The sequence below is a fragment of the Enterococcus sp. AZ128 genome (assembly GCF_051714485.1).
Taxonomy (GTDB): Bacteria; Bacillota; Bacilli; order Lactobacillales; family Enterococcaceae; genus Enterococcus_A.
On record NZ_JBIORZ010000002.1, the window covers coordinates 342,893 to 804,265 of the forward strand.

At 38.5% G+C, this 461,373-nt stretch carries 418 protein-coding genes, 2 tRNA genes, 3 pseudogenes and 1 other annotated feature (2 of these 424 only partly in view); of the genes and pseudogenes, 126 read left to right on the forward strand and 297 right to left on the reverse strand.

The genetic code is table 11. From position 1 onward, the window contains the following. The 3 genes in view from IGI38_RS13530 to rpiB are tightly spaced (at most 33 nt apart) and all read right to left on the reverse strand, a layout consistent with a single transcriptional unit that may run on beyond the window. A protein-coding gene (locus IGI38_RS13530) for a triose-phosphate isomerase family protein (protein ID WP_438731365.1) crosses the window boundary here: on the reverse strand, positions 1-607 show its 5' portion. Its footprint begins 167 nt before the window's first position; the window shows 607 of its 774 coding nt (coding positions 1-607); its start codon is at positions 605-607; the stop codon falls past the left edge of the window. 33 nt (positions 608-640) lie between these two features. Then, complete coding sequence (fsa, locus tag IGI38_RS13535; RefSeq protein WP_438731369.1) at positions 641-1,285, reverse strand: fructose-6-phosphate aldolase; 645 nt, start codon at positions 1,283-1,285, stop codon at positions 641-643. A 16-nt stretch (positions 1,286-1,301) separates the two neighbouring features. Continuing rightward, on the reverse strand, positions 1,302-1,751 hold the full coding sequence (gene rpiB / locus IGI38_RS13540; protein ID WP_438731371.1) for a ribose 5-phosphate isomerase B: 450 nt from the start codon (positions 1,749-1,751) through the stop codon (positions 1,302-1,304). Positions 1,752-1,964: 213 nt separating this feature from the next. Here rpiB and IGI38_RS13545 point away from each other — a divergent pair, with 213 nt between their 5' ends. Together IGI38_RS13545 and IGI38_RS13550 are read left to right on the forward strand one after the other, a co-directional pair. Beyond that, positions 1,965-2,732: a DeoR/GlpR family DNA-binding transcription regulator gene (locus tag IGI38_RS13545; protein ID WP_438731373.1), complete on the forward strand. Its 768-nt coding sequence runs from the start codon at positions 1,965-1,967 to the stop codon at positions 2,730-2,732. 99 nt (positions 2,733-2,831) lie between these two features. Further along, a tRNA-OTHER gene (locus IGI38_RS13550) sits at positions 2,832-2,926 on the forward strand. Between the two features lie 60 nt (positions 2,927-2,986). On the opposite strand, the gene IGI38_RS13555 is transcribed toward IGI38_RS13550, so the two are convergent. The 4 genes from IGI38_RS13555 to IGI38_RS13570 all read right to left on the reverse strand — a co-directional run bounded on the left by IGI38_RS13555 (position 2,987) and on the right by IGI38_RS13570 (position 5,645). Then, positions 2,987-3,481, reverse strand: coding sequence for a flavodoxin domain-containing protein (locus tag IGI38_RS13555; RefSeq protein ID WP_438731377.1), 495 nt, complete (start codon positions 3,479-3,481; stop codon positions 2,987-2,989). Then, positions 3,478-4,107 carry a TetR/AcrR family transcriptional regulator gene (locus tag IGI38_RS13560; protein ID WP_438731379.1) on the reverse strand — a complete coding sequence of 210 codons (630 nt, stop codon included), beginning with the start codon at positions 4,105-4,107 and terminating at the stop codon, positions 3,478-3,480. Before IGI38_RS13560 ends, IGI38_RS13555 begins: the two co-directional genes overlap by 4 nt. A gap of 33 nt (positions 4,108-4,140) precedes the next feature. Further along, complete coding sequence (locus IGI38_RS13565) at positions 4,141-4,560, reverse strand: hypothetical protein (protein ID WP_438731382.1); 420 nt, start codon at positions 4,558-4,560, stop codon at positions 4,141-4,143. Positions 4,561-4,730: 170 nt separating this feature from the next. Further along, entirely contained in the window at positions 4,731-5,645 is a 915-nt protein-coding gene (locus IGI38_RS13570; RefSeq protein ID WP_438731385.1) for a PhzF family phenazine biosynthesis protein, read from the reverse strand. A 235-nt stretch (positions 5,646-5,880) separates the two neighbouring features. Here IGI38_RS13570 and IGI38_RS13575 point away from each other — a divergent pair, with 235 nt between their 5' ends. Then, complete coding sequence (locus tag IGI38_RS13575) at positions 5,881-6,714, forward strand: Cof-type HAD-IIB family hydrolase (protein ID WP_438731387.1); 834 nt, start codon at positions 5,881-5,883, stop codon at positions 6,712-6,714. 122 nt (positions 6,715-6,836) lie between these two features. On the opposite strand, the gene IGI38_RS13580 is transcribed toward IGI38_RS13575, so the two are convergent. From IGI38_RS13580 to IGI38_RS13670, 19 genes are all read right to left on the reverse strand, one after another. Continuing rightward, entirely contained in the window at positions 6,837-7,619 is a 783-nt protein-coding gene (locus IGI38_RS13580; protein WP_438731389.1) for a glycyl-radical enzyme activating protein, read from the reverse strand. 3 nt (positions 7,620-7,622) lie between these two features. Beyond that, on the reverse strand, positions 7,623-10,001 hold the full coding sequence (locus tag IGI38_RS13585; RefSeq protein ID WP_438731392.1) for a glycyl radical protein: 2,379 nt from the start codon (positions 9,999-10,001) through the stop codon (positions 7,623-7,625). A gap of 131 nt (positions 10,002-10,132) precedes the next feature. Further along, positions 10,133-11,023 (reverse strand): AraC family transcriptional regulator, encoded by an 891-nt coding sequence (locus IGI38_RS13590; RefSeq protein WP_438731395.1) that lies wholly within the window; start codon positions 11,021-11,023, stop codon positions 10,133-10,135. A 93-nt stretch (positions 11,024-11,116) separates the two neighbouring features. Further along, positions 11,117-12,481, reverse strand: coding sequence for an MFS transporter (locus tag IGI38_RS13595; protein WP_438731398.1), 1,365 nt, complete (start codon positions 12,479-12,481; stop codon positions 11,117-11,119). Between the two features lie 109 nt (positions 12,482-12,590). Next, positions 12,591-14,180, reverse strand: coding sequence for an alpha-L-rhamnosidase-related protein (locus tag IGI38_RS13600; RefSeq protein ID WP_438731401.1), 1,590 nt, complete (start codon positions 14,178-14,180; stop codon positions 12,591-12,593). Positions 14,181-14,203: 23 nt separating this feature from the next. Next, positions 14,204-15,529 (reverse strand): MFS transporter, encoded by a 1,326-nt coding sequence (locus tag IGI38_RS13605; RefSeq protein ID WP_438731403.1) that lies wholly within the window; start codon positions 15,527-15,529, stop codon positions 14,204-14,206. Between the two features lie 151 nt (positions 15,530-15,680). Further along, positions 15,681-16,664 carry an AraC family transcriptional regulator gene (locus IGI38_RS13610; RefSeq protein ID WP_438731407.1) on the reverse strand — a complete coding sequence of 328 codons (984 nt, stop codon included), beginning with the start codon at positions 16,662-16,664 and terminating at the stop codon, positions 15,681-15,683. Between the two features lie 188 nt (positions 16,665-16,852). Beyond that, on the reverse strand, positions 16,853-17,563 hold the full coding sequence (locus IGI38_RS13615) for a B3/B4 domain-containing protein (protein ID WP_438731410.1): 711 nt from the start codon (positions 17,561-17,563) through the stop codon (positions 16,853-16,855). 204 nt (positions 17,564-17,767) lie between these two features. After that, positions 17,768-18,250, reverse strand: coding sequence for a MarR family winged helix-turn-helix transcriptional regulator (locus tag IGI38_RS13620; protein ID WP_438731413.1), 483 nt, complete (start codon positions 18,248-18,250; stop codon positions 17,768-17,770). A gap of 97 nt (positions 18,251-18,347) precedes the next feature. Further along, the gene (locus tag IGI38_RS13625) at positions 18,348-19,790 is read right to left on the reverse strand and encodes a helix-turn-helix domain-containing protein (RefSeq protein ID WP_438731416.1); all 1,443 of its coding nucleotides are present in this window, start codon (positions 19,788-19,790) and stop codon (positions 18,348-18,350) included. Further along, positions 19,771-20,364, reverse strand: coding sequence for a hypothetical protein (locus IGI38_RS13630; RefSeq protein WP_438731419.1), 594 nt, complete (start codon positions 20,362-20,364; stop codon positions 19,771-19,773). The genes IGI38_RS13625 and IGI38_RS13630 overlap by 20 nt, the downstream gene beginning before the upstream one ends. Positions 20,365-20,382: 18 nt before the next feature. Further along, positions 20,383-21,144: a class A sortase gene (locus IGI38_RS13635; protein WP_438731422.1), complete on the reverse strand. Its 762-nt coding sequence runs from the start codon at positions 21,142-21,144 to the stop codon at positions 20,383-20,385. Beyond that, positions 21,122-22,195 (reverse strand): DUF916 and DUF3324 domain-containing protein, encoded by a 1,074-nt coding sequence (locus IGI38_RS13640; protein WP_438731425.1) that lies wholly within the window; start codon positions 22,193-22,195, stop codon positions 21,122-21,124. The genes IGI38_RS13635 and IGI38_RS13640 overlap by 23 nt, the downstream gene beginning before the upstream one ends. Before the next feature lie 69 nt (positions 22,196-22,264). Then, entirely contained in the window at positions 22,265-23,002 is a 738-nt protein-coding gene (locus IGI38_RS13645; protein ID WP_438731428.1) for a WxL domain-containing protein, read from the reverse strand. Positions 23,003-23,026: 24 nt separating this feature from the next. Further along, positions 23,027-23,806: a WxL domain-containing protein gene (locus IGI38_RS13650; protein WP_438731431.1), complete on the reverse strand. Its 780-nt coding sequence runs from the start codon at positions 23,804-23,806 to the stop codon at positions 23,027-23,029. A 37-nt stretch (positions 23,807-23,843) separates the two neighbouring features. Next, complete coding sequence (locus IGI38_RS13655; RefSeq protein WP_438731434.1) at positions 23,844-24,569, reverse strand: WxL domain-containing protein; 726 nt, start codon at positions 24,567-24,569, stop codon at positions 23,844-23,846. Then, entirely contained in the window at positions 24,544-24,936 is a 393-nt protein-coding gene (locus IGI38_RS13660; protein ID WP_438731436.1) for an LPXTG cell wall anchor domain-containing protein, read from the reverse strand. The genes IGI38_RS13655 and IGI38_RS13660 overlap by 26 nt, the downstream gene beginning before the upstream one ends. Before the next feature lie 8 nt (positions 24,937-24,944). Beyond that, entirely contained in the window at positions 24,945-27,608 is a 2,664-nt protein-coding gene (locus IGI38_RS13665) for a pectate lyase-like adhesive domain-containing protein (RefSeq protein ID WP_438731438.1), read from the reverse strand. A gap of 391 nt (positions 27,609-27,999) precedes the next feature. Further along, entirely contained in the window at positions 28,000-28,656 is a 657-nt protein-coding gene (locus tag IGI38_RS13670) for a cyclic nucleotide-binding domain-containing protein (protein ID WP_438731441.1), read from the reverse strand. Positions 28,657-28,735: 79 nt separating this feature from the next. Between IGI38_RS13670 and IGI38_RS13675 the strand changes: the two genes are divergently transcribed. Beyond that, positions 28,736-29,335 (forward strand): YczE/YyaS/YitT family protein, encoded by a 600-nt coding sequence (locus tag IGI38_RS13675; protein WP_438733375.1) that lies wholly within the window; start codon positions 28,736-28,738, stop codon positions 29,333-29,335. 46 nt (positions 29,336-29,381) lie between these two features. Here IGI38_RS13675 and IGI38_RS13680 read toward each other — a convergent pair whose 3' ends face one another. The 42 genes from IGI38_RS13680 to IGI38_RS13885 form a co-directional block, all read right to left on the reverse strand. Then, a complete protein-coding gene (locus IGI38_RS13680) occupies positions 29,382-30,530 on the reverse strand; it encodes a cation:proton antiporter (RefSeq protein WP_438731444.1) in 1,149 nt (382 codons plus the stop codon). 142 nt (positions 30,531-30,672) lie between these two features. Continuing rightward, positions 30,673-32,085 carry a glycoside hydrolase family 1 protein gene (locus IGI38_RS13685; protein ID WP_438731446.1) on the reverse strand — a complete coding sequence of 471 codons (1,413 nt, stop codon included), beginning with the start codon at positions 32,083-32,085 and terminating at the stop codon, positions 30,673-30,675. Between the two features lie 30 nt (positions 32,086-32,115). Next, complete coding sequence (locus IGI38_RS13690) at positions 32,116-33,963, reverse strand: beta-glucoside-specific PTS transporter subunit IIABC (RefSeq protein ID WP_438731449.1); 1,848 nt, start codon at positions 33,961-33,963, stop codon at positions 32,116-32,118. 402 nt (positions 33,964-34,365) lie between these two features. After that, positions 34,366-35,199, reverse strand: coding sequence for a BglG family transcription antiterminator LicT (gene licT / locus IGI38_RS13695; protein ID WP_438731451.1), 834 nt, complete (start codon positions 35,197-35,199; stop codon positions 34,366-34,368). Positions 35,200-35,436: 237 nt separating this feature from the next. Beyond that, entirely contained in the window at positions 35,437-36,723 is a 1,287-nt protein-coding gene (locus IGI38_RS13700; RefSeq protein WP_438731455.1) for a sensor histidine kinase, read from the reverse strand. Then, entirely contained in the window at positions 36,720-37,556 is an 837-nt protein-coding gene (locus tag IGI38_RS13705; RefSeq protein WP_438731458.1) for a LytR/AlgR family response regulator transcription factor, read from the reverse strand. The genes IGI38_RS13700 and IGI38_RS13705 overlap by 4 nt, the downstream gene beginning before the upstream one ends. A 133-nt stretch (positions 37,557-37,689) precedes the next feature. Beyond that, a complete protein-coding gene (locus IGI38_RS13710) occupies positions 37,690-38,811 on the reverse strand; it encodes a glycosyltransferase (protein WP_438731461.1) in 1,122 nt (373 codons plus the stop codon). 328 nt (positions 38,812-39,139) lie between these two features. Continuing rightward, positions 39,140-40,435, reverse strand: a complete 1,296-nt coding sequence (locus IGI38_RS13715; RefSeq protein ID WP_438731464.1) for a nucleotide sugar dehydrogenase — start codon at positions 40,433-40,435, stop codon at positions 39,140-39,142. Positions 40,436-41,236: 801 nt separating this feature from the next. Beyond that, the gene (locus tag IGI38_RS13720) at positions 41,237-42,673 is read right to left on the reverse strand and encodes an immunoglobulin-like domain-containing protein (protein WP_438731467.1); all 1,437 of its coding nucleotides are present in this window, start codon (positions 42,671-42,673) and stop codon (positions 41,237-41,239) included. 988 nt (positions 42,674-43,661) lie between these two features. After that, entirely contained in the window at positions 43,662-43,829 is a 168-nt protein-coding gene (locus IGI38_RS13725; RefSeq protein ID WP_438731470.1) for a hypothetical protein, read from the reverse strand. Positions 43,830-43,870: 41 nt separating this feature from the next. Continuing rightward, on the reverse strand, positions 43,871-44,893 hold the full coding sequence (locus IGI38_RS13730; protein WP_438731472.1) for a D-alanine--D-alanine ligase family protein: 1,023 nt from the start codon (positions 44,891-44,893) through the stop codon (positions 43,871-43,873). An 82-nt stretch (positions 44,894-44,975) separates the two neighbouring features. Further along, positions 44,976-46,475, reverse strand: coding sequence for a serine hydrolase (locus IGI38_RS13735; RefSeq protein ID WP_438731475.1), 1,500 nt, complete (start codon positions 46,473-46,475; stop codon positions 44,976-44,978). A 9-nt stretch (positions 46,476-46,484) separates the two neighbouring features. Further along, positions 46,485-48,680, reverse strand: coding sequence for a Mur ligase family protein (locus IGI38_RS13740; RefSeq protein WP_438731478.1), 2,196 nt, complete (start codon positions 48,678-48,680; stop codon positions 46,485-46,487). A 61-nt stretch (positions 48,681-48,741) separates the two neighbouring features. Continuing rightward, the gene (locus IGI38_RS13745) at positions 48,742-50,535 is read right to left on the reverse strand and encodes a hypothetical protein (protein ID WP_438731481.1); all 1,794 of its coding nucleotides are present in this window, start codon (positions 50,533-50,535) and stop codon (positions 48,742-48,744) included. Positions 50,536-50,568: 33 nt separating this feature from the next. Further along, positions 50,569-52,347 carry a CapA family protein gene (locus IGI38_RS13750; RefSeq protein WP_438731484.1) on the reverse strand — a complete coding sequence of 593 codons (1,779 nt, stop codon included), beginning with the start codon at positions 52,345-52,347 and terminating at the stop codon, positions 50,569-50,571. Beyond that, on the reverse strand, positions 52,344-53,087 hold the full coding sequence (locus IGI38_RS13755; RefSeq protein ID WP_438731487.1) for a glycosyltransferase family 2 protein: 744 nt from the start codon (positions 53,085-53,087) through the stop codon (positions 52,344-52,346). The genes IGI38_RS13750 and IGI38_RS13755 overlap by 4 nt, the downstream gene beginning before the upstream one ends. 67 nt (positions 53,088-53,154) lie before the next feature. Further along, positions 53,155-53,916 (reverse strand): CatB-related O-acetyltransferase, encoded by a 762-nt coding sequence (locus tag IGI38_RS13760; protein ID WP_438731490.1) that lies wholly within the window; start codon positions 53,914-53,916, stop codon positions 53,155-53,157. Between the two features lie 19 nt (positions 53,917-53,935). Then, entirely contained in the window at positions 53,936-55,594 is a 1,659-nt protein-coding gene (locus tag IGI38_RS13765) for a hypothetical protein (protein WP_438731493.1), read from the reverse strand. Beyond that, positions 55,582-55,986: a capsular biosynthesis protein gene (locus IGI38_RS13770; protein WP_438731496.1), complete on the reverse strand. Its 405-nt coding sequence runs from the start codon at positions 55,984-55,986 to the stop codon at positions 55,582-55,584. Before IGI38_RS13770 ends, IGI38_RS13765 begins: the two co-directional genes overlap by 13 nt. A gap of 18 nt (positions 55,987-56,004) precedes the next feature. After that, entirely contained in the window at positions 56,005-56,403 is a 399-nt protein-coding gene (locus tag IGI38_RS13775; RefSeq protein ID WP_438731498.1) for a hypothetical protein, read from the reverse strand. 50 nt (positions 56,404-56,453) lie between these two features. After that, positions 56,454-57,380 (reverse strand): hypothetical protein, encoded by a 927-nt coding sequence (locus IGI38_RS13780; RefSeq protein WP_438731500.1) that lies wholly within the window; start codon positions 57,378-57,380, stop codon positions 56,454-56,456. Continuing rightward, complete coding sequence (locus IGI38_RS13785; RefSeq protein WP_438731503.1) at positions 57,370-58,083, reverse strand: winged helix-turn-helix domain-containing protein; 714 nt, start codon at positions 58,081-58,083, stop codon at positions 57,370-57,372. The genes IGI38_RS13780 and IGI38_RS13785 overlap by 11 nt, the downstream gene beginning before the upstream one ends. Before the next feature lie 18 nt (positions 58,084-58,101). Then, complete coding sequence (locus IGI38_RS13790; RefSeq protein WP_438731506.1) at positions 58,102-60,213, reverse strand: hypothetical protein; 2,112 nt, start codon at positions 60,211-60,213, stop codon at positions 58,102-58,104. Then, positions 60,213-60,950 (reverse strand): hypothetical protein, encoded by a 738-nt coding sequence (locus tag IGI38_RS13795; protein WP_438731509.1) that lies wholly within the window; start codon positions 60,948-60,950, stop codon positions 60,213-60,215. Before IGI38_RS13795 ends, IGI38_RS13790 begins: the two co-directional genes overlap by 1 nt. 56 nt (positions 60,951-61,006) lie before the next feature. Continuing rightward, a complete protein-coding gene (locus IGI38_RS13800; protein ID WP_438731512.1) occupies positions 61,007-61,744 on the reverse strand; it encodes a class A sortase in 738 nt (245 codons plus the stop codon). 142 nt (positions 61,745-61,886) lie between these two features. Then, positions 61,887-67,142 carry a MucBP domain-containing protein gene (locus IGI38_RS13805; protein WP_438731515.1) on the reverse strand — a complete coding sequence of 1,752 codons (5,256 nt, stop codon included), beginning with the start codon at positions 67,140-67,142 and terminating at the stop codon, positions 61,887-61,889. A 79-nt stretch (positions 67,143-67,221) separates the two neighbouring features. Then, positions 67,222-74,190 carry a MucBP domain-containing protein gene (locus IGI38_RS13810; RefSeq protein WP_438731518.1) on the reverse strand — a complete coding sequence of 2,323 codons (6,969 nt, stop codon included), beginning with the start codon at positions 74,188-74,190 and terminating at the stop codon, positions 67,222-67,224. A 66-nt stretch (positions 74,191-74,256) separates the two neighbouring features. Next, positions 74,257-75,903, reverse strand: coding sequence for a hypothetical protein (locus IGI38_RS13815; RefSeq protein ID WP_438731521.1), 1,647 nt, complete (start codon positions 75,901-75,903; stop codon positions 74,257-74,259). Positions 75,904-75,965: 62 nt separating this feature from the next. Continuing rightward, a complete protein-coding gene (locus IGI38_RS13820) occupies positions 75,966-76,256 on the reverse strand; it encodes a hypothetical protein (RefSeq protein WP_438731524.1) in 291 nt (96 codons plus the stop codon). 13 nt (positions 76,257-76,269) lie between these two features. Then, positions 76,270-76,992: a DivIVA domain-containing protein gene (locus tag IGI38_RS13825; RefSeq protein ID WP_438731527.1), complete on the reverse strand. Its 723-nt coding sequence runs from the start codon at positions 76,990-76,992 to the stop codon at positions 76,270-76,272. 21 nt (positions 76,993-77,013) lie between these two features. Next, positions 77,014-77,613 (reverse strand): DivIVA domain-containing protein, encoded by a 600-nt coding sequence (locus IGI38_RS13830; protein ID WP_438731530.1) that lies wholly within the window; start codon positions 77,611-77,613, stop codon positions 77,014-77,016. 9 nt (positions 77,614-77,622) lie between these two features. Then, positions 77,623-79,038, reverse strand: coding sequence for a glucosaminidase domain-containing protein (locus IGI38_RS13835; RefSeq protein WP_438733376.1), 1,416 nt, complete (start codon positions 79,036-79,038; stop codon positions 77,623-77,625). A gap of 111 nt (positions 79,039-79,149) precedes the next feature. Then, positions 79,150-79,572 (reverse strand): DUF1149 family protein, encoded by a 423-nt coding sequence (locus IGI38_RS13840; RefSeq protein ID WP_438731533.1) that lies wholly within the window; start codon positions 79,570-79,572, stop codon positions 79,150-79,152. A 315-nt stretch (positions 79,573-79,887) separates the two neighbouring features. Next, positions 79,888-80,988, reverse strand: a complete 1,101-nt coding sequence (locus IGI38_RS13845; protein ID WP_438731535.1) for a tyrosine-type recombinase/integrase — start codon at positions 80,986-80,988, stop codon at positions 79,888-79,890. A 591-nt stretch (positions 80,989-81,579) separates the two neighbouring features. Beyond that, positions 81,580-82,188 carry a PepSY domain-containing protein gene (locus IGI38_RS13850; RefSeq protein WP_438731538.1) on the reverse strand — a complete coding sequence of 203 codons (609 nt, stop codon included), beginning with the start codon at positions 82,186-82,188 and terminating at the stop codon, positions 81,580-81,582. Between the two features lie 500 nt (positions 82,189-82,688). Beyond that, positions 82,689-83,336, reverse strand: coding sequence for a beta-phosphoglucomutase (gene pgmB, locus IGI38_RS13855; protein ID WP_438731541.1), 648 nt, complete (start codon positions 83,334-83,336; stop codon positions 82,689-82,691). Then, positions 83,333-85,474 carry a glycoside hydrolase family 65 protein gene (locus tag IGI38_RS13860; RefSeq protein ID WP_438731544.1) on the reverse strand — a complete coding sequence of 714 codons (2,142 nt, stop codon included), beginning with the start codon at positions 85,472-85,474 and terminating at the stop codon, positions 83,333-83,335. The genes pgmB and IGI38_RS13860 overlap by 4 nt, the downstream gene beginning before the upstream one ends. A gap of 63 nt (positions 85,475-85,537) precedes the next feature. Next, positions 85,538-86,965 (reverse strand): PTS transporter subunit EIIC, encoded by a 1,428-nt coding sequence (locus IGI38_RS13865; protein ID WP_438731547.1) that lies wholly within the window; start codon positions 86,963-86,965, stop codon positions 85,538-85,540. Positions 86,966-86,980: 15 nt separating this feature from the next. After that, positions 86,981-88,414 (reverse strand): family 1 glycosylhydrolase, encoded by a 1,434-nt coding sequence (locus IGI38_RS13870; protein ID WP_438731550.1) that lies wholly within the window; start codon positions 88,412-88,414, stop codon positions 86,981-86,983. Positions 88,415-88,569: 155 nt separating this feature from the next. After that, positions 88,570-89,424: an AraC family transcriptional regulator gene (locus IGI38_RS13875; protein ID WP_438731553.1), complete on the reverse strand. Its 855-nt coding sequence runs from the start codon at positions 89,422-89,424 to the stop codon at positions 88,570-88,572. A gap of 130 nt (positions 89,425-89,554) precedes the next feature. Then, positions 89,555-93,091, reverse strand: coding sequence for an InlB B-repeat-containing protein (locus IGI38_RS13880; RefSeq protein ID WP_438731556.1), 3,537 nt, complete (start codon positions 93,089-93,091; stop codon positions 89,555-89,557). Positions 93,092-93,283: 192 nt separating this feature from the next. Beyond that, positions 93,284-93,646, reverse strand: a complete 363-nt coding sequence (locus tag IGI38_RS13885) for a potassium channel family protein (RefSeq protein ID WP_438731559.1) — start codon at positions 93,644-93,646, stop codon at positions 93,284-93,286. A 166-nt stretch (positions 93,647-93,812) separates the two neighbouring features. Here IGI38_RS13885 and IGI38_RS13890 point away from each other — a divergent pair, with 166 nt between their 5' ends. Further along, positions 93,813-94,172, forward strand: coding sequence for a DUF488 domain-containing protein (locus tag IGI38_RS13890; protein WP_438731562.1), 360 nt, complete (start codon positions 93,813-93,815; stop codon positions 94,170-94,172). A 37-nt stretch (positions 94,173-94,209) separates the two neighbouring features. Here IGI38_RS13890 and IGI38_RS13895 read toward each other — a convergent pair whose 3' ends face one another. From IGI38_RS13895 to IGI38_RS13970, 16 genes are all read right to left on the reverse strand, one after another. Then, a complete protein-coding gene (locus tag IGI38_RS13895; RefSeq protein WP_438733377.1) occupies positions 94,210-95,355 on the reverse strand; it encodes a cation:proton antiporter in 1,146 nt (381 codons plus the stop codon). Between the two features lie 142 nt (positions 95,356-95,497). After that, entirely contained in the window at positions 95,498-96,061 is a 564-nt protein-coding gene (locus IGI38_RS13900) for a methyltransferase family protein (RefSeq protein ID WP_438731565.1), read from the reverse strand. Between the two features lie 253 nt (positions 96,062-96,314). Continuing rightward, complete coding sequence (locus IGI38_RS13905) at positions 96,315-97,835, reverse strand: hypothetical protein (protein WP_438731568.1); 1,521 nt, start codon at positions 97,833-97,835, stop codon at positions 96,315-96,317. A 329-nt stretch (positions 97,836-98,164) separates the two neighbouring features. Then, positions 98,165-98,935 (reverse strand): SDR family oxidoreductase, encoded by a 771-nt coding sequence (locus tag IGI38_RS13910; protein WP_438731571.1) that lies wholly within the window; start codon positions 98,933-98,935, stop codon positions 98,165-98,167. Between the two features lie 9 nt (positions 98,936-98,944). After that, a complete protein-coding gene (locus IGI38_RS13915) occupies positions 98,945-99,418 on the reverse strand; it encodes an S-ribosylhomocysteine lyase (protein WP_438731574.1) in 474 nt (157 codons plus the stop codon). Between the two features lie 16 nt (positions 99,419-99,434). Beyond that, positions 99,435-100,286 carry a MetQ/NlpA family ABC transporter substrate-binding protein gene (locus IGI38_RS13920; protein ID WP_438731577.1) on the reverse strand — a complete coding sequence of 284 codons (852 nt, stop codon included), beginning with the start codon at positions 100,284-100,286 and terminating at the stop codon, positions 99,435-99,437. An 18-nt stretch (positions 100,287-100,304) separates the two neighbouring features. Next, positions 100,305-100,976 (reverse strand): methionine ABC transporter permease, encoded by a 672-nt coding sequence (locus IGI38_RS13925; protein ID WP_438731580.1) that lies wholly within the window; start codon positions 100,974-100,976, stop codon positions 100,305-100,307. Next, positions 100,973-102,013, reverse strand: coding sequence for a methionine ABC transporter ATP-binding protein (locus IGI38_RS13930; RefSeq protein WP_438733378.1), 1,041 nt, complete (start codon positions 102,011-102,013; stop codon positions 100,973-100,975). The genes IGI38_RS13925 and IGI38_RS13930 overlap by 4 nt, the downstream gene beginning before the upstream one ends. A gap of 8 nt (positions 102,014-102,021) precedes the next feature. Continuing rightward, positions 102,022-103,158, reverse strand: coding sequence for a 5-methyltetrahydropteroyltriglutamate--homocysteine S-methyltransferase (locus IGI38_RS13935; RefSeq protein ID WP_438731582.1), 1,137 nt, complete (start codon positions 103,156-103,158; stop codon positions 102,022-102,024). Positions 103,159-104,087: 929 nt separating this feature from the next. Then, positions 104,088-104,627, reverse strand: a complete 540-nt coding sequence (locus IGI38_RS13940) for an IS30 family transposase (protein ID WP_438733379.1) — start codon at positions 104,625-104,627, stop codon at positions 104,088-104,090. Positions 104,628-105,127: 500 nt separating this feature from the next. Continuing rightward, positions 105,128-105,481 carry a hypothetical protein gene (locus IGI38_RS13945; protein ID WP_438731585.1) on the reverse strand — a complete coding sequence of 118 codons (354 nt, stop codon included), beginning with the start codon at positions 105,479-105,481 and terminating at the stop codon, positions 105,128-105,130. Positions 105,482-105,950: 469 nt separating this feature from the next. Beyond that, positions 105,951-108,215, reverse strand: coding sequence for an MSCRAMM family protein (locus IGI38_RS13950; RefSeq protein ID WP_438731588.1), 2,265 nt, complete (start codon positions 108,213-108,215; stop codon positions 105,951-105,953). A 223-nt stretch (positions 108,216-108,438) separates the two neighbouring features. Then, entirely contained in the window at positions 108,439-109,020 is a 582-nt protein-coding gene (locus IGI38_RS13955) for a hypothetical protein (RefSeq protein ID WP_438731591.1), read from the reverse strand. Then, on the reverse strand, positions 109,017-109,499 hold the full coding sequence (locus tag IGI38_RS13960) for a TcaA second domain-containing protein (protein ID WP_438731593.1): 483 nt from the start codon (positions 109,497-109,499) through the stop codon (positions 109,017-109,019). The genes IGI38_RS13955 and IGI38_RS13960 overlap by 4 nt, the downstream gene beginning before the upstream one ends. Next, positions 109,492-110,571 carry a DUF4352 domain-containing protein gene (locus IGI38_RS13965; RefSeq protein WP_438731596.1) on the reverse strand — a complete coding sequence of 360 codons (1,080 nt, stop codon included), beginning with the start codon at positions 110,569-110,571 and terminating at the stop codon, positions 109,492-109,494. The genes IGI38_RS13960 and IGI38_RS13965 overlap by 8 nt, the downstream gene beginning before the upstream one ends. 567 nt (positions 110,572-111,138) lie before the next feature. Beyond that, complete coding sequence (locus tag IGI38_RS13970; protein ID WP_438731598.1) at positions 111,139-111,381, reverse strand: hypothetical protein; 243 nt, start codon at positions 111,379-111,381, stop codon at positions 111,139-111,141. Positions 111,382-111,686: 305 nt separating this feature from the next. On the opposite strand from IGI38_RS13970, the gene IGI38_RS13975 reads away from it, so the two are divergent. Further along, positions 111,687-113,210, forward strand: coding sequence for a helix-turn-helix domain-containing protein (locus IGI38_RS13975; protein WP_438731601.1), 1,524 nt, complete (start codon positions 111,687-111,689; stop codon positions 113,208-113,210). A gap of 100 nt (positions 113,211-113,310) precedes the next feature. Here the strand turns inward: IGI38_RS13975 and IGI38_RS13980 are convergent, their stop codons facing one another. Both IGI38_RS13980 and IGI38_RS13985 read right to left on the reverse strand, forming a co-directional pair. Next, complete coding sequence (locus IGI38_RS13980; RefSeq protein WP_438731604.1) at positions 113,311-114,006, reverse strand: winged helix-turn-helix domain-containing protein; 696 nt, start codon at positions 114,004-114,006, stop codon at positions 113,311-113,313. Positions 114,007-114,647: 641 nt separating this feature from the next. Then, a pseudogene (locus IGI38_RS13985) lies at positions 114,648-114,794 on the reverse strand (IS200/IS605 family transposase); the annotation flags it as partial. 76 nt (positions 114,795-114,870) lie between these two features. On the opposite strand from IGI38_RS13985, the gene IGI38_RS13990 reads away from it, so the two are divergent. From IGI38_RS13990 to IGI38_RS14010, 5 genes and pseudogenes are all read left to right on the forward strand, one after another. After that, positions 114,871-115,002 (forward strand): IS3 family transposase, encoded by a 132-nt coding sequence (locus IGI38_RS13990; RefSeq protein WP_438733380.1) that lies wholly within the window; start codon positions 114,871-114,873, stop codon positions 115,000-115,002. A gap of 322 nt (positions 115,003-115,324) precedes the next feature. Then, positions 115,325-116,029 carry a DUF7006 family protein gene (locus IGI38_RS13995; RefSeq protein WP_438731607.1) on the forward strand — a complete coding sequence of 235 codons (705 nt, stop codon included), beginning with the start codon at positions 115,325-115,327 and terminating at the stop codon, positions 116,027-116,029. A gap of 13 nt (positions 116,030-116,042) precedes the next feature. Beyond that, positions 116,043-116,246, forward strand: coding sequence for a hypothetical protein (locus tag IGI38_RS14000; protein ID WP_438731610.1), 204 nt, complete (start codon positions 116,043-116,045; stop codon positions 116,244-116,246). Between the two features lie 130 nt (positions 116,247-116,376). After that, positions 116,377-117,252 (forward strand): annotated as a pseudogene (locus IGI38_RS14005) (IS256 family transposase); the annotation flags it as partial. Between the two features lie 293 nt (positions 117,253-117,545). After that, positions 117,546-118,370 carry a hypothetical protein gene (locus IGI38_RS14010; RefSeq protein ID WP_438731613.1) on the forward strand — a complete coding sequence of 275 codons (825 nt, stop codon included), beginning with the start codon at positions 117,546-117,548 and terminating at the stop codon, positions 118,368-118,370. Positions 118,371-118,452: 82 nt separating this feature from the next. On the opposite strand, the gene ebgA is transcribed toward IGI38_RS14010, so the two are convergent. Together ebgA and IGI38_RS14020 are read right to left on the reverse strand one after the other, a co-directional pair. Next, positions 118,453-121,518 carry a beta-galactosidase subunit alpha gene (gene ebgA, locus IGI38_RS14015; RefSeq protein ID WP_438731616.1) on the reverse strand — a complete coding sequence of 1,022 codons (3,066 nt, stop codon included), beginning with the start codon at positions 121,516-121,518 and terminating at the stop codon, positions 118,453-118,455. Then, on the reverse strand, positions 121,515-123,011 hold the full coding sequence (locus IGI38_RS14020; protein WP_438731619.1) for an amino acid permease: 1,497 nt from the start codon (positions 123,009-123,011) through the stop codon (positions 121,515-121,517). The genes ebgA and IGI38_RS14020 overlap by 4 nt, the downstream gene beginning before the upstream one ends. A gap of 130 nt (positions 123,012-123,141) precedes the next feature. Here IGI38_RS14020 and IGI38_RS14025 point away from each other — a divergent pair, with 130 nt between their 5' ends. Next, positions 123,142-123,978: an AraC family transcriptional regulator gene (locus IGI38_RS14025; protein ID WP_438731622.1), complete on the forward strand. Its 837-nt coding sequence runs from the start codon at positions 123,142-123,144 to the stop codon at positions 123,976-123,978. A gap of 527 nt (positions 123,979-124,505) precedes the next feature. After that, positions 124,506-124,931 carry a hypothetical protein gene (locus IGI38_RS14030; protein ID WP_438731625.1) on the forward strand — a complete coding sequence of 142 codons (426 nt, stop codon included), beginning with the start codon at positions 124,506-124,508 and terminating at the stop codon, positions 124,929-124,931. Here the strand turns inward: IGI38_RS14030 and IGI38_RS14035 are convergent. The 15 genes from IGI38_RS14035 to IGI38_RS14105 all read right to left on the reverse strand — a co-directional run bounded on the left by IGI38_RS14035 (position 124,924) and on the right by IGI38_RS14105 (position 141,468). After that, positions 124,924-125,874, reverse strand: coding sequence for an LCP family glycopolymer transferase (locus tag IGI38_RS14035; protein ID WP_438731628.1), 951 nt, complete (start codon positions 125,872-125,874; stop codon positions 124,924-124,926). The genes IGI38_RS14030 and IGI38_RS14035 overlap by 8 nt on opposite strands. A gap of 33 nt (positions 125,875-125,907) precedes the next feature. After that, entirely contained in the window at positions 125,908-127,008 is a 1,101-nt protein-coding gene (gene wecB, locus IGI38_RS14040; protein WP_438731631.1) for a non-hydrolyzing UDP-N-acetylglucosamine 2-epimerase, read from the reverse strand. 173 nt (positions 127,009-127,181) lie between these two features. Continuing rightward, entirely contained in the window at positions 127,182-127,664 is a 483-nt protein-coding gene (locus tag IGI38_RS14045) for a DUF4352 domain-containing protein (RefSeq protein ID WP_010741462.1), read from the reverse strand. Between the two features lie 16 nt (positions 127,665-127,680). Beyond that, positions 127,681-130,557, reverse strand: coding sequence for an immunoglobulin-like domain-containing protein (locus IGI38_RS14050; RefSeq protein WP_438731634.1), 2,877 nt, complete (start codon positions 130,555-130,557; stop codon positions 127,681-127,683). Between the two features lie 65 nt (positions 130,558-130,622). Then, on the reverse strand, positions 130,623-131,306 hold the full coding sequence (locus tag IGI38_RS14055; protein ID WP_438731637.1) for a CpsD/CapB family tyrosine-protein kinase: 684 nt from the start codon (positions 131,304-131,306) through the stop codon (positions 130,623-130,625). Positions 131,307-131,321: 15 nt separating this feature from the next. Then, positions 131,322-132,095: a YveK family protein gene (locus IGI38_RS14060; protein WP_438731640.1), complete on the reverse strand. Its 774-nt coding sequence runs from the start codon at positions 132,093-132,095 to the stop codon at positions 131,322-131,324. A 35-nt stretch (positions 132,096-132,130) separates the two neighbouring features. Beyond that, complete coding sequence (locus tag IGI38_RS14065; RefSeq protein WP_438731643.1) at positions 132,131-132,814, reverse strand: sugar transferase; 684 nt, start codon at positions 132,812-132,814, stop codon at positions 132,131-132,133. Positions 132,815-133,111: 297 nt separating this feature from the next. Beyond that, the gene (locus IGI38_RS14070) at positions 133,112-133,819 is read right to left on the reverse strand and encodes a helix-turn-helix domain-containing protein (protein WP_438731646.1); all 708 of its coding nucleotides are present in this window, start codon (positions 133,817-133,819) and stop codon (positions 133,112-133,114) included. Between the two features lie 11 nt (positions 133,820-133,830). Beyond that, positions 133,831-135,066, reverse strand: a complete 1,236-nt coding sequence (locus IGI38_RS14075; RefSeq protein WP_438731649.1) for a glycosyltransferase family 4 protein — start codon at positions 135,064-135,066, stop codon at positions 133,831-133,833. Next, positions 135,063-135,794, reverse strand: coding sequence for a WecB/TagA/CpsF family glycosyltransferase (locus tag IGI38_RS14080; RefSeq protein WP_438731652.1), 732 nt, complete (start codon positions 135,792-135,794; stop codon positions 135,063-135,065). Before IGI38_RS14080 ends, IGI38_RS14075 begins: the two co-directional genes overlap by 4 nt. A 66-nt stretch (positions 135,795-135,860) precedes the next feature. Beyond that, on the reverse strand, positions 135,861-137,249 hold the full coding sequence (locus IGI38_RS14085; RefSeq protein WP_438731655.1) for an oligosaccharide flippase family protein: 1,389 nt from the start codon (positions 137,247-137,249) through the stop codon (positions 135,861-135,863). Further along, complete coding sequence (locus IGI38_RS14090; RefSeq protein ID WP_438731657.1) at positions 137,246-138,466, reverse strand: polysaccharide pyruvyl transferase family protein; 1,221 nt, start codon at positions 138,464-138,466, stop codon at positions 137,246-137,248. Before IGI38_RS14090 ends, IGI38_RS14085 begins: the two co-directional genes overlap by 4 nt. 15 nt (positions 138,467-138,481) lie before the next feature. Further along, positions 138,482-139,168 (reverse strand): YveK family protein, encoded by a 687-nt coding sequence (locus tag IGI38_RS14095; protein WP_438731660.1) that lies wholly within the window; start codon positions 139,166-139,168, stop codon positions 138,482-138,484. A 15-nt stretch (positions 139,169-139,183) separates the two neighbouring features. After that, positions 139,184-140,221 carry a glycosyltransferase family 4 protein gene (locus tag IGI38_RS14100; RefSeq protein WP_438731663.1) on the reverse strand — a complete coding sequence of 346 codons (1,038 nt, stop codon included), beginning with the start codon at positions 140,219-140,221 and terminating at the stop codon, positions 139,184-139,186. Continuing rightward, a complete protein-coding gene (locus IGI38_RS14105) occupies positions 140,218-141,468 on the reverse strand; it encodes an O-antigen ligase family protein (RefSeq protein WP_438731666.1) in 1,251 nt (416 codons plus the stop codon). Before IGI38_RS14105 ends, IGI38_RS14100 begins: the two co-directional genes overlap by 4 nt. A gap of 288 nt (positions 141,469-141,756) precedes the next feature. On the opposite strand from IGI38_RS14105, the gene IGI38_RS14110 reads away from it, so the two are divergent. Next, on the forward strand, positions 141,757-143,298 hold the full coding sequence (locus IGI38_RS14110; RefSeq protein ID WP_438731669.1) for a helix-turn-helix domain-containing protein: 1,542 nt from the start codon (positions 141,757-141,759) through the stop codon (positions 143,296-143,298). Positions 143,299-143,323: 25 nt separating this feature from the next. Here the strand turns inward: IGI38_RS14110 and IGI38_RS14115 are convergent, their stop codons facing one another. From IGI38_RS14115 to IGI38_RS14135, 5 genes are all read right to left on the reverse strand, one after another. After that, positions 143,324-144,082, reverse strand: a complete 759-nt coding sequence (locus IGI38_RS14115; RefSeq protein ID WP_438731672.1) for a tyrosine-protein phosphatase — start codon at positions 144,080-144,082, stop codon at positions 143,324-143,326. A 321-nt stretch (positions 144,083-144,403) separates the two neighbouring features. Further along, positions 144,404-144,685 carry a hypothetical protein gene (locus IGI38_RS14120; protein WP_438731675.1) on the reverse strand — a complete coding sequence of 94 codons (282 nt, stop codon included), beginning with the start codon at positions 144,683-144,685 and terminating at the stop codon, positions 144,404-144,406. Positions 144,686-145,441: 756 nt separating this feature from the next. After that, complete coding sequence (locus tag IGI38_RS14125; RefSeq protein WP_438731678.1) at positions 145,442-146,272, reverse strand: hypothetical protein; 831 nt, start codon at positions 146,270-146,272, stop codon at positions 145,442-145,444. Positions 146,273-146,824: 552 nt separating this feature from the next. After that, on the reverse strand, positions 146,825-147,679 hold the full coding sequence (locus IGI38_RS14130; protein WP_438731681.1) for a LysM peptidoglycan-binding domain-containing protein: 855 nt from the start codon (positions 147,677-147,679) through the stop codon (positions 146,825-146,827). A 10-nt stretch (positions 147,680-147,689) separates the two neighbouring features. Beyond that, complete coding sequence (locus IGI38_RS14135) at positions 147,690-148,271, reverse strand: hypothetical protein (protein ID WP_438731684.1); 582 nt, start codon at positions 148,269-148,271, stop codon at positions 147,690-147,692. 184 nt (positions 148,272-148,455) lie between these two features. Here IGI38_RS14135 and IGI38_RS14140 point away from each other — a divergent pair, with 184 nt between their 5' ends. Continuing rightward, positions 148,456-148,800, forward strand: a complete 345-nt coding sequence (locus IGI38_RS14140) for a helix-turn-helix domain-containing protein (RefSeq protein WP_438731687.1) — start codon at positions 148,456-148,458, stop codon at positions 148,798-148,800. A 39-nt stretch (positions 148,801-148,839) separates the two neighbouring features. Here IGI38_RS14140 and IGI38_RS14145 read toward each other — a convergent pair whose 3' ends face one another. Genes IGI38_RS14145 through IGI38_RS14155 form a run of 3 tightly spaced genes read right to left on the reverse strand, consistent with a single transcriptional unit; the run spans position 148,840 to position 152,697 of the window. Beyond that, the gene (locus IGI38_RS14145; RefSeq protein WP_438731690.1) at positions 148,840-150,468 is read right to left on the reverse strand and encodes an aryl-sulfate sulfotransferase; all 1,629 of its coding nucleotides are present in this window, start codon (positions 150,466-150,468) and stop codon (positions 148,840-148,842) included. Positions 150,469-150,513: 45 nt separating this feature from the next. Continuing rightward, entirely contained in the window at positions 150,514-151,173 is a 660-nt protein-coding gene (locus IGI38_RS14150) for an ABC transporter ATP-binding protein (protein WP_438731693.1), read from the reverse strand. A gap of 18 nt (positions 151,174-151,191) precedes the next feature. Continuing rightward, positions 151,192-152,697 carry an ABC transporter permease gene (locus tag IGI38_RS14155; RefSeq protein WP_438731696.1) on the reverse strand — a complete coding sequence of 502 codons (1,506 nt, stop codon included), beginning with the start codon at positions 152,695-152,697 and terminating at the stop codon, positions 151,192-151,194. A 141-nt stretch (positions 152,698-152,838) separates the two neighbouring features. Here IGI38_RS14155 and IGI38_RS14160 point away from each other — a divergent pair, with 141 nt between their 5' ends. Further along, positions 152,839-153,513 carry a response regulator transcription factor gene (locus IGI38_RS14160; protein ID WP_438731699.1) on the forward strand — a complete coding sequence of 225 codons (675 nt, stop codon included), beginning with the start codon at positions 152,839-152,841 and terminating at the stop codon, positions 153,511-153,513. Positions 153,514-153,517: 4 nt separating this feature from the next. Continuing rightward, a complete protein-coding gene (locus tag IGI38_RS14165) occupies positions 153,518-154,834 on the forward strand; it encodes a sensor histidine kinase (RefSeq protein ID WP_438731702.1) in 1,317 nt (438 codons plus the stop codon). 55 nt (positions 154,835-154,889) lie between these two features. Here the strand turns inward: IGI38_RS14165 and IGI38_RS14170 are convergent, their stop codons facing one another. The 8 genes from IGI38_RS14170 to IGI38_RS14205 all read right to left on the reverse strand — a co-directional run bounded on the left by IGI38_RS14170 (position 154,890) and on the right by IGI38_RS14205 (position 161,574). Next, positions 154,890-155,354, reverse strand: a complete 465-nt coding sequence (locus tag IGI38_RS14170; RefSeq protein WP_438731705.1) for a PTS sugar transporter subunit IIA — start codon at positions 155,352-155,354, stop codon at positions 154,890-154,892. Positions 155,355-155,356: 2 nt separating this feature from the next. Continuing rightward, the gene (locus tag IGI38_RS14175; RefSeq protein WP_438731708.1) at positions 155,357-156,142 is read right to left on the reverse strand and encodes a ChbG/HpnK family deacetylase; all 786 of its coding nucleotides are present in this window, start codon (positions 156,140-156,142) and stop codon (positions 155,357-155,359) included. Further along, positions 156,111-157,532, reverse strand: a complete 1,422-nt coding sequence (locus IGI38_RS14180; RefSeq protein ID WP_438731711.1) for a PTS transporter subunit EIIC — start codon at positions 157,530-157,532, stop codon at positions 156,111-156,113. The genes IGI38_RS14175 and IGI38_RS14180 overlap by 32 nt, the downstream gene beginning before the upstream one ends. Then, positions 157,525-158,370 carry a PRD domain-containing protein gene (locus IGI38_RS14185; protein ID WP_438731714.1) on the reverse strand — a complete coding sequence of 282 codons (846 nt, stop codon included), beginning with the start codon at positions 158,368-158,370 and terminating at the stop codon, positions 157,525-157,527. Before IGI38_RS14185 ends, IGI38_RS14180 begins: the two co-directional genes overlap by 8 nt. A gap of 166 nt (positions 158,371-158,536) precedes the next feature. Continuing rightward, the gene (locus tag IGI38_RS14190; protein ID WP_438731717.1) at positions 158,537-159,400 is read right to left on the reverse strand and encodes an aminoglycoside 6-adenylyltransferase; all 864 of its coding nucleotides are present in this window, start codon (positions 159,398-159,400) and stop codon (positions 158,537-158,539) included. Positions 159,401-159,439: 39 nt separating this feature from the next. After that, positions 159,440-160,213, reverse strand: a complete 774-nt coding sequence (locus IGI38_RS14195) for an HAD-IIB family hydrolase (RefSeq protein ID WP_438731720.1) — start codon at positions 160,211-160,213, stop codon at positions 159,440-159,442. Positions 160,214-160,351: 138 nt separating this feature from the next. Then, positions 160,352-160,666: a pyrimidine/purine nucleoside phosphorylase gene (locus tag IGI38_RS14200; protein WP_438731724.1), complete on the reverse strand. Its 315-nt coding sequence runs from the start codon at positions 160,664-160,666 to the stop codon at positions 160,352-160,354. Between the two features lie 23 nt (positions 160,667-160,689). Beyond that, complete coding sequence (locus IGI38_RS14205; protein ID WP_438731727.1) at positions 160,690-161,574, reverse strand: sulfite exporter TauE/SafE family protein; 885 nt, start codon at positions 161,572-161,574, stop codon at positions 160,690-160,692. Positions 161,575-162,329: 755 nt separating this feature from the next. On the opposite strand from IGI38_RS14205, the gene thyA reads away from it, so the two are divergent. Further along, positions 162,330-163,247, forward strand: coding sequence for a thymidylate synthase (gene thyA / locus IGI38_RS14210; RefSeq protein ID WP_438731730.1), 918 nt, complete (start codon positions 162,330-162,332; stop codon positions 163,245-163,247). Positions 163,248-163,572: 325 nt separating this feature from the next. Here the strand turns inward: thyA and IGI38_RS14215 are convergent, their stop codons facing one another. The 5 genes from IGI38_RS14215 to IGI38_RS14235 form a co-directional block, all read right to left on the reverse strand. Then, complete coding sequence (locus IGI38_RS14215; RefSeq protein WP_438731733.1) at positions 163,573-165,165, reverse strand: C39 family peptidase; 1,593 nt, start codon at positions 165,163-165,165, stop codon at positions 163,573-163,575. Between the two features lie 377 nt (positions 165,166-165,542). Continuing rightward, the gene (locus tag IGI38_RS14220; protein WP_438733381.1) at positions 165,543-166,319 is read right to left on the reverse strand and encodes a formate/nitrite transporter family protein; all 777 of its coding nucleotides are present in this window, start codon (positions 166,317-166,319) and stop codon (positions 165,543-165,545) included. 58 nt (positions 166,320-166,377) lie between these two features. Beyond that, positions 166,378-167,142 carry a pyruvate formate-lyase-activating protein gene (gene pflA, locus IGI38_RS14225; RefSeq protein WP_438731736.1) on the reverse strand — a complete coding sequence of 255 codons (765 nt, stop codon included), beginning with the start codon at positions 167,140-167,142 and terminating at the stop codon, positions 166,378-166,380. A gap of 63 nt (positions 167,143-167,205) precedes the next feature. Next, positions 167,206-169,458 (reverse strand): formate C-acetyltransferase, encoded by a 2,253-nt coding sequence (gene pflB, locus IGI38_RS14230; protein WP_438731739.1) that lies wholly within the window; start codon positions 169,456-169,458, stop codon positions 167,206-167,208. A 16-nt stretch (positions 169,459-169,474) separates the two neighbouring features. Continuing rightward, the gene (locus tag IGI38_RS14235) at positions 169,475-170,422 is read right to left on the reverse strand and encodes an L-lactate dehydrogenase (protein ID WP_438731742.1); all 948 of its coding nucleotides are present in this window, start codon (positions 170,420-170,422) and stop codon (positions 169,475-169,477) included. Between the two features lie 141 nt (positions 170,423-170,563). On the opposite strand from IGI38_RS14235, the gene IGI38_RS14240 reads away from it, so the two are divergent. Then, entirely contained in the window at positions 170,564-171,232 is a 669-nt protein-coding gene (locus tag IGI38_RS14240) for a Crp/Fnr family transcriptional regulator (RefSeq protein ID WP_438731744.1), read from the forward strand. Between the two features lie 143 nt (positions 171,233-171,375). On the opposite strand, the gene IGI38_RS14245 is transcribed toward IGI38_RS14240, so the two are convergent. After that, on the reverse strand, positions 171,376-172,257 hold the full coding sequence (locus tag IGI38_RS14245) for a LysR family transcriptional regulator (RefSeq protein ID WP_438731747.1): 882 nt from the start codon (positions 172,255-172,257) through the stop codon (positions 171,376-171,378). A 93-nt stretch (positions 172,258-172,350) separates the two neighbouring features. Here IGI38_RS14245 and IGI38_RS14250 point away from each other — a divergent pair, with 93 nt between their 5' ends. Next, a complete protein-coding gene (locus tag IGI38_RS14250) occupies positions 172,351-173,355 on the forward strand; it encodes a DMT family transporter (RefSeq protein ID WP_438731750.1) in 1,005 nt (334 codons plus the stop codon). A gap of 23 nt (positions 173,356-173,378) precedes the next feature. Here the strand turns inward: IGI38_RS14250 and IGI38_RS14255 are convergent, their stop codons facing one another. The 5 genes from IGI38_RS14255 to IGI38_RS14275 all read right to left on the reverse strand — a co-directional run bounded on the left by IGI38_RS14255 (position 173,379) and on the right by IGI38_RS14275 (position 180,350). Further along, positions 173,379-174,362, reverse strand: a complete 984-nt coding sequence (locus tag IGI38_RS14255; RefSeq protein ID WP_438731753.1) for an ADP-ribosylglycohydrolase family protein — start codon at positions 174,360-174,362, stop codon at positions 173,379-173,381. Continuing rightward, on the reverse strand, positions 174,363-176,288 hold the full coding sequence (locus tag IGI38_RS14260; protein WP_438731756.1) for a beta-glucoside-specific PTS transporter subunit IIABC: 1,926 nt from the start codon (positions 176,286-176,288) through the stop codon (positions 174,363-174,365). Between the two features lie 101 nt (positions 176,289-176,389). Further along, on the reverse strand, positions 176,390-177,220 hold the full coding sequence (gene licT / locus IGI38_RS14265) for a BglG family transcription antiterminator LicT (RefSeq protein ID WP_438731759.1): 831 nt from the start codon (positions 177,218-177,220) through the stop codon (positions 176,390-176,392). A gap of 258 nt (positions 177,221-177,478) precedes the next feature. Next, a complete protein-coding gene (locus tag IGI38_RS14270; protein WP_438731763.1) occupies positions 177,479-179,209 on the reverse strand; it encodes an ATP-binding protein in 1,731 nt (576 codons plus the stop codon). Continuing rightward, entirely contained in the window at positions 179,202-180,350 is a 1,149-nt protein-coding gene (locus IGI38_RS14275) for an SIR2 family protein (RefSeq protein ID WP_438731766.1), read from the reverse strand. The genes IGI38_RS14270 and IGI38_RS14275 overlap by 8 nt, the downstream gene beginning before the upstream one ends. Before the next feature lie 406 nt (positions 180,351-180,756). Here IGI38_RS14275 and IGI38_RS14280 point away from each other — a divergent pair, with 406 nt between their 5' ends. Together IGI38_RS14280 and IGI38_RS14285 are read left to right on the forward strand one after the other, a co-directional pair. Beyond that, on the forward strand, positions 180,757-183,180 hold the full coding sequence (locus IGI38_RS14280) for an ATP-dependent helicase (protein ID WP_438731769.1): 2,424 nt from the start codon (positions 180,757-180,759) through the stop codon (positions 183,178-183,180). A 104-nt stretch (positions 183,181-183,284) separates the two neighbouring features. Continuing rightward, on the forward strand, positions 183,285-184,505 hold the full coding sequence (locus IGI38_RS14285) for an IS256 family transposase (protein WP_438729813.1): 1,221 nt from the start codon (positions 183,285-183,287) through the stop codon (positions 184,503-184,505). Between the two features lie 187 nt (positions 184,506-184,692). Here IGI38_RS14285 and IGI38_RS14290 read toward each other — a convergent pair whose 3' ends face one another. From IGI38_RS14290 to IGI38_RS14300, 3 genes are read right to left on the reverse strand one after another with little or no spacing between them, the layout of a single operon-like run. Continuing rightward, positions 184,693-187,788 carry a type I restriction endonuclease subunit R gene (locus tag IGI38_RS14290; protein ID WP_438731772.1) on the reverse strand — a complete coding sequence of 1,032 codons (3,096 nt, stop codon included), beginning with the start codon at positions 187,786-187,788 and terminating at the stop codon, positions 184,693-184,695. A gap of 45 nt (positions 187,789-187,833) precedes the next feature. Next, positions 187,834-189,225 carry a HEPN domain-containing protein gene (locus IGI38_RS14295; RefSeq protein WP_438731774.1) on the reverse strand — a complete coding sequence of 464 codons (1,392 nt, stop codon included), beginning with the start codon at positions 189,223-189,225 and terminating at the stop codon, positions 187,834-187,836. 57 nt (positions 189,226-189,282) lie between these two features. Continuing rightward, a complete protein-coding gene (locus IGI38_RS14300; RefSeq protein ID WP_438731777.1) occupies positions 189,283-190,197 on the reverse strand; it encodes a restriction endonuclease subunit S in 915 nt (304 codons plus the stop codon). Positions 190,198-190,251: 54 nt separating this feature from the next. On the opposite strand from IGI38_RS14300, the gene IGI38_RS14305 reads away from it, so the two are divergent. Beyond that, a complete protein-coding gene (locus tag IGI38_RS14305) occupies positions 190,252-191,199 on the forward strand; it encodes an IS30 family transposase (protein ID WP_438725454.1) in 948 nt (315 codons plus the stop codon). A 4-nt stretch (positions 191,200-191,203) separates the two neighbouring features. Here IGI38_RS14305 and IGI38_RS14310 read toward each other — a convergent pair whose 3' ends face one another. The 12 genes from IGI38_RS14310 to IGI38_RS14365 all read right to left on the reverse strand — a co-directional run bounded on the left by IGI38_RS14310 (position 191,204) and on the right by IGI38_RS14365 (position 205,157). Further along, positions 191,204-191,653: a restriction endonuclease subunit S gene (locus IGI38_RS14310; RefSeq protein WP_438731779.1), complete on the reverse strand. Its 450-nt coding sequence runs from the start codon at positions 191,651-191,653 to the stop codon at positions 191,204-191,206. Beyond that, the gene (locus IGI38_RS14315) at positions 191,643-193,166 is read right to left on the reverse strand and encodes a type I restriction-modification system subunit M (RefSeq protein WP_438731782.1); all 1,524 of its coding nucleotides are present in this window, start codon (positions 193,164-193,166) and stop codon (positions 191,643-191,645) included. The genes IGI38_RS14310 and IGI38_RS14315 overlap by 11 nt, the downstream gene beginning before the upstream one ends. Before the next feature lie 106 nt (positions 193,167-193,272). Further along, a complete protein-coding gene (locus IGI38_RS14320; RefSeq protein WP_438731785.1) occupies positions 193,273-193,794 on the reverse strand; it encodes a toll/interleukin-1 receptor domain-containing protein in 522 nt (173 codons plus the stop codon). A gap of 23 nt (positions 193,795-193,817) precedes the next feature. Further along, positions 193,818-195,290, reverse strand: a complete 1,473-nt coding sequence (locus tag IGI38_RS14325) for an N-6 DNA methylase (protein ID WP_438731788.1) — start codon at positions 195,288-195,290, stop codon at positions 193,818-193,820. Next, positions 195,277-195,858, reverse strand: coding sequence for a restriction endonuclease subunit S (locus IGI38_RS14330; protein WP_438731791.1), 582 nt, complete (start codon positions 195,856-195,858; stop codon positions 195,277-195,279). The genes IGI38_RS14325 and IGI38_RS14330 overlap by 14 nt, the downstream gene beginning before the upstream one ends. 257 nt (positions 195,859-196,115) lie before the next feature. Beyond that, on the reverse strand, positions 196,116-196,241 hold the full coding sequence (locus tag IGI38_RS14335; protein WP_438731793.1) for a hypothetical protein: 126 nt from the start codon (positions 196,239-196,241) through the stop codon (positions 196,116-196,118). A gap of 318 nt (positions 196,242-196,559) precedes the next feature. Beyond that, positions 196,560-200,243 carry a DEAD/DEAH box helicase gene (locus IGI38_RS14340; RefSeq protein WP_438731796.1) on the reverse strand — a complete coding sequence of 1,228 codons (3,684 nt, stop codon included), beginning with the start codon at positions 200,241-200,243 and terminating at the stop codon, positions 196,560-196,562. 235 nt (positions 200,244-200,478) lie between these two features. Then, complete coding sequence (locus tag IGI38_RS14345) at positions 200,479-201,003, reverse strand: class I SAM-dependent methyltransferase (protein ID WP_438731799.1); 525 nt, start codon at positions 201,001-201,003, stop codon at positions 200,479-200,481. A 349-nt stretch (positions 201,004-201,352) separates the two neighbouring features. After that, a complete protein-coding gene (locus IGI38_RS14350; protein ID WP_438731802.1) occupies positions 201,353-201,937 on the reverse strand; it encodes a hypothetical protein in 585 nt (194 codons plus the stop codon). A 599-nt stretch (positions 201,938-202,536) separates the two neighbouring features. Next, entirely contained in the window at positions 202,537-203,127 is a 591-nt protein-coding gene (locus IGI38_RS14355) for a hypothetical protein (RefSeq protein WP_438731804.1), read from the reverse strand. A gap of 378 nt (positions 203,128-203,505) precedes the next feature. After that, positions 203,506-204,189, reverse strand: coding sequence for a flavin reductase family protein (locus IGI38_RS14360; protein ID WP_438731807.1), 684 nt, complete (start codon positions 204,187-204,189; stop codon positions 203,506-203,508). Positions 204,190-204,464: 275 nt separating this feature from the next. Continuing rightward, positions 204,465-205,157 (reverse strand): MurR/RpiR family transcriptional regulator, encoded by a 693-nt coding sequence (locus IGI38_RS14365; RefSeq protein ID WP_438731810.1) that lies wholly within the window; start codon positions 205,155-205,157, stop codon positions 204,465-204,467. Between the two features lie 39 nt (positions 205,158-205,196). Here IGI38_RS14365 and IGI38_RS14370 point away from each other — a divergent pair, with 39 nt between their 5' ends. After that, positions 205,197-205,814, forward strand: a complete 618-nt coding sequence (locus IGI38_RS14370) for a hypothetical protein (protein ID WP_438731813.1) — start codon at positions 205,197-205,199, stop codon at positions 205,812-205,814. An 11-nt stretch (positions 205,815-205,825) separates the two neighbouring features. After that, complete coding sequence (locus tag IGI38_RS14375) at positions 205,826-207,127, forward strand: PTS sugar transporter subunit IIC (RefSeq protein WP_438731816.1); 1,302 nt, start codon at positions 205,826-205,828, stop codon at positions 207,125-207,127. A 221-nt stretch (positions 207,128-207,348) separates the two neighbouring features. Here the strand turns inward: IGI38_RS14375 and queG are convergent, their stop codons facing one another. The 4 genes from queG to IGI38_RS14395 all read right to left on the reverse strand — a co-directional run bounded on the left by queG (position 207,349) and on the right by IGI38_RS14395 (position 210,350). After that, entirely contained in the window at positions 207,349-208,491 is a 1,143-nt protein-coding gene (gene queG / locus IGI38_RS14380; protein ID WP_438731819.1) for a tRNA epoxyqueuosine(34) reductase QueG, read from the reverse strand. A 375-nt stretch (positions 208,492-208,866) separates the two neighbouring features. Further along, positions 208,867-209,241: a nucleoside hydrolase gene (locus tag IGI38_RS14385; RefSeq protein WP_438733382.1), complete on the reverse strand. Its 375-nt coding sequence runs from the start codon at positions 209,239-209,241 to the stop codon at positions 208,867-208,869. A 3-nt stretch (positions 209,242-209,244) separates the two neighbouring features. Next, a complete protein-coding gene (locus IGI38_RS14390) occupies positions 209,245-209,382 on the reverse strand; it encodes a type II toxin-antitoxin system RelB/DinJ family antitoxin (protein ID WP_438731822.1) in 138 nt (45 codons plus the stop codon). 164 nt (positions 209,383-209,546) lie between these two features. Continuing rightward, positions 209,547-210,350, reverse strand: coding sequence for a CPBP family intramembrane glutamic endopeptidase (locus tag IGI38_RS14395; protein ID WP_438731824.1), 804 nt, complete (start codon positions 210,348-210,350; stop codon positions 209,547-209,549). A 127-nt stretch (positions 210,351-210,477) separates the two neighbouring features. Between IGI38_RS14395 and IGI38_RS14400 the strand changes: the two genes are divergently transcribed. After that, positions 210,478-211,425: an IS30 family transposase gene (locus IGI38_RS14400; protein WP_438725454.1), complete on the forward strand. Its 948-nt coding sequence runs from the start codon at positions 210,478-210,480 to the stop codon at positions 211,423-211,425. A gap of 58 nt (positions 211,426-211,483) precedes the next feature. Here the strand turns inward: IGI38_RS14400 and IGI38_RS14405 are convergent, their stop codons facing one another. The 7 genes from IGI38_RS14405 to IGI38_RS14435 all read right to left on the reverse strand — a co-directional run bounded on the left by IGI38_RS14405 (position 211,484) and on the right by IGI38_RS14435 (position 217,732). Next, positions 211,484-212,272, reverse strand: coding sequence for an ABC transporter permease subunit (locus IGI38_RS14405; RefSeq protein WP_438731827.1), 789 nt, complete (start codon positions 212,270-212,272; stop codon positions 211,484-211,486). Positions 212,273-212,285: 13 nt separating this feature from the next. After that, complete coding sequence (locus IGI38_RS14410; RefSeq protein ID WP_438731829.1) at positions 212,286-213,203, reverse strand: ATP-binding cassette domain-containing protein; 918 nt, start codon at positions 213,201-213,203, stop codon at positions 212,286-212,288. A gap of 180 nt (positions 213,204-213,383) precedes the next feature. Beyond that, positions 213,384-213,794, reverse strand: a complete 411-nt coding sequence (locus tag IGI38_RS14415; protein ID WP_438731832.1) for a hypothetical protein — start codon at positions 213,792-213,794, stop codon at positions 213,384-213,386. A gap of 325 nt (positions 213,795-214,119) precedes the next feature. Further along, positions 214,120-214,248: a hypothetical protein gene (locus IGI38_RS14420; RefSeq protein WP_438731835.1), complete on the reverse strand. Its 129-nt coding sequence runs from the start codon at positions 214,246-214,248 to the stop codon at positions 214,120-214,122. Beyond that, positions 214,236-215,597, reverse strand: a complete 1,362-nt coding sequence (locus tag IGI38_RS14425; protein ID WP_438731837.1) for a retroviral-like aspartic protease family protein — start codon at positions 215,595-215,597, stop codon at positions 214,236-214,238. Before IGI38_RS14425 ends, IGI38_RS14420 begins: the two co-directional genes overlap by 13 nt. 139 nt (positions 215,598-215,736) lie before the next feature. Beyond that, the gene (locus IGI38_RS14430) at positions 215,737-217,047 is read right to left on the reverse strand and encodes a sensor histidine kinase (protein ID WP_438731840.1); all 1,311 of its coding nucleotides are present in this window, start codon (positions 217,045-217,047) and stop codon (positions 215,737-215,739) included. Then, positions 217,040-217,732, reverse strand: coding sequence for a response regulator transcription factor (locus IGI38_RS14435; RefSeq protein ID WP_438731842.1), 693 nt, complete (start codon positions 217,730-217,732; stop codon positions 217,040-217,042). Before IGI38_RS14435 ends, IGI38_RS14430 begins: the two co-directional genes overlap by 8 nt. A gap of 212 nt (positions 217,733-217,944) precedes the next feature. On the opposite strand from IGI38_RS14435, the gene IGI38_RS14440 reads away from it, so the two are divergent. Next, the gene (locus IGI38_RS14440; RefSeq protein ID WP_438731844.1) at positions 217,945-218,907 is read left to right on the forward strand and encodes a sialidase family protein; all 963 of its coding nucleotides are present in this window, start codon (positions 217,945-217,947) and stop codon (positions 218,905-218,907) included. A 161-nt stretch (positions 218,908-219,068) separates the two neighbouring features. Here the strand turns inward: IGI38_RS14440 and IGI38_RS14445 are convergent, their stop codons facing one another. Next, positions 219,069-220,823: a 1-deoxy-D-xylulose-5-phosphate synthase gene (locus IGI38_RS14445; protein WP_438731847.1), complete on the reverse strand. Its 1,755-nt coding sequence runs from the start codon at positions 220,821-220,823 to the stop codon at positions 219,069-219,071. A 295-nt stretch (positions 220,824-221,118) separates the two neighbouring features. On the opposite strand from IGI38_RS14445, the gene IGI38_RS14450 reads away from it, so the two are divergent. From IGI38_RS14450 to IGI38_RS14460, 3 genes are all read left to right on the forward strand, one after another. Next, complete coding sequence (locus IGI38_RS14450) at positions 221,119-221,754, forward strand: TetR/AcrR family transcriptional regulator (protein ID WP_438731850.1); 636 nt, start codon at positions 221,119-221,121, stop codon at positions 221,752-221,754. Continuing rightward, positions 221,747-222,397: a DUF998 domain-containing protein gene (locus IGI38_RS14455; RefSeq protein ID WP_438731853.1), complete on the forward strand. Its 651-nt coding sequence runs from the start codon at positions 221,747-221,749 to the stop codon at positions 222,395-222,397. The genes IGI38_RS14450 and IGI38_RS14455 overlap by 8 nt, the downstream gene beginning before the upstream one ends. A gap of 69 nt (positions 222,398-222,466) precedes the next feature. Then, on the forward strand, positions 222,467-222,940 hold the full coding sequence (locus IGI38_RS14460; RefSeq protein ID WP_438731855.1) for a GyrI-like domain-containing protein: 474 nt from the start codon (positions 222,467-222,469) through the stop codon (positions 222,938-222,940). A 173-nt stretch (positions 222,941-223,113) separates the two neighbouring features. Here the strand turns inward: IGI38_RS14460 and IGI38_RS14465 are convergent, their stop codons facing one another. The 23 genes from IGI38_RS14465 to IGI38_RS14575 all read right to left on the reverse strand — a co-directional run bounded on the left by IGI38_RS14465 (position 223,114) and on the right by IGI38_RS14575 (position 249,278). Further along, positions 223,114-223,887: a DeoR/GlpR family DNA-binding transcription regulator gene (locus IGI38_RS14465; protein ID WP_438731858.1), complete on the reverse strand. Its 774-nt coding sequence runs from the start codon at positions 223,885-223,887 to the stop codon at positions 223,114-223,116. Between the two features lie 99 nt (positions 223,888-223,986). Further along, entirely contained in the window at positions 223,987-225,669 is a 1,683-nt protein-coding gene (locus IGI38_RS14470; RefSeq protein WP_438731861.1) for a PTS lactose transporter subunit IIBC, read from the reverse strand. A 15-nt stretch (positions 225,670-225,684) separates the two neighbouring features. Further along, on the reverse strand, positions 225,685-226,005 hold the full coding sequence (locus tag IGI38_RS14475) for a PTS lactose/cellobiose transporter subunit IIA (protein WP_438731863.1): 321 nt from the start codon (positions 226,003-226,005) through the stop codon (positions 225,685-225,687). Positions 226,006-226,092: 87 nt separating this feature from the next. Further along, a complete protein-coding gene (gene lacG, locus IGI38_RS14480) occupies positions 226,093-227,493 on the reverse strand; it encodes a 6-phospho-beta-galactosidase (RefSeq protein WP_438731866.1) in 1,401 nt (466 codons plus the stop codon). A gap of 15 nt (positions 227,494-227,508) precedes the next feature. After that, the gene (locus IGI38_RS14485) at positions 227,509-228,345 is read right to left on the reverse strand and encodes a PRD domain-containing protein (RefSeq protein ID WP_438731869.1); all 837 of its coding nucleotides are present in this window, start codon (positions 228,343-228,345) and stop codon (positions 227,509-227,511) included. Positions 228,346-228,683: 338 nt separating this feature from the next. After that, a complete protein-coding gene (locus IGI38_RS14490; RefSeq protein WP_438731872.1) occupies positions 228,684-229,049 on the reverse strand; it encodes a hypothetical protein in 366 nt (121 codons plus the stop codon). Between the two features lie 345 nt (positions 229,050-229,394). Further along, positions 229,395-230,150 (reverse strand): hypothetical protein, encoded by a 756-nt coding sequence (locus IGI38_RS14495; protein WP_438731875.1) that lies wholly within the window; start codon positions 230,148-230,150, stop codon positions 229,395-229,397. Between the two features lie 179 nt (positions 230,151-230,329). Beyond that, positions 230,330-231,130 carry a DUF4931 domain-containing protein gene (locus IGI38_RS14500; protein ID WP_438731878.1) on the reverse strand — a complete coding sequence of 267 codons (801 nt, stop codon included), beginning with the start codon at positions 231,128-231,130 and terminating at the stop codon, positions 230,330-230,332. Between the two features lie 347 nt (positions 231,131-231,477). Further along, positions 231,478-232,185, reverse strand: coding sequence for a helix-turn-helix domain-containing protein (locus tag IGI38_RS14505; RefSeq protein WP_438731881.1), 708 nt, complete (start codon positions 232,183-232,185; stop codon positions 231,478-231,480). A gap of 2 nt (positions 232,186-232,187) precedes the next feature. Beyond that, entirely contained in the window at positions 232,188-232,943 is a 756-nt protein-coding gene (locus IGI38_RS14510) for a helix-turn-helix domain-containing protein (protein ID WP_438731884.1), read from the reverse strand. A gap of 76 nt (positions 232,944-233,019) precedes the next feature. Then, positions 233,020-233,235, reverse strand: coding sequence for a hypothetical protein (locus IGI38_RS14515; RefSeq protein WP_438731886.1), 216 nt, complete (start codon positions 233,233-233,235; stop codon positions 233,020-233,022). A gap of 23 nt (positions 233,236-233,258) precedes the next feature. After that, positions 233,259-235,673 carry a WxL domain-containing protein gene (locus tag IGI38_RS14520; protein WP_438731889.1) on the reverse strand — a complete coding sequence of 805 codons (2,415 nt, stop codon included), beginning with the start codon at positions 235,671-235,673 and terminating at the stop codon, positions 233,259-233,261. Beyond that, positions 235,670-236,008 carry an LPXTG cell wall anchor domain-containing protein gene (locus tag IGI38_RS14525; protein WP_438731892.1) on the reverse strand — a complete coding sequence of 113 codons (339 nt, stop codon included), beginning with the start codon at positions 236,006-236,008 and terminating at the stop codon, positions 235,670-235,672. Before IGI38_RS14525 ends, IGI38_RS14520 begins: the two co-directional genes overlap by 4 nt. Continuing rightward, positions 235,998-237,089: a DUF916 and DUF3324 domain-containing protein gene (locus tag IGI38_RS14530; protein ID WP_438731895.1), complete on the reverse strand. Its 1,092-nt coding sequence runs from the start codon at positions 237,087-237,089 to the stop codon at positions 235,998-236,000. The genes IGI38_RS14525 and IGI38_RS14530 overlap by 11 nt, the downstream gene beginning before the upstream one ends. Positions 237,090-237,169: 80 nt before the next feature. Then, the gene (locus IGI38_RS14535) at positions 237,170-237,949 is read right to left on the reverse strand and encodes a WxL domain-containing protein (protein ID WP_438731898.1); all 780 of its coding nucleotides are present in this window, start codon (positions 237,947-237,949) and stop codon (positions 237,170-237,172) included. A gap of 410 nt (positions 237,950-238,359) precedes the next feature. After that, positions 238,360-239,466, reverse strand: a complete 1,107-nt coding sequence (locus IGI38_RS14540) for a tyrosine-type recombinase/integrase (RefSeq protein ID WP_438731901.1) — start codon at positions 239,464-239,466, stop codon at positions 238,360-238,362. Between the two features lie 707 nt (positions 239,467-240,173). Next, complete coding sequence (locus IGI38_RS14545; protein WP_438731904.1) at positions 240,174-240,644, reverse strand: phage tail protein; 471 nt, start codon at positions 240,642-240,644, stop codon at positions 240,174-240,176. 227 nt (positions 240,645-240,871) lie between these two features. Next, complete coding sequence (locus IGI38_RS14550) at positions 240,872-241,582, reverse strand: helix-turn-helix domain-containing protein (RefSeq protein WP_438731907.1); 711 nt, start codon at positions 241,580-241,582, stop codon at positions 240,872-240,874. Between the two features lie 72 nt (positions 241,583-241,654). Next, a complete protein-coding gene (locus IGI38_RS14555) occupies positions 241,655-242,737 on the reverse strand; it encodes a DUF916 and DUF3324 domain-containing protein (RefSeq protein WP_438731910.1) in 1,083 nt (360 codons plus the stop codon). A gap of 100 nt (positions 242,738-242,837) precedes the next feature. Further along, the gene (locus IGI38_RS14560) at positions 242,838-243,479 is read right to left on the reverse strand and encodes a WxL domain-containing protein (RefSeq protein ID WP_438731913.1); all 642 of its coding nucleotides are present in this window, start codon (positions 243,477-243,479) and stop codon (positions 242,838-242,840) included. 15 nt (positions 243,480-243,494) lie between these two features. Further along, complete coding sequence (locus IGI38_RS14565) at positions 243,495-243,857, reverse strand: hypothetical protein (RefSeq protein WP_438731916.1); 363 nt, start codon at positions 243,855-243,857, stop codon at positions 243,495-243,497. Positions 243,858-243,882: 25 nt separating this feature from the next. Next, positions 243,883-247,593 (reverse strand): WxL domain-containing protein, encoded by a 3,711-nt coding sequence (locus IGI38_RS14570; protein WP_438731919.1) that lies wholly within the window; start codon positions 247,591-247,593, stop codon positions 243,883-243,885. Between the two features lie 578 nt (positions 247,594-248,171). Next, a complete protein-coding gene (locus IGI38_RS14575) occupies positions 248,172-249,278 on the reverse strand; it encodes a tyrosine-type recombinase/integrase (RefSeq protein ID WP_438731922.1) in 1,107 nt (368 codons plus the stop codon). A gap of 801 nt (positions 249,279-250,079) precedes the next feature. Here IGI38_RS14575 and IGI38_RS14580 point away from each other — a divergent pair. Next, a complete protein-coding gene (locus tag IGI38_RS14580) occupies positions 250,080-253,634 on the forward strand; it encodes an InlB B-repeat-containing protein (protein ID WP_438731925.1) in 3,555 nt (1,184 codons plus the stop codon). Between the two features lie 157 nt (positions 253,635-253,791). On the opposite strand, the gene IGI38_RS14585 is transcribed toward IGI38_RS14580, so the two are convergent. The 3 genes from IGI38_RS14585 to IGI38_RS14595 all read right to left on the reverse strand — a co-directional run bounded on the left by IGI38_RS14585 (position 253,792) and on the right by IGI38_RS14595 (position 255,198). Then, entirely contained in the window at positions 253,792-254,073 is a 282-nt protein-coding gene (locus IGI38_RS14585; RefSeq protein WP_438731928.1) for a SemiSWEET transporter, read from the reverse strand. Positions 254,074-254,240: 167 nt separating this feature from the next. Beyond that, a complete protein-coding gene (locus tag IGI38_RS14590; protein ID WP_438731931.1) occupies positions 254,241-254,825 on the reverse strand; it encodes an ECF transporter S component in 585 nt (194 codons plus the stop codon). Beyond that, positions 254,791-255,198, reverse strand: coding sequence for a DUF4430 domain-containing protein (locus tag IGI38_RS14595; RefSeq protein WP_438731934.1), 408 nt, complete (start codon positions 255,196-255,198; stop codon positions 254,791-254,793). Before IGI38_RS14595 ends, IGI38_RS14590 begins: the two co-directional genes overlap by 35 nt. A 247-nt stretch (positions 255,199-255,445) precedes the next feature. Between IGI38_RS14595 and IGI38_RS14600 the strand changes: the two genes are divergently transcribed. Beyond that, the gene (locus tag IGI38_RS14600; protein WP_438731937.1) at positions 255,446-255,595 is read left to right on the forward strand and encodes a hypothetical protein; all 150 of its coding nucleotides are present in this window, start codon (positions 255,446-255,448) and stop codon (positions 255,593-255,595) included. Positions 255,596-255,789: 194 nt separating this feature from the next. On the opposite strand, the gene IGI38_RS14605 is transcribed toward IGI38_RS14600, so the two are convergent. The 13 genes from IGI38_RS14605 to IGI38_RS14665 form a co-directional block, all read right to left on the reverse strand. Next, positions 255,790-256,500, reverse strand: a complete 711-nt coding sequence (locus IGI38_RS14605) for a hypothetical protein (RefSeq protein WP_438731940.1) — start codon at positions 256,498-256,500, stop codon at positions 255,790-255,792. A gap of 122 nt (positions 256,501-256,622) precedes the next feature. Then, complete coding sequence (locus tag IGI38_RS14610) at positions 256,623-257,000, reverse strand: lysostaphin resistance A-like protein (RefSeq protein WP_438731943.1); 378 nt, start codon at positions 256,998-257,000, stop codon at positions 256,623-256,625. A 234-nt stretch (positions 257,001-257,234) separates the two neighbouring features. Then, entirely contained in the window at positions 257,235-257,978 is a 744-nt protein-coding gene (locus IGI38_RS14615; protein WP_438731945.1) for a hypothetical protein, read from the reverse strand. 187 nt (positions 257,979-258,165) lie between these two features. Continuing rightward, positions 258,166-258,564, reverse strand: a complete 399-nt coding sequence (locus tag IGI38_RS14620; RefSeq protein WP_438731947.1) for a hypothetical protein — start codon at positions 258,562-258,564, stop codon at positions 258,166-258,168. A 300-nt stretch (positions 258,565-258,864) separates the two neighbouring features. Next, positions 258,865-259,014, reverse strand: a complete 150-nt coding sequence (locus IGI38_RS14625) for a 50S ribosomal protein L35 (protein ID WP_438731949.1) — start codon at positions 259,012-259,014, stop codon at positions 258,865-258,867. 184 nt (positions 259,015-259,198) lie between these two features. Then, complete coding sequence (locus IGI38_RS14630) at positions 259,199-260,029, reverse strand: AraC family transcriptional regulator (protein ID WP_438731951.1); 831 nt, start codon at positions 260,027-260,029, stop codon at positions 259,199-259,201. A gap of 95 nt (positions 260,030-260,124) precedes the next feature. Then, on the reverse strand, positions 260,125-260,934 hold the full coding sequence (locus tag IGI38_RS14635; RefSeq protein WP_438731953.1) for a MurR/RpiR family transcriptional regulator: 810 nt from the start codon (positions 260,932-260,934) through the stop codon (positions 260,125-260,127). Positions 260,935-260,965: 31 nt separating this feature from the next. Further along, a complete protein-coding gene (locus IGI38_RS14640; RefSeq protein WP_438731955.1) occupies positions 260,966-261,367 on the reverse strand; it encodes a PTS sugar transporter subunit IIA in 402 nt (133 codons plus the stop codon). A gap of 19 nt (positions 261,368-261,386) precedes the next feature. Further along, entirely contained in the window at positions 261,387-262,202 is an 816-nt protein-coding gene (locus IGI38_RS14645) for a PTS system mannose/fructose/sorbose family transporter subunit IID (RefSeq protein ID WP_438731957.1), read from the reverse strand. Positions 262,203-262,207: 5 nt separating this feature from the next. Beyond that, positions 262,208-262,969, reverse strand: coding sequence for a PTS mannose/fructose/sorbose/N-acetylgalactosamine transporter subunit IIC (locus IGI38_RS14650; RefSeq protein ID WP_438731959.1), 762 nt, complete (start codon positions 262,967-262,969; stop codon positions 262,208-262,210). A 15-nt stretch (positions 262,970-262,984) separates the two neighbouring features. After that, on the reverse strand, positions 262,985-263,461 hold the full coding sequence (locus IGI38_RS14655; RefSeq protein WP_438731961.1) for a PTS sugar transporter subunit IIB: 477 nt from the start codon (positions 263,459-263,461) through the stop codon (positions 262,985-262,987). Positions 263,462-263,488: 27 nt separating this feature from the next. After that, the gene (locus IGI38_RS14660) at positions 263,489-264,502 is read right to left on the reverse strand and encodes a Gfo/Idh/MocA family protein (protein WP_438731963.1); all 1,014 of its coding nucleotides are present in this window, start codon (positions 264,500-264,502) and stop codon (positions 263,489-263,491) included. A 198-nt stretch (positions 264,503-264,700) separates the two neighbouring features. Beyond that, positions 264,701-265,648, reverse strand: a complete 948-nt coding sequence (locus IGI38_RS14665) for an IS30 family transposase (protein WP_438725454.1) — start codon at positions 265,646-265,648, stop codon at positions 264,701-264,703. Positions 265,649-265,791: 143 nt separating this feature from the next. On the opposite strand from IGI38_RS14665, the gene IGI38_RS14670 reads away from it, so the two are divergent. Then, complete coding sequence (locus IGI38_RS14670; RefSeq protein ID WP_438731965.1) at positions 265,792-267,186, forward strand: C69 family dipeptidase; 1,395 nt, start codon at positions 265,792-265,794, stop codon at positions 267,184-267,186. Positions 267,187-267,318: 132 nt separating this feature from the next. Here the strand turns inward: IGI38_RS14670 and IGI38_RS14675 are convergent, their stop codons facing one another. From IGI38_RS14675 to IGI38_RS14690, 4 genes are all read right to left on the reverse strand, one after another. Then, the gene (locus IGI38_RS14675) at positions 267,319-267,993 is read right to left on the reverse strand and encodes a RibD family protein (protein ID WP_438731966.1); all 675 of its coding nucleotides are present in this window, start codon (positions 267,991-267,993) and stop codon (positions 267,319-267,321) included. A 249-nt stretch (positions 267,994-268,242) separates the two neighbouring features. After that, positions 268,243-268,440: a hypothetical protein gene (locus tag IGI38_RS14680; protein ID WP_438731968.1), complete on the reverse strand. Its 198-nt coding sequence runs from the start codon at positions 268,438-268,440 to the stop codon at positions 268,243-268,245. Between the two features lie 148 nt (positions 268,441-268,588). Further along, complete coding sequence (locus IGI38_RS14685; RefSeq protein ID WP_438731970.1) at positions 268,589-269,002, reverse strand: VOC family protein; 414 nt, start codon at positions 269,000-269,002, stop codon at positions 268,589-268,591. 234 nt (positions 269,003-269,236) lie between these two features. Continuing rightward, positions 269,237-270,685, reverse strand: coding sequence for a glycoside hydrolase family 1 protein (locus IGI38_RS14690; RefSeq protein ID WP_438731972.1), 1,449 nt, complete (start codon positions 270,683-270,685; stop codon positions 269,237-269,239). Positions 270,686-270,778: 93 nt separating this feature from the next. Between IGI38_RS14690 and IGI38_RS14695 the strand changes: the two genes are divergently transcribed. Beyond that, entirely contained in the window at positions 270,779-271,111 is a 333-nt protein-coding gene (locus IGI38_RS14695) for a hypothetical protein (protein ID WP_438731974.1), read from the forward strand. After that, positions 271,108-271,650, forward strand: coding sequence for an SIS domain-containing protein (locus IGI38_RS14700; RefSeq protein ID WP_438731976.1), 543 nt, complete (start codon positions 271,108-271,110; stop codon positions 271,648-271,650). Before IGI38_RS14695 ends, IGI38_RS14700 begins: the two co-directional genes overlap by 4 nt. A gap of 259 nt (positions 271,651-271,909) precedes the next feature. On the opposite strand, the gene fucO is transcribed toward IGI38_RS14700, so the two are convergent. Genes fucO through IGI38_RS14735 form a run of 7 tightly spaced genes read right to left on the reverse strand, consistent with a single transcriptional unit; the run spans position 271,910 to position 279,455 of the window. Continuing rightward, positions 271,910-273,061 (reverse strand): lactaldehyde reductase, encoded by a 1,152-nt coding sequence (gene fucO, locus IGI38_RS14705; RefSeq protein ID WP_438731978.1) that lies wholly within the window; start codon positions 273,059-273,061, stop codon positions 271,910-271,912. A gap of 59 nt (positions 273,062-273,120) precedes the next feature. Next, positions 273,121-273,681: a 6-phospho-3-hexuloisomerase gene (gene hxlB / locus IGI38_RS14710; RefSeq protein WP_438731980.1), complete on the reverse strand. Its 561-nt coding sequence runs from the start codon at positions 273,679-273,681 to the stop codon at positions 273,121-273,123. Positions 273,682-273,693: 12 nt separating this feature from the next. Then, a complete protein-coding gene (hxlA, locus tag IGI38_RS14715) occupies positions 273,694-274,320 on the reverse strand; it encodes a 3-hexulose-6-phosphate synthase (RefSeq protein ID WP_438731982.1) in 627 nt (208 codons plus the stop codon). A gap of 2 nt (positions 274,321-274,322) precedes the next feature. Continuing rightward, positions 274,323-275,486, reverse strand: coding sequence for a mannitol dehydrogenase (locus IGI38_RS14720; RefSeq protein ID WP_438731983.1), 1,164 nt, complete (start codon positions 275,484-275,486; stop codon positions 274,323-274,325). Then, complete coding sequence (locus IGI38_RS14725) at positions 275,487-275,915, reverse strand: PTS sugar transporter subunit IIA (protein WP_438731985.1); 429 nt, start codon at positions 275,913-275,915, stop codon at positions 275,487-275,489. 12 nt (positions 275,916-275,927) lie between these two features. Then, positions 275,928-277,970, reverse strand: coding sequence for a BglG family transcription antiterminator (locus tag IGI38_RS14730; protein WP_438731986.1), 2,043 nt, complete (start codon positions 277,968-277,970; stop codon positions 275,928-275,930). Positions 277,971-278,018: 48 nt separating this feature from the next. After that, positions 278,019-279,455, reverse strand: coding sequence for a PTS transporter subunit EIIC (locus tag IGI38_RS14735; protein ID WP_438731988.1), 1,437 nt, complete (start codon positions 279,453-279,455; stop codon positions 278,019-278,021). A gap of 196 nt (positions 279,456-279,651) precedes the next feature. Between IGI38_RS14735 and IGI38_RS14740 the strand changes: the two genes are divergently transcribed. Beyond that, complete coding sequence (locus IGI38_RS14740) at positions 279,652-280,311, forward strand: HAD family hydrolase (RefSeq protein ID WP_438731990.1); 660 nt, start codon at positions 279,652-279,654, stop codon at positions 280,309-280,311. 239 nt (positions 280,312-280,550) lie between these two features. On the opposite strand, the gene IGI38_RS14745 is transcribed toward IGI38_RS14740, so the two are convergent. From IGI38_RS14745 to IGI38_RS14770, 6 genes are read right to left on the reverse strand one after another with little or no spacing between them, the layout of a single operon-like run. After that, entirely contained in the window at positions 280,551-281,648 is a 1,098-nt protein-coding gene (locus tag IGI38_RS14745; RefSeq protein ID WP_438731991.1) for an ABC transporter substrate-binding protein, read from the reverse strand. Positions 281,649-281,686: 38 nt separating this feature from the next. Next, complete coding sequence (locus tag IGI38_RS14750) at positions 281,687-282,475, reverse strand: ABC transporter ATP-binding protein (protein WP_438731993.1); 789 nt, start codon at positions 282,473-282,475, stop codon at positions 281,687-281,689. Then, a complete protein-coding gene (locus IGI38_RS14755) occupies positions 282,475-283,491 on the reverse strand; it encodes a FecCD family ABC transporter permease (RefSeq protein ID WP_438731995.1) in 1,017 nt (338 codons plus the stop codon). The genes IGI38_RS14750 and IGI38_RS14755 overlap by 1 nt, the downstream gene beginning before the upstream one ends. 1 nt (position 283,492) lies before the next feature. Continuing rightward, positions 283,493-284,233 carry a class I SAM-dependent methyltransferase gene (locus tag IGI38_RS14760; protein WP_438731997.1) on the reverse strand — a complete coding sequence of 247 codons (741 nt, stop codon included), beginning with the start codon at positions 284,231-284,233 and terminating at the stop codon, positions 283,493-283,495. A 14-nt stretch (positions 284,234-284,247) separates the two neighbouring features. Continuing rightward, a complete protein-coding gene (locus tag IGI38_RS14765; protein ID WP_438731998.1) occupies positions 284,248-284,583 on the reverse strand; it encodes a cupin domain-containing protein in 336 nt (111 codons plus the stop codon). Positions 284,584-284,602: 19 nt separating this feature from the next. Further along, positions 284,603-284,917: a hypothetical protein gene (locus IGI38_RS14770; protein WP_438732000.1), complete on the reverse strand. Its 315-nt coding sequence runs from the start codon at positions 284,915-284,917 to the stop codon at positions 284,603-284,605. Positions 284,918-285,050: 133 nt separating this feature from the next. Between IGI38_RS14770 and IGI38_RS14775 the strand changes: the two genes are divergently transcribed. Then, entirely contained in the window at positions 285,051-285,713 is a 663-nt protein-coding gene (locus tag IGI38_RS14775) for a Crp/Fnr family transcriptional regulator (protein ID WP_438732001.1), read from the forward strand. A 297-nt stretch (positions 285,714-286,010) separates the two neighbouring features. Here the strand turns inward: IGI38_RS14775 and IGI38_RS14780 are convergent, their stop codons facing one another. From IGI38_RS14780 to IGI38_RS14880, 21 genes are all read right to left on the reverse strand, one after another. Continuing rightward, positions 286,011-286,484, reverse strand: coding sequence for a GyrI-like domain-containing protein (locus IGI38_RS14780; protein WP_438732003.1), 474 nt, complete (start codon positions 286,482-286,484; stop codon positions 286,011-286,013). 189 nt (positions 286,485-286,673) lie between these two features. Next, complete coding sequence (locus tag IGI38_RS14785) at positions 286,674-286,967, reverse strand: hypothetical protein (RefSeq protein WP_438732005.1); 294 nt, start codon at positions 286,965-286,967, stop codon at positions 286,674-286,676. A 268-nt stretch (positions 286,968-287,235) separates the two neighbouring features. After that, positions 287,236-287,961 carry a D-proline reductase (dithiol) protein PrdB gene (gene prdB / locus IGI38_RS14790; RefSeq protein WP_438732007.1) on the reverse strand — a complete coding sequence of 242 codons (726 nt, stop codon included), beginning with the start codon at positions 287,959-287,961 and terminating at the stop codon, positions 287,236-287,238. Between the two features lie 23 nt (positions 287,962-287,984). Next, positions 287,985-288,413: a CBO2463/CBO2479 domain-containing protein gene (locus tag IGI38_RS14795; protein WP_438732008.1), complete on the reverse strand. Its 429-nt coding sequence runs from the start codon at positions 288,411-288,413 to the stop codon at positions 287,985-287,987. Position 288,414: 1 nt separating this feature from the next. Further along, the gene (gene prdA / locus IGI38_RS14800) at positions 288,415-290,181 is read right to left on the reverse strand and encodes a D-proline reductase (dithiol) proprotein PrdA (protein WP_438732010.1); all 1,767 of its coding nucleotides are present in this window, start codon (positions 290,179-290,181) and stop codon (positions 288,415-288,417) included. 42 nt (positions 290,182-290,223) lie between these two features. After that, positions 290,224-291,522, reverse strand: coding sequence for a proline reductase-associated electron transfer protein PrdC (gene prdC / locus IGI38_RS14805; protein WP_438732012.1), 1,299 nt, complete (start codon positions 291,520-291,522; stop codon positions 290,224-290,226). A gap of 58 nt (positions 291,523-291,580) precedes the next feature. Beyond that, positions 291,581-292,819, reverse strand: a complete 1,239-nt coding sequence (locus IGI38_RS14810) for a glycine/sarcosine/betaine reductase component B subunit (protein WP_438732014.1) — start codon at positions 292,817-292,819, stop codon at positions 291,581-291,583. A gap of 776 nt (positions 292,820-293,595) precedes the next feature. Next, positions 293,596-294,858 carry a PTS galactitol transporter subunit IIC gene (locus IGI38_RS14815; RefSeq protein ID WP_438732016.1) on the reverse strand — a complete coding sequence of 421 codons (1,263 nt, stop codon included), beginning with the start codon at positions 294,856-294,858 and terminating at the stop codon, positions 293,596-293,598. A gap of 18 nt (positions 294,859-294,876) precedes the next feature. Beyond that, complete coding sequence (locus IGI38_RS14820; protein ID WP_438732018.1) at positions 294,877-295,170, reverse strand: PTS sugar transporter subunit IIB; 294 nt, start codon at positions 295,168-295,170, stop codon at positions 294,877-294,879. 17 nt (positions 295,171-295,187) lie between these two features. Next, positions 295,188-296,264, reverse strand: coding sequence for a galactitol-1-phosphate 5-dehydrogenase (locus IGI38_RS14825; protein WP_438732020.1), 1,077 nt, complete (start codon positions 296,262-296,264; stop codon positions 295,188-295,190). A 16-nt stretch (positions 296,265-296,280) separates the two neighbouring features. Beyond that, complete coding sequence (gene rpe, locus IGI38_RS14830; RefSeq protein WP_438732022.1) at positions 296,281-296,931, reverse strand: ribulose-phosphate 3-epimerase; 651 nt, start codon at positions 296,929-296,931, stop codon at positions 296,281-296,283. Then, the gene (locus IGI38_RS14835; protein WP_438732024.1) at positions 296,918-297,343 is read right to left on the reverse strand and encodes a hypothetical protein; all 426 of its coding nucleotides are present in this window, start codon (positions 297,341-297,343) and stop codon (positions 296,918-296,920) included. The genes rpe and IGI38_RS14835 overlap by 14 nt, the downstream gene beginning before the upstream one ends. Before the next feature lie 21 nt (positions 297,344-297,364). Continuing rightward, the gene (locus tag IGI38_RS14840; RefSeq protein WP_438732026.1) at positions 297,365-297,826 is read right to left on the reverse strand and encodes a PTS sugar transporter subunit IIA; all 462 of its coding nucleotides are present in this window, start codon (positions 297,824-297,826) and stop codon (positions 297,365-297,367) included. A 23-nt stretch (positions 297,827-297,849) separates the two neighbouring features. Then, positions 297,850-298,452, reverse strand: coding sequence for an SIS domain-containing protein (locus IGI38_RS14845; RefSeq protein ID WP_438732028.1), 603 nt, complete (start codon positions 298,450-298,452; stop codon positions 297,850-297,852). A 16-nt stretch (positions 298,453-298,468) separates the two neighbouring features. Further along, positions 298,469-300,547 carry a BglG family transcription antiterminator gene (locus tag IGI38_RS14850; protein ID WP_438732030.1) on the reverse strand — a complete coding sequence of 693 codons (2,079 nt, stop codon included), beginning with the start codon at positions 300,545-300,547 and terminating at the stop codon, positions 298,469-298,471. A gap of 374 nt (positions 300,548-300,921) precedes the next feature. Continuing rightward, positions 300,922-301,866, reverse strand: a complete 945-nt coding sequence (locus IGI38_RS14855; RefSeq protein ID WP_438732032.1) for a helix-turn-helix transcriptional regulator — start codon at positions 301,864-301,866, stop codon at positions 300,922-300,924. Between the two features lie 122 nt (positions 301,867-301,988). After that, the gene (locus IGI38_RS14860; protein ID WP_438732033.1) at positions 301,989-304,406 is read right to left on the reverse strand and encodes a glycoside hydrolase family 3 N-terminal domain-containing protein; all 2,418 of its coding nucleotides are present in this window, start codon (positions 304,404-304,406) and stop codon (positions 301,989-301,991) included. 16 nt (positions 304,407-304,422) lie between these two features. Beyond that, on the reverse strand, positions 304,423-305,871 hold the full coding sequence (locus tag IGI38_RS14865) for a PTS transporter subunit EIIC (protein WP_438732035.1): 1,449 nt from the start codon (positions 305,869-305,871) through the stop codon (positions 304,423-304,425). 37 nt (positions 305,872-305,908) lie between these two features. Then, positions 305,909-306,889, reverse strand: coding sequence for a family 43 glycosylhydrolase (locus IGI38_RS14870; protein ID WP_438732037.1), 981 nt, complete (start codon positions 306,887-306,889; stop codon positions 305,909-305,911). 25 nt (positions 306,890-306,914) lie between these two features. Next, on the reverse strand, positions 306,915-307,397 hold the full coding sequence (locus IGI38_RS14875) for a PTS sugar transporter subunit IIA (RefSeq protein ID WP_438732039.1): 483 nt from the start codon (positions 307,395-307,397) through the stop codon (positions 306,915-306,917). 16 nt (positions 307,398-307,413) lie between these two features. Then, positions 307,414-310,086, reverse strand: a complete 2,673-nt coding sequence (locus tag IGI38_RS14880; RefSeq protein WP_438732041.1) for a glycosyl hydrolase — start codon at positions 310,084-310,086, stop codon at positions 307,414-307,416. A gap of 136 nt (positions 310,087-310,222) precedes the next feature. Here IGI38_RS14880 and IGI38_RS14885 point away from each other — a divergent pair, with 136 nt between their 5' ends. Beyond that, a complete protein-coding gene (locus tag IGI38_RS14885) occupies positions 310,223-311,197 on the forward strand; it encodes an AraC family transcriptional regulator (protein WP_438732043.1) in 975 nt (324 codons plus the stop codon). A 140-nt stretch (positions 311,198-311,337) separates the two neighbouring features. Here IGI38_RS14885 and IGI38_RS14890 read toward each other — a convergent pair whose 3' ends face one another. From IGI38_RS14890 to IGI38_RS14900, 3 genes are all read right to left on the reverse strand, one after another. Next, positions 311,338-312,294, reverse strand: coding sequence for an ornithine cyclodeaminase family protein (locus IGI38_RS14890; protein WP_438732045.1), 957 nt, complete (start codon positions 312,292-312,294; stop codon positions 311,338-311,340). Between the two features lie 120 nt (positions 312,295-312,414). Further along, positions 312,415-313,479 (reverse strand): proline racemase family protein, encoded by a 1,065-nt coding sequence (locus IGI38_RS14895; RefSeq protein ID WP_438732047.1) that lies wholly within the window; start codon positions 313,477-313,479, stop codon positions 312,415-312,417. A gap of 34 nt (positions 313,480-313,513) precedes the next feature. Next, a complete protein-coding gene (locus IGI38_RS14900; protein ID WP_438732048.1) occupies positions 313,514-313,891 on the reverse strand; it encodes a RidA family protein in 378 nt (125 codons plus the stop codon). A gap of 281 nt (positions 313,892-314,172) precedes the next feature. On the opposite strand from IGI38_RS14900, the gene IGI38_RS14905 reads away from it, so the two are divergent. Both IGI38_RS14905 and IGI38_RS14910 read left to right on the forward strand, forming a co-directional pair. Continuing rightward, a complete protein-coding gene (locus tag IGI38_RS14905; RefSeq protein ID WP_438732050.1) occupies positions 314,173-314,874 on the forward strand; it encodes a TetR/AcrR family transcriptional regulator in 702 nt (233 codons plus the stop codon). 365 nt (positions 314,875-315,239) lie between these two features. Further along, entirely contained in the window at positions 315,240-316,574 is a 1,335-nt protein-coding gene (locus tag IGI38_RS14910) for an MFS transporter (RefSeq protein WP_438732051.1), read from the forward strand. 31 nt (positions 316,575-316,605) lie between these two features. On the opposite strand, the gene IGI38_RS14915 is transcribed toward IGI38_RS14910, so the two are convergent. Next, complete coding sequence (locus tag IGI38_RS14915; protein ID WP_438732053.1) at positions 316,606-317,475, reverse strand: helix-turn-helix domain-containing protein; 870 nt, start codon at positions 317,473-317,475, stop codon at positions 316,606-316,608. A gap of 121 nt (positions 317,476-317,596) precedes the next feature. On the opposite strand from IGI38_RS14915, the gene IGI38_RS14920 reads away from it, so the two are divergent. The 4 genes from IGI38_RS14920 (at position 317,597) to catA (ending at position 320,943) form a co-directional block, all read left to right on the forward strand. After that, positions 317,597-318,487 carry a DMT family transporter gene (locus IGI38_RS14920; protein ID WP_438732055.1) on the forward strand — a complete coding sequence of 297 codons (891 nt, stop codon included), beginning with the start codon at positions 317,597-317,599 and terminating at the stop codon, positions 318,485-318,487. Positions 318,488-318,879: 392 nt separating this feature from the next. After that, on the forward strand, positions 318,880-319,263 hold the full coding sequence (locus IGI38_RS14925) for a hypothetical protein (RefSeq protein ID WP_438732056.1): 384 nt from the start codon (positions 318,880-318,882) through the stop codon (positions 319,261-319,263). 48 nt (positions 319,264-319,311) lie between these two features. Then, on the forward strand, positions 319,312-319,914 hold the full coding sequence (locus tag IGI38_RS14930) for a DUF2922 family protein (protein WP_438732057.1): 603 nt from the start codon (positions 319,312-319,314) through the stop codon (positions 319,912-319,914). A gap of 378 nt (positions 319,915-320,292) precedes the next feature. Next, positions 320,293-320,943, forward strand: coding sequence for a type A chloramphenicol O-acetyltransferase (catA, locus tag IGI38_RS14935; protein ID WP_438732059.1), 651 nt, complete (start codon positions 320,293-320,295; stop codon positions 320,941-320,943). Positions 320,944-321,065: 122 nt separating this feature from the next. Here catA and IGI38_RS14940 read toward each other — a convergent pair whose 3' ends face one another. From IGI38_RS14940 to IGI38_RS14965, 6 genes are all read right to left on the reverse strand, one after another. Then, positions 321,066-321,698, reverse strand: a complete 633-nt coding sequence (locus tag IGI38_RS14940; protein WP_438732061.1) for a pentapeptide repeat-containing protein — start codon at positions 321,696-321,698, stop codon at positions 321,066-321,068. 227 nt (positions 321,699-321,925) lie between these two features. Beyond that, positions 321,926-322,498 carry a hypothetical protein gene (locus tag IGI38_RS14945; protein ID WP_438732063.1) on the reverse strand — a complete coding sequence of 191 codons (573 nt, stop codon included), beginning with the start codon at positions 322,496-322,498 and terminating at the stop codon, positions 321,926-321,928. Between the two features lie 12 nt (positions 322,499-322,510). Next, positions 322,511-322,879, reverse strand: coding sequence for a DUF1694 domain-containing protein (locus tag IGI38_RS14950; RefSeq protein ID WP_438732065.1), 369 nt, complete (start codon positions 322,877-322,879; stop codon positions 322,511-322,513). A 123-nt stretch (positions 322,880-323,002) separates the two neighbouring features. Next, positions 323,003-323,179: a hypothetical protein gene (locus tag IGI38_RS14955; protein ID WP_438732067.1), complete on the reverse strand. Its 177-nt coding sequence runs from the start codon at positions 323,177-323,179 to the stop codon at positions 323,003-323,005. A 5-nt stretch (positions 323,180-323,184) separates the two neighbouring features. Next, positions 323,185-324,009: a glycosyltransferase family 8 protein gene (locus IGI38_RS14960; RefSeq protein WP_438732069.1), complete on the reverse strand. Its 825-nt coding sequence runs from the start codon at positions 324,007-324,009 to the stop codon at positions 323,185-323,187. 16 nt (positions 324,010-324,025) lie between these two features. Further along, positions 324,026-324,319, reverse strand: a complete 294-nt coding sequence (locus IGI38_RS14965) for a BRCT domain-containing protein (RefSeq protein ID WP_438732070.1) — start codon at positions 324,317-324,319, stop codon at positions 324,026-324,028. 83 nt (positions 324,320-324,402) lie between these two features. Here IGI38_RS14965 and IGI38_RS14970 point away from each other — a divergent pair, with 83 nt between their 5' ends. Further along, positions 324,403-325,215, forward strand: coding sequence for a MerR family transcriptional regulator (locus IGI38_RS14970; protein WP_438732072.1), 813 nt, complete (start codon positions 324,403-324,405; stop codon positions 325,213-325,215). A 364-nt stretch (positions 325,216-325,579) separates the two neighbouring features. Here IGI38_RS14970 and IGI38_RS14975 read toward each other — a convergent pair whose 3' ends face one another. Next, complete coding sequence (locus IGI38_RS14975; RefSeq protein ID WP_438732074.1) at positions 325,580-328,213, reverse strand: bacterial Ig-like domain-containing protein; 2,634 nt, start codon at positions 328,211-328,213, stop codon at positions 325,580-325,582. A gap of 239 nt (positions 328,214-328,452) precedes the next feature. Here IGI38_RS14975 and IGI38_RS14980 point away from each other — a divergent pair, with 239 nt between their 5' ends. Beyond that, positions 328,453-329,052, forward strand: a complete 600-nt coding sequence (locus IGI38_RS14980) for a TetR/AcrR family transcriptional regulator (protein WP_438732076.1) — start codon at positions 328,453-328,455, stop codon at positions 329,050-329,052. A gap of 271 nt (positions 329,053-329,323) precedes the next feature. Here IGI38_RS14980 and IGI38_RS14985 read toward each other — a convergent pair whose 3' ends face one another. From IGI38_RS14985 to IGI38_RS14995, 3 genes are all read right to left on the reverse strand, one after another. Then, entirely contained in the window at positions 329,324-330,175 is an 852-nt protein-coding gene (locus tag IGI38_RS14985; RefSeq protein ID WP_438732078.1) for a PRD domain-containing protein, read from the reverse strand. 23 nt (positions 330,176-330,198) lie between these two features. Next, the gene (locus IGI38_RS14990; RefSeq protein WP_438732080.1) at positions 330,199-331,602 is read right to left on the reverse strand and encodes a glycoside hydrolase family 1 protein; all 1,404 of its coding nucleotides are present in this window, start codon (positions 331,600-331,602) and stop codon (positions 330,199-330,201) included. 76 nt (positions 331,603-331,678) lie between these two features. After that, positions 331,679-333,586 carry a beta-glucoside-specific PTS transporter subunit IIABC gene (locus IGI38_RS14995; protein ID WP_438732082.1) on the reverse strand — a complete coding sequence of 636 codons (1,908 nt, stop codon included), beginning with the start codon at positions 333,584-333,586 and terminating at the stop codon, positions 331,679-331,681. 296 nt (positions 333,587-333,882) lie between these two features. Here IGI38_RS14995 and IGI38_RS15000 point away from each other — a divergent pair, with 296 nt between their 5' ends. Further along, positions 333,883-335,103 (forward strand): MFS transporter, encoded by a 1,221-nt coding sequence (locus tag IGI38_RS15000; protein WP_438732083.1) that lies wholly within the window; start codon positions 333,883-333,885, stop codon positions 335,101-335,103. A 99-nt stretch (positions 335,104-335,202) separates the two neighbouring features. On the opposite strand, the gene arcA is transcribed toward IGI38_RS15000, so the two are convergent. Next, positions 335,203-336,426 (reverse strand): arginine deiminase, encoded by a 1,224-nt coding sequence (gene arcA, locus IGI38_RS15005; RefSeq protein WP_438732085.1) that lies wholly within the window; start codon positions 336,424-336,426, stop codon positions 335,203-335,205. Positions 336,427-336,852: 426 nt separating this feature from the next. Between arcA and IGI38_RS15010 the strand changes: the two genes are divergently transcribed. Continuing rightward, positions 336,853-337,140: a type II toxin-antitoxin system RelB/DinJ family antitoxin gene (locus tag IGI38_RS15010; protein WP_438732087.1), complete on the forward strand. Its 288-nt coding sequence runs from the start codon at positions 336,853-336,855 to the stop codon at positions 337,138-337,140. A 58-nt stretch (positions 337,141-337,198) separates the two neighbouring features. Here the strand turns inward: IGI38_RS15010 and IGI38_RS15015 are convergent, their stop codons facing one another. The 10 genes from IGI38_RS15015 to IGI38_RS15060 form a co-directional block, all read right to left on the reverse strand. Next, positions 337,199-338,566: an MATE family efflux transporter gene (locus IGI38_RS15015; protein ID WP_438732089.1), complete on the reverse strand. Its 1,368-nt coding sequence runs from the start codon at positions 338,564-338,566 to the stop codon at positions 337,199-337,201. A gap of 963 nt (positions 338,567-339,529) precedes the next feature. Further along, positions 339,530-340,966 carry a glycoside hydrolase family 1 protein gene (locus IGI38_RS15020; protein WP_438732091.1) on the reverse strand — a complete coding sequence of 479 codons (1,437 nt, stop codon included), beginning with the start codon at positions 340,964-340,966 and terminating at the stop codon, positions 339,530-339,532. A gap of 42 nt (positions 340,967-341,008) precedes the next feature. After that, positions 341,009-342,445 (reverse strand): PTS transporter subunit EIIC, encoded by a 1,437-nt coding sequence (locus IGI38_RS15025; RefSeq protein WP_438732093.1) that lies wholly within the window; start codon positions 342,443-342,445, stop codon positions 341,009-341,011. 2 nt (positions 342,446-342,447) lie between these two features. After that, positions 342,448-343,275 carry a PRD domain-containing protein gene (locus IGI38_RS15030; RefSeq protein WP_438732095.1) on the reverse strand — a complete coding sequence of 276 codons (828 nt, stop codon included), beginning with the start codon at positions 343,273-343,275 and terminating at the stop codon, positions 342,448-342,450. Positions 343,276-343,283: 8 nt separating this feature from the next. Continuing rightward, positions 343,284-343,778, reverse strand: a complete 495-nt coding sequence (locus tag IGI38_RS15035) for a PTS sugar transporter subunit IIA (protein ID WP_438732096.1) — start codon at positions 343,776-343,778, stop codon at positions 343,284-343,286. A 257-nt stretch (positions 343,779-344,035) separates the two neighbouring features. Next, positions 344,036-344,842, reverse strand: coding sequence for a MurR/RpiR family transcriptional regulator (locus IGI38_RS15040; protein WP_438732099.1), 807 nt, complete (start codon positions 344,840-344,842; stop codon positions 344,036-344,038). A gap of 342 nt (positions 344,843-345,184) precedes the next feature. Further along, complete coding sequence (locus IGI38_RS15045; RefSeq protein ID WP_438732101.1) at positions 345,185-346,624, reverse strand: glycoside hydrolase family 1 protein; 1,440 nt, start codon at positions 346,622-346,624, stop codon at positions 345,185-345,187. Then, positions 346,621-346,965, reverse strand: a complete 345-nt coding sequence (locus IGI38_RS15050) for a PTS lactose/cellobiose transporter subunit IIA (RefSeq protein WP_438732103.1) — start codon at positions 346,963-346,965, stop codon at positions 346,621-346,623. Before IGI38_RS15050 ends, IGI38_RS15045 begins: the two co-directional genes overlap by 4 nt. Before the next feature lie 5 nt (positions 346,966-346,970). After that, positions 346,971-348,200, reverse strand: coding sequence for a PTS sugar transporter subunit IIC (locus tag IGI38_RS15055; protein WP_438732105.1), 1,230 nt, complete (start codon positions 348,198-348,200; stop codon positions 346,971-346,973). Positions 348,201-348,209: 9 nt separating this feature from the next. Then, a complete protein-coding gene (locus tag IGI38_RS15060; protein ID WP_438732107.1) occupies positions 348,210-348,518 on the reverse strand; it encodes a PTS sugar transporter subunit IIB in 309 nt (102 codons plus the stop codon). Positions 348,519-348,682: 164 nt separating this feature from the next. Between IGI38_RS15060 and IGI38_RS15065 the strand changes: the two genes are divergently transcribed. Further along, positions 348,683-350,599 carry a BglG family transcription antiterminator gene (locus tag IGI38_RS15065; RefSeq protein ID WP_438732109.1) on the forward strand — a complete coding sequence of 639 codons (1,917 nt, stop codon included), beginning with the start codon at positions 348,683-348,685 and terminating at the stop codon, positions 350,597-350,599. 398 nt (positions 350,600-350,997) lie between these two features. Here IGI38_RS15065 and IGI38_RS15070 read toward each other — a convergent pair whose 3' ends face one another. From IGI38_RS15070 to IGI38_RS15105, 8 genes are all read right to left on the reverse strand, one after another. Further along, the gene (locus IGI38_RS15070; RefSeq protein ID WP_438732111.1) at positions 350,998-352,647 is read right to left on the reverse strand and encodes a BCCT family transporter; all 1,650 of its coding nucleotides are present in this window, start codon (positions 352,645-352,647) and stop codon (positions 350,998-351,000) included. A 143-nt stretch (positions 352,648-352,790) separates the two neighbouring features. Beyond that, positions 352,791-354,101 (reverse strand): MFS transporter, encoded by a 1,311-nt coding sequence (locus tag IGI38_RS15075; protein ID WP_438732113.1) that lies wholly within the window; start codon positions 354,099-354,101, stop codon positions 352,791-352,793. Then, positions 354,098-354,925 (reverse strand): radical SAM protein, encoded by an 828-nt coding sequence (locus IGI38_RS15080; protein ID WP_438732114.1) that lies wholly within the window; start codon positions 354,923-354,925, stop codon positions 354,098-354,100. Before IGI38_RS15080 ends, IGI38_RS15075 begins: the two co-directional genes overlap by 4 nt. An 88-nt stretch (positions 354,926-355,013) precedes the next feature. Continuing rightward, positions 355,014-357,389: a glycyl radical protein gene (locus tag IGI38_RS15085; RefSeq protein ID WP_438732116.1), complete on the reverse strand. Its 2,376-nt coding sequence runs from the start codon at positions 357,387-357,389 to the stop codon at positions 355,014-355,016. Between the two features lie 523 nt (positions 357,390-357,912). Continuing rightward, positions 357,913-358,503, reverse strand: coding sequence for a helix-turn-helix domain-containing protein (locus IGI38_RS15090; RefSeq protein ID WP_438732118.1), 591 nt, complete (start codon positions 358,501-358,503; stop codon positions 357,913-357,915). A gap of 135 nt (positions 358,504-358,638) precedes the next feature. Then, on the reverse strand, positions 358,639-359,445 hold the full coding sequence (gene proC / locus IGI38_RS15095; protein WP_438732120.1) for a pyrroline-5-carboxylate reductase: 807 nt from the start codon (positions 359,443-359,445) through the stop codon (positions 358,639-358,641). Positions 359,446-359,870: 425 nt separating this feature from the next. After that, a complete protein-coding gene (locus IGI38_RS15100; RefSeq protein WP_438732122.1) occupies positions 359,871-361,298 on the reverse strand; it encodes a glycoside hydrolase family 1 protein in 1,428 nt (475 codons plus the stop codon). After that, a complete protein-coding gene (locus IGI38_RS15105; protein WP_438732124.1) occupies positions 361,299-362,564 on the reverse strand; it encodes a PTS sugar transporter subunit IIC in 1,266 nt (421 codons plus the stop codon). Between the two features lie 182 nt (positions 362,565-362,746). Here IGI38_RS15105 and IGI38_RS15110 point away from each other — a divergent pair, with 182 nt between their 5' ends. Beyond that, complete coding sequence (locus IGI38_RS15110; RefSeq protein WP_438732125.1) at positions 362,747-363,592, forward strand: MurR/RpiR family transcriptional regulator; 846 nt, start codon at positions 362,747-362,749, stop codon at positions 363,590-363,592. A 133-nt stretch (positions 363,593-363,725) separates the two neighbouring features. Here IGI38_RS15110 and IGI38_RS15115 read toward each other — a convergent pair whose 3' ends face one another. The 7 genes from IGI38_RS15115 to IGI38_RS15145 all read right to left on the reverse strand — a co-directional run bounded on the left by IGI38_RS15115 (position 363,726) and on the right by IGI38_RS15145 (position 371,581). Then, a complete protein-coding gene (locus IGI38_RS15115) occupies positions 363,726-364,463 on the reverse strand; it encodes a winged helix-turn-helix domain-containing protein (protein WP_438732127.1) in 738 nt (245 codons plus the stop codon). 59 nt (positions 364,464-364,522) lie between these two features. Continuing rightward, on the reverse strand, positions 364,523-364,753 hold the full coding sequence (locus tag IGI38_RS15120; RefSeq protein WP_438732129.1) for a hypothetical protein: 231 nt from the start codon (positions 364,751-364,753) through the stop codon (positions 364,523-364,525). A gap of 13 nt (positions 364,754-364,766) precedes the next feature. After that, positions 364,767-367,829, reverse strand: a complete 3,063-nt coding sequence (locus IGI38_RS15125) for a WxL domain-containing protein (RefSeq protein WP_438732130.1) — start codon at positions 367,827-367,829, stop codon at positions 364,767-364,769. Then, a complete protein-coding gene (locus IGI38_RS15130) occupies positions 367,813-368,211 on the reverse strand; it encodes an LPXTG cell wall anchor domain-containing protein (protein WP_438732132.1) in 399 nt (132 codons plus the stop codon). The genes IGI38_RS15125 and IGI38_RS15130 overlap by 17 nt, the downstream gene beginning before the upstream one ends. 5 nt (positions 368,212-368,216) lie before the next feature. Beyond that, entirely contained in the window at positions 368,217-369,275 is a 1,059-nt protein-coding gene (locus tag IGI38_RS15135) for a DUF916 and DUF3324 domain-containing protein (protein WP_438732134.1), read from the reverse strand. A 62-nt stretch (positions 369,276-369,337) separates the two neighbouring features. Further along, positions 369,338-370,018 (reverse strand): WxL domain-containing protein, encoded by a 681-nt coding sequence (locus IGI38_RS15140; protein WP_438732136.1) that lies wholly within the window; start codon positions 370,016-370,018, stop codon positions 369,338-369,340. A 447-nt stretch (positions 370,019-370,465) separates the two neighbouring features. Further along, on the reverse strand, positions 370,466-371,581 hold the full coding sequence (locus IGI38_RS15145; RefSeq protein WP_438732138.1) for a tyrosine-type recombinase/integrase: 1,116 nt from the start codon (positions 371,579-371,581) through the stop codon (positions 370,466-370,468). Positions 371,582-372,239: 658 nt separating this feature from the next. Between IGI38_RS15145 and IGI38_RS15150 the strand changes: the two genes are divergently transcribed. Further along, a complete protein-coding gene (locus IGI38_RS15150; RefSeq protein WP_438732139.1) occupies positions 372,240-372,926 on the forward strand; it encodes a hypothetical protein in 687 nt (228 codons plus the stop codon). Positions 372,927-373,205: 279 nt separating this feature from the next. Here IGI38_RS15150 and IGI38_RS15155 read toward each other — a convergent pair whose 3' ends face one another. Then, the gene (locus IGI38_RS15155) at positions 373,206-373,847 is read right to left on the reverse strand and encodes a CPBP family glutamic-type intramembrane protease (RefSeq protein WP_438732141.1); all 642 of its coding nucleotides are present in this window, start codon (positions 373,845-373,847) and stop codon (positions 373,206-373,208) included. Positions 373,848-374,332: 485 nt separating this feature from the next. On the opposite strand from IGI38_RS15155, the gene IGI38_RS15160 reads away from it, so the two are divergent. From IGI38_RS15160 to IGI38_RS15180, 5 genes are all read left to right on the forward strand, one after another. Continuing rightward, the gene (locus IGI38_RS15160) at positions 374,333-374,542 is read left to right on the forward strand and encodes a hypothetical protein (protein WP_438732143.1); all 210 of its coding nucleotides are present in this window, start codon (positions 374,333-374,335) and stop codon (positions 374,540-374,542) included. A 19-nt stretch (positions 374,543-374,561) separates the two neighbouring features. Next, positions 374,562-374,774: a DUF2922 domain-containing protein gene (locus tag IGI38_RS15165; RefSeq protein ID WP_438732144.1), complete on the forward strand. Its 213-nt coding sequence runs from the start codon at positions 374,562-374,564 to the stop codon at positions 374,772-374,774. A gap of 67 nt (positions 374,775-374,841) precedes the next feature. Beyond that, positions 374,842-375,225 carry a hypothetical protein gene (locus IGI38_RS15170; protein ID WP_438732146.1) on the forward strand — a complete coding sequence of 128 codons (384 nt, stop codon included), beginning with the start codon at positions 374,842-374,844 and terminating at the stop codon, positions 375,223-375,225. 47 nt (positions 375,226-375,272) lie between these two features. Beyond that, positions 375,273-375,869 carry a DUF2922 family protein gene (locus IGI38_RS15175; RefSeq protein WP_438732148.1) on the forward strand — a complete coding sequence of 199 codons (597 nt, stop codon included), beginning with the start codon at positions 375,273-375,275 and terminating at the stop codon, positions 375,867-375,869. A gap of 96 nt (positions 375,870-375,965) precedes the next feature. Then, a complete protein-coding gene (locus IGI38_RS15180; RefSeq protein WP_438733383.1) occupies positions 375,966-376,046 on the forward strand; it encodes a type I toxin-antitoxin system Fst family toxin in 81 nt (26 codons plus the stop codon). 130 nt (positions 376,047-376,176) lie between these two features. Here IGI38_RS15180 and IGI38_RS15185 read toward each other — a convergent pair whose 3' ends face one another. Further along, entirely contained in the window at positions 376,177-377,061 is an 885-nt protein-coding gene (locus IGI38_RS15185) for an Rpn family recombination-promoting nuclease/putative transposase (protein WP_438732149.1), read from the reverse strand. Between the two features lie 999 nt (positions 377,062-378,060). Between IGI38_RS15185 and IGI38_RS15190 the strand changes: the two genes are divergently transcribed. Together IGI38_RS15190 and IGI38_RS15195 are read left to right on the forward strand one after the other, a co-directional pair. Further along, the gene (locus tag IGI38_RS15190; RefSeq protein ID WP_438732151.1) at positions 378,061-378,318 is read left to right on the forward strand and encodes a winged helix-turn-helix domain-containing protein; all 258 of its coding nucleotides are present in this window, start codon (positions 378,061-378,063) and stop codon (positions 378,316-378,318) included. Positions 378,319-378,394: 76 nt separating this feature from the next. After that, positions 378,395-378,553, forward strand: a complete 159-nt coding sequence (locus tag IGI38_RS15195) for a hypothetical protein (RefSeq protein ID WP_438732153.1) — start codon at positions 378,395-378,397, stop codon at positions 378,551-378,553. Positions 378,554-378,736: 183 nt separating this feature from the next. On the opposite strand, the gene IGI38_RS15200 is transcribed toward IGI38_RS15195, so the two are convergent. From IGI38_RS15200 to IGI38_RS15225, 6 genes are all read right to left on the reverse strand, one after another. Then, positions 378,737-379,720 (reverse strand): choloylglycine hydrolase family protein, encoded by a 984-nt coding sequence (locus IGI38_RS15200; protein WP_438732155.1) that lies wholly within the window; start codon positions 379,718-379,720, stop codon positions 378,737-378,739. 52 nt (positions 379,721-379,772) lie between these two features. Continuing rightward, positions 379,773-379,961 carry a hypothetical protein gene (locus IGI38_RS15205; protein WP_438732157.1) on the reverse strand — a complete coding sequence of 63 codons (189 nt, stop codon included), beginning with the start codon at positions 379,959-379,961 and terminating at the stop codon, positions 379,773-379,775. An 11-nt stretch (positions 379,962-379,972) separates the two neighbouring features. Further along, entirely contained in the window at positions 379,973-380,452 is a 480-nt protein-coding gene (locus IGI38_RS15210) for an Rrf2 family transcriptional regulator (protein ID WP_438732158.1), read from the reverse strand. A 106-nt stretch (positions 380,453-380,558) separates the two neighbouring features. Continuing rightward, a complete protein-coding gene (locus IGI38_RS15215) occupies positions 380,559-380,726 on the reverse strand; it encodes a hypothetical protein (protein ID WP_438732160.1) in 168 nt (55 codons plus the stop codon). A gap of 52 nt (positions 380,727-380,778) precedes the next feature. Beyond that, positions 380,779-381,219 (reverse strand): GNAT family N-acetyltransferase, encoded by a 441-nt coding sequence (locus IGI38_RS15220; protein WP_438732162.1) that lies wholly within the window; start codon positions 381,217-381,219, stop codon positions 380,779-380,781. A gap of 92 nt (positions 381,220-381,311) precedes the next feature. After that, positions 381,312-382,010: a MarR family winged helix-turn-helix transcriptional regulator gene (locus IGI38_RS15225; RefSeq protein WP_438732164.1), complete on the reverse strand. Its 699-nt coding sequence runs from the start codon at positions 382,008-382,010 to the stop codon at positions 381,312-381,314. A gap of 386 nt (positions 382,011-382,396) precedes the next feature. Here IGI38_RS15225 and IGI38_RS15230 point away from each other — a divergent pair, with 386 nt between their 5' ends. Further along, complete coding sequence (locus tag IGI38_RS15230) at positions 382,397-383,269, forward strand: cation diffusion facilitator family transporter (RefSeq protein WP_438732166.1); 873 nt, start codon at positions 382,397-382,399, stop codon at positions 383,267-383,269. Between the two features lie 29 nt (positions 383,270-383,298). Here IGI38_RS15230 and IGI38_RS15235 read toward each other — a convergent pair whose 3' ends face one another. From IGI38_RS15235 to IGI38_RS15245, 3 genes are all read right to left on the reverse strand, one after another. Next, positions 383,299-384,636, reverse strand: a complete 1,338-nt coding sequence (locus IGI38_RS15235; RefSeq protein ID WP_438732167.1) for an MATE family efflux transporter — start codon at positions 384,634-384,636, stop codon at positions 383,299-383,301. A gap of 13 nt (positions 384,637-384,649) precedes the next feature. Beyond that, positions 384,650-384,931 (reverse strand): metal-sensing transcriptional repressor, encoded by a 282-nt coding sequence (locus tag IGI38_RS15240; RefSeq protein ID WP_438732169.1) that lies wholly within the window; start codon positions 384,929-384,931, stop codon positions 384,650-384,652. A gap of 196 nt (positions 384,932-385,127) precedes the next feature. Further along, positions 385,128-385,670 carry an acyl-CoA thioesterase gene (locus IGI38_RS15245; protein ID WP_438732171.1) on the reverse strand — a complete coding sequence of 181 codons (543 nt, stop codon included), beginning with the start codon at positions 385,668-385,670 and terminating at the stop codon, positions 385,128-385,130. 142 nt (positions 385,671-385,812) lie between these two features. On the opposite strand from IGI38_RS15245, the gene IGI38_RS15250 reads away from it, so the two are divergent. Then, positions 385,813-386,988, forward strand: coding sequence for an AI-2E family transporter (locus IGI38_RS15250; RefSeq protein WP_438732173.1), 1,176 nt, complete (start codon positions 385,813-385,815; stop codon positions 386,986-386,988). Between the two features lie 55 nt (positions 386,989-387,043). Here IGI38_RS15250 and trhA read toward each other — a convergent pair whose 3' ends face one another. The 5 genes from trhA to IGI38_RS15275 all read right to left on the reverse strand — a co-directional run bounded on the left by trhA (position 387,044) and on the right by IGI38_RS15275 (position 390,665). Continuing rightward, complete coding sequence (trhA, locus tag IGI38_RS15255) at positions 387,044-387,679, reverse strand: PAQR family membrane homeostasis protein TrhA (RefSeq protein WP_438732175.1); 636 nt, start codon at positions 387,677-387,679, stop codon at positions 387,044-387,046. 88 nt (positions 387,680-387,767) lie between these two features. Beyond that, a complete protein-coding gene (locus tag IGI38_RS15260) occupies positions 387,768-388,055 on the reverse strand; it encodes a hypothetical protein (RefSeq protein ID WP_438732176.1) in 288 nt (95 codons plus the stop codon). Between the two features lie 93 nt (positions 388,056-388,148). Next, a complete protein-coding gene (locus IGI38_RS15265) occupies positions 388,149-388,811 on the reverse strand; it encodes a methionine ABC transporter permease (RefSeq protein ID WP_438732178.1) in 663 nt (220 codons plus the stop codon). Further along, positions 388,811-389,824, reverse strand: coding sequence for a methionine ABC transporter ATP-binding protein (locus tag IGI38_RS15270; protein WP_438732180.1), 1,014 nt, complete (start codon positions 389,822-389,824; stop codon positions 388,811-388,813). The genes IGI38_RS15265 and IGI38_RS15270 overlap by 1 nt, the downstream gene beginning before the upstream one ends. Before the next feature lie 16 nt (positions 389,825-389,840). Beyond that, a complete protein-coding gene (locus IGI38_RS15275) occupies positions 389,841-390,665 on the reverse strand; it encodes a MetQ/NlpA family ABC transporter substrate-binding protein (RefSeq protein ID WP_438733384.1) in 825 nt (274 codons plus the stop codon). Positions 390,666-390,734: 69 nt separating this feature from the next. After that, positions 390,735-390,967, reverse strand: a binding site (T-box leader). 232 nt (positions 390,968-391,199) lie between these two features. On the opposite strand from IGI38_RS15275, the gene IGI38_RS15280 reads away from it, so the two are divergent. From IGI38_RS15280 to IGI38_RS15300, 5 genes are all read left to right on the forward strand, one after another. Continuing rightward, on the forward strand, positions 391,200-392,267 hold the full coding sequence (locus IGI38_RS15280; protein ID WP_438732182.1) for an iron-containing alcohol dehydrogenase family protein: 1,068 nt from the start codon (positions 391,200-391,202) through the stop codon (positions 392,265-392,267). A gap of 1,065 nt (positions 392,268-393,332) precedes the next feature. Beyond that, positions 393,333-394,181: a ParA family protein gene (locus IGI38_RS15285; protein WP_438732184.1), complete on the forward strand. Its 849-nt coding sequence runs from the start codon at positions 393,333-393,335 to the stop codon at positions 394,179-394,181. 12 nt (positions 394,182-394,193) lie between these two features. Next, positions 394,194-394,733, forward strand: a complete 540-nt coding sequence (locus IGI38_RS15290; RefSeq protein WP_438732186.1) for a hypothetical protein — start codon at positions 394,194-394,196, stop codon at positions 394,731-394,733. 655 nt (positions 394,734-395,388) lie between these two features. Next, positions 395,389-396,453 carry a replication initiator protein A gene (locus tag IGI38_RS15295; protein WP_438732187.1) on the forward strand — a complete coding sequence of 355 codons (1,065 nt, stop codon included), beginning with the start codon at positions 395,389-395,391 and terminating at the stop codon, positions 396,451-396,453. A gap of 67 nt (positions 396,454-396,520) precedes the next feature. Next, complete coding sequence (locus tag IGI38_RS15300; RefSeq protein ID WP_438732188.1) at positions 396,521-398,029, forward strand: chloride channel protein; 1,509 nt, start codon at positions 396,521-396,523, stop codon at positions 398,027-398,029. 77 nt (positions 398,030-398,106) lie between these two features. Here IGI38_RS15300 and IGI38_RS15305 read toward each other — a convergent pair whose 3' ends face one another. Beyond that, positions 398,107-400,011, reverse strand: a complete 1,905-nt coding sequence (locus IGI38_RS15305; protein ID WP_438732190.1) for an alkyl/aryl-sulfatase — start codon at positions 400,009-400,011, stop codon at positions 398,107-398,109. Positions 400,012-400,165: 154 nt separating this feature from the next. Here IGI38_RS15305 and IGI38_RS15310 point away from each other — a divergent pair, with 154 nt between their 5' ends. The 33 genes from IGI38_RS15310 (at position 400,166) to IGI38_RS15470 (ending at position 437,038) form a co-directional block, all read left to right on the forward strand. Continuing rightward, positions 400,166-401,311 (forward strand): M24 family metallopeptidase, encoded by a 1,146-nt coding sequence (locus IGI38_RS15310; protein WP_438732192.1) that lies wholly within the window; start codon positions 400,166-400,168, stop codon positions 401,309-401,311. Between the two features lie 134 nt (positions 401,312-401,445). Next, positions 401,446-402,204 carry a threonine/serine ThrE exporter family protein gene (locus IGI38_RS15315; RefSeq protein WP_438732194.1) on the forward strand — a complete coding sequence of 253 codons (759 nt, stop codon included), beginning with the start codon at positions 401,446-401,448 and terminating at the stop codon, positions 402,202-402,204. A gap of 44 nt (positions 402,205-402,248) precedes the next feature. Continuing rightward, positions 402,249-402,713: a threonine/serine exporter family protein gene (locus tag IGI38_RS15320; RefSeq protein ID WP_438732196.1), complete on the forward strand. Its 465-nt coding sequence runs from the start codon at positions 402,249-402,251 to the stop codon at positions 402,711-402,713. A gap of 516 nt (positions 402,714-403,229) precedes the next feature. Beyond that, entirely contained in the window at positions 403,230-404,306 is a 1,077-nt protein-coding gene (locus tag IGI38_RS15325; RefSeq protein WP_438732197.1) for a M24 family metallopeptidase, read from the forward strand. Positions 404,307-404,321: 15 nt separating this feature from the next. Continuing rightward, the gene (gene pepI, locus IGI38_RS15330) at positions 404,322-405,203 is read left to right on the forward strand and encodes a proline iminopeptidase (protein WP_438732199.1); all 882 of its coding nucleotides are present in this window, start codon (positions 404,322-404,324) and stop codon (positions 405,201-405,203) included. 27 nt (positions 405,204-405,230) lie between these two features. Further along, the gene (locus tag IGI38_RS15335) at positions 405,231-406,586 is read left to right on the forward strand and encodes a peptide MFS transporter (protein ID WP_438733385.1); all 1,356 of its coding nucleotides are present in this window, start codon (positions 405,231-405,233) and stop codon (positions 406,584-406,586) included. A gap of 546 nt (positions 406,587-407,132) precedes the next feature. Next, positions 407,133-408,422 (forward strand): proline reductase-associated electron transfer protein PrdC, encoded by a 1,290-nt coding sequence (gene prdC / locus IGI38_RS15340; RefSeq protein ID WP_438732201.1) that lies wholly within the window; start codon positions 407,133-407,135, stop codon positions 408,420-408,422. Positions 408,423-408,450: 28 nt separating this feature from the next. Beyond that, entirely contained in the window at positions 408,451-410,352 is a 1,902-nt protein-coding gene (gene prdA, locus IGI38_RS15345; RefSeq protein ID WP_438732203.1) for a D-proline reductase (dithiol) proprotein PrdA, read from the forward strand. 9 nt (positions 410,353-410,361) lie between these two features. After that, entirely contained in the window at positions 410,362-410,667 is a 306-nt protein-coding gene (locus IGI38_RS15350) for a CBO2463/CBO2479 domain-containing protein (RefSeq protein ID WP_207109703.1), read from the forward strand. Positions 410,668-410,670: 3 nt separating this feature from the next. Then, the gene (gene prdB / locus IGI38_RS15355) at positions 410,671-411,396 is read left to right on the forward strand and encodes a D-proline reductase (dithiol) protein PrdB (protein WP_438732204.1); all 726 of its coding nucleotides are present in this window, start codon (positions 410,671-410,673) and stop codon (positions 411,394-411,396) included. A 192-nt stretch (positions 411,397-411,588) separates the two neighbouring features. Further along, positions 411,589-412,326, forward strand: coding sequence for a proline reductase cluster protein PrdD (gene prdD / locus IGI38_RS15360; protein ID WP_438732206.1), 738 nt, complete (start codon positions 411,589-411,591; stop codon positions 412,324-412,326). Positions 412,327-412,352: 26 nt separating this feature from the next. Then, a complete protein-coding gene (locus IGI38_RS15365; protein WP_438732207.1) occupies positions 412,353-412,832 on the forward strand; it encodes a glycine/sarcosine/betaine reductase component B subunit in 480 nt (159 codons plus the stop codon). A 70-nt stretch (positions 412,833-412,902) separates the two neighbouring features. After that, entirely contained in the window at positions 412,903-413,919 is a 1,017-nt protein-coding gene (locus tag IGI38_RS15370; protein WP_438732209.1) for a proline racemase family protein, read from the forward strand. A gap of 18 nt (positions 413,920-413,937) precedes the next feature. Further along, positions 413,938-414,819, forward strand: a complete 882-nt coding sequence (locus IGI38_RS15375) for a TSUP family transporter (protein ID WP_438732211.1) — start codon at positions 413,938-413,940, stop codon at positions 414,817-414,819. Positions 414,820-414,969: 150 nt separating this feature from the next. Further along, on the forward strand, positions 414,970-416,526 hold the full coding sequence (locus tag IGI38_RS15380; RefSeq protein ID WP_438732213.1) for a PucR family transcriptional regulator: 1,557 nt from the start codon (positions 414,970-414,972) through the stop codon (positions 416,524-416,526). A 124-nt stretch (positions 416,527-416,650) separates the two neighbouring features. Continuing rightward, a complete protein-coding gene (locus IGI38_RS15385) occupies positions 416,651-417,937 on the forward strand; it encodes a cytosine permease (protein WP_438732215.1) in 1,287 nt (428 codons plus the stop codon). A gap of 2 nt (positions 417,938-417,939) precedes the next feature. Continuing rightward, positions 417,940-419,043: a DUF917 domain-containing protein gene (locus IGI38_RS15390; RefSeq protein WP_438732217.1), complete on the forward strand. Its 1,104-nt coding sequence runs from the start codon at positions 417,940-417,942 to the stop codon at positions 419,041-419,043. Then, on the forward strand, positions 419,036-420,586 hold the full coding sequence (locus tag IGI38_RS15395; RefSeq protein ID WP_438732219.1) for a hydantoinase/oxoprolinase N-terminal domain-containing protein: 1,551 nt from the start codon (positions 419,036-419,038) through the stop codon (positions 420,584-420,586). The genes IGI38_RS15390 and IGI38_RS15395 overlap by 8 nt, the downstream gene beginning before the upstream one ends. Positions 420,587-420,776: 190 nt before the next feature. Then, complete coding sequence (gene selD, locus IGI38_RS15400) at positions 420,777-421,799, forward strand: selenide, water dikinase SelD (RefSeq protein ID WP_438732220.1); 1,023 nt, start codon at positions 420,777-420,779, stop codon at positions 421,797-421,799. 70 nt (positions 421,800-421,869) lie between these two features. Further along, on the forward strand, positions 421,870-422,460 hold the full coding sequence (gene yedF / locus IGI38_RS15405) for a sulfurtransferase-like selenium metabolism protein YedF (RefSeq protein WP_438732222.1): 591 nt from the start codon (positions 421,870-421,872) through the stop codon (positions 422,458-422,460). 87 nt (positions 422,461-422,547) lie between these two features. Continuing rightward, positions 422,548-422,826: a DUF3343 domain-containing protein gene (locus IGI38_RS15410; RefSeq protein ID WP_438732223.1), complete on the forward strand. Its 279-nt coding sequence runs from the start codon at positions 422,548-422,550 to the stop codon at positions 422,824-422,826. Beyond that, positions 422,819-424,708, forward strand: coding sequence for a selenocysteine-specific translation elongation factor (gene selB / locus IGI38_RS15415; RefSeq protein WP_438732224.1), 1,890 nt, complete (start codon positions 422,819-422,821; stop codon positions 424,706-424,708). The genes IGI38_RS15410 and selB overlap by 8 nt, the downstream gene beginning before the upstream one ends. Then, positions 424,709-425,833, forward strand: coding sequence for an aminotransferase class V-fold PLP-dependent enzyme (locus tag IGI38_RS15420; RefSeq protein WP_438732226.1), 1,125 nt, complete (start codon positions 424,709-424,711; stop codon positions 425,831-425,833). Between the two features lie 15 nt (positions 425,834-425,848). Further along, a complete protein-coding gene (gene selA, locus IGI38_RS15425; protein ID WP_438732228.1) occupies positions 425,849-427,225 on the forward strand; it encodes an L-seryl-tRNA(Sec) selenium transferase in 1,377 nt (458 codons plus the stop codon). 36 nt (positions 427,226-427,261) lie between these two features. Beyond that, positions 427,262-427,747: a CD3072 family TudS-related putative desulfidase gene (locus tag IGI38_RS15430; RefSeq protein WP_438733386.1), complete on the forward strand. Its 486-nt coding sequence runs from the start codon at positions 427,262-427,264 to the stop codon at positions 427,745-427,747. Then, the gene (locus IGI38_RS15435) at positions 427,737-428,282 is read left to right on the forward strand and encodes a CD3073 family putative ECF transporter S component (RefSeq protein WP_438732230.1); all 546 of its coding nucleotides are present in this window, start codon (positions 427,737-427,739) and stop codon (positions 428,280-428,282) included. Before IGI38_RS15430 ends, IGI38_RS15435 begins: the two co-directional genes overlap by 11 nt. Positions 428,283-428,716: 434 nt before the next feature. Next, positions 428,717-430,291 carry a ribosomal protection-like ABC-F family protein gene (gene abc-f / locus IGI38_RS15440; protein WP_438732231.1) on the forward strand — a complete coding sequence of 525 codons (1,575 nt, stop codon included), beginning with the start codon at positions 428,717-428,719 and terminating at the stop codon, positions 430,289-430,291. 253 nt (positions 430,292-430,544) lie between these two features. Further along, positions 430,545-430,904 carry a YxeA family protein gene (locus tag IGI38_RS15445; protein ID WP_438732233.1) on the forward strand — a complete coding sequence of 120 codons (360 nt, stop codon included), beginning with the start codon at positions 430,545-430,547 and terminating at the stop codon, positions 430,902-430,904. Between the two features lie 145 nt (positions 430,905-431,049). Continuing rightward, entirely contained in the window at positions 431,050-431,802 is a 753-nt protein-coding gene (locus IGI38_RS15450) for an ABC transporter ATP-binding protein (protein ID WP_438732235.1), read from the forward strand. 10 nt (positions 431,803-431,812) lie between these two features. After that, positions 431,813-433,615, forward strand: a complete 1,803-nt coding sequence (locus IGI38_RS15455; protein WP_438732237.1) for an FtsX-like permease family protein — start codon at positions 431,813-431,815, stop codon at positions 433,613-433,615. A 260-nt stretch (positions 433,616-433,875) separates the two neighbouring features. Continuing rightward, positions 433,876-435,942 (forward strand): LTA synthase family protein, encoded by a 2,067-nt coding sequence (locus tag IGI38_RS15460; protein WP_438732239.1) that lies wholly within the window; start codon positions 433,876-433,878, stop codon positions 435,940-435,942. A 492-nt stretch (positions 435,943-436,434) separates the two neighbouring features. Beyond that, on the forward strand, positions 436,435-436,797 hold the full coding sequence (locus IGI38_RS15465; protein ID WP_438732241.1) for a DUF1622 domain-containing protein: 363 nt from the start codon (positions 436,435-436,437) through the stop codon (positions 436,795-436,797). 144 nt (positions 436,798-436,941) lie between these two features. Next, positions 436,942-437,038, forward strand: a tRNA-Sec gene (locus IGI38_RS15470). Positions 437,039-437,135: 97 nt separating this feature from the next. Here the strand turns inward: IGI38_RS15470 and IGI38_RS15475 are convergent. The 3 genes from IGI38_RS15475 to IGI38_RS15485 form a co-directional block, all read right to left on the reverse strand. Beyond that, a complete protein-coding gene (locus IGI38_RS15475) occupies positions 437,136-438,284 on the reverse strand; it encodes a tyrosine-type recombinase/integrase (protein ID WP_438732242.1) in 1,149 nt (382 codons plus the stop codon). 191 nt (positions 438,285-438,475) lie between these two features. Further along, complete coding sequence (locus tag IGI38_RS15480) at positions 438,476-439,201, reverse strand: ImmA/IrrE family metallo-endopeptidase (RefSeq protein ID WP_438732244.1); 726 nt, start codon at positions 439,199-439,201, stop codon at positions 438,476-438,478. Positions 439,202-439,204: 3 nt separating this feature from the next. After that, positions 439,205-439,558, reverse strand: coding sequence for a helix-turn-helix domain-containing protein (locus IGI38_RS15485; RefSeq protein WP_438732246.1), 354 nt, complete (start codon positions 439,556-439,558; stop codon positions 439,205-439,207). 291 nt (positions 439,559-439,849) lie between these two features. On the opposite strand from IGI38_RS15485, the gene IGI38_RS15490 reads away from it, so the two are divergent. Genes IGI38_RS15490 through IGI38_RS15525 form a run of 8 tightly spaced genes read left to right on the forward strand, consistent with a single transcriptional unit; the run spans position 439,850 to position 444,665 of the window. Continuing rightward, a complete protein-coding gene (locus tag IGI38_RS15490) occupies positions 439,850-440,071 on the forward strand; it encodes a hypothetical protein (RefSeq protein WP_438732247.1) in 222 nt (73 codons plus the stop codon). Then, complete coding sequence (locus IGI38_RS15495; protein ID WP_438732249.1) at positions 440,064-440,333, forward strand: hypothetical protein; 270 nt, start codon at positions 440,064-440,066, stop codon at positions 440,331-440,333. Before IGI38_RS15490 ends, IGI38_RS15495 begins: the two co-directional genes overlap by 8 nt. Before the next feature lie 57 nt (positions 440,334-440,390). Next, complete coding sequence (locus tag IGI38_RS15500) at positions 440,391-440,588, forward strand: hypothetical protein (protein WP_438732250.1); 198 nt, start codon at positions 440,391-440,393, stop codon at positions 440,586-440,588. A gap of 38 nt (positions 440,589-440,626) precedes the next feature. Further along, positions 440,627-441,949 carry an AAA family ATPase gene (locus IGI38_RS15505; protein WP_438732252.1) on the forward strand — a complete coding sequence of 441 codons (1,323 nt, stop codon included), beginning with the start codon at positions 440,627-440,629 and terminating at the stop codon, positions 441,947-441,949. Beyond that, positions 441,950-442,960, forward strand: coding sequence for an ATP-binding protein (locus IGI38_RS15510; protein ID WP_438732254.1), 1,011 nt, complete (start codon positions 441,950-441,952; stop codon positions 442,958-442,960). 12 nt (positions 442,961-442,972) lie between these two features. Further along, entirely contained in the window at positions 442,973-443,473 is a 501-nt protein-coding gene (locus IGI38_RS15515) for a hypothetical protein (protein WP_438732256.1), read from the forward strand. Positions 443,474-443,485: 12 nt separating this feature from the next. Then, positions 443,486-443,914: a replication terminator protein gene (locus IGI38_RS15520; protein ID WP_438732258.1), complete on the forward strand. Its 429-nt coding sequence runs from the start codon at positions 443,486-443,488 to the stop codon at positions 443,912-443,914. Positions 443,915-443,918: 4 nt separating this feature from the next. Further along, positions 443,919-444,665, forward strand: coding sequence for a hypothetical protein (locus tag IGI38_RS15525; RefSeq protein WP_438732260.1), 747 nt, complete (start codon positions 443,919-443,921; stop codon positions 444,663-444,665). A gap of 127 nt (positions 444,666-444,792) precedes the next feature. Here IGI38_RS15525 and IGI38_RS15530 read toward each other — a convergent pair whose 3' ends face one another. Further along, positions 444,793-445,602, reverse strand: coding sequence for a DUF4393 domain-containing protein (locus tag IGI38_RS15530; RefSeq protein ID WP_438732262.1), 810 nt, complete (start codon positions 445,600-445,602; stop codon positions 444,793-444,795). Between the two features lie 49 nt (positions 445,603-445,651). Between IGI38_RS15530 and IGI38_RS15535 the strand changes: the two genes are divergently transcribed. After that, positions 445,652-447,259, forward strand: a complete 1,608-nt coding sequence (locus IGI38_RS15535) for a DEAD/DEAH box helicase (protein WP_438732264.1) — start codon at positions 445,652-445,654, stop codon at positions 447,257-447,259. Continuing rightward, positions 447,249-447,458 carry a hypothetical protein gene (locus IGI38_RS15540; protein ID WP_438732266.1) on the forward strand — a complete coding sequence of 70 codons (210 nt, stop codon included), beginning with the start codon at positions 447,249-447,251 and terminating at the stop codon, positions 447,456-447,458. Before IGI38_RS15535 ends, IGI38_RS15540 begins: the two co-directional genes overlap by 11 nt. 77 nt (positions 447,459-447,535) lie before the next feature. On the opposite strand, the gene IGI38_RS15545 is transcribed toward IGI38_RS15540, so the two are convergent. After that, positions 447,536-448,195: a lysostaphin resistance A-like protein gene (locus tag IGI38_RS15545; RefSeq protein WP_438732268.1), complete on the reverse strand. Its 660-nt coding sequence runs from the start codon at positions 448,193-448,195 to the stop codon at positions 447,536-447,538. Between the two features lie 125 nt (positions 448,196-448,320). On the opposite strand from IGI38_RS15545, the gene IGI38_RS15550 reads away from it, so the two are divergent. Further along, positions 448,321-448,581, forward strand: coding sequence for a hypothetical protein (locus IGI38_RS15550; RefSeq protein WP_438730292.1), 261 nt, complete (start codon positions 448,321-448,323; stop codon positions 448,579-448,581). Between the two features lie 81 nt (positions 448,582-448,662). Then, the gene (locus IGI38_RS15555) at positions 448,663-449,355 is read left to right on the forward strand and encodes a DNA-methyltransferase (RefSeq protein WP_438730456.1); all 693 of its coding nucleotides are present in this window, start codon (positions 448,663-448,665) and stop codon (positions 449,353-449,355) included. 57 nt (positions 449,356-449,412) lie between these two features. Here IGI38_RS15555 and IGI38_RS15560 read toward each other — a convergent pair whose 3' ends face one another. After that, complete coding sequence (locus tag IGI38_RS15560; RefSeq protein WP_438730453.1) at positions 449,413-449,649, reverse strand: hypothetical protein; 237 nt, start codon at positions 449,647-449,649, stop codon at positions 449,413-449,415. A 304-nt stretch (positions 449,650-449,953) separates the two neighbouring features. Between IGI38_RS15560 and IGI38_RS15565 the strand changes: the two genes are divergently transcribed. From IGI38_RS15565 to IGI38_RS15640, 16 genes and pseudogenes are all read left to right on the forward strand, one after another. Then, positions 449,954-450,520, forward strand: a complete 567-nt coding sequence (locus IGI38_RS15565; protein ID WP_438732270.1) for a DUF1642 domain-containing protein — start codon at positions 449,954-449,956, stop codon at positions 450,518-450,520. An 8-nt stretch (positions 450,521-450,528) separates the two neighbouring features. Next, entirely contained in the window at positions 450,529-450,867 is a 339-nt protein-coding gene (locus tag IGI38_RS15570) for a hypothetical protein (RefSeq protein WP_438732272.1), read from the forward strand. Positions 450,868-451,069: 202 nt separating this feature from the next. Beyond that, on the forward strand, positions 451,070-451,267 hold the full coding sequence (locus IGI38_RS15575; protein ID WP_438732274.1) for a hypothetical protein: 198 nt from the start codon (positions 451,070-451,072) through the stop codon (positions 451,265-451,267). 895 nt (positions 451,268-452,162) lie between these two features. Further along, positions 452,163-454,400: an AAA family ATPase gene (locus IGI38_RS15580; protein WP_438732275.1), complete on the forward strand. Its 2,238-nt coding sequence runs from the start codon at positions 452,163-452,165 to the stop codon at positions 454,398-454,400. 418 nt (positions 454,401-454,818) lie between these two features. Continuing rightward, complete coding sequence (locus tag IGI38_RS15585; RefSeq protein WP_438732277.1) at positions 454,819-455,214, forward strand: RusA family crossover junction endodeoxyribonuclease; 396 nt, start codon at positions 454,819-454,821, stop codon at positions 455,212-455,214. After that, complete coding sequence (locus IGI38_RS15590; protein ID WP_438732279.1) at positions 455,211-455,435, forward strand: hypothetical protein; 225 nt, start codon at positions 455,211-455,213, stop codon at positions 455,433-455,435. Before IGI38_RS15585 ends, IGI38_RS15590 begins: the two co-directional genes overlap by 4 nt. 2 nt (positions 455,436-455,437) lie before the next feature. Then, a complete protein-coding gene (locus IGI38_RS15595) occupies positions 455,438-455,974 on the forward strand; it encodes a hypothetical protein (RefSeq protein WP_438732280.1) in 537 nt (178 codons plus the stop codon). Positions 455,975-456,117: 143 nt separating this feature from the next. Beyond that, positions 456,118-456,411, forward strand: a complete 294-nt coding sequence (locus tag IGI38_RS15600; protein WP_438732281.1) for a YjcQ family protein — start codon at positions 456,118-456,120, stop codon at positions 456,409-456,411. A 73-nt stretch (positions 456,412-456,484) separates the two neighbouring features. Continuing rightward, positions 456,485-456,709, forward strand: coding sequence for a hypothetical protein (locus IGI38_RS15605; protein WP_438732283.1), 225 nt, complete (start codon positions 456,485-456,487; stop codon positions 456,707-456,709). Positions 456,710-456,727: 18 nt separating this feature from the next. Continuing rightward, a complete protein-coding gene (locus IGI38_RS15610) occupies positions 456,728-457,567 on the forward strand; it encodes a terminase small subunit (RefSeq protein ID WP_438732285.1) in 840 nt (279 codons plus the stop codon). Further along, complete coding sequence (locus tag IGI38_RS15615) at positions 457,552-458,847, forward strand: PBSX family phage terminase large subunit (protein WP_438732287.1); 1,296 nt, start codon at positions 457,552-457,554, stop codon at positions 458,845-458,847. Before IGI38_RS15610 ends, IGI38_RS15615 begins: the two co-directional genes overlap by 16 nt. A gap of 13 nt (positions 458,848-458,860) precedes the next feature. Next, the gene (locus tag IGI38_RS15620; RefSeq protein ID WP_438732289.1) at positions 458,861-460,291 is read left to right on the forward strand and encodes a phage portal protein; all 1,431 of its coding nucleotides are present in this window, start codon (positions 458,861-458,863) and stop codon (positions 460,289-460,291) included. After that, positions 460,284-460,487, forward strand: coding sequence for a hypothetical protein (locus IGI38_RS15625; RefSeq protein WP_438732291.1), 204 nt, complete (start codon positions 460,284-460,286; stop codon positions 460,485-460,487). Before IGI38_RS15620 ends, IGI38_RS15625 begins: the two co-directional genes overlap by 8 nt. 4 nt (positions 460,488-460,491) lie before the next feature. Next, positions 460,492-460,785, forward strand: a complete 294-nt coding sequence (locus tag IGI38_RS15630) for a ribosomal-processing cysteine protease Prp (RefSeq protein ID WP_438732293.1) — start codon at positions 460,492-460,494, stop codon at positions 460,783-460,785. Beyond that, entirely contained in the window at positions 460,782-461,063 is a 282-nt protein-coding gene (locus IGI38_RS15635) for a hypothetical protein (protein WP_438732294.1), read from the forward strand. The genes IGI38_RS15630 and IGI38_RS15635 overlap by 4 nt, the downstream gene beginning before the upstream one ends. 11 nt (positions 461,064-461,074) lie before the next feature. Then, positions 461,075-461,373: pseudogene (locus tag IGI38_RS15640) on the forward strand (minor capsid protein) (its annotated part continues 907 nt past the right edge of the window); the annotation flags it as partial.

Genomic DNA, 461,373 nt, shown 5'->3' on the forward strand with positions numbered 1-461,373 from the left:
TTTGAATGTCATATAATTCTTTGATACATTCACGAATCAAACCGTGGACCTGCTGCACATGAACCGCACTGGCTGCACAGGTTTTTCCGACTGCCCAGGCTGGTTCATAGGCTAAAATGATTTTTTCTGCCTGATTTCCCTTGATTTGAAATAAATCTAAGAATAGCTGTTTCTTCATTAAAGCTTTGATTTCCTGGTAATCATCTGTTTTGGTCACTTCGCCGATACACAATACCGGTGTCACCTCATAATCCAGCGCCAAGCGGACTTTTTGATTGATCATATCGTCGGTTTCATTGAAAATCGTTCGCCGTTCGATGTGGCCGATCTCCGCGTAGCTGCCCTTCATTTCCTTTAATGATTCGATGGAAAACTCACCAGTATAGGCCCCGTTCGCTGCCGGAGCGATATTTTGCGAACCGAGTCCGATCTCTGAATCCTTCAAGATCATCGCGACCGGATAAAGTACGCCCATCCCCGGACACATGAATTGTTCAATTTTTTTCTCATCACCGACCTCTTCGACGATCGCATGAGCGAAATCTCGTGCTTGGTCAATCTGGTTTTGATACAGTTTTAAGCTGATGCCGACAATTGGTTTACGCATGATGTTTCCTCCTTTCAAAACTTTTTCTATGAATTATTTTTTAAAGGCTTCCCAATCCTTCAAGAAAGATTGAATTCCAGCATCGGTCAATGGATGTGACCACAGTTTAGGGAACAATGTGCCTGGGATCGTCGCGATGTCAGAGCCTAATTCAGCGACATCCTCCACATGCTTCAAGCTGCGGATGCTGGCTGCAATGATCTCGGTTTGATAGCCGTATTGAGTCAAGACTTTTTTCAGGTTACTAATCAAGGCCAAGCTGTCGGTCGCGATATCATCTAAGCGTCCAACGAAAGGACTAACAAAGGTTGCACCAGCTTTGGCTGCCATCAAGCCTTGTGCGATGGTGAAAACTAAGGTCACATTGGTTTTGATCCCTTCTTTAGATAAGATGTTGACTGCTCTTAAGCCATCTTCGGTCATAGGAATCTTTACTACGACATTGTCTGCCCAAGTCGCGATGTCTCTGGCTTCCTTTACCATGTTCTCGGTATCCAGTGCGATCACTTCCGCGCTGACTGGTCCATCGATCAAGGCGCAAATTTCTGTGATGACTTCTTTAAAATCGCGACCTTCTTTCGAAATGATTGTTGGGTTGGTGGTAACTCCGTCGACTAAACCTAGTGCGTTGATTCGTTTGATTTCCTCTACATTTGCTGTGTCTAAAAAGAATTTCATTTGTTTATCGCCCTTTCTATTTAACGCGCTCTGCTTCTTTCTCCATGATTTGATCAATTTTTCTAGCGGAGTTGCCGCCTTCAAAATGAACCGATAAGTATTCGTCGACGATTTTCTTGGCTACATCGACGCCGATGATTTTTGACCCCATCGTGATGATCTGTGCATTGTTGCTTAGTTGTGCTCGTTCGGCAGAATAGGTATCGTGAACTTGTGCCGCTCGTACACCAGGAATTTTGTTGGCTGCTACCGCCATTCCAATCCCCGTTCCGCAGCAGAGGATTCCACGATCAATTTCCTGATTCACTATCCCGTTGGCAACATTAAAGGCAATATCTGGATAATCAACTTCATTTGGAGAAAAACAGCCATAATCTTTCACTTCAAAGCCTTTTGCCTCTATATACGCGAATAATTCACGTTTCATCTCAAACGCATTATGGTCTGAACCGATTCCAATTTTCATTTTGCTCTCTCCTTTTTCTTTTTGTACCCTCATAATAAGTGTCTCCTTTCGTTTTGTCAATCATTATTTTCGTTTGTTTTCGTTCAGTTCCTCTAAAACGAAAACAAACTACATATTGAATTTAAAAACGAAAACAAAATCATTACTATGTGTTGTTTTTTCTCTCCTTTTGCTTTATACTATATTCAATTAGATATTTTGGAGGACCCGCTTATGTATACAAATCAACGAAGAGAAAAAATCCTTGCTTTACTGCAGGAACGGGATTCTATTTCCGTAAATGACTTGACCGATCTACTATCTGTTTCAAAGGCAACCGTCCGTTCAGATCTGAATTATCTTAGCGATAATAATATGCTGATCCGAACACATGGTGGGGCCACTCGTTCGAAAGAAGACGAAACCTTGAAAATCGATAAAAACTATGACATTCGAAAACAAAAGAATATCGAAAAGAAAGCCGAGATCGCCAAAAAGGCCTTTCCGCTGATTGAAAACGGTGAATGTATTGTTTTAGATGCTAGTTCAACCTGTTATGAGTTAGCAAAACTTATTAGTCAATCTGATTTACGCATCACTGTGTTAACGAATGGGCTTCGTACTGCTTCCCTTTTAAAGGAAAATCTGAATTTAACAGTTGTATTAATCGGCGGTGTGGTTAAAGGCAGTTCAAATGCGGTGGAAGGTATTTTAGGAATAGAAATTCTAAAAAAGGTCAACATCGATACCTTGTTTACCTCCGCCTACGCCATTTCTGCTACAGAGGGACTTTCAGATTTCAATCTATATGAAGTAGAATTAAAAAAACGAATGGTAGAGTTAGCTTCGCAAACAATCGCCTTGATTGATAGCTCAAAATTTGAGAAAAAATCAATTGCGACATTTGCTACCTTGCCTCAACTGACAGCTTTAATTACGGATGGTGGGGTACTTGATGAAGTAAAAGATCATTACGGTTCAGTGGTTACATTTTTAAATTGAAAAGATTGAGAAAGATTTTATTAGAATGTTTCTCAATCTTTTACCATTTCTTATCATCCATTTAAGCTTTTTATAAGCTAGCCATCGTACACTCAATTTGTGGATGAACTTGGTGTTTAAACTCAGAAGTGGGACTTAAAACGACGGTTTGTTTCATTTAATGCGAGGTGTAGGTTCGATTCCTATCATCCACGTTGGAATAATAAAAAGAGGAAGTACAACAAACGTATCCGACGTTTTTGTACTTCCTTTTTTTATTTTGTAAACATCGCCGCAAACTTATCGATTTCATCATACTTTATCTCTGGCTCGGTAAATCCTTCGCGAAATCCCTCAACCTTGTTTAAAGACTCAAATAATTTTCGATAAACAATATTTAATTTATCGTACCTCATTTCTCCACCAAAAATTGAGGTAGTTGTGGCATGGTTCAACAGCTCATTATCAAATAATGATTCGATAAATCCTTCTTCGTCCTCTTTTGTATAGCAGCAAACAAATAGACCCAACTCTTTTCCGAGCAGCTGACTTTTATTGCGTCTACAAAAAGACGTGATTTTTTTCTGAATTTTCCCCATATGAACAGAACTACCTATTAAAATCGTATCAAAATCATCCATTTTAGGTATCTTATTTTCGACATTCGTTACTACGGCATTTTTACCTAACTTTTCTTTCAAATATCTAGCACAATCTTCCGTACAACCATTTTTTGATGCATAGATTATCAGGGTTCTCACGGTGTTCACTTTCCTTTCATGCTATATCTCGAATCGAATTGGGAAATATGTTCCTTTAAAATGGAGAGAACTTCTTTTTCTTTCTCAAACTGTCCTTCATACATACTCTGCAAGGTATAAATGGGTGCGTAAAACTGTAAGGCCATGATTTTTGGATCACAATCAATAAAACGCCCTTGCTTAATCATTTCTGTAAATAGTGCAGTTTGGTAATCTAAAACATCGGTAATAAAATACTTCTTGTAGGTCTCTTTTATTTTAGAATTTGAAAATTGTTCGATCGTCAGCATGCGTCTAAATTGAATTTCTGTTTCATCCTTAAAACGCATTAAGAATAGTGCAGCACTTATTTGATAAAGAAAATCAATGGAGCTTTCGCCATAGTCCTTAGCGATTTTCTCGAGTTCGCCTAAGGGCATATCAAGTGTCCGCATTTTTTCACTATAATAGGAATCCATATAGGCCAAAATGGAATCAAAAATCGCTTGTTTATTTTTATAATGCTTATAAATTGAACTTTCTCTGATCCCTACTTCTCTCGCAATATCTCTCACCGATGTTCCTTCAAATCCTTTTGTAGAAAAAAGCTTTAGCGCTAAAAGTAAAATTTTTTCTTTGGTGTTTTGTTTTTTCATGAGTTCATCCTCCTTCATGCTATTTCTTACAGTTTAAGATACAAACAAAATGATCCTGGATAATTCAATCGTCAGTATTTTTATTAGCATACTTCCTGTAATGACAAAAAATAATCGTTTTCGAATGATTTGTTTTCTAAGAAACACACACAGAATGGCCGAAACAACAATAACTATTCCTAAAACTGATCCGACAATCGTTTGAAGACTGACTAATGAAAAAATCCCTGGTTGTCCTGATCCATCGATCGCATGTTGAATTGTGAGATGAAGCTCATCTCTCATCGCACCAACAGTACAGATATACAACCCGAATGAAAAAATCCCCAACGTCAGCCAACCCCAATGGCGAATTTCCTTCCTCTTGATAACAATAACGGTCAATAGTCCTAAAAAAATAGCTAGTAGAATAGTTGTCTTGATAGACACTGCACTTCCGAAATACAAACTCATAATGAACTCCTTTCAGAACCTGGCTAACGATCGTTCTCTTATGATTTCATTTTAGCGAACGATCGTTAGCTTGTCAATGACTGATTTATCCCTGTTCCCTTTAAATAAACGAAAACCGCCATAACTACTGGATTAACAGTGGTTATGGCAGAGTTATGGTTTATTTACTTTTACGGTAAAAAGAGTGTGCCTCTTCCTATATCTACCGATGAACCAGCGATACTGACAAAACTAATCTCATCATCAGTGTAGTTTACATTTATTTCAATCTGACTTGGTCGTTCGATTTCCATCCCTTGTTCACTAATAATCCTATATTGATTAGGCATTTCTGAAGAAACCAGGTTATAGTGGGTCAAGTATGCTCCCAATGGACCACTTGCTGCCCCGGTCGCTGGATCTTCCGAAATCCCCATCGTTGGGCCAAACATTCTACTATGGACCGTTGCCTTTGTATCAACCGTTTCTTGTGTGAAAACAAAGAGATCAACCGCTTGTTCTTTAGCTAAAAATTCTCTCTCCCAAACATCTTGTCTAAATTTTATTTGTTTCATCACTGCTAAATTTTTTATAGGAATGAATAAGAATGGAACACCTGCTGATACTACTTGCATCGGCGCACTCTCAGAAATATCCGTTGAATCAATCGAAAGCAATGAACTAATTACCGTTTTATCTCTAAAAATAGCCTTAAATTCAGGGATTGGCTGAACCATTTCAACGTTCACAATTTTGTCGTCCCGTTTGAAAAGGTTGAGGGGAATTTCACCGACCCGCTCATCAAAGACAAATGAATTTTCTCCGCCAGTCGTTTCGATCACCCCATCCCGAGCTAATACATACCCTGTTCCAATTGTTGGATGTCCAGCAATCGGCACTTCTCGACTCGGAGTAAAAATTCGAACAGTCGCTCGCTCTTTTGACACTTTTGTAATAAAAGTAGCCTCTGATAAATTTAGTTCACGCGTGATCTTCTGCATTTCTGCCTCTGTTAAGCCTGTTGCATCTTTAAATACAGCCAATTGGTTTCCACCAAACGGTTCCTTTGTAAAGACATCGATCAACTCATAATTAAATTCTCGCAAATCAAACTCCTCCTACATCTATACTTGATCTCATCAAGTATAGTACCCAGAATCGAAAATAAAAGCGAAGAAAGCAGCTCATCGAAGGGGGTGTCTTTCGTTTGCATTTTAAAATTCCAAACGAAAATTGCCGCACTTTTGAGTAGTATTTTCCAACGTCATTTACAAATGAAACCATTTACATCATTTCTAGTCGATAGTAGACTAAAAGTAAGATGAAATAGGATGTGATGAAATGGATATCAAAGCAATCGTACTGGATATCGACGGTACATTATTAACTTCAGAAAAAATAATTTCTGAAAAAACAAAACAGGCCTTGATCACGGCTCAAGAAAATGGGATCAAAGTTATTTTGGCTTCTGGCCGCCCAACAACAGGCATGTTAGGATTAGCAGATCAATTAGAAATGACAAAATACGAAGGCTATCTCGTTTCTTATAATGGTTCTCGAGTAACGGATTGTCTGACAAAGGAGGTCATTTTCAATCAAGCAATGAGCATTGAAACAGGACAAGCCATCTTGGATCACTTGAAAAAGTTTGATGTTATTCCGATGATTGACAAAGAAGACTATCTTTATGTAAATGACGTTTACAACAATACGCTGCATTTACCGGAGGGCGATTTCAATATTATTGAGTATGAATCCCGCGGCGGGAATTTCAAACTCTGTGAAATTGATGATTTAGCCGCCTTTGCTACTTTCCCGATCAATAAGATTTTGATAGCTGCACAGCCCGATTATTTGCAGGAAAATGCCAAGGCCATTCATGAACCTTTTGACGAGACAATCACTGCCGCCTTTTCTGCGCCTTTTTATTTTGAGTTCACAGATAAAGGAATCGACAAGGCAAAAGCATTGAACGCCGTTTTCCCTGATCTGGGAATCCACTCTTACAATATGATCGCATTCGGCGATGGACAAAATGACCGATCAATCATTGAGTATGCTGGAATCGGTATCGCCATGGGGAATGCTGTCGATGAGTTGAAAGCTATCGCTGATGATGTGACGCTTTCTTGCGATGAAGATGGTATTGCGGCTGGACTAGCGAAATATCTTTAATTGACAAAAACAAGCTAAGTATCTGAATTGAACTCAAAAGTTAGATCAAAAATCTAATTCTTAGCGATCACTTCAACCTGCTTAGCTTGTTCTTTTTATTCTACAAAAATGATACGGCTCTCTTATGTGTCTTTTTTAAAGCTTTCTGACAAGGTTATTATCCTTAAACCCGCAACTTTTTCTGAAAGAAATTTTGTTAATTCGATCATCGTTTTATTAGTTGGTGTTTCTATATTTTTCAAAACATATTCCATCCCTAATTGCTGATAACTTTGCAGTCCGTAACGATGATACGGCAATAATTCTAAGTCTTTCACGGAAGGCAGACCTGCAGCAAATTGAGCAATGTTCAATAGCTCTGCATGGTTCAAATTGACTGTCGGAATAACAGGAACTCGAATATGCACTGGGCACTCTGGAAATTCATGAACAAATTTTTTGAGATTCTGTAATACCAATTCATTGGACACACCTGTCCACTGCTGATGTTTTTCGGAGTCGAAAAGCTTTATATCAACATAAAGTGAGCTTAAGAACGGACCCACCTTCCGTATTACTTGGTAATCAACATAAAAGCTGGTCTCTAAAGTGGTATTAATTCCTGAATAGATTGATTCTTGCAGGAGCTCTTGAACAAAATCTGCTTGAACCAACGCTTCTCCCCCGCTGATCGTCACTCCACCCTGCGAATGAAAAAAGAATACAGCGTCCTTTTCAATCTCCTTCATTACTTCCTTCGTTGTCATAATCTGACCGAATCCTTTTTCAATTTTTCGGCTTTGCGATTCTGGTGTCGAACACCATTGACATCTCAATGGGCAGCCCTTTAAATAGATGACCGTTCTCAAGCCTTCTCCGTCATAAATCGATGTTTTCTCTATGCGCAATACCGTTCCCTTTCCCATAAATCAACCTGCGACAAAGCCTTTTTGCGGCGTTCTGCCAATGATTTCATCTTGAACATCCTTTCCTAGTTCAACAAAATAAGCGGTATAACCGGCAACTCGAACCAATAGTCCTTTATAATCTTCAGGATGCTCCTGAGCTTTTAATAAAACTTCACGATCAATCACGTTGAACTGTACATGGAACAAACCTAAAGAACAAACTGATTTTAACAGAGCCATCATTTGAGCGATCCCCGCCTCATTTTTTAATAGCTCAGGTTCTACTTTCATGTTCAAGAGTGTTCCTTGGACAAAACGATCATGTGGAATATGAGATACAGATTTAATAACTGAACTCGGTCCATTTGTATCGGTTCCCCCGCTAGGACTCACGCCATCAGCTAACGGCGTCCATGCTCTTCTTCCGGATGGTAACGCACCGACCTCCAAACCAAACGGTGTATTGCCCGACACAGGAAGAATACCCGGAGTCATTTTTCCAAATTTACTATGATATTTTTCGATTTCATCTGCAATGAAGGTAAACATTTCATTAGCAATGTCATCGATATCTTCATTATCATTGCCATATTTCGGTGCTCGATCACACATTTCTTTGATTTCCTCAAAACCAACAAAGTCTGCATCTATTGCTTGAATCAATTCCTCCAAGGATAATAGTTGATGATCATAAACTAACGATTTAACCGCCGCCAGACTATTGATCAGATCGGCCACACCAATCAAAATAATACCGTTGCCGACATTGTATTTGGCGCCGCCTTGCGAGTAGTCTAAACATTTTTCGACACATTCTCGATGAGTGAGAGAAAGGGCTGGTACTGGACGATCCATACATATCTCATCAATGACATGACTTCCCATCACACACGCTCTGACCGCATACATCAACTGCTCCTTAACTGCATTTTCAAAAGCCGCATAATCTTTAAAATCACTAGGTTCTCCTGTTTCAACCGATACTTTTCTGCCTGTTTTGCGGTGAATACCATTGGTGAATACAAACTCGCACATACTACCTAAATTGATGTCCGCTAAAGCTGTGTATTGCTTGGTTCGTCCTTCTAAATTTGTTTCGACACAACCGCAGGGATTCCAATCAAAGGCTTCTTTTAACGAAATACCTTTATTCATCAACATGCGAATCCCAATATCATCGTTATGAAACGCAGGAAATCCCGTCCCTAATTTAATTAGTTCTACCACTTTGCGTAGAAATTTATTGGGATTTTTAGCTAAACTATACCGCACAGATAAAGAGGGCTGATACAACTGCACATCCATCGTCGCCTGCAAAATTTGATAGGATAACTCGTTTACTGCGTCCTTTCCTGTGGTGTCCACCCCACCAACGCAAACATTTTGAAACATCGGATAACCAGCCGCAAATTCAGCCGTTTCAGCATCCTGGAAAAGACAGGATTCACTAAATTTCACCCACAAACAATCCAATAATTCTTGTGCTTGTTTTTCTGTCAATTCCCCTTGAGCGATGTCTTTTTTATAAAATGGATAGAGATATTGATCCATTCTTCCAGGATTATAGCTGGCAGCATTTTGCTCCATAAAAATTGAGATTTGATAAAGAAATAAGGATTGCAGCGCTTCCCTAAAATTTCGGGCGGGATATTTGGGCACGCGTTCGCAAGTTTCCGCAATTGTTTCTAACTCTTGTTTTCTAATCGGATCTTTTTCCAAGAGTGCCATTTTGGCTGCTTCTTTAGCATAGCGGCGCGCCAGTTGTTCTATTCCATCCATCGTAATCAGCAATGATTGCAGATAAGTATCTTTTTCATAATCACCGGCATTCGTCAGATCAAGTGCTTCTTTTCGAATCAAAATATTTTTGCGAATTCCCTCCAAGCCTTCATTGATCACTTGTTTATAACCGGCCGTTACTTCACCGAAACCGCGAACAGCTTTCCGATTGATATAAATGACACCAGTATCTCGCAGGTTCTTTGTTTCTTCAGGAACTTGTTCTAGCCAAGCTTCAAACGTTGAACGCCCTTTCCAATAAGGTTTAATCTCATCGAGAAAGACTTGCTTGTCTTCCGGACTCAGATAAAATGGATCGTATTTCCGTTCACTAATCGTTTCAAGCTCATCATCCAAAATCGACCAGCAAGTATCTGCACAAATGATCCCTCCTCGCAGCTTACTTCCGGCACAGCCCACAATCAATTCATCAGCATTAATCTTCACCGTTTTTTCTAAGCATTGAGCTTTGAACGCCTTCGCTTTCTGAATAACCAAAGGCTGTCCTGCTGTTTCTTGAAAAGATTTAGTCAGTATACGAGCATTTTCCAAATCAACCTCCGGGCGTGTGTTCGTCACTTTTTCCTTCATTCGTTGAATTCTTTTCAGGTATTCTTCCATCAGTAAAACCTCCATACTTATTGTGATGTCTTTAACATACGATATTTATTAGAGGAATTGTTCTGATATCTAACCAAAAAATAGGCATATCTTGCCAAAAATAAAAAACTTGCTAGAACGGCAAGTTTTTTTCAACTATGAGCTTTTCGATATTGCAGCGGGGTCTGTCCAACCCTTTTTCTGAATGCACGAATAAAGCTAGTCGTATCGCTGAAGCCAGTTTTGATCGCGACATTATTGATAGTTTGATTCGATTGCAGCAACAATGCCGATGCTTCAGAGATTCGATATTGGATTAGATATTCATAAGGTGAATAGTCAGTATATTCTTTAAAACATCTAGTACACTCCGAAACAGAAATATGCGCAGATGCTGCGATATCTTCAATGGTCAACTCTTCCGTAAAATGATTTTTTACAAAGTTGATCAGCAATTGAATTCTCTCCTGTTTCTTTTTCAGGAATTGGATATTCCCCTTCTGCTTCACCTCTGCATGGGACAAAATCAAATACCAAATTTGAGATAATAGCGAAGATATTTTGTACTCCCAAGCTATGTCCGTTTTGTTTAAATAAACATTTTCTATTTCATAAAAATGGCTCAATACTTGTTTTTCCCAAGGAATTTTTTGCTTGAAGACGATAACAGGGAGCAGATAATCATTCACATAAGGAACCACATATTCCTGTTCCATCATACTACCTAGAAAGAAAGACAATAGTTTTGTACTAAAATTGATACTAAAGTAACGCCCATCCTCATCCATCTCTTTAGTGATATGCAAATACTGGGAGTTAATGAAAATCGCTTCCCCCTCTTTGAGAAGATAGTTCTGTCCATTGACCTGGATTGTCAAATTCCCTTTAGTCGCTATCGTGTATTGGATCTCTTCGTGCCAATGAAGATTGTCAAAGCCCCGCCCAGGAGGAGTCATTGAGTATTTTTTTACATAATAAATCTCAAAAGGAAAAGATGTATTTTCATACTTATTTTTCTCATATAAATCAGTTTTTTTATCCATCGCCCTATGCCTTTCTCTAGAGAGCTTTTCTTTAATTATAACGATGTTTAGAAAGATTTATACAAGTTATTTAACAAATTTTCAGTTCGTTTTTCACTTTTCTTTTCTTTCTTCTAACTCCGTTTTTATTTGCGGATAGATTTTATCTAAGTTGTAGAACAACATCGTGATAATCGAGCAGATGATTAAAATCATTGGTACGTATAGATACATCGCTTGAATCGCAAAAAGCGCTCGACCATTTTGAACTGTTTCTCCTGGTTGATACATTCCCCAAGCAAGCAGAGCACCTGCCAAACCACCCGAAATCGCTTGTGCAACTTTTCCTAAAAAACCATTAATCGCTGAAAGTGATCCAGAGACATTGACTCCCGTCTTCCATTCGCCATAATCAACAGGATCCGCTTGCATAGAAAAATAAATGCTCTCTTTGATTCCATAACCAATTGCTGAAATGAATGCACCAAATAAGACACCCGGTATTGTCTTACCAGCAAACATAATAATGATCAATCCAATCAACTGAATACTGGAGGATAGAATATAGAGATTTCTCTTTCCAATTTTTTTAGCTAGTACAGGAACGAAAAAATTTGCAAACATTGGAACGACTGACATAATGGTCGCAACAGTAATCGATAGCGTTTTGTTTCCAATGACTATTGAAAAATAATAAACTAAAGCACTTGATTGAATGAAAAAGCTGGTCCACATAAAAAGAATGTTCACGGCAAAAATCCACCAAGGTTTGTTTTGTTTTAAGGAATGAAATACGGTTTTAAGCGAAACGCTTTTTGAACCGTGGACCGGCAATTCTCGCACACTACAGAATGTAAAGAAGAATAACAAACACCCAATAATACCGAAAATCCCCATAACAATTTTGAAGCCAATTCTTTCATTTCCATTTCCGAAAAATGCAACTAAAGCCAAAGCAGTCGAACTCACTACAGTAGCGCCCAGAAAAGCAAAAAATTTTCGTGAAGTAGATAACGCAGTTCTTTCTTCCGTATCATTCGTAAGACTGGGTAAGATCGAAGCCATTGGTACGTTTACTAGCGTGTATGCCAAAGATAGACCGAAATATGTTACATATGCATACACTAACTTTCCTGAAACTGAGAAATCTGGCACATTGAAACAGAGGAAAGCAAACAGTGCAAAAGGTACTGCTCCAAAAAGAAAATACGGACGTGATTTCCCCCATCGCGTATTCGTATGATCAATCAAATAACCTACTAATAAGTCTGTCATTCCGTCCACAAATCTTGTAACAACAAACATCAAACTAATTGATGCAGCATTCAAATGCATAATATCTGTATAGAAGTACAAAAGATACAGTGAGATCATTTGCCAAATAAGATTACAAGCAAGATCAGATACACCATAACCGATACGTTGCCGCCACTTATTTATCCCCTTTCTTTTTGATTGATTCGTTTGTATAGTCTCCATAATAAGGCTCCTTTTTTAAGCGAGATATCAATTGCGAACGTTTTCAATTCTTCATTAAATTATGGATTGAATAAACTAGCTCATTCAATCCATAATTAACCATAGATAACTACTTGTCAGCCAATAAATACTTTCCAATCAGGTAAGCAGGGGTGCAACTCCAAGCATGACAATAGCTATTTAAAATTGGGCTGCCATAAGGCGAAAAATCTAACTCCTCGGGTTTAAAGGCTTCCCAAAAAGTGTCAGCTCCTAATTCAATCATTTTCCCCCAATAGCCTTTCATCAGTTTGATCGCCTCTCCTGGACAATCTGCGATAAATAAAGCTTCTACCACATGATGATACATATAAGGCGTGGCGATCCCTTTTATCGGAAAATGATTTTTCACCATTTCCTGCATAATTGTTTTATTCTTTTTCTTGTCAAACACTTCTGCTAAGACCATCCAAACCTGACTTGCTGCATTCACTTCATTGGTTGCTTCAATAACAAATTGTTTTCGTTTTGCATCAAATAGGAAACGTTTTGAAAAATCGATCATTTTATCAAGAATCCGTTGATAACGCGCTTTTTCTGGTTCAATGTAGGTACCTGCTAATTTTAGATATCTTTTTAGTGCATAAATCATAATTGCTTGACCGGCGGTTGATTTATCAAAATCATTCGACCAATCAATAAATACAGGCCATTCCTCTGTCAAAACTAATCGCCCTTCACTATCTACCTGCTTAAGAGCTAAATCTACAGCTTTTTTTGCATTTGGATACAAATTCTCCAATGCATCATAGTCATTGGTGTGTTCAACATAGTCATATAACGAAGTAACGAAAAAGAGACTATAGTCAAACAAAAAGGTATCATCGGGAGTTAGCTCCGGTTCAGTGAACACATTCGCTGGAATTTTCCCCTCGTCTGTTCGCATACCGCCAAAAAGATACAAGCAGCGTTTAACTAAAAATAAATCATTGAACGTGTAATAATTAGCCAAAGCCTGTAAACGTAAATCTCCTAGCCATAATCTTCGATCGCGTTTTGGTCCGTCTTCAAAGACAGTTTGCATACAATCTAATAATGTTTTTACAGAAACATTGTAAATCGCCTTTAGCTCGTCATCTTCAATCGATACATCTGGTAATTGAGCCATAGAAACCGAACTTTTAGCAACAAATACTGGATTGCTGAAACTTGCTTTCCACTTTGGTGACGTGTCAATCACTGTTAATTCGACATACCGGCAACTATAGCGTCTCGGCAATTGCAGCCTAGTAGGCAAGACATCTAGGTGAATGTACTCCTCTTGAATCCAAGATCGGGATAACCAGCCATCATAATCTTTTGAATCAGCGTACAGTTCTGATGGTACTTCCGCAAACTTCAAGCGTAAATATAGAGGAGCATCCATCGGTGACCCAATCGAGGCAATATCAACACTAAATTGTCCAACGTAATGGTCTCCTAAATCTAAGATCAGGGATTCTTCTCGGCCAAAAGTATAATCGCTTAAAGTTACGATATCCATTTTGCTTTCGACTAGCTCAAAATCGTTTGATCGTTGTTTTTCAGGAATCTGTTCCACAATCCCAATTGGTCGAATTTCTGTCTCGATCAATTCAGGAATATTCGCCTCTGCTCTTTCTAATAAATTCTTATCATAATCCCAAACTACGTCATCATTAATTTGAAAGGTAAACGCCATATTCATTCTCCTCGCTAACTTTTTTATACTTTGATATCGATATCTTGCATCATTTCTGTTTCATGATTCTCAGAGGTTCCATATCTCTTCTGCAATCTCATCATGACGATTCCCGCGATTGTAGCCACTAGAACAATGCCCGCAAATCCAATCATTGAGGTTTGAATCCGATCTGGCATTACTAAGTAAGGTGTGACAAAGGCAAAGAGTCCGCAGCACAGTCGTGAAAATCCATTGATGAAGCCTTGAAGTGATGCTCTTGTTTCAGCTGGAAACGATTCCTGTGTCCATACTTTATAGATGGCTTCACCAGCTAAAGGATTCCCAAAATTGTAAAAAGCAATCGTAATAGCTAAAGCAATGAATCCCGCTCCTCCGCCAATCAGTGCCATCCCCACCATCGCCGAGAATTGTACAAATGCGCCAATGAAGAAAGCTTTATTCCGATATTTCCCACCAGAGATTGAAGCGAAAACAATAGTTGTAGCAAGAGAAACGATATTTAAAACAATCCCTAATCCTGTCGCTTGTGTTTGACTCGCACCAGCATTCGTTAGTGCGTACGTTTGAAATTGACCCCAAGTGTTCGCTAATAAATTCCAACAAACATAGAATGTAATAATTGCTAAGAAGAACCCTAGATATTTATTTCTATTTTTCCCAAAAAGAACAGTCTTGAATGAAACTTCCTGTCCTTGTTCGGCAATCGTTTTGTTAGCTGCTTGCCGCGCATACCCCTCTTCATGAAAAGTCTTGAATTTGGCTGAAAAAGTTCGCCATAACCAAGTCACTATTGCAAATCCGAATAAGATAGCAAATACGATCCGAGCACCTAATACACCTTCTATACCAGAAAGCAAGAACGAACAAATATAAGAAATAAAGACCCCAATTTGCCAAAAAATTTGCGTTGAGGAAACTAGCTTAGCCGATGTCGTTTCGTCTGGTGCATCATGAGAAACAACCGTCAAGCTGATTGGGAGATCTGCACCGGATGAACCACCCATGATGATGACACCAGCCAATAACATCAAAAAGCTATTTGAAAAAATACAAATTGCCGCACCAATCGCATAAAAAAGGTTTAGCCAATTAAACGATCGAATCAAACCAAATCCTTTAGTAATATTCCCAGCAAACATCGAGCCAAAGGCAATCGCAAAAGTCAAACCGCCAGAAAGAATTCCGACTTGGCCAGTAGTCAACTCCAACCCTTTCTGCCAAACTGGAATAGTCGCAGACAACCCCACAATACAACCAGAACCCAACATTGATCCGATTCCGGCCGCAGTTGCTAAAGGAGAATACCTCTTCACTAACGATTTTTTTGAATCACTTTTATTACTCACAATTACACACTCCATTTCATCATTCTAATTAGCTGATCAACTTATGGACTTATTGTAAGCGCATTACACTCTAACGACTATGGTCTAAAACCAGATAGTTATTATCCAAACTACAGAAAAAAAGACTCACCTTCAAATAAAGGAAAGTCTTCTATACTTCATTTTTTACTAATTGATTTCTCACCTGTTTTGGTGTTTTATCGGTAAATCTGGCGAATAACTTGTAGAGGGACGGCAAGGAATTAAAGCCTATATCATAAGCAATCTCTTCGATACTTTTATCCGTTTCCTGCATCAGTTCCAACGCCGTTTGATACTTAGCAGAATTGATCAAATCCTGAAAAGTTCGTCCCGTCTCTTTTTTCAATTTATTACCAATATAGTTTGCATTATAGCCAAATTCCTTTGCCAAATCCCTCAAGCTGAGCTGTCTAAAATTGATATCAATATACTTCAAGATGTTGATAATTTCTTCATCATTTTTTTGGTAATTATCCAAACTCTCCTCCTCTATCGCTCGTGTAAGTTCGATCAATAAAAGAGAAAGTAATAAATTAGCTGCTCGCATGTAATACCTTCTCTTCTGAAAGTATTCCAAAATCAGATGTTGAATAATTTCTTGAATTTCATGATTTTCTCCGCAATGAAAATGGATAAACGCATCATGCTTGCCTGCCTTATTTGAAGCATTCATTAAAAACTCATTGACCAATCCCGTTGATTTAACCATATTAATGACGATATCTGTTGTAATGGATTCATCTTTCAGCAAGATATTGATCAACAGATCATTTTGACTTAGCGGATCAATCCGTTGAACGATATCCTTATCCAACAGGATAATTTCACCTTCATTCAATACTACTTTCTTATCATTGACGTACTGGGTACAGCTCCCTGACAGCATATAATTGAACTCTACAAATTCATGAGTATGTTTGGGCATCTCCGAATACCGATGATGCTTATTAATAAAAATATTGCCCTCTTTAAAAAAATTGCTGCTTGGCATTTTAGGAATAGCCACTTCTCCAAACGGCAAGTTTTGATCATTTACATTGTACCCCTGCGTGCGTTGGATTTTTTCAATCTCGTTTTCTCGCCTAAGCATCTCTTTCATCTCTTCATACTTCATCCGAACTCCCCTAACTAAAAGACATGTAACTAAATACATAATGTTTATCATTGCTGTTCGACTCTAGAATAGCATCGTCGGCATGGAAATAGAAAGATTTTTTTCGATGATCCAATTTCTCATACTATCAAATTCTCCGTCCTCATAGCCAAACAGACAAGGTTCTATAGCAACCTTGCCTGTTTGTTTTAACAATTCACAACAGAATGCTTCGCGCCCACAATAAAATCCGTTCCCTCTACGCCAAAATATTCAGTGATCCGATTCTTCAGTTCTTGCATCGCTTGATCAGCACGTTGCGCTTGTTGATCATTAACTGATTCCATAAAGAAAATAACATCTTTACTGCTCTCTGTCAGCATTGTTCGTTGCGCCTCCCGCCAATTCAAACAGCGGCAAATGGCACCCTCTTCATCATAATAGATAATTTCCCCCGGTAAGGCCGGCGCATCTGCTTCGGCTCCTAAAGGTAAAAATCCCTCTCCACCAGCAGCCTGACCTAAATGAATATCTCCTACGATTTTTTTCAGATCTTCTCCGCCACACGGCACCGCAAATTCCAATGAAACACTATTATAGATGTCCACCAATGGATTAATTGGCTGAAACTCACGGTCCTGACTAACTCTTTTCAAGAGTGCCTCAATCGACGAACGAGCACCTTTTTTTGTTTTAAATTGACTAAAAGCTCCACGCCACTCGCTGATGACGGGATTTTGACTGAAGGTTTCTTCATTCAGAAACCCCTTCGCTGCTTCTTTTCCTTTCGCTAACAACTCACTCAAGTACGAAGTCTTTTCCTTCGCTTGATTTTCTTCAATTCCTTTTACGATCAGTACATTGATTTGTGCCGCGGGAAAGACCTCCCAAAATGATGGATCTACGATAAATTTTGTCATGTGATCACTCCTTGTTCATATTAATGTATTCCTTTTTCTCTTTGGAAAAAGGAGTCTCATTTTCTCGCCGTATACCATTCCACTAATTTGGCAGATGATTAAGAGGAACTGGCATCCTTGTTCATATTAATGTATTCCTTTTTCTCTTTGGAAAAAGGAGTCTCATTTTCTCGTCGTATACCATTCTACTAATTTGACAGGTGATTAAGAGGAACTGGCATCCTTAGTCTGCTCTAAATAGGGCCACTTGTTGCCTTTTTTTACGGATATCCACTCTTCGTCAATATTGGCTACGACTGTTTTTAAGGTTTTGGAAAAAAAAGCTATTTCTTGTTCTGATAAATGTTGCAGTGCGATCTTATTTGAATACTCATTCTCCAGCTTGATGATTTGGGCTAATTCCGCTCCAGCTGCTGTTACAAATAATCGGCGAATTTTCTTGTTTTCCGAATCGTTCTTCTTCTCGATAAAGCCTTTTTCTTCAAGCTTTTTAATCGCTCGAGCTGCTGTCGTTCGATCGACTTTGACCATTTCGGCCAATTTATCAGGAATAATTCCAGGATTTTCGGAAATTCGGATTAAATATAAATATTGGCCTTTAGAAAGCTGGTAGTCCTTAAACTCTATATTGGCGATCGAATCCAATGCTCTAGCAATTTTTCCAATGTCTCTAAGAATATCGGTCATTTGCATTCTCCTATCTGATAAGGATTAATATAATTCATTTTTGTTGCAAATACAACATAAAAATAAAAGAAAAAAAGTATAGAAAGAAAAAATCCTTCTATACTTCATTCGATTTCTCTGTTCTCTTTTGTATGATTTTTTGTCCTAAATTGGCCCAATCTAACGGTCGCGGCGGGGATAACCACACGACACACTCTACGTTATGGGCATTTCCCAAATCTCTAGAATCGGTCAGTAAAATATCAGCAGATTCAATATCGGTAATTATTTTTGCCCCAACCAAATGGAAGAAATTTAGATTGTCTGTGATAAATTGATTGTACAAGTGTCCAAAAGAAAAATCGACATAAACACTGATTGGTTCGACTAAATTGTTTCTTGGAAATGCTTCTAAAATTAGAAAAAGATACTGAAAAAGAACCTGTTTCTTCTTTTTATACAATTCCGGTTCGTTTTCCTGCAACTGACTGACATACCGTCTGCAAAACTCTAATAGGGCTGGATAATTTTGCTGAAAATAGGCAATATTGATTTCCGGTTGAAAATTTTCACTCGCTCCACTGGCTTCCATCAATTGAAAATGCAAGAAATGGCTTTGCTTCAAAAAATACTCATACTTTTCAGGACATTCGATTAATTTTGGAAAGAATTCGATCAAACTCGTCAGCAGATTTTTGCTCCAAGTCATAATTTGTTTACTCTCGGTCAGCTTTAAGTGTTCACTCAATTCCTCTGAACGCGAATAATAATAATTCAAGAAAGCGACCACCTCTGCTTCACGCGCGTCAGCCGGAACTCGCGTAAAGAATGGGGCTTCCATTTCTTTTTTAATGTCTTCACTGAATAAAACAGTGTAGGCTTCTTCTTCAACATATTTTTTCTGCTGAATTCGCAGATCCGACACGTATAGATAATGCTGCAAACCGATTTTTTGATGAATAGTCAGCTTTGTACTTTCCACTTCAGCTAGCTTGATTCGTACAGGATTTTCCTTGGTTTGAACAAAAATCTGGCAACGTTCTTTATAGACTCGAGAAAACAACTCGGTCAAAAACAACCGAACGTTTTTTTCACTTTCACCGTTTAAACGAAATTTTTTATCAATCTTCAGTTCGTATTTTGCAAGATAATTATTCAGTACTTTGAAATTATTGTAGGCAATTGGATAGCTGATCAAAGACTTTTCGGAAAGCTCATTCAATGATTTGAATTCCCCTAAAGCCGCACCTAATAAAATAGTAAAACCAATTGATTCTTCCACATATTTTTCTAAAAGGGTCTCCGAACTGGCTGTTCCAGTAATCTCCAATTGAACAAAAGGTTCTTCTAAAAAAACGTTGATTTCTCTAGCTAAACCATACCTTTCAAGATCCTGGATCAATTGCTCGATTGTACTTTTAAGCACATAATTCGAAATTTCCAAATGGTCCATGATTTCTTTTTTAGACAGCGCAAAATAAGAACTCCGCTCTAACCGCTTCAAAAGCTGATATTTCCGCCATTCTTCTTTTGCTAATAAACTATCCAACAAAATAATCACTCATCCTTGCCGTCAATTTCCCGTTGGCTTCGCCATATAAGACGACACCTGATAATAAATATGCGCTTTGCGCGATATCCGCAAAATCATTAGGAGCGCCGCCTGAACCACTGCCACTATCCGGGGGCAGCACAGTAGTCTTCATTGGAGAAAAGAAATCATCATCCAACATCAAAACTTGATGCTTTTGACGAGCCTTTAATTTAGGTAAATAAGGCTCTGGTGTCAGTAAATCGTTGGTTTTCTCCTCTTGTTCCAACCTATTTTCAGGTAATAGAGCTACGGATTGACTCTCAATTTGTACGGCATTATTTTGACTCTCATTATTTAAGGTGTTTCCTAGTATCCCATTGGTTCTTTGCTCTTCGGATGAACTCGGAGCCGTTGACTCCATGGTCACTTCTCCGTCTATCAAATAATCACTCGGTTCAGGATCATCATTGGGTACTGGAGTAATGGTATTTTGCGGGTCCAAAGGGTCATAGATGACAGTATTCGCAAAGATGTGTTCTGAATACAAAAATATCGATGCTCCCAGCGCCACCATCAATGACCGCGCCATCATTTTTTTCATTTTATTACTCCCCCATTTTTACCTGCTGACCTTCATGATCATTCTTATACCCATCGCTAAACTGAAAAGAAAAAGAATCACTATGATTATACAATAATTTCGGTTTTTTCGATTGTTTTTTACTCTGATCTGATCCTTCTGCTGTAGAATTTTTTGTTTGATCGTTTTTTCGGGTTGTTTGACGAGTTTTCCTTTGACTACAAAACGCTGTTCAGTGTGCGTCGGCTTGTCACAAGTGATTAGTGTAATCTCCGCTTTATTTCGATTTTCTAAAGCTTGAAGTTCCGTCTGCTGGATAATCTTTGTCTGACTGACCTTGTATTGATAAAACTGGTTTTGGGTCTCTAAATAGATCGTATCCCCTACCTCTATATTCAACAGCTTGCCAAATAATAAATTGTTCCGTCCCAGATGATGACCGATCGCAACAATATTTTGATTCTCTGCTTTTCTTTCCGGGAACAGCAGTCCCGCACCAATCAAAAGCTGCTCATTCGTTACCCCTGAAAAAAGCGGAAGACTAATCTCAACTTTTGGGATAACGATTTGACCAGCTGTTTGAAAAGTCTGATTTTTTTCAAAGGCTAAAACTTCTGACAGTCCAGGCGGCTGAACAGCTTCTAACGGAACAATTCCGGCGGGTTTCACCGTTTCGGTCGTTTTGATCGAAACGGTTTGTGTCCGATAAATAATCAGCGCTTGTTTCATAAATGGCAGAAACAAAAGCGTTATCGCTACACAGTAAATCAGTATAAGGCTAAACCGGATCTTTTTTGTCATTTTTTTTCTTGCGCCATACTAAGAATAGGATGATCAACAATAATAGAACAATACCGATCAGGATATATAACCATGTGTAGTCTTTTTTGATCGTGACATCAGAATCATTCAATTTTTTTGCTACATCTGCTTTGATCTCGAAATCCTTTTCCATCGTCCAGTGATAACGATAGTTTTCTTCTTTTTGGCTGCCTTTCGCTTGGAATGAGTAGCTTCCATTCTGATCTTGCTGACCGTAAGCTTCGATTTTCATTGTATATTTCCCAGCTTTTAAGCGATCCCCTTTTAACGGGACTGATAAATTGAAGTTCGAATTTGGCGCCATCTGCATTTCGGATTGTTCGTCTGTATAAAGTGCTTCAGAGCTGCCTTTTTTGGTAATCGTCGTTTTGGTCGCCAATTGATTCAAATACGTCGCATTAGGATTTTGCAGGTTTCCTTGAATCACATTGCGGGCATTGCGTTGATTTGGAGTAACACTTTGCAGCTTCAAATCAGGCGACCCATTCTCAGTCGTTTGGCGCATCAATAGAGCCACGACATATGAATATTCATTTTTGATCGCTAAGCCTTTGTCATTTTTGTCCGATGAAGCGCTGGTTTGATTGTCTGTTTTCTCTTTAAATGTGATACCGCCAGCAAATTTTTCGTTTGGCATATGTATTTTTACTTTGTATTCAGCCGCTGATTGTGGTTTTAACGTAATCTCTTTCGGCGCTTCTACGTAATTTTTGATATCGTATTTCAACGTTTTGTCCGCTTTGATATCATTGTCGCTGTATTCAACAACGCCGTTGCCATTTGTTGTGGCGCTATTGATCTGGGCTTCTACTACAACTTCTTTATCCGTATCATTTCGTAAATCAACGGTCAGTGTCTCTTCTTGATTCGGAGCCAGCAATAAATCAAAATATGTCTTTTGCTTATCAATTTGGTTTTCTGACGGTTTCGGTGTCACTGCAAAATTGAACTCTGAAGCAAAACTCGGTGCCGCCATCGTTAAACTACTAAAAACCGTAACCGCTAGTATCGCAATTTTTCTAAATTTCATCGTCTCTATATCCTCTCAGTGAAAGAAAGGGATGCTGGAAAACATCCCTTCTTCGTTCTTCTTTGTTTCTTAGTTTCCTGGTGTATCGCTAAGAACCCAAGTAAATGTTGTTGAATATTTCTTTGCATATTTGGTCGTTGAACCAGGTACACTCAATTCGATACTTTCTGCTGCAGTTGCGGCATCTGTACCCCAATCAAGTAAGTACGTTCCAGCTCCCTGACCATCTTTCGCAGACATTACATTTTTCAAAGCTCCAGATGGATCTGCAGCGATTGTTGCTTGTCCTGTAGGTTTTTCTGAAGCAGAAGCAGTTACGACATTCCCATTTTTGAAGGTGATTTCTGCGCCGGTCAATTCATCGGCATCTGCTGTAGCAAATTGGCTGTTCTGTTTCATTTGCAAAGTCCAGCCTTTTTCCGTTCCTCGATTGTCGGTTACTTGGACAAAGTTTGGACCTGTTTGTTCAGCGCCATCCTTATCGATATATTTTTGCGCTTTCGCTTTGTAAATTTCATCTTTAGAAGTGATTTTTTGCGTACCGAAATCTAGACTTGACGCGTAATCAATCGACAATGGGCCTGCGGTTCCTGGGTTTGGACCGCTTGGATCAGTTGGATCGACCGGTTTAACCGGATTAGTTGGATCAACTGGATCAACCGGATCTGTTATATCCGTATTAGGCGTAAAAGTAATCACGCCATTTGAATCATAATCGCCGCCGTCAGCCGCAAAACTCACAGCTGGCGCTAAGGTAATTCCTGCTAAAATAGCAGTTGCTAAAAATAAAGAACTAAATTTTTTCATTTGTATTTATCCTCCTAGATTGTCTTAATTTCCTGGTACGTCTGATAAGCTCCATGTTAATGAAGTACTGTATTTCACTGCATCTTTAGGTGTACTGCCGGGTACTGATAATGTGACTGCCTTCGTCACATCAGCATCTACTTCATTTCCGTCTTTATCTATTTCTTTGACTGCTTCAACTGTTCCCCAACGATCGGAATACGTTCCAGCTCCTTGGTTGACTTGCGCTGACATCACTAAACTTTCTGTTCCGGCAGGGTCTAGTTCAATCGTTGCCGCTGCTGTTGGGAATACAGCAGTTGAATTACTGTTGACTGTTGGATTTACCAGCTTCACTTCGGAACCTGTTAACGTATCGTTCAGTGTTCCAGTTGCTTTGAATTGGCCATTTTGTTTGACCTTCAATGTCCATCCAGCGTTGTTTCCACGGTTGTCAGAAACCTGAACGTAGTTCGGTGTTGCTGCATGACCGTCTTTGTATTGTTGGGCTCTCGCATAGTAGACTTCATCTTTGTTGGTAATTTTATTCACCCCAAAGTCTAATGAAGACGCATAGTCGATCGATAATGGTCCGTCTGTTCCTGGTTTTGGTCCTGTTGGGTCAGTCGGATCAACGGGGTCGACCGGATTCGTTGGGTCTGGGTCAGTTGGATCAACAGGCTTTGTTGGGTCAGTATTTGGAATAAATTCCACAACACCATTTGAATCATAATCGACTGAATCTGCATGAGTGATCAACCCTCCAGCAGTTGATAGCGATAGTGCTGCTAAAGTAGCGACGGTCATTAATTTTACGTTTTTCATCGTCTTTTTCTCCTTGTAATCATTTTTTTAGGTTTATTTAAGGTACGTTTTTTAAACTCCATGTCAAGGAAGTTTGATATTTTTTAGCATATTTTACTGAGCTTCCGGGAACCGTTAATTGAACAGAGCGTCCACCGCTGGCTTCATCTGATCCAAATCGATACAGCCAAGTACCAATTCCTTTTTCACTGTTCGCTTTTACCACATCGATCTCCGCATCCAACGGCATTTCGAGCGTCCCGCTTGCCATCGGCGCGTAGGTATTTGAAAGATTCGAGATCATTTCACCGTTTGTGAAACGAAGTTCAGCCCCTTCAAGCTTTTGCGCTTCGGCTGTTTGAAACTGCCCGTTCTGCTTTACACTTAATTGCCAACCTGCACCTGTTCCTCGAACATCCGTCACTTGAACATAATTAGGACCCTTTTTCTTTGTCCCATCAAAGTCGGTATATTCCTGTGGAAGTGCATAATAGGTCTCATTTTTTGTGGAAATCGTTTGATTCCCAAATTGAAACCCTGAGGCAAAGTCTAAGGACAGACTGCCGCCAGTACCAGCTGGCGGACCTGTTGGATTGGTTGGATCAACGGGGTTTACCGGTTTGGTTGGATCTGGCAGCATGGGATCGAGTGGTTTAACAGTCGTCCCTCCACCGCTTTGATACTTCATATGAGTATCCGTATCATCAGCTTGCGCTAATATTCCGCCGGTCAAGGTTGAAGTAAGCAGGAAGAGAAAACTAACTAATCGAATTTTTTTCACCATTCTCGACCTCCTTCAACTTGAAAAAGACAAACAACAATAAGACAAAACCAAGTAACGAGACTAACAGATTAGAGGTATCTCCCGTTGCGGGGATGATGGCTCCTTGCCCTTTATAAGATGGCAATGTGCTCGCTATTTGACTCGTTGTTCCACCTGTTGTTCCTTGCGCGGCTTCATGTACAGCCGTATTGTCGGTTTCTTCTTTTTTTGACGGCTGTTCTTTTTCAGGATCTTCCTTTGGGTATTCATATTTTCCATAAAAGGCTGTAACCCCGTTACTATCATAGTTAGCATCTGCCGCAAAGACAGGTACAGTAGTAAGGAACGCCAGCATTATTAACAAACTATTTATCACTAATCGTCTCATCTACTCACCTAATTTCCTGGGACATCTTCTAGTTTCCATGACAATTTGCCTGAATAGTCGCCGACACGTTGTTTTTCGACAGGTACTGTCAGCTTGAAGCCGTTGTTACCTTGCCAATCAGCTGAAATATTCTTTGAGCCGTCAGAAGTAAACTCGCCCGACTCCACGATTTGTGTCGCTGTCGTAATTTGCTTTTCACCTAATTGAGAAGTGTAATAAAGCGCATCCTCTAAAGAAATCGAACCATTCTTCAATTCTTCCGATTGATTCAACGTCAGACGCCAAGGTTTTTTGGCTCCGCCACGAGTATCTGATACGACTAAATCGCCACTAATCGTCGGACGATAGTTTTCTGTTTTATTCGATACTTGATTGTCGCCAAACTCTAATCCGTCTGGAACGGAAGCTAGTGACAGATAGCCGACAACTGTCGCTTTTGTTGCTGCTTTAAATGTTGCATCCCGATAGGTCATCTCATTTTTAGGGTTGATATTTCCGATCGCGTTATTGGTACTAGGGCGATCTGCTTCACTAAGTTCAGTGATTGGTCCGCTTTGATCCTGTAAAAAGAATTGAAGAACATCATCTTTCACAAGATTCAAACTAGAGATATCAATCTCCCATTTTCCATCCGCGCCGACCAGCTGTCCTGGAATTCCCGATGGCTGATCGTTTACGGTTAATGTTATAATGCTGTTAGGCTCCCCAGTTCCCGTTAGCTTAGTAGTCGTACTTTGGATGGCGTCCGAATGATCTACTTTAGCGGGTTCTGGCGGTGTTGCATCAATAACAGTCGCTTCAATTGGATCAGGTGTGATCCATGGTCCTCGTTCGGCAATACCTGAGATTTTTTCACCAGCTTTTTGAAATTGGATCGGATCATTTGTATCTGAATAAGAAACATAGCCGTTTGCATCTGTTGATAGATTGTCTCTAACATTCCCATATGTATCAGTCAAGCTGACCTTCGCTTGATTTTCTGAGGCATAGACCGGAATATATTTGATTTCTCCAGCAACTAGTCCATTATTGTCTGGAACCTCCCCGATGATTACACGTCCTTTGATCGTCTTGTCTGCATCTGTAACCGGTGTCCATTCAATCTTGGGATTCTGATTCATTCCTGAGATTCGGCGATAATTGGCTTGTTTGAATTGATTCAGTGAAGCGACTGACGTCGTTACAACTTCCCCACTTCCACTTCCAACAACCTTAAGACTTGGAACTTTTGCATAAGTTTCGTTAGATGGCCCAAGAACTGGAACGCCGACCTTCCATAAATCGATATCCGAATCAAGAATGGAGAATGTGTTATTTGCAGTATTCCCATAGGCAACATTTACAGCTGTTCGACTGTCATGTAAATTTCGTAAATCATATTGAGCTGGGCTGTTCAATGTTAAAGAGTTCCCTGTTCGATTGACACTCGCGACCCCTGTAGCGTCTGCTGCTAAATTGATCAAGGGCTGACTACTTGTCCCGATTACATAAAGGTAACTTCCAGGCTCTGCATTCAGATAGGTATTATTGTTACTAAAAGCTACTACTGACCCTGAGGCCTGTTTACTCGTCAAATTCACGACAGCACCCTTTTTGATCGTCATTCCTGCGCCAGCATCATCAAAACGTACCGCATTTCCTGGCATATCGACGTTGTAAACACTGTTTTCGCCAACCGTTAGTGAAAGATAGTGATGGTAAACAGCAGGATATGTACGTCCAACTGTTTGCGTTTGTCCGACATCGACACGACAATTCTTTCCGATCGTAAATTCTCTGGAAGCCCCGGTTGACCCGGCATTCGCTGCATCGTTGTACCAAAAGACAGAAAAATTGTAATAGTTCACGTTTCCTTTATAATTCGTTCCATCCTCCATAATGAGACTGCCCAAGTAGAAGTTTTCTGCCCGGGTATTGATATCCATCTCACCGTAAACTCTCACTTCTGAATGAGAAGCTCTCGCTAATCGTTGCACACCAGGTTCAGTAGTGATATTCCCAAACCGATATTTCCACTTGACACCATTTGCAGTAATCAACCGAGTTCCGACAATATCTTCTGAATAGCCCCCGGCATAGGTTTGATTTAAAACGATATCATGCATATGAAAGGAACCGATAGTATTCTGCGGTGAAGCTAAATAAATCGATGAATCTTTAAAATTCACCCGATAGCCTTGTCCATCAATTTCTAAGTCATTTTTTCTTGCGTACGCAGAAAGCCTGGCATCTGATGCACTAGGATTATCGAAACTTGCGGTTAAAATGATTTTTGTGATCGTTTCGTCTCGAATGGCATTCACAAAGTCAGTCCAAGTACTTACCTCAGCCTCATTTGCTGCTAAAAGTCGCAAATCCGCTTTTTTGACCTCTTCACTATCCTCTTTCGCTTCTGAACTTTCTATCGTTTCTTCTTTTGTTTTAGAATCCTTTGTTGTTTCTTTTGTTTCCTCTGAAACAGATTTTGAATCTGTCGTTTCTTTTTCCTTGCTTGTGTCATCAGCAGTATTTGCATTTTCGCTGGGGGTCAAGTCATCCTCTGTATTTTGGTCCGTTTTCTCGGATATACTGCTTGAGGACGTCGTCATTTCCTCAGCTTCTACAGAAAAGACACTCACATTCGGAAGTAAAATAATTAGTAATAAGAAAAAAATTATTCTCCGCCGGTTCATTTTTTTCTCACCTACTTCACATCCAAAATCCTAACACATTTAAAACCCATTTTTTATAATTATTTTTAAAAAAATTGATAATTAACTTATAACCAACGTTTTATTAATATAGTTCCAACGAAACCAAACCCAATTATGCAAGATTTATATCAAAAAAATAATCCTAGTTACATTACAATTCAATTTCTTAAATGATTCCTTCCCCCTAGTGAAAACAGAACACTTAAATAACAATTTATTTATAATGATTACAATCTAATTTCCGTGTTATTTCGTCTATACCAAAATATTTTTTTAAAAAATAAAAAAACTCCTAATTTTATTAAAATTCAGAAGTTTTTTCTTATTTATTGACTCGTTATGAGTGATTTTTCGATAAGCATAGTCTTAGTTACGTCTCATTCCCTGCTTGGATCAATTCAGATAGCTTCTCTGAATTGATTAAATAACCGGGTTTATTCTTCCTGATATAACCATTTTCCCGCAAGTATTTAAATGTATGCGTTAGATGGCGATAACTGACACCCAAATAATCAGCGATTTGCGTATTGTTTTCACTGTATTGATTATTCACTGCGACCTCTATCAATAATGCAGCCAGACGATACTTCAGTTCAAACGTTTGCGCATTCGAAAAATGCTCCATTCGCAATAAGAGTTTCTTTCCAATGTATTGAGCGATAAAGGTTGGAAATTCTGCACCCCTCATTAAAGATCGCTCTACTATGTTCAACGGGATCGCTAAACAGCGAACAGCACCGATAGCGATCACATCCTTAGGCGCTTCTTCTGCTTTTACTATGGTCAGCTCACCAATAAAATCACCTGCTTCAAGGAATTGTAATATGAGATTTTTTCCGTTGGGCTCTTGTTGGATGATGCGGGCTTTCCCTTCTATAATAAGAAATAAAAAGTTTAGCTTAGCTAGTTGACTGACGATTTTTTCATTCCGTTCGTAGTCAATCAGATAGCTTTGGTCTAAGATCGCCTTGGTTAAAAATGAGTATTCCGGCAGTTTGTTTGATTCCACATATTTTTCTTTCTTCATTTAGGCTATATCTCCTAGTTGGATTTTTTTAATTCCGTCATACTCATCCTATCAATTAGTTATCGGAGGAACAAATATGATGAATCGAAAAAAAATGACCCTTTCCTTTTTATATTACCTGCTCAGTGCCTTTGGGATCAGTTTGACGTTAAAGGCCAGTATAGGTGTCAGCAGCTTCAACTCATTAAATGCGACATTAGCTGAATTTAGTCAAATTAAAATCGGGACGATCACCGCTGAAATGAATTTCTTATTTTTGATTGCCTGTTTGGCGCTAGATTCCCAGCGAAAGTTGAAAAACTATCTGACAATGGGGATTGCCCTGCTGTTCTTTGGGTCAACGATTAATCTCTTTACTTATTTTATTTTTCCACTTTTTACGCTACATTCCTATATTTTTAACTGTCTGCTTTTTATTCTAGGAACAATCATCGCAGGGATCGGAACGGGGAAAGTTTTAAACTATCAACTACTTAAATTTCCGATTGAGACCTTTTGTCTATTTTTATCCGAACGAACGCATAAGAGCTTCAAGCTTTATCGATATAGTATTGATCTGTACTGTATTCTAATCGCATTGATTCTGACATTCACCTTTCACCTGAACTTGATGGTGCGGGAAGGAACAGTTATCAGCTTTCTTCTATTATCACCTGTAATTGCCTGGGCGAAGAACTAAACGAAAAACATCCTGTCAGGCTATTTCACTGACAGGATGTTCGCGTTTATGCATACAGTTTTTTCGTAAAATATTTTAATAAAAATGGCGAAGATAAGGTCGTAAATAAAATCACGAGGATGATCGCGGAGTAATATTTTCCCACCACTAAGTGTGCTTGAAAACCTAATTGCACGATAATCAGCGCCATCTCTCCCCGGGAAACCATCCCAGAACCTACCATCAAGCTGCTTTGATTATCAAACCCAGAGAACCTGCTGCCCATATAGCCGCCAAGCAGTTTTGAAAAAATCGCGATGGCGGTAAAGACCGTAATAAACAGCAATTGCTTCGTGAGTCCGTTGAAGGTCACTTCTAGCCCAATACTGATAAAAAAGACTGGAATGAACACCGCGTAACCGATCGCTTCAATATTGTAACGCACGTCTTTCCAAACATTTGTCTGACCGATCGCGATCCCGGTTGAAAATGCGCCGATTACCGAGCTTAACCCAATAAGATCCGCTAGATAGGACATGCTTAAACATAAAGTCAAAGAGACGATGATAACAGAAGACTGCGCGAAGATTTTTTTACTCAGATTCATTAAATAAGGCGCGCCCCAGCGAATTAAAAAGAAAACCGCTACGAAGAATAGAATCTGCGCAATCAGCATGAAGCCCAACGATTGATCGCTTCCGCCTTCCACGCCTAATAATGGCATACACAGGCTGACAATCAGCACAACTAAAATGTCGTCAACGACGGCTGCACCGAGAATAGTCGATCCTTCCTTGGTATTGACTACTTTTAGCTCTTTTAGAACCTCCACTGAAATACTGACGGACGTTGCCGCTAAAATCAAACCGAAGAAAAAGGACTGATTCATTGGTACACCGAACAAATTCCCGCTGCCTGTCCCTAATAAAAGCGGGAAAAAAATTCCCAGCAAAGCCACATAGACACCCGGTCGAAAATACTTCCGCAGCAACGGCAAATTGCTTTCGATTCCTGCCAGAAACATCAACAATATGACGCCAATCTCAGAAAAATCCTTCACTAGAATGTCGGGATGGACAATCCTCAGTCCGCCGTTTCCCAGCAGTATTCCCACGAGTAGCTGCCCGATCACGGCGGGGATTCCCATTCTTCGCGAGAAGTGGCTCGCCACAGTGACACTCACTAAAATCAGACACAAAACCCCAATAAATTCCATCTCTTCACCTCCACAATTGCAAACTGAAAAGTTAGTATTAATGCAATTGTATTCGTTTCCAACTAGGAAGTCTATCGGAAAAATAAATCGAACAAAAAAAGCATCCGCACCTCATGACTCGTGAAGCGCGGATGCCATTTTTCTATTGTTTAACCAATGATTCTCCGTTTGAAGTGATCACTTCTTTATACCAATCAAAACTTTTCTTTTTATAACGTTCCAGTGTACCAGAACCATCACTATTGCGATCCACATAGATCATACCGTAGCGTTTTTTGATCTCCGCCGTAGTAAAGCTGACTAAATCAATGCAGCCCCAAGAGGTATATCCCATCACAGGTACCCCATCTTCGATCGCTTCCTCAACTTGGACCAAGTGATCATTCATATAGTCAATCCGGTAATCATCGATGACCGTTTTTTCACCATTTTCTAAAGTAACCAGCTCATCAACTGCTCCTAAGCCATTTTCAACGATGAATACTGGTTTTTGGTAACGATCATATAAAATATTCAAGTAGTAACGCAGCCCTTTCGGATCGATCTGCCAGCCCCATTCACTCGCCTTTAAATAGGGGTTCGGAATGCCGCCGATGATATTGCCCTCTCCTGCTTCTTTCGTTGGATCAGCGGATTCGCAAATACTCATGTAATAACTGAAGGAAATGAAGTCCACGGTGTGCTTCAAATCTTCTAGATCCTGTGGCAGAATGTCCAACTCAATCTTATTTTCTTTAAACATCCGCTTAGAATAGCTTGGATAATAACCGCGTACCTGCACATCCGAGAAGAAAAAGTTTTCTCGTTCGGTAGCCAAGGATTTTAATACATCCTCTGGTTTTGGCGTTAACGGATAGACTGGTACACCTAGAATCATGCAACCAATCTGCGCCTTCGGAATTATCTCATGACAAGCTTGAACTGCACGACTGCTGGCAACCAGCTCATGATGGATCGCCTGATAAATATCCTGCTGTGTTAGTTCTTCCTTCGGTGTATTAATGCCTCCGCTTAGAAATGGCACATGCGTGATCGAATTGATTTCATTAAATGTCAGCCAGTATTTGACCTTATCCTTGTAACGCTTGAAAACAGTGCGAACGTAATGCTCAAAGAAATCGATCATTTTACGATTGCGCCAGCCATCATAGGTCCGTGTTAAATGCAGCGGCGTTTCATAATGAGAAAGTGTCACTAACGGTTCGATGCCATACTTCAGACATTCATCAAACACCTCATCATAAAATGCTAGTCCTGCTTCGTTGGGTTCCTGCTCATCCCCTTGCGGAAAAATTCGTGCCCAGGCGATCGACAGTCGGAAAACCTTGAAGCCCATCTCCGCGAATAAACGAATATCTTCTTTATAGCGATGATAAAAATCAATGCCCACCAGCTTCAAATTATCTTCCATCGGCTCTTCAGTAGGTGCTTCATGCCACCCTTTGCGAGTCACATCCTGCACAGTCAGACCTTTGCCATCCTCAAGATAAGCCCCTTCACATTGATTCGCAGCGACAGCGCCGCCCCATAAAAAATCATTTGGAAATTTACTCATGTTCCACGTTCCTCCAATCCTTGTTCTCGCTTAAATCACATATAATACAGCCTCTTCATAATCAGCTGTTTTCATTTCGTCTTTTGGTACTACATCGATAAATGTGTCGCTGTTTGTTACGACAATCGGAATAACCGTATCATAACCAGCAGCCTTTACAGCCGCAAAATCAACCGTCAATAATGGTTGACCTGCTTTGACCGTATCACCAGCAGCAACCAAACTTTTAAAATGCTTCCCATTTAATTCTACAGTATCAATTCCTACGTGGATCAGCAACTCCATCCCAGCTTCACTGGTCAATCCAATCGCGTGTTTTGTGGGGAATAACGCCGAAACCGTGCCGTCAAAAGGAGCAACAATCGTATTTTCTTCAGGAACGATCGCAATGCCTTGTCCCATCACTTTGCTAGAAAAAGCAGAGTCGTTGACCTTTTCCAATGGAATGACTTTACCCTTTACCGGCGCTAAAACTTTCTTCGGATCACTGCTGCCGCCTTCGACAACCTCTAAAACACGATCATCTGTCGGAACTTCCTCGTCAATCCCAAAGAACCATGTCAAAACAAATGTAATCACGATAGAAGCCGCAGCTACGATACAAGCATTGATAAAGTTGCCATCAATACTGCCGTTGATAAATTGCGGAAGAGCTACAAGTGACGGAACTGCGAAAGCATAAGATTCTACTCCGGTAATTCCCATAAAGATCCCGCATAAAGCCCCAGAGATCATCGCCGCATACAATGGTTTTTTATATTTCAACGTAACACCATATAATGCTGGTTCTGTTACCCCAGCTAATAAAGCTGAAATTCCTGCCCCTAACGCCACCTGTTTTAAATTTTTATCTTTCGCTTTCATCGAAACAGCAAGTGCTGCAGCTCCCTGCGCAATATTCGCCGCTAGCATCGCTGGTAAAATCAGCATATCCGGTGTAGCTGGGGAAGCGATCAAGAAAATCGGTGCAAAAGCCCAATGCATTCCGGTCATAACGATCAATGGCATCAAAGCAGACATCAAGCCAAGTGCCAACCAACCTGCTTTTGCTTGAATCCAAATTACCGCCGCCGATAAGCCTTGTCCGGCAAATGTTCCAAGAGGACCAACGACAACTAACGCAATAATACCGGACAACAATAAAACCAACAAAGGCTGTAAAAGGTTCTTCATCACTGCTGGAATGATTCGGTTGAAAAAGGCTTCAATGTATTTCATCAGCCAAACCATGATCAAAATCGGAATAACCGATGAACCATAACTCGCTAATGTGATTGGCAACCCAAAGATACTAACTGGATCGCCCGCTGTAACCATCGCCGCAAAGTTCGGGTGCAGCATGATCCCGCCTACTGCTACAGCTAACATCGGTGTTACGCCAAATTTCTGTGAAGCCGTGAACGCCAACATCACTGGCATAAAGTAGAAGGGCGCATCACCAAAGAACGACAGAACAGCATACGTAGAGGATGCCTCACTCAAAACCCCTATCAACGGCAGGACAATCAATAGAACTTTGATCATTCCGCCTCCTAGCAAAGCCGGAATCAATGGAGACATACAGCCGGAAATTACATCGACCAAGGTTTCAAAGATATTCTTCTTTTCTGTTGATGCAACCGGATCAGAACTGAAATTTCCTAATTTAGCAAACGCACGATAATAGTTCGCCACATCGTTGCCTAAAATCACTTGATATTGCCCTGCTTTTTTCATCACTCCCATAACACCGGGAATCGCCTTTACTTCATCATCATTTACTTGATCCTGATTTTTAAGGATCAAACGTAGACGCGTCACACAGTGTGTCGCTGTCTGAATATTCTCACTGCCGCCAACGGCATTGTAGATGTCTTTTGCTGTTTGTTGATACTTCATTTTTTCTCCTCTTTTCTGAATATGGTTCTTCCTATTTAATAGATTCATTTTTCCTAGTTCAAGGTAAATGAGTTTGATTTTCGTTGCGCACACCATTCCGCTAGTTTATTAAGTCATTTATTTTTTGTAAATCACTATTTTGTGCATTTACCATATAAACTGTGAAGAGTGGAACTGGCAGCTATCTCTTGCTTGGGATTCATTTTTCCTAGTTCGGAAAAATGAGTTTGATTCTCGTTGCGCATACCATTCCGCTAGTTTATTAAGCCATTTATTTTTTTGTAAATGACTAATTTGTGCATTTACCATATAAACTGCGAAGAGCGGAACTGGCAAAAAAAGACCTAAAGCTGCCTTGTTAGACAAGCTCTAGGTCATGCTCCGGTGGGATAACAATCCTAGTTACAAATTTTTGGTAATACGACGAATATGTGCGGTCAAATAAAGCAATTCGGTTGAGCTTAATTCATACTCAAAATCCTTTTGCACATAGTCCTTGATCTCTAATGCACTGGCATATTCGCCTTCATACTTATGCTTCAATGTATTCAATAATTCCTCATCTTCGTCATCATAGTGATCTCCTGCCAACAAACGCTGCGCGAAGAATTTCACATGTGTGACGAAGCGATAATAATCCAGCGAATTTTCATCAAACTCTGTGCGATAATGATTTTTGATGATCGTCTCAATATTCTTAGTAATCTCAGCGATTTCATAAGCAAAATCCCACGATTTGTCCATCTCTGCATTTACAAAATGGATCGCAATAAAGGCTGCCTCGTCAATCTCAAAAGATACCCCCAAATCATTTCTGACAATCTCGATTGCCTTTTCGCCAACGGCATATTCATCTGGATAAAATCGTGCGATATCCCAACGCAACGGGTTTTTCAAAATCAACCCTTCTCGATACCGATCAATCGCCGAATGAATATGATCCGTCAGATTAACGTAAATAATTTCGTTTAAATTTTTACCCAATTTAATTTTGCCGAAATTGATGATCTTTTCAGAAACTAAAATATGCTCCATCGGCACATTGATCAGCAATTCCGTGAACTTGCTTTGAGTCTCTTTATCCTTCAGCAAAAAAGATTTTTCAATCTGTTCCAAACCTACTGATTGTCCTTTTTTCTTACCAAAGGCGATCCCCTTACCCATCAGCAAAACGTCGACGCCTTTGCTGTTTGAAGAAATGACTGTATTATTATTTAACACTCGTTTTATGATCATAAATTAATTCCCTCGCTAGCCACAAAAAAAGCCCATTTACATACACGACAACGGTGCGGTAAATAGGTCCTGCTCACTTAATAGTGATAACATCCAACATTTTTCATTTAATTCTCGCATGCTTACCCGAAGTAATAACATCAAGAACTTATGGAAAGGTTATCATGAATCGGCAAGTGCTGTCAATATTTTTTGAGCAGAAAGTCAAAAATGGTTTATTGGGTTTTTCATTATATTTTAAAAGTAACTCTTTTTAGCTATCTCAATTGAGACAATAAATTTTTCTGATTTAACTTGAAGTTGAAAATTTGCGTTGGAATATTTCTTCAATACTTTATTCAAATTTGATAATCCTAATCCTGTATGCCCATCTTTAGTAGAATAATTTTTATTTAGAATCTTAGTAATATCCACAGATTTAGTCACTGCATTTTCAATTTTGAACGCCCATAATTCTTGATTATTTGTCACCATAATATGAATATATGGATTTCGTTCATCTAAACTTGCCTCAAATGCATTATTAGTGAGAATAGATACTATTCGTAATAAATCAATCTGATTAATCGGTATTGGATGACCTTGGTCTTCTACAATAAGCTCAAAATATATACCATTTTCTCGACATTTTTCTATAAACCTTGCGATTAAGCCTCGCAACGCAGCACTTTGAATTGATACCAATTGAGAATGGTGATAATCCTTTAAATAGTCGGCAGTCGTTTCTGTTAGTTCTGCTAGGTATTCTTTAGCTCCTTTAATATCTTCATTGGCCAAGTACTCACTTAAACCTAAAAGTGCAGAATTGAAATCATGCCGATATTCTCTAGCAAGTTCATAGTTATGTCTTTCCTCCTCTACAGACAGGTTTAGATCTTTCAAGAAGGATTCTTTTTGATAATTTTTATTGACCAAAGTGATTAGGGAAAGCAATGTAAAGGTTAGAAGAATAATCAATACGATTAGAACAAAAAGCGTGAAATGATACCTTTTTACATATAGGTATAAGTGGCTAGTGAGCAATAGAAAGAATAGAATTAATAAAAAAAATCCCTGCAGAGGATAGTTCTCCTTCAGTTCTTTCAACATTGGGGCAACTGCATATTTTTTATCTAACTTTTTCAGAATAAATGAAATAACGGCTATCAAAATCGCTTGAATGCAAGCAATTAGAAATAAATCATACATATTCGTAAAAATAGCATTTTTGGAAAAATAGACTGGTAAATAGAATGTTACTAATCGTACAAAAGTCACTAGCATATCTTGTAGAATAATCAGTACTGATGGTAAAAGCCAACTCGACAAATAATGCCTCATGATTAAATACTCAATCACATACAACACATAAATATAAATCACTGCGTATAAGTTTTTTGAAAAGAAACTTACCGCAAAAGCAAGTAATAGGAAAAGTGTTAAAAAGTTGGTACCCTTTTGAAGGATAAAGCGATGATTTAGCAACGCCCATAAAATGATCATATAATTTAGAGCGTAAAGAGCAATTGAGTAAGTATTTGTCATTCTAGATCATTCCTTTTTAAATATTGATTTATCTTTCTAGTTCCAGAAATACCAACATCCAAAATTGTTTGATCTTCAAATTGGATAATCCCTTCTGACTGATCAATTTTTTCAATTTGTTTTAAATTGATTATAAAAGATTTCAACTCTTTAAAAAAATAAGGCGCACTTAACTGCTCACGAATACTTTTAAGTCGACTTGTAACTAACATTTCTCCTTCAACCAATTTAATGAGTAACATCTTTTTATACCCTGGTATTGTTGATATATATATAATGTTCTTTTCGTAAACAATGACTTTTTGATTGTTGGACTCAACAGTGATTTTTATTTCATTACTTTCTCTGTCCTCAACTGTCATTAGATAGCTGTCAATTAATTGTCTGGCTTTTGCAGTAAGATGATCCATTGACAAATTCTTGCTCAAATAGGCAAATGGTAAAATCTGGCGATTAATGATTTCCATTCCATAGGTTTCAAATGATGTGATAAAAACAATAAAACAGTTGACATTTTTTTCTCTTATTTTTCCTGCTAAATCAATCCCATTAAAATAATTTTTCAATTCAATATCAATCAGAAATAGTGTTGAATCGTCAATTTCTAAAGAATCTAATTCCTTATAGAAAGATCGTTCATTACTCACTTCTATAAATTCAAAAGGAAATCGGTTTAAATCTTGAATTACTTTAATTATTTTTTTTCTTATTACAAATTGATCGTCAATTACATAGATTTTCATTCCCACACCTACTTTGAGTACTTTTATCATAGTATAGAATGTCTTAGCAAACATAGCTAAAAAATTGCCTAATAATTTAATTAAAATCATCAGACAATTTTGTCTTTTTGCTATTTAAATGTTTTTCGAACACAGGAACCAAATTTTATATCTCAAAACTTAGTAAATTTCTATTACTAAATATTCTGTATCAACAAATTTTTATAATATCGATTGTTTACAATCATTCCCGATTTATGCCAACTTCTACATTCTCCCTTGTTCCCCATCCTTGCACTTTAACCATCATAAAGAATCCATAATAAGCCAACATTGTTCCTAGATAAATATTGAATACTGTTGATATTGGTGTGTATAGTACATACTTGATAAAAGAAAGATATTTTTCACCGGAGCTATCCTGTATTCCTAATAGTCTACTTCCTCGTAAATATCCTAAAACTACCATATATAGAAGAATGGGCCACGGAAATATTCCTGTTTGTATAGGATAAATAAAGAGAACAAAAGGAAAAACTATAAAGTACATCAATTGCGTCACGTACTGCATTGCGATTAGCCACCAGATCATATATTTAAAACTATGGTGACGAATAATGTACATCCCTCCCCACCAAAAGCTCTTCCACCAACGAACTCGTTGTCTTGTCAAATGACTGATATTTTCCGGCATTAAAGTATAACCAATGGACGTTTCTTGATAGACTGTTTTCCCCAATAGGGACGCATAATGCGTCAGCATCCGGTCATCACCAAACATCGCACGTTGCTTAAAAACAATTTGATTTAAATATTCATCTAAAAATTGCTTGATTACCGTATTACGATAAAGAGCTAACCCTCCGCAACTAACACTAACCGAATTATATACAGACGCGCTTGCCCGACCGTTTGTAAAAGATATCGGAAAGCTAAGACTTAAAATCTTTGAGATGAACGTCGTTTTATTTTCAGCAAGCAATAATCCTGCTACCGACATAATCTCTGAATCCTGAAAAGGTATACAGCCCTCATATATTGCATTTTCATCTAAAACTGTATCACTATCCATCGTCAAAAAAATATCAACAATATCTTGATAGTCCCGAAATGCATGACTTTGAGCTACTCGTTTTCCACTATTAGCAATATATTTGTAGATAACTTCAAAGGGAACTTCTTTCTTCCATTGAGAAACGATTTCTTCAACAAGGTGTTCTTCCTTTGAGCCATCCTCAACGATATAAACAACAGTTGGTGTCATTGTTTGATCTGACAGACTCTTAAGCATTTTCGAAAACATAACGCGATCTTCATTATATACGGGAATAACAACTGCCGTTTTTAATTTCTTAGGATCATTCATTTCATCCAATGAAAAAGGTTTATACTGAAAAGAAGATATTAACAGAAAATTATTCCAGAAAAAGGACAGAATAACCACTGGATAGACCCACATTAAGCGATTAGTATCAAATGATATAAACTGGTAATAAGTAATTCCTACCAGAATAAATGTAGCAAAAAGATAAATTTTAAAATTTGTTGGATTAGGTCGTTTAAAATCAAAATTTGAACTTGAAACTCGTCTTAATTTACTAGTACTAAACAAATTTAGTGCTAGTAAAACCAAAAGGAGTGAAGAAACTAGTAAGCTAAAGATTACAAGATAAATAATTTGAACCAACTCCAATCTATAAATAGTAGTAATTTTCGGCAAAAGGAGCTGAAAAAAGATATTTCGTATCCAACATGTGTCGTGAATGCTTCAAAACTTGAAGATAATCGACTGCATCATGGTCAACTAACACCACAACTAAATCATAATCAGACAAATCTTTATACTGAAGCGACTGAACAGCTCTGTCCTCTTTTCCGATCTGAATAGTTGTAGCAAAGTCATCGTATAAATCTACAGAAGCCTGATATTTTTCCAGCTTCTCTAACAGTTCCGGTACAGCAGATAAACGTGTATCCGAACTGTTTTTTTTGTATGTCACTCCTAAAAGCGCAATTTTTGATTGAAAAACCGGAATACGATTTTCCGAAAGAATATCCATGATTCGGTCCATACATAATTGCAACATCGACTGATCTACTTTGCCAGTCGCTTCAATCAATGCGGAATTAATTTTTTCTTTTTCCATAAACCAATGTAAATAATAAGGGTCTACCCCAATACAATGCCCACCAATTTTTACAGTTGGATTGAAACGCATGAACCCAAATGGTTTGGTTTCGGCAGCATCCAATACATCACGTGTATTAATATTTAAAGTACGACAAACTTTACTCAATTCATCCGCCAATCCAATGTTCACAAATCGAAAGGTATTCTCATATAATTTAGCTAATTCGGCAACCTCTGGGGATGCAACTGGTACTGCTGTTTCACCAATCATTTTGGTCGCCAATTCAGTGCATTTTTGTGTATAGCCACCAACCAATTTAGGCGTATCTTTGACAGAATAGTGCTTATTTCCAGGATCAATCCGCTCTGGTGAGAAGGCAACAAAGACGTCTTCTCCAGGTTCGAAATCTCTATTTAGTAACGGCTCTACTATGTACTTAACGGTCGTTGTAGGATAACTGGTACTTTCTAGAATAATTAATTTCCCTGGTACAAGCTGATCCAAAATGTTAGTTATCGATTCTTCTAAAGCTGTCAAATCAGGATTTTGGTACTCATCAATTGGTGTTGGAACATCAATAAAGATCACATCTGCATCCTGAATCGATTGATAATTGTCTATCACTTCATTTCGCTGCAAGTATTGTTGAATTGCTTCGTTTGAAATATCATCAATATAGCTTTGTCCTTTTTTAAGTAACTCAACTTTTTGCTTATCTTTATCTAACCCTATCACTGAAAAGTTAGAATCAGCGTAGTGAATAGCATGAGGCAATCCGACATATCCTAATCCTACAACTGCAATTTTTGCCGATCTATCTTCAATTTTTTTCCTTAAATCATCATAATATTTATTCACAAATCATTTCCTTTCTCGATTTCTTTTTTCAATTTCCTTGAGATAATTCTCAGTTAAGTAAAAGTTGGGGTATCTTTCCTGTCTAGTTTCATCAACAGAGTACCCAATATCAAAACATATAATAACTATGTAAATCACATAATTATATTTTTAAAGTTTTCAATACTTATTACTTAACTTTTTTCATATTAACAAATAAGTTTTTGATACAAATTGATTTGGAACCGTTTCCTATACCATTTAGTTTTTTGTATTGGTTTAGCAATAGCCATATTTGATTTCTTCAATTTTTAGATGACGAAATTAAGTGAGCTCTTTTATTAAGTTGATAATGTTTATGTATTAAATGATTCCTGATAATATAGAGATTTTAATTTGTAAGTTCAGATTGGACATCATTCCTATTTAAAATATTTAGTACTAAACAAACTAAGAAAATAAATCATAGAATCGTTCAAAAATGATGAGACCAGATTTAAGAATGCAAAAAGTCCAAAGTCTCCCTTAAAAGACAAAGAAGACTTCGGTATCTTTAAATCTGTAAAAGAGTATTCTGGACAACATTCTATTTCCAAAAATTATCGTTCTCCTAGTACTTCTATAATTAAGTACTTTCTTCAACGTAAGTTCCTGTCGGGTTTACATACATCTGCTAGAAAATAGCACACGGATAGATCATGAAGATATGGATATGAGCTCATCAATCTTCTTTACGTATATTGACGCTATCTATGGATGGGCTTTCTTTGGTCACATGTTTTCATGAACTATCATTCATTCCACGTTAGATGCTATCCATAATTAAATATCCTTTACAGATTTTTTACCGATAAGAAAGAGTACCAGTCCTACTATAGCGGCACCTAAGAAAATCAAACCACTATTTAATCCTTCTGATCCTGTTTTAGGCAAAGTTTTCGCTTTTGCTGCTGTATTGGGCGCTGCTTTTTTAGAAGCCGTTCCATTGCTTGTTGGGATAGAATTCTGTGTTGTAACAGTTGTTTTCTTTTCCTTCACTGTAAGAGTGATATCCTTTTGCACAGTTAGTTCTACTTGAGTGGACTCCTCGACCCTTGAAGCTGTATATCGAATTTTATATATACCGGCTTCCGTTAGTCGTTTTGTGAGTTGCACCGTCGGAATCTGATCATCTAAAACCTCAAAAGTGAGTTTGTCCGCATCAGTCGTTTTCGCCCAGCCTAAGACGATTTCTTTAGTCAAAACATCTCCAACATAAAGTACATGATCGTCGGCCTGAATCGTTGGAGGTGTAACATCTGTTTTCTTTTTCACGACAGTAACAGATGAGGTGTGTTCCAAAGTTTCACCCAATGAGTTCGTCACTCGATACACGATTGAATACTTTCCGGCCGTGGAGATGTCCAGTTCTGTTTTGAGTACTTGAATCCCAACTCCACTAGCTTTCTCAAAAGTATTTAGACGTTTTTCTTTGCCTTCGCTGTCTATTTCATAAGCTTCAATATAATTCATAAAATCAATCGCATCTTCATAAATGGAGCCAGTATGCGTATAGCCATCTTTCGGTTCAACGATCTTAATTCCGCTAATGACTGTAATCGTTACAGTGTCAGTGAGTATCTTGCCATCTGGTAGCCTCACTGAGAATTTCACCGCGGATGTTCCTAACTTATCCGCTAATTGACTTCCCTCCACAAATACTTTAATCTCCTTAGCATCAATGATTTTATTCTCAGCATCTTTAATGACAACTCTTTTTAGAATTTCCTCGCTTAATTTAACATTTTTCGGTACTGAAAAATTAGAGATTGTCATCTGATATTTCGGTTCTGCTTTCGCCTGTACATTAATCGTGATCGCCTTTTCTGCCTTGACACCTTGAGAATTTTCTACTGAATAAGTCAATGCATATTTTCCGACTTTTGATGTATCCACTTTTCCAGTAATTTTTATTTTATCTGTCAGATCACCATCTTTGACTTCCGTCGCTGAAACGCCCTCTTTTGGATCAAATTTTTGGTTTAATTCAATTGTTTTATTCTGAACTCCGGCGAATTGAGGAAGTACTTGTGTACGTTCTTTGGTACTGGAAGCAGTCGTATTTCCGCTTTCTTCTGAGCCATCTGAAACACTTTCACTTAATGGACTTCCACTTTCCTGGCTGGTTTCATTCTCAGAAGCCAAGGTCGTTGGTGCAACATTTGTCACTAACCCAACTAAACAAATCATTAATAATCCTACAAACCTGATCTTTTTCATTTAAACCCAACTTTCTTTTTTTATCTAAATCTGTTCTCAACTCCATTGACTTACTGATTCAAAGTATAGTTTCCATTTGTATCGATCCCATTTAGGCTTAACATGGCATCGAATTGCTCAATGTTCTTTACCATCCCACTAGATTTCAAATATTGGATATACTCTGCTAAAGTAGTCGCCTTACTCTTAACATGTGTGTATACTCAAAATTTGACTTTAGTTGAGAAAAATTATCTAAAGCAAGTTGGATACTCTCCCTAACTTCGTTAATCATGTCACAGTAAAAATTCTAGATTTTAATCAACTGATAGTTATACTCTTTAGAATTTTCATGGCTTGAATTCTCAAAAAAAGAGATTCAAAGTAACATCGATTGTTCATTTTTCTGATATCGGTCAACTCATTATTGAACGATAGGTTATTCCCTTTACATTGACCATATTTCCAACTTCAGGCCGACCTAAAGTGTATTCAAAATAAATAAGAGAAATTTCATCGGGGACATCAACCATAATAGTTTTGATTTCTCCGTCATTATCAGATCTTAGATTGTCACACAATACCTGTCTTTTACTCTGAGCATCCTAATAAAGGATTTTGATTGGAGCGTTTCCGATTGGAATTGCCTCGCCTTTTTATATCAGAATAAACTAGTGTTAAAAAACGATTCTTGTTCACCATAGGTAGTGTCTGCTTCAGGTAACGGAACATTATACTCATTTAGTTGTTCTGGATACACAGGATAGGGCTCTAATGTGAAATTTCTCTGGTCGGAAAAAGTATTGTCATTATGCAATGATCAAATTCTTTTTTTCATCAAATGTAATAGTTGGGATCTCCCCATTTTCATTGTCCACTTCTTTCATATACCAAATACGATACTCTGAATCTGGAAATGAAAATGCTTCTGAATCAGTCTCTCGAATTTTTACTGTTAAATTATTGATAACAATATCCCGAGTTCCACTTGAACGAATTAATGTTTCCTTTATTGTGTCTGGTTCATCTGGATTAATAACTGTTTGATCCTCAAAATCACTATACTCCGTCTTAGATTCTCAGTTCCATATGCGATTCTTTCTGCATCGTCTTGACCAACAACCGTGACTCCCAATATCACGAACGCCCCTACTAAAATCCGCCACCCCTTCATCACTTTTACGTATCTCCTTTTTGAATTACCAGTACAAACGCTCCTCAGTCAACCACATATTTATCTAAAGATTTTCTTACTATTTGTTCACATAGATCATTAAAATGTATTCCAACGGCCTCTGCTTCTTGAGGAAGCAAGCTATTTGGTGTCATCCCCGGTAGAGAATTTACTTCAATCACATAAATAGTATTATTTTTATCAACTAAAAAGTCTGTTCTCGAATAGACAGATAACCCCAACATCTGATGCGTTTTGAGCGTCAATTTTTTCATTTGATCTGCTAACTCAGTCGCTATTTGTGCCGGCACAATTTCTTCTGTACGCCCTTTTTGATATTTATTTTGATAGTCATAAAATCCTGCTTTGGGAATCAATTCAATAGCTGGAAGTACCTGGTTTCCAAGTACGCCAACAGAGAATTCTCTGCCTTCAATTTTTTCTTCTACTAAAATTTTAGAATCACTCGAATACCTGAACGCTTCCTTGATTGCCTTCTTCAGTTCAGCTTCAGTATCTACTAGCGATATTCCTATACTAGATCCACTATCAATTGGTTTGACAACTACAGGAAGTTCAATTTCCTTAGCTTGTTCCAATTCCGTTACGACTGTCCAATCTGCCGTAGGAATACCATGAAATCGCATCAATTCTTTTGAAATCAGCTTATCCATTGCTAACAAGCTGCTTTGATAACTTGAGCCGGTATATTTAATGTCATAAACATCAAAAATCGCCTGTAATTTCCCGTTTTCACCTATGCCACCGTGTAAAGCGAAGAACGTAATATCCGCACTTTTACACACTTCTAAAACATTCGTTCCTATTTCATTTCCCGAATCTTGGTCATAATTAGGAATAACCTCCGACACATCGTACGTATAATGAGCCGTTTTATAGTTTTCATAGGCATCATCAAAATTTCTATACTCTGGTATTCCTGTCAGTAAATCGACAAGTAAAACCTTATAACCTTTCGAAATCAACGCATTCGCAATTTTACTTCCTGAGGTCATCGATACCTCACGTTCACTGCTCTTCCCGCCTGCTAGCACAATAATTTTCAAAATACCACTCACTTCCTTCTGTTAAATTAGATAAACTGACAGTCACAATCATTCAATTTACTGTCTATTTAACCTCTAAGAATTATTCTATATAGCCTCTTGCCTGAATAATCTTTTGTCCAGTAATTCTTGATATAATCTTCGCTGCAGTATTACTACTAGACAACAATAATAAATACAGCGCGTCTTTAATGCTTAATTGATCTCCCTCATACATCATCGGACCACTTCCTCCGGAAATGTCCCCAGCAGTAACAGTAACTACCTCATCCAGATCATTCATATGTTCAATAACCACTAATGCTGTCATTAGCTTAGTCAATGAGGCAGGAATATGCTGCTCCTCTTCATTCATACTAAACGTTGACGCTGGCGTATAACTCGAATAATACAATGGGTTTCCATCCGGAAGTTTCAACACACTTCCTGCAGCTGCTTTGAACGAATCTATAGAAATTCGTTCTGGATCACCTGCTCCTTTTTTTGCGTATGAAATCAATTGATGAACAGCCTCAAAGCGGTCGGTATCTCCCGTTACTCCAGAGGCCCCCATCACGACAGCTAAGTATAGACTCCCATCTTGATCGGCTACTAATGTTAAAACACCCAGAGTCTCATTCAAAATTGCCCCGGTCTTTCCACCTAACAGATGATAGTTCCCTTCTAAAAAGGAATCTCTTAGCGTCGTCTCCAGTTTCTCTTTTCGGCCTTTCTTACCTCTAATCTCTATGCTGTAGTGTCTAACTCCCCAAATTTTTAAAATGTCACTATGACCCAAAACATGCAATCCAAGCTTTATAAAATCTCGAGTCGTTGACAAATGACCAGCCATTTTAAAGCCTTGTACGTTCTTAAAAAAAGTATTCGTCATATCCAGATTAATCGCTTTTCTATTCATTTCTTTAATAAACGCATTGCGTGCTTCTTCGTCTGTAGCACAAATACTGGCTTTTCTTAATTGATTCATTTTTACGTCTAACAAGGAATACGCTTGTGAAAGAGTGGTTTGAACCCCGAACTCATTTTGATTTCCTGGTATAGATGAGTAAAACTCTTGAGCAGTCGGTTCGTTTCCTTCACCGTATAATTCAGTTAGATCATACAGTGACAACTTTCGAATTTTCCCTGCCCCATTTGCGCCACCGATACTCCCAACAAAAATGCAATGTTTCTTTATTTGATCGTCTTCTGTACTAAAAGTACCAACGATGGTTTCATATTCTTTATCCTTAGAAAGGCGTTGTAGCCCATAACTAGAAGCCTCTGATGGTATTTTCCCACTGATATGAATACCAAATGATCCTTTAACATAACGGGTCACCTTAACTTCAAACATGATAAAATAGCGATGATTTGGTTTCAAAACAGTCAGTTGCTTCACCTGTGATGAGATCTTACTATCTACTGTCAAATTCATAAAACCAGCGTCATCTTCATCAAAGTCCACACTTCCTGAATTTACTACCCAATCTGAAGCCCCAGAAGTCCACCAAGGATTCTTCAAGTGATTCCGTGTAATCATTTCCGAATGCATAATTCTTTTATCCGAATTCTCTGTTAGATACTCATTTTTTATTTCCATGTTGTCCCCCTATACATTCTTTGCACGTCTCTTTAATTGCTCTACAACCTTATAGAACCCAATTCCATGAGATCCTTTGACAAATACAAGAGAATCTTCTGAACTTTTTTCAATAATAGTTTCCGTGACTTGTTCAATCGTTTCACACCAAGTGACTTGCTTAACATCCAAAGAAAGCTCTTTAAATGGTTCTCCATAAAGAATGACCTGATCTGGGTTTGCTCGATTGATAGATGGAATAAGCCGCTCATGATGAGCTATGGCATCATTTCCTAAATCGGCGACTTCTCCGAGTACTAATAGTTTCTCTCCCTGATAGAAAGGCTTTTTACTTGTGAAATGATCAATGCCATTCATCATAGACTCGATTGAGCTATTGTGAGTATCGTCGATCACTGTAATTTTTTTTGAATCAATACGTAATTCGTATGGACGTAATATTTTTTCAAAGCTTTGGAAGCTTTCAAGTAGGTGGGCATATTCTTCTGCGGGATAGCCCATACTATCAATCGCAAGCAACGCATTTATGGCGTTTTGAATCTGTCCATCACTATCTGTGGTTAACGAAAAACGAATCTCCCGTCCTTTGAAGGAGACCATTATTTCTGTTTTTTCCTTTAACACTCTTCTATCTACTACATAACAATCGGCAGTTGTATCCGTTAAGCTGCTAAATAGGGTGTTTAAGTTTAATGATTCTGCTCTCTCGATTATTTTAGAAAGATAGTGCTCTTCGATGTCCTTATTGATCACGACGTATCCACCCTCTTTCACACTATGAAAGAGTTCTTCTTTGACCATTAAATTCCGTTCAATCCCTCCATTTGCGTGTGCACTACCAAAGGAAGTCATAATGACAACATCCGTCTGCCAAAAATAAGCATTGTTCCCATACCCTAAGCGATTCATTGCTCCCACAGCTGCTTCAAATAGAATAAAATCGTAGTTGTCATTAATTTCTAGGGACAAGCCTAGCGTCGGGTAATGGAGGTTCGCATTCCCAAAATTTTCAAGAACTTCATTACTACTACCTAATAGGTGGGCTAAAATTAAACGCGTAGAAGATTTCCCCGCACTACCAGTAATTGCACAAAATTTCCCATGATAGTTCTCCATTTGATAGGTGGCATAGCGATACGCAAATGCGAGACTATCTGAGACAATATATTGTGGAATAGTATTTCTTAAATGATAAATTGGTTTATCAGTGATAATGACAGACAAACGATCCTCTATTTTGTATTTTGAAATCATTTCATTCCCATGAAAATTCCGTTTTGTACTAGGAATCATGGCTTTGAAACTTTTTTCAGATAAAGCAATGAAGGCCACATTTTCCCACCCTCTTCTTGTAATCGGATTTGGATCGAACACGGTATGTTCTATCACCAGTTCTTCAGCGATTTTGTCATTCAGAAAATAGCCATCAAACGTTTGCTCCAACCATTGTTTGTGAGTATCGTAGGGGTCTTTTTCTGTAGATACTTCTTCTGTTGGTTGAACCCTATCTAGTGCCATCCCAGTGGTATGAAGATAGTCTTTTCCATTAATGACTAATGAGCAGGTCAACACTCCAGCCTTTTTATAAAAAACTAGACAATCATTTTGGTTGGTCCCCCAAAATATACTTGCAAGAACATTGTTTTTGCCATCCAAAGAAGATTGTGCGCGATACCATTTTCCATTAATATAATGATCTCTATTTTCTATAAATGAGAAACTACTCTCAGGTAAATGAAGAAAAGCTTCGCCAATTTTGTAATAATCATAAATATTACTTAATTGTGGCGATTTTTTTCGTCCGGTAGCTGCTAATTTTGAATAGTTTGACACATACCAAAACTCACTGACCCTGCGAAGTGTGCCGGCTACGCCTCCATAAACATCACTTAATGCGACAATACAGTCCGGCGCATTTAATGAAATAGATTGATTCAACACATCAACTAAGAAACGTTTTTCACCCACATATCCCTGTGTAGAACGTAATGCCGCGTGTTCATTTGCTGCCTCAACTGAAAAACATATTTCTTGATAGGGAGAAAGCTTTCCAGATTCCAAATCCGTAAGAATAGCTAGATAGATTAGTAAATGCATGGTTCCCCAAGGGGATACCCTATTATTTTCAGGTCTTTTACAGGTAAGTCGCTTCTTATTAAATGTTAATACTGTTGGTTGAAACATATTTTTTTCGAAATTAGTCATTGTTTGCCGCTCATCCTTCCCTAAGCATGAGCGTACTCCTCTCCTCGTAGTTGATAACTAGTTACTCAAATAGTGTTAAGCTTTTTTCGGTAATCCGTGCGTTGTTGTCATCATTGCGTTCTGTGTATTCGTTAAGCAATGTTTCAAAAGAAGAGGCATCTAATTCAATTTCCATGGCCAATTCCATTAATCGCAGTTCCCTTACTTTACGATCTTTTTCTCGATATTTCTTAGCTAAATGAACAAGGTAAGCAACCAAATCAGGTCGGGTAAATGACTCCTTCATTAGTTTTTCTAATTCGGTACGCTCCAAATATCGGTCCAAAATGAATCTTACCCGGCCATCAAGATAAAATTCGGAAAACTTGTTCTCACTAGAATACGTTGACAGAATTAGATTAAGCATAAATTGACAGGTCTTAATATTGACTGTCTTTCTTTGTATTCGTACATCAAAGGACACTTCTATTAAGTGTGAAAGACTCTCACAGATTTTTTTATCTTCAAATTTATTTAATCGAAGCATTCTAGACACAATTAAGAGTGCATTTTGATCTTGTGTTCTTGCTAAAGGTAAAATCATTTGTTCGGCTGATAACTGTCCTAAGCTTGGACTGTTTAACCAATAGTTATATAAATAGCGATCTATGTGGTCCTGATCCTTCAATGTATCCAATAATGATTGGTTCTCCGTATGGCTTAGACCGGCGAATGGATAAGCTAAAATATTTTTTTGATAGGAAGTCGTCTGCGCCAAATCTATTTTTGTCTTCCAACGTTTCTCTCGTAACCAATTTTTAGGTAGATTCCATCCATTTGATTTCTTGAAGTCTCTCAGTTCTTCGAACTCTTGGTTCGATACTGACTGAAATAGCTGTTTAGAGCGTAAAACATTCGAAAATTTGGTGTCGGACTCTTTTCCATAACAGTGAGTAGGGTTCAAAAAATTCCTAACAACAGTGTCATTTTGTAACACACTCCCTAACTGGGTATATGCAATCCCTTTTTCCTTTGCGTCTATAAATAAGTCAGAAAAATGATAAGAAACATCTTCACTATTACTTCCTATTTCGACTAATTGAAAATAATGCGCTAGAATCATCAGATACGTTCCATAAACACGATAAAAGAACGTTGGGAAGTAATCCTCTGCCTCTTCATGCTCAAAATAATCTTTCATCCCTGCAATCAAAGGCCGAAAATTAATTAATCGAAAATAATCGCGTATAATTGGAAACTCTCTTAAAAATGGATAGACAAACCATTGCGTATTCGCAACTAAATCCCGATCAACATATAATTCTGCTATATCAAAATTAAGGAGCTTACGGATATCTGAGGCATAACCTAAAAATACAAAATCAATAAAATTGAACAGTCTTTGCGTTTTGGCATTGAAGACAATTAATTTATAATCAAAAATTTTAGGTACGTCTTTTGAAACACCCTCATAGGAATAAACTGGCGGTACTTTCGTTGGTGTTTTGGCTAAATAAGGTTCAATCTGCTTAATATGAGTTAATGCTCGATCCGAGCGAACTTTCAAAATGAAACAGTCGTTAGGTAAATAATCCAACGCAGCCTGTAATTGCATGGCTTGCCGTAGATAGTTGACTGAGTTTGTTTTTGCAATAGAGACTCTTTTTTCTAGTGGGGATTGTTCAATAACAATCACATGATTCTCTTCTAATTGTCTTTTAAGTTCAGAATACCGTTCAAATTCTCCCGTCCAAGTACTCACGATAATCCCTTCAAGTACATTGGCTTCACGCATTTCCAATAGCTTATTCATGGTTAAGCGGACTTCCAATTCCTCACGGATAGCGCCACACATGACTGCCCAGATTTTCTTCATTCTAAATTCCTTTCAGACAACGTATTCTTTTATTTACCAAAGTTTTTTGGAAAGTGTTCTCTTTCTCTTTTCAATTTTCCAGCCTAGACTCTCAATTTTCTCTGCTCCCCAATCGTCCAAGATAATCTTAAAATCTTCAGAATTTATCTCTTGCGGCTGATAATTGGTTCTATGGTTTTGTTCTTGAAGGAAGTGAAGGGTCGCATTCATGTGTTTCCCTGATACGTTTAGTTTTACCACCATGCCATATGGCAGTGATCTAGGATGAAGCTCGAACTCTCCTTCGCTGCTAAAAACAAAATTTCCCAAACCATATAAAACATCTTTTGATAACATTTTTCCTACCGATTGAATCGCGTGAGACCCATGGCCTATGATTAAATCCGCTCCAGCAGTAACCAATTCTTCTGCTGTATGATATTGATATTTTAGAATGTGCTTATAATCCTGACTCCAGTGACAAATGACGATAATTTTTGCATCGGGGTAGTTTTCTTTTGTCTCACGGATTGCCTGGAGAAAATACTCCGATATACAGTTTCCTCCTAAGTGTTCTCCAAGTGCATACATTTCATATTTAAGATGGTGTCTTGATATGAACCAATACCCATTAAAAATGAAAACATCCTGTTCCTGTGTCGTAATCCGATACGGACACAGCGCATCCTCTTCATCAAAACCACTGCCGATCCAAGGCATTTGATGTTCTTTTAAGGTAGTCAGTGTAGAATAAACCCCTTCTTGCCCATAATCCCCTATATGATTCGTTGCCAATGTCACGAGGTCAACAGAATTTTCCTTCAACGTCGTCACTGTTTGGGTTGCTCGGCCACCTAAAACAAAGCGTTTCTCTCTCAACAGAGGTGATTTTTCTAAATCCTCTACTAACACTGCCTCTAGATTGACGATTGAAAAATCCGCTTCCTTCAGAAAATGATTGGCTTTTTCAAATGCATAATTGTAGCCTTTTTCCTTTAAAGGATCCCATTTCCCTCTAGCTAGTCTTCTTTTTGAATAAAATTCACCTAAATACGTGTCACCAGCTACCACGATAGCCAACTCATTCTTATCAAAATGGGTACTGTTTCCTCTTTTCGCTATCAAATTATCCAAGGTCTCTTTTCTTGCGGGTTGATCAGACATCATCATTAGAAGCTGCTTGTCTAATTCATAGTGATTTTTTGCTTCTAAAATAATAAATACTTGATTCTCATGAAAAGTAATTCGATTCTCTCCCCAAGTAATTCGATACGGAAACACTTCTGTCCCTAGTTTTAAATCTTTTCTTTCAAAAAGTTTCCCGTTATAAACGCACTGATTTTGTGAGATATATTCAAACGTTTTCTTAGGCAATTTTGTCCATTCATTTGCGATAATTTTCAAATCATTAATCGTATACGTTTGAGGAAAGTTACGTCTTTTGCGACCCGAGATATTTTTACAACAATTCTCGGATAATGCGTGCTCCTGTACAAATGTATTCAATCTTTCTTGCGCACTTTTCTTTGTTTGTTCCCGGTAAAGTTTTGCTAAAAGCAGTGAGGTGTCAGGAAACATTTTCCAAAGATGTAATCGGATTAACTGACTTAAGTTAATTTCATCTCCCTTTTTAAACTTTATAGCATTAGGGCCAATACTTTCCTTCGCCACTAAGTCATTCACTTTAACGGTGTCAGTAATTAATAATTCACCTGAATCCAAACATTGAAGAATAACCAATAAAATTAATACATTTCCTAGGCCTTTATCTTCAATGTTCGTTGGTTCACTTAAAAATGATCGTTCTCCAATGGTATCCTTCGAATAAATCATTCACGTTGTCCTCCAAATTTCAAATACTTCTTTTCCATAAAATAGGTCAATTCCTCCGGCGTTCCTAACGCCGAAAAACTATCTTGCGGTAGATGAACGGGATGAATTATTTTTCCTTGTTCAATCAGATAGTTGTACAATGGCGCAATATAAATCTCACCATAATCCTCCAATAATTGAGCCGCCATCTCTTCAAAAGCATCAGAAAAATCTTTCCATCGACGGAAATAATATAGACCTACAGAACCCCAAGTAGAAATGGGGCGTTTCTCAGCCATTTCAGTAATTCTCTTATTGGTTTCGTCTAATTTTGCAAACGACCAATGAGTTCCTTCAGCTTCAAAGAGTGGAACAGAACCATCGCCTTGGACAATTTCTCTTTTTGAAAGATAGTCAGGTTTGATCGTTGTATCTATGTTGTAGATCAAAACCTCATCATCCTCGTCGATGATATTCGACACCTGCATCACTGTATCTGCCTGACCTCTTGTGAGTTCGTCTAACTCGATAATGACGAAAGAAGATATCCCTAATGTGGTAATCTCTTCTATTAAATTCTGATTGGAGTAGCTCCCTTTTCGTACAATAAAGATAAATTGCTCATCATAGAACTGTTCTAATGAGTGCATAGACCAGGCGAACAAACTGTGGTCCCCTGCCATAATTTCATGTTTAGGTTCCTGATACCCTTCTTTTGTGAAGCGGCTGCCTCGTCCAGCCATTGTAATAATTACATTCATTCATTTCCTCCCGAGTATGATGGAAAAATTTTAATTGCCTAGTTTCACTGTTCTATCGGTTCGTTTTTTAAAGGTACCCTTTTATTTCCTCTCCTGTCACAAAACCTAGATCAGAAGCTTTCTTTAATTTATTCTTGCCTTTAAGTTCTCTTACTTGATCAATGAAATAGTCGATACCATCCGTCGCTTTTATACCATCAAATGACCAGTAACAATAATCCCACCATTTCAGTTCCAATAACTCTTCTATGATTGGTGCTCGAAAGCGATAATAAATGACCTTTGCAGGAACCCCTCCTACTACAGCATATGGCGGAACATCCTTCGTAACGACTGCCCCAGCAGCGACTATCGCCCCATCTCCAATGGTGACACCTTGTTTGAACATGACATTATCTCCAATCCAGACATCATTTCCTATCACAATTTTTGAAGAGTTCACTCTACATCTGACAGACTGGAATGAACCTTTTTCTAGTCCAAAGGCCATTGGCGCACTGATATTATTCATACCCGTGGTATAACTGATTGGTGAAGTCGTAAAGCGTTCAATAGGGTGTTGGACACCCATTACTTTAAAATTCCGTGCAATAGATGAATATCTTCCAACGACGGTACGCTCTGTTAACCGACTCATAGTATATGAACAGAGACCCATCGTATTAATAGTGTTCCCATCTGCAAAAAGAGTATATGGTTCAACTTTTGCATCGCTAGCATAGCGTAATGGAGCGCCTGCTTGAATGCGACGTTTTCCGTCAGGTGAGAAAAAGATTTTATTATCTTCTAAAAAATCACCTAGCTCTTTCGTAAACTTTGTTAGTGGCAATTAAACCAGTCCTCTCTGATTAGTTACATTTCTCAAAATAGGGTTTCAGCAACTTCATAGCCTGTCCAAACATCACTTTTTGGCGATTCGGATAATCCTTATGTAGCGGAATCATGGATAAGAATAATAGCCCTTCGATTAATCGAATTTGCTCGATTGCATAATTTTCTGAAACCTTCTCATTTACTAATTCTGTAATAGCTTGTTGCAGCTCCGTTTTATTAAAATCATACGAATATTTCAGTGGTGTCTCTTTCTTAAGTTCAAAATGATCTGTGATAATGTGATCATAAGAACCTTCGAAGCTATGCAAAATCTTTGCGATATCATAAAACTCATCCCCATAAATATCAAAAGTCCCAAATTGACCTCTAGGATCAATCAATTTGATTAAATTACTATCCTGATCTAACAAGATATTGCTCAAACAAAAATCACCATGGATAATGCGGGCCGTTTTTGTTTGTAACAGCCCTTGTTGATTCAAAACATCTTTCAAATTATCCATAATCTCTTTTAACGGAAGATATTGGATGCCATTAATTTCTGGAGCTTGTTCATAAAATGGTTGAAAGACTGGATCGTGTAAGAGGAGTTTTAAACGATCTATAGTCTTTTGAAAGTAAATATCCAGTAAGTCTTTTTTATCCAAAGTCAGGTGCTGCTCCTCGGAACAATTCGACATTTCCTTACGAACAAACAACATTTTTTCAATAATCTTTTCCCAATCACTGAGTCCCAAATTGGCATAGATATATAATGTATGAAGTGTTTCGTATGGATAATACTCCATCTTTACTTCTGGTTTAGTCGGATCTAATGAGTAGTCATAGATTCGTGGTGCTAGGTATTGAAGTGAAGGCGGTATTTTTAAGTACCATTGAATCTCATTGATTAGCTTTTGACGTTCTTCACTACTCTTAGTAAGAATTCCTCGTTGGTTATCAATAGTTATTGCATTAAAGAATCGTGCTTGAACCATCTTTTTCGTTTCGAGGTATTCACTTTCATGACCTAAATCTAGCCATGCAGTTGTAAAGCTTAATTTAACTTGTTTATAATTTTGATCATAATACTTAATCGCATGATAAAAGGACAGACTATCATCAGTCATTTCTCTATCATCAACTGTTTCACAAGCATTAAAAAAATCACTGCCGCTTTGAAAGCCAAAAACACCCGCAACAACTTCTCCTGTTTTTTGATCAGAAGAAGCATGTTTATTGCTAAAGACTAATTGCTTCTTTTCACGTTGGACGCTCGTCCAAGGTCTTAACTGTTCTTTTTCGCCTGTTAGTAAGTAATCCTTTGTGGATAGCGGTTCATTTTCTTGAACTATTGTGTCTCCAAAGTTGATGGTTAATCCAAAATCTCGACCAATCAACGGAAGTATCTGTGTTAACGCTTGTTGAACGACCTTTAATAAGGAAGAACTTTCTTGATCAGTTAAAAAGAGCTCGTAGTTTTTTTCGCTTTTCTTCAAAAATTTCACTTTATTATCAGGAGCCTGATCTTGGTTTGAAACCATAAATATGTAGTCTTTCTTCGAATAGGATTGTACTAGGTATTCGCCAATACTTTCATTTTTAAATGGAAGCATTGAAGGATAGATATCACCAAAACGCTTTTGCATCTCCATTGGTATTTTCTTCGTATTTAAGATCATTACTGCTTCCATGTGTCATCCTCGATTCGTTGTAAGATTTCTTCTTCTGTCAATGTGATAAATTCCTTTGGACGGATAGCCCGATCATCTACATAAAATCCAGTATGACCACACCAGGGTTTTCCCACATGCAATTCGTCATAAGGAATCTCCCATTTTTCTAGCCATTCAATCAAAATAGGAACCGTGATTTTATTGATCCGACCAACATTTCCTTGATGCGTATTCATCTGTCTAGCCGTTTGTAGAATGATCGTATAGCCTTTTTCTCGATAGTTCTTCATTTGTTCGACCACTTCTGGATAAGGTTTTAAATCTTTGTATTCCTTTGATCCTCGTTTTTCACAAAAAGTATTATCAATGTCCATTACGATCGCTTTCATCTCATCTGCCTGCACTTTCATTTAGACTGTTCATTATTTTCACTTATCCAAAAGCTCTACCAGCTTCTTATATTGTTCGTCCGTCAACGTTTCTTTATAGGTTTCTTTCAACTCAATAATTTCATCTTCTGTCAAATAGTCTTTGTTGTATTCAATTCCTGATAACAGTTCTTTAAAATCTGCATCATCGGTTTTTTCTTCAGATACAGCTGTTTCCGAGTTGCTTGTACTTTGTTCACTCTTGGCGGTTTGATTCGTACTTTCTTCGGCGTTTTTCTTTTCTGACGACTGCTTCGTTGATTCGTTTGTCGATTTAGCTGTACTCTTCTCAATTTTTTCTGAGCTCTCCATATTGGATGTTTTCTCTGAATCTGTACTGCAGCCGGTTATTCCAAGAAGGAAAAACATAAAGCTGCATCCAATAACTATTTTTTTCATGCCTATCTCCTTATGCTTGTTGTATAGTCGTTCTTCATTTCTTTGGTTACTTACCTTAAATAGACAATGCGGTAGAGCATATAAGCTAAATAGAAGCCCATAATAAGACTCAAAACAATATAATAGCCCCGCGTAAGTTTTAACAGACTCCGTAATTGGCGGAAACCTCCGTTTTTCGTCCGTGTATTCTCAGATTGCGCAAGCTGAACCTTTCGTTGGTACTGGACGACTAACCAACCAAAAAAAACACTATTTAACAGAAGTAAAATGATCACACCTGCCTGATAACTAACGGTGATTCTTGGGAAATGATGCGCATCCGTTGCCTTTTTTATAGGAACGCGACGACTAACGATTCCAATTTCTTCATTCGTAAAGCCCGTCAGGTCCTTCATGGTTAATGTTAAGAGCTGTTCCGTTTCCGAGAACGTCACAGTAGCTACTTGTGATTTCTCAATAGCTATGATTTCATATGCTTGTCTTTGCTTGTCCATTCTTAGAAAGAAGTGATCCCCGACATCTAGTTGCTGAAGAGCGATAAGGTTGTTCTGATTACGCCACCGATCATTCACCTGAACGACTAGATGTCCATTCTTTCCTGCGGTCGGAAAAGACCCATACTTATAATAAAAGAGGGCTTCTCCAGTTTTCTCTTTATAAATAGGGGTCTCATTTACTCTGACTGTAGGAAAGTGAAGTGTGCCGATTGCCCCCTCCTTTGTAGTGGTGATTGAACGAAAGTTAGGACGTGCCATATTCGTAATTCGGCCTTCTTTTGCCAGATAGTGATTGTATTTCTCCTGATAATTCTTAACAGAAGAGTCCACTTTTTTTGCGGCTTTGTTATAGCTGTTAATCGTTGTCTGGTTAACTTCCTCTACTTTTTTCTGATAGTACATTGGTAAGAATAAACATCCAAGTGTTCCCAACATGAGAGACAGAAAGACTCCCTTTATCTGCCAGTTTTTATAACCCAACGTGTTTGAGTTCTCCTGAAGCGATAGGAGTATGACCTTTCAAACTTAACTCTTCAATGGCGTACCCTCGTCCCCAAGACGTTTCCAAGCTGTTCTCATCAAAACCAACCTCTGATAACTTACTCTTAAGAGATTTGATGATCCCAGACAAGCGGCTTTCTTTCGAGTTGGTTGGCGCGACTCCCCATAAATGGTAGGAAAGAGACTCTCTTGTTACAAAGTTTCCTTTCGATTGTTGGAGAACTTTAAATACCTTCAATTCCTGTTTTGACAAACTCTTACATAACAGGTCTAGGGCACGATCTTCATCTTCTGTTGAAGCAGTTATCACCTCAAAGCCGGTCTCATATTCGACTAATTTATCCCGTAACTCATCAAAGCAGGTCGTCTGAAAAATAAAATCAGAAATGCCGCTCTCTCTCCAATTATTCTGCTCTACTTCACTCATCTCTTGATCATTTTTGCGGAAAATAGTACACGAATAATTTTCAAAGAAAGGCAAAAGCATTTTTACCTCTTGATCCGGAATAGTTTCACTAAGGATCAATGTGTCAAAACAATTTAAGTCCATTTTTACAAAATTACGAGATTGTAGCGTTAAAAGAATTTTTTTGCTGCATAATACTTCATGTCCTAGTGAGTTTAGTTTTTGAACAAACTCTTGTTCATATGAAAGACTTTTCGTTAATAGTAAAATAGTCATTTGGTCCACCTTTCAGCTCTATTTATTTTTTTCAATAAATAAAGCGCCCTTTGATAGTTGTTCTACTTTATAAGCCAAGTCAGCGTACATTTCCAACACATGCTCTTTGGACTCATTGACTTCGATCAAGATTTTCTTCGCACGATTTCCAATGCTTTCTACTTCCAACTCCGCTGCACTAACCATATGCTTCGCCTCAAGCTGAGCTTCTTCCAATGTTCGATTGGCTTGTTTTTTCGCTGTGAAGAGCACTTCCCCGATTTCTAATTGAGATTGCGTCACTTCTGTTTTTAAGGAGTCATTCTTTTCAACTAGTTCAGCGATCTGACGTTTCGCTTGTAATAACGCTTCTGATTCTTCCTCTGTTTCCTCTTTTGCAGCCAATTGATCTTCTATTTCCTTCAATTGAGTATTTTTCTGATTCACTACCTCTTCCGTTTCTTCCAGCTTCTTAACCACTTCTGATTTTTCCGCTTGAAGTTGTTCATAAGACGTTGTCATCTCCGTGATTTTTTGATTTAATTCGTCCATTGCTGTTTCTTGATTAATCGTCTTCGTTTCCAATTCTGCAATTTTGGCAACCTCTTGTTTCAATGCTTCGATCTGAGTCGCCTTTTCCAGTAAACTCGTCTCAAGTTTTGTATTTTTCTCAACTAACTGTTGGTTCACATTGCCATTCTCAATTTGTTCCTCTAACTTAATGATTTCTTCTTGTGCTTGGAACAGGGCGTTGTTCAGTGCTTCCCGTTCTTCTTTAAACTGTTCTGTTAAGGCCGTGTTCTCTTTCTCAATCTCTATAAACTGCTCGTTTTTCTCTTCCATCGCTGCTGTTCGCTCCCCTAATTGTTTATTTTCAGCCAGTTGTTGCTCGAATTGATTTTGCACTGATGCTCTTTCTTCAGTCAGTCTATTCATTTGTTGCGTTAGATCTGTATATTGCTGCACCATCTGTTGATGCTGCCTTTTAACCTGAGTTAATTGACTCTCTGTTTCACGGAGCGCTTGCTCTTGTGTTAGTATGGTTTCTTCTAAAATCCGCTGATCTTCATTGGGTTCATCCTTGGCTAGAAGAGCTTGTTCTAACTGCGCCTTCAATGCCTTGATTTCTTCATTTTGCGTCGTAATTGTCGCTTGATCCTGCTTTTGCCTCTCCACAAATTGCTGGATCTGTTGCTCACTTTCTTCTTTATTGCCATTCGCAGCTTCTAGCGATTGAATTTGTTGCTCAAACAAAGTGACACTGTCTGATTGCTCTTGAATCGTTTGAGTCGCTTGTTCTAGTTTCTTATGCAGGCCATGAATCTCTTGTTCCTTCTTTCTTAATTCACGGATGATCGTTTCCTGCTCTTCTACCTGCTGTTCATAGGTCACAATCGTTTCTTCCTGTGTGTGAAGCTGCTCGTTCAACGTAGCAAATTGGACTTCATTTACTTCCTTGTCCACATCCGATTGATCTTTTAGTAAAGCTAACTCATTCAGCTTCTCAGCCAAATTCTTCTCAATTTGGAAATAACCCTCCTGTAAAGCAGCTAACTCATTCAAGGCCATTTTCCGATCGCTCTCTTGTTCTTCTAACTTTTCAGCATCTGCTTGTTGTTTTTCAACGAAGAGAAGCTGTTCTTCTTTTAAATCTTCGATTTGTTTGTTTAATTGTTTTTCAAGTATCAGACGTTGGCGTTTCGTCTCTTCTAATTGACGTTGGGTGTTCGCCAATTGTTTATTCTGATTTTGAATGGTTTCCGTTAGTTCTTTAACTTTTCTATTTTTATCCCCCTCATGCTTCAACTTTTGTTCTAATTTTTCTACTTGATTCAGATGCTCCTTCATCGTTGAACGCTCATCCTTCAGCGTGTTTTTGAGTTGTTCATTTTGCCATTTCTCCTGATACAACTCTTCCACTTGTTTACTATGAATTTCTTTTAATTCATCCAGACTAGTGGACATTCGGCGGATATCTGATTGATAGCTTTCTTGTTGTTGGGTCGCACTTTGCAATTGCCCTTTTAATTGATTGATTTCTTTTGTCTTCTCTTCAATCGCTAGTCGTTCTTGTTCGACCTCATTGTTGGTAAATTCGTTGATCTCTTCAATGATATTTTTATTGAAAAACCAGCCATTCTTTTTTGCCATTAGCCTTTTCCTTTCCGTAATTCTGATTGAAATGTAAATTCGCCTTTTTCATTTCTGACATAGGTTCCTTTGTACAAATCATTTCCTTCACGATCGACAATAGTGATAGTCACCTCAGTGATCTTCTCGATGTCTTCGATCTCCTTCATCAAAGCGGTGATCGTTTGACCAAGGATCACCAGGTTCGCATTCGTGGCTTCTATTGAACCTGTCACGACTACATGTAATGAATCGGAATCATCCCCAGTTGAAAGCATTACGTTTGCGTCCGTTAGATAGGGAAGTAGCTGCTTCGAAAGCGATTGTTCAACTTTTTCTTTCAAGTCTACTGTTTTTGTACTTTCTTCAATGAATCCGTCCAGACTCCTTTGTAGACCAAGCCCTGATAAAGGGTAGTCCTTCAATAAATTCTTCATGCTCTTTTTCGCTTTGACTGTTTTGATTTCTTTTCGAAGTAGTTGATTCGTCGTTTTTACCCCATGCAATTGCGTATCAAACTGAAACAATTGAATGATCGCAAAGGAAAGGACCGTAATCAGGCCCATTATGCCGACAACTAGAAAGGTAAAGCTTTTTTGTAACTCACGTTGCTTGTAATGGTTCAGTTTTGTTTGAAAAAGACTGGATGCCTTCTTCACATCAATACGATTCAATTGATAATGGATCATCAAGCGATACAACAAGCAGAGGAAAATGATTCCCATAATTGCTAAACAGATATAAATAAACACTTTCACGTTCTTTCCTCCCGCCTTATTGGGCTTGGTCATAAATCATAATTCTATATTCGCACTCAATAAGTCTTCATTTGTAAATTGAATGCCTTGGCGGCTTCTTCAGACATTTGATCCATTGGTGTCACACTCTCCAATTCTCCTTGAACGATGATGCGAGTCGTTGCATAGAGATCTCCGCAGGTCAGTAACGTAACAATCTTTCTTCCAGCCACTTCGTCCAACACCTCAACTGCACTTGGATTGACCTTTTCTTTTCGAACCGTCACATATGTATACACATTAGTTAAATCGGTGAGATAAATTTTGTTTCCGAGAATGACATTCTCTAGTGGTGTAAATAATAAATCTGCTTGGTCGGATCGATGGCTTGCAATCCCATAATTTCCTTCACCCATTTCCTGATCCGCTGACAGCGTTCCTGCTCCGTAATACAGCCCATCATCCTGAAGCCCTTTGAAAACAGGTAAGCATATCCCTACATCAGGAACTGCTACACTGGCAATCACTGGTAAGTTGTTACTGCCGCTGTCGGCTTTATTTGAATCACCTGATTGTGTAAGGCCCTTTAATTGCGATTGAAGAATCGCATTCAAGTTCAGTGGCTTCACTGCATCAAAATCAAACGTTGCTTCCGCATCTTTGTTCTTTTTTAGCTCTTCCTTCGTTACTTTGGAAATGTCATAGTGCTCTCCGGTGTTCTTCACAAAATAATTTTTTATTGGTTTATTGAAGAGGATAAGGCTGCCTGCAAGTACACATAAAACAGCGAGTAATCCAAGTATTTTTCGTTTCATGAGCCTCTCCTATCTCGTAGTTTTATTATGTATCTCTTCCAACTAAATAATGAGGCCTGATAAATGTTGAAGGGATAATCTATAGACAAAAGACGGATCCGAATCTAATGATCCGTCTTTTGATCGTTTAACTTATTGAGGATCACTTTTCATGCTTTCCTCTTTTCCTACGTTTGGTTAATCCAATTAACCCGGCCGCAAGCATTCCCAAACCTGGGACGCGATACGCCATTTGATCATTTTTCATTCCTGTCTTAGGCAATGTACTCTTTTCATTATCTGTAGTTGCCCTTGAGCTTTTTTTACTAGTAGGTATAGATTTTGTATCTACTAAAGTTGTGATCTTAGTCCCGGCAGCATCGGAGTCGCTATCCGAATCTGAGTCACTATCCGCATCCGAATCACTGTCCGCATCCGAATCACTATCTGAATCCGAATCACTATCTGAATCTGAGTCGCTATCCGAGTCTGAGTCGCTATCCGAGTCTGAATCGCTGTCTGAATCACTATCTGAATCTGAGTCGCTGTCTGAGTCTGAATCGCTATCCGAGTCCGAATCGCTATCCGAATCTGAGTCGCTATCCGCATCCGAATCACTATCTGAATCTGAGTCGCTGTCTGAGTCGCTATCCGAATCCGAGTCGCTATCTGCGTCCGAGTCGCTATCTGAGTCCGAATCGCTATCTGAGTCTGAGTCGCTGTCTGAGTCCGAATCGCTATCCGAATCTGAGTCGCTATCCGAATCCGAATCACTATCCGAATCCGAATCGCTGTCCGCATCCGAATCGCTATCCGCGTCCGAATCGCTGTCGGCGTCTGAATCGCTGTCCGCATCCGAATCGCTATCTGCATCCGAATCACTGTCCGCATCCGAGTCGCTATCCGAATCACTATCTGAATCTGAGTCGCTATCCGAATCCGAATCACTGTCCGCATCCGAATCGCTATCTGCATCCGAATCACTATCTGCATCCGAATCACTATCCGCATCCGAATCACTATCTGCATCCGAATCACTATCTGCATCCGAATCACTATCTGAATCTGAGTCGCTGTCTGAGTCTGAATCGCTATCCGAGTCCGAATCGCTATCCGAATCCGAATCACTATCTGCATCTGAGTCGCTATCCGAATCACTGTCCGCATCCGAGTCGCTATCCGAATCCGAATCACTATCCGAATCCGAATCACTGTCCGCATCTGAGTCGCTATCCGAATCCGAATCGCTGTCCGCATCTGAGTCGCTATCCGAATCCGAATCGCTGTCCGCATCCGAATCACTATCCGCATCCGAATCACTGTCCGCATCTGAGTCGCTATCCGAATCCGAATCACTGTCCGCATCCGAGTCGCTATCCGAATCTGAGTCGCTGTCGGCATCCGAGTCGCTATCCGAATCCGAGTCGCTATCCGCGTCCGAATCACTATCCGAATCTGAGTCACTATCCGCGTCCGAATCACTATCCGCATCCGAATCGCTGTCGGCATCCGAGTCGCAATCCGAATCTGAGTCACTATCCGCGTCCGAGTCACTATCCGCGTCCGAATCACTGTCGGCATCTGAATCACTATCCGCATCCGAATCACTGTCCGCATCCGAGTCGCTATCTGCATCCGAATCGCTATCCGCGTCCGAATCACTGTCGGCATCCGAGTCGCTATCTGCATCCGAATCGCTATCCGCGTCCGAATCGCTGTCGGCATCCGAATCACTATCCGCATCCGAATCACTGTCCGCATCTGAGTCGCTATCCGAATCCGAATCACTGTCCGCATCCGAGTCGCTATCAGCATCTGAGTCGCTGTCGGCATCCGAGTCGCTATCCGCATCCGAGTCGCTATCCGAATCTGAGTCACTATCCGCGTCCGAATCACTATCCGCATCCGAATCGCTGTCGGCATCCGAGTCGCTATCCGCATCTGAGTCACTATCCGCGTCCGAGTCACTATCCGCGTCCGAATCACTGTCCGCATCTGAATCACTATCCGCATCCGAATCACTGTCCGCATCCGAGTCGCTATCTGCATCCGAATCGCTATCCGCGTCCGAATCGCTGTCCGCATCCGAGTCGCTATCTGCATCTGAATCACTATCTGCGTCTGAATCGCTGTCTGCATCCGAATCACTATCGGCATCTGAGTCGCTATCCGCATCCGAATCACTATCCGCATCCGAATCACTGTCTGCATCCGAGTCGCTATCTGCATCCGAATCACTATCTGCATCCGAATCACTATCTGCGTCTGAATCGCTATCTGCATCCGAATCACTATCTGCATCCGAGTCGCTATCCGCATCTGAGTCACTATCCGCGTCCGAATCACTATCCGCGTCCGAATCACTGTCGGCATCCGAATCACTATCTGCGTCTGAATCGCTATCTGCATCCGAATCACTATCCGCATCCGAGTCGCTATCCGCATCCGAATCGCTATCTGCATCCGAGTCGCTATCCGCATCTGAGTCACTATCCGCGTCCGAATCACTATCTGCATCCGAGTCGCTATCTGCATCCGAATCACTATCTGCATCCGAATCACTATCTGCGTCTGAATCGCTATCTGCATCCGAATCACTATCTGCATCCGAGTCGCTATCCGCATCTGAGTCACTATCCGCGTCCGAATCACTATCCGCGTCCGAATCACTGTCGGCATCCGAATCACTATCTGCGTCTGAATCGCTATCTGCATCCGAATCACTATCCGCATCCGAGTCGCTATCCGCATCCGAATCACTGTCGGCATCTGAATCACTATCCGCATCCGAATCACTATCCGCATCCGAGTCGCTATCCGCATCCGAATCACTGTCGGCATCTGAATCACTATCCGCATCCGAATCACTGTCCGCGTCTGAGTCGCTATCTGCATCCGAATCACTGTCGGCGTCTGAATCGCTATCTGCATCCGAATCACTATCCGCATCTGAGTCGCTATCCGCATCCGAATCACTGTCGGCGTCTGAATCGCTATCTGCATCCGAATCACTATCTGCGTCTGAGTCGCTATCCGCGTCCGAATCACTGTCGGCATCTGAGTCGCTATCCGCGTCCGAATCACTGTCGGCATCTGAATCACTATCCGCATCTGAGTCGCTATCCGCGTCCGAATCACTGTCGGCATCTGAATCACTATCCGCATCTGAGTCGCTATCCGCATCTGAGTCGCTATCCGCATCCGAATCACTATCTGCGTCTGAATCGCTATCTGCATCCGAGTCGCTATCCGCATCCGAATCGCTATCCGCATCCGAATCGCTGTCGGCATCCGAGTCGCTGTCGGCATCCGAGTCGCTATCCGCATCTGAATCACTATCCGCGTCTGAATCACTATCCGCGTCTGAATCACTATCCGCGTCTGAATCACTATCCGCGTCTGAATCACTATCCGCGTCTGAATCACTATCCGCGTCTGAATCACTATCCGCGTCTGAATCACTATCCGCGTCTGAATCACTATCCGCGTCTGAATCACTATCATCATCTAGTACATATTTGACAACAGTGTTTTCACTAGGATCCTCAATATCTGGCAATTTGTATCCTTTACTCGGATCCTCTGGATCAACAAACTCTAATTCATTTCCATCTTTATCTGTCGCAGTATATCCTGGCACATATGGAATAACTGCATCTTCAGGAACTACAGCTTTTGAAGGATCATTAGAATCATTCGCATAATGAATTTCATTCGGCGCTCCAGGATAGCTTGGATCATCACTATCTACTACATATTTTCCAATTATTTTATATACATACGTAACTTCAGATACCCCATCACGATCAGCAATCATATCCGCATCAGAATTTGCATGCTTCTCTACATACAACCAGCCCTCAACAACATTTATCTTTTCATCGATTGTCGCATCTACTTTAGTGTTTTCAGTTATATCTTCTGAAACCGGGTTTCCTTCCAGATCAACATAATGATAAATCACCTTCGCATCATTTGGAGAATAGATATAGATCACGACAGAAGTACCATCTGAATTCACCTTCATGTCATCATCAGAGTTCACATCTATCTGACTAAAAGTGTAGCCTTCAATTTCTGTGATTCTCCCATTGATTACTGAACCGACAGCTGCCTGTTCTAGGTAATCATCAATTAATGCTTCGCCCTTTTCGTTAACATACCGATGAGTTACTGTCGCTTTGTTGGCACTGTAGATATATGTCACTGTTGACTTCCCACTTCGGTCAACGATCATATCCGCATCGGAATCATCACTTTTAGCCAAGTAAGTATAGTTCTCAATATCGAGGATTCGCTCAGGAATTTCTGCATCCACTGTAGAGGATTCTTTATGATCGTCAACAATAGATTTTCCGTTCTCATCTACATAACGATACGTAACCTCTGCTGCATTTGCTTTGTAAAAGTAAACAACTATAGAAGAGCCATCTTCATTCACCTTCATATCTGGGTCTGAAGCATCCGTATCTTTCCCATCATAGGTATAACCTTCTATAGAAATTTTTTCTTCAGGGATGATGTCTCCGGATACCGCATCCTTAACTACATCAGGAATAACCAACTTACCTGTTCGATCAATATATCGATACGTAATTTTCGTTTGAACGGCTGTTCCACCTTGATCCGACAAAGGACCAGGCTTTCCAAGAGTCATAATTTCATTCTCCACTTGAGCCACAATGGTTTCATACGCTTCTGCTAAAATTAGCAATTCAGCCGTTGTTGTCGTTGGAGTTGACGAAGTAGCCCCAGCACGACCAAGCATCAATGCTCCGTATGGAGCATCTAACACATTGTGATAGCTCCAACCAGACATGATTTCAAAATACCCATCGTACAATAGTGCTGCATTTGCTCGATTTACTGCTGCATTTCTCTTCGTGATTGCATCAGGGACTGCCGCTTTTAATGCATTCGCAGCAGCAGTGACCCCACCGTAATAATCTACTGAATCATCTTTTTGCGCTTGGAGCAACGTGGCTATCAATCTAGCAATTTCTGGTTCGTTTTGAACCGTTTGAGCCATACTAAGAGCCGGTTGAACGATTTCGATGTCTACTTTTTCTTCTAAAGGTGTCATCAGAACACTTATTTCGTCTGATGCACTTTTTTCTGAAGCTACTTCTGTTTCCTCTATTTTTTCCGAAACTATATTTGGTTCAGAGGTGATAGTTTCTATGGGTAAGGCTGTTGATTCGTCGGACTCAATGGATAGTGGATCTCCTGTTGGTTCAACTGTCTGTTCAGTAGCAGTTGGCTCCGTTGCTTCGATTGCAGCCGCAGAAGCAGGCCCACTCAAAATTATCGCGCCAATAACACTAGTCTTAACAACCCAATTCTTCTTAACTTTATGCATTCGATATCTTCGATAAGATCTTTTGGATGCTATTTCCGATTGATAAGATTTTCTTTTCATAATTAATCTCCTTTTAGAAAAAGAGGTCACGCTCTTTAAAGTACAGAACGTGACCTCTCACTACATGGGCATCTACGACTTAGGCTTTGTTATCTCCTTTTTTGCGCTTTTTAGATCCCCCATAGAAGGCTAATCCCATTGAAATCAACCCTAATCCGGCAACAGAATACATTACTTGGTCATCATTTGTATTGGTACTTGGTAATTTCTTCGAACTTGTTCCAGAACCAGAAGTACCTGTTCCTGTTGATCCATTTCCATCCGCATCGGCATCAGAGTCAGAATCACTGTCCGCATCCGAATCAGAATCACTATCTGCATCCGCATCAGAATCACTATCTGCATCCGCGTCCGAATCACTGTCTGCATCCGCATCAGAATCACTATCCGCATCCGAATCAGAATCACTATCTGCATCGGCATCGGAATCACTATCTGCATCGGCATCGGAATCACTATCTGCATCGGAATCACTGTCTGCATCCGCATCAGAATCACTATCCGCATCCGCGTCTGAATCACTATCTGCATCCGCATCGGAATCACTATCCGCATCCGCGTCCGAATCACTGTCCGCATCCGCGTCGGAATCTGAGTCTGCATCCGCATCAGAATCACTGTCTGCATCCGCATCAGAATCACTGTCCGCATCGGAATCAGAATCACTGTCTGCATCGGCATCGGAATCACTATCTGAATCTGCGTCGGAATCACTATCCGCATCGGCATCAGAATCACTGTCCGCATCGGCATCAGAATCACTATCCGCATCGGCATCGGAATCACTATCTGCATCGGCATCGGAATCAGAATCACTATCCGCATCGGCATCGGAATCACTATCTGCATCGGCATCGGAATCAGAATCACTATCCGCATCGGCATCGGAATCACTGTCTGCATCCGCATCGGAATCACTATCTGCATCCGCATCGGAATCACTATCTGCATCCGCGTCGGAATCACTATCTGCATCCGCATCAGAATCACTATCCGCATCCGCGTCGGAATCACTATCCGCATCCGCGTCGGAATCACTATCCGCATCCGCATCGGAATCACTATCTGCATCCGCATCAGAATCACTGTCTGCATCTGCATCGGAGTCACTGTCCGCATCCGCGTCGGAATCACTGTCCGCATCTGCATCAGAATCGGAGTCCGCATCCGCGTCCGCGTCTGAATCGCTATCGGAATCCGCATCGGAATCACTGTCCGCATCCGCGTCGGAATCACTATCCGCATCTGCATCGGAATCACTATCTGCATCCGCATCAGAATCACTGTCTGCGTCCGCATCAGAATCACTATCCGCATCCGCGTCGGAATCACTGTCTGCATCTGCATCGGAGTCACTGTCCGCATCCGCATCAGAATCGCTATCCGCATCCGCATCAGAATCACTATCCGCATCAGAATCGCTATCCGCATCCGCATCAGAATCGGAGTCCGCATCCGCGTCGGAATCACTGTCCGCATCCGCGTCGGAATCACTATCCGCATCCGCGTCGGAGTCACTATCCGCATCCGCGTCGGAATCACTATCCGCATCTGCGTCGGAATCACTGTCCGCATCGGCATCAGAATCGGAGTCCGCATCAGAGTCGGAATCGCTATCGGAATCCGCATCGGAATCACTGTCCGCATCCGCGTCGGAATCGCTATCCGCATCGGCATCGGAATCACTGTCTGCATCTGCATCGGAGTCACTGTCCGCATCCGCGTCGGAATCGCTATCCGCATCGGCATCGGAATCACTATCTGCATCTGCATCGGAATCACTATCTGCATCCGCATCAGAATCACTATCTGCGTCCGCATCAGAATCACTATCCGCATCAGAATCGCTATCCGCATCCGCATCAGAATCTGAGTCCGCATCCGCGTCGGAATCACTGTCCGCATCCGCGTCTGAATCACTATCCGCATCCGCGTCGGAGTCACTATCCGCATCCGCGTCGGAATCACTATCCGCATCTGCGTCGGAATCACTATCCGCATCTGCATCGGAATCACTATCTGCATCCGCATCAGAATCACTGTCGGCGTCCGCATCAGAATCACTATCCGCATCCGCGTCGGAGTCACTGTCCGCATCTGCGTCGGAATCACTATCTGCATCCGCATCAGAATCACTGTCGGCGTCCGCATCAGAATCACTATCCGCATCAGAATCACTGTCGGCGTCCGCATCAGAATCACTATCCGCATCAGAATCGCTATCCGCATCCGCATCAGAATCTGAGTCCGCATCCGCGTCTGAATCACTGTCCGCATCCGCGTCGGAATCGCTATCCGCATCCGCATCGGAGTCACTATCCGCATCCGCGTCGGAATCACTGTCCGCATCCGCGTCGGAGTCACTATCCGCATCCGCGTCGGAGTCACTATCCGCATCCGCGTCGGAATCACTATCCGCATCCGCGTCGGAGTCACTATCCGCATCCGCGTCGGAATCACTATCCGCATCCGCGTCTGAATCTGAGTCCGCATCCGCGTCGGAATCACTGTCGGCGTCCGCATCAGAATCGCTATCGGCATCTGCATCAGAATCTGAGTCCGCATCCGCGTCGGAATCACTGTCCGCATCCGCGTCTGAATCACTATCCGCATCTGCGTCTGAATCACTATCCGCATCTGCATCGGAATCACTATCTGCATCCGCATCAGAATCACTGTCGGCGTCCGCATCAGAGTCACTATCCGCATCCGCGTCGGAATCACTGTCGGCATCCGCGTCTGAATCACTGTCGGCATCTGCATCGGAGTCACTGTCCGCATCTGCGTCTGAATCACTATCTGCATCCGCATCAGAATCACTGTCGGCGTCCGCATCGGAATCACTATCCGCATCCGCGTCTGAATCACTATCCGCATCTGCATCAGAATCACTATCCGCATCCGCATCAGAATCGCTATCCGCATCCGCATCTGCATCTGCATCGGAATCACTATCTGCATCCGCATCAGAATCACTATCTGCGTCCGCATCAGAATCACTATCCGCATCCGCGTCTGAATCGCTATCCGCATCCGCATCAGAATCGCTATCGGCATCCGCATCAGAATCTGAGTCCGCATCCGCGTCTGAATCACTGTCCGCATCCGCGTCTGAATCACTATCCGCATCCGCGTCGGAGTCACTATCCGCATCAGAATCGGAATCACTATCCGCATCTGCATCGGAATCACTGTCGGCGTCCGCATCAGAATCGCTATCCGCATCCGCGTCTGAATCACTATCCGCATCCGCATCAGAATCGCTGTCCGCATCCGCATCAGAATCGCTGTCCGCATCCGCGTCGGAGTCACTATCCGCATCCGCATCGGAATCACTGTCGGCATCTGCGTCAGAATCACTATCCGCATCCGCGTCGGAGTCACTATCCGCATCTGCATCAGAATCAGAATCTGAGTCCGCATCCGCGTCAGAATCACTATCCGCATCCGCGTCAGAATCACTATCCGCATCTGCGTCGGAGTCACTATCCGCATCTGCATCAGAATCACTATCCGCATCTGCATCAGAATCACTATCCGCATCCGCGTCAGAATCACTGTCTGCGTCCGCATCGGAATCGCTATCGGCATCTGCATCAGAATCACTGTCCGCATCCGCGTCGGAATCACTATCTGCGTCCGCATCGGAATCACTATCTGCGTCCGCATCGGAATCACTATCCGCATCTGCGTCAGAATCGCTATCCGCATCCGCGTCTGAATCACTATCCGCATCCGCGTCAGAGTCACTATCCGCATCTGCATCGGAATCACTATCCGCATCCGCATCGGAATCACTGTCCGCATCCGCGTCAGAGTCGCTATCCGCATCTGCGTCAGAGTCACTATCCGCATCCGCATCGGAGTCACTATCCGCATCCGCATCAGAATCGCTATCCGCATCCGCGTCAGAGTCGCTATCCGCATCCGCGTCAGAGTCGCTATCCGCATCTGCGTCAGAGTCACTATCCGCATCTGCATCGGAATCACTATCCGCATCCGCATCGGAATCACTGTCCGCATCCGCGTCAGAGTCGCTATCCGCATCTGCGTCAGAGTCACTATCCGCATCCGCATCGGAGTCACTATCCGCATCCGCATCAGAATCGCTATCCGCATCCGCGTCAGAGTCACTATCCGCATCCGCATCGGAGTCGCTATCCGCATCCGCATCGGAATCACTGTCCGCATCCGCGTCAGAGTCGCTATCCGCATCCGCATCGGAATCACTATCTGCATCCGCATCAGATTCATCATCATCTAACTCATACTTAATGACTGTATCTTCACCAGGATCATCGATATCTGGGAATTTGTATCCCTTAGTCGGATCATCTGGATCAACTAATTCCAAATCATTACCATTTTTATCCACTGGTGTATAGCCAGGAACATATGGAATTGTTGGAAAAGCTGGATCATCTTGATCTAGCATCTTGCTTGGATCATTAGGATCATTGGGATACTGAATACTTTCTCCACCTGGAAATGCTGGATCATCGCTGTCCGGAACAAAGCTACCCATTTTGCGATAAACGTAAGTAATTTCAGATGTTCCACTTTCATCAACAATCATATCAGAGTCAGAACTTGCATCTTTTTCTACATATAACCAACCATCCACAACGTTGATTTTTTCTTCAATAGTATCTTTTACCTTAGCATCCACTACGATATCTTCAGCAACCTTATTTCCGTCTTGATCAACATAGTGGTAAGTTACTTTTGCTTCATTTGCTGCTAAAGTCCAAGTCGTATCTTCATTCTTCTGCGTTGGCTGAATTGCACTACCTGGAGTCAAAGTAACACCATTTGTATTTTCATAGTGATAACCTGTCGGTGACGTTGGAACGACTAAATCTTTTAGGGTAGTGTAATCATCATTGATCTCATATTTAGTTGTCGATCCCGTTGCATTGTTATCAAAAATAGTCGTGTCAATGATTAGGCTGCCTACTTCTTGATAAACATAAATAACTTCTGGTGTAGGTTCATCATAACGAGCAACAGCATTTGTTGGACGTTGTGAAAGGACATAATTCTTATCTCGATAATCTTTTGCTTGTGTCACATACAATTGGCCAAACTTACCGGTCAATGTTGCATCATCATCACCGTTGTTAATTGCCTTATCACCAATACCATCACCATTGGTATCCAACATATATTTCACATCAACTGTGGAATTATTTGCTGTGTATACATAAGTAACTTCAGTGGTTTCGCCTTCAGCTGGGAAAGTTACGTTCATTTCACCAGTATCTGGATTAGCACCCGCTGGTAATTTTGTATTATCTAATGTATATCCCTTAACAACCAAATCCTCTGCAGTAATTGTTATGGTCTCATCAGGCCAACCAATCTTATTATTTACTGTCTGTATCAAATTGCCACTCTCATCAACATAATTAATTTTGACTAAAGTTTGACCTTCTATCCCGATACTAGCCGGATTTGTTGCGGCAGAGTCTTCTTGTATTTCTCCTGTTAGCATATTAGTAGCCACAGAATCTGCTGAATTCACAATTGAGTTATCTGCAAAATTTATCTTAAAATCATGGTAAGCACTATACCCCATTGTAGTACAGACTTGATCAACCATATCTTTCTTATCATCATCAATTGAGAAGCCTTGCATCTCAAAGAACTCCGAGGGTGAAGCAGCTCCACTATCATGATAAAGATTGGTCTCGGTTATTTTAGGCGCATCATAGATACTTCCAATATTTCGTGCAAATACTACTTCCCCATCTTTTAGGAACGAAGTATACGTGTATGGTCCTGCGGCAATCAATGCTTGTTCGATTTCTTCATTTGATGAACCTTCAGGAACACTAACGAATTTTAATGTGTATTTATCATCATTTGCTCTCGCATACACACCCGTCAGATAAAGAGCACTTAGATCAGCAGTTGGCGGAACCATATTAATTGCCATATCACTTGCTGGAAGATTTTCTTGATTCATTCCTGTATATTCGTATACATCACCTTCATTTACTTTTATGCGATTGATATATACCGTATCTTCATCTGAAACTTCTCGTGCTAAACCATTTAGTTCCCGATAAAGTCCATGTGTATTGTCTGCATAAATTGAGCTATACATCAAATTCGAGGATGCTGCAGTTAATGGACCGTTAAAATTAGCAAATCCATGATAAATAGGGACTGCAGAAGTAACTTTCGTTGTCAGCTCTTGTGTCATTCCAGCTAACGTGTAAACAATTTTTGCTCCTGCATAGCTTCCATTAACCGCTTGAAATGCAGGCCGTGAAATTCCTGAAGCACCAGGGGCATTAAAATCAAATCTTTTACTCTCTAAATTGTCGTTTGTAATTTCTATTTCTATTCCATCATCTACCGAATTGGCTATCCCAACTCCATCAATACTTAAGTTGTTAATAGTTACAAAATCTTTTAAACCACCTCGAATACCACTTGCATTTGTTGGTATAAATAGTTTGTCACCAACATTAATAGCGCTAGCGCTATTATTTAAAGTGGCTTCAAAATGAACCCCATTTTCAGCATTTAAATCTTCCATTACTAAGTTCTCTAAAATCGCACCTTCAGAATCTAAAACTTTATAATTGGTTACTGTAAACTCTGCGTCCTCATTCGCAGTCCATGTCTTCGTGCCATCTGGATTTTCAACAACACGAGATTGTTTTTCTGAACTTTCAGAGTCTTTTGTTTCAGCTTCCGTGGTATCTGATTCTTCTGTTTCTTCCGCAGAGCTTGCCGTTTCTTCTGCGGGTTCGGTTGTCGCTATGGTTGCTTCTGGAGTTGCAGTCGTTGATTCAACGGTCGTAGTTTCTTCTTGAACCTCATCTAGACTTTTGGCTTTGACTTCTTCACTATCGCCTGGATCAACTTCTTCTGTTTCCGCCGCATAAGCCAAATGTGGAACCATCGGTGCGCCTACTGAACCGACGATCATAGCTCCAGCTACCCCACCTTTAACAACCCAATGCTTTTTCACTTTGTGCATTTTGTACTTCTTTATCGGCTCACGACGATATATGATTTTCTTTTCACTACTCATGTGTAATAACCCCTTCTTTCTTTATTAAAAAGTTTCTTATTGCTATGAGAATTATTTTAAATTTGACTACTTATAGAAATAGTCATAAAAATTGATCAAGCCGCTTAAAAAATGCTCTTGATCATCGATCCGCATCCGAAATTTGTCATGGCGCGTGTAAAATCCATGGACAACTCTGTCTGGATACTTCATAAACATGGCCATTTCAGGAAACATAACCCCCTTTTCAATCTCGATTTCAGCACGTTTTACTGCGACTTGTCGCAAGCGCCAAAAATCTATTTTGGAAACAAATTGAGTAAACTCGCCTTGTTTAAAATAGCTCGTTTCTTTGACCTTATCCGTCATCTTGATAGCTGCCATCAATAGCTCCAATAATGTTGGGTAGGCAGTGTCGCGAAATTCAATGAAGTTCATATTTTCAAAAGCATTTTTTAAGCCGAACTCGTAATACTTTTTATCATTGAGATATAAGAGAATCTCGTTGGTAGCATAGCTCAACCAATGATCGTGGTATCGTTCATATTTTTTCTCAACAAAGCGATCAAACAATTTTTTTGCTAACTGTAAATGCCGTTCATTTTTGGTAATGGCATAACCCCGTAAAATACTAAAGACCGCTTCTCCATCGTAATAAATGATGTTGAACTTCTTCTTCGTCTCTAGCTGATCATCCAAAATATGAGTGGTTTCTCCCTCTTCATTGACAAAGCGATCGTCAATCCCTTGAATCAGTTGAGTAATGATCCCTTGATATTTATCATTCCCAGTGATCGTTTGAAATTTTGCCATAGCCAAAATCGCTAAGGCTTGAGCTCCCAATTTGATGGAAACGCCTGAAGTTGTTTGTTCTTGAACATATTGAGCGCCTTTTTTTTCAAAAATCAAATTTTCGACACCCCAATCAAGAGCTTGCTCCGAACGTTTCAGTTCTTCTTTTTTACCTAAGTATTCCTGTGCTTCTAACAAAGCGTAAACACTAGAAAAATGCCGAACTGAGTTGTAGCCAGAAAGTTCGTAATCATATGTCGGATAATATCCATAAATGAACTGACCAGTATCCTTGATTTGGCGATATAAGAAATCTTCGCCTTGTTCAATCGCATGATTAATTTGTGTTGGTAAACTTCCGTAATTACTTTCGCGAATACCCTCTTGATCAGGTTTTATTGAAAGTTTGATCCAATTCCCGTTTTCTAAATAGAAGCCCTGCGTCGTAAATAAATAGAATGTTTTTTGCTTCAATTTATCTTTCAATGGCATGTTGTATTTTTTTTGTACATAGTTCTCTAGGTTAGGCATATTAATCGATAATTCAGGATTGTTAAACCCCACTCGATGCTTAGCCGAAGGTCGAATCAAGGCACTTCCCATGATTTCTTCGCCCAGAAAAGCGGTTCGGAATTTCCGATCAAATGTAATTCCTATCCTAAAATAATTATTTCTCTTCACTAACGATAGGCGATCCATTAATTCAGCATATGTACATTCTTCAATGTGGGTCACTGCATCCACTCGAATGTATGACCTTTCAATGCTTGATAACTTTTGTTTCAACCAGGAAAGACTATCTTCTAATGTCTCTCCTCGAACATTTTGGACTTTAGCTCGTTCTTTTCCATTGGAAACTGAAAGGAACAGATGCTTTTGTTTTGTTTCAATTGGTACTAATTTCAATTGCTTGATTAATTGTTCAGTATTTACTTCTCTCACATAGGTTCCCCTTTTGTTCTAATTTTTATCTCTATTACTTTTATCCAAAAAAATGACCCTCTTTACCATTGGCCACGCTTTGGCCCCCAATTTTTCTTAATCGGTACACTTTTTTTCCCAATTCGGCTAGGATGATCATTCGTATCTGTTTCCCATGGATAAAGACCGTTCTCATCTTTTGGATAGGTCGCTTCGATTAATGCATTCTCTTCTTCTAGAGTGATTTTTCTTCGATGATGACGATTTTTTAGATAACTGAGTGTCATCATGATCACCATAAGAACGAAGACATATCTTTTCATTTTGATCTTTTCTAAAATATCGAAAATCCACATCAATCCCTCAAAATTCATGATCTTTCGCCTCCTAACCGATCCGTTTGGATGTTAGTTTCATGATCTTAGTTGATTGTTCTTCACTGATTGTTTGATTCAATAATTGGTTTTCTTCAATGACCTCATCCAAACTTTCAGCATATTTTTTTATCAACTTGCTCCGTACTGATAAAAATTCTTGTTTTAATATCTGAGCTTCAGTGGCAGCTTTCTCTTTCTTCATAAGCATGTCTTCGTATTGAAGTTCTAGTTCGTAGAATTCCAATTTTTTGTTAGCAAGCATCGTGTTCAATTCTTCTTGTTCACGTACTAATTCACCTAGCTCAATTTGAATATTTAATAGATGATTCATCTTGGTTGTTTCGGCTTCCTGCAACATTGAGGCTTTTTGCCGCTCCGCTTGTTCTAAAAGTAATTTTGCCTCTGCTTGAACTGTATCAGCCGTTTTCTGGGCCAGTTCTTTCATTTTTTCTAGCTCTTGAATCTCTAACTCGAACTCTCTCAGTCGTTCATTTTCTTCATTCAAGTGACTATTCTTTTTATTAAGCCCATGAATCATATTCTTATGTTCTTGAATCTTTTTTTGTTTTTCTTCTATTTCATTCTGGTAAACAACGATTTCACTTTCCTTAACCTGATAAGATTCATAATCTTCTACGACATGCTTCATAAAATCTTTTACGTCACCCGCACGATAACCAAACAGTCGACGACGAAATGTTAACCCGCGAATATCTAATGGTTTAAAATGCATCAGCTTATCCCCCCATTCCTTTTATTTTTTATCTTCGGCATTCAACTCATCAAAATTCTCTCGAATCACATTCATTAATCGGACATATTCCAGTTTGACTGTGTCCATAGAAGCAACGATCATTCGTTCGCTTCCCATCAACTCGGAAAACTTGGTCATTACTTCTGAATCAATGTCTTTACGTTTTTGTTCTAATTTTTGTAATTGTTCGTTGTAATAGTGATCTGCACTGGTTAGAATCTCTTGCGCTTCCTCTTTTGCTTGTTTTTCGATTCGTAAAGCAACTTTTTGGGCCAGAGATAAGGCAGTATCTTCATTTAAGTTATTTGATACGCTCTCTGTTTGTAGAATGGTTAGCTGTTGCTTCAGCGCTTGATTTTCCTGTTTAATTTTCTCAAGCGCCGTCATATCAGCTTCTTTTTGCTTGTTTAATTCTCGTAGTAATTCTTGCTTCTCTTTTTCAACAGCCTCGGTTTCCTGTTTTTTCCCCTCTAACTGTCGTTGATAAGAACCGTAGTCCTTTGCAACATAACTGAGAAAGTCATCTACGTCTTTTTTCTTATAGCCCATTGCACCACTTGGGAAAGTAATATTTTTAATTCCTTCTATATCAAATTTCATATAGGACCTCTAAAACAATACTGATGCCGGATCAATGAGTTGATCTTGACTCAACGAGCTATCTCGACAAACTTCAAAATGAAGATGACTGCCAGTGCTATTCCCCGTGCTGCCAACATAGCCAATGATTTGTCCTTGTTCCACTTGGTCGCCAGCTTTTACAACATATTGTGATTGATGGGCATATAATGTTGTTGTCCCGCCTTCATGCTCGATTGCTACATAATTTCCCCAAGAATAATGGAACTCAGCAATTTTCACTGTCCCTGCTTTACTCGCGTAGATGGGCTCTCCTTGAGCTGCCGCCATGTCTAATCCACGGTGAAACTCTCCAGCTCTTGCCCCGTAATTACTCGAGATCGTATAATTTTCAACTGGAATAGCAAAACCTTGTTCACTGATTTCTGTTTCGGCTTTTTCTTTGTCGTACTCTACTAGTTTGTACGTCTTGATCAGACCGTTTAGCTTTTGATTGTAAGATGTATCTGTTGCGTAACGTCCGGTTAAGAATTTTGTCGCATCTTCATATGTTTCAGTATTGGATTTCCATGCGCCGTTGTAATAATCACTACCACCGGATAAACCTTCCTTCATTAACTTGGCATAGTCTTCGAAGCTTTCTTCATAATTTTCATAAGCTCTAAACGCTGCTTGGATCGTAGTCATATTTCCGCCACCTGTATCTTCTTGGGTATTGAACGTGGCACTTTTTCCGTTATGACTCCCTTTGATACCGAATAAGTTATAGTTTGGTGCTTGAGCTAATTCACTTGTTCCCGAAGCAGACTCTAAAATCGCTTGCGCGATCATGACTGACGCATATAAATCATCTTTCTGTCCGATTTTTCGAGCAGGTTCTCCAATCTTTTTAATGAAGCTTTCTACTGATTCGTCTTTTTCGAAATGAATCGCGCCATCGCTAGTTTCTGTTGTAGAAGGCACTAGGTTGGTAACTGATTGTGACTCTACTTGACTGACGATTGGTTGTTCTGCTGGTGCAGGAATCGTTTCAGCTGGTACAGTTGTTTCTACCGAAAGATTGGTCGTTGCTTGTTCATTGCTTTCAGTCGATGTTATTGTTTCTTCGGTCTTGATTTCGTTCACTTCAGTTGGTTTCTTCGTTTCTTCCGGTTCTGTTGGTTTAACGGGCTTGGTTGGTGTCGTTGGTTCCTTAGGTTCCTCTGGTTCTGTCGGCTCAGTTGGCGTCGTTGGTTCTGTCGGAGATGTCGGCACTTCTGGCTCTGTTGGTTCCACTGGTTCTGTTGATTCTGTTGTAGTTGACTCTGAGCTTGCCGCTGTTTCTGATGTATTCGTTTCTTCTATTACTGTTTGTTCGGTAGTTAGTTCTGTATTATCTAATGTAGAAACTTCCTCAGCACCAAATGCTACTGGTGCACTGTTCAATAAAATAGATGCTGAACCAATCAAGGTTGTCGCACCTTTTACTCCAGTTTTTACAAATTGTGAATGATCGCATTTTGAGCGATATACTGTTTTCGGACTTTTTTGATAGTAGTTCTTTTTCACCAATTACACTCACCCTTCTTCTCTATCTCTATTTTCCATTAATTGTTGACCTTGATTGATTTGATCAAAATTTACGGTTACTCCTGGTTCATCCAATGCAATTTCACTTACTTCGTAAGTTAAACGCTTTACTAATTGAAAAAGTGGTGCTAGTAATTCATTCAATTCTTCTTTCGTTAAGTCTTCTTTTGATTCGATCCTGCGGTCATTGAATAAATTGACTTGCCCCAAACTCCCATCAATGACAAATGTTTCAAAAACCATTGTAAAATCTAGGCGAATCCCTAGTGTGCATGAGTTGTCTTGATTAGCAGGATACGTTATCCTTAAAGGGGTAATATGAATGTTGAAATCATTCTTATAGTCTTCATATTCTTCTTTAGCATCATAATGAAATTTGTTTACTTTAGGTTTGTATCGTTCAATATTCATAGGTAACTCCTTTATTTAAAATATTACTAACAATGTAGATTTTATCTTTGTCTATGCGCTCTTTGCCTAGTAGAATAAGGATAAGTAAATGAACCAATTGTTTTCTTGGATTGATACAATCTAAGAAAAACAAACGTAATCGTTATTAAATAAACTAGAAATTATTTTTTTGACGGCGAATTGACGGCATAAAAAAAGATTTGACGACGTTTTTTTCAAAAATATCTGTTATCAAAGGCCACCTGTTCAAATAGGATCAACCATTAGCTGAAATAAAACGATCGTTATTTATCTTTTTTTAATGAAGTTTTTTAATCAAACTGCTTCTTCCATCATTTTTAGTGAACTGTATTTCTCATCAAAAACTGTTCCAGTATATATATCTAAAGTCATTTGGGTAGATCTATGCCCTAACAGTTCACTGATTGAGGCAATCGTTACTCTAGATTCTAATAATCTTGTTGCAAAGGTGTGTCTCAATTGATGGAAATGAATATCTGGTAATCCCGCTTTCTTACGCATTTTATGGAAATAGTAAGTAATCAAACGGGGTTCCATTGGTTTATCCTTTATCTGAAATACGAATGGATACAATTGTTTTTTCTTTAATTGTTTGAATAGTTTGATCATTGGTTCAGTCAAAGGAATTACACGATTTGAAGAAAGAGTTTTTACAGGTCCGATGGCTAGTGTTGTTTTAGTAGCAGAACTATTCAGACGCTGATAGGTTTCCTTTACATGCAGTCGCTTTTTTTCAAAATCAATATTTTCCCACTTTAATGCTGAAATTTCTCCAATTCTTAGCCCTAAATGTAAAGCGAAAATAATGAGCGCCCCATTCTTTTCGGCTTTTGCAACCTTCTCTAATCGTCTTTGTTCAACTAAAGATAATGGCTTTATTTTTTTAATTTCTTGCTTCGGTAAAACAACATCAATACAAGGGTTGTGAGCGATCAGGTCTTTTTTCACAGCACTGTTGAACAAGCGAGCCAACAATTGAAATAATAGATGGATCGTTCGATTTGATAGCTCCATCTTCTCCCAACTATTTACTAGTTGTTTGATATGTTCCTGTTTCACTTCAATCATCTGAAGCTCTCCTATATAAGGATTGATGTATTTCGTTAATTTATATTTGTATGTATTATAGGTAGAGGTTTTTATAGTTACTCTCCACTTCTCTAAGCATTCCCGGCTCCATTTGCTAACGGAACTTGGGTAGTACAAACTATTTTTTTCCTTCTGCATTTTTCGATATTCAAATTTTTTAAGTAGTAATTTTTCTTTTGTTTCCTTATAAGAGTGACCATAAACGTAACCATAATGTATACGGCCATTCTCCTTTCTTGATTTGATGTAGCGACCTTCCCAACGTTGGTCTTTTCGTTTATAGATATTTTCTCCTCGACGACTCATAACTCGGCTCCCAACTTCCTAAAAATGACGGCGTTTCTGACGGCTTAAAATGAAAGCCTAATCTGAAGCGTTTTGGCATCAAAAACTCTGCACAAAAATCAAAAAGTCGTCACTCATAGAAACATTTTTTTCTTTTTTAAATAATTTTCTAGTTTTTATTGAAAAAAAACAGTTTGTATTTTATACTGAAGTTACATTTTAGAATTATTCTAGTTATTTTTTCTTGAATTGTATCAATCCAAGAAAAAATAACTTTTATTCTTCTGTCGTTAAAATAAGAAAAATACTACCATTTGTTACTACATAACGCTCTGACCCTTCTGCTCTACCACCTAAACACCTCTCTTATTGATTAATTACATTTTAGCAACGAAAAAAAGCCTCCAAAGTCATTTGGAAGCGTTTTCTTTACATCTTAGTTTCTTTTATTTTGAAATATTACTTTTTCTTTCTAAAGTTTTATCTTTCTCACTCAGCCTATATGGTTATCGAGTATATATTTTTCGGGAATTACTTACTGTTTGCTTCGTAAGATAATTTTTTTGTATTACTTATCTTATTTTTCAGACTCCCTCTATTAAGAACCAATGATCAATCATCGTTTTCTGACTCTAATAATTTACCTGATTTTGCATCTATTTTAACATCAACATCATTATTACCCTCACTGACCGTTACTTCCCAATAAGTAATTCCCATGTCCTGATCAAGGCTCCATTCAATTGCTTTCCCACTTCCAGCATGTTTTTCAGCAATGCTAGCTACTTCTTCAATACTCAGTATATTTTCTAAATCTAGTTTCTCTTCCGATCTCTTAACACCGTTTTGCTCCTCGGTGTCTAAGGATTCTTCACGATCTTTTGAAACCTCCTGCGTTTCTCCATTAATAAGGACTCCATATTCTGTTTGATCATCTAGACCTTCAATTTGATATGAATATTTTCCGAAAGAGTATTCTAAGTCAATTGAACTAATATCGGTGTTTGGATATGTCTGTTGGTATAAACTTATTGCATCCTTCACGCTAACCTTTAAAGCAGAATCAGTAGCGCTGCTTGATTCTGCAGTTCCACTAGTACGGCTAATGGATTGTTCTGTATTCGTGGTCGAACTTATACTGACCTCGTTCGCATTCTTACTGCAACCAGCCAAACCTCCAAGCAAGACCATAAACAAACTGATCGTTAGCACTTTTTTCATAATTAAAACTTCCCTTCTGTAAAATGATTGATAATAGTATGACTCGTTCTAATGCATCCCTTCAAGCAAATACATCCTAAAATTACTTAAAGTATTTATGAAAAAGGGAACTCGTCAACTTGATCAGCAGTATATCTGTCTAATGCATTTCTTTCAACATTAATCAAAAACGCAAAAAAACAAGGATTTCATTACATAAAAAAATGAATCCTTGTTTCTGTGATAGTCAATTTAACTTACGAGAAACAGAATGAAATATAAACCTTATAATTTCTTATTATCTAAACGAACTATTATTAAAACTGGTGATAAATCATTTTATTAAAGTTTAAGGAAGTTTTAAATACTTATTCAACAAAATACTAGACAATAAATCTTTTACATCTTCTCTTCCAACTTAATCTTCTGATATGTAGATATATTCTATTGATAATTGCCCTTGCTAATATCTTTATAATGGATAAAAAGACTAACCCGCTTAGGATTAGTCTTTACTACAACTAAATATTAATCAATTCCTGGATCGTTAGTTCTCGCAAGTCATCAACCAACCGATCGGCTCCACTCAGCTGCTCGGAATTACCTACTCCAATTGCATACATGCCGCAGGCTTTGATTCCATCGATCCCAGCTTGGGCGTCTTCAAAGCCAATTACTTCTTTTGGTTCAAGGTTCATTAATTGTGCAGCTTTAACAAAAGTTTCTGGATCTGGCTTGCCTTTTATCAGCGTTTTCGGATCGACGATGCCAACAAAGTAGTCAGTGAGCGCTAGTTTATCTAGTATGAAGGGCGCGTTTTGGGATGCAGAGGCAACCGTGCAGGGAATGTTGTATTTTTGAGCCTCCTCTAAGAACACTTTGACTCCCGGCAAAGTGTCTTGTGGTGTCAATTCTTCCAATAACTCAACATAATGCTGGTTCTTTTTCTCTGCCATTTTGCTTAATTCATCTTCAGAAAATACGTTTCTTTTTCCTCCATGTGTCACGATTCGTTCCAGCGATTCTTGGCGGCTGATGCCTTTCAGCTGTTCATTGAATGTCTCATCAATGGAAATAGTGATTTCCTCGGCTAGTTGTTTCCAGGCAATGTAGTGGTACTTCGCTGTATCAGCAAGAACACCGTCTAAATCAAATACAAATCCCTTCATTGATTGGTTCCTTCCGTTTGTTTTTCGATCGCATGCGTGTGATGATTAACATAGATCCGATGTTTTTGATTTTTGAAATATGTGTAAAACTCGATTTCTTTGATTTCCTCAGGCAAGTTCGGCGCAATCGTCAATTCATCTTCAACTACCTTAAGGTTACAAAAACCGTACACGATCGCCATAAAATTTCCACCCATTGATGCCGTGTGAATACCGTCTTTCGTGTTTTTATGACTATTATCCAAGTCGGTACGAGCATTTTTCAAGAAGTACTCATAACCTTTGTCGACCTGCCCTAAACGACTATATACCGTCGAAAAAGTCGAATACGAAAGTGAAGAGTCATGTGTCGTGACTTCATCATAATAGGCGATACTTTTTTCGATCGTCGCTTGTTCAAACGTATCTGGAAACAGCATTAACGCTAAAACCGCGTCGGCTTGTTTGGAAATCTGATAACGATAAATCGTTAACGGGTGATAATTCAGCAACAAAGGATAATTGGTTTCTTCCTTTGAATATGGCCAAAAGCCTTTATTCAAGAAATCGCGATCTTGCGCGATGATCCCTTTTTCTTCATCAAAAGGCAAAGCGATCTTGTCCGCAAGCAGCGCAAAATCTTTCAGTTCGTTTTCCCGCAGCTGAATTTTTTCAGTCAAAGCCGTCCAGCTCTCTGGATATTGTTCCTTCAGAACTTGTGCCAGCTGATGAATCCATCGGAACTGATACGCCACTAATTGATTCGTATAGTAATTGTCGTTGACCAGCACGGTGTATTCATCGGGTCCTGTAACTTTATCGATATGGAACTGATTATTTCTTAGATAGCCGATCTCCATAAAAACTCGCGCCGTTTCCACTAGAATTTCGAAGCCGCAGTCCGCCATAAACTCCAGGTCGCCGGTATAGCGGTAATACTGAATAAAGGCATACGCGATATCGGCATTGATATGATGCTGCGCTGATCCGCCTTCAAAAAATGGCGAGGATTCTGTTCCAGAGATTGTTCGCCAAGGATACAACGCACCTGTTTGATAGCCGAAAAGCTGACGATTTTCCCGCGCTTTATCTAAAATGCTGTAACGATAGGTTAATAATTGCTTCGCTAATGCGGGATTCAAATGTAAAAAGACTGGAAAAACAAACATCTCTGCATCCCAGAAATAATGGCCTTCATACCCACCGCCGCTCAACCCTTTAGCGGCGATACTGGTTGTTCCGTTAGTACCGAGCGACTGGAGCAGTGCAAAGGTGCTGTAATTCACGCTCTCCTCCAGCATTTCTGTACTTTTGATTTTAACCTTTGCATTCTGCCAAAAATCAGCCAAAAATTCCGTCTGTCTCCGTACGAGTTCCGCGAAAGGTGTATCCAAACCTGTATGTTTTTGCTGCTGAAAAGCATAGCTCAGATTTTTTTGATAGCTGCTTCCTTCCAATTTTGTATGGATCACGATTCGATCGTTTTCACTGGTTTGTGACTGTGTGTGATTGTCTATTGACCATGCTAACTCCGCTTCTAATTGTGAATGATTCGTTCCAAACTTGCAGCGATTTTCTGCTAAATCAATCTCTTTGATCGTGATCTTCTGCAAGTCATGGCTCATCCGCGGATCGTTCTTGTCTATCGTACGTACTGGATAATAGTTCAAATGAGTGATCAGCTCGATTTCCTCTTCATGATTCAACCGCTCAAAATCAATCTTCATGGAGAAGAGATTTTTATAGTGAAAAGAGGATAGACGTGAAATCGTGATTTTGGTTTGACGTCCTTGAGGTGAAGTCCATACTAACTTTCTTAACGTGAGCCCCTTTTCCATATCCAAATAGCGCTCGTTCTCGCTGATTGTACCTTCCAGAATAGAAAATGGTTCACCTCCGATCGTAATCAAGGTCGTTTGCCCATCGATCACGCTGATCATTGTTTCACCAGTGGGAGTGAAACCGTACATTTTTTCCGGATAATGGATGCCCTTTGTTTCATAGAAACCGTTGATATAGGTTTCACGGTTTGTCGAAAAATGATCGTAATAGCCTTCCTCCAAGTTTCCCCGCAAGCCAATCGAACCATTCCCGTTAAACAGTAGACTCTCCGCCTTCTCAAGCGTTTCAGTTTCATAGTCGTTTAAATAAATTTTCATGAGTGTCCTCCAAAAAGCAGGATAGAAGAACCTCCTTCTACCTACTCTACTTGTCTTTTCTTCTTATGAGTTCACTGCTAAACTATCTGCAGATTTTTCGGTCGGTGCCGCTTCAATCTTTTCTTCCTTTTGAAAAATAAAGGTCAATACGAAAGATAAAACAACCGACATAAGCATCATTACTAGTCCGGCAATGACATTACTCGTTCCTTTTTCACCTGAAAAGCCTAAGACCGCCATCAAACTATTTTGCGGCACATATAGCGTTACGTGCATTAGTCCAGCGAAGCATCCGGAGATTCCGGCACTAATACAAGCTGCTACTAACGGCTTTTTATATTTCATCGTAATTCCGTATAACGCCGGCTCTGTGATCCCCATGATTGCGGAAATCCCAGCCGCTGCGGCGATTGATTTCACATTTTTTTGCTTTGATTTGAAGGCAACAGCCAATGTCGCTCCTCCTTGGGCCAAGTTGGCACAGATTTGCGCCACTAAGATTAAGGATTCCGTTCCAGTTGCCGCAAATGAAGCAACAAAAATCGGTGTCAAGGCATGGTGCATGCCAGTCATTACGATAAATGGCATAGCGGCAGCCAATAATGCTACCATGATAAATCCTAATTGCCCTTGCATCAGGTTAATTACCCACGCCAATCCTTGTCCGGCATAATTTCCTAAAGGTCCAATGACAATCAATGCCAATGGTGCCGTGATCAATAATGTTAATGTTGGATTCAATAAAATTTTCAATGATTGCGGTGTAATTTTGTCAACGCCTCGTTCAATATAAGACATCACCCAGATCGTCAGCAACGCTGGAATCACCGATGCAGCATAGATCACACCTTGGATCGGCATTCCAAGAAAGGAGATCGGATCTCCTGAAGCGACCCATTGACTAAAGTTTGGGTGTAGGAAAACACCCACGACAATAATCGCTATTGACGTATTAACCTTAAATTTGTTTGCAGCGAAGACTGCCAACAATATCGGCATGAAATAGAAAGCCCCATCCCCAATAAAATCCAACACACGATACGTACTGGATTCATTCGACATCCAATTGAAGGTCGTGGATAAAGACAAGATTACTTTGATCATCCCAGCTGCGGTCAAGGCGGGAATCATCGGTGTCATGCAGCCAGTGATCGTATCGACCACTTTGTTAAATACACTCGTTTCTTTCATGGCTGAATCGCTTGTTGATTCAGATTGCTTGTTAACATCCGTGTCACCATTGACTACACCTTGATGAATAACTTCCTCAAAGACCTCTCCGACATGGCTGCCGATGATTACTTGTAATTGTGTCGGTGTCGGGTTTATACCCACCACACCATCGATGGTTTTTAGTACATCTAAATTTGCCGTTTCAGGATGCTTTAAATCAAATCGTAATCGAGTCGCGCAGTGGACTGCGGAATTGATGTTGTCTGTCCCCCCCAGACCTTTAATGACTTCTTTCGCTAATTGCTGATACTTTCTCATTTGTTTTGCTCCTTCCTATTCAAATACTACGGCACCATTTGACGAAATGACTTTTTGATAAAATGCGAAGCTGTCCTTTTTATAGCGCTGATGTGAACCATTATTTTGATCATCCTGATCCACATAGATCACACCGTAACGCTTGCTGATTTTCCCTTCACTAACACTTGGTAAATCAATAATGCCCCACATCAGATAGCCCATCAGCTCAATCCCGTCTTCTTCCATCGCCAGCAGCATGTTCTTCACATGACCTTGCAAATAATGGATGCGATAATCATCATGTACTTGATCATCCACAAATTCATCCTGCGTACCAATGCCATTCTCAACAATGAACAACGGTTTATGGTAGCGATCCTGAAGCTGATTCAAGGTAATTCTCAAGCCCAATGGATCATCCTGCCAGACACTTTTTCCCTTTGGTAGATACGGATTCCGCAAAGTTGTATACCCGTTCGTCGCAACTCGATCGATGCCGCCCTCTTCCGCCGCGGTACAAGCGCTAGAGTAATAACTAAAGGAAACAAAATCAACCGTATTCTTTTTTAAAATCGCTCGATCCTCTGGATGAATGGTTAACCTTAAGCCCTTATCCTTGATAAAATGCGAGAAGAATTTTGGATATTCGCCAAATACTTGCACATCTGAAAAAAGTAGATTCTCTTTTTCTTGCTGCAAAGCCGCGAAAACATCTTTTGGATCACAGGTGTAGGCGTAGGTCTTACCGGCTGCCAACATCGCGCCAAACTGGTTCTCTGGATCCATTTCTTTCCCAACTTCGATCGCCAATGCATTGGCCAATAATTGATGATGTCCTGCCTGATATTGGATCGATAAATTATCCTTACCTTCTTCAAACAAGATGCCACCGCCAATGAACGGGATGTGCAGAACCATGTTCATTTCATTGAAAGGAATCCAATAGTGTATCCGCCCTTTAAAACGTGCCATTACCGTTTTAGCGTAGTGAAGAAAATAATCAACCACCTGGCGATTTTCCCAACCATTGTATTTTTCAACCAAATTCAATGGAATTTCAAAATGAGACAAGGTCACAATCGGTTCCATCTGATATTTTTCCAGCTCGGTCAAAACCTTTTCGTAAAACTGCAAACCCGCTTCATTCGGTTCCCGTTCCACCCCCGTCGGAAAAATCCGCGACCAAGAGATAGAAAAACGAAAACTATTAGCTCCTAGCTCATTCAATAAAGCGATGTCCTTTTGATACTGGTGATAAAAATCATTGCCGTTTCGACCAGGATATATCTCATCGCCCTTTGGCTCTAAAATAGAATCGGTTTGATTCTTATATACTGCTTTGAGACGGCGACTGTCTAAAGGCAAGTAATCAAAATTGGAAGGCGCGCGACCATCAGCGAGGTAACTCCCTTCACTTTGCGCGGCAGAGATGGCTCCGCCCCAGAAAAACTGCGTTTCTTTTTTCATTTCTTTTTCTTCCTTTCAGATCGTATCCGTTTTCATTCGTGTTGATACCTTTATTATAATCGGGAAATCTTTTTTTCATTCCCCTATTTTTGTTGCATTATTCTCAAATATTGCCAAAAAGGCAATTACTGAATCAGTAATTGCCTTTCTTTAAATTATTCGATTTTCATTGTGTTACGATATTCTAAGGGCGCCATATCCATGGAGCCTTTAAACAGACGATAAAAGGTTTTATCACTTTCGAACCCCGTCTGAGTAATGATCTCCGACACTGGTAGGTCGCTATTGATTAGCAGCCACTTGGCCTTGTCTATTCGGTATTCATTCAAAAAAGTTAAAAAGGTTTTTCCCGTATTCTTCTTGAAAAATTTCGTAAAATAGAACGAACTATAGCCGGAAAACTCCGCAATATCCTGCAAGGTCACCACTTCTTGATAATGTTCTTCTACGTAGTTAAAGATTTGATCCAGCTTTTCTAATACATCCTGTGTTGCTAGTTTATTGATTTTCTTTAGCTGCTTTGTCTGCTTCGGAATATCGCGAAGTAATTTAGTAAGCAATTTATAAAGCTCCGCTTTTAAAGCGAAGTGACACCCTGAATCCTGTTTCTCTGCCTCACGATTCATGGTTTCAAGCACATTTCTAACCGCTGTTTCATCTTTTTCATCCCAATGAGGACTAATCGGTATTAATTCCGCAAACAGCTTTTGCAAATCTAAATTTTCTTTATTTCCAGTTGAAAAATAATTTAGATCAAATTGATAGACAAGTCGTTCGCTACCCGGTGAGGCTAAAACATAATGGATCAACCCACCGCCAATGAAGGCAATCTCTCCTTCACTCAATTTGTAGGGGTCATCATCGATCCCCAGTGAAATCGTTCCCTTCGTGACATAGATCAATTCCACTTCACGATGCCAATGAGGCGTTGTTAAAATATCGCCATCATTCATTAAAATCCGAAAGGGAAACTCCTTATCCAATTCAGGTATTTCTAAATAAATCGCCATTACATTCACCTCAAAATTCATTTTGCCGTAAAGTGAAGTGAAAGTAAACGCAATTTTGATCTAGTAAAAGTATTTTCATTCGTTTAGGCAATACTTGTTCTGAACAACTAATAATTGGTAAGACTAAGCATTATTTATCCTGTTTCTTCTTCCACACCGCAAGAGAAGCGCCAACCATTAATAGTCCAACCATCGTCAAACCAGGCATAACGATCATCCCCGATTGAGGATAACTCTTCGCAGTACTTGTTGGATACGTTTTTTGCGTCGCTGACGATGGACTTGTGGAACTCGTTGATTTCCCACTAGCGGTTACCAGAGGTTTCAGGTTCGCGATCGCAGCTGTTAGCTCTTCTAAAGCTGCGTGAATTTGTTCTGACGTTGCCTCTTCATTTGCTAAGGCTTCCTCCGCTTTCTTTAAAGCCTCCTCATATTTTTTCCAGCTGTCTTCTGTATAATTTTCCTTAACACGTTTTGTTTCCTTTTCTTTGTTGACTAAATCATCTAACGCCGTTTTCGTTGGTTTCCATTGAGCGTATAAGGTTACTGAGCCATCAGATTCGGCAACCAAATTTTGAACTTCCTGTGCATCTAAATAGCGAGTTGCTTGACCATTTGGTTGAGTATTCCAATTGATAAATACATAATCCGCTCGCGTAAATTTGTTAGCAGACAACTTTGCTCTTTCATCGTAATTCATGGTTTGAACAACTCGTTCGTCTGTTCCGTCATTCGGGTCAAAACTTATCTTGTATTGATTGGCCTGCCATTGAGCCAACAGCTTCAAATTTCCCGTTGTTCCTTTTTGAATTTCCTGCACGACTTTGCCGCTATCGGTAAGCCCTCGCTCCAACGTATTTTCAGAAACCAACCAGCCTAGGAACCTATAACCAGTCTTCGTTAATGCCGGTAGTCGGATAGTTTCAGACTCAACGGTGTATGGTATTGGTGAAATTGATGGATCATCAAAGGTTAGCGTATATTCTACGATTTCCCATTTTGCTGCTAGAACTCGATCACCAGTTTCTCCTATTGGAATTTTCTCAACTTTTGCCTCTCCATCATACCAGCCTATAAATTTGTAGCCAGATCTGTTTGGTGCCTCAAATGACTCGATCCCTTTTTCAATCGTGTAATTTTGCGACGCTATCTCCGAACCGCCGTTGCTATCAAAGGTAACTTTGTATTGGTTTGTTCGCCACTTAGCCTTCAATGTTCGGTCGCCTATTTCTCCAATTGATATGCTTTCGACTTTTGTTTCTCCTTCATACCAGCCTAGGAAGATATAGCCATTTCTATGTGGAACAGCGAAAGAATCAATTCCTTGTTCAACTGTATAGCTCCGATCAGAAATCGTGCTCCCGCCTTGACTGTCAAAAGTCACGTTATAATCAATCATTTTCCATTGGGCATACAGTGGGAGCTGTTCATCCTTTACTGCTGTTAAATTCTGAACGGATTCCTGATTTTCATAAGAAGTTCCTTGTCCATTTTGCGCTGTATTCCAATTGATAAATTGATACCCTTTCTTGATAAAACGATTCTCAGTCAGCAATTTTGATTTATCATAAGTCATTTCAAGAGGAACCATGCTGCCGGTTCCGCCATTCGATTCAAATAGTATGCTGTACGTATTCGCCAGCCATTGGGCATATAGATCAATCGTCTCTCCGTTTATAAGAGACAGGTTTTTTACTAATTCGCCATCACTATAGCTTTTTTCTCCTTCCCCATCAGCTGCTGAATTCCAACTATTAAAGGTAAACCCTAATTTATAATAGCTATTTAAGGTAAACCTCTTTTCTTCGTCATATTCAAAGGTTTGTTTGGGCATCGTTCCCTCTCCCGTATTCGCGTGAAACTTGACCGAATAAGTATCCACTAGCCAATCCGCAGTCAACTCCAGCGGTGCAATCACTTTTGTAGCAAAGCTATATGGCAAACCGCCGACACTCCAACCAGTAAATTGATAATGGGCTTTTCCCCCCGCATACTGAGGATCAGCGACGAGTTCATTTTCAAAAATCCTTTGATCTGGAATTAATTCACCGCTGCCGCCAGCTAAGTCAAAGGTTACGAGATGCTTCCGCTGAATCGTGTAAGTGTGAACAGCTCCAGGAAGTAATTGATTATGAGCCTCTCTAAAATCTTTCGTTGAATCATATACCTCGGCCCCTTCGTCCTGCACCCAGTGAGAGGTGGTTCGTCCTCCATTACTTTGAATGGGAAGCTCCAACAAGCCATAATTCGAAGAAAGGGTAAAATCACTGCCTAGCGTTAAACTAATCAATTTGTTGCATCCACCAAATACTTGAGTACCATATGTCACACTGACAGTGTTGAAATTTGTTAGGTCTAAAGTAGCTAGTTCTGAGCAAAGATGGAACATATAGGATATATCACTGACCATCGAAGTATTGAAATGACTTATTTTTAAATCGGTTAAGCTATCACAGCCCGCGAACATATAGGACATCGTCGTCACATTCCCTGTATCAAAATGTGAAAGATCCAATGAAGCTAACTTATGACAGTTCGCAAACATGAAAAACAAGGTCATCACATTCGAGGTGTCAAAATTTTCCATATCGATATCGATAAGCTCTTTGCAATTTCCAAACATATAACTCATATTCTCTACATTTATCGTATTGAAGCTTGATAAATCTAATGTGGTCAGGCTATGGCAGCGGTCAAACATACTCTGCATATTTTCACCATTTTTTGTATTAAAATTTTGAAGATCCAATGACTTCACACTGCCGCAATATCGAAACATGTACGAAAAATCAGTTACATTTTCTGTCACGAAGCTGGTTACGTCTATCAAGATTAGGTTACTCGCATTCTCAAACATACGGGCCATAGAAGTAACCTTCCCTGTATCAAAATTCGTCAAAGCAAGTTCAGTCAATCCCTTACAATAGCTAAACATCTTTAGCATCGTTTGCACATTTTGAGTGTCTAGTTCTTCAATATCCAGTGTACTCAACGACTCGCATTGAACGAACATGTAGCTCATATCAGTGATTGCGGAGTTATCTGCGTCGCCAAAAGAAACGGACTCAATTGGAGCTAAGCCCTCAACTCCGCCGCCAATGTCTACGCTAGCAAATAATCCACGAAAGGTCCCCGTGACTTTTACTGGTAGTAATCCATTTTTCGCCCTTTCGATTGAAAATGTTTTGGTCGTTTTTTGTAGTGCTGTCCCAAGTACCGCTTCTAAATCAATCTGAACCGGTAGGCCTTCAATTTCCGAGGGGACTTCAATCGTTTCTAAATCGCCAGAATAGCTTTGGATAACCATGTATTGACCATTCGTTGTCGCTGACCAGTCGTCCGTGTTCGAAAGCCGTTCCGTTTGATCGCTATTAGAGGGACGATCTACTTTTGCTGGTGACTTACTCGCTTCATCCCGAAAGGACTCTGATAATGCCGTTTTGCTGCTCAAGGAAGAAGTCGTACTTTCTGGAGATTGTTGACGTTCAGCTTCACCTGAAACCATAGCTGAGGTGCTCTCTTTTGTCGCAGCCTCTTCAATTTTGGAAGACGATGATTCCTCGGCAAGGACTTGCATGGGAACAATCATATAATTTCCTAACAATAAAACAGTCATGATCCCCGTACAGAACCATTTCTTTTTGGTTTTCTTACGAACAGCGTTCATATTTTCTCCTCCTATGCTAACTAATCCTTATATCTCTAATTTTAAATAGAAATTTCGCATAAAAGAATAGAAAAAACGCATAACAGAAATAGTTAAGGCCCTTTATATTAATAGAGTTTTAAAAAAAAGAACAGATAAAAAATGCTCAAAAGACAAACTGGATCGTCCTTTGAGCACTGGAATATTGAGTTGCTATTTCTTTGCTGGTTGTCTTCCCTCGTGATGCTTCTTCTTTTGATGATATTCAGCTAAGGCACGATTGAAATTCGCGATCACCGCTGTAATGATCCCTACACCGATCAATACATATACGATGGTGAACAGCTTCCCTAAAGCCGTCTGTGGTGACAAATCTCCATAACCAACAGTCGCTAATGTCATTACCGAAAAATACAGCGCATCCAAATAGCTCATGCCTTCCACATTATGATAGAAAATCGTTCCGATCGTGAGGATGAATAAGACCGCCAACATAATCGCCTTTTGTTCTTCCTGCTGGAACAGTATTTTTAAAATATGCCATAAACTTCTGAATAATAATAAAAACGCAACCATAAAACTCACCCTTCTGGTTCAATAATAGTTCACATCGGCTTAATTACACCTCATTTTACCAGATTAAGCGACATCGAAAAGAACTATAGAAAGTTTTTTCAAAGTCTTTTTCATTCACCTATTTATTTGAGACTGGTAGAATGAAGGTGAAAAGGAAGTGTAGAAGATGCTGCAAATTAAGCGTGCCTATTTACCAGCGGAGGATCTAGATGGCTATCGGGTGTTAGTGGATCGACTATGGCCTAGAGGAAAATCAAAAGAAACGGAAAAAATTGATCTATGGTTAAAGGAGATCGCACCAAGCTCCGACTTACGGAAATGGTTCAATCATGAGGCTGAAAAATACCCAGAGTTTGAAACCAGCTACCGGAAAGAATTACAGGCCGGTGAACAAAAAGAAGCACTCGATCAGTTGAAAACCGTACTCAAAGAACATAAGAACGTGACCTTAGTCTACGGGGCAAAAAATGAAACGCAAAATAACGCGCAGGTGTTGTATGACCTGTTGAATGAAAGAAAGCACTAAAACCAATGTGTTCTATTGGTTTTAGTGCTTTACTTCATTAGTAAATTTTTTTCGTGAAGTACTTAAGTAAAAACGGTGACGATAAGGTCGTAAACAGAATGACTAAAATGAATGCCGAATAATACTTTTGTATAACTAGTTGGGCTTGAAACCCTAATTGTACAATGATAAGTGCCATCTCTCCACGAGAAATCATTCCAGACCCTACCATCATACTACTATGATTGCCAAATCCCGCAAGTTTGCTTCCAAAAAAGCCGCCGAACAATTTTGAAACAACAGCGAGAAGCGTTAACACTAGGATCAAAATAACTTGATCACTCATTCCGTTGAAGGATACCTCTAGTCCAATGCTGACAAAAAAGACGGGAATAAAGACCGCATAACCGATCGCCTCCACATTGTATTGAACTTCCTTCCAGACCTTCGTTTGCCCGATTGCAACCCCAGTAAAAAAGGCCCCGATTACCGAACTCAACCCGATAAAATCCGCTAAATAAGACATGCTCAAGCATAGAATTAATGAAACAATAATCACTGAAGATTCTGCTAATAATTTATTGCTCAATCTCATCAAATAAGGTGCACCCCAACGAATCAAAAAGAAGATCGCCACAAAGAACAGCACTTGTTCTACCAGCATGATTCCCAATGGATTGTCATTACCACTTTTTGCTCCTAAGAACGACATACTTAAGCTGACGATCAACACTACTAAAATATCATCAACCACTGAGGCTCCAAGAATCGTTGAACCTTCTTTAGTATTGATTACATTAAGCTCCTTCAAGACTTCTACTGAGATACTCACGGAAGTCGCCGCCAAAATCAGTCCTAAGAAAAAGGATTCATTCAACGGGATATGGAACAGGTTTCCACCAAGTGTTCCCAGTAATACTGGAAATAGAATCCCTAGAACTGCCACATACATTCCTGGACGAAAATACTTTCGCAGTAATGAAAGATCACTCTCGATCCCTGCTAAGAACATCAGTAAAATGACACCAATCTCCGAAAAATCTTCCACCAGAATGTCTGGATGAACCAGCCGTAAACCAGCATTTCCTAATACTATTCCGACTAACAATTGTCCGATTACTGCCGGTATACCAAAACGCCGTGAAAAATGCCCAGCAACTGTTGTGCTGATCAAAATCAAACATAGTACACCAATAAATTCCACTTTCTTCATCTCCTCTTATGAGTACAGTCACTATCTGATAGGTGACTCATTCGAATAGCACAGACGAATTAAGAATAGCGAAAAATAGGCAGAAAGAAAAATATTTTAGCTTTCATTCAAGACCGAAAAACATTTAGCATCCTTAGAAGTATCGCCGAACCTCATCCTGATACGCGCGATAACGATCTCCAAAAACGGTTAGCAGAAACGCCTCTTCGCCTCGAATCTGCTGATCAAATAAAATAATTGCCATGACCGCCATTAAAATCATCATCATATTAGGATAAATCAACGCAACACCCAGATACAGCAAATCAAACGCGACAAAAGCCGGATTGCGACTAAACCGATAAATTCCGGTTGTCACTAACTCGGTTTTTTGTTTTTCATTGTAGCCCGCACGCCAATTCAAGCCCATCGTTCTTACAGCGATGAGAAACACAATCACTCCTGAAATAGTCAGCACTACTCCCACATAAACTAAACCATTCTGATTCCTCTCGAATAAGAATGGCGCAAGAAATTGAATAAGAGCTCCTATCCCCGTCATAGCTTTTAAAACGATCTCAAAATATTTTTCTCTTGAACGTTTTTTATCTCCTAATAAATTAACGTTGATTCCCTGCTTCTTCAACAATAGCGCCTTCGCGAGATAAATCAAATAGAACGCAATTACACCTAGTAAAGAAACCACCCTTACCCACATTTCCATTCCTCCTTCGATAAAACAAATGAAACGATAATCATATGAATATTATTTCATATATAGATTATCCAGTCAATGGTCTATCGAGAAATAGAAAAACGACTTCTGTTCGATTGCAAGCAACAATCGAACAAGAAGCCGTTTAGCTGTTTTGTGACATAGAAACTGTAATTCTTTACCTCTATTCGTGTAAACGCCCTTACTCAGTGCCTTCGCTCGGTAACTGTCAATAATTTGTCCACGCTATTTTTTTCTAAACTGTTCGTTTGTTCATAGCCGTTTGAAGAGCAGTCAAGCACTCATCAACACGTTGCTGTGAATGACTGTCATCTGCAAGAACATTCCGAGCATCTCCTACCGCAGCATGATACTCTAAATAATCATCATAGGAACCAAAATTTGCTGGCCCCAGTCCCTGAGAGCTATCATATAAAGCTTGCAGATCTGTCTTGTCCGCCTTTTCAACCAGATTATCTATGGCATCCTTCAATCTATTTAATGACGCTTGAGCAGTTTCTTCTATTGGGCGTTCACTATCTAGAATATCTTTGGCTACCGCTAAGGAAGCACTCAATTCTCTCCAAGTTACCGGAGTAAAGTCTTCTTGTCTCTTAGCTATGCCAGTATTATATAAGCTTTGTAATTCATCTAGTAATGTTTGAGGTGCATCTGCTTTTGCTAGACCTATCATTCGTTGCAGCTCTGCAAGTGCATCATCGACGTCCTTTTGAGGACTGTTCAAATCTTCAATCTTAGTATACGCATTCGCATATGCCGCATGGAATAAAAGGTAAGTTGGATAATCTTGATAATGGTGTGGACCCATTCCTTTGGCATCTAAATAGAGTGTCTGCAAAGCTTGGGTATCGGCACGCTTCACTAATTCTTTTATTCTTGCATTTAGATCAGTCAGCCGATCATTGACCTCTTTTTGTGTCGCGTCTTTTTTATTTACAATATCTGTCGCCGCATCTTTTGATCCCATCAATTTCTCCCATGAAATCGGTGTGTAGTCGGCTTCTGTTAAGCTGTCTAACGATTTTAACGCACTTGTCAATTTGTCCTTATCTACCTTGTTGTAGTTAAAAACAATTTCCTGACTAGAGGTGATATTCTTAAGCTCTTTCGTACTGCTGCCAACAAGTTCGTATCCAGGAAAATTCTCAGCCCTTGCAACATAGTTAAAGCCTTCTTTGACACTAGTTGTTGCTTCTTTCAGCAGTGTTTTTCCGCTCTTATGAACAACTTTTATTTTATAATAATCATTAGAACCATGATGTGCATAGAAGGCGATTTTTTCATCTCTCCACCCTACTTTGATCAAATGCTTCTGTTCATATTGATTAATTGTGAAATTATGAGCCCCCGACTTAGCATTTGGATTATACGCCCTATAAACAGGAATTCCGATAGGTTTCTCTTTACTATTTCTATCAACTGACTTGAATGCTTCCCCTTCTTTCCGCCAACCAACTTTTGCCAAATGATCGTATTCATTTTTGTCCATCGTGTAATGATGATCTCCCGCATTTGGATTATATACGCGATAAACAGTTATTCCGCTGCTAGGTGTATCCCAAGCTACGCCCTCATCATGCCAGCCAACTTTGATCAAATGGTTTCGTTCATTTGTATCCTTCGTATAAAAATGTTCACCGCTGTTGGGATTATATACCCGAAATAGAGTCTGAGAAGCTGCCTGTGCATCACTTGAGACAAAAAATAGCGCCAGTCCAAAAAACAGGATGATACTTAAAAATAATCTTTTTTTCATAAAGATCCCCCTCTGTTTTTGTAAGCGTTTACAACAAAATAATATATGCTGATACAGACATTGTCAAGACACAAAGTTAATAAAAATTTATTTTTTCGTTAATAATAATTATGCGTAAAATCGAATCGTTATTATTATGTTAATTAATTAGAATAATTTCCCCAACAAGATTTCATTATCAGTATTGAAGTCATACTTTCTTTACCTTCGTTTCTAACATAGCGCACAAAAAGAGCCCTATTATCAAAAATATGATAACAGAACCCTTTTACACGAAGAGAATACACTTGGCTCAATTAACTGTGTTTTCCATAGTAGTATAGCACCGATCAATGCATTGTCATGCCACCAGTTACATTGATCGCTTGCCCGGTCATATAGCTAGATAGAGGACTTGCTAAAAACAGTACGACATTTGCTACGTCTTGCGGTGTTCCTGTTCGTCCCAATGGCACTTGGCTGATGTCCTCTTGCCGGACATCTTCCGCACTCATGCCTCGCAACGCACCGCCCTCGACTCTTTCCCGCTGTTTCATCTCTGTTTCGATAATTCCCGGACAAACGGCATTAACTAAAATTTGATTTGACGCTACTTCGATTGCCAATGTTTTGACTAATCCTAAAACAGCATGTTTAGAGGCCACATAGGCTGCCATTCCGCGATAGCCATTTTTCCCTGCTTGAGAAGCAATCACAATCATGCGTCCTTTTTTACTATGGTCGATCATCGCTTTTGTGAAATATTTTGCCACTAAATAGGTTCCGCGAGTATTGACTTCAAACGTCTGATCAAAATCTCTAGTCTGACTATCCACGAGAAAATCCATTGTCGATATTCCTGCTACATCCACGACGATATCAGGAACCAGTTTATTATTGATCAGCACCTGACTTAACGTCGAGACCTCTATTTCTTGACTAACATCTAAATGGGTTTGAAAATAGGATTTATTGACAGCCAGCAACTCGTCAAAGTCATAGGTAATATCTGCGGCTATTACTACTGATTGATTATCTAAAAAAGTCTCGACGACTGCTTTACCAATTCCTTGACTACTGCCGATCACTAAGACGATCTTATCTTTTAATTCTGGAAACATTCTTCTCACCTAAACCAAATGACGTTCGAATGCGTCATCACTAATTCCTTCAGCTACAATCTTTTTGGCCCATTCTTTTGCAGAGAATAGAGAATGATCGCGATAATTTCCGCAGCTAACGATATCCGTGCCTTGAACATCTTCCCACTGAGTTTTTTCAGCGATTTCTTCTAGGGATTCCTTCAAAGCTACTGCCACTTCATGAGCAGTCGGCTCACTCCATACGATCAAATGGAAACCCGTCCGGCAACCAAATGGGGAGCAATCGATCACACCGTCTAACCGATCGCGTAATAGATCCGCTAATAAATGTTCGATCGTATGCAATCCAGCTGTTGGAATCGCATTTTCATTTGGTTGAACAAAGCGCAGATCAAAGTTGGTGATCGTATCACCCTTTCCACCATTTTCTTTAGTGATCAAGCGTACATATGGTGCCTTCACCTTTGTGTGGTCTAGTGTGAAACTTTCTACTTCTGCCATAATTGAAACACTCCTTTTATTTTTCTAAATAGCTTAACGGCTTATCGACTTCGATTTTTGTACCGCCAAACTCTTTTTTTATATAATCTTGAATCGATTGATTGTGATACAGCTTAACTAGTTTTTTGAAATTCTCATTATCTTTATTTTCTTCAGCTGTTGCCAAGATATTGACATTATTTTTGGTACTTTGATTTACTTTTTCATGGAATAACGAATCTTTCAACACGTTCAAACCGCCATCTAAAGCTACGGTGTTTGAAATCAGCACAGCATCCACCGATTTTAGTACCCGAGGACCCGTTGTATCATCAATTTGTTTAAAAACGAAATGTTTCGGATTTTCTTCAACTTTTTCAACGCCGCTTAACGCTTTAAAATCGGCACTTAATTTAATTAAACCGGCATCCTGCAATAGTAACAACCCGCGGGCCGTATTGGCTGGATTATTAGCAATCGCTATGGTTGCTCCATCTGGCAACTCTGACAGCGAGGTGTATTTTTCAGAGTAAATCCCTAATGGTTCTAAATAAGTCGTTCCTAAGGCTGCCAACGGCTGCTTACTATTTTGCGAATTGTACGCTTTGAAATACGAATAGGATTGAAAAGCATTGACATCAACACTGCCATCAGCCGTCGCCTTATTTAATTGAACCCCATCCGTGATCTCTTTGACTTGAATCGTTAACCCGGCCTTTTTTGCCTCTTCACTTTTAGCAATATGCTGCCAAATTTGATAATCTGAACCTTGCGATCCGACAACGATCGTTTTTGATTCTTTCTTTTGCGAGCTGCTCACTTCATGTATCCCGAACCCAGCAGCAACCAAAACCACCAGCACTCCCAAAAGAATCACTATTTTTTTCATACTTTTCCTCCTATATTTTTAAAACTTAGTAAAGCGATCAGCCAATCGATCCCCAATAAATTGAACAGCAAAAACCATTACTAACAAAATGATCATACAAACAAAAGTTACGTCATTTTGAAATCGTGCGTAGCCGATGCTGATAGCTACATTGCCTAATCCGCCGGCACCCACCGCGCCTGCCATTGTGGTCAATCCAATCAAACTGATAACGGTCAAAGTCGAGACACGAATAATATCCGCCAACCCTTCCCGCAGAAAAACACGAAAAACTATCTCTGAAGTGCTCAATCCCATTGCCTGGGCTGCTTCCACTACCCCAGGCCCTACTTCTTGCAAAGCAATCTGGATTTGGCGGGCATAAAAAGGGAAGATGCCTACTACCAAAGGAACCAATGCGGCTGTTGTTCCTACCGTTGTTCCAACGAGAAAACTAGTCAAAGGTGAAATTACTGCCAATAAAATGATGAAGGGAACGCTTCGTAAAAGGTTCACTACTTTATCAAGCACACTGTAAAAGCTGCGATCTTCTGTGATCCCTCCTGGTTGTGTCATGGTTAAGACCAGCCCCGTCAACAGACCGATTATACCGGCGATCATTCCTGAGACGACGGTCATATATACTGTCTCCAGAGTTGCTTGCCAGATAGCTCCCTGCATCGTAGCGACATGCGGAAACAAATTGCTCATGTCACCACCTTCTTCGTAATTATTTCTACCTCGACACTCTGTTGCCTTAAATATTCAACTCCAGCTTCGACCCTAGAGCCATCCAATGCCAAGATCATGACCCCTACTGTCAGATTGTCGAACTGATCGATATTGGCAAAAAGAATAGTTGCTGCCACCTCGAATTTTTGTGCCATTTCCGTCACTACCGCTTGATTCGTCGTCTCACCGACAAATTTCAACAAATAGAGTGGTTTACGATCATTATTTCTACGAATCCGATTCAACGCTTCTTGAATATTGATCGAAGTCTCAATAAATTCTTGGGTCAGCCGTTCTTTGGGACGCCTGAATACTTCAGCGACTTTTCCCTGTTCAATGATTCTTCCCGCTTCCATAACAGCCACCTGATGACAAATTGTTTGAATCACTTGAATTTCATGGGTGATCAGAACGATCGTCAATCCTAATTGTTGGTTCAACCGCTGCAGCAGTTTTAAGATCGACAAAGTCGTTTTTGGGTCTAGCGCGCTAGTGGCTTCATCACTCACTAAAATATCCGGACTATTTGCTAACGCCCTGGCAATCGCCACTCTTTGCTTTTGACCACCAGAAAGCTGGTCAGGAAACGCCTCAGCCAGCTCTTCTAACTCGACTAGCTTCAACAAAGCCAGAGCCTTCTCGCGTCTTTCTATCTTAGTGAGTTTTTCACCTAGCAGAGGAAATTCTACATTGTTTAGAACCGTGCGTGAGTTCATCAGATTGAAATGCTGAAAGATCATACCAATTTTTTTCCTAGCCTGTTGAAATTGACGTTGATCCAATTCATCCAGCGCTTTCCCCTTCACGAAAACTTTCCCCGAAGTCGGTACCTGTAAATGGTTGATCAAGCGAAGCAAGGTGCTTTTACCAGCACCCGAATAGCCGATAATTCCGTAGATTTCTCCCTGATCAATCGTCAGAGAAACATGATCTACAGCAGTGATTGACGAGTGATTCCGTTTGAATGTAACCACTGCGTCCTGTAACTCGATGATTGCCTGTCCTCTCTCTTTCATCTCTATCCCTACTTTTCTGGCCAAACCTCTTCTGCGATACTCTTGATCAGCGCGATCTTGTTCCATTGCTGTTCCTCAGTCAGAATATTTCCCTCCTCTGTTGAAGCAAAGCCACATTGCGGACTCAAGGATAAACGATCTAACGGGATATATTGTGCCGCTTCATTGATCCGTTCGATGACTTGTTGGCGATCTTCTAATTTTCCATCCTTCGATGTAATCAGTCCTAAGACGACCTTCTTTTCTCCGCTAACTTTCGCCAACGGTTCAAATCCACCTGAGCGTTCGGTATCATATTCCAAATAATAAGCAGCGACATTTTCAGATGTGAATAATGGATCAGCCACATCGTCATAACCGCCAGCAGCCGCCCAAGTAGAATGATAATTTCCACGGCAAACATGAGTGTTTAACGTTAAGTCTGACGGTTGATCCGCCAAAACCTCATTATTAATAGTTAAATATAATTGAGCTAACTCTTTGCGAACCTCTTTTTCATCCTTTCCTTCCTCCACCGCAAACCCTTTTGGCAGCGGCGCGACTAGAACGCCCCACGTACAATCGTCTAACTGAATCGTACGAGCTCCCGCAGCATATAAATCAGCGATCACCTGTCGATACGCTTTTACGATATCCGCGATCAGTTCTTCATTCGTTGGATAAACCTCGCGAACTTTTCCGATAACATCTGGTCGCAAGAATTCAACGAGAATCTGTGCTGGTGCTGGAATCGTTTGTTTTACCTCGATGCCCTCGCTAGTGTGAGCTTGGCTGAATTTGAAATGTTCAACGAAGGGATGATTTTCACCGGATATTTTTCCCGTCACGATTACTGTACCTGGACGCGTCTCTTCTCCGTGAAAGAAATAGCCATGCTCTGGAACAAAAAATTCGATTCCTTGTAATCCCCAAAAGAAATCCAAATGCCACCAGCTGCGACGAAACTCTCCATCAGTCACAGCCTTTAGTCCAGCCGTCTCTTGCTTTTTAATCAAAGCAATAATGGCTTCATCTTCAACTTCGGTCAATCCTTCTTGCGAAAGCTTGCCTACTTCAAAATCCTTCCGTGCCGTCTTTAATTTATCTGGTCGCAAGAAACTCCCAACTATGTCGTAGCGAAATGGTGATGTGGTGCGTTTTGTCATAATAAAATCCCTCCATTTTTTAATTTGTAAAAAAAGACTGATGAAAAACAAAAAAACATCCATCCCTTTACCTACTGCGGCTGCAATAAATAAAGGGACGAATGTTTTCGTGGTACCACCCTCATTCACATTATCCTTCACGAATAATATCTCAACGGTACCTGCTGATACCCGGCGATATATCGGTCGCGTCCCGTTTGGTTTGCGTGAACAAACCAAATCGCTCAGAGCTCATCTTCGCTAATTTTGTCAATCCCCTTTTTCACCGTCCGGGGTCTCTGTACTTGCTACGTATCAGCTACTCTTCTCTTCAAAGCTTAACTATTAAACTTTTGTTGCATTCACTATACCAGTAACTGAGGGAACTAAGGTAATTGATTTTTCTTATACTTGGTCATTCATTTTAACTATAAACCTAGTTTCATTGAGAAACGAATCTGCGCTAAATAAAAACAGTAAGGGATTTTGCGCATCAGATTAACTTCGTGGTTTTCAAAAAATTAAGGATCACTCACTCCATTCAATTGATAACAAATTAATTTATTAGCCGAATAGATTTCTCGATAAACATGATAGAGTCGTTTATATTTTAATAATTTTCTTCATTCAGCTCATATGATCAAGAACAGTCATAGAGTAATCATGGGAGTTTTCGTATTCTTCAATAAATTGAATTTAATGTATTTGTTCGTTGATAAAACCCTATCTATAAATGAGTTCATTCAACTCTGTTACTTTGAGATTCATCTGATCACAAACGATAATTATACCGAAACAATCATATGTTGCGCTTAATCCTAACATTCGCCTGAACCAATTAACTTTGTTAAATTTAGATTATGTAAACTAAAATAAAAAAGGCGAATGTCAAGTAAAAAACGCAACGATTTAATAAAAACTTAAATAATCGACTCGATATTTATACAGTATCAAGGACTGTTGTTCAAGGCGGCGTATTCTCGCTCAAATATCTCTTTACACGTTGTAAATCCATGAATCTTTTTAGGCCTAGTGTTTAACTCATTAGCGATAATTATCATATCAGCTTGAGTTTTACTTTCAAAGGTCTTTTTCTTTGGTAAAAATGCTCGTATCAATCCATTTGTATTCTCATTCGTACCACGTTCTTGTGGCGTATATGCATGCGCGAAATAAATCTTTGCTTCATACGTGTTCTCAATATGACTGATGAATTGGCTATTTGCGAACTCTTTTCCACGGTCACATGTTATCGATTTTACTGCGTCACCATGTAAGGCCATAAATGTATCAATCACCGGTATCATTTCTAATGCAGATTGTGCCTTAGCCAAAGCCATAAAAGTAAAGCGAGATTTTCGCTCATTTATCGTCACGATACACTTTTCAACTTCTCTAGAGGGTAAAATGCAGTCTATCTCCCAATCACCGAAGCATTTTCTTTCGTTCACTTCTTTTGGTCTATTCTTGATTGAATCATTATAAATAATAAAATAAAACTAATCGCTTTTGGTATCGTAATTCTAATATTTTCTGTGTACGTATTTACTTACAATAAGTTTTGATCTTTGAAAATTAAAAAATATCCGGGGCACAAGACGCACCGGATATTCGACTAAGTTAAGAGGCTATTTAAAGGTCTTAGAAATATTCCCACTTAGTTAAGAATAAACGCAACCCAAATTGAGCTAATAGATATGACACAACGACTATAAGAAGTAAATTTTTCCAGCAATTTGATATGCTAGAAAACTTAATATGAACATACAAAATGTTAGAAAAATAGAAAGCTTGTGCCATGTTGGATAATTTTTCCATGTAAAACCGAATTTACGTAGTCCTTGAGAATATCCAATCAAAAGTCCAATAAACAGTCCGTTTTTCTCAATAGAGTTCCTTCCTTCTGGTAACGTAACTGATAGTCAAGAAAAGTGTATCATAGCCCGTGGAAACGGTCTAGCTACAAGACAAGGTCGTTCCTGAAATTCGACTAAAAAAGAGACTTCGCCAAGATTATCAACGGGAATGCAATTAATACTTTAGTCCAGGTACAATTTCTTATAAAAAAGAAAGTACTGATATTATTAAGCGTATATTCTTGCCCGTTCTCATCTGTAACCATTTTAATACATTCGTTTTTTACAAAGTATCGTGTGAATAAAAAATTGATCAAGGCGGGAGCAAAGGTTGTCAAGATGGCTATCAATCCCATGAAACGCTGTTGAACAGATCCAACTGGATAATTTTGTTGAATACCTGATCCTGCTAAAGCAATTAACGGAATATATCCTAAGATGATAGCTAGAGGTACTAGAAATCCTTTTTTCTTCCAAATAAATAACATAAAAACTCTCCTTCGTTTTATATAAAAGTTGAACATAATAACTATAAAATGTGAATGCTATAGCAGAATTATTAGACAGGAGCGACGTTGATAGAAATACCAATCCTCTGCAAGTAGAGGATTTTGCTGACTTAAAAATTGGTGTAGGACTTTAGACTTACTAAAATGAGTATTGAAGATATCAATAAAATGATCAAAGCAGAAGCGCTAAAAGATACCGCTTCTCGTTCCTTTGCGTTCGATTTGCACAAGATGATTTTACCTTTCAGTCACGTTCAATGATTGATCAACTCATTTTTTAGACAAACAGTTCAACCAGACAGAAGATGAGATTCGGCAACTGATGGCATCTTTATATTCTGTTATTGAGACAATTCATCGAAGAAGACACTGTTTCCACGTTTTGAAACAGTGCCTCCTTGTGAATTTTAACAAACAAAGTACATATCTATCAGTATTAAAGTTCTATTTATTTTTTCTTAATTAGATAAAACGAAACGCCTATTAATGACATTCCTAATCCTATAAACAACATGCTACCTTTCTTTTCACCGGTTTTTGGGAATAGCCCCTTACTCGTTTGAGAAGAACCAGTCGTAGTATGAGTAATGATGGATGGTATCTTTGATTTACTTGTTTCTGTTGTACTTGTTTCTGTTGTACTTGTTTCCGTTGTACTTGTTTCTGTTGTACTTGTTTCCGTTGGAATAAGTTTATTCTTTTTTGTAACACTTATCTCTGTATCATCATCTTCGATAATGGTGAACGCAACAGGTGTTTCATCTAATACATATCCTTCTGGTGCTTTTGTCTCAACAAATTGGTAATCGCCTGGTGCTAATCCTGTTATATGAATCTGTCCATTTCTATCTGTCACTAGATTTTCTTCGATAACTGTACCATCTTTTGTTACTAATTTAAATTCGGCTCCAGTTAAAGTTTTATTGTTTTCCTTCGATACTTTTTTCAAAGTGACTGATCCAACCATAGGTGTCTTCAACTTATTGGTAGCTGTTAAGTTAATGGGTGTTTCTTGCCCTTCTGTTACTGTAAATGTAATAGGTGTTGTATCTAATGCATATCCCTCTGGCGCTTTTGTTTCAACAAATGCATACTCTCCTGGGGGTAAAATTCCAGAATTGATAAAACCATCATCATCAGTGATTAAATTAGCTACTATAGTATTTCCTTTTGTATCAATCACTTTGAACATGGCACCAGCTAAAGGATTCTCATTTTCAGCATCAACTTTATAAAGATATGCACTGCCATCTAACGTTGTTGTAGCATCATTACTAAAAATGTTCGTACCTGCATAATTCATAGATGCTTTATTCACAATTTTTTCGCCTGCTGCTACATCTGTATTTGCATATTGTACTTGAAATTTGATTTGTTGTTCTTCCCCTTCAGGAATATCTTTTAATACGGTATAGCTGAGAGTATTGCTACTTGCTTCATAAGTAGCATCAGAAAAGACAGCATTTTCTTTTGCTGTTGTTTTAAGGTAGGTCGTGAATTCTGGTAATGGATCAGTAATAACTGTTCCAGCTGAAATCACACCATTATTACTCTTCAAAGTCAATGAATATTCTAGTACACCATTGGTAGTAGATAAAGTTGTTTGCTCAACTTTTTTTGTCAGAGAAACAGCATTGAACGTTGAATCATCTAAGGCTATTGCAGTATCATAATCTTTGATAATTGAATCCCCTGAGTATAAATCAACATGGTTGTAGCGAACCCCAAAATCAGCTACATTTTTATCATCAATTACTTTTTCCGCATACATTACGACATAACTATCATCAGGAGTTATGTCGCCAAAATCAATTTCAAAGCCATTAGTATTAGTAATTATCTTATCTTCAAATTCACTGGTAACATATACCCAACTATTTGGTGTACCATCCTCTCCTCTGGAAGTCACTTTTGCAATTCTAATATGCTCGTAAGGTGTTGCATTTCCAGTCGCAGGTATGTATAGACCTGGATCTGTCAATTCTGTTCCTTCAGGTGTTGTGTCAACAATTTTTGCTTGATTAATTGTTTGTTGGTTGTAATTCACTCTAATTGCGAAAATATTTGATGCTGGATTATCCAAGCTCATCAATGCTGCATTCACACCGTTTACTTCTTTAATAGGGCGAGTACTAAACTTGTCCAAAGTTGGAAGAGTACTTGTCGCTTTATTAATTGTTGAACTTGTTTCATCAGAACTAATTTTGTCAGTTCCTTTTATCAAATCTACATTATAAGTTACATTATCTGGAATACTATCATCCGAAGGATACAATAATGGAGCTTGAAATTTCACTACAAAAGTAGCTCCTAAGGCACTATCTTGATCTATTTTTGTATGATCATATGCTACATTCAAAATATAGTTTCCATTTCCATCATCAATTATTGCCGGCGTAGCAAGGTAAAAAGGATCATCCAAGACTAAATTGTTGATCAAATCATTTTGATTTTTAACAATCGACTTGGGAATCGCTACTTGAATCATTCCATCCTCATCCAACTTTCCTGAAGACGTTGACAAAGTAACCTCTAACTCTACCTGATTATTAGAAGAAATTGTACTTGGACCATGAATAGTCACCCCTGGATCATCCCCAGCTACTGTAGGGGTAACCGGTTCAGCATAAACTGAGCCGACTAATCCTAATTGACTTAGTAATACAATAATCAGCATAAAAACGTATGGAAATTTTGATAATCTATTTTTCATTTTGTTTCCTCCTTATATCTGTATCTTAAAAGATTTAGCACTTCCAATATGGAATTGTATCTTATTTATTATTTACATATGCTCAAAAAAATGGATATTTAAAATACAAAAAAATCCATTTGTTTACCACAGGTTTGTGATAGAGCAAATGGAATTCCCAGAATGTAGGAAATAAGGTATAGATATAAATAATTATCTGAGTTTATACTGTTCCTTAAAAAACTTAAACTAGATTGTTTAGTAGATTTCTATTCCACACCCCTTTACTAGGATTAGGAAGATTGTATAGTATATTACTTTTCCAATCGGAAGTATCTTGTTTAAATTTTGAAGCATGGATACTATCAATAACCCATATTTTATTAGTATCATCATATTTTTCAGTAACAGTAAAGAATTGTGTTTTCATTCTCAAAACATCTTCAGATAGTTCTGAGTCACTAGTAAAATTGAATTTTATATCCAAGTCGATATACATGTCAAAAGCCAAGACAGATTCCGAACGATTTTCAAACTTGTAAGAATCTCTGTTTACTTCAACTTTTTTGAATGTTTGCTCATAATTCTCTAAGTATTCTGAAAAAAGGAGGAAATCAACAGTTACTTCATCTCCAAAAGTTTGAGAAGTCGGTTTCAATTTATCAAAAGAATTGAAGTTTAGACTCTGATTATATGATTCATAAAAAGTAACTACATCCATAAGTCTACTATTTTGAAAATTTTTATTTTCTATAAATAGAGCCCCCACTTGAACGGTTAGTTCCGAATTTGAGTTAGTAAGGAGAACATCTTTATTTATGTTCACTGTACCAAATTTTTCTGATACGGTCTTGAATGTCCACTTGTATTCGCTTGGTATAAAGGGACCCTTTTTTTTTGGTCCAACACCTTCCCATCAAGAGTTAAAATCATATCATCAGTTGATTCTATACTAAAAAACCTTTTTTTGGGAGAAATAGTCTTTCTATTAAATCGATTCTCTTTATTGTTTATTACAAAGTTTTTATCATTAGATAACAACCGTTCTGTTTGATTCTTTAAATCATTTTTATCTAAACTCTTGAAAAATAATTTGATTTCTTTGTCGGTTATACTAGAGCCATCAGAATAAGTTGAACATACTTTTTTGAAAGCTGCTATATCTTCTTTTCTTATAGCTTCTTCAAATGAGTGAGTCATTTTTTCAACAGAATTTTTCTTTAATGCATAAAGCATTCCTATAAGAGAAAACGATACTACTACAAGTAGTATCGTTTTCTCGAAATTAGTTACTTTTTTATGCATCAAGGTCACCCATGAAGGCATTCTTGAGCTTTTTATAGAAATAATTATTACTACTGTTTGAGGTATCAACTTCCCAATTGCTACCTTTTTTATTTAATAATAAGTCGTAGCCATCACCACTTAAATATTCTGGTGTTTCTACATTTGCTTCAGATAACTTTTCAGGTAAATGCTGAATTAGATATTTTTCTGCATCTTGATTGATTTGTTCATAACTATCTGCTCCGCTGTAACTATCTTGATTTTCTTCAACAAAATTATCGAGAATACTTTGTTGGTCTATTTCTTCAAAACGAACAATTTGAGGATTGACTTTTATTTTTGCATAATTGGGAGTCAAGTCTACAACTGTATAGTCAATCTTGGCCTTCTTTTGATTTATTTCCATAACCTTATTTGCTACAGCTTCAAGTTCAGCACTAGAAGGCTCATAATAGTTAAATTCTTTTTTTAATGCTTCCATAAACTTTTGTTTAAATTCACTATGCTCTTTTGCTAGATCATTTCCCAATTCTAGACCTTTTTCGTTCTTATCTGAGTTCAAAAATACAGTTTGAATGAATAAATCAGCCATATTTTTTCGAGTATCACTATAATCTTTATACTTCGAAATATCTAAATTAATTGCTACGGTCTCATTCTCATCTTCAAAATTTGAAGTATCTACTTGTAATTCATATTTAGCATCCTTTTTCACATCAAATAATAAGTATCCCGTGATAGTTTTATCAGGAGACAATTTGCTATACGTAAGCATCTTAAAACTTTTGTCAGTAGAATATACATTTTGAGATTCAACTTTGTTTCCATCTCTATCATATAAAGAAATTCCTGAATCTAAAATACTCATTGATTTTTTTGAATTATTTTTTATAGATATCTTTAATGCCAATAACCCATCGTCGTCAGAATTACCTTGGTCCTCTCTATAAAAATAAGAACCTTCAATAACTTTTACAGATATATCTCTATTTTTAGACTCATTCAATTCTTTTTTCGTTTTTGTAGAAGAACATCCACTTAAAAGGAGTATAGTACTAAGAATTGCAAAAATTTTAATCGTAATTTTCATTGTTTCCTCCCAGTTTGTCACTAATAATTCTGTTCATGCAGAGCTAATCATAATTTGATCAATATAGGATGTCACACTATCTATATCTTGTCATTTTTACCAGTTAATCAATAAATTTCAAGACTGTATTTTTAATCAATCTTCTATTTGCACTTTTGATTAAAATATTATTACACTAATGCTGTCCCAGTTTCCTTGTTTTTGATTTCTAACTGTTCAATGTCAACTCAGAATGCTACTGATTACGTCACAATTCCAATAATCTTATTTATATATTGATTACTGTTTCCTATCATGTTATCCCCCCTATTTAAAATCATATTCAAGAATTCACTATTCCTACTGAATTCTTCCTAAATAACTATAGAAAATAAGATATGGGCAATGTATCTTTTTTTTGTACAAAAAAAGTGCGCAAGGAGGTCTTTCGAATAAAAAAAACTGATATCTTTGCAAAATTATAATACTGGAATCTTTCTATTTGTTAAATCAGAGATTCCAGTATTATAATAAATTAATGCTCAAATTTTTCTCAATCGTTTTATAAGTATACTTTCTTTTCGATAATTATCTTTTGCCTAGAAACACCTTCGAAGAATCAAATGAATAATTAGTAAGCTTTTCAACAACTAATTGTCTGTCTTTATCAATAACTAAAATATCCCCTAGCTTGTAACACTCAGACTTATCAGCATAAATGACTACATGTTTTTGAGTCCACACATCTTTTATTTTTAAAATATTCTTTGATTGATGTATGACAACACCCGCAATCAGGCTACTTCTAAAATTATCCTTACTGGTACTCATTTCAAATCATCTACTTTCTTTTAACCAGATTATTATGATGAGTGATTTGTAAACATTACATAAAAAAGGCTACAATAGCATAATGACCTATTCATGATAAGTGATATTTTTTTTAAATAGAAACTGGTATTTATCCTTTAAACATCTTGAATAATAGTGATAAAAAATTATACAACAATTATTGAAAATAATTTTGCCTTTTGAACCTAAAATTATTAAAAAGAACTTCAAATGTACAAATCTATATTTATATTGAGATCTCTTGTATTTTAAAATGAACTGAATTTTTCAATCGGAGGAGTAAAATGCAGATATTTAATAGCTTTTTGGGAAGTGAATCAACCAAAGAATTCGAGTTACTTCAAGTTTTATACAAAAATCCACGTTTTATGGATATAGAGGAATTAAGTCAACTGCTTAATATGGACAGACGATCTATCTACAAGTATTTTGGTTTATTACAAAACAAACCTTATATTCAAGAAAATAGAAATAAGGATATTTTAATTACAAAACATGGTCAAGGATACAAATTTGTCGGAGATAAAAAGGATTATAAAATTCTATATCAGCAAATTGTTCAATCAACCCCCTTTTTTGAATTGCTAGAATTACTTCTATTAGACAATGAATTCAATATCACAAAATTTTCTTATGACAATTTTATCTCTGAATCAAACATTCGGAAAAGACTTTATGAATTAACCCCGATTTTTGAAGAGTTAGGATTCTCTGTTAAAAAGAAATCAGGAAATGCCTACCTCGTCGGAGACGAAGCAAAAATTCGCTATTTTATGGTTACATTTTTTTGGAGAATCTATCAGGGAATGCATTGGCCTTTTCCTGGTGTATCAAAAATGAAATGCGAAAAGTTAGTGAGATCTATCTTTATAAATAATAATTTGAAATATAATGAAATCGGAATTGAGCTCACATGTTATGTTTTGGCGGTAAACATTATTCGCTTTAGAAAGGGCTTTCGAATAGAACAAAAAAAAGTTGAGTCCGTAAAAAGTTCACCCTACGTCGATAATCAATTATTATCAATTATTTTGGATACGAACAATGAGTTTATTTCCACACTAGTTTCTGAGTTGCGCTCTAACTACTTACTTGAATCGACCGAAATTAAGTTTTTGTTGCTTTGGCTTTACTCTGATTCAAGTTTTTATTTGGCAAGTAGAGATATTAATAATTATTTAAGTAATTATTCTGGTACTGAAGAAAATATAGCACGTAATTCACGATACATTAAAGAAATTTCAAATAATAAAAAAGGGGATTTTAGATTCGATAATCTTGAAAGTACGAAAAAAAAGTTTTTTTTAAGTACTATTTTTTCTGGGTTCATATTCGTTGAACTCTTTGGTAAGAATAGTCGTACTCTCACTGGTTACAACCTTGAGGAATTCATTTTTAAGAACTTTCCCGATTTACTTCGCCGCTCTAATATGGTTATGGAACACTCAGGTGTATACCCTAACGATATTGATAAACGTAATGGTTTAGCAATACAATTTGCCATGATAAGTACTCTCTTTGAAAGTCCAGCAGATTTTAAAAAAAAGATTTACATAAAAATGGAAACAGATTTGCCTCCCATTTTAGAATTTGGGGTTATTGAACGGATCCAGAATACTTTTAAAAGCTACTACAATATTGATATAAGTAGTAACATTGCATATAAGGATGCTGATTTTTGTTTAAGTACAAACTCAATTACCATCAACTCTAATCAATCGATGGACATATTACTTATTAATGCTCAAGTGACGCTTTCTGATCTCTTGGCTATTAATAAGAAAATATTAAATCTGTTAAATGAGTAACAAATTAAGAAACTGAATAAAGATTGACTATTCACCACTTACTATTACCGATTACGCAAAGGGCCTTCTCCATTGAGAAAGAAGGTCCTTTAATTAATATTTAAAAATACGATCCTTCCTTCAAAGCTGAGATGAATTCTGGAGTTAGTGCATAACCAGCTTTCCAAATAGTTGTTATTTCTTCTCCAGAGAAGTCACTATCAATCAACTTGTTATTGAGACGTTTCCTCAAACTGGATAATTGACTTAAGTTTGAATTTGTCGGTGGTTCATTCCATATGAAGTGACAAATTTTTTGTCGAGAAACTGTTTTTCCATTAGCAACAAATAGACAATGTATCAACATTTTTTCTTTAGAAGAAAGTTTCAATATAAAATGGTCAATTTTTAATTTCAAATCATCTACCTCTAAATTTGGTAAAACTGTTATATCACTCAACTCCTCTAAACTTGAAATCATTTCAAGTACATCAACACTCGATGTTTTATTGTTAATCCAGCCATCTACTATATCAACAAGATAAGAATATTCTGTTTCTTCCACATTCTCTTTACTACCATTCCTTAATATAAATAATCCATTTTCTTTGAATGTTGAATAATATTTTGAAAACTCTAGAGTAGAAATTGTGTCACTAAAAATGACAATTGAAAAGTGTCTGACCACTTGAATGCAGGCTGGTACATCGTACATCAGGTCAGTTGAACAAAACACTTGCTCGTTTGATCGTTGTAAATCAGTTTGTAATTTTTGATCAGATAATAGATTCTTAGTTAATATCAATATTTTCGACATATTAATAGTCATCCTTTACACAGTATTTAAATTCAGATATTGTTTTCAAAAAAACAATTTTATAGATGGTATGAATAAGTTTGGAAGATCTATTTGTACTATTTTAAATATTCAAAGCTATTTATTCCAAATATTAATTAGAAAACAATCGGAAGAATGGAAATGAAGATCATTAAAGCTCCCTTTTTGTAGAAAATAGTCTATTGATAATCACTGAGAATAGTGAAAAGAATACTAATCCACTCAACATAAAGTTTTTTCTGACGTTTTTTTATTAGCAAAATGAGCTTCATTATCAATCCGCTTTATTGATTTAATTAATAGAATGCTTTCCAATTTTTGGTACTTTTTAATCTCACTATTTATATTATCCCTCCTAATGAATATTATTCAGCTATCTATAAGGCAATAATTGTTTCCTGTTTATTATCATATAATATTGATATTCTGTTTTTCGGTAGTTAAAAGTACTTATTCAGTTCCAAATAATGATGAGTAAAGTTTACCTATTATTCATAACTTAATTACAGGAACCCATCCTTACGTGAAAACGGGTAGCTTTTTTACAGCTCTAGAAGAGATCCCTACTCGCCTACTACATAAATGAAGCTCTTTTTTAAAACCGCCAACCGCTCGCTACTTTATTTATTTTTCTTCATTTTGAATAGATTGACATATTCTCTTTTACTTATGGTATATCGAATTCGATTCTCTGCTTCTTGTTTTCTTATATGTTTTGCACTTGTTTTCTGATTTAAACCTACTGTACTCACGTAATATTCTGTTGACCGTAATGTTTTAGAACTGGCACCATTTCGCCTATTCATAGTGAACTTCGTCTTTTTGCTGTGTTTTTCGTAGCCAATCCAATCTTTTGAGGAAGCAAAGCGGCAATTTTTCAGTTATGTTCAAGATTCTTATAACAACCGCAGAATTCACAGTGATTTGGCTTATTTTTCTCCTGTTGAATTTAAGAAAAAGATGCTGGTATCTTAACATAAAAAATCTCTCTTAAAAAAGGGTCTCAGCTATTGATTATAATCCACTCTGCTTGAAATACTGCATACACATAAACCCATTCGATAGTGCTATATTGAAGTGAACTTATTTTGTCACTCTAACTCAGCCTATTGACCAAAGAGCCCCTTTGAAACACGTATAAGTATGAATAATGAAAGTTCTATAAAGTTGAACCTTATAAGTACATATTTAAAGCACTAAAATAGAACAATTTGTATGAGAATATATTTCGTTAGATGTCAACTTTGTCTAATGAATGATAGCTAGTTCGTGTTGTTAAAAAAAGGAGTAATGATTTGTGGAATTTTATTGGAATCACTTAAAAAAAAATATACAAAATGAGACTAATATTTTAGCATATCTATTTGAAATAGGAGATACTGCTGAAAGAATTATTGAGAGTGTTACACCATTTAATTTTATTGACTGTATTGCAATATTACACTCTTTGGATCAAAAAACTAGTTTAGTTGATTTCTATATACATCATGCAGAATCTTCATTAGAAAGCAAACAATGGTTAAAAATAATAGATACAGATTATACTCGATCTTATAAGGATATGCTTGAATTATCTCAAGATAAAATTACCAAGTATTCCCTAATCTACAAAATTTATCCAACAAATCATTCAGTTGTTTGTCTATGGAACTTTGATATCATTAACCACATTTCACTTGAATCAAAACAGTCTTACGAACAAATAGAGGAACGATACCATTCAGTCGATTCATATTGTCAGGAACTTCAAGATAAAACGTTCAATATTATCAGAAATATTTCTTCCACAAACTTTTGTGATAGCTATTTGGAATTAAAACAAATTGATGCAAAGTTAATCTATATATTTTCAATAATTTCATTTTATGATTTTCTTAGTCCGGATCATATACTTGAATATGTAGAAGAGGAATACGCATACATTTTTGATGAAATGGCAAAATTCTATTGGAATGAAGAAAATAAAAAACTTTCACTACCATATATGCTCAAAATTGATTAGAAAGGAAAAAATAATGTCATCTATTGAATTACTACTAATTTATAAATACAAAGATATTAATGGGAAATTTGAAGAAGATCTTCTCTACAATGTTACTAATATTTTAGAAAAGAAAAATGTACTATCAGGAACGCAGAAATTAGAGGTAAATATCGGTTATGAAAAGTATGAATACAATCTTTCTGAAATTAAACATTACAAAATACTAAGGCGCTAATTTTTTATAGGAATATGCGACATAGAAACCGAGAGTGTAATATGAACCGTGTAAGTAACCATAAATCCTAGGCAGGTGGTTGCTTCGCGGTTTTTCTTTTTCTAAAATAAGATCAAGAGGTGATTACACGATGGCTAGAAAGAAAAGAAATCCTGATGCTGAGAAGTTAGCTGAATCCATTCTGAATGCCTATCAACCTGAATCTGTCGATGACATGCAAGATGCTTTGAAAGATGTGTTTGGTCCTTTATTTGAAAAGATGCTTCAAGGAGAATTGAATAACCATTTAGGTTATGATGCCCATTCTAAAGAGCCTAAGGAACACGATAATCGTCGAAATGGCTATGGAAATAAAACACTTAAAACTAGCTTTGGTGAAGTAGCTATTGATGTTCCTAGAGACAGGGAGGCTTCTTTTGAACCAGAATTAACTCCTAAGAGAAAACGAGATGTCTCCGACATCGAAAGCAAGGTTCTTTCCATGTATGCACGAGGAATGAGTCAAGGAGATATCACCGCAACAGTCGAAGATATTTATGGCTTTGATATTTCCCATGAAATGATTTCAAATATCACTGACGCCGTACTTCCCGAATTGGAAGAATGGCAAGCTCGGCCATTAGCTAAGTGCTATGCTTTTCTATTCGTCGATTGTATGTATGTTACTCTACGGGAAAACTATGAAGCGAAAGAATATGTTGTATACACCATTCTTGGCTATGATCTCAAAGGAAATAAGGAGATTTTAGGATTATGGTTAAATCAAACAGAATCCAAAAATCGCTGGATGCAAGTGTTTGATGAATTGAAAATACGTGGAGTAGAAGATGTTTTCTTCATTTCGATGGACGGTGTTTCCGGCCTCGAAGAAGGCGCAAAAGCAATCTTTCCTTCAGTAATTGTTCAACGCTGTATTGTTCATCTTGTTCGTAATGCATTACGCTACATTCCAAGTAAGGACTATAAGGAAGTCTGTCGAGACATGAAAAAGTTCGGCAAAGGTCCAAAAAGTTTGTTGAGGAATATGGTATTGCCATTCAAACAATTTATGAATGGTCTTAGTCTAGCCGAGTGCTACTTAACTCACCAATCACTCTTTTGTATCAAAAAGTGAAGATACTAATTTCTTTCCCAATATCACGATTCTTTTCTTCAAGTCCATTATTAAGTTAATCATTCTAGTCTAAATCCTTACCCCAAAATTTTTAATTCTTCTTTACCTATTCGAAATTTATTTCTAATACCACTCAACTATATGTTACATTATTATAATAAAGTATTTTACGAGGAGGTAATAGAATGGAATTTATAGATGCATTTATTGAGCTTGATGAGCATATATTACTTTTACAGAATCTATCGTTCAGGTTAGAACCCATCCAGCCACACCCAAAGGGTTATGAAAATAGTCTAGAGAAAAAAACATCTTTTTATAGGAATATGTATAAAAGTAAGTATGATCAACTAGTGAAAATTGAAAAGTCATTAATACATATTTTTAGAATAGTAAAATCATTTCCCGTTGCTCAAGATATAATCGACTTAGTCGAGAAGATAAATGAAATGAAGCCTTTCAAGAACAATTTAACTAATTCAGAATATACCACCGAAATTGATTTATTTTTTAATGCTGCTCATTCTATCCAAGTTCAAATTTCAAAAGCCAAATCATTTTTACCAATAATTATTTCCAAACTAAATAAAACGAAATATAAATCTATCAATAAATTAACATACAACCAAACCTCACTTTTGGTCGAGAATGAAAAACTTAAACATCAAATAGCTCAACTAAGAATTAAAAATAATGCTTTATTAAAAAAGCAAAATGAAACGGATAGCAATAATAAAATTAGTTTCTCAGTAAAAAAAGACCATCCGCGGGGTGGTTGTAAATTAACCGATTTGCAAATAGAGAGACTACTATTAATTTATGCGAAACGCGGAAAATATGCCCGTATGACTCTAAATAAGGCATTATCAACTATTGCTCAGACCTCCCGTACATACTACAAAATAATAAAAAGAGATTATGTTTCAATGGAGACCAGAAATCGTATAAAAAGGATTGCTGACGAGAATGGTATAACTTTGCCACCAATAGGCGGTATACGGCAATTATAAATCATTATGTTGAAAATACTCCCTTCAATATGCGCTATGGAATTTAACCATTCGCTAAACTGAGGGAGTATATATTTATTTCCTAAAATGGTGCATTAATAACTTCATGAGAAAGTGATACAGCATCTACCTCCTTCGAATTAAATCCAGTCAGTCGGAAGGATAGGTCAAATTTTTCAAAGGTTGTCCTATATTTTTCTAGTTGCCATTGCCCACAGGAATAACTTCCCAGCGCATTTTGCTTGTAGTCAATGTTCACAACAACATATTCCCGTTCTTTTAGATCACACGTGTGTTTGGCGTTATCCAAATCAGTTTCTTCAAAATATGAAGTGCTGAAATTGAATCCTTCAGTATCTGCTACGAATAATCCTTGTCCACGATCATCGTTCAATGCTAACCACCTTGTATCCATCCTATTTCCGTTGGCTTGAGGGACAACATAATTTGTAAACATATCCTCAACCGTTGAACTATAAACGCCAAGATACCCTGCTTCTTTCGAATCTACATAGTTTTCTCTTGGACCACATCCTAAATATTTTACTTGATTCAAATCTTTATTCACGTGCATGGATATCCCTAACCGTGGCAGCATATCTGGTGCAGTGTCGATTTTTCCACTAGGACTACCTTTTAGATCAAATAAAATATCTCCACTTCCATAGATCGTATAACTGTAGGTACATTTGTAATGCCATGCGCTATTGGTAGTTGAATTAATTGTATTTACAGTGACTTGGACCGCCTGTTTTGTTTCTTCCCAATCAAAAGATGTCACAATTTCATGCTCTAAATGCAGGAAATACTGTTTTTTCATCTCATCGATAATCTCCATATCGTTACTGATTGGTGCTCGCCACATCGTGAATTTTGGTCCTTTTTCAATGATCGTTTGACCGTCTCGTACTAGTTGTTGAAGCGTTCCTCTGACTGTATCAAACGTTACGGTAAAGTTCGATCCTTCAATACTCAACATGGTTTTTGTCTCACTAACCCGCATCTCACCTCTTGGTACAACTTCCGTACCTTCTACTTTGATTGGAAGTTCAAAGCTAGCTGAGGCCAATTCGTGACCCTTTGATGCATAGAGAGTTGTTGCCTTTAATTGATAAGAGATATTCAAGAAATAACTTGCACCAGGTTTCGGTATAAAGTTTAAACGATAAGGTAATGTCAATTTAGCACTCTTACGTGCAGGGATCGAAGGTAACGAAATTGTTCCATCTTCGATTAGTCTTTCATCCTCAACGATCGAATAATACAAATCAAAAACTTCCAGATTTTGGAAATCAAAACGACTTAACAACTCGATTTCTCCTTTATTTAGATCAATCTTTGTTGTTTTTATTGGCTCAATCACTTTTTTATATTCATAAAGACTTGGTGAAGGTGTTCTATCCGGCATAAGCATTCCATCGATACAAAAATCTTTATTAGAAGGATCATCTCCGAAGTCGCCACCATAACGATAGTATTTTTCGCCATTATCCGTATAAGACTCAATTCCATGATCAAACCATTCCCAAATGAAACCGCCCTGCAGCTTATCGTGAGCGTAAAATAAGTCTTGATATTCCTTTAAATTCCCTGGGCCATTCCCCATCGCATGACCATACTCACACAAAATATGCGGTTTATTTGATTCATCAATGATCGTCTTCATTAATGGCTGCTTCGTCGGATGCTCCAACCATGTATACATGGTCGAATAAATATCGGCTACTTCTACCTCAAAATCTCCCTCATAGTGAACCAAACGGGTTGGATCTATTCTTTTTGCTACCTCAGTCATCTTCACAAAATTGGATCCAAAAGCCGATTCGTTCCCTAAAGACCAGAAAATAATAGATGGATGATTTTTATCTCGTTCGATCATTCGGATCATTCGTGAAACATAGGCCATCTCCCATTTCGGATCATCACTGATCCAATCATATTTTCCAGTTAATTCAAAACCATGGCATTCCAGATCTGTTTCATCAATCACATACATTCCATACTCGTCGCAAAGATCATACAGATAGGAGGACGCAGGATAATGACTAGTTCGAACAGCATTAATATTGAATTGCTTCATCAAACGAATATCTTTTTCAATTTCTTCCTTCGATACGACACGACCATTTCTAGGATTGTAATCATGACGATTAACGCCTTTAAATTTGATTGCTACACCGTTTACTAAGAAAACCTCGCCGGCTAACCGAATATTTCTGAATCCTACCTTTTGGGGAATCACTTCTACTAGGCTATCTCCTTCATAAACGGAGATAAATAGTTGATACAGTTCAGGTGTTTCCGCCGTCCAACGTTCGACATTAGGAATTTCTGCATACAAGCTATCCTGCTTGTCAGTGATTTTTTTACTCAATACTTGATGACCAGATGGATCAATCAGCTCTATCTCTATAAGCTGCCCTTTCGATTCACGCAAAGTAAAGGAGACATTCAGCTGACCATTTTTATATTCATCATCCAAATCAGCAACCACTTTAATATCATTGATTCCTGTGTATGGAACACCGATTAACTCCACGTCTCTAAAGATCCCACTGAGCCACCACATATCTTGGTCTTCTAAATAGGTACCATCAGACCACTGATACACTCTTACTGTTAAATCATTCGCGACATCTTTTTGAACGAAAGAGGTAATATCAAACTCCGCTTCATTTCTTGCCCCCTTACTGTAGCCGACTTCATGCCCATTGATCCAAACATGAAAAGCGGAATCAACTCCACAAAAACGTAGAATCATTTTTTTACCATCAAAACTCTCGTCTATTGTGAATTGCCTTTTATAGATCCCTGTTGGATTTTCAGTTGGAACATACGGCGGATTGATCGGAAAGTTATACCATAAATCAGAATAATGCATCTTGCCGTACCCTTGCACCTGCCAATTACCCGGAACCTTGATATCCGCCATTCTTTCTGTGTCAAAATCTGGCGCATAGAACTCGTTTGGACTATATTCCGGCGCGTCTACTAACAAAAATTTCCAGATACCATTCAGATTTTTAAAGGCGTGTGTATACTTATTTTCATTCAACACAGCCCTTTCTTTTGTTGGAAACGTCGAGAAATGCGCTCGAGGTTCCAATCGATTGCAATGATCTAATTGATAGTTCTCCCAAATTTTCATTTACCTGTCACCTCTACATTTTTCTTTTCGTTGTTTAATACTCTAGATTTTCTTTCATAACGATTCCAACAAATCCATGCAAAGCCCATAAAAATTACCAAGCCTACGATATTGTAGACTAGCATCCCGATTGGACTCGCTTCACCAGCCGGAAGTGTGCCATTTATCTCTGCCATAATCAGTTGAGGATCAGGAACTGTTGACATAAAGAACACAAAAATGAAAATTATTAACAATGCAATACCTGCAAAAATCCCGAATGGTCGGCTACCGAATCGGAAGCTACGAGGCATAGAATCTTTTTTTAAGCGTAACCCAATATAAGCGATCAACAAGAACAACACTGGCAATAACGAGGTCGACGCTGTCATATTGATCAATGTCGAAAGAAAGCTGTCCATATTACCAATTCCTAAAGCTGGAATGATCAGGAGCATCGTAACGATAACGCCCTGTACAACCAAGGCATTTGTCGGATTTCCCTCATTATTTGTTTTTACTAGCCACTTTCCAAATACACCCTCTGGAATTTCCGAGAAAAACACTTTAACAGGGGCTGCGGTCCATAAAGCTAACGAGCCGAGACTACCGATAAATAAAATCAAGCCGACCAAACGAACCATCACACCACTTGGAATATTGAAATGCGTACCTAATATTTTGAAAATATCGAAGATCCCGTTGGAGAAATTCCCTTTTAACACATCGGCGGGAACAACAAAACCAACAGCCACGGCACCCAAAACATACATGATCCCAACAATAATCGTAGCGCCGATCATCGTTCGAACGAAGGTGCTGTTGCCACCCTTAACATCCTTGATGTAGACGCCAATACTTTCGCCACCTCCGACCGCCTGTAGAATCCATGCCATGGTCATAAAGAAGGTCCAATTGAACGTTGGCGTCACTGATTGGATAGTGAAATCCTGCGCGGGTTCTTTACCAAATCCAAAAACAACAATGAATGCCAAAACGACAAAGGCCACTCCCATAAACAGTCGCGCACTTCCAGCAAAATTCGTCACTTTAGAGATCCAAGATACCCCTTTGATACAAACCCAAGTCATCAGCCAAAAGAGAAAAATCGAAATAATAGCAATGATGATTGTGCTATTGCCACCTTGAAAAACGTTTCTTCCTACAAAAGCATAAGAACCGTAAATCAGTGTGTTCGGCAGCAGAGAACAGAAGAAAAATAAATTAACAAAAAAATAGGACCATGCACCTAAAAACGCCCATTTTTCTCCCAATACCGACTGCAACCAGCTATGAACCCCTGATTCTTTTCCTGAATTGGCAGAAGCAAACTCCGCAATCATCAGAATAAATGGTAAAAAATAAAAGATCGTACCAAACAAATATCCGGGAATCGTTGCCAAGCCAATTTGGATACTGTTATTAACAATGCTGGGAAAAGCGAATACTGCTGAAAATGTCATCAACATTAATGCAACCGACCCCAAGCGCTGTCTTGAACTAGAGTTTTCCATCTCAAACTTCCTTTCAATATTTATTTACACATTGATTTTATAGCGCTTACATGATATAAAAAATAAGAAATGTTTCCAAAAACTTGTACTAATGTTGACTGTTTACTATAACCCTAAAAGGAGGGATCTAATGTACAGCTCATTGCCAAACGATATCAGCATCTTAATCAACAATGATAATTTAAGTTCGGAATTCAATATTTGTGAAGTTGGATATGAAAAATGTCGCTCAACAAAGCCTACGGAGTATGCTCCAATCAACTATTGGGTCATTCATTATTGTGTTGCAGGAGAGGGATTTTTTTCAACACCCTTTTCCCCTGAAAGAAAAATCACCGCTGGAGACTTTTTTATTATTCCTTCAAATTGTAAAAATGTGTATTATCCTAATCGTGAGGACCCTTGGCAATACAGATGGATCGGTTTTTCTGGAAAACTAATGGACTATTATCTTTCAAAGTTAAACTTGGATAAGTATAGCTGTGTGATTAGTCATTCTTTTGATCATCGGATAGATACCCTTTTTCAAGATATTTATGATGCATTTAAAAAGGATAATCATTTTCGCACAGTTTCTTCTTCCTTCATTCTATTCGATACTATCGATAGAATGAACTTGAAAACTGATAATACATCACAAAGCGAACAGCTTTTTAGAAGTATTTTAAATTATATTGATGACAATATGACTGAAGATCTCAGCGTCAATCAAATTTCAAAAGCTAACAGTATTGATCGAACCTATCTTTACAAACTATTTCAAACATATAAAAGTATCGGTCCTAGTGAATATATTCAGGATTTGAAACTTCAAAAAGCTTGCTCATTATTACGAAAAAGTTCGTTGTCCATCACTGAAATATCTTATGAAACGGGCTTTTCTTCTTCATCGTATTTTTCCAAGTTTTTCCATTCTAAATTAGGTATATCACCTTCGACCTATCGTAAAAAATTTATCATTAATTAACACCGTAAAAAAAGCTGCGGAAATTTTTCGCAGCTTCTACTTATTTCTAGTCTAGCTAATGATACGTCCATTTATCGGTATATAACGAAAAACGCTCTGTAGTATCAGCCTCAATACTAATTAATAATCAGCAATAACGATATTGACTTGACAATTCCCTATATTGATCAAATCACTAGTGTTGCAAAGATTTTCCAACTAGCTTAAATCTTGATCTAAAACTATCCAAGCACAAAAAAAACTTTATACTACTCTCAGATGACTTATCCAAGACCAATACAAGGGTCTCAAGCGATGATTTATCTGAGAAAGCCAAAAGATCAATCGAAAACTTTGATTATTATAGTAAGAAACTAGATTTTAAAACAACACTCAAAGTACTGTTCACGCGGTTCACGAAGAACTACCCAGTTATCGAGAAATCGGTCGAACCTTTTTAGAGCACCGGCTTTACAAAAAAATTGGGCTGGATTCTCTTTGTCACAGTTCACTCTCACAAAAAAAGTGAGTTGAACCAAGAAGTGTTGATGAAAATTTTCATTAACAAAGTCTCCAAGGAAAAGCCCAGTTCTAAAACGACCAGTCTTCAACTGATTGATTCAACAACTACCTCATTGAATAAGACCTGCTTTCCTTGGGCCAAGTTTCGTAAGACAAAATCTGGTATCAAGCTGCATCTGAATCTCTGTTATCTTGATAAGGATAATCAGTATCCCGAACGATTCACAATTACTAATGCCAGCAAACCAAGTAGTGAATTCTTCACAATCTTCAACGGAAATGATACAAAAATCTATACTTATTTGAATAGTACTGGAAATATTGTTTTGGCTTTTACTTCGACTGAACACAGTGGTCCTTATACGTCAGTTGTGTTGCTGCAAAGGAATATTTGGGTTAAACCAAATAAACCTGCGGGATTGCCCGTAGGTTTATTTCGTTCATCTATTTAGTTGCCAACTGTTTCTTCAACAATGTTTGGATTCTGGCCAATTCTTTTGGTGGAAGATGTTGATAGGAAACTTCATTCTGCATGAATCCTTCGCCTTTGGCTTGTTCAGATTCTACTTTATTGAAAGCTGGACGATATTTTCTTGCTAATAGTTCGGCATTCTTGAAGCTGACATCGGTCTTAACATTGCTGCCCAGACTTGCCAATATCTCTTGATAGCTGCCTAGTCCTTTGATACTGACCGTCTGCCTCATGATCCCCATAATCACTTGTCGTTGACGGGCTTGCCGACCATAATCGCCTTCTGGATCATCGTATCGCATGCGGACATATTTTAAGGCTCTGCTTCCGTCAAGTCGCTGCGGCCCTTTCGAAAAATCAGTTCCTTCATAGGAGAACGCAAAAGGATTTGAAACATTGATGTCTCCCACTGCATCAACTAGCGCCTCAATTCCTGCCATATTGATCGATACATAGTAATGGATCGGTATATCCAATAATTTTTCTACCGTCGCGATCGTCATAGCGGTTCCTCCGAAAGCATAGGCGTGATTGATCTTATCCATTGTTTGGTGGCCGACGATTTCAGCATAGGTATCTCGTGGTAAACTAACCAGCAACGTTTTTTCTGTTGCCGGGTTAACTGTCGCCACCATAATCGTATCGGAGCGCCCTTGATCCGTTCGATCTAAAGCGCCCGTATCTACTCCTAAAAGTAAAATACTGAAAGGTTCTTTCTGTTTCAGATCAACCTGCGTAAGGTTTTGTGCTCGCTTGACTGGCTCATAGGCCTCATCGGTTGTTTCCTTCACATCATAAAGCACCTTTGCGCCAATCGCTGTGATCAATAGAACCACCACCAGCAGCATACTCACCAACATGAGCAGAATCTTTTTCAGTCGCTGCTTTTGATTAGGACCTTTTCTGTTTTGCTTTTTTCCCATTCATTCTCTCCATAGTTATCCAGTATCTGCACCTCATTGAAAAGCCTGTGCCAGTATATCGGCAATCCGCTCACTTGCATGTCCATCGCCGTATGGATTCACTGCTTGAGCCATTTTTTTGTAAGCAGCCGGATCTTCCAGCAATGCTAACGTTTCCTGATAGACCGTCGCTTTTTTTGTACCAATAAGCTTTAACGTACCCGCTCGGATTCCTTCGGGGCGTTCGGTTGTATCTCGCAATACCAGCACCGGAATTCCAAGTGATGGCGCTTCTTCCTGAACACCACCAGAATCAGTCAGAATCAATTCACAACGTTGAGCAAAATTATGAAAATCAAAAATATCCAGCGGCTCGATCAGTTGAACGTTCGCTATATTGCCGAGTTCCTTTTTCGCCAGCTTTCGAACTTGCGGGTTTTTGTGCATCGGAAAAATGATCTCGACTTCTTTTTTCTCCTTTGCTAACTGCGCCAAGGCTTGAAAAACTTCGGTCATTGGTTCACCAAGATTTTCTCGACGATGCATCGTTACCAAAATGCGAAACTTACCATTGTTTGGTAAACAAGGATGTGAATAGTCTTCATCAATCGTATATTTCATCGCATCGATCGCAGTATTCCCCGTGATGAAAATCTGATCTTCTTGATGATTTTCCTTCAGTAGATTGACTGCACTTTCTTCTGTGGGCGCAAAACAAAGATCTGACAAGGTATCTACCAATTGACGGTTCATCTCTTCTGGAAAGGGGGAGTATTTCTTCCAAGTACGCAGACCGGCTTCAACGTGTCCGATGGTGATTTGTTGATAATAAGCGGCTAAAGCGGCCGCCAAAGTGGTAGTGGTATCGCCATGAACCAACACAATATCTGGAACATCTGCTTGCAGGATCGGTGTCAGTCTATCAATGATCCGCACCGTCACATCGCTCAAGCTTTGATTTTCCTTCATGATCTTCAAGTCATCGTCTGGTGTTATCTCAAAAAAATTCAGTACCGGAGCTAGCATATCTCGATGCTGCCCAGACACAGCGACCTTTGATTGAAAACGCGGGTCATTTTCTAAGGTCTTGATTATTGGTGCCATCTTGATTGCTTCTGGTCTCGTACCAAAAATCGATAGTACTTTTATTGGCATATGTATCTCCCTTTTATCCAAGAATTTGTCCGTTACAACAAAGAATCTTGAAGAAGAGTTTGAACACTCTTCTTCAAGATCTTCAAATTTGGTACATCAATCAAGCGAATTGAGGATCTAAATAATAAAAGATCGATTGTGTTTTGCGTAATAACGGTCAATGAAAAAAGCTATTATTTTAGGTCCCATGTTTTAAGAGCTTTGTCTGCTGGAGCATATTCCAATTTTGTTGGTTTTTCTCCTGGCTCAATCAAATAATACAATTTGCCTTTAGAAGCTTTTTCCGGCTCTACTACACCGCCGAAAGCTTCCATTTCCTCAGTTACGTTGTATGTTTTATCCTTTTTATCTGTCACTAAGCGAAAATCAATCGCCCCGATGCCTCTATCTTCGGTACCAATATTTTTATACTCCACGGTAAAGGTAATCAGCTGCTTTGGTTTTTTAGCTTCGTTGACAGATTCGCTGCTAGATACTTCAGTGATTTTCATTTCAATCCCATCCGCTGTGAAAGGTGTGTTTAAGCCATCTTTTACTGCGACTTTAGCAACTGAGACCGATGTTGCTCCGCTGTCCTTCGTTTCCTTGTCGCCAGCTGAACTGCATCCAGTTAAGATAAAACAAACTGCAATGATACTCAATAATAATTTTTTCATTCAAAATCTCCGTTCGCTAGTTCACTTGAACTGTTTTTCTATCTAATTCAATTCCATCTGGTCCATAGGCCACTAGATAAGCATTGTCGCCTTTTTTAATAGCATTTCCAACATAGTAGCTGAAAGTACCATTCTTGAAGGTTCCACCTACTGAAACTAACCCATTATTTACATAAAGACGCGCTTGTTTCACATCGCCTACATAAATACCAGTAACCTCAATAGCACCAACAGTGTAAGTATTTGGTGAAATGGTCCCTTTGTAAGAAGAGCTTGTGAAAGCAACCTTCACATTTTCTTGCAGCAACACATCATCTGTTCCATAAGCATTCATGGTAACAACGTCGCCTTCTTTGATACTGCTGCCAACATAGTAAGTGAATTGACCGTTTTTAAAGGTTCCGCCCCAAGAAATAACATTGCCGTTTACAGATAAGCGTGCTTTTTTCACATCACCTGTATAGGTTCCTGTGATTTCTCCGTTGCCGACTGTATATTGACTTGGTGTGATTGTTCCTTTTTGTGCAGGAGCTTGCTTGATAGTAACTGCATTGTTTTGAGAAACTAATGCATTATTTTGATCATAACCGTTGATAAATACGCTGTCGCCGGCTTTGATTCTTGATGTTCCTACCCAGTAAGTGAAGCGTCCACCGCTGAAAGTTCCACCTAGAGATAAAACAGTTCCGTTAACGATAACTTTGGCTTTTCTCACATCGCCTGTGTACGTTCCAGTAATGTATTCATCACCCACAGTGTAGCTGTCTGCTAACATACCTCCAGAGGTTGTTGATTCTACTTGAACCGTTTTGCTGTCCAACTCATTGTCTTCCGAACCAAAAGCAACTAAGCGAACATTGGAGCCTTTTGAAATAATATTTTGTCCCACGTAGTAAGTGAATGTGCCATTCTTAAAGGTTCCGCCTTGTGAAATCAAGTTGTTATTAACATACAGTTTAGCTTTCTTCACATCACCCGTATAAGTTCCAGTAATTTCGACATTTCCAACAGTGAATTTATTCGGTGTTATCGCTCCTTTTTCTTCTGGTGCGGCAACGATATTAACTTTATTATTTTGACTTAACACATCACCATCTACGTCATAACCATTGATTAAGACACTATCACCTTTTTTAATGGCGTTTTTGCCAACCCAGTAGCTGAATTCGCCATCTTTGAAGGTTCCTCCAAGTGCAAGAACTTTGCCATTAACAATAACTTTAGCTTTCTTCACATCACCTGTGTACGTTCCGCGAATATACTCGTCACCGACTGTGTAGTCATAAGCGGACATCGTTCCACTATAATTTGAAATAACTTTGACCGTTTTCTCGTCTAATTTATTCTTGTCTTTATCGTAAGCAACTAGTACTACTTTAGAGTTTTTCTTAATTAGTCCAGTACTTACTTCATACGTGAATTTGCCGTCCTTCAAGGTTCCGCCGCTAGATACTAAATGTCCATCAACATAAAATTCAAGATAAGAAACTTTGCCTTCGTACGTACCGGTAATCAGACCTTGTCCGACTGTATAGTCGCTAGCTACGATTCCATTAACGCTCTCTTTGACTTCAACTTCGATATCCTTCGTAGTGATTCCTTTGTGGTTGTCTTCTACTGAATAAGTTATAAAATATTTACCAGGAATATTGGTATTTACGTTGTTCGATTTAATATTAATTTTTGACGTTAAATCACCATCTTCTTCATCATGAGCGGTCACGCCTTCTAATGGATTGAATGGTTCGCCTTTTTCGATCACTTTGTTTTCAGCATTGATGACTGGCAAAGTATTGGCCGCTACAGTAACATCAATCGTTTTAGTTGCTGATAAACCATGACTATCAACAATTTTATAAGTCACTGGGTAAATTCCAGCTACATTAGACTTCACTTGATTGTCAATAATGGCAACATTTTTCGTGATATCGCCATCCTCTTTATCAATCGCTGAGACGCCCTTCATTGCAAATGCGCCACTGAAGTCATCACCTAAAACAATTTTGCGGTTTTCAGCAGTCAATACAGGTTTTTCAGTCCCATAAGCTGGATCGATTTTGGCATATTCTAAGAAACCGCTAGACTCTTTTCCGCCGCCAACAGTCCAATCAATAATGTTATTGTCTTGTGTCAAGGCAGTGTTAAAATGATATTTACCGTCTAATGAGTTTGGAATCCGAATTTCTGTGTCTGTTACAAACCCACCTAGATCAATGTTTAATGAACAATAAACATGTGGAAACAGCCCAATGATTGTTGTAATACTTGGATTTTGAACGATTAATGAACAGCTTTCAGGATCCACTTTGACATCTGTAGATTTGTATTTATAAGATTTAATAGGAATCCCAGCATTGTAAGCCTTCATTTCCCCGGATATATAATTGATAAAACGTGGGTCTTCTAATAAAGGTTTGAATTCATTTGGTAATTTGACTTGGTAATACGTTTTATCCGCAATTCCGATATTGGCTACTTGTGTGATATTTAAATCAACGGTCAAAATACCTTCTGTCTTTTGATTATTGATCACCAATTCTTTATTTGTAGACGTTTTTAGACCAATTTTCCCCCAAGCAATCAACCCAATATCCATTGGCATAATTGGACTTGCATCTTTTTGTTCACTTGCCGCTTCAGGCGCTTCAGTACTTTCTTCTGGTACTTCGCTCGTTGGTACGGCTTTTGATTCCTGTGTTTCTTGTTCTGGTTCCGTACTTGATTCTGGTGCTGCCTCAGGTAAAGCATCTTTAGCTAAACTATCTGCTAATTCCGGAGATACCTCCTCCGTTGCTGGCGTCTTTTCTTCAGCTAAAGCCATAGCAGGCATTAACCCTGTATTCAACAGCATCAAGCTGCTGGCACCGATTGTTAATAATTTCTTTTTCTTCACTATTTTTTCCCCTTTCTATTTTCCCTTTTTTTATTTAAAACCACCGCGTATTCATCCATCACCCCCTAATATTTGTAGTATTTATAATTTCCAGCGCTCATCGATTTCGCTCCGTTGTACACAAAGCCAATCAAACGGGCTTGCGACCGTTCGAGCAAGGTTTTACACTTCAGCAAATTATTGCGTTTCGTCCGATTTTCCCGAACGACTAAGATGACGCCATCAACCTTTGAAGAAAAGATTTGAGCGTCCGTTACCACCAGCAATGGCGGTGAATCAACGATAATAAAATCGTACTGGTCCTCTAATTGCATAAAAATCTCGTCTAGCCGACTTGAATTCAGCAGCTCTGAGGGATTCGGCGGAATAGGCCCCGCTGGTAAAAAATCTAAACTTTTTACTTGTGTACTTTGAATCGCTTCCTCCGGTGAGATTCGAACATTACTTAATAACGTGCTTAAACCCTTGCTTTGACTAGAGACTAAACTGAAAAATTTGCCCGCGGTCGCACGTCGTAGATCCCCGTCAATCAGCAATACCTTTTTATTAGTTTCGGCCATAACCACCGCCAAGTTCGAAGCGAGTGTAGTCTTTCCTTCTTCTTGTTCGGTTGATGTTACTAAAACGAGCTTTAAAGGGGTGCCGGCTGAAGAGGCGAATTGAATACTGGTGCGAATATTACGGTATTGCTCCGTAATTGGTGAAAATCGATTTTCGATCGAAATCAGTCGTGTTTCTCGTTCCTTCATATTGACGCTCCTCATTTAGACTCTCTTCCGTTGCCTTCTGGACACACGAAGAGAATCTTCTGATAAGTTTTTTTTCAAAAGATCTTTATCTTTGGCAGACATTTTCATATCCACACTGGTCGTATAAGGGATCATCCCTAATGCGTTGGTATTAAAAATTTCGTAGACCGCCTGCTCTGATTTAATTGTCTGGTCGACACTTGCTCGCAATAGTACGAATAGAAAGCCGACCATCCCTCCGATAAATAAGCTCAACACTAAATTCAATTTATGATTTGGCGATATCGGTGATCGAGCTGCTGTTGCTTCAGTAGTAATCGAGATTTCACCTGGAATTTGACTCTCTGCTAAGGCTTCTTGAAATACCTGAGATGTCGTATTGGCTAAATAGGCCGCTAATCTTGGGCGGTCACTCACTGTTCGGATGGAAAAAAAGAGTGACTCCTGCTGCTGTTCTAAAGTGATCGCTTCTCTTAATTGACTAAGCGACATGCTTTGATTTTGTTCTGCCTCTACCTTTTCTTGTACCTGACCCAAGACGAGATCACTTAATACAAGTTCCTTATACGTTTTCACCAACTGTAAATTGGCTGTGATCTCGTTGGAAAGATTTTCTTCAGTCGATTTTGTCGCAGCGATCATCTGAGTCTGGGAACTGTATTGCGGAGTGATCCAAAAAAAGGAAATATATCCGCCGATTAGTACCCCCGAGATACTGCAAAAAATAATGATCGGTAATTTTTCCTTAATTGTTTGGAACAAAAAGGATAAATTGAATTTTTCATCCATAATGATTGGTTGCCTCCGATAATTTATGTACTGGTTTAATAAGCACCGTCGCGTGTGATAATTACCAGCAAGGTTTTAAAGATAATCTGTACGTCTAACAGGAGACCGCCTTTACTTAAGTAGCTTAAATCTAGTCGAATCATCTCTTCAAAATGAAGATTGTTGCGGCCGCTAACCTGCCAAATACCTGTGCAACCAGGTTTTACCAATAAACGCAAACGGTGATACGATGTGTATTGCTCTACTTCATGAGGCAAAGCTGGTCTAGGACCAACAATCGACATGTCTCCCTTTAAAACATTTACCAGCTGCGGAAACTCATCGATACTAAATTTGCGCAGAACACTTCCGATCTTAGTGATTCGCGGATCGCATTTCATTTTGAACATGGGACCTTGTATCTCATTCTTTTCCATTAATTCTGTCAGTTGATCTTCGGCTCCTACATACATTGTTCTGAACTTATATAAAACAAAACACTTTCCATTCAGACCTACACGTGTTTGGCTGAAAAAAACAGGCCCTTCTGGATTTTCTAGTTTAATCAGCAAAGCAACTACTACGAATGGAATTAAAAGCAGCATCAGACCAAACAGACTGATTATAATATCCATGGCCCGTTTTACTCTGCCTAAAAGGAACTCGGAAACACTTAAACGCGTTTGTATTGATATAAAAATCTCCTCGATTGACGAGTTGTTCTCATAAATGTTATTCATCTTCTCACTTCCAAAGGTCGGTAAAAGTCCCGATGTATTTTTCTTTATTTCCAAGCTGTTGTTTCTTTAGAATAATTACAGCTAACAAGATAATAATAGAACAGAAGACAATGGACGAACCGTCAAATAATTGACGATTTTCTGAAATTAACTTTCGGGAAAAAGCCGCTTTTATTAACCAAATGATCGTTTCTCTTCTTTTTCTTTCAATTTTTGTTTATTTTTTGCCTTTTTAGCGATATTAACGTGTAGATCGTTTCTCAAATAACATGATTACCTTAGGAAATTATCTTTTCCCTATGTTCCGATTTGGATCAGGTGGTAAAAGTCATCTGAAATTTGATATCCTCTTCCCCAAGCGGTATTGATCGGATTGCATTTCACACCATTTTTTTCGACCTTTTCTTTGATATTACGCACACAACTGGATAGCGCGGTCATTTTCGAGCTCGTCACACCCTCCTCACGCCACAGTTTTTCACAAAGCTCTTGCCGTGAAAGGTACTGTCCTTGATGCTCGTGCAGACACATTAGTAAGACACTCTCACGATTAGAAAAGCCAAAATTATACAGCGGGTATTTCTTTTGTTCAGGTCTTTCCTTTCTGGAGACATCACCTGATAATTGCTCTGTTTCTCTTGGAGTAATTGTTTGGCAAAGCTCACGAATCTCTTCTAACGAGGCATTTACTCGAATCCATCGATCAATGACATGCTCTGTTTGTTCCTCTTCGGTACTCTTCGTAAAGTCACTTTCGTACTTTCTGATGATCATCGGCACATGATCGCGAATGCCTAGTATTAGATCAACGATCTCTTGATAAGCGATCGTTTCACTTAAAATGACCGCATCAAAACACGAAAGCAGCTGCGTGGTTTCCTGACTCATCCTCTGACATTCGTTTACTAAACACGTGCTGCAATACACTTCGTAATTTAATTGCTGGAGCTTGTTCTGAAAAATGGTTTCGGCTAATAGATTTTGGGTTAAAATTAATACTTTCATGCTGTATCTCCTTAGTGATTAGATTTTTTTGCGGCTAATTGATTGATGCTTCCGACGAATTCCTGATAGTAGCGTTTCTGCGAATGTTGTTCCCTCTCTTTGACGGCTTCTTTACTCAATCGATCACGAAATGGATCGTCATGGATAAGCTTATCCAACCCTGCCGCAAACTTTTCAAGATAGTGCTGATCGTAATCAATCAACAGTGCACTCTTCTCACTGATGTACTCTGGAATTCCGCCTATTTTTGTGGCGATTACGGGAATACCCATGGCCTGGGCTTCCACCGCTGAAAGGCAGCAAGTTTCATGGAAAATCGACGGTATCGCGCAAATGTCCGCAGCTTTTAGATAGTAAGGAATTTGCTCTTTTTCAATATATCCAGTGAAACGTACATCGATAGGAAGCTCTTCCGCCTGCGCGATGACCTTTTTAAAATAACTATCTTTTTCACCCGAACTGTAGGTTGTGCCACCTAGAACTAAGAGCTTCACATTTTCCAAGGAGTCGATTCGATTCAATGCTTCTAGCAGTAGGTGTACACCTTTGGTCTCTGTGATGCGGCCGGAAAAGATGATAACTCGATCGGTTTCATTTAGCTGGAGCTGGGACCTCACCTGCTGTTTTTCCTTTTTATTTACTGGTTGAAATTCTGTCAGTTTTATTCCATTATTCACGCGATAAAACTCCGGCCAATTCCCTGAATTAGTTATTATTTGAGTTTGTTGATTGAGGAAATCGCAGACAGACAAGACACCGTCCAGTTGCTGCAAAATTTTCTCCCCTTGATAAGTTTGTGTATTCAAGTAGTCGTTGTGTAAATACACCGCCAGCTTGCCTGTGTAAAAGGAACGAATCGCAGAAATTCGCTCTGGACAATTCATGTCGATCAGACAATCTACATTTTCTTCCTGTAAATACTCTTTTGTTTTTACGATTAATTTTGGGTACGGAATCAGGTTTTTTCTTTTCCCGGTTGCTAACATTCTACACTTGTTCCAACACTTTTGTATGAACCACCAAAGCGGCCGCTTTTTTGTTTCCACCGCTATTACTTGGGTATGTTGATGGGTTTGATTAAACCTAGAAATGGTGGGATCGTCTGTGGACACTATGATCAGCTCTAACAATTGCTGTTTTTCGTTTTCTTCTATTAAAGAAACTAACAGGGTTTCAATTGCCCCACCCTTGACTGCTGGAACCGGCAACGCGCCATAAGTTAGCAACAATACGCGCAGCCTCTTCATTTAATTTTCTCCTGTACAGTTAAGTAGACAAAATAGAGATTTTCGAAAATGTAACGTTTATACAATCGCCGCGGTTCCTTCATGAATCGGTGCAGCCATTCAAACCCACTGCGTTGCATCCAAGCCGGAGCTCGCGAAATTTCACCGGACAGCACATCGAAGCTGCCACCAACACCCATAATCAAATTGGCATTCAAATCGTTTTTATATTTATTTACAAACTCTTCCTTATAAGGAGAGGTCATCCCGATAAACAGCATATGTGGTTGGCAAGCGGCAATTCTTTCCACCACTTCCCTCTCCTCTTCCTGCTTGAAATAACCATGATGCATGCCGGCGATAATCAATTTAGGATATTGCTGTTGGATTGTTTCCAATAATTTATCTAAGATTTCTTCCTTGGTCCCAAGGAAATACACCGTAAATTCCAACGCCTCTGCTTGCTTGAGCAGCTCCGTCATCGTATCGATGCCGGTGACCCGATCGATCTTTTTCTTTTTAAGCCAGTGACAGGCTCGAACAACGGAATACCCATCGGCACTAACCATGTCCGCCTGCTGAATAATTTCTCTAATCTTGACATTGCGGCGGCTAAGAACGACCTTGTTGGAATTCACTCCGATATGCTCGATAACTTCATCTCGTTGAATCCGGTCAAGTATTTCCGCCACGGTTTCCTCTAAGTCTCCGTCATCAATCCGAAGATCAAATAGTTCAATTTTATTCATCTCAACCTCCATAGTTACTCATTCTGCTCCTTGAAACACACAGATAGATGCGAGTCGTCATTTTTATCATTTTGGGAAGAAATCAACAGCAGCGATTAATCCCAGGATCAGTAATTGGCTAGCCATCAAAAGCGGCTTAGAAAACGGCTGCCATTGGTTCAACACAGTCTGAAAAATCAACAAACAGAATTGAAAGCTCATTTTTTTGGTAGATAAACGAATGTTCATTAAGCGATTCGTCTGTTTTTTCCGTAAATAGAAAATGATGAAGAAGCCCAAAGCTGAGGCCAAGGAAGCCCCATTAATACCGATCAGCGGGATCAACAGGAAACTGGCGATCAAGTTCACTGCCGCACCCACCAATGAAGTCGTCAATACTCCTTTGGTTTTCTTGACCACAATGTACGTTGTTCCGAAAAAACCCGAAACGCAGGAGAAGAAATTGCTTACCAGCAGCAAAGGAATGTATGCTTTAGCAAAGTAGAATTCCTTCGACAACAGGATTGAGGCCAAAGGATCTAAAAACAGCAGAATCAATCCTGAGAAAAATAGCAGCAACGTACTATAGTGATTGAAGACCTTTTGATAGAAGCTGCCAGAACCCTTTTTGTGATAATTTTCTACCGCTGATAACTGCCAAGCCTGGATAAAGATCGAACCGATCACCGATAGTAGATTAGGAACTTTACTGGCCGCCGCGTACATCCCATTACTGGACACACCAAGGAAAAAGGTCATAATAAAGCGGCTAGAAGTCGTAAGAATCCACCACATCGCAGAGTTTGGAATCAAAGGCAAGCTATAGCCGATCAACTGCCTTCTTTGCTGAGCGGTCGGTTGATTTACTTTTGTAAACCATGCGCTCATAGGGATATTGATCAATAAAAAAATTAACGATAGACTATTTGCCAGAACGAGTGACCAAAAATAAGCCGTTAGCATGTTCGTCATTTGTCGAAAGAAAAAAACACCAAAAAGTAAGGTCAACAACGACAACAGAATCCCGTTTGCGGCATAAATTTTCAGCTTTCCGATTGCTTTGAGGTATTGCATAAGGATTAATTGAACCGATTGCATCGCTAACAGAACAAAACTTAGAAAACCCACATTGGAGGAAACACCCCATTGCGGTCCAAATAGATAAACACCCGTCAGAAAAACTCCTGTCATCCCTAGTCCAAGCAAATTTATTTTCATCGCCGTGTTTAACCAGTTCTCTTTTTCTCGCTGACTTTTACTATCCAGAACAAAGCGTAAAACACCCTCTGAAACACTGAGACTAGTGATCGGCAGGAGAAGATTAACTGTATTGATCAACAGATCCGCCGTGCCATATTCACTTTTTGTTAGATAAAAGGTATAAAAACCGACTAAGAAAAAAGTAATCAGTTTGCTGCCAAAACTACCGATAGCGAAAATCAACGAATCATTGAACAATTTCTTGTATTGATTCATGGATCTACCAAGCTTTGTCGAACCGCGTCAATCAGTTGATGATTCACCTCGAAGGCTGCTCGCATCTGATTTTTACACTGATTCATCTGGTTCATTTCCTGTGCATTGTTCACCAATTTTTCTTCAACCTTTTCCGCTATGTAGTCTCTTTCGGACGCCAAATCCTCAATCATCAACACATCTTTTTCCAATCCAAGATTTTTGAACATCTCGACAACCTTTTGCTGCCACGACAAACCGATGATCGGCACATATTGTGACACGGCTACAATCATGGAGTGCATTCGGGTACCAACGACTACATTCAACGTCTGATATAAACCTAGCAGGTCGTCCTTGTCCTTAATGAAAGCGACATCGACTTGAGGATCTTTTTGGAAGTCAGAATAAAGGGCCTCGATTGTCTCGTAATCCTGTACTTCAGAAGAAAATAGAATGATCTCTCTTTTGGAGCCGGATAGTTGCTGGATCAACCTCCCCATTTCCTCCAAATAGCGCTGATAAGCCTTGTATGAACAGCCGGTAATACGATAATCAATCACGCAGATCCCAATTCGCTGTTGCGAACCTTTTTGAGTTTTCAATTGCTCAAATGGCAGCTTTGCCGGTAAAAGAAAGACCGGATCGACCGAAGCGTAGGCTGCTGAATGATGAGCATTCTTTAAATAATCCAGTGAACGGCGATCTCTAAAAGTCACATAATCGCACTTTTTTAGCGTATCAATAGCGGCTTGCTCCTGCTTTTCTGTAGAAAAAGGGCCGATTCCTATCGAACTGACAACTATTGGCACCTGATGCTTTTTTGCCAAGGAAACTACTCGATCAAAACGTCGGGCAGAGAGTGTCGCTGGTGACGAATCGAATATCGCGTTTCCACCACCAATAACTAAGAAATCGGTCTGCTTTAAGGCTGTTTCGAACTGCTGAATAGTTGTCGGGTCGTACATCCGCTTTCGTGATCTACGCCACTTCCCTTTACTAATGATATTTTTCATAAATGGCATCGGCCGCAAATATTTGTAATATAACTCATGGCTTTTCGAACGTCGGACCAGTTCCTGATTGATCGTGATTTGCGACTCCTCGATGAACTTGTAGCTGTATTTCTTCGTTTCGATGCCGATTAATAATTGCTCTGACAAGGTTTCCGCTATTAAACGATCACCGATATTTGAGCTGTCAATAAAACTAACTAGTAATGCTTTCAAACCAGACACTCTACTTTCTTTTTTTTATCTATCATAAAAGTCCACGATTCCAAGAGGCTCTGCCTCTACAAGTTTCTGAAGTGTTTCTGGTGTTCTCAGGAACTTTCTTTCACATAAGTAAGACCAAATAAAGCTAGAGGAGGTACTGAAAATGAAACTTATAAAAAAAACTCCAAGTACTAATCTGAATATATCCGGCGTTCGAATCGTTTCGACCGACTGTGCGGAAAGTAGGAATACCTTTCGTGGCAACTGACTATTCTCCACTATTTGGGGATAGCTCTTACTCAGCCTCAGTGCGATTTTTTGGCTTTGTTCTGGACTATCTGTCGTCACATTTACCGTGAACAACTGCGAGTTGATGCTGCTGGTTACAGTTAAGGCGTTCAAAAGCGACTGTTTGCTTTGATGGGGATGTTCTTTCTGCAATTCCTGCAATACTCCATCACTTTTCACCAGTTCCTTATAGGTTTCGATCAGCTTTATATTGCTGGCTACGATCGTATTTTCCATTTCTTGCTCATCTGTTCCGTCGCCTGCCTCAACGGTTTGTTCTGTTACAGGCAATAAAAAGGAGACTTGGTTGGTATATTGAAAGCCATCTAGAAAAACGAATCCGGCACAACCAGTTGCCATGCAGCATAACGTCATGACCACGATCGTTTTCCAGCGCTGCCATAGAAATTGCAAGAAATCCTTGAATGAATACATGACTAACTCCTCTCCTTACCCAGATAATGATTTATAAACGTGCTCCCAGGCTTGAAGATAAGCCATAATCGAAAAATGATCCTCGATCATCTTTTTGGCATTCGTTGAAAATTGCTGGCGTTTCTCGCTAGAAGCAAAGAAGGAACGAATCGCTTGCTCCATTTGATCGACATCACCAGGTTTCACAAGAAAACCATTTTCTTGATCCTTTACTACTTGACCAACACCGCCAACATCCGTCGCCAAGTTTGGGATACCCGAAGCCATCGTTTCCAAGATTGCCATCGGTATCCCTTCATGATAGGAAGGAATAAGGTGCAGACTACAATCCGTTAACAGTTCTTCTTGATTTGTTGTCCAGCCATGTATCTCCACATTGGTGCAACCGAGCTGTTTCATTTTTCCAATGATTTTTGGCGTGGTTTCATCTGTATCTCCATAAAGATGGAATTGAATATCCGGCAGATCATCTTGGACTCGCTTCGCGAGTGTGAGAATGTCATGACTGCCCTTTCGCTCACAGATGCGACCAAAGGTTAAAACATTGATTGATTGTGCGTTATAGCAGTTTTTTTGTGGAACAAAAACGGCATTATTTATCACGATCACCTTCGTCGTAGTCAGCTTTTGGTAATACTCGGCCCACTCCTCACCTAATGCGACTATCAAATCCACTTTATTCAATATCCGGCGAATGTAGCGTCGCTTACTGACAGACGATTCTTCGTAAAACTGATCAAAGTTTGGCGCATGCATGTGAAAAATCGTTTTTGTTCCTTTTTGCGTCGCCTTCAGCAGCAATGCTTTTCGGTAAAAGCTGGCATCCTGCGATACGTGGAAATGAATGATTGCTTCCTCTTGTCCTCCGGTATCGATAAGCACTCGACGAAAAGCTCGCATCGCATAGCGCAATTTGCTCTGTTCTTTCCATGAAAAGATATACTGTATCTGCCAGTCTTGATTTTGCGGAAAGTAGTGAATGAAATTCCGAATTACCGTTGAGATACCACCCTTTCCCGAACTTTCTGGTCCTACCATTAATACTTTTGTCATGTCTGCTCCTTTTTTATTTCCTGAATGAGCAAGCACATAAACCCAAACACGGTCGCCGATAACGCCGAGAAAAAGACATGCCCCACCAAGAAACTATAAATAATCGTAAAAAGTAGTAAGAATACACAGAATTTATTCACACCTCGTTGTACCGCCAGATTCAGAAAATAGCCCATCACTGCCAGCAAAACTAAGGTCCCGATAATTCCATAAGAAAAAAACATATCGAAAAAATCCATCTCGATTAATCCGCCTTTTCTGCCATACCAGTTCCAACGATTCTCAAAACCCGCACCGAACCAAAAAACATATTGATTCTTAGGTAGCTGTAAAAAGTTGGTCACTGCATCCTGAAAATAAACATTTCTTGAACTAAGCAACAATCTCGGCAGATCATCCTGATACAGTGTGCGAAAATAGGAAAATCGTGCGATAATACTGGACAAAGATTCCAGCAAAAGTTCTTTTCCCTTCATCAGCAGGAAAAACAGCAATCCTAACAGAAATTCAAAAATAAAGAATTGTCCATACAACGTGTGGCTCCGATAATAAAAAAGAAAATAGAATAGTAAATAGATGGAATAGAGAACCCCTGTCAGCAACCCCGACTTTGTTCCTAAGATCAGCAGACAATACATATTAAGGAAATACAGGGTTACTAAACCACCTGCTGGGATCACTCGTTTCTCCCGCTGAATCAGAAACCAGCCGATGAAAAAAAGCATGATCAAAAAGGCATAAGCAATGTCGTTCGTCGCAAAATAGAAGCCTTTAAAACCAGCCGTATCATCATAAGTACTATTTCCCAGACCAAACAGATACGGAATGATCAAGCCGGCAATTAACAGGACATCCAACATAATCGTTAACCAAGCCAATTTCTTAGTGGATAGATACTCCTCATATTGTTTGCCGAAAAAAGGAATCAACAGGCAGAGAAAGAAGCGAATGATATAAGACAGCTCTTCTACTAATAAGGAAAGTCCTGTTTTAAAGAAAACGGTTTGAACGATACAAATGATCGACAACGAAAATAACGTAACAAGCAGCAGAATATAATCGCCCGACCGTTTTATCCCTTTCGATAAAACACCAAAAAAAATATAGGCAATAAAAACGATTCGATAGACAGTTCCTAATGGAATGTTATTGCCATAAGAGATAAACACTCCGTTGAAAACATCTATTAAAGGAAAGAGCATTATTAACAGCAAAAAAATATTTATCTTTATCCGATCGACCACCATACATCTCCTTCCACTATTAGAAATAGCCACATTCGTCATGTAACTAACAAAATATAAGTTAATAATAATTCAACAAATAATTAACTAAACATCTTTTTTTGTTAATTACAGGTCGGAATTTGACAGGTAAACTTTAAGATGAAAGTATAAAATAATAACCATAAAATAAAAAAACTGATATTAACAAAACAGAAATTATTTTGCTAAACCATTTTATTGCTTATCATCATTTAATTACTTATAACGTTTTTGACGCATTAAAGTAGTGGAGGGAGGCGCATAATAAAGATGTTATTAATTAACCAACATGCGGACCTGTTCGACAAAGAGACGGTTACAAAAATTAAAATTATTTATCTAATGAAGGAAAGTAAAAATTGGTTGTCTATTGACGAACTATCTGTTCAATTAGAAATTAATCAGCGAACCATTTTGAAGTACCTTTCCTTTATTGAAGAAGATATCGATTCTTTTGGTTTAAATAATGAAATCGTGTTGAAGAGTCATACGAAAAAGGGGTATTTTCTGCATTATGACTTTGAGCCGGTCATAGAGGATTTGATCTTTCGAATCATTGAGGCGACCATTAATTATCAATTGTTAATGAGGATTTTTTTCTCAAAAATGACCTCGATCATTCAGTTCTCACACAAGTATTACGTTAGCGAATCATCCTTATGGCGCATGATCAATAAGTTTCGAAAAGAGTTATCACCCAGAGGGATATCGATTGAGCGGCGCTCTTTGGAACTAATGGGAAATGAGATTCAGATCCGCAGATTGAGCTTCTTTTTATTGTTGAATTCCCATACTAGAGGGAATTGGCCCTGTGGCAGTACGACAAAACTCATTACAGAAAAAATTATTGAACGGATCGTTCCTTTTTTTCACTTATGTTTATCCGATTTTGGCTATAAAAAGCTTTTTTGTTTGATCGCAGTAAGTATCGAGCGGACAAAAAAAGGAAAACACATTTGTTTGACCAAAGAATTATGGGAAAATATTGAAAAAAATGATCTGTTCGAACAATTTTATTGTGAGTTGAAGGATGTCCTGCCAAAGGAACTTTATCGGCGCGATGAGGTAGGATTTCTTTTTTTGTATATTTTTACTTTGGATGAAGTCTTTAATGATAATTACATTCGAAAAAATTTCAGTGCCTTTCATTTCGAAAAGAAAACCCAGCTGCATCAATCCGTCGAGATCTTTAAACAACTCTTATTTGACGAGCAAAATCTTTTCATTTCAAAGGAAGACCTAAAAATTGTCGATAAAAGTTTATACAGTGCACACCTATACGGTCAATTGTTCCAGAATGAAGAACAAACTGGCTTTTATACATATGAACTTTGCGCACAGGCTAGCGGAGGCACTCCTCTTCATATGCAGAACCGATCAAAAGAACTAATTCGCTTGCTTTATAAAAAGACGAATTTTGCCCTCTTTAAAGAGTCCAACTATTTGCTGTCCGTTTATTCCTTACTGCTGGAATCAATCACACCGCTCCATAAGATAGAAGAACCTTTACAGATTTTCTTGGCCTCCGATCTATCCAACTTGGAAGAACATAAACTGATCAAAATGATCAAAAATGAATTTATTGGACGGTTTAAACTGGAGATTTATACCCATCATGATTGCATGCGTGAAATCAGCTCGATTGACTTGCTGCTGTCGACAAGAAGGACGTATTTAGATGAAAAACCTTTGATCCCAAATATCGTTATTCCAAGAGAGCCGACAAAGCTAGATTTTCATACATTAGAAGAAAAACTAAATGAACTTTTTACAGTTAAAAACCAGCAAAAAGAGCTTGTATCCTTTTCATGAATACAAGCTCTTTTTATGTCGTTCTTTAAAAAAAGCGACTACGTTTTATTTTCTGATAGGCTGGACGTTGTACTTCATCCCCGTTCAATAGATCCTTAATCATCTGTTCCATCGTGATCACAGTGCTCAACCCAAAACTCTTTTCAATCGCCTGATACGCCTCTTTTAAATAGAAACCTCGATGCTGAATACTATGAGCATCAGAAGCAACCATATAAACCAACCTATTTGCCAACATTGTGTGAGCTGTTTTTTGAACTTTTCTGCCAAAATAACCGACAATACTTGGCGCTGTCACTTGTGTCAACGCCCCCATCTTCAAATATGGCAACAGTCGATTCGGATCTCTAGTAAAAACTGCATTGCGTTCTGGATGCACAATAACCGGTGTATGACCTCGTTCGATCAGCTGAAAAAACAATTGCTCGGAAAAAGCTGGCACCTCCAAAGTTGGGAATTCGATCAATAAGTAGTGATTATCTATATCAGTAAATAGAATCTCCTGACGCTCAATCTGTTTTATCAACTCACCCGTTATACGAACCTCTTGGCCCTCATAAAGAGTTAGTGCAATCCCCCGTTGATCCAATTCCTGCTGTAAACGACGAACTGCTGGAATGACCATTGAAGCCGGATTATTGTATTCTCCATTATTATGATGAGGCGTACACAAAATATGTGTAATCCCCTGTCGAACAGCCTCATGGGCCATCATAATACTTTCATCAAGCGTCTGAGGCCCATCATCTACCCCATGAAGAATATGACAATGTAAATCAATCACCCACATCACTCCAAACTATCTGATCTCTTTTTTCGCAAGGAAAAAGACCACTTAATCCTCACCAAACAAGTATAAAAAAGTGTATCCATCTTTCCTTTTCCTGATTCTACCAAAGATCGTTAAATTGTCCCCATCAAAAACTGTTAATTTTTCGACAAAAATATAAAAGAGGTGATGAATACTTTAGCTTCAAGTTGATCTTATTTAAACAATAAATCCCCTTATTCTCCAAAAAAAGAGAAGCCAAATAACTTGGCCTCTCTTTTTATTGCTTTTTCGGATAAATACTAACTGTATAAGCTGTTGCGATAAGTAAAATCGTTAGAACGTGAAAGAATCTATACCTTTATACATATTATACGGTGCCCAAGCGTTCAATGCGAACCATCCGTTGCTAAAGGTAGGCAGAAAGGCGATTCTCTTTCCTGAGATTTTTTTCACTCGATGCTCCTTTCGATAACGCTTCTTGATGCGCACAAGCATAATCAGCATGAAAACTATCAGTGGAACACAGTTGAAGGTAATAATGGAGAAAGTGATGTCAATCGTCACCCAAAAATCTAATTGATAAGGAGTGATAGCTTTATCTTCCATAATATTCATGATATTTTCCGCCATCATATTTGTGTTCGCAGTTGAATTGATATTCGTTAAAAACACAAACGCCCATTTGGATATCGGGGTTGATGATGAAATTCGTGGAATAGTTTTGCGTATCGCAGAAATGTTCATTCGTGTCATCATTCAGCACAAATCACCAAGCCGCATAACGTGTATTTTTATCAACTTGATGAGCCGTGTTCGGTTGGTGGGATTTCTCTATGAGTCACTTCATTTGTGGTTTCACATCCACCGCTCCCAAATAAATTTGCAAACACCTGCTGATGTCCTTCACGTTTGAAGTAATGTAGCCTGTTGGAATCAAAGCTGGTTTGACTGCCACTTGGTACTTCTACGTTCTTAAAAAGGATAGCCTATTCCTTGTTATGATAGTTTCCTCTTTCGCAGCTTGTTTAGGATTAGCATGGGTACTGTGTAATCCCAACGGTTCAAAAATCACTTTCTGGGTAATCTCCGCCTGTAATGATCGAAGTTTTTGATCAATCTTTTGGCTTTCTCAGACAAATCATCCAAACTTATTGAAGAAAAACATCTCTGAAAAGCAGTTTTTGCGTTATACTTCTCTATGCTTGAGTCCTTTATATTGGTCTTGGATAAGTCATCCGAGAGCAGTATAAAGTTTTTTGTGCTTGGATAGCTTTAGTTCAAAATTTAAATTAGTTGGAAAAATCTTTGCAACACTAGTGTGTTCAAATGTATTAAAAAAGATTCTTTATTTTGTATAATTGCATTTTTCATTTAGGGTAAAACTACACCAAGCTTGTCAGCAATTTTTCTGATTCTTTTTCTAGTTTCTTCATAAGTGTAATCTAAATTGATCACTCTATAATAAGTCCTACGTGTAATTGCCAACTTACTTATTGCTTGAGTTATTGGAACTTGATCTTTATTTTTATAAATAAGCAACAAGCGTTTGATCTGCTTATCTGACAATTGACTTCCGCCACGTTTTCCACGTAGCTCTTTCCGTCTTTCTTCTTTCAACTCTGGAGTTAATTCTTCTTTATTACACTGTTTCTGATAAATAAATGGCCATACCTTTTTTGAATCTTCACTAGTTTCATCTAAACTTTCCGCGACTTCATCCAAAACGGATAATGCTTTATACATCGGTTCAAGTAATTCTTTTACTTCTTTGTCGGTACTAATAGTATTTTCGATTGTATAGGTATCATTCTCTTTTAATTCAAGCTGCTTCCTTGCATTTATAGATTGGCTATCCAAGTCTATATTTCTACAGTATTTCTCTAATTGCTCTTCCAATTTTTTGATTCTTTCTTGTGCATTTTTATTCTCAATTTCCAATTTATTTACTTTTAATTGTTCTTGTTCATAATCATGTTTCATTCTCTGATCCATTTGTTCTGTTATTTTTACATGAAGGTATTTTCTTAATTTGTCATTCTCTTGCTTCAATTTTTCTGCCTCTTCTATCCAAGAAGATAGAATATAATGAACTTCCTCATCATATCTAGCATTTACTAATATTCCATCTTCTTTTATTTGAGTTAATCTGAGTAGTAAGTCATATGTACTTTCTTTCTTTTTTCCAGCCTTATTATTTCTCATCATCTCCACCACCTATTGTATCTTTTATATTAACATAAAAGATACACAAAGTTTGATAACCAATACTGACTCACCCATTATTTCTAATTGCTACTCCTTCTTTACGTAAATAGTTTCAAATTCCTTTTAATACATAATTTCTTTTTTTCTGAATTATTGAAATCTGATAATTATTTCCCTTTCCGCTTAAACTCATTTTTTTTAATTAAAAACCCTACATAGTTTATTGTATGTTTCCAATTAATATCTTTACATATTTTGTTTTTTTATCCACTTTGATAGAATCAGTATTGAGTAAGTCATAGGTATTATTCGGCTAACTAAAATTCAAGTATATTGTTCGAATCCTAAGCTTTTGATGGTTTTTTAGGGGGCAAATTCCCTTCCTTATGAAATCCTAATTTCTATTTAGTGATAACCAATCAAGAGATTATAATGAGTTTATTCACAAATAAATCATGTAAAAAAAACTGTGGCTATCACCCAAAAACTGAATGATAGTCACAGATTTATTTTAATCAGCTACTCCATACGAAACATTGATGTGATCAACTATTCCCAGGACATTACGCCATAACTTCCAGCAATTCCTTCCATTAATAAACTATCCGCATATCCATCAATAAAGCTCGTTGCCTCACCCTCTGTTGAGAATAATCGACTTCCTTTTTCGATATTCTTTGATTGATCATCACCTTCATAAGCGTAGAACCAGACTGTGTATTGAACTTGTGGCTCTGGAGTTGGTGTCGGTGCAGGATCAGGGTCTGGTGTTGGATTTGGCGTAGGATTAGTCACCACTCCACCATTATTTGTTCCACCAGATGAACTTCCATTGCCTGTTGTTCCGTCATTTTTATTTTCACCATTACCAGAAGGTGTCGAAGCCGAATCAGAGGATTCGACATTCGTTTGGTCCTGTGTATTTGACATATTTGGAGTTGGTGAGGCCTGACCAACAGACTCGCCAATCGGTTGATTTGGAACTATTTTATCCGACTCCGTAATTTGTTGTTGATCAGTCACTACACCATTTTGATCTTGAACAGTTACGACATTGCCTTCAAACACCAGCTTATTTCCTGCATAAATCAAGTTGTAATCTCCAATACCATTCAATGAAGCTAGTTTTTCCATTGAGACATTCGTTGCTAATGAAATACCGCTTAATGTGTCTCCCCAAACAATAGTATATTCTTTTTTTCCTTCAACATCTTTTTTGATTTGCTCAATCGATCGCGCTTCCCATTTACCATCCATTTCTGAAGCTTGTATGTCTTGTCCCTTTAATATGAGTACTCCTGTCATTGTAAAAGCACTTAAAGCTAAACCCTTTCCAAGTTTTTTACCCAAATTTTTTCTTTTTTTAATAACTGTTTGCTTCTTTATATCTCTTCTCTTTTTCATAATACACTCCTTAATAAGTTCTTTTTTCTTTTGAAGTCACAACTTGTATTTTTTTCTTCTGATAATCATTACGATTATTTTTCAATCTCTCCGATAATTTTTCACTTCTCTTCTTATAATGATTACATCCCATTTTAAAGTGTTCGAGTTGATGTTGTAATCGTTGGATTTCGAGGCTCATACGTACAATTACCTGTTCAAGATCCTGACTATTATTCATACGCAATCGTTTTTCAACACCTTCTAGACTTTCACATTTTTCTTCACACCCTTCACAGATTGTAAAAAGTTCCTTATCAATAAATATTTGCGAAACGGAATAGTTACCACACCATTCACAAGTCATTTCACTAGCTAGTTCTGCCTCATATAGGATATTTTGGATCTGAGAAGACTGTTCACTTGGCTCTAAATCGGTAACAAGAGAAAGAATCCCTTGCTTTCTTTCTACTCGTTCAATCGCTATGCCAAGTTCACTGAGTTCCTTTTCAGCTTTTACCAATATTCGATACCAACCGTGTCCTATTCGATGTCCAAATTTAATTAGAGCCAGACAATTCATGCTTTTGTAATTAATTGAATGTTCTTCCATCAGTTGTCCTCCTATTATCGTTCTTTGGGAAAAGATTATATTTATATATTGCTATTAATCACTATGAACAAATAATACCACTATAAAGTGTTCTACGCAACTCTATAATTAAAAATAAGTGTTCTGTAACGTAGTTAAAGTGGCTTGTAAACCACCTTATTCTATTAGTAAAGGGATGGTGTACATGGAAGAATACGAATTAAGAAAATTAATCTCAGAAAGAGTTAAGTACTTCCGCTTAAAAAAGAGGATGAGTCAAGAAAAACTATCAGAACAAGCTGAGCTGGAGATTAAGTATATTAACAAACTTGAGAATCAGAAATATAATTTGAAAATAGATACTATAGAACAAATTATTAAGGCACTAGATATTTCTTATGAGGAATTCTTTAATTTCAACTTCACCTCGAGTAGTGATGAATTGAATGAACTCCTAGAAGCAATCTCTAGCTTCAAGAAAGAGGAACAGCTCATAATAATCGAATCAATATTAAGTCTTTTGAAATCAAATTATGAGGAACCTAAATAGCAAAAAGCTGCGGAAAATTTCCGCAGCTTTTACATATTTTTAATCTAATTGATACGTCCAATTATTATTGTATAACGAGAATCGCTCGGCACGATATGCCCAAGCACTTGTTGGAAAATCACTAAGATCAACATCTAAAACTGTTTCACCGTCTTCCGTGACTTCCATAATCGAGCTGGTCTTACCTTCATCACGGAATCCGAAATTGACTAAACGATTACCGGTATTGTTCAAGTAACGAGCACTACCGATGATTTTAGTGTAATAGTCTTTGCCTAGGTCTTCGCCGAAGGTCCAAACTTCTTCGATGGTCATTTCTTTTTCATTGATACGAACCTGACGAGCTTCCGAATATTTTTCGGAGTCTACTTCATCGCCGCGTGTCACAGAGATATTGTTATCGTAATACAAAATGTCCGTTGTATCCTCATTATCGTCCTGATCGGGCAGAACGATCGCTGCGTGTTGTCCACCGCTGGCTTTGACATCGCCGTCTAAGAAATATTTCTGGTAGCTGTCTGGCCAGCCGCTGCTGTCGCCCATGATCCATTTGATCTCGTTTGTGGAATAGTCAATTTTCATCACTGTGTCTTGATGCCTCCCAGAAATAATGATGCTGTCGTCTGCTTCATCATATTCCACTGAATTTTGGTGGAACCAATCATTCTTCCCATCTTCACGACTTGTGGAGTCATAATCTTCATAGAAGGATTCAGGTAAGATATCCTTCAAATCGATGGTTTTCTCAATCTCACCCGTTTCTCGGTTTAACTCGATCATCGTGTCTTCAATATAATTACTGCCGTCATTCACCGTTAATAATAGGTTCCCGCTTGGCAGTTCGATACCGTCATGATGAATGACTGTCATTTCCCCTTCGCTTTTCCCTGTATCATTTGCAGCACTAGAGCTGGAAAAATCGTAACGTTTGTAAATTTTTCCTAAGTAGTCCGTCTCTAGTAATACATTGTAGGTCTCTGCGTCGTTGGATTCTTTGGTCAGATATAGCAGATTACCGTTGTCTAATTCTTGAAAAATATGACTGTTGTAACGGGTTGAATACCAGCGAACGTCTCCATTCGCATCAAATGCATAGGCCCGTTTAGTACTTGGAACGACAAATGTCAACTCGCTGTCGCCAATGTCCATTTTGGTTGTATCTGCTTCTTTGACATCAATGTTGGCAATGGATTTAGCTAACGTTCCTGTTTTTATCGTTACCTTTTTTTCCACGCTGTTTCCTGATTCATCGGTCAACGTCACTGTCACTTCATTTTCAGTATCTGCATATAAACCTAAAACTGGGATACTATGATCGGTTGTATACTCGTCAAAACTGTTCTTGATCGTGGTCGCATCATCCTTACCTGCGACTGAAATATCCACCTTCATTGCTTCTTCCGTTTGGAAAAGCAAAAGCGCGGATAATGGGCTGGCATCATAAGGATCTAGCTTCACATAAATGTTGTCTTCATCGTAGTCGCCGCTTTCCAAAAGCGATTGATACTTCTCTTCTTTTTCCGTCTGATCCTCTTGCCACTCTTCATTCAAAGAAACGGAAAGCGCATCTGCCTCTGTCTCGTTTGATACTGTGCCGCTCACGCCGCATCCTGTTAAACAAACGGTCATTCCAATAAAAAATGTTACCTTCTTTAATGCTGTTTTCATTCACTTCCTCCTCATTCGTACTAGTTGCACCGACATCCTGTTTGCTTAAGATACTTGGCTGAATTCTTGATTTTTCAGTTCATACACCACATCGCAGCCTTTAGCGACGTCCTGTTCGTGGGTGACTAAAATAATACATTTCTTTTGCTCATGCGCAATCTCTTGGAAAAGCTTAACGATCTCGCCGGAAGTGGCTTCATCCAAGTTTCCAGTGGGTTCATCCGCAACGATCAGATCATGTTCACAGCATAAAGCTCTAGTAATTGCGACCCGTTGCTGTTGTCCACCAGATAGCATCGTTACTTTTTTCTCTGCTAGATCCTTGGTAATGCCGACTTTTTCCAAGTTAGCTAAGGCGTAGGCCTTTTTATCTGCCTGTTGGCTTTGGGCGATCTCCATCGCTGTTACCACATTGTCTACTGCCGATAAATACGGCAGTAGATTATAGGCTTGGAACACGATCGATACATCTTTACGGCGATATTCTCGCAATCCAATTTTTTTCAACGACTTGTCGTCATAGAGAATTTCTCCGCTTTTTGGTGTATCCAATCCTGCGATCAGGGATAAAAAAGTCGTCTTCCCTGAACCGCTTGTACCTAAAATTGCGTACATTTTGCCTTTTTCAAAAGTTAAATTAACGTTTTCGAATAATGGTCCGTTGTTTTCATACCAGTAGCCTAAATCTTTTGTTGATAGTGTCATTAAAAATTCCTCCTTTAATTAGGAAATCAATATTTTTTTCGGATTCAGTCGTAGAATTCCTGCTGACGAAAGGACGATCGAGAATAAGCTAATCCCTAGTCCAATTCCTGCAAGACTTAAAATTTCGGTTGGTTTCATTGAGATATTTAGTTCTTGAATTTCTTCTGATTGTGTAAATGGATTGCTACCCATTTGTCCGCCACCACCAGGGCCGCCGTTTCCACCGCCAGGTGCTTGACCTTGGCCGCCTTGACCTGGTCCACCGTTTCCTGCCGCATTCGCTTCTTGTCCGTCCGCATTTTGCGAGGTTGTTTGCTGACTCAACAACTGATTACCGACTGCATTGCCGACGACATTTCCGCTGGCTGCAGCGATCCCTAAAGCAAAGATCATGCAGACAAAAATCTCAACGAAGAATTGTGAAATAACTTTGACCCGTGATTCACCTAATGAAAGTAATACACCGATCTCATATTTACGTTCACGAATCGACAACATAATAATCAAAGTCAAAATAATGACTCCGGCTGCGGCTACTAAAATCACGATATTCTTCGCGAAGCTTGATACATTGTTCAAGGGTTGAAGCATTTGCTGATATATTTGATCATTGGTTTCTAAGCTAAATGTATCCGTATCAATCAATTTATTCGCTGCTTTTACAAAGCTGTCCATGTCTTTGGGATCATCTAAGTTATAAACTGCCGAATCGATCGTTTTTCCTTCCGATCCAGTCAAGGTGTTGACCATTGTATAAGAAGAAAAGATCGTGTTCGCTGGATTCATAAAGTTGAAGCGAGCACTCATGCTGTCGCCAGAATCACTTGTTTTGTAAATACCTTTAATGGTAACTTCAACATCTTTATCATCGGTATCTTTAATTTTGAATTTGTCCCCGACACTCAGATCATTTGCTTCTGCTAAACTTTGCTCGATCAATACATTATTAGTCCCTTCATCATCCGAAGTGATTGCCTCGCCTTCAACTAGGCTGGCTGTTCCTGATGAAAAATCACTGTAAGAACTACTTTTTGAAACACCTTTGATTTGGAAATCCCCTTGGCTCATTCCGCCAGGCGCTTCCTGTCCGCCAAATCCGGCAGCTTGTTCATCCGAAGATTCCTCTTCGCTGTCGCTATCGCTCGAGATCGGTGTGACCCCTGTGCTTTTATCCGCTGAAGTACTTGCTTCAAATGAATACGATTTAACATTTGATAATTTTGCGATTTTTTTCGCATCACTCAAATTAACGGGTGTCTGTTCAAAACTGCCTGGATCTGGACGACTGCTTTCGTCATCTGAATCTGAATCCGACTGCTGTTTGAACATCGCCTCTCGATTCGTTGATAAGGTGACGGTCGCCCCGACACTTTTTTTCGCATTCGTGGTCGCCAATTCAGCGCCGCTTCGGATCGTTAACCCCGCTAATACAAAAATTAATATGGCGGAAAAGACGGCGATCATAATGATGCTGCGTCCTTTCTTGGCCCAAAGGCTTTGAATCGCCCGTTTGATATAATTCATTTTGGTTCCTCCTTCATTTGTCTGTTTGTAGAATAGGCAAGCTGGCTTAACCGAAGCTTAAGCGAGATAAAAAAGTTTTTAAGGTTGATTTAGGAAAGCATGGTAAACTGAGGGAGTAATAGATGAAGAAGGAGAAAAACAATGATAAACCTTTTAATAGTAGAAGATGAAGCAACACTTTCAGATAATATAAAAGAAATCTTAGCGGATTTAGGTGAGATCACACAGGTCTATGACGGTGAAGAAGCCTTATTCGAAGCAGAAAGTGGTGTTTATGATCTAATATTGCTAGATCTGATGCTTCCGGGGAAAAACGGCTACGAAATCTTAGCAGAATTACGAGAAAAGAATATCCAAACCCCTGTGCTGATTCTAACTGCCAAAGATGGCCTAGAAGACAAAGTCACTGGATTTCAAAAAGGCGCAGACGATTATTTGACGAAACCTTTTTATCGCGAAGAACTGATCATGCGGGTTAAAGCGTTATTGAAGCGTTCGTTAGGGTTGTTTGCTGAGAATCAAATCGTCTATAAAAACATTATCTGCAACCTTGCGACAAAAGAAGTGACCGTCGACGATGATGTCCTATCAATCCAAGGAAAAGAGTTTGATCTCTTGGTTTATTTCATCCAAAATAAGGGCGTGATTTTAACGAAGGAGCAAATCTTCGATCGGATTTGGGGCTTTGATTCCGATACGACCATTACAGTTGTAGAAGTGTACATGAGTCACTTAAGAAAACATTTGAAGCCGTCAGGTGTCGATCAGCTATTTAAAACACTGAGAAATGTCGGCTACATCTTACAAAAGGATTGATGCTATGAACACCGAAATATCAAGAAAACAACGATTAAAATTTTTCTTCATAAATGTTGCTGCTTTTGCAGGTATCTTCCTATTATTAGGTTTTATAACTCTGCAGCTGCTGCAAAGCTCGGCCTATCGCCAAACAGACCTGTCACTAACTCAGATGGCGGAAAATGAACGCCTTATCCAGATGGAGATCAATCGGTACCAACAGGGCAATCCTTTTCTGGCACAAATGCCGGACGATCAGCTGAGAGAGAATGGACCAGAAGGCAACAATAAGTTCAATACTCAAATCATTTTATGGTCAAAAGAAGGAACGATTCTCAACAAAGACACAATTGGTGGACGGTTCACTGAACTGGAAAATTTGACCTTAGATAAGAAAAATCTCGATTCTGTTCAAGCATTAAGTTTAAAAAATGCAGGCGATTCTAGTCAAAAACTCTCCTTTCATTCGTATACAATCAAAGCAGATAAAGGAGAAGACATCGCTTATATCCAATTTTTAGCCAATACCAATCAAATCGCAGACTCAATGAAAACCTTCGAAACAACACTGATTATCTGTATGGTCGTCTTTTGGTTGATTTCGATTGGAATAAGCTTTTACATTTCAAAAATGAACATGCAGCCCATCATGATCTCATGGCGCAAGCAACAGGAATTTGTCGAAAATGCGTCTCACGAATTACGCACACCGCTGGCGATCATTCAAAACAGCCTGCAGCAATTGTTCACCCGACCCGATCACACAATCTTGGAAGAGTCCGAACCAATTGCCCAGGCCCTGAATGAAACACGACGAATGAAAAGCTTGACTGAAGATCTGCTGACCTTGGCACGCAGCGATTCAAATCAGTTGCTTCTGCAAAAAGAAGCTGTTGATCCCAAAGCCTTTATTCATCAATTAGCCCAGCCCTTCCAGGAAATCGCAGAAATGAACGACAAACATTTCGTCTTGGAAAACTTCGCCGATCAACCAATGATGGTCGACGAAAAACGTATCCACCAAGTTCTAGTTATTCTACTGGACAACGCGCTAAAATACACAGAAGCTAAAGAAAAAATCGTCCTGCAATCTGAAATCTCCAACGATAATTGGCTGATCGAAGTCAAAAACAACGGGCCATCTATCAGCGACGAAGACAAAAGACATATTTTCGAACGCTTCTACCGCGAAGACCGCTCACGCTCTAAAGAAACCGGCGGCTATGGTCTTGGGCTCGCGATTGCCAAACAGATCATCAATCAGCATAAAGGCAAGCTGTCCGTAAGAGACTGGGAACCTAGAGGGGTCGTTTTTCAAATACGGTTGCCAATGAAATAGACGACAAAACGAACAAACCCGCGATCAGATGACCGCGGGTTTGTTTTATACTTGTTTACTTCCAAGTAGCAATTTCTTCTCCTTTGATCACTTCAACTCCTGTTAAAAAATCAAACTGAAAATCTTTGGAGTCAGTAATAATCAGCATTACTACATCATCCAACCCAGCTGAAGAAATAATATTTCGGTCAAAGCGTAATAAAGGATCGCCCGTTTTCACCTTTTGACCTTCAGATACTAGCAGCTCAAGTCCCTCATTTTTGAGATTTACTGTATCCACTCCTACATGAATAAGCATTTCAATATTTTCCTGAGTCTTCAATCCGATTGCATGTTGCATTTGCGGGTTAGCCACCTCTATTCTTCCATCTATTGGAGAAATGATCAGCCCTTCTTTAGGAATGATTGCTATGCCATCGCCCATCACACCAGTTGAAAAGACTTCATCTTTCACCTCAGACAGAGGAACAGCCGTTCCAGTGACAAAAGCTTTTAAACTTTTTTTCTTTTTGAAAAACATGCCTACACTTCCTTATAATTAATCAGTTCAATACCTAATAGCTCCAATTCATTTTTGACAGCGGAATCAGTAAGAAATGCCACTTCAGCAGTACGAGGAATCAACAACGAAGAATTTCTTAAAATATAATCGTCCAAATAACCTGGATGGAAAATCATCATGTCAACCCCATCCTCATGAAGATTCGCAAGCAGCTTTTCAAAAGTACGATAAGGGTCATAATTCGCCTGCATTGACTCCATTAATAAATAGACTTTCGTACCATTCACATCAATAAATGCGTCATTTGTCAGAGAATTAGGCTCTTGACCTTGTGGCAATCCAGAATATTTCAACTCATTCTCTAGTGAAAATTGCTCCATCGCCTTAAAATAATTATCACTCGCTACTGCATGTCCCTCAAAATAATCTGGCTTTTTTCCAAATAGCTCTAAAAAGTGTTGATATTGTGCCTCAATCTCTAGCATTACTTCTGAAAAGACAACGAAATCTACAGCCGCTTCTCGATACGTTTTGGACGATTTAAAATTTCCCTCTTCATCTACTAAAGAGGGTATTTGCTCTGGATCACACAACGGTCTTCCAATACAAATATTCGTGTGCTGACTAAAAGCGATTGGTTCGTTCTTTAATAATTCTACACCATGGGCGGTCGCAGACATATTTACCATAACTCCGACACTTTGAATTAAGCCTTCTTTCACAGTTTTTTCTATTCCATAATTAACAGCTTCTGAATAACCAAGGTCATCCGCTCTAAGCAATACTTTCTTCAAGTAATTCGTCATTTTCTTTTGTTTCCTCCTTTACACTTAAGACATACGTAACAGCTGCTGAAACGACAAATCCTATTCCGCAAGCAATAAATCCATTAACCATATTTCCATTAGTTCCACCAACAAAAGAGATTAAACAAGCAAAATTTGCTACTGGAATCAACGTATAGGCGGTGACACCTGTTAATCCTGCATACAACCCACCAGCAAGTCCACCAACCATTAAACCAATAAACGGTTTTCTGTATCGAACACCCAAACCATAGACGCCGGGTTCAGTAACACCTCCGACTAGACACGCAGCTAGAAAACTAAAAGCAAGTGCTTTTTCATTTTTGTTTCTCAAACGTAAAAACGAACCCAGACACATTCCTGCAACACACATACTTGAAACAATAGCTGCAGGTGAAACTAATGAATCCTGCCCATTTTGCGCAAAAAGTGTAATCATTGTGGAGATCATCAATAGATGCATACCCGTCATTACCAAAAATTGCCACAACGCTGCAATGATTGCCACAGCTAGAAAACCACCAATCGCATCTAAAGATAATAGAAATTTACTGATATATTCTCCAGCCACAAATCCTGCGGGACCTAATACAACTAACGTGATTGGCAGCATAACCACCATGGTCAAAGTTGGTGTAAAAATTGTTCCCAACGTTGACGGAATAATTTTCTTAAAGAATTTTTCCACATATGACATGATCCAGATTGAGAGAATCATTGGTATCACAGTACTTGCATAATTCTGTGTAGCAACCGGAATACCAAAAACATCAAATGGTGTGCCATCTGCAGCAATCTGAGTAAAAGTCGGATGAAGCAAAACGCCTCCTAAAAACATTCCTAAAACAGGAGTGACTCCAAATTTTTTTCCAGCAGTGTATCCCAAAAAAACAGGAAAGAAATAGAATCCAGCATCGCCAACAAAAGTCAGTAACGTTGCTAAAGAACTGCCCTCATGAATCCAGTTCAACATTGATGGTCCAAAAACTGCCATGACCATCTTAAACATCGAGGCAGCAATTAGTACTGGAATCAAAGGCGTTAGGCTTCCAGCCAAATAGTCTAAAATCTTATTTCCTAGACCTTTTAGTGTAAACGGTTCTTTCTCTTTGCTTTCTTCAGTTTCTTCTTGTTCCTGTGCTCTACCTGTTAAATCCAATAAAACACTATAGACCTTATTTACAGTCTGTCCGATGATGATTTGATATTGTCCACCTGATTGAACAACGCCTAAGACACCAGTTGTTGCTTTTAAGTTATCCTCGTTGATTTTACTTTGATCTTTCAGGTTAAAACGTAGACGAGTCATACAATGAGTCATGTTTGAAATATTTTCATTGCCGCCAATATTCTCTAAAATGGATTGTGCCAATTCATTAAATTTAGTCATCTTTTTTACTCCTCATATTTTTTTCGTATAAACGGTTCATATGAATCATTAAATAAACCAATTCGTCTTCATTCGATTCAATTCCATAAAGTTGTGCAATCAATGTACCAACCTTTTGTGCTAGCTGATAGATTTCCGAATGTTGTTCTTTGATTGAATCCAACATTTCCATTCCTGGACCAATCAGTTCTTCTCCACTGCGCATTCGCTTTAAGTAATAAAACATATGCATGCAAAAACGATTGTAGTTAAACTCATCGCGATCAATCACAATGTGCAGATCCTGTTCAATCAAAATCGTTGTTTGCTGAATAATTTCTTCGATCAATACTTCTTCCTGTGATATTTTGTACTCTGACTGACTATTAACAAAATGCATCGTAATACTTGTCAGCTCTCCTTTAGGTAATACGATATGAGTCTGTTGCTGAATCATTTTGACTGTTTCTTCGGCTAATGAACTTTCTTTTGGGTACATTTGAGCTATCTCATACGAGTATGTCATTCGAACATCTTTATAAGTTGTCAAACGCTGGATCGAAAACTGGATGTGATCGGCCAAACTAAAAACCAAAGTGGGATTCAATTGTCCATTTAATTCCTTCTGAGCCATGTTGACAATCTCTGCACTTAAATTCAAAATTTCCTCAGGTATTTCTTTCAATAGCCCTTCAAAATATTCACTTAATTTGTAGAACGTCATTGTGATTTTATTCAGATCCGTTAATTCATAAGGAGTTTTAGGAAAGCCTAACCCTTTGCCAAAAGCAATCAAATGGTTTCCATTCCCATCAATCGCTTCCGCAACATTATTATTAATCTTCTTAATAATTTTCATTTACTCCTCCGCCTTTCCAATAAAAAAACTCTTTGAGTACACACTACACCCTCCTTTTTTAAAGAGAATGGTAATGCCTCAAAGAGTAACAATCCATTTTTATTTAAATTTCACTTAAAGAATAGCCGATAAGGAAAACGTTGTCAACTGCTTTTGAACTCTTTTACTATTTATCCAAAATATCGGCATGTTCTTCAATCCATAGCTTCACCTCAACCACCAATTCTTCAGGATAGGCATAGTGATAATGATCCGCCAGTTTACGCGACATCATTTCATACAGGTCAATTGTCTCCTGCAACGCACGCCAGCTATCCGCCGCATCAAATTTTCCAAAGACACCATTCAATCGTTCGAAAATGTCAGCATCCACCCATTCATAGATAAAACGACCCGCATGCCATGTATCGTACTCATCACCATGAATCATCTTTTCATACCATTCGATCGTTTGGAGCAGAACCTGTTTGCATTCAGCGTCTCGCAGCTTGACCGTCCACAACTCCTTGCGTACGATTTGTTTGGCTAGATAAATTGCCAAAAACCAAAAAGTATTCACTGTAAAATCAAAATTCTCCGCAGTAATAGGCTGTGCAGCAGTCCTTTCAAAGCGTTCAGGAATCAGCTGTTGAGCATTTCCAGTTTTATCTAGTAGCTCTCTCGCCCCGCGACGAAACCATTCAAGCGGAACGTTCTTTTCAACCTGAGCCTGAAATGCCGCCAGTGAATCAATCACAAAATCAACTTGATAGCCGCCTTCAAATAACGCTAACCATTCTAATCCGCCACCGCCGTTTTGGAACGGGATCGCGGTATTCAGTTTACCAAAATTTCCAATCCAGCCATTCGTATCCAGATACTGTTTTGGATCATCCACATACATTTGAATATCCATGTCAGAATACTCATCCGCCCCATGATCTTGCCGCGCTCGCGAACCGGCCACGTAGGCGACATGAACATCGTCCTGCTTTTGCCCCCACTGAGTAAATCGCTGTTCAAACTGCTGATAGAATACTTCACTTTTCATAAACAGCCCCCTTTTCCATTAATTGGATTCTTTTTCAAATCAAATCCAGCCAAACTTCCTACAAGCGTTATAGATCCCATCATCAACATTCCGATCCGTCACATAATCAGCCTGCTCTTTCAATTCAGCTACACCATTCCCCATCGCGATACTGGTCCAGCTCTTATCAAACATCACCAGATCATTCACGTCATCGCCAAAGACCACGACATCCTTTTGCGGTCTGTCAAAATAATCCAAAACATCCAAGATACCCTGCTTTTTATTATCGTGCTGACACATGGTATATTCCGGGACAAACCGCAGCTTCGCAAAATTGATTGGTTCTGGAATTAAATGGTCTTGATCCTTAGGCAAAGCCAAATAAAACTTGAAAATATCCTCCGCCTCATTCACATTAAATGTCGGATCAATGAAATACTCTGTCGGCTCTTGACGCGGTCCGACCTGTTCTCTAAATAAATCATTCCTAGCATAAACCTTCTCCGAATCATCCGTTGCAACCAAAACACCGATACCTTTTTCTTCGGCCTGATGAATAACCGCCAATGCTTCTTCTTTATCCAAAGGAGTATTCTTCACCAATTTATTTTTGATGACTACGCCCATACCGCCGGAGCACACCATGTTTTCCAGCCCAAGCTCGCTTAATAAATTACGACACTTGTAATGCGCCCGTCCTGTTGCAATCGAAACAAAATGCCCGTTTTTCTCCAATAGCTCAAGCGCTTGTTTCGCGCTAGGAACAACCTGACCCGTGCTGCGATCCGTCAAAGTTCCATCAATATCAAAGAAGAATAATTTCTTTTCCATTCTTTACCCGCTCCTTCGTCTTAATCCTTTTTATTGTAGCATATCCGTCCAATTCAAAAATTGTCCGTTATATTTTTACCATCGAAAAAAGGTACCAGAAAACGTTCTACAGCTTTCCGATACCTCGTTTTATTTTATTTAATCCTCAGACACATAGAAGCAAGTATAATCCGCATACTTCTCGATTTTCACTTGAAAGGCACTATTTGCTGGAACGGTGAACTCTTCGTTTTCACTAACTGTTTTCCATAACTCTTCATTAGGCAACAAAACAGTCATCGCTCCTTGTGTCACCTTCATGATTTCTTTTTTCTGGGTGTTGAACGTATAGCTTCCTGCTAGCATAAAGCCCAATGTAACATTTTCACCGTTCTCCAAATGGATCGTCCGGCTGGTAACCTTCCCATCAAAATAAATATTTGCTTTAGATTCTACATTAACCTTCTCAAACATACATACTCTCCTCTTTATAAAATCTATACATTTTCCGCAACTTTTGTCTTATAGCTTTTTTGCAAATAAGTAAGACCAGTAAAGATAATAACCACAATCACGATCCACGTAAGAGCAGTAATATCTAAGCCTGTCACAAATTTTGCGGCGATAATGACTCCAACAATACCTCCAATAGTAATACCAAGGCTGAGCTTTCTAGCGTACTCATTTGTTTTAATGAAATTGATACTAGCCACAGGCATCAGTGCGGCACAAGAAGCCGACATGATTGGAAAAGCGACTAACGGACTTAGCCCTAACATGTAAACCATAGCCATACAAGGCGCATAAAGTCCAACCCCCATGGTCATTAATGCTCCCAAAGCAAAGTTTCCAACAATTCCGATAATTAATTTAACGCCTGTTAATCCTGTAGCGACATTTCCTTCTCCAAGAATGTTAATCATGCCTGTTTGTTTTAATGTCATCAAGATTGCAGTTAGAATCAACGCCAATCCCATCACAAATTGAACCTTTTGTTCTGGAAGTCCTGTGACGTATCTTGAGCCGATCCAAGAGCCGATCGTAGCTGAAGCAACCAATAAGAACAAGGTTAATGGCTCTACCTTTACAACAGTAATGAAAATAAGCGCTTCCAACAAACACGATAACGCATGGCTAACATTCAATGTTCCAGGTAATTTTCGATCGTCATCTAACTGCCGAGTAACCTTCACCAAAAGCGTCGTTGGCGCAAAAGCTCCGATACCTAATGTGTCAAAAAAATCAGTAATAAATCCAATACCTATAGAAATCGGCATACTTTCATTTCCTAGATTCTTCCGGTGTTTGAAGATGTCTCTGCCGAAGACACTTACATGTAGACCAATGAACCCGACCAATACAACTAATAATACTGTTTTCATACATTGAACTCCTTTTGGAAAATTATTAAAAAAGAGCAGCTACCCCGTACTTCAATCAATTGCATGCTCAAGTACGTCTGTTTCCTTCCCACTGCATCATTTTTTTCATTCTTGCCTACACTGTATACATTTTCATATGAATGAAATTGTGATAACTAATAATTTCAAGCTTATCTACAGTAACCCAACTTATTAATGATTAAAAAAAACGTGATTTACTGATGTTTTAATCCTATTACTTTAAGCTCTCTACGCAACCATAAAAAATGTGAATTCATGAACTTTAAACACTAGTTTAAACACAATTAGATGGCACAAAAAGACCTGAATCACCCCGAAACAGAAATGTTGTTGCCTTTGATAAGTTGTATTAATCATGCTAAATTCATGACAAAACATTTCATAGCCTAAGAGCATGTTTCTAATCAAAAATCCAAACGATTATTGTTATACAATTCACATTAAACCAGAAAAATAAAAAGAAATCGTATTTCTTTTATTGATTTCCCTCGTTTATCCTCGCTATGACTTTTCATTTGCAATTATAGTCATAAAAAAAATATTTATCAAGACTTTTTTCATTAATATGAATTATTAATCCTTCGAATACGCAAAAAATTCATAAAAATGATCGAGCATCTCACTTACCTTCTAAGACAAGTAGACCAAATTATAAATTGAAAGTCCGTGCATCCAGCCTCGTCGTATGCTGAATGACATCCTGAAGAAAATTTAATCCACGAATTCAAGCAAATATGTTAAACTCAGACAAAAGCATAAAAAAGAGGAGAATTCTTGTGACTGAATATACTGGCTTCGACAAAATTTATCGCGACATCGTCATGGATATCATTGAAAACGGCACGGATCAAGACCCTGCTTTGGTTCGAGCAAAATATGCCGATGGCAGCCCCGCTCCTACTCGTTTTATCCAAGGTGTCAACTTTAAGATCACCCCTACAGACGGTATTCCAATTTTGAAATCAAAACGTGTCTTCCAAAAAACGCCTTTGATCGAACTGGAATGGATCTGGCAAGAATTATCCAATGACGTGACTTGGCTGCAGGACCACAAATGCAAAGTTTGGAACGAATGGGCTGGCGAAGACAACACGATCGGCAAAGCCTATGGTTTCCAGTTAGCCAAAAAATGCCGTAAGCTGCCAGACCACGACGAAAAATTAAACCAAGTCGAATACGTTTTGCATCAATTACAAAACAATCCCGGCTCCCGCCGCATCATGACCAGCCTATGGGACGTCGATGATTTAGACGAAATGACTTTGGAACCCTGTGTTTGGGCAACCAACTGGAAAATCAACAAAGGCGTGCTTGATCTCCATGTCAAACAACGCTCCGCCGACATGGCACTTGGCAATCCATTCAACGTCTATCAATACACGGTATTACATCGCCTGATCGCTGATCAATTAGGATTTGAACTAGGTACGATGCACTGGTGTATCGATGATGCACACATTTACGACCGTCACATCGATGCATTGACTGAACAACTCTCACAGCCAGTACCAGATAATGAACCTACACTTGTCTTACCAGACAAATACGACGAAAACGGCAAAGAACGCTCATTCTTTGATCGCCGCTTGTCTGATGTGAAACTAGAAAACTACGAACACAACGGCGTCATTAAATACGAAATAGCAGAATAGCAAATAGAGCAGTAAACGATTTCGGTCGTTTACTGCTCTATTTTTTTAAGCGAACTTCAATTCTATATAAATATTCTAAAAATTTGAACTTAACTTCAATTAACTTGATTGCCTAACAACATAGACCGACTAGTCTATTCTCATAAAAAACCTTCTTTTGTCAAAGTTGATTCACTGACACAAGACATGAGCATTGATCGATTGATTACATCAAAAGAAGTTGCCAAAATTATCGAGTAGCACCCGCTAATTTTGACAACCTCTTGAGTATTTTAGTTCAATTCTTTCTATCAATTATTGAATCTATTTATCTAATTCGATCACATTAACTAATCCCGATAGCTCGGCCATCCCATTCTTTCGCAAAGTCAGTGATCGAAACCCAAGCCATCGCGCCGCGGTCGTAAGTTTTATTCGGACCGCCTGAGCCCGCTTTAGCACTCGAGCTGTAATACAACGGATCATACACTAAAAATTTATTGTCCTTGTAACCAGCGATCACCTTGCAGTGATTGCGGATCGTATCGGTTTGATACGAGGAATAGCCATAGTACAATACAGGATTGCCGTTGATGATGCGATCGACAATATTTTGCGTACTAACATTGCTGATGTTTGACACATTGCTATACCATTTCTTCGCATAATTCGCTAACGAACCGGGAGTGATCACCCAGCCAAAGCCAGCGCCAGTATAAACATCGCCCTTTTGCCCGCCTTTGTCGCTTGGATACATTGGTAAATTGTCTTGAACATATTTCAAGTCAACCGTCTTTCCTTTAAATCTCAGCAGCATCGTCATCGAAGCACCCGCACATCCCCAAGGACTGAATACAGGAGCATATTGACTCACATAAGGAACACTCAGTGTGCGTTCAATAGGCGCGATCGGTTGTGCACCACCAAGTGTGTACCAAGAAATGCCTTCATTTCTCCAGCCAACCTTGATCAACGCATTCCGTTCACTCAATAGCATCGTATAATGGTGCGAGCCTGCTCCTTTTGAATTCGGATTAAATACTCGGTACATCGGCATCCCCGCCCATGGGGTGTGCCAAGCGATTCCTTCATAACGCCAGCCAGCACGTTTCAGATTGTCTCTTTCATTCCCATCTAAAGTAAAGAAATGCTCACCGGAATTTGGATTATAAATTCTGAATAATTGGCGACCTGACAAAGGCACTCGCATACTTATTCCTTCATAACGCCAACCTAGTTTCACTAGATAGTTTTTCTCATTCAGGTTCATAGTATGCAAATGTTCCCCAGAATTCGGGTTGTACACACGATAAATGGCGATCGTCGCAACAGTTGCCGCCTTCGTTTCTGCTTTCGGAGCAGCTGCAACCGCTGCTTTTGGTGCAACTGTCGTTGTTTGTGATTGAGACGTTGCCGCCGTAGTATTTTTATTAGCTGTCGAATCTTCTTTGACTGTCTCTTGTTTATTATCTGTGGTTGGTGTTTCAATGACTTCAGTAGTATCAGGCGCTGTCGTATCCTCAGTTTTGCTATCGTCTACTTCAGTAGAATCCGTTATTTCATCTGTGTCTGACGGCTTCGTCTCATCGGTTTCTCTCTGATCTTCAGTTGGAACCTCTTGTTTGGTCGTATCGCTAGTACCATCTGTCTCAGCAGGTTTGCTTGGTTCTATTGGCTCACTTGTTTCCGTTGACGGTTGTGTTTCCGTAGCTTCTCCTGGCACAGCATTCGTTTGATTATCCGTTGTCGGCGCGGCCTCTTCCACCGCTATTGTTTGCGGATCAACTACCTGAACAGCTTGCTCTTTATTAACCTCATCTGCATAGACAGCCTGTTCATCCGTGGCAAATGCAGAAGCACCCAATAAACCTAGAAAGACGATTGGTGCAACAACCCATGTTTTTTTCCTCTTATACATCTTGAAGCGTTTCTTTTCCATTTTTACCCTCCTTCAAAATAATAATTATCATTATTATTAAAACACGTATTATTTATTAATAAAAGCCTTTTCAAGAATATTGATTACTTTTTTTGTGCGTCAACCTGATTAATTGGGTGCATAAAAGTTTTTTAATGATCAAAAAAATGAACAAATTAGATTCTAAACAAACTCCATTTATTCCCCTTACCAAAAAAATAAAGTATCCACGAATAATTATTTTCGTGGATACTTATTAAAGAATCAAACTATTTACTACGTTTGTCATAGCTATGTTCATTTTCAATAATGGGCTTTACTGATTGAGTGATTGCTTCTTTTATCATTTTATTGTAATCGCATACATTTTATTGATTTCTATAATCTTCTAGTTCATTCTAGTCTAGATAAGGCGAGTCAAAACTATTCAACCAAGAATAACCAATTCCCATAATCAGACCTCCGCCGATATAGTTTCCTATTAAAGCAAAAAACAAGTTATGAACAACTGAAATGACGTTGAAATTCTCTACTTGTCCATGTGATGAAAAATAGGCTAAGAATAACGCTGGAAAGTTGGCAATCACGTGCTCATATCCTAGAAATGCGAAGATATAAATAATAAATACCGTGGTGATAACTTTAGCAGCATCATCTTTCATTTTCAAACAAATCAATACTGCGATATTTACAACAATATTTGCAAAGATTCCTTCAATAATAATTTGCAAAGACGATTTCGCCAATTTTGTTGAGATACTATCAAAGAAAAAGTTGTGCATAGATAATTGATTAAATGGTGACGTATTAGAAATCAAAAAAGAAAAGAAAATTCCACCAATCAAGTTAAATACTAAACATGTACTTAGAATTTTGACCGCTTTCTTAAATGTTAGTATTTTTTTATGATACGCGATTGTCATATACAGCATGTTAGAAGTTCCTAATTCTCCATTCAAGAATAGAATCATTACTAGCGACCAGCTAAACATAAATGCAAAGAGAAATTTCCCGCTATTTGGTATGATTTCTTCTGATCTCATTGCAACGGCAAAAGCAATTGCCGTTCCAAGTGATAAAAATAGACAGGCGTAAACTGAACGTAATGCGTATCGAAAGTAACTATGTTCATAAAGAGAGCTTTTCGCCTTAATAATCCGAGTAATCTCAATCATCAATGGCGATTGATCTATTTTAGAATTTGCACTATCTGATATTTGTTTTTCCACTCAACTACCTCTTTCCATTACTATCTTGTGTAATTTTTAGTATAGTCTCTGCTCGCGCGATTTGTTCTTCGGTTGGACTACTAATATCTTTTAATGGATAATCGATACCCAGGTCTTCCCATTTATATTTTCCCATCGTGTGATAAGGTAAAATTTCAATTTTTTCAACATTATCTAGTGTCTTTACGAACTCGGATAGTTGTTTTAGGTATTCCACCTGAGTTGTCTTACCAGGAACCAATACATGACGAATCCAAGTTGGTTGACCAATTTCAGAAAGATATTTCGCAAATAGTATGATCGACTGGTTACTACTGCCAGTGAGCGCTTTATGGGCTAATTCATCAATATGTTTGATGTCTAACAGAATCAGATCTGTGTAGCTTAATAACTTTTGAAGTTTCAAAAAAAACGTCAACTTTTTAGTGAATGGTTCCCCACATGTATCTAGCGTAGTATGAATTCCATAATGTTTAGCCTTTTGAAACAAATCAATCAAAAAATCAATTTGTAATAGCGGTTCTCCACCACTTACTGTAATTCCTCCACTGTTACCCCAATAATGCTTGTACCGTATTGCTTTTTCTAATAGCTCATCTGCCGTTACTATTTTTGCTTTTGGATCATTTTTTCTCCAAGTATCAGGGTTTTGGCAAAACTGACAACGCATCTGACATCCCTGGAAAAAAATAACAAATCGGACACCAGGTCCATCCACCAAGCCAAAACTTTCAATCGAATGAATTCTTCCATATAAACCGGCTTCCATTCCTAACTCTCCTTCTTTTAAAAAAGGACGAATGGAGATTATCCATTCGTCCAAATGACTTGATTACATTTTTTGATGGAAAGTTCGACTAATAACGTCTTGTTGTTGTTCTCTTGTCAAATCTATAAACTTAACCGCATATCCCGAAACCCGAATAGTAAAATTAGCATACTCTTCTTTTTCTGGATGTTCCATTGCGTCCACCAATTTTACCTTACCAAAGACATTGACGTTAATATGATGAGCACCTTTATCAAAATACCCATTTAGAACATTTGTTAAATTTTCTACTCTTTCATTCTCATCGTGTCCAAGAGCATCTGGATTAATGCTTTGTGTATTTGAAATACCATCAAGTGCATATTTGTACGGCAATTTCGTTAACGAATTGAGAGAGGCGAGCAATCCATTTTTTTCCGCACCATATGAAGGATTCGCGCCCGGTGAAAGTGGTTCACCAGCTAAACGTCCATCAGGCAAATCCCCGGTAGCTTTTCCGTAAACAACATTTGATGTAATCGTCAAAATAGAAGTTGTTGCTTCTGAATCTCGATAAGTCTCATAATGATTGATTTTATCCATGAAAGATTTTAACAAATCCACCGCAAGATCATCTACTTTATCATCATCATTCCCATATTTAGGAAAATCCCCTTCTATTTTATATGAGATTACAAGTCCATTTTGATCTCGAATTGGATATACCTTCGCATATTTTATTGCGGATAGTGAATCTACCACATGTGAGAATCCAGCAATACCTGTTGCAAATGTTCGATCAAGTTTTGTATCCATCAAAGCTAATTCTGCAGCCTCATAATAATACTTATCATGCATGTAGTGAATGCAGTTTAAGGTATTTACATATATTCCCGCTAGCCACTCCATCATTGCGTCAAATTTCTTCATCACCTCTTCGTAATTTAGTTTCTGATCTGAAGTAATTCCTCTATACGCTGGGCCAACTTGAGCATTTGTTTTTTCATCTATACCACCATTAATAGCGTACAACAGGCACTTTGCCAAATTAGCTCTGGCGCCAAAGAATTGCATTTCTTTACCTGTCTGTGTTGCCGATACACAACAACAGATCGCGTAATCATCTAACCAAATTGGACGCATAACGTCATCATTTTCATATTGAATGGAAGAAGTATCTATTGACACTTTTGCGGCATATTTCTTGAAACCTTCTGGTAATCGTGAAGAATATAACACGGTTAAGTTTGGCTCAGGTGAAGGCCCCATATTTTCTAAAGTGTGTAAAAATCTAAAATCATTCTTGGTTACTAATGTCCGACCATCCAGTCCCATTCCTGCCAAAGCCAAAGTCGCCCATATTGGATCTCCCGAGAACAGTTCATTATATGACGGAATTCTGGCAAATTTTACCATCCTTAATTTCATAACCAAATGATCAATCAATTCTTGTGCTTCTGTCTCTGTTAGTAATCCTTTTTCTAGATCTCGTTGAATATAGATATCTAAAAAAGTAGAGATTCTGCCAATGGACATGGCCGCACCATTTTGTTCTTTTATGGCAGCTAAATATCCAAAATAGGTCCATTGTATTGCTTCTTTCGCAGTTTCTGCCGGACGAGAAATATCATACCCATAAGCTTCAGCCATTTCCTTCATACGTTTCAAAGCATTGTATTGATCTGTTATTTCTTCACGTAATCGTAAATCATCTGTCGTAAATTGACCATATCCAATATTGTCATAATCATTGAATTTTTTCTTCATTAAAAGATCAATTCCGTATAAAGCTACTCTTCGATAATCCCCAACAATTCGACCACGACCGTAGGTATCCGGCAATCCGGTAATAATTTTATTTCGACGAGCAGCACGAATTTCTGCGGTATAAACATCAAAGACTCCTTGATTATGTGTCTTACGGTATTTCGTAAAAATTTCTGAATATTTGGGATTAGGCGTATATCCATAACTTTCCAAAGATTCTTCAGCCATTCGAATACCACCATAAGGCATAAACGCTCTTTTTAGGGGTTTATCTGTTTGCAATCCAACAATGGTCTCTTGTTCTTTCAATTCAGAATCAATATAGCCGGCACCATAGGCATTCGCAGCTGTTACAATATCTGTCTCCATGTCCAGGACTCCGCCATTTTCCCGTTCTTGCTTTTGAAGTTCTTGCAACTTTCCCCAGAGCTTATCGGTTGCTTCGGTTGGCACTGCTAAGAATTCAGCCGTACCATCATAAGGAGTATAATTTGTTTGTATGAAATCTCGAGTATTAATTTCTCTTCTCCAAAGTTCTCCTTCGAAGTCTTTCCAAGCTACATCTGTCATTTTGTCTCACTCTTTCCTAACCGATTTTGATCATTTCGCAAAGTGGATTACATTTACGTAAAATTTGAATGGACTTAGTAAATTTCCTTAATTCGCTAGCTGATAACGTCGGAGTCACTGTTTCTAGTATTCCTTCTCTTCCAATCACACAAGGTATACCCGCAAAAACATCTTTTTGCCCATATTCTCCTTCTAATAAAGTCGAGGTTGTTAGTACAATATGTTCATCTTTCAAAATCGCTTTACTAATTCGTGTTAGTGCCATTGCAATACCGTAATAGGTAGCACCTTTGGCTTGAATTATTTTATATGCGGCATCTCTTGTATGCTCATAAATTTGTTCTAGCTCATAATCTGTGACTTTAAGCCGTTCTTTCACATCATTCAAATTCATTCCGGCAATCTTAACAGTCGACCACGGTACAAATTCTGAATCCCCATGTTCTCCAAAAACATTTGCTGTTACATCCTGAGGCGCCAAATCTAATCGGCGACTTAATTGATACCTTAATCTTGCGGTATCCAAAGTTGTCCCAGACCCAATAACCTTTTCTTTAGAAAAACCAGAGTATTTCCATACTGCGTATGAAATGATATCAACAGGATTAGAAGCGATTAAAAAAATACCATTAAATCCAGAATCAATGACCTCTTCTGTAATTTTTCTAGCAATATCAATATTCGTATTTATTAAATCCAATCGAGTTTGACCAACTTTTTGTGGCACACCTGCACAAATACAGACAATATCTGCTTCACAGCAATCCTTATAAGTACCGCTCCAAACATCTACATTCGTAAAAAAATTGGGTAGCCCATCTTGAATATCTGAAACATCAGCCATTACCTTATCCTTATTTACATCGATTAAAACAAGCTCATCACAAATATTCTGATTCACTATAGAAAAAGCATAACTCGATCCGACCGATCCCGTTCCAATCAAAACAATTCTCTTATTCACAATCACATACCGTCCTTTCTTGGTGAGGAAGCGCTTCCTGACGCTGTTATAATACACAATCCTTTCTAACAAATTCATTAACATTTGTTAATGATATAGCGCTTTCTTCATTTTATAATGAGTAAAAAGAGAGGTGAAAGTATGAATAGCCAGCAGTTGAATACCCATTTTTCTGATTATGTTAAACACTGTAAAAAAGAAATAATCTCCACTCGAAAACGCGAGTACATTGCTTTTGAAGAGTATCAAACATCTTATGTCTATGTTGTTAACTACGGTATTGTAAAAATGAGTACTTTTTTAAGTGACGGTAACGAGTTTAATATCAAATTTGTTACCGCTGGAAATATCATTACATTACTTGAAGATGAGAATTCTTCTACTGTTAACAACCCTTTTTCTATTTGTACGCTGAGTGAAAATGCGGAGATTTTATTACTAGATAGATTAGCCTTCTGGAATGATGTAAAACATGACGAAATTCTAAATGAATACATTAGATTTTATTATCGAAAAAACCTTAATTTTCAAATTCGAAAAACGTGTGCGTTAACTAGTAATGGAAAACTGGGAGCTGTTTGCGAGCTGCTGAATGAATTGCAAGAATCTTTTGGTCGGGACATGAGCTCAGGAAGACTGATTGACTTAAATATCTCAAATGAAGAATTAGCTAAATTCTGTGGAATCTATAATGCCAGCAGTTTTAATAGAATTCTACGAAAATTAAAAGAGCTGAATATTTTAGAAACGTGTTCCAATAGAATAGTGATTAAGGATATTGAGTTATTATTAACCACCGCACAACAATAACCTTCACCCAAATTAAGTTCATCCAAATTTGGGCTTTTTGTATTGCACTTAACGTGTGAATTAAAGATAAATAAAAAAAGGCCAACAATTAAGATTGGCCCTGGCTAATTTAGCAATGTTTACATGTTCTGCAAATAGACCCCTTAACCGATAATGTCTTCGATCAGTGATAAGAATAGCTGCATTTGCTTCGTTAGGTATTTGTTTTTGTGATACGCATAGAGCGCAATGATCTCCTCATCTAACTCTGTAGGAACTGAGATCAATTTTTGCTGCTCCAATTCCTCAGTCAAAGCAAATTCAGGTAGGTAAGCGACCCCCATGCGGCTCATGACATTCCTTTTGATGGCTTCCGCACTCCATAATTGCATCGAACAATTCAGCACGATCTCTCGTTCGTTCAAATAGTGATTGATCGTCTCTTGAAAGACGCTATCCGGATAATAGCTGATCAGATCAATCACCTTGTTTTGCCCTGGTGTTACAAAATCCAGCGCTTCAGGCTCCTCTTCTGGCGAAGCAATCAAAACAGCCTTAAAACGAGACAAAACAGAACTCACAAGTGAACGTTCTTCTCCGCCAACATCATAATGAATACCAATATCCACACTGCCGTCCAATACGCCGGCACGAACACTGTCGCAGTCCTGAATCAGAATCGATAATTTTACCTTAGGTGCCGCTTCCTTGAATCGTTTTAACACAGGCTGCATTTTGTAGATCAGCAATGTTTCAGGCATGGCTACGACCAATGTTCCTTTCAGTTCGCTCATTTCCTTTTCACAGTTATATAGAGAATCCATCGCACGCAAGATGGTATCTACATGGGGCAAGATACTATCCCCTGCCTGCGTCAGCACCATCTTCCGACCGACCTTTTCAAATAATTGCAGCTGCAATTCCTCCTCCAGCTGCTGAATATGAAACGTAACCGTTGATGGCGCATAGTTAAGCTCCCGAGAAGCACCTTGAAAACTGCCTGTCCGCAAAATCGTTTTAAACGTCTGTAAATATTTAAGATCCATCTCTCTCCTCCTCTATTCAACATTATCGAATGAATAATTCTAAACATTCGGATATTTAAAATCAGCTATTAATGATAGTTTAGAGAAAAGAGAATGTCTGTGCAAGAACATTCGGATTTAAGAGGTGTAACTATGAATCATGCATTACAGAAAACTCGTAACGTAACCGTATTGGCGCTCATTTGCTGCGCATTGTGGGGGAGTGCTTTTCCCTTCGTTAAGGTCAGCTACGATTGGTTCCATATTGAAGGAATCCCCAGCCAAATTTTGTTTGCCGGCTACCGCTTTTTTCTTTCCGGTGTCCTCACCTTCATCATTGGCTGTTTTATCGAAAAACGTTTGCTGACGATCAAACGCTCGTCCATTCCCGCCGTATTTGGTCAAGGTTTGCTTCAGACGACGATCCAATATGCCTTTTTCTATATCGGCCTGGCTCATACAACGGGAACAAAAGGCTCAGTCATCGATGCCTCCAGCTCCTTCATTGCCATTATATCCGCCCACTTTTTAATCAAATCAGAACGAATGACGTGGACAAAAATACTCGGCTGTACACTAGGTTTTCTCGGGGTAATCGTTATTAACCTGACGCCTGGTTCGTGGGAAAACAGCTTTCAATTCAAGGGTGAAGGTCTTCTATGTATCACTGCGATCGCTTATGGCTTAAGTACCGTTACTTCAAAACTTCTGACCGATCGCGAATCTCCTATTACAGTTACCGCCTATCAATTGCTTTTCGGCGGCGGCACCTTGATTGTGATTGGCTGGCTGATGAAGGGTTTTATTGGCAACTTTGATGCAAAGGGTCTGATTCTCTTTGCTTACCTAGTCTTTCTATCCGCTGCCGGCTTCGGCATCTGGACGATCTTGCTAAAATATAATCCGGTTGAAAAGATAGCAATCTTTGGCTTTACTATTCCAATTTTCGGCGTTGCCCTTTCCGCATTGCTGCTAAATGAAGAGCTCCTTTCGCTGCGAAATCTTCTTTCTTTAACACTCGTTTCAGCAGGTATCCTAATTGTTAATCACGTAAAAAAAGGAACGGCGAAACCAATTGAACCTAGAGAAATCCAACAAAAAAAAGGTGTTCGCAATTGAACACCTTTCTACTATCCTTCTCTTTACTTCACAAATGCAGCCACGTCATCCGTCAACTGTTCAAAGTCCAACTGATTGACCGCTTCGATCTGCTGGATCATTTCTTTCGGCAGCTCAGGGTTCATGCCGCCGCAGATTGCTGCGCTGATGGCGCCAATAGTGTCGGTATCCCAACCAAGCGACGCGCTTAATTGCGCAGCCTTTAATGGCTCGCCCTTGGCTAATTCGATGATGACAAAAGCGCTCGGGATCGTTTCGATCGTTTCCATTCCGGTACCGATCTCTTCGTACAATCGTTGTAAAATAATTTGTTCATCGCTTTCCTGTCGCAGAATTTTTCGCGCTTGATTCATGCGGAATGTTAGTGAAGCCGCAGGAAAATCATGTCCGTATTCTTTAGCTGCGTTAATCGCATCAAAGGCGATCGACCAAATTTCTTCGATGGATTGCCCACCTCGGACCGTGTAGCTGATCGCCGCCGCTACAGCACTAGCTCCTGCGATTGCGATTTTCGTGTTATGGGTCGGCAGGCAGATTTCCGCAACATTTTTCACCAATGTCGGCAAATCACGATAATCACTAATTAATCCGATCGGTGCAATTTTCATCGATGCCCCATTGGTCGTCCCTGTGACACCAGTCTCTTCGATTGGCACGCCCTGAGCGATTTTTTCCAAAGCCTTGAGCGTTGAAGGTCCTGAGACGAAAGCCGAAACCGGCGAATTGTCATTCCATTCTCGTAATTCGGCGATATAGTCTGCCACGCGAATCTGTCCTTGATTTTTCTTGATCATGGATAGGATCATTAGCACGTTCAATGTGTCATCCGTAATAGCTCCCGCCGCTAATTTCCGACCAAAGACATCATTTTCATTCGATGCGATTAATTCTGTCACCCCATCGGGAAAGTTCTGACGGATTTTTTCCTGCGACCAGCATTCTGTCGGCATCCCCATTGCATCGCCCAATGCTCCGGCCGCTAATACGCCCCAAATCTTTTCTCTCACCTAATTTACCTCCGCTAAGTTGATTGTTTCTGCTTGATTATTGAAGGGAATGACCGTCATTACATTATCGTTGATTTTGACATGTCCTTCCTGCTGACTAAGAACGTCTAAAAATTGATCAGAATTTGTAACGGTCACAAAGGACTCGATAGAATAGCCTGCTTCCGTTACCTTTGCCAAATCGACTTCTAGAATTTTCTCGCCTTGAGCCACTCTCTGGCCTTTTTCCACTAACGGTTTAAAGCCTGCTCCCTCGAGCTCCACTGTGTCAATTCCGATATGGATCAACACTTCGATCCCAGTGTCACTGACGATTCCAATCGCATGTCCGCTTGGAAACACCGTTTCGACGGTGCCAGCTACGGGCGATACAACCTCACCCTTTTCTGGAACAATCACGAAGCCGCTGCCTAATGATTTCGAAGCAAAGCTTGGATCTGCTGCAGTTTCAATCGGTTTGATTTCTCCTTGTAACGGCGAAACTAACACTTCCGCTTTCACTAAACTTTTTTCTTCAGGATCAACGACATCTTCTTCCTTTTTAAAGGTCATATAGGTTAATACAAACGCCACCGCAGCTGTAGCGATCGAAGCGATAACTGCAAGGATCACGCCATTCATACTCCCGCTCTTAGGATTGATAAAGGCTGCGAACCCAAGAATCCCAAAGGACATCGTGTACATTTTTGTAGAAGTCAACGCTAAGATCAATGAACCCACAGCGCCGCCGATCATCGAGAACGCAAACCGTTTCTTGACTGGCAAACTAAAGCCATAGATCGCCGGTTCGATGATACAGAACAAACCTGACACCATCGCTGGAATCGCCAACGCCTTTTGATCCTTCGAACGCGTCCGTAAAAAGACGGCTAAAACAACGGCGGTTTGTGCAAAGTTCGCGGTAAAGGACATCGGGAATATATAATCCACACCCGATTGTGCTAAATTGGTAATCCCAATCGCTGAAATCGGCCAATGCAATCCGAAGATGACTAATGGTTGATACAGCAACGCAACGACTAGCGAAGTAATCAAAGGTGAGATCCCATATAGCCCCGACACGCCCGCACTAATTAGCGAACTAAGCACATTCGTCACCGGACCAACTACCAAAATCGCTAGTGGAACGGTAATCAAGATCGTTAAGAAAGAATTCACGTTGTGGGCAATCACTGCCGGTACGACCCTTTTCAGCCATTTTTCTACCTTCGAGCCTACGTAAACAATAAAGATGATCGGAATCACTGTGTATTGATAGCCAGTCGCCGGAAAAAGAATCGGAATACCAAAGAAGGTATTAAAGACCGGCGTTTGGAACAGCGTCCCCTCAAATAACGTGTACAAAGCATCGCCGCTCGTCAGCCCCGTCATCAGTTCTGGAATCAGCAACGTAGCACCTAACATCATCCCCACAAAAGGATTCATCTTGAAGGCCTTCGCACTCGTATAGCCTAATGTGACAGGTAAAAAGTAGAAGACCGCCTGCCCCATCGCATGCAAAATAATATAGGCCCCATCATCGACCGATAAGACATTCGTCGCCGTCAATAAAGCTAAGATCCCCTGCAGCAGACCAGAGGCAGTCAAGATTCCTAAAACCGGCGTGATCACTTTTGTAATCGTATCCACTAATGTACTGACTAACCCTTTTTTCTCTTCTTCAGCTGCGACCGTTTTCCCATCCAACTGCTCCTGAACCACTTGAAAAATATCAGCTACATTTGTTCCGACCACTACCTGAAATCGTCCGCTAGCAAACTGCGCACTCATGACCTCCGGCGATTTCACCACTTCCTCACGCTGCACCAATGAATCATCCTTCAAGGTAAAACGCAGCCGCGTCATGCAATGGGTGACGCTTAAGACATTCTCCTTCCCGCCAACCTTTTCCAAAATAAATGATACCAAATCCTGATACTTATCCATGTTACTTCCCCCTTTTTTGGCATATAAAAAAGGCAACACTCAAACAAGAGACTCTTCATCCCTTGCTTGGGTGTTGCCTGCATAATCAGTTACAATCCCGTTTATTTAATTAGCCGTTGGATATGGAGAATCAAATACATCTCCTCCTCCGGATAAATCCGACAGGCCAATTTGTCCTGTAGATAATTTTTGATGATCCCGACACTCTCAGTCGCCTTCGGATAAAATTGAACCACCTGCTCAAACATCTCCGGCACCGATTCCTGCCTCGGTTCGTTAATTATGACACGTTGAATAAAGAATTTCAAGTGGGTAACAAAACGAACATAATTCAGCGACTCCGTATCCAGCTCGATCCCTAGACAATCCTCCACGATCAAGACCACCTTCTGCAGCATCTCTGTCGTCAATAACGTCTGAGCCGTATCATTATTCAAGCCGCCATTAATAAAGTGAAGCGCAATAAACCCCGCCTCATCCTCATTCAGCTCGATTCCCTCATAATAGCCGATCTGCTCAAGCGCCTTCATCCCCGCCGCAAATTCCTTCGGATAAAACTTCTTGATCTCCAATAACAGCGCGTTTTGAATCGTTTCACCCTTTCTAAAACGATTCACCGCATAATTAATGTGATCCGCCAAGCCAATATACGTATTACCATCAAAGGTCCGATCCAGCTCCGCCTCCGCATTCTTAATGATCAGCGTCACCATCTCAAGACGATTGATCGGGACTTCTTCGATCAATTGAACAAACCGATCCGCCACATTCGGAGAATCCACCACGAACGTCTTCTCGATCTTATCCTTCTCAACCGTCTCGCCAACCCGTTTCCGAAAGGCGATCCCTCTGCCAATCAGGATACGTTCCAGACCTTTTGTGTCAATTACCAAGACAACATTGTTGTTAAAAATCTTCTTTATTCTCAGCAAGTTCTCTCCCCATCCTCCGGCAAACTTTCATAAGCTATGATACGGGTTCTTTGGGGATTGTCAAGGATGGAACCGAAAAGAAAAATATAACCATCATAAAATAATTATATCCAAAAAAACTTTTAAAACTTTCAGCTTAGTGCTAGTTTGTTTTATAGAATTTCTTAGCATATTTATAAATCTTTAACGAATGCTTGCATTCGTAAGTTCAAATTCACATGAAACTTCTGATAAAAATTACTGCAAGTTTCTATTTTTTTACTTTCCAATCCTATCATTTAATTCTTTATACTTTATTTTTGGTGTAGTAGAAATATCATTATTAGATACCTCATGTACTTTCACTTCCACTGGGATCGGAAATAGCTCTCCTACAATAAATGCCGTTCCTGTTGGCAAATATGAGATTCTTGTTAACTGGTTAGAATTAATATAAGGGATAGTTTTTAGCATATAGTCTAGGTCCAGATTATTCTTTATTCTATGAATAAGATAATTGTTGCATTGGGATAGCACCGTTGAAGATAGTTCGCTTGGCCTTTGACTTGAAAGAAAAATAAAACAACCGAACTTTCGTCCTTCTCTTGCGATTGTTTTAAACCGTTCAATTTCCTGAAATGAACTATTTTCTCTGAATCTAGCGATATATCTATGAGCTTCCTCCAAGATGAATATGTTAATGTCTCGATCCTTTAACGGTAACTTTTTATTATTCTCAAAAATTTGTTTTAACAGATATGAAGAAAAGAATAACAATAAGTCATCGTCCAAGGAAGAGACAGAATATACTATCACTTGCTCATCACTTATCAGTGTAGAATTAGTTTTATCCGATAACAGTGAGGAATATCGAGTCTGTATACTTTTGATTCTCATTTCTAATGATCCACAATGCGAACGCGCTTGAGCGTTTCCTTTACACTCTTCTAACAAAAAGGAGAACTCCAAACCATTTAATAAACTTTCGAAAGAGTCTACTCTATAATCACTTTCTTCTAATCTTTTTTGAAGAAAAGTATTGTCTGTTTCATCAGAGTGTTCAAATCTCATAGTTGATAGCAAAGAATCTAAAAATGTCTTCTCATCGCTACTAGAAAAGTTAGCATATTGTGCATTATATGAACTAGTATCAATTCCAGTACCAGTCAAAATATTGATTATTTTAGTTCTTTTTGCTACAGCATCTGTTTGAGCATAGCGAAAAAGTGTAAAGGCCAAAAAACACCTCAACCATTTCTCTGAAATTCGAAAATTATTCAATGCATCGGCTAATTTGAGTGCTGTTTGTAAAACTGGTAATTGAACCAAATCAGAAGGCTTCACTAAATTTATCCAATCCTGAAGATCCAAAGACTCAACGTTTATCTTGTATTCCTTTAGCACATCAATTGTCGAAACATTGTCTATTCCTGAATATTCATCATGTATATCCAAAACGTGTAAATGTAAATTCTTGGTTTCTAGTTTTTTCGTTTCCGAAATTAATTGCCTTATCGTTGTAGATTTCCCCGAACCTGTATTACCTAAAATAGCTGTATGATGGCTAAATATTTTCTCTGGATCGATCTCAGCAGTATATTTTTCCTCAATAACCCCTAATCTCAAAGCATGTTCCGAATGATCAATTGAAAAAATGATGCCATACTCATCTTCATTCGTTAAGTACACTCTATTTTGTAACGAGGGATACTGTTTCATGTTAAATTCTATTTTTCCATCCTGGATAATTCCAATAGGAATACATTCAAATTTCCCTGTATAATCCAGCTTTGAGTTTTCTAACTTGGTTAGTATCTGTTCTTTATCTTCAGCCTTTATGACCTGATAAATGAACTTTTGGTTTATATCATTAATAATAGTGACATAGTCAACTACTCCTTTGGCCACATAAGTATGACCAAGAAGATTGTAGTTCAATTTACTAAAGTCAGAAACTTCAAAAACTAACTTATTATAAGTTATACTTGAAACTCGTCCGATACTATGCATCTTTTTCACCTATTTTTTCCGCTGTCTCTCTCAGTAAGTATTTGTCAGTGATCAAGTTAAAGTAATGGCCTTTAGTACCATCTTCAAATAAACCTCCAATAAGATGAACATTTCTTTTCTTTTCAAAACTGCGATAAAACTCCTTCATTTTCTCCTCATCCTTATCACCAAATATGATAAGGTTAAAATCTTGGTTTTGAAGATTTTGAGAAATAATATTATTGATATGCTCATCTGGAAAACCATATCCCATTACAATAAGTGTCGTATTCGGTTTTTGGAGAGTAGTAGAAAATTCTCTAAATAATTCTGAATATGGAGATTGAGCAGTTTCCCTGTGTTTCAATACTGTTGGATAAATGACGATATTTTCTTCTTTTCCATTTCCTTGACGGAGTCTACCATTACCATCTTGGTACCAGTTTATTGAACCATGAATTTTGTATATATTAGCTTCTTTTTTTACTGGTTGCCATTTATCTTTGTATCGTTCTGTATCATCAACTAGACGATATTTAAACTGATTGATATCAAACGATTGGCTTAAATCACTTGAAAAACCCGTCGTATACGAAAAATTATTATGCTCCATCGCAATTTCATTAAATAAATCATAGTTGGTTGTAAAAACAGATAGTTTTGTACTTTCAATTCTTCTAGAATTAAAAATGGAACGGTAGAATTTTGTGTAAGTGTCAATCGTTTTTGACTTAGCATATTGATCATCACCAAATTTTGGAATCGTTTGAATGAACTCCTTTTTTATCTTTTCAAAAATTGATTTGAGCTCACTCTTTTTGTCTTCATTTCTCTCAAAACTTATTCCACTTTGAATCCAGTTTAATAAACCTTCTATATCCGTAAAATCATCAATCCAGCCATCCTCAACAAAATCAAAAACTTTAAGCTTGATATCAGTATTTTTCGGTTTTGATAGTATTTCCTTCATTGTAGTTCCCATCATTGGTACTGAAGGCGTGGAACAACCAGACCCTATAAAAAAGGCAAGATTGCTGGCTCTTAACGATTCTTTGATAAAACCACTAACATGTTCAATTTGACTATCAACCTCTTCAATTCCCTCAAGAACATCTCCTGCTCCCTGAAGGTGATACAGTTTTGCTTCATTCTCTTTTTCCATTGTTTCCATCCTTTCCAAAGGAAATTTAGACACGTTTTTTTATTTTCAATGCAGACATTCGCTTCGTTGATTTAAAAAAGATCGAAAATCAACACTTTTTACGAGAGATTAATTTTTCAAATCTTTGATTTCTACCCTTTTTTATTGAGACTCAATCAAACATACTATTTAACCATCAAAAAAAGTATTCTTATTTTTTCTGTTGACTTGAGCTTATACTCCTAGAAGGTTACAATATTCATTAATTAGATAACTAATAAAAAACACTTATAATGCAGACTAATTACGCACACAATCAATGTTACTACATTTCAACATAAATAGTTATTATTTTTTTGTGTTAGATATAGCGAATAGTTCAGCAAGACTTTTTTTAGTCGAGAACACTCACCTGAAGGAGGAACGAATGAGTTCAAAGCCTATACTTAATAAAATTTCTGATCTCTTTTTTAGCATGAGTGACGAAAAATCTAAATTGACTGCAGATTTAAAGATATTAAACAAACAATTAGAAGAGCAAAAAGAGAATATTGATAAATTGACCTCAAAAATTGAAAACAAAGAAAAACGAATGAATGAACTTAATACACTGACAGAAACTTTAAAGAAAGAAAATGAAGTAAAAATCAACGAGAACCTTTTGATTTCAAACAAATTAAAAAACTATGAAGATAGATTTGGGATAATTGATACGATACCAACTCCTACTTCTGATTTATTCTCTCCTACTGATCCTGATGCCAATGTACTATATCAGCTAATAAAATTTAATGGTGGTAATGAGTTTAGTGCGGAGCAATTAGCAGCTATTCGCTTCGACATGAAGACTCATTTGAGAATAATAGCGGGAGCTGGAAGTGGAAAAACTCAAACTATTTGTGCAAAAGCAGCCTATTTAGTTCAATACCAACAGATCAAAGAAGAATCGATTATAATGTGTACTTTTTCAAACAAAGCTGCTCAAGAAATGAATGAACGAGTCGTAAAATATATGAACGGTAGTAACAAAATCAAGGTAAAAACATTTCATAGCTGGTTCAACCACGAAGTCCAGATCTTGAAAGAAACATTTCCACATCTATCAACCATAGGAATACCAGGGAAAATAGAAAAAAAGAAAATTGACACTGTCATTAGAAAATTGATTAAGAAGTACAAGCTATACAATTTTGATAAATTTGAAGACACGAACATCGCGAAGCGTTTAAGTTATTGGGTAAATATGGGGTTTTCTGACACAGACATCATTCATTTTATTGAGGAACACTTTGATAAAGAGAATTTTTTTAAAGACACGAAACTGAGTACAGTTTTTAAACTTTTTCTAGACGAACTCGAAACAATAAAACGTGAAGAAGAAATTATTTCTTTTGATAACATGATGAATAATTTGAAACTCATTTTAGAAACTGATAACACTGCATTAAGGTATATACGTGATAAATATCGTTATATTTTCATCGATGAGTTTCAGGATATTAATCCTCTGCAAAAACGAATTGTAGAACTGATTTGTCCACCCGATAAAGAAAATGATCCTGAAACAAAAACTAAATTGATTATTGTTGGTGATGACGACCAGAGCATTTACTATTTTCGGGGAGCTGAACCTAAGTATATTAAAGCGTTTGATCAAGAGTACGAACAAACCTCATTAAGTTTAATGACAAATTACCGTTCGACCCTTCCAATTGTTCAAGCGGGAAATGTACTCATTCAAAACAATGCTCACGATCGGATTTCTAAATCTATGGTAGCGAATAATAAGGATACTTCTAACGATTGTTTTATTGCTGGTTTTGAAGACGAAAATTCTGAAGCCAACTGGATAACTGACAATATCTTTAAACTGGCCGAAAAAGAAGCCCCCTTTGCTTTCGACAATTCTTATCCAAATTATTCCGATATATTAGTTCTATATCCTACAAAATTACAGCTTCGATCACTCATGAAGTACTTAACAATGAAAGACATCCCTTTCGTAACAAAGGTTGAAGACAACCTCTTAGGCATCTTTTCAATAAATTTGTTCAAAGTGCAGTTCGATTTATTTATAGAAGCTAGAGCTGTTACAAACAGACAGGGAAAAGAAGAAGTTCTAAAAAAATTGATTCAACAGTATGCTTCATGCTTCTATATCAATTATGCTACTAGTGCTTCGTTTGCAAATAGATTCTTCGCTAATGAGCAATATACCGACGAGAATATCAGTGAGGAAATTGTTAATTTTCTTGGTAAAGAGAGACGTTTATCAAATAAAGAAAAATATTCTTCTATGATTTTCTTTGAACAAATAGAGTCCCTGCTAAATCATAATGATTTAGATTTGAAAAAAATTGCTGATTCACTCATAAATACACGAAAATTCAAAGCGGACTTGGACGAAGAGGAATTGTTATGGTTGAAGAACGAACTATACGATAAAGTGAATTGGAAAGGACTTTCGGATTACTATCAACAAACTGTAATGCAAAATGACAACATGAAAAAGCGTTTAGCTGAATACGATAACGGTCGACTCAATGCTGTTTGTCTTATGACTATTCATTCAAGTAAGGGGCTAGGAAAAAAGAGTGTATTTGTCAGAGGGGTTTACGATGGCTCATTACCAAATCATAGATCTCTTCCAAAAAATAAATGTGACCTAAAAATTGCTATTGAACGTGCCAAACCACCGAGTATTCTTGAAGAGCAAAGAAGATTGATGTATGTGGCAATTACTCGAGCAAAGAAAAATCTTTATATTACTTATCCGAGAACAGTGAATGAAAAACCGACGATTATGTCTGAATTTATAAAGGAGTCAAATATGAGCGTAAGAAATTTCTAGTATTAAGAAATAGTCATCCTCTCAAAGAGTTCATCGGAGAGTATAAAATATTTTGTGTAAGTTCCAATGGTAAAATGAACTAAATCAACCAGGAGGAACAGACCATGAGTATGCTCTCTAAAGATCAAATCAAAGAAATGATTCAACACTATGATATTAAGACTACCGAAGATATAAAAGACGCATTTAAAGATATGTTTGGTGAAACGATTCAAGAGATTATGGAAGCAGAACTGGAGACACATCTCGGTTACGAAAAACACGATAAAAAGACGAAGAGCACTACGAATAGGCGAAATGGTTCCAGTTCTAAGACCTTACGGTCCTCAGAATATGGCGACCTGCCGATTGCTGTCCCTAGAGATCGAGAGGGTGAATTTGAGCCTGCCATCGTTAAAAAGAATCAATCTTCTGTTTCTGGTTTAGAAGAACGAATTATTGCCATGTATGCCAAAGGCATGAGCACCAGAGATATTCAAGATCACTTTAACGATTTATATGGATCCGAAGTGTCTCCAACGCTCATTTCAAATGTCACAAATAAAGTTTTGCCGCTGGTAAAGGAATGGCAAAATCGACCTTTAGAAGCACTCTATCCAATTATTTTTATGGATGCGATTCACTTTAAAGTCCGTCATGAAGGCCGGATTCAATCGAAAGCTGCCTATGTTGTTTTAGGTATCACAGTTGAAGGTTTAAAAGAAGTTTTAGGTATTTGGATCGGCGAATCTGAATCATCAAAGTTCTGGCTATTGGTGCTGAATGAGTTGAAAAATCGTGGTGTGCAAGATATTTTGATTGCGTGTACGGATAATCTAAATGGATTCAGTGAAGCCATTCAAGCCACTTTTCCAGAAACAGAGGTTCAAAAATGCATTGTCCATCAAATTAGAAACAGTGTGAGATTTGTTGGTTATAAGGATTTAAAGGCTGTTACTACTGATTTAAAACCGATCTATAAAGCATCTACTGAGGAACAGGCTTTAGAAGCCTTAAGTGATTTTGACGAAAAATGGGGTAAAAAATATCCAATCATTACCAAAAGTTGGATGGATAATTGGACCGAATTGGCTACTTTTTTCAAGTATCCAGAAGAATTAAGACGAATCATTTACACAACGAATCTTATTGAAGGATTTCACCGACAATTGCGAAAACCGACAAAATCAAAAAGTGTGTTTCCATCAGATGAGTCGTTAATAAAGATGCTTTATCTTGTAACAATGGACGTCACAAAAAAATGGACCATGAAGGTCCAAAATTGGGGTCAAATTCTGTCACAATTCGTCATCTTTTTTGAAACTCGAGTGACCGATTACATTTAAGCTTTATGAACTTACACAAAATTCTTTACAGCCCCGTTCATCGATAGATTTTGAAGTTACGGCTATTCACGACAGTCTCTCACAACCTAGTATTTAGAAATACAATCTTGAAAAATAATATGTACTGCCACTCACTCGCAAAATAAAATGACACTTTCTTAGTACCTCGAAAGTGTCATTTTTATATTTATAAACTACTTGCCATCAATTCTGCTTGAGCAACAATTTTTTCAACAGCAATCTTTTGTAGATCAGGTGGATAACCATATTTTTTCAATAATCGTCTAACAGTCACACGCATTTTTGCACGAGCACTCTCACGAACGGACCAATCCACACTCATATTATTCTTGATTGCCACTGTCAATTCATGTGCAATTGCTTTAAGTGTATCATCACCCAGCACTTCTTTTGCTGTTTGGTGGTCAGCAAGAGCATCGTAGAAAGCAATTTCATCTCTCGATAGTCCCAAATCTTCTCCACGTTGAACCGCTTCACTCATATCTTTAGCCATCTGAATCAATTCTTCGATAACTTTAGATGTTTCAATCGTTCGCTTATTGTATCGATCAATCGATCCATTCAACATTTCAGTAAACTTCCGTGCCTGAATCAAGTTTGTTCGTTGGATAGCACGTACTTTTCCTCGCAATAATCGGTCTAACAATGTCACTGCCACATTTTTTTGAGGCAATGCTCGTACCTCTGCTAAAAATTCATCAGATAAAATAGATAAATCTGGTTTCTCCAAACCAAGTGATTCGTAAATATCGACTACACCTTCTGCAACAACCGATTTGGACAATAATTGTTTCAGTTGTTCGTCGACTTGTTGTTGCGTTGGCTTCGTTCCTGTCATATCTAATTTCATTAATGCGACTTTCACAGCTTTGAAAAAGGCAACTTCAGCATTAATATCTTGCGCTTCTGGCTCTGTAGCACACAAAGCAAATGATTTTGATAATTCGGTCACTAGATCTTTGTAGAGTTTCGTTTTTTCCTGACCTAACGCTAGAATATAATCCATTGTATTGTTAAGTGTTCTCATTTTTACAGAAGCTTTGTCGCTAGTGAATTCCTCGTAATTGATTCCATAAAGAAGTTCTGTAATTAAATCATACTTTTCCATCATTACATTGACAGCAGCAGCAACGTCGACCCCTGCCTGTTCTTGGTCACTTGGTGTGTACTCTTGTAAGGCTTCCTTTAAACTATCTGCAATGCCAATGTAATCAACAATCAATCCGCCTTCTTTATCCTTAAACACTCGGTTGACACGTGCTATAGCCTGCATCAAATTATGGCCTTTCATTTGCTTATCTAGATACATCGTATTCATCGCAGGCACATCGAATCCTGTTAACCACATGTCTCGAACAATAACAATTTGTAACGGATCATCATTGTCTTTCATCCGATTAGCTAGTTTTTCACGTCTAGCTTTGTTTCCAATGAACGGTTGCCAATCCTCTGGATCACTAGATGAGCCTGTCATAACAATTTTGATACGTCCTTTATCGTCATCATCTGAATGCCAATTTGGGCGAAGCTTAACAATTTCCTTGTATAGATCGATAGCGATTCGACGAGACATCGTTACAATCATTGATTTTCCGAAAGAAGCATTTTGTCGCTCTTCAAAATGATCCACGAAATCTTTTGCTAATGTCTCTAATCTTGATTTTGCTCCAGCTACTGCCTCTAAACGACTCCATTTACTCTTAGATTTATGAACAACATATTCTTCTTGCTCTTCCATAATTACATCTACTTGCGGATCAAGGTCAACTCCGCTTGATAGCTTCAGTGGGATAATGCGACTTTCATAGTAAATTTTGACAGTGGCACCATCAGCCACTGCTTGTGTCATATCATAAACATCAACATAGTTTCCAAATACTGCACGGGTAGATTTATCCGTACTTGCAATTGGTGTACCTGTAAATCCAATGTAAGAAGCATTCGGTAAGGCATCCCGTAGGTACTTGGCATATCCATACTTCATTACATAATCTTCATCGGTGCTTTGGGCTAATTTTCCTGAGAATCCGTATTGACTTCTGTGGGCTTCATCTGCCATAACGATGACATTTCTTCGATTAGTTAATGCAGACATCTCTGTTCCTTCATCGGGAGAGAATTTCTGCATTGTAGTAAAGACAATCCCACCGGCTTCGACAGATAGTAATTGTTTCAAATCACTTCGGCTTTCTGACTGTTTCGGAGTTTGTCGCAACAGTTCACAAGACTGACTAAAAGTTAAAAATAATTGATCATCCAAATCATTACGGTCAGTTAATACTACAATTGTTGGATTATCCAATTCTTGAATTAGTTTTCCAGAGTAAAAGACCATGGATAAACTTTTGCCCGATCCTTGCGTATGCCAGACAACACCAATTTTCTGATCTCCTTCTGATGAAGCAGCTCTTTTTGTTTCATCGACCGCTCGATTAACTGCATGATACTGGTGATAAGCCACTAAAATTTTAATCGTTTGCTTCCCATCATCTTTGAATAAAATAAAATGACGTATTAAATCTAGCAAAACCACTGGATTTAACATTCCTCTAATCAACACTTCGAGCTGAGTATGTGTTGTACTGGTTTCATTCTTGCCATCCATCGTTCGCCAAACCATAAAACGTTCTTCATTACTAGAGATCGTCCCAGCTTTCGCACTAAAACCATCACTAATAATCATAATTTCGTTAAAATTAAATAAGCTAGGTATTGTTGATTTATATGTTTGCAGCTGATTATATGCATCGCTAGTTCCCACGTTTTCATTTGTCGCATTTTTTAACTCAATAACGACTAAGGGTAAACCATTCACAAATAGAATTACATCCGGACGTTTTTCTTTATTTCCTTCTTTAATAACAAACTGATTAACTGCTAAAAACTCATTATTTTCTGGATGTGAAAAATCAAATAACCAAATTTTCTTTGTAACATTATTGATCCCTTCTCGGGTCTCAATGTCGATTCCATCTGTAATAAATTTGTGAAAGGTACGATTATTCACTGCCATATTCGGATGTTGAGGAATGACTATTTTACGTATCGCTTCCTCGATTACATCCATGCTTGCATCACGATTGATTGATAACAGTGCTTTTTTTAGGTTATCTATCAATATTAGATCACTATAACTTTTTCGCGCGGCCATTTCACCATCAGGTTCAAACTGAACACCAGACACTGGAGTATAGCCGGCATCTTCCAACCACTCTAAAGCTGTTTCTTCTAGCTCCGCCTCTGTAAAACGAAAATCAGACATGTAGCACCTCCTATGTCTCAAATACTTTTCTACTATTTATTCAAATTAATCTTTCCCTCTTACATGTTTAGAATAGTTCATATCAGTATTAATTAGTTTGAATTTCTCATTTATTCCTTTAAAGTCTTCCCTATCTTTGAATCCAAGTTCTCTCAGTAAGTGAAATTCTAATATTGATCTGAGTATTCTGATTGCGTAGCCCAACTCTTTACCAAATAAAGCTGATTTTTTTCGCTTTTCGTTATAATGTGTATAGTAATTTCTAGTGTCAGAAATAATCTTGGGGAAATCTTTCAAGTTAAACAACCCAGTCATCATATATGGGCTAATATATTGATTATTGTCTATAAATATTAAGTGGGCAATTCTTTCACTCAATAGAATTTGTTTTCTTTTCTCCTCTCTCACGAAAAAATCAAACCAATTCGAAGGAGAATCCTTCAATCTGTCTCCAATTATCTTAATATATTCTGATTTCTCATCAGAAATCATTCTTGAATGATATGTTTCTAAGGCTTGGCAAATATTTAAAAAATGGTTTTGCATAGAGTCATTTTCCGAATAATAGGCTCTGATATACAAATTGATGACAGGCTTTAATTTATTTGCCTTATTTCCCCATTCAAAAAGGTCAGCACTTTGCATGAGCTTTTTACAGTTGAAAAGAAAGGAGAATGGATGGAGTTGATCTAAGTCATTCTTTTTAGAAAAGCTTGATTCTACCTTAAACAAAGTATTTTTTATTGTATCATAATTTCCCTCAGGTTCTTGTAATAAAGAAAATTTCTGATAGTTTATCTGATTTTGAAGTGCTATTTCTATTATTTGTTTGAATGATTTAAACTTTTCTTCAAACCATGTGATACTCTGAAAAGAATTTTTACTAGTGACAATGATAGTTGGATATTGTCTAAATGCTACCTCTTCCTCTAAAAAATCGAAAGGTATGTTTGTATTTACTCGATATTTTATCTGGTAACTCTCTCCATCAAAAATAGTGATTTCATTATCATAATTTCTAGAAAGATAACAAGGGGCACCCATTTTTGTATTCCAATTAGTAATATTTCCCCATTTCATTATTCCCGAGACGCTATAATTGGCTTGTCTGAAAAATCTCTCATCACTCGATTTGAGACCACTAACAATATAATCTACTGTATATTTGAAGACTTCACGTTGATAAGAAATTTCTGACGTATGGCTATATCGATTTAGTCCAAAAAGAGAAAAAACTCCTCCATTGGCAAGCGTTACCTCTAGGTAATCTATCTCAAATGGTAATAATAAATTTGACCCAATTTGAGGACTATCATGACGATATTCAATAAATACTAGGAAACTAGTTAAATCTTTATTGCTGTATATAGAAACTGGATACTCGTTATAGTCATCATCTATCTTGCCTAGACCGGTGTGCTTTAGTTCATGTCGCACTGCTTTACACCTCGTTTATGAAATATTAAAATACTTCCTTCCTCGACAGTCTAAAAACTATACAACTTCATATTCACCCGAGAGAAGTCTAGGTAGTAAAATATTTCTGGTATCATTCAGACTATCATTTTCTTGTTCCAAGTTTTCAATTTGCCAAAACCAACACTTCACAATACTGCAAAAAATATTAATAATTTTGGAGTCTGGGATTATAACTGGAAATTTTTTCATAATTGACCCAGATACCTCTTTAAAAGTTGACCCTGTAGCTCTGCTTTCGATATCAGTTACTTTATTTTTTAGTAAAAGGTAAACAAATTCACTTTGATTTATTTCTTTTGGAACCACAGATTTGAAGCCTTGGTTGGTAGAGACTTCTTTACTAGCAATAGCAATGTACCCTATAGGGGCTCTGGAACTGAAAAGTACTGATTTAGCAGGAATCAATCTTGCACTACTTTTTGATAAACCTAAATTGGTAATATTTGTTTTCCCTCGAGAAATAAATACATTCTTTTGCTCTGATAAATCCTTTGGCGTAATCCAAGATATGGTCCCCTCTTTAAAATATTCCTCCTTTTTCTTTGAAGGCGTTCCACCACCAATGATCTCACCAATATCACTTAACTTACCCACTTCCCAGCCTTCTGGTATTTCTCCTAACTCACTTTCAGTCATCTTTCCACAACTAGTTTTATAAGGATTTACATTTTCATCAGGAAACTCAAAATCAACAAACCAACGTTTGAAAAGCGTTGCCGCCAATTCTTCTAAAGTAGTAATTATTTGATTGTTAAGCTCGATTTTATTTGTTAAACTATCAAGTATTTTTACAATACTTATTTGTTCTTTCATCGATGGAATAGGAACTCTTACAGCTTTTAAGGAAGTAGAAGCTTGCGCTATAGCTGGAACCCCAACCTGTGATTGATTCATGCTGAATTGTAATATTAATCGCAACAAAGAACCCATCAAAAATTTCTAGTAAAATGAGTTTAGGATAACAAACTACTAGGAGTGATTTTGATGGGTTCACACAAAAAGCTTACACGAGATAATCGAAAATGTATAGAGACGATGATTTATGATGCCAAGAGTATTCAAGAAATAGCGGACAGAATTGGTGTTAGCCGAACAACGATTGATCGTGAGTTGAAACGAGTACCCGAAGATTTGATCTATAATGCCGACAATGCGCAATTAGATGCGGAAATGAAGCGCAGTGCCTGTGGTGCGAAGTCCAAATGGACTTCTGAATTCGCTTATCAGATTGAATGTGATCTTGAAGACAGCTGGTCCCCTGAACAAATTGCGAATGATCGTCAAATAGTTTCATTCAAAACCATTTACAATTGGCTCTATGCCGGTATTCTTAATGTGTCTAAACAGTGTCTGAGACATAAAGGCAGAAGACAAGAAAAACAAGAAGAGGCACGAGGCAAAATGACTGTAGGGCATACCATTGATGAACGCCCAGCTTCTGTGTCAACTCGAGAAGAATTTGGACATTGGGAGTTGGACACAGTTGTTTCTAGCAGAGGGGAAAGCAAAGCCTGCGAAGCAACGTTTATTGAACGGAAAACACGCTTTTATTGGGCGATCTCAATGAGGGATCGTACCGCGAAGTCAATGGCACAAGCGATTAAAGCTTTTGTGCAAGACCTAGGGAGTCACAAGGCATTTTTAAGCTTTACGGTCGACCGTGGGAAAGAGTTTTCTTGCTGGAAAGAAATTGAGAAAGATTTAGACGTACCTATGTATTTTTGTGATCCATACTCCCCATGGCAACGCGGATCTAACGAAAATGGGAATGGTTTATTTAGAGAATTCTTCCCTAAGGGAACTGATTTTTCAAAGGTACCCCCTACGGAGAAACAGGAAGCATTACGCAAGATAAATATGCGTCCTAAAAAAACATTGAACTGGAAAAATTGTTGGGAAGTCTTTCAAGAAGAAATGTTGCAATTAATTTGACAATTCAGCTCATCAATAACTCGTGCTGGCCATATCTAGTATTTAAATAGTAATATAAGAATTTAGCTTCAATTAGTGTTGAATCCACAGTTAGTTTCATCCCACTTTGTGAGACAATATATTCTTCGTATTTTGAATTCTCTGGAATGTATCCAACTTGACCTAAAGTTCCTCTGTGAGTTATTACAATATCGTTTTTTTCTACTTTACTAGATTTTAGTTCATCAGCCTTTTCTTGAGTAACATAAACAAAATCAGCGTCATGAAAAAATAATTTCTTCAAATTGTTTCCACGAATAATTGGTACTCCCTTTTCGACAAAATTATCTTTTTTTATCCTAGAGCCAAATGGACCCATAGAGATAGCATTCTTTTTATCACTTTTTAGCTCATCAATTGTTTTTATATCCCAATCAACTGGAATTTTGCCAATGACTGTTTTTTTAAAATTCATACCCTATTCCTCCTAGGGCTCTCTTGATGTCTTCTTCTAGCTCATGAGATTTTTCAAATTGTTCTGACAGTGTTTTGGTCAATCGTGCCATTTTTTCTTCAAAAGGCTCACTATCTTCTTCTTCAGCGGCTAAACCAACATAACGACCAGGTGTTAAAATATATTCTTGATTTTGAATCTCCTCTAAAGAAGCTGACTTACAAAAACCAGCGATGTCTTCATATTCTGCATTTATTGTACCTTTCCAAGCATGGTAAGTATCCGAAACTTTCGCAATATCATCAGCACTAAATTCCTTATGAGTGCGATCAGCCATGAATCCTTCTTTACGAGCATCAATAAATAAGATTTCCTTACGATGATCACGTTCATTCAATTTTGACTTTGACTTGGTAGTAAACCATAAACAAACAGGAATCTGTGTTGAATAAAACATTTGTCCAGGAAGCGTTACAATACATTCAACAATATCTTCATCCACTAGATTTTTACGAATTGCTAATTCTGCACCTTGACTAGTAGACATACTCCCATTTGCTAAAACAAAGCCAGCTGTTCCTTCCGGCGCTAATTTTGAAACCATGTGTTCGATCCAAGCATAGTTCGCATTACCAACTGGAGGAACTCCATATTTCCAACGAGCATCATCTGTTAGTTTTTCTCCACCCCAATCACTAATATTAAATGGTGGATTGGCTAAAATATAATCTGCTCTTAATCCTTTGTGTAAATCATTATGGAAAGTATCTGCATTGTGTTGACCAATGTTTCCATCAATTCCACGAATGGCCAAGTTCATTTTGCATAACTGCCAAGTAGTAGGATTAGATTCTTGTCCATAAATAGCAATATCTCCAATCTTGCCTTGGTGTTCCTGGACAAATTTTTCTGACTGTACAAACATGCCGCCTGAGCCACAGCATGGGTCATAAACACGACCTTGATAAGGCTCCAGCATTTCTACTAGCAAACTAACAACGGAACGAGGAGTATAAAATTCACCTCCGCCTTTCCCTTCTGCACTAGCAAACTTGCTCAAGAAATATTCATATGTCCGACCTAGTACATCGGTACTGCGACTCGCTTTATCCCCAACTTTAATATTTGTAATTAAATCAATCGTTTCGCCCAAACGTACTTTGTCTAGCTGAGGACGAGCATAGTTTTTTGGCAAAACATTTTTTAATGTTGGATTTGCTTTTTCGATTTCGATCATCGCCTGATCAATAATCTGACCGATTTCAGGCGTTTTTGATTTCTTATTGATATTTGACCAGCGGGCATCCATTGGAACCCAAAAAATATTGTCCGCTAAGTACTCATCTTTATCTTCTGGATCAGCGTATTCATCTTGTGATAATTCAGCATGTTTTTCTTCAAAACTATCCGATACATACTTCAAAAAAATTAGACCTAATACGACATTTTTATATTCTGAGGCATCCATACTACCTCGTAGTTTATCAGCTGTAAGCCATAACTGTTCTTCGATTTTTAATTCGGCTGAAGCCATTATTTATTTCCTCCTTGGATTAAATGATTATAATTATGCTAGTGATGCATTCTTTCACAGACCTGTGTTCATTTTATCAGTTTTTCATGAAAAGTGTGATTTCAAATTATTTCATTCGAATGGGTAAATTTTGCTGAAAAAGTTCTTCCTTAGAATTAACCTTATTTAAAAAGCTGGGCATCGCTTTTGAAAAATCTCCTACAGTATCAACACTAACTATTCCTTTATTTACCAAGTGACTAAAGAATTTATGAAGATCTGCTACTTTATGTAAATTGATCATCTGAATTCCTTTTAAAGGCGAGTTGTCTAAACTAGAAAATGCGACTGGGTGAACTACAATTGGGATAATGTTTTGGTTCAACGCCCAAGCAGCGCCCAACTCTGTAAAACAAAAAATACTATTTAAATAATTCTCTGTAATTAGAAGTATTACTTGCTCGCAACCAACAATTTTATCTCTCATAAACGGAATATATTCTTCTCCAATGGGAATCGCAGTGTTCATAGCAGTACAAAATATTTCGCTTCTTTTTATATCCAAGCCCATCCTTAAAAACTCAACAAATTCATTGACTAATTCTTCATCATCCGAAGAGTGACTAATAAAAAACTTCACATTTCCCATATCCATTACCTCATTCCTTCAACTCAATTTGAATCGGTCTGTGTTCGAACAGATTTTGTATCTATTTCTTTATAATAATCTAAAATCGTTTGTTCTAACTTTGCTATTTCTTTTTCAGTCTCAAATATTTCTTTTTCTAAGTTCTCTAAATTTATTTCTTCTTCTTTTTCTATTTTATCGACATATCTATTAACACCCAAATTATAATCATTGTCTTCTATTTTTTTTGATTCAGCTAAACAACTAAAACCATCAATGTTCTTCTTAGACTTATATGCCGCGACAATTTTTTCAATATTTTCTAAACTAAAATAATTTTTTTGCCTCTCTTTGACAAATTGGTCTGATGCATCTATAAAAAATATGCTATCCTCAGCACGTTCTTTTTTGATAAGAATCAAACAAACAGGTATTGCTGTTGCATTAAATAAATTAGCAGGTAACTGAATTATCGTATCTATACAGTTTTTATCTTTTATTAGATGCTCTCTAATAGTTTTTTCTTTTCCCCCTCTAAATAAAATACCCATAGGCAAAAGTACTGCCATTAATCCAGTATCTTTTAAATGATTAATCATTAGTTGTATATAGGCAAAATCTGCCTTACTTTTGGGAGCTAACTTAGGAAATCCACGAAATTGATTATTTTTTTCTCCATTCCATTTTGAGCTATACGGTGGATTTGCAACAACAACATCAAAAATTCTATTTGGAAACTCATCAACTTCTAAAGAATTACTTAACCGAAGATCAAATTCACTTATACCAGAAATAACCGACCACATTCTGGCAACTTTCTGATTAAATCTACTCTCGTCTTGTCCGAATAGTTTTGCTTTCTCTGTTCTACTTGCAATAGACAATAATAAAGACCCAGATTTATACGTGGGATCGTAAATCTCCACATTACTCTGAATTTCGCTTTCAATAATTTGCGAAAGTAACTCACAAACTGTTTTAGGCGTATGTAAAAGTTTACTCCCTTTACCTCCTCTTTCAGAAAACTGATTTAGCAAATAATCAACAGATTCTTGAAAGATTTCAATGTCATTGTACCTATACAAATCATCAATAATTTTAAGCATTTCTTTCAACTGATCACTTGTTTGTCCTAATAAATTAAAGTCTAGATCAAAAAGATTTTTGTATTGATTTTCAGCTTCTAAATCAAACTCTTTAAAAGCTAAATCCAGTATTTGAGCTAGTTCCTTTTCTTGGTTGGTTTTCACTTTGAATTTTGCATACAAATTCTCTGGTGAAATAAAAAAATTTTGTTTAGCTAAGAACTCTTTTTTAAATGAACTACTATTTAACACCTCATCTAGCCTACATTTGTTACGATGCTTAGTCATTTCTGCTGCGTGTTCAACTTGTCCAGTTAAATATCTATAGCAAAATAGTCCTAACACATGCTCTATATAAACAGACTCCTCACTGACACGATTAGAAAGATTTATTAGCTTATTTAATAATTCCCTAATCTTAGTGTTGTCCATCCTTCTCGACCCCTCTTTCATATCTTCTTATCATCTCTCTAGTTCTGAGCTGTTTAAGTTTTATATTCTTGTCGCATAAAAAATTCAACCTCAATTGTGCGATATAAAGGTCCCCAATAGTTTTTTGTACATCTATAGCTGGTAACTCAATTTCCATGTTTTTAAGTTTACCTATAGTAATTTTTTTCATGACTGTTCCTTGAATATCTTGAAGTAATTGCTTCTTGCTAGCTTCACTTTCATTGAACCAGTACACAAAGTAATTTCGATCTATTTTCTTATCCAAGAAGGTCACTTTTGCAAAATTTGCATATATTACATTTCCATGAAACTCCTCTCTTACAATCGTACATTCGCCTTTAAATAAATTTATTACAATATCTCCTGAAAAGATTTGCTTTACATTCGTAAATGTTGCTATGCTTTTTCTATTCTTCATCATGTCACTTGCATATTGAGAGTAGAATTGTTCATTCTCATACAAAAAATACTTTTTACCGTCTTCTTGTTCATCAATTCTTGTTGCTAATGTTCCAGATTCTATTTCCAGAAGTTCGTTTAAACGCATCTCTAACACTCCTATAGCATTGAATTTCCTAATTTATTAAATATAGAATAGCATATCTTATACGAAACCTCAATGTAATATATCGATATTACTATTTTTTCTAAAGCTTAGTTTCCGTACTCGACTAAATATTAAAATTATAAAAAAGGGCAAAGTTAAATTAATTAACCTTGCCCTTTAAAATGTACTAATATGCTACAAATCTGACTATTATAAATTAACAGTAATCATATTACTGTCACGTTTTGATTTAAACTTCAAATTTTATTGGTTCCTTGATAGTAATCAATGCATGGTAATTCACTGATCTCACTTCCACTCATCTGATACGTATTGTCTGGTTGGATTATTCCCTCTGAAACAAAGTAAAATTCACATTTCATTATAACCTTCCTTTTTAATCTAAGAATCTTATTTTTATTGTAAATAAATACCTGATCTAATTTAAATTATAAAAGCTCTGTGTTGTTCATGGATAATACTTTGCTTCAATAATTGAAGTCTTCTTTTCACGATAGGGAGTATTTTGATATATCAGTATCCACAGTACTCAAGAGATTTGTAACGCACATTCCAATCTATTGAGTAAATGTCTAGTATGCCGGAATTAAATACTAAGAATGAGATAGCACCTAAGTTTTAACGTCGGAAAATTCTCCGCTTGAATAACGAAAAGATTAGATGCTCTCTGACAAAGGCGTTTAAAGTCGTGTATGCGCATTGCCGATCACTTGGTTAATCTGAACATTTGGGTTTATTCGTTGCTCTACTCGATTAGTAGACTCATTAACAGAATTTGAAATTTCTTCATAATTTTCCAAGTATTCTTGCATGACTGAAACAGAGGGATTCAAACTCCATAATTCTCGATCACCTATTGTATACAATCGATATTTTGCCCGTGTAGTTGCTACGTTAACAATATTATCATTAACCCATCGCACAGCACCTTTTGCATTCGAATCGCAGCTTAAAAGAAAAATAACTTCTTTTGCTTCTTTCCCTTGAAATTTATGAACCGTTCCACAATTTTCATTAATCCATTCTTTCATGACTTCCTCTTCTTTGTGTTTAGACTCTTTTGAAAAAAGATTTCTAAACCCATTAACTACAGTTGTAAAAGGAGAAATCAGATAAATATCTGGATAGCCATCAGCTTTTTCAAAAGCTTTATCGACTATTTCAATAGCTCTTAAAGCTTGTTCTTTCACATGATGGTCTTTATTACCATTCTCTTTTCCTGCTATGTTTATCCAGCAAGACTTTGAGTAAATAAATTCTGATTCTGACTTTTGTTTTCCAGTTTGAGATATCATTGTATTAGCATAAGATAATTGGTTGGATATGCTGAACATGGGATCAATGCATCTTCTATGAACAACCAAGGGACATCCAACCCACAAGTCTTCTTGATTATCTTGCTCCAAATATGCGCCATAAGGATTAATAGTATCAGCAAATGTTTGCACTGACAGTGATTTATCCATATAACCTGCTAACTCATCTGTTCTGAAAATTTTCTTGATTGCATTAACTTCGGTAGTAACAATTGGTTCGACCTGTTTAGGGTCTCCAACAATAATAGATTTTTTGAACCGCCATAAGGCTCCTATTGCCATCTGGGGTGTAGATTGACCAGCTTCATCAATAATCAATTGTCCAAGACTATTTTCATCTTCAATATTAGACAGAAATCTTCCAACTGAAGCAAATGTAGTTGAAATCACAGGCGTTATCAAGAAAAGTGTGTTTAGTAAATGCTTATAAGCTTTTTTTCGATCTCTCTTAGAAAAGTTACAATAATCCTCATTCCTAGGCTTCAATATCTTCCACATATATCCTAAATTTTGTAAGTTAGACCGTACATGTTTAGAAGAAAGAACGAAGTATTTGTTCAACTGTAAAGCCTCATAAAAAAGTTTCTCTCTAGCACGATCATATTCTTCAGAAATCCATGGTACTTTTGTCTGTCTATTAACTTTTTCCTCCATAGTTCCATGATGCGTCTCATTAAAGTAATCTTGATTAAATAGTTCAACCTTCGTTTCCAATTCTCTAATTTCTTCATCGTGTCTATTTTTTAGGCTATTACGTTCATCTAAAATAGAGTTGGCCTGTTTTTCTAAATCAAAAATAGTTAATTGGTAACCTTCAATTTTTGACTGTTTGTCTTCTATCTCTTTTTGCAAGATATCAATTTCGTTAACTATGGTTTTTATTTTTTTTATGAGTTTATTTTGTACTTTTTCAGTTTTGGCTACTTCAGAGTTGATATTATTGATATCTTCACGTATAGAATTTAATTCCTTCGTTTCATCTTTTATCGCTGTAATCGTTTCAGATGTTTTTTTGAAAATTTTATATCGAACTATTTCAAATAGATTTTTACTTTCTTCTAGTTTTTTTATTATACTTTCTTTCTTCTGTTTATCAGATTGAAGTTCTTTGAGAAGCGCACGAGCTTGTACAAACATCTCAAAGAAATTATTATTTTGGTCTTCAAATTCAACTAGTTGATTACGTTTGTCTTTCAATATCAACCTTTTTTTATTAACACTTTCTTCACCGTTTTGGATAAAAAACTTCAAGCGATGTATAGTAGCATCGATTTTTTCCGTCTTTTTTATAAGATTTAATTTTTCATTTAGATGTCTCTTATAAATGTCACTATAGTCTACTGCTTGTTTTTGTAATCCAATTACATATTCATATTGTTCTAAGAACTTTATTCGAGCTTCTTTATAAAATGCACGACTATCTTCAGTATTTTTATGAATCTTTTTCATCAAAGGTTTGAGCACCCTATAGAAAAAAACAGAAATATTACTTCTTTTACCTAATGGTGCCGAAATTAGTCCCCATTCTGAATAATTCGCAACTTTTGAAAGATCAAAATCTTGATCAGTGAGTTTTTGCGCAAATGAAGATAAATAAATATCATTTACCTCTATAGTTTGCTTCTCTTTTCTCCCTCGATCATTAACAATTTCATTAGTAACCGTTAGTTTATCTGAAGTTTCATTTAAATCAAATAGCTCACTAATTTCTGACACTTGTTCTGATTTTAAGCTATCCAAAAGCTTCTCTTGGTTCGGCAGTTCTTTAGTAATATTTTCTACAGCTGCATTATTTGAGGAGGCCACTAACATGCCATAATCCTTAATTCGCTCATCTTTTAAGGCATAATAGACCGAAAAGTAATTGTCATACCCTTTACTCTTTTTATCACCATCTAAGTATTTTTCGCTCTTGAATGCTGCATCTGCTCTCTTATACTGACTGAGTAACTTAGCCCTTTTTACAACATTATCAGCAACAACCTCCTTCAATAAAGTTGTTTTTCCTGTTCCAGGTGGCCCATTACCAGAAAAAATTGCTTCTTCCCCGCTAATATACTGGTTTATTGCCACTTGTTGCATAAAAGCAGGATTGTACTCAGAAGGCCATTTCCCAAGAGGTGCATTTGTAGGACAAAGAATAAATTCTATTAAATCAATATCATTTCTTACGTTATATTTTTCCCTTTGTCTTATCATTTCCGAAGTTTCTTCGTGTCCACTGCAAATATAATCAAGGAATAATCTATCAGAAGCTTTGCCTTGTTCTATGGATTTTCGAACCATTTCTAAATCTTCTTGATAAAAACCATTAATAAGATCGCTATAATCTTCTAAAGAATCATTTAATTTTTCATAGGCTTCTTTGTCTTTAAATCGATTATAAATTAAAGTAATATCTTCCTCTATATTTGAGTTATCAAATAGTTTATCGAAAAAAAAGGCTTTGATGTAGAACGATAGATTTCGTAAAAAAACACTATTTACTTTTTGATCTTCTGTAAAAAATTTTTCGTTTTCTTCGATTTTCGTTATCGTTTTTTTGTATTCCTCGATAGTTAGCTTGTTTTTCATTGTCGTCGCATCAGTGCCATAGCTATTTATAATCGCTGTTCCCCACAATAACGGTGATACACACAAAGAGCTCGGTATATATTTATTGTCTCTACTCATTTTTAAAGAAAATAAGCAAATTTTACTTTTATTTTCTTCTATTAATTCTTCTCCTTTAACGAGTTCCAATAATTTTTCAATGACACTGTTTCTACTGACTTTTCCTACAAACAAGTGAACATCTGAACTAATTTCTGGAAATAAGTTTTCAATATTAGTTGTCTCATTAAGTCCTTCTGCAAAATCATCAAATTTGTAGGAATGAAAAATTTCTATAGAAGTTTTTCTTTTGTAAGGCTTTAAATCCACAGCATTTACGATTTTATTTAAATATTTCTTTTTTTGTGTATTTTGTTTTGGATAATTATCCTGAGTGAAAAATTCCAACAAACGCCAGAAATCAACAACTCTCTCAGCAGTACGTTCTATTTCCATGCTAAACTCCTATTAATAAAGTTCTTTTTAGTAATACTTATTATTGTTAGCATATCATATTCCTTTTATGTTTTCTCTTATTAGTCAATCAAAGTTTCTTATACATACATTTGATCATTATCTATTATTTTTTTTAGTTATTTCATAAACAATTGACAAGGACTTTCTATTTTAAGCCGAGAAAGAATTATTACAAAAAAAAAAGAGAGCCCACTCCATCAGCTCTCCCACAAAATTATTCAGCTAACCTCTTCCCAACCCCATAAACCACCCAATCACGCTCGCGTTCTACCTGTATCAGCCTTAACCCAATATCATCCAAATACTCCCCAAACACATCCGGCTCCTTCAACTCAGACAAAAAGTATTTCACTTTAGAATACTCACATCCTATAAGAAAAATTCCATCATCAGTCAGTATTCTTCTTATCTCTAAGAGGCTTCCTTGCAGATTACTCCAATGAAAATGATTCTGAAAGGCGCAAATCAGATCAAAGCTATTTGAAGGGTAGTTAGTTTTCTCGATATTTGCTCTTTCGAACGTGATCATATTACCCGAGTGTAATCTCTGTGCTTGTTCGATGGCTTTTTCAGAAATATCTAGCCCAATGATTGACTTAGCCTTGAATCTTTGACTGAGGTAGTACGTGGTTGCGCCATTGCCAACACCTATATCTAAAATGCGGTGGAATTGTTTTGTTGGTAAAAATGACAGGCACCATTTTGCCATGGGCAAGTAGACTTTATTCCATAATTTCATCATGACACTCCCTACCCAACCGGTTGGTGTTTTAGATTGATTTAGAAGGTATTTATAAATGAAAAATAGTCCCACTACTATTATTAATAGGATAAAGAAACGATTCATGGCTTGTCCTTTCTGACACAATCTAAAATAATGATGTTCCCTTAATTCGTAACCTGGAATGGTAGCAGTTTTTGACAACATTTATAAGATGAAGTGAATGCATGATGATCGTTGTACCGATTGCCCTAGACAATGATCTTCCTACTGATTCGGATATTTACCAATTACCAAATGTGTATAATTTCCCTTTATAGGATCAGTATCTTTTCTATATCCATATCCCTGCAAATCCAATACTGCCTTATCTACGATCTTTTAATTTCACATTTCTCTCATTGCTTACATTGTACTTCACTTCAACATCTACTAAATAATAGACGACATGCTGCAAATCCTCTTCTGTCACGTCTGCCTCAGTGGCACTTGTTGTTTGTTTATATCTAAGTTTGACAACGTTCCCTTTTTTAAAAATTTCTGGTTCCTCAGTTTCAAATAATGCTTGATCTAAATAGCTGTCAACCAGCACCACATAAGACTTCTCTCCTATGGTTCGTACACTCGTAACAAAGAAATAATCGGTCCGTGTTTGAACAGGGTTTCTACCTAGAAGCAAGTCCAAGGACTGTACTTTTCTTGGATTTGAGATAGCCACTCTTTCCTCATCCTCATTGAACAAGTCCATAGGTGTTACTTGATCTAATTCATCATACGTATAATTGATAATCTCATCTTTTTCATATTTCAATTTCGTCTTCGTATCCCACTGTAAAAGTGTGCCACTAGAAATATCTTGAAAAATCACGCTATGACCATAATAGGCCTTAGATGCTCCCATCGGAACTCTATTATCAATACTAATTACTTTTGCTATTGTATATTTTCTCATCACATCACCTACTATCCAGTATATATTATAACTAATATTTTCTCGCTACCTACGCGAACAAGTCTAAAAAGAACACTCTTTGCGTTCGCTTTCATAAAACTATTATAAAAGAATGAAGACAACAAAAATAGTCACCCCATGAATCTCTTTCTCATAAAATCTCTTCTGCTATTTATTTGAGACTAATATTTCTACAAATATTATGTATTTGAGGACATAAAAAGCACTTAGCGAATTGCTAAATGCTCTAAATTAGAAAAGCGAACTTCATAGTGTACGATAAACCATCAGACCAATACCACTTTGTAATTCCATTCATACTTGCTACTTTAAATGGAAATCTGATTGATTCTTATTCCTTCAGTAATGGCGCCATAAGTAATCTTTTTTGATTTCTTGAGTTTGGTATGAAACTCAGGTTCAAGAAGGAGTGATTTTGAAAAGCATACGATGCCATCGTGTTCGTGATCTCTATTATAGGATTCTGAAATATTCCAGTTGTACGCAGCGTATTCATAAATTGCAGACTTGTTATCTTCAGCAATCAGACGTGCATAGGCTCCGTATCCCCTATTCCTTTTTCCACATACCTAAAAATTTCACTCATCTCGGTCTTCAAATTCCAACAGATAATTATCAAGCTGACCATTTTCTATAATCTTCATTTCGATCGTATCCCATTCCTTATGTTTCAGGAGCTTTTGAACGAGACCGTTCTCAATCTCTGCTCTCGTTATCGTGCCTACTTCATGATGGTCTATTCCACACAGATTTTCGATTTTATTTCCTTCTTCGTCTTCCTCGTAGCTTGAGTAAATGTCGTAATTGACCAAAATCTCATTATGCTTTCGCGCATTCCTTACTAAGCTATCTAAGCGTGCGATTTCATACCCAAAATACCTCAATGCATCCTCTATTTCTTCTTCGTCCCAACTGTAATGGGGCTTATTTTTCGCAAGAATTTGTTGAATATCTTCTTTTTGATCTTCAGTTAGTGATCCATAAGTAATCTTACTTTCGATCACTTCAGCTCCATCATTTTTTTCTTCAATTCTATATAAAACGTTTCCAGCTTGATCCAATAGATTGAACTTTACGACTCTTTGTCCATTCAACAGCGTGATCCAAATCACGCGTTCAGGTCGATACCCTCCAAATGATAATTGTGTTTTTTTATACTCTACTGTCACCTTTTCATTCTCCTTAACAATGTCTATTTTTCCCGTCATTATTATACAATGAGGCGATCGAATCAGACTAGCCATTTTCAACAATTAAAAACCCAAATTACGAGCAATTTTTTAATAAAATGACTTGTTTTTAAAAAAATACCCCCCAAAAAAAAGACCGGACACTATAACTCATGTTCGATCCTCTTAACTTAACTAAACCTTTCCAACACGTTTGCTGTCTCGGTCATGACTTCTGGATTAGTTTCGTTTTTATCTAATTCATGCAATAGGCCATCTAGTCCTTTTAGTCTAATGCCCTGACAGCGGTACCGCGAATGACTGGACGCTGGTCCTATAGCAGGCGTCGCTTTGAAAACTTAGTCGAATAAAAAATGCTTAATCTGCACTCCACTCAATGGGTTCGCTAGGTTCCACTATTCCGGGGCCTACTGGAGTTATTTCTCCTGTTTCTGGATTCGTAGGTTGATCAATGTAGTACAAATACCCGTCCTTTCCATATCTTCCAAGTTTGGTTTGGTCGTAGTATTCGCTATCCATACAAATATTGACGGCTCTTACGGCAATCGCCACTTCCTTACTTCCCTCAAAAAGCTCCTGCTCCCATAAATATTCGCATTCGATATTCAAAAAACACTCTTTAATTCGTGGTGCATTGATCGTTGTCGCTTTCTCGGCTGTAAGCCCTGAAGCGGTGATTTCGTCTGTTTCAAACTGATTATTCTTAATCGTTTTTACACATCGGTCGTACATATCGTTTGAAGGAAAATTTAACACGCAGACTTTTGTTTCCTTCAGTGATTGATACATATGCCCGTCTTTACTGACTTTTCCCAAGATACAGATAAAGTTGTCCAAGCCACTTCCCATAAAGCTAGACCAAGAGTGCAAGCAGGCATTTTCCTTGCCATTTGATTTCCAGCCTGTGACAACAAAAACCAATTGCGGCATGGTTGTAACAAAATCATACCAAGACAAGTTGCCGCAAAATGCGACGTATTGCTCAATATCATATCCAGCCAGCTTCTCTGGTTTATCAACAAGTGACACCTCTTTTTTCATAGCAAATCCTCCTTTTGATTTTAGATAGTTTTAATCGGTGATGCTGATTTTTTTACTCTCGTGAACAGTAGAAATACTATTGTTGCTCTGATGGGAGTCTTTTCTTTAAATCTCATTCATATTCTCTAATCGCTATGAAAACAGCGGATTTTTTACTTAGCTCTGTAAACCCGTTTGCAAATTTCTAAACATGTTCAGATCCCGGGGAAAACACTTACATTTCGCTATCCGATATTTATACTGATAAGTGAAGAAACAGTGGCCACATCGTTCTTCTAATCAAAGATAGATCTTAACGCTTCACTTAGTAATAGTTCGAATTGATTCAGCGTCGTTCCAAAGAAAAGGTTTGGCTGGTACGCAGACATGACTCGCGGGGCATACGTCTCCGTACTGATGGTCAAAGTTGCCAACTGTCCTATTTTTGAGTTTTTTTCGCCAACAAAAGCGATCAGATCAATATGATGATCCTTAGCCATTTGAGCGAGATCAGCTAAACGAAAGGTGTCGCCTGAGTTGGAGACAATAAAAATCAGAACATCCTTTTCAACGTTTTCCCGCAGAAACTCCAGATGACTATTAGCCGTTGCTCGGAAACCATAAAGATTCAGTGTTTCAGAAAAATGATTCGCAATATTTTGTGAGAAGCCTGAACCCAAGATCATGATCCGTTTCTCTCGATAGTCTGTTAGTAGACGAACAAACGCGTCTCTTTCTTCATCTGAAAAATTCTTCGTCAGGTTCGTTGCTAATGGTTTACTTCCATACGCGAAGACTAGCTCACTATAACCGGAATAACCGATTTTTTTCGCCATATTGACGATGGTCGCTGTTGAGACATAAGATTCTCTAGCAACATCGCGAATGCCTAAATCTCTTAGTGAAGCACGATTTTTATCCATAAAACGTAAAACGGCTGCTTCTGAATCATTCAACTGATACTTATCAATCAGCGTTTCAGTATCCATAAGATCCACCTCAAATTCTTTAGTTAGGAGTATTATAACATGACAAAAAATAATTTTATTCAAGATCCATGGGCAAAAATGACGACACGAAATGGCCTTCAAGGCGATGAAGTCATCTCAGCTCTACAAAAATCGATCCGCAGAGGAATGGAAAAAGCAGCCTGTGAATTTGCCTATGAAATGTATATTACCTCACCTCAATTTGAAGAAAAGCTATGGAGACGTTTATTAGCCATCAGCGTTGAGGATGTAGGGATGGGAAATCCGCAAGCGGCAATTATGATCAATACCTTAAATCAAATGCGCAAGGAATTTCAATATAATGAATCTGACCGGGCAATGTTTTTCTTTCACGCCATTCGTTACTTGTGCGGTTCAGAAAAAGACCGTTCCTCCGACCTGCTCAAAAATATCGTGATAAAAAGCTTCGCTATGGGTTATGTGCCTGAAATACCAGACATCGCATTGGATAAACACACCACGCGTGGACAAGAAATGGGGCGCGGTTCAGAACATTTCTTACATGAAGCAAGCAAAGTCGTTCCTCAAGCAAAGGTCGATAATGACTATAAGGAACAATATGAAGAAATCATCAAAAAGTATGACCCACAGCATGTTGTGCCAAGCACATTTGTTTTCAATCCTTGGCAAGTATAGGAGGGAACATCATGGAAAATTCTACAGTCATAACGAAGCTTAATGATTTGCTTAGCCCTTTTGCAGCAAAAATCGGAAATCAGCGACATCTTAAAGCAATCTCGAGTGGGATGATGTTTGGGCTGCCCTTTATCGTGATTGGATCATTTTTCCTGATCTTTGCGAATCCACCGATTAATATAGATCAATACAATCCAGCCACAGCCAATTTTTTTATGACATTCATGGCTGGGTGGAAGGATTTTGCAGTTGCCAATTATGATTTAATCACTGCTCCATACAATCTGACTATGGGTATCATCGGGCTGATCAGCGTTTTCGGAATCGCCTTCTCACTTGCCAGTGAATACAAGATTAATCCGGCCATGAATGGGATGGTGGCCTCCGTCATTTTTCTGATGGTTTGTACCCCTGTTAAAGAGGGAAACATCAACCTGAATTATTTAGGGACAAATGGGCTGTTCGTCGCAATCATCATTGGTCTACTCGTGGTGGAAGTGAACAGGATCTTTGAAGTGAAAAATATCAAATTAAAATTGCCGGATACTGTACCGCCAATGGTCGCCACCTTCATCAACACGCTCGTTCCTTTACTAACGAATATCATCCTCTTTTATGGGATTAATCTGATTTTCTTAGTAACGACAGAAAAGATTTTTCCTGAAACGGTGATGGACGTTTTGACACCAGCCACGAATATCGCAGGAAGTCTTGGTGGTTTCTTACTGATCGTGACCCTAGGGAATATCTTATGGTTGTTCGGTATTAACGGCTCATCGATCATTTTCCCGATCGTCTTTACTCTGGGAATGGCACAGACAGGACTGAATGCCGAACAAATGTCTAACGGGGAAACGATGACTCACCTAATGAATCTGCAAATGTTTCGTATTTCGGTTTTAGGTGGTGCGGGTGGAACGCTGGGGTTAATTATTTTGATGATGCGAAGTAAAGTCTCAGAGTATCGAACAATCGGGAAGCTATCCCTGATTCCCGGCATTTGTTCAATCAATGAGCCAGTCATCTTTGGACTTCCAATCGTTTTTAATCCGATTCTGGCGATTCCATTTTTAATAACACCGATTGTTTCCTTGCTGCTGACCTATTTCGCTCAAAGTATCGGTTTGATTGGAATTGGATTTATCGTTGATCCCTCCTTCACCCCATTCTTTGCACAAGCGTATCTTTCAAGTATGGATTGGCGAAATATCGTCTTCTGTTTGGTGTTGATCTTGATTAGTGCTATTATCTATTATCCATTCTTCAAGGTTATGGAAAATAATAAAACTAAGCTGGTGGATGAAGAACTGTAAATAGGATACAAAGAAAAATCCTCCATTTAGATACAAAAAATAGCTCAATTGTCGATTCTGATAATTGAGCTTCATAAATGCTAACGTTGCAGAAAAGCAGGCTACTCCCTCTAAGTAAAGACGAAAAAAATAAAACTTTTCCCACAATTTTTCTAAGCAACTTCCAAGAAAATACCTCGAAAAAAGACCGAACACCATACTTCGTGTTCGATCCTCTTAACTCAGCTAAGCCTTTCCAAAACATTTTCTATTTCGGTCAAAACTTCTGAATCAGTTTCAGTTTTTTCTAATTCCATCAACAGATGGATCGTTTCTTCTGGCGCTTTCTTTGTCAACTGGCCTAATGCCCAGACAGCGGTGCCGCGAATGACTGGTCGCTGATCCTGTAGACAGGCTTGAATTTCTGGTAGTGCTTCTTTCCCGCCGAGGTTAGCTAAGGCGATCAGTGCATTGCGCTGCAGCGGTTTTTTCCCGCGCCAAGATCCGGCTAAGTGTCCGAATTGCTCTTTGAACTCACGATTTGAGATAGATAGGAGCGGTGTCAATTTGGGATAGACCTCATCGACTTTTGGCTCCATCTCTTCGTGAAAATGAAAGTCTTTGCCGCGATTGTATGGACAGACGAGCTGACAAATATCACAGCCGTATATCACGTTGCGCATTTTCTTTCGATACTGCTCCGGCATCATGCCTTTAGTTTGGGTCTGATACGAGAGACACTTTTTAGCATTCATCCGCCCATCTCCTAATAGGGCACCAGTCGGACAGCCGGTAATGCAGCGTGTACAATCGCCACATCCGTTTGGAACTGGCTGGTCTGGTTCGAACTGGATATTCGTGATGATTTCGCCAAGGTACACGAAGGAACCGTATTCTTCAGTGATCAGCAGGCCGTTACAACCGATAAAGCCTAGACCCGCTCGTTGCGCAACGGCAACATCGACCAGCTCACCCGTATCGACTTGCGGGGCAAAACGCCATTGCGCTTGAAGCTGTTCCGTTTCAGCCTGCTCCTTAATAAAGTCGATCAACTTAGTCAGCCGTTCTTTTAGAATGAAATGATAATCCGTACCCCACGAAGCACGAGCAAATTGACCACGTTTTTCATCACGAGGGACCTTTTCGTGGATTTTGGTTGGATACGCCAACGCAATTGATATGATACTTTTAGGATCTTCAAATGTTTCTTCTGGATAAAGCCGTTCTTTGATATTTTGATGTTCAAATCCAGAAGCATGCCCCAGCGAGCGCTGCTCCAGCAATGATTCCTCTAGATAATCAAAAGGCTCGGCTGTTGTAAAACCGATTTTATCGATCCCTAGCTGCTTACTTTCAGCGATAATCCGTTCTTTTAACGTTTGCATAGTTCCACTCCTAGTTCGTATTAAGGAAATCATTTTTCAAAAACCGAAGAAATGAATCCGATTCTCACCACGTATGTCATTCTACTAAATCGGCTAAAGCCGGAAGTAGAACTGAGATCCTAGTTCGTATTAAGGAAATCATTTTTCAAAAATCGAAAAAATGAATCTGACTCTCACCACGTTTGTCATTCTACTAAATCGGCTAAAACTGGAAGTAGAACTGAAATCCTGATACGAATTTACAGGCCCTACTATATCACATGTTCCTTACTAGCAAAAGAAATCACCTATTTTGTCAGAATGCTGTACGGGAAATCCGTCCAGTACTTTTACAAAAGGTGATTTCTTTACATGGAATTTCTATATATATATTGATTATTCGTCAAGTCTAACTAATGCCTTTCTCAAAATCTCCACAAACCCCTCCCGATCCACATCATCCAAAACAAGCGTATTCTTCGGCTCTGGGGCAATTCTTCGAAAATCGCCATAGGTTAATCCTCGAGCGGGTGAATCATCGGTAATGACATGAATATCGGCGAAGCTGCCGTTGAACAGTTCTGGTTTTAGCAGATATACGACTGCACAGAGGTCGTGGATCGGTGAATTGATAAAGCCAAATTGTCGTCCGGATTGGTTATAAAAGGACAGTAATTCATAGGCTAGATGACTGACCTTACCTTTATTCTTTAACTGATTGATCTCAGCAGCGGCGGTCCCTTTCGCAAAACGTGATTCTACATTTTTTATTAACTATAGCACGGCTTGCCTAGAATACATTTGTTTATAAAAAATCGTTATGGCTGTTCGGGGTGTTAAACCTAATTCATCAATTAATTTCTCTGCATTATGCTTCAGCTCATCATCAATGGAAATTTGTAATTTAGCCATTGTTATTCACCCCCTCATTGTTTCTTTTATTATATCGTAAAAAAATGGATTATTACTATTTACCTGATCCTTTTAAATTTCTTTTGATTGATAATTATAGTGAAAAATAGACTATGCAGATCATCAAAAATCTGCACAGTCACTTGCTTTTCTAAAGCCTAAATTTATCTATTTTCAAGCACCTGATTCTCTTCCATCTCATCTAGGGATTTCTTTGCATAGATGTAACAGATAATCAAAATTATTGAGATCGTTAGTATTCCAGTCTCGCCCACTAAATACGGTTTGTTTTTCCCGCTAATGGATTGGTCTAATAGGATTTGAATGACGAAATTGTGTGTGAAATGGAAAAATGCCGCTGGCCAGACACTTTTTGATTTGAGACTTAAGTAAGACATCGGATAAGACATGGCAATACATTGGACCACATAGATCGGAACCTGGTACCCTATCGGAATGCTGGATACGTAGCCAGTGACTATCAGCGGCAGATGCCAGACAGCCCAGATACAGCCTGTGAAAAATGCTCCTTTACGATACCCAAAAAGCTTGAACATTTCACGATTCAAGAATCCGCGCCAGCCGATTTCTTCGCCTAAAGCAGTGATAAAAAAGATACCTATATACAGTAACAGGATTAACGGCTGACTTAAAAGAGTCCCGACTGTCTTCCCTGAAATGACGTCATTCCCCCGCATAATTAGGTAAATTCCATAGGATAAAAGGCTATATAAAAGTGGAATCCCTATGCCTACTAACACGTATTTTAGTTTAAATTTTTTTAGATTAAAGATCTTCTCGTCACGGTGGTAAAGCAGCTTAACGATTATCGCAGCAACTCCCGGACACCACATCAATAGATTTGCCATATTTATGATTTGGTAGTTGATAATAAGTACATAGAAGATTGAACTTAATGCAAAGCAGATAATCAGAAATGCAATAATTGATTTTTTAGTATCTCTCATAAACGTTTCCTTTCGGTAGTTTCAATTTTTTTTGTTAGCTGAATTGTAATATTAATCGCAACAAAGAACCCATCAAAAATTTCTAGTAAAATGAGTTTAGGATAACAAACTACTAGGAGTGATTTTGATGGGTTCACACAAAAAGCTTACACGAGATAATCGAAAATGTATAGAGACGATGATTTATGATGCCAAGAGTATTCAAGAAATAGCGGACAGAATTGGTGTTAGCCGAACAACGATTGATCGTGAGTTGAAACGAGTACCCGAAGATTTGATCTATAATGCCGACAATGCGCAATTAGATGCGGAAATGAAGCGCAGTGCCTGTGGTGCGAAGTCCAAATGGACTTCTGAATTCGCTTATCAGATTGAATGTGATCTTGAAGACAGCTGGTCCCCTGAACAAATTGCGAATGATCGTCAAATAGTTTCATTCAAAACCATTTACAATTGGCTCTATGCCGGTATTCTTAATGTGTCTAAACAGTGTCTGAGACATAAAGGCAGAAGACAAGAAAAACAAGAAGAGGCACGAGGCAAAATGACTGTAGGGCATACCATTGATGAACGCCCAGCTTCTGTGTCAACTCGAGAAGAATTTGGACATTGGGAGTTGGACACAGTTGTTTCTAGCAGAGGGGAAAGCAAAGCCTGCGAAGCAACGTTTATTGAACGGAAAACACGCTTTTATTGGGCGATCTCAATGAGGGATCGTACCGCGAAGTCAATGGCACAAGCGATTAAAGCTTTTGTGCAAGACCTAGGGAGTCACAAGGCATTTTTAAGCTTTACGGTCGACCGTGGGAAAGAGTTTTCTTGCTGGAAAGAAATTGAGAAAGATTTAGACGTACCTATGTATTTTTGTGATCCATACTCCCCATGGCAACGCGGATCTAACGAAAATGGGAATGGTTTATTTAGAGAATTCTTCCCTAAGGGAACTGATTTTTCAAAGGTACCCCCTACGGAGAAACAGGAAGCATTACGCAAGATAAATATGCGTCCTAAAAAAACATTGAACTGGAAAAATTGTTGGGAAGTCTTTCAAGAAGAAATGTTGCAATTAATTTGACAATTCAGCGTTAAAAAGTCTATAGTGTACGACTCTTCTGGTCTTTATTTCACTTTTGTTACGCAATGTCTGCGTCAGCATACAACCGTGCCCCAACGAACAATAGAAGCGCATCTAAGATGACCCAAAATAGCAGAACCATTCCTACATTCATTAAAGGAAATTCCCAAAATCTTGATAGCATGGAGAAGGCGGACAATGGATCACAAAGTGTCAGCCATTCTGCTGGAATCAGCTGATAGATTTGATAAATGACGGATGGAAAAGCGACCAAGCCGATTAAATAAATCGTAATGGTGATACTTGTTTTCTTGGTAAATACAAGCAGGCCATTTCCGATAGTGATCATTCCCATATATAACGGTGTCGATAAGATTATCTGGGCCAGAATTCTGGCGATAAAGGTTAGACTGAAGCCGCCAAATCCGAATAGAATCGTTCCTGCGACAAAACTTACTATTAAACATAGCAACGTGTAGGTCAGGCAGCATAGAAATCCGGTGATACATTTCGCGAAGAATACACTCTTGCGATCAACAAAATAGGACAAGCTGTTGCGAATGGTTCCGGTAGAATATTCCGCACCTAGTACCGCCACAGCAAAAGCTAGAATAAAGAATGGAAATAACCCGTCATCCCGCATCTGCTGAACGAATTCTGCCCCATTTCCAGGTAATGACCTCGCGGCACTGGCGGTAGATTGGACACCGACACCTCCAAGACCGCTGCTAGAGCCCAGCATGTTGACACCTGTAATGACGATAATGATCATTCCCGCCAGAAAGACGTTGCGAACCGCTGCTCCTTTTTTTATTCGAAAAATATCTGATTTAATGATATTAACCATCATTTGTGCTCCCTCAAGCTATTTCATCGATGACACTGATGAAATAGTCTTCCAAATTTATTTTTATTTCGTTTGACGAATAGATTTTTATCCCATTGGAACTTAGAAGCTCGATCACCTTTGACGTATCCTTATGGAAATCAAACAATCGAATTTCTTCGGTAGAATGAACCTCAAATTGCTTCGTATTCATCGTTGTCTGAATGATCTCGCTAGCCGTCACAGCGCTGCTCACCTTCATAGAGATATATCCTTGTGTATTTTTATCCAGCTCTTCCTTAGTAAATTCCTTCAATAGTGCTCCGTGATGAATAATGCCATATCTTGTGGCTATTTGAGTTAGCTCTGAAAGAATATGACTGGAAATTAGGATCGTAATCTTTTTTTCCTGATTCAGCTTGCTGATGATTTCTCGAAATTCGATCATTCCTGTCGGATCTAATCCATTGATTGGTTCGTCTAGGATCAATAATTCAGGATCGCCCATGATGGCAAGCGCAAGCCCTAGACGCTGCTTCATTCCAAGGGAAAACTGATTGAACCTTTTGCTTCCAGTTGCATCCAGATTAACTAATTTCAGGACCCGTTCAATCTCATTTTCGTCCGCAATCTCTCTTTGAATGCGATAATATTCCAGATTTTCTCGTGCTGTCATTTTTGGAAAAAAGGCGGGCGTCTCAATCATGGCACCAATTCTTTTTCTTGCTAGGATTAACTGTCCCTCTTCGCCGCTTCCAAAAAGTTCAAGATTGCCGCTTGTTGGATGGATCAAGGAAGTAACCAGCCGTAATAGTGTGGTTTTTCCTGCTCCGTTTTGACCAATAAATCCATAGATATCCCCTTTCTTCAACGTCATATTTATATTTTTAACGCCTGCGCCTCCAGAATAGTTTTTTACTAGATCATTTGTTTTTAAAATTGTTTCCCTCATTTTATGAGTCCCCTTCTCTTTATCTTCCTCACCCACATCCTTGAAATGCGGTGGTCTTACTATAGCGATTCAACCTATAATGAACCTTGAATTGTCTCTTTTTCCTTCATTTTGATGCAAAAAAACGCCTATTCATCCGCAGCAATGAATAGACGTTCATTTTTATAGTCCGTCGCCTGTTTATTTGGCGAAAAGATAGTTCCTTTTATTTCTGCTTTTATTCAGCTGCTTTATTCCAAAGTTATAGCCCAAAAGACATGTTAGCTGATACAACGGCAGCCAATATCGTAATAATTGGTTCACACTCCAACCAAATAGTTCATTGACGTAATATCCTTGGAAAGCACCGAGTTTTCTAAAAATAAATAACTGAAGCAGAAATAAAACATAACGTTCCATAAGGAAATGCGTAGTCCGAATTTTTCCTTTATAAAAGAAAAGAATGAAGCTGCTGATCAATAGTGCAAACAGACTAATGATCGTAATAAGCTTTGTTGAAGGTAAAAAATGTACAGCAATCAAAAATAGAAAAAATATGCTGTATTGGCAAAAAAGATTGTCTCTAATTCGTTGGAATTTTTGTTTTTCCACTCTGAGTCCGCCTTTCGTAAACAGTTTGTTGAGTGATTAGTGCCTTCAGCTATTTTCAAGTTTTGATCCACTCACTTTTACCAGCAGGATTTTTATCAAAATATTAATCGCCTCCAAGCACCTATTTTGTACGGTTGTGTCCAGAAAAAAACACGTTAACAATGATGGTGAGAATCAATGACAGTACGATGGATCGCATAAGCATTTATTTCACCTCCGTTTCTGTAATGCCTTTGATATGAGTGTTACTATACAGCGTCTATCTATAATGAACCTATAATTCAGGAGAGCATCTTAATTTTTAGGCATTGCAATGAAACAGACTCTACTCGTTGGCCTTGCTGAAAATCATTGACATCGTATCAAAATCAATTGTCCATGTTTGATTTTTCAAGAAATTATGGCCAACCATCGCATCTGATACGAAGCCGTTTGCTTGTCCTAAGCTCTCCAAGGCTCGCCACTATAATACTGTCCGATTGAGGCTTCTGACACCAATCGTCCAACGCCATAGCTGGAAACATTTACCGAGCCCACTTGAAATTTTTCGCCGTCAGTTCCTGCTAGTTGTGAGTTTACTAATTGCGGAACTGGCATTTTTAGCAGCTTCATCAACGCACCTGAAAGTATTGGCCCGTTCCCTCCTTTAGTTACTAAACCGGAATTTATCAGCATATTTAAATAGTTGTTTCGATCTACTGAGCCTTTTGTATGGAGATAATGCGTTCCTGATAATGTAAAAGGAACCTGATCGACCAACTTGTTCTTGGAAATCATTTCTTTTAGCAGTTTCTGACCAGCTTCACCTCTTAGAAACAATGTGAGTTCCCCAGTTTCATAATTGATCGTAGGAATAAATTGCTTCAAAATACCTGTTCCGATCACCGCATGAACAGCTGGAATTTCAGTGAAAATTTCTTTCCTAGTATTCGATAACGAACTGATTGTGGTGGGAACATTATTGAGCTCGATCTCGCCTAATTTTAGTGATTGTGCTTTTCCATAGGCAACCTCTCCAGAGCTTCCGCCCTCATATCTTCCTTGAAAATCAGCAAGCGATTCAATACCCAATTCAGCAGCCTTTTCCTTATCCAGCACCAACCCATCGGCACTTGTATCTATCACAGCATTCATTTTGACACCATTCACCTCGATCGGAATCACCGGAGCGGGATCTGTCGCTGTTAATGGAACTGTTACTTTTTCAACACCGTTCCAATTCATTAGATACGACTGTTCCTCACCAAAGTTTTCCATTAATTTTTGCAATGCAGATTTCTCTTCCTTTTTACTTTTCAGCTCTTTGACCTTTTGGTATTGATTTGTTTGGTAGTAAACATTCAGCAAGCCTTCCTTCGCTCGAGTGGTCAGCTCTTCTTCTTTGACCGTAAGAAGCTTTTGAAAAAGTTTTTCTGCTTGGTTATATTCTCCATGAATATAATGCAGCCGTGCAGAAAGCTCCATCGCTGCCGGAATTGGAGTTTTCGTACTTAGCAAGGGATCAACAATCTTTCTCGCATAGTCAAAATTTCCCAAAGCATACAGTGTTTGAGCATAAGCAATCTGGTTTTCTTCACTATCAGGTGAATCCTCCAGCAGCTTTTCCTGTTGTAGTAATCGATTTCCTAGTCCTTCTCTTGATACGTAATGAGTTGGATTTATCGGTGTGGAGGAAGAGGACTCGTTTGTTGCTTTATTGCCAGCCTCTTGCGCATTTTTAGTGCTGCACCCTCCAATAAAAACAGAAAAAAATGCGATATATAACACAATCGCAAGTATTTTGACTCTCATTATTCTTCCCATAGATACTTCTCCTCATTCGTTGATTTCTTTTGATGTCATAGTAGAATAAGAACCTTGATTGAAGCTTGAATTTCGAAAAAACACCCGCCAATAAATGGCGAGTGTCAATTTATGACCTGATATTATTGTAAAATGTTCGTTATTTCGAAAACTGCTTCTTTAGCGGCAGACGAATCGTAAACACTGTTGCTTCATTTACGGTACTTTCAACGTCGATTTTTCCACCGAGCTGATCAACAATACTTTGCGCAATGGATAACCCTAAACCGTAGCTTCCTTCATATTTTTGTCGAACCTCGTTTGTTCGATAGAAACGATCAAAAATCTTCGGCAGGTCTTCCTCAGCGATTCCGTCACCAGTATTTCGAAAAATAATAATCCCCTCTCGCCCTTTTGCTTCAAGGGAAACATCAAACATACCATTTTCATCCGTATACTTGCTGGCATTATCGATAAAGATATCGAAGAGTTGCTGCAATAGGACTTCATCGGTTTTGGCGGTTATTTTTGTCATATTTTTGTTGAGCGTAATCTTTTTATCTTCGAATTTCGTTTCGTAATTGGCCAACGCATTCGTCAGCAGCAGATCCAGTTGAACACTCGTAACATTCAGCTGGTCATAGCTGTTATCGGCTTTTGCAACGGCAAGCAATTTATTCACCAGCCCATTCATCCGCTTCGTTCCGCTAGAAATATTATTCAACCATTTCAACTGTTCTCTAATAGTGTCCTCTTGACTGGAATAAAGCACGTCGACATTTGTTGAAATGATACTTAACGGTGTCTTCAATTCATGAGAAGCATCGGCGATAAACTGCTTTTGCTTTTTCCAAGCCTCTTCCATCGGTCGGAGCGCACGATTCGTGAAGAAAATTATCACTAGAAAGAAGAAAATCATCAATCCAATCCCTACAACAATCAAAGTTGTTGCCAGAGAAGACAAGCTTTTCTTCGAATCGGTAATGTCTAAAAAGCGCATGAGATACGTCTCATCATTATTATCGATGACTTGTTCCTTATCCTCACTGCCATAATCAAAATTAGCAATGGCCGGAGCAACAACGTATTGCCATTCTCGTCCGTTTAGTTTAATAACGCCGCCTTCTTGGTTTTTCCAGGCATATTTTGCGGCCTTGTTATACTGCTTTTTAGACAGCTTCAAGGCGGAATCGATCATGATTGGTTTGCCGGATTTGTCTACCAGCATATTAAAATAGACGCCCGCACCCGTCACGATTCGATTAATTTCCACTGCATCATCGCTTTTCCCATCAAACGCTACTTTTCCGCCGGTGATTCGCAGCTGCTCCGCTTGATTCAGCTTTTCCTCATTATCTGATTGTTGGTTGAGATAGGTTGTAAGAAAAATGGTCGCGAAAGCCGCGATTAGGATAACTGCCACGAATCCCGTCGTCATCGCAATCAATCGTTTTCTAAACTGATTAATCATCGGCATCACCCTTCGTAAACGCTAAGCGATACCCTAAATTCCGGACAACTTTGATCTGAGTCACACTCGCTACTTGTCGTAATTTTTTTCTTAATAGCGAAACATGCATCTCCACATGATTGTACTCAGCTTCTGAATCATAGCCCCAAACCTTTTCAATGATCCGATCCTTAGAAGAAAGCTGCGGATAATTTGCTACTAGGATTTCCAAAATATTGGCTTCTTTTTTGGTTAATCCAAGCTCCGCCGTCTGGGTTTTTAAGCTTAAATTATAGGGGTTCAGTTCAAAATCACCGAAGGAAAGAATGCCATCGATCTTAAATTCGCCTCTTCGTCTGCTTAATGCCTTCAGTCGAGCCAAAAGCTCCTGATATTGGAACGGTTTGCTGAGGTAATCATCAGCGCCGCTGTTTAGTCCATCCACCCGATCATCCAATTCCCCCTTTGCCGTTAACATTAGGATCGGAATTTCGATCCCGGCTTCTCGCGCTTCTTTTAAGATCGCCAATCCGTCCTTTTTCGGAAGCATAATATCTAAAATCGCTAAATCATAGACCCCTGAAAGCAAGCAGTCTAATCCATACTCGCCTTCTTCTGCTATATCTACCAAGTAGCCTTGTTTTTTTAGTATTTGGGCGGTTGCTTCAGCTAGCATCGCCTCATCTTCAACTAGTAAAAGTTTCATTCGTCATCCTCCTTAAAACTTAGACTCTCCTCAATTATAAAGGATGAACCTCTAACGAAGCTTGAATCGCTAAAATAACACGAGTAATAAAAGCTTTCTTTACTAAAAGTATACATTCTCTCTCCTTTCTTCAGTCATTTATTTGGACTACAGCTTCATTATAGGTTTCCCGATTATAGTGAACTTATAAAAATTGAAATGAGGGCGTTTATATGAAAAACAGAAAAACCACTAATCGTTCAGCTAAATCAACTGTGTCTACCCTTCTAAGTGCAATTCCGTTCACAGTCCGAGTCGTTGTACTCACCGTATTGATCGGACTTTCAGTCGTCTCCTATAATATTGGCAAAGCGGTTACTGAAGCAAAAGCCAATAGTCAAACAGAAGTGACCTTTCCAAAGAAGAAAGCAAAAACATCCGTGGACGATGTGAAAATCCGACGGAACAACGGCAGATGGGAGTTCTCATCTGATGAAGGAATCTCGTGGTCGACAACACCTCCAGATGGTATTTATGAAGACGAAGATGGCCGCTTACGTTACAAAAGCTCAAAATCAGAAAACATCAACACTACATCCACAGAAGATACCTTTAAATTTCCCTTCAGTGATGAAAATGGAAGCAGCGTGATCATGAAACGAGAAGACGACAAATGGAAATTCTCATCTGATGGTGGGAAAACTTGGACGGAAGAAAAACCTGAAGGTGTGGAAGTCGATAAAAATGGGAAATTGACTTGGAAAAGCGAAGATGGAAAAAAAGTTTCCGAATTTGATCCAAAAGAGAATCAGTGGAAATATTCCGAAGACGGCGGGAAGACTTGGTCAGATCCGCTAAAAGAAGTAGAAGATTGGCTAGAAAACGGCTTTACGGTTCCTGTTGAAGACGGCGTTTCAATGAGAATCAAAGATGGAAAAACCCAATACTCCACAGATGGAGGGAAAACATGGACCGACGAAGCGCCTGAAGGCTTCACGGATAACATCAAATCTGTGATCACCAAGCAATCCGAGGACGGAAAAACACTCTATTCTACCGATGGCGGAAAAACTTGGTCAGAAGAAAAACCCGAGGGCTACGAGATTCCCAGTGTTCAAGATATCTTAGATTCCATCCCTGATGATCTTCTGCCAAATGATGACGAGCTGGACGAAAGCCAATCCACAGCAATTTAAAATACACAATTAAAAACGTGTTCGCACCCTTATTGAAGTAAATGAGTGCGAACACGTTTTTTATCTAATTTGGAAAATCAACTTACTAGCAAATTCTATTGCGTTTCATCCACGAATCCTTTGAAGAACCCTTTTTAGACGTATCAAAGGCCTTGCTTTCATCAAATTACTGATAGAATCCGTTGTACAATACTGGCTACAGACAGGCCATTTTGATGGAGAAGTTCTTCGGCGTTATAACGGTCATGAAATTTTTTGTCTACACCATAGTTCATTACTTTTATTTCTCGATCACCAAGATAGCTGGCTACGTTTTGACCGTACCCACCTTCTAAGATGCCGTCCTCCAGTGTGACAACTAGTTTGTGGTCTTTTTCTAAAGAGTCCAGTAAGAGCTTATCCAAACCAGAAATAAATTTTGGATTGATTATTGTTGCTTTGATACCATGAGTCTTGTTTAATTCGTCAGCAATGTTGACCGCTCGCTCGTAGAAATTTCCTAAGCCGAATAGTGCTACCTGCGATCCTTTTTGTGTTACTTCATTTTTATTAAGCTGTCCATAATCGGTAGTATCTGCTACTCCGCTCTCTTTTAACTCTCCCACTGGAACGCGAATCGCAACAGGATGATCGTTTTGCTCAATTGACCAATCCAACATCGCTAAATATTCTTCCTTGTTCGTTGGTGCCAAATAAACAATATTTGGAATATGGCTTAAGAATGGGATATCAAAAATCCCTAAGTGGCTTTCATCATTCATTCCGTTAATTGATGCGCTAAAGACTAATATCGTACCCGGCAGATTATTTAAGGCCAAGTCATGAGAAATTTGGTCATAGCTTCGCTGCATGAAGGTTGAAAATACCGCCCAGATCGGTTTTGCACCATTTTGCGCCAAACCAGCAGTCATAGTCACCGCATGTTCTTCAGCAATTCCAACATCTACAAATTGTTTACCTATTTCTTCCCGCTGTTCTTGAGAAAACAGCATCATTGGAGTTCCGCCGTTTATCGTGATAACTTTAGGATCGGCTGCCATTTTTTTCATTAGAAAATTGGCTGTTTCATTATTGTACGTTTGACCAGAGCCTCCCGCTGACAAATATTCTCCTGTCTCTAAACTGAATGGCCCTCCAGCATGAAAGGCTTCGCGATTCTCCTCAGCAAACTTGAAGCCGTACCCTTTAATCGTGTGCACATGAAGGACGACATGGTGTTGAATATCTTTTATTTTTTCAAATAAACCAATCAGTTCGTTCAAATCATTGCCATCAGCTAAATAATGGTACTCGAATCCCAAGGCCTTAAAGAAATTGTCCTTCGCTTGTCCATTGGACTCTCTCAGTTTTTGAAGGTTCTGATAAAGGCCTCCATGATTCTCCGCAATTGATTGTTCATTGTCGTTTACAATCACGATCGTATTGGTCGCTTGTTCAACAATATTGTTCAACCCTTCATAGGCGAGTCCGCCAGATAATGAACCATCTCCAATGATCGCAATGACATTATCGTCCTCACCCTTTAAATCACGCGCTTTAGCAACACCATTTGCTAAGGAAAGTGACGTGGAAGTGTGTCCAATTGAAAAAAGATCATGCTCACTTTCTTGCGGATTCGTATATCCTGATACATCATCATAGTGAGCAGCATCTGTAAACGCTGTTCTCCTACCAGTCAGCATTTTATGAACATAGGATTGATGAGACACATCGAAAATAAATTTATCCTTTGGTGAGTTAAATACATAATGCAGCGCAATCGTCATCTCGACTACACCTAAATTAGGTCCATTATGACCACCATGCTGACTAACTTTTTCTAGTAAGCCCTCTCTTACCTCAGTAACAAGCTCTGACAACTCTTCTGTAGACATTTTCTTTAAATCTTTTGGATTATTAATCTTCTCTAATAGCACTGTATTCCTCCATCTATCTCATTGTTGAAAATGTTCGATTGAACTTCCAAAATGAAAAATTCATTGTTTATCACTAGAAGAACTCTAAAACGTCCTCTTTGATAATGTTCAACTATTCTAGCACCTAAAGTTAGGTTTAGGTCAAATCATTTTTTACTTAGAAAGATTTTTTTTCGTCAACAACAGATACATTCAACGAATGAAATAATCACCAAGAAAGTTCATTCGTGATTTGACAAGCTAATAACTATTAGCTAAACTTAAGCTAACGACTATTAGCCAAGGAGAAAAAATGATGAAACAAACTACCAAAGAAAAGATCGTCACAGAAGCTGCTCGCCTCTTCGCTCAAAAAGGGTACGGCGCGGTCAGTGTAGACGAGATCGCTAAAGCAGTTGGGATCAAGGCCCCTTCTTTATATAAGCACTACAAAAATAAGCAAGAGATCTTTGATGCGGTCTTAACAGAAATGAATACCCGGTATGAGAAAAATATGGCGGCAGTGCAGATGGATGGCCGCAATAGCCGTGCGGATGCCGCGTTGTTTGATGGGCTATCAGAGGAACAGCTCGTATCACTGGGTAAAAAACTGTTTGACTTCTTTTTACATGATGATTATGCGGTAAACTTTCGTAAATTGCTGACGATCGAACAATTTCAAGATAATGAACTGGCAGCTATGTATACTAAGCAATACGCGGATGATCCTTTAACCTATCAAGGAATGCTATTTGCCCTGCTGATTCAAGCAGGAGTGATTCGGGATGGCGATCCGCAAATTATGGCGTTGCAATTTTATGCACCAATCTACCTTTTACTGTCGATCTGTGATCGTCATCCCGAAAGAGAGATGGAAGTCGTAAAAATGCTGGAGCAACATATCCGTCATTTTCATGCCTTGTATCAGATCGGAGCTGAAAAAAATGACTAAAAAACGAGCGTTGATTCAATGGCTGGGATTATTAGGCATGGTCAGTCTTTTGTCCTACACGGCGGCTGTCTTGTTCAGCCCACTGGCATATCCAGGATATGACTGGATGGCACAGGCAGTCAGTGATTTAAGCGCGGATAATTCTCCTTCACGAATCGTGTGGAACCAGCTGTCCTCTCTTTCGGGAATAGGCAGTGTCGTATCGAGTATGATGGTCTGTGTCTTTATTCAAGGGAAGCTGACCAAATCTTTACGCATAGGAATTTATTTATTTGCGGCCATGATGTGGCTATCAGCTGTAGGCTATACAATGTTTCCATTAACTGACAGCGGTTTTGCGGGGACCTTTCAGGACATTATGCATGTAGTTGTGACCGTATTGGTGGTTGTGCTGTCGATCGCCTCCCTGTTCATCCTGATCATCAGCGGTTTTCGTTCCAAAAAATATACTCCATTAGCAACCTGGGCGACGATTGCACTCTTCTTTATGATTGCTGGAGCTATCGGAATCAATGTCGTTCCTATCCAGTATTTCGGCATTCCTGAGCGGTTCAGTGTTTTTGCGGCAATGGGCTTCAATAGTGTTTTAGGAGTTTATCTGTTTCGAGGATTTTCTAAAGAATACACTCAAATTGAGCACTAGGGAACAAGCAAAAACATTGATGGCTTTGTTATGATTTTTCTAAATACAATACGAGAAGAGGACACCATCATGACAAGAATAGCCGATATCATGCTAAAACAGTTACCAGAGCAGCCTATGCTGACGCTTCGTAAAACAATCAACTTTTTCGAAGACTACGCGAATTTTATGGGAGAGGCCATTAACTCGATCCTTCAGCTGATCGAAGAAAACAACGCCTTACCAAGCAGCGGTCCAATCGTCTGTTTCCACAATATTGATTTAGAAAAATTGGATGTCGAGATCGGCTTTACTACACCAAGAGTATTTGAGGGTAAAGATGAAATTAAATCTTTGACCCAGCCAATCCGCACGATTGCTCTAACTATCGATCGAGGTCCTTATGAGAAACAAGACCCAACATTGGAGACGCTCATGAAATGGATACCTGACCATGGCTATGAAGCCGTTGGCGGTATTTATTATCACTATTTAAACAATGAGGAACAGCCAGAAAATGAGTATCTAACTGAGATGTCGATTCCTGTTGAGAAAATGAGTTAGTCTGTGTACAAAGACTAAACTTAAAAAACATGCGAAAAAAATGCATTGGATACCTCACAAAATGTTTAATGCAGATAAGCACGACGATTTTAATATAGGAGATATTTAGATAATTTACCAACAAAAGCCTTAACAGTCATCTATTAAGATTGACTGTTAAGGCTTTTTTCACACTATTGAATAATCTCCGTATAGCGTTGATAATAACTCTTCAGTTCGTCTGAAAGCGTAGTGTCTGTAAATAATTTATCGATTTTCCGCAAGTCATAGAACGTATAAAAATCGCTGTGATCAAATTTGTTCGCATTGGACACTAGGCATTTTTCTGCTGCGTTATCTAGTACAATTTTCTGCAACGTTCCCTCTTCAATACTAAAATTAGAAACTTCTGATCCTTTGAGTCCATTTGCTCCAACAAAAGCCTTTTTGATTCCAATTTTTTGGACGGATGCGTTAGCGATCGAACCAACGAACGCTCCAGTTTTTTCTCGATATAGACCGCCAATTAAATAGAGTTCAAAACGTTTTGTTTTATTTAACAGTGTAAAAACTGGCAAACTATTTGTAACGATCCGTAAAGAGGAGGGCTCGATATATTGTGTCATCAATTCAATGGTTGTGCCAGGTCCCAGAAAAATCGTGTCATCCCGTTCTGTGATATGAGATGCCGCTTTTTTCGCAATATGCTCCTTCTCTGCTGTATACAATTTCTTTTTTTCACTGTGGGAGAGTTCGAGGGCGTCATCAAAAGCTGCTTCTTTTGGTAGATCAAGTTTTCGAGCCCCGCCGCGGAACCGTATCAGCTTATTTTCCAATGAGAGCTCTTCTAAATCCCGCCGAACGGTCATATCCGAAACATCCAGTTCAGATTGGATAAATTTGACCGTAATCGATTCGTATCGATCACACAGCATTAGAATTGAACGATGCCGTTCTGCCTTCAACATGTGTATACCTCCGCTAATGTTGTCTATCGCTAAGAATTGCGACGAAGCAATTTACTGAAGTTTTTCAAGTACCTTCTAAAAAACTCGTACGCTGTTCCATTAGATTTCTGCTAAAACAAAATCTACGGCCCCCTTCGGATCACGGGTCAATTTAATATATTCGGCACCTTTGGTCGCTACGACCTTAACTCCGACTTTTTCTGCGTCCTTTTGAATGTCAGCCAGATACGAATTTACTTGAGGCGCCAGAACAATTAGGTCAAAGTTTTTCATAATATCATAATGCGACCCATAAGCGCCTGCTTGGGCTTGGATATTGGCGCCCGTCTCCTTTGCGCCTTCTTCAAGTGCATTGGCTAACATAGCGCTTGTTCCAGCTCCCGCACACAGAACTAAGACGCGTTTCCCGTCACTTAGTTTCTCTAACGTATCTTCCGACAGCGCCTCGACTATTCCGCCTCCTGATTCTGCAACTATTTCTCCGACTTCCGATTTTACTTCTTCCAGCTGCGCATTCTTACTTTCTTCCTCTAACAGGACAGCATCATAAGCTTTGATAAACGGCAGATAAATGACCGAGTCCACCGCAATTAAGATCAACGCAAGGACAACCGCTAACACACTGACTCCCGTTCCCAAAACAAGGCCAATCGGTGCAGGCGTTGCCCAAGGTAAGACATACATGAAACTGTTCATACTTAGAACATCAACAAAGAACTTGAAAATCCAAACATTGACGATTGGCGCCAGTAAAAACGGAATAAAGAAATACGGATTCAAAATCATGGGTGCCGCAAACAATAACGGCTCGTTCACTGCAAAAATAACAGGAACAAAGGAGGCCTTTCCGACAGCCTTCAGCTGTTTTGAACGAGCGAACAGCATGAATAGAAATGGCACCACCAATGTTGCCCCAGTTCCCCCCATCGTTCCGACAAAGTTTCCCATACCAACAGTCAATACCTTCGAAGCCTGTTCGCCATTTTGGAAAAGCATCAGATTCGTTTCAACATTCGCGTAAATAATAGCAGCAATCGCCGGCTCCACGATCGATGGCCCATGCACACCAACAAACCAGAATAATGCCATCGCACCCCAAATGATCGCAATTCCTAAATACCCATCCGCCGCGGTGAACAGCGGCTGCAATGCGCTGATTGCTGTATGCGCAAAAGAACCATGAAAGACATTCCGGAATAGTAGATCAATCAAAACTGCTCCGAACACAGCGAAGGAAAAAGGAATTACATCACGAAACATTTGTGAGATTGTTCCCGGAACCTCCTTTGGCATCCGAATCGTAATATCCCGCTTCACACAGAATTTATAGACATTGACCGTCAGAAATGCAGCGACAAAGGAAGCCAATAATCCCTTCGTTCCCACAAAATCACTGGCAAAACCGCCATCGATCTGCTCCACACTCAACATCATGAAGCCCGCGATTGATGCCAGCATGACTGATACTTCATTGATGGATTTCCCATTCTCTAGTCTGCGGTTCATGGAACCAGCTAAGCAGCGGGCGGTAGTTGCCGCTACCAGTAACCCAACGATTCCCATCGAATAACCATAGACCTTCCATAGCCAAGTCGATACTGCTTCTGGCAAAGCAACCCCGAATACCTCGGGGATCGCCGCAATCATGATAAAAATACTAGAAAATAAAATGGCCGGCATCGCTGTTAGAAAACCATCACGGATGGCGCCTAAGTAGATATTCCTCGATATTTTTTCGAAAAAGGGTTTGCCCTTTTCAATTTGCTTGATAATTGCATTCATAGCCGTTACTCTCCTTTACACTTGAAATTTATCTTTGTAAAGCTCAATAAAATCCTGCACCAAGTCTCTCAGTAATAAGGTGGTCATCAAATGGTCCTGACCATGGATAAAAATAAAACCGATATCTAAATTGCTGCCGGCTGCCTCATCCGCAAGTATCTGCGTTTGCGAATTATGTGCCAGCTTTAAATTTTCGTCCGCATCCTTTAACGCTTCATCAACATGTTCGAAATTTCCTTGACGAACCTCACCTAATAGCTTCATCAATGTACTTCTAGCATCACCTGAATAGGCGACAATTTCAAAGCCAAGCATTTGTAATTCTTCTTTGTTCATAAGTTTCTCCTCCTGCACCAATGTATCCCTTGTCAATTCAACCGCTGAGTTGGGAAGAAATTCTTTACTAATTTCTTCCGCAGCAAGTTAAATAATGGTTTTCGTTTCACTAACAAATTTGTACCAATAAGCAGACTCTTTCGGATAGCGCTCCTGTGTCTCGAAATCTACATAAAATAGTCCGTAGCGTTTGTTATACCCATTCGTCCATGAGAACATATCCATCAATGACCATAAAAAGTAGCCCTCCACATTGACGCCATCTTCAATCGCATCACTAAGCGCACCCAAATATTGACGAAGATAGTCGATCCGCGGCGTATCCATGATGATTCCATCTTCAAAATCATCCTTATAGCCCATGCCATTTTCTGTAATATATATCTTTTTGTAATGTGGGTAGTCCTGCTTGATCCGCATCAATAAGTCATACAGTCCTTGTGGGTAGATCAGCCAATCCCAATCTGTTCTTGGAATATCGTCGCGATATACCCGTTCGGCAATCCCATTCACGCGATAGACAGAGGTACCTTTATCCCCGGTGCCGTTATGGTAAATCTCGTTCGGTCCTTGATAAGCCTTGCAAAAATGACTGTGGTAATGATTGATCCCCAGAAAATCATTTCGCTGAGAGGCCTTTTCCATTTCTACATAATCTTCTTCCAAAAACTCATACGTCGCATCCTGTGCCTCACAAATTTCATCCAAAGCACTTAACAGCTCATCACTATAGCGACCAAGATAAGTCGCTTCTAATAAAAAGCGGATCGACAAAGCGTCTTCTAAAAAGGCCGCATGTTTGTCCGCTTCAGAATCTGAATTTGCGTACTTTGTCTCCAGTGAGTGAACGACGCCGATTTCGCCAGGATAGCCATTCTCCTTGAAGATATTCACTGTTTTCGCATGGGCCACCATCATATTGTGGAGACACATAATGATTTTGGTGAAATCAAACTTGATCCCCGGTGGAAAAACACCCAGCAAATATTGATTCGTCGCCACTGGATAGATCTCGTTAAACGTGCTCCAATACTCGACTTCGGTAAACTCTTCAAAACAGAATTTTGCATAATTCGCAAATGCATCAATGTTGTCTCGATTCAAAAAATCATCCTGATCAAATAGCATCTTCGGTGTATCAAAATGATGCAATGTGACGAAGGGAATCACATTGTGCGCCTTACATTGCTTGAAAATATCGTGGTAATAAGCAATGCCTTCCGGGTTCGGCCCCCCTGTTCCCTCTGGGAAAATGCGACTCCACGCGATTGATAACCGCAAACCATTCACACCGAATTTTTCACATAGCTCGATGTCTACTGGATACTGATGATAGAAATCACTAGCAGGATCAGGGCTGAAACGTCCTTGCGTTTCCAAAAATTCGTCCCAAGCAACCGCACCCTTTCTGCCTTCCTTCGTTGCGCCTTCACACTGATATGCAGCAGTCGCTCCGCCAAAAATAAAATGTTCTGGTAATTTTTTCATGCTCTTATCCTCCATTTAAAGTAATCGTTGAATATGAATCGTAAAATAAACCTGTTCACTGGCATTTAACTTTAATCCTATCGTCTCATTAATGATCTGATACATTCCCTCCGCCACACTGTAGGCTTCCGGATAATCTCGTTTTAAATCCGCTTCCAATTTTTTTGCAAATTCATCAACTTCTACTTCTTCCGTTCGTTCCAACATGTAACGCAGATGAATCATTAGGCGATCATAAAAATTTTGCGTTTTTTCTGTTCGAACAATATTCCTTTTCCGCAGGTACTCCTCAATAATTTCTAGCACCCGCTTCTGATCATCATAAAAATCTGGCGGAGAAGTCACCGGTTCCGGCGTTTTCCCCTGTGCATTGATGAAATGAATACTAATGTTTTTAAGCTCATCCTCTGGAAACGCAATATCCAACCGTTCTTTGATAATTCTCAGAGCATCTTCAGCAATTTGATACTCTGTCGGATATTGCTCACTGATATCAGGCAAAAGACTATTTTGATACTCGCCTTTTACCAAACGTTTATAATTCCAATAAATATGGTCGGTCAACGTGACGTAAATATACTCCTGCACCGAATATTGATATTTCTTGACGGCATTCTCGATGACTTCATAAGCTGTCGTGATAAAATCCAGCGGCACATCTTTTAGTAAGAAAGAAAAATTTTGCTTTGATTCTTCACTTTTCAATACAAAGAGATTTTGGATCGAATCCTCCGACAGCAAATCTCCCTTTTTCTTTTGAAAAACGAGTCCCTTTCCCATCGCTATCGCCTGTTCATTGTTTTTCTTTACGATGGCGATATTATTGTTTAACACCTGTACTACCCTGTACACCTTTCCTCACCTCTTTCGACGAAAAAAAACCGCAAACAACCGATTGGCGATCAATCAGTTACCTGCGGTTTTTGCCTAATTCAATAGTAACAATCCACTAATATTCAAATTTCAACATTATAATAGCATCATCCCACTCAATTGTAAACACTTTCAAACAAAAATGTTTAAATTTTTTCGAACTGAGCAATCGGACTGTTCTTTCTAAGCAAAAAAATTTCCGACTTTTCTATCTATCGCGACAGATGCAACAGCTCATACATAGCCCCGCTATCCGCATTTTCCTCTGGATAATTAGTAAAGAAATAAAATTCGACGTACTTCTTGTCCTCAAATAATCATCTATCTTTTATTTTTTGAAATTCTCGCCGTAGGTTTTCCCCATCTTTTACAGCGTTGCGGCATCTAGTAATAACTTCGCCCTCTCTATCATTCAATTTTCTTATCATCAAGCTTTCTGTGTCGGTAATATTCGCACATAAAGAATATTTCGCAATCGTTTTACGCGCTAACTGCTTGCATGTATACGTTTTTATTTTTGCTATTTGACTCGCAAAAAACGGGATCACATCGTCAGGACATGAATAGATATCTAACTTGGTCAATAGCAAGTATCGTAATTGTTCCGAAAATCTAGTTCCCGAGATATACCCTTCCTCCTCCTCTTCACTGCAATAGATCACGTAGTGTACTCTGTCTTGCATCGTTAACCACTCCTTCTTTCTAAAACTTTTGACTTTATCTGTCCGATTAATTACCGCAGCTACAATGACTCAAAAATCCTACTCTGTTCTTTTGATAAAGTCTCCTATCATCACTCACTCGTAGTAAAAGGATAGCATGGCATTTATTTTTGTTGTTCCTCAATCTTTTTTCTTTTTCTCAGTATTTTGAATTTATTTTTGTTCCGTTAGTACTTCAATAGGTGCTGTTACAGCGTTTCAATTTAACCTGTTTTCGATAGCTAATAGACAAAAAAAGGGTAACGAATCACAGCGTATGTCATTCGTTACCCTTTTTACTCTATCAAAATGTAGGTTTCAGCTTAATCAATACGACTGGATCAGTTCCTGAAGTTTCTCATGTGCAGCAGTATCTTCTGAGATTTGAAACGCTTGGCTCGGTGTATATTCTCCTTGACTGCCATCATCCGCGTACTCGCCAAACCCTGTGCTTGTGCTTAACGCTACCCCATTCCCAGATTTTAATTCATATACTCTGCCATTGTCGCCGAGCAAGTATTTGCTCACTGGTTTACTGAAGTCCATTTTCACCGAGTAATTTGACGCGAATGAATCAGCGAATAATTCCTGTTTTCCCACACCGCCATCTTTTGCCGTATAAAAGACACAGCCACCGATTGCATGAATGGGGAAAGCACTTTTTCCAGGCATATTATTATTTTGCACCTGAACTTGACCATCCGGCGTATTCGCATACCAGTCACCATGTCCTGCTGCGCCATGATCAAAATACCACTCACTCACTGCCATATTTCCAATAGCCGCACGCTGACCCGCCCAATCAAAAAAAACCTGATTGATTTGAGCTTTTTGTGCGTCGCTCAATTGAGGATTATTTTTTCTGGTAACCGTATCTGCCTGACTAGTACTCTGTGTCTCTTGAACCTCAGAAGGTGAACTTGAGGATGTCTCCGAAGTTAAAGAGTCGCTTTTTGCAGTAACAGATACCTCGATATCCGTGGAACCTACAGATTTATCATTCTCTTTATTTCCTGTTGAACGACAGCCCGATAATAAAAATAGTAAACAAAGTCCTAACACTAAATAACTACTGGTTTTCATCTTGATTCCTCCAAAAAATAGAGTGATTTTTGATAACTTATACTTCTGTTTAAGGTTCGATTAAGTTCCACCTATTACAGTATACCTAACCCGATAATCTTTTTCATTTTGCCAGTCACTCCGGTGGCTGGCAACCCTTTTTTTAGCCTAATCTGAATTACTCTAAAGGCTTCTTAGAACTATAATTTTCCCTCATCCAACAACTTTTCCCGAAACTGATCCCGCAAAGTAAGTAAATGCTCCTCAGAAAAATTCTGAGCCAATCGATAGCCCACATAATAAGGCGAAACGATAAAACGCGGTGTTAATTTCACGATATACTTTCCTGCGTCTTCAAAGAAGAATAAGTTGTAGCTGTCGCATCGACCATAATGATAGTCATTCAGCACATAGTTGACCGTTCTTTGAACATAATCAGCTAGATAATTGATCCCTTCTGATTTTTTAGAATCAACAATGATATTGATCTCTAAAAAGCCCATCACAGGATGGGTCGAGAAATTGATCGTTACATTCTTTTCTGCTAGTACAGGTATACCAGTAAAATTTTCAGCGTAAATTTGTGCTTCTCCATCAATCGCTTTTAATCCTACGATCTGCATATGCGGATGTTTCAGACTGCCACCCGATAATGGCCCATGATTTTTATACATGAGCACTGATTCAAATTGCGGATCGTTTTTTGTTTTTAGCCAACAATCGAAGGCAAAATTAAATAGCTCCCGATTTTCTTGCTTCGTGTAGGTAGAAATATCCTTATTGTGGTCATTGGTTTCAATAATGATCGTTTGAAAGGTATCCTGCAGGGTCTGGTATTTATTAAGAACCCAAAGCAATTCTTTTTCTCTTCTAAGAATATTTTCCTCTTCACCATAATCACAAAAGGGACAGCCGTTCTTCTCAGCGCTCATATGTTGAGGTTTTCCGTTAGCTGCTTGGGGTAAAAAGACTAACGACCCTACTTCTTTACTATTGTTCATAAATAAGTAACTCCTATCTGAATAATCTTTAATAATCATTTTTCTTACTGTTATGTGCCCTACATATACACTGGGTATAAACATACTATCAACCATTCCAATGATAGCACTTTTCTTCATCAGAAATGGTAGAAAAAAATTTTTGATTGATCATTCTTCTTTTATCAAAATATTTCAAGGTACCAAAAAGCCGCTGCTTTGTTCTTCAGCAAGTGTATTGAGCTCTCTTCAGCACAAAAAAGAGATGTCCAAATCGGTCATCTCACATTTGAAAACTATTCATTTGTCAGGAACCTCTAGGTTGTAAATAGTCTCTGCTTTCATGCTTTTCTATTTTGAAGCTCCTACTACATAATCCCGCTTTCTTCTTCCTCAACATATAACTGATCATAAACCGTTTCATCTAGTTTATATCCTTGTCCCCAACAAGTTTCAATGATTGTTCCTGTCACGTGTTGTTTTGCTAGCTTCTCCTTTAAATGTTTGACAAGTACGGATAATTGAGACATCGTCGAATTACTTTTTCTCTTGTTCCACATCTGTAAACAGATCTCTTCTCGTGAAAGAATATTTGCATGTTGTTGGTAAAGAATTCTGAATAATTTTACCTCACCTGAGCTTAATTTCAAGCTTGAAATTGTACGCTTTCCTTTTGGCTGCGGTAGAAAAACGACATTGTCACCCTGTCTAAATATATCTCGGCTTAAGGTTTCTCTCAGCACTTCGATAGATGGCCTACTTTCGATCCATTCGGTTATCCCCAGTTTTTTCCATTCCTCTAATTGTACCTCTTTCAATTCTTCATCTGACTTTCTGAAGACAGGTATTGAGTATTGTTTTAGTACCCCTAATAGTTCTTGAGCCTCCACATTCGCCAATGTTTCACTTAAAATGATGTGATGAAAAATTTTGACAATATCCTTCATTGAATTGTCCAAAAGACAGAAGTTTATCATCGCTTTTGTAGTAAATACTTCATGACCTAATTGTCGCAATCGTTCCTCAAAAGGTTGCTCATTCAATGGATTATTGGTAAATAACAAGATTTGGCTCATATTCATTCCTTCTTTCCGTTGTTAAAAATTGGTTGTGCTAAATGTCTCTGAAACTCTCCCTTTGCTAGGCAATGGTAAAAATAATTGCTCAATTGATACCCCTCACCCCAAAGTGTACGAATCGCTTCCTCTATTCCATAGACTTCCACGACTTTTTTCCGAATTCGAGTCACAGCCGAAGATAGTTGACTGAGCTTCGAATTTTGATTTTTTGATCGCCATCCTTGGCAGAGCGCATCCCTTCTCAGAGACAAATTCTTCGCCTTAATTAGCCTATGAATGATTTCTTTTTCCAGTTTCGTAAAATGAATATCCGAAAAATAAATAGGAACGATCAGCTTTCTTTGTTCCATTGGATAATTTCCTAGATGATCGTTAACGAATTCGTTCTGAAGCACCTGATGCTTATAAATCAGTTTCTCTCTTAACCGCTCTAATGATGCATTCGTCATTATCCAATCAGAAATATACCAATTGCTCCATTCTGCTAAAGTAGATTCAGATGGTTCTTCACCAACAATTCGGATCAAACAATCATTACGAAACTGCTTACCAAACTCTTTCGCCTCCTCATTTGAGATCGTTTCACTCAGAAAGATCAATTGAAAGGCTTGAATAAAGTTGTCTAGTTTGCGAGAATGGTCCCATTGATCCCACAAAGAGACCGAAATTAAAACTTCATAGTTCAACTTCTGAAGCTGTTTCTGTAAATAGGTATCAACAGAAATATTCTTTGTTAGGATTAAAATACGATTCATTTTCCACCTCGTTCTTTTGGATTACCTAGAGTTTATAATGCTATGTATAAACCGCTCAAAAATGAGCGGTTCTTTTTTAACTTGTTAATTGCTGCTGAATGTTTAAATATAATGCAATCGCTAAAACTCCCCAGGCCACAGTCACTAGAAATAACGCCCAATTAGGCAATAGATATCGCCACTTTGTCTTTTTCGTTCGTTCACAATATGAAAGATCTTTGATCAATAGAACGAGAAAAGAGAGTAGAAGAATTCCGCTAGTTCCTGCAGCAAACCAAACATAATTGTACATAGTTACTTACTATTCCTTTCTATTTAAGGTGCTGTCGTCAATGTCCAATCCATATTGGCCGTATAGGTATTTCCAGCAGTGCCGGTATTTCCAAGTAAACTCAGTTCAACATCACTAATCGCATAGTCCAATTGATAAACTCCTTGAGAACTATTACTAGTTAAGGAGACAGATGTACCATCTGAAGTGATTACCTTATTCCCTATTCCTCCTAGAGAAGTCATAGATTCATTGTACTGGTCATAATCGGTCACTTCTTTTAGATCGCCATTCTTCAGACTAATACTAGTGGTTATGGGTAATGTTTTTGTCCCACTGCTAAATTGCCCCAATTTAGCTGTTAACGACCACCCGCCCATACTCTCCTTATCAATCAAGCGAATATAAGGATTGTAGCCACTTTGATAATCTGCGGCATTTAATGTTTTTGTTTGTGCATAAGTTTTTACTTCAACTTGTCCAAACTTAAATGTCGGAATATTAATCAATCCTGCATTGCCAGGCTCCAAGTTTGGTTCATCTGGATCATCAATCCGTACAAAATTATCCGCTTTAATCGGAGTAGAGATATTTCCATCCAGTTCGATTTCTGCAGGCAATACTTGATTGACTGCGCCTGAAGCAGTCGTCGAAAAGGTAATGTCGGCATAATTATTGGTCGTTGCAGGAATTGAAATACCTGTTAACGCCAATCCTGATGCCCAATCACTTGCAGTTACAGGGAATGTCTGAGCTGCACCGGTTGCGGGTGTTACAGTAACTTGAGTTGGTGCTGCTAATCCGCTAGACCAGTCCGAAGTCTTCTTCAATACTATATCCTTCAGTGCCGTTGAGCTGGTATTTGTGACTCGGCTAGTCCATGAAACACCTCCACCGTTACTAATAATTTTAGGATTAGGTGTTAAATCGAGAGTGGCTGCAGCATTTCTCGGTGAGTAATAATACTTAATTTCCTTATCTGTTTTGACATTTGATATCAATCCTCCAGTTGTCGAATTAATTACTCCTGGATCATCTGTGACATTCTCCCAACCAACACAGTCCCAAATATTCGATGATGGATCAACTAATGCTATGCCAGAAGCTGAGAAGTTTGTGTTATCATCAACTGTTCTAGTTCTAGGATTTGTAAAAATATAAGATCCTGGTTTTAATGCAATTAGAGTACCATCTGAGTCTTTCAAATACTTTTCAGTGATTGTGCGTTTTTTTCGAGTATACTGGTACTGAATATTCGTATTCGTGTTAATAACTACTGAGACAGGAGTTGTTTTAGGTCGTAGACTTCCAGCTGATTCAGTACTAAGTTTCCAACCGTTATACTCCCACTCATTATTTCCCGCATCTGTTTTACTGGCAGCTGGGCTCCCTTCAAACGTATAACCATCTCCTATACTTTGGGTAGTATTCCAAACAGTGTTGATATTAGTCCATGTTGACCCTACATACAATTCTTTAACAGTCCGTGCTGTTTTTTTGTCATACACAATGTGGATCTCATCTTTTGAATCATCAAATTCGGCTTGGCAAGTTATACTTGGTGGATGCGTGTCATTAATTGAAGCTTGATTATTTTTACCTTTATACCATCCCTTATACGTATAAATATCTGTCCCAATCGTATATGTTTTAGGCAAGGAACTGCCTTTATTCATCGTGTACGTATAGGGATCTGAAGTAATATCAGACAATTTATTTTGTGCATATCCCGTTGGCGGCGTAATTCCCGTACCAGAGGTATCTTCGAATATTTCCTTGAACTGACAATAAACCGCATAATAGTCATAGGGAGGTACTCCAGTATCCCCTATAATTGAGGTATGTGTTTGTGCGTAGGGAGCAATACGGTCTTCATATGCATTGGACGTCCCAAACGTCAACGGACCTGAACGGTTAAATCCAAGTAACGGTGTTCCTACAAAAGACCCATCGCTTCTCCTTTCAAAATACTTTAATGACTCTCCTACATTTCCAGTATTATGATGATCCCAATGCTTAACTAAATAGACAGGCGCTCCTTTGTTTAATTCAAAATATTTTACGTAGCGAGCTAAAGCAATGGCTGGAACAACGTAATTTTGTGAAGTTTGCATTTTCTCATTATAAACTGAACCATAGCCGTTTGTAGTAGCATTAAAAGCTGGTATAGTAATGGTAAACTGATTAACCCCGGGAGTCTTTATTATTCCTAAAGGCGATGTTGATTGTGCATTCATCACACTATTTGTCACATCAGTATACCGAGATTCTCCTTGCAAACTTAATGCTTTAGAAAAATCGGTCCCATCTTTATCAAGAAAATTCATTTGGAGCGGCATTGCCGGGAAATTTGCTGTAGCTGTTGCAGCTAATACTTGCTTGGTTGAAGAAAAAGTACCGAAAAAGAAGGCCAAGCTTATACCTACTCGTGTCGCAATTTTGATCATTCTTTTCTTCATTCTCTATCCCTCCTGCTTCTTTTCAGGTAGATAAAGAGCGCTCCAGAGAAGAGAACAACACCTAAAATACTGATCCCCATTTTCATTTCGTCACCAGTCCTCGGAAGCAGCTTAGCTCCAAACGATTGATTGCTGGAATGATTTTCTGTAGCAGGAAGTGTTTTATCTGCTTCCCTAGTCTTTTCTTTTTCTTCTTCTGACTTCTTTTCCTTTTCATCCACGAACCCTACTCCTACTGGTGTCTGCCCATTAAAGCTGTCCGCATTAACAATAAGAGACGAGTACCATAACCCTGCAAAGCATAAAAGAATACTCAGAAATAGTTTACGCTTCATTTGATTTCCTTCCTTTCGTTCTCTTTACTATTCGAACAATCAAAAATGCAAGTACTGTCACTGTAACGACAATAAGAATATAAGCTGTGGTCATGTACCAATCAGGAATGATAATTTTGAAGGCAGTTTGCTCGTTCATCTTCTTTGCAATTTTACTTGTTATCGTAAAATCTTGTTCAAATTGCCATTTATTCTCTCCAACCTTTGCTATACCTTTAAAGGTATACTCGCCGGCGACAATCTGATTCATACCCCAGTCAATATGAAATGGGAATACTGAATTAGGTGCAATACTCACATTCTTTATTTTATTTTCTGCAATCGCCTTATTCGTTCCCTTTGAAACAATCTTACCTTCCACAGTCGCATCCTTGATAGAAACAGGTTCCGGATTTTGAATAGACGCCTCAAGGATTTTACTACCATAATTCAATTCAGGCTTCACTCCAGCTAACTTCAGTTCAGGCTCTCCATAAATTGGGCTTTTTTCCTCTTCTGTAACAACCATTCCAATGGCATAGCCATACGTATTCTGTACAGACAGACCTGTCTCCTTCTCATCCGCGTCCTTCTCTTTTAATGAAATACGAATGCCGCCTAAAAGAATACCTTCAAAAGGTTGATCGTTAGGAATAGATAGCTCTATTTCTGCTTTTCCTTCCGAATACGCCTTCACTGAAACCACATCAAATTTGGGTTTTGCTATAGCTGTTATTGGTAATTTCATGCTTTCATTCGGCTTTTTTTCTCGTTCATCATAAGTAATCAATCCATTTTTATTGGTCGCTGCACGAATAACTTCAACATTGTATTCCTGTGTTTCCGATGAATTGTTCAATATTTTTACTTCAATAGTCTGTGTTTGTCCCGGATGTACGAGTAAATGATAATAACTTACCCTATCATTGATCTGATTCTCCGGTAAGACTGACTGAACGGTAAAACCAGCCTTTTTCTTTGTTTCGGTTGTTTGATCGTTATGACTCTCCGTCGTATTTTCAGCATGGACAAACCCGCTTGGTAGAAAAAATAGGACGAGTAGTAAAAAAAGTATTTTAAAAAAAGTATCTTTATTTTTCATGTATACTCCTAAGAATGAAAACGGATTGAAGATAATTTTTCTTCAATCCATCTTCCGAATCTATCTTACTTATTCATGATCTAAATAGAATCTGTCAAGGTCCAGTCAATGTACCCAGCATATTGTTCTCCTGCGGCGACTTGATTCATCGGTGTTGCTGGAACATTTAATTCAATATTAGTGAATTCTCCTTGCCAGTAGCCTTCACCACGTCCATCTGCCGCATTTAAAGTGGATTCTGCTGCTGCACTCATAATCGTCGAACTAGTCGTGCTTAAAGTAACTGATGAAGGAACTACATCTGGCGTATTTGCACCTGCACCAGCAGTTGTTGGTGTCTCTACCCAAGTGGTAGGCGTCAACTCATTGATTCCTTGTGACATAGTAATCGTTGCTCCTGTTAATGTTTTACTGGTACCGCTATCTTCCAAATCCGCTCTTAACTTGGCTTCTAATTTCCACCCTGCGACACGTTTTCCACGAACATCTCCGACTGCAAAATGTTTAGTGGTTGTGTTTGACCCCGCTGCGCCACTAGTGTCAGACGCTGGATTACCTTCCCAGTCAGAATCTATCGCAATTTTAGTAACCGTAGTAACTGTACTTGTTGGAACCGTTGTTTCTGCGAAGTTAAACTCCTTAGGAACATATAACAAACCAAAATCTTTTACTGGTGGGTCTACTGGCGGATCAATAGGTGGATCAATTGGCGGAAGAACCAATGTCCCTGACTTAAATGATACTGATCCTGTAGAGCGACCACCATATGTTGCTGCATCAGCTGAAAGCGTCGAAGCCACCAATACCCCTCCCACAAAGGCTGTACTCAACAGACCTGTGATTAATTTCTTCTTATTCATCTCTTTCTCTCCTTGTAAAATATTTATTATCAAAAAGACTTGATAGTCTCTCTAACCAATAATCAATAAAGCAAAAAATGTACAAATCGAACATTTGATACTAAAATAAGTAAAATAGAGAAACTTTTTTCAGCTATGTTCTGGTTACTTTTTTTCATGTTTTATTCAAAACTAAGATTCGTTAATTAAATACTGATGTCTCAATATTTCTGCTTTATTCCTGACGGAGAGTGACGGCGAATAAAAAAATTAGGAATCAACTAAATGTCAGTTCTTCTTTTGAAGTAAGAAAAACTAAAAGAATATAAAACCTCTCGAAAAGTAAGCGTTTTCTTAAAAAGAGAAAAACGAAGTCCCCTATAATTCTGTAATCAAAAATTTTTTTTCGCGTCGTCATGTCATTTGTATAGTTAACAGATGGATGCTTCCATGCGATAGATTACTTCAATTCGCTGTTCAGTCATAGAGTCCGCATAGGTATCCAAGGTTAATTTTGTGGAGTTATGACCTAGCAAGGCACTAACTGATAAAATATCACTTTGGGCTTCTAAACAGCGTGTCGCAAAGGTATGACGTAATTGATGGAAATGGATTTCTTCCATGCCGCATTTTTTTCGAATTTGATGAAAATGATAGGTTAATAACCGTGGCTCCATCGGATGATTTTTCGTTGAAAAGACATAACTTCCTTTCGATTGTCGTTGATGCCTTAACAATAATTTTCGTAATGTAGGACTTAAAGGAATGGAACGTTCACCTGAATCAGTCTTGGTAGATCCAATGACTAATTGTGTTTTCTTATCATTTATAGCTAGGGAAATTCGTTGGTAGGTTTGCTTAACAGTGATGAGGTTCCGTTCAAAATCAATATCCCTCCAACGCAATGCTGCAATTTCACCAATCCTCAGACCTGTGTGTAATGCTAAATAGGTTGGCAAACCAGTATTATTCTTTTCGGCTAATGCCACTTTTTCGACCAATCGCTGCTCCTGTTTATTCAGAGAATGTATCGTCTTTTTTGTTTTCTTTGGAAGTCTTACCATTAAAAACGGATTCTCATTTAGATATTTTTTTCGTTTGGCTGCAGTCAGACATTGATTGGTGATTCGTAAAATAACCTGCATCGTTGAGACCTCAAGCCCTTTATCCAACCAATGTGACACTAACTGTTTACCAACAACTTCAGTCAACTCATTTAGGTATAAGGTCCCAATAAATGAAAAAACAAATTTTTTCAACTTATACTCGTAGGAACTATAAGTTGAGGGCTTTATTTCTTGTTGAACCTCTTTTAACCAACTATATCCCCATTCTTCTAATGGAATACAGGCACTGCCGTAAATCTCTTGTTGTGTAAGATAATAAGCTTTCACCGAATAGAGCTTCGTTCGTACTTCATGGAAAGTTTTTCCATAGATATAGCCATATTTGATTTGTCCACTAGGTTTGTAGCCTTTTTTATATCGGCCTTCCCAACGTCCATCTTTTCGTTTATAAATATTTTCTCCTCTGCGCATATCAGTTCTCCTCTTGACGGCTTATTTGACGGTAAATAATCGAGTTTTTTTTCGTCCTGCTTACTTCTAACTGATTTTCGTACAAAATTCTCAATTCACAGAATTACATTTATTCTTTTTTGATGATTTTTTTAAAAGATATTGATTATTCTTATCTTATATTTTATAATTAAGTCATACCAATTCTTTTTTTCATTAAATTAACACTGATGATATAAGATTTTCATTCATGGTTTTGAATAGACTAAGTAATAACCTATGCGAAAATAACATTATAATCAATATTTTTTTGATAAACAAAAGCAGATTCCCAACAATGTTGAGAATCTGCTTTTGTTTATCATGAACTTAATGTTCGTATCCTGAAAAATCAATATTATTAATCATCATGATATTTTGTTTATAAAGATAGTAAACGGTGATTATTCAAAAAAGTGATTTAGCTTGGTCGTGACTCTTACACCAATTATTTGGTTGTCAGTGTGCTCTAAGTTAGAAAATACTTCTTGCCACAAACATTTTGGACCGTAGCTCGCAAATTCCCGTTTTCTAATAAAAAAGATTTTCAAGTCCTCCTCTTACCCATTATTTAAGATCATTAAACAAGCGTTTTAACATAAATGTGACTTTACAAGTACCCAAAAAAACCGAGCAACCACATAATCATACATGGTCGCTCGGTTATTTAGTGATTTATAGTCAAAATACTAGATCCATTCTTGTTTCAAGACAAAATAACTGCCGCGGATTTCTCCGGCTAATTTTGATTTCTGTCTGGCAAACTTAAATTTTCCTTCCAACTCTTCTGGAATGTCCATTCCTTCTGAAAGTTTAATCCCTACTGCTCGTTTTGGTTTTTCCCCCGTTTTAGTATAAAGGACATTGATGACCATCCCATTTTCAAAATAAAATTCGGGCCAATATAAATCATCATCTTCATAAATAGCCACTTCCAAAATTTTCGAGGAAAACCCTAAATCACGTTCTTCCTTTAGAATTTTATTCAGCCAATTGACCTCTGCTTGCTTTTCTTTTGCTGGGAAAGTTACATACTCGAATTTGTATTTGTTCCAAAAATAGCGTGCTTCATTGGCCCTCAATCCAGCCAGTGCTGCGGACACTGGTGACGATTCCAAACCGATCGTTTCTACTTCTTTAAAATTCACTATATAGGACAATTCCATTCTCCTCTCTGATGAGTCAATAATCGCCTTAAGTATAGCTGGCTCATTAAAAGTCGACAAGAAATATGTATCGCGAGGGGATTTAATTTTTCCTTTTGGTAAATATATGTCGAATTTTGCTTTCTGAGACTCAATTATTGGAAGATATAGCCTAGGTGAAACAAAAACTGCTCACTAATTATGAGCAGTTTAATCGTCTTCTATTTTTTATTGTCTGCTCGCTACTGAACTAGCGACTCGTCAAATTGAGGCATATACAGCTGTTGATATGCCTGATGATCTAGTCGATAGCCTTGTCCCCAAGAGGTCTCAATTATCTCGCCCTCTATCTCAGACTCTTCCAGTTTTTTCCTTAATTTTCTGACCAATGATGAAAGTTGAGACATGGCAGAATTTGATTTATCTTTCCCCCACATCTCCATACATAAGTCTTCTCGAGATATGAAGGCATTCTGTTGCTGGTAAAGAATCGACAATAATCTGGATTCACCTGCGCTTAACGAAAGTTTTAAAATGTTGATTCGCTTTTTTTCAGGGCGGTATAAAAAGATATTCCCCCCTTGTTCAAGTTGTTCATGAATCAACTGATCTCGTAAAGCTTCCAATGTCGGTTGACAATTCAACCATCCTGTAAGGCCTTTTTCTTTCCATTCAAGGCTTTGTTTCTCCTCTAGAACCTCGTCTGTTTTCCTTAAAAAAACAAGCAGCGGTTTCTTTATTTTTATGAGTAAACAAGCGACTTCTTTATTATCAATCGTTTCACTAAAAATCACTTGATGAAACATCGACAATAGGTCATCCGGAACTTGATCATACAAAAACTTATCAACTAAGGATTCGGAGGTGAAAACTTCATTTCCTAATTGTCTTAGTTGTTTTTCAAAATTATACTCGTGAAATACATTTTTTGTTAATAGTAGTATTCTGGTCATGATTCTCCTCCGTTATCTCTACATTTTTTAATGAATGAAATAGAAAACTCAATTGTTCTAAAGGTTTCGTTTCTATTTCTCTGCTTTCTCATCGTTCAATTGCTTCAATAAAGCTTTTTGTTTTTTACTTTTACGCATTAAGTAGACTGCTGCTAAAGCAAATACTGCAACTAACGCGCCAAGGATGATGATCATGGTGTAATCCTCAGGTTCAACATCTGGATCATTTTCGTTAAATTTATTTGCTTGTTCACGAGTTACTGTAAATGCTTCTTTGATCGGCCACTTGTTGTCTCCGGAAACGATCGAGCCTGTCAAAACATAGTCGCCAGCTTCATAGCCTTTTCCTTCCATAGGAACAAATAAATCAAAAATAGTATTGGGCGCAAACTGCATATCTTCTTGATTCGTTTTAACAATTGCCTCATCTGAACCTTTTCGAGTTAATTTTGCTTGAAAATTGACTTTATTTATATATGTAGGCGTACTATTGCGCACTTTCAAAGATACTGCATTTCGCACATTCAATTGATCGGCCTGCGCCCCTTCAAAGACAACGTTTGGAGATACTAACTGATCGTTGTTTCGCAGCAATAAAGCAATTTGGTAGCCGTATAGATTTTTCAAATTGGTGGATGTTTCTTTTTTTGTGGTCTCTTCGGTATCTTTGGTTGATTCATCTTTTTGAGCTAAATAAATCCCGCCAGCGATCACTCCATCGACTTTTTCCGAAGGCATAGTAATCGTTAATTTCAATTCTTTTTCTTCCTGCGGTGCTAATGTGATCTTTTTTTCATTCAATTGAACAAGGTCTTCAATATTGTGCTTCAAACTCTTATCATATACACGTTCTTTATTATTATGATTGGAATATTCAACTACTCCGCTAGAATTGGTCATTGCTGAATTAATCTGCGGGATGATCACAACTTTCTCATCCGTTGGGTTTTTCAACATTACTGAAATTTCCTGTACTTCGCCAGAATTCATCAACAGATCAAAATAGGAAACTTCCTTATTGTATTGATTGTCTGGAATATTGGGTGTCACATTAAATTTTAGTCCATCGATTGCTTCAGCTGTTTGCGGAAACATCGACATACTGAAAAGCAGAAGTATGCTTAGTAAACTGATTACGAACTTATTTGTCCTCATGTACTGACCTCACCTTTATCTCGTCTTAGTTATCATAAAAATAGGCTCAAACATTGCCTAGAAAAACAGAAATGTTTGAGCCAACCTCACTTGGAACTTATTAAGTTGCTGGAGTTGCCGAAACAGTCCAAACGATTTCAGAATCGTAAGTACCTACTGATTTAGCAGATGCTCCTGGTACTTCTAAAGTGAAGTGTGTTAAGTCTAAAGTAGTTGTTCCTTTTCCAACTGAACCAGTTTCAGTTGCTGTTGCACCCATTACTTTTTTGTCTTGTCCTGGCGTCAATGCTAATTTTCCAGCAGCAAAATCAGTTGACCCTGAAACTGAAACTGAGGTTGGATCCCCGTAAGCAGACAATACTGCTGAGGCTAAATCATTGGTACCATCATTGAACTGAGCTGTTTGCTGAACAGTTACACTCCAGCCTTTGCTTGCAGCACTACGACCATCAATTACTTTTACTGCGCCTGTAGTAAGGTCTGTCGCCGCAGCGTTTTCGTTATCTGTTCCACTATCCGTTGCGTAATAAGTCTTATCCGAGTCATACTGAATCGTATGAGAACCAAAGTTAAGGTCATCTGGTAATTCAGAACCAACTAATTCTAAATCGCCCTCGACATACGTAACGTGTCCATCTGTTGTTTTAGTCACTGCTGCGTCTGCTGTCGGCAGTGCCGCATTCACTCCTAATAGTGAAATCCCAACGATTCCAAATACATAACCTAATGCTCTTTTCTTCATATTTTTATTCTCTCCTTAATTTTTTTTATAATAAAACATCAAGTGTTTTACTAACTTAGTTAAATAAAGCATGGTACAAAATAGTAAAATCCCAATCCCTAAACCAACGGTTGACCATTTTAGCAGGCTCCCTGTTTGCGGAAGCCGTTTATTAGATTGTGATCCTGATCCAGAGGAAGGGGACGTTTTAGAAACATTTCCCTCTTTCGAAGTCGTTTCAGAGGTCCCCGTTTCTTCTAAATAGAAACCGACCTTTCCAACTGAACCATTTTTATTATTTTCCAATTCCTGAGCTCCGTACCCCACAGAGGTGTTAGCAAGAAGTACAAACAGGCTTAAGAATAGGCAAGCAAAGAATCTTGTCAGCCGCTTTTTCATTTTGTGTTGTTCTCCCTTCCTCCTCTTACGGTACATCTGATACCAGCCACTCTAGTTGAGTGGTATATTCACTAACATATTTTTCAGCATTTCCAGGAACCTCTAACGTAAAGTTCTCAATCGGTAATTCAACGATTCCTTTACCTTGCCCGCTTGCAGCTTGTAATAACGTACTTGAAACCATTGGTGTTAGCGTAACTTTCTGATTACTGACACCGCTTGGTACTCCTCCGGTACTTTGACTCAAGTCAGGCTGCCCCACTTTGAAAGATAATTGTGCTCCAGTTATTTCTTGATTAGAAGCGTTCTTAAATTGTGTCAATTGCTTCACCGTTAGAGTCCAGCCAGTGCTAGATAAACGAGTATCCTTAACCACTACTCCTCCAGTCGTAATATCCGCTGCTGCCACATTTTCATTGTCAGTGCCGCTATCAGTAGCGTAGTAAGTTTTGTCGGAACTATAGTCAATCTTATGCGTCCCAAACTTCAAATCATCTGGAATATCAGCAGTCAATAATTCTAATTCTTCGCCGCTACTTTCTGGCTGCCACTGAGCAGTAAACGTAATATCTGCTTGTCCCATCGTATACGTAGTTGGCGAGCTGGATAAGAAAGGATTTTGATAAATTTGATTATCTTCACTATTTAACCAACCGACAAATTCATGATCTGTTTTAGATAAATCACCCTTTGGAGAGACATTCACTGTGTCTCCTTGATTATATAAAGTCGGATCATTCGGGGTGATTCCGCCATCCGCGCCATTAGAATCATAAGTCACACTGTATTGTTGTTCACGACGAACGATCATGTTGATTTCATGTAAAATCATGTCAGGAGTTCCGACACTATCCTCACCAACAAAAATTCGCTCACCTGACTTATGGTTCATCCGTTTTGCTGTTAGTTTCGCTTCCTGATAGTCTGTATCCGAAGTAAATAGTTTGTTTTGAGCAGCTTGAGAAGTATCAACTACCACATTATTATTTGTATCCGTTCTAGTAGCTGTCCATTCATAATTCGAATACTTTTCGATATTGAAATTGGCGGATGTTGAATACGGTGTAGATGGTGTTGTATTGAACGCTTCAGAAACTTTTGTCTCATAATTTTCAATAATTTTGATATCTTCTTGTGAACCATCGATGTCTAGTGCATGGTCTTCAACGTAAAAAGCTGGATGATTCCCATCATCTGGTTTAAGCCCTTTAGAGGTTGTCGTGATCCGCAGTTCATTAGGCTGCTCATTCCAATCTTCATCAAAGTTCTTTCCATTATAGATAGTAAGAATTGGTTGATCCGCTGAAAAACTTCCAGTCAGCCATATTGGATATTGTTGAGCAGTAACATCTATCACGTCGCTTAGATGTCCACTTCGCTGACTGCCTCCACCATCTATATTTATACTGATATTCTCGGTTTTCAATCCGTAAGTTCCACTCTCAATATCCATAGAGGTTTCAGAAATCATCATGTATCCTGGTTCATCAGGCTCTTCAAGATTTATTCCTTCGTTAAGAGTCTTTATCGATATCAGATTATTCATAAATTCGTAATATTGTTGCCTTACACCCTTAATTCCAATATCGGCATTTATAACCTTGATATTCGTTCCGAACAGGATTATTTTTGAACCGGAATTTTCATCGCCAAGAGAATTATCAGCATTTATAGCGATATCCTTCGCATCAATCGTTATAGGAATTTGAAATGAATTTGGATCTCCAGTGAAGTACAGTCTCAACCCTAGGGGAGAAACGATGCCGCTCCCTTCACTAGCAGTTACATCAACTTTCGATCCTGTGTCACGTTCAGTTTCACAATAGCTATTAATAGAAACATCACGCGCTGTTTCTATTCCCACTGAACGAGCATCTACTTCTACGTAAATTAACCCCTCAGTATCAGACAATGCATTCTCTACGCGAGCATCTAACTGAGATACTTTTATCCCCCAGTCTCCCTCGGCTTCGATCGTCACTGATTTATCTCCGATAATGCTCAATCTTGACTCCACTCCATCACATGAATAGATACCGTAGGAACGATCTAAAGCAATCGGTGCTGTTCCTTTCAAACTTAAGTCAACTCCAGAATGCTCCATTCCTCTAAGTAAAATTATTCCGGCTGAAACTGGCAGAGCCTCATTTAAAATGTCAACATCTGAACATAACTCTTCAATCGTAGAAACAGTTGTGCTCGATTCGCCCGTTGACTCTCCTAAAATACTTAGTTTAGGTTTTGGGTCATTGAACTTATCCGTAAGCATCTCTTTCCCAACAATTCCTTGTCCCTTGATTGCGGAACCCCAAATATCGACTTTTTGTTCAGGAGTTACTCGAAGCTCTCCAGAAAAAATTCCAGTACCATCCTTTGACTGACCATTGACTTCGCCTGATGTCAGTTGCATAGCTCCTGCATCAATCTCGTAACTACCGCCATATTCAGAAAAACTTCTCATTATGATTCCAAATCCTGTGTCAGTCGATCCATTCAATTCAGACAGATGCTCTTCAGCATTGTGAGATTCTGGATAGGATTCATAGTAGTTCGATTCAACCCCATTCCCTGTTAGAGCAGTTCCATTGATCGTCCCGCCGTAATTTGTCAAAATACCTTCGACAAAAACGCCGATACCATTCGATGCTTCTCCTGTTAAACAGGCTACATAGGTGCGATCTGTTCCTTCTCCAGCTATTCCAAAGCTTGTTTCTACGGTTACTCCATCTGTAGAAAAAACACCATAACCATTCGAGTCGGACTTACCTGTCAATTCCGCCCCATCTAATGTATACATCGAAAAAACTGCGCCTGAGCCATACGAACCTGTCGCTTCCGCGTACATTTTCGTTCCAATTTCTCCTTTATATTCTCCATAGGCATTTCCTTGTTCGAGCTTCTTTCGAAAAGCGGCCATTTCAGAATAATTATCACGAAACGGCGGGTTTTCATCCGTTATACTAATTCCTGCTTGACTAGCTGTTGCGTGAACATTGCCAGTAATGTTATCTGTGCCATCGATCGTATGAATACCAATCTTGCTGGATGTTACATTCAAGTCTACTGGCTTCCAATCCAACTCCTCTTTCTCTCCGATAATCAATTTTGGTACCTTGATTCCATAATCCAAATTATTTTGAATATCTAACGCAGAGTCGCTTAAAATGGTTAACTCACCGTTGGTTCCATCAGTAATAATGATTTGCTGGATACGGTTAACGCCAGAAGATCTTCTTTCAGAATAAAGTTGATTGTCAGTAAAACTTCCGGTATTCGCAATTTCAATAATGGTATTTTCGTCATACAGCCCTTCCTCTTTGACATGGGTAGCTGGATCGTACGTACCGTCCGCGTAATCTCTTGGTTCATCCATCAAAAGATAGCTTCCATCAGCTTTCAAGACAATTCCGGTACTCTCAACTGTTATCTTCGATGCAACAGTATCTAACACTCCTCTAGTGATCTTTGGTGAGCTGTTCGGCGTTTTCTCTGGTTCAGTATTCTCTGGGACCCGAGTAGAAGATTCTTCTGTAACTGTATCGTCTTCATCCTCTTTTATAGCCGTTGATTTATCAGTGAACTCATTTTCCACGACATTACTCTGAATTGTCTCTCGTGGAAGAACATCATTATCAGATTCAGGTTTAGTTTCAGCCAAAACAACACCTGAGCACATTTGTGCACTAGTACTAAAAATGAGCCAGATGCTTAACACAGCTCTTGATTTTCGGATCATCCCCCTCTTATTTTTCACGTACTTAGACTTTTTTCCCAAAAACTATACACCCCCTACTGTGCTTCGATTGGATTAAAGCCCATCGCTTGAACACATCTCCACAGAAAAAGTGACTTTGTTTTGATCCTGCTAAAGGCAAAATCATTCACTCCTTCCAGAAATCACTTCAGAAGTGATAAACTGGTTTACTTCGCTAGTTTTAACTTTTCTTTCAAATCGTTCATACAACTTCTCTTTTTTTATTTCGAACAGAATGAGAAATTTCTCGTTTAGTATTTGAACAACTTTCTGTTAAAATAAAAGGAATAGTGCTAAGTTATTTGACTAGCTATCCAAGCGCTTCTTGGTATTACAAAAACCAAGGAGGACACTAAAAACTTTGATAAACGAATGTTTAAAGGGATGCCTTGACGAAAACTGACGGCGGATAAATTATTCTGCGGATAATTTTCAATTTTCTAATGGAAATAGCACATTCGTGTGCTTTAGCCGCTCCGAGTAAGCGCTTTCTCGGTTTTTAAAAAAAGAACCGTCCAAAAATCGTATTTCTTTTTTTTTTTTAGATTTCAACTAATTTTTTATTGTATTATTTTTTCCATTTGATAAATAACCTGCATACGTTGTTCGATCATCGAATCCGCATAGGTATCTAACGTCAATTGCGTCGAAGTATGTCCTAACATAGCACTCACAGATAAGATATCTCCCTGCGCCTCCAAACATCTTGTCGCAAAAGTATGTCGTAATTGATGAAAGTGAATCCCAGTGATTCCCGCTTTTTCCCGAAGACGGTGGAAATGGTACGTCAATAAACGTGGTTCTACCGGTCGACTATTGCATGAAAAAACATAACTGCTGTTTGTTTTTTTCTTTAACCGCAGCAGTAGCTTTCTTAATTTCGCTCCGAAAGGAACAATTCTCACAGCTGCCTCTGTTTTGGCTGAAGTGTAAATCAGTTGTGTTTTATGTAACCCATCTGACAAGGCCAATCGTTGGTAGGTATTACTGACTTGAAGAATATTTCGTTCAAAATCGATATCTGACCAACATAATGCCGCAATCTCTCCAATTCGCAGCCCCGTATACAATGCTAAATAAGTAGGTAACCCTCGTACGCCGCCTTCTTTTAAAGCCGCTTTTTCTAAACCGCGTTGTTCTTTTTGTGTTAACGCGCGAATCCTTTTTTTCTTTTCCTTGGGTGTCTTAATAGAAGAAAATGGATTTTCTTTAAGATATTCTAGTTTCTTGGCTTGGTTTAAGCATTGGCATAAAATACGTAGCGTCACTTTCATCGTAGAGCCTTTTAGACCATAACTAGACCATTGCCGAATTATTTCTTTCCCTGTATCTGGTGTTAAATCATTCAATAAATAACTGCCAATAAAAGGAAAAACATATTTTGTCAGTTTGTATTGATAATTTGCATAGGTAGAGGGCTTTACTTCCCGTTGGATGTGTCTTAACCATTGCCTTCCCCATTCTTCAAGTGGAATACAAAAATTCCCGCGAATGTTTTGGATAGTCTGATAACGAACCTTTAAAGGATAAAGCTTCATCCGTACCTCATGCAGTGTTTTTCCATAAATATACCCGTATTTTACTTGTCCATTTGCCTTACGACCTTTTCGATATCGTCCTTCCCAACGACCATCTTTTCTTCGATAGATATTTTCTCCTCTACGCATATTATTCTCCTTCATTTTGACGGCGAAAATGACGTTCTAAACAGACGTCTTTTCTCCATGTTTTTTACTAACGTATTAATTTCATATTTCTAAAATCATACTAAAAATGAATTTTTATCGTTTTTTTGTCAAAAAAACATTGAATTATTAATTTGATTAACCTATAATGGTGTTAATGATTAAATTTAATACGTTTTTTAATCTTTTAAACTAATTTTTTGCTTGGTTTTTGTAATACTAAGTAAATTTCGAATTATAAACTCTTGAATGATTGACACCTCTGGCGTAAAAAACATCCCCTCTGTTGAGGGGATGTTTTTTTATGTACATACTCCAGTTATCCTTACTTGGTCATCCTGATTTTTTACAGGATACAATCTTGCTTTTTCCTTCAAACATTTATTTTCTCGGCTATTCGAGAACTACCTCCTCTCTATAAGTCACCCTAACAGATTAATACCGGAGTCAATGATCAAAAAACAAGCTATCCGAAGGCTGTTTTTGATAGACAACAAAAAAACAAGCAATTTAACTCTTGAATTGAAATTTTGCTGCTCTTTATTTCGTTTTGTTTTATACCTTATCGTTAAGTCCTGGATGTAAAAAAATAAATTCTAATTACAACAAATAAATTATTTTTACTGACGTTTATTATTTATACGAAATAATACAATTGTATTCTGATTAGATAAAAATTAACGATAACGAATTTTATTAACAAAATAAATATTTTCTTACAATAGATTAACAACGATGTTTATAATAAGGTCGAATTAATAATTGTTTTAGGAGAGGATTTTTTTGAAAAAGAATGCTATATGGTTCATGCTCTTCAGTATCTGTGCAGTAACTTTGTTTGAACCATTTGTAAATGTTTATGCGAATCAAATAAATGAAAGTAAAGATACACCCGCAGCATCAACAGTAGAAGAATCTACAAATCTAGGGTCAACCTTATCAAGCAACATGATTCCTTCTGCATCTACTACAAGAACGAATAATGGTCAACCAGAATCATCGACGGATAGTACATCTTCCGCCAAACAAACAACAACACCAAAAGAAAATGAAACTAGTTCACGGACCGAAGGGATTACCGCTACTTTTATAAATGGTGATACGCTATTTAAACAATCTTCACTGAATAAAAATAGCATTGTTCCCTATCCTGGTGCGCCAGAATTACAGGAAGGACAGATAAGTTTTGTCGGTTGGTTTACAGCACCTGTTGGCGGGACGCAATTCGACTTTAAAGCGCCTCTCCAACAATCGGCTACATTCTATGCCCATTTCAATCAAACTTATTTGATTCAATTCAAAAATCAACAAGGAACGGTTATCGATTCGGAAGATGTCAAACCTGGCGAACTGATTCCTAAAACCAAGATTGACTTAACACCTCCTGCGGGAGAACACTTTTCTTATTGGTATGTAGAAGGTGATACCGCGCAGACTCCCTTCAACTTTGATGCGACCAAAGCGGAGAAACACTTAGTTTTAGTGCCAAAATTCAGTGCTGAAAGGACCGTCTTGTTCATTTCAGAAGGTTCTCAAATTGATCCAGAGTATGTTAACGATGGGGAAGCCGTCCCAAAACCGAGCGATCCAACAAGAGCTGGCTATACCTTTTCTCACTGGTCCACAGAGAATAATGGTGCAGAGGTATATAATTTCAATCAACCGATTACGAACGATCTAACATTGTTCGCAGTGTGGACGCCAAAGAAAGTCAACTATACAATCGCCTATTGGATGGAAAAGCCCAATTTGTCAAAAGACCCTGGTGAAGATGTTTCTAATTACAATTTTGCTTGGTCGACGGTCAAAAGTGATGGTGAAGCTGGAGAAAAATTCAGCATGAATCAAACGTTAGCTGATCAGATCAAAAACTCAGACAGTCAAGGAACAGCCGCACTGAATTATTCAGCGTATGCCTTCAGTGACACGCATACCATTTCCGGGAATGGTCAAACGGTTATAAATGTCTACTACAAACGAACGATTTATCAGGTACACTTTAATTTAAATAGAAATGATGCGGAAATGACCGCAAACGGAACAACCTATACAGGTGCCGATACTGATTTATATACGATTTCCGCTAAATATGGACAAGACATTCACTCTTTATGGCCAGAGAATCCGACCGTTAAGAGTTCCAATGAAAACTTTCATGGATGGTTCTATCCATCTGATTCCACAAGTTCAGGAAATACAACTACCGGTAATCCAATGACGTTGACAAGCAATTTAATCTCTACAACTGGAAAGAATGATTTGACTTTAAAAGCCGACTATTCGACCTCGGCCAAAAAGAATGTTAGAAAGATGTATGTCGAATCGTTCAATCAGACTAGTGAGAAATTTGAAGATCACTATTATGATCTATTTGATACACAGCTCTACTATTCCTCGTCAGGCGGTTATATAGAGGATCCAATTTATGGATATACGTTTTATAAAAAGCAAACTGAGGATTCTTATAATGGCAGCTATTATTATCTAAGAAATAAGCATACCTTAACGTATAATACTCAGGGCGGTGATTTCCGTGGGCAAGATCAATCAACCACAAAAGAATATCAAGAGACGATTACTGCACCTAAAGATCCGACTAGAGCTGGCTATACATTTGCGGGCTGGTATTTAGACTCTGCCTATCGTGAAAAAGTTGATTTCGATACATTTACTATGCCAGATAGCAACGAAACCTTTTTCGCAAAATGGGAATCAAATCAAAATACTGTTCGCTATTATGATTCGTTAGGCGGTAAGCTGCTACTGCAGCAAGGATATGCGGACAATGAACAGGTCGCATTTCCAAGCAGCTATGTAAAAGGCGAAACTTATGTGGAGGGCAAAGGAATCTTTAATGGCTGGTTCTGGCAAGTTGGACAATCCAGCTTTGAGTTTTCTGACACCATTCCCGTGACCCACGATATTGATCTATACGCAAACTGGCAAACGGATAGTTTCCATGTTTCTTATGACCTCGGAGAAGGTATCGGAACAGCTCCCATTGATGAAAAGGACTACGATCTAACCACGAAGGCATTAGTAAAAGATAACAGCGGCATTACCGCACCAGCTGGAAAAGTCTTTATCGGTTGGAAATCAGATCAGGATAATACGATCTATTATCCTGAGGATCACCTGCAGGTACGAGGAGAAACGAAGTTAACCGCTGTCTACGCTTCTGCTGAAGAAGTTGTCCAGATTAATTATCACGCTGGTGATTATGCAGGCAGCCCGGAAGATGTGTCTCAAAAAGCGATCAAGCAGTCGAATGTTACATTGAAAGGGGCAATTTTTGAACGTCCTGGAAAGACGTTAGTTGGATGGAGCAACACACTTAATGGCTCTAAAGACTATGATCTAAGTGAATCTGGTGTTGCCATAGAGGATTCGAACATGGACTTATATGCTGTCTGGAAAAATACGCAGGTCAACATCACCTTCTTACCTGGCGACAACGGCACATTGAATTACGCCAATCAGTCGATAACTACTCCTGTTGATTACGGAACGCCCTGGAAAGATGCGGCCATAAATGTTCCCGCACCAAAAGCTGATCCAGGCTACAAGTTTTCAGGCTGGTCTCCTACATTGCCTTCAGCTGATGAGCAATTGACGAAGGACGCTATTTTTACAGCGCAATTTGTGAAGAAAGTAAAAGGAACGGTGACGGTTAGATACGTGGATGAAAACGGTCATAAAATCGCGGATGACCTCTCCTTAACAAAAACAGAGGGCGACAAATACGATGTTTCTGGCTCAAATTATCAGCTTCAAATCGATGGCTACAAGCTGAAAATCCTACCAAACAATGCAAAGGGAACCTTTACTGACAACAATATCCTAGTTATATTTACGTATAGTAAAGAAACTCCAAAACAATCAGGAAACGTAATCGTGAAATACGTGGATGCTGATGGGAAAACCATTCATCCAGACTTGGAATTAAGCGGAGTAATTGGAAGCTTGTATGATGTCAAAGGATCAAACATCATGATCGAAGGCTACCATTTCGTGAAATCTACAGGTAATATGAATGGGATTTTCTCTAAAGATCCAATCTATATCACACATGTCTACAAAAAGAATCAAGCCGTCCAAAACAATGGTAAAACAAACGGCGTCACACATAAAAGGGCAACGAGCACAATAAAACATCAACCATCTAGTCAATCAAAAAAGAATAAAACTAGTTCTACTATTCAACACCGCGCTTCGAACTTATTACCAAAAACCGGTGAAGACAAAAACAGCGGTTTACTACTTTCAATAATCGGCTTTGTTTTGATACTAGGAACCTTCAGTATCGTCCTAGTAAAGAAACAGGATCGCAATAAATAACCATTAGAGTGGAGCAATCCACTCTTTTTTTTGCATAATCAAAACAATCCATAATACCAAGAAGCCCCCTTCGATCTTGTAATCGAAGGGGGCTTGGTATAGTTAATTGAAATTTTTATTATAAAAAGGCTAAACATTATACCGTTAATTTAAACAGTTACTTCTCTTTCAAAGCATTTGTTCGGACTTCCGCCTCGCGCTTTCTAGAAATAAGCTTGCAGACTAAAATAATACTAGTCAAACATAAGGTAACCCCATTAGCCATGATAATCGCAAAATCCGACTGTACTAACCCATGAATAATCCACAAAAAGACACCAACAACTTGTAAAAGACATGTTTCAAAAGCAATTGACCGAGTATCCTTTGTTTTTAATATTTTAATTACTTGAGGTACAAAGGCAATTGTTGTTAATAACCCTGCTATACTTCCTATCATCGTTTCCCACCTTTTCACCATTATCCTGAACGTTCTAGACTGACTCAATTTTACCATTCAAGGAACATGAAAAAAGTGGATTCGCATAACTTAAAAACTGATTCATAATAATTCATCCAAAAGGAAGAATATTTGTAAATCGTCTTTTCATCCCACTAAATTTTTTGTCATTCTTTATGACTTGCCCGATGCCATCTCTGGATCGTTTGGGTTAACAATTTTCGCAAAACAGGCGTTAACAATAAGTAGAAGACAACATTGCCAAAAGCATGCATCACATCCACTGGAACCCCGGCCAAATAATATGGCAGAAACGCTGAGATTCCCAAAAAAGGTGCTTGAACCGCAGAAATGAATAATCCAAACAACAATCCTGTGATTCCAGCATAAACCGCTTGTATTAGAATACTGCGCTTAAATGCAGGAATCCTTTTCAACATCCCAGTCAACAAGATAATTAAAAAATAGGTCGCGATTTGTGCAATCGTCCAGACACCCATCCCCATGTAAAAATTCGTGATGAGAATCGAAAGCAGCCCAACAATCATCCCTTGATAAACACCCCAATAAATCGTAATGATCAATAGGATTGCTGTAACTGGCTGGACATTCACAATAAATTGAAAGGAGGTTCGACTAACCACACATAATGCTACAAACATTGATAAAAGGCTTAACTCCTTTACCCCTAATGAAAAAACCGAATAAATCGTACGGCTAGAATTGTTCAAGTTTGAACACCACGCGATCATTATTTTTCAGCACAACATCCTTCGCTCCAGAATTTACTTCCTCATCATTGATGGTAAACACCCAATATTTATTGTTCTTCGCATCCTGTGCATGTCCATCAATCGATGTAATCATGCCATCTTTATCCTCAAGTTCATAATTTTCCTTTAGTACATCAAATAATTTTTGACCATCTTTAAACGAAACCTCTTCTTTAGATAGCTCATTCTCTCCATCTAACAAAGTAATACTTGCTTTTTTCTCCATTTTTTCACTGCTGGATACTTTTGCTTCAGCTGAGGAATTGTCTGTAGAATCCGCCTCTTTTGATGTGCATCCACTAAGTAATACTAAACTGATTAGTACCGCAAAAACCAAATCTCTTTTCTTCATTATCCTATCCCCTTTAACTTTATTAACTAAAAAGACACCCAAAATCAATGGGTGTCCTAAAAAAATTAAAACAAACGCCCCTGATATTGCTTGTTCGAATCAATCAACGCCAGTGTCTGACTTTGCTTCATGCATTACAGTAGAAAGGGACTGTAAAGGACTCTCACCTTTTTCCTGACTGCTGATTGAAAGTTATTTAGTTTTTAATCAATATCTTTCGACTTACTCTAAAGACTATCTGACACCTATGATTTTGCAGATTTCCGTTTTTACATTCTCACTTGCCGCTTTTACTAAAAAACAGTTTGAAAACAAACAGAAAGCACCTTTATCTATATTCAAAATAACAGATATGAAGACTGAAAGAAAGACTATAAAAGAAATCCATCAGCAATAAAGCATGACAAAACAAATATGTAATACTAAATTGAACAAAATTGCTCTTTGATTAATAACTAATGTTAGCTATTATTTCTTCCCTCTAAAATGTGAAAGAGATAACATAAGATTGAAAGAATTGGATAGATAGTGCTAGTAGAAGTTTCAGAGGGGCTTGTAGATCTTGGGTATTGGTTGGTTGATCCAGTAAAATTAATCCGCAACCTTGATTATATCTATATATATTCTGTTATCACTAACCGCAAATGTAAATTGATAACCATCTGAAGTGACCGTAGTTTTGTCCCCGGATTCATAAAAATCATTATAAGCTGTATATACTTTGTCGTTATCAACCTCATAATTTATTAAAAAAGAAACAATGATCGCTGCTAGTTCTTTATCTGCCCCTTCTTCGGCGATCATGCTTAAGCCAACTAATTTTCTGTTCCGAATATGTATCCAAGTTTGAGCATCATTTTTATCATCAGCGATAAAAATACCGCTATCCATAGGGACAGGAAATTCAGTTTCGACGTCTTCATCTAGGTCATTCAGGGTCTTATTCATTCGATCAGCAAAATTATCGTATGAATCAATCACTGTTCTCTTCGGTAGTTTTATTTCAAATTTTGATCTTTTTCCATTTTTTAAAAGAACATTGAGTCTTAGCTTTTGGTCAGTGATCGATGCAGGAATGCCGAGATCGAATTTTTTACCATCAATCGAAACTGAATCCCGAAACCCATCCTCTCTCATAGAAATGACTGCTTTTATATCAGACTGCGCTTCTCCTGTGATGTAATCCAAAAGTCCGCTACTCTGGTCTACATGCGTTTTAATTGTTGGTTCAGGTGAATTTTTCGTTCTGCAACCACTTAAACTAGCAAATAAAATTAGAAAAATGACTAACCTTTTTTTCATTTATACCCCTCCTCGATAGCCCTATATCTTCAGATTTCCAATGATAATTCTAGCTCGGGTCTCACACGCATTTATCTTATCTAACTACAATTGATTTTAATATCTCGGAAAACTAGTCTAAATTAATTTATATAGAGCAATACATATGAAACAAAAGAAACAACCATACTAGGTGTATTATTCAATACGTGTACAAGAATTGCATCTTTGATATTTTTTATCCGGTAGTATGCATAAAACAGAATCATCCCCATAATCAAATACATCAAAAACGCAATAAAATTGTCAAATCCATATACCAACGAAAAAAGGATCAGTGTAATAACCGCAAACAACCATTTTCGATCAGGTTTAAACCAAATATCTGTGAAAATCCTATGAAAAGCAAGTTCTTCTAAAATCGGTAAAACTAATACTACAATCACATTGAAGAGAATGAAATAAGGGAGAAAGATTGCAAAAGGATCATCCGTCTGTAAAGCAGCATCATTAGAAGTCATCGCATTCCCCTAACATAGGCATTCACAGAGGTTCCAATGATTGCAACAACTCTTAAAAGAAAATCCCGACAGTAATACCGAGATTCTTTAGCCCGATCATTTGAATCGAAAATAGCTATACGCTATTGATCGTCAGCTGCAACTGTGCTGTTTTCTGAATACAAAAAAACTAACAGTTGCTCTATTTGATTCAAAGGATACCCTTATTTTCTATCAAAAAAACAGTTATTCTCGTCACTCATTCACTATTCTACCCGTTAACCAAAACGAGCCCGAAATAATACTATCTTCCGTGATTTCTTCCGTTACCAGCTCTGGATCAACAACCACATCAAACACTCCGCCCAACGTCTTGACCTCAGCATAATAGAAACTTTCACCAGTATGAGGGTTTCTTATTTTCTTAACCGTCTGTACTCGTCCGCCAAAAATCGCAGTGGATTCTGGTAGAGACTCGCTTTCTTCTTCACTAAATAATCCCGAAGGAATAAAAAATTCAGTTGCAAAATTTCCCCCTTCATTTTCTTGTACTTGTTTATAAACATTTTCATTGGCATAGATGTTCAACTCATGTGCAAAAGCTGCAAGTTGTACCTCCTTAATTACAGGAAAATGTAATTCATGGAGAGACATATCTGGCAAATCAAAGACAAAAGGATAAGCAAATTCTTCTGGATCTCCTGGATCTGCTTCAGAATAAACTTGTCCATCTAAAACTGTCGCTGCAGGGTTCTCAACCTTTTCTGTTAAGCGGACAGTTGAAACAGCCATTCCTTTAAAATGAGGATTCAAACCAATCATTTCATTCGCCTCGTTCACTTGCCCCCACAGCTCAACCCCTTCTCCTAGTTCCAATTTTAAATAAGCATTTTCACCAGCCTTAATTCTTTCTCCTGATTCATGAACTAATCGGGCATACGCCATAAACTCCTCATTAGAATTGATTGGTAACCCTATTGTCGAAAAATGACTAACCATATTTTTTTCCTCTCTTTCCCTCAGTTAAATACAATACTAGAAAACCCAATACTCCTAATAAAAAATTTTAGAGTATTGGGCTTCAATGTGTTAAGAACCTTTCATCACATTCCGAATATCTTAAATTGATCATTCGATGATTCAAACGCAAGTTTATGGAATATTAGAACATCATACGTGCATATCTTTATCCAACCACAAATGAATTTAACATCTCAGTGACTATATCCCCATTTTTTTCAAAGAATGAAGGTAGTCCGATGAAATTAAGAACAACATACTCTGTCTCCGTTTCTAAATAATAAAAACGAACTTCTGCCTTTACTCCTTCGGTATTTCCTATAAAGCTGTATAGTTCACCTGTATAGTGGGTCGTTTGATAGGGTTCTTCCTTGATTGTTTCTTCTATTTGGAATTCATCATCAGATATCATATCCTCTTTCATTGCTTTCTTTACAATATCGAAGTTCTCAATATCAGTCTTTTTGACGCCAGAAACCATCACTCTTTCCGCTTTATCTTCATTTCCAGCGGTAAGTGAGAATTCTTCGTCTTCAACAACATCCCAACTATCCACAACTTTCATCTTGTATTCTCCCAACCTTCCAATTTTGATTACTTTTCCAACTCTAATTATAGTTTACACTAGCTAAAAAGTTATTAATAATTAAAAATGTTATTTACCGCAAATAAAACTAAAAAATATTTAATTTAAAATATTGATAGTTGGAACAAATCGTCTTGCTATTTCAACTATATAACATCAAATACTGAGGCTGCGGATTACCCAACATTAAGATGACAAAGAACGCAAACAAGAAATCCGAGGAAAATCGTAGTACGATTTTCCTCGGATTTCTTGTTTGCGTGGCTGAGTTTTTTTCTACTATTTTAAAAGACCTTTTTTTACAGCAGGTATATCTGCTTGAGCCACATATGCGGAGCTGGCACTGCCTTTTTTATTTCGCTTTACTTTGCCACTTCTTGTTTGTTTTACCCGTTTCCTTAATCCGCTATGGGACTTCATTTTTGGCATTACTTGTCTCCTCTTTCACTCCATTTCTCCCTTAACCTGTAATATTAACGCTCAGTGTAAGGTGGTATCACCATTTCCATAGTCTCACTCCTCGAATAAAAAAATCTTCTCTACAGCAAAATTATCTGATTTAGATAACCTCATTGTAGAAAAGAATCTTCATGTCGACTTCTGAATTCTTGCTCTATTGAATTGGGATGCACATATCCAGCTGTACATACTCATTTTCCCAATCAATAGCTCGATAAATCGTTAATCCATATTTTTCTCTCATGTAATAGCCGCTTTCTGGCAACCAAATTCTGAAAAGGCCCTGTAGCACTCGAAAGAGCCCATCAATCGTTCCCTGATAAGGATATACTGCATACTTTCCGCCAGAAATGATCATCGTATTTTCATCCACTAATGGTTCAGTAATCGTAAAACACAGATCACAAATACTATTTTCTCGTGTCGCTACTGCTGGGTCATTGTAGAATTTTTCTATCATGATCGCTGTGTCGTCATAGTAGGCACTCTTCTCTACAAGTGTGGTCCAGCAATTCTTCAAATCATGATAATTTCCTAGGGTTCTTTCATAAATGACGTGCAGATACGTCAATTCTGTTACTTCTACCTTCGATTGATAGGCTTCAAAGGTATCCAATACTTCCTGTTTATCAGGATAAAATGGATTTGAAATTACGGTCGCCTCCAACGATTTCCGATAGTCGCTAGGTGAGCGTTGATAGTAATCCTTGAAAATGGAGCTGTAATTAGAAGCGCTATAGCCATAATCCAATCCAATATCCGTGATTTGCCTATCCTTTTGAAGCTTCAAATCAATCGCACTTTGTTCAACTCGTAAGCGTTTGATGAAGGAATAAACACTTTCTCCGGTCACCTCTTTGAACATTCGACAAAAATAATACTTTGAAAAAGACAGGTGTTTCGCTACATCCTCAATCGAGATCGGTTCAGCGAAGTGATCTAAAATATAATCGATACTTTTATTTATGATGGCTTTCTTATCCATTCATCTGCCCCCCCCATCGTTAACTTAGTTAGTAATAGTATAAAGCAAAAAGGATCGGATAAGTCTCCGATCCTTCATTTCCTTATAGCTTTGCCCTACTCTTCTACTCGTCGACGAATAATAGTTTTTAACGTCTTTTCCCTTATTTCCAAGCTAGTCGAAGCATGCTTTTCATTTTCATAGATATCAACGATCAGCCCTGAAATATACATTTGACTCATTCGACCGGGCACTGGAGAACTAAATAACTCATCATAAGAGCTTTGGATTACTACATCGCTTAATTTCGCGATTGGAGAAAGTAGATAGTTCGTTATTCCAATAACCGTTACATTGTTCTCTTTAGCAATACTGATCGTATCAATGAGATCAGCGGTTCTGCCGGTTAAAGAAAAAACAATAAGCAAATCATCTGCCGTCATGACTGCCGCAGCATTAATTTGAAAGTCGGAGTCTAACAGCGCTGTTGATTGTACGCCGTTTCTTAAGAGTAATTTCTCTAAATCTGTCGCTGCCAAACCGCTTTGACCTTTGCCTAAGATATAGATGTGGCGTTTTTCTTCGATCAAACGGACGACTTTACGATAATCATTTTTGTCGATCAGCTCATGAGTTCGATCCAATGTCTCTTTAATTTTATTCAGTAAATCAGTATTATTAAAGCTGTCATGCTCCAGCTTTACATTATTTTTGGCGATCGAGATTTTTAGATCGGTAAAACCAGAAAAACCCACCTTTTTACAAAGCCGATTGATCGTGGCATCGCCTACATTTAATAGTTGCTTCAAGTCGCTTATGGTATTGTGGATGACCTTGTCTTTATTTGAGACAATATAGTCCGCCACTTTCCGTTCAGATTTAGTTAATTGGTCATAATGTTCGTTTATCATATCAACAGCATTCATCAAGTTCGTTCCTTTAACAGTTAGATTTCCATCACAGATTCAGTGTTTCGTTCAAATTTATGATACCATCTTTCCCTACCTTAATCATATCATTAAAATCAATTGTTTCCGTTCTTAATTGACTATACTCTAGAACCATTGGTAGGTTCATTCCTGTGACAATTTGAAGTTTATCCTTATATTCAACATTTGTCAGCAAACGAGCAACAACATTTGCCGGCGTTCCAAATGCAAGATCACAAAAGACAACGACACCGTCTCCTGAATTGATAGAATCGATTTTTTGAACTAACTGTTCATTAAAATCTGAAATATCCTGCCCAGCCGATAAAGATAGAACAGCCAATTGCTCCAGCTTTCCCGAAAATAGTTCAAGTGACTCTCTCATACCTTCTGCCAATCCTCCATGACTGACTAGTAAAATTCCCTTCATAAACTTTACGTTCCTTTCTCTATACGATTCCAAAGAATGATAGTGCGATCGACACGATAATGGTCCCGAAAATAACTTTAGAAATACTGATTTTTTTCTTTCCAATCAAAAAGTAAAATAGGAACAACACAAGGATGGCAAAAAGTCCTGGAATCAAGTTATCAAAATTGTCTTGGATCTTCATTTTTGTTTCACCAAAAGTGACCGCCAAAGGTGTAACTAAAGTTACCATGGACGCGGTCAACGCACCCATCATCATCATCCCGAGGATATTCGCGCCTTCTAACACATCTGTCATTAAACGAGAAGATAAAACATCCTTGATCGCTTCCCGGCCCTTGACATAGGTTAAATTGGTGGTCAAAACAAGTTCGCACATCAAAATGAAATTCCCTAAAAACAGCATCAATAGTCCAACGTACGAACCTCCTGCAGCTAAAGTACTGGCTGCTAGAATACACAATGTTTGCAGTGTCCCCGCACTAAATGAATCGCCAAAGGCTGCTACAGGTCCCATCAAACCAGTTTTTATTCCAATAATCGCTTTATCTGAAATGGTCCCTTCATTGGCTTTTTCTTCTTCCATCGCGAGAACCGTTCCTAAGATCAATCCGCCGGCAGTACAATTCGTATTGTATAGAGCTAAATGCCGTTGTAAAGCTTGTTTTAAGTCGTCTTTAGTATCGTATAGTTTTTGTAATACTGGCATTAACGCATAGGTGAAGGAAATTGACTGCATTCTTTCATAGTTTAGGGATATTTCAGTCGAAAAATACCACCTGAACATCGTTTTATTGATATCAGAACGGGTCAGTTTCTTTTCATTCTTTTCCATTTACTTTACCCTCCTATTAGCTCAGACAGCTGCTTACGATTAAACACGGTAATAAAGGCAATAGAGATCGCTATGATCCCCGTTACCAAAGAATTCATCCCTAATACAGAAACACAAACAAATCCGATAATGATATATGGAATCAGCCGTGGTTTTCCGATCGAATTAATGATCAGTGCAAACCCTACTGCCGGTAACACTCCGCCGGCAACCTCTAGGCCATGCATGATCCATTCAGGAACAATTTTCAAAAGATTCAGCATAACATCCTGTCCAAATAGCACGACGATAAACACAGGTAAAAACAATAATAAGAACGAAGTCGCGACAGGATACCAGATAGCTGCTCGAGCGATTCCCTTAGTGTCCACTTTTTCGGCATATTCATCCGCTTTATGAACCAAAGGAACGTTGATAATTTTACGTAAATTCAATAATTGCGCGCCCAGCAAACCTAGTGGAACAGCAAATGCGATCGCCTGTTCCACAGACAAACCTGTATTAAGAGCGATTGGTATCATAGTTGCAGCAGCCATCCCCTGATCCGTCGGTAAATTGCCGCCGGGTGCAATAATTCCTGCAAAGACGGCAGCAATTCCCCCACCAATCATGAGTCCTGACTTGACATCCCCATAAATCAGTCCCGAAATGATCCCAATAAAAATCGGATTACCGATGAAAAACAGCGCGAAATATCCCCCGATCATTCCGCGGCTTAGCCAATAAACCAATGCCATTGCAATAGCCATCAATACACTATTATCCATAGTATTTCCTCCTATCTACTTGATTTTATTCGCAATACTCTCTAACGATAATTTTTCATTTTCTGGAATCGGTTGAATATACACTTTTAATCCATTTTTTTGTAATCCCTGTAAACAATCAAATTCTTCTCGAGATAAAGCGACGCCCGAAGTCACAAAATGGCGCTCCTTTCCTGTTTGAACGGCACCAACATTCAGTTCGACTAACTCCACACCCTCTTCTAGCGCTTGCTTCGCATTTTTTATATCTCTGAAAATAAGCATGACATCATCGTTTTTCTTATCCAATGTTTCCTTCAATTCTGCTAAAGTGACGATCTCCACTTCATTTCCTGGAGCTGCCATCTTGTAAATGTCGCACATAAACTCGTCGTTTTTCAGCTCGTCATCAGCTACAATGATTCGGTTCACTGGATAATATTTGATCCACTTTGCGACTACTTGTCCATGGATCAATCGATAATCCACTCTGACAATCTTTTGCTTTGCCATCTTTCCTCTCTCCTTCTTCTTTTTTGGCTAAAGTTTCACTCTGTCACCTGTCTCTAAACTCTTATGAATCGCTTCGGTAACTCTCGCTGCCTGCAGCCCATCATAAACATCCGCAACAAAATCAGAACCATCGATCAAACTGTCAATAAAGCTATTAATTGGATCTGCACCAAAACCAACGACTTTATTTTTGAAATCATTGAAGAAAAAGACATTCGGTGTATGTGATTTTTCATTGTCGATCATCTCAACACCACGATCCTGATTGTTGATACGAATGTATTTTTCTGATGTCAAAATTGAAGTCCGACTATCATTCGCTTTCGCAAACCCTGAAGGCAGAACCCAAGAATTTTCTAGCATCCAAGTGCAATCGTTTTCAAAAGTAATCATAGATTGAATGCTATCATACGTATCGACACCCATACTACGCAAGAGTTTCTTTGAGCCAACGGAATAAACTTCTGTAACCTCACAGCCCATGTACCAGCGCATCAAATCAACACAATGAACACCTAAAAAATCAACTGGATCAGAAGCATTTCCCCACTTGAACCATTTAGTCGGAACGTCAATCATATCATCCATGTTCATATAACCACGAATCGGATAGCCATTTTCAGACTCATTCAATTGATTGAACGTATAGATTGCTGCTGGATCCCAACGTTTATGAAAATCAACTGCTACTCGAACATTCTTTTCTTTAGCTGCATCCATAATCGCTGTACAATCAGCTACCGTTATCGCTAACGGCTTTTCAATCAACAGATTAATGCCATGATTGATACAAGCAAGTGCAGGTTCCACATGCAGATGATCAGGCGTAGCGATTGAAACCGCATCCAATTTTTCGTTAGCTAATAACTCCTCTACCGTCTCATACGTTTTTACTCCATACTTTTCCTCCGCCATTTTTCGAATATCCACATTAAAATCACAGACAGCTGTCAACTCTACAAATGGATTCTGTTTATACACATCCACATGATGAATCCCATAAATCCCGACACCAATAACCGCAACTTTCAGCTTCTCCATAAACAATTATCCTCCGTTTTTATCAATTATGGATTAATTATCCATAAACCAAGTTTAGCAGGTTTTCCTTTTATGTCAATAAGGAAATATAGTTTTATTTACGCTAGGAGCAAAACAAGCATCAAAAATCGAAATAAATCGACTTACTGCTTTACTTAATTCAGCAAATTAAAAAGAAATCTTCCGAATGCTGAATTGTCAAATTAATTGCAACATTTCTTCTTGAAAGACTTCCCAACAATTTTTCCAGTTCAATGTTTTTTTAGGACGCATATTTATCTTGCGTAATGCTTCCTGTTTCTCCGTAGGGGGTACCTTTGAAAAATCAGTTCCCTTAGGGAAGAATTCTCTAAATAAACCATTCCCATTTTCGTTAGATCCGCGTTGCCATGGGGAGTATGGATCACAAAAATACATAGGTACGTCTAAATCTTTCTCAATTTCTTTCCAGCAAGAAAACTCTTTCCCACGGTCGACCGTAAAGCTTAAAAATGCCTTGTGACTCCCTAGGTCTTGCACAAAAGCTTTAATCGCTTGTGCCATTGACTTCGCGGTACGATCCCTCATTGAGATCGCCCAATAAAAGCGTGTTTTCCGTTCAATAAACGTTGCTTCGCAGGCTTTGCTTTCCCCTCTGCTAGAAACAACTGTGTCCAACTCCCAATGTCCAAATTCTTCTCGAGTTGACACAGAAGCTGGGCGTTCATCAATGGTATGCCCTACAGTCATTTTGCCTCGTGCCTCTTCTTGTTTTTCTTGTCTTCTGCCTTTATGTCTCAGACACTGTTTAGACACATTAAGAATACCGGCATAGAGCCAATTGTAAATGGTTTTGAATGAAACTATTTGACGATCATTCGCAATTTGTTCAGGGGACCAGCTGTCTTCAAGATCACATTCAATCTGATAAGCGAATTCAGAAGTCCATTTGGACTTCGCACCACAGGCACTGCGCTTCATTTCCGCATCTAATTGCGCATTGTCGGCATTATAGATCAAATCTTCGGGTACTCGTTTCAACTCACGATCAATCGTTGTTCGGCTAACACCAATTCTGTCCGCTATTTCTTGAATACTCTTGGCATCATAAATCATCGTCTCTATACATTTTCGATTATCTCGTGTAAGCTTTTTGTGTGAACCCATCAAAATCACTCCTAGTAGTTTGTTATCCTAAACTCATTTTACTAGAAATTTTTGATGGGTTCTTTGTTGCGATTAATATTACAATTCAGCGAATAAGATCTTTTTGTGTATAATCAAGGAAATCACCTTCAAAGGAGAAACACATGAAAAAAGAAAACAGTTCGTGCACGACCCTATTAGTCGGTAAAAAAGCATCCCTTGACGGCTCTACCATGATTGCTCGAATTGAGGACGGTGGACAAAAACCAAATCCTTCTCATTTTGTTGTCATTCAATCAAAAGATCAACCGCAAAAATACCGCTCTTCGATCACTAAGTTCGAACTTGATCTGCCGGATAATCCTTTAGACTACACCTCCACGCCTGACTTAGAGAAGCGTTTTGGTATCTGGGCAGGCGCCGGGATCAACAGTCAAAATGTGGCAATGACGGCCTGCGAAACAATCACCAACAATTCTCGTATATTGGCCATTGATCCTCTTGTAGAAGATGGCATCGGTGAGGCGGATTTTGTTACGATCGTACTGCCTTATATCCATTCTGCAAAAGCTGGGGTTTTGCGGCTTGGCGAATTAATCGAAGCTTATGGGACATTTGAAACGAATGGCATTGCTTTTTCTGATGATAAAGAGATCTGGTACTTGGAAACGATTGGTGGGCATCATTGGGCTGCAGTAAAAATTCCTGATGATGCGTTCGTAATTGCTCCAAATCGCTTTAACATTGACCATTTTGATTTTGAATCTGCTGATACCTTATACTCTGCCGATTTACCAGAATTGATTGAAAATTATCAGTTGAATCCTGATCGTGACGAACAAAATTTACGTCATATCTTTGGAACTTCAACTAATAAGGATGGGCATTACAACAATCCAAGAGCATGGTATATTCAAAAAGCTTTTTGTAAAGACAGCGGAAGTCAGCCTGAGGATCAAGAGTTGCCGTTTCTTGTTTATCCCGATCAAAAGCTATCGATCGAAGATATCCAATGGGCGCTCAGCTCACATTATCAAAATACACCTTACGATCCTTATGGTGATGGTTCTGATGCTGATAAAACTCGTTACCGTGCGATCGCACTAAATCGTAATGAAGAAACTCATATCCTTCAGATTCGCTCGCATGTTCCAAAGGAGATCGCGGCGATCCATTGGTTAGCATATGGACCAAACACATTCAATTCGCTCGTTCCATTCTATACAAACATTACTGGAACGCCTTCCATTTATCGGGACATTCACTCCACATTTCAACCAGACGATATTTATTGGTTGAGTAAAACAGCCGCTCTTATCGGGGATTCAAATTTTCATTTTTATGAGAATCTCAGAGATGATTTTCTAGCAGAATCAATGATTGACTATCTAAAGATTCAACAGATAACCGATCAACATTCGATGGAAAATGTGAGAAATATCCAGTCATATTTGGAGGTTGCCAATCAAAAAATGGCAGAGATTTCGCTTGAGAAGACGAAGAAACTGCTGGGTGAGATGATTAAAAAGGGCGCACAGTCGCTCATCATTGAGAAATAATACTTTTTCTAACGCACAAAAGAGAAGTTCGAATGATTTTCGAACTTCTCTTTTTTTACGATCAGATTGGTTTTTGTATTTGCAACGACAATCACTAATCTGCCATATTTTCTATCTGCATAGTAATCAATCCTAAACCTGATAGCTCAGCAGTACTGCCCCGCTTTCATACTTAATAACATCTTTAAGCTCCAAATCAATCACCTTATGTTCCACCGGTAAGCCATCAAATACAGTCGGAAATCCCACTCGACCATCAATTCCAGCACCAATCAAAAGGCTGATTTCATCCAAAAGGTCTGCTTCCAAAAAAGCGGTGTTGATTGCTGGACCGCCAACAACAGCCATACGCTGTACGTGAAATTCTTCTGAAAGTATTTCAACCGCTCGTTTAAGATTAATTCGCTCTTCTCCACAAACAATCCATGATATATTTTTGGAATCAAGATACGCCAAATATTCTGTAGAAACCTGTTCACTGGTGATGATTAAGTACGGTTTTTCCATTTCAGAAGCGTCAGGCCAAAGAAGAACTCCATGAGTATCTACGATCACCTCATAGCCATTTTTAGCTATTTTCTTGGAAAAAGCTTCCTCTCCTTTTGCCTTAAAATTCTTCACTTCAAATTTCCCCGGTAAAGCAATTTCTAACTCTGCTGTTACTCTACCACTAACGGTGGTAGGTGTTTCTAATGCTTTTAAAGTATTCGAGTAGTCCTCTACCCCATTTAGTTTTCCTGTCATCGTGCAATCAATTCTTCCATCAATAGAAGTCATCATATGACATACGATAAATGGTTTCTCCATCCAATTCTCTCCTCATGTACGAATCAATCATTTACTTGCCATATCACAAGCAAAGCGCACCTGCGCTATGATTCTATCCGTTATTTTCCTAACTTCGTTTGTATTCAGCTCATGCTCTACTGCCATAATAAACCTAAAGTTAACTTTAGGAGCAAGCATAAAAATGAAAAAATTTTTTAGCTGCTGAGTTAAGAAGTCCTTTTCTTCTCTACAAAAAAGAAGTCCGAGAATCACTCAAACTTCTTACGATCAGATTGGGTTTTGTATTTGCATAATGACTACTTTTCTGCGGATATCATCCAGTACCTTGTCTGAAAAAATACTCGAAGGAACTCGAAGCACTTTCGGAATTTTTTCTGCATCTACTACATGGCGCAGCTGTTCAGGAAGTAAATAGATCGTATCTTCTTCAAAAATCTTGATGTTATCAACGAAAGAAGCTTTCACTTGATAATTCTCTCCAAAGCATACCTGCATATTCGCGATTGGTTGGCGATACTGAGAGAGGCAGACATACGACTCATAGGGCTGCTGACAATTGTTGACGGCAAAATGTAGATTACTTTTTGCTTTGGGCTTTCACCAGAGATTTCCATCAATTTTCTCCATCTATATTCACTACAATAATATTCCAGACGATTCCGTACTTGTCTTTGACTGACGTGTGTAACGGACTGTAAAAAGTTTTTGTCGGAGGAAGCAATATTGAGCCCTCTTCTTTTAGCTGATCATACATCTTCGTTGCTTCATCAACGCCATCAGGATTTATTGTCAAATGAACATTATTTCCAACAACGACCGGTTCAGAGAATTCATCCGCAAAGGTAACCTGTGTCCCAAACAGTTCCATGTCTCCGTGAAGAACATAATTACTTACATCTTCCTCCACACCATCTGGAACATATTCATTGTATTTCAGAATTTTCTTATTTTGGCCAGAGAAAACTTGTTCATAAAACAGCATCGCTTCTTCACATTGTCTATCAAATAAAATATACGGTGTCATCATATTAGTGAGCCTCCTAAAAAAAGAATTTCTTTCATTATACCATCGAGGCTATGAAGGTACCCAATTGCTCGTTGCTAATCGATCATTGATTTCGATTTGAGAATACTAAATAGTAAAACCTTCTCAAGTCTCGACCGTTTGACTTGAGAAGGTTACTATTCATTTCATCGCTTTTTTATTCAAGGCCAGAGAAAAATAGTTCTCCACTACTTCATTACTTGCTCTTCCTACAACTTAAGCCAAATCCGACCCGTTCGTAGCAATCACGTTTTTAAACCAATCAAATGAATCCTTTTTCGAACGTTTCAACGTTCCTTTCCCTTCATCATCCAGATCAACATAGATAAAGCCGTAACGTTTAGACATTTGACTCGTACTTGCACTGACCAAATCGATACATCCCCATGGCGTATAGCCCATTAGCTCAACACCCTCATCGATGGCCTGTTCCATTTCCTTAATATGATCCCGCAAATAATCGATACGATAAGGATCATGGATAGCACCATCTTCTTCTACTACGTCTTTTGCTCCTAGACCATTTTCAACAATGAACAATGGGATTTGATAACGGTCATACAGCTTATGCATCGTAATACGCAGACCAATAGGATCGATTTGCCAGCCCCAATCACTCGCTTTTAGGTACGGATTTTTCTTAGATCCCAGCAGATTTCCGCCTACTTCCTCCCCATCTTTTTCGTAAGTCGCAATGCTACTCATGTAATAACTGAAGGACATATAATCAACCGTCCCCTCTCGTAGAATCGCATCATCGCCGGATTCTTTTTTGATCGTAATCTTGTTATCACGGAAAAACTTATTCATATAGCTTGGATAATACCCGCGAATCTGCACATCTGAATAGAACAGATTCGTATGATCTCCGTAGATGCCTTCCATCACATCTAGCGGATTACACGTATCAGGATAAGCCTCCATCCGAGCGAGCATACAACCGATCTTAGCATCTGGAATGATTTCATGACAAGCCTTCACAGCCAGTGCACTGGCAACAAACTGATGATGAGCTGCCTGAAATTGCGACTGCAACATATTGTCCGTTTTATCTGCTAATATCCCTCCGCTTAAATAACCAGTCATACCAATGATATTTATTTCATTGAATGTCAACCAATACTTAACTTTATCTTTATAGCGCTCAAAAAGTACTCGTGCGTATTTTTCAAATGCTGCGATCGTCTTGCGAGACTCCCAACCGTTTTGCTTGAACGCCAAACCCAGTGGAAATTCATAATGAGAGATTGTTACTAAGGGCTCGATGTCATATTTCAGCAGTTCATCAAAAACGGCATCATAAAAAGCCAAACCCGCTTCATTCGGTTCGCTTTCGTCGCCATTCGGAAAAATCCGCGGCCATGAAATTGACAGTCGGAAAGTTTTAAAACCCATCTCCGCAAATAAAGCGATATCTTCTTTGTAGCGATGATAGAAGTCAATCCCATGGCGCTTAGGGTAGACACCTTCCTTATCCTCCATCGCTTCCTTTACATCAGCAGTCGTCATTGGTTTCGTGATGCTATGCATATCCGTCCCGTTTTCTTTAATGTAACGAGCAGTATCAGCAGTCGACCAGCCTTTTCCATCTTCTAAAAAAGCTCCTTCAAATTGATTGGCTGCAGTTGCGCCGCCCCATAAAAAATCCTTCGGAAATCCACTCATGCTCTTCATCCTTCCTTTTTCCTTCAAGTCTATTGTATAATTGACATGCTTGATTTCCTTCATCTTATCATAAGAAAGGTCAAGTAGAATTTCATGTTTTTAGTACCATTTTCATTCTTCATAACTCATTTTCACATTTATGAAAATGAACGATTCGATTTGATTGGAGCGTGTCTAACCTTGCCAAACCTCTTAGATTTTTTAACCTATTTAAATGTCAATGGAAAAGAAACCAGTTACTCTAAGATCATCATTTTTTTGCTCACACATTCAACAGATGTCCAATCGTTGACCATTTCTGAAATTGCTGAGAAATGCTATGTTTCTCCGGCAACACTGACTCGTTTCAGCCGCCATTTCGGCTTCGCTTACTTTAATGAACTCAGAATTTGGTCGGAATGCCGCCTTATAATGGCTTACGTATGAACGAACAAGAGTATCAACTACTCCAGAACGACCCAAAAGAATACTTGGAAAATTATAGTGCTGAAATTATCACTTCAATCCAAGATGTTCTGAAAACAATTGATATTCCTGAGATTGATCAGCTTCTCAAAAAAATCAATGACGCTTCTGAAGTGGTTTTGATGGGGTATGGTGCTACTTTAGAAATCGCAAAAGAAGTTCAGATGTCCTTTCTTTCCAGTGGGAAAATTCTATATCTAGGTGAAACAGAACCCCTACAAAAAGAACTGATCACTGATTTAAACCCAGATGCATTGATTATTCTTATCTCATCCTATGGAACCTTGCTGACGAAAGATCCAGAATTGACTCGCATGATCAATACTAGTCCAGCTAGTTCCATTTTTATTACTCAAAACACCAAAAATACATTAACGAATTTATTTACCCAGACGATCCAAGTCACTAGTCAAAATTATGTGCAAATAGGCACCTATCCTCTAACCTTCTTTTTTGATTACCTTATTCGACGCTATGTCAGTCTCTTTGGACAGAAATGATCCAGAGAGACCTTTTTCTTCCTACTCATCAAAAGAGCTAGATTCAAATCTTTTCATCTCTTGTTGCTAAAGACTTCATCATCGATTAAAACAAAAAATAGTTTTTTTTACACATAAAAACGGAGTAGATTTCTCTACTCCGAAAAAATTCTAACTTTTTGAGGTCGGTTCACATTGATAGATATATGGCCATTCGGCTATCATATTCTATTTATACCCTCAAGCAACTTTGTGAAAGTTATCCTGAGAGGTCCAACTATTACATGCAACTTCTATATAGTTCAATAATCTCTTGTACATCAGTTTCTTTAGGATTTCCAGAAGTATTGACATCTTTGAATGCATCCTCTGCAATTTTCGGAAGATCTTCTTCCTTAACACCTAACTCTACTAAGTGTTCTGGAATGCCTACGTCTTTACTTAATTGACGAACGGCGGCTACAGCAAGCTCTGCGGCTTCCTCTGGTAACATAGCGTCTACATTTTCGACGCCTAACACACGTGCGATTTCGCGATACTTTTCTCCAGCAGCATCCTTGTTGTAGTCCATCACATTAGGTAATAATGCCGCACAGGCAACTCCGTGAGGAATATCATACCACGCAGATAGTGGGTGAGCCATCCCATGTACTAAGCCCAGCCCCGCATTTGAGAAGCCCATTCCAGCGACATATTGTCCCAGAGCCATTTCTTCACGAGCTTTTTGGTCATTTTTGACTGAGGCTCTTAAAGAACGTCCAATAATTTCGATCGCCTTAATGTGCAGCATATCAGTCAATTCCCACGCACCTTTGGTAATATACCCCTCAATCGCATGCGTCATCGCATCCATACCTGTAGCTGCTGCTAATGAAGCAGGCATTCCCATCATTAAGTCACTGTCAACAAAAGCCACAACAGGGATATCATGGGGATCGACACAAGCAAATTTCCGGTTATTCTCTTTGTCTGTAATAACATAATTGATCGTTACCTCTGCTGCCGTACCAGATGTTGTTGTAACCGCTAAAATAGGGACAGAAGGATTTTCTGTGCCAGGTTCTCCTTCTAAACTGCGAAGATCGGCATGATCTGGATTATTTGTCACGATTCCAATTGCTTTTGCCGTATCAATCGAAGAACCACCACCAACTGCCAATAAGTAGTCTGCACCAGACTGTTTGAACGCTGCGATTCCTTTGAATACAACCTCCATACTTGGATTTGGTTCGATTTCATCAAAAACCTCGTAGGATAAGCTAGCGTTATCTAAAACATCTATGACCTTAGTCGCTACTTGATGTTCGATTAGTGCCTTATCTGTTACTACTAAAGCCTTTTTAAACTTTCTTGTTTTTACTTCATCAGCAATCTTTTGAATCGCGCCTTTTCCAAAATAAGAGGTTTCATTCAACACTACCCGATTTGTCATTTTAAGACTCTCCTTTAAATTATCGATATCTGTTACTTTTTTCACATTCTAACTCATGGTCATTCCATATTTGCATGACGATGATCCATGTCGCCTTGTTCCTGGTTTGTTTGTTTTTTCAAGTCAATGACCATACTGTCATATACTAACCATGCTAGCTGCTCAAAAGAAGAGCCATTGGGTTGAATAGATGGTGCTTTTTCTACTACCGGCCCTCGAGAAGAAATACCTGGGATCTGGATATACGCATCCGCCATAGAACCGATTTCTCCCTCTGGGCTGATGGTAATTGTCGCCAATTTTGCTTCCTCACTTTTCGCTTTTTTAGCCATCGTCACTAAGCTCTCTGTTTTTCCCGAACCAGATCCAATAATCAAAAGATCACCTTTACGAATCGAAGGTGTTGTTGGTTCCCCAACAAATCGTGAGTCAAAACCCAGATGCATTAAGCGATTGGAAAATGCTCTTGCCGCAAAGCCTGAACGACCTGCCCCTACTATGAATACACGTTTTGCATCTAAAATTAGTTTTTCTACCTGATTCAATTGCTCTTGATCAACCTGTTTTGCGTCTTGAGCCAACTCTTCAATGATTGATAGTAAGTTCCCACATACTTCCACGAATATCTCCTCCTATTTCAACGCTGCTTTGATCAAGCGAGCTTCTTCTTTTGGATTATCATTGTTGCAAATCGCCGAACCAACGATCACGATATCCGGTCCTACTTCCACGTAATCAGCAATCGTTTTGCTATTGATCCCGCCAGCCACTGAAATTTTTGATTTCTTGGCTAGGCGTTTTACTTCTTTCAAATCTCCTAGCGGTGTACGTCCTGCATGCTGCAGATCCGCACCAGTATGAACGGCTAACACATCAACACCGATTTCTTCTAATTGCGGTACACGTTTTTCTAAATCATCGACACAGATCAAATCAACTGCTGACAATTTCCCCATTCGCTTCGCTGCTTCATCGCATCCCTTGATAGTCAGCAAGTCGGTAACACCTAATACTACACAGTAATCCGCTCCGGCTTCATATGCCATTTCCGCTTCATAATCACCTGCATCCATGATTTTGTAATCTGCTAGGATTTCTTTGGCTGGAAATGCTTTTCGGAAGGCTTTAATCGCATCTACACCTGCACGCAAGCAGAATGGCGTACCGATTTCAAAGATATCTACATATTCTTCTACCTCTTTGGCAAAAGCTAAAGCTTCTTGTAGTTCCATTTCATCTAAGGCTAATTGTAATTTCATTTTTAGTTTGCTCCTTCTTTAAACTCATTGATATGTTTTAGTACTGCATCGTACAATCCTGTATTTGATTGAATCGTCGTATACTCAGTAATGGCTTTTTCAATTCCATTTGCCTTAATAAAGCTTTGAATTGTTTGTGACTCTTCATCTTCTTTATTGTCGAAAAAGAAAGGTGCGGCAATTGCTTTGGCAATATTGGTATAAGGTACACCCATTGCTTCCGCTTGAAGTCCTGGACTAACTAATCTGTCTTTTGCTCCAAGTTTTCTGATTGGGTTACGGCTTACTCGTGTGACCATGTCTACATATTTTGCTTGAACGTAACGATTAAGTGCGAACTCAACATAATCCGCCAAGTCTTCAAACGCAATATCGTATTTTTTACTAAGTAATGCTGCTACTTCCCGCATTTCATCTCTTACACTGGTGTAAATTTCTTCATCAGCGAATCCCTGCTGGATCTCAGTATAATTCTTGATATTTGATAAGTATCCGCAATAACAGTGTCCGCCATTGATAATGAATAATTTGCGGTCAATGACCAAGTCAATATTCTGGGTGTATGACGCATCTTTGATCGGTTTTGATTCAGGATCGAATAATGCCGTCTGTTCAATCGCCGCTTCAAAATCAGCCCCGACTTGAATTACACTTTTTCCGTCTTCTTCAATCAGCATCACACCGCGATCGGTGATCGTATTGGCAAATCGAGCGGTCTTATCCAGTACTTCCTCTGTGACCTCGTCATTTTTTTCCATAATAAGTTCTTTCAAAATATCAGAAGCTTTATAGGCATTTTCAAAAGCTAAGATATTTATAGGATCAATATTTTTTTCTGAACGTTTTAGTAATCCTTTTGCGATCACAGGAGCGATCCATTTCAGATTTTCAACTCGGACTGAAGTAGTTAGAATTTCAGCGTTCGCGATTTCTTCTGCTACTTCATTTTCCTGTTTGATCGAATGATACGCTACAACATTCGTGATGGTTTTTCTATTATCTCCACGTTCAACTTCAATCAAGTCAAAGGAGTTTGTTTCATTGATTTGATCAATCACTTGATCATTGGTATCCACAAACACAAGGCGGTAACCACTTTCAAAAAGCAAATCGCCCAATAATCCTCTACCAATTGCTCCAGCACCAAAGTGAATAGCGGTTTTCATTTAGATGACCTCCTTGAATATCGACACGACTTCTTCTTCAGATTTTGCTTGGCGTAATTTCTCAATATTCTCCATTTCAGAGCATACTTCTGCGATTTTCCCTAAAATTTCTAAATGTTGATTGTCTCTTCCGGCAATTCCGATCACAAGGTAGGCTGTCTGATCTCCAAAAGGAACACCATCAGGTACTTGTAAGAATGAAATTCCCGACTCATGAATTTTTTCAATCGATTTTACAATTCCATGAGGAATCGCTACATTATTCCCAATGTAAGTGGAAACCTCTTCTTCCCGCTTCAACATATCTTTAATGTAGCTATTGTCAACATATCCATTTTCAACTAACACTGTCCCGGCACTAACAATTGCATCGATTTTATTACTATACTGTTGATTCAATTTGATATTTTCTTTTTTGAATACATCCATCTATCTGCCCTCCTAAATTAATTCTGTAAGATTTTTCTTTAACTCGTCCGCGATAAATTGAATAATCATTTTTTTATTATGTGAATTTAGTATCCGTTCAGTTTCTTCATCAGTTGATAGAGAGATAATTAGATTACTGAGTAAGGCTGTCACCTTCTGATTTTCATTTCCAGAATGACAAATCACCAAAACTTTTCCGTTAAAGTCAACCTCATTATTCTTTCCTATTCGTGTAATATTAAGTACCAATAAAGCTGTTTTTTCTTTTTCCCTCAACGGACAATTTAATATCGCGTATTGACGATTAGGAACTTGATAATAATTCGCTTCCCAATCCATTTTAATATTCTCTATCTCTTCTTCTGTTAATATTATTTCCTGCTGCAATACGCCTATAATTTTTTCGGATAGCTTTTCCTTTTCTACAAGCATGTCCAACAACTTAAAATTATCTAATAACCGTACTGCTACATTAGTGCATTCGTTTAAACTGTATAGTGTCTCTACTGAGTTTCCGTTATTCAATGAGTGATCTTTCTTTTCCTTTTGCAAGACATTCAAACTGCGATACTTATGGTTCTCAATTTTTTGTCGAATAATATCGATCTCAGTTGTGTTGAGTAAAGGAGAAACTTGCATATAATCATTATCTTGCAAAAACAATGGAACTGTAGATAGGACTAGTTCATACTCTTGTATATCAATATCCACCAGTTCAATCAACGACGTAATTTTCTTGACATAAAGCTCTGGAATCTCACGTTCTAAACGACTGGATAACATTTTCGCAGATCCCATGCCACTAGAACAAACGACTAAAACTCTAAAAGATTTTCGAACTAGCTTATCTAAAGCAACCGCAAAATACAAAACCAAATACCCAATTTCATCTTCAGGGAAAAAATTTTTTCCAAATGTCTCCGAAGAAGATTCCGTCACCATAACATACAAACTATGATAATTTTGTTTGATCTCATTTTCTAATGGATTCCGAATAGAAATCCCGCTATTTACCCGATTGATAGCTTTAGAGAGATGCTTTTGCAACCCAATAATCAAATCGGAATTATCTGCCAAAGTAATACCTAAACGATTTTCAATTCCTTGGATCAACTCAATAATCTTCTCAGGCAGATCCGAAATATTATTTACTCCAGAACTCTCTGCGTCACGTTCACCAAAATAAATTTGAATGATCCACATAAGATAATTTGAATAATCATCTGCAACTTCATTAGAAACACTCTGTTTCAACGTTTGGTGGATTTTTTCGACCAAAGCATTCTGTGCACCGATCGATTCATTAAAAATCAATTCCTCTTTGTTCGTAACAGCATGCCGCCACAGCCCCACTAAAAGAATAAATTCAATCCGTTCAGCATCACTGACCTTAACACTCTGTTCGATTGCCATCGTTTCGATCACTTGATATGTCTCTTCGAAGATCGATCCATATTTTGCTTCTGTCATCTTTAAAAAGACCGAAGGATACGAATTCATTTTTCTTAACCAAGCAAATAAGATGGTTATATCAAGGTTCTTCGTTAAAATATCCATCAAACAGATGTGCTTTTGATACAAACTGCCCTCTACCTGTATCCCTTCCCCCATCTTGCTAATTAAGGAAATATTAGCTTTTTTCAGATACTCTTTAACCTGCGCCTGATCTTTCTTGATCGTTGATAAAGAAACTTCTAAAAAAGATGAAATTGACTGTAATTTTACATAGTCATCCTCCATCAATAAGAATAGAAGGATAAGGTCAATTCGCTCCTCTGCACGATAATCTTTGTCTTTTACCTCTGAAGAAAGGGCTGCTTTGAAATTTTGGATTTTTTCAAGTTTGCCTTCAATAATCATTCCTTTATTGGGAATGCTGGCTAATTCCAACCCTTGCTTTTCAATTTGATTTCGCACATCTTCCATTTCACGATAAACCGTTCGTTCGCTGAGCTTCAATCTGGTCGCAACCTCCTTGATAGAAAGTGCTTCTCGTGAATCAATCAATAACAAAATAATCTGTTTGACCCTTCTTGAAATGTACATTCCTTCCACTTCCTTCCCTTTGTGATTGCTACCAGATCGAGCTGCTTTTCTTAATCGTTATTCACTATCTTTAATGAATTGAATAAATCGTTCGTATTCACCATTATCAAGGAAATTTTTGATCGTAAGAATCGGTACCTCTTTGTTTGGATATAAGCTTTTGACCCGTTCAACCAGATTTTCACTTGTAATAATCAAGTCAACTTCATCTGGAATATTATCAACCGAGACATTCTGTACAGTCACGTCGCTTAACATCGCTTTTTTCGCTTTATTTCTGAGCATTGACGCGCCCATTGCGCTTGATCCCATACCAGCATCACAAGCGATGATGACCTTTTCAATTTTCTTTGTCGCTTTTATCGGAGTTTCTGCAACTACCGCTTGAGTTGCTGAGTTGATGACGGTTGAAGAAGTTTCCGCCGCTAATTCGATTTCAGGAGCTTCCTCAGACGTCTTATCCATCTTCAAGAAGAAGGCGGTCACTGCGAACGAAACAGCCGTCGCGATAATATAGCATGCAATATTTACTACAAACGTTCCTCGAGGCGTCATCATTAGCAGCGCTAAGAAGCTACCAGGAGAGACCGCTCCAACAGTACCTCCACCAAATAATTGAGCAACTAACAAGGCTGCCATATTTCCTAACATCGGTCCCAATATCGTAATCGGTTTGATCATAGCGTACGGGAAAGCAACTTCGCCAATCCCACCCAAGAACATGATCAAAGTAGAGGCTGGTGCAGATTTCTTGGCGATACCTTTACCAAATAAGGAGAACGCAATTAGCAATCCTGTCCAAGTCCCTCCGTTTGCTTCTACTAGGAATAAAAGAGACTTCCCGGTTTCCGCCACCTGATTTAAACCAATCGGGATCATGATTCCATGATTAATCGCATTATTTAAGAACATGACCTGCGCTGGCTGAACAAAGATACTCGTTAGCGGAATCAGATTTCGTGCAGTTAACCAAGCAACACCATTTGATAGAATCGTTAAAACAACACCAAAAATCGGTTCAACAACTAAGAATCCTGCGATAGCAATAAAGAAACCAACAATACCTAATGAGAAGTTGTCAACCAACATTTCCAATCCAGGCTTCACATGTCCTTTGAACAAGCCATCAACTTTTTTAATAATAATCGCGCCCAATGGGCCCATAATCATACCGCCAATCAGCATAGTAATATCTGCCCCGATAACCACACCCATTGTAGATAAAGCTCCGATTGCACCTCCACGTTTCCCGTAAACATTGTAACCGCCAACATAACCAATCAATATAGGCATTAAATATTGTAGAATCGGTCCAACTAATTCATTTAACTGTTCATTAGGTGTCCAACCAGTTGGGATGAAAAAGGCTGCTAAAAGTCCCCATGCAATAAACACACCAATATTCGGCATGACCATTGCACTTAAAAATCCTCCCATTTTTTGAACCTTTACTCTCAATGTAGATTTCGTATTTGCTGATGAGACATTATCCATTTTTACCTTCCTCCTAAAATTATTTCATAAACGTTTACAAGTTCATTCTATGGTGATGAAATCGTTTTATCTAGTGAAACTAAGGTCGTTTTTGTCAGATGACTGTTTGCCAAAAATGGCTTTGTTATGTAATTGTTCTTTTATATATAATGATAAACTACTACATAAGGAAAACAAAGATGATGGAGGTCTTTCAATGAAATGTGTAATTTTTGATATGGATGGAACATTGATCAATTCCGAAGAATGCTACTATCAAGTCTGGCAGCGATTGATTGAAGAGGCCGGTTATCCACTCAATAAAGCGTTCTATAAAACCATTCTAGGTTGCCCAACAACAGAGATAAAGGAACTTTTCCTTGCTCATTATGGAGCAGCTTTTCCCTTTCAAAGTCTTTTCAGCTCTTTTATGCACGTCAGAAATCACTATATTCAACAGGCAAAATTCGACTTAAGTCCAGGTATCACTCAATTCTTTGATCTTTGCCAAAAACAAAATATTACATGCGGTGTGGCCACATCTTCTCATAAGGAAGAAGCAATAACTCTATTAAAATCAATGGGTATTTGGAAGCAATTGCGTTTTTCAGTATTTGGAGATGAGATAGTAAATGGCAAGCCAAATCCAGAAATTTTCGAAAAAGCGGTTCGGAAATCTGGCTTTAAGAAGAATGAGATTGTTGTTTTTGAGGACTCAAAAAATGGTTTGTTGTCCGCAAAACGAGCCGGTTTATACGTATACCAAATTAATGATTTTATTCCACTTGATGAAACAGATTATGCTCTTGCCCAATATACGTTTAAGAACTTTCTTGAAGTGTTAGATTTTTGTGGAAACTCACCTGTAGAACTATAGGTTAAAACTGTGAAATAAGTCATAGTTGTTAATCTGAAGTGAACTATTATGAAACGGGGATGTTTGTAGTGAGCTGATATTTTTTTATGAATACTTTTGATTTTTTACGAGATTGATTTAAAATACGGCACCTATCTATACTCTTTAATTTCACGTAAAAAAACTCCAGAAATAGACGATTTCACGTCATTTCTGGAGTTTCCTTTCAGAGACGTCTGACACAGCCTCCTGTTCAATCACTATTTATAAGAAAGCTTTCCTACGTTTTCTTGTGGAGATAGAATTTGTTTGACCTGTGAATCTGAAAGCTGAATATCATAGAACTTTTCATAGTATTCAGTAATTTTATCTTCCATATCAACATCTGAAAATTCTTCTGGATAAGTTTGCTTTGCCAACCACCATAATGTCAGAGGTGCATCTGTAGAAGGCGGCCACCATCTGTGGATACCCAATGGAAATTTGTGGACTTCTTTGTTTTCTACAGCTGTAACCGTACTCCAATCATGTCCTTCTACGGCAGTGTTCTTGTACAGATCCTCTGGCATGACCGATGTCAGTGTGGACAGAAATATTTTTTCCGGCTGCCATTCATAAATCTGCTCCATGTTCACAATATTTTTTTGTGCTGAAAGTGCAACATTGATTCCGCCAGTTGCTTCTACCCAGTACTCACCAAAGGTCCCTTTACCTGCGGCAGTCAGCGCGCCTTCGTTATAATGAGCGATTTCTAACACCTTTACTCGATCTGCCTCTGGAATCTCTGCTAAACGCTCTTTGATTTCGTTCTCTGTTTCTTTTCCGTATTCGATAATGCCATTGACTTTGCTTTTTTCTTGAAAAATATCTTCAAATTGATTTAGCCATTTCTCAAGAGTCGCTAATGGACTTGTACCACCGGCAGTCGGTGAAAAACCAACTGCGGTTATCCCCGCTTCTTGAAGCTTTTCTGTGTTTTCTTCACCAGAATAAAATACGATATCAGGTGCCATATTAAGTAACTCCTCGATATTCAGCTCACCATTTTCGTAAGCTGCTGTAGAAACATCCAAAATATCCGGTGCATACTCAGAAAGAATCGAATTCTCAGCTGCATTAAGTGAGTCCGGCGGCATGACAATCAAATTATCAACATTTCCACCTTGATATACTGCTAATACAGACGGCAATGGCAGCAATTCTAAGATTGCAACTTTTTCTATTTTCTCAGGAAGAGTGACTTTATTACCGTAATGATCCGTGATCGTACGTTGCGTTTCTTCCTTTGTTTCTTTCGTTTCCAATGACTGGCTGCTTTCTCCACATCCGGAAAAAAGCAGCAGTGCTCCAACAAACATGAGCCAATATATCTTCTTTTCATCATTTCTCCTCTTTCTTACATAATTTCTAGTGCTGTAACTGTTTGATAGCTTCCAAGTACATGGTCATTTTTCCCCATATGAACCTTAACTTGAAACAATCGTTCAAGGTTTTTTTCGGTTACAATTTGTTCTGTTTTCCCAAATAAGACTGGCTCTTCTTTGTAGACTAAAAGTGCCTGATCGGCAACTCGAAGACCATGTTCCGGATAATGAGTATTGAACAGACAGGCTATGTCGAGTTCCTTTGCCAGTCGCTTCATGAGGTCCAAGACCAATAACTGATTTCTAAAATCCAAATTGGATTCCGGTTCATCAAGAATCAAGCACCTAGGCTCTGAACACAAAGCCCGAGCAATCAATACCATCTGAAATTGTCCTCCACTCAATTGACGACAGGATTTGTTTTGAAGATCTAATACTCCAGTCAGATCCATAACCTCTTCTGCCTTTTGTTCATCTGCTTTTCCTGGCTTTCCAAATGATCCCAGAAAAGCGTTTCGCCCCATCAAAACGAAGTCCTTCACTGAAAAGGCTTGTGTAACTGTTTTGGCCTGCGGAACATATCCAATTTTCTGCCAAAATTCCCTATAACTGATTTTTTCTGTTGGCTGACCATCAATAAACACATTTCCCGTTTTCCATGGCAGCAAATTCATAATGCATTTTAACAAGGTCGTTTTCCCCACACCATTGGGACCCATAATAGCTAGAATCTCACCACTCTTAACTGACAAATCAACATTTTCCCATAAAGGATCTGCTTTCGGATAGGCATAACTTCCATTTTTAACTGTCAACTTCATTACCAGTTTCCTCCAGTTCGTCTTAATAGAAAAATAAAACATGGGGCACCGATAATCGCTGTCAATATAGAAATTGGGATTTCAGATGAGACCATGGTTCGCGCCAATGTATCAACGATTACCAAAAAGACAGCACCTAAACTAATACTCGCTGGAATCACTCGAAGATTATTATTTCCAAACAGCATACGACTTAAGTGTGGGATCAATAAACCGATCCAGCCTATTTGACCACAGACTGATACAACAGACGCGGTAATAAACGCTGATGCAAGGATCAACACAAGACGCAATTTCTGAGTATTGACACCTAAAGATCGTGCCTCATCGTCCTCAAGCATCAGCAAATTGGATTTCCAGCGAAAAAGAAAAACCAAAAATACACTAACTACGATGAACGGCAGACAAACACTTAGACTTCGATAGGTCGTGTTACTCAGACTTCCCATCAACCAATAAGTGATTGCGGGAAGACGATCGTCTGTATCGACTACATATTTGATCATTGATACCCCTGCTTGAAATAAAGAAGAAATTACCATTCCTGATAAAATCAGCATAATCATTGTACGTTCCCCACGTGATTTACTGACAGAATAGGTCAACATCAGTGCCGCAATACCAAAGATCAAAGCAGATAACTGAACTAGCCATAAGTTTGCATTCAACGCTAAAGCGATCGCTGCTCCGAAACTTGCTCCTGACGCTACACCGACTGTATCTGGCGAAACAAGTGGATTAGCAAATACACTTTGCAGGGCGACTCCCGCTACAGCCAAGCCGCCACCGCACAACAATGCCATTAGCACTCTTGGTAATCGCATATTTACAACAACTGTTACCGCTTGAGTACTAACTGCTTCTCCGATATTAAGAAAGTGAGCCAGCAGTACTTGAAAGGATTCCAGCAAACTCAACGAATACCTACCCATACCTAAACAAATAAGAGCGGTAACAAAAGGAAGAAGCACTAAAAAGATCGTAATCATTAATTGCCTCTTCTTACTTTTACCCATCTTATTTCTCCGCACAATTCACGATATACCGCAAATTCTTTTGTTGATGACGAAAGAAACGGGACATTGAAAGAAATTGTTTTCTGTTTTCTGTCTTTAACCCATTTTTTATAATTCTTACAGCGCCTATGAAACCTTCATCACGAATTAGTCCAATCGGGCTCATCAAAGACATTTTTCCTGTACGTTGGTCAGTCTTCTTAAACCCGACTGATTGATAATGCGTTAACCAATCTTCAACCGTCAAAGGAGCCACTTTCATTTTGATAGTCTGGCTTAGTTGGCTCTCGACATGATCTGTCAAACTGATGTCGTGTGTTAACAATTTCCCACCAGGCTTTAGTACGCGATAGTACTCATTAAGCGCTTTATGCTTTGATCGGTCATCCAGCATCGTTAACATTGCTTCATTTATCACAATATCGAAGGTATTATCCTCAAAGGGCAGCTTCAGTGCATTCCCAGTCTGTACCTTGACTATCTTTTGAAGCCCTGCATGATTGATATTTTGCTGTGCTTTTTCCAATGCTTCACGATCTATATCAACACCAGTAATTTGGCACTGGTATTCCTGCGCCACCTCAATCAAAGTGGTCCCCATATTACAGGCAACTTCCAGCACTTTTTTTTCAGCTGTAAACTGTCCTTGCTCCATCAACCAGTTCGTTGCTTCGATACCACCTGGGCGCAGCCGCTTCTTTCCCAGCTCTGCTAAAAACAAATGTCCTACTTTTTTTGCCATACTCAACGATCTCCTTATTGTGGTTTAACAACAACTAGAAGCATTTGAAAAGCTTCTACCGCATACAGTGCGTGTCGAATATTAGCTGGTAAAATGATCATTTCTCCTGCATGAACCGTGTACTTTTCTTCAGCGATCGTGATCTCGGCTATTCCACTAAGTAGATTGACCATCGCATCTCCTTTAGAAGAGTGTCCACCGATTTCCTGTCCAGTATCGAGTGAAAAGACTGACATCCCTAAATCATTTCGCTGAACCAACGTCATACTTGCAACCTGTCCCTCATCAATCGGCACTTCATTTCTTAAATCCATTACTTTACTGTGTGATAGTTTTTTTATGTAACTCATTTTATTCGCTTCCTTTCTTTTATAACGTTTCTATTTGTAAAAATTTGCAGCGCTCTGTAGCATAAATTTCATGCAGACTATTTGGTGGAATAACGATCATTTCCCCCTTTTCTAACGGATAGCATTTTTCGTTCATCTTGATCTGCATTTTTCCATCAATCAGCTGAATCAGCTTTGTCATACTCGTTTGTTCTGCACTGATACTCTCGTCTCGATCCAACGCATAAATCATCAATGGCATATCAATGTTCAATGAACGACTCATCGAACGGCTTCTGATTTGACCATTCTTATAACCAACAAGCTCATTTAATGAAAAAATAAACTCATCCATCTTGACACCCCTTACATCAGTTTCTATTTTCTGGTAAAATGAACTCACTCAAACGATATTGAGAATCATTCTCATTGAAGAATAGCACAAGTTCATATAAAATTCGGTTGCATTTGCAACAAGGGGGAACGCTATGGAAAAATATCTTTCACTTCTTCAAAATACGACTTTTTTCAAAGGCTTTGATCAGCCAGAAATGTTCAAAGCCTTGAATTGTCTCAAAGGACAAGTCGTTTCCTATGATAAAGGAGAAGTTCTTTTATACTCAGAAACAGTTAGTCAATCTATTGGTATCATCTTAGAAGGCACCATTTACCTTAGCAAAACAAACATTCATGGAGAACGTCAGATATTCGCCGAACTCAATGCTGGTGAATTATTTGGTGAAAATTGCCTGTGGGAGAAAAATACGCTCAATCATTTTGAGATCGAAGCAGCTGGCCCCTGCACGATTCTCTCAATTGAGCGAGACAAAATTTTGCATCCTGAAAAAACGACATGCATTTTGCGACAACGGATCATAGAAAATCTTTTCCATCTATTGTTGTTAAATAACCAGTCATTATATCAAAAAATCGATTTGGTCGCTCAAAAAAATTTAAGAGAGCAACTTCTCTATTATTTAGAGCTGCAAGCACGAAAGAACAATGCGACACACTTCAGCATCCCTTTCTCACGTCAGGAGTTAGCTGAATATCTCGGTGTTGACCGAAGTGCACTGTCCAGAGAACTCGCAAAAATGAAAAATGAGCGATTGATTGATTACAGAAAAAATAATTTTAGCTTATTAGAATAGCTTTTATCCAATAAAAATAACAGTACCCCTTCTTAACCTAGAAAGGGGCACTGCTATTTTCTATTCTATTGATACATCTCATAATACCGAATTTGACCAATGTCCATAGCTAACTGATTATTAATCACTTAAATCAGCACACAGATCCTCCAAAAAATGAAGCGTAATTTTTCTAGAGTGGTTAATTCTAACTAGTTAGAATTCTCTATAAGTTAATTCCTTGTTTATTGTTATGTTTGATGATCCTATAAATCTCACTTTTCCAAAAAGAGATACACAACTATTAGTAAAAACCGATCAATTACCTTTTCCCACTACTGCTATCCAAACCTCGAAATTTTCTCTCTTTTCCCCCTTCAAATAGACCTCAAGCTGATATTCAACTGGCTCGTAGTCCAATGTCGGGAAAAAATCAGAATATATTTTAGTCCTTAGCTCTTGATTTATTGATCCTTCTGCATCAAAAGCGAACCCTCGAAACCTTATCCATAGACTCTCAGGAATTTCCTTGATTACATAGCCCTTGGGAATCTTCTCACCATCAAAAAGTGTCGCAATATAGTATTGGTACCCCTCCCCATCATATGAAGAACCATCTGCAAGACCTATAAGTTCTTTTTTTGGTGATGAAGAGTAATTCCATAATTCTTTCAAAGTCCCGTCTCGATCACATTTTTTCCAAAATGCATCTGCTTTAACATCATTCGCGAATTGCTTTTCCACTTTTCCAAGTAATCGGAGCTTTCCCTTTTCTTCAATTTGATAGTCCATAATGGCTCCTCCTTATATTTTTCCCTCTTCAGTTTACAAAGATGGTTTGCAAATCCATTTCAATACAATAATTCTACTATAAATAAAGCTAAAACAGCCAACTCCTGTAATTAGAAAATAGAAATAAAAAAAATCCAGATAGGCTTCCTATCCAGATTCTTCCATTATCTATCCAGTTTTCATTTCCCATCAAACTACTTTTGAAAAGAATAGCGGATTTAGCTTCCAATTCAAAAATGAAACAATGCCATTGCCAGAATCAAAAAAAGTGTACTGCTCCTTGTCATGATAAAAACTTATGATTCTTTCATCACTTGTTTTTTCGATTGCGATCTCTCGAACATCGCAGGGATAGATTTCTTTTTCCTTCACTTTATAAAGGCCTTGATGTCTATTTATTCCGATGATTCCCTGCTCATATTCCACTTCCGCAAAATAATAGTCTTCCCCATTCTTATCCACAACCTTGACGTAAGTATTCATGACGATCCTCCTATTTTTATTTTAAGTATACGTTGTGATACCGGTTCCACAGGAAATGTTTTGCTCAATAATGATAGGATGATATTTTTTTCAGGTCCTCCGCATGTATATATATCAATGGGGACTTTCACATCTTTAAATAAAAAAGCATCAACTGATTTTCTCCTTTACCGTACATAGGAAAGAAAGAGAATCGGTCGATACTTTTCTAATTATATTTTAGTCTTGTTATGACACTTGGCTTGGTATTTATATAGAAGAGAAACGTCTAAACATTGTGGCGATATTCATATGGCAGAACTTTGGTATTGTTGTAACTTGGGCAATCGCGAACCCATTCTAGAGATTCTTTCAGGATGGCTGTTTGTTGTTCCACATTGTTTGGTTCACCAGCATTTGATCCGATTGGTACGTGTGGTGCTGTGATTCGAGGAGCACCTTGTTGGCGAGCAATCGGTGGAAGTGCAGCGATCACTACACAACTCATCCCTTCCGCTTCACAGCAACGTGTCACGATTGTCGCTGAGCGGTGACACGTTCCACAGCCTCCGGTACAAAGAACGATATCTACGCCTTGTTCCTTTAGTTTTTTAGCGATCTCTGGTCCAGTTTCATTTTGGAATTTTTCAACATTTCCGCCGCCGCCCATGAAGGTATAGGTCTCTTTTGATAATGATCCGATGAACCCTTCCTTCACTAATTCATGCAGACGATCAATTGGGAACATTGCATTCACGTCTTTATTGATATCAGAATTATCAAAGCCGCCGTGTGTTACCATCAGTTCTGAAGATGGCGTATCGAAAGAAATCGTACGATAACTAAAATCTCCTGAAGTATTAAATGGCACATCACTTTTTTTATGGATACCACCAGCCGTGATAAATGCCACTTTACATTCATTCAAAGGTTTCTTTAATTCTGTAAAAATAGGTTTTGGAGTAATCGGTACAAAAATCTCAGATCTCATACCCTCAACTGTTGTCAAACTCATTATTATAGCCTCCTTAAGCTAATCTATTTTTTCTGAATAGTCATTTTACTGAAATAAAACTCGACTGCTAAGCCTTCCGTCAACTCGACCGAAGTAAACATCCATCTTCTAGGCACATAGATCGTCCCTAACTCTTGATTGATCGCTACACGAACTGCTGTATCATCTACATGAATGATCTTTCCACCAAGCAGACAAGGGAAAAGTTCCTGCTGCTGCATGAGCTCGGTATCATCATAATCCAAGGGACGAGAAACGGTCTGAATGTAGCTGAAATAGAACGCCAGCTTCGTTCCTGCTTCGATCTTCTCGCTAGTTTGAATCATTTTTTCTGGTACGGTGATTAATCCCAATCGCCCTCGCAGATTAATGATGACTTGACTGTCTTCATTCGATTTGACCGTCCCCATCATCAGAGTCGGATTGATCATATATTTTTCTACTGCTTCCATCTTAATGAAGCGTGCCGCTATCGAGTAATTTATTGTCGCCTAGATTCAGTAAATGATTGTTGTCGTTGATAACATTGTTGTTCCATTTCTTCGGTGCTGCTTGGATCGATACACCAGCCATCTTGTTTTTAAGCATTTGAACAGAACGTTCCGCTGCTTCTTTTGTCACACAAGAAGTTCCCGCAATATCATTTTCAAATCCGCCTTCATCCATGTTCAGTTCAACCATGGCATCCGCGTATTTATTCCCCACAACCAGTTGTCCTTGGTACGCACAGAAAGATACACCTACTACAGGAATATCCCGCATACCTGCTTGACCAATATGTTCAATAAAGTCGATATGGTTATTTCCGAAGCCTTCTGTTGTGATAATACAACCGTCGATGTCTAACCCTTCAAAGAGCGAACCTAATCTTTCAGATACCCAGATTTTTTCATCGTTTACCTGCGGTGATCCAACAAAGATTACGCCGACCAAATCTAATTCTTCATCTTCTGCTAGACGTTCTACTAGCGGTTCGCGAATATAATGACGCGTCATTTCTTTGGTAGCTGGTCCAATACACGTCAATGCATGGATTGATCCATCTCTAACTTGGTTTGGTGTTAAAATAATCGGTACATTTCCGCAGTCAACGTTCATTCGGCCGCCCGCAATTCCGCAAGGTTCTGAAGGACAGATGACATTATCGTGCATCGCACCTTGTCCCATGATTTCCTTCACTAAGACGATCCGAGGATTGCCCTTACGGCGAATATCTTCACAGATTTCTTCTTGAACGATCTCTCCATCGTAGCCTTTTAATTCTTCACGTACTGCTTGAATAATAAAATCTTGTGCTTTATGTGCCGCCAACGGTCCAGGTCTTGACATACCTGAAAGTTTTTCAATGACCGCTTCACAACGAATGATGATATCCTTCTCATCAGCACAACCTGGATGGCCAAAATACATTTTTTCATCTAAATAACCTTCTGATGAACCAAATTCATGAACTTGCGTGCCTTCTTCATCAACCCCTGTCAGCATGAAGACAACACCATCACAAATCTTCGTCACACCACGGCCTAATTCACCATCTACTTTAGTCGCGATTGGGCAAACATCCATGATTGTATCCGTATAGATGTGACGTTCATCTGGTTTGATAACATCCAGTTTAATTTTTTTCACTAGGTTGTCTTCTTTGATCGCTCCTTCAACCAGCTTGCGGTCGATCGTGATCTTGCCTTTTTCAATGCTTGTTTTATCGCCGATTTCAGCGTCAGTGATTTTTATATGCTGTTTCTTTAATTGGCGAATCACTTTTTTCTCACCAATAGTTTTTTCAGCCGCAGGCGCTGGAGGTCCGGCTGGTGCTGGTGCGCCAGCGAATCCCAAGTTTGCCGGTAGTTTTAATTTCAAGCCTTCCAGTTTGTCGATCTCAACTTCAATCATACCGCTGTTTACTGCTGGCGCTGGAGGTACCACTTCTGGTTTTGGCGCAGGTTTTGGTGCTTTTGGTTCCGGCTTGTTCACCCCTTCAAGTAAATCAGAGGTTAGCTGAATCAACGCTTCACTGTCTTTTGCTAAGGTCGCCCCAACAACTTCTTCGATCGTCAATCCGTCATCACTTAAAGTGACTAAACCTGCATCGACCATGTCATCAAATAGAGATGGATCTTCTAGGTCCTGGGCACTGATGACCGTTCCTTTCTCTCTGCGACAGCATAGAACTGCAGGATCTTTCAGATGTTGCTTCAATGTTTCTTCGGTGATTGACATTATACTCTCTCCTTTTATATAAAAATTTTTGTATAACCGTTTTTAGGTAGTGCTCTTCATTCTGCGAACTAATTTCAAGTTGCAGGCACGCATCGAACCGTCCGTCGCATGATAAACTGGTAATTTCATTTTTGGTGCGCAGGACATCACTGTATTAGAGCAGTCTGTACAATTGCTGATCAGAATAGCTTCTGCCCCGGCCTTTTTCAGAGCCATGACTTTTTGTACTTGTCCCGGACAAATCCCAGGATTCGTACATTTCAATGTCCCTTTAACTTCAATTGCCTGCTTGCAATATTCAACACCCGCTATTTCTGAGCCCATACTGTCAGCGATTTGTGACAACCGCTCCTTATGCGCTCCGCAGGCACAAACAAGCAATCCGATTTTTTCAGGTCCATTCCAGAACACCTCTGAAGCGATCAAGCCGCCCGTCGTCTTTTGTAAATAGCTATCTAAACTAGCGCGTTTCCCCATAAATGGTCCGCCCTCAATGATTTCTCCATATTCCTTGCCGATTCCGCCTGCCAGATCAAATACTTCAGAAAATTTCATCCCTAAAGGCATGTCAAAATAGGTCTTGATCGCACCAGAATCTACTAGCTTTCCAGCAACGGTCAAGTCCTTATCAATCAGCGGTTTTTTCAAATCGACCGCCTGATACACGCGAAAGACAGTTTCTAAATTGATCACAATTGCATCCGCCGCTAAGGGCAGCTGATCCACATCCAATAAGATATCCAGACATTCCCGCACAACCGCTCGTTCATCTCCAACTGGATAAATATTCGGCAGTTTATGAATACTGATTTTTTCAGGAAGTTTGCTAGTCAACGCTGCAATCGCCGATTCATGATGCCCTTTGATAGCGATTATCGCTTCTGTGGCATTCGTCAGTTCCATAATAAGCTCGATACCGCGGATGATCTCAGCAGGACTTTTCTCTGTCCGTTCAATATTGTGGCTGAGAACCGGCTCGCATTCTGAGGCATTGATCAAGATCGTTCCTTTGCCTTCAAAACGATGACTTAACTTAACCGCAGTTGGAAACCCCGCTCCGCCTAATCCGATGATTCCTGCTTCTCGGATTCGATCTAACGGCGCTTCCGAAGAAAGCTCAACGTACTCTGCCTTTTGAACGTCATCCGGTTCAATCATAATGTGCGTTTCGTTTATTTCTTTAACAGTGCCAGAAATACTGCTGTGAATATTATTTCCCAGCTTGTCTTCCTGACAGTGAGCGATCACTTGCCCCCGTTCTACCCGTTCCGTTTTTGTGACTGCTGGTTCACTTGGTGCACCGATCCCTTGTTTTAATGCAAATCCATAAACATTTGCCATGCTTCTATCTCCTTATTTTTGCTAAATTTCTTAGAAAATCAGATCTACTCCATCATTCTTAGAGCAATGAATGGATAACTCCGTCCACTATTTGATTCACAGAAACGACTACCGGCATATTCATAAAATCCATCGTTGAATAAGAACCGATATATCCGCCAGGCTGGTTTGGAAATACCGCAGTCTCATACATATTTCCTAGTCCTGAAACACTTTTGATCAAGACAATTTTTTGAACGGCCTTCTCAGGTTTACAGTCGTATTTTTCTATTCTGATGGGCTCAGTATCGTTTTCTTTCAGTTCAAGTCGAACATTATTAATTATCAGATCCGCAATTTTATGAGGTGCACGTATGCCTTCTTTGGTCCGCCCTTGCCCCTCCTTGAACAAAAAATTAATCTGGATAATCGTATCGTTTTCTCCTGGAGTTCCAGCCGTACCAAAAACAACTTGCTCCGCTAAAATTCCTTCTGAAGATCCGATATTCGCTGGTTCAAAATGGCTGTTTTGCTCCACTCCAGTGATCATTGCAGTTACACCCTGAAGCACATGCGTAATTCCTTCCCCCAATGCACCAGCAGCCTTGCAGGCAATTGGGAAAAAATCCAAATTCGAATGTACCGATTGATCACGTTGATTTGGTGGAATCAGAGAAACGTCAACCTTTTCGATCCATTTTTGATAGGTCGAAATATCTGGTACCTCTTGTGTCATGATTAGTTTTTCTTGATCAATCCGGGTTTCCTCACCAAAAAACACTGTTTTGATTGAAAAATACTTTCTTGTTAGTTCAGGCCTGTGTGAATACGTAGAAGGACCACTGACCGCTACTTTCTTTTTGGCTATTTTATTTTTCAAAATCGAAACTGCTTTATGGGCATCTAGGATAGATAGGTGATTTTCTCCGACAACACAGGATTCGTAACCCATCGTTCCTTTATTCAAATCAATCAACGTTTCTAAATAGTCGCTAGTGTAAACTAACCGCCCCTGCAAACCAAAGAAACTCATCCCTACAGACGGAAGATTACGCCGCCCCGCTTCTTCGATTACGCTGACAAAATCAACATGATGATTGCCCCATGCATCAGTGACCACGATTACACCATCCGGTTTTAATGCATCCAGCAGGTCTCCGACTCTTTGTGCAGTGAATACTTTTTCCAAATAATTTTCCGAAACGCCCGCAATGATCACCCCTGGTACGTCAACATCAGGATGCTGCAACAACTCCTTAACGACTGGGCAATCGAAATGAAACAACGAAGTCATTTTCGTACTTGGTCCAAGCCCCATACTCTTCTCCTTTACTAAATCTTGAGACAAAATGTGCACAACAAAAAAACATACCTTTTGCTAACAGTATGTTTTCCTCGTCCTATTCTATTAGACACACTCATCCCGTGTTGCCACGTCTAAATAAGCACTACTTTTGACCATCACAAATAAGGTGGCTGCTATTCCAAAAAACGCACACTTATCCCTTGATCAAAAAGCTCACAAAAAATGAGACCGTCTATTGATATAGAATACGGTGAGAAAATGTTGATTCACATACTGTCTTAGAACACGCTAAGATTGGTGTGCGTACTCAGGAATTTAGAACTGTACGATTGTATTCCTTTACGAAAGTCATTTTCTCACCCCATTCCTATGTAAAATTTATCACAAGATTCAGTAATCGCTTACAAACGAAGGGTAACACTCAATATTCTTAATGTCAACTAGGTTTTTTAGATAAATTCAAAATGAGAAATCAAAGAATAAATAACTTTAAATATATAATTGAAAACAATTCCACCAAGTTTATCGTTAATTAATTTTCAGAAAATTTCCATTTTGCTAGTGATTCCTTTTTTATCCATTAACTTAGCTTCCAAATTATTAAATAGAAAATGAAACTTGAAAATATCTATTTTCAACATTTTTTTAAATAACGATATTACAGTTCACACTTTCTTTTATTAACTATTTTCAATCATACTTTTTTATCACACATCAGATATTTCCATCCTGATAAACAAGACAAAAAATAAAAAAGGAGCTGTCCAATAGTGAACAGCTCTATAAAATTAAGCTAATAGACTCAGTACATAATACACGATCCAAGAATACCATTGTGTTCCAACTGCTAGTGATGTAATTTCAGTAGCACCTCCAGGAATCTGGTAGCCAATATCGGCTGCTAATCCAGTCATAATTGGTGCCGCTATGCCGGAAATATAGAGTGTAATCGCCGCGATAAAGATACCTGTAATTACACCTCTGAATAGATTTCCTTTGGAGGGTAAGATCGCAAAGATCATATAAAACGGCAAAGCTGTCAAATCTGCTAAAGGCATAGTTTTGTTTCCTGGTAAAATGAATGCCAAAACTAAAGTAATTGGAATCATTAATAATCCTAGTGACAATACAAAAGGATGGCCAATACCCAAAGCAGCATCTAATCCAATATGAATTTCTCGACCTTCAAATCGTTTTTCCATAAATTCTTGCGCGGCTTCAGAGATCACGATCAACCCGTCCATTAATAATGAAACCATTCTTGGAATCAAAACTAATGATGCTGCGATTGATACAGCAGTTGTAAGTACATCTGAAACTGGCATACCGGCAACAGCTGAGAGCAGACCTCCGATAATCAACCCCATCATCATCGGTTCACCAAAAATTCCAAGCTTTTGTTGAATTTTTTCTGTGGTCCAATTGATTTTGTTGATCCCTGGGATTCGATCTAATAACCAGTTCATTGGATATCCCAAAACAGCCCACCCTGTTGTTTGCAATGCAGGTAACGAAATCCCTTCTAAACCGAGAACTTCAGAAACATCTTTTTGTGTCCAATCCGCTAATTTGAAAATAATTGCCATATTTATCACAGCACTCAATACAGCTAAAATCATACTGCCTGTTGTTAAGTATAACGCGCTGGAGATAAAGAGCGGCTGCCAATAATTCCAAATGTCTACATCCATTGTTTTTGTTAAGTTAAACATTAACATAATAATATTGGTCGCAATGATCGCTAGAAAAACAAAAGGAACAACTGGGGTTCCCCAAGCAATGGATGATCCAATCCCCCAACCAATATCTGTAGCCGTCAAACTGAAATTATATCTTTCAACTAAAGCCTTTGTAACTGGCGTGATGGCATTCATCATGACACCAGACATTACATTGATTCCGATGAAACCAATCCCAACAGTTAGTCCTGCTTTAAAGGATACTGTCAGTTTTCTCCCAAAAACGACACCCAATATAGTAATGATGATTGGCATCATTACACTTACACCTAAATCAATGATGTATTTAAAAAAGTCAAAAACAACTGACATTCTTTTTCCTCCCTATCGTTAAAATCCTAAGATTTCCCTTAACTCCTGTTTTGTTTTATCACGACCAATTCCCGTTAGGAAAGATCTTCCTAAAACAACGGGAACACCACCTAAATCTGCCGAAATCGTTGTGGAACTGATCACGACGTCAGGTTTTTTATTAGCAACTTTTGAAGGAACATCTGACACAATACATTGACTGATATCAAAAGGGATATTATTTTCATTTAAAAATTCGGAGACTTTTTTTACAATAACTGTTGAAGTCGCAATTCCAGTACCGCAACAAACATAAATTCTTTTTCTATTCATTTTCATCGTCCTTTCAACTACTCTTTTTCTGGGAAAAACATCACTTTTCCAAAATTATCTTCCGGTTTCTTATGAGTGATCGTATCAAAAATATTTGGTCCTTCTGCTAGGGTTAGGCGATGCGTAATCATTGATTTTAGTTCCAGTTGATTATTTTCTAAAAGTGCCATGATTGTATGCCACTCTTTTCCAGGAAATGGACCCGAAACACAGCTCCATGCGCCCCAAACTTTTAATTCGCTGCGAACGATTTTTTCAAAGTAGAAGCGCTCGATTGAAATATCGGCGTAGGGAATTCCCATAAATACTATACCGCCACCTTTTTTTGCATAGGCAAACACTTGGGCAGAAGTAATCGGTGACCCAGCGGATTCAACCACGATATCTGATAAAAGTCCGTCAGTATATTTGCTGATTGACTCTAACGTGTCTTCTTTTAAGGAATTAATCGTATGCGAGGCCCCAGCTGCTTTTGCCATTGCTAAAGCTTCATCAGCAATATCAACTGCGATAATCTTAGTTGCCCCGAAAATCTTCGCGAATTTGATTGACAGCAAACCGATATTTCCGCAACCTACCACTACTACAGTGTCACCAGCCGTCAAATTGGTGTGATAATAACCGTGCACCACAACCGCTGACGGTTCAATCATTGCTGCTGATTCGTAATCCACAGAATCAGGGATCGGTACACAGTTCTTTTCTGGTAATCGAATGTACTCAGCATAAGCTCCCCCATGACGTGCTCCAATAACTGTTAAGTTCTCACAACGAGCAAACTCTGCTTTCTTACAGTAATAACATTCTTCTTCCACATCTAAATCGGTACATGTAAAGCAAGGGGCTCCGGCTACACGATCACCAATGGCGATATGTTTGACTTCCGAACCGATTTCAACTACTTCTCCAGAAAACTCATGTCCCCAAACCATCCCCTCAACATAGGGGCCTAATTTTTTGTAGCGCGACAAGTCCGACCCGCAAATCCCCACCGCTTTGACCTTAATAATTACATCTGAGGCTTTTTCTAAAATTGGTCTCTCCGCTTCTTCATAACGTAAATCTTGTTTTCCATATAATTTTAATGATCTCATCTGTCTGACTATCTCCTTACTTTAACGCATTTTCTAATGTTGCTAAGCGGTCTGAGGCAGAACCTGAAAACATGTATGAACCAACTACGAACCAATTTGCTCCTGCTTTTTCACAAGCTTTGATGTTCTCATCATTAACCCCGCCATCAACTTGAATATCTATGTCTCGATCCCCAATCATTTCTTTTAATGCCGCGATCTTTTTATAAATTGGCTGATAGAGCGTTTGTCCACCTAAACCTGGATTTACGGTCATAATCAAAACGTAATCGATTTCTTCTAAAATCATATCGAGTGTTTCAATCGGTGTACCTGGATTCAATACTACCCCTGCCTTTGCACCTAACTGTTTGATCAGTTGGAGTCCCCGCAATAAATGCGGCGTCGCTTCTTGATGAATACTGATATATTCAACGCCCGCTTCGATTAATTGCGGAATAAATTTCTCTGGATTTTCCACCATCATATGAACATCAAATTGAAACGGCAGTATTTTTTTTAGATCCGCTACTTGTGTCGGACCAAATGCAATGTTCGGAACAAAACTACCATCCATCATATCCACATGCAGTGTATCGATCCCTAATTCAATTAACGGTTTCACTTCATTTTGTAAATTTCCAATATCTGCTCCAAAAAGCGAAGGCATGATTTTATTCTTTACCAAGTGTGAAATCTCCTTTCAAGTCTTCATAAATCTTGTCTAACATTTCTGACTCACTTGTATAGCTGTTCTTTTTATTAAAAAATAACATCTGATACTTCCCATCTGAATTTCTTAATAGTTTTACCCACATTTCATTCTTCGTAGGAACTAAAATGAACCATGGTGAAGCGGCTTTGACTTGTTGCCAATCTACATAAAGCTGATTCACAGATAAATCAGGCTTTTCAAAAATTATTTTTTTGATTTTTGTTGGAATGTAATACATATAAATGAATTTAGAATACAAAAGCAGGCCGCCATATACCGCAAATAGAATCAGGAAGATACTTTTGTGTTCGATCAAGAATGCAACAATCCCTCTTCCAAAGCTGCCAAGCATCCGGTCATTTAGTTCTTCAAAAAGGCTCTTCATGTCTATTTCTCCTATCTTTTGTCAGTTTAGTAATTGAATAACATCCGATTCATTTTTTGAATGAACAAGGGCATTCATTTTCTCTTCATTTTCAATCAATGAGATTACTGATTGAAGTGTTTCTAGTTGTTTATCTGGTTCCTTGATCGCTAACATAAATACTATTCTGACAGGAACTTCGATATCCTCAGCACCCATTTCCTGAAAAGAAACGGGCTGCTTTAATATTCCAACTGCTATTGTTGCTTTGTTAACATGTTTGCTATCAGTATGAGGAATGGCTATTCCGAAAGTCGTGGTATTCAACCCTGTTGGAAATATCCTTTCCCGTTCCTTGATTGCTTCGATATAGCTTTCTTTTACAAAGCTGTTTTTATATAATCGTTGAGCTATCGTTTCAAGAATGCTCTCCTTATTAACGTTTTCTTGTTCTTCAAAAAAAGTAATATTCTCCGGAATCACCATGTTTACTAAATCATTCATACGCATTTACCTTCCATTTTTCCTTATTTACCTAATAAACGATCACCGACAGCACCGCCAGGATGATTGATCCCAAATTGTTCTTTAGTAAATCCCGTATAAGTCATTAACGCGATACATACCGCATCAAAAGTTGACATAACAGCTAACGTGCTGGCAGAAGCTAACATATTGAAGGTGTCTGGTTCCTTATTTACGACAATCTTCAAGAACAACTCTGAATACTTGCCAATAATTGATGCTGGATTTTCTCCAACTCCGACAATATAGGCCTTTTGCGCCTTGATCGACTCTAGTAGATTCACTAATTCTTTTGTATTGCCGCCTTTTGAAATCAGAATGACGATATCTCCCTCATCAATGATTCCCATTGATCCATGAATGGCATCGGCTGGATTCATGTATACAGCGGGCACGCTGACACAAGAAAGTGAATGGACTGTTTTCTTAGCAGCAGCGCCCGAAGTCCCACATCCAGTAACAACCACCTTCCCTTTTTTTTCACCAATTTTTTTGACTAGTGTAGTGAGTACTTCCACGTCTACTGTTTCCTGTAACTTTGCAATCGTAGCGGCTTCAATACTTAACGTATTCAGTAAACTATCTTTTATTTCTTGATTATTCATCCGTTATATTCCTCTCTTAGTTAGAAATTTCTTTTAATATCTTAAACACTTCTCGTTTATCGTCCGTGTTCGTCAATTTATCGATGATTTCTTGAGATTCAGCAATCGTCAAGATATCGATAATCGCTTGATTGTGTTGTTTTTTATCAATTGGTGCAATGAAAAAAACTAATTTTAGAGCGTGATCTCTTGCATAATAAAAACCTTCGCGAACGATCAATAAGCTGATACCTATTTTTTTAACACCATCGGCAGGTAACGCATGTGGTATAGCTACTTCTTCTCCTAAAATTGTATAAGGATCAGCAAAATCATGGCTATCGATCACACTTTGGATATAGCCCGTTGTTACAGAACCGTCTAATAGTAGCGGTTGACCAGCCAATGTCATTGCTTCCTGATAATCCACTACGCGATCAATAATCTTGATCTTATCCAACGTAAGAAAATCAGAGATTCGTAAAATACTATTTTCAAATGCATGACTGATTCGTTCTTGTTTGATCGGTAGTTTTTCACCCAGTATTTCTAGGATACTTTCCTTAACAGCCGAATGTTCTTCTCTTGGGATGAATTCTATAATTTCTCCCATAATTCTTTCAACAATATTCAATTTGTCCTCTACGCCAAACACCTTTTTAACCACTAAGGCACGCAGCTGTTGTTTTTCCTCTTCTGTCATTGCAGCCTGTACTACAAAACAATTATCATACGAATGGAAATGACCGATTGAAAAAATGATATCTACTTTTAAATTACTTTTTTCAAATGCACGATGTGAGACTGGTTCATAAAAATAGACTTCTGGAAAAATGTCCATTAATTGAGACAACATTAGTTGTGAGTAAGTGACACCTTTGGGACAAATAACTATCGCCGTCTTCATTTTCGGATAGTCTGATTTTCCTTGTGGTAAAATTTTCGACCCAAAAATTAAGGAAATGTACATAATCTCTATGTCGGGTAGCGGTACTTCTAATAACTCTTCTAACGGTTTAAAACAGTCTCTAATAATTGAATTTAGGAAATCATATCTAGCGATAACATTTTCTAAAAATTCTTTTTCATATAATTCATTCTTTTCATTAATCAAATAGCGGATACGGTAATACGCTGGTGTTAGATGATACATCAAGCTGTTTAAAATAATCTCACGATCTTTTAGTTCAATTGATGTTTTGATCTCAAAATTATCAATGCATAAATTCAACGCTCGTCTTAAATTATTTGTGATCGTCTCATTTACAAATTTTGCAGAAATTATTTTTGAGGTCAAAATTTGCAACGAGATATAAATCGTTTCTCTTCTGCCGTATTTGTCTAGCAATAGAATCTGCTTGATTAAACGAACTTCTTCCAACTTAGAAATGTCTAGTTCTTCTTCATAGGTTTTTTCTTTTACGACTTTTCCACTGTTGATTCGATTAAATAGAATTAACAGAAAGTATGGAAGTATCTTAAATTGCTCGTCTGTGAAACGTATCTCCAGCTCCGTTTCTATCTGTTTTAAGTTTTTCACCATTTCAAAACGCTCTCGCGATGTTGCACCAGAAAATCCATCTAAAATTTGAGTTCCATTAGACATTTTGTTAACATGATAGAGAGTTTCTTTTACGAAATCTCTAATAAGTAATTCGTTTCCTGAAATTGAATAGCCATGTATGCGGGAATAAGTAATTTTAATTGAATGGACAATCAATTTTTGTTTAAGCTTTGAAAGGTCTCGTAAAATTGTATTTTTACTAACCTTCAACTCATACGAAAAATACTCGAGTGAGAGATCTAACGACTCATTGAATAATAATAGTGCAAGTATCATTATTCTTTCGTCCTCTGAATAGAAAAGCTCACTACTTTTCTGAGTGTCTTCATCTTTTTGAATAAAATTTATGACAGATTGCTCGATGACAAATCCACCATTCCTTGTTCTTTGTATACTTGGCAATTCATTTTCATTCAAGTAACTATTGATTTTACTCATGGCATACTTGATTTGATCTTTTGTTAATTGTAATTTGGTTTCCAACCCCTTTCTTGTCGTGTTAGGGTTAGTAACGATTTCTTTTAAAACGATATAATATTTTTCTTCCAGCATTTTCTAACCCCTCTCTTCTGTGCTGCTCCCGATTTCAATATTATTCTCCTTTCCTTATGCTTACATTATAGATTCTGCATGAATAAAAGTATAAGCGTTTTCATTTAAAGATTTCCCCAATGGAATCCCTCACTTGGTGATGTTATTCTACATACTCAATTAGAAAACTTATATAGAGTTATTATTTCAACACCTTGTTTCCCATTATAGTTTAAATTCCAGCAGCTTAGCGGCGACTCTTGTCTTTTGAGTATTCTGATTCTTAAATTGATTTATTACTAATACAAAAAATCCTCTACTTTTTTCAAAGAGAGGATTTACAAAATAATGTATGTTTATTCTTAAACTATATAAGTCAGAACGATCTATTATTATTAAAATGAATACCAACTTTCATATATTCCAGCTATCTCCCCTATTTTGCGCCTCATTTCCTCACGAACATGTGGCGGCTCTAAACATTCACATTTTATTCCAAAGCTGAAAAGAATACTATAGTAAAAATCATTCTCGATAAATGGAAAATCCACTAGGTAATGCTCATCGCCATCTGGTGAAAAGTGCTCATAGGTACAAAAATCCAATACTCTATCCATGACCGAGTAATGAATACGAAGTTTGATCTGAGTCTGCATTGTTTCTAGGATTTCATTAAATTCCAACTGTGGTTTTTGATAGTCTCGGGGAATAAAGGATTCTGTTAACAGTTGCAGGTCTGACATGCGTACCAGCTTGAATAAGCGATAATCGTTTCTTTCATAGCAATAACCTTGCCAATACCAATGGCTATTTTTTAATACTAGCTGGTAAGGTTCAACCGTGCGTTTAGTTTTATTCCCATAACGATCCGCATAATCAAACATCAGCAATCTACTTTCACTTAAAGCTGTCTTGATTATTTCTAGGTAGGGTTTGATATTCTGATTGCCGATCCATGGAGTCATATCAATCGCTAGTTGATTCGCTTTTATCTCAATGTCTTTCGCTCTATCGGCAGGAATAAAACTCTTTACCTTCGCAAGAGCATTCACCAACTCATCACCTCTTGCCATATTGGAAAGACTGGAAAGTCCCATTAGAATGGCCGAAAGATCAGTGGTAGAAAAAATATTTCGATCAACTTTATAATTTTCCATAATTTCAAAACCGCCGCCTACTCCCGAGGTTGAGCGAATAGGAATCCCAGCTATATTGATGGCCTCGATGTCGCGGTAAATAGTACGTGGTGAAACTTCAAACATATCCGCTAATTCCTGTGCACCGATGCGTTTTTTATCAAGAAGTATCATAATAATACTGACGAGCCTGTTCACCTTCATCTAATAGCCATCCTCCAAAATTTATTTTCCTCAGTATAGATTGTTGTCAGAATGATGTCAATGATCGTTGGAAATGCTGGAAGGAAACATCAAAAAGCCAGGGTTCCCCCTGACTCAGTCAATTATTTAATAGAATATGAAGGATAAAACTCACGATTTTTACCAGCTACATATTCATTTGTAACAACTTCGAAAGAATCCTCTAATTTGATATCATTGCAGGAACTTCCAACCAACAGATCAAATTCTCCAGATTCAATTTTCCATCGATACTCTCGATCAAGAAAGGCTATCTGGCTTAAATCAATGGTACATTCAACTGTTTTTCTTTCATTGACATCCAAAGAAATACGACAAAATCCAACTAATTCTCTTTCTGGACGAATAACAGTGGATATCTTGTCTTTCAAATATAGCTGCGCAACCTCTTCACCTTTGCGGGAGCCATTGTTTTCAATTTCAAAACGAAATTCTAGTTTTTCAAACCCATTGATTTTCTTTTTGTGAATAGTTAGATGGCTATACTCAAATGATGAATAGGATAAGCCATAACCAAAATAGTATCTTGGTTCATGTGTCAAATCGATATATGAACTGAATGGTGACTGTGTCCCTACATGATAACTCGATCCTCGGCCATGATTATAATACAATGGCGCTTGGGCAGAACTGTAAGCTACGGAAACTGGTAATTTCCCGCTTGGATTATTGATACCCAAAATAGTTTCCACAATCGCTTGGCTACCGAATTCACCCGGATTCCATGCTTCAATGATTGCTGAGGCGTATTTATCGGCAGCATCACTGGAAATAGGTCGTCCATCTAAATGAACAATGATAAATTCACAGCCAGCTTGTCCCATTTTTTTTAGTAATTGTTCCTGACAAGGTGCTAGATTAATACTGCTTGAGTCGATTCCTTCACCAGTACTGCAGGAAGTTCCCCATCCATACTTGCCCCCAACGACGACGATGGATATGTCTGATTTTTGCGCCAGAGTCAATGCCGCAGCATGATGCGTTTCATCTGATCCAACATAGGGGAAACCATATGCATAGCCTACTTGTGCAGACGGACACTGTTTTACTAGTTCATCATAAATATTTCTGCAATTTTTATAAGCCGAATTCGCGACTTCTTCTAAATTTGGAAACTCCACATCAATCATTGAGCCTTTATACGTATCCTTGTCTTGATATTTCCAGGCTTTCTCTGGCGAGCTTTCGATTCCTGCCATCGTATTTCTGCCACCCATAGCGAGCTCTAAAACACTCATATAAGAATAACCGCCAAAAAGACTTCGCGTAGATTTTGCAAGATGACCAATAACCGCCACTTTTTTATTTGCGATTTTAATGGGCAGGATCCCATTATTCTTCAGTAGTGTCATTGATTTTCTTGCATAATCCAAACTGGTTTCTTTTGATTCTAAAGAGTTAAAAACTTGCTCAATTGTAGTTACATCATCAGGAAATGGCTTCTCAAATAATCCCAACGCAAATTTTTCTGTTAATACTCTCAATACAGCTTGATCCAACAAATGTTGATCGATTTCACCTTGTTTAAGCATTTCAATTAAGTTATCGTCAAAAACATTCGGTGTGGGAAATTCCATATCAAATCCCACCTCTAAAGATAATCTCGCGGCTTCATCTCGATCACCGCAAACACTCAAACGCGTGTACAGCTCTTCTAATGATGCATAGTCAGAAACCAGCAGCCCATCAAAGCCCATTTCTTTTCTTAAAAGATCCTGTAATAGTTTTTTTGAACCTGCGACAGGTTCGCCATCAACCGCTCCGTAATGATTCATTACGGAGCGCAGGTTTCCTTTACTGATTGCTGCTTGAAATGGCTTAGCAAAAATTTCTTGTAATTCCCTTTCAGGTATATTGGTCGCTGCCGCATGGATTCCACCTTGACCTGCTTGATAGCCAGCAAAATGTTTACTCGTTGCCATGATAGCATACGTATCGTCTTTACCAGAATATTGAATTCCTTCAACATACGCAGTTCCTAAAGCGGAGACCAGCATTGGATCTTCGCTATAGCATTCGCCATATCTCCCAAAGCGGGCATCGCGACTGACATCCAAAACAGGCGCTAATGCATGTCTGATACCAACAGTACTCATTTGTTTTCCGATAACTGCACCAGCTTTTTTCTCTAAATCAACATCCCAGGCTGCACCTCTTCCGATTCCAGTGGGAAAACTGGTCGCATCTGGCATAAGTACACCTGTCAATCCTTCAATATGGAATAATGCAGGGATATTAAAGCGACTTTTAGCCATCACTTGTTTTTGATAATCCGTCAATTTTTGTGAGACTATTTCTTTATTTTCATCCCAAGCTGCAGCTAAAAAAGCCACAGCTCCGATGCCATTGGTAAAATCATCCTGTAAATTCGGACCATTTTTGTCTTTAGGATTATAGCATTGCAATTGAGCAATTTTTTCCTCAATCGTCATCCGATGAAGAAGGTCAGTTGCTCGTTCTGAACTTGATAGATTTTTATCTTGGTACTTCAAATCATTCAAACCTTTCTTCGGGCAATTATGCCAGCTCGTTCTCTTGTTCCGGTTTCGTCATGAAAAAGGTCAGGACAGCACTTATTCCAAAGGCTACCACAAAACAAACGATCCAACCAATTAAGGAAGATGGATTCCCGTTCGGATTCATGTGTGCACCAAAGGTCAATACGCCTCCTACTGTCGCTGGGGAGTACTGGTTTACACCTAGTACTGTACACAACATTCCAGCAATACCACCAGAAATCATTGCAGCAATAAATGGTTTTCTATAAGCCAGTGCTACCCCAAAAATAGCGGGTTCAGTGATACCAAATAAAGCTGAAGTCATCGTTGAAAAACCAAGTGCCTTCTTTGTTTTATCTTTTGTTTTCAATGCAAATCCTAGTGATGCTCCTGCCAATGCCCACACGCCCATACCTAAAATCGGATTGAATGCGCTTGAACCTTCACGCAATACAATATCTGTCAAAACTGGAATTAGCGCGTAATGAATACCAAACATCACACAAACCTGCCAGAAAGCTCCGAAGAATAGACCTGCCAAGATTGGACTTAGGCCATACATCCCCATAACAACACTTCCTAATAATTTACCTACTTCTGTAAATACAGGCCCTAATACGAGGAACATAACGGGAATCATGATCACAACTACAATCATTATTTTTATAAACTCTAAGAATTGCGGAATATATCTGTCTAAAAAGTGCTCGAATTTTGCTGCGATCAACGTCCCAATCAACATAGGGAACAAGGAATTTCCATAACTAACTTGTGGTACTGTGATGCCTAGAAAAGTTAATGATGCCGCTTCACTGCCTAGAGCAGTTGCAATAGCTGGTAGAACCATACTAGATGCAATCGCACCAGCGATATAAGGATTTGACTTCATATATTTAGCCGTCGAAATCGCAATCATGATCGGCATGAAATATAGGAAGCCATCATTTGCAGCCGCAAGAATAATATATGTCCCATCAGTTTCCTTTAATAGACCCGCCAAAACAAGCAGTGCTAACAATCCTTTGAACACCCCAACAGCTGCCATAGTCGGTACTAGAGGATAAACGGTATTCATCAACATACGAGAGATTCTATTAATCAGCTTTTCCTTGTTTTTCGCGCGAATAGTATCTAGTTTGCCTTTCATTTCCGCGACATCGTCATCCATCTCGATTCCATCTGCAGTTACTGCCGTTTTAACGGACTCGCCATCTGTTAACAGAACATTTACATCTTCATAAACCTTGCTGACTTCATTTCCAATAACGACTTGAAATTGGCCCCCAGCTCTGATTACACCTAAAACTTGATCCATCGCCTTCAGTTCGTCTTCTTTGGCAATCGCTTCATCTTTCAATGTGAATCTCAATCGAGTTGCACAATGTACAACAGCTTCGATGTTTTCTTTCCCACCAACTTTTTCAATAATCGATCCTGCAAGTTTTTCATACCCCATTTTTTTCACCATCAATCCAATGATCCATTAGATTGTCCTTTCAGTATTTTTAAGTGGTCTCCGGTTTCCATTTTTTTTGAAATTTAAGTTTAGGCATTTCATTTTCAAATTCAAAAGGCAGCCAAACGTATTCCGAAATACTTGTATCAATTTTCCATGAGCTTTTTTCAATCGGTTTTGCCAAATCAACAATCCAACGATCCCCGATAGCAATATACAAATCTTTCCCTTCGACCTTCAACACACTGCTGATTTGAGAATTGAAACTGTTTTTTTCACTATCATCAATACAAGGGTCTCCCATGATATACCAAGGGCCGTGCATCCTCTCCGCTCTGGCTATTAGTGACGAGTTCGGATAATAACCCGTTGTACCTGAAGTGATCATGTAATAATGGCTATTGCGTTTAAAAATGGCTGGCGCTTCTCTAGCAATAGGTGGACCTGCAAAATGCAGATGCGAAGTATACTCTCCAGTTAAATCTGTATAATCCTCATTTAAATCCGCTACAATAACTTCAGTATGAACTTTTCCAAAGACTAGGTATGCTTTCTCGTCATCATCTACAAATAGATCAAAATCTCCGCTGCTCATCTCTAAAGGAACAATTCGTTTGATCAGTTTAAACTCTCCGGTTATCGTTTTTGAGGTGGCGATCCCCATGTATTGATCGTTCCAATCGCGTGGATTCTCATCTGAACCAACTAGTTTGCACCACATGACATATTCCTGGTTTTTCCTGTTGTAAATGACGTGAGGGCGATCCATTATTCTTGAAGGATGAAGCGGATTTCCTAAATCTTCTGACGGCTTCAAAATCGTATTTTCAAATTGCCAGTTCACTAAGTCCTCTGATGAATAGCAGTTTACGCCTTTGTGCCAAATGCCCGAGTCGGCTTTCGAGTCCTGTTTGTTTTCTCCAAAGAAATAATAACGCCCCTCAAAATATTTCACGCTGCCGCCATGGGCTTGAATCCTCTGGTCTTGATCATCAAACCAAGGAACGTCTAATTCAATTTCTTTTTTCATTATCTTGCCTCTTTTCTCTTGTTTTTCAATTAGATATCAGTAATGTAGCAATGCTTTCACCGTGACGCTTATCACCAATCGCATCGATTATCAGATTGTCATTTTCACTATTAGTGAGTACTACAATGATCTCAGTTGAAAATCCACTTTTTCTGATCCGTTCTAAATCAACGTTTGCAAGTTGCGTGTCTTTCGTAACCTCTGATTTCTTATCAACAAGGATTTCAAAACCTTCACCATTGAGCTCGACCGTATTGATCCCTATGTGGACAAGAAACTCTTTTCCGTCATCAGTTGTGATCCCAATCGCATGATTAGCAGGGAAAATTGATGTGATGATTCCTTTTAGGGGCGAATAGATTTTTCCGTTAATTGGCTCTACCACAAATCCATCACCAATGATTTTTTGCGCAAACACAGGATCCGAGCATTCATCGATGAAGGTAACTTTTCCGTCCACCGGATTGTATAAATTAATCTTTTTTGCTTTTTGCTTTTTACCAAACATGATTCTGCCTCCTTTCCTAGTTCGTCTTTTTTATATGAGTCAATTCTAAGTTCACTTCTCCACTTAACCCCAATGGTTCAAAATTAAGATACTGTGATAGAAAATCCTTCATGTATCGCCCTAAGCTATTAACTACTTCAATTTTTAGATGATTTGTCCCAACACTCAGATGATCAGTCAAATCGAAATCATATGGATAACTGATTCGCGTAGCGATCTTTTTCTGATTGAGATAAACTGTTGCAATTTCATTGGCATTTTCAATCTTCAAGTCCGCTCGATAAAAGGTATCCTTGATCTCCAGCTCCGTCTCATAACTAATGGTGCCGCTAAAGTCTTCTAGTACATCACCTAATCCTAAAAGAGGAAGATGTTGGACAATCGCTGGATACACGGATTGAGAATTCTCGACCCCTTTTCCATCAACAGCAATCGCCCATTGATGACTCGTCAGATCATAAATGGTAGTCGGCAGCGTTTCAGGTATTTTCTTTTGTTCCTCTAATAGACCACTATCTTCAAAAAGAAGAATGCTTTCACCTTTAGCCAAAGAAAATTCAAATCCCTCAGTTTGCTTGATTAATCGTTCTACTTTATTGGTTAGCGGATTAACGGAAAAGAGCTGTTCATCTGTTTTAAGATTGCATTTAAAGTTTACGTTAGATAGCATGCTTTCATTAAAAAGCATATAAATCGACTGCTTCTCTTGTCGATAATGAAAGTACCGAACATCCTTGTAAACATGAGCTGTTTCCAATTGATCAATGTCCATTGTGAGCAACGCTAGAGAGAGAGCCTCTAAAGCGAAAGTCGTCGCAGTTTTCTGGAGCTGAGAGATTGTTTCAGCTATATCGGTTCCTTCACTGGCTCCTTTTAGAAAACCGTCAATAAATAGTACATCGACCCCTTGTCCCGCCAATAAGTTCAGCTTTTTGATCGTCTTCTCAGGCAAATACTCTGAATAAGGAATTAACAGTACTTTAAATGCATGGGAATTGATATGAAAAGCCTGACTATTAGAAGAGCTGTTCTCCACCATTTCACAAGAAACAAAATCAAACTCAATTTGATTTTCTGTCAAAATTTTAGTGACTTTTTGAAACGGCAGTGTATTTCCGGTCCATTCTGCCTCCGCATTGTATAATACAGCAACATCCGAACAGTGTTCACCACCGCTAAACAAATCACTGATTTTATTCATATAACGCATCAATTCACCAAACCCAAAATATTGCGGGTTTTCTCCATGAGCATAAAAATGAGGCGGACAATCTGAATCGGGAAATTCTTTCATCGTGAAGGCATGAGGAACAAAATAGTTAACTCCGCGAACAAGCAAGTGATCTGCCATCCATTTCATCAATTTTGTTCCTTCCGCCCATCCATAGGCGCCGAAAACTTCGCACATCGTTCGCCCTTTTTTCTTTGGATCTAGATAAGCCAACGAAGTCCCTAGTTTCGCCAAGGCATAATGGAAAAATTCACCATCCCAGCCGTTTGCGGTCATTGACTTGAAGTAGCCTTGATTTTGATTGGGTAAGAGCTGATGCAAGACTATATCAATACCTGACATGTCTTGACCAGCCATTGATTTGAAGAAGTGCCCGGCACCATAACCTAGACGGCTATGTGCATTATTATCCTCAATGACATGCCCAATATATTTCACCCCATGTCTCTCACACCATGCGCCGATTCTCTCGGTAAAATTGTTTTTGTATCGCTCAGTAATAAACGTCATGTATGCAAAACGCAATTGCTTCGCTTCTTCTGATTCTCCTTTATACAATAGAGGCAGACATGCTAAAAGTTCTTTTCTACTAATTTGCAAAAATGCAGCAAAATCTTCAGTCATCTCAGGATACCAAGGCAACGGCATATCTTTTTTCCCTATTGCGGCGTCGGGTCCTTTGATATTCCCAAATCGCGGTTCATCTGAGAAGAAACCTTCTATGCCACGGCCAAATTTTTCGCCATACTTTTCATAATGTGCTTCATAAACCGTATCGATGAGAACATCCGTTGCTTTAGCAACTAGAGGATTTAAATAGCCCTCCGTTGCATGCTCCCCGCCTTCTGTCGTTTCAAAACAAACAAAAATACTCCAATTTCCGTCTGGAATATCCCAGTAGAGCATATCCCCTTTTACATGTTCACTGATATCTATAAGCCTAGAGTCATCAATCTTTTCATAGCCCGTCATAGGTGCTGCGACGACAGAAAGGATTGTTCCCTTTTCTATTTTCCTTTGTTCGCTGGCTGCCGTTTCGGTACCAACATTCATAAAATTGGGCCGCTTCTGAGTTGTCCATTTAATTAATGTGCCAACATTCTTTTTAGGCCCCACCACATCTAATTGATAGTAGCTCAAGAATAATTTTTGATATTCTGGAAAATCTGCTTTAATTCTGCCAGCTGCGTAACCTGTCGGAAAATGTTTATCATCCAAGATCCAAACAGTCATCCCAAATTTTTCACATTCTTCAAGGATGATGTCTACATCTGTCCACCATTTCTCAGCTAAAAAATCTTCATGCGGACGCGACTCAATACAGATCGACTGAATGTCACTTTCAGCTATTTTCGAAATATATTCGCGAATAATGACCTCTTCTTCTCCATGCATCCATAAAAAAGGCATGATATGATTGTCATATTCATCGTTAATGATTCTCTCTATTTTTTTCAAACAAACACACCCTACATCCATAATTACTTTGATTTATTACTGTATCTAGAGTATATTCAATTCAACAAAAGAAATATATGTCAGAAAACGGTTTCTTTTGTATCATATTTTTAGATTTTTTGAAAGGAGTCTTTTCATGAATTTCAACACGGTTCAAAAAAGGATTTTCGCACTAACTGATCGTGAAGAATACTATAAAAAGAATGGCGTTCTTTCCAAGGAGTACTATCAAAAATTAGCTAAACGAGTTGTTAACGATACGGAAGTCTATATCTTTGATGATTTGATTCCTGCCGGTCAAAATTTTAACATTGTGAAGCATACCCGATTTATTCCCGTACCGCTCCACACTCATAACTTCATTGAACTGAATTATATCTATTCCGGTACTTGTACGGAACATATCGATAATCGAAAAGTCACTCTAACAAAAGGTCAAATCTGCTTGATCGATACGTCAGTTCCTCACTCTATCGAAAAAACGACGGAAGACGATATTATCATTAATATTCTTGTCAAAAAAGATTATTTTATTCAACAGCTCACACAAGAAACCTTCAAGAGCAGTATTGTCTTTGACTTCATTCTTAACGCGCTATCCGAAACACAAAGTCATGATCAATATATTGTGTTCAAAAACAATGAATATGATCAGATTCGGCTTATCATGGATCAAATTTTGTTTGAATACTTTGAAAATCGAATCGGCAATAATAAAATTATTGAAAACTTAATTGCTATTCTATTTACACTATTAGTAAGAAATTTCGAATATGACACTAATAAAAAAGAAAAAAAGAGCAAAGATCAGATCGTTGCTCTGTTAAAACATATTGATAAAAATTTCATGAATTTGACTTTGCCACAGCTTGCTCAGCGGTTCAACTATACTTCCAGCTACCTCAGTACATTGCTAAAAAGAGAAACAGGGAAAAATTTTAGCCAGCTTATTTTGGAAAAGAAATTGGATCAAGCAGAATTTCTACTGCGAAATACCGATAAATCTATCCAAGAATGCGCGCGCGATAGCGGTTTTTCTAATACTACTTATTTTTATTCGAAGTATAAAGAGCACTTCAAAAAAATGCCTTCGACCGATAGAGAGGCCTAAATAAGTGACCGTAGTCCTTTTTTTATTACTATGTATTGATTCTAAGAGACTTGGCTGTATAATAATTTATTCTGGATTCGCTTTAGCAAAAAATGAAAAGCGCTGACCGTACTAAAATAGTGCGATCAACGGTTTTTTGCTTATTTTAATTTATTGAATACTTCAATCGAAAGCGCAATATCTAAAACACCTGAACCAACACTTTCGTTTAAGGTAATCTCTTCATCGCTTTCACGACCAGTCACCTTACCTGTTAAAACTTCACCGACTGTGCCAGTGATTTTGTCTTTTGATATTGATCCTTTTTCGAATGGAATAAGAATATCACCAGCTGCTTCCCACAATCCTTCGATATGTTCAGTAATCACTTTATCCGCTCTTAACACCGTTTCTTCATCAATTTCCTGCATAAAAGAGGTGAACGATCCAATCGCATTCACATGTGTTCCAGGTTTTAGAGAACTGCCTTTGAACACAGGTTTTAAAGAGGTGGTACAAGTACAAACGATATCTGACTTCGAGACGCACTCATCTCCAGAAGCTGCTACAATAATTTTATAGGATCTATTCTTAATTTTTTCGATTCGTTCAATAAAGCCAGCAACTCTCTCTGGCGCGATATCAAAAATGTATACCTCCTCAAGCTCACGAACTTCTTGGATAGCTAGAACCTGTGAGTAGGCTTGCAAGCCGGAACCGATAATACCTAGTTTTGAGGCTGATTTCTTTGCCATCAAATCAGTCGCGATTGCCGCACTTCCACCTGTTTTAATCGCTGTTAAATAATTGGCGTCAATCAACGCTTGAAGTTCACCTGTTTCTGCTGAATACAGGCTGATTTTCGAGATTACGCTGGGTAAGCCTTTGTTCAAGTTTTCTGGAAAGACCGAGGAAAATTTTGAACCGAAAAACGGTTTATTTGTACAATTGGCAAATAGCCACTGTCCAACGTTCTCTTCACCACGGATCGGCATAAAAATACGATCTCCCGCATAAATCTCTCCTTTAACATTATCCTCATATGCTTCACGAATAGCTGGTACAACAACATCCATCGTCATTGCATTTTGAACCTGTTCTTCACTTATCTGCAGCATTTTCTTCCTCCTAAATTAAAATTCCTAAAGCCTTGTGTACGAAACTTCACATTCTTTTGCTGAAATACCAAAATCCATCCTACACAGATAGAATGGACTTCAGATATTTAGATTACTGTTTTATTCTGCCCAGATGTCTCCAATTACATAGCCTTCTGGGAATGGATCTGACGGATCAAGCACATAGTTGCTGAAACCATAAATCCAAGCTTCTCCTCCTAACGTGGGAACAACCGCTTTATAATCACCGATCGTTGTTTCCTCAACAAGATGACCAGTAAAGACATTGCCTAATACCCCTTCATGTCTGAAGGATTCATTCAACCCTAATTCACCTTTGGCATACATCGCCGCCATTTTTGCACAAGTCCCCGTTCCACAAGGACAACGATCCAAAGCACCCGTCCAAGTTGCTGGATTGTCAAAATCAACTTCTCCGCTTGCAACCATTACAGCATTTTTGCGATCCGCTTCTGGATTATCCGTTGTGCCAGACAATTGTGCGATCGTAATTCCTACACCAGGATAATGTGGATGTTCTACCGGCAGCTGATCCTGTGCAGCTCGTAAAATCAATGCGGATACTCGCGCAATTTCACCGCCTTGATCGGCCTCTAGATCAATCCATGGGAACTGTTCAACATCTGCGATAACGTAGAACATCCCACCCCACGCAATATCGACTTTTACTTTTTCAACACCATGCCCAATATGCGGCACATCAATGACTGTATCTGTATAAGGAGCAAATGCCGGAACATTTTTAAAGGTTACTTGCTTTACCTTACCGTCTTTACATTCAGCCTTGATCCCAATCAAACCTGCAGGCGCTTCCAATTGGAACTCTGTAACGGGTTCTTGCATCGGTAGCATACCTGTTTCAAGCAATACCGTTACAACAGAAATCGTATTACCTCCGCTCATCATAGGATATTCCACTTGTTCCATAATAATATAGCCAGCCGCAGCTTCGGGATTTTTTGATGGTACGATCAAATTACAGCACAATGGTGGATATCCCCGAGGCTCTCTCAGCATTAATTTGCGTACTTGATCATCATTTGCTTCCAAATATTTCATTTGGTCATATACCGTGTCGCCTGGAATTTGAGGAACACCACCAGTAATTACACGCATCGGTTCTCCCGCGTGTGTTTCAACTGCTTGAATCATTCTTTTAAACATTTTTCTATCTCCCTTCGTTCTATAAAACCTACTTTTATTCTTTTACGAAAGCTGTCATTACCATTTCTAGTGAAGCATTTGCTGGCAGATCGCTAATCTGAGAGATTACTCGAGCGGGTTTGCTATCACCAAAAAAGTTTGCATATTCTTCATTGATTGCTGTGTAATCCGCTAAATCCTTCACAAGTATGTCCACTTTAGCGACAGTCTCTAAACAGCCTCCGCCTTCTTCAACAATTGATATCAGATTATTCAAGACAAGATGTGTCGCCTTTCTGATATCTGTTTCTAATTCATTTGTTACCGGATCTAATGGCACCTGTCCAGAAGTAAAAATGAGATTTCCTTGTTTCGTTCCGTGGCAATAAGGTCCTAATGCCTTAGGTGCCCCCTTCACGCTAATTCTTTCCAATCCGCTTCCTCCATTCGATTTCTATCTGCAAAAAACGAGATTATCTCAGAAAAACATACTATTGATGATAATCGATCGACACTCCTTGACTTTACACTTTTTTTCACAATCCATTTTTCAGCCATACAAGCTATTAAATAATCTTATAGTCATATTATAATCAACTGATTATATTTTGCAACACCCTTTTTATTTTTAATTCATGATTTACGATTCTTTTTTTTAGTGTACAATAAAAAAGAAGTCCTTTATGGGCATACTACAAATCACGAGGTATAAAAATGAGATCGAAAAATAAGGAAATTCAACGTAAACGAATGCTGGGCTATTTCATTGAAGCCACTCAAATGATTATCGAAAAAGAAGGAATCGAAAATGTCACCATCAGAAAAGTCTCTTCCTTAGCCGGCTATAACAGTGCCACACTTTACAATTATTTTGAAAACCTAGATCAGTTGATCGCATTTACGTTGATCAACAATGTACGAGAATACTTTATTGCCCTCAATGAAACAATTACTGGGAATGAAGAATCCTACATCACCTTTCTGTTGACTTGGAGAGAATACGCTCTTTATTCATTCAAAAACCCGGAGATCTATTCTTATGTATTCTATTCGAAGTATTCCAGCAGTGTTCTAGGATATGTTGACAGCTACTTAGATACCTTTGAAGTGGGAGACATCTCTGAAGACAAGGAAAAGTACCACCGCTTTTTGGGCCGCTCGATCCAAGAGCGAGACGATCTGATTGGTGATCCTTGTATTAAAGATGGCTATATCGCAAAAAAAGATAAGCAGTATATCTTTGATTTTTGCTATGCTCTTAATTTGGGAATGTGCACAAAAATGAAGAATGGTGACTTTGATGATCCTCAATCAGCAACAAAGCTCTTTTTGGATTACTTAATCGACTTTTTGCTGAATCATTCCACAATCTCTAAAGACAAAGACGAATTACTAGAATCTATTCTCTCATTCTAAAAAACATTGAATGATCCTCGCATTATTGAGAATCATTCAATGTTTTTTTATTTATCCACTATTTATTCCCTTCTAGTAACGGGACAGAACAACTTTTCAAAAAAAGTCTTGCTTATTATAATCAATTGATTATAATATCGGTATACAAGTTATTTCGTAGCTTTTTAGATTTTTTTGTGAATAATTGAATAAACTTTTTTAATCGATTATTCTAATTTTACCCGACACTTTTTTTATTAACTATCTTTACACATTATGAAGTTCAATAATCTTATAGCTTTTTTTCACAATCGAATAGGAAATTCAGAACATAATTTTAAGCGTTCATTGTCTTTAGTTGATACATCAAGAAAGGAGTTTTTTATTTGATTAATAAAAGTTATACAGAAGCACCTCTATCTTCTATCCACAAAAAAATTTTTATTTGTTTTGTATTAGGACAAATTTCATGCGGTTACGCACTTGGAATCGCAGGAACTGCTCTGTCTAGTGCCACAGAACCTCTGGGGTTATCGAGTTTTTGGGTTGGCCTTTTAGGTGCTGGGACGTTGATTGGTTTATTTGGCAGCCTAATAGTAGGAGGGATTGCTGATAAAATCGGCAGAAAATCTCTTTTTATGATCGATATGTTCCTATTTACTGTTTTATCCTTCTCTCAGTTTTTTGTTTCTAATGTTGTTCTCTTGCTCATTATCAGAATTGGGATCGGAATCACCATTGCCATCGACTACACTGTAGGTAGTGCATTACTAACAGAATGGTTTCCAACCAAACGCGGACCACAATTCCAAAGTTACTTGATTATTTTCTGGATGTCCGGCTTTGTCGCTTCTTATCTGAGCGGCAGCCTCATTACTGGATTCGGCGACGATACCTGGCGCTGGATTATTATTTCTTCAGGGATTCCAGGTATTGTTACAGCTATCCTTCGTTTATTCCTTCAGATACCCGAGTCACCTAGTTGGCTGGCAAGTACCGGTAAGAAAAAAGAAGCCGCAGAGATTGTTCATCGCTACTTAGGAAACGAGTATAGTTTGCCTGTCGATGATGCTAAAGAAAACAATGAAGAACCTGCTTCATGGGGAGAACTTCTGAGTCCGCCAGTTCGACGGAACGTCTTAGTCGGCGGAATTTTCTACGCCTGCCAGGTGTTCCCTTTCTTTGGGATAGGTATCTTTCTGCCACTGCTTACTGAGAGTATGAACATTGGTAACCCAAATGTTTCCGGTGTTTTATATAATGTCTTCCAAATTGTTGGTGCTTGTATTGGTGTTATCTTGTTCCATTATATATCTCGAAGGTTTTTCATTGTCTCAACCTTTTATATTTCGGCGATTGCTTTAGCGATTATGATTATTTGGCAGTCTGCTCCACCAGTAATCACTATGATCATTTTTTCAATTTTTGCGGTGGTGTTATCCGCAGCAGTTGTACTAGAGAATCCTTATCCTCCTGAACTTTTCGATACTCGCCTTAGAGGATCAGGGCTAGGAGCTGTTATTGCTATTAGTCGTGTGGGCGCTGCTTCTGGAACCTTCTTATTGCCGATTATTACCGATCATTTTGGCGTATACGCTACATTAGGTGTATGTCTACTCTCTTTACTAATCGGTGGAATAGTCTGTCAAATGTGGGCACCAGAAACTTCCCCAAAATTTATAAAAAAAAGCAGCGTAGCAAAGACTCGTTTAGTTAATTAGTACGATTTTCAACCCAAGGACATCAATTTTCTTACTTGATGTCCTTAGGGTTTTCTGTACTCATATCATTGGCTCCAAACCGCTTCCGAAACTGCTTCGGACTGCTGCCAAATTTCCTTTTAAATCTAGCGATAAAATAGCTGAGATTATTAAATCCTACAGCGAAACAAATCTCAGATATCGGATCCTCCGTACTTAGCAGCAACTCTTTTGCCTTCAATAGACGGTAATCAATGGTATAATTCATCGGCGATTGATTAGTATAGGCTTTGAATAGATTCGTACATTTATTCTTATTTATAGGGATCACTTGAGCAATCTCCGTAACGGTGAGCTCCCGTTGAAAGTTCTTATGGATAAAATTAAGCAGCTGATAGATGTCCTGATTTTCTTTCTTTTCCGATGAAGTAGGGTAATTTTCGATCTCATTGAGACAACTAAGTATCAGTTCGTAGATTTTCAAGAAATTATAGCGTTTATTTTCTTCCACAATCCCCTTTAATAGCCCCCTTTGATGAAGGGTGAGCATCAAGAATGCACATTCAAAGTTCCGATTATTTTCTATGTCCTTGATCGTTGATCGATATAATTCCTCATTAACAAAACTAGGCGAAAAATCAATACAGACGTATTCCACCTCTTCGGTTAAAGGAAGCGCATGATGCAATTTCCGTGAATTAATGATGATCCCACTGTTTTCATGAACTTGATAAGTCTCTTTTTCAACTGACAGCTCCAGGGTTCCCGAAAGAACAAACGTTAGTTGAAACTCTTCGTGCCAATGCCACATCAGCTCATCATTTCTAGACCTCTCCAGAGTTCTATGATAGATCGCGATTGGAAAATCACCAATTCGATGTTCCGTCTGTTCCTGTTCAGCTTCATTTACTTCAAAGTACATCACCTAAGACTCCTTTACACGATAATGATAAAAATAGCATTTATTTTGATAGATATCCACGAATACGAAGCTCTATAATACAGTATCACAACAATATCGGTAAAATCAAAAGGAGATCGTAATGAACATAGCAGAAAAGAAAACAGGAATCCTATTCGCAGGAATCGCTGCGACCTTATGGGCCATTTCAGGAATATCAGGACAAATTTTATTTAACGAATATCAATTCTCTGCCGAATGGCTGGTTTCTACCCGGATGTTTATTGCAGGGATTCTGTTACTTGCTGCCTCAAAACTCATCAATTCGCACACTTTATTCGCGCCATTCAAAGATAGAAAGGATCTCCTCGCCATTCTTACTTTTTCTATTCTTGGGATGTATGCCGTTCAATATACCTACTTTAAAACGATCGAACTAAGCAGCGCCTCTTTCGCTACGATCATTCAATATACAGGACCATTTTTCATCATAATTTATGAGGCAATCAAAAGAAAAAGAATCCCTAATCGAAAAACCTTACTGCTGATGCTGCTGACACTCATTGGTGTCTTTTTGATCGTCTCCAATGGACATATCTCACAGCTGACGATCACACCCGCCTCATTGCTTTGGGGCATTGGCTCTGCTGTTTCTTTAGCCTTTTATTCCGTTCAGCCCCGAAATCTTTTAAAAAAATACGGCAGTCTGCTAGTCGTGGGCTGGGGAATGTTGATCGGAAGCATTCCCGCAAACGTGATTCAACCATTTTTCCAATATTCTGGAAAGCTTTCCCTCGGCTCGCTGCTTCATATCTTGATTGTGATCGTACTTGGGACAGCTGTTTCTTACTTCATTTACTTATCTAGTTTGGCCTATATTTCATCTTCATTAGCCAGCATTTTAACCGCCTTCGAACCGATATTTGCGACATTTTTATCCGTCCCAATTTTTCATACCTCATTGACACTTGTCGCCACGATCGGCTTTTTTATCGTCATAGGAACCATTCTGCTATTGCAGAAAGTTTTATAACAAATCACTCAAAACAGTATCGCTGGATGCTGTTTTTTTCTTTTTCGAAAACAGATTATTAACACTGCTAAACAGGTTTTATTACTAAAAAAGAACGATCTCTCCTATATACAAAAAAGCGATCCGTTGTCAAAATGCCCGATATTACATTTTCCCCTCAAATTTGCTAGTTTTTTTAATGAGCAATTCAGCTACTCCTGAGTAATTAGGCTTCTTAAAAAAAGAACAATATAAAACCTGCAATTTTGCCTCCCTAAATGTAATTTTGACGAGTTTGCCATAGTTTGTGTTTGTGCTTTATCGTTAAGTCACCGGTCGGAAAGAATAATCGAAAGTGGAGCGGGTAGACGTCACCTCTCCCTTAACTATAAACCTATCTAGGAGGAAAAATGATGAATGAACAAATCCTGTCTCATCGGCAATTGTTCCATTTAAAATCAAAAACACTTGAACATCGTATAACAAACTACTATCACAAAACCCAAAACAGCAGTTTAACTATCAAATATATTTTAGCTCTACATGTCCGCCATCAGCTTGGGGATGAAGAATTTGCCTTTATTTTGAAGGATCTCGTCCGTGAGATATTCATGAATACCAAGGCGACCCGTACCATCAAACGATTTTTCTATTATTTTAAAGATTATTTCATGGCACCGGAATGGCGCACATTAAGTGCCAAAGTATTCCCGCTCCGCAGCTTTGGCGAAACAGCCAAATCAGTTCTCCGTTCATTGATTTCAATTGTCCGCCCAGAAGAAACTAACGAACCTTGAAAAGAATCAAAATTACACAAGGAAAAATTTTAGAAAGGAAATGAGAAAATGCAAAAAGATTTAGTCGCCACATTTAGCAACAGTCTAGGTAAAACCCATGACTGGACTTGTAAAGAGTTAAATCCTGACCTGCCAATACAAAAAATCAAAGAAGCCTGCGAACTACTGACCAACTTAGATATTTTCGAGCAAAACGGCGTAAAATTATTCGATTCTGTCATAACCGCAAAAATCATCACTACATATGAATCGGATATTTTTGATATAGAAAAAGCACCGAAAATCGAGGAGAGAAGAGCTCCACAAAAAACAGTAAATGAAGCAAAAAGCGAAGGTATTCTCAAAAAAGAGGAAGTGATAACCGCACCGAAAACAACAAGAAGTTATGACTATTTACATTCCGAATCAAAAAAAGCGATTGAAAAAAGTTTAGGAGATCCTGTGAGCACAGCGAGCCTGCAGCCCTCATTAAACATCCACACACCCAAAAGCGATAATCCGCTAATTACGATTAATGAAGCAAATTCTGCCACTGCGTCTTCCCAGCCGATCGATACACAGCCAGAACAAAAAAGCCCGAAAAAGGGCCTTCTCGGTTGGATTCGCCGAAGGAAAAATCGAAATAAAGACGACCCGGATATTCGTACATGATATCCAGAGTCGTCTAGTTAGATGTTGTTCTTTGATAATTGAATATAAAATCATACATACACTTCCATATTTTTTTAGAGAAATTCCTGTATTAAGAGAAAGAAAATGAATAATTTCCCTTTAGAATTGGATCTATTTCAACCTATAAAATAAACCATTTGCATCTTTGAGCCAAAAATATCTTTTACGAAAGTCGTCGACGGCGATCATATACAATTCTGTGGAATTACCAGAAACATTTAGAACTTTCTTACATCCTGTCTCCCCAATTCTTTGTTATGATAGAACTATCAAATACAAAGGAATGATTATCCATGAAGAAAACAGATGATTGTTCCTCCTAACAATAGAACATTTAATTATTAGGAGGAATGGATAATGACGTTCACAACGATTGATTTAGAAAAATGGGAACGGACCGAGGTTTACAATCATTTTTTGTCTCAGCAAACATCCTTTAGTCTCACCAAAGACATTGATATTACTGCTCTATACACTTATCTTAAGGAGAATGACTACTCTTTTTATGCGGGATTTATTTATCTAACAACGACTATCGCCAATCAAGACACGCATTTCCGAATGGGATTCGATAGTAGCGGGCAATTAGGTTATTGGGATCAATTGGTTCCAATGTATACCGTATTCGATAAAAGGACCCAGCAATTTTCCACATTATCGACTGAATACTCCAAGCGTTTCAAGACATTTGAACAAAACTATTCCGCGGACGTGGAGGCTTTTAGTAATACTGGCAAGTTATTTCCACAGCCAAATTTACCAGAGAATGTCCTTAGTATCTCCATGATTCCTTGGACTTCATTTACAGGATTCAACTTGAATATAAACAATGCTCAACCGTATCTTCTGCCAATCTTAACTGGCGGGAAATTTGTCTTTCGGGACAATAACATTTTCCTTCCCGTCTCCCTACAGGTCCATCATGCGGTGTGCGATGGTTTTCATGCTGCGCAATTTCTCAATCTATTTGAGGAGATGGCTTCGGAACCTCAGGTATATTTTGACTAAACAAATGTAGAGCCTATTACGTTGTGTGTAGTAGGCTTTTTTCCTGTAGAAATTAGAAAGACCACTCGAAGTGAGTGATCTTGAAGGTTTGTTTCTCGATAAGTTTTTCGTTTCATCAGAGGTTAATCTATTCTTATTTGCAGAAATTTTCTTGCTAGTAGAATGGCTTGATATTGGTTAAAGACACAATTTTTCAGATGCTCCTGCCTGATTTCGATATTTTCAAAGGCATTGCTGCTTAGATCGATATTTTTTAGATTTGTATCAAAAAAGCTGACCTCATTAAGATTACTGTTCGCAAAACGGGTCTTCGTCAACCCGCATTCTACAAAGTCGGAACCGCTCAAATTGACCGCTTCAAAGGCAGATTCCTTTATTTTAGAATCGGAAAAATTTGAATAGTCCATTTTAGATTGGCTGAATAACGTATTGCCGATATAGCTTTCTGTAAATTTTGTACCGGTAAACTTGCAGTTTATAAATTGAACACGATGAAGCATACTTTTTATCAACACATTGCCTGAGAAATCACAGTCTTCAAAAATGCAATCCGTTGCTTCGAAGCGTTGAAAGTCGTTTGCTGAAAAAACTGCTCCTCTAAAGATCGATTTATACAGGATCGGATGATCAATTGTTTGCGCTTCGATCACTTCTTTTTCAGAAATTATCGCTTCTAGTTCAAACGCCTCATTGTCATAAATTTGAAAGAATGAGCCTTTATTTAGTTGGGATTCAGTTAGTTTAGGATCAAGCATGTTATTTCCTCCATTCATGAACTCATCCTAACAAACCACAAAACGGCTTACATGAGTAAAAAATGAGAAGCATCAAGCTGCTTTTCAACAGCGATAGCACGGACATCTTTCGAAAAATGCTCAGAATCCTCCTCTCCAGCACAAAAAAACGATTTTCTTCATCAAAATTTTAGAATCTTTAAAACATAAAAAATACGGCACAATTCTCCTGTGCCGTATTTCTCCAATCATTCATCAAAAACAACGGTTAATACCCTTAAACTATAGGCAAGCAGATGGAAATTTTGAAATGTATCATTAACGATAGACTCTTCCAAAACAGTATAAAAAACTTCCTTCAAATCCTCTACATCTAAAACGTTTGTTTTAGTCTTCAGCTGCTTGAAAAAAAGATGCCACCGCGTACTGAGAACACTGAATACCTGCTTTTTTAATGAATGGAAATGATCCAGTTCAAAGTTGCTATTCAGCTGGAAAATAATTCTCCCTCGCTCCATCAGTTCCTTGAAGCGAGTCATTGCAATTAGACGATCCATACAATCGGTTAAATCTTCCTTCGATTTAACATAAGGGATTCGCTCCTTTAGCACATCCACAAAAGAGGTGTTCAACGAGTAAAGAAATTCCCTCTGATTGCTGTAGTATTGTCCGAATCTTTTTTTACTGACTTTCGCTCGCTTTAACAACGCATTCAACGTTAGATCGAAAGAGGATTTTTCAGCCATCACCTGCTTTATTCCCCGGAATAACTGATTGTCCAGAGTTCTTCTGGCAACCTTTTCTGTTAGTACAACTTTCATTGATCTCTCCATTTATCCTTCCGCTAGTGATTCTAAGATGAGGGCTATCTGGGAAGAATTTTCAAATTTTTTCTTTTTAGACAACCGATAGCCATCATTGACAATAATCGTAAAATCACTCTTTTCCTTCATTGCCAATTTCATTAATTTGGAAATATATTTCTGCCTAAGATTTCCGTTAATAACCAGCTTGCCTTTAGCTGTTCCAACGAGTTCTTTTACTCTTTTGATTGAAGCATGGATATTTTTATGAAAGTCCTTGAAGGTAATAAAATGCTTGATTTTTTTAGGACTGCTCCCCAACAGGATATCCGTCTCAACAACTGGTTTGCTTGCTAAATTTTGTCGCTGTAAAATATATTTTTGGATTTTATTTATCATATTCGATTCCTTTCCTTTTCTCCGATTCTTTGGGAAACTTCAATTCAAAATACGGTTCTATCAACGTTAATACTCCGACTCTTGTCTTTTGACAGTTATGAAAAGCATTTTTGAAATGTCGTTTCAGCAGGCCCAAATCATCCACATTTCTACGCCCATACCGATTAAAAAAATCGTACTTAACATGAACAAAAACAGCTTCTTCCTCCGGCTGCCAGCCGGAATTGCTGGTGAAGCAAAAATGAGATAGAAAATCAGATGCTTGGCCGCTGATAGGAAAAGTAATAGTAGTTTGGCCATCACAGTCACATCTGTTTCCGAGAATCAGCGAGCCGTTGATAATGCTTATAGAGTGCTGAAAAATACCCCACATAATCCTTGTTCCACGGCTTTTGCTTTCCGCAGAAATGCAGGATTACCGTGTTATTCATGACCCAATCCATGTCCCTTACTCCCTGACTAAAGAATAAATAATACTCAAATTTACGCGTGTCGTAGTTCCAAATACTATCATCCACAGGCAATATCCGATGACCATACAAACCATTTAGAACATCCTGATCAGGTAAGATCAATCCCTGTTTATTTCTTTCTATATAGGCGTAGATATCCGAGGGCTTCATTTCATTCCTCATTTGATCCAAATTCATCAATAAAACACCAGAATTGAAATAACCATTTGTCTCATAATTGTTCAGTCGTATTTTATTTACGTACTCAGAAATGCCGTTTTCCATATTGTGGGAAGCAGCCGCAAAAAGATAATTATCAAATTGAGTCTCATAAATGGATTGAATCGAATTAAGAATCAATGTATCGGGATCGATATACAGGATTCTTTGAACGGATTCTGGCAATAATTCAGCCGCCAACAATCGATAATACATGGCTTTTGAATAATACCTGACAGAAGGAGCATTCGAAAACACATCGCTGGGAACCTCGATCACTCGAAATTCTGAATGCCTGTGCTTGCATTTTTGCTGCAGCTGTTTTATTTCCTTATCGCTGACCCCTTCACAGAAGGCATAAATCGTAAATTTAACACCGGGATTAGTGATGAACAACGACTCGAGCATGGTATTAGCCGGTTGAACGTAGTTTCGATCAAAAGATATAAGTATATTCATCTCCATACATCCTTTCTCAGTTTTTTTGTAACAAATCCACTTTTGCCAGTAACTCCGATACCATCATTTCTAAAAATTCAGTTTCATCAATGACCTTGATTTTATGCTTTTTCGCCTGCAGAAGATTTACGTAAAGATAGGCCTCTGAGCGTTTCATCGCATTGTTTTTACTCTGATCTCCTTCAGATACAATTAAATAATCTGTCCTTTTCGAAACTTCTCCTTGCACGTTTCCGCCAATGCCGTATATGAGGGCCGCCATTTCTTTTATTGACAGGCACTTGGGAGAACCTAAAATCACAAAATTCATCTGTCCACTCCTTTGATTAAATGTTGATTTTCTTCCTGTGGTACTATTAACATAAAGTATCCTATTATAGGAGGGTCAAGCGAATGGATAGAAAAAATCTCTTATCAATCGGCGAAGTTTCGAAATTGTTCGATGTTCACATTAAATCATTGCGCTACTATGAAGAAATCGGTGTATTTAAGCCCCACTATGTTGATCCAAACAACCATTACCGCTATTACTCGTACCAACAATTAAGTGTCCTGGAAGCAATCAAGACCTGTATTGAATTAGACATTCCACTAAAGAAATTTGAGGCCTTTACAGAAAATGAAGGGACAGTCGTTAATTTCGCTGGTATCCTTGAGTACGGAAAAAAACGGGCTCTAGAGAAAATAAACATTATCAATGATAGTTTGTTGAGCATTGAGACGATCCAAACAGAAATTGAAAATAGCATGCGGCTTCCAACAAATGGTCAAGCCGTAATTACAGAGGTGCCGCGAAGTTACTATTTCATCAAACCTTTTGAAGAGACTTTTTCCTTAGATGATTATTACGAAGAATTCGTAGATTTGTTTCAAGAGGCAAAGAACTGGGGCTATAAAACAGGATATGATATGGGAAAACTTTATATTTTTCAGGCACAAGCCATTAAAAAATTTAACTTTATTCAAGTCATCGATCCTGCCAATTCAAAATATATTCTGACCATTCCGTCTGGCGAACGAATCGAGAAATGTGTCACTGATAGCAGGATCGACTATGCAGCTGACGAGTTTCCAGATCTCTTTTCAGATGATCGTACCAAAATCGTGCTGGAATCTGAACTGATCTCATCGACCTATAACACAGAACAGCCTCCCTTCAAACTTAGTTGCAGTAAAAATGTCCCGGAAACCATTGGGAGTCTCTAACAAGAGCCATTAACCGAATAGATTATTTCACACAAAAAGACTTCTCTTTCATAAAAAAGAGAAGCTTTTTTGTATATTTTCTATAGTTTTTTCTGAAATCCATCGCCCCACTAAACCACGCGATTCAACGTCACCATTTCAATCATGCCCTGTGCAAAGGCTTTTTGTAAAGGACTTTTCCGATCTTTACATTCCGCAGATAATCAATTTGACTTTGGATTATTTGGCTATCTAGAGCATAAAAATTTAAATTAATGCGGATGATTAGACCTAAAAAAAACTCTAGAGGATTGAATCCCCTAGAGCTGCTGAGTATTAAGTCGATCGTTTTAATATTATTAGTTTTTGATAACTATTAGTCAATCTACTGACGCTTTTGTTTAAACTTGTTAAATAAGAATGCACATAGAATCGCGACTAAACCTATCCCTGCAATGGTTAGCGAGCTATTGTGGCGGCTCCCTGTCAGTGGTAATTTTTTCTGCTGGTATACATTGCTGACTGAGAATGATCCACTGGTCCCATTCCCCGAACTGTTAATACCTTTATTATTATTTTTATCTACTATTGTATTGGTTTTTTCTTTCACTTCGATTGTTGCCGTGCTGGTAATAGCCTCATAGGTATAAGATACCTCATACTTCCCGACTTTTGTAGTGTCGACTTTCCCTGCCACTTTTATATCTTTAAATGAGACGTCCGCTCCGGTTTTATTTACTGCGCTCTCAAAATTGTCTTCGGCTTGCCAATTCTCTCCCTGATAGATTGTTGAATTCTTTACGGTTACATTCGATCGGTTTTCTTTTACTTCGACTGTCGCGATGCTGGATGCATCGTCATAGCTATAGGTTATTTTATATTTACCTGCTTTTTTGGTATCTACTGTACCGACTACTTTTATATCGTTGAAAGAAATCGATTTTCCAGAGTTGTCGCGAGCACTCTCAAAATTGTCCTCAGCCTGCCACTCATCCCCTTGATAAATTGTTGAATTCTTTACGTATATCTTTGCTTGATCCGGATTATCTTCCTTCACTTCTACCGTTGCGACACTTTCAACACCTTCATAGCTGTAAATTATTTTATACTTACCGATTTTTGTTGTATCTACGGTGCCTGTTGCTTCTATATCCTCAAAGGCAATCAGTTCTCCCGCCTTGTTCAGGGCACTTTCAAAATTGTCTTCGGCTCGCCACGTTTCTCCTTGGTAGATCGTTGAATCCTTAACTGTTATATGTGCTAAGTTCTCTTTTACTTCGATTGTCGCAATACTTTCTAGACCTTCGTAACTATAGACTATTTCATAGTTGCCCACTTTTTTAGTATCTACTGTACCAGTTACTTTTACATCTTCAAAAGAAATTGAAGCTCCGTTCTTGTCTACCGCACGTTCAAAATTATCTGCCGCCTGCCAAGCGTCTCCTTGATAGATTGTAGAATCTTTGACGGTTATACTTGTTTGATCCTCTTTTACTTCAACATAAGTAGCCGTGACCGCCCATGCCCATGCGGAATCACTCTGGTAGAAAAGAATCGGATAATAACCCGCCATACCAGTATCTACATCATGTTCAATTCTAAATTTCTCTAATGGGACAGAAAGCCCAAATTGATTTGTAATGGAAACAATATGGTCCTCAATCTTCCAGTCCTCACCAACAAAAATGGATTGATCTTCCGTTATAATTGAGCACTCCTCTTCCCAAACATACTCTCCAGCCATCGTCTCATCAAAATGAGCGGCCAGCTCACTTGAAGAATAAGAATCAATCGTATTTTTCTTTATCCATTTTCCTGTATACGGAGAATACGATGTCGGGCTTGCTAAACCAGTATCATCGGATAAGATCGTCTTAGGTCCTAACTTTAGTGAAGTTATTGGAACCGGAGCCCAACTAGAACCCCAAAAAAACATGCCGCTCATATTTGTCACTTTACTTGTGTCAAAGCTGGATATATCTAAGGTTTTCAAACTATCCGTTGATTGAAACATATAGCTCATGTTTGTCACATTACTTGTATCAAAATTCGACAGATTTAATGAAGTGAAACCTCTAGCAGCAAACATCCCTTGCATGTTGATTACCTTGGAGGTGTCAAAATGAGAGACATCAATTGACGAGATACTCGGTGTACTGAACATGTAACCCATGTCAGTTACGTTCATTGTATCAAAATTAGACACGTCTAAAGAAGTGAGCTTGTTTGTGTTTGAAAACATAGATGCCATATTCGTCACCTTACTCGTATCGAAGGTTGACACATCCAAAGATTCGACATTCATCATAGTACCAAACATATTTCCCATATCCGTCACTTTATCTGTTTTAAAGTTAGATAAATCTAACGCGGATATCTTACTTGAACTTCCAAATAAATTGCTCATATTTGTTACGTTAGATGTATCAAAATGTGATACATCTAATGTTTCTAAATTCCCCATAAAACCAAACATTCCGTTCATATCTGTTACGTTAGATGTATCCAGAAGCTCCATGCCTTCAATTTCAACAACTGAGGATAACCGATAAAACAACCCGCTGCTGCTCTCATTCGCCTGAACAGGTCCTTCAAAGATGATTTTTTTAATAACTTCATTGTACTCTCGCCAATAACTAAAAATATAAGAATGCCCAAGTTTTCCTGCCTGAATATGGAGTGTTCCTTCACTATCAATCTGCCATGGACATGAACCAAATGTTCCAGAGGCTAAATCGCTAGCACTTGCAGCAGATAATTGCAGCTGTTCTTCTGTTTCAGTCGTTTTCTCTAGTGATTCTGAATTTTCTTCAGTAGTTTCTCCTGTCGATACATCATCGTCAATACTGCTTAAAGACGGTTCCTCACTTGACATCGTGGTGAGTTCTTCAAGCGTATCATTGGATACAGCATTAGTATTGATTTCCGCTGCATATGTTCTTGTCGGTATGATTTGACAAGATAAAAAGATCATCGTTGTCAGTATGGTTGATGCTTTCTTTACCCATTCCTTTTTCATTCATCTTCTCCTTAAAATTTTTGACTGGAGGTCCTTATAAACGTAACCACCCACTTTACTTTTCATAATACAGGGGTCTTTGAAGATATCAATTTACATTTCCGGTAGATTTGTAAACAGTTTTTTATGATTTTAATAACAATCAATAATCACTTGAGTTATTTATTGAAAAAGGAAATTAGTCATCGTACTATCTTTAAGGGCCCATATTAAAAAGTTGTTTTAAGGAGCTGAATAACATGACTACTTCTGTGATTCCTATGATAATCATCGATTCCACCATTGAACTCTTGCAGACGAGGTCTCTTGATCTGATATCGATTACGGAAATTTCAAAGGCGGCTAACGTGAGCCGTGTCACCTTCTATAACTACTTCCAAAACAAAGAAGACATTATCGATGTATTGGTTGAAGACCTGCTGGTGACATTTGACAACATCCAAAAGAAAAATCTTCCATTTTTAGAGCTTGCCAATTTGACAAATTCTAGTGCGATAAAAGAAATCTTGTATCCTAACACATTAGAAATCATGCATTTCTTTTATGAGAATCAAGCTTACTTAGCATGTCTACTGTCCGATCATTGCGACATTGACTTTATGGACCTCCTTCATACTACCTACTACAATCATTTTTTAAATGCGCTACCCGAAATCTTTTCGACTAAATTTTGTGAAGATACGATTATCAGCTACGCTTCTTATATGACAACGGGCGTAAAATCCATCACCGAAGAATGGTTTATCTCCGATTTTGCTCAATCCCCAGAGACGATCTCTGATAGAGTCTTGTCTATGTTAGCCCCTTCTCTTATGGAGCTGTATACGAGAGATAGTTAATTAAGAGATTTAACTTTTCATAATAAAATCGTTCTACTGATTTGCTTTTTCTTTTTTTAGACCATCCGTGGGTTTCAAAACAAAAAAATGACCCAATCATCAATAATGATAATCGGGGCTCCTGAAGCTATCTAACAAAATAGGATTTTTTTAGTCATCGTTACTTTTCACATACCCATCTATAAAACAGAAAAAATGCCCAAAAAGACGCGTCACAAACTGAATTGCAAAGCGTCTAAAATAATTGATTTGATTGGTTAAAAAGTTATTTTTATACCTTTCGTTCTTGTTCCTCCACAATTCGATGGAGATGGACGAGTAAATATATTTTCTCCTGTTTTGTGATATTCAGGCCGTATTCCTTATCGATAAAAATTTCAAAGGCTCTAATAATAGCAACTTCTTTGGTCATTTTTATAGCTAGCGTTTGGTACAATTCTTCTTTATCCTCGTCAGGAAAGAGATTCCCTTCATAAACTCGTTCACTGAAATAGTTTAGATGAGTCAAAAAGCGGGAATAGGTGAAGGTATCACGATTTATTTTTCCAGCTACAATTCTTTGAACGATTTTTTCGAAATTATTCATCAACTTTGCGATACTCTGATCTCTTTGATGAGAAGAGGATTCCAGCTTGGCATTGACGAAATGAAGTCCAATAGCTGTTGCTTCGCTATCTGGCAGCTGTATTTGAAGTTCTTTATTAATGAGCTCCACTGCATATTTTCCAATAAGATATTCATTTTTATGGTAGAGCATCACATCGGGATAATTGAAATTTTCACCAACATTTCCAGCTTTAAGACGCTTAGTAACAAATGAAATATGATCAGATAAGGACAAATAGAGGTAGTCTTTCACCTCTATTTGATAGCTACTAGCAGCATAATCGATAATCTGTTTTACCAAATTTATATAGGTATCATCTAGGGTACTAGCTAATTGAACGAAATTCGTTAGCATTTTATTATCCGTTAAAATGAATACCTTTTCGATCTCCTCCTCATAAACCTCATGACCGATCGCTTTGTTAAAACCAATACCCTTTCCCATCAAAATACATTCGGTACCTGCTTCATCTAAGGCTAAAACGAGAGAATTATTCATCACTTTTAGCACCTGCATTGACTCACCGCCTTATCTTTTCTCTAATCTGTCAGCCCGTGATTTTGAATCACTTTTTGATACCAATAAAAACTGTCTTTAGGTATTCGTCTTAAATCCTTTAAATCGTGATCTGCTCTATTTACATAAACAAATCCATAGCGTTTTTTAAATCCTTGATGAGAACTTAATATATCCATCACTGACCAAGGACAATACCCGAATAATTCGACACCATCTTGAATGGCATCATAACAGGCTGCGATGTGGTCGCGAATATAATCAATCCGATATTGATCATGAATTTTTCCATCTTCAGTCAACACATCCGCTGTTCCTAATCCATTTTCAGTAATAATCAACGGCAATCGGAATTGACGATAATATTCATTTAGGACCAATCGTAATCCCATTGGATCAATCTGTGCACCATATTCTGTGGCGATTAAATGTTGGTTCTTTTCAACTCGGAAGTACCCATAAAGATCAAAGTCAACATCTTTTTCGCGTGTTCCTAATGGATGCTTCTCATCCACTGGGAGGTAACTAGCCACTAGTGTTCGATAGTAATTCAGTGCAATAAAATCTGGTTTTGCCGTAGTAAGAATGTCTTTATCCTCTGGTAGTGTAACTGGTGAAATATCAGCCTTTTCTAAATAGGTTTGATAATAGCCAGGATATTGTCCAAAACAATACATTTCCAACGCATAATTTGTTTTGAAATTGTCATTCATTTTCGCTGCCCAAACATCCATGGGCTTATTGGAAGCAGGATAGGTCATCGTTGATGAGACTGCGGGTCCGATGCTGCTACCCGGAATCATTTCGTGGCAATCATTCGTCGCATGCGCATGCGCAACAAACATATGATAATCCATTTGCGCCCGCACCCGTTCTCGGTCTTCCGGTTTCACGTCGTACATATTCATTCGTTCATCCACGCGAACCATCAAGTTTTGTTCATTATTCACTTGCCAGTGCTTCACTCGATCACCAAACGCTTTGTAGCATACTTGGGCGTATCTTCTAAATGCGTCCACACAAGCCCGTGCTTCCCATCCATTATACTTCACAGCCAGTGCGTACGGTAAATCAAAATGATACAAGGTCACAAAAGGAATAATTTCATTTTCAATCAAGCAATCGATTACTTTATTATAGAAGGTAATTCCTTGCTTGTTCACCTCACCGTTTCCATCGGGGATAATTCGTGTCCATGAAAGAGAGAAGCGATACGTTTTCAATCCTAATTCTTTCATCAGTTTAATATCTTCTTCATAATGGTGATAAAAATCACTCGCTACTTTTGTATCCGCCTGTTGAACAGAGCGGGTAAATGAATTATGGTCTGCAACGGACTCTCCTTTACCATCTTCATTCCAAGCTCCTTCTATCTGAAAGGCAGAAGAAGAGGCCCCCCACCAAAAGTTTTCATCGAATTTTTTCATACATTTTAGCTCCTTCATACTTTGTTAAATTAGTTAATCGTTCATAGAATAGCGCTCATCTATCTCTAATAGTCAGTTAAACCGCAGTATTCGTCAGTAAAAACAATAAATTGCTGTTTGTTTCAATATGATTGTCTTTGGTTGAACCAATCGCTACATAGTTATTCGAATTCGTAATAATTACTGATGTCGTTAAGTCGTATCCTGCAGCTTCAATCCCTTGCATGTCGAAGGAAACGATTCGCTGTCCCTTGGTCAAATGCTCCCCAACACTCGCATGCTTTTCAAAAAACTTCCCGTCTAAATTCACTGTGTCAATTCCAATATGAATCAACATCTCAACCCCATTATCTAACGTTAAGCCGATGGCATGCATGGTAGGATAAAGCACACTAACTGTTGCATCCATTGGCGTTACGATCTCACCTTTACTTGGATACACGGCGATTCCTTTGCCCATCGCCCCAGAAGCAAAGACTTCATCTGGAACTTCTGCTAATGAAATCGTCCGACCTTCTACCGGTGAATCTACGACTAAATCACTGTCTTCAACTACTAGATCATCGTTAATTGCTTCCTTCACTACATCCGTCAGTGTTTCATGAACTTTTTTTGCACTTTCTTCTGGAAGGTCATTAAATCCTAGCACAACCGTCATGATACAAGCGCCGCCAAACGCAATTAAACATCCTAACAAGTAGCAAACAAAAGCCTTTGTACCTGCCTCCGCGTATACTGGGATCGTTAATACCCCTTGGTTAGCAAAGGCATTCCCATACGAACCGCCCCAGCCCATCAAGGCTCCGCCTAGCGCCCCGCTGATCACAGCATAAATCATTGGCTTTTTCAGACGTAGATTGGCTCCATAAATTGCAGGCTCAGTAATCCCGAACAACGCAGTTACCGTAGCTGAGGCAGCGACCGTTTTCAGATTTTTATTTTTTGTTTTCAAGAATACGCCTAAGGCTGCTCCAGCCTGAGAGAAATTGGCAGCACCAGCAAAGGCTAGTAAATTTTGACGACCCGTTTTAGCAACATCGTTGATCCCGATTGGAATAATCGCCCGATGCGCACCAAAGATAACCAACACACACCAGATCCCCCCAATGAAGGCCCCCAATAGAATTGGGCTCAACCCCATAATGTAGTAATAGGCCCAGTTCACCACATTACCAAAGTAAATACCGATTGGACCAAAAACCATTAAAGTTGCTGGTACCATAACCAATAACGACAATGTCGGAACCATGATAACCTTTAATACTTCCGGCATGATTTTTTTAACGAAACCTTCTACGTAAGCTAAAACAAAAACAGCAATAATAATCGGCACAACTGATGATACATAGTTTGCTTGTGTAACCCCAATACCAAATAAGGTTACTGGATTCTCGCCTGTCATTAAATCAACAATTGCCGGATAGCAGAGTGTTGCACCCAAAATCATAGCGATATAATCATTGGTTTTAAAAACTTTAGCTGCTGAACGAGCTAAAATAATCGGCATAAAATAAAAGAGTGCGTCAGAAGCTGCATTCAAAATGATGTAGGTGTTGTATGTCTTAATGTCAACACCATACATATTCAATCCAATCAATGCTGCAACCGCTAAAATTCCTTTTAACATACCTGATGCTGCAATTGCTGGAACCGTCGGTGTAAAAATGGCAGCCACTGTATTTAAAATTTTCGTCCCAAGTCCAACTTTTTCACCATCATCAGGACCAGTTTCCTCTAATTCACCCACCATCGGCATAAGCTCATCATAGATTTTTTCAACTTTATTCCCTAAGACGACTTGAAACTGTCCGCTTGCTTCAACGACTTGGATGACACCTTCCAAATTTGAAATGACTTCTTTATTTGCTTTGCTTTTGTCCTTTAGCACAAAGCGCAAACGAGTAAAACAATGGGTCAAGCTTGAAATATTCTCTTTCCCACCAACCTCTTCTAAAATTCGTTGTGCCACAGCGTGGTTATCCATTTTTTAATCCTCCAAAAATTTATTTTGTGTGATCTTCGATTTTCCTTGGCCAAGGGTTCGCGTTTTTCGACAAAAAAAGATCAAATATACATAAATAACACCATGATCCATGGATGTCATTTACGTACACTTGATCTCGCCTGCATTACCAGTAACGCGTCAAACGAACGCGGTTATTAAATTTACAACCACACTATAGCATGCGATTTTTTCAAATGCAAGCGAATTCACGAATAAAAAATTTATTTGCATTTTTTTCTCGTTTTACGTTATGCTTGTCCTTGAATTTTTAAATCATGAAAGGTGTGTTTATCATAAAAAAACAAGAACAAAAATTATTGTTAATTATAGTCGCGTTATTTTGGTTTGCCCAATATGTTTATATTCCTTACCAGACGCCTTACTTAGCAACAATCAATGTATCTGCGAATTTCATCGGGATTATCGTGGGCTCTTATGGCATCTCTCAGTTGGCACTACGCCTGCCTGTAGGTATCTTGGCAGATTTGCGACCGAACCACCGCTTGTTTATTTCGCTAGGCACGTTGTGTGCTGGGATTGCATCTTTATTTCGCTACTTCTTTCAAAGTGGTACTGGTTTTCTATTAGGCAATATTTTCTCAGGGTTTGCTAGTGCAACATGGATTTCTTTCATGGTTTATTACCTCAGTCTTCATGATAACCAGATGCAAACAGCCGCTACAAGCAGAATTATTATGACAAATAATATTGGTATGCTGATTGGATTTATTACGAGCAGCCTATTATACAATCACATTGGTATGGCGAATATTTGTTTATTAAGTGTTTTAGGAGGATTCTTTGGTTTTGTTATTTCATTAAAATTAAAAAAAACAAAATCTAATGTAGAAATATCTGTTAATGTAAAAGAGCTACTAGCTGTTGGTAAGCAGCCAAAATTAATTCTATTCTCTTTTTTAGCACTTATTCAACAAGGAATCCAAATGTCCACAACAATGTCCTTTACAAACCAATTAATCAAAGAACAGGGCGCGACTGATTTTCAGGTTGGACTATCCTCGATTACTTATATGTTATCAGCGGTTATCTTTTCTCGAATTGGTTCGGGTATCTCTTTGAATGCTCAGCGAAGAAAATGGCTGACATTCACATCATTTGGACTGCTATCACTTTATTGCTTTACTGTTCCATTGGCGAATGCCCTGCCGCTTTTTTATCTTTTACAAATCATTCCCGGTGTTGGCACGGGAATCCTATTTTCACTACTCACTTCTGAAGCCATGGAAGGCATTGAACTAAATAAAAAATCAAGCGCAATGGGCTTCTTTCAGGCAATCTACGCAATCGGTATGACGCTTTTCCCTGTCATAGTCGGCGCGATCAATAATGCAATGAATTTGAAAGCTGCCTACTGGATATTAGCAATCTCTTCGCTTGTCGGAGGGGGAATTGTCCTTATTTATTACACTGTCCAAAAGCAGAAAGAAATGAAGAGTAGAAAGAAAACTCTCTCTAAAACGACCCTCAAAAGTTAGCTCTAGGTTAACTTTTGAGGGTAACAAAATTACTTCCATAGAGGTCTTATTTATCTCGTATTTACTGAGTTAAATCACAACCTATCACATCGAAACACCTTACCCATCCGCCCTAACAAACGGCATGCTCATACATCGAGGGCCACCGCGTCCGCGAACGAGCTCGCTTCCTGGTATCGTATTTATTTTGACGCCTGCTTCTGTTAATTTTTTATTCGTGATCGTGTTGCGGTCGTAAACGATCACTTCGCCTGGCGCGATCGCCAAAGTGTTCGCACCATCATTCCACTGTTCTCTTGCAGCAGCGGTGATATCATTTCCTCCGCAGCGAATCAGTTCCACAGCAGGAATATCCAAATAGCGACACAGAATAATCTCCAATGTATCCGTTTCTTCAATGATTCTCACTTCACCATCTGAGTTAGAAAGTGAATAGACTACTAGAGCTCCTTCGATCTGCGGATGAATCGTAAACTTGTCGTAATCCACCATTGTAAAGACAGTATCCAAGTGCATGAATTTTCGTTCCTCGCCGATGTTGAAGGCCAGTACATGCTCGAAGCACGGCTCCTCTTCAAAAATGCGGGCAGCCAATTTTTCAATGGATGCCATGTCCGTTCTTTGCGAGATTCCAACAGCTAATAAGTTATTTGAAAGAACTAACACATCGCCCCCTTCTAGCCGCGTACTGTCCTCACGGGTATAAAGTTGATTGACAGGCTGCTCGGCGAACATTGGGTGATGTTCGAAGATATACTTCCCATACAAGGTCTCTCTGCGACGGGTTTCAGCATACATCTTGTTCAGCGAGACGCTATTTCCGATCGTCGTAAATGGATCGCGAGTAAAGTACAAATTCGGCATCGGATCAATATAAAAGGGAGAGGCACCGTCCATTATGTCGGACCGTTGATCATTCATTCCCATCGATAGCTGATTCTTTCTTAAACCTGCCATCGTTTGGTCAATAAATGCGCGATTGTCTTTGATCGTTGAAAAATAGTCCGCAATTTCTTGTTGGATAGAACCATTCTTGATTGCGGCTTCAGCTAAATATTCCTGTAAAAACGCCTGCTTGATGTCATCGCTCGTCAATGACTCCGCCGCCAAATCCTCTAAATAAATAACCTCGATGCCCTTTGATCGCAACGTCTTCGCAAATAAATCGTGCTCCCTTCTGGCTTGTTCAAGAAATGGGATGTCGTCAAACAATAACTGTTCCAAGTAATCGGGCATCAAGTTTTCCAACTCAAGTCCAGGTCGATGGAGAAGCACTTGTTTCAATGGTTCGATTTCCGAAAAAACATGGATTGGTTTCTTCATAAACGCTTACCTCCTTACTCGTTTCAAAGTAGTCCTTTTTTCCAAAAGAAAAAAGGACGTCTATTCGAATGCTGTATATCAATCAACTATTATCGAGCTAGTTCGTTAGTCAAAAAAGAATGCCTAATGAAAGTATAGAAGAGAATCACTTATAATCCAAGTTCCTTGCTGTTTCAAACAAAAGAGCCTCGAAAGCCCCCCATTACAACTGATTTAATTTTCAATCCGTAAAAATGATTCTAGTCGATCTAGATAATAATAAGAAGATTTTTTGATTCAGAATACCACTCAGAGTCCTTATGTTATCTTAATGTATTAATCTACAGTTCTTGAAACAAGATTCACTTTATTCCTCGCAAATCTTTCAGCAAAAATAATACATGGTCATTCTGAAAGGAGTACAATAGGAGTGTGAGGTGATAACAAATGGAAGTGAAAGGTAAAAAAAAGAGTATCCAAGTTAACATTGACAAAGAGTTGTCGCAAAATGTTGATTCTGTTTTAGATTCTTTAGGGGTGAATCCGACAGTTCTCATCACAGCGTTGTACAAGAAAATAGCCGAAAAGGGGGACATTCCTTTTTCCTTGGGACTGACTGAGACTGACCGAGAAAAAGCAATAAACAGACTTGCTAAAGCAGCAAAAAAGGTTCCTACTAAACAACTGAGCACTATGGATGAAGTTAACAAATGGTTGAACGAAGAGGATAAATAATTGGCCCAGTCATCACATTCGATGACCGGGCTTAAACGTGTTGTATACTCTGCAAGGTTTATTCTACTTTTGAATACCTATCCCCCTCTATTTTCTGTCGACTCAGCTGCTTCCCTTCCTGCTCTTTCTTCCAGTAGCGAATCAGATAAATCGCTAATAGCACCATCCAAGAAAACCCTTCTGAGAGTGCGATGATCTTGCTTGCGAATAGGTGAACGAAAAGATACGACGCCGCGATCCTGACGATTAAGGAAGTTACACCTGCGACACTTGAAAAGACCATATCTCCACAGCCTTCTACATAGCCTCTAATTACCATTGAAAACCCATAAATGAGGTAGAAAGGTGCTAATGTTCGGAAGAATGTTTTCCCAATCGCGACAGATTCGGAGGAAAGTCCGAATAGCGCTAACAGATTTTCCCCAAAGAAAAAGATAAAAAACGAGATGCAAAGAGAGATTGCAGCAATCATTACTAGACCGATTTTTAACGTCTTTTTGGCCCTTTCTTGGTTTTCAGCGCCGATATTTTGAGCCACTACAGTCGCCACACCGGAACCGAAATTCACGATCGGTAAAAAAATGACGGAGTCGACCCTATAAGCCGTCGTGATCGCCGCAATGGTTTGTTCGCCAAAACCATTCATAAATTTTTGAAGGATGATATTCCCGATTGAACTGATACTGGCCTGAATTGTCGGCGGTACACCAAACTTTGCCCCGTTTTGCATCGTCACTTTCGCAAATATTTTTTTGTCTATTCTATATTTCAAATAGGGATAGATTCTTTCGGTATAAAATATAATATAAAGCGTCATCGCGATTTGCGAAATGACCGTAGCTACAGCAGCACCCGCCGCTCCTTGTCGAAGAACCGCGACAAAAATAATATCTAGTATCACATTAGCAATCGAGGAGATAATGATCGAGACAAACGGCGCCTTGCTGTCTCCAGCCCCTCTTAGTACCCCCGTGTAAACATTATAGATCGCCAAAAAAGGAACCCCGATCAGCATAATTTTCAAATACTGACTGGCTATCACCATCAATCGCTCAGGCGTATCCAGAATTTCGACAATCCGAGGTGTAAAGACAATCCCCAATAGTGAAATGACTAAGAAAAAGCCGCCTAATAGGACCATAAACGAAAACAACGTTTCCCGCATTTTCCAAAATGCTCGTTTCCCATGGTTTTGCGCGGATAAAACAGATAAACCTGATGTAAAGCCGATAATCGCTGTGATACACAAGTTATAAATCGCGGTCGTAGCCCCTATGGATGCTAACGGCAGCTCGCCTTCCACATTTCCCACAATAAAGGCATCAACCCAATTAAACAATTGCTGAAACACCCCGCTAAGAACCAACGGTATGGTAAACACTAATAATACCTTTACGATACTTCCCTGCGTCATATCCTTTCCCATAAAAAAACCTCCTTCAGAAACCTTAGCTAAAAAAAAGGCGTCTAGAGTTACGCATATGCAGGAAGATCCTCCGTACATAAGGGGTAACGTCTAAACGCCTTGTTCATTGATCAAATTAAAATCTATTCTTTTTTATTAAATTATCAGATCAAAAATGGAAAGTCAATGGGCGGTCAGGCTATCATGAAAATGATTGTTCTATAATCGTCTGCAATTTTATTGAGTAACAAAATCAAATAAAAAAATTACGTGCCTTGATTGTTTCAGCTGATTAAAAGCAACACTCTTGATCCAACAATCGAAAACGTCGTACCCATCTCACCCTTTTTATCGGAAAAGGATCTATTAACAATTAACTAAAATTTTTGACGATTCATTCGTAAATTGAAAATAGAAGACTGGTCGCGCAACTATATGAATTGCTCCATCCGGAATGATTTGTTGGGGATAGTATCCTTATTAATAAAAAAGATATTTATGAACGCTAAGTGATGTCTTAAACAGCGTACAGTGAATTAGCGAGTTCTCATGCATTGGTTTTGAACAATGTTAAGAAAAGCTTCTTTGTAGTAGCTACCACTACCGGGCCAATTTGCTAAAGAAAACAAAAAGTTTCACTCATCCTGCATCTAGGAACCACCAAGGAAGATAAAAAAATTTAGTGATGTATTTGAATTACTGATTAGCACCATCACTAATAAAAATCTGAATATTTTATCTCAGCAAAAATAACTTGATAGTTTTTTCCAATCTCTAATTGATAGGATCTAACTTTAAGCTTTTGTGTATTCTTCTATGCAAATTTTAAAAATCTAGGCAGCAAAATAGCCAAATCATTATTTAGAATGATTTGGCTTCATCAGGCGTTCTTAACTATCCACTTCTAGCCTTTCAGATTATTTCTGAAAAATCGGCAGTTAATGAAACAGAACTATAAATTATTGATCTCAGTAGTCTAACTCATCACAATATTTCCCCATTTGATTCAATCACTTTCTTATACCAGTAATAACTATCTTTAATATAACGTTGCCCAGTACCATTCCCCGTATTATCCAAATCGACAAAAATAAACCCATAACGTTTTTCCATCTCAGAGGAAGAACAGCTGATTAGATCAATCGGTCCCCAAGGATAATAGCCGATAAGCTCAACTCCATCAGCGATCGCCTCTTTTAATTGTTTGACATGTTCTCTAAGAAAAACGACACGATAGTCATCATGAATCTCGTTGTTCTCATCCAATGTTTCCATGAAGCCCATCCCATTTTCCGCAATAATAATCGGCTTTTCATAACGATAATAATATTCGTTCAAAGCAATTCGCAGACCAACAGGGTCCATTCCCCAGCCCCAGTCATTTGTCTGTTCTGAATCAACGTGTTTATTAGGATGGACATCCTTCGTTTTACCATCGATATTAAATGTGTAGTAATAGGAGATGCTAATGAAATCGACTGTGTTTTTTAAATCTTCAATATCTTCTGGTGTGATGGCTATCTTTAGATCGTTATCTGCGTAAAAACGATACATATATTTTGGAATATAGCCCTTTGCTTCCACATCTGAAAAATAGTAGTGTAATTGATTGTCTTTTAAAGCGGCAAGAACATCTGCTGAACTGCCTGTTTCCGGAAAAGCATTTGAATAAGAAGCCATCATCCCGATTTGGAAATCAGGATTGATTTCCTTGGCTTTTTTGATTACGCGGCCACAACCAACTAACATATTGTGCAAGCCTTGATATTTCGCTTCAAGCAGATTCTCTACTCGATCACTTGGAATTCCCAAATGATTGAACGATTCAAACTCAATCAAATTGATTTGATTGACCAAAATCCAGTAGTTCACTTTGTTCTTATAGCGTTCTAAAACCGTTGTGCAATAGTTTGTAAACATGTCAATGACTTCACGATTGTACCAACCATTATATTTAATTGCTAAATTCAAAGGCATCTCGTAATGAGAAAGAGTAATTAACGGTTCGATATCATATTTTAGTAATTCATCAATCAGATTATCGTAAAATTTTAGACCAGCTTCATTAGGCTGCGCATCATCTCCGTTAGGAAAAATTCTTGCCCAACTAATTGATGTCCGAAATGATTTTAGTCCCATTCCAGCAAGCAGTTTGATATCTTCCTTATAGGTATGATAAAAATCAATGCCATCTCGTTTAGGATAGCGTCCGATTTTGTCATTTAACGCGAACTCTACTTCTTCCATACTCATTTCTTTATTCGAACGTTTATTTGGTGGAAGATCCCCTTTATAGATATTGATATCTGCAACACTCAGGCCTTTTCCATCTTCTAAGTAGGCTCCTTCTAATTGATTCGCTGCAACAGCTCCTCCCCAGAGGAAGTTATCCGAAAATTTAGTATTGTTCAAAAAAATCATCCTTTCATCTTTTACTTTATTGAAATCTAACGTTAAGCTTTTTTATTCACTAGCTGGTTGTTGAACTTGAGGCAAAACAGCTTTATTTTCTCCTTTTTTCGAATCTGATGCATACACTTCTTCATCTTTATAGACGAGAAGCGTCAGCACAAAGGTGGCAATTCCACTGACTGCTAAAGCAATGATCATATAGTACAGGTTCGATATATCGTTTCCAATAAAACCAGGAAGTCCCACTAGTCCAAAGGAACCAAATGAATAGAAATGTACCTTAAACAAACCAGCGATAATTCCACCGACAAATGAACCTGCCATCGCACACCACAATGGCTTCTTCAGTTTAAACGTGACACCAAATAGTGCCGGCTCGCTCACTCCAGCGACAATGGCTGTAAATCCAACCGATGCCCCTAGCGACTTCATATTCGTATCCTTTGTTTTGATGGAAACCGCCAGTGATGCAGCACCTTGAGTAATATTGTAAATAAAGTTTGCGACACAATAGAAAGGTTCATACCCAGCTGTCCCCATCATCATAAACATGTACGGTAAAAATCCGAAATGCATGCCGGTAAAAATGACAAATGGCAAAATGGCTGAGAAGAGACCCACACCTACGAAGCCCAGTGTTTCGTAAAGCCAAATCATCGCTGAAGCAAAATAATTCCCTAAAATACTGCCCATCGGTCCAAAGAGACATAGGGTCAAAGGAATCATTACCAAGATCGTTCCCAACGGTACCGAAATTGACCGAACAATCTCAGGTGAATACTTAGTAAAAAATCGTTCAATATACGACATGACAAAGACTGAAATAATAACTGGGAAAACTGTCGATGAGTAGGATGCCGCATAGATCGGCAATCCAAATATAGAAAGACTTGCTCCATCGTTTACCATGCTGACAAAATTTGGTGCTATCAGCATCGCGCCGACAAACATTCCTAATCCCATATTGACATTGAATTTTTTAGCGGCTCCCGCACCAACAAAAACAGGTAAGAAATAAAAAGCCGCATCACTTATAAATTCAAATACAAGATATGTGTCTGTTTTAGGCCCGAATCCAATAAATCCTAATAAAATCAGGCAGATTTTTAACATCCCACCTGCAACGAGCAGCGGGACTAATGGTGTCAAGCATCCTGAAATACCATCTAAAACGGTATTAAAAAGTGATTTCTTTGTTTTACTAATTTGTGTATCCTCAACATTGGGAACTGAAAAATTGGTTTTTTCACTGATCCCTTTATAAACGGTCGCCACATTTTGACCGATGATGATTTGTAATTGATCACCTGACCATTGAGATCCGATCACATTTGGTGCATTTTCAATTGCTTTTAGATCAACTAAGCCCTTATCCTTCACGTTAAATCGTAAACGAGTAATGCAATGGGTAAAGTAAGTAACGTTATTCTCTCCACCGACCCATGTGGAGATATTATCAATTAGTTCATCATAGTTTTTCTTTGCCATGACTATTTAAACTCCTCTCTCGTGCACAACCGATTGATGTGCAGCATCAAATACAAAAGTTCTTCCTTATCAAAACTAAAATCGTAAATTGAGGTTAGATATTCATTGATTTTTACTGAACACTGATAAACATTTGGAAACCCATTTTTTAGTGATTCAAATAACTGATAATTGTCGCTATCAATACTTTCTCCTTGCTCTCCACGTTTCAATAAATATTGTAAATGAGTAACAAAACGCGAATAATTGAAATCGTTCTCATAAATACGGATGTTCATTGTTTCTTCGATCAACTCTTTGATATGTTCAATCACAAAATTATTATCAATTTTTTCTTCTTCCTGAGTTATCGCTGCCGCATTGATCAAGTGAATCGCGACACCAGCAATTTCTGATTTTGGCAGTTCCACTTTACATTTCTGTACAATCAGCTTTACTGCATAATCACCAATATCATATTCTTTTTCATAGAGTGACTTGATATCGTAATAAATCGGCATATCAACCTTCATATTCTTTTTCTTGCGCTGAATAGCAAAAGCCAAGTGATCCGCCAGAGTAAAAACAATGTTTGAGTTTAACGCATAATTCAATTTGGTTGTAGCATAATCCATGATTTGGATAGACAGCTCGATCATTTCTTGTGGGATATGCTCGATCATTTGAACATTTAGAGGACTTACTTCATAGAAAGTCTTTTGTATTTGTGAAAGTTCAATTTCAAAAGGCGGCTTTTTAAAGCCGATTCCTTTTCCAAAAACAATCACTTCTGCCCCTTTACTATCCAGGCAGATACACACATTATTATTGACATTCTTGATTGCTTTCATAAGAAGTCTCACCCCCTCAATTTATGAACGACTGCTATCTCATCACCATGTGTCACATTCCCCTGTGTCAAATGATGATCTAGCTTAAATTCTTCTGAATTAGTTAGAACAACTGGAATGGTCAAATCCAAATCACTTTTTTGTTCCTTGATCGTAAACAGATCCAGCTTTAAGATCGATGTTCCAGTAGTTACCTTTTTCCCAACAGGAACGAGTGCTGCAAATCCTTTTCCGTTTAATTCAACTGTATTCAAACCCACATGAACTAAAATTTCTGCTCCGCTATTTGTCGTAATTCCAAAGGCGTGTAAAGTGTTTGCTATCAAAGAAATTTTCCCACTACATGGTGCTCGAACAACGTCATCATCAGGTTCTATCGCAAAGCCATCCCCTAATAATTTCTCAGAGAACATTTTATCGTTAACCTCTTCAATCGTAATCAATTTTCCTTGGCACGGAGAACTTATTCTATCAATTTGCTCTTTTCTAAATAAATTCAACACCCTTTTCACACTCCTTTTAAGTAAACAAAAAACTCTTTCAGGCATCCCAAATACACATGTTCTATCACAAGACACACGTATCATCAGGAAAAGCCTCAAAGAGTAACAAACCTTTTGATCTATTTAATTATAAAGCTGAACACGCTGCACATACTTCACGCAGCCAAACTAGTAAAGCCTCTAGCTATTTTTATTTAATCGAGATCTCTTAAATTGAGTATAAGTGCAGCTACCCAATAATTCAATAAAACTCATTTTCAAGTTTTGGAAAATGGATTCAGTTCATCCTTAATCGTTGCTCCTAAGAGGACGATCCACGTCAGAAGTGCTCGCTGTGAGTAAAAAGTCGAGGATAAAACAAGTTCATAATCACTAAAAGAAACGACCTCCTGCAATAAAGTAAATTCTGGGATCATCGGAATGTATGTAATTACGATCTTGAAGATATGCTCAAATTTTGAGAGTAGCTCCTGATGCTCCCTGATCCACGCTCCCGACAAACTAATAATGAATACGACATCACATTTTTCAAGGGCATATTCAAGAACATCTTCTCGAGCATTGCGATTGATCTCGATCACATTGATCCCATTTTGTACAAGCATTTCTCGTAATAAATTCGCATTAGGAAATGAATATGAACTACTGATCACTACAACATTTTTACCGTTTATACAAGCATTTGAGATACTATGAATCTGATTTTTATCTACTTTTTGATTGATTTGTCGGTCAATTTCATAAGCATCTTTCAGGAAGATATCCATGTTCTCTTTTGTATTTTTTTCTAGTGAGAACCTGTCTAAGATAGGATTTAAATAGAAAGGTTCAGCATCTTTTTTCAATTCTAAAAAACTCGTATATCCTATCTTTTTACAAAATTTCGAAACACTAGCAGGCGTCGTATTTGCCAGATAAGCAATTTCAGAGATATTAGCATCTTGAATTTCATTAATATTTTCCAGTAACGTATTTGCGATACTAAAATCAACATCTTTCTTTAAACATTTAAACATAAATTCTGATACTCTTGAATGTAGCCTAGAAGTGGCTGCCTGAACCATCCCCATCCCCCTTTCAATTAAGATAGATGTGACTCTATCTAGTTTTTAATCGAGTACATACTTTTATAATACAATGATTTCACTCTTGCTTAAACATATACTTTTCAATCATGAAAAATTTATTACACGAATCGAAGAATATGCTTGTCTAGTATTAAATATTGCTTGATCCTCCTTTAAACACGAAAATAACCCAATCATCAGAGTTAGACGATTGGGTTTCATTGAAATAATATATGTTTATACTCTTATGAATTACATAATTCACTGTTCGAATGATTCGAGACTACTGTTGATGAAACATAGATTTAAAAGCATTTCATCTACTCAGAAATTTTTTTATTAATCTAAATTTTCACCATTCGTCTCAATCACTTTTTTATACCAATCAAAGCTTTTCTTTTTGTATCTAGTACCTGAGCCTTCACCATAGTCATCGAGATCAACATAAATGAATCCATAACGTTTACTCATCTCAGATGAAGAGCAACTCACAAGATCAATTGGCCCCCAAGGGAAATACCCAACTAACTCCACACCATCATAAATCGCTTCCTTCATTTGTTCAATGTGCTTCCGATAAAAATCAATTCGATAATCATCCTCAATATATTTGCTATCAGGAAGTGCTTCAAAAAAGCCCATCCCATTTTCAGTAATCATAATTGGAAGTTGGTAGCGATCATAATATTCATTTAAAGCAATTCGTAACCCGATCGGATCAACTGTCCATCCCCAATCATTTGACGGTAGACGATCATTGGGATTTACAGAAAAATCATTTTTAATTGATTCCTCGTCTGCCACCATAGCGTAATAATAAGAGAAAGTAACAAAATCTACTGTATTCTTTAAATCATCTAAATCATGTACTCCAAATTCAATATCAAATCCCTGTTCTTCAAAAAAACGATAAACATAGCGAGGATAAACACCTCTAACTAAGACATCTGAATAATAATACTGCATTTGATTGTATTTTAACGCCGCCAAATTATCTTCTGGTTTAGATGAAGCAGGATAAGCATTATCATAATAAGACATCATTCCGATTTGCATCGTTGGATCAACCAATTTCCCGATCTTTACTGATCTTGCACAGGCAACTAACTCATTATGAACACCTTGATATTTGGCTTCTCCTAAATTTTCAACACGATCACTTGGAATCCCCAGATGGTTAAACGATTCATGTCCAATCAGATTCATTTGATTAACCAAAATCCAATACTTCACTTTTCCTCTATAGCGTTTGAACAGTGTTTCTGCAAAACGGGTAAAGAAATCAATCGTTTTTCGATTATACCAACCATTGTATTCAGTAGCCAGGTACAATGGCATCTCATAGTGAGATATTGTTAGAACTGGTTCCATTCCATTTTTCAGCAGTTCATCAATCAATCTATCATAGTACTTTAACCCTTCCTCATTAGGGACCAACTCATCACCTTTAGGAAAAATTCTTGCCCAACTAATGGAAGTGCGAAAAGCATTCATTCCCGTTTGGGCTAACAGTTTCAAATCCTCTTTGTAAGTATGATAGAAATCAATTCCTGTTCTTTTAGGAAATACAGCCTTTTCATTATTTAATAAGTCGTCAATGTCTTTCATCGATATTTCCTTGTTACTCTTTTTTTCTAATGGGATGTCATTTCTAAATTGATTAATGTCAGCTACGCTTAAGCCTTTTCCGCCTTCTTTATAAGCACCTTCGAGTTGATTAGCAGCAACCGCTCCTCCCCAAAAAAAATTGTCAGGAAATTTCTTCATGTTCTTGATCATTTTTTCATCTCCAATTTCAAAGATTTATAGATATGAACCATATTACAAGCTGTGTGATATTCACTGTACACAGTCATCACTGTATCCTGTGCATGGGTAAATAGTAAATTTGGTGTGAAGTCCTCGTCCTCTAATGTACTTTGAATGACTTTGGTTTGTTCTTGATGAGCAATAACAATCTCCTTTTTTGCCTCTTTTAATTTTTGCTCAATTTCAACTTCCTTCAATTTTTCAATATTCATCATCATTTTCGACAAAATGTCTCGGCAACTACCTGCTTTCATAATCATAGTCATTGAAATTTCATTTAATGAAGCAACACTAATACTTTTTTCCGACATAGCAATTATTCTCCTTCTTCCTGTAAACTTTGATTATCATAAATCTTGAAAAATGGATAATAGATAATCCATGAAATCGCAAATAGGATGAACACATAAAGGACTGCCATAAATGAATGAGTAGAGAAAAAGGCTTGAATCGGTGTAGGGATATACCACAATTCAAAAGTATTAAATGGAATTTGAACAAGTCCTATTTTCATTACTAAATAAGTTAATGCTGGTGCAAGAAAACCCATAATCCACATTGGAATCATCAAAATCGGATTAAACGCTACTGGAGCTCCAAAAATTAAAGGCTCATTTATATTAAAAATAGATGGAATCAACGCAGTTCGACCGATCAATTTATTTTTTTGTGATTTCGATAGAAAGGCCAGCATTATGCATAGCGCTAAAGTAGATCCGCCGCCGCCAATTGTTACTATGTTCAGTGTTTCATTCACAAAAATATTTGTCGGTTCATTTCCATTTGCAACCGCACTCATATTCTCAGAAATTGCTGGCAACGCGATTGCAATCTCCACTGGATACATAATCCAACTTGAAATACCAAAAGTATAAAAGAATGCATATCCCAAAAATGAAATAAGTACGAAGCCCCAAAAGCTTTGTCCCAAACTAATCAGCGGTGATAGAATCACGTAAACTAAATCAAAAAGATTAATACTAAGTACAATAGTGAACACCCAACCTACTACTAAAATGACAATAATTGGAATTAAGGTATTGAACCAAACAGTAACAAAATCGGGCATAGTCGTGTCCTTTTTGAAAAAGGAAAACTTCGCAAATAAGTTCATTATAAATCCTACGAAAATACCAGCGACCAAAGCTGCGACCATACCACCTGCGCCAAGATTTGCGAAGACTATTGTCATATTACCTGCTTCATCAAATATCGGCGAAATAATCATCAAATAAAATGCTAATCCTGCCAAACCTGCTTGTTTACTAGTGTTACGATGTTTCTTCTTTAACATCACATTTTCAGGAATTAAGTAAGCCAAGAACAAACTAAACAACCCAAAAGAGAAATCACTTATAGGTGTCACATCTGGAAATCCCGGTATATATTCTTTTACTAATGTTAAAATCGTGGCAAATGATCCAATAAAAATCATTGGCATCGCACTTAATAATGAATCTTGAATCGCAGCAACCCAAGGATTTCTAGCAATTTTATTAACCTTAGAAGAAAAATCATTTTGCATCCACTCAATAAATTTTTTCATATTTTCCACCTATTTTTTCATATTTTTTTGTGAAAAATCTAACAGTGCCTTGCCATCAAGTTTTCCGTATATTTGTTGTGGTATTATTTTAATAGGTACATCATATGGAGCAACGATTTCAGCAAGCTCTGACTCCAGATATGCTAAATGCGGACCAATCAATAAAAGATCAATCTCATCTGCAAAATCTTCAATTTCTGAATCGCTTCTGGCAAAAAATTCAAATTCAACTCCTGCTTCAGATGCCGCCTTGCGTGCATTCCCCGCCAAAAAACCGCTGGATGCACCGCTGCCACATGATAACATTATTTTTTTCATAAAAAACACTCCTTCGTATTTGATAAGTTTATTCTAGAGAAGAAAAAATTTTAATTCCAATCGAAGAAGTTCCTATAGTTAGGAACTCCATAGATTAGAAAATTGAGGGATTTTTTTGTACTATAATTATATCTAATAACGAACTCGTAGGGAGGGATATTTTAATGAAGAAAAACGAGGACTTGTTAATTGATTTTCTGATGAAACATGAAAATTCCTATGTCAATGCTTCATCGTTATCTGACTTGTTAAATGTCTCCACTCGCCAAATCAGAAAATACATACAGTCTATTAATAAGAAAAAACGGATAATTCTCTCTTCTCATAAGGGATACAAGATTGATAAGAATCAATTTAGTCAGTCTGTAAGTATGAAGGAAAAAAGTGAGTTTTCTTTATCAAATCCGCAAGATCGTCAATTTTTATTGGCGAAAACATTGCTTTTGTCTTCAAATAGCATCTCCATAACCGAGTTGTTCAATCTACTATTCGTTAGTGAAGCCACATTGGATAGAGATTTGGAAATTATTCGTGAGCAACTAGCTAGATTTCAAATAGACTTAATTAAAAAAAATAAAATGATCACAATTAATGGAACTGAAACTAAGAAAAGAGCTTTTATGCGTTCATTGATTAAGCAACAGTCTTTTGATTTTTTTGCGGTTTCAAACTACCACTCTTTATTGCATTCTAAATATGAATTGAACTCAATGAAACATGACCTCAAGAATATTTTTGAAAAAAATCAAACGTACATGAATGACTATGTCTTAGATAACTTCATTGTACATTTAACTATCATGATTGACAGAATAAAAGCTGGATATGAAATCGTCAGTTCGAAAAAAGAAACGAAAATTTATTCAAACTTGATAGTGGATCTATACCACTACATGGAAGATGAATTTTCAATCTCGCTTAATCCTCACGAACGTGCAAATATCTACTTGCTAGTTCAAAATAATATTTCTGCTATAGATTATCACAACATGGACTTGGACTCTTTAGAGGACTATATTGATCCTGCAATTATTGAATTTTCAGAAAGTGTAATTACAATGATCTGTAATGAATACTACCTTGATCATTTCGATCGTGAGTTTCAATTGCAGTACACCATACATCTAAATAATTTATTTCAAAGAGTCGAAAATAATTACACTATCCGAAACCCATTAACAGCGAAAATTCAAAGTGAATACCCATTAATCTATGATATAGCAGTTAGTATGGCTCAAGAAATCATGAAAAATTTCGGAATAAAGATTAATGAAGATGAAATCGCCTTCTTAGCTTTTCACGTGGGTGGCTATTTTGAACGTAAAATGAACAAAAATAAATTACGTACATTAATCGTTACACCAGACTATTATCAAATGAAAGATTCGCTTGAACGAGAAATCAAAGAACGATTTCAAAAAGAACTTGTTATTGTAGGTACTCTATCTACTTATGAATTTAAAATGCTTTATGCAGACGGTAAAAATGATAATGTTCAAATGATAATAAGTAATGCCCTTGATCCTACAATCAAAAACGTAGTTACAGTATCACCTTTCCTTTCAGAGGAAGATTTATTAACTATCAATCATAAGATTTTGGAGACACGTTCCAAAATTAAAACTAAAAAGCTTATCGCACAATTGAATAAACTTCTTAATTCGGAACTATTTGTCGGAGATAGTCAAATTACGAAAAAAAAGGAAATGATTGATGCCTTAGTTCAACTTTCTGTAAAGAAGAAATATTCGAATGCCTTGTATATAGAAGATATTTATGAACGTGAGACTATGTCAGAAACAGCCTACAAAGGTGTCGCAATTCCACACTCCATGGTTTCTAACAATGTCAAAAAAAGTTTCATTGCGGTAGCCACGACAACGTCCCCTATATCCTGGGGAAAGCAAGCTGTTTCTTTGATTCTACTTTTAGGAATTACAAAGGAGGATAAAAAAGAATTCAGCGAAGTCTTTGAATTATTAATTAGTATCCTTAGCAATAAAAAAAATTTAGACATTCTTTCTGAGCAAAGCTCCTTTAAAGAGTTCTTTCAACTATTAATTGCCATGATTGAATCATAAATCCTTGATATCCTCCATGTTTAAAGGGCGTGGAACCCTTGTTCTGCGATCTTTTTAAACGTTTTGTAAAAACGCCATTCTCCTGGAAGCCTGTCTGAGCCATAAGCTCGGCCTGTGGTTTTCAAAACATACGCCCCCCCTTGCGAGTTCTAGTCGTAAGGGGGGGCGTATGTTTTGATAGTGGTTTTTCAGTGGAAAATCGACAACAATCCTCTAGAATAAACAGGCTTATTCTGTCATTTTGTTGAGGTACTTATTGTAAATATCTGTCTACCAACTTTCAATCATAGAACCTTGTACAAGCACTCCTAAAAAAGTCCCCATTCCGATTATTCCGCCAAAGAAAAAACCTACTATTTATAAAAATGTGAGCTACAGAGGGCGTGCTAAAGTTTCAGTCAGTGTACTTTACTATCATTATTGTATTTCCTAATACTACTCAATACTAAACCTTCTTTTCCCTTCGTCGCTCTATTCTCAAGTTTGAACTCAGCATTGTCCACCTTCTGTTTGTTTAAAAGAACAGATCCTCTCAATGTAAGCAGATAGGATGACTGACGAAATACCTCAACAAAACACCACATCGTAGGGATCGACATCAGCAGACCTCCGATATTCAAAAGTCCTTTGACTGCCTCCATTCCTCCTGAGGCAAGAAGCAAGTATGCAATAGACGTGACAAGAATGCCCATTAAAATCTTAATTTTTCTTGGCGGTTCATCATCGATCTGCATTTTACATACACATAATGTTGCAAGAACAGAACACATCGGATCGGCTAACGTACAGAATGAACAGATAACTGCTATTAAAAATATGAACATCGCTATTTTCCCGAATGGAAGCGTTCCTAGAAATTGATAAACGGTCGTCTGCATCCCGTGAGATTGGATCATTTCCCAAATATCTACTTGACCAGTCGCTTGAACATTGATAGCCATACCTCCAAAAATACCAATCCAAATAATACAAAAAATAGACGGAACTAGGATGTTGACCAACATAAATTGGCGAACTGTTCGACCTTTTCCCATACGTGCTAAAAACATGCCAATTACTGGGGCGTAATTAAAAAAAGAGTTCCAGAAAGTAATTGTCCATTCGTTTGCCCATTGATCCTTTGGCGCTAAGGTATTATTGTGTGTGACCATCCCAAAAAAATTATCGAACATGTACCCAACTGATTCTGTACTGATTTTTCCAATAAACACCGCGTCTCCAGCTAATAGAATGTAAATCAACAGGCAAGCAAATATGATCATCGTGACATTCGAAAGATTTTTTAACCCTTTTGACATTCCGGCAACACAGGTCAAAATGAAGATGAGCCCTACTCCTATCGCTAAGAATAGCCATAATACTGGTCCTTGTTTTAAACCAAAGAGACTTTCCACACCCGCACCGAGTTGCAATAATCCGGCTCCCATCGAATTTGATACCGCACTTGCCAAACAAAAAATTGCAATAATATGAACGGCAGCCATCAACCAAGGAATACGCCGTTTAAATGAACATTCGATCAAGGAGCCAAAGGATAAATCTTTTTTCAAGTTATAAGCAATCAATGCGAAAACGACTCCACATAATGCGTACTGACAATATTGGACAAATGTCCAATCGAACATCGCTTGACTAACTGCGAAAATCGCCGCCTGCCTAGAACCACTCTGAACTCCTGCTGAAACTGGCGGCTGAATATAGTGAAACATCGGTTCACCGAGCGCCCAGAAGAGTACACCGCAACCGATCCCACCGCAAATAGCCATGAAGCACCAATTATGAAATTTGAAATCGGGCTTGGCATCTGGCCCGCCAATTTTAATATCGCCAAATTTGAACAGAACGATTACCACGGCTAATATAACAGCCAAAAGAGATAATGAGTTGATAAACCAGCCAAAATTATCGCCAACAAAATACGTGGCATTACTCAATAAAGCACCAAATTCTTTTTGGAAAAAAATACCAAAAACTATTTCCAAAAGTAAAATTGCTAATGCTGTATAAAAACCAACCTTGTATAACTGGTATTTAGGCTTCTTAGTCATAATTTCCCCTTTCATTTTTTGCAGTATATTCTTTACTGACAACAGCTTGCAGATTAATTCCAGGATTCTTCTAAAAAACGCAAGGCTCCAAGCTAAAAGCTAGAAAACCTTGCGTTATTTGATCCAGAAAATTTTTCATCGCTTTAAGCGACTTCTGCTTCTGTTTTAATAGCTTTATCGACACTGATACTATCAATTTTTTCTTTACGTTTTTTCAAAATCAATGAAGCGCCGACACCTAATACTGCCCAAACAACTAACCAGACCAGCATCATATCGAATCCTAATTTTACATTGCCAATGCTTTCACCATATGTGATGAAACGACTTACTACAGGCGGAACAAAAATCTCTGGTGTCAGAGCGATTAATGAAATCAATCCGGTTGCCATTCCAGTCGTTTCTACAGGGATACCTGCATCTCCTAAAATCGACCAATACGTTGATTTGATAACATTGGTCATATAGGACAAAATTACTGTTGCTACAATACAAACGGCTGTTAATGTACTAGTAAAGAAAATCGCTACGACACTGATCGCAAGTCCTGCATAGACCAGCATCATTCCCTGACCTTTTGTCTTGAATTTATCAATGATCACCCCACCGGATAATCCAGCAACAAAGACAATGATGTAACTTCTAATGATCGAAAGCGTACTGGAAACACTTGGAGTAAGATGTAATACTCGCGTACAATAAGTCCCGATAAACCCATTCACTGTGTGCCACAATGCGTAACCGCACATAATAACGAAAATACAAATCCATGTTGAAGAACTCGTTAATGTTTTGAACGCTACACTGTCTTTGAATGAGGTTTTTGTTTTTACGCCGCCAGTGTTTCCAGCTGTTTTCTTTTCTTCATTAGGCATGAAAATCATTACAGCCACCGTCAATACAGCAAAGACGACCGCATTGATCGCTAACAACATTCGAAAACCAGCGACTTCTGAACTGAACAATGCTACAACTGCTAAGCAGCCCATCGCGATCAAGGTTTGACCGATCCCTCGCAGACTTTCACTAACGCCATAGATTCGACCTTGTTCTTCCTCCGAACCAAGCTGCCGAATAGCGGTCAAATAAGGTGACCAAAATGTCCCCACACTAAACACACCATACAAGGCATGGATGATCAATAATGATGTAAATCCTGGTAACAGGAAATACCAGATGGTTGTCGCTGTCATACCGATCGTTGAAGCAAGCAGCAACTTCTTGGTGCTGAATTTTTCTGCTAGAAATCCGCTCGGTGCATAGCAAAGTACATTGAATATGCCATAAATCGAACCAATCGTCCCTAACTGAATATCGGTCAAACCTAAAGCCACTTTCATCTGATCATAAAAACTAAAACGTAATAAGGGTGTCAAGAATACCATTCCGGCGATCAAACTAAGTATCAATAATATCAGGTTGCGTTTGCCTTTACTTTTCGGCTGTTCACTCATAACACTTTCTCCTTTTCTTGCTGAATTACCTTTCCAGCTATCTTAACTGGAAAAGACAGGTCCAAATCTTTCAAGAAAGAAACGCGCTCATACGCTTCTTCATAGCTCATCGCCGGAAGATGCTTCAACGGATAATCTCGTTGTAAATTATCGTACGTCGCTTGTCCTAGACGATGATACGGTAGAAATTCCAATTCATCACAGGTAGCTAAGCTCTCACAAAATTCTGCTGTGTTTAGAATATTCTCATAGGAATCGTTGATCTCCCAAATCAATGGTACTCGGATACACAGTGACTTATCCTTACAATCCTTCGCTGCCTGAATAGTATTTGCTAAAATCGTCCTATTACTGACACCGGTCCATTTTTTATGATCAGCGTCATCCATATTTTTCAAATCAATATAGAAGCCATCCAGATATGGTAATATCTTCGCTGCCTCCCGATAGTTGCCATACATATCCAGCTCCGCCATAGTATGAAGTCCGTTCTCTTTGCATTGAATCAGAACTTCACGAGCGAAATCCGCCTGCACTAAGACATCCCCGCCACTCAGAGTCACACCGCCGCCGGTATGATGATAGAAGATCTCGTCTTTTTCGATTTCCTTCATCACTTCAGCTAAAGTCATTTGTTTGCCATAGATACATTTTTTCCCTGTCGCGGCATTAAAACACAGCTCTGGTGTCTTTTTTTGTGATTCTGGCGTGGAACACCACTGGCAACGCAACGGACAACCCTTGAAAAAGACCACTGTTCGTAACCCCAAACCATCATTGGGTGAAATTTTTTCTATTCTAAGAATTTGTGCTGTTTTCGCCACTGAGATTCTACCCTTTCAAAAAAATCTGCTGGCAGTAATTGGCGGACTGCGAACTACTTGCCAACAGATATTTCCCTATTTTTTTGTGTTAAACTGCGACATGGGCACTACGTGAAATGATATCGTCTTGTACCTCTTTACCCAGCTCAACAAAGTATGCTGTATACCCCGCAACCCGAATCAGCAGTCCTTTATAATCTTCTGGACTTTCTTGGGCTTTTAATAGAACATCACGATCGATCACATTGAATTGGACGTGGAATACACCTAATGAACACATACTCTTCAAGAAGCCCATCAACGCTTGTGTTGATTGTTCACTCTGATTGAAGACAGGATCTAACTTCATGTTCAACAAGGTTCCTTGGTTAAACCGAGCATGCGGCACGTACGATACAGACTTGATGATCGCGCCCATTCCTTCAATATCAGTCCCTGCACTTGGACTTACACCATCCGCCAATGGCAAGCTTGCATTTCGACCGGATGGCAGAGCACCAACTTCTAGACCAAACGGCGTATTTCCTGATACTGGTAAAATACCAGCAGTCATGTGACCGTATTTACTATCGTAGGATTCGATCAAATCTGAAATATACGTGAATAGATCACCCGTTAGTTTATTTACGTCATCGTCGTCATTTCCATATTTAGGAGCTTCCATACACATTTCTTGGATTTCTTCATAACCAACAAAGTCGGCTTTGACTGCTTCCAACAGCTGATCCATTGTGAGTGATTTTTCGTCATAGACCAAATGCTTTACAGCAGAAACGCTATTCATCAAATCAGCAACGCCAATCGCATCTAGCCCATTACCAATATTGTATTTCGCTCCACCCCATGCATAGTCTTTCGCATTCGTAATACATTCCTCAAAAGTCATCGATAAGGCTGGACAAACACGTTCCAAACAAATGTCGTCATTCACATGATTTCCCGCTACCATCGCATTGATAACAAAGCGGATTTGTTCTTTGATCGCGTCTAAGAACTGATCAAATTCAACAAAGCTACGAGGATCACCTGTCTTAGCAGATGCTTGCACTCCGTATTTCGGACTCACACCATCATTCAAAGCAAACTCAACGATCGAACCTAAGTTGTAATCCGCATAAGAGGTGTAGCAGCGCTGCTTCCCGGCTAGATTCGTTTCCACACAACCACATGGATTCCAGTTATAAGCTTCCTTCAAAGGAATCCCTTTACTTAACATCATTTGGATACCCACTTCATCACTGTGGAAAGCTGGGAATCCGGTACCCAGTTTCATCAGCTCAACGACCTTTTTCAAGAATGAATTCGGATTGCGGGCCATATTGTAACGAACGGATAGAGACGGTTGATATAATTGAACATCCATCGTTGCCTGTAGGATCATGTAGGAAAGATCATTGACTGCATCCATCCCGTTCTCGTCGACCCCGCCAACACAAACATTTTGGAACATTGGATAGCCTGCGGAGAATTGGGCAGTGACCTCATCTTGGAAAAGACACGGTTCACTGAATTTCACCCATAAGCAGTCCAGCAATTCTTGCGCTTGTTCCTCTGTTAAATCTCCCGCTTCTACATCAGCTTTATAGAAAGGATACAAGTATTGGTCCATCCGACCTGGATTATAGCTGGCTGCATTTTGTTCCATGAAAATACATGTTTGGTAGAAATACAGTGATTGGATGGCTTCACGGAATGTTCTGGCAGGTTTTTCTGGTACATGTTTACAAATTTTTGCGATTTCTAGAAGTTCTTCTTTACGCTTCGGATCAGCTTCCGCTTCAGATAACCGCACTGCTTCCGCTGCATAACGTTTAGATAATTGAAGTACGCCATCTGCACTGTACTCTAAAGCACGCAGGTACGTTAATTTGTCATAATGCCCTGGTTTCGTGATATCCAACGTTGCTCGAACTTCTGAAATTCGTCGTTGAATTCCTTCGATTCCTTCAGTGATGATCAGCTCATAACCAGCAGTCGTTTCACCCCAGCCACGAACGGCCTTCCGATTGATGTAAAGGACGCCGCAGTCACGTAAAATTTTCGTATCTTCTGGAATTTGTTTTAACCATTTTTCAAAGGTTGACTTACCTTTCCAATAGGGCTTAACTTCATGGTTAAAACGCTCCCGATCCTCATCAGTTAAATAGAACGGGTCGTATTCCCGTGTACTAATCGTATCTAACTCATCTTCTAATACAGACCAGCAAGTATCCGGATTAAGCAAGCCGCCTCTTTGTTTACTACCGGAATTTCCGACAACCAACTCGTCATCCCAGATTTTTACTGTTTTTTCCAGACATTGCTTCCGAAAAGCAAAAGCTTTTTGAACCACAAATGGTTCTCCCTCTGATTCTTGAAATCCTCTAGTTAGAAGTACTGCGTTTTCTAGATCCATTTCTGGACGTGTGCTCATTACTCGATCTTTCAAGCGATTTACACGTGTCATATAAGACTTATTTGTCATTCCTGTTTCCTCCAATTAATCATCATAATTTCTACATTTTTCAACCCTCATAAGCGATTCATTTAAAGCTTAGCCGTGAGAAGTTTTCACCATTTTAAAGTTTACAAGTTCACCATTGAGCAATAGAGTCCACACTAATTTTTAAGAACCTCAATAAAAAGTCTATCTGTTGATTTTACTATTTATCCTCCAATTACTTTTCGAATAATGACAGAATTTTCCTCCAATCTCTCTTTTCTATTTTTGCTGCGATCGCATTATTTTCTCACCAATAAGATACCACCTTGAGAATCATTTAACAAGATAAATTTTCCTTTAAGAAAGATAAATATCTTATTTTGTCATTTAGAGGTGCTGAAAAAGCGCTCAGAAAGCGCTCTATTTCTATTCAAAAAGCTTTTTATTTTCAATTTTTTATAACAAATCTTTTTGACAGAATAAAGAGAGAAAATTCGAGCGTATGATTCCTCTAACGTAAAAAGAGGCGCAGAAAGGTATATACCTTTCTGCGCCTCTTGATTGTTTAAAATTCGCCTATTTCGATCCAGTAACTGATTGATTCATCATCGAATGAATTGGTGATCGCGTGTTTTGTATTCGCTCGAATCATGATACATTCACCTTCTTCAAGTACATATGAGTCAGTGTCCTCTAAAATCAATTCCAGTTTTCCTTTTGCGACAACACCAAATTCATCATAGCTGTGTACTGAATAATGCTCACCTTTCATATTTCCAGAGATCGTCATCACATTCATCTTAAAATGAGGATTTTCTTCATACAGGGATTCAAAGCTTAATACATCCGTCATCCCGTAAATTGGTAGACGTTCCTCTTTTTTTAAGATATATGATTTATTCTTGTTCTCATTTGTAAGCTTCTCTGATTCTTCCTTATCGATCATTAATTCATTTGCGGTTATTCCTAAAACGAAACAAATCTTTTGAATATTTTTAGCTGAAGGATTGACTGTCCCTCGTTCGATCTTACTTATATAGCCTGCGGATATACCAGCTTTTTCAGATAATTGTTCAAGAGTCAGCATCTCTTCTTTACGTAATTGTTTTAATTTTTTTCCCATCATTTGATAATCTGTCATTACTTCATATCCCATCTCTTAGGTTATTCTTCGCAAGTGTAAGCATTATAATATTATAGACTACGCTTTCTATGAAAGCAATATTTGAGATAGATGGGAAATTAGCAAAAAAATAAGAGCACTTTTAGTAGCAAAGTGCTCCCCAGCTTCTTAAGCTTCGCTCAATTCCCTACAACGTTGCACACAGGCTTTGATTCCTTCATCAAAAGCTCGGTTAAAGCCTAGTTCATCCATTTTATCTAACGCAGCCAAGGTCGTACCACCAGCTAAACGCAAACGATCCTCCAATTCTTGAGGTGTTGATCCAGAATTCATCAACATTTCCGCACTGCCTTTCATTGTCTGGGCAAACAATTGGAGAGCAGTGTCTTGATCAAACCCCATAGCTACCGCTGCATCTACAGCAACCTTTGCCATCCGATAGAAAAAGGCCGGCGAAGATCCATTCAACGGAACTACCTCACACATTAATGATTCAGAAATCTCTTTGACAATCCCACAGCTAGAAAGAAAGTCATAAACTTTCTCAAAGTCTTCAGCTGTTACAGCAGATGATCTCGAAACAGTAAATGCACCCATTCCAACCTGAGCAGTTAAGTTAGGCATACAGCTCACTGCTTTGACAGATTCCCCTATATGCTCCTTATACCAGTCTGTACTGATCCCAGCAGCAACAGAAAGAATAACCGTCTCCTCTGATAATGCACTCTTTAGTTCAGCAATGATGCGATCAATTACCTGAGGCGTTACTGCTACGACTACCACAGGTGCTTTATCAACTAGTGAGCGGATTGATTCATAAACTGTATAGCCTTTTTCTTGAAAACCGTTCCGCACTTCTTCTGAAACATCGAAGATCCCAACCTCTGAATTCGCGTAAACACCGCCTTTTTCTACACCACCAAGAATTGCTTGGACAATATTTCCTGCCCCAATAAATCTAACTTTTGCTGTCAAAATACTCACCCTTTCAATCGAATAGTTTTTCCCACAACTTCAAGTTTTTAACAACGAAAGAACGAAATTCAATGCCGTTCTCACATTCTAATCAACTTCGCGCTAAGTATAGCTTGCGAATTTTATTGTGTCAAGACAAAAAAAGACAAAAAATGATAATTGTATTTTTAAACCTAAAATAAAAAGGGGCCTATAACTATATTGGTGAATTATATTTCAAATGCATTTTTTGAAAATTTTATACGTGATGTAGACCAAATAATTATCATCTATTTTACTATCTGAATTTCATTAATCAGCCATATAATACTGAAAAAAACTACGTAAAACGAATGAACTTTAGTTCAAATGGGGTTCAGAAAAATTGAAAAGAAGCCCGTCTTAAATCTCGGACTTCCATACCAATAATTGGATTAGCATAGCCCCTAAAGCTGCTCACCATTGGTTTCGATAACTTTTTTATACCAATCAAAGCTGGCTTTTTTGTATCTCTTTCCACTTCCTTTACCATAATCGTCAATATCCACATAAATGAATCCATAACGTTTACTCATTTCTGAGGACGAACAGCTTACTAGATCAATCGGCCCCCATGGATAGTAACCTATTAATTCTACGCCGTCATAGATCGCTTCCTTCATCTGCTCAATATGCATACGTAAAAAATCAATTCGGTAATCGTCTTGGATGGTGCCGTTTTCGTCAAGCTTCTCATAAAAACCCATGCCATTTTCTGTGATCATTATTGGCAACCCGTAACGATCGTAATGATTATTCAGGGCAATTCTTAGACCGATCGGATCATAGCCCCACCCCCACTCGTTTGTTTTTAATTTAGGATTTCTTTCTGAGGCTTGATCTCCCTCACCGATCATACGAGTATAGTAATAAGAGAACGATACAAAATCGACAGTATTTTTCAGATCCTCTTCGTCATTTTCACCAAAGACTAAATCAATAGAATTTTCTTCAAAATAACGATACATATAGCTTGGATATTTCCCTCGAACCAAAACGTCAGAGTAGAAATACTCAGAAATTTGACTAAATTTCAATGCAGCTAAATTATCCTCAGGCATCGGTGATTTCGAATATGCTGCAGAATAACAAGTCATCATCCCAATTTTCATGTCTGAGTCGATGTCTCGAGCAAGCTTTGTTGCTCTGCCACAGGCGACCATTTCATTGTGCACACCTTGGAATTTGGCTTCTTCTAATTTATCTACTTTGTCAGCTGGAATGCCTAAGTGATTGAAGGATTCAAAACTGCTTAAATTAATTTGATTGACCAAAATCCAGTATTTAACTTTTCCCTTATAACGTTCAAATAGAGTCGTCGCAAGGTTAACAAAAAAATCAATCAACTTTCGATTATGCCAACCATTGTATTTCAAAGCTAAATTCAACGGCATTTCATAATGAGAGACGGTAATTAACGGTTCCATCCCTTGGTTAAGGATTTCATCAATCAATTGATCATAGAATTTCAATCCCTCTTCGTTGGGCTCCGCATCATCACCATTGGGAAAAATCCGAGCCCAGCTGATTGATGTTCTGAACGATTTCATTCCTGTTTCTGCGAGTAAAGCAAGGTCTTCTTTATAGGTATGATAAAAATCGATTCCGGTTCTTTTAGGATAATGCCCTTCTTTATCATTGATTGCATAAAGTATATCCGCTGTAGTTTCTTCCGTATTCGCTTTTTTCTCTACCTCGACATCATCTCTAAAGCGGTTGATATCCGCTACCGACAATCCTTTCCCACCTTCTTCAAAAGCGCCTTCAAGCTGGTTGGCAGCAACTGCTCCTCCCCATAAAAAATTCTGCGGAAATGATTTACTGTTTTTTTTCATCTATACATTCTCTCCTGTCTCTATTTCTAATTGTTTTTTCTCGTATATTTTGAAAAATGGATAATAGATCGCCAGATATATCAAGAAATTCACAATCACAAGTAAGAGTCCTGTGATACTGGCGGTCGCTATCGGTGCAGAAATAAACGATGGAAAATTCCATGCCGCTGCGAATGGGTAACCGATTCCTGCAACGATTCCCGTTTTAAAGGCAACATAAGTTATGACTGTACAAATAATTGGTCCCAAAAAGAACGGAACAATCAGTATAGGATTCAGTACAATCGGCAGGCCAAATAGAATCGGCTCGTTGATGTTGAAGAAACTCGGAACGATCCCTAACCTGCCTAAGCTTTTCAATGCACTGCTTTTTGAAAAACACATTAGTAGACACAAAGCCAATGTTCCACCGCCACCACCGATCCATAAAAATGTGAAGACAAATGGTTGGACACCAAGATTCGGAATGCTTGCTCCGGCAATAACAGCTTCCATATTGGCTGTGGCATTCACAGTCCAAATCGGTGTCATGATCGCACCCAAAACAGCAGGATGAATTCCGAAAAACCACATGATGGCTGTCAAGGATACAAAAACCAGTGGTGACAAAATCGAATTCGATGACGCACTTAAAATTGGTGTCACGATTGAACTGATCAAATTATTGATATTAAATCCTAAGCCATGTACGATGCTCGAAATTCCCAAAGAGGACACAATAATAGGAATCAACAATTCGAAGCTTGCGCTAATATTAGCTGGAACAGAATCTGGCATTTTGATGGATATGTTCTTCTTTTTACAAAAATGCATAACCTCTACTGCTAACAGTGATGCAATAATTGCTGTAAACATCCCTTCGCCACCAAGGTAAGCGGTACTTAGAAATGTTCCTTCATCAAATGCTGAAAAGATCATTGTTGAAAGAAACGTCAATAGCGCACTCAACGCACCATTTGTTTGATCCAACTTGTAAATTTTTGCTAAGTTCGTGCCGATACCAATACATACGTACACTGATAACATGCCTAGTGTCATTTGGTAAACAACCATAAATACGTTTACAATTCCAGCGTTACTTCCCATAAAATCAACATAGGCTTTTGGCCATGGAAAAGTTGGTATCAATAAACAAACCGCCCCAATGATCGTTAACGGGATCGTTATGATCAATCCGTCTCTAATTGCACTCAGATGTCTTTGGTTTGAAACTTTATTCATGATCGGCATCAATTTCTCTTCAATTGCGCCCATAAATGCTCCCATAATACGACTCCTTTTCTTTTTTTGAATAATCATGATTACCATAACCCAATTATATTTAGAGCCTCGAACGTTCTCAACGAAATCCGTTGTCCGCTTTTGGACAACGAGTATAATTGCTCGTTTCTATCGAACGTATCCATCTTTTTACTATGCTATACTGGATAAATAAGGAGACCGAAACCATGACTAATCAGAAAAATAAATACATCCATTTAAAATTAATCGAATATATTTTCAATAAAAAGAAATTTGATACAAAGTTTGTCATCGCTAAATCATTATTAGATCGAATTGATGATTTTCCAGATGTAACCATCGAAGAGATTGCCTACCAAGCAAATACCACTCCTTCAACTATTTCAAAGTTCTGTAAACAATTGGGGTATGACGGCTTTACTTCTTTCAAAAACGATACTAGAAGATATGAGCCTTCAAACTTATTTGATCAGTTTCAACATCTTTTTTCAGAGCAAGGCTTGGAACAATCTATCAATTATTTTTCTAGGCAAAATGACCTGCTTTTTAGAGAGCTTTTTCAAAGTTTTGACGATAAACAAATGGAGCGGATCTCAAAAAGAGTCCTTGCCTCAAAAAAAGTTTCCATTTTCAGTGGAGTACATAGCATGATTGCCGCAAATTTATGTTCTGAGTTATTATTGCCTTTCGGGATTTTCGTCTATGAAGTGGAAAGAGACTCTGACACAGCAATGCTTCAATCATTAATAAAGGAGTCAGATAGTATATTCATTGTTTCTTTGACAAATGAATGGACATTAAAGAACTTAGAATCGTTAGATATTTCAAATGAGGAGCTAAAAAAATTCATTCTGATTACTTATCAAGATTCCACTGTGCCTTTTATTCCTGAAGTTGTCTCACTCGTAAACATTCCAGATATTTTCACTTCCACATACAATTCAATCAGCGGCCTTTTTTCCTTTTTCATTTTGCTTTCCGCTTATTTAGAAAAAACAAACAGTCAACATAACTCCTTTAAGTCATCAACAGATAATCAGATACACCCATGACCTGCGAAATTCTGAATTTTTGTTGAATCCTTACCAATATAATAAAAAGCGATCAAGAGATTGATATATCAACCTTTTGATCGCTTAAAACTTATACTTCTTTTTACCCAAAAAAAGAGATGCCCGCACTTGGTCATCTCACTTGCATAAGGTATTCATTTGTTAATGCGCTTTGCACTAGAAGATACCCTCTCCCCCAAATCGTTTTAAGCGTTTCAGGATCGTAACCAGCCAGCTCTAGTTTCATCTTGATTTTCTTTATCAGTACAGATGACTGTGAAAGGTGCGAATTGTTTGGTGCTTCGTTCCATAAGCTAATGCATAATTCTTCACGCGAAACGACTTCCCCTTTTGCTTGAAGTAAACAATCCAATACCACCAATTCTCGATTAGATAGACTGTTTTTCAGTTTGTCTAAATCCCCCAATGTATTTTTTCTCGGATAGAAGAACACGATATTCGCTTCTTCTTTTTGATAAACCGCTAATTTGTCTGACAGCTGTTCCCGCAAATGATCAATCGAGTGTTCTGTGATGATCCAATCATTAATGCCTAGTTTTTTCATCTGTTCTTCTTCCTTTATAGAAGGCGCACTGTTTAGCTTCCGCAAAAGGATGTGATCCTTGGTCTGCAGGACCGGCAGAATCATTTGAATCTCGTTGTCTGAGATCGTTTCGCTGATAATGACTGTCTTATATAATGTTAAAAACTGCTCTAGCCACTCTTTTTGTACTGCCTCTTGATAATCCTGCACTAAGAGCCGTTCAAATAATTCTACTGTACAAAATACTTCGTAATTCAGATACTGCAACCGTTGCTGCAATTCTTGTTCCAGGACTAGATTCTTGGTCAAAATCAAAATAGGTTTCATCGAATGATCTCCTTTTTTATTTTTTAAAAGGAAGTAAGCGTACACCTACTTCCTTCAGTTTAATTTCCTAAAAAGTAATTCAGCTGTGTTTGCCAATCAAGGTACAAGAAGATTGCGGCAACGATCGCTAGCAGCATGATAAACAATAAGCCGCAATCGACCAATAACACTGTTGATTTCTTGCCATATTCCAATCGTAGACGGCTGTCTTTGATAAAAAAAAGTAAAAAGCTGATCAAACCGCCTAACGCGATCGCGCCGAAAATCCCCAGCCAAACTGGAATCGTCATTTATTATTTCCCCCTATGGCGTGTCATCCAATGACCACGTTAATTTTGCTTTATACACTATTCCCTTTTTTCCTGCATTGGCAGGTAGATTCAAAGAAATCTTGTCAAAGGGCATCCGCAGCTGCCACGTATCTTGACCCTCATTCGGCTGCGCCGTGACTAAGGTCTTTGCAGTTGGTTGTCCAGCAACGATTGTTTCCGTTGATTGAACACTGCTAGGTACATCCACACCAGTAGGCGATGGATCAATCGTTTCCTGCGGGGTATCCCTGTCGGTCACTCTCTCAATCGATAGGTTCTCCAGCTTCAACGATGTTCCTGTACCATTTGGCATCAAGGTATTCGAACTATCTTTAAAATCAGATAACTTCGCAGTTAACTTCCAGCCCACACTAGTCGCACGGTCATCCTTGATTCGAGTGTAGAAACCATCTGTTACGACATTGGTGTTGGTCTGATAATCTACCGCATCGAGACCATACGTTTGTGCCGTATTCTGAACACTCCTAATTCCATGATTGAAATATACAGGAACAGAAGTAATCGCTATGTTTTTACTATCCTTAGGAGTATACGTCTGTTCTTCATCTAAAACTTGAACAGCCCCACCCTTTATTTGAATAGCATACGGACTGCTTGGAGTAGCATCTCTCCATTTTAGTTCACCCTTCGCTTCAAACCATTCCTCTGGATTACCTGTAACAGTTGTCTTAAATGTAATTTTTATCATTTGGCCAGATGCCAAATCACCTAGACTATTGGTTCCATCAAGATCACTTATTGATCCAGTCGTGCCATCGACTTCAATACTACTTGCATCTATAGTCAGTCCTACGGGTAAATCAAGGATCGCTCGAATTTCCTCAGATTTCACTCCACCCACATTTGTAATAATCCATGTCCACTCAACTTCCTCCCCAGAATAGACTTTCTTATCCTTTGGTTCCAAGCTAGATGCTAGATCACTAACAGAGTAAAATTGAATGTTTCCCGCAAACTCCTTAGAGCCACTTGCAGCTCCTTCTGTTAATTGAGAGCCATTATAGTTAAAGCTTAAGTATCTACCCTCTAAAGATTCTCTCGTAACATTAGATAGTTCAATAATATCTCCGTTAGGTGTTAATATTGGACTTCCTATAATAGTTCCATTTGTTGCAGTCAATCCTAACTGATTAGTTGTTTTTAGAATATCTACGTTTGCTTGACCACTCACAACAATTGGTACAGGCAATAATAATTGTTGACCCTCAGCCTTTAGTATGCTTAATTGAGTCAGCCCATATGCGCTAGTAATATCACTAATATTGTTTTCATTGCAATCCAATGACTGTAGTGCGAGATTTTGACTGACATCAATTGTAGCCAACTTATTACTATCGCACTGCAAAGTTGCTAACGCCTCTGCGCCCGCTACGGTCAGGCTTGTTAGTTCATTAGATCCACAATTTAAAGTATTTAATTTTGATAGCTGATTCACATCAAGCTCAGTTACTTGATTATTCCAACAATTCACAAAGTACAATTCTTCCGCCCCATTCAGGACAAGAGACTTCAAGTTATTATTTTGGCAATACAAGGAATACAACTTTTTATTTTGGCTTACATCCAAAGTAGTCAGCTGATTATTTTCACAGTATATTTGATTTAACTCATCTGCACCAGATACGAGTAGACTAACTAATTTACTATCATTAGCTTTTAGTGTAACCAATTTTGAATTTTGTGTTAGATCTAAATTCGTCAGTTGAGTCCTTTGACATTCTATACTAAGCAACATCGTATTCTGACTCAGATCTAAATTCGCTATACCACTGTCGTAGCAATATAAGGATCTTAGCTTTGGATTTTGACTAGTATCTAATGTAACCAACAATGGATTTAAATTTGCATCCAATCTGTCTAAATCATTGGCGCCGGCAAGAATGACATCAACCAATAAGGAACACTGGCAACAATTTACATTTTTTAATTTGGCGTTAGAACTTAAATCCAGTTGACTAATAGAAGTCGACTCACAATTTAAAGTTAATAAGTTTATATTTTGACTAAGATCTATATCTGTTATTGGGTTCCAACCAACATTTAAGCTGGATAACTTTACATTATATGTTAGATCAATAGCATTTATAGAATTATTAATGCAGGTAAGGTTACTCAAATCTAAATTTTGACTGACATCCAAACCAATCAATTGGTTAGCATCGCACAATAAGCTAATCAACTTTGAATTCTGTGTCACATCTAGACTAGTCAATTGATTAGACATGCAATCCAAACTAACCAATTCAGAATTTTGAGTTACATCCAAGCTGCTCAATTGATTAGCTCGACAATTTAGGTTAGTCAGTTTTAGATTTTGGGTTACATCTATACTATTCAATTGACTTGACGCAAAATTTAAAGTTTCCAACTTCAAATTTTGCGTTACATCCAGATTACTCAGTGGATTTGAACTGCAATCTAGAGTAGTCAACTCAGAATTAGATGATATATCAAAACTACTTATTTGATTTTTAGAACAATAAAGAGTTTTGAGATTTGTCGCATATTCTATACCTTTTAAGCTTGTAAGACTTCTGCGTTCAACACGTATGGTAGATAGGTCCGCCAGATCATCATCTGTTAATTGATCTTGCGCCTTTCCATATCCAGACCAAGAACCACCACTATTCGTCGTATTTTTATCTTCACGTAGTAACTTCGCAAAATCAGCATCAATATCCACACCTTCAATCAAGTTCATCGTCTGTGGGCCAATTCCGCCACCTCTGGGTTGTGGTTTAGCTTTCGTCTCATTCTCGTGGGCATCCTCTGTGCTGGATTCAGTTGTAGGTGTATCTTCAGATGATTGGGTCTCTGTTGCTTTTTTTTGTTCACTTTCCGGCTCTTCTTCTATAGTAGAAACTTGAGTAGCCGCTTTTTCTTTGTATTCCTTCAAAGGGTCATCCGCTACCGTACTGAGGGTGGTTTCACCCATGGGGACATTATCAACCGTTTCAGCGTTAACTAAGGAAAAAGGAAGCAATGGCATCAGTAATAGAACTAATCCAAGGGTTTTACTAACTTTCTTGTTCATTGTCTTCCTCCTCCTTTAGTCGTGTGAAAAGAAACAGCCAGAAGCTGCTGGCGACACAAACTAGTCCTGCCCACTGCATTCCCGTCTGTCGGGTTTCTCCCGTTTTAGGCAAACTTTTTCTGCTGCTTACTTGCAGGAAATAGTTCTTCGCGCTGCCTAATGTCAACGGCGGTACATCCACGAGCGGTGCCGGCGTTTTCGGATCAGGATCAGGTTCGTTTGGTAATTTTGGATCAGTCGGATCTGTTGGGTCTTTAGGATCTACTGGTTGTTCTGCTTCAAAACTAATGCCCACTTGATCGTCCAGTTCTTCCCCAAAAACGGAAAGCGGGGAAAACAAGGCGATGACAGAAAAAAGTACCAGCCATTTTTTTCGTTTCACATCCCTCACTTCCTTTCATGACTTTGTTCTTGCCACTGCTTTTGGCGGCGAATTAGATAACCGATCAGGCCAATCAACGCGATCACTAATGCAGCTCCAGCCCATGGAACCCAAGATGGAACTAAGATTTTATAGACTGTCTCTTCATTAACCTTATCTGCTTGATCTTTTCCAATGGTGAATTCTTCTTCCCATTTCCAAGTACGTCCATCTCCCGTAGCGGTACCTGTAAAAACATATGTACCAGGCAAGAAACGTTCTAGTCCCAATGGGATCTCAAAATCAAAGTTTGAATTTGGCGCGACAGAAAACTTCTCCATTTCATGTTTAACAAAAGTTTTCTTTTCACCTTTTTTCTTGATCACACCGTTGATTTTCATATCCTGTAGGACTTTCGGTTGATTGTTCTGAATATTCGCTGCAACTACTTTACGTCCATGAGAAACAGTCACATCAACCTTTTTCAAATGCAAGTCTGCCCCATGATTGAAGGTCTCTTCATCTTCTGTCAGCATTAACGCGATCACTCGTGCATATTCAGGTACTAATCCGGTTTTCTTTTTATCCTTATCATCGGCTTTACGCAAGAAGCGAACAGAGCCTAATTTGACACCAGAAAAGGCATCTTTGGGCATATTGATTTCAAAATCGACGATTTTTTCTTCATAATTTTTAACGGTCACTTCTTTGACATTGTCTTTGACATTGACAAAGCTCGTGATCGGTTGTTTCAAACTGTTATCCAGCTTTGGTTTGTCTTGCGCATAATCGATCGCGCCAACAGAACTGCTGACGGCATCATGAACAGCCACATGAACCGTTACGGGTTCTTTTTGTGTGCTGATTACTTTCACCTGAATGGTTTGTTTTTGGCTTGGTTCCATTTTTAGATAGAAGAATGTTCTTCGCTTATCGAACTGGTTCTCAGGAAGAACACTTTCGACTGTATAGCCGGCAGGTCCTTGCGATTCTTCTTCTGCCTGTGCGAATAATGGAAAGCACAAACTAATACAAAACAATAGAAAGAAAGAACTATAGTATCTAAACATTTTACGTCGTGTCATGGCGTCCTCCTCCAATAAAAAAGGGGAGAGGAGACGCCCTCCTGCTCCTCTTTTCGTATTCATTAGATAGTGTCATCCAATGACCAAGTTAAGTCTCCTGTATAATGGTGTCCTTTTTTTGCAACATTTGCTGGTACGGTCAGCTTGATATTTTTCATTTCCATCGCTGTTGTTCCTTCATATGAAGTCACAGAAGAACCAACATCTCCGTCTTTCATAACTTCTGTCGCTGTTGCAGCACCTGTTGTTAAGCTGTAGTTGGCTGCCATCGTTGCCGTATGGGAAGCTGTTGCCGAAATAATCCCAGCAATTTCTGGTGAAACCGTTCCTTGATAGCCATGTTTGTCCGTATCAAATTTCAATACCGCGCCATCTAATTTCGTCGCGGGGTTTGACGTACTCACTAAATCTGCTACTTTCGCAGTTAGTTTCCACTCTACATCTCCTGAAGTATGGTCGCGAGCGTCTTCTACTACGGCATATTTGTGAACACCACCAGCTTCATCCTGTTCATCAAAATCTTGAACTGCTGTATTCACTGTATTGGCTGAACCAAAATCTAGTTCGATCGGTGTCCAACGAAGTTTCAAATCGCCACTTCCTCCTGGTTGGTGAAGCGAGAAGCCAATCCCAACTTCTGTATCCGTGGTATCCACTTCTGCCGCTAGTGCCGTGCCACCTGCTACAAACATCCCTAAAACAGTCGCGCTGGCTAACATGCCTGCAAATAATTTTTTCTTCATCTCTTAATCTCTCCCTCGTTTTTATTTTTTTGAGATTTATATCAAAAGGCCAATCGCCATCGATACCAAAAAAAAACAGAAAATAATTGAAAAGAAATGGTAAACTTATACAGTACGAGTTATTTTCTAACGGTTAGATATTGTCTTGTTTTAAATAAAAAAAAGGAATACTTTACAGATAGTATCACTGGTACGACTTCTCTATATGACGGGTTATTTTGACGGCTCTATGTAAAATTGAACATCCGATTAAATAACAGAAGCACAAAAAATATGTTTATCACTCTTAATATTTTCTTAATAAATAGATTGGATTTTGATTACGGCCAGTTTTAAAATATCCCCTTCAATGTTAGCGCTTACCTCGTTAGAGCAAGACTCTTCTACCCCGTCGAAAACAATTAACTTTTTTTCATTTAAAAATAGGCTAAATTTAATAAAAACTAATTAACCAACTAGTGATTCTATGGCGAAGACCGCTGCGATGCGGTCTTCAGGCATAGAATCGGAATATACATCGTATGTCATCTTAGTTGAAGTATGACCCAGCAAGGCACTTACAGACGTGATTCCTACTTTAGCTTCTAAACAACGGGTCGCAAATGTATGACGAAGTTGATGAAAATGAACGTTTTCTAGCTTCGCTTGCTTCCGCAATTGATGAAAATGATAAGTCAATAATCGTGGTTCGCAGCCTTTATTTCCGACAGAAAAGACAAAATCACTGGTTGTTTTTCCTTTTAATCGCTTTAATAATCGTCGGACCTTTTGATTCATGGGAATGATTCGATGTGATGCCGCACTTTTTACTGAATCGTAGTTCAGTAGCGTTTTTGTTTCTCGATTGATCTGGATTCGATTGCACGTGTGAGTGATCGAGATAACTCCTCTAGAGAAATCGATATTCTTCCATTTCAATGCAGCAACCTCTCCAATACGCATTCCCGTATTGAGAGCCAATGTTACTGCTTGGCTTTTATCATCATCGCATTGGTTTACCGTCTCCATCAATGCACGTTGCTGTTCAATGGTCAATGCATGGACTTTTCGCCTCATTCTCTTAGGTAATTGCACGGCATTGCAAGGATTCTTATATACAAGACCTTTCTTCTTCGCATCATTCAGTGTCTTTTTTAGCAAACAAACTATGATTTGAATGCTATTTGGAGATAACCGCTTTTCGATAAAGGATTCCACTGTTTCTTGAATTTTATCGGTTGTTACTTGATATAATGGGAGTTTTCCTAAAAAAGGAAGTAAATAGTGAGAAAGTTTGTAACAATAATCAGAAAACGTAGAGGCTTTAACAGTTTTTTGCTGATCTTTTTTCCATTGGATAATCCATTCACCATAACTCATCAAACTTTTTCCGTATAACGCAACCATTCGTTCTGATTGTTGTTTTAAAGGATACAGCTTATCTTTAACCGCTTGGTATGTTCTCCCATAGACATATCCGTACTTAATCCTGCCGTTACTCTTTCTACCGATAGCATAGCGTCCTTCCCAGCGTCCATCTTTTCTATAATAAATATTGTCACCTTTAGTTTTTTGTATCCTCATAAAATAACCACACTCTCTATTTGATTTGACGAGTATCTTTGACGGGTAAAGAAATTGTTACTTTCCATTAAACTTTCTAGATAGTTTTCGCTATTACCTGATTCTAAAAGTTAAAAAACAACAATAAAATTTAAATTATTATTGCATTTCTCTTTATAATATCCTATAATATGTAATGTAAAGTTATTGGCGAACAAATAAGTGATGTTTATTTCGGGTTATTTGTCAGTTTTCCTGTTTTTATTTAAAACAAGAAAAATGAATTTTTACTATTTGATAACGATACTTACTTTATTCCCATTTGAACTACTCTATCAATCGAATCATTTTCAACCACTAAAGAAAGTCTTTTCTTTGGTGGTTTTCTTTACCTTTAATTTCTGCTTCTTTTCTCTAATCAAGAGAACGGGTTGTAATTTTTTTACCCTTATAGATAAAAACACAAACATCAATTAATAACAATGTTTTTTCTGAAAAAGTTACGAAAAAGGCATTTTATTTACCTAATAGAACAGACTCTCTATTTCCATCTATCTTTTCCACTATAAAATCACTACGAGAAAACCAGTAAATATTGTTATGTTTTAAAAAAATTAAAGCATTTGAATCGTGCATGTTGGATATACTTTAGGCATTAACTGTTGAGGAGTGAATGCACATGTCAAATGAAAAGTTATTAGGAAAGATTTTGTACAATAAGAGAATGTCGGAGGATTGGTTGGAATTATTGGAGAATGCGCCAGCATTTAATCGTTTTGATTTGAAAGCGATCTCAGCTTTGCTGGTTGCTCCTTGCGAACTTGGAACGTTGATCATTCGTGATGATCAGTGTTCTTTTCTCGATAACGATCCGTTGAAGACCGTAAAGCTTTTTCACGAAACCCATCGTTTTTTTGATTATTCGGTGACTCGGCGGTGTTTCCCGGCGATCGACGGATTTTCTTCCTATAAAGTTCCCTTTGTAAATTGGCACTATGCTTTATGTCCGCTTGAACAGCCGGAGTCTTGTACTTGGATTAATCCGCTTGAGATTTATGATTTACGGACAGTTAAACAAATTTGCTACGCGGAGTTGACCAACGGCTTGATCTTAGAGATTCCGACACAAATGCGCAGCTTCATGGAGCAAGCAGAAAAGGCGATCTATGCCCTATGCTATTTACGACGTGAGTATTCTCTTACACAGGAATACTACGGCGCCCCACTAGATTATATTCAGCTGCCTGACACCCCGTTTCATAAAAGGCTGCGTAAACGACCGTTACTCCAGCAATGGATCACCCAACGAGGTGTTTTTCATCAACGCTATTTTAGTGAAATGCTGAATAAGCATAAAAAGGAATGATCGCTAATCTATGACCATACACAAAAAGACCCAGCGAACCTCATGTTTGAGGTTCGCTGGGTCTTTTTGTGGTCATTGGGTAGACGATAATTAGAGCAAGTTGTCACAATAACGCAACCTATCTATCGAAAAAAAGCCAGCTTACATATATTGAGATGCTTCCTCTAGTTAGGTATTTCTAGCCAGTATTAGTGGAGCTCATTCCATTATTGCCTTACAGGCTTTCTTTATTGGGCAATCAAAATTTTGGCGCGTGTGCTGTGCTTGGTTAATCCCTATTTATAAAAATAATCCTAAAACAGCTACAGTAATGAAGATAAGGTAATCTACTAGCATATGGCAAATCCAACTAGCGATCAATGAACGTCCACACTTGATATAAACATAGTTGAATAGTAGTCGAGAGACGCCTTGTATTAATAGAACGTGCGCTAGTGTTTCAACCACATTTCCATTCGTGTACGTTGAAAAATGAAATAAGCCAAAAGCTATGGCGGTTACAAGAGAACTTATTATAATGTTTGCTTTTTGATTGACGATTTCAAAAATTGAAATACTGATCATTTCCTCCGCTAACAAGGCAAATGGAATAAGAATCAAAAGTAATGGCGTCATAGTATTGGTTACACTGTTAGGAGCGGTATGAATACCAATTGATTTTAAGAAAAGATCAATTAAAGCACTTAAAACCATGTTCACAGCAAAAATTATCGGAATCCACTTCCATGTGCCCTTTTTTGGTGCACTGAATAGTTTTTTAAGACCTTGTTTGCTAAATATCAACGGTAATCCTATGAGACATGCTATGAAAAGCGTGTCTTGTTGAAATAATCCTATATGTAGATTTACATTGGTCATAAGATAAAATCCTATGAGCATAACCGTTAGTCCAATGATTTGATTTATTGATTTGTTTGTCATGATTCTCTCTCCATTTGCAATATTGTCAGTTCATAGTTAACTTTTACCATATAATAATAGGTTGTTTCGTTTTGGTCAGATATTTAGGACCTTTTTTTGCGTACAGAGTTCGTATTTTATTAAACGAAAAAATACGCTCAACATATAAAGAAATCCTTAAGACAAAGGATATTTCCAACTTATTTCATCAATAATTTCTGTGTTTTCCATCTAACAAATGCTGATAATCCAATGTTTAAGCCGTAAGCAAAAAAAAGCCTTATCGTCAAAATCACCATCCTTACATTTGCCCCTCTAATTCACAGTGTCTTTCCTTCTCTTATTTTTATGATCCTTATAAAACCGGCATTCTCAAATGAATGAAATGAAAGACACCTGTATTTTTGTGCCTAAAATGTAATTTTGCCGGTTTTGCCATAGTTTGGGTTTGTGCCTTATCGTTAGATCACCGGCCGGTACCAAAAACAAAAACGGAGGAAACAACGATGATTCAAAAACTAAGCACGAAATTACAAGTCCACTTACAACTACCAGGAGTGGAGAAATTAAAGAAGGTCACATTCGCCAATGTTGTAGACGAGCCCGCAGAAGCGGAAATCATCAAACTAGGTGAGATCATGACCGAGCTTGATCAAGAAGATACATTATTAAACGGCGTAATCATCACCAGCCAATCACGAGTAACGAAAGACTAAGGAAAAGGAGAAAAGATAAATGAAAAAAATAGTAGCGATTTTTAAAACTAGCACTGGACGCTCACAAACATGGAGCTATCCAAATCCTAATGACACATTGTCCAATCAAGAAGTACATGGCATCCTAGAAAAATTTACCTTACTGAACTTGTTTAAAAAGGACGACGAAAAACTGTTCAATCAAGTCGTCAGTGCTAAGTATGTCGAAACAGTCGAAACAATTATTTTCTAGCCACACAGATTTGAGGAGCGGCAGACGTGCCGCCTTCTCTACTAAATAGAATTGGAGGATCAGACCTATGAATGAACAAGCGCTCTCTCATCGCCAGTTGTTCAACTTAACATCAAAAACACTTGAAAAACGGATTACAGATTACTATTACAAGACGCAAAACAGCAGTTTAACCATCAAATATATTCTCGCCTTACGCGTAAGACATCAGCTTGGTGCTGAGGAGTTTGCGTTCATTCTGAAGGATCTTATTCGCGAGATTTTCATGAATACTAAAGCCACTCGTACCATGAAACGCTTCTTCTATTATTTTAGCGATTATTTCATGGCTCCAGAGTGGCGCACGTTATGTTCAAAAGTATTCCCGCTCCGCAGTTTTGGCGTAAAAGCCAAGGCAGTTGTCCGTTCCTTGATGTCATTTGTCCGTCCTGAAGAAACAAACGAACCTTGAACCTAACCTACCTACGCAAATAAAAAATTAAGAAAGGAAAACAGAAGATGAAAAAGGATTTAGTTGTCAAATTCGCAAACAGTCTAGGGAAAAACCATGACTGGACCTACAGAGATTTGAACCCCGATCTGCCAATACCAGCGATCAAAGAAGCTTGCGAACTCTTGACCACGTTGGATATTTTTGAACAAAATGGCGTAAAACTATTTGATTCCGTTGTTACGGCAAAGATCGTGGATACGTATGAAAGAGACGTTTTTGATGTTGAAAAAGAGCCAATGATCGTCGAAAACGAACCCTGTGAACAGGAACAAGCACAGGAAGCAGTCCCTTTCCAAGCACCAGAGAACTATGGCTACTTGTTCGAACCCTCAAGAAATGCGATCGAACAGAAGCTTGAAGGTCCCGCAGAAGTGACGAACGACCACCCTTCATTAATAATAACTGCACCACAAATCGGAAAAGCACCGCATACAGAAATAGAAAATTCTGCCAGTGCGTCTTCACTGCCTAGTGCTGTGCAATCGGAAACGCTTGAATCGTCAAGCACACAGAAAAACTTCTTTGCTTGGCTTCGCCGAAGGAAAAATCGAAACAAAGATAATCCAGATATTCGATCCGGTGATGCACCGCCCCCCGTCTAAATCCTGACCTTTGAAAATTTAATAGATTTGCGTAGGTATTTTGACTCGCGTTATCACCTTCCTGCCTGAGAGGAGGTGATGCTTTTGAGTGAGCTGATGAGATACATCCTTGCTCCACTCTTTGTGGGGCTGATCATTGCCCTCGTCAACCACTGGTTAAGCGGGCATGATCCATGACGATTGAACGATAAATACACCTGCGATCATTGTGATCGCAGGTGTTACATAAAATTTTCAAATACATAAGAATAGTTACTCTTGTTCCTTAGATGATTTTCCTCTCTGGTTTACAACAATTACTGAATCATTACTCTAACTCTTTCTGCCATTTTTTCAGAGTTTCTATGTCCACTCCACTAGCTTCTGAAATTTGAGACAAAGGAAGAGATAATTTTAACAAGTTTAAAACAAGGCTTCGTTTCTCTTGTTCTCGACCTTGAAGGATTCCTCTTTCTTCGGCTTCTTCAATCGCCGTAGCAAACACGGCATCATGGATCGCTTTTGATTTATCGATTTTCATGATCATCTCTTTTTCCTCGCTTTCCAATGTTAAGAAATCTATTTTTCGCTTCGCTTCTTTCAAATACTCGGGGCTGTCACTTAAAATTTCTCCTGTTTTTAAAAAGTATTGCCAATGGTACGCAGGGCTTTTCTTAGCGACGTTTTGATTTTTCAAACTTAAGAAACACAGAATCAACAGTTCTTTTCCGTCTCTATTTTGAAAAGGACGATAGGTTTCTTCATTCAATAGACGAAATAACTGTAACGCTTGTTCATTCCGATCAAACAGATGAAAGTCCACGATATTGATGCCATATGCCGGTCTCAGACTGGAAAAATTATTTTTCTGCTCTACTTCACTTGCTTCTAAATTTCCAAAAGGAGAACGAAAGGCTTCAGCCAAATAGAAAACCGCACGCTCATGGAAATAGGCATGAGATTGAATCTGGCATTCGATCGTCGTATGGCTGCCGTCTTCGGCGGTCGCTAATACATCTACTTCTGTGCGAAAAATCGCTGTTTCCTTATAGGTCTTTTTATAGCTGTCGATATGGTAGGTTTCTTTTGGCTTCAGTGACTGGAACTCTAATCCTAATAGATCCTTGATAAACGCCTTTAGAATGTGGGATGAATCTTCGGAGGTCAGCATCTTTTTAAACAATAAGTCATTCGTCGGTAAATATTTCTGCATTGTTTTCCTGCCTTTCAGATAGGATCATTCTCCAAACTGAAAGGCTTTTCTCGCCTATAGTATAGCATGGAGAATGACGAGCTATCAAAATTCTTCTAGCATAAGCTACGCAAAAAGATGGGATAACAGGCGGTAATCATTCAGAAATATTAAAAACAGATCTTCCGACTACACCAGAAAAATTAATGAATACACTTTTCCTCTCCTTATTCAATCTGTTTCATCATTTGGCGATTGTCACTTCGATTAGCATGCGGAGGAAGATTATCCAGACTTGATTGTTTCTTCGAGCAGAACTAAAATGCACATCGAGCAAGGAATCGATAGAAAAGAATCTGATTCTGTGCTATAACGAATTTTTGAATACTAGAATCATGAAGGCCCTACTTGATCAGAAGTAGGACCTGTTTGAATTCTCTCTTTTTTCTGCTAGTTCAATCAAGCTAATTTTCAAAAAAGGGGCTTGAAGGAGGCTGTTTTTGAAAATCAGCTTGATTATTATGGTTTAGAATTAGTAGTCATCTTAAAATTATTTTAAAAATAACTACTAGAAAGTATCCTGCGAGGCGATAAAAAATTAGAATCTTAATACTAACCCATAACATTTTGAACGAACAATCCATACAGCAAAATTTACAGAATTTCAATTACGAAGTCTTTGTATCGAATACAATCTTAGATATGCTTCTGCGAACGGACGACTCTTGGGACGTATCCTTTTATCAGGTAATCATACTTAGTGAATCCCTATCCAATAAAGAAGTAAAACTAATCATGCCCAAATTAAAAGAAAAAAATGCCCTAATATTTAGAAAATGCGGATGTGATCCCTCAAAAAAAGAAAAAGATCTTTTGGATGCGTTAAAGATTGATCAATGGATATCCAAAGAAATCGGAATAGATAATTTGCGTGAATTAATTAGTGAGTCTACGTCTCCAATCCTTGAAAATGTGAAGGAAACGCAGCTTACGAGGAATCTCGATGATTTTCTTATAGACTTGACTAAGAATCAAAAAAAATGCTTTTTAAAATTGTACGAAGCGCACTCTTCAATCGTTTCACGAGAAGAACTTTGTCACTATATTTGGAATGTCGAGCCCAATCGATCAAATTTGGCTCAACTTTCAGTTTTAGCAAAATCCATTCGACAAAAGCTGATACGAAAAGGGTTCCCATCAGATGTCATTGAGACTGTCTGGGGCAAAGGATACCATTTGAATAAAGAATCCTACAATAGCTATCGCGGATCTTACTAGTGTTACTTAGTGTGGCTAACGAGCGAATAGAGGAAAATATTGAATTATTGAATCTAACCCAACAGGAGGAAAAATGATGGAAATCAAACTAGGCTATTCTTTTCAAGGAAAAGAATGTCATAACGAAGTAATCCATGGAACCATCTGTAAGATATTGAAAGAGACGGTCATTGTCGAAAGTGGTGTAAAGCACTATGTAGTAAAAAAATCAGAATTGACGAAAAGAAATCCTTAAAATTACAATCCGCACTTCGATCTACGATATCCTCCCTAAAAAACCATCCATGACACGTTTCGTCAGAAACATGTATGGATGGTTTTTGTGATATAGAAATTCAATCATGCTTTTTACCAAAGTTTTCATTATATAGTTTCTGGTTCCAACTACGCATTTATATCCTTGACTACTGTCCTATGTCTATTTCAACTTTACTGTTTCAAATCCTGTCGCATAATCAAACTCGACGGGTTCTTTTTTATTTAGCAGCTCTTCATCCAATCTCAGCTCAAAGACCGCTTGATTTTCATAAGGATTGAAGTAGTAGGTTACATTTGATACATCAAAAACGGCACGATATTGCGTATAGTCAATCGATCCGTCCTTCTTAATATTTACACCTTTGGGAATCGTCACGTTATCTAGAATTTTAAAAATAGCGTTCAGAGAGGCCCCTTCCGCATTGCCCGTCTCAATCAACGACCGTAAATAGACTGTTCGCACGAACCTTTCTGGTGACGTGTAGCCGCCAGGCAGTCCATACGTACCCGATCCTTGACCAAAGGGTTCTATTTCATAATTTTCAAGCTTTCTATTGGGAAAACTATTAGGCTGAAGGCTCAAATAATTGTTCAGGTTTTTTAAATGCCACTCAAACTCTGGGCTATTGGTCATCACGCCGACGGGATTATCCTTTATCACTAATTCCCCGCTGTCTGATTCGATTACCACCGTTTCTCCAGTCTTATCTGTCACGATATAATGCAGCGGAGGAACAAATCCCAACAGCGGCACTTCCTTTTCAACTACATTCACAGTCGCAATTTTTTCCCGCAGCTCAGAAATACTCTCGATTTCACCTAATAGCCAAATGATGAACTCATGGGGAGCTAAGTTCACATAGTTTTCTTTGGCTTCTGAGCTATATTTTGCTTCATTGAGAAAATAGAGCTCTGCAATCGCCAGCCCCTTTTCATTTACACCATCTGCTAGAAAATATTCTCCTAAGTTGCGTCCCGTACCTAAAAAACCATATTTCGTTCGTTGCGTTTCACCAAATTGTTTTTTCCAAGCATACTTTCTAGGGATAGCCACTGGTCTTCCTTCAAGCTGAAAGCCAAAATCCATTGTTCTTGCTAAAAAATGCTGCTGCGAATTCGTTGTCAACGTTAGACTCGTACACATGATCTATTGCTCCCTCTATAAATAAATTGCGTCATCGCTCGTTTTTGAAAAATTATTTGAAGCGATCTTTAACCGTTGAGGAAAGATCCTTGAATTGTTTTCCTACAGCTTTCCCTTTTTCCGCATATTCTTCTCCGATACTTTTCCCTTCTTCGCTATATTTTTCACCTAATTTTGCGCCTTGTTCTTTTGTTTGTTCAAAGCTTTCCTTTAATTTATTGATTTCATCTTTAAATGACATACAGCTCACTCCTATTCTTCGTTAATAAATTTTTTCCAGTCAATAATCGTAAAATTGCCGTCCGATTCTTTCGGTAAAATCTCGGTTAACAGATGAGCCCGTAGTTGCTCCATGTACATTTTCTGAGCCTCCGTATGAATCGCCTTCACAACATCTGATTTCTCTTTGACTAATTCCTTGTCAATGAACATCGCATCAATAGGTTCAAGGTTTACATGTGAAAGAAACGGATTTTCTCCCTCAATTGCTAAGAAAACATCTAAAAAGTTGATCGCTTCTTTCGGTTTTTTCAGTTTGTATCCACCTTGTTTTGAGGCATAGGATTCAATTAAATCTGCATGCTTTAATTTTGTAGCGATCTTCTGTAAGTACGTGTGGGAGACATTCATTCGTTTGCTGATCTCACTTGATTTTAGTGAGTCGTTCTCAGGTAATTCTGCTAACATAACTAAAATTCCGATCGCTTGGACGTAGGATGATGATAATTTCAAGTACTCACCTCTTTCTAAGGACATTATATATCCGCAGATAATTTTTGTCCACAAAAAAAAGTTTCGAGAATTCTAAATACGATTCTCGAAACTCATTACGATTCTATTAACCAAAATCATACAGATCATGGTATTTTTGATAATTGATCATCCCTAACGAAGTGGTAAATAACCGAGACTTCGCTTCGAGTTCCACACGCAATTTCTCAAATTCTTTGCCTGTGTGTTTCTTTGGTTCATTTTCTTTTCTTCTTGGATCAAATAACTCCTTCATGATGGATTCCTCCTTCATCATCTCTTTTTGTGGGAGGCGGACAAATACGTCATTAGTTCTCTGAAAATACAGGGACTTCTACTGCTGGTAATACTTTCGTCATCCATAAAAACTCAATATCGTGCTTTTTAAATGGGAGCAACATGCGCTGATAATCACGTTTTAAGTAAAATAATTGAGCAGTTTTTCGTCCTGTTAAAACAATTCGAAAATGACCTTTTTCTTGGGCAAATTCTTCCAAACTGCTCATTAATTGATCACCGATATGCTGTCCTTGATATGCTGGTGAAACCGCTACCTGGCGAACACGGGCGATACCAAATGGATACAACTGGATGGATGCGGTTCCTACGACTTCCTCGTTTTCGATCGCTACAAAAACATTCAATGCTTTTTCTTTGTCCCAATCAATTTTTCCGCCTAATACCTGCTTGCGTAATTTCACTGCACTGGTATGTTCTTTACTAAATAATTCAGCCATTTCAATTTTCATTGTCAACGACCTCCTTCTCTATTGCTTTGTTGAGTTATAAGCGATCGTTCATTTCTCTAAACAAGTCTACGATCGCTTTTTCATCATTCTTTTTACCAATTTTCCCAATCACTATCGTGGGGTTGGTCTTGCGACCCTTTTTTTCGCGGATCATCTTTGGAACCCATCGGACCGGGACCAAAAGGACCAGGGTTGAAGCCCCCTCTGCCGAATTGATTGCGCATTTGTTCTTTCCATGCTCTTTTCAATTTACGGCGATCCGCTTGCGACATTCGACCGAAATCTTTCATATGAGGGTCAAATTGCATTCTCATCGCTTTTAAAGCTTCAATCGCTTCAAATGGATCATTAGGAAATTCAGGACGTCCTCCAAAATCTTCGCTCCAGCCATCGATCACCTTATTCAATAATTGATCCAAGTTCTGTAATTCCTCGTCTGTCAACCCAGCAAAGAATTCTTCTGAGCGTTCCTGCGGTTTATTCAAGCTTACTTTTTCGCGCCCGATTTCTGTAATATAGATTCGTTTGATCCGTTTATCTTGTTCATCTTCGTGACGTTCGATCTCACCGCGGCTTTCCAATTTGTTCAAAATCTCGGTTACTGAACTTGGACGCATATCCAAAATCTCAGCCAAAACGCCAGAGGTCACACCATCTTCTTCTGCTAAAATATCTAAAACCAACTGTTGTGTTGGTGCACTCTTCTGACAATTGCCTACATCCATCAAACGGCGGCTGGCGCTGCCTACATAAGACAAACGTTTTAATAATTCTTTCGTATAGTCACTCATTCTTCCGCTTCCTCCTTTTGTTTAGGTGCCTATATTTTAGGTACCTAACCTTTATTTGAACTTAGTATACTTCGGTACCTAATCAATGTCAATGAAATAAATAAAAAAATTTTCGGATTATTTGACAATTATTATGTGAAAGCTTAAAAATCCCTTTACTGGCAACACCATAAAAGACTTTTGATTTAAAAAAATTTTGCATTACCAAATCTCGTTCGAAGGGAGCCAAAGGAATAAAATTAGCTCCCCTAACATGTCTTTTCAGGGGAAATCTGACCAATTATTTTAGCCGTCCCAAAATAATTACAGTTTTAAAAAAAGCTTGTTTTACCCGATAAATAAAGTGTATAGTGATAAAACATTTTATTTTTTGGGGTGTAATAATTATGGTAAATAACCGATATGAACAATTAAAAAAGGCAGAGTTAGGTGCACTGATCAGTATCATCGCCTATATCCTAGTGTCCGTTATGAAACTGGTCGTCGGCAATCTCGCAAATTCTGAAGCCTTGCGTGCAGACGGTCTGAATAACTTCACAGATATCCTTGCCTCGATCGCTGTTTTGATTGGACTGAGGATTTCGCAAAAGCCGGCAGACGCAGAACATCGCTACGGTCATTGGAAAGCGGAGAATGTCGCAAGTCTAGTGACCTCCTTCATCATGCTGCTGGTAGGGCTGCAGGTTTTATACAGCTCGATTCTTTCCGTAGTGAATAAGAAGACCGAAGCACCTGATATGACGGCGGCTATTGTTGGGATTGTCTCCGCTATAATTATGTATGGTGTTTATTATTTCAATAAACGACTGTCCGAAGAAGTCAAAAGTCCCGGTCTGCTGGCGGCGGCTAAGGATAATCTCAGCGACGCTTGGACCAGTATCGGTACAGCGATAGCTGTTTTTGCGGCCTCCTTTAACCTAGGCTGGCTCGATAGTGCTGCCGCCATTATTGTGGCGTTGCTGATCCTAAAAACGGCCGTCGATATTTTCAAAGAAAGTGTCTTTTCACTATCTGATGGCTTTGATCAGGAACAATTGGATCAATACACCGATGCCCTCGGTCAGATTCAGCAAGTCCAGACAGTCAAAAGTATCAAAGGCCGCAGCTACGGTGCCAACGTTTATCTTGATGTCACAGTGACAATGAAGCCTGATCTAACCGTCAAAGAAAGCCACGATGTCGCCGATCAAATTGAACATTTATTACAGGAAAATTTTCAGATTTTTGAGACCGATGTACATGTTGAACCAAGTGAATAGAAAACAACGCGCAAAGGAACCCTCTGAGATCACTCAGAGGGTTCCTTTGCAATTATTCGTTTATCACTAAGGTTATGATTGAATTTATAGACTAAGAACAACGAACGGAGATATAGATCAATCGCGATGGATAACCAGATGCCGGCGATTCCTAGTCCAAGACTTTTGGCTAGAACGATTACACCAACAACACGAATTCCCCACATTCCGAAGGCTGTGCTATATAATGGCGACTTTGTATCGCCCATTCCTTGCAAAGCACCGGTCGTTATTAAACTGATCGCTAACCCGGGCTGTGCAAAAGCATCGATGCGTAGTGCAATCACGATCTGACGTAACGCTTCCTGATCTGAGGTAAACAGACCAGCAAAAAATGGTGCACCAAAGAACAAAATAACTCCAAGGAGCGACATGAAGATTACTCCATACTTTGCAGCAGAATACCCGTAGCGCTTAGCCAGCTGATTATCACGAGCACCGACCGCATTTCCTACTAAGGTGGTCGCTGCCGTCGCTAATCCGTATGCCGGCATATAAGTGAAACTTTCGATATTCCCTGCAATCGAATGCGCCGCAAACGTTTTGGCGCTAATACTGACAATTAACCCAAAATAAAGTACTTGTCCTAAACGCATCACCAGCCGTTCCAAGGTTGCGGGTATCGATAAATTAACCAACGGACGATAATTCCCCGCGTTAAACAGCGTCATGGGATCTACAGGACTTTGCGATTGCTGCACTTTTAAATACAGCAGCCAACACCCCAGAATACGTGACAAAACCGTCCCGATCGCTGTTCCTAAAACCCCCAAAGCAGGGATCGGTCCTAATCCGAAAATCAAGATATAATCAATCACAATATTGCCGATATTCACGACCACACTGATTTTCATTGGTGATTTGGTATCCCCTGTTGCTCGTAAAATGCTGCCGAAGATCGTCATCAGCCCCATAAACAATGCACCGCCGCCAACGACGGTGAAAAATCTCAGTGATTCCTGCAGGACTGCTTCTGATGCGCCCATCACCCGCAACAACGATTCTCCAAAAATGATCGATATGATCCCCAGCAGTAGGCTAACGACTACGGTCAAGATAACGGCCTGATTCGTTACCGTTTGTGCTTCATCCGGTCTTTTTGCTCCGATTTTTTGAGCGATCAGAGCAGAGGCCCCCACCCCTAAAGCAATAAAAAGTGCCAGATACACATTCAAAACTGTATTGGCAATCCCGACTGCCGTCACTGCCACCAATCCGATCTTCGAAATCATCAATGCGTCGATGAAGCCGACTGACGTCTGTAAAATATTTTCGATCGTCGCGGGAATCGCTAAAGCGAGGATCTTATTCTCTTTGATAGAGGTCATTTTCCCACCTCGCTTAAAGCATTTTGCTGTATTGATGGATCGCTCGCCGTAGACTTTCTAATTCTTGTTCAGTCTTTCCGCTTTCTACCGCATCCATAAATGTGTGATCCGCATGTGCCTCTAATAATATTTGAGAGATTTTTTGAATTGCTGACTTCGCTGAATTCAATTGAATGATTACTTCATCAAACGGTTTTTCGTCAACGATCATTTTCTTGATCCCGCCGATTTGCCCTTCGATCCGATTGATCCGTTTTACTAAGTTATCTACTTGATGGTCTGGTCTATGTGACATCTTTTTTCCTCCTTTTTTATACATAAAGAACGAACATTTACTTAAACTGAATAAAATGAAGTGTTTAATAGCTATTTCTATCAAAATATGGTATATGCCCCCATACCCCATATTGAAAGAATAATCCTTCTCGAAAAATATGTCAATGTGCAAAAAAAAGCCTGCAACACCTCGTTGCAGGTCCATTTCTATTCAATTAATCCCCCGTACCTTCGTCTGACCAAGGCAGGTCCGTCGACAACAGTGCAGCAAAACGCTTGTATTCATCACGTTCTTTTAAACGATGGTTGCGCCGCTTTTCATATCCTCCGCAAACCATTTTTTCCTCGGTTGTTTCTGGAATGACCTTAGGAACGGTAAATTCAATCTCTTCATTCATATGTGACGGTACCGCTACAAATGTCGTGAAGCAGGTCGCCGCCAAATAACGTTCCCCAGTCGTGAGATCTTCGCCGATCACCTTCACAAAGACCTCCATCGATTTATTATGTGTACCAGATACATAGCATTTCACACAAACGGAATGGTTAGCATGCAAGGGTTTTAAAAAATTCAAATTATCCAAAGAAGCCGTCACTGCACCTCTGCGGCAATGACGTGAGATCGAAATCGAAGCAGCATCATCAATCAGTGTCATCAGCTTTCCGCCAAATAAATAGCCGAAAGGATTTAAATCGAAGGGGAAAATACGGTGTGTTTGAATCACACGAGATTCACGACAAGTTCTAGTATCAGTCAATAAATTCACTCTTTCTATACATCATTTTTCTCTATTTCAGGTAAATTATCCCACCTTCTTCTTTTTTTTTCAAAAATTCTGAAAAGTATACAGTTTTACGGACATTCGGTATACTTGTTCTATAAAGGAGGAGGTCCATCCTATGGAAAAAGAAAAACCTTCAAAAATTATTCAATTTTTTGGCGGTAAAACATCGTATTATATGATCGGGCTGATCATTTTAAGTGCTTTAGCCATCTATTTATTGAATACTGTTTCATTTATTTTCAGACCGATCGTGGTCATTATCACTACAGTGCTCCCGCCAATGGTCTTCGCGTTGCTACTGTATTATCTGCTGAATCCAGTGGTCAATTTTTTAAATAGAAAAGGCCTTTCACGAACCCTTGGTATCGTACTTACCTATGTCGTGATTCTTGCTGTATTCTTTTTTGGTGGTGCCAGACTCATTCCAGTGATCCAGAATCAGGCACAAGATTTGATCAAACAATTTCCAAAATATATGAATGATTTTCAAGAATCAATCAAAAACATCCTAGAAGCTACACCATTTGCGGCTTCTTCTGATCAGGCCTTGAACTCTCTGGATAAATTAACTAAGGAAGCACTAAATTACTTAGCCAATAACTGGCAAGATGGTGCTAAAGGTTTAGGAACAATCTTTTCAGCTGTTTCTAGTACTGCTATCACCTTATTTACTGGGCCGATTATCGCTTTCTTTTTGCTTCAAAGTCCCCACAAACTTTACAATTCAGTGATCGAAATGATTCCGCCGCGTTTCAGAAAAGACGCCAGCTCATTAATCAAGATTGCTAATCAGCAATTAGGCGCCTTTCTAAAAGGTCAAGTCATTGCCTCACTGCTACTAGGATTAATCTACTGGGTCGTGTTCTTGCTGTTAGGCTTGCAATATGCCACAGTGATTGCCTTGGCTGCTGGGATTTTAAGTATTATTCCGTATATCGGGTCTTTCTTAGCTTTCTTGCCTGGTGTGTTCATCGCCTTCCAAGATTCTACTTTTATGGTGGTCAAATTCGTTATTGCATGGTTCGTTGTTCAGTTGCTTCACGGTGATCTGGTCGTCCCTCGTGTGATGGGCGATAAATTGAAGATTCATCCAATCACGATTTTAGTCGTTTTACTAGTTATGGGCGATCTTCTAGGATTAGTCGGTGTCATATTTGGTATTCCGATCTATTCGATGATTAAACTACTCGTCGTCTTCATCTTCCGCAAATTCAAACAACGTTATAATAAGTATTTTGCTGATGAGGGTGCCTATCGCAACACCGGATTTTCAGAGGACGATTATTTATAAAAAAAGAGGCTGTGTCCCGATTTTTGGGATACAGCTTCTTTTGGATATGTCCATTTTATAAATAGATTGAAAAGAACATCAGCATCGCGCCCAGCATCACGAACAAATGCCAAACAACATGCATATATCGGCGATTTTTCATACTGTAAAAAACTGATCCTACCGTGTAGGCAATGCCGCCGCCAACTAACAGCAGTAACCCCTTCAATCCAACACTTTGATAGAGACTAGGCAAAGCAATAACGACCGCCCACCCCATCACATTATAAATGATCGTAGACAATTTCGAGACTGATTTCACCTTGCTTAATGTCAAACTTTTATAAACGATTCCGACGATCGCAGCCAACCAGATAACACTTAACAGCACGATTCCGATCGTTCCCTTTATATACAATAAACAATAGGGGGTGTAAGTTCCAGCGATCAGCAAGTAGATTGAGCAATGATCGAAAACTTGAAAGACTTTCTTTGCCTTCGTAAAAATCAAGCTGTGATACAACGTCGATGCTAAAAACAACAGCAATAGCGAAACGCCATAAATAATAAATGAGACATAGTGCAGCCCACTGCTGGCCTTTCCTAGTAAAAAAACAAACCCAACAATACTTAATATCACACCCACACCATGCGTTACCGCATTCAACACTTCATTTGTGATCAGATACTTCCGGCTAAATTGTGTATTCATTTATTTGTCACCTCGAATAATTTATTAAAGACACTATATCATGGTTAACAAAATAATTCAATCTAGTTTTTGAAACTAGATAATAAATTTAACCTAATAAAATTCCTTGCTTGACCAATTTGTAGCCAAAAACCAGCTCCTCTTCGACATAAATCTCCGCCTCTTTCTTCTCATTCAGTACCTTGATCAGTTCCTTTAGTGTCAATGGGTTGCTTCGTTCCTTACTCAAAACGATTTTATTCCCTTCTATTTTGATGGTTATATGGTTTGTCTGTTTTTCCCCGTCGTCCACAAAGACGTAAGTATATGAAGACAATTTCTTCAGTTCGCCGGCAGCATCTACTTGAATGGCCGTTAATAAATCTTTCGCTTTCATCCTTCTCACCTCATATACGTGCTTTTGCTTTCATTATAACAAAAAGAAAACGATGAATCGGGTTGTAAAACTCCCCAACTCATCGTTAAATTGTTAACTTCTATCTAAACTTTTTGCGATCGTATTTCCTAGAGTTTGAACAACCTGAACCAACACGATCAATAGAATGATGGTAGTATACATCACAGTCGGCTCATTTCGTAAAAAGCCGTATTGGTAAGCAATACTGCCAAGTCCTCCTGCACCTACTAAACCGGCCATTGCCGTAGCACCAATCAAACCGATCATAGCAATCGTCAATCCACGAATGATCCCGCCTCGTGCTTCTCTCAACAATACACTGCGAATAATGTGAAAATGACTGATTCCCATCGCTTGATAGGCTTCAATCACTCCACCATCAACTTCTAATAAAGATGTTTCTGCCAAACGAGCCAAATAAGGGGCTGTATAAATAATTAGCGGTAAAAGTACACCCTGTACACCAATAGTAGTTCCCATAATTAGTTTTGTCAGCGGTAAAATCAAAAACAATAAAATGATAAATGGCAAAGACCGCAGAACATTAATGACACTATTTAAAATAGTATAAAGGGGTAGATTACTATTCAATCCCCCAGGTCGAGCAATGACTAACAGCACACCTAAAGGAATCCCGATAACAATCGACAAAATTAGAGCTATAAAAACCATCACAAGTGTTTGCCCTAAACCTTCGATGACGACATTTCCCCACTGATTCCAAAATTCGCTCATTAAACAACCTCCTCAATAAGAACACCTTGACTTCGAATATACTCTTTTGCTGATTGAAAGTCAGATTCTGTTCCGCCGTCAAATTGTACAAGCAGCTGACCATGACGTATTTCTTTCAAATATCCGATATTGCCGCTAAGAATATTCGGATTCAATTGAAAATCCTTCGCGACTCTCGCTAACACAGGCTCCGTCGCTTCTTCTCCAATAAATTGCAGCTGGACTAGACGCCCACTGCCCTTATAGGTCGCTAAAACCTCTTCTGGGACGTTGTAACCATCATTTGCCCCAATAAACCGCTTCGTCGTTTCTTCCTCAGGACGAGTAAACAAATCAATCACAGGTCCTGCCTCTACGACCTTTCCATCCTCCATGACCGCCACACGATCACAGATACGTTGAACTACATCAATTTCGTGCGTAATCAAGAAAATAGTGATCCCTAATTCTTGATTGATTTTGGTCAACAGAGCCAAGATCGACTCCGTTGTTTCAGGATCTAACGCGCTGGTCGCTTCATCTGACAATAAAATCTCAGGCTCGTGTGCCAGTGCCCGTGCGATTGCCACGCGTTGTCGTTGACCACCAGATAATTGTGCCGGATAGTTATCTTTTCGATCCGTCAATCCAACCAAGGCTAGATACTTATCGACCCGTTCAGCGATCACTTCTTTCGATACTCCCTCCAGCTTCAACGGCTTCGCGATATTTTCATAAACCGTTGCGGTAGATAGTAAATTGTACCCTTGAAAGATCATGCCGATTTTTCGTCTAGTTAACAATAATTCTTTTTTGTTTAGTTCCCGTAAATTCTGCCCTTTAATCAAGATATCGCCTGTTGTCGGCGGTTCTAAGAAATTGATCATGCGGATCAGGGTGGACTTTCCTGCGCCAGAATAGCCTACAACACCAAAAATCTCGCCCTTTTCAATCGTTAAATTAACCTCTTTTACCGCTTCAACACGACGTTTTTTTTGTTGATAGACTTTTGACACATTTCTAAGTTCAATCATATAAATCCTCCTAAGCTTAAAATGCAGGAACAACTGAGCCCTTGAATTTCTCTTCAATGAATTTTTTCGTTTCATCAGATTGATAATACTTTTTGATTTCTTTAACGATCTTGTCGTCTTTGTTCTCCGTCCGCACCGCAAACACATTGTAATTAGGGTTATCCTTTAATGGTTCGTGATAGATTGCATCATCGTTGATAGTTAGCCCTGCTCCGAAAGCAAAGTTTGTATTGATAGCCGCAGCCGCCAGCTCCCCTAACTGAGAAGGAATTTGTGAGGCTTCCAGCTCAACAATCTCGATATTCTTAGGGTTTTCCGCGATATCATTCTTAGTGGCCTTAATTTCGACACCCTCTTTTAGCTTCAAAACACCCGCTTCTTCTAAGAGTTTTAAAGCTCGATATTCATTTGTCGGGTCATTCGGCACACCGACTTTGTCTCCGTTTTGAAGTTTACTTAAATTAGAAATTTTTTTAGAGTAAACCCCTAATGGGAATGCAACTGTTTTAAATGCTGTCTCAATTTTGTAATCTTTATCCTTTACTTGCTGCTCCAAGAAAGAGAGGGTTTGATAGCTATTGCCATCCAAATCACCGTCACTTAACGCCGTGTTGGGTGTATTATAATCATCAAAACTTTTTACCTTGATCTCAAGACCGTCTTTTTTTGCTTGTTTTGCGACCTCCTCTAAAATTTCTTGATGGGGGCCCGAAGTAACACCAATCGTCACCTTTTTCTCATCCAATGGTTTCGCTTCGCTTTTACTGCCGCACCCTGCCAACACTCCGCTCACTGCTAATGCCGCTACCCCTAATAAAATTCCTTTACCTAATTTTTTCATCATTCATTCCTCCAATTATTTTTTTGCCAAAGAAAAAAAGCTCGTCCTTTTCCACACTCTAATGTGCCGAAAAAGGACGAGCTCACTCGCGATACCACCTTCATTTGCAACAGTCTCACAACTATTGCCTCAACAAGTACATCTATACTTGAGCGTTGTTAACGAGCGCTGCCCCGTCACTGCCTACTTATCGGCAATGCCATTCAGAGACCATTTTCTAGATCCATCCACATATCCGCTCTCACCTTATCGGACTCTCTTTGATGTTTCGTTATCTATACTTTTCTCTTCATCACGTTTCTTTGTTTAGCAAATTGATAAATCGTATCTTACACGTCTAAAGTTCAGCTGTCAACACTTTTTATCATCGAAAACACAGTTGACTTTAATTTTGACAAAGACTAAACTAGTTGAAATCTCACTAAACTATCTGTTTTTGCTTTTATTGATTTAGTTTGATAAAAAGCCTGTGGTTAAAAAAGAACCATTTTCTTTGGAGATTGGTTTCTTAATATGAAAAAGGAGTTGAATTCAATGGACATCACCACTGAAGTACGTCCAGGCGCCAATAGATACGCCTGCGGAGAAAATATTCTCCAAGATCTACCAAGCTATCTTGCTGATTTTAGGAAAATTGCTGTTATTACAGGCGAAAAGTCCTCTGAGGCTTTCAAAAAATACTATCGTAAAGAGCTTCACTATCCTACCTACAGATACGATGGTAGTTCTAGTCATGAAAATGCCGTCCAATTAGCCAATAAAATCGAACAGGCAGAACTGATTCTAGCGATTGGCGGTGGACGTGTAATCGATACTGCGAAAATGGTTGCTGAAGAATTAAATGCAGAGCTGATGGTTGTTCCAACATTGATCTCTAATTGCGCACCCTTCACACCAATTGTAGCTGTCTATCACCCGAATCGCACCTTCAAAGCCATGGGATTTATGAAACGTGCGCCTTTCTTAACATTAGTTGATTCGAAGTTCCTGCTGGCAACACCAAAAGACTACTTCGTTGCTGGTATCGGTGATACGTTAGCTAAATGGTACGAAATCGAAGGGATCACAAGAAACCTGCAGGACGATGAAAAGTCTGCGTATGTTCGCCTTGGCGTCGCAAGTGCTAAAGCAATACAAGAGCTTCTGTTAGAAGATGCGATAACAGCTATAGAAGATCTTAAGCAGAATAAGGCTACCCCTGCTTTCAGTCGAGTAACAGATACAATCATCGGTTTAGCAGGAGAAACTGGTGGTTTTGCTGCTGCTTTTGGACGTTCAGCTGGCGCTCACGCTATTCATGACGGTCTTTCCTATCTTGAAAGCACTCATGAACAACTTCATGGAAAAAAAGTTGCCTACGGTATTCTCGTTCAATTAGCTCACACAAAAGACTTAGACGAAATACAGCAATTAAAAGCCTTTTACCAAGCAACAGGACTTCCTTTAAAATTAAAAGACTTGAATGTGCTTGATTCTTCTAAAGCTGCTTTAGACTCGGTCATTAACCATGCTGCTTCATCCAAGGAAACCTTTAATATGGTAGATCCTAACATCACAGCAGATCAAATATATGAAGCCATTCAACTTGTAGAATCTTTATAAAGTTTACCCTTAAACCATTGAGGTATACCTCAATGGTTTTTTATTTGAAGTTTACTTTTTGATTTTAGGTTTACTTCAATATAATAACCAACAAATCTTTGCTATTATTGGACTTTGGTGATGTTTTCACTTAAATAAATTAAAGTATACCTTATATTAAAAGTAAACCTCATACATTCTTATTCAATTATATGAGGTTTACTTTTTTTGATTGTTTTTTTGAGTTCAAACGGTTTACTTCAATTAAAAAAATATACGTTTACTTTAATTATTTTAGCACTTAACACTGGTATAAAGAAGTTTTTTTGAGGTTTACTGTTATTATCATTGTACATTTCATTAAATAAGTTTACCTCAAATGGTTCACTAAAAGTAAACTTTTTTTATTTAATAAAGTTTACCTCAACTACATTAAGGTTTACTCTTACTAAATTTATTGAAGTATACTTTTTCATAAGAATTATGGTTTACTTAAATATAAAGGTAAACTGTAATGTACAAATTTAAGTTTACTTCATTATCCATTACAAAGTTTACCTTTTAAAAAAAAATAAAATAAGTATACCGTATAAACAGTTGTTCATTGAGGTTTACTCTATTTTTTTGAAGTGAACTTTAAATCTAAAAAATAGAAGTTTACCTCATTATAAAAAGTTTACTTTTCAAATGATTAATTAAAATTAAAGTATACTATATTTAGTTTTAAAGTAGACCCTAATATATATATAGTTTACTTTAATTGTATAGAGATGCTTCTATTAAAGTATTTAGGTTTTAATACAGTTTACTTATTATTATTTGAAGTACACTTTTAAGTTGTTAGAAGTTTACCTCATTATTTTTAAAAGGTATACTTTAACTTAAATAAAGTATACTCTATTTAAGTTAATTCAGTTTACTTCAATTGACTAATTAAGGGTAACTTTATATATTAATAAATACAGTTTACTTCAATTTTATAAGGATTTATAGTTTACCTCATTTTACTAATTGTAGTAAACCTTATTGCTATTATGAAGGTTTTATAGTAAACTTTAATTGAGAAATTATGATTGGAGACTTTTTATGCCAAAGAAAGCAGAAACCTATGTAGTAGGAAATTTTAAGGGTGGCGTCGGTAAATCGACTACCGTACAGATGCTCTCCTTTGAAAGTGCCTTCCGTAAAGATCGCAAAACATTAGTAATCGATTTAGACCCGCAGGGGAATACGAGTGACGTCTTGTCACTGACAGCTGAAAATTTTGGAAACAATACGCTACCCGATGAATTTGATGCAACGATTTGGGAAGCTGTTCGTTCAGGTGACATCCAATCTTCTATTTATCAAATTATGCCAAACTTAGATTTGATCCCAGCAAATATTTCTTTTTCTGATTTTCCCGATTATATGATTGAAAAATTTCCTGGTGACAAGGTATCACAATTTAAATATATGGAAGATTTGATTGAACCTTTGAAAAATATTTATGATGTGATCTACATTGATGTTCCACCTACAATCAGTACTTATTCAAATGCGGCCATGTACGTGGCTGAATACGTTATTGTCATTTTGCAGACACAAGTAAAATCCTTAAAAGGGGCCCAAAACTACATTGATTACATGAATTTCTTCATTGAACAATATGAAACTGACTTAGAGGTTGTTGGTATCGTACCGTTTATGATGCAGAAACGTGATTCTGTCGACCAAGAGATTTATACTGCAGCAAGAGATATCTACGGTGCACATCTTCTAGATACAGTGGTCTTGAGTCAAAGTCGTTTAAAACGCTATGATGGGTCCGGAATTACCTATGAAATCAACAAAAATGGCAAAGTTGAGCAGTGGGACAAGCGTGCACACGAGGTTTTCGTCAATATTTTAGATGAAATTGATGAACATCGCCTCATATTGAGCGGTGAAGAGTAGGGGAGACGTTGAATGGCGAAAAAAATGAAGCTCGATTCGCTTTTAACGGCGAACAAGAAGAATAAAGGCATTGAAAAAATGTCGGAATACTCTAACCAGGACAAAGAGGAGAAAAAGCCTAGTTCTCAAGACCTCTTAGCAAAAAGAACGTTAAGTCCTGAAACAGATTTTCGACGTTCTTCATTCCATGAAGAAACGAGGCATTTTAATGAACGAACACTTCCTCATGAACCAGCTCCTCAAACACAAGAAAGTGAAGCAGGGAAGAGGGGACGAAAACGTCAATATTATGATCCTCGTTTAAAAGCATTAGAAATGCAAAAAATCTCTGCACGCACAAAGATTCGCATGCAGAATTTGATCAACGCAAAGTTTGACGGCTATACACCCGATAAGATGATTGATTTTTTATACGATTATTACCTTGAAAAAGGGCTATCTAGAGATGACCGAAACTTCCTAATTCAGCTTGAAGAAGCTTCTATGGAAGAGTACAAGGAGAAGCCAAAATATCAAAAATTATTCAAAGAATTAGAAAATGATGAGAAATAACTCCAAAAAAAGTAAACCGTAATGTAGATACTATCTTACATTACGGTTTACTTTTTTCTAAGCTAGGTCTTATTTAAGTTTACCTTTATTATTGTTAATTCTTTTTAAAAGTTTACTTTTCCAAAAATACTTTTTCCTTTTTATAAGTTGTGGATAACTAAGGAAGCCCTTATGCGCATTACTTTTTATCCACATTCTTAAGTGAGGATGATAGACCTCTCACTTTAATTGAAGTTTACTAAAAATACTTTTACATCATTTAATAAAGTAAACCAAAATTGAGTTTATCCTTATATTATAGTAAACCTCAAATGCTTTTATAAAGATATTAAAAGTTTACTCCAAAAAAAGATGTGCTAGAATCGCTTTACAATAGGCTTTCAATCAATTATTCTATACATGTAGAAAAAAACGAAAAAAAAAAGAGTTTAAAGATTTGGCGATCTTTAAACTCAAAGGTTTGAGCTAATTTTGGCGAATTAGCCTGTCACATTTAGATAAATTTGTAAGGGTTAGAAAAATTGGTGTTTGCCTAACCTTTGTTAAGTATACCATAATTTGGGTACTTTCTCAATCAAATATCCTGTGATAGTAAAGCATTCCTTTAAAAACTTTCGTTATTAACTTTGAGAGTGAACTAAGGAGGTTTTTTGTCGTGTCCACTAATTTAGATAACATCATGACTGCAACAAATTTACCCAACGGAAATTATATCCCAATTGATTTAAATTTAATCAACAATCCACAGTACAAAAATCTATCCATTGAAGCAATGATGCTGCATGCTCTATATACTATGCGTATGACTTGCAGTATTTACAATTCCCAAAAAGATGGCAGCTGGCTTGATGAAGCTGAACATCCTTATATTTATTTTTCTAATGAAGAGGCAGCAAAACTACTGCGTGTATCTGAACGAAAAGTAACGAATTTGAAAAATGCCTTGATTGAAGCTGGACTTATCCAAATTACTCGTCATGGTCTTAAAAATTATCGTATCTATGTCGCAAATCCAAAAGCTCCAGAAGCGAATGTTGTTGTACAACTATCATTTAAAAATTATACCAGTACAAAAGCCTTGGTCCCTGTGGGAAAATCAGTAACTGAGAAAACAGCAGAGTTATCCACTGTGGATAGAGAAGCAGATTCTGCGGCTTCGAACACGCACGATTTGCTTACAAGTACACAAAAACAATTAGCAAAACAAAATACAAATACTACAAAAGCAACAGGCAATGCGTCAAAAAATCTGAACAAGTCTCAGGATAACAGCTTAATCGAGGGCTTGAATGCTCGTTATGCACATTTGTTGCCACAACAAGTGTTTGATCGTTTTTTACCTTTTTGTGCTGGTGACTATCAAAAAGCACGCTGGTTTGTGGATACAATTTTTAAGGCAAAATACGTCAGCACACAAGACTATATTAACGCCGGTCTACCTGCTGAAGCAGAAGTTTTGACCTTTGAACACAATGAGTATTTCAGATCAGATATCAGTGACGCTGTGGCTAAAGCAATTGAACAAATGTATCGTTACAAAACAGTCAAAAATCCAGAAGGCTTCTTCTTTGCCTTCATGAAAGGGTTCTTTACGGAGAAAACCCGACAATATTTAGTAGATCACTATGAGATGACGCCAGAATTGCAACAAACGCTTTCATACGTTCAATTGACTGTTCAACAAAAAAAGGAGCGGCAAAAATCGCAAAAAGTCGCCTAAAATCGCTCCTAAGACCTCAAACCTTTGTTATAATGTAGCGGAGTCTATCTAGAGAAAGGTTAATTTTATGAATAAGTTTAAACTAGCATTTTTTGGCTATAGTGGTCTTTTAGGACTAGCCGTCGGAGTCATTGTAGCTTTATTTATGGGTCTAACGGAGCTCGGAAACCAGCTTTTATGGCAAATTTTGCCTAGAGCGCTAGGAGATCCGCGCTTTTATCCCTTAATTATCTGTACAATCGGAGGCGTAGCGATTGGGTTTTTTGTAAAAACATTCGGTCGTTATCCGAGCACCTTGCAAGAGTCATTTACTGAGTATCAAGAAACAAAACGAATCGATTATCACGATGGGAAGCTAGTCCGGAATTTATTAGGCTCCTTAATCGTACTGCTCTTTGGAGCTAGTTTAGGTCCAGAAGCGGCATTAGTTGCAATTATTGGTGGTTTAATTACCTACATGGCAGATCGCAGGAAAATTCCTGATCAAGAGCGAGCAGATATGATAGAGTTTGGTATCGGGACCTCACTAGGAGTAATCTTTATGACACCGCTGTTTGGTGTTGGACGATCAGTAGAACGCGACAATTGGCAGGTTGTAACGGAAAGCAAACTTAAAAAGTATGTTTTATATATTTTCACTACGTTTACTGGTTTTATTGGGTATCTTTTAACGTATAATATTTTTCCAAATCAAGAACAAGTTTTTGCGATCCGGAGGATGGAGAGCAGTTTCACCTGGCAGGGGTTATTGCTAGTTATCCCAATGATTATTTTAGGAGCTCTTTTTGGCAAGTTTTTCTTAGTTTCTCAAGAAAAAGGAGAAAAATTGAATCAGCGGATTCGTAATCCATTGCCACTAGCTATTTTTGCAGGAGTTCTTTTAGGGGTGGTAGGAACGATTTCACCGTATTTCTTATTTTCCGGCGAGCATACGTTACTATCTTTTACTCGGCAAGCGGAGACGATGAATTTTTTCATTTTGCTGTTGATCGGTTTTGGTAAAGTTGCGATAACAGTAATCTGTTTAGCCTGTAACTGGCGTGGAGGAACGATCTTTCCAATGATTTTTGCTAGTATAGCAGTTGGTTTAGCTTTCGCGAACTTATTGCCGTACTCGCCGGGGCTATTAGTTGCAGTGTTTACAGCCAGTGCTTGTGCGGTAATTTTGAAACAGCCTCTTGCCACGGCGTGTCTCTTCTTACTGCTGTTCCCAGTAGAATTATTTTTATGGATTTGGTTGGCGGGATATCTAGGTAATTTGTTTTCACAACGGATTCCATTTTTCCACGAAGAGCAAACAATCAAATCCTTCAAACTGCCCGAATTACCGAAACGTACAAAAAAACCAACGGTAAAAGCAGAAAAAGGGGAAACAACACGAGCTGTTGCTGAATTAAGAAAAGCAGCGGATCGTAAAAAAGCTGAAGAGGCTGATAGTCATCCACGTGTTGTTGAACCAAAGCAAGAAATTTTAGCACGAACGCAGCATGAACCGGAAAGAAACAATGCAACAAAAACAGAAAAGCAACCTTCTGATGTACCAATGACTCGAATGAGTCGTCATCGGCGTAAATAAAATAAGAAGAAGCAAAAATTCGTCATTATGATGAATTTCTGCTTCTTTTTTGCTATTCTAAAAGGATCTTTATTTGATTAAGGCTCAATAATATTAAAATAGCGTTCGTCTGGGTTTGTTTCAAAAAGTAGATTCCATTCTTTTAAATCATCTGAAGGAATATTGAGCAGCTGATTCATAAAAGCCATTCGTTTTCCTCGATATAAATGATTAGTTGAAGCTATTCCATCTGAAGATATCGGATAATAAGTCAAGATTCCTTGCCAATAATCGAGGTGATAGCAGGAGGTTTGTTGTCTATAAGAACCACTTTCAAAAGCCCAGTCATCCTCAAACAGAATTGTTCCAAAGAGATGTTTTTCTGTAGGGATGGTCAATATACTTAGGTAATTGAGTACCATTTCACCAGTGAGATGATCAATCAAATCTGGGGAACTGTTTGCATAGTAGTTAGGATCTTTTAGCGTTCCTTGTGAGAGTTCCAACGCCCCAGTTAAGTATTCATTACGCCAAGTTCCTGATTCTGATTGATAACCTAGTTGGGTGAGGGCCTTTTTACAAAGAATCCGTGCTTCCTGGTTGTCTGGTTCGGCAAAAACAATGAGATTCGTCACTTTAGCGACCCAGCGATAGTTTCCTTTTTGATAATCTTCGGACGCTTTTTTCAAAATTTCTTCCGCGCCGCCCATATAGTTGACGAAATTTTTAGCTTCTTTAGCAGGAGGTAAAGGATTCAGATTTACTGGATTTGAGTCATACCAGCCCATGTATTTCTGATAAACGGCTTTGCTGTTATGGCTCACCGTTCCGTAGTAGGGTCTTAAATACCATTTTTCGGTCAGGTTTTCCGGCAGATTGATCTGACTTTCTACTTCGTTGAGGGTGTAACCTTTGTTGATAGCGGATAGTGTTTGATCATGAATCCCTTTATACATTCGTGCCTGTGAGATAAGGTAGTCTTTAATTATGTCGGGTGCCTCAGTTGTAGCATGACGAGGCCAAGTATGTGCATGGAACATTACTTTCGCATGAGTGCCAAATAAATGATTGGTTTCCAATAAATATTTTGCCCAAGCATTTGCATCTCGAACCTGCGCACCTCGTAGTGTGTACAAGTTATGCATAGTACATGTACAGTTTTCCGCCATCCATAATGCGTCGTACTGGGGAAAGAACGTATTCATTTCTGCTGGAGCTTCGGTACCTGGTGTTAATTGGAAAATAAGTTCTAATCCATCTACTACAATTGTTTCATTTGTAGTGATTTCTTTTGTTGGCAATTCGAAGCTGACCGTACCTAGAGATTGACCTTGGCCGATACCGATTGACAGTGAACCAGCAGGGGATTTCTCCAGCAAAGTGCCATATTGATAACCGGCTCTTCGTCCCATGGCCTTACCCGACATTAAATTTTCGGTGATTGCAGCTTCGGTAAAACCTGCTGGAGCAAAGATAGGGATGGTCGGGTCTAGTGTGAAATCAGGAAATAGGCCGCGAAGTCCTCCAAAGTGATCGACATGAGAGTGGCTGATGGTTATACCTGAGATATGTCCATCAACTATCGGATACCGATTTTTTTCAAACCATTGATTGGCAAATTCAATGGCGGCTCGGGAGCATTCGATGCTCATTAAGGTATCAAAAACCAACCAATTATTTTTCGGTGTCAGAATCAAGGTTAGGTTAGCCATATCAAATCCGCGAAGTTGAAAAATTTTATCGGTTACACGAAATAATCCTGTTTGATGGTTGCAGCGGGCATTTTCCCATAAGCTGGGATTAGCGGAATCAGGACATTCCGTTTCTAAAAATTCATAGGCTTTTTGAGACCAAATCACTTTTTCTCCTTGTTTGATTTCAAGCTGATTAAAAGAGGCAACACAATTTTGTTTGGCTAAATCTAACTCATGATTGTGATCAAATGGTAGCATAGTTCCAAGTTGTTTGTTTTTTTGACAGGTACAAGAGCTTGCTTTATCCATAGTAACCCTCCTCTTTCAAGTCTAAATAAGACTATATGTTAACAGTAAGCGATTTCATTCGTAACTGTCAAACTGCTACTGAAAGAAAAAATAAAGATTTGCTAAGTTAAATGGCGCTTTTTTTGTTCTACATCTTTTATTTTTTTTGAAAGCGTTGACCAAAGATCAGCTGACTGCTACTCTATTGATTAGAAGGCTAGAACTTCAAAATAGGAAGGATCGTGTGACGATGTTAAACGAAGGAAAGATTCGTGCGTATTTGGAAAAAGAGAAATTGGATGCTTTTTTTATTGCCAAAAGAGTGAATGTTCGTTTTACTAGCGGTTGGACAGGAGACGACTCATTCATTTTGCTCACACAAGAGGGACAATACTTTTTGACTGATCCGCGTTACACCGAGCAGGCAGATATCGAAGTACCCGATTATGAAATTATCAACTGGCGCTTGCCTGGTCGAACTGTTGGAGATACGGTGGCACGCTTAGTTAGCGAAAAAAACATAAAGACAATCGCCTTTGAAGCGGATTATTTAACTTATGATATGTATTCTGATTTTACATCAAAAACAAATGCGGAATTTGTACAAGCAGGTGGCGTGATCGATCGTATGCGAGCGATTAAATCGCCACAAGAAATTCAATACATGCAAAATGCCTGTGAAATTTCTTGCCGTGCTTTTAATCGAATTTTGGATGATATTCGTGTTGGAGTGACTGAAAAAGACCTGGCTGCCAGGCTTTCGATGTACATGGTACAAGAGGGTGCTGATACACAGCCTTACGGGAATATTTTGATTTCTGGAGCGAATACATCCTTATTACATGGAATTCCATCTAAAAAATCAATTGAATATGGCGACTTCGTCTTAATGGATTTTGGCTGTCAATACGAGGGCTATATGTCCGATATGACTCGAACAGTCGTTGTCGGAAAAGCGACCGATAAACAGCGGGAAGTTTATGAACTGGAAAAACAAAGTTTAGAAGCGGCTGAAGCTGTAATGAAAAATGGTGCAGCGGTAAAGGATATCTATCAAGCTTCTTTGAAACCATTGGAAGGAACAGAGTATCCGCAATATACCTACCGTAACATTGGGCATAGTATCGGTTTGTTTGTACATGAATTACCATATATCGATGAGCAATATGACGACGTATTAGAAACAGGTATGGTGATGACGATCGAACCAGGGATCTATATTCCTGATTGGGGCGGTGTGCGGATTGAGGATCAAGTTTTAATCACCGATGACGGCTACGAAAATATGATTAGTATTTCTCATGATTTGATTGAATTGTAATCGTGAGATAGGCTATACTAAGACGACGACGGCATAAGCTGTCGTCGTTTTTTGACACTTAATTATTCTGATATTTTTATAGTAAACGATTGTATGAGTTTGCGAAGTTCTTCGTAAAAAGAGGGGGGCGACCGATGAATGAACGGGAAGCGTTTGATTTTGTCTACGATATTGGTGAAACATTATTGAAAAACGGCGCGGAAATCAAACGAATCGAGACGACGATTCGTCATATTGCAGAAGCTTTAGAATTAAAAGAGTTTGATAGTTTTGTTTTAATTAATGGTATTTTTATGACTGCCCGTCTAAAGGATCAGACCGTTCAGGCGCGGGTAAGAGATATTCCAATCTCACCGATAAATTTGGGCAGGATCGAACAAATCAATACCTTGTCTCGACGATTAACGGAAAAACGATTGAGTCCGGAAGATGCCAATGAATGGTTGCAGGAGATCAAGCACGAATCCTTTGCAACAGTTTCATTAAAGATTTTTGCTTATGCTTTCGGTAGTGCCAGTTTCTGTTTTATTTTTGGAGGAAGTCTTTGGGATACGGTTGGTGCACTCGCCCTAGGTGTTCTCTTAGCCTGCTTTACTATGTACTTATTACCTAAATTTAATATGTCCGACATTATCTCGACGATTACCAGCAGCGCTTTTGTCAGCATTTTAGCGTGCCTATTTGTTCATTTTTTTCCTATTTTGCAATTGACGAGTTTGGTAACAGGTGGAATTATCTCACTATTACCTGGAGTGGCGCTCGTCAATGGTATCCGTTATTTATTTGATGGGGACTATAGTTCAGGATGGGGCCAGATGGTGAATGCATTGATTACGGCTTTGTGTGTTTCCGTGGGTGTCGGCCTCGTTTTACGAGTATTTAGTATACTTTGATTGAATAAAAGTCATATTTTCAAATGAAGAAAGGAGTGGAACCGATGATCAATGGGTTTCTTCAGGTTTTAGCCGGTTTTCTGGGGACAATTTCTTTTGCGATATTGTTTGAAGTGCCGCGTCGGTATTATGTGTATTGTGGAATGATCGGTGCTTGCGGCTGGTTTATTTATTTAGTGATCATGCAATTTTGGGTAGCGCCAGTCGCTGCGACATTCATTGCCTCAATGGTTTTGATCTATCTTTCACGTGAGGCCTCCTTTGCCTTAAAAGCTCCAGTAACGATTTTTTTGATCTGTGGTATTTTCTGCTTGGTTCCCGGAATGGGGATTTACAATTTTACTTATAATTTTTTTATCGGGGATTCTATTAAAGCTGCTCAAATTGGTATTCAAGTTTTGAAAATTGCTATTGCCATCGCGGTAGGGATCACAGTGGGGTATGAATTATCACCGAAGTTTTTCTATTCCTATCACAAAATGCAAAGGAATAAAAATTCACTCCCGTGAATAAATCATTTAACGGTCTTGTTGTATAACAGGGCTGTTTTTTATTGTATTTTTTCCCAAAAAAAACAATTTAATAAATAGTGAAAGTGTTATTGAAGTTCCCATTATTTTAATAAAAAAACAAATTCATGAGAGAAGAGTAAGGAATGAAAATTACTGGAGATATAACGGATTTTAGCTCAGTTTTTTTAGAATTATTCCAAACAGATAGCGATTTAGAAAAAAAGTGTAAAGAATTGTTTAAATAAGCCAAAAGATATAGTAAACTAGTGGAAGCGGATACTAATAATTAAATTTGATTTTATTCTTAGAAGTACTTGAAATTCAAATGGTTTTATGGTTATTTTAAAACTAGTGATAGGTGAATAGTTGAACAATTTTTTTGTTGCTGATTTCAAACTGTTGCATAGCAGTTAGCTTCCGCGAAAAAAGATTACTAACAGCTACGTGAAAAACAGAGCTGTTTTTAATAATGCCGACAGGCGAATAATATATTAATAAAAGGAGTGAAACATTTTGAAAGAACGTCGCGTTGAAAGAGTAATTGAAAAAATGAAAGAACAAGGTTATGGCCAACTGTTAGTTTCAGATCCAACAACTATTTTCTATCTAACTGGTCGCTGGATTCATCCCGGTGAACGGTTGTTAGTATTAGTGATTACTCCAGATAACAAAAACACATTAATCGTTAACAAATTATTCCCAATCGAAGAAGACTTGGGCGTGGAAAAAGTATTTATTGATGATACCGACGATGCTGTGAAGAAGGTTCTTGAGTATGTTGATACTGACCAAAAAATTGGTGTGGATAAGAACTGGCCTGCTCATTTCTTATTACACTTGTTAGAACTTGTTCCAAATGCCAAATTGGGTAATGGTTCAGAAGTGACAGATGCAGTTCGTGCTATCAAAGACGAAGAAGAAAAACAATTGATGCGTGATGCGCAAGCGGATAACGAAATTGCTATTGATCGTTTGAAAAAATTATTGCCTGAAGAATTGACTGAAGCTGAAATGTCAGACAGATTGGGTCAAATCTACAAAGAATTAGGCAATACCGGCTTCTCATTTGACCCTATCGTAGGTTACGGCGCAAATGCGGCAGATCCTCATCACGAAACAGATGATTCAAAAGTGAAACCAGGAGATTCTGTCATTTTAGACATTGGCGGTATCAAGAATTCTTATGCTTCAGACATGACTCGGACATTCTTCTACAAAGAAGTATCTGATAAAGGTCGTGAAGTCTATGAGATCGTTAAAGAAGCTGCACAACGTGCGATTGACCTTGTGAAGCCAGGAGTTAAATTCTCTGAGCTTGATGCAGCTGCTCGCGATTACATCACGGAAAAAGGCTATGGAGAATACTTTACGCATCGCCTTGGCCACTTTATCGGAATCGATTGTCATGAAACAGGCGATGTTTCAGGAGCGAATGATAATGTTGCTGAAGTTGGCAATATCTTCTCAATTGAACCAGGAATTTATATTCCAGGAGAAGTTGGTGTACGAATCGAAGATTTGGTGATCGTAACAGAAGACGGTTGCGAAAACCTAAATCATTATCCTAAAGACTTAGAAGTAATCGGTTAGGAGGCCGCGCAACGTATGAAAATCGAAGAAGGATATATGCCTTATCTAGGGCATCAGACTTATTATCGTATTGTTGGTGAACAAGCTGGTAATAAGAAACCATTGATTGTCATGCATGGCGGACCCGGATCAACTCATAACTATTTTGAAGTCCTTGATGAAATGGCGGTCGATGGCCGCCAGATCATCATGTACGATCAATTAGGTTGCGGGAAATCTGCGGTACCTTCACAGCCGGAACTTTGGACAGCTGAAACATGGGTCAATGAATTGATTGCTTTAAGAGAGCATCTGGGTCTGGATGAAGTCCATTTGTTAGGACAATCTTGGGGCGGAATGTTAGAGATCATTTATGTTTGTGATTATGCACCAAAAGGCATCAAGAGTATGGTACTTTCAAGTACTTTACCTTCTGCTAAACTTTGGGCACAAGAACAGCATCGTATGATCAAATTTATGTCAGAAGAAGATCAAGCAGCAATCGCAAAAGCCGAAGAAACAGGCGTTTATGATGATCCTGCTTATCTTGCAGCAAATGATCGTTTTATGGTACGCCATGCGGCACCAATATTTACCGAGGCTGATCCTGAACCGTTGCGCCGTAAAAAAGTGGCGGGAACAGAAAGCTATGTAATGGCTTGGGGACCAAATGAGTATTCGCCTGAGGGTACATTGCACGGTTATGATTACACGGATAAATTGTCTGAGGTCACTATACCGACACTTGTTACAAGTGGCACAAATGATTTGTGTACACCGTTAGTAGCGAAAACTATGTATGACGCGATTCCAGGAGCAAAATGGGAATTGTTTGCTTACAGCAGACATATGCCTTTTGTTGAAGAACGTGAAAAATACATGAAATTGTTGGCAGAATGGTTAGAAGCAAACGATTAATATTTTTATAAGAGAGAAGGAATGATAGTGGAAACAACTCCAGTAAAAAATAAAAAACCTTTTGGGTTTTATGTCTGTGCATTAGGGTTCACGTTTGAACGATGTGCCTTTTACACAGCGAAGTACATGTTAGCAATTTGGATTGCAACAACGGCTGCTTCTGGCGGATTAGGCATGACGAGTGCACAAGGTGTACAAATATCAGCTTGGTTCGTTGCTGCAACATACATCACACCGACAATTGGTGGATATATTGCCGATTATTGGCTGAGCCCTCGACTATGTGTGGCGGCAGGTATGATTATGATGGGTATCGGCTACATGTTAGCCTGGCAGGCAAGTTCTATGGGTATGGTGTGGCTGATGATTATTCTAGTTGCGCTTGGAACTGGTTTGTTTAAAGGAAACCTTTCTGGTGTAAATGCGTTACTATTTAATGATGAAAAAGAACTAAATGAAGCTTTTTCAGTACAATATTCATTTGTTAATATCGGCTCATTCATTGGAACAACTTTCTTAGTATTATTAATCCCTGCATTTGGATACAATTTTGTATTTATGATTTGTGGCGTTTTATTATTGGTTGATGCATTATGGTTCATTTTTAATAGTCGCTCATTAGGTGAAGCAGGTAAGAAACCATTTAAAGTCGATCAACGTCAATTTGAGTCGGCAGGTAAAAAGACAGAAGCTGCTGATACTAAACTGACTTCTGGAGATAAAAAACGGATCGTTGCTATTATTTTGGTTACTTTGTTCTCAGTTATTTTCTGGACTGTATGGTATCTAGCTTATATGCCAGCATATTTCTATTTTGGATATGGTGACGGAGCAGGATTTATTGAACGTGCGAATTGGGTAGTTGGAAGCTTCAAAATCCCAACGTCTTATTTCGATTCAATGAACGCTCTGACTTGTATCGTATTAGGACCTGTTTTAGGTCGTTTATGGACAAGATTAGCTGCACGTCCAAAAGGCGATATGAGTATGTTTAAGAAAACGGCACTAGGAATGATTCTAGTTGGTGTTTCTTACGTTGTTATGGTTCTTGCGGATATTGTTGGTAACGGACATACATCAATCATCTGGTTAGTTATGGTAAGTTTGTTGATGTCAATCGGCGAAATGATTTTCTCTCCATTGGGCAATTCATTTATCGCAAAACTTGCTCCTGCTAAGCTGATGGGGCTATTGCTAGGTTTCTGGACGATTGCAGTATTCTTCTCACAAATGATCTATCCAGTTATTTACGCTTTACTAGAAACAGATGTACCTGGAGACTTCCAAATGGGTTATGGAGTCTTAGCCGCAGTTGTTATCGTATTAGGTGTAATTCTATGGTTTGCTAGTAAAACATTGGATAAACTAGAAACAGCTGAATAATTTACGCGTTAAACTCTTGCCTCTTTTTATTAGAGGTGAGAGTTTTTTTGCGTAAATTATAATTAGAGTAGTAAGCATTAGCAATTTTTAGGTAAGGATAAGAATGTTTTTTTAATGTGAATGAGTATACATATAAATTTAGATTAAACGACAACTAAAATTGATAAATGAAATTTATAGAGAAGTTTTTCTATTATAAAGTTCATTCATTAAATAACGACTGATATGACTGAGTTGAATCGTGAAATAACTGATTTGTATGATTGGTATCTTTGCTTTTTCATCAAATTGTCGACAATGTGTAGTCTTTAGAAAGATTATGAAATCAATATTTGTAAACGGTTTTTAGGAAGTTGCTGAGTTTGATGAAAATTTAATTAGAGAATTCAAAAAAAAGGATAATTTGCAGAGTTGTTTGTCAGAAAATATCAAAATTATTGGAAACCACCTTTTACATGAAGTGTGAGTGTGCTATCATTTACATGAACTACGGGTGGCTGATTTGCTCAAGTTCGAACAAACAAAAAAGCAAGGAGGTGAAATAATTTGACACAAATTCTTATACCATTAAAACAACATGTCGGCGCTCCTTGTAAAGGAATCGTAAAGGCAGGTGATCAAGTCCAACGGGGACAATTGATTGCTGAACCAAATGGTTTAGGTGCAAATATTCATGCAAGTTTTTCTGGCAAAGTAGTAGATGTAGATGGAGACAACATTGTTCTGACGATTGATGACGAACAAGATTTTTCGAAATATCTACCTATTCCTGAAACTGAAACGAATGCGAAAGCTGTCGAAGCGGCAGGGATTGTCGGAGCAGGGGGAGCAGGTTTCCCAACATTCTTAAAGCTAGCTTGTGATATTCCGGAAGGAACCTTTATTGCAAACGGCGCAGAATGTGAAGCTTTGTTAGCTCATAACGTGAAGCAAATGAGCGAGCATATCGATCAATTGATTCGTGGAATGAAATATTGTATGGAGATGACTAATGCTCCTAAAGGTGTGATTGCTGTAAAAGGCAAACATCGTATGTTAGTTACACGTCTGTTAAAAGCAGTGGATAACGAGCCAACACTTGATGTTTATCAATTGCCGGATATTTATCCTGCAGGAGATGAACGAATGATTGTTCGTGAAGTAATGGACATTGTTTTAGAACCAGGTCAATTACCAACAGAAGTTGGCGCTGTGATTGATAATGTGGAAACGATCAAACGTATTGCAGAAGCAATTGAAGATCGAAAACCGTTCATTGACAAAGATGTGACCGTATCTGGTCGCGTAAAACAAAAAGAAACTGTATTTGTTGATGTGCCAATCGGGACACCAGTCAAAACATTGATCAACAACGTTGGCGGCTATGTCGAACCTCATGGTGAGATCGTAGTTGGTGGACCAATGACGGGAAGAAGCGGAGATGAAATGACGCCTATTACTAAAACTAGTGGTGGTGTGTTAGTCGCAATGCCATTCCCTCAGGAAAGCCGGAAAGTCGGTCTTTTGATTTGCGAATGCGGCGGCTCTGCCGAACGTATGACCGAGATTGCTAACAACATGGGCGCAGAAGTTGTCGCTGCTGAAAGATGCAAGCGAATGGTAGAAGTAAATGGAAGATATAGATGTGCCTTGCCAGGTATTTGTCCAGGTCAAGCTGCGACTGTGATGTCCTTGAAGAAACAAGGAGCAGAAGTAGTGATGACTGGATCGTGTTCCGATTGAACGAACACCGTTATGGGTGTAGCTCCTAGGTTAGGAGTTCCGGTTTATCATCATACAGATCATGTACTGCGGGCAGATGGTCACAGACTATATCGTAAATTACCTACAAACTAATTTTAAAAATTTTAGGAGGATTTAACGAATGTCTATTACAGCAGAAACTGCTCAAGAACATGCCAAAGACCCTGCAGTATTATGTTGCCGTGCGGAAGCAGGCAAAGTAATTGCTCCAGATGATTTAGAAGATCCAGCGATCTTCCCAGATTTAGAGGATTCAGGTCTGTTAGAATTACCTGAAAATGCTCTAACAATCGAACAAGTACTTGGTACGACATTGAAAGAAACAACGGATGCGTTGGTTCCATTGACAAAAGAAATATTAGATGGTGTTTCTGAAGACACTGAAGAAGTAGCGGAAGAGGAAGTGCCTGCTGAAGAAGCAGCTCCAACTCCAGTTGCTCCTATTGCTCCGGTAGCACCAGTTGCGCCAGTCGGCGGACAAACAATCAAAATCCATATTGCTGAAGGACGTGGTATTGATCTAGAAGTGCCAATGTCTATCGCAGGACAAATGGGTGTAGCTCCAGCAGCGCCAATGGCTCCAGTTGAGGCAGCGCAAGCTCCAGCAGCACCGACTGTTGAAGAAGCAGCTCCTGAAGCTAAAGTAGAAGAAAAAGTAGTTCGTTCAGTACGTCGTGATCACATGAAGATTGAAAAAGTCATCTTTGGTGATGAAACAAAAATTGAAGGTACTACATTAGTTCTACGTAAAATGGAAGACATGTGTGCGGAAGCAGCAGAACTAGAAGAATTAGTTGAAAGTGTTACTTTTGAAATCATTACACCGGATAAATATAACGAATACAGTGAAACGATCATGGACGTACAGCCAATCGCTGCCAAAGTTGATGGTGCGGACATCGGCCATGGTGTTACTCGTGTGTTAGATGGCGTAGTAATGGTTCTTACAGGTACGGACGCAAACGGTGTACAAATCGGAGAATTTGGTTCATCTGAAGGCGAATTAGACCGTAACATCATGTGGGGTCGTCCTGGTGCACCAGATAAAGGCGAAATTTTCATCAAAACACAAGTAACAATCAAAGAAGGCGCGAATATGGAACGTCCTGGACCATTAGCCGCTCATAAAGCATCTGACTACATTACTCAAGAAATTCGTGAAGCAGTTAAAAAAGCGGATGAATCTTTAGTTGTAGAACAGGATGAAATCGTACAAAAACGTCGTATTGGTAACAAACGAGTGATTGTCGTAAAAGAAATCATGGGTCAAGGTGCAATGCACGATAACTTGATTATGCCAATCGAACCAGTTGGAACATTGGGAGCGAAACCTAACGTTGACTTAGGTAACTTACCAATTATTTTAGCTCCAACTGAAGTATTAGATGGTGGTATTCATGCATTAACATGTATTGGACCAGCATCAAAAGAAACTTCTCGTCACTATTGGAGAGAACCATTAGTACGTGAAGCGATGGAAGACGAAGAAATCGATTTAGTCGGTGTTATGTTTGTAGGTTCTCCGCAAGCGAATACTGAAAAATACTATGTTTCTAAACGTTTAGGTATGACGATTGAAGCTATGGATGTTGATGGCGCAATCGTTACTACTGAAGGATTTGGTAATAACCATATTGACTTTGCTTCACATATTGAAGAAATCGGCAAACGCGGTATTAAGGTTGTCGGAGACTCTTATTCAGCAGTACAAGGTGCGTTAGTTGTCGGAAATACTGAAATGATTGCAATGGTCGACAATAATAAATCTATGCAAGGGATCGAAAACGAAATCTTGTCTAATAACACACTATGTAAAGAAGACGCGATTCGTGATTTAGCAATGTTGAAAACACTGATGGGCGGCGGCACAATCAAAGCTGCTGAACGCAAATGGAATCCAAACGTGAAAGCGAACAACATTGAAGTCATTGAAAAAACGACAGGTAAGAAGATTGATTTAGTTCCTAACGAACAAAGCTTGCCTAAGAGTAAAAAACGTCAAGAAATTTACGAAGTAGAATAAGGTGAAGTAATGGATGGAATGAATAAACTCAAATATATTTCGACGGAACAGATGTTTGAAGGGATCATCGTTGAACTTCACGATGCCAGCGTGACGATCGATTTAAAAGGTCGTTTAGGCCAACTTAAAATACCTCGTCGAATGATCATTTCTGAGTACAATTTAGAAATCGGTCAAGAAGTTGGGTTTTTAATGACTTATCCAGAAGTTTTGGCGGAAGAACCTGACGAGCATTATAAGACGGCTATTTATGAGCACGAGCGTCGTCGGGCCGAGGCCAGAAAAAAACGTGAAGAAGCAGGAGAGGAGAATTAACACATGGGCTTAACAGTCTTTGAAGGGTTACAGTCAGAAATTTTTGTACCAATTACACCAAAATCTGTCTTTACCCCTGTTAAAAAAGAGCTTAAAGAAATGCGCGTGGCATTAGCAACTGCTGCCGGCGTACATTTGAAAACAGATAAACGGTTTAACTTAGCAGGTGATACTTCTTACCGTGAAGTACCTGATACTGCATCAGTAGATGAATTGATGGTTTCTCATGGTGGGTACGATAATGCCGATGCTAACCGCGACATTAATGCGATGTTCCCATTAGACCGTTTACATGAATTAGCAGCGGAAGGATTCATTAAAGAATCTGCCCCTGTACACTATGCATTTATGGGTGGTGGGGGAGACCAGGATGCATTCCACGATGTAACTGGACCTGAAATTGCTCAAAAATTAGTAGAAGAAGAAGTCGACGCTGTCATTTTGACCGCTGGCTGAGGAACCTGTCATAGAACTGCCGTGATCGTGCAGAGAGCTATTGAGGAAGCGGGAATTCCTACTATTTTAATCGCAGCATTACCACCAGTAGTACGTCAAAACGGTACTCCACGTGCCGTTGCACCACGAGTACCAATGGGAGCGAACGCTGGAGAACCAAATAACATCGAAATGCAAACAGGTATCATGAAAGATACTTTGGAAGCATTAGTAACAATCGAAACGCCAGGGAAAATTGTTCCATTACCTTATGAATACATTGCCCACGTCTAAGTCAAGAGACTGATTTAATAAGTGCTCAGCGTCAAGAAATAAGACGGAAATTCCTAAAATTGTTTTTCAAATTTTTGTGAATTTTCGACTTATTTCTGAATGCTAGTTCTGCTTAACGTAGTTTAGTAGTAACTGTCTGCGTAGAAGATGCTACTTATTAATCGCCGTTTACTTTGAAAGTAGGTGTGAATAATGCGAGGCGAAACTTTAAAAATCAAAGTTTTTCATATGGAAGAAGTCACCGCAGGTAGCGACTTCCGTATTGAACCAACTCGGTTACAATTTAAGCAAGACTTTGACTGCAAAGACGCCGCTATTCAGAAGCTGACGATTCGATTACTCCCACCGCATCAACATGAAGTTGAAACCAACACCATCATGGATATCATTCCGATTTCTACGAAGGTGTTGGGTGCGTTGGGTTCAGGGATCACGCATACACTTACCGGGGTTTCTGTTGTGATGACAGGAGCTATTGAAGAAGGAGAACAAATGCATGAATTTGGCTCTTCTGAGGGTGTTTTGCGTGATCATTTAGTATTGAATCGAGCAGGGACGCCTAACGCTGAAGACTACATTATATTAGTAGATCTCCTAGCGAAAAAGGGGACTCCTTTTAATCGTGAGCTCTGTCTTAAAATGTTTGCGATTGTGGATGATTTTATCCAAGAGATTCGCGAAAGAATGAAGATGCTGGAAGGTAAAGATGCCTGTGAGTCACATGTCTATGAAGAGAATACCAATCCAGGAAAACCTAAAGTCGCTTTGGTCAAACAAGTGGCTGGTCAGGGAGCAATGTATGATATGTTGCTTTATCCGAATGAGCCGAGTGGTTTCAAGGGTGGATGTTCCATCATCGACATGAACAATATGCCGGTTTTCTTGACAGCAAATGAGTATCGCGATGGAGCAATTCGTTCCATGGTTTAACTGAATAACGGATAGGTGGTGTCATTATGGGGATTGGCCCATCAACAAAAGAAACATCACTGCATCACTTTCAAGATCCACTCGTCGAACTTCTGGGCAAGGATCCTGATATCGACTTTCAAGGAGTCGTAGTAGTAGGGACCCCGCAAAGCAACGCGATGAAATATCTAGTTGGGCAGCGTACAGCTGCATGGTTGGAAGGGATGCGCACAAATGGTGTGATCGCTTCAACGGATGGCTGGGGAAATTCAGACGTAGATTTTGCGAATACCTTAGAAGAAATCGGTCGTCGAGATATCAGCGTGATTGGACTCAAGTTCATTGGTACACAAGCAAAATTTGTTGTTGAAAATGACTTTACAAAGCACGTACTAGATTTTAACAAATCTGAAGCAGGTATCGAGACAGAGGTAGTTGGTGAAAATACTATCAATCAACGGGATGCAGTAAAAGCGCTTGCGTCAATTAAATTAAAAATGCGAAAAGACAATCAACAAGTACGTTAGAGAAATTTTTTTATGAATATGAATCAATAAAGTACTATTTTTAATTAAGTAGGAAACAAGGAGGATAATCATGAAAGTATCAAAAATGATCTCAGCAATCGACACTCATACAGCAGGTGAAGCTGCGCGTCTAATCATCGGTGGAATTCCAAAATTCCCAGGTGAAACTATGGCTGATAAGAGAGCTTATTTGGAAACGGAAGCAGACGACTTGCGTAGAATGCTGATGTTGGAACCACGTGGGCACCGAGATATGTTTGGCGCTTTTATTACTGAACCAGTTCATAAAGAAGCTGACTATGGAATCATCTTTATGGATTCAGGCGGTTATTTAAATATGTGTGGACACAATACGATTGCAGCTATGACAGCAGCTATAGAACAAGGCTGGGTGGATGTAAAAGAAGGCGATCATGAAGTAAAAGTTGTTCAAGATACACCAGCAGGAATCGTACACGGAACAGTACATTTAGATGAAGACTACTCAGCAGAGTCAGTGTCATTTGAAAACGTGGAATCATTCCTTTATAAAGAAAACGTGAAAGTCAATGTTCCTGAAATTGGTGAATTAACAATGGATATTTCTTTTGGCGGAAGCTTCTTTGCTATTTTGCCAGCAGCATCGATCGGTTTGGAAATCAAACCAGAAAATGCTTCAAAATTTAACGAACTTGGTATGATCATTCGCGACGCAGTGAATGAGCAAATCGAGATTCAACACCCAACATTAGATCATATTAAAACTGTCGATCTTGTTGAATTTTATGGTCCAGCAACAAGTCCAGATGCAACCTATCAAAACGTTGTTGTATTTGGTGATGGACAAGTTGACCGTTCTCCTTGTGGTACAGGTACAAGTGCAAAACTTGCAACTTTATATGGCAAAGGCGAAATGAAAGTTGGCGACACCTTTGTGTATGAAAGTATCTTATGCACGAAGTTTAAAGGCGAAATTGTTGAAGAAGCTGAGGTTGGAGGATATAAAGCAATTATTCCTCGTGTAACAGGTTCGGCTTATGTCACTGGATACAACTCATTCTTAGTTGATCCGAAAGACTCCTTGAAGGATGGTTTCCTTCTGGGATAAAGATGAAGGAGGGGTAATATGGTAACATTATTATTAGCGATTTATGTTGGTTTGATTTTACTACACACAGCAAATATGGGGCGCGACTTAGTCAAAAATAAAGATGACTTAGGACACGGAAATTGGTTTGTTTCAGGAATTATCGGTTTCGTTACCGACTTCTTGGATACTCTAGGGATTGGAAGCTTTGCGCCAACAACCCTGCTTTTAGATTTTACAAAACAATTAAGTTCTGACCGTTTGTTGCCAGGAACGCTTAACGTAGGTCACGGAATTCCAGTATTGGTTGAAGCGTTCATCTTTACTCAAGTAGTAGATGTATCTCCAGTAACTCTGTTCGCGTTGGTTGGTTCTGCTACAATTGGTGCATTTATCGGTTCAAGATTTGTAACTGGCTTGCCGGAAAAGAAAGTTCAACTTTGGATGGGCTGGGCGTTGATTGTTACAGCAGTATTGATGTTTGCTCGTCAACAAGGATGGATTGATATCTTGGGTGCGGATAATACTGCGACAGCGTTGACAGGTATCAAATTAATTATCGGTGTTGTGATCAACTTCTTCTTAGGAGCATTGATGACGATCGGTGTTGGTTTGTACGCGCCATGTATGGCAATGGTTTATATGTTAGGTTTGAGCCCGCTAGTTGCTTTCCCAGTAATGATGGGTTCATGTGCTGGTTTAATGCCAATCGCAAGTTTAAACTTTGTTAAGACAGGTGATTACGCTCGTAAGGTTAGTTTAGCGATCACTGTTGGTGGGATTATCGGAGTAATTATTGCTGCGAAATTCGTAACTGGCTTGGATTTAGAAATTCTAACTTATATCATTATTCTAGTAATCATTTATACAGGTATCACTTATATTCGTAAGAGTATGAAGCCATCAGCAGCAAAAGCTTAAAAATGAATTGAAAACTACCTGCTCAATTTGAGCGGGTAGTTTTTTTGTAAGAATAGTGTAAAAACTGTTTTACGTAAGATGATATTTAAATAGACAAGAAAAATACCTTCTGTTAGAGTTAAAAAAAGATTTGAAAAGCAGGTGGTTTTGATGGGTGTAAAATTAAAGGAATTACTAAAAATACCTTCTTTACGAGAAGCAGAAATAGTGAGCGGAACAGAAAATATTGATAACACAGTAACATCTTTATCTTTTTTAGAAGTATCCGATATGGCCTTCTTTAATGAAAAGATTCAAATGCCTGATGAATACTATGCTGGAGAATTGGTTATCAGCTCTTTTTTTACAATAAAAGATGACGTGGAAAAACAATGTGAAGCAATTCGTCGGCTGCATGCTTTGGGAGAATTAGGAATAATTATTTATTATGTGGGAATCGTTATGGAAAAATTATCGCAAGAGGTAATTGATGTAGCGGAAGAATTAGGTTTTGTGATCATAAAAATGCCTGAAAATGATTATTCTTTACGCTACAACGAAGTTATCGTTGAGGTTATGTCAGAAATATTAAAAGATAATTCGGCGGAAAATATCGTAAATGAGGTTTTAGAAAAGACATCATCATTACCTGATCATCTTAGAAATGTGGAGATGAGTTTAAAGATACTTTCGGATCTGTTACGGTCAAATATTTTACTGACTGATGGAGAGGGAGAAATTATCAATCAAGTAAAATGGCCTAGAAATTCAAAAATAGATCTCTCTCATTTAGTACGAAATGAGAAGAATAATTCACCAACTAAAAGAGATAATTATTGGTTCTTTTACAAAGAACTGTATCATAAGGATAATGGTGTTCTACATTTTTATTTAATTAAAGAATATGAACCGTTAACACCGTCTATTTGTGAACAAGCAGTTGAACTTGTGCAGGTAGCACTCAATTTATGGGGGAAAAATCACGGAGAAATTAGTGAATACGGTTTAGTCAAAGCGATCTTAAACGATGAAAGCGAAAAGATGTATCGTTTAGCGAAGAGACTTACCATCAATGTTAAGAGCATTAATCTTATGTGGGTGATACAGTTAAAAAATCATCATCAAGAAAAGGAACTAAAAAAAGAAGTTCTCGAGTATATATCGAAGTATTATCGCACAAGTATTGTGCAGTTGGTTGGGAACCAATTAATTGTTTTGTTAGGAAATTATAGATACAACGAGTTGGAAGTTTCTCTAAGCGAGCACTTTTTGAAAGATAGTCAGTATCAAGAAGATATTGAGAGTTTGGTAGTTTGTCCTCGTTTGAGAAACACGACTGATGTACGTAAGAATTATCAGATGATTGATACTTTAAAAGGGAAAATACCTACTCTATTTCAAGGCAAAAAGAATTTTACGATTAGTGAAATCCGTCAAGTACAGTATGCACTAAATTATGTTCAATCAGGCGAAGCAGAAGTCGACGAAGTATTGATGGTTTTAGAGCCTATTCGGAATAATCGAGAACAACTGATGACGCTTTGTACTTTTCTATTAGATGTGAATGCAGATTTTCAAAAATGTGCAGACCGATTGTTCATACACAAGAATACTGTAAAATATAGAATTAAAAAGATTAGTGAGCTTTTAGGATGTGATGTGACACGGGTTTCTGATAGTTACGAATTTTCAATTGCTTGCTTGGTTTATCGAATGGTACAACGCTAGACTTCCGAAAGGGAGTCTTTTTTATTGTTAAAAAACAAAAAAAACTCTCATTTATTTTTCATTTTGAAAAAGACGGATGGGGAAGTCTCACGTATAATCGAAACTTATATAAGGGGGAATAAATATGAAAGATAAAAATAAAACACAACCCTGGTACAGTCTAGCATTTATTTGGGGCGGTTCCATGGTCTGTGTCCCAAGTTTATTGATCGGCAGTACATTGGTTTCAGGCATGAGTTTGGGGAACGCCTTACTAGTTGGATTGATCGGTTATGCGATTACGGTAATTATTATGGTTCTTCAAGGTTCCCAAAGTGTAGATTTGCATAAACCAACAGTTCAAATTGCCAAACAAGTTTTTGGCGAGGTAGGTTCTCAACGAATTATATCGATTGTATTGGCTATTGCTTGTTTAGGATGGTTTGGAATTCAGACTAATGTTGCGGGTTCAGCTTTTGCAAATCTTTTAGGACTCTACGGAATTCATATTTCTGTCCCGGTTTCATCAATTATTTGGGGAATTATTATGTTGATTACGGCAATTTACGGTATTCGTCTAATTCGTTTAATTAATTACATTGCGGTTCCTTATTTGGTAATTGTTTGTTTATATGGTTTATTTGAAGCTCTTTCTTCAGGACAAGGTACGCAGCTTTTACAAACATATCAGCCGCTTGCAAAACTTTCCTTTTTTGATGGATTAGCAGTTACTATCGGTTCTTTTGCTTTAGGGGCTGTGATTGCTGGGGATTATTCGCAATACTCTGGAAAACGATCTGATGTTGTTAAAGCCGCCAGCGTGGGAATTATTCCAGCCGGTATTCTGATGATTGCTGTAGGAGCAGTTTTAGCGATCGTCAATAAAACATCTGATATTAGCAGTGTTTTTATGAATATCGGCTCGCCTCTGATTGGAGGAATCGCTTTGATTTTAGCTACTTGGAAAACGAATGTAATTAACGCCTTTTCGGGTGGTCTAGCAATCATTAATGTTTTTGGTATCTCAAAAGAGAAAGAAAAAATGGCAGTTGCAGTTGCTGGCGGTATTGGAACGTTGTTAGCAGTTGTCGGGATTTTGAATTATTTTGTTCCGATTATGTCTATCCTGTCAGCAATGGTTCCCGCAGTTGCAGGAGTAATGATTGCTTCTTATTGGGTCATTCAAAAGGGAGATCCTACGAAATGGGCACCAGTTTCAGGAGTCAATTGGTTGGGGATAATTTCATGGTTAATAGGAGCGGTAATCGCAGTTGTTCCAGTATTATTGGGCTTTTTCCCTTCTTTGCCGCAATTTCCTAATCAGCCGCTGATTGGAATATTGTTATCGTTCATCTGCTATTTAGCAGGGCACAAGCTTTTTGTGAAACAATCGAACAATCAACATATGCATACAAGAGAAATGGAGGAATAACTATGCGTTATTTAGATGAAAAAGCAGTTGAGAATATTGCTGTAGGAGCAGCCTTTTTAGGTACAGGCGGGGGTGGCGATCCTTACATTGGTAAAATGATGGCTTTATCAGCGATCAAGGAGTATGGGCCTGTTCAGTTAATTTCTTCAGAGGAAATTGCGGCTGATGATTTCTTTATCCCTTCAGCTATGATGGGAGCGCCATCGGTACTAATTGAAAAATTTCCTAAAGGGGATGAATTTCTTCGCGTATTTCAAAAATTAAGCCGCTATTTAGGCATTGAAAAAATTGCTGGTACATTTCCGATGGAGGCCGGTGGTGTTAATTCGATGATCCCTATTGTTGTGGCAGCGTCACAAGGTATTCCTATCGTGGATTGTGATGGGATGGGTCGAGCATTTCCAGAATTGCAGATGACGACCTTCAATTTGGGAGGTGTATCTTCGACGCCCATGGCAATTACTGATGAGAAAGGAAATATTGGGATCTCGGAAACGATAAGTAATAAATGGACTGAAAGACTTGCAAGGGTCCAAACGGTTGAAATGGGTGCTAGTTCATTGATCAGTATCTATCCTTCAACTGGGCGTCAATTAAAAGATCATGGTATTCACGGGATTGTCACCCTATCAGAAAAAATCGGTGAAGTGATTTGCAGCAATGAATCCGAAGAAGCGGTTAAACTAGAAAAATTACTAGAGTTAATTGATGGTGTCGAACTTTTTCAAGGAAAAATGATGGATGTCATTCGAAAAGTGGAAGGCGGGTTTAACTTTGGTGAAGCAACTTTAGAGGGCTTAAATGGAGATGCAGGATCATCAATGAAGATTTGTTTCCAAAATGAAAATTTAATTGCTGAAAAAAATGGCGAAGTAGTGACCATGACGCCAGATTTGATTTGTATGGTTGATTTAGAAACCTTGATGCCGGTAACAACCGAAGCGCTAAAATATGGAAAAAGAATTCGGGTGCTAGCTTTGCCATGTCATGAAAAATGGCAGAGTGCAGAGGGCATTAAAACCGTAGGCCCGCGTTACTTTGGGTATGATTTAGACTACGTACCATTAAAAGAACTAGTTACAAAAGGAGGACGTCAGCATGTATAAAATTGGAATTGATGTTGGAGGAACGAATACTGACGCAGTAATCATCGATGAAAATTTGGAGCTCGTACATGGAGTGAAGGTTCCCACTAGCGGTGACATTCAAACAGGGATTGAAAATGCTTTGCATAAAGTAATGAGTGAATCTGAAATTACACCGAGTAAAATTAGTCATGCGATGCTTGGAACAACTCAATGCACAAATGCAATCGTAGAACGAAAAAAACTATCCAAAGTAGGGGTTATTCGTTTAGGATATCCAGCAACTGCATCAGTGAAACCATACACAGCATGGCCAGAAGACATGGTAGAAGTTCTAGGAGAAAAATATGAACTGCTGCATGGCGGTTACGAGTACGATGGCCAGATCCTGTCGGAGATAGATGAGGGCGAAGTTAAAACGGTTTTGTCTAATTGGCAAGGCGAAATTGAATCCTTAGCTATTGTGGGTGTCTTCTCTTCTTTAAAAAATGATCAAGAATTATTAGTGGAGGAGTGGGCCAAGGAAATTTTGGGTGAGGCAGTTCCAGTATCATGTTCATCACAAATTGGTTCTGTGGGTCTTTTAGAAAGGGAGAATGCAACTATTCTGAACGCTGCTTTAGATAAAGTCATGAAATTAACGAGCAGCGGATTTGAAAAAGCCTTGGAAAAAGAAGAGATTCGAAATGCGGAAGTATACCTTTGTCAGAATGACGGAACCCTGATGTCGATTGAATATGCGAAGCGTTTTCCTATTCTAACAATTGCTTGTGGCCCGACGAATAGTATTCGGGGTGCTTCTTATTTAGCAGGAATCAAGAATGCCATTGTTTTAGATGTTGGCGGTACAACTTCAGATTTAGGAGTGTTAGCGGAGGGATTCCCTAGAGAATCTTCTTTGGCAGTTGATGTCGGTGGAATTAGAACAAATTTCCGGATGCCGGATATTGTTTCTATCGGACTTGGTGGAGGAAGTATTGTTAGACAAGTTGGTGATCAGGTTACTATTGGCCCGGACAGTGTTGGGTATCGCATAACCGAAGAAGCCCTTGTCTTTGGCGGAAAACAATTAACGACGACGGATATTGCTGTAAGACTAGGTATTTCTGATATTGGAGATAAGTCACTTGTTGCAGATATTCCCATTGATTTTGCGAAAAAGGCCTATGAAGAAATTAGAAAAATGACAGAAGAAACCATTGATAAAATGAAAACAAGCTCTGGAGATGTTGACTTGATTTTAGTTGGCGGCGGAGCAATCATTATTCCTCAAGAATTAGAAGGAGTAGCGAATGTTTATCACAATCCACATGGCGGAGTAGCGAATGCAATCGGCGCTTCTATCGCTCAAATAAGCGGACAGTACGAGCAGATATATATTTATTCAAAACTTTCACGGCAAGATAGCATGAGCGATGCTAAAGAAAAGGCAGCCTATCAAGCTAAACTAGCCGGCGCACTTGAAGAGACGATCGAGCTGGTTGAAGTAGAAGAGACGCCGCTAGCCTACCATCCAGAAAATGCGACACGTTTACGCGTCAAAGTAGTTGGGAAAATGGAATAGTTTTTATTGTTCGTATCGGGAAATAGCTAGCCTATTTCTCGATTTTTTATATTTTATTAGAAGCAGTTCCTTTGCAATAAATTAAAACGTTTTTATTGTAGATAGAAATCGTTATAAATTGAGTTGAAATATACGTAGAGAAACAAAAAGTAAACTGTTATAATAGAAACCGTGAAGGATGGTGGAAAGCATGGAGACAATCCAACAATTGATCGTCTGCGGCGGATGTAACGCAAAAATCGGACCAGGGAATTTAGGGGAACTGCTGGCAGATTTACCTAAAACAACCCATGAGAATTTACTAGTGGGGTTTGATTCGACAGATGATGCTGCTGTTATTAAACTACGAGACGATTTAGCAATTATTCAAACATTAGATTTCTTCCCGACGATGGTAACAGATCCGTATCTTTTTGGTAAGATTGCAGCTGCAAATGCTTTAAGCGATGTTTATGCGATGGGCGGAGAAGTGCTGTCGGCGTTGAATATCGTTGCTTTTCCAGAAGAAAAAGACTTAACTATTTTAAAAGAAATCTTACGTGGCGGTGCGGAGAAGGTTCAAGAGGCTGGCGCAATCTTAGCTGGTGGACATTCAATTCATGACCAATCGGTGAAATACGGATTGTCTGTTACCGGTACGATTGATCCAAATAAAATTTATCAAAATAATACTTGTCAATTGGGCGACCACTTGATATTGACAAAACCATTAGGCGTGAGCATCATTACGGTGGGCTACAGTGCCGAAGAAATTAGTGAAGAAGCATTTGTGAAAGCGACCACGAGCATGGAGACGTTAAATAAATACGCAATGGCTATTATTCGCAACTACACAATCAATAGCTGTACGGATGTGACTGGTTTTGGTTTGGCCGGACATTTGCATGAAATGCTGAATGAACGTTTTAGCGCGGAGATTCAATCAAAAGATCTGCCTTATTTTGAAGAAGCCTATCAAGGTGCGAAAGAATTTATCCTAACAGCAGGCGGTCAGCGAAACCGAAATTACATGGAAGAAAAGATGGACTTCCAAATCAATGATTTCGGGATCGAAGAATTGTTATTCGACCCGCAAACTTCTGGTGGTTTATTAGTGAGTGTACCGGCAGAAGAAGTTGAAGAGCTGCTGCAAGAATTACAGGCAGCTGATATTCCTGCACAAGATTTCGGAATGGTTGTCGAAAAACAAGATAAAGAATTGATCATTTATTAAGAAAACGTTGTACTAGTTGCTGCTTATTTTTAGTTATGATGAGAAAAAAATTGAGATCGGAGTGAATAGGATGTTTAAAATTGATGCTTTAGGCAAAGCTTGTCCGTTACCGGTAATTGAAACGAAAAAGGCGTTACGTGAACACGAAGTTGTCCAAACGCTGGTTGATAATGAGATTGCAACACAAAATTTGAAAAAAATGGCTGAACAGCTTGGGTACATATATCAAATGGATCAAGCTGCTCCAAATCATTATACGGTAGTCATTTCAAAAGCGAATGCAGATTTGACTGATGAGATACCGCAAGCAGCAGAACCGATAGCGACTGTTGATGATTACATCGTCGTAGTTGATACTAATGTAATGGGGCGCGGCTCTGATGAATTAGGGAAAAATTTATTGAAGGGCTTCATTTATTCATTGACCGAACAAGACGTACTGCCAGAAAAAGTAATCTTTTATAATGGCGGCGTACAGTCAGTTGTTGAAGGCGCTGACTCACTAGAAGATATCCGCGGCTTAGCTGAACAAGGTGTTGAAATCTATGCATGCGGGGCTTGCTTAAATTTCTATGAATTGACTGCCGCTGTGGGTGAGGTAACAAATATGTATCGTATCGTAGAAATGATGCGTCAAGCGCCAAAAATCGTTAAGCCGTAAATGAAGCTAGCTGTTAGCTTTAAACAGTTATGCTGATAGGCCTAAACAGGTATGTTAAAAAATTAGTACACAAAAGGAGCAGTTTTTATGCAGACATACGGTGTTGCACTATTTTATTCAACCCGGGAGGCCATGAAAGCTGAGGAAATCGCGAAGGAAGCCCAACTTGCCGTTCGAATCATTCCCACACCGGAAAAGATTCATGCTAGTTGCGGCTTTTCTTTGAAATATCCGTTGTCTGAAGAAGAGACTTTGACTTTGTTGCTTACAGAATCGGAGATTGCTTCGGAGGGCTTTTATCATGCAGCTCAAGAGGGATTGAAGACAGAATATACGTTGGTTCAGAAAGGACAGACAGATGGCTAATATTGTAATTGGAACAGCGGGACATATCGACCATGGAAAAACGACATTAATTAAAGCGTTGACTGGAATCGAAACAGATACGACGAGCGAAGAAAAGAAACGCGGAATGTCGATCAATCTGGGTTTTGCTTATTTGGATCTGCCCAATAAAAAACGGGTGGGAATCGTAGATGTGCCTGGACATGAAAAATTTATCAAAAATATGGTCGCTGGTTTGCCGGGGATCAATCTAGTATTGTTGGTGATTGATGCGGCAGAAGGTATTATGCCGCAAACAAAGGAACATATAGATATTTTGACTCTTTTGGGGATTCGTGATTTCTTAATTGTGCTAACGAAGGTAGATACTGTTAACCCAGATTTGAAAGAGCTGGTCATTGAAGATATTCGCGAACAATTAGCGGATACACCATTAGCTGAGGCGGATTTGATTGAAACAGATGCAGTAACTGGCACGGGAATCAACGAGTTGTTGGAAAAAATCCAAGAGCATTCGGAAGAAGTACAGGAGCGTTCAGGCAGCGGATCGGCACGTTTGAATGTTGACCGAACGTTTAGTGTAAAAGGATTCGGTACGGTCGTTACGGGAACGCTATTAGATGGATCAATCAATGCTGGAGATGATCTGTACTTGTATCCGAGCCAGAAAAAGACACGGGTACGAAATATCCAAGTTCATGAAACGGATGTGAAAAGTGCGCAGCCGGGACAACGAACAGCGTTGAATCTAGCGAACATCGCAATGGAGGATATTCAACGCGGCGATGTTTTGTCTGTTTCAGAAAAATTAGAAGATACGTGGATGCTGGATGTAAAAGTGACTTGTCTGCCTGAAGTAGATGGCGGTATCGGTTTATGGGATCGAGTTCGTTTATTGATCGGTACACGGGAAGTGATGGCACGGACCGTTCCTTTGGGTGTGGATTGGATTGGACCAGGGGAAGATGGATTCTTGCAGCTGCGTTTAGAAGAGCAAGTTGCTGTTAAAGAACGCGACCGTTTCATTTTGCGGTCCTATTCACCGATGTATACGATCGCTGGCGGCGAGGTCCTAGATGCGGCGCCACATAAACATCGCCGTTTCAAAGTGGAGATTCTGGAGAGCTTAAAAGCCAAAGAAGAGGGCAGTCTGGATGAATTGATTGCGGATTTCATGATCAATAAGAAGCAACCATTTACTCAGGAAAAAGAATTACTGGAATATCTAGGTGTAAGCAAGGAAGAGCTACAGCCAATCTTAATGGAAATGATTTCAGAAGGTCGAGTAATAGAAACGAAAGTCGGCTATTTGGCACAAACAAGCTATCAAAAATTAACCGATCGTTCAACAGAAATTCTATCGGCTTATCATAAAGAATATCGCTTGCGCTATGGGATGCCTTTGGAAGAATTCCGTTCACGGATGCGAAGTGTCTTGGCTGAAAAAGAAATCTCTGCTTTGATGGCCTTAATGAAAGCCAGCTTAATCAAAGAAGCGAATGCCAAAATAGCACTGGTCGATTTCGAAGTGACCTTTAATAAGTACCAGCAAGCTGCGAAAGAAAAAATCGAAAAAGCTTTGGAAAAAAATGGCTATACCCCCGTCAAAAAAGAAGAGTTATTTGACTTGGATAAAAATGCTGAGGAAGTTTTAGAGGCGTTAGATGGTGAAACAGTCGTTTTCTTGACACATGAGTATGTATTGTTAAGGAAAGTATTTGATCAAGCGGTAAAAGAAATCCAAAATTATATCACAGAGCATGAACAGATGACCTTAGGTGATTTTCGTGATTTGACGGATTCCAGCCGTAAGTCTTCAATGTTAATCTTGGAATATATGGATAAACAGGAAATTACTAAACGAGTGGAAAATTACCGGATACTGGGAGAGAAGGGAAAGTAAATGGGCATTTACTTAGATAATGCTGCTACAACAGCTCAAAAACCCGCTGTTGTGGCAGAAGCAATGACGGAGATTCTGACTGGAGAATACGGCAACCCTTCTCGCGGAGCACATGGCTATTCATTGGCAGGCTTTCGTGTAGCGGAAAAGGCCCGCAATCAAGTTAAGGACTTGTTTAATGCAGATCGGCGCTATGAGGTTGCTTTTACCAACAATGCCACAGTATCTCTGAATGAAGTATTGAAAGGCCTAATTCAAGCTGGAGATCATGTGCTCACGACTTCTTGGGAACATAATTCGGTTTTACGCCCGTTGTATCAATTAGAAACGCAAGGTGCTAGCTTCGATGTAATTTCCAGTGAAGCGGTAACCGGCTGTTTGAATTATCAGGAGTTTATTGAAAAAGTTCGTCCAGAAACGAAGGCAGTGATCTGCAATCATGCCAGTAATGTCACTGGAAATCTCTTGAATCTTGAATGGGTCAAGCACTTTTGCGCAGAGCACGAGCTCTATTTGATTATTGATGCGTCTCAAACAGCGGGGGTCGTACCGATAGATCTAAGTGATGGGAAAATCGCGGCATTGTGTTTTACCGGGCACAAATCGTTGTATGGTCCGCAGGGGACGGGCGGTGCTTGTCTGCTGAGGGACTTGCCGATAGAACCAGTAATAACCGGCGGGGACGGTATGCAGTCGTTTTCAAAAGTTCAACCGAAGGAATTGCCGACTTTGTTGGAAGCTGGAACGTTGAATATTCCTGGGATTGCTGGATTGACTGCTAGCATTCAATGGTTGATGGGAAAAGACTTTTCAGAGAAATTGGGTGTCTATTTTTATCAAGAGCTGCAAAAAATTGCTGGATTAACGATTTATGGTGATTTCACTGGTCCGCGTGTAGATGTTTTTTCGATCAATATCAAAGACGCCGAATCTGCGGTTGTCAGTGATCTGTTGTGGGAAGAGTATCAGATCGCCACACGACCTGGGTATCATTGCGCTCCTTTGATGCACGAAGCGTTAGGGACAGCGGATCGCGGAACTGTTCGTTTGTCATTTTCAAGTTTTACCACTAAGGCTGAAGTCGATACAGTCTTGGCAGCATTACAAAGTCTGGCGTTACGCTAAGAAAGCAGGTGGCCTATGTCAAAAGAGATTCAAAATATTTTAGCAAGTTTGCCTTCCGTGGATGTTTTATTGAAACAAATTGATCCGAAGTATCCCCATGGAAAAGCGAAGGAAGCAACACAGCAAATCGTAGCAGGCCTCAGGGAGTCCGTGGTCGAAGGAACAAGAAAAACGGTCATTGATCAAAAAAAAGTCGTAGCGATGATCCATAAACAGCTGGAAGAAAAGCAATTTTCACTGCGTCGCGTGATCAATGGGACTGGAACGGTGATTCACACTAATTTGGGACGTTCGTCATTAAGTGAGAAAACGCAAGAGCAGCTGCTAGCGACTAGTTTTCATTATTCGAATTTGGAGTTCGACCTAGAAAGCGGCAAGCGCGGTTCGCGGTACAGCCATTTAGTATCGATCGTGAAGAAACTCACGGGTGCAGAGGATGTGCTAGTCGTAAACAATAATGCGGCGGCAGTACTTTTGGTTTTGAGTACGTTGACGAAAGAAAAGGAAGTATTGGTTTCCCGTGGTGAGCTTGTAGAAATTGGCGGCGCATTCCGAATTCCTGATGTGATTACGTCAAGCGGCGGCAATATCGTAGAAGTTGGAACGACTAACAAAACGCATTTAGCCGATTACGAAAACGCAGTGACTGAAGAAACTGGCGCAATCTTAAAAGTGCATACTAGTAATTATCGAATCGTTGGTTTTACAGAAAATCCAGCGTTAAATGATTTAGCCGAATTAGCCCATACCAATGGCTTGCCGCTGATCAATGATTTAGGCAGCGGGTTGTTATTAGATATGCGGCCGTTTGGTCTGCCATATGAGCCAACGGTAAAAGAGGTACTGGACCAAGGCTGCGACATCGTGACATTCAGCGGTGATAAATTATTAGGCGGTCCTCAGGCGGGAATCATTGTCGGTAAAAAAGAATACATTGATAAGATGAAGAAGAATCAATTATTGCGGGCGTTGCGGATTGATAAAATGACATTGAGTGCGCTGGAAGCAACCTTATCCTTGTATCTAGATGAAAAGGAAGCGCTGAAATCAGTGCCGACGCTTCAAATGATTGGATTAAGTGAAGAAGATTGTTTAGGGAAAGCAGCGGAACTTGCGGCAATGCTGCAGCCAGTTACCGAGTTGAGTGTGAAGATCGAAAAAGACAGCAGCAAAATCGGCGGCGGGTCTTATCCGGAACACTTATTGCCGACGTACGCGGTGGTAATAAGCAGTGAACGCTTTACTGCCGATGTCTTACAAGAGAAATTACGTTTAGCAGCAACACCAATCATTACACGAATTAAAAATGACTGCAATTTCCTAGATCTGCGGACCATCACATTGGAAGAGTTTCCGCTGATTCAGGAAAGTCTGCAAGATATTTTTAAATAAAGTAAAGGAGGTAGGACCATTCAACCACAGAAACAAATAGTTGCCGTATCTCATTGTGTTTTGAATCAGAATGCGGTGATCCATGGCTGGGAGCGAGCACGAGGAGCGTTTCCATTTGCGATCGAGTTATTGAGCCGCGGGATCGCATTGATTCAGCTGCCGTGTCCGGAGTTTATCGTGCTAGGGGGCGATCGTCCGCCAATGAGTTATGAAGAATACCGTGATTTACCGAACTATCGGCAAAAATGTCAGGAACTACTGCAGCCGATGATTCAGCAGATTCAAGCTTATCAGGCAGAAGGCTATCAGTATCTTGGGGTCATCGGGATCAACGAAAGCCCGAATTGCTCGATCAGTGGACAAAGGGGTGTTCTGATGGAAGAGTTTTTTGAGGCGTGTCAGAAAGCTCAGATCGGAACCAATTTTTTAGAAGTACCTACATGGTACAGCGAGGACGATCAAGGGAACTTTGAGAAACAGCTGCAAAGATTTTTAGAAAGAGGGATAAAGAATGAACAGTAAAGCAAGAGTAATCGCGATGTGTGCTATCGCAGTCGTTTTAAATGTTGTGTTGGGTGAGGCGGTATCGATGATGAAGATTCCGTTGTTGTTCCTGGATACGATGGGCACGATCTATATCGCGGCGAATTTTGGCATGGGGTATGGGATTATAACAGGTGTGACTACGAACTTATTGATGGGCTTATTCAGCGGACCATTATCGATTCCGTTTGCATTAGTGAATGTGGCGGTAGCGATTGTTGTCGCATTACTAGCGAAAAAAGGTTTTGGCTATAAACAAGCTTTGATTGCAGGTGTATTATTAGCTTTTATTTGCCCAATGATCGGTGCACCGATACGATTAGCGCTGTTTGGCGGATTTACCGGATCAGGCACGGACATCGTGATTATGGCGCTTAGAGCTTCTGGCAAGGAAATGATTAGTGCGACGTATTGGGGCGCTGTAACGGGCAATGTAGTGGATAAAATCGTCTCATGTTTGTTAGTTGCTTGGTTTATCAAGTTGCCGCAAATGAAACGTTTCGCAGTAAAATGAGCGTGAGCAGGTTCTAAGGCTAAGGTACTTAGTCTGGAATTTTTAAAGTGAGCTGGCTATCAACGAAAAAAGTTGAGGCTAGCTTATTTTTTTGTCTTCAATTTTGGTTAGAGAGCGATGTTGCTATTTTTGATGATTGTGCTATTCTTTAAGTACTATTTATTTGAGAGGGGGAATTACACATGGTTTGTATGCCAAAAATAACGATGAATCAAGATAGTTTACGATTCCATATCAGCTTTTGTCATACGCTTACCTTTAAATCAGTGTCCAAGGGAGACGTTTGCTCAAAAACACTTAAATTTAAAGAAAATGCATGACCATGCGGTAAAAACCTAAACTTTTGGAAGTTTAAATAATAACAAGGTCATGTTTGGATTATCCATACATGATTTTTTTGTTTCTCCATGGTCTTGCTTAAGGAGAAGAAGACAATGTTGATTCAAGCAAATAGGATTACAAAAGAATTTAGTACTACGCCAGTTTTTAGCGGCTTAACACTGGCGCTTAATACTGGTGATAAAATCGGTTTAGTTGGTATGAACGGCTGTGGCAAGAGCACATTATTACGGATATTAACTGGAGAAGAAGGAATCAGTGAAGGAAGTGTGAGTCGGCGAAAAGGGCTGAGAATCGGTTATGTACCACAAAAACTGGCCTATAGCGACGAAAGTGTTAAAGATTATTTGCTGGATAGTTTTGCGGAAATTGGCATGCTGCGTCAGAAATTGCAGCAAATCGAAAAAGCGTTGGCTGATCCTGAGGCGGAAATTGAGCAGTTATTGGAAAAATACGGTCGTTTGCAGGAACGTTATGAAGAAGCGGGTGGCTATACCCTGGAGGATCGAATAATCAGGACGCTTAAGGGCCTAGAGGTGGCGGACAAATTGGAAGCCCCGCTCGCTATGCTAAGCGGTGGTCAGCGCGTTCGAATTGAGTTGGCACGAGTCCTCACGGAACCTGCGGAGGTACTATTTTTAGATGAGCCTACGAATCATTTAGACATTGAGGGGATCACTTGGTTGGAGAACTATCTAAGGCATAGTAAGCAAGCGTATCTGGTAATCTCTCATGATCGAGAATTTCTAGATAATGTTGTGAATCGGATCGTTGAGATCGAAGGCGAGCAGGCTATCAATTATCCGGGGAATTACAGTAAGTTCGCCCAACTTAAACGAGAAAGAATAATCTTGTTGAAAAAGAATTATGATCTGCAGCAAAAAGAAATCCAGCGGCTCCAGCGAATGAGCCGACGGTATCGTCAATGGGGCAACGAATCGGATAACGAGGATTTTTTCCGCAAGGCCAAAGAAATTGAACGCCGCATAGAAAAATTAACACAAGTGTTAATAAAACCGCCTGAATCAGGCAAGAAACGCTTGCAGCAGATCACGCAAACGAGTCGATCGGGTAACGAAGTTTTAATTGCAAAAGGTCTCGGAAAATTGATCGGAGACCATATTCTATTTGCCGATTCAGATTTCATTATCTACCGACAGGAGCGACTGGCTTTAACAGGTGTTAATGGCAGCGGAAAGACGACGTTAATTCGTTGCCTGCTGGGAGAAGATTCGTTAGATGAAGGTCATATCAAATTAGGTGCTAGTGTTAGAATTGGTTACCTTCCGCAAACGCTGTATTTTGAAAAACCGGCGCAGCGTATTTTAGATTATGTTCGAGAGTTTCTGACAGAAGAGCAAAAGGCGCGGCAAATGTTGGCTCGATTCGGTTTTTTTGCCGAGGATGTATCAAAACGAATCCAAGATCTTTCCGGCGGGGAGCAGATGCGCGTATATTTGTTACGATTATTCCAGCAAAAAATCAATTTTCTGATCTTAGATGAGCCGACAAATCATTTAGACATTGACGGGAAAGAGGAATTGGAAGCCATTTTGGACGAGTTTTCCGAGACACTATTGGTGGTATCTCATGATCGTTACTTTTTGCGGAAAGTTACCCATGGTCAATTGGTGATCAAAGGTGAAAAAATCTATAAAGCTAGTAATTGATAAGAACATTAATAAGAGGACCTGTGACAAAAGTCTTGTCACAGGTCTTTTTTCCGAACAAATGGTGTGTCAGAAGTAGCTTCTTTGGAAATAAGCCGAAATTTCTTGAAGCTGACCACTTCTGTCACAATCTCTTCTTTGTGCAGATTTCTCAAAATGACAAAAATGTTAGGTGATTTTAGGATGTATCAATGGTTGATTTTCAATGAGTTCTATATAGTTGCTTTAGAAATTGATAAAGGAGCAATCAATGATGAAAAAAATTTTAATTGGTTTAGTTAGTTTGATCGTTATCGCCTTTGTAGGCTTACAAATAGCAGATAAAGTTGTAAAAGGCGGGGAAGATTACTACGTTCAAATTACCACCGATGGACAACGAATCGATGAAAAGGATGACAGCGGCAATTCATATGTTGACTACAAATACTCCTTGCCAGGCTATGACAAAGACGGGAATGAGAAAGAGTTGAACTTTAACGCGTCAAAAGATCGTCCATTGCGACGCGAAGCTTTTCTTAAGATCACTTGGAATAAGAAAAAGGGCGTAACCTCTTATGAAGAGGTCCAACAAAAACAAGTACCGAAAAAAGCAGCGGAAAAGCTAGGGGTCTAGCTTTTCTTTACGACTAAATGAAATAGAGAAGAACTAGGATTTTAGTCTAGCTTTGAAATGTTTAGCTGGAAAATCGCTAGGACGAGTATCAATTTACTTTCGGGTTAAGAAAATGACTGTTTAAAACCGAGATAGGAGTGGAAGTATGGAAAAAATTGTAACGGTTAATGAAGTGAAGAAAACTTACGGAAAAGGCAATCAGAAACAGACACAGGCTTTAAAAGGAATTTCTTTTGAAGTAGAAAAAGGCGAATTCGTCGGAATCATGGGGGCTTCCGGTTCAGGTAAGTCAACACTATTGAATTTGCTGGCAACTTTGGATAAGCCTACCGATGGAAAAATTCGGATAAATCAAGCCGATGTGACAAAACTGTCTGGAAATAAATTAGCCGATTTTCGCAGTCGTGAGATTGGATTTATTTTCCAAGATTTCAATTTATTGGAAAATTTGACCGCTGCGGAAAATATCGCGGTGCCTTTGTCTCTGCAAGGGGTTAAAGGGAAGGACATTCATCGTCGCGTGGCTGAGGTTGCGAAACGTTTGTCGATCGACAGCATCCTAAATAGTTATCCCGCCCAAATCTCTGGCGGTCAAAAGCAGCGTGTGGCCGCAGCCCGGGCCTTGATCACGCAGCCGACTATTCTATTAGGGGATGAACCTACAGGTGCTTTGGATTCGAACAGTGCCCGTGATTTACTAGACACGATGGAGGAGTTGAACCAAAAGGACCAAGTTTCGATACTTTTGGTAACGCATGATCCTTTTTCAGCCAGCTATTGTCAACGGATTCTGTTTATCAAAGACGGCGTAATCTATCAAGAAGTTAAAAGAGAAAATCAAACGCGAGAGGCTTTTTATCGTCAGATTTTAAGTATTCTCGGGAATTTAGAACAGTAGGGGGGATTCGATGCTTTTAAAATTATCACTTACTGGGATCAAAGGGCGTTTGAGAGATTATATCGTGCTCTTTTCAGGGCTTGTAATGGCCTCTGGGATCTTTTATATGTTTGAAAGTTTGGCTACTAATAAGGCCTTTTTAGAAAACAATTCGATGATTTCTTCGGTTGTTCTGATTTTTCATCTAGGAACAGTGCTACTGTCGATCATCACTTTTGTCTATATTTTGTATGCTAATTCATTTTTGATGACGATGCGGCAAAAAGACTATGCCATGTTTATGATGCTGGGGGCAAAAGGACGTAAAATCGCACAGTTGATCTTTATTGAAACCTTTGTTGTCGGTATTGGCGCTACATTAGTCGGGACGTTATTAGGAATTGGCTTAAGCAGTATCGTTCAACAATTATTGGTTCAACAATTGGCCATTAAGATCACGCATTTTACAGCGATCAATACCTCAGCTGTTGTGTTTACAATCATCTTCTTTGCGGTGATATTCTTACTTGCTGCCTTGGTGAATGCCATGACGATTGTGAAAAAACCAATCTTGAATTTATTGAAGGCGAGCGAAACGCCCTTGCCGGCTAATCGTAAATTTGTGACATTAATCTTAGAAGTACTCGCTGGCATTTTGTTTTTAGGCATTGGGTATTTCATGATGACTCAAGTGACAAAATTGGCATTCTTGGCTTTAGTCGTAGCGTTGGTCACGATTATTTTGGGGACGTACTTTGTTTTCCATTCGATCTTGATTTTCGTGTTGGATATTCTAAAACGCCGCGACAGTATCGCGTTGAAGAATTTGAACAATTTTACTTTGTCGCAATTAAGCTTCCGTATTCAAGATTATACGAGAATTTTATCGATGGTGGCGATGCTCTTCGCATTAGCGTTAGGGGCGATTACTGTGGGATTAGGGTTCCACAATGAAATTATGAAAATGACTGAAGCGACTTCGGCTTATGATTTGGTTCTAAATAATGGACAAAATTTCAGTGCTTCCGATCTTAAACAGATCAACGCGACTTCGGATGCAATTTATCAGCAAAAAGAGGACAATGATACTGTTTATTACGATCGTGCACAATTTGATCAAACCCCTTTAAGGACGAAGGAATTGACCATGAGCCGTCAGGCGAAAAAAGTGGCATACACGGGTGAACAATTGGCCAATGATGTAACTGCGTCCGACCAGTTACGTTCATTAGAATTACCGGAACAAAGTGCGAAGAAGCACCAATTTTTAACGAGTGAAGCGTTTGCGGCTTTACCCAGCAGTGCAACTGAATTACGGGTGATAACGGTAGCGGATTTTACGAAAGACAAAGAAGCTTTGAAAAATTTAGCTAATGAGAATTTCCGTAAAAATCCTACGTTGGATAAGAATATGAGCAGTATGAACCAAAAGGTTTTGGTTTATGAGCTGTACAATGCTTTGTTCTCTGGTTTTGAATTTATGGGCTTCTTCTTAGGAATCGCCTTTCTAACGATGTTGGCAAGTTGTCTGATGTTCAAGATTTTATCTGGCGCGAAAAGCGATATTCAACGTTACAGCATGTTGGAAAAAATTGGGACACGTCGGAATTTGTTGAAGCAATCTATCCGTAAAGAAATCGGCATTTTGTTCTTAGTGCCTGGTCTACTTGGAGTAACGCATGTATTGTTTGGATTGCAGATGTTTAAGACTCTATTGAGTGAACCCTATAGTAATATTTGGCTGCCGTTTCTAATTTTCTTTGTTCTATACTTTGTCTATTATTTATTGACAATATGGATCTATACGGGGATTGTGATGAAACGCGAGGCTTAAATAATCTTCCGGCTATGCCGGAAGATTATTGTTATTTTATGGATAATTATTAAGATTGTGAATTTTTTATGTCTTAGGAAATTTTCATTTGATCTGAAAAAGCTAAATAAATAGGGGTTCATTCCTTAAATTTTGAATGAAATAGCGTGTTTTATTTAAAAAATATAAAATTGACTAGTCATTCGTAAATAAAAATGCATATTTTTTAAATCTGCTCTATAGTGGTAACGGACAATTTAATAGAGAAAGAAGTGTTCCGGATGAACCGGGTAAAAAAGGCGTTTACCAATCGTTGGCTGATCTTATTGACAGCCAGCATACTGTTTTGGGCAAAGACGATCTTAGCCTATTATGTTGATTTTTCATTAGGTGTGGAAGGGTCTATTCAATCCTTCATTTTGTGGATCAATCCGATTGCCACGACGTTGCTGCTTTTTGGCGTTTTCCTCTACGTCAAGAAATTTAAGCCGGCGTTAATCGTGTTGTTTTTAATGGATCTGCTGAATACATTGATCCTATATTTAAACGTGATTTTTTATCGCGAGTTCACTGATTTTGTAACGATCAAATCAATTTTAGGGTTCTCTAAGGTTTCGCAAGGGATCTCGGGCAGTTCTTTTGCCCTGATGAAAGCTCACGATATTTTCTACTGGGTGGACTTGATCGTCTTTTTAGGGATACTGATCTATATTTTTGCCAAACGCAAGGAAATCGTCAGCAAACCAGTCAAAAAGACCTTTGCTGTGTCAATCAGCTGTTTGGCCGCGTTGACTTTTTCAGTCAATTTATCTTTGAGTGAGGCTAATCGCCCACAATTATTGCAGCGGACATTTGATCGATCCTATATCGTAAAATATTTAGGATTAGATGCCTTTACTATTTACGATGGCATCAAAACGGAGCAGACAAATAGTGTGCGAGCTCACGCGTCTAGTAATGGATTAACAGATATTTTGAAATATACAAAGAGCCATTATGCAGCGCCTGATCCAAGTAAATATGGTATCGCAAAAGGCAAAAATATCATCGTAATCCATTTGGAAAGCTTCCAGCAATTTTTGATCAATATGAAAGTTGATGGACAAGAGGTCACACCCTTCTTGAATAGTTTGGAAAATGACAACAAACAAACCTTGGCATTTGATAATTTCTTCCATGAAGTTGGTCAGGGGAAAACCAGTGATGCGGAGAATATGTTAGAAACGGGAACCTTTGGCTTATCTCAGGGCTCATTGTTTACACAACTAGGTTCAGATAATACTTTCCAAGCTGCGCCAGCGATTTTGAATCAAGAGGCGGGCTACACAAGCGCTGTGTTCCATGGGAATGTCGGCAGCTTCTGGAATCGCGACCATGTGTACAAAAATCTCGGCTATCAAAATTTCTTTGATCGCTCCTATTTCAATCAATCGGATGAAAATCTAGGGTATGGGATCTTGGATAAGGATATGTTGAAGGAAACGGTTGGTCATTTAGAGCATTTGCAGCAACCCTTCTATTCAAAATTCTTGACGGTAACGAACCATACACCGTATTTGACGGATGATAAGAACTTTAATTTCCCTGCGTTAAAAACAGGAAATAGCACTGTCGATGATTATGTACGAACGGCTCATTATTTGGATGAATCATTGCGGCAATTCTTTGATTATCTGAAGACTTCAGGTGTTTATCAAAATTCGATCTTTATGATTTACGGCGACCACTTCGGAATTTCTGATAGTAATAATAAAGACTTGGCCAAGGCACTAGGAAAAGATCCAACGACATGGAGCAAATTTGACGATGCGCAAATGCAACGGGTACCTTTGATGTTTCATATCCCAGGATATACAAATGGCGGCATCCAGCATCAATATGGTGGAGAGATTGACGTTCTGCCTACCTTGCTGCATTTGATGGGGATCGATAATAAAAAATATATTCAATTCGGTACAGATCTATTTTCACCGCAGCATGATCAAACCGTCGCTTTCCGGAATGGGGATTTTGTTACACCAAATTATACGGAATTAGGCGGTGAAACGTATGATAATAAGACAGGTGAGAAGGTTGATCCAACAGCCTTGAATATTACACCAGAGATCGACAAAGAGCAAAAGCACGTCAAACAGGCGTTGAGTTTATCTGACAAATTGAACCAAGAAAATCTGTTGCGTTTCTACACTCCAGAGGGCTTCACTCCGGTCGATCCGAAAAAATACGATTATCATGACTTAGATAAGAAAAATACTGCGATTGAAAATCAAAAAGGCAATCAATCAACTAGCCTTTATTCGAAGAACGGTAATAAAACAACAGCTGCTCTTTACCCGCCAATTCAATAGATAGGAAGAAGAAGTATTCTTAACGAATGCTTCTTTTTGCGCGTTCCACTTTGCGCTTTAGGACATTAATGGGATTGTATGCGAAACGAAAATAAGCTTGAAATAAGAAACTGTTTATTCTACCTTTCAAAACTAGTATGTGGGACCTTTTAGCTAGCTTCGATTCCCATACATTTCCGCCAAGTGCTAAATCAATTCAGCAGTTGAGCGATTATTTGATAAAATAAGTGTGAAAGAATTAAGATCGTTAAGTCGTAAAAAGTATCCTTTAAAAATCCGGGTGCATTTTCTTTTAACGTTTTCAACATAATAATCATCCTTTCGAGGGTTTATGATAGTATGAAAGTTACCATAAAGAGTGAAGCTTATTATCGCCTTAAAGGATCCTAAGAAAGTATAAACGTTGCATCAATTTGAGGTGAGAGGAATATGTTTGATTCGGAACCTATTTCGGCTTAGAATATACGTATAAAGAGAAAAGGCAGGATCATTATGGCTACTGTTGAGAATGTTATACAAATTTTTTTTCATCCAATTGTATTATTATTGGATGTTTTATCGATCGCTATTATTATAATCGGAGCGGCTCTGGCTTTTTTCAAATTGCTTCAACGCGGAAGCAAAAGAGATTTCACTTCTGTTCTGCAAAAAAATAAATATATCAAGGCCTATTTAGGCAGTTATATTTTACTAAGTTTAGAATTTCTAATCGTAGCGGATATTATTGAGACCATTATCAATCCAACTTTTCAGGACATTATCAAATTAGGTTTGATTGTTGTAATTCGGACGATGATCTCTTATTTTCTAAATAAGGAAATCAGTGAATTTTCTGAAGAACAGATCGACCAATAGGTATTAATCAGGTTCAAATTTTACCCAATAATTTAGTAATTTTAAAAAAGAAAGAAGTATCCCAGAGAAGGCGCTATCTTTCTTTTTTTCTTTGCGATTTGTTATTGATTCCAACTCAGATGAATGGTATGATTGTTTTGTTTCGGGAGTGGATGGGTTCTGGTGTTCCCTCTGGTCTTCAAAACCAGTATGAGGAGTTAGGAGCTTCTTGGGTGGGTTCGATTCCCACACATTCCCGCCAATATAAAATATATGTCTGACAAACACTGAATTGACGCCAATGTAGACAGTGTTTGCCGGACTTTTTTATTTTACGGACCGTTTTTGGACCCGTTCTATTAGAAATTTGTATATTCGACCAATTGATCGACGGTTTCGTGTGTCCTCTTATCGGTAATATGCAGGTAGGTATCCATAGTAATTTGAATTGAGGCATGGCCTAACCTAACCTGAACATCTTTCACTGTAACACCGGCTTCAAGAAGCATAGTTGCGTGGGTGTGTCTTAGACCGTGAATAGTGATCCGTTTTAAGTTGTTTTGCTTGATAATAGAATTCATCCATTTTCTAGGTTTTGACAGTTGCATGAATGTGTTTCGTTCATTACTAAACAACAGCTGGTTAGGCTTGAGCGTATTATATCCTGAAATTAGAAACTCTTTTCGCTGGACTGATCGCCAATGTTTCAGTATATCCAATGTCTTTTGATCCATTGGAATAGTACGTTTTGAGTTTTTTGTTTTAGGTTGTTCAACATATAAACGGTTGTTTTCACCTCTCGTAAGAGTTTTACTGATTCTAATAGTTTTATCCTTAAAGTTAACATCTTCCCATGTGAGAGCTATCAGCTCACCTACGCGCATACCGGAGAAGGCAAGCGTTCGGAAAAAGGCAATCATTTTTTGTTTACCATTTTTATTTACAGCTGCAAGAAAATCTTCAAGTTCCTGTTTTGTAAAGAAGTTAGCAATTGATTCATCATCGAGCGCTTTTTTTCGTTTTGGCATTGTTATCTTCTCAAAAGGATTACCTTCAGCATAGCCCAGACTAATTGCAAATTTTACAATTCTTGAAGCATCACTTATTGTTTTACGGTAGTTTACTAGTTCTGTAACTTTACTGTTTGCAAAAGATTGAGCTTTGGAGACAGGGATTTTATTAACTTTATAATCTTTGAACACTGGTAAAATGTGTAATTCAAACATTTCCTTTGTTTTGCAGTAAGTACTTTCTTTTACAGTGTTTTTATAGCTTACTTCCCATAAATCATAAGCTTCTTGGAAAGTGATGACGATGTCTTTTTGTAATCCATCTTTTTCAAACTCGATTTTCAATTTGTTTAGAGCTAATTGGGCTTCTTTTTTAGATTTAAATCCATAGCGTTTAGTCCGGATCTCCTTGCCTGTAGCATCATCCTTCCCTAGGTAAGCTCGAAACATCCAAGCCTTTTCTCCATTCTTTTTTTCATAAGATTTAAATGTTGCCATAACAATTCTCCTTATCTTGCACGGACCGGTGTTGATAAGATATAATTATGACAAATAGGCCCTGTAAAAAGGCTAGTTTATGTGATCACGATCTAACTCTTGGCGGGGTAGGGATCGTGTTTTTTTCTTTTCATTGATAGAAATTATTATCGGACTATCTAACTGAAATGAAAAATGATATCAAGCTATTTCTAAATAGTAAATAGCTTCCTTTGTTCAAAAATAGAACGTTTGTTTGTTTTTTTGGTAAAAAAAGAAGGAGCTATATAATCTCCAATTATTTTCTTCTCAAAACTCTCTATGCTGACCATTTCCTGAAGTAAACTATTCCGATCATAATAAGATTTACCTTTGTATTTAAAAACCACAAAATCTGCATCATCAAAAGTCATCATACAATTAATTTGTAAAAATCTAATAATACGCCTTTGGAGTAGCCAGTCAGGAACATCAAAAAGTTTTAACATCTCTACATAATTCATCTGAGGATCACTAATTGCTACATATAAACTAATGTCGGGTATGTAGTACATCATAGCAGCTGTATTTGCTTCAATTTCAATTTTTTCAGTGCCAGTGTATAAGTTTTCTATACCATCACGGAAATTCTGAGAACTATCAGTACTGAGGTGTAAAGTATCATGACCGATTTCATGAACACGTCCTACATTTTTAGTATGACGGGTATTTGAATCATTTATCATGATACTTTTTCCTAACTCATCTCGCATATAATGTCCCACGACTTTCTTTGTAGAAAAATTATGCTCGATATATTTAATGTCCCTCTCAGCTGTTATATATTCGAAAAAATCATTTAAGTGAAATTTTTCAGGTGAGGTATGCATTCCATGCAAAAATCTATAAGTATCAATATTACAAAGTTTTTGAATTTCTAGGTACCGATCAATCTCCATCCACTATTCGCCTCGCATCATACGTTTTCTAATAACCAAATAATCTTTCCATTCTTTTTCAAGTGTAGCTATCTCATCATCAGTCATACCCTCAGTTTCAGCTTTGAAAAATTCAGTTAAATTGTCTTTAGAAGAGTCAGGTTTCTTTTCATCAGGAGAAGGCTTGTCAGTTCTGCCAAGCAAGTAATCAGTAGTGACGTTGAAATAATTAGCAACCTTCTCAAGAGACTCTGCTTTTGGGCTACTAGTTTGCCATGAATAAAATGCATGTCTACTAAGGCCAAGTTCTGTAGCAACATCTTTAAGACTTTTACCTTGTTTTTTTGATAACTCAGAAACCCTTTCAAACAAAGTCATAAGAGAACATCCTCCTGTTACACACAGTTATGTTATAAAACTTTATACACAAAACGCTTTACTTGTAGAAAATTTTATAATAAACTGAGCGTGTAAGTTAATTTGATAGAAAAAGCGCACTAAAATACAAACCTTAATTAGCACTAGTTTGGCGACCGGATGCAACAAAAAGTTTTGTTATAGGCTTATTTCTTCATGTCTAAATAGTATAAAACTTTATACACGATGTCAATAGAATAAGCAAATTCTATCAGATTAACTTACTCAACAATGAAGGAAGGAGGGGGGGGAATGTCTAACTTGGCGAATGGACGAGCAGCAATAAAGCTGTTTCTAAAAGAGAACAATCTAGTAGTAGAGGACTTAGCCACTGCATATGGATACACAAGAGTAAGGATGCAGCAGATTTTGGATGGGCGATGGAGTGGACCAAAGGCGAATAACACCGTTTTAGAAATAATAAGAGATTACAGAATTAGGACACCAAAAGAAGAGGATGAAGAACGTGATTGAGTTTGTTTTAAGTAAAGAGCAAAAAGAAGATATTCGTTCTGAGATAAGCGTTCTAATCAATCAAACGGTTGAAAAAAACGCTTCAGTAAAATATTTAGGTCGAGAGTTCCTTCGAATTGGAGAGACGGCAGATTATTTAGGTGTTACTCCAGCAACGGTAAACAAGTTTTTCCGACTAGGTTTAACTGTTTCCGTTATTGATGGAACAAAACTTGTATCTAAAACAAACATAAAAACATTTGTAGAAAGTTTTGAACAATAGTAAGCACGGACCGGTGTTTATAAGGTTTTTATCTTAATAGTGCGAGGAGATGAGTAAATGAAAAAAATACACTGGTTACGACGACTAACTCTTTTGTTAGCGATGTTTGGTGTAGGAGCAGCTGCCGCGACTGTAGGAATTATACCTATATGGATAAAGTTCATTTTAGTTGCTGGGATTGGTGGGCATTTACTATTAATGGCAGAGTTCGAGTATGAAAAACAAAAAAGCCTACCTCGGGTGCCACCGAGATAAGCAAATAAAATAATACATCTAAGGAGAGTGTAAAACATATGGCAATGAAAATCAATAAGTTGGAGATTGAGAACGTCAAGCGGGTGAAGGCTGTCAAAATTGAGCCTACTCAAAATGGACTTACGATTGTTGGTGGAAACAATAATCAAGGTAAAACAAGCGTACTGGATGCTATTGCGTGGGCTTTAGGAGGTGACAGATATAAGCCTAGCCAAGCAAACAGAGAAGGATCAATGACTCCACCGAACCTTCATATTGTAATGAGTAATGGACTAGTTGTAGAACGTACCGGTAAAAATTCTTCACTAAAGGTGATTGATCCAGATGGTAAAAAAGGTGGGCAATTGCTACTAAACAGTTTTGTAGAAGAATTAGCTATTAATTTGCCGAAGTTCATTGATTCTAGTTCAAAAGAAAAAGCACAAACTTTGCTACAGATTATCGGTGTTGGCGATCAGCTCTTTGAGTTAGAACGTTCAGAAACCGAAGAATACAATAAACGTCACACAATTGGTCAGATCAAGGATCAAAAAGAAAAGTATGCGAAAGAAATGCAGTTTTATCCCGACGCGCCCAGAGAATTAGTTTCCATTCAAGACTTAATTGATCAACAACAAGAAATCTTAGTCCGTAATGGAGAAAATCAACGCAAACGACAACAAGTAGCTGAAATCAGCCAACGCTTTGAATTGGAGCACAATCAAATCGAGAGTCTGCGGCAGCAATTACTTGAATTAGAAACGAAACATAATCAAACCTCTCTAGACCTTGAAACAGCTCAAAAATCAGCCAAGGATCTTGAGGATGAATCAACGGCTGAACTTGAAAAGAATATTGCTGAGATTGAAGAAATCAATCGGCGTGTACGTGTGAATTTCGATAAAGATAAAGCAGAAGAAGATGCGCTGGACTACAAGAATCAATACGACACTCTGTCTGCTGAGATTGAAAATATTCGCCAACAGAAAACAGATTTGCTTACAAATGCAGAATTGCCATTGCCTGGATTGTCAGTGGAAGATACAGAACTAACATACAAGGGCCAACGTTGGGATAACATGAGCGGCTCGGATCAGTTGAAAGTATCCACGGCTATCGTTCGCAGATTGAAGCCAGATTGTGGGTTTATCTTATTGGATAAATTGGAACAAATGGATCTTACTTCATTAAATGAATTCAGCCAGTGGCTAGAGCAGGAAGGCTTACAAGCTATTGCTACTCGTGTTAGCACAGGAGAAGAATGCGAGATCATCATCGAAGACGGCTATGCGGTGAAAAACAAAACAGTATCGACTACTCCTGATCAACAACCAGTAGTGGAGAATAAACCAAAGTCATCATGGGAAGGAGCAGCGTTCTAAATGAATATTACTACAGGAAGAGTACCACGCGCACAAAAAGTCGTTCTATACGGTGTTGAAGGAATTGGTAAATCAACTTTTGCGAGTCAGTTTCCAGATCCATTATTTATTGATACGGAAGACTCAACTCTTCATATGGACGTGAAACGATTCGACAAGCCAACAAGCTGGACTACGTTAATGCAACAGGTTGAATACGTCAAACAGAATAAGCCTTGTCAAACTCTTGTTATCGATACGATGGATTGGGCAGAAGATATTTGCAAGCGTCATTTAATGGCTGCCAATGGTTGGTCGGCTATTGACTCAGAAGGTTACGGTAAGAAATTTGTAGCTCTAGCGAAAGAAATGGGCAGTCTACTAAATCTGTTGAGTGATGTTATTGATGTCGGCATTAATGTCGTCATTACTGCACATGCAATGCTTCGAAAAAAAGAAGAGCCTGACGAAATGGGAGCTTATGATCGTTACGAGTTAAAACTCGAAAAGAAGACAGCACCGATCGTCAAAGAATGGGCGGACATGGTACTTTTCGCAAATTATAAAACTACGATCATTACTGATAGTAAAACAGACAGCAAAAAAGCGACTGGTGGTCAACGGATGATGTACACCACTCACCGACCAGCCTGGGACGCAAAAAACCGCATTGGTTTAGCGGATGAATTGCCATTCGATTACGCACAAATTGTATCTGCTTTTAGTGAAGTATCACTACAGCAAAAACCGATAGCGAAAGAGGAACCACATTCTGGAGTGATTACAGAATCAGAACCTATCTTTGAACCGGAACGAAAGATGGACATTCCTGCAACAGTCCCACGACCGGTAGCTGATCTGATGACGAATGATCAAGTGAGTGTTGACGAAATCATGCAAGTGATCTATCAAGGTGGGTTTATGCCAGCAGATACACCACTAGAAAATATTCCACAAGATTTGTGGGACTACCTAAGCACCAACTGGGGCAGCGCCATGAATTTATTAAAAACAAAGATTAGAAGTTTTTAGGAGGATTTTTAGATGAACAACGAGAACGAATTTATTGGATGGGATGACAGTTTTGTCGCCGAAGAAAGTCAATTTACTTTATTACCTGCAGGAGAATATCCATTCACAATTGTTGGATCAGATCGGAAAATTTATGACGGTAATAGTGACAAAATCCAGAATGGAACACCGTATGTTGAGCTTGAGGTAAAAGTCAAAGGACAAGAAGGAGAAACCACGGTTAAGGAAAGATTGTATATGGTGAAAAAATTCTCCTGGAAACTCACGCAATTCTTTACTTCTATTGGTCAGGCGCCAGTTGTAGGGCAACCATTTTCGCCAAATTGGAACATGGTTATCGGAAGTACTGGTATGGCAAAAGTTGAAGTAAATAGTTACACAAAAGACGGTCAGGAAAAGCAAAACAATCGTATTAAGGAATTTCTGAAACCTGCGGCAAACGCCAATACTATGCAGCAAACAGGGCAGCAGACAACACCAAATCAAGCCGGTTTCCAACCAGGAGCATTTTAGGAGGGTATAAGTATGAAGAGTGAAATTGAAATCAATCTATCAGAACTAGCAAATGGAGCTATTCAAGAAAAACTAGACGGCGAATTAGAAAAAGTATTCGAAAATATTCATGATCCAAATACTAAGGCAACGGATAAGCGCACAGTAACTATTAAACTCGTGTTTAAACCAGATGAAAATCGTCAAGTGATTGCAATGAATAGTAGTTTTTCAACTACTCCAGCACCAGTTCGTGATTTTGACACGACTATTTTAACAGGAAAAGATTTAACGAATGGCAAGATTGCTGCTCGTGAATTGAAATCAGAAGCACCAGGTCAAACCTATATAGATCCCGAAACTGGCGAACCAAAAACAGATGTCGGTCAATCGATTGACGTGATCGAAAAAGAAGAAGCGAAGAAAAAACAAATTATCGACTTACAAAAGAAAAGAGGATAAATAAATGGACTTAACTAAAGAAGCAATCAAATTTATGACAGAAATGGAAACAAAGCCACATGAACGAATTATTGAGATGGATGATGATCGTCTATTCTCAGTGAACGCTGCAGGAAATGTTGAGGAAATTTACCCGAAAACTTTTCTGGCAGTTGAACAAATCAACATTAATACACTAAGCGGCATTGTGAACTATATCAAAGCCAACATCGAACGTATTGAATCAAATTTGATTCTGCACATCAAGGATGAAAAAAATGTATCGCTTATGGGAACTTTAGAAGTTGATGGAGATCGAGAAATGTTAGCGACTGCTCGTGCAATAGTTCCAAGATTTGATTATGGTCATTTTCACGATATGGAAGAGTTCAATATTGCTCTTCAATCAAAATTTGTTAGTACAGAAGATCGCGAAATTTTATTACAAGTGATTGGCAACGTCTCAGAATCGAACGTAAAAAATACTGGTGACGATGGTGTTAGTCAAGCTGTAACAGTTAATCAGAGTATGGTTACTCAAGTAGATATGAAAGTACCTAATCCTGTTGTGTTGGCGCCTTTCAGAACGTTTGTGGAAGTGGACCAACCGGAGAGCCAATTCATTTTTAGAATGAAAGATGGTCCACGCGGTGCAATATTTGAGGCTGATGGTGGTGCTTGGAGAAATGAAGCAATCGTCAACGTACGCGAATACTTCGAGAAAAATCTAAATGAAGAAATCGAAACGAAACGAATCACTATTTTAGCTTAGGGGTGGTTATATGATGATAATAGCATCGTTTATCGTTACTTTTTTAACCAATGTAATTTTTTTCAGATGGTATACAGCAGAAATTGCGAAAGAAATGAAAAAAATAGAAGAGAGAGTAGATAGGAAACTACTCTTCTTCGGGGGAAAAAACCAACGAGCAAAATGATTCACCTAATGAGGATATAAAAACATGCTTGCGTAATGTACGAATTTCCACTTCTTGATCTATAAAATAATCTAATGTTTTGGAGTGCTCCATTTGCAATTTTTTAGTCTCCAAAAATTCTTGTCCATTTTCAAATTGTTCATAAAGATTTTGGTTTTCTTGTGAGAGAAGTTCGTTGCTGTCTATATTTATTAACCCATATGATTCAAGAGTATTGAGTGCAGAAGGTGCTGATATTGTACCTTCATTAGTTAGGATGAGATCCTTGACAAAATCGATCCCACTTGATGTGTTTTTTATAATAATACTAATATCCACACAAGGGGTTGCAATTGGATACCTGAGATAAATGGTTTTCAACAAAGAGGCATCTTCTGACACTAACTCTGCCAGTATTGAAGAAAAGCGAGGAGAAGAAAGACCATTTTTGCGATCGTCTACTAGACCCGCAATCAAATTAGAAAAGTATTCTCTCATTTCGTCGTTTTCAAGTTGGTAACGTGAATCTTCCATGACTTTTAGAGCCAAACCTAATTTTGAAATATCACGATTATTCTCAGGGATTACGTCCGTTTTACAATTAACTTTTTCTACAAAATCTTGATAGGATTTTTCACTAATCACATTGAGCTTTCTAAGTGGTCCCATAACAAAGTTTGCAACTCCGCCAAGACCTTCACCTAATGACTTGGTAGCTGGTCCAAAAATATTTGTGATCAATTCTTTAGGAATTAATTCGATATTAATTAGTGAGCCTTTCTCATCTGACATAAAATCATCTCCTTGAGAAAAATTATACCAATAAAGAAAGGGATTTTCTATGCAACTAAGACCTTATCAACAGGAAGCACGAGAAGCTATCCAACAAGAATGGGAAGACGAGAAGAAACGCACTCTTTTAGTTCTCCCCACAGGCTGTGGTAAGACGATCGTATTTAGTAAGGTCATCGAAGATCGAGTGAAAAGGGGCGAGCGTGTGCTCGTCCTCGCTCACCGAGGTGAATTACTAGATCAAGCTTCTGATAAATTACAAAAGTCCACAGGACTTAAAACAGCGACAGAAAAAGCAGATCAGACGAGTATCGGAAGTTTTTTCCGAGTAGTCGTTGGATCAGTACAAACATTAATGCGGGAGAAACGGCTAAGCAAGTTTCCTCCTAATTTTTTTGACACAATTGTGGTTGATGAAGCTCACCACTGTATCAGTGATGGCTATCAACGAGTTTTGCAGCACTTTGAAGACGCAAATGTATTAGGTGTTACTGCAACGCCTGACCGTGGAGATATGCGTAATTTGGGGTCATACTTCGAAAGCTTGGCTTATGAGTATTCATTACCACAAGCTATTAAAGAAGGTTACCTATCACCGATTAAGGCTCTGACTTTACCGTTGAAATTAGACTTGTCTGCGGTTAAGCAACAAGCTGGCGACTTCTCTACTAAGGATTTAGGGACTGCGCTTGATCCGTACCTCTACCAGATTGCAGATGAAATGGCGAAACATTGTAAAAATCGCAAATCAGTCGTTTTTCTTCCGCTGGTAAAAACATCTAAGAAGTTTCGGGATATTTTGAACGATCGTGGATTTAGAGCGGCAGAAGTAAACGGAGAATCAAAAGATCGAGCTGAGATTTTAGAAGACTTTGATAATGACAAATACAACGTCCTTTGTAACTCCATGCTCTTAACAGAAGGTTGGGATTGCCCTAGTGTTGATTGTATTGTAGTTCTTCGACCAACGAAAGTTCGCTCCTTATATTCACAAATGGTTGGGCGTGGAACACGTCTGTATGAAGGAAAAGAGGAGCTTCTTTTATTAGACTTCTTATGGCATACAGAACGGCACGAGCTTTGCCATCCAGCACATCTGATTGCCAGCACTGATGAAGTCGCTAAGAAAATGACTGAGAATATCGAGGAATCTAGTGAAACAGGATTCGCTATCGATCTTGAAGAGGCAGAGGTACAAGCGGAAAAAGATGTTGTTTCGGAACGTGAAGAGGCTTTAGCCAAACAACTAGCTGAAATGCGAAAAAGAAAACGCAAGCTTGTTGATCCGCTGCAATTTGAAATGTCGATACAAGCTGAAGACTTATCAAGCTACGTTCCAAGTTTTGGCTGGGAAATGGCACCGCCGACTGATAAACAAGTTCAATCACTTGAAAAATTAGGCATTCTACCTGATCAAATTGATAACGCTGGAAAAGCTACTAAAATGTTAGAACGGCTTGAAAAGCGTAGACAAGAAGGGCTTGCGACACCTAAACAAATTAGACAACTAGAGCAACGCGGATTTAGGAATGTTGGAACATGGAAGTTTGAATCTGCTAGTAAGATGATTGGGCGGATAGCAGCGAATGGATGGAGATTGCCACAAGGGATTAATCCTGGAACATACGCTGAAGAAGGTGTGACAAATGTATCCTGATGAAATAAAAAATTATGTAACAAACGAACAGTTTTTAGAACATCGACAACTACTTAAAGACCTGAAAAAATATTATATCAAACTACACAAATACGGTGAAATGAGCAAAGAATATTTAAGAGAAAGCTTAGTAAATCTAAGAGAAGAAAAGACAACACTTGAACGATATTATGCACGTTGGAAAAAGAATAAGGCCTAATGAAAGTTCCTGTAAGTGGGGCTATTGCGTAACTAATTTAAAAAAAAGAGAAAGCTGCAAGACTATTCTTTAAAAACTTAACCAAATAGGACGTTTGAATAATCTAAAATTGCATGAATTAAAATTGGAACAAACAAGGTTCCGCTCTTTTTATAAGCCAGAGCAAACAGTCCACCGCCAACAATCCCTTGACCTAATAAATTACTTGAAATGTTGGTAAACAAATCTGAAAGGGAGCCATTTGCAATAATTGTTGGCAATAGTCCATGCATAGCGCCAAATAGCAAACCACTAATGATTATTCCTATTCGAAAACCATATTCTTGATCTATTTTTGTGAATAAGTAGCCTCTGAAAATAAATTCTTCAGAGAAGGCGACGATCACTAAGTAAAAGAAAGCTAAATAAAAGCCTTTTACTGTGAAATCTCCGTTAGACAAAAACATAATTAAATAGACTACTAGTAGTAGCACACTTACCAACCGAGAGTTATTCGTAAAGCCCACTTCACTTAAGGGTCTGTTTTTCAAAAAGTTTAGGAAAAAAATTAGGATGACAAATAATAGATTAATTATAGTGTCTGATAAAAACTTAATCCAAATATTTTGTGAGTTGATATCTTTTAACGAAATTAACCAGCCTTTGCTCCATAAAAATGAAGTAGAGAAGTAAAAAAATACCCCATAGAGAACAGTCAGGAATACAGCCACTAATACAGTTTTACTAATTTTCGTCATTTTTTTCCTCCGTCATATGCTTATACAATTTGTCGCTTCATCTAAAAAGGATAGGATTTTTGGATATATTAGTCAATATAAATTCCACTAATGGAGGATACAGAGGAGGAATCTAATTGGGAGATATGGGAGATTATTGGCGAGATGTTAAGCCGTATCTCAAAGAACGTAGGCAGAAACATGTTCAGCACATGGGAAACTCTGCTAGTAGAAATATAGAAAAACTCGGTTATGACTACAAACACTATCCTAATAATCATCAATTCGCTATCGAGACAAAAAAAGGAATCATTGATTATTGGGGCACAACAGGAACTTGGATCGATCGGAGAACTAAAAAAAGAGGTAAAGGGCTTGAGAGCCTTAGAAACTACTTAAGTCAATAAACGACAGCTATCAAGTAGGAAAAAAGGGGAGTGAGAATAACGAAAACAAATTTAATTTACAACGAGGACTGTTTAGAAGGAATGAAAAGAATTCCAGACAGATCCATCGACATGATTTTATGTGACCTTCCTTACGGAACGACTGCAAATACATGGGATTCAGTCATACCTTTTGATCTTTTATGGGTCCAGTACGAGCGAATCATCAAAGACAATGGCGCTATTGTTCTCACTGCAAGTCAGCCTTTTACCACTGAAGTAATAGCCAGCAACAAAAAAATCTTCAGGTATGAGTTGATATGGGAAAAAGATAATGCTACGGGATTTCTAGCGGCACATATTAAGCCGATGAAGATCCACGAAAATATCCTTGTCTTTTATAAAAGCACTCCAAAATACAATCCGCAAATGAGAGATGGCTTTGCAGCGTATAAAGCCAAAAACGGAATGGGGAGTACAAATTACAGGCAACAAAGAGAAGTAGTGACAGAATCAGACGGGAAAAGATTTCCGATTAGCATTTTGAAGTTTAAGAGAGACAAAGAGAAGAGCCATCCAACACAAAAACCTGTTGCGTTGTTTGAATATCTGATCAAAACATTTACAGATAAAAACGAGATCGTTCTTGATAACTGTATGGGTAGCGGAACAACAGCAATTGCTTGTTTAAATACCGATCGAAGATATATAGGCTATGAAACTAATAAAGACTATTTTGAAATGTCTTTAGACAGAATAAAAAACAATACAACTCAACTGGATCTGTTTGGTTAGTTCCGGTAACCACACCTATCAAAGAAAAAACACTGAGTACTAAGCTCAGTGTAAGTATCAAATATTCATTTGCATTTGACAATCGATTATCGCATCTTGTATTTTATCAAAACTCTTGATGTCAAGGTCATAAATGGAGAGTTTCATTTTCATAGCTTTGATCTCTTTTAAGTTTAAAACAGCAAATAGACTTCTAATAGTCTTCGCACTAGGATTATCAAAGTTTGCTTTTTCTAGGGAAGCATATATTCGATAATTAGAAACATAAACGTGTACAGGATAAAAGTTAGTCATTGTTTTCACATCCTTATGGTACTCAACAACCATAACACCAAAAAGGATAATAATGTGAATAAGAGGCGAAACGTAAGTAAAACATAATCCAATGACTATGATTGACGAATAAAACCAGCTGTTTCCGCAACTGGTTTAGAGCTAAATTGATGTACTTCGACTGTTTATTTAGCTCTTCATTAGTATAGCACGTATATTTTTAAAATGATTGCCAAGACTGATGAGATGATAAGTCAGTAATCTCAGCCTATCAAGTAACTTACTGGCCGACAATAATGTCGGTCAGTTAATTAGGAGGTATGAAATGAATAAACAGGATATTTTAAACCAAATTGAATGGCATTTAAAAGAAACTGAAGGTGAGAATGCCTCTGGTACGTTCGACCAGGGCTACAAAGAAGGTTGTTACCATTGTGAAGCCTTGATTGAGCAACTAGACGAACCGCAGAAAGTCAAAGTGAAGCAGTACGTAGCCGATTGGTACGAGGAGCATAAACATAATTTGAGCAATTCGTTGTGGGAATTTACTGTCGAATTGAATAAAAAAACTAAAGTGATGGGTGCTTTATATACTGAATTTGAAAGTTGGTTCATAGAACATCCGCGTGCATATGAATTTATTTCAAGTATGAGGAACGGCTACGAGGTTGAGCAAGAGCCGAAGTATACCGTTGCATTCGAAGGAAAAGGGGATCAGTTGAATTATCGTATTGCACTATTTGGATTCAATAGTCATGGTAAACCGTGCATTGGTTTTTCAAAACGCAGCAATCTTACGCCAGTTTGCAAAGATGAAATGTTGACTGAATTAGAAATCAAAAGCTATGACGAGCGCTTGTGGACGTTTGCGGTGCCAGTCGAGAAAGTGTAGGTGTGAGTATGAAGTTAACCAAGTATGTAGTAGGAACTGTATTCAATGATCGAATTATTGAAAAAAGATATTTAAGAACGAAAGAAAGAGCTCTTAAACTGGTTCCTGATAATCAACGAGATAACTATTATACGAAGTATTTAGGTGAAGAAGAAATAGATTTATATTGCGAATGTTGCGACAAAGAATTGTCTGCCGGGGATACTTACATCAAAGAAGATGAGCATACAAGATATTGTGAAGATTGCTATGAAGAGGACACAATTACTTTTTATACGGTGGGCGGCGAACCTGTAGGAAATGACAATGAAATAGTAAGTTATGACAGTATGTGGCTTGAGCACTGATCAAGTGATTATTATTTCCGGTAACCGAAGCGATAACGTAGAAAAAAGACTACCGCGGTGTGGGGCGGCAGTCTCAGAGCTAAGGGGGAAGCTAATTTGTCAATTAGTTACCTAGCTCAGTGTCTATTTCCTTTAGACAAACTAATTTTATCAAGAGAGAAATGTGAGTTTCAACCGCGAACGGTAGCAAGGAGGAAAAAGAATGGCGACATACAAATTATTAGCCGCTGGGCGTGACAGCACAGGGTATTACTATACGAGGTGGGATAGGGCAACTCCAATATCTGTTAAAGCAGAAACAGAAGCGGAAGCACTAGAGAAAGCCAAAAAGGCTCTAGGTACACCACCAGGCGTTTCTGACAGCTGGGCTTTTAGATTAAAAGGAATAGTGGTTGATTAGATAGAAGCTATAGCAGAAAAAAGACTGCCGCAATCACTCGGCAGCCTCTGAGCTATGGGATGTTAATATCACTGATCAGTTAATTATCTAGCTCGACACCATTGTACAACAAGGAACTATATAAAAAAAGACCGCCGGAAACGAGCTGACAGCGGCCTTTGAGCCAAGTGTCAAAAAATGATCGTAATCATTTTAAGAACTCCTTTGCTCTATATATAGGATATCTCATCATGCTTAAGCGAACCTTAAAGTAAAGAATACCAGCCGCAAAAGCGACTGGCAGAAGAAGTCTAAACAAAATATTCCAGTTTAGTTCTTCATCTGTAGTCGGTCACAGCTACATGGTTAATCGTCAATGCTGATCTATATACTTGTTTTCCGCCAAGTAGGTATTAAAGGTAATGACCGAGATACCTGTTATTATTTTATTAAAAAATAATAACATTTATTAGAATAATCAGTTAAGAAAAGGATAAAAAGGCACCAAGCTTTTGTTTGATAGTATTGCGTCAATTAGTCGAAAGAATTCGGTAACGAAAAAAATTGCACAGAAGAAAGACCGCTGCAATAGGGTGGCAGCGGTCGTGAGCTGACTGAAATATGCGCTTAACCCGATTAAAAAAGGAGTAGTCAGCTCACGTACATTGTACAACAAACAAGAAATGGATGTGAAACAATATGATACCGAAGTTTAGAGCGTGGGATAAAAAATATAAAATGATGATGAAGCTCAATCGAACGTGATGAAGATTCGGATTATATCCGGGAACGTCGACTATCACGTAGAAAAAAGATAAAACACTATATATTGTATGCGAAAATACGTTCCTACGATATATTGTGGATAAACCTGTTGATATGTGCATAACTAAGACAAAATATTTAAGGAGAAAAAATGGAAAGCAAATTAGATTTAACAGAATTGCTTCAATGCGTTGATCCATCTACGCTTTCTTATCAGGAGTGGGTCAACGTTGGTATGGCATTAAAACATGAAGGGTACACCGCTCATGATTGGGATGTGTGGAGTCAGAATGATCAACGGTACCATGCAGGCGAGACCTTCAAGAAATGGGAATCATTCCAAGGCACCGGATCACCAGTGACAGGCGCAACTATTACGCAACTAGCAAAAGATAATGGTTGGCAAAGTCATTACTACGATGGTGACGATGGCAACGAGATTATCGGTTGGAATGATAGCTTTGAACCAGTAGACGTAGACAAAGGATACAGATTTGTTAACACCGATTGGGTCATGGGTAAAGAAATAAAGGAACCTGCGAACTGGAATCCTTCAAATGAGATTATCAGTTACCTAGAAGCGTTATTTAGCCCTGGTGACATTATCGGGTATGTAAACGATGGCTATCTTCATAAAAATGGAGACGTTGAAAAATGGTTACCAAAAGCAGGCGTTTATACCCAAACTGCAGGCGATATTATCGAAAGACTTAGAAAGAACAAAGATGATATCGGAGCCGTTTTAGGCGATCCAAATCCAAACTGTGGCGCTTGGATTCGATTCAATCCATTAGATGGAGACGGAGTGAAAAACACTAATGTAGTGGATTTCAAATATGCGTTAGTGGAATCTGACAGCATGAGCATTGAACAGCAAAATGAGATCATTCGAGAGTTAGAACTCCCTGTAGTAGCTTTAACATATTCGGGTAGTAAAAGTCTTCATGCGATTGTAAAAATCGATGCTGTGAACTATCCGCAGTATCAAGAACGTGTTGATTATTTATATAAGATAGTAGAAAAGAACGGACTGAAAGTAGACAAGCAAAACAAGAATCCTTCCCGACTCACTCGCTTACCTGGTTTCGTTCGCGGAGATAAAAAGCAATTTCTTGTTGCCACAAATCTAGGTAAAGCTTCATGGGAGGACTGGCAAGAATACATTGAGGATATGAACGACAATTTACCAGATCCAGAAAGCTTGGCTGATTTATTTGAGAAGGCAATCGAGTTAGCGCCTGTATTAATAAAAGACATGCTGCGACAAGGCCATAAGATGTTGATTGCTGGACCAAGTAAAGCCGGAAAATCCTTTGCGTTGATTCAATTGGCGATCGCTATCGCAGAAGGTCGCCAGTGGTTCGGCTTCGATTGTATTCAAGGGAAAGTATTGTATGTCAATCTCGAATTAGATGAAAACTCAGCAAAAAAACGATTCTTCGATATCTACAATAAACAAGGATTAGGTCACGCAAACGTATCAAATATTGACATCTGGAACCTTCGAGGAAAAACCAGTCCAATGGATAAGTTAGCTCCTAAGCTGATTCGCCGGGCCCAAAAAGAAAATTACATTGCGGTGATCATTGACCCAATTTACAAGGTTCTGACCGGAGACGAAAATAGCGCTCACGAGATGGCGAACTTTACAAATCAGTTTGATAAGATCGCTACCGAATTAGGTTGTGCAGTCATCTATTGTCACCATCACAGCAAAGGCTCTCAAGGTGGAAAAAACTCAATTGACCGATCATCGGGATCTGGAGTATTTGCACGCGATCCTGATGCAATCCTAGACTTAATCGAATTACCCGTGACTGAAGATCGTTACATGCAACTTGAGAATGACGCGACATGTCAGACCTTCAACGATGCAATAAAGACATACAATCCAACTTATGACGATGTAGGATTAGATGATCAATTTAGTAAAAAACAAATGCAACATCACTTAATGTCGGCCATTCGATCACAAGATATTTTGAAGCAAGTAGAGATTCAACGGCAAAATGCTGTACGTGCCGCGCGACAATCGACAGCCTGGCGAATAGAAGGAACTCTTAGAGAGTTTCCGAAATTCGATCCAGTCAATACGTGGTTCAAGTATCCAGTTCATGTGTTAGACGATACATTGGCCGATATCAAGTTAGAAGAAGACCCAAAAGAGAAATGGAAAAAGGGTACTAAGAAATCGAATGAGTCAAGAAGCGAGAAGACTAAACAGGAATTAGAAGAAGCATTCAACATTTTAAGTGAAGATGGAAGCCCGATCGAAGTGAATCAGGTTGCCGATTATTTAGAGCTATCAAAAAAATCAATTTATGGTCGTGTAAAAAAACACAAAAACTTTGAAGTTAACGGTGGTTATATTAATCGAACAACTGAATAATTTTGTCCCTTGCTATTTAGCCCGTAACTAGCCTGTAAATAAAAAACATCCGGTAACGGTCTATCAGCTAGTAACAAGCCCGTAACAATGTGAAAAGCTTATTCTGTCACTGTCTCACCGTCCCGTTACTCTCTCCCTTTTAGGGATAGAGAGTAACGGAGACTGAGAGAGACTGGAATTAGAGGGTAAAAGAAATTTAAAAATAGGTATGTATCAATATAAAATAACGTGAGGTGATACGAGATGCAACGAATCATACAGAAGGTACAAATGAGACTGTTAGGGAAAAATAAAATAAAGTGTCCTAGCTGTAAAAAGAGTTTTTGGATGCCTCGTGAAAAAATGGAGTTAGCAAAAAAATTTAACGGCCCGTATTGTCCGAGATGTGCAAAACGTTTAAAAGAAGAGGTGTTGATTGATGATTGAATTTTTTATGCCGATAATCCCACCAGAAACGACTCATCAGCAAAAGAAAGTACACGTCGTAAATGGGAAGCCGCATTTTTATGAACCGGAAGATTTGAAAAAGGCACGATCAAAATTGATGGGCCATTTATCTGATCATGCACCGGAATATAAAATCATGCAGCCAGTTAGGATGATGGTGAAGTGGTGTTTTCCAATTACAGGTAGCCATGAGGATGGGGAGTACAAATACACGAAACCAGACTTAGATAATAGTAATAAGCTTCTACAGGACTGTATGACTAGATTAGGTTTTTGGAAAGATGATTCCTATGTGGTTAGCTTGATCATCGAAAAATTTTGGGCTGCGACTCCTGGGATTTACATAAGAATCGAGGAGATAGAATGAATTGGCAAGCTTTTTTCACCGATCTTCAAAAGTGGATGCAGTCATCCAATGAGTTCATGAAGCAACATCCGATTACTTCGGACGAATATTGGCAATGGCTAGTTGAGTCAATGGGAATGCTAGGAAATAAATACAATAACCATCCAGTTGCTATTAGGTTTTTATCAGTGTTAATAGAAATTCAGGATGACAATTTTAGAATTGCTATGGGGAGGAATTGAGCTTGACGGATAAACTAAGCAAAGATACATTAGCTGCAATCACTCAAGAGGTAATAAAAATCGAAGCTAGAAAGGGTAAGGAAAGAAAGCGAGAGCGTAGGAGTTGGAAACTAAGGAATACAACTCTCTTGCTAAAAAAGTATCAAATGCTTCGAGAACATTGCGAAGGTGTAATACCAAAATTGACAGAATACGAAAATAGTTTATTTGATCCAGAAGAGTTAAATCTCGAAACTTTGATGAAGTATAAGGCTCGGACCAAAGAGATGTTAGACTACTTTGATCTAATGTTTTCTTCTTATTGCCAATACTGTCACAATCAAGGTCCGATGGCTGAAAGAAGATTTAATATCATTCGTCAATTATATGTTTTTGAAAATTCAAATGAGTATAAGTCGAAGAATGACCTAGCAGCTTTTTACAATATTGATTCTAGAACGGTTGATAGAGACATTAAGAAGGCCAGCGAGGAATTATCAATCTTCCTTTTTGGTATTGATAGTCTGGATGATTTATCTCATGTCCTTTTCTTGTCTTGAGTACGTCTTACCTTAAGTGTTAATATGATAGCGTGAAATAAATTTAATTAATCCGCTGCACAGTAATTTATCTAATCGTTACTATGAAAACCCTATTAAGTAGCATTGGCACTTGGTATAATGAAAAGTAGGGAGTGATTAGTATGGACAAAAAAAGATTTAGATATTCAATCCTAAAAGAGATTGATAGAGAGAGAAAAGATGTAAATGCAGAATTATTTGGTTTAGATGAAAAAGAATTTCTCGCACATATTAGCTACTTATATAGAGAAGGATATATAACTAAGCCTATGTTAGCTTCGAACATCGTTTATTCAATGGCAGGCGTTTCGCTGACCGGCAAAGGAGAAAAATACTTAGATGAAAATTCTGCGTTTGCTAAGGGATATGCTGCTGCAAAAGAAATAAGAGAATGGATAAACGCTTTAAAACCATAATTCATATTACGAATAAATTTTGGACCACTCACTCGAGTGGTCTTTTTATTTTGTCCTGCTAGGAGGCTATGCAATGAGAACTTACTGGTATGTGTCATTAAACAATAAATACCCGCCGCCGATGAAAGGACAGCAAAAACGTGTAGTAATGTCTGTTCAGATGAAGACGAAGTATTCAATTGTAGAAATGACCAGGGATGCAACATCGGTAGAGATTGATCATTGCAAGCTAGTCTATTATGGGTACGGCCATTGGAAAGAGGACCATATCCAAGAGAACATCAGCAAATACATATAGAGAGGTGGTGGAGCTAGTGTGGAAAAATGGGAGTTAGCCTATAAGGACAGACAAGAAGGTATGAAGTATAAAGATATCGCTGAGAATTACGACGTTTCCATTAACACTGTCAAAGCTTGGAAGTCTAGGAAGTGGAATAAGAAGGAACGAACTAGTGATCTGCCGCCTAAAAAGGTTGCACACAAAAAAGAAAAAGGTTGCACACAAAAAAAGTTGCAACCCGTTATAGATAATGATGACCTAACAGAACAGCAAAAAATGTTCTGTCTTTTTTATTTACAACACTTTAATGCTACGAAGGCATATCAGCAAGCTTATCAGTGTGATTACAAGGTAGCTAACTCAAATGCTTATCTTCTCATGGTAAAAGATGGTATTAAAACCGAATTGAGAAGACTGAAAAGCGAACTGCAAAGAGATATCTTTGTTGATGTAAAAGACTTGATATTTGAGTACATCAAACAGTTTTCTGCTGATATAACCGATTTTGTTGAGTTTGATTCAACTGAACATAAAGTATATCAGCTTGATGAAGGTGGAGAAAAGCAGGAGGTATACAATGATTTCACTGGTGAATTAGAAACGTATAAAATATCAAGTCTATCATTGAAAAAATCTTCTGATGTTGACGGAACACTTATCCAAGAGGTTAAAAAAGGTAAAGATGGCGTTTCTATTAAGTTGTATGATAAGCAAAAAGCTATGAATGAACTGATGAAATATCTTGGTGGAGACAAGCTTCGTGAAGCTCAGATTGTGGCAATGAATAAAGACAAAGATGACGATACTGAGATAGAAGATGATGGTTTCTTAGAGGCCTTGGAGTCAGAAGGTGAAGAACTATGGGCAGAAGAATAAAACAAGCTGTTTTTAAGTTCAAACCTTTTAGTAGAAAGCAAAAGCAGGTATTAACTTGGTGGACGAAGAAAAGCATTGTGAAAGATAAAGATGGTATTATCGCTGATGGGGCGATTCGAAGTGGTAAAACCATTTCGATGTGTTTGTCATATGTCATATGGGCTATGTGTACCTTCGATAACAAAAACTTAGGGATGGCCGGAAAAACAATTGGATCTTTTCGTCGAAACGTACTGTTTTGGTTAAAGTTGATGCTGTTAGCTCGTGGCTATCGCTTTAAGGATCACCGAGCGGACAACATGCTAGAGGTTACACGCAAAGGAAAAACAAACTACTTCTACATCTTTGGCGGCAAGGACGAACGATCACAAGACCTAATTCAAGGGATCACCTTGGCAGGGATGTTCTTTGATGAAGTAGCATTGATGCCAGAATCGTTTGTTAACCAAGCAACGGGTCGTTGTTCTGAGGAAGAGTCAAAGTTCTGGTTTAACTGTAACCCAGATGGTCCATATCATTGGTTCAAACTGAATTGGATTGACAAAATAGCGGAGAAAAACCTTGTGTACCTTCACTTTACAATGGATGACAATCTTAGTTTGTCCGAGAAAATTAAGAAACGTTATCGCAGTATGTACTCTGGAGTGTTCTATCAACGGTATATATTAGGTCTTTGGACGGTTGCTGAAGGAATAATCTATGACATGTTTGATCAAACTAAGCATGTGTTTGAAAAAACGATAGATTTCATTTTTGGAGAAAATTATATAAGCATTGACTACGGTACGCAAAATGCGACCGTTTTTTTATTGTGGCAAAAAGGTAAAGATGGAATTTGGTATTGCGTGAAAGAGTATTACTACTCTGGACGTGATAATAAGAAACAAAAAACGGACTCGGAATTTGCTGCTGACTTAGAAGAGTTTGCTAAAGGGATTCGAGTTAAAAAGATAATTGTCGATCCATCAGCAGCATCTTTTATTGCAGAGTTGAAGAAACGCAATTTATCCATTAAAAAAGCAAAGAATGATGTTCTAGATGGCATTCGTTTTGTCGGGACAATGCTGAATGAAGAAAAAATAATGTTTAGCAAAGATTGTACGAACACGCTAAAAGAGTTCAGCGCCTATATATGGGATACGAAAGCTATAGAACGCGGAGAAGACAAACCAATTAAGCAAAATGACCACGCGATGGATGCCGTGCGTTATTTCGTTTATACAATCATCGCTAAGAATCCAACAGCGAAAATAAAAAATCGTCCATCATGGATGAATTAAAGAAGGTGAGAAAATGGCGATTGCAATCGATCGTGAACTAGCTGGAGATATAAACAATCCTAACTTTGACGTAATTAATTACTGTATTGAAGAACACGAGAAAGAAATCCCTCGTCTTCAAATGCTTTTTGATTATTACGAAGGAAGGCCACATAAAGTAGGGAAGGATTCAGATAAGACACCTCATGAAAAGGATGAGTATTTTGTAAATAATGCTAAGTATGTTACTGACTTGATGGTTGGCTTTACTGTAGGATCCCCAATCTCATACACGGGAGCTGAAGGGAATGATATTCAGCCGGTTCTTGATGCACTGGACACAATGAAGGTAAAGAAACACGATAAAGAGCTGGAAAAAGGTCTGTCAGCAATGGGCGTTGGAACGGAACTGCATTATTTAGCGATTAAACCAGGCACTGAGAATGAAACGATTCCTAAAATTGCTTGGATTGATCCGCGTGGAATGATCGTTGTTGTAGATGACACTGTTGAGCGGCAAAAACTATTCGCTATTCGACCAATCGAAAAGCAGGACCTGAAACGAAAGAAATTCTGGGAAGTTCAGATTATTACAGCGAAAGGAACAATCATCTACAAATCTAAAACAAAGGAGCTATCTAGTGACTCCATGTTGGATACGCCCAAATTTAAAGAGCATTTCTACCAAGAAGTACCTGTTGTTGAGTTTAGAAACAATGAAGAGAAGCAAGGTGACTATGAACAACAGCTTTCTCAAATTGATAAATATAACCTTTTGCAGAATGATCGTATTAAAGATAAAGAAAACTTTGTAAAGGCGATCATGTTTCTATTTGGTTTTGGTCTCCCTGATGAAAAGCCTAATGATATTAATGGAACTATGGCTGTAGAGGCGCCGTCAAAAGAAGAAGGTGGAGACGTAGAATACGCGACGAACACTTTTACAGAATCAGAGGTTCAGACGTTGGCCGATTCATTGCTGGATGACTTCCACAAGACGACATACGTCCCTAATCTGAACGACGAAAGTTTTGCAGGAAATATCAGCGGTGAAGCAATGAAGTATAAATTGTTTGGTTTACTGCTTGTATTGTCAATTAAGATCGGGTATTTAGAAGACGGCATTGTAGAACGACTTCGATTATTACAGAATATTTTACGTGTTAAGGGTCAAAATGTTGACGTTGATGGTGTGACAATAAAATTTAAGCCGAACCTTCCAATAAATCGGTCAGAGATTATTAAACAAATAAGTGATTCTCAAGAATTTATACCACTCCTTATTAGTTTAGGATGGCTTGATGATATTGACAACCCAGAAGAAGTTGTTGATATGTTGGAAGAACAAAAGACTAAGAACATGGAAATGCAAGCTAAAGCATTAGGTGTGCAGGCAAAAGACAGTCACTCAGATTTAGATGGTCCACCAGGAGAAAAAGAAGATGAGGAGAATGATGATGAATAACCTAATTGACAAAAAGCTAGCAGAAATGCATGAGAATAATATGACTTTGGAAACGACTTTTTTTGAGGCGCAGAAAGGATTGAGCCTGTTAGCCAAACAAAGTAGGTTCATGTTTGATGAATGTATCGCGAATGGCTTCACCGAAGACCAAGCTCTCAAACTGGTAATAGGATTATTTTCAGGAAACGGAGGTTAGCTGGATGATAAAAGCAACATTCAAAAAGAGTAACGGTTTGTTTATTGAATATGAAGTTACTGGGCATGCTTATTTCGCTGAACCAGGCAAGGACATTGTTTGCGCTGGTGTCTCTACTCTCTTTATTACGATTACTAATCAAATGCTATGTAAATCTTATGTGAAGTTACACGATCAACGAGTGTCAATTCTTAATCCAAATGAGATTGATAATGCGTTAGTCGAAGCGTTGCTTTGTGGCTTGTATGATATTCAGCAAAAATACCCCGAACATGTTTCGGTAGAGGTGATCGAATGAAAGCGAAAAAAAAACCAGTTGTTGTTGAGGTAACTATTTTTAACGCAGAGGATTGGATTTACAAACGTCATAATGCTTATCCGATGGTAGATACAAGGGATGTCACGATGGGTGAAAGCTCTTTAGGAAAATACTTCACTTATCAACCAGTAATTCATACGCTGGAAGGTGATATGGTAGTAAATCATGGTGATTACATTATTAAAGGGGTTCAAGATGAGTATTATCCATGTAAACCTTATATTTTTGAACTAACTTATGAAATCGTGAGTGATTAGGAGCTGATTAAATGGCTCAAAAGAAACAAAAACAAAATGACTTCTATTGGCTCGATCGCGGTATAAAGCAAGAGAAGAAAATCAATGATGCCGCTCAACGAGTCGAACAAAAGGTTATAACTGCATACCGTCAAGCTCAGAGTTACTTAACTCGGCAAGCAAGAAATTTATTTAGTCGGGCGAAGCAACGTTCTGGGATGGATGAAGAAGAAACCCGAGCTTTGCTTAATCAACCCATCCAGCCTGATGAACTAGTAGAACTAAGAAAGCTTGCTGATGATGTATCTAATCCTGATCTGCAAGAGTCGGC

What these genes read in the sequence shown, in the direction of transcription:
- fsa (WP_438731369.1), bottom strand. Translation starts at nt 1,285, where the DNA reads ATGAAATTCTTTTTAGACACAGCAAATGTAGAGGAAATCAAACGAATC.
- rpiB (WP_438731371.1), bottom strand. Translation starts at nt 1,751, where the DNA reads ATGAAAATTGGAATCGGTTCAGACCATAATGCGTTTGAGATGAAACGT.
- IGI38_RS13545 (WP_438731373.1), top strand. Translation starts at nt 1,965, where the DNA reads ATGTATACAAATCAACGAAGAGAAAAAATCCTTGCTTTACTGCAGGAA.
- IGI38_RS13560 (WP_438731379.1), bottom strand. Translation starts at nt 4,107, where the DNA reads ATGAAAAAACAAAACACCAAAGAAAAAATTTTACTTTTAGCGCTAAAG.
- IGI38_RS13565 (WP_438731382.1), bottom strand. Translation starts at nt 4,560, where the DNA reads ATGAGTTTGTATTTCGGAAGTGCAGTGTCTATCAAGACAACTATTCTA.
- IGI38_RS13575 (WP_438731387.1), top strand. Translation starts at nt 5,881, where the DNA reads ATGGATATCAAAGCAATCGTACTGGATATCGACGGTACATTATTAACT.
- IGI38_RS13580 (WP_438731389.1), bottom strand. Translation starts at nt 7,619, where the DNA reads ATGGGAAAGGGAACGGTATTGCGCATAGAGAAAACATCGATTTATGAC.
- IGI38_RS13585 (WP_438731392.1), bottom strand. Translation starts at nt 10,001, where the DNA reads ATGGAAGAATACCTGAAAAGAATTCAACGAATGAAGGAAAAAGTGACG.
- IGI38_RS13590 (WP_438731395.1), bottom strand. Translation starts at nt 11,023, where the DNA reads ATGGATAAAAAAACTGATTTATATGAGAAAAATAAGTATGAAAATACA.
- IGI38_RS13595 (WP_438731398.1), bottom strand. Translation starts at nt 12,481, where the DNA reads ATGGAGACTATACAAACGAATCAATCAAAAAGAAAGGGGATAAATAAG.
- IGI38_RS13600 (WP_438731401.1), bottom strand. Translation starts at nt 14,180, where the DNA reads ATGGCGTTTACCTTTCAAATTAATGATGACGTAGTTTGGGATTATGAT.
- IGI38_RS13610 (WP_438731407.1), bottom strand. Translation starts at nt 16,664, where the DNA reads ATGAAGTATGAAGAGATGAAAGAGATGCTTAGGCGAGAAAACGAGATT.
- IGI38_RS13615 (WP_438731410.1), bottom strand. Translation starts at nt 17,563, where the DNA reads ATGACAAAATTTATCGTAGATCCATCATTTTGGGAGGTCTTTCCCGCG.
- IGI38_RS13620 (WP_438731413.1), bottom strand. Translation starts at nt 18,250, where the DNA reads ATGACCGATATTCTTAGAGACATTGGAAAAATTGCTAGAGCATTGGAT.
- IGI38_RS13630 (WP_438731419.1), bottom strand. Translation starts at nt 20,364, where the DNA reads ATGAAAAAAATGATGGCGCGGTCATTGATGGTGGCGCTGGGAGCATCG.
- IGI38_RS13635 (WP_438731422.1), bottom strand. Translation starts at nt 21,144, where the DNA reads ATGACAAAAAAGATCCGGTTTAGCCTTATACTGATTTACTGTGTAGCG.
- IGI38_RS13640 (WP_438731425.1), bottom strand. Translation starts at nt 22,195, where the DNA reads ATGAAATTTAGAAAAATTGCGATACTAGCGGTTACGGTTTTTAGTAGT.
- IGI38_RS13645 (WP_438731428.1), bottom strand. Translation starts at nt 23,002, where the DNA reads ATGAAAAAATTTAGTTCTTTATTTTTAGCAACTGCTATTTTAGCAGGA.
- IGI38_RS13650 (WP_438731431.1), bottom strand. Translation starts at nt 23,806, where the DNA reads ATGAAAAACGTAAAATTAATGACCGTCGCTACTTTAGCAGCACTATCG.
- IGI38_RS13655 (WP_438731434.1), bottom strand. Translation starts at nt 24,569, where the DNA reads ATGGTGAAAAAAATTCGATTAGTTAGTTTTCTCTTCCTGCTTACTTCA.
- IGI38_RS13660 (WP_438731436.1), bottom strand. Translation starts at nt 24,936, where the DNA reads ATGAGACGATTAGTGATAAATAGTTTGTTAATAATGCTGGCGTTCCTT.
- IGI38_RS13665 (WP_438731438.1), bottom strand. Translation starts at nt 27,608, where the DNA reads ATGAACCGGCGGAGAATAATTTTTTTCTTATTACTAATTATTTTACTT.
- IGI38_RS13670 (WP_438731441.1), bottom strand. Translation starts at nt 28,656, where the DNA reads ATGAAGAAAGAAAAATATGTGGAATCAAACAAACTGCCGGAATACTCA.
- IGI38_RS13675 (WP_438733375.1), top strand. Translation starts at nt 28,736, where the DNA reads ATGAATCGAAAAAAAATGACCCTTTCCTTTTTATATTACCTGCTCAGT.
- IGI38_RS13680 (WP_438731444.1), bottom strand. Translation starts at nt 30,530, where the DNA reads ATGGAATTTATTGGGGTTTTGTGTCTGATTTTAGTGAGTGTCACTGTG.
- IGI38_RS13685 (WP_438731446.1), bottom strand. Translation starts at nt 32,085, where the DNA reads ATGAGTAAATTTCCAAATGATTTTTTATGGGGCGGCGCTGTCGCTGCG.
- IGI38_RS13690 (WP_438731449.1), bottom strand. Translation starts at nt 33,963, where the DNA reads ATGAAGTATCAACAAACAGCAAAAGACATCTACAATGCCGTTGGCGGC.
- licT (WP_438731451.1), bottom strand. Translation starts at nt 35,199, where the DNA reads ATGATCATAAAACGAGTGTTAAATAATAATACAGTCATTTCTTCAAAC.
- IGI38_RS13700 (WP_438731455.1), bottom strand. Translation starts at nt 36,723, where the DNA reads ATGACAAATACTTACTCAATTGCTCTTTACGCTCTAAATTATATGATC.
- IGI38_RS13705 (WP_438731458.1), bottom strand. Translation starts at nt 37,556, where the DNA reads ATGATTTTAATTAAATTATTAGGCAATTTTTTAGCTATGTTTGCTAAG.
- IGI38_RS13710 (WP_438731461.1), bottom strand. Translation starts at nt 38,811, where the DNA reads ATGAATGATCCTAAGAAATTAAAAACGGCAGTTGTTATTCCCGTATAT.
- IGI38_RS13720 (WP_438731467.1), bottom strand. Translation starts at nt 42,673, where the DNA reads ATGAAAAAGATCAGGTTTGTAGGATTATTAATGATTTGTTTAGTTGGG.
- IGI38_RS13735 (WP_438731475.1), bottom strand. Translation starts at nt 46,475, where the DNA reads ATGGAAATAAAAAATGAGTATCTAACAGAGAATTCGGATAAAAGAATT.
- IGI38_RS13740 (WP_438731478.1), bottom strand. Translation starts at nt 48,680, where the DNA reads ATGACTAATTTCGAAAAAAATATGTTTCAACCAACAGTATTAACATTT.
- IGI38_RS13745 (WP_438731481.1), bottom strand. Translation starts at nt 50,535, where the DNA reads ATGAAGAAAATCTGGGCAGTCATGTGTGGCGCTATCCGTGAGGAATTG.
- IGI38_RS13750 (WP_438731484.1), bottom strand. Translation starts at nt 52,347, where the DNA reads ATGATTTATTCGAAGGATACCATTGGAGAACGATCATTTTTAAGTGAA.
- IGI38_RS13755 (WP_438731487.1), bottom strand. Translation starts at nt 53,087, where the DNA reads ATGAATGTAATTATTACAATGGCTGGACGAGGCAGCCGCTTCACAAAA.
- IGI38_RS13765 (WP_438731493.1), bottom strand. Translation starts at nt 55,594, where the DNA reads ATGGAAGCAGTAATGATCTTAAATACGAAGAAAATACCAATGGAGATG.
- IGI38_RS13770 (WP_438731496.1), bottom strand. Translation starts at nt 55,986, where the DNA reads ATGAAAGTGCAGGCAGATGAGATGAAAGCGATCGTAATGGACATTGAT.
- IGI38_RS13775 (WP_438731498.1), bottom strand. Translation starts at nt 56,403, where the DNA reads ATGAAAAAAATAGTTATTGGATGCAGCTTTATGTTTTTCCTTCTTGGA.
- IGI38_RS13785 (WP_438731503.1), bottom strand. Translation starts at nt 58,083, where the DNA reads ATGACTATTTTACTATTAACGAAAAGTCTTTCATATGAACAAGAGTTT.
- IGI38_RS13790 (WP_438731506.1), bottom strand. Translation starts at nt 60,213, where the DNA reads ATGGCAAAAAAGAATGGCTGGTTTTTCAATAAAAATATCATTGAAGAG.
- IGI38_RS13800 (WP_438731512.1), bottom strand. Translation starts at nt 61,744, where the DNA reads ATGAAACGAAAAATACTTGGATTACTCGCTGTTTTATGTGTACTTGCA.
- IGI38_RS13805 (WP_438731515.1), bottom strand. Translation starts at nt 67,142, where the DNA reads ATGAAAAGAAAATCTTATCAATCGGAAATAGCATCCAAAAGATCTTAT.
- IGI38_RS13810 (WP_438731518.1), bottom strand. Translation starts at nt 74,190, where the DNA reads ATGAGTAGTGAAAAGAAAATCATATATCGTCGTGAGCCGATAAAGAAG.
- IGI38_RS13820 (WP_438731524.1), bottom strand. Translation starts at nt 76,256, where the DNA reads ATGAATTTTGAGGGATTGATGTGGATTTTCGATATTTTAGAAAAGATC.
- IGI38_RS13825 (WP_438731527.1), bottom strand. Translation starts at nt 76,992, where the DNA reads ATGCATTTTAAACCATTAGATATTCGCGGGTTAACATTTCGTCGTCGA.
- IGI38_RS13830 (WP_438731530.1), bottom strand. Translation starts at nt 77,613, where the DNA reads ATGAAATTTGATATAGAAGGAATTAAAAATATTACTTTCCCAAGTGGT.
- IGI38_RS13840 (WP_438731533.1), bottom strand. Translation starts at nt 79,572, where the DNA reads ATGAATATTGAACGATACAAACCTAAAGTAAACAAATTTCATTATGAT.
- IGI38_RS13845 (WP_438731535.1), bottom strand. Translation starts at nt 80,988, where the DNA reads ATGAGTCGTCGAGGAGAAAATATCTATAAACGAAAAGACCAACGTTGG.
- IGI38_RS13850 (WP_438731538.1), bottom strand. Translation starts at nt 82,188, where the DNA reads ATGAAAAAAGTGCTAACGATCAGTTTGTTTATGGTCTTGCTTGGAGGT.
- pgmB (WP_438731541.1), bottom strand. Translation starts at nt 83,336, where the DNA reads ATGAAGGGATTTGTATTTGATTTAGACGGTGTTCTTGCTGATACAGCG.
- IGI38_RS13860 (WP_438731544.1), bottom strand. Translation starts at nt 85,474, where the DNA reads ATGAAAATTTATTTAAACGACTATGAAACTGAAACGCTTGAGAAGGCG.
- IGI38_RS13865 (WP_438731547.1), bottom strand. Translation starts at nt 86,965, where the DNA reads ATGAGAAAGTATCAGCAATTAGCGAAAGAAGTCATTAAAGGTCTGGGG.
- IGI38_RS13870 (WP_438731550.1), bottom strand. Translation starts at nt 88,414, where the DNA reads ATGAAAAAAGAAACGCAGTTTTTCTGGGGCGGAGCCATCTCTGCCGCG.
- IGI38_RS13875 (WP_438731553.1), bottom strand. Translation starts at nt 89,424, where the DNA reads ATGGCGATTTATTTAGAAATACCTGAATTGGATAAGGAGTTTCCCTTT.
- IGI38_RS13880 (WP_438731556.1), bottom strand. Translation starts at nt 93,091, where the DNA reads ATGAACGCTGTTCGTAAGAAAACCAAAAAGAAATGGTTCTGTACGGGG.
- IGI38_RS13885 (WP_438731559.1), bottom strand. Translation starts at nt 93,646, where the DNA reads ATGGTTGCGTTTTTATTATTATTCAGAAGTTTATGGCATATTTTAAAA.
- IGI38_RS13890 (WP_438731562.1), top strand. Translation starts at nt 93,813, where the DNA reads ATGCTGCAAATTAAGCGTGCCTATTTACCAGCGGAGGATCTAGATGGC.
- IGI38_RS13900 (WP_438731565.1), bottom strand. Translation starts at nt 96,061, where the DNA reads ATGTGGGTAAGGGTGGTTTCTTTACTAGGTGTAATTGCGTTCTATTTG.
- IGI38_RS13905 (WP_438731568.1), bottom strand. Translation starts at nt 97,835, where the DNA reads ATGAAAAAAAGATTATTTTTAAGTATCATCCTGTTTTTTGGACTGGCG.
- IGI38_RS13910 (WP_438731571.1), bottom strand. Translation starts at nt 98,935, where the DNA reads ATGTTTCCAGAATTAAAAGATAAGATCGTCTTAGTGATCGGCAGTAGT.
- IGI38_RS13915 (WP_438731574.1), bottom strand. Translation starts at nt 99,418, where the DNA reads ATGGCAGAAGTAGAAAGTTTCACACTAGACCACACAAAGGTGAAGGCA.
- IGI38_RS13920 (WP_438731577.1), bottom strand. Translation starts at nt 100,286, where the DNA reads ATGAAAAAAATAGTGATTCTTTTGGGAGTGCTGGTGGTTTTGGTTGCT.
- IGI38_RS13925 (WP_438731580.1), bottom strand. Translation starts at nt 100,976, where the DNA reads ATGAGCAATTTGTTTCCGCATGTCGCTACGATGCAGGGAGCTATCTGG.
- IGI38_RS13930 (WP_438733378.1), bottom strand. Translation starts at nt 102,013, where the DNA reads ATGAAAGAGAGAGGACAGGCAATCATCGAGTTACAGGACGCAGTGGTT.
- IGI38_RS13935 (WP_438731582.1), bottom strand. Translation starts at nt 103,158, where the DNA reads ATGACAAAACGCACCACATCACCATTTCGCTACGACATAGTTGGGAGT.
- IGI38_RS13945 (WP_438731585.1), bottom strand. Translation starts at nt 105,481, where the DNA reads ATGTTATTTATTTGGAAGAAAAAAGGATTTCTAGTACCTCTAGCTATC.
- IGI38_RS13950 (WP_438731588.1), bottom strand. Translation starts at nt 108,215, where the DNA reads ATGAAAAATAGATTATCAAAATTTCCATACGTTTTTATGCTGATTATT.
- IGI38_RS13960 (WP_438731593.1), bottom strand. Translation starts at nt 109,499, where the DNA reads ATGCATAAAAAAGTAACTAATTTCGAGAAAACGATACTACTTGTAGTA.
- IGI38_RS13965 (WP_438731596.1), bottom strand. Translation starts at nt 110,571, where the DNA reads ATGAAAATTACGATTAAAATTTTTGCAATTCTTAGTACTATACTCCTT.
- IGI38_RS13970 (WP_438731598.1), bottom strand. Translation starts at nt 111,381, where the DNA reads ATGAGTACCAGTAAGGATAATTTTAGAAGTAGCCTGATTGCGGGTGTT.
- IGI38_RS13975 (WP_438731601.1), top strand. Translation starts at nt 111,687, where the DNA reads ATGCAGATATTTAATAGCTTTTTGGGAAGTGAATCAACCAAAGAATTC.
- IGI38_RS13980 (WP_438731604.1), bottom strand. Translation starts at nt 114,006, where the DNA reads ATGTCGAAAATATTGATATTAACTAAGAATCTATTATCTGATCAAAAA.
- IGI38_RS14000 (WP_438731610.1), top strand. Translation starts at nt 116,043, where the DNA reads ATGTCATCTATTGAATTACTACTAATTTATAAATACAAAGATATTAAT.
- IGI38_RS14010 (WP_438731613.1), top strand. Translation starts at nt 117,546, where the DNA reads ATGGAATTTATAGATGCATTTATTGAGCTTGATGAGCATATATTACTT.
- ebgA (WP_438731616.1), bottom strand. Translation starts at nt 121,518, where the DNA reads ATGAAAATTTGGGAGAACTATCAATTAGATCATTGCAATCGATTGGAA.
- IGI38_RS14020 (WP_438731619.1), bottom strand. Translation starts at nt 123,011, where the DNA reads ATGGAAAACTCTAGTTCAAGACAGCGCTTGGGGTCGGTTGCATTAATG.
- IGI38_RS14025 (WP_438731622.1), top strand. Translation starts at nt 123,142, where the DNA reads ATGTACAGCTCATTGCCAAACGATATCAGCATCTTAATCAACAATGAT.
- IGI38_RS14030 (WP_438731625.1), top strand. Translation starts at nt 124,506, where the DNA reads ATGAAAATTTTCATTAACAAAGTCTCCAAGGAAAAGCCCAGTTCTAAA.
- IGI38_RS14035 (WP_438731628.1), bottom strand. Translation starts at nt 125,874, where the DNA reads ATGGGAAAAAAGCAAAACAGAAAAGGTCCTAATCAAAAGCAGCGACTG.
- wecB (WP_438731631.1), bottom strand. Translation starts at nt 127,008, where the DNA reads ATGCCAATAAAAGTACTATCGATTTTTGGTACGAGACCAGAAGCAATC.
- IGI38_RS14045 (WP_010741462.1), bottom strand. Translation starts at nt 127,664, where the DNA reads ATGAAAAAATTATTATTGAGTATCATTGCAGTTTGTTTTATCTTAACT.
- IGI38_RS14055 (WP_438731637.1), bottom strand. Translation starts at nt 131,306, where the DNA reads ATGAAGGAACGAGAAACACGACTGATTTCGATCGAAAATCGATTTTCA.
- IGI38_RS14060 (WP_438731640.1), bottom strand. Translation starts at nt 132,095, where the DNA reads ATGGATGAAAAATTCAATTTATCCTTTTTGTTCCAAACAATTAAGGAA.
- IGI38_RS14065 (WP_438731643.1), bottom strand. Translation starts at nt 132,814, where the DNA reads ATGAATAACATTTATGAGAACAACTCGTCAATCGAGGAGATTTTTATA.
- IGI38_RS14070 (WP_438731646.1), bottom strand. Translation starts at nt 133,819, where the DNA reads ATGAAAGTATTAATTTTAACCCAAAATCTATTAGCCGAAACCATTTTT.
- IGI38_RS14075 (WP_438731649.1), bottom strand. Translation starts at nt 135,066, where the DNA reads ATGAAGAGGCTGCGCGTATTGTTGCTAACTTATGGCGCGTTGCCGGTT.
- IGI38_RS14080 (WP_438731652.1), bottom strand. Translation starts at nt 135,794, where the DNA reads ATGAATAAAATTGAACTATTTGATCTTCGGATTGATGACGGAGACTTA.
- IGI38_RS14085 (WP_438731655.1), bottom strand. Translation starts at nt 137,249, where the DNA reads ATGAATCAATACAAGAAATTGTTCAATGATTCGTTGATTTTCGCTATC.
- IGI38_RS14095 (WP_438731660.1), bottom strand. Translation starts at nt 139,168, where the DNA reads ATGTATTCATTCAAGGATTTCTTGCAATTTCTATGGCAGCGCTGGAAA.
- IGI38_RS14100 (WP_438731663.1), bottom strand. Translation starts at nt 140,221, where the DNA reads ATGACAAAAGTATTAATGGTAGGACCAGAAAGTTCGGGAAAGGGTGGT.
- IGI38_RS14105 (WP_438731666.1), bottom strand. Translation starts at nt 141,468, where the DNA reads ATGGTGGTCGATCGGATAAAGATAAATATTTTTTTGCTGTTAATAATG.
- IGI38_RS14110 (WP_438731669.1), top strand. Translation starts at nt 141,757, where the DNA reads ATGTTATTAATTAACCAACATGCGGACCTGTTCGACAAAGAGACGGTT.
- IGI38_RS14120 (WP_438731675.1), bottom strand. Translation starts at nt 144,685, where the DNA reads ATGAATATTATGGAAGATAAAGCTATCACTCCTTATCAATTAGATTTT.
- IGI38_RS14125 (WP_438731678.1), bottom strand. Translation starts at nt 146,272, where the DNA reads ATGAGAAATAATAAGGCTGGAAAAAAGAAAGAAAGTACATATGACTTA.
- IGI38_RS14130 (WP_438731681.1), bottom strand. Translation starts at nt 147,679, where the DNA reads ATGAAAAAGAGAAGAGATATAAAGAAGCAAACAGTTATTAAAAAAAGA.
- IGI38_RS14135 (WP_438731684.1), bottom strand. Translation starts at nt 148,271, where the DNA reads ATGGAAGAACATTCAATTAATTACAAAAGCATGAATTGTCTGGCTCTA.
- IGI38_RS14140 (WP_438731687.1), top strand. Translation starts at nt 148,456, where the DNA reads ATGGAAGAATACGAATTAAGAAAATTAATCTCAGAAAGAGTTAAGTAC.
- IGI38_RS14145 (WP_438731690.1), bottom strand. Translation starts at nt 150,468, where the DNA reads ATGAAAACAGCATTAAAGAAGGTAACATTTTTTATTGGAATGACCGTT.
- IGI38_RS14150 (WP_438731693.1), bottom strand. Translation starts at nt 151,173, where the DNA reads ATGACACTATCAACAAAAGATTTAGGCTACTGGTATGAAAACAACGGA.
- IGI38_RS14155 (WP_438731696.1), bottom strand. Translation starts at nt 152,697, where the DNA reads ATGAATTATATCAAACGGGCGATTCAAAGCCTTTGGGCCAAGAAAGGA.
- IGI38_RS14160 (WP_438731699.1), top strand. Translation starts at nt 152,839, where the DNA reads ATGATAAACCTTTTAATAGTAGAAGATGAAGCAACACTTTCAGATAAT.
- IGI38_RS14165 (WP_438731702.1), top strand. Translation starts at nt 153,518, where the DNA reads ATGAACACCGAAATATCAAGAAAACAACGATTAAAATTTTTCTTCATA.
- IGI38_RS14170 (WP_438731705.1), bottom strand. Translation starts at nt 155,354, where the DNA reads ATGTTTTTCAAAAAGAAAAAAAGTTTAAAAGCTTTTGTCACTGGAACG.
- IGI38_RS14175 (WP_438731708.1), bottom strand. Translation starts at nt 156,142, where the DNA reads ATGACGAATTACTTGAAGAAAGTATTGCTTAGAGCGGATGACCTTGGT.
- IGI38_RS14180 (WP_438731711.1), bottom strand. Translation starts at nt 157,532, where the DNA reads ATGACTAAATTTAATGAATTGGCACAATCCATTTTAGAGAATATTGGC.
- IGI38_RS14185 (WP_438731714.1), bottom strand. Translation starts at nt 158,370, where the DNA reads ATGAAAATTATTAAGAAGATTAATAATAATGTTGCGGAAGCGATTGAT.
- IGI38_RS14190 (WP_438731717.1), bottom strand. Translation starts at nt 159,400, where the DNA reads ATGAAAAGTGAAGTATTCTATCAGCAGTTTGAACAGCGATTTACTCAG.
- IGI38_RS14195 (WP_438731720.1), bottom strand. Translation starts at nt 160,213, where the DNA reads ATGGAAAAGAAATTATTCTTCTTTGATATTGATGGAACTTTGACGGAT.
- IGI38_RS14200 (WP_438731724.1), bottom strand. Translation starts at nt 160,666, where the DNA reads ATGTTTGAGAAGGTTAATGTAGAATCTAAAGCAAATATTTATTTTGAT.
- IGI38_RS14205 (WP_438731727.1), bottom strand. Translation starts at nt 161,574, where the DNA reads ATGAAAACAGTATTATTAGTTGTATTGGTCGGGTTCATTGGTCTACAT.
- thyA (WP_438731730.1), top strand. Translation starts at nt 162,330, where the DNA reads ATGTTAAACTCAGACAAAAGCATAAAAAAGAGGAGAATTCTTGTGACT.
- IGI38_RS14215 (WP_438731733.1), bottom strand. Translation starts at nt 165,165, where the DNA reads ATGGAAAAGAAACGCTTCAAGATGTATAAGAGGAAAAAAACATGGGTT.
- IGI38_RS14220 (WP_438733381.1), bottom strand. Translation starts at nt 166,319, where the DNA reads ATGATTGAGATTACTCGGATTATTAAGGCGAAAAGCTCTCTTTATGAA.
- pflA (WP_438731736.1), bottom strand. Translation starts at nt 167,142, where the DNA reads ATGGAAGCCGGTTTATATGGAAGAATTCATTCGATTGAAAGTTTTGGC.
- pflB (WP_438731739.1), bottom strand. Translation starts at nt 169,458, where the DNA reads ATGACAGATGTAGCTTGGAAAGACTTCGAAGGAGAACTTTGGAGAAGA.
- IGI38_RS14240 (WP_438731744.1), top strand. Translation starts at nt 170,564, where the DNA reads ATGAATAGCCAGCAGTTGAATACCCATTTTTCTGATTATGTTAAACAC.
- IGI38_RS14245 (WP_438731747.1), bottom strand. Translation starts at nt 172,257, where the DNA reads ATGGATCTTAAATATTTACAGACGTTTAAAACGATTTTGCGGACAGGC.
- IGI38_RS14250 (WP_438731750.1), top strand. Translation starts at nt 172,351, where the DNA reads ATGTCTGTGCAAGAACATTCGGATTTAAGAGGTGTAACTATGAATCAT.
- IGI38_RS14260 (WP_438731756.1), bottom strand. Translation starts at nt 176,288, where the DNA reads ATGGATAAGTATCAGGATTTGGTATCATTTATTTTGGAAAAGGTTGGC.
- IGI38_RS14270 (WP_438731763.1), bottom strand. Translation starts at nt 179,209, where the DNA reads ATGCATAGTATCGGACGAGTTTCAAGTATAACTTATAATAAGTTAGTT.
- IGI38_RS14275 (WP_438731766.1), bottom strand. Translation starts at nt 180,350, where the DNA reads ATGGAAAAAGAGAATGAAGCAAAACTGTATCACCTTCAGGGAGCAGGA.
- IGI38_RS14280 (WP_438731769.1), top strand. Translation starts at nt 180,757, where the DNA reads ATGAGTTCAAAGCCTATACTTAATAAAATTTCTGATCTCTTTTTTAGC.
- IGI38_RS14285 (WP_438729813.1), top strand. Translation starts at nt 183,285, where the DNA reads ATGAGTATGCTCTCTAAAGATCAAATCAAAGAAATGATTCAACACTAT.
- IGI38_RS14290 (WP_438731772.1), bottom strand. Translation starts at nt 187,788, where the DNA reads ATGTCTGATTTTCGTTTTACAGAGGCGGAGCTAGAAGAAACAGCTTTA.
- IGI38_RS14300 (WP_438731777.1), bottom strand. Translation starts at nt 190,197, where the DNA reads ATGGGTTCTTTGTTGCGATTAATATTACAATTCAGCATGAATCAATCA.
- IGI38_RS14305 (WP_438725454.1), top strand. Translation starts at nt 190,252, where the DNA reads ATGGGTTCACACAAAAAGCTTACACGAGATAATCGAAAATGTATAGAG.
- IGI38_RS14310 (WP_438731779.1), bottom strand. Translation starts at nt 191,653, where the DNA reads ATGAATTTTAAAAAAACAGTCATTGGCAAAATTCCAGTTGATTGGGAT.
- IGI38_RS14315 (WP_438731782.1), bottom strand. Translation starts at nt 193,166, where the DNA reads ATGGCTTCAGCCGAATTAAAAATCGAAGAACAGTTATGGCTTACAGCT.
- IGI38_RS14320 (WP_438731785.1), bottom strand. Translation starts at nt 193,794, where the DNA reads ATGGGAAATGTGAAGTTTTTTATTAGTCACTCTTCGGATGATGAAGAA.
- IGI38_RS14325 (WP_438731788.1), bottom strand. Translation starts at nt 195,290, where the DNA reads ATGGACAACACTAAGATTAGGGAATTATTAAATAAGCTAATAAATCTT.
- IGI38_RS14330 (WP_438731791.1), bottom strand. Translation starts at nt 195,858, where the DNA reads ATGCGTTTAAACGAACTTCTGGAAATAGAATCTGGAACATTAGCAACA.
- IGI38_RS14335 (WP_438731793.1), bottom strand. Translation starts at nt 196,241, where the DNA reads ATGAAATGTGAATTTTACTTTGTTTCAGAGGGAATAATCCAACCAGAC.
- IGI38_RS14340 (WP_438731796.1), bottom strand. Translation starts at nt 200,243, where the DNA reads ATGGAAATAGAACGTACTGCTGAGAGAGTTGTTGATTTCTGGCGTTTG.
- IGI38_RS14345 (WP_438731799.1), bottom strand. Translation starts at nt 201,003, where the DNA reads ATGAAATTATGGAATAAAGTCTACTTGCCCATGGCAAAATGGTGCCTG.
- IGI38_RS14350 (WP_438731802.1), bottom strand. Translation starts at nt 201,937, where the DNA reads ATGAGAAAATATACAATAGCAAAAGTAATTAGTATTGATAATAGAGTT.
- IGI38_RS14360 (WP_438731807.1), bottom strand. Translation starts at nt 204,189, where the DNA reads ATGAAAAAAGAGGTGTCACTTGTTGATAAACCAGAGAAGCTGGCTGGA.
- IGI38_RS14365 (WP_438731810.1), bottom strand. Translation starts at nt 205,157, where the DNA reads ATGGATACTGAAACGCTGATTGATAAGTATCAGTTGAATGATTCAGAA.
- IGI38_RS14370 (WP_438731813.1), top strand. Translation starts at nt 205,197, where the DNA reads ATGACAAAAAATAATTTTATTCAAGATCCATGGGCAAAAATGACGACA.
- IGI38_RS14375 (WP_438731816.1), top strand. Translation starts at nt 205,826, where the DNA reads ATGGAAAATTCTACAGTCATAACGAAGCTTAATGATTTGCTTAGCCCT.
- queG (WP_438731819.1), bottom strand. Translation starts at nt 208,491, where the DNA reads ATGCAAACGTTAAAAGAACGGATTATCGCTGAAAGTAAGCAGCTAGGG.
- IGI38_RS14390 (WP_438731822.1), bottom strand. Translation starts at nt 209,382, where the DNA reads ATGGCTAAATTACAAATTTCCATTGATGATGAGCTGAAGCATAATGCA.
- IGI38_RS14395 (WP_438731824.1), bottom strand. Translation starts at nt 210,350, where the DNA reads ATGAGAGATACTAAAAAATCAATTATTGCATTTCTGATTATCTGCTTT.
- IGI38_RS14400 (WP_438725454.1), top strand. Translation starts at nt 210,478, where the DNA reads ATGGGTTCACACAAAAAGCTTACACGAGATAATCGAAAATGTATAGAG.
- IGI38_RS14405 (WP_438731827.1), bottom strand. Translation starts at nt 212,272, where the DNA reads ATGGTTAATATCATTAAATCAGATATTTTTCGAATAAAAAAAGGAGCA.
- IGI38_RS14410 (WP_438731829.1), bottom strand. Translation starts at nt 213,203, where the DNA reads ATGAGGGAAACAATTTTAAAAACAAATGATCTAGTAAAAAACTATTCT.
- IGI38_RS14425 (WP_438731837.1), bottom strand. Translation starts at nt 215,597, where the DNA reads ATGGGAAGAATAATGAGAGTCAAAATACTTGCGATTGTGTTATATATC.
- IGI38_RS14430 (WP_438731840.1), bottom strand. Translation starts at nt 217,047, where the DNA reads ATGATTAATCAGTTTAGAAAACGATTGATTGCGATGACGACGGGATTC.
- IGI38_RS14435 (WP_438731842.1), bottom strand. Translation starts at nt 217,732, where the DNA reads ATGAAACTTTTACTAGTTGAAGATGAGGCGATGCTAGCTGAAGCAACC.
- IGI38_RS14440 (WP_438731844.1), top strand. Translation starts at nt 217,945, where the DNA reads ATGAAAAACAGAAAAACCACTAATCGTTCAGCTAAATCAACTGTGTCT.
- IGI38_RS14450 (WP_438731850.1), top strand. Translation starts at nt 221,119, where the DNA reads ATGAAACAAACTACCAAAGAAAAGATCGTCACAGAAGCTGCTCGCCTC.
- IGI38_RS14455 (WP_438731853.1), top strand. Translation starts at nt 221,747, where the DNA reads ATGACTAAAAAACGAGCGTTGATTCAATGGCTGGGATTATTAGGCATG.
- IGI38_RS14460 (WP_438731855.1), top strand. Translation starts at nt 222,467, where the DNA reads ATGACAAGAATAGCCGATATCATGCTAAAACAGTTACCAGAGCAGCCT.
- IGI38_RS14465 (WP_438731858.1), bottom strand. Translation starts at nt 223,887, where the DNA reads ATGTTGAAGGCAGAACGGCATCGTTCAATTCTAATGCTGTGTGATCGA.
- IGI38_RS14470 (WP_438731861.1), bottom strand. Translation starts at nt 225,669, where the DNA reads ATGAATGCAATTATCAAGCAAATTGAAAAGGGCAAACCCTTTTTCGAA.
- IGI38_RS14475 (WP_438731863.1), bottom strand. Translation starts at nt 226,005, where the DNA reads ATGAACAAAGAAGAATTACAAATGCTTGGCTTTGAAATTGTCGCCTAT.
- lacG (WP_438731866.1), bottom strand. Translation starts at nt 227,493, where the DNA reads ATGAAAAAATTACCAGAACATTTTATTTTTGGCGGAGCGACTGCTGCA.
- IGI38_RS14490 (WP_438731872.1), bottom strand. Translation starts at nt 229,049, where the DNA reads ATGCAAGACAGAGTACACTACGTGATCTATTGCAGTGAAGAGGAGGAG.
- IGI38_RS14495 (WP_438731875.1), bottom strand. Translation starts at nt 230,150, where the DNA reads ATGAAAACCAGTAGTTATTTAGTGTTAGGACTTTGTTTACTATTTTTA.
- IGI38_RS14500 (WP_438731878.1), bottom strand. Translation starts at nt 231,130, where the DNA reads ATGAACAATAGTAAAGAAGTAGGGTCGTTAGTCTTTTTACCCCAAGCA.
- IGI38_RS14505 (WP_438731881.1), bottom strand. Translation starts at nt 232,185, where the DNA reads ATGAGCCAAATCTTGTTATTTACCAATAATCCATTGAATGAGCAACCT.
- IGI38_RS14510 (WP_438731884.1), bottom strand. Translation starts at nt 232,943, where the DNA reads ATGAATCGTATTTTAATCCTAACAAAGAATATTTCTGTTGATACCTAT.
- IGI38_RS14515 (WP_438731886.1), bottom strand. Translation starts at nt 233,235, where the DNA reads ATGTACAATTATGTTTGGTTTGCTGCAGGAACTAGCGGAATTCTTCTA.
- IGI38_RS14520 (WP_438731889.1), bottom strand. Translation starts at nt 235,673, where the DNA reads ATGAAGAAAAGAATGATCAAAATTGCGACACGAGTAGGTATAAGCTTG.
- IGI38_RS14525 (WP_438731892.1), bottom strand. Translation starts at nt 236,008, where the DNA reads ATGAAGCGTAAACTATTTCTGAGTATTCTTTTATGCTTTGCAGGGTTA.
- IGI38_RS14530 (WP_438731895.1), bottom strand. Translation starts at nt 237,089, where the DNA reads ATGAAAAATAAAGATACTTTTTTTAAAATACTTTTTTTACTACTCGTC.
- IGI38_RS14535 (WP_438731898.1), bottom strand. Translation starts at nt 237,949, where the DNA reads ATGAATAAGAAGAAATTAATCACAGGTCTGTTGAGTACAGCCTTTGTG.
- IGI38_RS14540 (WP_438731901.1), bottom strand. Translation starts at nt 239,466, where the DNA reads ATGCGCAGAGGAGAAAATATTTATAAACGAAAAGATGGACGTTGGGAA.
- IGI38_RS14550 (WP_438731907.1), bottom strand. Translation starts at nt 241,582, where the DNA reads ATGACCAGAATACTACTATTAACAAAAAATGTATTTCACGAGTATAAT.
- IGI38_RS14555 (WP_438731910.1), bottom strand. Translation starts at nt 242,737, where the DNA reads ATGAGGACAAATAAGTTCGTAATCAGTTTACTAAGCATACTTCTGCTT.
- IGI38_RS14560 (WP_438731913.1), bottom strand. Translation starts at nt 243,479, where the DNA reads ATGAAGAAAAGAGCATTAGGTTATGTATTTGGAATCGTTGGGATTTCA.
- IGI38_RS14565 (WP_438731916.1), bottom strand. Translation starts at nt 243,857, where the DNA reads ATGAAAAAGCGGCTGACAAGATTCTTTGCTTGCCTATTCTTAAGCCTG.
- IGI38_RS14570 (WP_438731919.1), bottom strand. Translation starts at nt 247,593, where the DNA reads ATGATCCGAAAATCAAGAGCTGTGTTAAGCATCTGGCTCATTTTTAGT.
- IGI38_RS14575 (WP_438731922.1), bottom strand. Translation starts at nt 249,278, where the DNA reads ATGCGTAGAGGAGAAAATATCTATCGAAGAAAAGATGGTCGTTGGGAA.
- IGI38_RS14585 (WP_438731928.1), bottom strand. Translation starts at nt 254,073, where the DNA reads ATGATAGGAAGTATAGCAGGGTTATTAACAACAATTGCCTTTGTACCT.
- IGI38_RS14590 (WP_438731931.1), bottom strand. Translation starts at nt 254,825, where the DNA reads ATGATCGCGTGGTGTTCAAACTTGAACAATTCTAGCCGTACGATTTAT.
- IGI38_RS14595 (WP_438731934.1), bottom strand. Translation starts at nt 255,198, where the DNA reads ATGAAGAAAAGAGATTTGGTTTTTGCGGTACTAATCAGTTTAGTATTA.
- IGI38_RS14600 (WP_438731937.1), top strand. Translation starts at nt 255,446, where the DNA reads ATGATTTTGCAGATTTCCGTTTTTACATTCTCACTTGCCGCTTTTACT.
- IGI38_RS14605 (WP_438731940.1), bottom strand. Translation starts at nt 256,500, where the DNA reads ATGAAAAAAAGGTTAGTCATTTTTCTAATTTTATTTGCTAGTTTAAGT.
- IGI38_RS14610 (WP_438731943.1), bottom strand. Translation starts at nt 257,000, where the DNA reads ATGACTTCTAATGATGCTGCTTTACAGACGGATGATCCTTTTGCAATC.
- IGI38_RS14615 (WP_438731945.1), bottom strand. Translation starts at nt 257,978, where the DNA reads ATGGTTAGTCATTTTTCGACAATAGGGTTACCAATCAATTCTAATGAG.
- IGI38_RS14620 (WP_438731947.1), bottom strand. Translation starts at nt 258,564, where the DNA reads ATGAAAGTTGTGGATAGTTGGGATGTTGTTGAAGACGAAGAATTCTCA.
- IGI38_RS14625 (WP_438731949.1), bottom strand. Translation starts at nt 259,014, where the DNA reads ATGCCAAAAATGAAGTCCCATAGCGGATTAAGGAAACGGGTAAAACAA.
- IGI38_RS14630 (WP_438731951.1), bottom strand. Translation starts at nt 260,029, where the DNA reads ATGGATAAGAAAGCCATCATAAATAAAAGTATCGATTATATTTTAGAT.
- IGI38_RS14635 (WP_438731953.1), bottom strand. Translation starts at nt 260,934, where the DNA reads ATGAATGCTGTTGATATGATAAACGAACATTATGACCAATTAACTAAA.
- IGI38_RS14640 (WP_438731955.1), bottom strand. Translation starts at nt 261,367, where the DNA reads ATGAAGGGAATTTTACTAGTCAGTCATGGAGGATTGGCAGAAGGTATG.
- IGI38_RS14645 (WP_438731957.1), bottom strand. Translation starts at nt 262,202, where the DNA reads ATGGAAAAGAATGAAAAGAAACTGACCCGTTCTGATATCAATAAAACG.
- IGI38_RS14650 (WP_438731959.1), bottom strand. Translation starts at nt 262,969, where the DNA reads ATGGATAATAGTGTATTGATGGCTATTGCAATGGCATTGGTTTATTGG.
- IGI38_RS14655 (WP_438731961.1), bottom strand. Translation starts at nt 263,461, where the DNA reads ATGGCAAAGCAAAAGATTGTCAGAGTGGATTATCGATTGATCCATGGA.
- IGI38_RS14660 (WP_438731963.1), bottom strand. Translation starts at nt 264,502, where the DNA reads ATGGAGAAGCTGAAAGTTGCGGTTATTGGTGTCGGGATTTATGGGATT.
- IGI38_RS14665 (WP_438725454.1), bottom strand. Translation starts at nt 265,648, where the DNA reads ATGGGTTCACACAAAAAGCTTACACGAGATAATCGAAAATGTATAGAG.
- IGI38_RS14670 (WP_438731965.1), top strand. Translation starts at nt 265,792, where the DNA reads ATGAAAAAAGAAAACAGTTCGTGCACGACCCTATTAGTCGGTAAAAAA.
- IGI38_RS14675 (WP_438731966.1), bottom strand. Translation starts at nt 267,993, where the DNA reads ATGGAGAAACCATTTATCGTATGTCATATGATGACTTCTATTGATGGA.
- IGI38_RS14685 (WP_438731970.1), bottom strand. Translation starts at nt 269,002, where the DNA reads ATGATGACACCGTATATTTTATTTGATAGACAATGTGAAGAAGCGATG.
- IGI38_RS14690 (WP_438731972.1), bottom strand. Translation starts at nt 270,685, where the DNA reads ATGAGTGGATTTCCGAAGGATTTTTTATGGGGCGGCGCAACTGCAGCC.
- IGI38_RS14695 (WP_438731974.1), top strand. Translation starts at nt 270,779, where the DNA reads ATGTTTTTAGTACCATTTTCATTCTTCATAACTCATTTTCACATTTAT.
- IGI38_RS14700 (WP_438731976.1), top strand. Translation starts at nt 271,108, where the DNA reads ATGAACGAACAAGAGTATCAACTACTCCAGAACGACCCAAAAGAATAC.
- fucO (WP_438731978.1), bottom strand. Translation starts at nt 273,061, where the DNA reads ATGACAAATCGGGTAGTGTTGAATGAAACCTCTTATTTTGGAAAAGGC.
- hxlA (WP_438731982.1), bottom strand. Translation starts at nt 274,320, where the DNA reads ATGAAATTACAATTAGCCTTAGATGAAATGGAACTACAAGAAGCTTTA.
- IGI38_RS14720 (WP_438731983.1), bottom strand. Translation starts at nt 275,486, where the DNA reads ATGAAAACCGCTATTCACTTTGGTGCTGGAGCAATTGGTAGAGGATTA.
- IGI38_RS14725 (WP_438731985.1), bottom strand. Translation starts at nt 275,915, where the DNA reads ATGGATGTATTCAAAAAAGAAAATATCAAATTGAATCAACAGTATAGT.
- IGI38_RS14735 (WP_438731988.1), bottom strand. Translation starts at nt 279,455, where the DNA reads ATGGATAATGTCTCATCAGCAAATACGAAATCTACATTGAGAGTAAAG.
- IGI38_RS14740 (WP_438731990.1), top strand. Translation starts at nt 279,652, where the DNA reads ATGAAATGTGTAATTTTTGATATGGATGGAACATTGATCAATTCCGAA.
- IGI38_RS14745 (WP_438731991.1), bottom strand. Translation starts at nt 281,648, where the DNA reads ATGTTTGTTGGAGCACTGCTGCTTTTTTCCGGATGTGGAGAAAGCAGC.
- IGI38_RS14750 (WP_438731993.1), bottom strand. Translation starts at nt 282,475, where the DNA reads ATGAAGTTGACAGTTAAAAATGGAAGTTATGCCTATCCGAAAGCAGAT.
- IGI38_RS14755 (WP_438731995.1), bottom strand. Translation starts at nt 283,491, where the DNA reads ATGGGTAAAAGTAAGAAGAGGCAATTAATGATTACGATCTTTTTAGTG.
- IGI38_RS14760 (WP_438731997.1), bottom strand. Translation starts at nt 284,233, where the DNA reads ATGGCAAAAAAAGTAGGACATTTGTTTTTAGCAGAGCTGGGAAAGAAG.
- IGI38_RS14765 (WP_438731998.1), bottom strand. Translation starts at nt 284,583, where the DNA reads ATGAGTTACATAAAAAAACTATCACACAGTAAAGTAATGGATTTAAGA.
- IGI38_RS14770 (WP_438732000.1), bottom strand. Translation starts at nt 284,917, where the DNA reads ATGGATGAGTTTATTTTTTCATTAAATGAGCTTGTTGGTTATAAGAAT.
- IGI38_RS14775 (WP_438732001.1), top strand. Translation starts at nt 285,051, where the DNA reads ATGGAAAAATATCTTTCACTTCTTCAAAATACGACTTTTTTCAAAGGC.
- IGI38_RS14780 (WP_438732003.1), bottom strand. Translation starts at nt 286,484, where the DNA reads ATGGACTATCAAATTGAAGAAAAGGGAAAGCTCCGATTACTTGGAAAA.
- IGI38_RS14785 (WP_438732005.1), bottom strand. Translation starts at nt 286,967, where the DNA reads ATGAATACTTACGTCAAGGTTGTGGATAAGAATGGGGAAGACTATTAT.
- prdB (WP_438732007.1), bottom strand. Translation starts at nt 287,961, where the DNA reads ATGAGTTTGACAACAGTTGAGGGTATGAGATCTGAGATTTTTGTACCG.
- IGI38_RS14795 (WP_438732008.1), bottom strand. Translation starts at nt 288,413, where the DNA reads ATGGAAGCAGTAGAAAAATATATGATCAATCCGACTCTGATGATGGGG.
- prdA (WP_438732010.1), bottom strand. Translation starts at nt 290,181, where the DNA reads ATGTCAATCACCGAAGAAACATTGAAGCAACATCTGAAAGATCCTGCA.
- prdC (WP_438732012.1), bottom strand. Translation starts at nt 291,522, where the DNA reads ATGGCAAATGTTTATGGATTTGCATTAAAACAAGGGATCGGTGCACCA.
- IGI38_RS14810 (WP_438732014.1), bottom strand. Translation starts at nt 292,819, where the DNA reads ATGGGGCTTGGACCAAGTACGAAAATGACTTCGTTGTTTCATTTCGAT.
- IGI38_RS14815 (WP_438732016.1), bottom strand. Translation starts at nt 294,858, where the DNA reads ATGTCAGTTGTTTTTGACTTTTTTAAATACATCATTGATTTAGGTGTA.
- IGI38_RS14820 (WP_438732018.1), bottom strand. Translation starts at nt 295,170, where the DNA reads ATGAATAGAAAAAGAATTTATGTTTGTTGCGGTACTGGAATTGCGACT.
- IGI38_RS14825 (WP_438732020.1), bottom strand. Translation starts at nt 296,264, where the DNA reads ATGAGATCATTAAAATTATATGGAAAACAAGATTTACGTTATGAAGAA.
- IGI38_RS14835 (WP_438732024.1), bottom strand. Translation starts at nt 297,343, where the DNA reads ATGAAGAGCCTTTTTGAAGAACTAAATGACCGGATGCTTGGCAGCTTT.
- IGI38_RS14840 (WP_438732026.1), bottom strand. Translation starts at nt 297,826, where the DNA reads ATGAATGATTTAGTAAACATGGTGATTCCGGAGAATATTACTTTTTTT.
- IGI38_RS14845 (WP_438732028.1), bottom strand. Translation starts at nt 298,452, where the DNA reads ATGAATAATCAAGAAATAAAAGATAGTTTACTGAATACGTTAAGTATT.
- IGI38_RS14850 (WP_438732030.1), bottom strand. Translation starts at nt 300,547, where the DNA reads ATGCTGGAAGAAAAATATTATATCGTTTTAAAAGAAATCGTTACTAAC.
- IGI38_RS14855 (WP_438732032.1), bottom strand. Translation starts at nt 301,866, where the DNA reads ATGAAGGTGAACAGGCTCGTCAGTATTATTATGATACTTCTTGATAAA.
- IGI38_RS14865 (WP_438732035.1), bottom strand. Translation starts at nt 305,871, where the DNA reads ATGGTGAAAAAAATGGGGTATGAAAAACTTGCAGGATCGATTATTGAA.
- IGI38_RS14870 (WP_438732037.1), bottom strand. Translation starts at nt 306,889, where the DNA reads ATGAAAAAAGAAATTGAATTAGACGTTCCTTGGTTTGATGATCAAGAC.
- IGI38_RS14875 (WP_438732039.1), bottom strand. Translation starts at nt 307,397, where the DNA reads ATGTTTGGTAAAAAGCAAAAAGCAAAAAAGATTAATTTATACAATCCG.
- IGI38_RS14885 (WP_438732043.1), top strand. Translation starts at nt 310,223, where the DNA reads ATGAATTTCAACACGGTTCAAAAAAGGATTTTCGCACTAACTGATCGT.
- IGI38_RS14890 (WP_438732045.1), bottom strand. Translation starts at nt 312,294, where the DNA reads ATGCTGCAGATAAGTGAAGAACAGGTTCAAAATGCAATGACGATGGAT.
- IGI38_RS14895 (WP_438732047.1), bottom strand. Translation starts at nt 313,479, where the DNA reads ATGTTTAAAAGAATGATTCAAGCAGTTGAAACACACGCGGGAGAACCG.
- IGI38_RS14905 (WP_438732050.1), top strand. Translation starts at nt 314,173, where the DNA reads ATGAGATCGAAAAATAAGGAAATTCAACGTAAACGAATGCTGGGCTAT.
- IGI38_RS14915 (WP_438732053.1), bottom strand. Translation starts at nt 317,475, where the DNA reads ATGTACTTTGAAGTAAATGAAGCTGAACAGGAACAGACGGAACATCGA.
- IGI38_RS14920 (WP_438732055.1), top strand. Translation starts at nt 317,597, where the DNA reads ATGAACATAGCAGAAAAGAAAACAGGAATCCTATTCGCAGGAATCGCT.
- IGI38_RS14925 (WP_438732056.1), top strand. Translation starts at nt 318,880, where the DNA reads ATGAATGAACAAATCCTGTCTCATCGGCAATTGTTCCATTTAAAATCA.
- IGI38_RS14930 (WP_438732057.1), top strand. Translation starts at nt 319,312, where the DNA reads ATGCAAAAAGATTTAGTCGCCACATTTAGCAACAGTCTAGGTAAAACC.
- catA (WP_438732059.1), top strand. Translation starts at nt 320,293, where the DNA reads ATGACGTTCACAACGATTGATTTAGAAAAATGGGAACGGACCGAGGTT.
- IGI38_RS14940 (WP_438732061.1), bottom strand. Translation starts at nt 321,698, where the DNA reads ATGCTTGATCCTAAACTAACTGAATCCCAACTAAATAAAGGCTCATTC.
- IGI38_RS14945 (WP_438732063.1), bottom strand. Translation starts at nt 322,498, where the DNA reads ATGAAAGTTGTACTAACAGAAAAGGTTGCCAGAAGAACTCTGGACAAT.
- IGI38_RS14950 (WP_438732065.1), bottom strand. Translation starts at nt 322,879, where the DNA reads ATGATAAATAAAATCCAAAAATATATTTTACAGCGACAAAATTTAGCA.
- IGI38_RS14955 (WP_438732067.1), bottom strand. Translation starts at nt 323,179, where the DNA reads ATGGCCAAACTACTATTACTTTTCCTATCAGCGGCCAAGCATCTGATT.
- IGI38_RS14960 (WP_438732069.1), bottom strand. Translation starts at nt 324,009, where the DNA reads ATGAATATACTTATATCTTTTGATCGAAACTACGTTCAACCGGCTAAT.
- IGI38_RS14965 (WP_438732070.1), bottom strand. Translation starts at nt 324,319, where the DNA reads ATGAATTTTGTGATTTTAGGTTCTCCCAAGTGCCTGTCAATAAAAGAA.
- IGI38_RS14970 (WP_438732072.1), top strand. Translation starts at nt 324,403, where the DNA reads ATGGATAGAAAAAATCTCTTATCAATCGGCGAAGTTTCGAAATTGTTC.
- IGI38_RS14975 (WP_438732074.1), bottom strand. Translation starts at nt 328,213, where the DNA reads ATGAAAAAGGAATGGGTAAAGAAAGCATCAACCATACTGACAACGATG.
- IGI38_RS14980 (WP_438732076.1), top strand. Translation starts at nt 328,453, where the DNA reads ATGACTACTTCTGTGATTCCTATGATAATCATCGATTCCACCATTGAA.
- IGI38_RS14985 (WP_438732078.1), bottom strand. Translation starts at nt 330,175, where the DNA reads ATGCAGGTGCTAAAAGTGATGAATAATTCTCTCGTTTTAGCCTTAGAT.
- IGI38_RS14990 (WP_438732080.1), bottom strand. Translation starts at nt 331,602, where the DNA reads ATGAAAAAATTCGATGAAAACTTTTGGTGGGGGGCCTCTTCTTCTGCC.
- IGI38_RS14995 (WP_438732082.1), bottom strand. Translation starts at nt 333,586, where the DNA reads ATGGATAACCACGCTGTGGCACAACGAATTTTAGAAGAGGTTGGTGGG.
- IGI38_RS15000 (WP_438732083.1), top strand. Translation starts at nt 333,883, where the DNA reads ATGAAAGGTGTGTTTATCATAAAAAAACAAGAACAAAAATTATTGTTA.
- arcA (WP_438732085.1), bottom strand. Translation starts at nt 336,426, where the DNA reads ATGAAGAAACCAATCCATGTTTTTTCGGAAATCGAACCATTGAAACAA.
- IGI38_RS15010 (WP_438732087.1), top strand. Translation starts at nt 336,853, where the DNA reads ATGGAAGTGAAAGGTAAAAAAAAGAGTATCCAAGTTAACATTGACAAA.
- IGI38_RS15015 (WP_438732089.1), bottom strand. Translation starts at nt 338,566, where the DNA reads ATGGGAAAGGATATGACGCAGGGAAGTATCGTAAAGGTATTATTAGTG.
- IGI38_RS15020 (WP_438732091.1), bottom strand. Translation starts at nt 340,966, where the DNA reads ATGATTTTTTTGAACAATACTAAATTTTCGGATAACTTCCTCTGGGGA.
- IGI38_RS15025 (WP_438732093.1), bottom strand. Translation starts at nt 342,445, where the DNA reads ATGGCAAAGAAAAACTATGATGAACTAATTGATAATATCTCCACATGG.
- IGI38_RS15030 (WP_438732095.1), bottom strand. Translation starts at nt 343,275, where the DNA reads ATGAAAGCAATCAAGAATGTCAATAATAATGTGTGTATCTGCCTGGAT.
- IGI38_RS15040 (WP_438732099.1), bottom strand. Translation starts at nt 344,842, where the DNA reads ATGGTTCAGGCAGCCACTTCTAGGCTACATTCAAGAGTATCAGAATTT.
- IGI38_RS15045 (WP_438732101.1), bottom strand. Translation starts at nt 346,624, where the DNA reads ATGATCAAGAACATGAAGAAATTTCCTGACAATTTTTTTTGGGGAGGA.
- IGI38_RS15050 (WP_438732103.1), bottom strand. Translation starts at nt 346,965, where the DNA reads ATGTCGGAAAAAAGTATTAGTGTTGCTTCATTAAATGAAATTTCAATG.
- IGI38_RS15055 (WP_438732105.1), bottom strand. Translation starts at nt 348,200, where the DNA reads ATGAAAAAATTTATTGAGTGGATGCAAAATGATTTTTCTTCTAAGGTT.
- IGI38_RS15060 (WP_438732107.1), bottom strand. Translation starts at nt 348,518, where the DNA reads ATGAAAAAAATAATGTTATCATGTGGCAGCGGTGCATCCAGCGGTTTT.
- IGI38_RS15065 (WP_438732109.1), top strand. Translation starts at nt 348,683, where the DNA reads ATGAAGAAAAACGAGGACTTGTTAATTGATTTTCTGATGAAACATGAA.
- IGI38_RS15070 (WP_438732111.1), bottom strand. Translation starts at nt 352,647, where the DNA reads ATGACTAAGAAGCCTAAATACCAGTTATACAAGGTTGGTTTTTATACA.
- IGI38_RS15075 (WP_438732113.1), bottom strand. Translation starts at nt 354,101, where the DNA reads ATGAGTGAACAGCCGAAAAGTAAAGGCAAACGCAACCTGATATTATTG.
- IGI38_RS15085 (WP_438732116.1), bottom strand. Translation starts at nt 357,389, where the DNA reads ATGACAAATAAGTCTTATATGACACGTGTAAATCGCTTGAAAGATCGA.
- IGI38_RS15090 (WP_438732118.1), bottom strand. Translation starts at nt 358,503, where the DNA reads ATGGGATATGAAGTAATGACAGATTATCAAATGATGGGAAAAAAATTA.
- IGI38_RS15100 (WP_438732122.1), bottom strand. Translation starts at nt 361,298, where the DNA reads ATGAAAAAAAACAGTAAATCATTTCCGCAGAATTTTTTATGGGGAGGA.
- IGI38_RS15105 (WP_438732124.1), bottom strand. Translation starts at nt 362,564, where the DNA reads ATGGGAGCATTTATGGGCGCAATTGAAGAGAAATTGATGCCGATCATG.
- IGI38_RS15110 (WP_438732125.1), top strand. Translation starts at nt 362,747, where the DNA reads ATGACTAATCAGAAAAATAAATACATCCATTTAAAATTAATCGAATAT.
- IGI38_RS15115 (WP_438732127.1), bottom strand. Translation starts at nt 364,463, where the DNA reads ATGAAACCTATTTTGATTTTGACCAAGAATCTAGTCCTGGAACAAGAA.
- IGI38_RS15120 (WP_438732129.1), bottom strand. Translation starts at nt 364,753, where the DNA reads ATGACGATTCCAGTTTGGCTGGGGATTTTCGGCGCGATCGCGTTAGGC.
- IGI38_RS15125 (WP_438732130.1), bottom strand. Translation starts at nt 367,829, where the DNA reads ATGAACAAGAAAGTTAGTAAAACCCTTGGATTAGTTCTATTACTGATG.
- IGI38_RS15135 (WP_438732134.1), bottom strand. Translation starts at nt 369,275, where the DNA reads ATGACACGACGTAAAATGTTTAGATACTATAGTTCTTTCTTTCTATTG.
- IGI38_RS15140 (WP_438732136.1), bottom strand. Translation starts at nt 370,018, where the DNA reads ATGAAGAAAAAATTATTTGCAGGCATGTTAGCCAGCGCGACTGTTTTA.
- IGI38_RS15145 (WP_438732138.1), bottom strand. Translation starts at nt 371,581, where the DNA reads ATGAGGATACAAAAAACTAAAGGTGACAATATTTATTATAGAAAAGAT.
- IGI38_RS15150 (WP_438732139.1), top strand. Translation starts at nt 372,240, where the DNA reads ATGTCAAATGAAAAGTTATTAGGAAAGATTTTGTACAATAAGAGAATG.
- IGI38_RS15155 (WP_438732141.1), bottom strand. Translation starts at nt 373,847, where the DNA reads ATGACAAACAAATCAATAAATCAAATCATTGGACTAACGGTTATGCTC.
- IGI38_RS15160 (WP_438732143.1), top strand. Translation starts at nt 374,333, where the DNA reads ATGATTCAAAAACTAAGCACGAAATTACAAGTCCACTTACAACTACCA.
- IGI38_RS15165 (WP_438732144.1), top strand. Translation starts at nt 374,562, where the DNA reads ATGAAAAAAATAGTAGCGATTTTTAAAACTAGCACTGGACGCTCACAA.
- IGI38_RS15170 (WP_438732146.1), top strand. Translation starts at nt 374,842, where the DNA reads ATGAATGAACAAGCGCTCTCTCATCGCCAGTTGTTCAACTTAACATCA.
- IGI38_RS15175 (WP_438732148.1), top strand. Translation starts at nt 375,273, where the DNA reads ATGAAAAAGGATTTAGTTGTCAAATTCGCAAACAGTCTAGGGAAAAAC.
- IGI38_RS15180 (WP_438733383.1), top strand. Translation starts at nt 375,966, where the DNA reads ATGAGATACATCCTTGCTCCACTCTTTGTGGGGCTGATCATTGCCCTC.
- IGI38_RS15185 (WP_438732149.1), bottom strand. Translation starts at nt 377,061, where the DNA reads ATGCAGAAATATTTACCGACGAATGACTTATTGTTTAAAAAGATGCTG.
- IGI38_RS15195 (WP_438732153.1), top strand. Translation starts at nt 378,395, where the DNA reads ATGGAAATCAAACTAGGCTATTCTTTTCAAGGAAAAGAATGTCATAAC.
- IGI38_RS15200 (WP_438732155.1), bottom strand. Translation starts at nt 379,720, where the DNA reads ATGTGTACGAGTCTAACGTTGACAACGAATTCGCAGCAGCATTTTTTA.
- IGI38_RS15205 (WP_438732157.1), bottom strand. Translation starts at nt 379,961, where the DNA reads ATGTCATTTAAAGATGAAATCAATAAATTAAAGGAAAGCTTTGAACAA.
- IGI38_RS15215 (WP_438732160.1), bottom strand. Translation starts at nt 380,726, where the DNA reads ATGAAGGAGTTATTTGATCCAAGAAGAAAAGAAAATGAACCAAAGAAA.
- IGI38_RS15220 (WP_438732162.1), bottom strand. Translation starts at nt 381,219, where the DNA reads ATGAAAATTGAAATGGCTGAATTATTTAGTAAAGAACATACCAGTGCA.
- IGI38_RS15225 (WP_438732164.1), bottom strand. Translation starts at nt 382,010, where the DNA reads ATGAGTGACTATACGAAAGAATTATTAAAACGTTTGTCTTATGTAGGC.
- IGI38_RS15230 (WP_438732166.1), top strand. Translation starts at nt 382,397, where the DNA reads ATGGTAAATAACCGATATGAACAATTAAAAAAGGCAGAGTTAGGTGCA.
- IGI38_RS15235 (WP_438732167.1), bottom strand. Translation starts at nt 384,636, where the DNA reads ATGACCTCTATCAAAGAGAATAAGATCCTCGCTTTAGCGATTCCCGCG.
- IGI38_RS15240 (WP_438732169.1), bottom strand. Translation starts at nt 384,931, where the DNA reads ATGTCACATAGACCAGACCATCAAGTAGATAACTTAGTAAAACGGATC.
- IGI38_RS15250 (WP_438732173.1), top strand. Translation starts at nt 385,813, where the DNA reads ATGGAAAAAGAAAAACCTTCAAAAATTATTCAATTTTTTGGCGGTAAA.
- trhA (WP_438732175.1), bottom strand. Translation starts at nt 387,679, where the DNA reads ATGAATACACAATTTAGCCGGAAGTATCTGATCACAAATGAAGTGTTG.
- IGI38_RS15260 (WP_438732176.1), bottom strand. Translation starts at nt 388,055, where the DNA reads ATGAAAGCGAAAGATTTATTAACGGCCATTCAAGTAGATGCTGCCGGC.
- IGI38_RS15265 (WP_438732178.1), bottom strand. Translation starts at nt 388,811, where the DNA reads ATGAGCGAATTTTGGAATCAGTGGGGAAATGTCGTCATCGAAGGTTTA.
- IGI38_RS15270 (WP_438732180.1), bottom strand. Translation starts at nt 389,824, where the DNA reads ATGATTGAACTTAGAAATGTGTCAAAAGTCTATCAACAAAAAAAACGT.
- IGI38_RS15275 (WP_438733384.1), bottom strand. Translation starts at nt 390,665, where the DNA reads ATGAAAAAATTAGGTAAAGGAATTTTATTAGGGGTAGCGGCATTAGCA.
- IGI38_RS15280 (WP_438732182.1), top strand. Translation starts at nt 391,200, where the DNA reads ATGGACATCACCACTGAAGTACGTCCAGGCGCCAATAGATACGCCTGC.
- IGI38_RS15285 (WP_438732184.1), top strand. Translation starts at nt 393,333, where the DNA reads ATGCCAAAGAAAGCAGAAACCTATGTAGTAGGAAATTTTAAGGGTGGC.
- IGI38_RS15290 (WP_438732186.1), top strand. Translation starts at nt 394,194, where the DNA reads ATGGCGAAAAAAATGAAGCTCGATTCGCTTTTAACGGCGAACAAGAAG.
- IGI38_RS15300 (WP_438732188.1), top strand. Translation starts at nt 396,521, where the DNA reads ATGAATAAGTTTAAACTAGCATTTTTTGGCTATAGTGGTCTTTTAGGA.
- IGI38_RS15305 (WP_438732190.1), bottom strand. Translation starts at nt 400,011, where the DNA reads ATGGATAAAGCAAGCTCTTGTACCTGTCAAAAAAACAAACAACTTGGA.
- IGI38_RS15315 (WP_438732194.1), top strand. Translation starts at nt 401,446, where the DNA reads ATGAATGAACGGGAAGCGTTTGATTTTGTCTACGATATTGGTGAAACA.
- IGI38_RS15320 (WP_438732196.1), top strand. Translation starts at nt 402,249, where the DNA reads ATGATCAATGGGTTTCTTCAGGTTTTAGCCGGTTTTCTGGGGACAATT.
- pepI (WP_438732199.1), top strand. Translation starts at nt 404,322, where the DNA reads ATGAAAATCGAAGAAGGATATATGCCTTATCTAGGGCATCAGACTTAT.
- prdA (WP_438732203.1), top strand. Translation starts at nt 408,451, where the DNA reads ATGTCTATTACAGCAGAAACTGCTCAAGAACATGCCAAAGACCCTGCA.
- IGI38_RS15350 (WP_207109703.1), top strand. Translation starts at nt 410,362, where the DNA reads ATGGATGGAATGAATAAACTCAAATATATTTCGACGGAACAGATGTTT.
- prdD (WP_438732206.1), top strand. Translation starts at nt 411,589, where the DNA reads ATGCGAGGCGAAACTTTAAAAATCAAAGTTTTTCATATGGAAGAAGTC.
- IGI38_RS15365 (WP_438732207.1), top strand. Translation starts at nt 412,353, where the DNA reads ATGGGGATTGGCCCATCAACAAAAGAAACATCACTGCATCACTTTCAA.
- IGI38_RS15370 (WP_438732209.1), top strand. Translation starts at nt 412,903, where the DNA reads ATGAAAGTATCAAAAATGATCTCAGCAATCGACACTCATACAGCAGGT.
- IGI38_RS15375 (WP_438732211.1), top strand. Translation starts at nt 413,938, where the DNA reads ATGGTAACATTATTATTAGCGATTTATGTTGGTTTGATTTTACTACAC.
- IGI38_RS15380 (WP_438732213.1), top strand. Translation starts at nt 414,970, where the DNA reads ATGGGTGTAAAATTAAAGGAATTACTAAAAATACCTTCTTTACGAGAA.
- IGI38_RS15385 (WP_438732215.1), top strand. Translation starts at nt 416,651, where the DNA reads ATGAAAGATAAAAATAAAACACAACCCTGGTACAGTCTAGCATTTATT.
- IGI38_RS15390 (WP_438732217.1), top strand. Translation starts at nt 417,940, where the DNA reads ATGCGTTATTTAGATGAAAAAGCAGTTGAGAATATTGCTGTAGGAGCA.
- IGI38_RS15395 (WP_438732219.1), top strand. Translation starts at nt 419,036, where the DNA reads ATGTATAAAATTGGAATTGATGTTGGAGGAACGAATACTGACGCAGTA.
- selD (WP_438732220.1), top strand. Translation starts at nt 420,777, where the DNA reads ATGGAGACAATCCAACAATTGATCGTCTGCGGCGGATGTAACGCAAAA.
- yedF (WP_438732222.1), top strand. Translation starts at nt 421,870, where the DNA reads ATGTTTAAAATTGATGCTTTAGGCAAAGCTTGTCCGTTACCGGTAATT.
- IGI38_RS15410 (WP_438732223.1), top strand. Translation starts at nt 422,548, where the DNA reads ATGCAGACATACGGTGTTGCACTATTTTATTCAACCCGGGAGGCCATG.
- selB (WP_438732224.1), top strand. Translation starts at nt 422,819, where the DNA reads ATGGCTAATATTGTAATTGGAACAGCGGGACATATCGACCATGGAAAA.
- IGI38_RS15420 (WP_438732226.1), top strand. Translation starts at nt 424,709, where the DNA reads ATGGGCATTTACTTAGATAATGCTGCTACAACAGCTCAAAAACCCGCT.
- selA (WP_438732228.1), top strand. Translation starts at nt 425,849, where the DNA reads ATGTCAAAAGAGATTCAAAATATTTTAGCAAGTTTGCCTTCCGTGGAT.
- IGI38_RS15435 (WP_438732230.1), top strand. Translation starts at nt 427,737, where the DNA reads ATGAACAGTAAAGCAAGAGTAATCGCGATGTGTGCTATCGCAGTCGTT.
- abc-f (WP_438732231.1), top strand. Translation starts at nt 428,717, where the DNA reads ATGTTGATTCAAGCAAATAGGATTACAAAAGAATTTAGTACTACGCCA.
- IGI38_RS15445 (WP_438732233.1), top strand. Translation starts at nt 430,545, where the DNA reads ATGAAAAAAATTTTAATTGGTTTAGTTAGTTTGATCGTTATCGCCTTT.
- IGI38_RS15450 (WP_438732235.1), top strand. Translation starts at nt 431,050, where the DNA reads ATGGAAAAAATTGTAACGGTTAATGAAGTGAAGAAAACTTACGGAAAA.
- IGI38_RS15455 (WP_438732237.1), top strand. Translation starts at nt 431,813, where the DNA reads ATGCTTTTAAAATTATCACTTACTGGGATCAAAGGGCGTTTGAGAGAT.
- IGI38_RS15460 (WP_438732239.1), top strand. Translation starts at nt 433,876, where the DNA reads ATGAACCGGGTAAAAAAGGCGTTTACCAATCGTTGGCTGATCTTATTG.
- IGI38_RS15465 (WP_438732241.1), top strand. Translation starts at nt 436,435, where the DNA reads ATGGCTACTGTTGAGAATGTTATACAAATTTTTTTTCATCCAATTGTA.
- IGI38_RS15475 (WP_438732242.1), bottom strand. Translation starts at nt 438,284, where the DNA reads ATGGCAACATTTAAATCTTATGAAAAAAAGAATGGAGAAAAGGCTTGG.
- IGI38_RS15480 (WP_438732244.1), bottom strand. Translation starts at nt 439,201, where the DNA reads ATGGAGATTGATCGGTACCTAGAAATTCAAAAACTTTGTAATATTGAT.
- IGI38_RS15485 (WP_438732246.1), bottom strand. Translation starts at nt 439,558, where the DNA reads ATGACTTTGTTTGAAAGGGTTTCTGAGTTATCAAAAAAACAAGGTAAA.
- IGI38_RS15490 (WP_438732247.1), top strand. Translation starts at nt 439,850, where the DNA reads ATGTCTAACTTGGCGAATGGACGAGCAGCAATAAAGCTGTTTCTAAAA.
- IGI38_RS15500 (WP_438732250.1), top strand. Translation starts at nt 440,391, where the DNA reads ATGAAAAAAATACACTGGTTACGACGACTAACTCTTTTGTTAGCGATG.
- IGI38_RS15505 (WP_438732252.1), top strand. Translation starts at nt 440,627, where the DNA reads ATGGCAATGAAAATCAATAAGTTGGAGATTGAGAACGTCAAGCGGGTG.
- IGI38_RS15510 (WP_438732254.1), top strand. Translation starts at nt 441,950, where the DNA reads ATGAATATTACTACAGGAAGAGTACCACGCGCACAAAAAGTCGTTCTA.
- IGI38_RS15515 (WP_438732256.1), top strand. Translation starts at nt 442,973, where the DNA reads ATGAACAACGAGAACGAATTTATTGGATGGGATGACAGTTTTGTCGCC.
- IGI38_RS15520 (WP_438732258.1), top strand. Translation starts at nt 443,486, where the DNA reads ATGAAGAGTGAAATTGAAATCAATCTATCAGAACTAGCAAATGGAGCT.
- IGI38_RS15525 (WP_438732260.1), top strand. Translation starts at nt 443,919, where the DNA reads ATGGACTTAACTAAAGAAGCAATCAAATTTATGACAGAAATGGAAACA.
- IGI38_RS15530 (WP_438732262.1), bottom strand. Translation starts at nt 445,602, where the DNA reads ATGTCAGATGAGAAAGGCTCACTAATTAATATCGAATTAATTCCTAAA.
- IGI38_RS15535 (WP_438732264.1), top strand. Translation starts at nt 445,652, where the DNA reads ATGCAACTAAGACCTTATCAACAGGAAGCACGAGAAGCTATCCAACAA.
- IGI38_RS15540 (WP_438732266.1), top strand. Translation starts at nt 447,249, where the DNA reads ATGTATCCTGATGAAATAAAAAATTATGTAACAAACGAACAGTTTTTA.
- IGI38_RS15545 (WP_438732268.1), bottom strand. Translation starts at nt 448,195, where the DNA reads ATGACGAAAATTAGTAAAACTGTATTAGTGGCTGTATTCCTGACTGTT.
- IGI38_RS15550 (WP_438730292.1), top strand. Translation starts at nt 448,321, where the DNA reads ATGGGAGATTATTGGCGAGATGTTAAGCCGTATCTCAAAGAACGTAGG.
- IGI38_RS15555 (WP_438730456.1), top strand. Translation starts at nt 448,663, where the DNA reads ATGAAAAGAATTCCAGACAGATCCATCGACATGATTTTATGTGACCTT.
- IGI38_RS15560 (WP_438730453.1), bottom strand. Translation starts at nt 449,649, where the DNA reads ATGACTAACTTTTATCCTGTACACGTTTATGTTTCTAATTATCGAATA.
- IGI38_RS15565 (WP_438732270.1), top strand. Translation starts at nt 449,954, where the DNA reads ATGAATAAACAGGATATTTTAAACCAAATTGAATGGCATTTAAAAGAA.
- IGI38_RS15570 (WP_438732272.1), top strand. Translation starts at nt 450,529, where the DNA reads ATGAAGTTAACCAAGTATGTAGTAGGAACTGTATTCAATGATCGAATT.
- IGI38_RS15575 (WP_438732274.1), top strand. Translation starts at nt 451,070, where the DNA reads ATGGCGACATACAAATTATTAGCCGCTGGGCGTGACAGCACAGGGTAT.
- IGI38_RS15580 (WP_438732275.1), top strand. Translation starts at nt 452,163, where the DNA reads ATGGAAAGCAAATTAGATTTAACAGAATTGCTTCAATGCGTTGATCCA.
- IGI38_RS15585 (WP_438732277.1), top strand. Translation starts at nt 454,819, where the DNA reads ATGATTGAATTTTTTATGCCGATAATCCCACCAGAAACGACTCATCAG.
- IGI38_RS15590 (WP_438732279.1), top strand. Translation starts at nt 455,211, where the DNA reads ATGAATTGGCAAGCTTTTTTCACCGATCTTCAAAAGTGGATGCAGTCA.
- IGI38_RS15600 (WP_438732281.1), top strand. Translation starts at nt 456,118, where the DNA reads ATGGACAAAAAAAGATTTAGATATTCAATCCTAAAAGAGATTGATAGA.
- IGI38_RS15605 (WP_438732283.1), top strand. Translation starts at nt 456,485, where the DNA reads ATGAGAACTTACTGGTATGTGTCATTAAACAATAAATACCCGCCGCCG.
- IGI38_RS15615 (WP_438732287.1), top strand. Translation starts at nt 457,552, where the DNA reads ATGGGCAGAAGAATAAAACAAGCTGTTTTTAAGTTCAAACCTTTTAGT.
- IGI38_RS15620 (WP_438732289.1), top strand. Translation starts at nt 458,861, where the DNA reads ATGGCGATTGCAATCGATCGTGAACTAGCTGGAGATATAAACAATCCT.
- IGI38_RS15625 (WP_438732291.1), top strand. Translation starts at nt 460,284, where the DNA reads ATGAATAACCTAATTGACAAAAAGCTAGCAGAAATGCATGAGAATAAT.
- IGI38_RS15630 (WP_438732293.1), top strand. Translation starts at nt 460,492, where the DNA reads ATGATAAAAGCAACATTCAAAAAGAGTAACGGTTTGTTTATTGAATAT.
- IGI38_RS15635 (WP_438732294.1), top strand. Translation starts at nt 460,782, where the DNA reads ATGAAAGCGAAAAAAAAACCAGTTGTTGTTGAGGTAACTATTTTTAAC.